Genomic DNA, 458,773 nt, shown 5'->3' on the forward strand with positions numbered 1-458,773 from the left:
ACCACACCGCGGTGTCAACCATCACCCGCACGAACGCCGACCTGCGCAGCTACCCCAATCGGTGCCCGGTCAGGCGACCCTGACGCGTGATCGCCGGGCACCAAACACCACTTCGGAGGCGTCCGATTGTGGATCCCTTGCGGACGCCCGCATGGTCGCCGTTGTGCTCGCCCAGGTATCGACGGTTGAGGTTCGGCCATCGAGACGTTGTGCCCGGGTGACTACGGGAGCTGGCTCGCGGGAGCTTGCGGGGTCGTTACGTGGCATGTTTTTGCGAGTGTCCAGCGCTGAGGTGCACGAACTGCTTGCCGATCTCGCTGATCTTGACGGCCGCGCGCAGCGCATCATTGATCTTGGAGCAGGGCTTAGCGAAGCGCGTTCAGCTCGTCGAGGGCGCGATGGCCACGCTTGACCACCCCTGGAACGACATCGTGGCGCCCGTGACGGATGGGGACCTCGAGCATATGGAGGATCTGTGTCGCTGCGAGCACCGCCGCCCCCTCCCAGCCGACCAGGACGAGGATTCTCGTCCACAGCCGCCTTCGGACACCGTCCAGCGGATCCTGGAAGGTTAACCACACGAGGTTGATGAGATCAGTCGCCCGCGTGCCGCTACCTGCGTTCCCGATATCCACGACCGCCACCACCGCTCCGTCACGGACCAGGACATTACTGGGGTTGAGATCGGTATGGACCATGTCAGGTGCCTCTCGTGGTGGTGGGACGTCGGCACACACGAGCCGCAGGGGCTCGACCAAGGCCGACACCACGGAGGAATACCCCGAGAGCCTGGCCACGGACTGGCGGAGAAGCGACTGCTCGGGCGTCTCGTTGAAATCCAGGCCGGCGACAGCCGATTCCTGACCGGTGGCGAGCCGCCAGGCGTACGACCAGTGGTCGTAGGGCTCGGAGGCTTGGCCAGCCTGGAGTTCGATGATCTCCATCAGCTGCTCAACGAGGGATGGGGTCAGCTCTGGCACGGGAGCCGCGTCAACGAAGTCCATCAGATGCCATACATGAGTGGCTGTGGCCCCCACTCCGAGCCAGGCCGGGGTGGGATAGCCGCGCCTACGCATGTGCTCGACCACTCGCTGGGCTCGCAAAGTCTCGTCCAGGTGGTTGGGGTGTGCCCGGGGCACTGCTTTGAGCACTGCATTTGCCCTTCCGGCCAACTGGACGCGCATGGCACCCCCATTGACGCCTCCGGGTAGGCGACTGAGAAGAGTGACCTCTGCCACGACCACGCTGGCCACGTTGTCCAGGACCTCGGTCGGCAGCTCTTCGGGATGGGTGCCCTGGTTCATCGGCTCGAAGGGCCGATCACCGTCTCGGATGGCTGGTCCCGCCGAGCAGTGCGGAGCCAGGCCCCAACCTGGTGACCTTCAGAGCGGTGGCCGTAGACGACGCTGGCGGGGGATTCGGCCGGCGTCGATCGGTTTCTGGTGTGGGTGTACGCCGGCCTGAGCGCTGGCATAAACATCTCGCACGCGGACGCGGTGGGTGGCCTGCCGGCCGCGGTCTTCTACGGAGTTGCTTCGTTGTCAGCCACGCTGGTGTGGGAGCGCACGCTTCGTGCGATGCGCCGGGCGGAGCTGCGGAAGCTTGGCGCGATCGATGCTCCGTCGCCGCGTTGCCGTCGAGCGCCAGCAGGGCCAGCACCCGGAAGCCGCCGCGTTGTCGTAGGCGATTACGACCGCGGTGTTTCCGCGCCGCGGGATGGGACGGGCACGGTGATGTTGGGGAACACAGGCTGCCCTCCTCTCGCCGTCGTGGCCCCGGCCCTGGTGTCGGGATCCGGCCGTCACTTCTACCCGACCGTGGCCCTTCCTCGCAATCGCCACCTCGACGGCTAACCGACCGCTCCGGTCGGGACCGCCGCCTCGAACAGCGTGTCCAGCGAGACCTGCCACAGCAGCACGGCCGCCTCCGGGTCGAGAGCGTAGTCGGCCACGCCACGACGGATGCCGGGCTGGTGCGGCTCGGCCTCGACGCAGTCCTCGAAGTACCGGCCGCCGACACCGTCGACGAGCGGAGACGCCGCGAGCAGGACGGAGGTGGCCGCGCCCTGTTCGGCGTTCTTCCACGACACCGCCGTGCTGTCCGGCTCGAAGGACGCCGGCGCGTTCGCCAGGTCACCGATGTGCCGGCTGAGGTTGGTGGCTGGTATGCGGCCCGGGTTCAGCGCGTTCACCCGGATTCCGTCAGCCGCCCAGCGACGGTCGGCCTCGACGGCGAACAACACGTTGGCCGTCTTGGACTGGCCGTAGGCCGTCCACCTGTCGTAGCAACGCCACTCGAAGTGGATGTCGTCGAAGTCGAGGTCTCCGTTGAGGTGCCCGACGGAGCTCACGGAGACGACCCGGGCCGAACCGGCCGCGGCGAGCGCGTCGTGCAGGCCGGTGGCGAGGGCGAAGTGGCCGAGGTGGTTGGTCGCGAACTGCATCTCCCAGCCCTGCGCCGTACGCGCCAACGGCGGGGCCATGATCCCGGCGTTGTTGACCAGGATGTGCAACGGTCCGTCCCATCCACCGGCGAAGGCGGCGACCGACGCCTGGTCGGCGAGGTCGAGCGGTGCGACCAGGATCTGCTTGTTGCCGGTGAGGTCGGCGAGGTCGCGGGCGGCACGCTCGCCGACCTCGAGATCACGGACGGCGATGGTCACCTCGGCGCCGGCGCCCGCGAGGGCCCGGGCCGTCTCGAGGCCGATGCCGGAGGCTCCGCCGGTCACGATCGCGCGGGCGCCGCTCAGGTCGACCCCGGCGATGATCTCCGCGGCGGTCGACTGCGCGCCGAACGGGGTGGTGACACGGGTGTGGTTCATGTGGGCTCTGCCTTCTTCTCGTCCCCGTGATCAATCAAATGGAGGACCCCCTCCGGTAGTCCAGCTTAACCGGAGGAGGCTCCGAATGCCATCGGAGCGCGATGTTCGTCACAGTCCCGCCGATGATCAGCATGAACCGGACAGGACATCGATATGAACGCCGCGAAACGCCCCCGCGTGAGCGCGGTCCAGACCTTGCGAACCCACAGGTCGACGCGCTCCTACGAACCACCCAGGACGCACAGACGGTTGATCTCGGGTGCATAGCATGAACGGCGCCCGCACGAGCAACCACACGAATCCGGAGGTCCGGTGTCCGTGGAACCCGACGCCGATTCCGACGCTCACGCCGGACCAGCCGGCACGCCCGACCACCCAGCTAGCGCGGCCACGAAGCCCACGGCCCAGCGGGGGCGGAGGAGCCTGCAGGCCGCGGCCGGCCTCGGTGTCGCGCTCGTTCTGGCAGGCGCGATCACGACCGCCGCCGTGGTCACCGGCACCGACGAGCGGTCGTCGGTGTCCGAGCGCCCGGGAAGCGGCAGTGCCGGGACCGCAACCGTCCACAAGTCCGCGCCGGCGCCACCCGCGCTCTACCCGGGCATGCCGCACACCTCCGTGAGCGTCGCTCCCGGCAGCTGCGGAAAGGGGTGGACGAAGCCGCGGGCCGGCGTGCAGGTCTTCGACCTGCACAACACCGCGGCCAGCGGCACCGAGGTCTACCTCACCGACCCCAGGACCGGGAAGGTCTTCGGCGAGGTCGAGGGTCTGGCGCCGGGCACCTCTCGGCCGATGCTGGTCGACCTCGGCAGCGGCAGCTACCGGTTCAGGTGCCTCCAGGAGGACACCGACGCGATCACCGGGCCGACCGTGGTCGTCCCGGGCGACCGCCCACAGGGCCCGGCGAGCCTGCCGGTGACCCAGCACGACGTGATCCCGCCGACGCTCGGGTACCAGAAGTGGATCGGCACGCGGATGAGCGATCTCGTCGAGGCCACCGCGAAGCTCAGGGCCGACATCGACGACGGCGATCTGGCCGCCGCCCGGCGCGACTGGCTGTCCGCGCACCTGGTCTATGAGCGGATGGGCGCCGCCTACGGCACGTTCGGCGACGCCGACGGCGCCATCAACGGCACCGCCGCCCGGACTCCCGACGCGGTGCGAGACCCGGGTTTCACGGGGTTCCACCGGATCGAGTACGGCCTGTGGCACGGGGAGTCCGCGGCCTCGTTGCGCACCCACGCGGCCAAGCTCGACAGCGACGTTCGGGCACTGCGGACGACGTGGATGCAGGCGCGGATGGATCCGGCCGACATGGGTCTTCGGGCGCACGAGATCATCGAGAACACCGAGCAGTTCGAGCTGACCGGACGGACGGACTACGGCAGCGGATCCAACCTCGCGACCGCCCGCGCCAACATCGACGGCACCCGGGAGATCCTGCGCCGCCTCGACGCCCTGCTCGCACCGCGCGACCCCGACCTCGCCCGGCTGAACGCCGCACTGGACCGCGCGCAGGCCGCGTTGGACGCCCAGAACCACCACGGGACGTGGACCCCGCTCGGCAAGCTCACCCACGACCAACGCCAGCGGATCAACGCCGACTTCGGTGACCTGCTGGAACAGCTCGCCCCGGTGGCGGCGATCTTCGACATACGGAGGACGGCATGACCGACACGCCTGAGCCGAACGCCGGTGGACTGCGGCGACGCGGCTTCCTGCGCGGCGCGGCGCTCGGTGTGGGAGCCGTCGGAGCGGTCGCCGGCGGTGCCGCCGCGCTGGCTGGGGGTCCGGCGAGCGCCGCCACGCCCATCCCCACACCCACCCCCCAGGTCGACTTCCACGGCCTCCACCAGGCCGGCATCGTCGAACCGGTGCAGCGCTTCACGGCGTTCCTCTCCTTCGACGTCACCGCCACGGACCGGGCCGGCCTCACCGAACTCATGCGGACCGTCACCGACCGGGCCCGCTTCCTGACCACAGGCGGCACACCCGCCGCGGTCGGCATCACCAACTCACCCTCGGACAGCGGCACGCTCGGCCCCGACGTACCCGGCGACGGCCTGCGGGCGACCGTCGGTGTCGGCGCGTCGCTGTTCGACGACCGGTTCGGACTCGCCGACCGCAAGCCGGCGCGCCTTTCCGCGATGCCCGCGTTCGACGACGACCTCGATCCGGCGTGGTGCCACGGCGACCTCAGCCTGCAATTCAGTGCGCCCGACGCCGACACCGTGCTGCACGCGTTGCGGGACGTCGCCCGGCACACCCGCGGCGGCATGCAGGTCCGCTGGCGGATGGACGGCTTCACCAGTCCACCGCGCCCGAGCGGAACGCCACGCAACCACCTGGGCTTCAAGGACGGTACGGCCAACCCCGACATCAGCGACCCGGCCGTGGCCAACCGGCTGCTGTGGGCCAACGGTGCCGGCGAGCCGGCCTGGACGACCGGTGGCTCCTACCAGGTGGTGCGGCTGATCCGGATGCTCGTGGAGTTCTGGGACCGAGTCTCCATTACCGAGCAGGAACGGATGTTCGGTCGCAGCAAGGCCTCCGGCGCCCCACTCGACGGCACCGACGAGTTCGACAAACCGAAGTTCGCCCAGGATCCCAGCGGCGACGTCATTCCGTTGGACAGCCACATCCGGATGGCGAATCCGCGCACCGCGCAGAGCGACGACTCCCAGATCCTGCGTCGCGGTTACAACTACGACCGTGGCATGGACTCAGACGGCAACCTCGACATGGGGTTGATCTTCGTCTGCTACCAGAAGGACCTGGCCCGGCAGTTCGAGATGGTGCAGAAGCGGCTCGCCGGTGAGCCCCTCGTCGACTACGTCTCGCCGTTCGGGGGCGGCTACTTCTTCGCCCTGCCCGGCGTTCGTGACCGCGGCGACTGGCTGGGGCGAACCCTCCTCGACTAAGGGCGCCCTAACGGTAAATGGCGGGTCAAGGCCGCCTGGCATGGCTTCTCGCGTCGCGGTTCGTAGCCACCACGACGCGGTGCGGGTCGATCGAGCCCGCGACCGGGCGTCTACCTCGCCGGAGTGCCAACCAGCACGGGCCCGCGCGGCAACGGATTCAGGCCCTCGAGACCAACGCCCGCACCCCTTCAGCCGAACCTTAAATGTCGGGTCAAGTCTTTCCCTTGACTTACTGACCCGGTGTTCACCCGCCCGTCATCACCGGTCCGTTGGCGCGTATTGGTCTGCCCGGAACATCGAATTCGACCACCGTGCACGGCAGACCACGCACGCGTAAAGCATCACTTGCGGAGGCTGAACACAGCATGAGCACCACTAGCGGTACGGGCAGGAGAAGAGGGCCGCGCTCGCGTAAGCGGGCCGCCCAGTGGGCGGCAGGCGCAGGGGCGGCGACGCTCGTACTGCTCGGCGGAAGCATGCCCGCGAACGCGGACACCCTGGCGCACCCCGCCAAGGGCGACACGACGACCCCGATCAAGCACCTGGTCGTCCTCTTCCAGGAGAACGTCTCCTTCGACCACTACTTCGGCAGCTACCCGGTCGCGGCGAACACCAACGGCACGAAGTTCACCGCCGACAAGCACACGCCGAAGAAGATCGACACGCTCCTGCACGCGGGCCTGCTGCAGAAGAACCCGAACCAGTACGCGCCGAAGCGCCTCACGCCGGACCAGGCCATCACCTGCGACCAGAACCACTCCTACGGTCCTGAGCAGTACGCGGCCAACGGCGGCAAGGCCGACTCCTACGTCCAGAACACCGAGGCGAGCACCTGCTCCGGCGGACTCTTCGGCGAGCCCGGCCTGGTCATGGACTACTACGACGGGAACACCGTCACCGCGCTGTGGAACTACGCCCAGAACTACTCCCTCGGCGACAACGCCTGGAGCAGCGTGTACGGGCCCTCCACGCCCGGTGCTCTCAACCTCGTCTCCGGCCAGACGCACGGCGTGATCTCCGTCGACCCGAAGACCGGCACCGAGAACCCCACCCAGACGGCGACTCCCGACCCGTACACCGTGGTCTCCCCGGACGCCAAGGGTGTCGGCACGGTCATCAACGACCCCGACCCGGCGTTCGACGACTGCTCCGACAACAGCCACACCAGCTCCAACGCGCTCGCGGTGATGCAGGGCAAGAACATCGGTGACCTGCTCAACGACAAGGACGTGTCGTGGGGCTGGTTCCAGGGCGGCTTCCGTCCCGCCACCCCGTGGGACGGCCAGCAGGGACACTACGCGAGCTGCGCCGCCGCCACCCACACCAACGTCGGTGGCGCGTCCTCGGTCGACTACAGCCCGCACCACTCGCCGTTCATGTACTACAAGTCGACGTCCAACCCGCACCACCTCCCGCCGAAGAACGTCGCCGAGATCGGCCACAACGGCCAGGCCAACCACAACTACGACCTGACCGACTTCGACGCGGCGCTGCGTTCGGGCCACCTGCCGGCCGTCAGCTTCCTCAAGGCCGCGGAGTACCAGGACGGCCACGCCGCCTACTCCGACCCGCTGGACGAGCAGGACTTCCTGGTCAAGGAGATCAACCAGATCCAGCAGTCCCCGGAGTGGAAGGACACCGCGGTCGTCATCGCCTACGACGACTCCGACGGCTGGTACGACCACGCCTACGCCAAGCCGCAGAACGGCTCCACCGACACCACGCTCGGCTCCAACAACAAGGCGACCGACGGACCAGCCTGCCAGGCCGGCCCGAAGGCGGCTGGTGGCTACGCGGACCGCTGCGGACCGGGCACCCGGCAGCCGCTGCTGGTGATCTCCCCGTACAGCAAGGTCAACTCGGTCGACCACACCCGCACCGAGCAGGCCTCTATCACCAAGTTCATCGAGGACAACTGGAACACCGGCCGCGTCGGTGACGCGTCCTTCGACGCTCGCGCCAAGAGCCTGGACGGCGCCTTCAACTTCAAGCACCCGAACAACCAGCAGGTGCTGTTGAACACCGACGGTTCCGTCAAGTCCGTGAAGCCGATCCACAACTCCGCGCCGAGCAAGCCTGGTCACGGCGGCAAGGACGACGGCACGCACGGCGTGGCGGCCGCCGGCACGGGTGGCGGAACCCCGCCCACCACGCAGGCGCTCGCCCAGACGGGCACGCCGACGACGCCCGCGCTTCCGATCGGCATCGCCGCCGGTGTGCTGCTCATCGGTGGCGGCGCGCTGTACGCCCGCAAGCACCGCCGTCAGGCGGTCGGCGCGGCCTGAAGCACAGGCCCACGACCACCATCGCGACGAGGCTGACTCGCCACTGATGCCCAGCCGACCCCTGGTCTGAGCGTCCGAGCGCAGGTCCGAGGTGCCGCCCGGTACACACCGGGCGGCCCCCTTCGCGTTCTCAGCCGCCGGTTTCGCGTTCGGCCGCGCGACGCACGGCGCGCAGCATGTGCGCCACGAACGCACGGTGGGCGCCGGAGCTGATGACCAGCCCGCGGTAGACGGAACCGTGCAGTCCGGGGAACTCCGCGTTCGTCCGCGCGGTGAGTGTCGTTCCGCCGGAACAGACGGCCAGCGTGAACACCCACGCGTACCTCGAGAACCGATGCCGGCCCGTGAGGCGCAGCAGGTGTCCGGGCACGGCTCGCGCCACCGCGAACCCGGGCAGCGTCGCGCCGTCGTCCAGGGCGGTCCCGGACGCACGTCGCGGTTCGGCGGCCAGCACGGACGCCAGTGCCTGCGCGCCGGAAAGATCCGGGCGGGTGAAATGTGTGAGGAGAGAACGCCACACGACCAGGGGCGGCGCCGACACGACGACGTGATGCTCGTCGACGAACGGCAGGTCGTCCTCCCCGCCGGGGATGGGGTCCGTACGCGCGTTCACGAGATCGCCCCGCGCCGTGTCTTCGTACGTCCAGCTCGCATGGCCCCAGCATGGCAGCGGGCGGGGGAGGGCACGTCGCGTCCGCTGCGGGCCGCCAGGCGCTCGGTGACACCCCGTCACGACCGGGGGCCGGCTCCCCTCCACTACCCAGAGTCGCCGATTCGGCCCAACCCCGACTGCCGAGATCCTGCAGCCGCGGCATCGGCTCCAGCACGCGTCGGCATTGGGCAAGCCCGGCGCGGCATGGCACGATTTCGCAGGTGAGCAGCAAAACCGACCCGGCGCAGCATCTGAGCGACCTCGCGCGGCTACGGCGCGTGCGCGACCGCATCGACCGGGAGTACGCGCAGCCGCTGGACGTCGAGGCGCTCGCGAGGGGCGCGCACATGTCGGCCGGGCATCTCAGCCGCGAGTTCCGACGCGCCTACGGCGAGTCTCCGTACGGCTACCTGATGACGCGGCGTATCGAGCGCGCGATGGCGCTGCTGCGCCGTGGCGACCTCAGCGTCACCGAGGTCTGTTTCGCGGTCGGTTGCTCGTCGCTGGGCACCTTCAGCACCCGCTTCACCGAACTGGTCGGCATGCCGCCCAGCGCCTACCGGCGCCAGGCCGCGGAGGCGACCGTGGGGATGCCACCGTGTGTCGCGAAACAGGTGACCAGACCGATCAGGAATCGAGAAGCACCGGCCAGCGAGCCTCACCTAGTGTGACCGCCATGGACATCACGATTCACGCGAGCTTCCTGCCGCACATCGATCACAACGCGTCTCTGGCCTTCTACCGCGACGTCCTGGGCTTCGAGGTCCGTAACGACGTGGGTTACAACGGGATGCACTGGATCACCCTCGGCCCCGTTGACCAGCCCGACACCTCGATCGTCCTGTACCCGCCGAACGCCTCGCCCGGCGTCACCGAGGACGAACGTCGTACCGTCACCGAGATGATGGCCAAGGGCACCTACTCCGGCATCAACCTGGCCACCAAGGACCTCGACGACACCTTCGCCCGTCTCCAGGCCGGCGACGCCGAGGTCGTCCAGGAACCCACCGACCAGCCCTACGGCATCCGCGACTGCGCCTTCCGCGACCCGGCAGGCAACCTCATCCGCATCCAGGAACTCAGCTGAACCGTCCCGACGAAGGGCCCTCTGACCTGGGAGTTCGTCCGGGTCAGAGGCCATCGTCGCGGTACCCCCAGCAGGGACGCGAAACTTCGACCAAAGCCATCGCTGGTTAGATCGAGCCAGGCAGCGCCGATGGAGACCGCGAAGGCGGCCCGTCCGACAGATGGAGACACGATGAGCAAGGCCAAGCGGACTGCCACGCAGTCGCCTGCACCGCACGTTGCCGACAGCCACGACCTGATCCGCGTGCAGGGCGCACGCGAGAACAACCTCAAGGACGTCAGCGTCGAGATCCCCAAGCGCCGGCTGACCGTGTTCACCGGCGTCTCCGGATCGGGCAAGAGCTCGCTGGTGTTCGGCACGATCGCCGCCGAGTCACAGCGGATGATCAACGAGACCTACAGCGCCTTCGTACAGGGCTTCATGCCGACGCTCGCGCGGCCGGAGGTCGACCTGCTGGAAGGGCTGACCACGGCGATCATCGTCGACCAGGAGCGGATGGGCTCCAACCCCCGCTCCACCGTCGGAACGGCCACCGACGCCAACGCGATGCTGCGCATCCTCTTCAGCCGGCTCGGGAAGCCGCACGTCGGCCCGCCCACGGCGTTCTCGTTCAACGTCCCGACCCGGACGGCGAGCGGCGTCATGAAGACCGACAAGGGCCAGGGCGAGAAGACCGTGGTGCGGAACGCGGTCTACCAGGGCGGCATGTGCCCGCGCTGCGAGGGCATGGGCAATGTCAACGACATCGACCTGACCGCGCTGTACGACGACAGCAAGTCGCTCAACGATGGCGCGCTCACGATCCCCGGCTACAGCATGGACGGCTGGTACGGCCGGATCTTCCGCGGAAGCGGCTATTTCGACCCGGACAAGCCGATCCGCAAGTACACCAAGAAGGAGCTGCACGACCTCCTCTACCGGGAGCCGACCAAGATCAAGGTCGACGGGATCAACCTGACGTACTCGGGACTGATCCCGCAGATCCAGAAGTCGTTCCTGTCCAAGGACGTCGACGCGATGCAGCCGCACATCCGCGCCTTCGTCGAGCGGTCGGTGACCTTCACGACCTGCCCCGACTGCGACGGCACCCGGCTCAGCAAAGAGGCCCGCTCGTCGAAGATCAAGGGAAAGAACATCGCCGACGTCTGCTCGATGCAGATCAGCGACCTGGCGCAGTGGCTGCGCGGTCTGGACCAGCCGGCGGTGGCCCCGCTGCTCGCCGGACTGCAACACCTCCTCGACTCCTTCGCCGACATCGGGCTCGGCTACCTCTCGCTCGACCGACCCGCCGGCACGCTCTCCGGCGGAGAGGCGCAGCGCACCAAGATGATCCGGCACCTCGGCTCCTCGCTCACCGACGTCACCTACGTCTTCGACGAGCCCACGATCGGCCTGCACCCCCACGACATCCAGCGGATGAACAACCTGCTGGTGCAACTGCGGGACAAGGGCAACACCGTCCTCGTCGTGGAGCACAAGCCCGAGACGATCGCGATCGCCGACCACGTGGTCGACCTCGGCCCGGGCGCCGGCACGGCCGGCGGCACCGTGTGCTTCGAGGGCACCGTGGACGGTCTGCGGGGGAGTGACACCACCACCGGCCGCCATCTCGACGACCGGGCAACCCTCAAGGACTCGGTGCGTTCGTCCTCCGAGGCGCTGAAGGTCCGTGGCGCGTCGACGCACAACCTCCAGAAAGTGAACGTCGACATCCCGCTCGGAGTGCTGTGCGTGCTCACGGGCGTCGCCGGCTCCGGCAAGAGCTCGCTGATCAACGGCTCGGTCGCGGGCAGCGACGGCGTGGTGGTGATCGACCAGGGCGCGATCCGGGGATCTCGGCGCAGCAACCCGGCTACCTACACCGGCCTGCTCGACCCGATCCGCAAGGCGTTCGCGAAGGCCAACGCAGTGAAGCCGGCGCTGTTCAGCTCCAACTCCCAGGGCGCCTGCCCCGCCTGCAACGGCGCCGGCGTCATCTACACCGACCTGGGGATCATGGACACCGTCGAGTCCCCCTGCGAGGAGTGTGAGGGGCGGCGGTTCCAGGCGTCGGTGCTGGAGTACACACTGGGCGGCCGGAACATCGCCGAGGTGCTCGCGATGTCGGTCACCGAGGCCGAGGAGTTCTTCGCCGACGGCGAGGCACACACCCCGGCCGCGCACAAGATCCTCGACCGGCTCGCCGACGTCGGGCTCGGCTACCTCAGCCTCGGCCAGCCGCTCACCACGTTGTCCGGCGGCGAGCGGCAGCGCCTCAAGCTCGCCACCCAGATGGCCGAGAAGGGCGACGTCTACATCCTCGACGAGCCGACCACCGGCCTGCACCTCGCCGACGTCGAGCAGCTCCTCGGCCTGCTCGACCGGCTCGTCGACTCCGGCAAGTCGGTCATCGTCATCGAGCACCACCAGGCGGTCATGGCGCACGCCGACTGGATCATCGACCTCGGCCCCGGCGCCGGCCACGAGGGCGGCCGGATCGTTTTCGAGGGCACACCCGCCGAACTCGTCGCCGACCGCTCGACCCTCACCGGCGAACACCTCGCGGCCTACGTCGCGACCTGACCGACGCGCTCGCGCGACACCGTGGGACGGGTTCACTCAGCTGTTTCGGCTGTTTCGACTCGTCCCACGGCAGCCTGAGATGTTGATATGCGACATGGAGGGGTCGGCTCGTGGTGAAGACGTGCCGCCGCTGATCGTGCGCTCCGAGGGGCGGTCGTAGGTCGCGCGCGGACCACCCACCTGGTCGGCGGTGTCGGCGAGCTGGCTCAGCGCTGCGGCCAGGTCCCGCAGGGGAGTGGCCTGGAGTGCGTAGATGCGCCGCTGACCGGTGCGCTGAGAGGTGACGAGGCCGGCGCGCTCGAGGGTCTGCAGGTGCTTGGTCGTCTGCGGCTGACGCGCCTCGGCGAGCTGGGCGAGAACGCCGACCGAGCGGGGCTGCTGCGCCAAGAGGCTCACGAGCCGCCAGCGAGCCGGGTCGGCCAGTGCGGTTAGGAGTGCGTCCACAGGCAGAAGCATTCGCGACAGAGAATATTCGTGTCAAGGAATAGCTTAGGGGCCCTCGGTTCAGTCGGAGCCGGGCGGCGTCGGGATCCGCCAAGGTTCGGCCCGAAGATCCCAGATCCCAGGACGGTCCCGGTGGAAGTCCTGGCCGGCGACTTCCGGGTCCTGGCCCTGCTGGCGTTCGACGGCAACGCACACGTGGAGCAATCCAGGCCTGCCGACAGGTCTGCCGACCTGCCAGGACGGGCCCGTCAGCCAGCCACGGATGCGAGTTTTCGATGGATGCGACGCCCGTGAGCTAAGCGCCGATAATGAACATTATGTCAACTAGTCGATGGAGAGGGGTCTTCCCTGACGTCCAGAGGGTCGCCCACGCGGCCTTCGACCCGCACCCTCCGTCGCGTTTCCTCATTCGTTTCGCGTGGAGGCCTCGTCTCGGTCGACGTCGCTGTCGCGGCGGCGCGGGCAACGTGAATGTTCGTCGTGCGGCGGACAGCGCGTAGCCGGCGTGGTGGTCGAGACGAGCACGACAACATCAGGACTTGCCGTCAGGTATCGGCCTGAGCCGATCTGGCGACCCGGAAGGTGATCATCGGCGCCGGCGGCCCGCCCTCCCGCCCGGCCTGGAGGCTGCGCGTTCTCGCAGGTCAACGCTGGTTCGGCCGCAATCTCCGCAGGTCGACGCGGGGATGTGGCGTCAGTGACGAACCCTGCACGGAGTGGGGTCGGCCGCAAGTGGCATCAGATGGATTCTGGAGGCCGCACCACCACGGCGTGATTCATGTCGTGTAATAGGCAATCCGCGACATGGTATGTTTCCGGCCATGGTCGAGCCGAGAGTGTTGTCGACAGTGAGTGTTCACGACGCCGTGCTGGAGTACCTCGAGGTCCTCGAGCGTCGCGTCATGCGTTCTCAACTCAGTGCCACCACCCTGCACGCCTACTACCGCGACCTCACCGACTTCACCACTCTCCTGGGTCCAGACACTGTGCTCGACGCGATCGAGGCAGACCACCTGGAAGTCGCGCTGACGACCATCGCGAAAGCGCCCGATCGCCGCTACACCAAGGGTCTGAAGATCGCCGAGGATGGCTCCACTCCCCCGGGTCGCGGGCCACACTCGCTGGCTCGCTGGTTCGCCGCGGTGCGCGGGTTGTTTCGCTGGGCCGCGGACAGGGGCTACGTCCAGATCGATCCCACCACGCGGCTGAGTCCGCCGCGGACACCGAAGCGAGCCGCCGGCGCGCGCCTCGGCCTCCGAATCGACGAGGCGTTGACCCTGCGTGCTTCGCCGGCCAGCCGCGCACCGGAAACCCTGCGGGCAGACCAGCGGTTGTTCGTACGCGACGAGGCGATCCTGCGTCTCCTGGTCGAGTCCGGACCACGGGTGTCGGAGCTGTGCGGCGCCAATCGCAGCGACATCCGCCTGCACGAGGAAACCCACACGCCCGTTCTGCACGTTCGGGGCAAGGGCGGCAAGAACCGCGACCTGCCCCTGTCGAAGGCGACGCTCAGGACCATCGAGCGTTACCTGGCCGAGGAACGCCCCGCGCCTGCGCAGCCGAGCTTCCGTGACCGCGCGGAACGCATCAAGGTCGACGATGCGGCCAGCGCGTTGTTCGTGTCTGTGCGTGGGAAAAGGCTCTCCCCTCGTGACGTCCAGCGAATGGTCGAGCGTTACACCAAGGAGTTCCTCGGCCGGCGGGCGACACCACACTCACTCCGGCACACAGCTCTGACCGTTCTGGCCAGAGCCGGTGTCGACATCGCCACCGTCGCACAGATCGCCGGGCACTCCAGCCTGGCCACGACCTCTGTCTACATGGACGACTCGATGAGTGCCGCCGCCGAAGCCATCGACAGCTCCCCGCTCGCCCGCGACTGAGCCGGCCGTCCGAGAGGATTCAGCTCGCGTCGTCGCCCGCCGTGAAGCTGACCTTCGCCGTGTCGACGGTCCCGCCGCGACGGCCGGGTGCGATCTGCCAGTCCCAGTAGAGGTTGGTGTGCGCGACCACCTGCTCCGGGCTTGGCGCTCCGTATTCGCTGAGGTCCTCCGTCGTGTGGGCGTCGCCGACCAGGGTCGCGTCATACCCGCGCACGAAGGCGCCGTGCAGGGTCGAGCGGATGCACGCGTCGGTCTGCGCGCCGGTGACGACGATGCGGCCCACCCTGAGCTCCGCGAGTCGTGCTTCCAGGTCGGTGTCCTCGAAGGAGTCGAGGTAGGTCTTGTGGACGAGTGGCTCGGAGTCGAGGCGGACGAGTTCGGGCACGTACTGCCAGTTCTCGCTGTCGCGCGGGAGATTGTCGTCGGAGTGCTGCACCCATACGACTGGTACGTCCTCCACTCGCGCCTTGTCGAGCAGGGTGTTGATGTTGGCGATCACGTCGTCGCGGTTGTGGGTGCGGGCCACCACGCCGTTCTGGACGTCGATCACGAGAAGCGCCGTGTTGGGCCGATCGGGCAGAGTGGTCATGGGAGTCTCCTGGTCTCTCCGTCGCGGAGCCTGATGGCCCACAGAGTAGGTGGGACCACCGACAGCCGCAGGCATCGTGGGGTGCCGTGGCCGTCGGGTCAGCCGTCGCGCGTCAAACGCAGCTGATGCGGCGGACGTCGAGCTGGAGCCAGCGTGCGAGGTCGGCGATCTCACGGTCGACCGCGGCGGCCATGGCCTTGGTGAACGGCACGTCCTGGTGGATCGCGTTGACCAGGAGCGCGCCGGCCTTGCGGTCGGCCGTGGCGTCGAGCTTGCCGACCAGCTGGTCGCCGTGGAGCAGCGGAAGGGCGAAGTAGCCCCACCGCCGTTTCGCGGCCGGTTTGTACATCTCCAGCTGGTACTCGAACTCGAAGAGGTCCTGGGCACGGGCGCGGTCGTGCACGAGCCGGTCGAACGGCGACAGCAGCGCCGTCCGGCCGTGGAACGGTTCGTCGAGCAGGGCCGGCTCGAGCCGCCACTCCCCTCGCACGCCTTCGACGGCCACGACCGCGGGCTCCCCCGCCTCGCCGACGTCGGCGGGTTCGACGGGGAACTCCGGACCGCGGACCCGGGCGATCCCGAGGGCGCGCAGCCGCCGGCGGTCGCGCTCTTGCTCAGCCTCCTCGACCGGGAGAACCGGTCCGTCCGGGTAGACGCGTTCGGCGAGGTCCCACAGCCGGTCGCGTCGCTTCCGTCCGGCGACCGCGACCTCGCCACGTTGCACCATGAGGTCGAGCAGTTGGGTGACGTTCTTGTTGTTGGTCCAGCCGGTGGAGCCCCACGGCTTCTCGCAGGTGTCGGGGAGCTCGCGTGAAGGCAGCGGCCCGGCGTCGCGTAGGCGGTCCAGAATCTGGCGGCGGCAGCGGTCGTTGGCCAGCACCCAGTCGCGGCGGAACTCCTGCCAGTCCTTGAGCTCGCCGGTTCCGGGCCACGCGGCCATGTCGGCGCGGTAGAGCGCGATGTCCTCCGCGGGACGCACCATGGCCCGAAGCTCGAACAGCCGGCGGTCGTCCAGCGCGGCACGCAGGTCGCTGGGTGAGTACGAAGAGCCAAGGCGGCTCCAGGCGACCAGATCGGCGCTCGGCGCGACGGCGCTGATCGGGTCGAGCTGGAGCAACGTGAGGTGGCGCACCATCGACAGCAGGTCGGTCGGGCGTTCCCGCTGGAGCAGCTGGGCTCGGATGGCCACCCGTCGAGCGTCCCGGCGGCTGAGCGTGTGGACGTGGGCCATGGCCCCAGAGCCTAGGGGTTGTCGCCCCCGGAGTCGCCGGTGTGACGATAATCCTTCGAGTGCCCGATCCCATGCCCGCGGCAGTACGTTCTGGTCGGCTACGAGCGCTGCGACAGCCGACCCTGCCGGTCGACGAACTCCTCCTGCGCCCCTGGCGTCTTTCCGATGCCCACGCTGTCGTCGGCGCCTACCAGAACCCCGACATCCGACGATGGCACGTTCGCTCGATGGAGGAGCATGAGGTTTCGGCGTGGCTCGCGTCGTGGTCGCGTCGGTGGCAGGAGGAGACGGGCGCTGGTTGGGCCGTCACCGCGGACGACGTGCTCGTCGGGCGGGTCGGCTTCCGCCGCATCGACCTGGGCGAAGGCGTCGCCGAGATCGGGTACTGGACTCTTCCACCCGCACGCGGCCGGGGTGTCGCGACCCGTGCCGCCCGCGCGGTCACCGCGTGGATGTTCACCCACGTGGGCCTGCACAGGATCGAGCTCAGCCATTCGGCGGTCAACCCAGCCTCGTGTCGGATCGCCGAGAAAGCAGGGTTCGCGTACGAGGGCACCAAGCGCCGGCAGGGCCTGCACCAGGACGGCTGGCACGACATGCATTTCCATGCCCGCCTGGCGGAGGACGAGGAGGCCGGGCCGGTGTCAACAGATCGTTGACGCCGGCCAGCTACCGCGAGCCGCTGGAGCGGGGAACGACGAGTCCGGTCTCGTACGCCGCGACGACCGCCTGGGTCCGGTCGCGCAGCCCGAGCTTGCCCAACACCCGGCTCACGTGCGTCTTCACCGTCTCCTCGGTGACGGTCAGTCGAGCGGCTATCTCCGGGTTGGACAGGCCTTCCGCGACGAGCCGCAGGACCTGTGTCTCGCGCGGGGTCAGCGAGGAGATCGTCGCGCTGGCCGCGGGGTCGGGTACGGGGCGCTGGAGGGCGAACTCGTCGATGAGCCGCCGGGTGACCGCCGGTGCCAGCAGCGCCTCGCCGACGGCGATGACGCGTACGGCGTCGAAGAGCCGTTCGGCGGTGACGTCCTTGAGCAGGAAGCCGCTGGCGCCGGCGCGGAGTGCCGCGTAGACGTACTCGTCCAGGTCGAACGTCGTGAGGATGAGGACGCGTGGCTGGGGCGTCACCGAGGCGGTGGCGAGGCCTGGCGTGGGGGTCGTGGTGGCGGAACCGGAGCCGGAACCGGAGGCGGACCCCGTGAGCCTTCGGGTCGCCTCGATCCCGTCCATGCCCGGCATCCGTACGTCCATGAGCACGACGTCGGGGGTGACCTCGCGGCAGATCCGGACGACCTCAACCCCGTCGGAGGCGGTGCCGACGACCTGGAAGTCGGGTTGGGTGCCGAGCAGTTCGGCGAATCCCGTTTGCACGACAGGGTGGTCGTCGGCGACGACGATCCGGATCGCCCGGGCTCGCGTGTCCATCAGGCCCTCTCGTTCTTTCCGGGCAGCTGGGCCTCGACGAGGAAGCCACCGCCGGTCGCCGCTCCGGCGCGCAGCTCACCGCCGACCGCGGCAGCGCGTTCGCGCATGCCGGCGAGTCCGTGACCAGCGACTCCCTGACCGGCGGCGGTCCCCGTCGTGGTGGTGCCGGGCCCATTGTCGCGGACGAGGAGCCGCAGGTCGTCCTCGCCGTAGTGGAGTTCGACGTCGACGGCGGCCCCTGGGGCGTGCCGGCGTGCGTTGGTGAGGGCTTCCTGGACGATGCGGTAGGCGGCGAGCTCGACGCCTGGGTCGAGCGTGACCGGTGCGCCGCGTAGGACGAGCCGGGTGCTGCTGCCGGCGGCGTCCCGGGCGCCGTCCAGCAACTCGTTGAGCTCCCCCAGCCGCAGGCCCGGTTGGGGACTGCGGTCCACGGTGGCGTCGGAAGCCTCGGGCGCCTCCGCCGACCTGGCGTCTTCGCGGAGTACGCCGAGCAGCCGCCGCATCTCCGTCAACGCGGCTCGGGCGGTGTCACCGATGGCCAAGAGCCGGTCGGCCCCGGCGGGTGGCATGCCCGGGACGGCCAGCCGTGCCGTCTCCGCCTGGACGGCGACCATGGAGATGTGGTGGGCGACCAAGTCGTGGAGTTCGCGGGCGATCCGGGCACGCTCGCCGCGGGCGGTGTGTTCGAGCAGGTTGTCGGCGATGACCTGCCGGGCGGCGGTGTTGGCCAGCGCGTCGGCTCGGGCGCGCCGCGCGATCCCGGCCATGGCTGCGGCCGGGGCGAGGGAGGCCAGCAGCAGGGTCAGCACGCGCGCCTCACCGTCGTTCGTCCCGGCGAGCGCGAGGACGGGGAACGGCACGGCTACCGCGATCGCCACCGGCGCCGGGCCGTGTCGGCCGATCCGGTATCCCGCGACCAGCTGTGCGACGGCCCCGGCCATGGTCAGGGTCTGGAACGCGGCCAATGACAGGACGGTCGACGCGGAGACGACGACCGCGGCCGCGGTGCGCTGCGCCCCCAGAAGCGCGATCGGCGCGGTGGTGGCCAGGCCGAGCAGGCCGAGCACCACGAGGTTGCCGAAGGAGGACGCGAACGCGGAGGAGAACGGCGTCCCCTTCGTGATCGACTCGACGAGCGCGGCCAGCGCCAGCACGACCCCGGCCGCCACGATGGCATGCGGAGCGGCGGCGATCCGATCCCAGCCGGCGGCCCACCCGGCCCGCCGGTCCCACACATGCTCCACGAGAGCCATTGTCCCGGCTGTTCGGCGACGCCCGCATCCCTCGCGCGAGTGACGCCGTGTCGCTGGTGTCGGTGACGGCGAAGATGGCTCTCGCGCGTGACGACCGTGGCCTGGACCGCTCCCTAGTCTGCCTGGCATGGAAGCGAGCATCGAGGTCAGCGGACTGCGTAAGCGGTTCGGCCGGACCATGGCCCTGGACGGGATGTCCTTCATGGTGTCGCCGGGGCAGGTGACGGGCTTCGTCGGCCCCAACGGCGCGGGCAAGTCCACCACGATGCGGGTGATCCTCGGCCTGGACACCCCCGATCAGGGCAGCGCCCTGATCGGCGGGCGACCCTACCCCAGTCTGCGGAACCCGCTCTGTCACGTCGGGGCGCTGCTGGACGCCGCCGCGTTGCAGCCGAGCCGGAGCGCGCGCAACCACCTGCTCTGGCTCGCGCACTCCCAGGGTCTGACCGCGCGGCGGGTCGACGAGGTCGTCGAGCTTGTTGGGCTGGAGTCGGTGGCCCGGCGGAAGGCGGGGGGCTACTCCCTCGGTATGCGGCAGCGGCTCGGTATCGCCGCGGCACTGCTCGGCGACCCGCCGGTGCTGATGCTGGACGAACCGTTCAACGGCCTGGATCCCGAGGGGATCGTGTGGATACGCGGCTTCCTGCGCTCACTCGCCGTGCAGGGCCGCGCTGTGCTGGTGTCGAGTCACCTGATGAGCGAACTGCAGGACACCGCGGGCCACCTGGTGGTGGTCGGCCGCGGCCGGGTCGTCGCTGACACCAGCGTCACCGACCTGATCGCCGGCGCGTCCGACGGGCGGGTCACGCTGCGCACCGCGGCGCGGTCGGAGGCGATGGCGGTGCTGGCGGAGGCCGGCGCCACCGTGGCCGCCACCGATCGCGACACCCTCACGGTCTCCGGGCTGGCGACCGACCGCATCGTCGTGTTGCTCGGCGCGAACGCGGTGCCGTTCTCGGAGGTGATGGCCCACCGGGCGACGCTGGAGGAGGCCTACATGGAACTCACCCGGGACTCTGTGGAGTTCCGGGCCACGGGAGCGGAGGCCAGCCGATGAGCACCGACACGCTCACCCCCTACCGGTCGGCGACGCAGGCCAGCGCGCGGGACGGTTTCGTCCACCTGCTGCGCGCGGAGTGGACGAAGTTCCGGACGGTACGCGGTTGGCTGGCTGGCATGGTGGCCACGGTTCTGGTCGTCGTGCTGCTCGGCGTGATGTACGCGGTGGGCAGCCAGGGCTCCTGCGACATGGGCGCGGTCGAGGCAGCCTGCCCAGCGCCGCCGGTGGGGCCCGACGGTGCACAGGTGACGGACAGGTTCACCTTCCTGCACCAGCCGCTCGCCGGCGACGGCAGCGTCACGGCCCGGTTGACGTCGATGACCGGCATCATCACCTACCCCCCACCGGACCACGACGAGATCGTCCCCGGACTGGTGCCCTGGGCGAAGGCCGGGATCATCGTCAAGGAGAGCACCCGGCAGGGGTCCGCGTACGCCGCGATGCTGCTCAGCGGGAAGCACGGCGTCCGGATGCAGTACGACTTCACCCACGACACGGCCGGTCGACCGGGCGGCGTGTCGGCTGCGTCTCCGCGCTGGCTGCGGCTCACCCGCTCCGGCGACATTCTCACCGGTTACGAGTCGGCCGACGGCACGCGGTGGACCAAGGTCGGCGCGGCCCACTTGGCCGGACTTCCCGCCACGGTCCAGGTCGGGTTGTTCGTCAACTCCCCCGGCGACCTGTCCGTCAAGTCGAACCCTCTCGGCGGCAGCATCAGTCAGGCCCGCTTCACCCAGGCCAGCGCGGTCTTCGACCATGTGAGCGTGCGGGGCGCGGCGTCCGATGCCACGTCCGGCGGATCGTGGCGCGAAGCCCAGGTCGGCGACGACCCGCAGGAGATGACCGACTGGGAGCGCTTCCACCGCCGGAACGGCGTGGAGCAGTCCGGTGACACGTTCACCCTCAGCGGGACTGGCGACATGGCACCGGTCGGAGACGGTCCTCGGGTCGAGAACACCCTGACCGGCATCGTGGCGGGGCTGATCCTGGTGGTCGTGGTGGCGGTGTTGTTCGTCACCGCGGAGTACCGGCGTGGCCTGATCCGTACCACGCTGCTCGCGAGCCCTCGGCGTGGTCGAGTTCTGGCGGCGAAGGCGCTCGTGATCGGCGCGGCCACCTTCGTGTGCGGGCTGGTGGCCGCCGGCGTCACCGTCGCGCTGGCGACGCACCTGTTGCGCTCGACAGGCAACCACGTACTGCCGGTGTCCTCGCTCACGCAGTGGCGGGTGATCGTCGGCGCGGCCGCTCTGCTGGCGGTGGCCGCGGTTCTCGCCCTCGGTCTGGGGGCGTTGTTCCGGCGGGCTGTGGCCGCGGTGGCCGCCGCGATCGTGCTGGTCGTCGTTCCGTACCTGCTCGCCACCGCGTCGGTACTCCCCGACGGTGTTACGGGATGGCTGATGCGGCTCACACCGGCGGCCGGGCTCGCGATCACGCAGAGCATTCCGGCGTACGCACACGTCGTCGGCCATTACGCGCCCTCGGACGGCTACTACCCGCTCGCGCCGTGGGCCGGGCTCGCGGTCCTGGCCGGGTACGCGGTACTGGCCCTCGGCCTGGCGATCCTGGCGCTGCGTAGGAGGGACGCATGACAGGGATCTGGCAGGGGGTCCGGCTCCACCTGCACGCGGAGTGGACGAAGCTGCGCACCGTCGGGGGCACGAGGTGGTTGTGGCTCGGGATCGTCGTGGTCACCGTGGCGGTGAGCGCCGCGGCCGCGTCGGTGGTGAACTGCCCGCCGACAGGTTGCGCGTACGACGTACCGAGGGTCAGTCTGACCGGCGTGCAGGTGGGCCAGGCCGTCGTCGCGATCCTGGCCGTGCTCGCGATCAGCGGCGAGTACGCCACCGGCATGATCCGTACGACGCTCACGGCGATGCCCCATCGGGGCACCGTCCTGGCCGTCAAGGCGGCGTTGCTCGTGGGGCTGACCCTGACCGCCGGGACCGTCGCGGTCCTCGCGTCTCTGCTCGCGGGGCGACTCATCCTGCCCGGCAACGGTTTCGCGCCCGCGCCCGGACATGGGCTGTTGTCCCTGGCCGACGGGCCGACGCTTCGCGCGGCCGCCGGATCGGTTCTCTACCTCGCGCTGATCGCGTTGTTCAGCCTCGGCGTGGGTGCCGCCGTCCGGGACTCGGCGGCCGCCATCGGGATCGTGCTCGGTGTGCCGTACCTGTTCTCGATCCTGACGGCTATGACCGAGAACCAGGAACTCGCCCGGTTCCTCTACCAGGTCTCCCCGATGAACGCCGGCCTCACCATCCAGGCCACGGTCGACCTGGCGGCGATACCGCTGGCCCCGTGGGCGGGGCTCGGGGTGCTCGCCGCATGGTCGGCGGCGGCGTTGCTGGCCGGCGGGCTGCTCCTTCGGTTCCGTGACGCCTGACCCTCGAACGCGAAGGCGCCGGGCCTCAACCGGTCGACGCCGGCTCGCTCGGTACTCCGGTTCGCCGGCCCGGGCACCTCGCGGGCGGCCTGTTGGGCGCGCAGGGTCCGGGCGAGTTCGTCCCGGCCCTCGAGCACCAGCCGGCGTAGCCAGCCGGGCGGCTCGGCGTTCGCGAGGTAGTCGTCGGTGCGGGTGAGGGTGTCCGCGGAGGTCACCGTCGCCGGGTACGCCGCGGTGGCGAGTGTCTGGGTGAGCTCGCTCGGCCAGTGCCCGAGCACGGATTCCAGGGCGGTGAAGTACTCCTCGACGTAGGGAGTGAGTAGTTCGGCCTGCTCGGGTTGCCAGAACCCGTCGAGGGTCCCGCGCAGGACGGCGTTGGAGAGTTCTCCCGCCGTGATCTGTCGCCAGGCGCGTTCCTTGCTCCGCGCCGTCCCGACGGCCGCCTGGCATCCCGCCGCGTTGCGTTGCCCGCCGGCGGTCGGGTCCCGGGTCAGCTCCAGCTCGATCTCGGCGTCGCCTGCGGCACCGGTGACGACCAGCCGCAGCAGCAGCGACCAGCGAAGGTCGGTGTCGACCGACAGTCCCGGCAGCTCCTCCGATCCGGCCAGCAGCCGGGCGATGGTCGCGAGATGGTCGGGGCCGGTGGCGACGACGGCCAGGGCCTGGACGTACGCCAGTTGTGCCTCGCCGCCGGGCTCGGCGGTCCTGGCCAGGTCGAGCAGCCGGTCGGTGAGCGCCCGCAGGCCCTGTGGCCGCCACGCGGGGTCGGTGTAGGTCCTGGCCGCCAGACAGGCCTGCCGCAGCAGGGTCCGCACGATCGAGGCGTTGCGCACCGAGTCCACGCCGGACAGCACCAGGGCGACGTAGTCGTGGGCCGGTAGCTGCCCGTCGCGGGTCATGTCCCACGCGATCGTCCAGCACACGGCCTGGGCCAGCGGGTCGGTGATCTCGCCGATCCCGTCCAGCATCGCCGCGACCGAGTCCGGATCGAGCCGGATCTTGGCGTAGGTCAGGTCGTCGTCATTGAGCAGCAGCAGGTCCGGCCGGGCCGCGCCGAGGAGTTCGGCGACCTCGGTGCGCTCTCCGGCGACGTCGACCTCGACCCGGGCCCGGCGTCGCAGGGTTCCGGCGGTCCGGTCGTAGAGCCCGATCGCCAGCCGGTGCGGACGCAGTGTCGGGTGGTCGGCGGGTGCGGTCTGGCGGACGGCGAAGCTGGTGAACCGGCCGTCGGCGTCCACCGCGACCTCCGGCGACAACATGGTGGGTCCGGCGGTCTCCAACCACTGGCGCGACCACTCCACCAGGTTGCGCCCGGTCTCCTCCCCCAGCGCCTCGAGCAGGTCCGCGAGCGTCGTGTTGCCCCAGGCGTGTCGGCGGAAGTAGCGGCGCAGGCCGGCGAGGAAGGCGTCGGCGCCCACGGCCGCGACCAGCTGTCTGAGAACCGACGCGCCCTTGTGGTAGGTGATCGCGTCGAAGTTGACCTCCATCGAGTGGATGTCCTTGATGTCCGCGGCGATCGGGTGCGTCGAGGGCAGCTGGTCCTGCCGGTAGGCGTGCGCCTTGGTGCTGTCGGCGAAGGTCGCCCACGCCCCGGTCCAGCGGGTCGCCTCGACCTGCGCGAGGGTCGCGGCGTACGTCGCGAACGACTCGTTCAGCCACAGGTCGTCCCACCAGCGCATCGTCACGAGGTTGCCGAACCACATGTGCGCCATCTCGTGCAGGATCGTGCCGGCTCTGCGTTCGTAGTCGGCGTCGGTGACCCGGGACCGGAAGACGTACCTCTCCCTGATCGTCACGCAGCCGGGGTTCTCCATCGCGCCGAAGTTCAGCTCGGGCACGAACAGCTGGTCGTACTTGCCGAAGGCGTAGGGAAGGTCGAAGGCCTTCTGGTAGAAGTCGAAACCTCGCCTGGTGACGTCGAAGACCGCCTCGGCGTCCAGGTGCTGGGCCAGCGAGGCGCGGGTGAACAGCCGCAGCGGGATCCGCTGCCCGTCCGGTCCGACGTACTCGTCGGCGACCCCGCGGTAGGCACCCGCGACCACGCCGGCGAGATAGGTCGGGAGCTTCGGTGTCGCCGGGAAATGCCAGCGCCGCACCTCGCCGAGCGCTTCGCAGGCGTCCTCGGCCGTGTTGGACACGACCACCCACCCCGACGGCGCGGTGACGGTGAACTCGAACGTCGCCTTGAGGTCGGGCTGGTCGAAGCAGGCGAAGATCCGCGGCGCGTCCGCGGTGGCGCACTGGCTGTGCAGGTAGACGTCACCGTCGACCGGGTCGGTGAAGCGGTGGAGTCCCTGACCGGAACGGGAGTAGGTGCAGTCGGCGACCACGCGGAGCTCGTTGTCCTCCGCGAGTCCGGACAGCGGGATCCGGCCGAGCGCCCGGTCGTAGCGCGCCGGGTCGAGCGGCGCACCGTTCAGGACCAGCTCGTGTACGTCGGCGTCGGCGAGCTCGCAGAAGACCTCGGCCGTCGGTTCCGAGCAGCGGAACCGGATCACCGTGGTCGAGCCGAAACGCTCCGGACCCGCCGTCAGGTCGAGGTCGACCTCGTAGGAGTCGAGTGTGAGAACACGGGAGCGTTCGAGTGCTTCGTCTCGAGTGAGGTTGCCGGCCATTCCGCAACCCTAGTCTTGCGCCCCGTTCCCGATGATCATGACCGTGATCATGGGATGGGTCGGCGCGTCGACGGCGAGGACGAGGCCGAGCAGGCAGGCGGCGACGGCTTCGTCTCGTGAGCCACAAGGTGCTGCTGCGGCTGCCCGCGGTCGACCGGCCCAAGGCGGACCTGACCGACCCTGTCGAGGCCGGGCAAGGCCTGGACGAGCTGATCAGCGTCTGCGTCGACGAGGTCGCAACCTGGCACGCGCTGACCGCGGTCTGCGACAAGGCCAAGCTGCTGCAGTTGGCCATCGATGAGGCCAGGGCCCGGTGGGAGCTCGTCGAGGACCGCCAGGACGTCGAGGACATCCGCCGGTTCGCCAGGCGGTGGGTACTGGAGACCCAGATCCGCCAGGAAGCGCTGCGGGACCTGACCGACCAGGTGTGGGCGCACGGCATGAGGGTCGGGACCGACTGGGCCGGCGAGGCAATAGAGACGGCCGACCGACTGCTCACCGAGGGCACCGAGCTTGCGCGCCGCTGCCACCTCGACCTCGGCGTGCCCGTGCCGGAGTCACTGCGCGCGGCGCCGACAACCAAGCAGCCCAAGCAGGCAGCGGCGACTGAGGCCTCACCGGGCACGAAGGCACCAGTCACCGCGCCGAAGGCCTCGCCGACCGATGTGGTGACCGCGGACAGCGGTGCCTAGTTGGTGCATCGTGTCCCACAGCTCTGCGTCGGCGCGGGTTGGCTTGCCTTCATCGCGCAGGACGGACGATCGGTGTCGAGCGATCGCCCCGACCAGCACGCCTGGGTCATCGTGGCGATGACGACCGCCGGCGGGGGCCTCGCCGGTGCCTGTCAGGGGTGGCTGGCCATCGCGGCGTGTTTGTACCTGGTCGGTGGGGCAGTCGTGACGTGGGTCGATCTGGACGTTCACCGCGTTCCGGACCGCGTGCTGGCGGCTTGGGTGCCGGTGCTGTTCGGGTCGCTGGTCCTGGCCGCGGTTACGACGGGCGACCGGATGATCCTGGGCGGTGCCGCGATGGGCGCGGTAGCGCTCGGCGGCCTGTTCCTGGTGCTCGCGCTCGTCGGGTCGATGGGTTTGGGGGATGTCACGCTCGCTGCGGTGACTGGCCTGCCGCTTGGTGCGATGGGGAGGAGCTTTCTGACCACCGCGGTGTTTGCCTGTTTCGCCGCAGCCGCCGTGGCCGGTGTGTGGCTGCTCATCCGTGGGATTTCCCGAAGAGCGCACCTTGCGTTCGGGCCGGCGATCGTGGTTGGTGGGGCAGCTGCCGTCATCCGGTTCGGGCTGAGGTAGTGGGCGTGAGGACGCGACTTCTCCTGGCTCTAGTGACGTACGGGAGACGGTGCCTGGCCAACTCGACATCGAGCGGTGACGGCTGCCTCGTCGGACGCTGCCGCGCTACCACGAACGATCTGCTCAGGTGAGTCTGGACTCGCCGAGATCCAGATAGGTCGTGAACGCCTTCTCCGTCCCCCACTGGAGACTTACGTACAGCATGTTGAGGGTCTGGTGCGCCCAGTATCGTTGCAGCGTTGCCGGCTCGAGGCACTCTGCGAGGACCTGCTCCACCCGGCGCACCGCTCCTGGGGTGGGCCGAGCGTCGGCGGGCCGTGTGGCCGCGTCGAAGCTGAGGGTGTGCAGAAGCTTCACGAGTCCGAACCGGCGGTCGCCGCGAGCGACACCGTAGTTCCAGTCGACGACACCCGAGATGTTTCCCTCGGAATCGAACAGCACGTTGGGAACGGTCAGGTCGACATGAACGAGGTCGTCGCCGATCACATCCGTGGCGCGGTCTGCGCCCGCCGTCCTCCGGATGGCATGCAGGAGTCGCCGAGCCCGCGGACTGTACCCTTCGATCAGATCGAACGGGACCGCGTCTCCAGGCCGGCCAAGGCTTAGCCTCGGCTATTCACGTGGGTCGGCGGCACGGGGTCTAAATGCGGCGGAGTGCCTTGCCTGTAAGGAAGAATCGGTGTTTGAGGACAACGATCTTTCTCGTAGAAAGGCACTCCGTAGGTGAAGCGTAGCAAGGGTTCGTCGGGTGGGAAGAGGGCACGGCGAGGCAAGGATGGTTCGGCTGGCGGCAGGGGTGGCGTGGCTGGGCCGCGGTTTCGGGTCAGCTCGGATGGGCACGGGTTGGCCTCGCATGCGGGTGTGTCGATGCTGCGCGAGCTCGCTGAGTTCGTGGGTCTGACCAGGTTCGTCACCCAGGCGTTGGCTGACACGTATCGGGGCCCGTGGCTTCACTCCCCGGGGCAGGTGTTCGCTGATCAGGCGTGTGCGATCGCCGATGGGGCGACGTCGACGTCGGGGATCGCGGTGTTGCGGGACCGCCCGCAACTGCACGGGGCGGTGGCCAGTCAGCCGACCGTGTGGCGGCTGGTCGACAGGATCGATGAACAGCATCTGGGGCTGGTGCGCCAGGCGCGGGCGAAGGCGCGTGAGCGGGCCTGGCAGGCGGGAGCGGCCCCGGACCTGGAGGCCACCGGTGGGTATCTGCACATCGACTTCGATGCCACGATCACCATCGCTCACAGCGAGAAGTCCGGCGCTGCACCGACCTGGAAGAAGAGCTTCGGGTTCCATCCGCTGCACTCCTATCTGGACCGGCCCGAGATCTCCGGCGGGGAGTCGCTGGCTGGGATCCTTCGGCCCGGAAACGCCGGGTCGAACACCATCGCCGACCACAAGACACTGCTGGACCTGACCCTTGAAGCGCTCCCGGAGTCCTACCGGCCTGGCGTCGACGGTGCGCCGGAGATCCTGATCCGGGCCGATGCGGCCGGGGCGACCTACGACTTCGCCGCCTACTGCCGGCAGAAACACTGCGAGTTCAGCTTCTCCACCGAGTCGACCCCCACCTATGTGGGGATCGCCGACGCGGTGGACGAGCAGCTGTGGGCGACCGCGATCGAAGACGACGGGATCCGTGACGGTGCCATGGTGTTCGAAGCCACACACTGTGTGGATCTGTCGAAGTGGCCGCAAGGCACCCGGCTGATCCTACGCAAGGAACGCCCGCATCCGGGCGCCCAACTCCAACTGCACAACACCACCAGTGACGGGATGCGGCTGACCGCGTTCATCACCGACACCCCGGCCCGTGTAGTCCCCCACCAGATCCAGGGACTGGAGCTACGACACCGCCAGCACGCCCACGTCGAAGCACGGATCAAAGACTCCGGCCACCTCGGCCTGGGCAACCTGCCGCTGGACGCGTTCTGCCACAACCAGGCCTGGTTCGAGATAGCGCTCGCCGCCGCGGATCTGATCAGCTGGGCGAAACTGCTCGGCTTCAAAGACCACCCCGGGATCGCCAAAGCCACACCCGAAACCTTCCGCTACAAAGTCCTACACGTCGCCGGAAAAATCGTCTCCACCGCCCGACAGCTGTATCTGAAACTGGACTCTTCCTGGACCCCCAGCCCCGCGATCGAGAAAGGCTGGACGCGCATCCGTACGGCCTTCGGCTAACACCCGCCGTCCCTGACCACCTCGCGAGCCGCAGAAACGGAGACCCGCAAACCCCCACTGAACAACAACAACCGGCGCCCAGCCGCCGGGCGCGCCAGCCTACCCGCAAGCAGCTTTCACAACCACGCAAGCCCAAACAAGAATCCATCACCACTAGATCAATTTCCGTGAATAGTTGAGGTTAGTGGAGGTGCTTCGACATCGGGCCGGTTGGCAAGCAGCCCCGCGAGCCGCTCGTTCATGGCGACGATTGCGTCAACGGTGCTGACGTCGGGTCTCGTTGTGGTTGATCCCGGCAAGCGTTGCTGTACGACCGCGACCGTCCCGTCCCCGAGATCGAAAAGGAAATCATGGGCTGGCACAGGGATTCCCAACGCCCGGACCTCCGCCAACACCTCGGCCGTGTGGCGCTGTGGTCGATGGTCGCGAACGCCGTTGTGACAACGGCCTCTCGGCCGTCCGGCCACCGGACGTATGCGGCACCGGACTGCCCCTGCTCGATCAGGCCCACCAGCTCAAGGCGGCAGCCGGCGCGTTCGTTCAGCGCGAGAACGACCTCAATGCTCATCGCGTAGCAGCATAGGTCGCTAGGCCGTGTCTGCTAGATTCCGCCTGACTCGCGGCGTCCCGGATCGTTCGCTTCACCGGCTCGATTGAGCAGACCTGACCTAGGCGACCAGGCGCGACGCGCGCTTGGAAAAGAGGCCTGCTAGGCCCGCGGAGGTTTCTCGGCCAGGTGGCGGTACCGCTTGTGCACCCCAGCGATGCTGCGCTGCCGGTCGTCGTGCGCGTTCAATGCCGCGGTGATGTGACGCCAGGACAGCCCATCGGCAAGCGCCTTCCCGACGACGGCCTCGACGTCATCACCTCGGGCCAAGGCATCATGGATCTCGCTCATCGCCTGGTTCCAGGCCAGCCGCGGATGGTCCTGTAACCAGGCTTCGACCGCCTCGGCCGAGAAGGCCGCGGGCGCGGTCCTCGACGTCGGCGGCAGCGGAGCCGGCATCCCCACAGTCAGCCGCGGGCGAGACAGAGTCGAGCTGGTCCGCCGCCCCTGAGCTGCCGCTGCACGAAGAGCCGACAGCGATGGGCGCTCGCCGAGGACCTGTTCGATGCGCGCGGCCAGCTCCTTGTAGCTGTAGGTGGCCGGACGGTCGGTGCTCACAGCCGGAGTGTACGGATCGGACACGCCGCAAACCCTCTGGGGTTGACGGGTCACAGCATGCTGCGAGATGGTGTCCTCATCGCCCACACCATGGGTGAGATCGGGCCTGACCAGCCATCCAGAGGACCACCTCGTGACCACGCTCCCCGCCCAGTACCGCCGTACGCCCTACACTGCTGTCACTGCGAGCATGCAGGCTGACCCGGAGGCTCGTCACTGCGGTGGCGCGGCCTCCGAGTCGTTTATCCGGGCATTCCCGATCGAGGCCGCCCGCTGCGCCACGTACCCGACCCGGATGGAGTGGGTTCCCGATCGCGAACGGGGCATCGTCCCGGACCTGTTGACCGCCCTGTGTCGTGGCTGCCCCGGGCGGCAGGCGTGCCTTCTGTAGGCCCTGTCCGGCCAGGAGCAGGGTTATTGGGCCGGGACCACCACCGCCGACCCGGGTCCAGATGCGTCAACTCGGGCAGGACAGCGTCGAAACGGCCGACTGGCTGCAGGAGCTGGCACGCATCGAAGGCGCTCTGCGCCCTGAGGGGGAAGGCTCCTACCGGTGGTATCGCCGGCGCGGGTGCCGATGTGGTGAGTGCAAGGCCACCAACGCCGCCCAGCGGGCGCAGGAGCGGACCAAGGCGAAGTGCCGCACCGCGGCCTAACCAGCCGTTGAGTGGTGAGATTGGCAAGACTTCAGATCTAGCCCGTTACGAGAAGAAGCGAGCCAAACATGACGTTGATCGACCGTCCCTGGACGCGGGTGCGCAAGCCCGTCCCGATCCCGGCGGTCTACACCGTCACCGACCTTCAGCAGATGGCGGATGTCGATTTCGCCGAACTGGTTCGGTCCCACCTGGTGCCCCGCGACCAGTCCCCCGCTGGGCGGGAGGCGTGGGACAGGTTCTGGAAGAGCCTCAGGGAAAATGACCAGCTCGCCAACCGCACCTATGACGTGTTGGACGACTTTCTCGATACGACCGAGGACGCCCTCAGCTCGGGGGATCTCGACGACGCCGGAACTACTCGTGCGACGAAGTTCCGCCAGCAGTGCGAGATGAGCTGGAAGAGGATCGACCGAGACCGCCAAAGGGGCGCCCTCGCATGGGCTGGGAACGCGGCCAAGTTCCCGCCTCACGCGCGGCGGGTCATCGCCACTTTGGTCGGGGCGATCGCTCGGCACCGATCGGCCGTCCTGCGCGATGAAGGCAAGCCAACCCGCACCGACGCAGAGCTGTGGGACACGATGCACCAGCTAGGCCTCGACCCCCGCGACCACCCGCCACTCGACGAAGAGTCCTGACAGTCATGGGGGTTGTTCCGCTAGGCTCGCCGCACATGATTTGACCTGCAGGCACCCCTCGAGGTCCTCCATCTGGCCGTATACCTGCCCGGCCGACCGAGATTGTGGAGGACCTTCATGAGCATGCGTACGCGTATCGACGTGCCTGAACCACTAGCAGCGTCACTGGGGAGTCACTTCGGCGATGCGGGCCGTGCCTGGGTCGCGTCCCTGCCGGATCTGATCAACGACTATCTGGACCGCTGGCGCCTGCGCCCAGACGGGCCACCCGGTCACGGGTCGGTCGGCTTGGTGGTTCCTGTCCTTCGCGCTGACGGCGTTCCAGCTGCCCTCAAGCTGCAGCGTGCCGAGGAGGACTCGATCGGCGCATCGCTTGCTCTTCGAACCTGGGACGGGAACGGTGCTGTGCGCCTGTTGGAAGCCAGCACGGACTCAAGCATCATGCTGCTCGAGCGTCTGGACCCAGACCGCAGTCTTTCAAGCGTTCAGGATGACCTGGCCGCTCTGCAGATACTCGCCGAACTCCTCGCCCGACTCAGCGCAGTACCCGCACCGGACGGCCTACGCCGACTCGCGGACATCGCTGCGGCCATGCTCAACCAGGTTCCTCATGCGCTGACCCAGCTGTTCGATCCAGCTGATCGTCGGCTGATCCAGACCTGCGCCGGCATGGTCGATGAAGTACTCGGTGAAGCCGGTGACCGGCTCCTGCACTGGGACCTGCACTACGACAACGTCCTAGCTGCCCACCACTCCGATCCACGTGAGCCGTGGCTTGCCATCGATCCGTGTCCCCTAGCCGGTGATCCTGGGTTCGAACTACTCCCAGCACTCGGCAACCGCTGGGACGACCTGACCGTAACCGGTGATCTGCACCGCGCTCTCCGGCGCCGATTCGACCTGATGACCGAGGTCCTGGCCATGGAACGACAGCGCGCCAGAGCATGGACCGCAGGGCGGGTCCTGCGAAACGTTCTCTGGGACATCGACTCTGGCCACGCCAGACTGCACCCTCGCTACGCTGACATCGCAGAAGCCGTGCTCACCAGTCGTTGAACGGGACCTCGTAGGTCGGGATTTCGCTGGTGTTCATTTGGGGATCCTCTTACGAGTCACGCCCTAGTAGGACTTTGTCATGTCGATCATGGTGGGGCGAGTGTTTCGATGTGGTCGATGGTGACTTCTTGTCGGCAGGTGGGGCATGCGCCGGCGATGAGGGCGAGCACGATTTGTAGCTCGTGTACGACTGCGTACAAGCTCAGGCCGGCGCATCCTGTTTTGGGTCGAGTCTGACCATGGTGCAGAAAGCTTGGGCGATCGCGACGAGTGTGACGTGGCGGTTCCAGCCGGTCCAGGAGCGTCCTTCGAAGTGGTCGAGTCCGAGCCCGGTTTTCAGTTCGCGGTAGTCATGTTCGATCCGCCACCGGATCTTTGCCAGGTCGACGAGCTGATCGATCGGTGTGTCGGCAGGCAGGTTAGAAAGCCAGTAGTCGGTAGGCTCGTTCGCCTCATCGGGCCATTCGACCAGCAGCAGCTTCGCCGGCAAGGTCCCATCGTCTGCGCGAGGGATGTCGCGGTTGGCCGGACGTACCACGAACACCGCGAACTTCGAGGTCATGGCAGCACTCGGATTACCTTTCGTTTTTCTGGTCCCCTGCCGCCACGCCACCTCCTGGTAGGCATCGCGGCCGGCCGCCATGGCGATCTCGCGCAGACTCGATGCCGGCTTCGGGTAGTGGGGCTTGGGACGTCTGCCACGACCACCGTTACGTGGCGGTCTCACCGGCTCCGCTTCGCCGGGGTGGGCGCTGGTGCCGGCTTTGAGTGCGACCACATAGTCCAGGCCACGTTCTTCCACGCCGAGCCGGAACCTGGTGCAATCCCCATATCCGGCATCGGCAACGACGGGAAGCCTCGGCGACCCCCATTCGGCTTGCTCATCAAGCATGTCCAGCGCGAGCCGCCACTTCTCGATATGCCTCACGTCGTCAGGGACTTTGGATTCGGCTCGCTTCCGGCGGACCTTCTCGGCCTGCTCGGGATCATCACAGGCCTTGTCGTCCCAGCTTTCCGGGCAGAACAACCGCCAGTCGACCGCCGCCGAGCAGGTGTCGTTGACCGCGTGAACACTCACCCCGATCTGGCAGTTGGCGGTCTTGCCCAACGTCCCGGAATACTGCCAGGCCACACACGCCGAGGCAGGTCCGTCCTTGGGGAATCCGGTGTCGTCGATCACGTATGCCCGCGGCCCAATCGCCTGCGCAGCCCACGAGCTCAACCTGCGCCGCACCGCGGTGAAATCCCATGTCGAGGAAGTGACGAACTGCTGCAACCGCTGATGATCCACACCCAGCCGCTCCGCCATCGGCTGCATCGACTTACGCCGACCATCAGTCAACAGGCCACGCAGATACAACTCACCCGTGGCACGCTGATCCGAACGCGCAAGACAACCCAGCATGTCGGCTGCGAACTCGCCGAGCCTCGGCCGCAACTCCGCTATCTGATCAGGAGTCATGCACCGACCATGTCAGAACATCAACCACAGAACACGAAACGACACACCTAACAAAGTACTACTAGGACATCGAGTCCTATCGGCCTGTAGCCACCGCCAGGAGCCACAACGCGGCCAAGTTCCCGCCTCACGCGCGGCGGGACATCGCGACTCTGATCGGGGCGATCGCCAGGCACCGATCCGCCGTCCTGCGCGATGAAGGCAAGCCAACCCGCGCCGACACAGACTTGTGGGACACGATGCACCAGCTAGGCCTCGACCCCCGCGACCACCCGCCACTCGACGAAGAACGCTGACATGGGGCTCGCGCAGCCCAAGAGCAGGTCGCTGACCCGACCCAGGCGCTTGGTGAGGCGGCGCGGTCCTGCATCCGACTTGACGATCACGAGCTGCTCGTCCGCGCTCTTAGAACTTAGCCTGGATCCGTGGACCGGGTGGGTTGGTGATCTTGGTTGTGGGTTTGGTGGTGTGGGCTGCGGCTGGGCAGGTCGGGCTCGCTGGTCTGCCCAGCTTTCCTTTGGTTTCTGGTCGGGCCTTGACGGCGGGTGGGCAGGTTTCAGGCGAGGCGTGGTGGCCCGGTCGCAGGGCGGAACACGTTGTTCCACAGGGTTTTCCAGTGTTGGGCCCAGGGCCAGTGCTCGGGCAGGTGCAGGACGGGCCGGCGCTGAGGGCGGGCGATCCTGGCGGGGACGGTGACGATGTGACGGCGAAGCGTCGCGCCGCGGGCGAGGGCGTGGCGGGGGCTGGTGAGGGTTCCGGCGGCGCGGAGCAGGTTGTGGCAGATGGCGGCGCAGATCGCCCACGCGCTGTTCGCGGCGAACCGGCCTGAGGGCAGGTGCGCCAACGGCCCGTCGATCAGGTCAGCGAACACCGTTTCGATGATCGCGTGCCGGCGGTGGGTGATGTCAGCATCGGCGGTGGGTTCGGTGTTGTTGGTGAAGAACGGGTGATGACGCCATACCGGGAACAGCTCCTCCTCGCCGGCCTGGTCGCGGGCGCGGTCACGGACCCTGCGCACGACCAGTCGGGCGGTGACCGGGTGCTTGGTGGAGGTGAACGCGGTGAACTCCACCTCCGCGACCTCAGCATCCGAAATCAACTCACCGGTATCGTCATCGACGACAGCACCGGGGTAGTGCACCGGTGTCCAGGCGTCTTCGGCGATGCTGGCGATCGCGGCGGTGACGGCCGGGTTCTTGGTGAGCACCACCGAGAACCGCACGCCTGCCTTCACACACGCGCCGACCACGGCGTGGTTGCCATACGCCGAATCGCCCCTCACCAGGATCTGCCCGCTGGCGCCGGCGGCGCGGGCGGTGGCGATCGCCTCGGCCACCATGCTCGCCGCGCCTTTGCCGGAGCCGGCCCGTCCGGCGCGCAGCCGGATCCCGGCCACCACCGGCGCCCCCTGGATCGTGCTGATCGTGGTCGCCAGCGGCGACAGGCCCCGGCGCAACACCTGCCGGCCGCCGATCTTGGTGTGCCCGAAACTCCCGCCCTGCTTGGCGTGCCCATACACCGGGCGCAACAACGAGTCGATATCGATGAACACCCGATCCTCGATACCCGGCAACAACCCGCTGGCCTGGACAAGGTTGACCAGATGGGCCCGCGCGACCGAGGCCAACTGCTGGGTGTGGCCATGGGTGAACTCCCGCAGAAACTGACCCAACGTCGCCGGCGCATACACCCCACCAAACAGCCGACGCATCCCACCCGACCGGATCACATCCAGATCATCGATACAGTCCGCGCCCGCGGCCATCCCCGCGATGATCGAGGCCAGCTTGCCCGCCGGGTTGGCCGCCGCCGAAGCCACCGTCGTCGCCGTGATCGCGACCCGTTCGCCCACCAGCTCCGACAGGCCCGCCCGCTCCGCCAGCGCCATCACCGGCACCAGCCCCGCGCACGACACCAGATTCTGCTCATCGAAGACCGGCGTGGCTCGCGACCACCCATACGGTAGTTTCACTGTCAGTGCCTTTTGGATCGGGTTGGATCAGGACTTCGACACTCCAGATTCTCCCGATCCAGAAGGCACTTCCTCTGCTACCACGCCGAAGGACCACTCACCCGGTCCACGGATCCAGGCTTAGAGCCTGTTCCTAAACCGGTTTGGTGAGGCGTTGGCTGGTGATGCGGATCATTGTCCAGCGGACCATGGCTTCGTGGTGTGGGGGTAGGCGTTCGTAGTCGCGTGCGCAGCGGCGGTGGGCGGTGATCCAGGCCAGGGTCCATTCGACGACCCAGCGGCGAGGGAGTACGTGGAAGCCTTTGGTGTCATCGGAGCGTTTCACGATCTGCAACGTCAAGCCCACAGTGGCTTTTGCCCAGTCGAGGAGTTTGCCGGCGTATCCGCCGTCGGCCCAGACCAGCCGGACCCGGCCGAAGCAGGTGCCGAGGCGTTGCAGCACAGGGTGGGCGCCGTCACGGTCTTGGACCGAGGCGGCGGTCACTATGACGCACAGCAGGAGGCCGAGGGTGTCCACGGCGATGTGACGTTTCCGGCCGTTGATCTTCTTCCCCGCGTCATAGCCACGACTACCAGCAGCTACGGTCTCGGCCGCCTTGACCGACTGGGAGTCGACAACGGCGGCTGTCGGTGTGGCGGCACGCCCCTGTGCCAACCGGACCCGATCTCGCAGACAGTCCAGGAGGTGCTCGGTGATGCCGGCGGCCTCCCAGGAGGCGAAGTACTTGTACACCGTCGACCACGGCGGGAAGTCCGCGGGCAGCGACCGCCACTTGGTGCCGTTGTCGACCAGATAGAAGATCGCGTCGACGATGTCACGCCGACAGTGCTTTTCCGGGCGGCCGCCCGCTCCCGACAGCGACGCCGGATCGGGCAGCAACGCATCGATCACCGCCCACTGTGCATCGGTGGTATCCGAGGGATACCGTCGAGGGCGACTTCGCGGCTGCTGGTGGAATGACGCCAGACGGCAACACCCAGCCCCTGAGGGGACACCAGCAACGACAGCACGGCAAGATAGCACCCGGACTCCTGGTAGAGCTGCGACTCGACACCGCTCGATCTACCAGGAGTTCCTCTCTCACCAGCGCCAACACGCCGACCAAGATCCAGCCAAGGGTTCAGGAACAGGCTCTTAGCTTGTCGTTTAACCTCCCGAGTCCTGCTCGGGGTGCGGGTCTGACCTTGTTCGGCGTGTCGTTGTGGTGATGGAACGGCCATCGCCTGATGCTCTTCGGGTTCCGACCAAAGAACGTCCGAAGGTGGCAAGCGATGGCCGCGCAGATCAGTGTGCCTCATGTACCGTGTCCAGGCGAGCAGGACACCAACACTGTTGTGGATCTTTCCCGGTTCCGGGTCGCGTTCTATGACTGTTTGACCGCGCGTGCGGATGCCTTGTTCGAGCTGGCCGACGCCGTGTTGTGTGAGCAGGGACCGGTGAACACGCTGGTCGAGTTGTGCCTTGCTGCACAGCACCGGCGCGGGCATGGCGCGTTGTATGACGGGTTGAATGCCGGACGGATCGACATCACCAGGCTGAGCTACTCGCTGAGTGGGCTGCCGCTTCCCCGTGACCGGGATGGGCGGATCGTGCTGGCCGTCGATGTCAGTAACTGGCTACGCCCGGACGCCGACACCAGTGCGGAACGACTGTTCTGCCACACCTACGGCCGCGGCAAGAACCAGGCACAGATGATCCCGGGCTGGCCGTACTCCTTCGTCGCAGTGTTGGAGAGCGGACCCAGCTCCTGGACACAGATCCTCGATGTGGTGCGGCTTGGACCTACCGACGATGAAACCGAGGCCACCGCACGCCAGGTCCGTGACGTCGTCACCCGGCTCGTGCAAGCCAGACAGTGGCAGCCCGATGATCCGCACATTCTCATCATGTTCGACGCCGGCTACGACGTGACGCGTTTGGCTTATCTGCTGGACGACCTGCCCGTGCAGCTGGTGGGCCGGCTGCGCTCAGACCGCGTACTGCGACACCCGAAACCACCACGCACACCAGGCGCTGGCGGCCGCCCACCCAAACACGGACCCGAGTTCTCACTGCCCGACCCCGACACCTGGACGCCCCCCGATGTGGCAACAGCCAACGAAACACCCCGGTATGGCACCGCAACCGCGAGCTGCTGGAACCGGCTACACCCGCGGCTCACCCGCCGCGCGGCCTGGACCGGCCACGAAGGCGAACTCCCGGTCATCGAGGGCAGCTTGATCCGGTTGTCCGTCGACCATCTGCCCGGCGAGCGTGACCCGAAACCGCTGTGGCTATGGACATCAGCCACCAACCTGAGCGCTGAAACCGTTGACCGAGCCTGGCGGGCATTCCTGCGCCGATTCGATCTCGAACACACCTTCCGCATGCTCAAACAAACCCTCGGCTGGACCAAACCGAAGATCCGCGACCCCGAAGCGGCCGACCGCTGGACCTGGCTCATCGTCGTCGCCTACACCCAGCTACGACTTGCCCGCGATCTCACTGACCACATCCGTCGCCCCTGGGAACCCCGCCAACAAGCAGGCCGCCCGCTCACACCGGCACAAGTACACCGCGGCTATCGGAACATCCACCGGAAACTACCCGTCCCCGCCCGCGCACCAAAACCCAGCCGGCCAGGCCCAGGACGCCCACCAGGCCGCAAAAACCGCCAACAAGCACCACGCCACAACGTCGGCAAACACACCAACCAACCTCATGACGAAAGGACCAGAGGTTAAACGACAAGCTTAGAGGTGATTGGCGTGGTGCTCATCGTCGCCCGGTGTCGCAGCTCGTTGAGGTCAAGCTGGGTCAGCCGGAGCCTCTTGCCATGCGAGCCTGCTCGGCGGCGCATGCGGTGCTGATGTGCCTGTAAGTACGTTGCATAGTCGGGTGCCGGCTGACACGCTCGCGGACGTGCGATCAGTCTGCGGATCAAGTGTCCATGACTTGGACGGTTCTCATGGGTGAACTGCCGGGCGGGTACGTCAACGCGGTAGTCCGAATAGGTGAGACGGTCCGGCGTCCTGTTCCAGAGCATGCCGAGTTCGTCCACGCTCTGCTGCTGTATCTCGAGGATCGTGGCTGGCCGGGCGCACCCCGTTTCCTCGGCATCGACGAGACTGATCGTCAGATACTTAGCTATCTACCTGGCCATGTGGCCTGGTTAGCTCCTGATCGAGTCGACCCCCCAGGAGTGTGGTCAGAGCAGTCGCTTGCACGGGTGGCCGAACTCGTACGGGAGCTGCATGACCTCACGGCAGCCTCTGCCCTCGCGGGTTCGAGAGAGGTCGTGTGCCACAACGATCTAGCCTCCCGCAACACCGTCTACCGGGATTCGGGAGATGGCAGCTACCTCCCGGTCGCTTTCATCGACTGGGACCTGGCTGGCCCCGGGTCGCGCATCCACGACGTCGCGTACCTGTGCTGGCAGTTCGTCATCGGTGACCCCGATCGGCCAGATCCCATCACTGCGGGCAAGCAGTTGCGGCTGATCTGCGACGCTTACGGCCTGTCGGAACGGACGGACCTGTTGCCGGCGATCATGGCGTGCCAGGACCGAAACTGGCGGCAGATCGAGGCGAGCGCGAACGCAGGCGATGAAGTGTCCCAACGCCTCAGGGACCTCGGCGCTGTGCGCACTGGCCAAGCCACCTACCAGTGGACGGCCACCCACCAACACGAGATCGAACGCGTCCTCGGATGACCACTAGCTTGGAAGATGTGCGCTCCCGCTCAGCGTGGCCAGGCGCGCGGGGCAGGGCGGAACGAACTGATCGTGGTTGACCGCTTATCACCGAGTCGTGGCCGCCACGTGTGGCACGTAGATCTGCAGAAGAGGAGTTAGCCAGACGCATGGTTGAGCCAGAGATTCCCCTCGTCGCCGGGTCTCACAGAGTCCGCGTTCGAGTCGGTCAGACAGTTCGGCGTACAGGTAACTCATGGTCGCCGGCCGTCCTCGATCTGCTGCGGCACCTCGAGCGCGAAGGATTTGCTGGCGCGCCGCGTGCGCTGGGCTTCGACGACCAAGGGCGAGAGGTGCTGACCTACATCGAAGGAGAGGTCGGGCGAGGCGAGACCTTCATCCCGGACCAAGGGGGCCGCTTCGACATTCGTCTCCCAGACTTCGTCTGGCGTGACGACGTGCTCGTGCAACTCGGCGCGCTCCTCCGCGCATATCACGATGCCGCGGCAACGTTCCCGTGGGCTGAGCGTGAGTGGCTGTTCGAGCCGCAGCAGCCTGTTGAGACTGTCTGTCACAACGAACTGTTCCCGTGGAACACCGTCTTTCGGTCGGGCGTGCCGGTGGCGTTCATCGATTGGGATACCGCGGCGCCGGGGCCGCGCGCCTGGGACCTCGGGTTCGCCGCGTGGCGTTGGGTGCCGTTTTTTCGTGACGAGAAGTGTCGAGCAGTCGGACTCCCGACCGGCATCACGGAGAAGGCACGCCGGTTTCGGTTGCTGCTCGACGCGTACGGTCTCGAACCTGACATTGGCATCGTGCGCGCGGGGATCGAGCGGACCCGGCAACTTCTGGAACACATGTCGAAGGCCGCCGCCGACGGTTCCGAGTGGGAGGTGGAGCTCGCTCGACGCGGCTTGCTCGACGAGGGGGCGCTTGAGATCGCATGGGTGGAACAGCATGCGGAGGCGCTTGTGGAGTCGTGACCTGTCGCACCCGGGCACGACACGGCGTGTACGTGCTGGACCCTCAGGAGCGTCCAGCGGCTGCTAACGCGTCGGATGACCTGCCGTGACGACGTAGCCCTTGCGGTCACAGGCAATGGCCCGGATGGCTTCTCATGAGAGATGTGTCGAGAGCAGGCGAGATGTGCCGTAAGCAGCAGGCCCTACCCGAGAGTGCCGTCGGATGGGTATCCGAGGTCCTCGGCAGTCCGATCCGTTCGGTGCGAGCACTCACCGGCGGTATGGACAGCACCATCGACGTGCTGGTGCCCGAGCGAGGCAAGCCAGTCGTGATGCGTCGTTACCTCGACAAGGGCTCGCCCGACAGCGCGATCGCGTTGGCCTGTCGGGAAGCGGAGGTGCTTCGCGCCCTGAAGCTCACCTCGGTGGCGGCACCGGGGTTGGTCGCCGTTGATCGGAGAGGTGAGCATTGCGGCACGCCGAGCGTGCTCACTGAGTTCATGGACGGTAGTCGTGAAGTCCCCGGCGATCCGCGAACCCTTGCCGCCGGGCTGGCTCGGACGATGGTGACGATCCACGACACTTCGCCGCCGGCCGTCGATGGGCTTCCCGATGCGACCGGGCTCGTGCTCAGTGCGCTCTCCGAGGAGTGCCCCGACCTGCACGGTCAAAGCCCAAGCGCGACGATGTGGAGCCTCGTTCGCGACCAGCCGGCCCCATCCGAGATGGGTCCGCAAACGCTGATTCACAACGACTTCGCCCCGCACAACACGCTGTTTGTTGGCGACCGACTCAGCGGGGTCGTGGACTGGACCCTCGCAGCGGCGGGTCACCCAGCGTCCGAGGTGTCCTTCTGTCGACTAAACGTCGCGCTGGTGCTCGGGCTGGACGCCGGCGATCTGGTACTGGAAGCGGCACAGATCGGCGCACCGTTGACTGATCGCGGCTGGTGGGACCTCGTAGCCGCAGCCCGGGTCGAGCCCGATCTCCACTCCTGGACCCAAAGCGCCAACTACTTCGGCCCCCCGGATGTCACCGTCCAAGATGTCGCCGATCGCTTCGACCGCTTCCTCCGCGGCGCTCTAGCGGCCACCTGACTTCTGGGATCGCACAGCTAGGAGACCAGGCGTCGGCGTTATCGGTAGGTGCGGGCTTGCAGTTCGAAGAGTTCGGCGTAGGTGCCGTGACGTTGGAGTAGTTCGGTGTGGCTTCCGGTTTCGGCGATGGTGCCGTCGCTGTTCAGGACGACGATGTGGTCGGCCATGCGGACGGTGGAGAAGCGGTGGGAGACGAGGATGGTGATGGCGCCGACGGCATGGCGGAGCTTGGCCGCGGCGGCTGTCCATTGTTGGAAGAGTTGGTGCTCGGTGTCGGCGTCGATGGCGGCGGTGGGTTCGTCCAGGAGCAGGAGGAGGGGCTGGGTGCGCATCATGGCCCTGCCCAGGGCGAGTTTTTGCCATTGGCCGCCGGAGAGGTCGATGCCGGCGGGCCAGTTCGGGCCTAGTTGGGTGTCGATGCCGGCCGGGAGCCCGGCTGGTAGGTCAGCGGCTCCGGCGCGGTCGAGGGCAGCCCGTACGGCGACAGGGTCGTCGCGGGTGGCGAGGTCGCCGATGCCAACGGTCTCGAGGAGAAGGAATTCGAATCGGGCGTGGTCTTGAAACGCGGCAGAAATGTGTCGCCGCCATTGGTCGGGGTTGAGGTGGGTGAGGTCGGTGCCGTCGATGGTGACGCGGCCAGAGCTGGGCGGGTAGAGGCCTGCGAGGAGTTTGACGAGGGTGCTCTTTCCGGCGCCGTTGTCTCCGACGATCGCAACGGTGGCTCCTGCGGGCAGGCGCAAGCTGACGTCGTGCAATGCGTCGTGGTCGGAGGCGGGATACCGGTAGGAGACGTGCTCGAGCTCGATGCCGTCGTCGAGGCGGCGCGGGGGCGTGGTCCTCGCGTCGACATCCAGGGTGTGTTGGCGGGCAAAGTCGGTGAGGTAGACGAACCGCGCGACGGTGGCGAGGCTGCGGAACGCGAGCTGGATCAGGTCGGCTGATCCGGTGACCAAGGTGAGGACCTGTCCGGCCAGCACCGCGGTCAGGCCAGCATCGCCAATACTGGCGCGGCCCTGGACAGCGAGGGTGACGACGTAGGCGATCGCGGCGAAGTAGCCGACCATGAAGATGACTCGGCCCAACAGGGTCAAGGCTTGACCGGTGAGGTTGACCCGACGATGGATGCGTTGGATCTCGACCTCGGTGCGGTGGAACCGGGCGGTCAACTCATCGGCAAGGCGGAACAGGCGTACCTCTTTGGCTGGGGCCGGGTTGGTCGCCAGCTCATACAGATGGTGCGCGAGTCGGGCGGGAGCGGCGGCACGGTCGTTGCCCAGTTCGAAGAGTGCTCCGGTCTTGGAGCTGAGGGCCAGGGTGGGGATCGCGAACAGCGGGAGGAGCAACAGGAGCGGGCTCACGCCTGCCAGCAGGATGGCCGCGATGATGATGCGGATGCCGGTAGCGAACATGTTCAGCAGGCCAGGGATGGCGTGCCCGAGGTGCCAGCTCTCACGGTTGAGGGCGTGTAACTGGTCGAGATATTCGGGAGTTTCGTGGATCTCGAGCGTGGGGGTGGCACCGACCAGGCGGACGAGGCGTTCGTCGACTTGGGCCAGGGTGCGATCGCGGAGTGCGATCTGGACCCGCTGACCGGTGTAGTTCAGCGCCGCCGCCACGGCGATCGCAGCTGCCATACCGCAGGTCGCCGCCACGATCTGTGCGGTGTTGATCGGAGTGAGGGCGTCAAGGAGGAGCTTGAGCCACCAGGCGAACAACGCGGCGGTGACGGCCTCTGAACCCAGCAGGACGAACGCGGCCACCGTGCGGGGGCGGTCGGTGTTCCAGGCGATCTGTAGCAGGACGCCGGTGGCGCGCAGGCGGCTGACCACGGGTGGACGGTCGCTCATGATGTCCTCTCGGCGTCGGTGTAACGCATGGCCTGTTTGCTGAACAGGCGGGCGTAGGTGCCGCCGGCGGCCACAAGTTGCTCGTGGCTGCCGTCCTCGCTGATCCGGCCGTTGTCGAGGACGACGATGCGATCGGCGTGGCGGACGGTCGAAAACCGGTGGCTGATCACGATCGTGGTCAGTCCGTGAGTCAGGTCCAGGAAGCGGTCGTAGAGGTCGGCCTCGGCGCGCACGTCGAGATGCGCGGTCGGCTCGTCAAGAATCAAGAGCTTGGCGCCGGCCTGGACTGCCCGCATCGCCCGGGCCAAGGCGATGCGCTGCCACTGCCCCCCAGACAGATCCACGCCACCGGCGAAGCCCGCCGACAGCGGCGTGGACGGACCGTCCGGTAGCTCAGCGAGGAGTTGCCCGGCACCGGCACGGCTGGCAGCCTCGACGATCCGGTCGCTGGCATCGCGGTCATGAAGGTGTTCGATGGCGCCGAAGCCGATGTTGTCGGCGGCGGAGAGTTGATAGTGCACGAAGTCCTGGAAGATCGCCGCGACACCGCGCCGCCAGGAGAGGGGATCGATCTCGCTCACGGCGATCCCGTCGATGGTGATCCGGCCCCCCTGAGGGGTTTCCAGGCCGGTCAGCAACTTGGCGAGGGTTGTCTTGCCGGCACCGTTCAAGCCCACGATCGCCAGCGACTGGCCGGCCTCGATCCTCAAATCCAGGTCGGCGTAGACCGGTGCATCGCGGCCCGGGTAGGAGAAGGTGACCTGTTCGAGCCGGATCTCCCGATGCGGAAGCCCCGCTGCCGTCCCGACCGCGCCTAACGCAGCTATCGTGCCGGCCGGCCGCTCGGCCAGTGTGGCGACCGCGTTCTCGACCTCGATCACATCCGGGACCCGGCTCGCCCCGTATCCGATCAGCAGATCCCCCTCCTGATTGGCCAACATCCCTACTCCGACCAACCCCTGGACGAGGACCGTCACCGCACCCGCGCTCATCGCACCGTCGATCACCGCGTGGGCCGCCCACAACAGCACCGCCACGTTGCTCGCGATCACCGCCACCAGCAGCAGCACCCAATCTCTGCGGTTCACCCGCCGCGCCGTCGCCAAGTGGTCGATGACCACACTCCGGTGTCGCCGATAGCCATCGGCCACCCAGCCGGCCAGCCCGAAGATTCGCAGTTCCTTCGCCCACGTCGGCATGAGCGCGATGTTCTTCAGGTAGCCGGCGCGCCGCATCGCGAGACTGCCGCCCTCGGCCTCGATGAGCCTGTAGTCCGCTTGCAGCCGACGGCCTACCAGGATCCACACGATGGCCAGGAGTACCGCAGCGAGTGGCCACACCGTGGCGACCAACACTGCTGAGGCCAGCCCCTGCACCCGCGCGCCCCACTTCTCGGCGAGCCCGTCCACCAGATCCCCTGGCTCCTCCCGAGCCAGCACGGCGGTCTTGTCGATCCGATCCGCGAAGGTCGGGTCCTCAAACAGCGCTAGACCTGGCGCGCTCAACGTCGCAGCCATCACCCGGGCCAGCAGGTACTCCTCGTATCGCCGGTAGAGGTCTGCCTGCACGAAGACTCGACCCGCCGACACCACCGCATCGGCGACCAGCACCAGGGCCATCGCGGCCAGTGTCGACTGCAGATCATTGCCAGCCAGCGAGTCAAATCCATCCCGCACCGCGCGCGGTAGCTGCGTCACCACGCGCGCCACCAGCAGCGCGAACGCCGCGGACAGAGCACCGGTCAAGCCGATCAGCACTATCCACAGCGCGACCAACCCCGGGAACGCCCGCGCCAACGCCTTCGACGCGATCCACCGCGGACCAGCGGATCGCCTGGACTTTTGCCTCTCAGAAAGGGTCCACACCACGAGGCTGACACGACCAACCCTCTCTGTCACGACCAAAGGGTCAAATAGGGTCAATCGGGGTCGTCCTCCCGCAGACAGGGCCCCCACGGTGCTCGGATGGGGATCCCCAAGCGACAGCACAGAGCCCGACGGTGCGCTTCATACGTCGTCCCACCGAGGAATCGCTACGTCGTCCCCATGGGGTCACCACTGATCGTCAGGGGTGGGGAAGCTCGTGACCGTCGACACTGTCGGCTGTCACGGAGGAGACCTCATGCGCACCTTCCAGTGGTGACCGTCGCAGACCACTGACTCGCGAGGCCCTCCATGAACGTGCTCACCGCCGCCTGGATTGGCACTGGCGCTCCGCCGGCGACCTCGACCACCACAGGGACCTGCGCCCGGTGCGCAGCCTTCGGTGACCTCGTCCCTGCCCGCTTGAGGATCTCCAAGCAGTTCACCGGCTTCGACGGGTGGGCCAACTCTGCCGGGCGGGGGCTGTGTCAGGCCTGCGCCTGGGCCTACTCCACGCCGGCGCTCCGCTCGGTGCCCCACCTGGTCACTCGCGATCCAGCCACGATGCAGCAGCTGGCCCGCGGCGAGGCCGACGTGTTGCTGCGAAGCGGTGCCCTCGGCTCAGACCTTGCGCTGGTGGTGCCGTTGCGTCCGGGCCGCAAGCACATCCTTCCCACGGCCTGCTGGGGGCGGGTGAGCATCGATGATGCTCAGTTGCCCTGGAGCGATCAGGACGCCGAGCGGCTGAGGGTGCTAGTCACGTTGCGCGGGCTCGGGTTCGGCAGCCGAATGCTCGAGGAGCCGGCACCGCCGTTCCGGGTGATGAAGACCCTTCGGCCCGCGCAGTGGTCCTGGGCGCTGCAGGGATGGGAGCAGCTGGCCTTCTGGCGGGCACCGGACAACCCGTGGCTCCCGCTCGCCTTGCATGTCACCACGCCCACCGCGAAAGGAGCCCGATGAGCATCCCGTTTCGCAGTGTCACTGCCACCGACAACGGTTTGACTCACCTGATCGTCGCCAGCCCTGCGCTGCCGGGTACCCGGCCCGACGAGCTGCCGGCGGCAACATTGTGCGGCCGAGCCGTGGCAGGGGAGGTGGAGGAGCACCCGGCCGCGGTGCAGTGCCCGCGGTGTTTGCTACGGGCGCCGGCGTTCATGGGTCTACCGACGTACACGGTGTCGCTGTGAGCGCCGCCATGACGCCGACGTCGAGGTGGCTGTCGACGACTGCGCCGTTCATGCCGCCACTTGATGGGCCGGCCGGCGTCGCCGAGCGGCTGCTGCTGCTGGTCCACTACGGGATCGACTGGTCGAGCGGGTGGGTGACTCGGTACCGCACGACGTATTGGGACAGTCTGCTGCCGGACCGCGTGATCTGCGCGACGTACCGGTCGCCGAACCTACGCCGGTGGTGGCGTGACGTCGCCGACGACCTGGGATCCCAGCCGCGGACTGCGGCCGAGCGCGCCGAGCTCGAGCAGCTGCTGCGTGCCGAGGCGTTGCCTGTGTTGGAGGTGCTGCGGTTCGAGACGCAGGCGCTGCTGTTGCGCACGCGGATCGTCGCCGACGCGGTTCGCCAGGCTCGGACCGACGCCGCCAAAGCCCCTGCGGGTGTGGAGCGATGAGGACTGTCACCTGGACGGGGACCCTGACGGCTGCCTCGTCGATCGCTCACGGTGGGGAGACGAGGGGGACGATCACGCTGCTACGGCGCGAACTCGTCGCAACCCCAGACGGTGCTCTGGTGCACGTGCCGATCGTCTCCGGCAACACGCTGCGTGGGCGGCTGCGGCGGTTGGGGGAGGAGTTGCTGCGCGACGCGGTGGGGTACGAGGGGCTGCTGCACCCCGCGGCCGCCCACGCGCTGCGTGGCGGCGGGTCTCTGGCTAAGACCAGCCACGAGCCGCTGTCAGGCAGCCGGCTGCAGAGGTTGCGCGAGCTCGTCCCTCAGATCGGGGTGTTCGGCGCGGCCGGTGGCGGCACCATCATCAACGGGGCACTCGATGTCGGCAAGGTCGTCCCCCACGTGCATGAGACCCGACACATCACCGGGGTGGACACCCAACGGTCGGCGTTCACCGCGACCCAGCTGGAGGGCTACACCCGCCAGGACGACACGGGTGGACACGACTTCGCCGGCGTCATCGGCGGAGTCAACTCCGATGCCCAGATGCTCTTCGACGACGCTGGCAGGCCTACCCCGGTCGTGCGGGGCGGGAACCAGATGCTGTTCCACCTGGAGACCTTCCCGGTCGGGACGGTGTTCAGCACCTGGTTGAGGCTGCGCCGGCCCAGCCCGCTCGAGGTGGCCTTCTTCCGCGACGTCTTGACAGGCTTCACCGTCGACGGCCGCCTTGGTGGCCGGGTGGGGATCGGACACGGCATGGTCATGGTCGACCTGCAACCCTACGCGGCGCTCACTGTCGACATCGACTGGCGCGAGTTCGTCGCCGACCACCGTGACGACATCCTCGACTGCTGGCGGGTCTGGCATGACCGGGAGCATGGTGGCGATGCGGGTCCGGGCCTACCTGGCCGCGGGGATCGCGCAGGCGGCGCCGTGGGGGATCGCCCTCGATGGGCTGCTGGCGTCTGAGCTGTGGGCCGAACAGAAGGCCTCCTGCCGAGCCGCTGGCCGCGGCTACGTCCGGGCGCTGGAGACCGACAACCCGCCCGACCTCGATCTGCCGCTGGCGCGGTGTCAGCCGAAGGAGGGTCCGTGGCACTGGGCCGCGACCTGCGCCCACCCCGATCAGGACCACGGCCGGGTCGATGTGCACACCTGGACCGGGCGCGTCGACGCCCGCGCCCTCGAGCAGGTCGCCACCGGGCTACCCAAGACCGTCTCGGGCCGGCAGGGCCGCTACCGGGCCCGGCGCATGCCGCTTCTGGTGACCCCCTGCTCCTCGGTGACCTGGCACGCCGTCGGCGACGTCGCCCGGGTTCGTGAGCTCATGGAGCCGATCGCAAGCATCGGAAAGAAACGCTCCACCGGAGAAGGCCACGTGCTGCGCTGGGAGGTCACCCCGGCGCCCAACCTCGACGAGCTGGCCGCAGGACACCTGCACCCCGACGACACCCTGGGACGGACCGTCCCCGACGCATGCCGGCGCCTCCTGGGCGAGGTCGCAGACGGCGGCCGCGGCCGCCGTCAAGCGGCAATGCGCCGCCAAGCACAGCCACGACCACGAGGCGTACGTCGAGGCGAAGGCCTCCTTCATGTGGGAACTGATCCGCCGCGCCGACGGATGGACGCATCGGCTGGCAGCCAGGACCGTCCGAGGCCTGACCGCAGCGGCACCATCGAGGCCACGCAGAAATATTCCCCGCGTGGATCGTGGCCGGTCACGGACCTCGGTGTTGCTCTCTCCTGCCGGGCGGACGACCTTCTTCCATGGGCCCAACCGCCACCAGCCTCTGGGCGTTGCCGCGAGGAGAGGTCGATGAGGATGAGCAGGACCGTGCGCGCGTGCGGCCTGGTGACCGCGCTGCTCCTGGCGGCGTTGACCGCCGCCTTCGTCCCCAGTGCGGCGAACGCCGACCAGCCAGCACCAGCTGCTGAGCCGGCCGTGACCTACGACTGGTTTCGGCCCGGTCAGCCGTGGCTGGACGACCAGCGCCGAACCATCCAGGCGGACGGCGGGCAGGTCGTGGTCTCCAAGGACGCGGCCGGCATCAGGTCGACCCCCGACGGCGAGCTCACGCTCACCCTCACACCCACCCGCAGCCCCAACATCCAGGTCAGCTGGGTCATGGTCGCCCAGACAGGCTGAGGTTTCGCGTGCAGCTGAGACGTTCTGTGTCACTTGGCAGCCAGGGAAGGCGACGAATGCCGCGCGAGATCTCACGAAGAGCACTGCTCCAGCACACCGGCGTCCTGACGGTCGGTGCCGTGGCGGTGAGTGGACTGCCGAACCTGGCCGCCCGCGCCGAGGCGGCAGCAACGAAGTCCTGGACCTTCGGTGACATCACCTTCGCACTCAGTTCGCTGCTGCTGACTCCGGGCGGCGAGCCGTCCGCCAGCGCCAACGTCGATCGTGCCTGGGCGCTGCTCACCGACGGCAACACGAACGACGCGGCCGACGGCGTCTCGTACGACTTCGACGAGTCGACGCCCGCCGACGACCGCTATGTCGACCTCGACAGCACGTTCGTCGCGCCCGCGGACGTCCGCACGGTTCGCCTCAGTTTCGCCGTGCCGAGCGAGGAGTTCGAGGTTCGTGGCTGCACGGTCTCTTTCGTCGCACTGGACGGCACCATCAACCAGGTCGCAGCTCGAATCGGGCGAGCGCGAGCGGGATTCGTGACCGTGACCGCGGTCCCGCCGTTCCCGCGCACCGTGCGGAGTCTGGTCGTCCGGGTGACGACCGCGAAACGACTCGTGCTCACCGAGTTCGAAGTCATCGGAGCGGCCCACGGGATTGTCAATCTCGCCGTGACGGATCCCACCGAATTCCACGTGCACGCGCCAGGACAGCCGTTCGTGGTCGAGGTCACGCCCGACGTCGTGGCCTTCGGCGATGTCACCCACCTGCTGGGTGAACTGACCCTCACCCCGGGGACGCAGCCGTTCGCCACTCGCTACCTCGACCAGGCGCGGACCCTGCTGACGGACGGTCGGACCGACTACGTGCCGGACGTCGGCGTGCTGTTCGACTTCTGGGGAACGCCAGAGGACCTGCGCTACGTCGACCTGGCGCTCAGCCTGCCGTCGACCAGCGTGAGCTCGGTGACGCTGAACGCGTTCAACATGAACGGCGAGTACGACTTCTCCGGATGCACGGTGACCCTCGTCGACGAGGGCGGCGCGACCACCACGAAGGAGGCCAGGCTCACCACGGCCGGCGGCCTGGTGACCGCCCAACTCGTCCTCGCCGAACCGGTGGTGGCGACCAGAGTCCTGGCACGGATGTTCACGCCGTACAAGCTCAACCTGACCGAGCTGTCGCTGACGGGAGCGACCCGCACTGGCCTGAGCCTTCCGGATCCAGCTCTCGTCGCGCGCTGGAAGGACTTCCGTGGTCAGCGCCTCACCGACGACCTCGCCCTCAGCGCGGGCACGGTCAACCAGGTGAACTCACCGGCCAACCTAGGTCCGGGCTACTACGGGCTGGAGTTCGCCGCCGGACCCGAGGTCGCGTTCGCCGATCACCTCCCGGGCGAGCGCCGAGAGTACGGCTTCACGGTGACCGAGCTCCGCAGCCTCGCGCAACGGGCGGTCAATCCCGGCTCGACGTGCGGGATGGTGCACAACGACATCAAGGACCCCTACCTTGGCGGGTGGAGCAAGAACACCAGTTGGCAGACCGGAACCTTCGACGCCGATGCCTGGCACTCCACCATCCAGGCCCGGCGTGCGGCCGGACTCCTCGAACTCCCTCTCGTCAGTGGTGGGGACTGGGACGCCGCGACGAACGGTGACAAGTCTCCGTTGACACAAGAGGAGCTCGACACCCTCCAGCGTCGACTCCGGGATCACCTGCGCGCCGACCAGACGGTTGAGTACTGGGAACTCGGCATCGAGGAGAATCTCAGGTCCGCCTTCCACGAGGGCGCGCACTACTGGTCGAATCTCGACGCCAAGGTGTCGGCCGCCCGCCGCGCCGCCGACGAGGCGGGCCAGGCCGCGAAGTGGATCTACCAGGTGGCCGAACCGAACTCCCGGCGGGGCGACGTCACCGCTTTCCTGCAGAGCAGCGCCGCGACGAAGTTCGACGTCCTCTCCCTGCACCCGTACGCGTGGCCGGACTTCGCGAGCCCCGAGACGTGGATGCGGTCACTGATGGACTTCGTGCACGCGGAGATGGCGCGCACCGGCGTGCGTCTGCCGATCTGGCTCACCGAGGTCGGTGCCCCGCACGCCGGCAACTATCCCGGCGGATGGTTCGGCTACGGCGACCGAAACGATCCGGCGACACGTTCACCGGTCACAGGCCTGTCCCGCCGCGCGGAGGTCGGCTATCTTGTCAAGATTCACGTGCTCGGCTCGCAACTGGGAGCAGACAAGGTGTTCTGGTACAACTACCAGGACGGCGGCTCGGACCGTACCTATCCCGAGCATCACTTCGGATCCCGTGACTTCTGGGGATTCCCCAAGCCCGCCTATGCCGCCTACACCGAACTCGTGCGGCTGATCGACGGTCGTGCACCCGCCGGTCTGATCCGAGGCGCCGGCAACCTGTGGTGGGCGACGTTCACCGGCGCCGACGACGACGTCCACGTCGGCTGGCGATACCCGCACGGGAGCGGTCGCGCCTCATGGGGCGCCCTCGGGCTCGGGCTCGACAGCGGACAGGTGATCGAGATCGTCGACGCCGTGGGGGCCCGGCAGCCAGTTGACCAGGCGGGTCCGATCCTGACCGCAGACCCGCTGTATGTGAGAACGAAGCACTGACCGGGATGCCGCTGGGTGGCTACGCGGCTCTACGGTTCATAGATGCCCATCACCTGATAGGGAAGAGGGTCCGCTCCGACGGGGGTGGGCCGGGGTTCGGTGGCGAGCTCGCATCGACCATCGAGATCGCAGCGTACGATCGCGACCTTCTTCTTGTGATGCGTCGTACGCGAGGAAGACGAAGTGTCCCTCGTCCTCCCACGCGATGACCGGCGCGTACTCCTTGAGGGTGACGAGCGCGCGGCCCCGTTCTGGCGTCGGCGATCGTGGCGTCGTCGGTGGGCCCGCGGTCCGGGCCCTGCAGCATCGGGGCGAGCAGTTGGTCAGTTGCGGCGCCGCGCCAGGTGCCGTCGCCGGCAGCGGTCCGGGACGGCGACACTCTCGTCGTATCGAAACTCGACCGGCTCGCCCGCACCGTCCCCGATGCCCGTGACATCGGCGACTCCCTCGCCGAGCGCGGCATCAGGCTCTCCCTGGGTGTCGTCCTTCCCGCCCAACGGTCGCAGCGCCTCGGCGGCGTAAACGCCGTCGCACGGTCGGACGGCACGCCAGGCAGTGGCGGCGTGAGGCGCGCGTCTGCTGGCGGCGCGTCGGCGAGCCGGTCGGCCACGTCGAGACGCGTGGTGACCCGGCGGACCGCCGCTACGCCCTGCCCACCGAGGCCGGCACCCCACTCCACCGGCCGCGGCCAGTTCCTGGACACGGTACGCCGCCGCGGCGTGGGCTGGCAGGACTGGGACGTGTTCGGCGACGCGATGGACCAATGGTCAAATGGATACGTCCTGGTGCAGCGGCAGGTGACCGGCCCGGACGCGGTAACCGCCGCCGCCGGCGACACGGTCGAGACCGCCCCGACCCCTACGACAACTTCGCGCCCCTCCTAACCCACCTGCGGCGGGTGTGGGGTGTGGGCAGGTTGGCGGCGTTCGAGTGGGCAGAGTTTTGGCACAAGGTGACCGGCGTACCGGTCGACGCCCCCCGGCCCTCCAACCCGTCACCGCCCAATACCCCTGGCCAGAGGAGCTTGCCACCTCGTGTCATAAGCCGCACACTCGATAGACAAGTGTGCGGATTTTGATACGGGAGCATCAGGTCTCCTACACCGCGGGCAACTCCAAGGTGGTCGGGTCATTGCCTTGGGCACAGCCCGAACGGAAATCGTTCGATGGGCTGGCGCCGTCGACGGCGAGATCGTCCTCTGGTGCCGCGGCCGGCTCGACTTCAACCGTCTGCAGCGCCGCTACGCCCAGCGCCGTCACGCCCGCGAGCGAGCCTGTCCACCTGGTCGTCTTCGACGTGCTCGCCCGTACGTCTCCGGTGCGCGGGTGTGGCTGAAGTACAAGTCGCGGCAGACCACCGACGCCGTGATCGGCGGGGCCACCGGCAGCCTCCACCGGCCGGCGGCACTGCTCCTCGGCCGGTACGTCTCTGACACCGGACGCCTCCACTACGCGGGCCGGACGACCCACCTGACCGACGCGCAGGCCGCGGCGGTCGCGCCACTGCTCGTCGCCGCGATCGGCGGGCACCCGTGGCCCGCCCAGCTCACCGTCAACTGGCGGTCCAAGCCGACCGGCTACCACCAGGTCGCCCCGCTGGTCGTGGTGGAGATCCGCTCCGACATCGCCACCGACCAGGGCCGGAGGTGGCGGCACGCCGTCCGCCTGCTGCGGGTCCGGGACATCGCACCCAACGAGGTGCCTTTCGATCTTGATCTGGAGACGAGAGAACGGTCATAGACCCTTTCATCGAACGTCTCGTTCGATCCACAATGCGGCCGTGGGGCAGCAGCGCAGGTACGGGAAGGGCGTCGACGGGTACGAGGTGCCGACCGGTGGGCGGCGCAGGCCTTGGAGGACGCCGTGACGGCAATCCACGACCACGTACGTGAGACCGGACGGGCGGGAATCTACGCGGGCGACGGCACCTGGCGCGCCGCGCTCACCGACCAACTCCTGGCGCCGATGCTGCAAGGTCCGGACAGAATTCGCCGCGGGGAACGAGCGGGTCGACGGGAGCGACACAATCCTGGCGGCCCGCCCGGAGGAGTCGCGCGAGGACATCCAGGATCGGCTGTACCGATCGCGGCACTACGCCTCCCCCCGCATGCTCACCCGCCACCGAATCGCCGAGGTGCTGTACGCCGGCATCGGTGCCGGCCTGCTGGAGGCCGTGCCGGCAGCTCGAGTGGACGACACCGTCAGCATGATGGTGGAGGCGATGCTCGACGGTCGGCTGCACCCTCGGATGCTCGCCGCCCATGGTGAGTGACTTCGGCAGTGGTTCGGACTCACTGCCGGGGAGTGGACCGCGGCCGCCGACATGGGTCAGACGCGTATGAAGATCTCGGCTGGTTTTGCCATCCCAGCACCTTGCGTGGTCGGTCGTAGCCCTAGATCTTGGATGTCCGTCAAAACGGGTCAACCCCCACCCCGAAGGCACGTAACCAAGCACGTGCGGCAACACAGACAACAGGCCAGACGGCCCAGACAGTGACAGTGGAACCCATGACGGACGGCTCCCCCCTTCGGAAGACGAGGCAGATGTCCGCCGATGGTTGGTGACAGTCACTTCACACAGCGGTGGGCAAATAGTGGGCAAGCCGTGGTCGAGCAGCCGCCGGGCTAATCGCACGGCGACAACACCCTTGCCTGATCTACACCGAGCGTGTTTCCGAAGCTCACCACGCTGATCAGCCAGAGCGCGGGCCGATCGCGGTGGATGCTGTGTGCGCTCTTGACGATGCGGACACGGTTGGGAGGGATCAAAGCGATGACTCGTTCCCGGTCGACCCCTTTCAACGCGGTGTCGGGTTCGGTCGCGGCGATCAGCTGGACGGGCCCTGGACACTCTGCGACTAGAGCTGGGAGATCCCAACGCTGTGTCGTCAAGAACCAGCTGATCGTTGAAGCGTCGAAGTCCGCCCGGCTACGAATGGCATCCTCCGCGGCTTCCCGGGACCAAGACGATCGGCTTCTCAGCAGCGCAGCTATCTCCCCAGCAGGGTCACTCCGCGCCCGTTGTGCAGCGACACTCACTTCGACGGCTACCTGAGCAGGGTCCATCGAGGCCAAGCCGGGTGGATCCTCCAGGACAACGGCACTAACCAGGTCTGGGCGCAAGCGCGCGAGGCGCAGTCCAACGATTGCTCCTAGCGAATGCCCGACGACCAGATGAGCAGCCCGATCGTCAAGTCGAGCCGCGACGTCCAGAGCCATGCCATCAACGGAGTCCGCAGAACCGGCTGCGGGACGACGGCTACCGTGCCCGGGAAGATCCAGGTTCACGACGCGCCATCCGAGGTCTTCCAGGTCGCGCTGGTTGCGCTGGAAATTGACAGCAGACGCCATCACACCGTGCAAGAGCAGGATCGTGTTCATGGCTCGGCACGCTAGATCGCGCTTCACCTGGTTCGAAAGGCTCGCGGACTTGTCGATCACGAGTCCCTGGTGGACGAGACAGACCTGTCCGGTGACGACGCACACCAGATCCTGCCGCCGATGTTGCAGGGGCCGAACCGAGTTCTCCGCGGCGAGGGCGTCGACGGCGCGGGCACGGTCCTGGCGGCCAGTCCCGAAGACGCCCGGGAAGGACATCCGGGACCGGCTGTACCGGTCCCGGATCTCGTCTCCGCGACTGGCGGGCACCCGGGGCCGGCGCAGCTCACCATCAACCGGGCGCTCCAAGCCGACCGGCTACACCAGGTCCACCGCGCGGCTCGGTGTACGGATCAAGCCGGTTCAGGGTATGTGTCACCTAGTCCCGCTGACCGCGAGCCGGGACGGTGACCTGAAGGGTCCGGGCGGCGCTGTTGCGCGAGCTCGTCGCCAAGGGCACGGCACCTGCACGACGTCGACAACACAACCATCCGGAGGTGAGGCGCAATGAATCAACCGCTGATGCTGCCCGAGGTCACCGGGAGGACAGCACTGATCGTCCGGGTCAGCCGCGTCGACACCGACCTCCTGGGTGCGCCCGGCCGGTGGTGGCAAGCCGAATGGGAGTTCGACGACGGCTCCAGCAGCGCGGCCCAGGGAGAAGACCTTTCCTACGTCGTGCGCTGCGTAGCAGCGATACCGGCCCCGGAGATGCTGTTCCAGGATCCCGAGACGGGCGAATGGTCGCCGTGCTCTCCCCCTGAGGTGTCGGGCCAGCTGTAAGACCTGAACTCAGCAAGCCGAAGGCCTCCAGTCCGGCAGCGTCGCCGAAGGCTGGAGGCCTTCATCGTTTCGCGCTGGTCAGCGGGCCAATCCCGCCCGCCGGAGCTGAGCTCGGTGGGTTAGTCGTCCTCCTCGACGGTCGCGCCGCGGTGGTCCTGCACCTCATGCCGCGGTGCCTTCTCCGTCCAGGAGTAGTCGGTCTCCACCGACACGGTCTTGACGTTGGCCCGCACCACCTTGCGCCAGTGCCCGCGGATCTTCACCAGATCGCCCGACGTGACGCTCTCCCGGCCGTAGTTGGTCGCCACACCGTCACCGATCTGCTCGGCCCGAACCAACCGCCAGTGCTCCAGGTCGGCCCGAGCGATCGCCAGACGGTCCAGAAGCCCCCTGCGGTAGCTGCTCTGCGGGTCGCCCTGCGCCTGCTGGAAACGCTCGAGCTCACGCTCGCCCCGCCGAATCTCAGCCCCGAGCCGCCCGGATCCGATTAGCCACCGTCACTGAGTTGTGCCGGGACCCAGGCGCCGCGGCCGCCGTCCTAGCCGCCGCCCACACCCGATCCGCGCGCTCCTGATGCTCGATGCTGGCGCCGATATGAGAACGGATCCGCTCCGCGTCCCGCTCTGCCCGCCGCTGCGAGTCATGACCGACCAGGATCGGCTGACCGAAAGGGATGTGGTCGGCAATCCGACGGTAAGCAGCATGCCGCGCATCCGCCCGGGCCTGCTCCCTCTCCGCACCGCTCGGCCCGGTCCTCGACCCTCTGCGCCCGCCGCGCCTCGACCTCCTCACGGTCCCCGACGGTCGTGTCGATCGACACCTCGACCGTAAACCCTGCCTCGCGCAAGGCCTGCGCCGTACCTTCCCCGCCGAGCCACCAGCTCAGCGTGTCGGGCCGGAAACACCGTTAGATGCACAGTCCCTAGTTGCCGCCACGCAGGCCATTGCTCCCGTGACGAAGCGCTGACCGCGCCAGGTGGGATGGTCAAATGGTTTGAGCCGGTCCCCGATGCCTGGCTACGGTGCTGCAGACCTGGCGGACGGTAGCGATACGGAGGCGGCAGTGCGCCACTATCGCTTGTTCATGGAAGCTTTGTGGCGGGCGGATCGCCGCCGGTTCATGGTCGTCGCGGTCGGCGTGCTCGCCACTGGCCTGCTCCCGGCCGTTTTGATGGTGGCCAGTGGGCGGGTGATCGAGGCGATCACCGGTGTCGTGACCGGCGATCAGGACTCGGCTCGGCGCGGCTTGATGGCCGTAGCGTGGTTCGTGGTCTTCTCGTTGCTGATGGCCGGCGCGCGTTGGATGACCGCGACGGCTCAGGCGGGCCTGTCACAGCGGCTCCTTGCCTGGGTCGAGGACCGGCTGGCCACCGCCGTGCTCGGTCCGGCGACCGTCGCCCACTTGGAGGATCCGGCCGTGATGGCCGAGATTGACGCCGCGTCCGAAGCCTCACGGGAGAACGTCTACTACTGGGCCCTGAGGGGCTTCGTGCAGTCCTCGACCGTCCGGCTGACCGGGGTCGTGAGCGCTGTGGTGCTTCTGGCCTTGTCCTGGTGGGCACCTCTGCTGCTTGTGGCGGGTTACGCGGGACTGCTGGTCGCGTACGTCCGGTGGGAGCAGGTCAGCGCCGACGACCTGAGCGAGACGATCGCGACGAGCCGACGCCGGTCGGAGTACTACCGCGAGCTGCTGGCCGAACCGGCAGCGGCCAAGGAGGTCCGGATCTTCGGCCTGGCAGGCTGGCTCGACTTCCGGTTCGGTTCGGTCTGGCTGGCGGCGATGGAGGCCGTCTGGCGCCGACGGGGCCGCGTCCAGCGGTTGCTGACACTCGGCACGCTCGGGTTGGTCGCCGTCCATGTCGTCGTGGTCGGAGGGCTCGCGCATGCGGCGCTGGCCGGCACAATCTCGGTGGCGGCGGTCGCTGTTTTCGTACAGGCCATCGCCGGAATGGACGGGTTGATCAGCGCGCAGTACGACAGCCTCGGCGTGGCCAAGGCCGGCACCGCGCTCGCGCGGTTGCGAACCCTGTCTACCCGGTTGGAACAATCATCCGCCGCTCCGGTCGAGGACGCCGACCCTGGGCCGTGCGCAGTCGAGCTGCGTGACGTCACGTTCCACTATCCAGGCAGCAAGCGGGCCATCCTCGACCATCTGGATCTGAGGGTTGAGCCGGGCTCATCGCTGGCCATTGTCGGCGTCAACGGTGCCGGGAAGTCGACGTTGACGAAGCTGCTGGCCGGCCTGTACCGGCCCGACTCCGGCGCGGTCCTGGTAGACGGCAAACCCGCCGATCCGGCCGGCGGGCGGGTTGCTGCAGTCTTCCAGTCGTTCGGCCGATATGAGCTCTCCCTGCGCGACAACGTGACGCTCGGCGCTCCGGGCATCGACGACAGGGAGGTGGAGAAGGCGCTTGGGCTGGCCGGTGCCGCACGACTCGGCGCCACCCTGGACACGCCACTGGCGGCGGCGTACGACGGCGGCACTGACCTGTCCGGTGGTCAGTGGCAGCGGGTCGCGCTGGCTAGAGCACTGGTCGCCGTCGAGCGAGGTGCCGGGCTGCTGATCCTGGACGAACCGACCGCGAGCCTCGACGTACGCGCGGAGATCGAACTGTTCGAACAGTTCCTCGAGGTGACCCGCGGCGTGACCACGATCCTGGTGTCCCACCGGTTGTCCAGCGTTCGTCATGCCGACCGGATCGTGCTGCTGGACGGCGCGCACGTCGTCGAGGACGGTACGCACGAGGAGCTGATGACGGCTGGCGGTGGCTACGCCACGATGTTCACCCTGCAGGCCAGCCGGTTCGCCGTGGGGGTGGCCGATGCTGGGTGACATCCGGCACGCGATCGCGCTGCTGCTCGGGACCAGCTTCCGGGAGGCGCCCGGCCGGGCGACGTTGGCCTGCCTGGCGACCGTGGCCAGCAGCCTGACAGCGCTGAACGCCTTGTGGGCGGGCCTGCTGGTCGACGCGGCGATCCGCCGCGACAGCACCCAGGCCGTGGTCGCGGTGGTCAGCATCGTGGCGACGCTCGCGGTCGGCTGGTCGCTTGGCATGGCAGGGGCCGAGGCACGCGTGACGCTGGCCGAGCGGATCGGGTTCGTCCTGGACCGCCGGATCGCGCGCATCACGGCCCAGATCCCGTCGATCGAGCACTTCGAACGGGCTGATGTCGCCGACCAGGTGCAGATCCTGCGGCAGAACCGCGGCCGGCTTGGCGGTGGCTTGTCAAGCCTGCTCTACAACGTGGACAGCATCACCGCGGCCGTGATCACGCTCACGATGGCCGGGCTGGTCGATCCTCGGCTCCTGCTGCTGACCCTGACGGCCGTACCGTCACTGGTCGGCTCACGGATCCTGAAGCGCCCCGGGTTTCGTGGAGACTCGGTTACTTGGATCCGACCGCTGCGGGGACGGGTGTTTCAGGGTAGTGCTCGGTCGTGAGGCTGGCCCAGTGGTTGGCCTCGAACTCTGCCGGCGGGATCAGTCCGATCTCGCCGTGGAGGCGTCGGTGGTTGAACCAGTCGATGTACTCGGCGACGGCGATCTCGACGTCACCGACGGACTTCCAGCCCCCGCTGGGGCGCATGGCCGGGTTGCGGATGCACTCGGCCTTGAACAGCGAGTTGAACGCCTCAGCCATCGCGTTGTCATACGAATCGCCCTTGGAACCAACCGAGGCGACGGCCTCGGCCTCGGCCAGCCGCTGGGTGTAGCGGATGGCTCGATATTGAACTCCGCGGTCTGAATGGTGGGTGAGCCCGGTGACGTCCTGCCCGGCTCGCTGCCGGGCCCACAGACCCATGTCGAGCCCATCCAGGGCCAGGTCGGTGCGCAGTGAGGTAGACACCTGCCACCCCAGGACCATGCGGGAGAACACGTCGAGCACGAACGCGGCGTAGACCCAGCCCGAGTGGGTGCGGACATAGGTCAGGTCCGCCACCCAGAGCTGGTTGGGAGCCTGGGCGAGGAACTGACGCTTGACCAGATCCTCGGGACGCTTGGTCTCGGCGCCCTCGCTCAGCGTGGTCTTGCGGGTCTTGTCCCGCCTGATCCCGGCCAGCCCCTCGGCTTTCATCAGGCGTTCGACGGTGCACCGGGCGACCAGGGTGCCCTGCCGGTTGACCTCGGCGTGGACCTTGCGGGCGCCGTAGACACCGAGGTTGTCGGTGTGGACCTGACGGATCACGGGCACCAGTTCGGCGTCTCGGATCGCTCTGGCCGAGGCCGGTCTGGTCTTGGCTGCGTAGTAGGTGCTCGGGGCAATCTTGGTCCCGCCAGAGGACAGGACTTCACAGATCGGCTCGACCCCGAACCTGTCGCGGTGGGCGTCGATGTAGTCGACCAGCACCGCTGTCGGCACGCTTACTTGATCTTGCGGTCGAGCTCCGCGGCCGCGAAAAACGCCGACGCCGTTCGCAGGATCTCATTGGCTCGCTTCAGCTCACGGTTCTCTCGCTCCAGGTCCGCGATCCGCTTGGACTCGTCGCTGCTCGTGCCGGGCCGGACCCCGCCGTCGATCTCGGCTTGGCGCACCCATCCACGCAACGTCTCCGGATGCATCCCCAACTGCTCCGCGATCCGAGCGATCGCACCCGGCCGACTCGCCGGGTCCTTACGCGCCTCCACCGCCATCCGGGTGGCCCGCTCACGCAGCTCGTCGCCGTACTTCCTCGGTGCCGCCATGACTCTCATCCTCCATGGATTGAGAGCCTCCACCAGACCCGGGGCGCTTCATCCGGTACCGCACCACGCACACCGCCGAAGAGTTGTCAGCTGTCGACGGTCGACTCGCCCGGCACCTTGCCAGGGCCGCCACCGGATTAGACACCGGCATGGAACTGCGTGTCTTCGGGGCCCGTGAGTCGGTGCGGCACCGTTTGGCACGGGCGATGACATCATGGCGCCGCCCGATCGCCAACGCGGAATCACGCGCAGCGGGCATCGCCGTGATCGAGGACGCACTGTTCACGCTCGTGCTCGGCAGCGTGATGGTCTGGCTAGTCTGGTCCGCCATCCGCGGTGAAAGCTCCGCAGCTGCGGTCGTGGTGGGCGTGGTCGCCGCCCGCCAGATCCAGCACGCGATGGTCGAGACCATCTACGGCATCGGCGGTGAGGGCGGACTGCTCGACACCGCCCGCCTGGTGCGTCGGATCCGATGGTTGGAACGCCTGGCTGAGGAGATCGGGCGCCAGTACGACGGAACCCTCCCGCCGCCGGAGCAGCTGCGGACCGGCATTGCCCTGGAGTCCGTGTCGTTCACCTACGCGGGAGCGAAACGGCCCGCCCTCCGCGAGGTCGAGCTGGTCATCCAGCCGGGCGAGGTGGTCGCGATCGTCGGCGAGAACGGTGCCGGCAAGTCGACCCTCGTCAAACTGCTCACCGGCCTCTGCCGGCCCACCGAGGGCCGGATCACCCTCGACGGCACCGACCTCGCAGAGCTGTCGATCCACGACTGGCGCCAGCAGTGCACGGCGGCGTTCCAGGACTTCGCGACATTCGAGTTCACCCTGCGGGAGGCTGTCGCCACCGGTGACCTCGACGGCAAGCCCCACGACATCGCGGTCACACAGGCCCTGGGCGAGGCCAACGCTGACGATCTGGCGGCCACACTGCCCGCAGGACTCGACAGCCAGCTCGGCGCGCGCTGGGATTCCGGTGTAGGGCTGTCAGGCGGTCAATGGCAGAAAATCGCACTGGCGCGCGGTCTGGTCCGCCGCCAGCCGTTGCTGACGTCGCTCGACGAGCCGACCGCAGCGCTGGACGCGGTGACTGAGCACGCGATGTTCGACCGGTTCGCGCAGATGGCAAGGGCATCCTCCGAACGCGGCGCGATCACGCTACTGGTGACGCATCGCTTCGCCACAACCGCGATGGCGGACCGCATCGTCGTGCTGTCCAACGGCCGACTCTCCGAACAGGGCACACACGAGGACCTGATGGCCACCGGGGGCCAGTACGCCGAGCTCTACCGCCTGCAGGCCAAGGGCTACCAGTGATCGTCGAAGCCTCGAGGCATTGCGCGTGAACTCCGACGTCCTGGTCGGCAGCGACTGGGAAGTCCCTGTGCCCCAGGCGCGGCGCGTCTCCGGTCTCGACCCTTCAGCGAGTGTGGTCCCGCCAGCCGGTCGAGGACGCGTGTGAGTCGATGGCGAGAGGTTTCTAACGACCTGCGCGTGCGGACCTGCTCGGCTCACCGGAAGCGCAGCCACGCGATCCGCACCTTCCCTCACCTGTGACAATCCGCTGAACTGGCGCGATGGTGTGCCGTGCCACATGCGTGCACACGCGGCGGTCACGTCTCGGCTATCAGCGGTCATCTCGTCGGCCTCGCCCGCTCGGCTGGGCCACCCTGAGGGTGAGCGCAGAGCTTCCAATCTGGTCGTTTCCTCAGAGCTGTGGTAGGCGTTGCCCCTCGTTGAGACTGAAGGACGGCCCGGCGGTGGAGGAGAGAAGCCAATGGCAGCGATGCACCGGGACCGGGATCTTCACTCCCCAGGGAAGAGTCGGTAGCCAACCACCTGGCGGTTCGGGAGACGGTCATAGAAGCCCTCACTCCCCGGACTGGAGAGCAGGTCCATTCGCTGCACTCCGCTGATCTCGAAGACCGCGGCCACGAGCTGCCGTCCTACGCCTAGTCCTCGCAGAGAGGGGGCGACCACCACAACCGAGAGGTAGGCATGGTGGCCGTTGGTCAGCGCATGGGCGAAGCCGACAACGCCCAGACTCGGTGCGCCTGTTCTGATGGCAACTAGCGTGACAGTGCCGGGCGCCGCGGCAAGCCGGCGCAACACAGCAGTGTCAGCGAACGTCGGCCACCCCTCGCCTCGCGCAAGAGCGACAACCGCTGCGACCTCGCTTCCGTCGTCCACGCGTAGGCCACGGACCTGCACATCGAGCATCCGCCCAGCATGAGGATCCGATACTAGGCCCGCAACCTAGATTCGAGCTCCGCGACGTCGAGGAGACCGGCCTTCGTGTCGTAGCCCGACGTACTGTCCTCCGGCCGCCGCGCGATCGATCCGCCAGACCCGCGACACCCCCACCCCCGGCCGCCACGCCCGTCACCGTCCCACCCGCCAACACCGGCGTTCGTCGAGGGCGTGAATTCGGCCCCGGCCGACGATTGGTAGGGCTCACGGAGTGTCGTCGAAGGCGTCGGCGGCGGCCTGTACCTGCGAGACATACCCCCGCCACCATTGTTCGTCACCGAGCGCGGCATGGTCGGTGCCGGCACGGCCATCGATGAGCTCCCGCACCACGTCCATGTGCCCTGCGTGCCGCAGTGTGTCATCGAGTATGTGGATCAGGACCGTGCCGAGCGTCGTCTCCCGTTGGCCTTCGTTCCACCACGGCACCGATCCTGGTGTGTCCCAGTCCAGGCTGGTGACCGTCTCGTCGGCGTGGGCGCATGCCCGACGGTAGAAGCCGATGATGTAGTCGCTCGTCTCGTTGGTGCGTGCCCACATGTCGCCGTTGTGCGAAAGCGACCCGTCCTCGGCGCACCGCATCCGCTCAAAGGGCTGGCGTCCAAAGACCTGACCCAGGTAGCCGTACTCCAACATGCCGAGGTGCTTCACAACGCCAAGAAGGTTAGTTCCGGTGGGTGTCATGGGTCGCCGTAGCGAGTGCTCGCCGAGGCCGTCCAGCCTGCTCAGCACACTGCTCCTAGCGCCCTGCAGACACCGATGCAGCTCGTTCTTGATCACTGTAGTGCGCACTGTCGCATCCATGACCGAACCTTTCCGCCGTCCTGGTCGCGGGCATACTAGGCCAGAGTGCCGACGGAAACTCGATCTCCTGGACTGGCTCGCGAGCCAGACTCGCCGACGCATCGTCTCCGCGCCCCGGGTGAACGCGATCTTCGACACCGTCGCGCGGCGTGCTGCTCCGGCCAACCCTGACCGGGAAGCGGCGATCGCGGAGAACCGCGCTCGCGCACAGCGTTACCTCGCGGAGGTCGAACGGCTGGACGCTGGAGGCGCGATGGTGCGCGGCAGTGACGCCGACGGCGGCTGCGACAGGATCAGACGGCAGAGCGTCTGCTCTTCAGTAGGCGGGGAGCGCTCAGCCGCCACCAGGTGCGGACAAACCGCCGATCTGGGGCAGACTACTCGAGACCGCCGCCAACTGGGGCGACACCACGATCCCCCAGGCCGGCACCGGCACGGCCACGCCTCTGCCGCGGGGGCGCACCCTCGGGGGCGGCTCCGCCATCAACGGCATGGTCTTCGCCCGCGGACACCGCTCCAGCTACGACGCCTGGGTGGCCGCCGGGGCGACAGGTTGGGGCTTTGCGGACCTCCTCCCCTACTTCATGCGCAGCGAGAACGCCGTCGGACATGTCTCCACCATCCGCGGCGCCGACGGCCCCCTGACCGTCGGCCCCCCAAGGCCGCCTCACCCCGTACTGGCGGCACTTCTCCAGGCCGCAGCGGAGGCCGGACACCCGCTCGCCACCGACATCAGCGGCGGCAGCGAGGAAGGGTTCGGATGGACCGACCTGAACATCGTCGACGGACGAAGGCAAAGTGCCGCCGACGCCTATCTCACCCCGGCACAAGGCCACACCAACCTCGACATCGTCACCGACGCACTCGTCCACCGGCTCCACCTCAGGAGCGGACGCTGCACCGGGGTCGAGTACAGAGTCGAAGGGACGTCGGTCTCGGTTGACTGTTCGGGAGAGGTGGTGCTGACCGCGGGCAGCATCGGCTCACCGCAACTGCTGATGCTCTCCGGCATCGGTCCGCCGTCGCATCTGCGCGACCTGGGGCTCGAGGTCGTCGCGGATCTCCCCGGCGTCGGGTCGAACCTGCAGGACCACCCCGTTGCCACCCTCGTCTACCGAGCGTCACGGCCCGTTCCCACGGGGGCAAACGGCCATGGCGAGGTCGTCGGCCTGCTGCGCAGCCGCCCTGGACTGGACGGGCCGGACCTCCAGCTGATCTTCGTCGACGCCACGAGCTTCGTCCCCTCAGGCGACCTACCCGACCAGGGCTACACCATCGGGGTCGCGCTGATGCGTCCACACAGCCGCGGCACGGTCCGGCTGGCCAGCATCGAGCCAGGCGCGCCACCCCTGCTGGACCCGAACTACGTCGGCGACGACCGGGACCTCACCGCCATGGTCAGCGGCCTCCGGCTCGCCCGGAAGATCGGACAGGCGGACGCGATCGCGAGCTGGCGCGATGGAGAGATACAGCCGGGCTCGGGTATCGAGGACGACATCGGGCTGCGGGACTACGTACGCAGAACCCTCGCGTCATACATGCATCCCGTCGGGACCTGCCGGATCGGCACCGACGAGGAAGCCGTCGTCGACCCGGAACTTCGCGTGCCTGGCATCAGCGGGCTCCGCGTCGCCGACGCCTCGGTCATGCCGTCCATCATCTCCGCAAACACCAACGCCACCGTCTACGCCATCGCCGAACGCGCCGCCGCGATCATCAAGGCCGCGTAGACGCCGCCAGGTGAGGCGAGCCACCGGCACAGGGCGGTGGGAGAGAACCCTGCGCCGCCCCTCGCCCTGGGCCGATAGACCGGCCTTCCAGTGGCTCAACGAGGGACTGTCCATTGCGGTCTCCTTGTCAGCCAGACTGACCCCAGTTGTGGCCCCAACGAGCTGCGACGCCGAGCGACGATGAGCACCTGGTCGACGAGCTTGGGAGCGCGAACCGGCAGGTCGCCATCGAGTTACCTGCCTCTAGTGTTACGTGATTCTGGTTGCGTTACTTTTCTTGTTGTGGCTCGTTGACTTGGTGTGGAGCTTTCGGTGGAGCAGGTCGCTGAGTTGCGGGCGTTGGTGAACAGTCGGGATGTGTCGGCTGTGCTGGCGACTCGGGCGCGGATCGTGTTGTGGCATGGGGAAGGTCGGCGTCGTAAGGACATCGCGGAGTTGGCGGGGGTGTCGTTGCCGACGGTGGATCGGTGGGTCCGCCGCCACGCCGAGCATGGCCTGGCCGGGTTGGACGATCGTGATCGGGCTGCGCCGCGGGTGCAGGTTCCACCGCGGGTGCGGGCTCGGGTGGTGGCGTTGACCAGGACTTCTCCGCCGGTGGAGACGGGGCTGTCGCACTGGTCGACCCGTGGGTTGGCTGGGTATCTGAAGCGGGTCGAGGGGATCTGTGTGTCGTGGAGCTATGTGGCTCGGGTGTGGCGGGAGGAGGGGCTTGCGCCGCACCGGCATGCCACGTTCAAGTTGTCCAAGGATCCCGCGTTCGCGGAGAAGGTCTCCGATGTGGTCGGGTTGTATCTGGACCCGCCCGGTGGTGCGGTGGTGCTCTCCATCGATGAGAAGACTCAGATCCAGGCGTTGGACCGCACCCAGCCGTTGCTGCCGTTGGACTTCGGCGTGACCGAGAAACGCACCCACGACTATGTGCGGCACGGTGTCACGAACCTGTTCGCTGCCCTGGATGTGGGCACCGGCCGGGTCATTGGGGAGTGCAGGCCGACCCGGGACGGGGTGAACTTCCTGGCCTTCTTGAAGAAGGCCGTCAAACCTCATACGGGCAAAGAGGTCCATGTGGTGTTGGACAACCTGTCCACCCACACCACGCCGGAGGTGGAGGCCTGGCTGGAGGAGAATCCGCACGTCAGGTTCCACTTCACCCCGGTCGGATCGAGCTGGATCAACCAGATCGAGACGTGGTTCGGGATCCTGACCCGCCAGGCGATCCGCCGCGGCACCGTCACCTCGGTGAACGTGCTGATCAAACAGATCAAGGACTACATCGACACCTGGAACGTCGACGCGAAGCCGTTCGCCTGGACCGCTACCAGCGAAGAGATCCTCGCCAAGGTCCGCCTCGTCCAGACCAACATCAAGAAACTCGTCGACAACAACGCGAAATAACACAACCAGAATCACGCAACACTAGGCCTCGAGCAAGCGTGTCGGCTGGGCTGGATGGCTGTTTTCATAGGCAAAGGCCTTATCTTGCTGGGTTAGCGCTCGCAACGCAGTCCGGCAAGAAAAGGCCTTTGTGGTGAAGAAGATATCGCATGTTCAGAGTCGGCGGAACGCGGCGCGGCGACGACGCCGGGTTGCGGCGCGTCACGGGTTGGCGGGGCACTGGGGCGAACAGCCGTCCCCGATGCTGGGCTCGGGGACTGTGTCCTATGAGGTCGGTGGGAACCTCGACGCGACTTGTTTCGGCGGGATCGCCGCGGTGCACCGGCTGGTGACCAAGCTGGGCCTGGTTGACCAGATCAACGAGGGTCTGCACCTGTTGAAGGTGCACCTGCCCTACCACGAGTCCGACCATGTGCTGAACCTGACCTACAACGTGATGTGTGGCGGCACCCGCCTGGAAGACATCGAAGGCCTCCGGCACGACACCGCCTACATGAACGCCTTAGGCGCGGACCTGATCCCGGACCCGACCACGGCCGGGGACTTCTGCCGCCGCTTCGCCGAGACCGATGTGGTGGAGTTGATGGAAGCGATCAACGCGGTCCGCCCACAGTTGTGGGCGGGTCGGGGAGGCGATCTGCTCGGCCCGGTCGCCTACATCGACGCCGATGGCACGATCGTCCCCACTTCCGGGCGCCGTAAGGCCGGCATGGACATGTCCTACAAAGGGATCTGGGGCTATGCGCCGCTGATCGTGTCGCTGGCCAACACCAAGGAAGTGCTCTACCTGGTCAACCGGCCCGGCAACGCCCCCAGCCACCAGGACGCGGCGACCTGGATCGACAAGGCCATCGACCTCGTGCAACCGCACGCACCACGGGTGTGTCTGCGCGGTGACACCGACTTCTCCCTGACCGCCCACTTCGACCGCTGGGCGGCCCGGGTCGACTTCGTCTTCGGCATGGACAACAACCACGCGCTACGAACCCGCGCCGAGGCGCTGGCCGAGACCTGCTGGACCCGGCTGCATCGAGACGCCACCGCCCAGAACGCCACCGGCCAGAACGCCACCGGCCAGAACGCCGCCGGCCAGATCCGGGCTCGCCGGGACAACCACAAGCAGGCCATCGTGGCCGAACGCGGCTACCTCAACCTGGAGCTCAACTACGAAGACGTCGCCTGCTTTGACTACCAGCCCGGCAAGTGCGACCGCTCCTACCGGGTGGTCGCGCTGCGCAAGAACATCAGCCGCAGCCGCGGTGAGCAGGTGCTCATCGATGAGGTCCGCTACTTCTTCTACATCACCACCCGCACCGACCTGAGCGCCGAACAGGTCGTGGCCTGCGCCAACCAGCGCTGCGACCAGGAGAACATCATCGCAAGCCTCAAGTCCGGCGTCGGCGCACTGCGGGTGCCGCTGCACGACCTGGTCTCCAACTGGGCCTACATGGTCATCGCCGCGCTCGCCTGGAACATCAAGTCCTGGTTCGCGATGATGATGCACCGCAAAGCTGACCGCCGCGACTACATCCGCATGGAATTCCGGCGCTTCTTCAACACCATCATCCTCATCCCCGCCATGGTGACCCGCCGAGCCCGCGCCATCACCATCCGACTCATCGGCTACAACCCCGCCCTGGACCGGCTCTTCACCGCCTGGAACACCACCGAACGAACCCGCTTCGGCTAACCCACAACCAGATGCCAACCCCGAACCGACCGCCGCGCAGCCGCGGCGGCAACCACACCTGCCCAGACACCAAAAACCAGCGCCGAACACCCCCACACACCCCGACCAGGGCCACTCCAACCCGCCACCGACACCTTCAGGCGCCCCACCGACATGCCCGACACGACAGCCGACCTGATCAAATCGCGTTCAGCCACCGACACGGAACCGACTCGCTTATTTGAGGTCTAGGGATCCAAAGGTCGGCCGCTTCCGACGGGTCGTGCAACTCGCCTCCCGTTGACGGCTACGGCCGTGATCAGCCCTGCCTTGGCACGAGGGCGTAGAACGCCCGCGACATAGACGACCGGAACGACGGTAGAGCCTCGGTGACAAGCGATATGCGGAAGATCTCTCCATTCCAATTAACCACAGCTTGGACATCGAGAACAAGACTTGAATTTTCGCGCGGCATCTCGCAACGTTGTGGCTCGAAACACCAATAAAACAAGGGAGAGCACGTGAACGAGCTTTCGCATGTTCTGTGGATTGGTGGCCCGTCAGCCTCGGGTAAGTCGACGGTCGGGCGCCGCCTAGCGCGGCGCAACGGTTTGCGCTGGTACAGCTGTGACACCCGTACCTGGGTGCACCGCGATCGGGCTGTCGCGGACGTCCATCCGGGCGTAATCCGTTGGGCGGCGATGACCGTCGCCGAGCGGCGGGCGGCTCAGGACCAGGGCCGACGCCGCGACTACTTGTCCTACGACCGTGGCCCGATGGTCGTCGACGACCTGCTGCGGTTACCGAGGCAGCCGCTCGTCGTGGCTGAAGGCGGGTTGGCGAAGCCAGCAGTCTCGGGCGTGGGCACCAACGCACTGTGGCTGGTGCCACCGACGCACGTGCGGCTTCCCCGGCTTCAGAACCGTGGGTACGGTTCGCGCACCATCGAGAACGCCTTGCGGGATGGGAGGCATGTCGAGCAGCAGGTGGACGACGCGGGCGGACTGAAGCTGCCCGCATGCGCACCCGTGGACGAGGTGGTCACCGAGGTCGAGGAGCGGTTCGCTCCCCTGCTGGCCGCCGGGCCGAGGGCACGGGACGTCAATGAACGGAGAGCCCTGCTGCGGTACGGCAACCGGTGGATCGTCAGGCAGTACAAGGCTCGCGGCTGGTTCCCCGCGGACCCGGTGACGATCGTGAAGGAGTTCGACTGCGAGTGCGCACACCCCGACTGCGACGCGATGATCGAACGGACGATCGCCAGCTTTACGTCCGTGCCGGACGACAGTTCGCCGCCCATCCTGGCCGACGGACACACCGTTAGCTGACAGAACCCCTCCGGAGAGGACTACGCACTGTGTTGCCTACCCTCATCGTCGTAAGCGGACCGCCCGGCGGATACGGAAAGACCACGCTCGCGCACGAGATCGCGCGCGCAGTCGGGTGCCCCGCGATCTGCCGGGACGAGATCAAGGAAGGCATGGTCCACGCCACTCCGCCGGGGTTCGAACCGGCACCGGCTGACCCGCGCACACCAGCCGACCCGCTCACGCAGAAGACATTCACCGTGTTCTTCGACGTACTCGCGCTCCTCCTCGGCTCGGGTGCCACCCTGGTCGCCGAGGCGGCGTTCCAAGGCCCGAAGTGGCGGCCAGGACTGGAGCGCCTCGCCGAACTCGCCAAGATTCGGATCGTACGCTGCATCGTCGACCCCGCGACCGCCAATGAGCGGAACGCCCGCCGGGCCGCGCAGAACCCACGCCGCGCACGGGCTCACCCACCGACGCCGGGGCCGCTGCGGACCGCCCACCCTTACCAGCCGATCACCATCGGGGCGCCGAGCCTCAGCGTCGACACGACAGACGGGTACAACCCCGGCCTCGCCGACATCGTGGCGTTCCTCGACCGCCGGTGACCATCCCGCCTTCGCCGGGCAAGACCAAGAACAAAGAACGACCTCGAGGGTGCCCATCCGGGCCGGCCTCGCGTGCAGGATGAGCCGCCACAGGTCGGTGAGCTGCTCGAGGCAGGCGTAGGCCTCGGGGAACTCCAGGCCAGAGTCGAAGAAGGCCACCGGAACGCCTGGCGCCACCTCCAGCGCGAGGTGCAGCACCACCAGGCTGTCCTTCCCGCCACTGAACGCGCGGTAGCCCTCGTGCTCGTCGAGGTCCTGGGCGATCCGCGGCGGCGGGTTGCTCTGGACGGCCACCGCATGCGGCGTACCCGGAACGGCGCAGGGTATCGCCACGCCAAGCCTGACGGTCGACGTTTCGAGCCTGGCGACCCCGCCCAGAACCCGGGTGTGGACAAGCTGTCCGACCGACGGGAGAGCAACCCTTGTCAGGCGCCTCACTGCACAGTCGCAGGACCGGCACGTGAGCCGCATGGGGGTTCCCCCGACCGCTGGAGCGCGATGCGCGTGGGTGTTGGCCTGGTGTCAGGGGCCGCTCGTACGGTGCCATCGCAGGGAGCGAGCCAGCGTAGAGTGAGGCGCCGTTTGTACGATGTGGCTGCACTGGCCCGCCCTGTGTCTCGCCTCGCTACTTGGCGATCGATGCTAGGACGTCGTTTGCTCTCCCGAAATCGGCTCGGGATGTGTCGGTTACCGGCTGTCCCGGTTGTCCTTCGACGCTGGGCATTCGTGGCCCTTGGCTTGCTCATGCACGGGGATCCGGCCGTCCTCTCTCAGCTTCACCGACTTCCCGCACGCCGGGCACTTGAACCCCGATCGTCGTCTACGGCAGTGGTTCTGTCCATCCTCGTAGAAGTTTCTGGAGCCGGAGCCAGAGCAGACCGGCTGACGCCACCCGACGAACATGCGCGAGCGCGCTTCCTCATAGTGTTTCGGCACTGTCCCGTCCTTGTTCCTTTTCAGGCGCAGGCAGCACTTCTTGCAATGCATAGGCCCCCCAGTGTTCAAGACGAACCCACTCTGTCCATATTGATCGGTTTGAAGTTGTGGGGGAAGCCTCCGGCAGCGCGCTGTTCGTAGCTCAAGTTGCGGGGACAGGGTGTAAGTACGCCAGTCCGATGGTGTGGAGCCGCAGAACACCACAGCGCCGCGGGGCGATCGCAGCGTCAGGTGGGACGCCCCCGAAGGACCGCGACCAGCCGGAGTGCAGCACCAGGCCGACGATCGGCCGGAGCTCGCGAGGCACGTGGCGCGACATCACGCCACCTCCAGGTGACGTGTCGGCTTGCTCACCGACACCTTCAGCCCGCGCTTCGGGTCTGGCCTCGGCACCTCGGGCTTGCCGGCGAGGCGAGCCGGCGTGTGGACACGGCAGCGGTGGCCGGTGAGGAAGTGCCGGGTGGGCTTGGCGCCGCAGTAGGTGTCCTGGCCGTCGATCTTGCCGGTGTAGTGGCCGCATGGGGTTCCGTAGCGCGGGATCATGCGGCCACCTGCTCGAGTGTGGCGCATTCACCGCAGACTCCGAAGGTCCTGGAGGCGCAGTAGCCGACGTCGCGGCGACAGGCGTTGCACCACCGCCTGGTGGCCATCGCCTTGTCGAGTGCCCCTGCCTGCGTCGGGGTGGGTACGCGCTTCGGCTTGGCCAGGTCGAGGCGGAAGAGCCAGGCCCACGACCGATCGTGGTACCAGACGAGCACTCCGTACGCGTCAGCCCCTCCCGGACAGAGACCTGCGGCACGGAGCTGGCGCCGCGTGACAAGCCCTTCGGGCGCCCACCCGAAGCTCCAGGCCGGGAGCCCGCAGACGGGGCGGGTAAGGCTCGTACGTCCGTCCCAAAGCTTCACCAGGCGGTACTCCGTCCAGCGGTACAGGCGGCTCATGACGCACCACCCGGTCGTCGCGGACAGTCCGGGCAGACCCAACTCGCACGGTCCGGTGAGACGCTCCAGTCACCGTCAGCGGCGGCGTCGGCCGCCTCGTCGACGCTGTCGTAGTGCGCGCCGTACTCATCGATCGGCGAGCCGCAGACGTCGCAGGTGATCTCCACGCACCTGACGGTTCGGACGGTCATCGGGCGCCGCCCCAGGAGCGGATCAGGTCGACGACGACGGCTGCGGCGACGGTGATCACGGCGCGCCCAGAGATGGCCGTCCATCACCAACGGTTCTGTGTGAGGACTGTTCCGTTGTCGCCCCGGGCTCCGCCTCTTGCTGGATGATCCCGTAGAGGTGTTGAGCGAGCCGGTTCAGCTCGGCCTTCGCGTCTCGAGCGAGACGGGAAGCGTCCCGTGCCCACTCCTCAACCGCAGCCGCCAGCATCTGCACGTCGTAGGCGAGGTCGCGGACATCGGCATCGCTGAGCTGACCGGGCTGCGAGGTGGGCTGGGCCTGGACCGCGCTGCCAGCCAGTCGTGCGAGCTCGGTAGCCCGCATCGACCAGCTCGCCGACGGCACCACGTAGCTACCCACTAGCCGTGTCATCGCGACACCTCCCTCGCACCTCGTGCGGGAGCATCGGCGGTCAGGTGGCGGCACTCGAACCGCGCCGTGGGCGCTGGCGCCGGCACGAGCCGTTGCCGGGCGCATGGTGGTTTCGCGGCGAAGCTCGTTTGAGTTCCCGAGCTCGGCTCGGTGAGGAGGTCTTCCATGCCTTGCAAGCAGCCGTCCAAGTGGTCAAGGAGGCTGTTGATCCGACGTACCCGGTCCAGGATCGCCAGGTTCTTCGCCCGCAGCTCGCCATTGCCCGCGCGCTCGTAGGCCCAGCTGAGCATCGCCCACCCGGACTCGACGCATTCCAGCTCGACGAGCGCCTGGTCGTGCGCCTGGTCGATCCCCTCCACCTCGGGAAGGTCAAAGTCGATTTCGATGAACTCGTTGCTGTCGCGGCGAATCGCGATCACGGTCACTCTCATGACGCCAACCGCCAATTTGTGTGGGTCTTCGGTCGCCTAAGGAAGGTGCGCACAGCGCCGACGCTGTGACGTTGACGACCTCACGCCCACGACATGTCGGCCACGGCGGCGGTTCGTCGCTCGAGAGAGGCCGACCAGGGTCTAGACATCGTGGATCCCAGGTGAGCACACAGCGCGAGTGGCAACGGTCCTGTGCCACCTGATGCTTGATACTGGTCGTGTTCGGCCATCCTGTCGGCGACGTTCCAGACGTCGGCTGGGCAGGATGTCGTAGCCTCGCCGATTCGGCCGGAACGGACTCGTGGCGGTTCTGACTTGGCCAGGGAGGACGACCTGTGCCCGATCCGATGGATGTGGAGACGTTGGTCCGAGTAGTCAACGAGCGGTGTGGCTACGGACTGACGCTGCTTGGCGAGGCCGAGCATGGCGAGACCTCCGGTGCGGTCTACGTGCGCTGGCCCGATGGCCGCGAAGGGGTGATCACCAGAACGAACATGCCATTGGAGCGGATGCGGCAGACCGCTGAGGTCGTTGAGTCGCTGCGTCGGCGAGGCCTACCGGTACCAAGGCAGGAGCCGGTCAAGCTCGACGACACATACTGGGCCGTCCTACTGCTACAAGAGCGCCTTCCCGGCAGTCCACCGAAGGTCGCCAATGCTGCGGTCATCGAGGCCATGCTGGCCATGAGCGAACACTTCACAGACGCGCTCGCCGGCCGCCCCGACGTACCCGCGCGACAGCTGTGGCTGCAGCGCAGTAACACCGACTACCCGCGGCATGACCTCCTGGCCGGCTACGACACCAGGACCCGACGGATGCTCGATCTGATCCGTGAGGTCGGCCGGGACGGGCCCGACGAGTTCACTGGCAACGACCTTGTGCATCCTGATTACACGCCGCCGAACGTGCTCGTCGACGAGAGCGGGCATATCAGCGGCATCGTCGACTGGAACGGCGGGATTACTCGCGGAGACCGATGCTTCGCCCTCGTCGGGCTCCGCGCCGACCTCACCCTGGGAGCCTAGATGCGGGCGAACAACCCACACGTTCACCAGGAAGCTATCGATCGTCTCGACGAATACCTCACCCGCGTGCTCGATCCGACACTGATCCGACGCTATTGGGCGCACTGCACACTCCACCGTCTGCATTGGACGATCACCTTCAACGACGCCGACGCGATCGACATGGGCCTACGTCTGGGCAACCTCTACCTCCGATGAATCGGATGCCGTGGCCTCAGGCGGCTGCTCCGAGACTGTCTGTGGGCTGTCACTGTCGGACCCGACGCCCTGCGGATGACCGCGAGCGTGGCCAGGTCGTGGTGCAACATCCTTGCGTGCGCCGTGATGGCGGAGATGGTCTGCGAGGTCGGCCGAAGCGATCGCTGCAAGGGACCGGATCCGTCACCTGGACAAGCAGCTGGAGGAGGCACTCGACCAGCACCCGGACGCCGCCGTGACGCGCCTGCCAGGGATGGGCGTCGTTCTCACTGCGGAGTTCCACGCCGAGGTCAGCAACCTCGGGCGCTTCCCCAGCGGCGACCATTTGGCCGCCGCTTCGGGCCTGGCGCCGGCAATCCAGCAGTCGGGGAAGGTCCGCTACCTGCGTCGCGCTACCGGAGGTAACCGCAGACTCAAGCGCATCTTCTACCAGGCTGCGTTCTGCGCCCTGACCAGCGATCCGGCGAGCAAAGCCTTCTACGCCCGCAAGCGTAAGGAGGGCAAGACCCACCAGCAGGCCGTCATCGCCCTCGCCAGACGACGCATCAATGTCCTGCACTCTATGCTCCACAGCCACCGAGCCTATGATCCGAGCTACGCCGCGGCGGAATGATGGCCGATGTTGCGGCATGATGGCGGGGTGATGCAGCTGCCGGAGGGGAACGATTGCCCGTTGCCGCCGGGTGAGGTGGTGAACCGGTGGGCCTTGCGGGTGGACGGCTATCTGGGTGGGCGCGCGAATCTGCACTGGCGAGTGTCTCGAGGAGGCCGGCCGCTGGTGCTGCGGCGCTATCAGGAGAAGCCGATTGGAGACATCGGGTACGAGTTACGAGTGTTGCAGCGGCTTGATGCGCTGGGCTGGCCTGTGCCAGTCGCGGTCGATGAGCTGCTGGTGGTGGATGGGCGCACGTGGTGCCTGTTCACGTGGTTGCCCGGAGCGTCGCCGACCGTAACGGAATCGCGGTCGGAGCAACGTGCGCTCGGCCGACTGCTCGCGAGGCTCCATGCCGATTTGGAGACGCTTGTGGACCTGGGGCAACGACCTGGCTGCCAGCGCGCCGAGGCCCTCCTGGCCGACCCTGTGCTGAGGCGTCGACTTCGTGACTACGAACGACTGTTCCCCGAGCAGGCCCGCATCCTGCGCTGGCATGTCGATCGCGCCAACGAATGCTTTGACGCTCTGGATCTTCGCGACCGGCGGCTCATCGTCATCCACAGCGACTTTGGTCTCCCCAACCTGCTGTACCAGGACGGGAAGCTGACCGGCGTCATCGACTTCGAAGGCACACACCTCAACCATCGCGCCTCCGACTTCGCACTGGGCTGGCGCGCGAAACGTGACGAGATCGTCCGTGGCTACGACGAGGTACGGCCACTCGACGAACTCGACTGGGCGCTGCTCACCCCAGCGTTATGGTCCTGGGTGTTCCTCGGCGTGGCGGATGAGATTCATGCGATGACGACCGGCGCGATCAAGCCGCATGGCTTCGACTGGCAAGTCGGCGTGCTGCGACGCCGATCACCGCTCATGGGTGTGGCAGGAGTCCCGTACCCCGACTTACCGCGTTGATCAGCGCCTGGCGCCTTGACCGGACCGATTGGGCTGCCCTCCGGACGCCACGCCTTTGACGAGTCATGGTGGGCGTCATCTGGGCCTGGCCCGACAACACGAGTAGGTTTGCCGACTCGTGTCACTCAATCTTCTGAGCGACGCTGGGCTTGAAATTCGTCGGGGACGGCTTCCCTGGAACGACGACCTCAACCATTGGGCAACAGCGATCAGGGACCTTGTGCACGGCGAGATGGCCCGTGTTCACTGCTCTTCAGGTTCCGGCCGGTCGGATTGGGCAGCGAGGTCTCATGTCGATTCCCAGCTGTGGCCAGGACTGGTGAGGCTGAGCCGGAACGACACCTGGTGGCCATCGTCACGGGTGCCGCCGTCGCGGGTCCAGCCCATCGACTTGTAGAAGCTCTGCCCTCGGTCGTACCCGGCGAGCGTCCAGAGGATGGCTTCTGCAAAGCCGGCGTCGACAAGCGCGTCATGTGCCGTTTGCATGAGGGCGGTCCCGATGCTCTTGCGCCAGTGGTCAGGGTCCACTGCGAGAGTGTCGAGTTCTCCGAGTTCTGGGTCGACAGGATCCCGGCTGGGCCCGATGCCGACGAGACCGACGATGGACCCGTCATGCTCCGCCACCCACCATCGGGCTGGCCCACCCATCAGCTCAGTCGTCCAACGGTTGATCCGAGCTTCGTCCACAACGATATGAGGCATCAACTCACCGAATCCCACGTTCCACGAGTCGACATAGACCTGCACCATCTGTGGCACGTCGTTCGCCCTAGCCGCTCGGATCACGATGGTCACCTCGCAAGCTTGGCACCTCGAGCGCCGTCGTGCGATAGGCGCGGAACCGGGCCATCGACACCTGGGTTGGGCGCCGGACAGCATAAAGTTGCTCACTCAACCGCGGCTGCACGCGAAGTGGCTCGCCCCCACCAGTCAGCGATCGCTCATCGCCCGCTTCATCGACGTACCAGAAGTCTCGCTCCGCTACGGCCAGTGCAGGCTCGCGAGAGGCCTGCTCAGGGCCCCGCTCGGCTGCTCCACCGTACACGGCAACCCGATGCCGGCCCGGACGGCCCGCACAGTGGGCGGTGTCGAGCACCCCCACAGGCAGCACCCCCGGGCACAGGTGGCACAACAAAGCGTCCCGGAACTCGTTGCGGCCCTTCCGCCCCAACGTCACGGCTGCCACCGCCAGGGCGGCATCGGGGATCCGAGACCGGGGTGTCCGAGGCAGGACGCGGGCCCCACGCCAACGCAACCGGCGGACACATCATCGCCACCGCCGGCGGCCAGGACACGCTCACACCTCCGCGGCCACCACGGCCCACTACGCCCACCCGGAGCAGCCAGCGCAGCACGGGATGGGGCCGGGACACTGCCAGTGGCTGCCATCATCTCGAGCGCGGCCACATCGTCAGCCGCAGGCAACGGATGACCCGACCCGGGACAGCACGTGCAGACCACATGCCGCCAACCAGTCGCGGTGAGCACCACCCGATCAAGCACATCCACACCCGCCGAACAAAACCCATCCCCCAACGCCGAAACCACCCCACAACCCCGGCCGTTACCGAACCGTAACCAACAACGATGACCGCAGACGCCGGTCCGGCCAGCACTCGGGCTGGAATTCCGCTGTCACATGAAGTGACCGGGGAAACGTCGATGCTGACCCGCAGACCAGACCCACACCGGGCTACGCCGAGACGCGGAACGCCTGTACATACTCCGTCGTGCCGAGGTGCTCGTAGACGAAAGTTGGCATCACTCGGTTCCAGTGATGTCCAAGGAGCACGGCGAGGCCCAGCGGTCCCGCGAGGAAGACGTGGAGAGTTCCGGTAGGGGCCGCGATCTGGCGTGCGAGGTCGCGGATGCCGATCGCGAGGGAGCTGGCTGTTTCCGGATCTGGCACGGACCCTGGACCGACCTGTCCTCCCTCGGGCAGTGCCGTGTGAACCCTCCCGACGGTTATGCCCGCTCGTTCGATCCAGTTGACCACTGCGTCGGTTGCGTCGGTGGTCACCGAGACGACCAGCGCAGGGTCACCTCCGAGTCCGAGATCTTGCGAGTGGTGCGTCGGCACCAGGGCCGCCGTGGTGACGTCGCTGGACCAGAGTTGTTCGCCCTGTCTGATGCCAACCTCGTAACCCAGGACCCGTCGGAGGACTGTCCCTGCCTTGAAGCCGGTTGCTTGTCGCATCGTCCCGGTGAGCAGGAGTCGGCGATGTGCACCCAGATGGCCTGGGATCTGCTCGATGTCACTGGCCAGTTGTTCCCATGAGGATGGGGGCTTGGGCGCGACCTTGGTGAAGGCGTCGTCGCCATCCATGCGATCCACCCAGTCCAGGGCGTGCTGGGCGTGGTCGGCCATTGGGTCGTGGCTGAGTGTGGCGATGGAGATGGATGTCCAAGGGGTTCCCGCGCGCAGGCTCAGCATGGTGATGGCGTTTTCGATTTCGTCGAGCGAAAGGCGCTGGCGACCATCTTCCACCTGCCTGGCGACCCAGTCAGTCCCGGCGTTGATCGCCCTGTCATCGGACTGGAGTCCGTTCGCGGTCATGAGCAGGCTGACCTCGCGGCGGAGACTCACCACGTCCTCGGACGTTTCGAGGTAGAAGTCTTCGAAGAAGGCGAGCAGCTCCGCTTCGGTGACGCCCGCTGTTTCGGCCCATTGTTTGCGGGCCAGGCCCCGGTGGGACTTCGGGCCACCTTGTGCGGCACGAGGTACCAGCCGACCGTCTCGTGCGTCGCGGTCGCGAAGAAGGAGGTCGGCGGGGTCGATGGCACGGTTCGTGATCAGCGCAACCCGGACGCGGACACCGTTGCGGGCGACTTGGCGGTGACTGCAGACGAGCTTCTTGAGCAGGTCGTTGCCGGTCAGATACTCCAGGTTGACTGGAGTGCGCGCGTCGACGGCGTATTTGATCTGCGCATAGTCGTTCGGCGGAGCGGCGCGGTAGTAGACGACGTCGTCGATGTTCCCGGCATCATCGGCTTCGACACCGACTGCGGTTCCGGGATTCGGGGTGTTGTGGGTCCGCTGCTCGTTGACGACGCGCATGCAAAACCGCCAGGCGTGCAGCCACTGGTAGCGGTCGCCAGCGATGCGCACTCCGGTGGGCCGCGGCAGGCCACGGCGCGCGCGGTCACTCATTTGGCTCCAAAGGTACTGGGTGGGTCCTCGGCAGGTCGCCCGTGATCCTGACAGCACAACGCTTGGGGTTGACGGCGGTGATGCGCCGGGCGTCAAGGTCGTAGTCGTCTTCGATCGTGCGCCGGAGCACGAGCAGTGTCGGGTTCGGCAGACGGGGGTGCAGGTAGGAGATAAGCCGGAGGCTGGCGAGGTCCGGCCCGCTCGGCGGCACGTCCGCGGGATGTGAGTGCCAGTCCCCGATGTACCCGAGTCGCGGGTCGATCGCCCGCGCCCTCAGTACGGCGGGCTGCGTCGCGCCGCCGGGGAGGTGGTAGTGGGCTCGTCCGCGCCTAGAGGTGGGCAGTTCGATAGCTATGGTCGCCCACGGCTCTTGGTCGACATGGACGCCGACGAGGATGCCCCCTGTCTCCAGTGGGTGGGAGAGGCTGGCCGCTCGCTTCAGCTGGTCGACGGCGCTCTCGGCGATGAGAAGTTCCGGCTGGACGCGCGTCACGCTGTCGCGGGACCGATCACGTCGAAAGGCGCAACCGCCAGGGGCCGGAGGACCTCGACCTGCTCGTCCGGCAGTAGACGGCGCTCCAGTAGTTGGTCGATAGCTGCGGCCACGATGTCGGCGGCGGCCCGCTGAGCCGCCCAGGGGGGAGCGCCGTTGACAAGCGCGATGCAGCCGAGCTCGAGGAACGCGCCCACAGGCTGGGGATCGTCTGGCGGCAGATCCAGATAGTCGGCCGACTTGTCGCGGTTGGAGATAGGGGTGTCGTTCGCCGCTTGGCGTCGGACCCGCAGGAGGCCTCCTTGGTGGAAGAGGGCGCCGGTGATGAGGGGTACATCTTCCTGAGCGCACACGATGCTGAGGGCAGCGGTCATCGGTGCCGTTCCGGTGCAGTCGATGACTAGGTCGAAACCTCGCACATTGTCGGCGAGTTCGGCGGGCGCGAACGGCAGATCCTTGGTCACGATGTCGAAGTCACACCAGGGCGCGTGATCGTCGATCTCGGCGCTGACGCCGATGCCCTTGTTGTATCCGACCGAGTACTTGTCGGCGACGTGTCGGACGAGGTTGGCGGTCATGAGGGTGTCGGGGTCGTAGCCCTTGATGTGGGCGACGCCGCTCTCTGCCAGCAGCAGTGCAACGCTCCCTCCGATCGATCCCAGCCCGGCCACTAGAAGGCGCTTGCCGGCGAGCAGGTCGGCGTCGGGCCCGGCGCGTCGCTTTCGGGCGGCGAGGTCGGAGGGGAAGGCGGCGTGTGCTTCGGCCACAACCTCGGCGCCGTGCCCCGAGAAGCCAAGCGCGATGGCGTCGGGTTGTCCATTGAACCTGGGCCAGGTCAGGACGGCGAAGTCGAGTCCACCGCTCGGCGTCTTGATGTCCGCGTCCTGCCGGGCCGCAAGCCCCCTCTCGAAGTGCTCTCGCTGGCGTCGGGCGAGGGCGTCCCGGAACTGGTCCAGGTCACGAGGCGGGTCGGTGATCTCGCGGCGGGTGTAGAGGACCCCGTTGAACGTCGGCGTGTCTCGCTGGGCCCCCACCTGGAACAGGATCTGCCGCCGATGGGCCGTGAGGTCGATGATCGTGCCGTTAGAGGCGCCACGAAGCAGGTCGCCGATCGGGAGTTCGAGACGGTAGCCGCTCTTCCCGTCGAACAGCAGGTAGGAGTCGAGCGCCTGGTCGGCAACGCCGAAACCGGTCTGCGCCGCCTCTGCCCACGCGTCGAGTCGGGCCCAGAGCGCATCGAGGTTGCGTCCCTCGACCTGCGCGGGGTCGTCGTCGGCCCACAGACAGATGATCCCCTCGTAGACGTGCGGCGCCTTAAGGCCCTCGACATGCACGTGGGCATACCGCAGTGGCCATCCGTCGTTGAAGACCACCTGCATCCGCCCCCGGTCGGTGAGCGGATTCAGGGACTCCCGGATCGGTCCCGTCCACACCTTGAGGTCGGTGTCAGGGACCGGGCTGAACCCGGCGGCAACGAGGCCGGAGCAGAACCGCTCGAAGCCGCCGGTATCGAAGGTCTCGAACGCCATTACGCGAAGCCGCGAGGCTGGTTGCTCCCAACTGCCTCGACCGCGGCGATGCTGGCGATCGGGAAGCCGTTCGCGTCACAGCCGTCCGGCAATGGGAGGACCTGGCCCCGTTCGTTCGTGCCCAGGATGTCCCGCCACAACTTGGCTGCCCGGCACTTGTCGGCGTCGAGCGCCTGCTTCGCCAGACCAGCGAGTTCACGGAACTTCGCGGCTCCCGATGCCCACTGGCCGGCGTACAGGGCGGGCTTCAGCTGCGTCCCGAGAACGGGGTCGAGCATGCCGTCGGTGACCGCCAGATGGATCTCGTCCGCGACTACACCGAGGGAACCGGCGAGCAGTTCGGCCCACGACGACCCGGTTACCCGCCCGTTCGACCACGCGTAGTACGCCGCGATCTCCGTGTAGAGGCCGCCGGGCCTGTTGTCGCCGAGGTGCACGTGGCGGACCTGGCGCAGCAGGCGCACGATCGGCCGGTAGGCCGAGCGGTTGCCGACGGTCGAAGTCGACGCGGCCGTGGCCAAGGTGTTGGTCCGGATGGCCAACTCAACCGGGCTGGTCTTGACCCAGCGGCCGTCCTCCTCGTCCCAGCGGTCGCGGTTACGGTTCGGGATCCCCCAGTGCTCGCTCCACGGAACGGCAGGGACCGCGTCCACACTGAACGCCAACTCCTCAGGAACGCCCGAGTCTTCGAAGTCGATCTTCAGGCTCCGTGCTTGTTCGGTGACCCGACCGCCGGGGACCTGGTTTTTGAGCCCGTAGTGGTCGACCAGGACCCGCTTCACCTCCTCGTAGATCCGCCCAGGGTCGTGGCGCACGGAGAGATCCTTGAACCGCAGGAACACGTCCACATCCTTGCCGGGATAGCGACCCGTCAGCCGGGCATAGGAGCCGATCAAGATCGTGTCGATGCCCCAGTCACGCAGTTGCCGGTCGACCTCCAGCAGTTCACGCACCTCCGTGTGAGCCGCGGAGGCGCGCTTCTGCTTCTCGCCATGGATGGTGACGTTGGTGACGGCGGACTCGAACTCTGCGCTCAGGGTCTCCATCGTGACTCCTCCTCAATGGTCCCTGTTTCTCTCGAGCGGTTCCCCGTGTGGACCAGACTGGTTGTGTTGTGGACGCTGACCGTATCCGCCGCCACCGACATCTCCGACGTGCCAGGTCGACGTCGTACGGCGTGTCACGCGCAGCGCACCGGGCTTCGCGGTCGATCGGCAACGTGCAGCGCGACGGACGTTGGTCCGGAACGATCGTGGCCATCTGTGGTGCCGTCCCCGCCTCGCCGCCAACGAGCTGACACCAGACGGGGAGATACACCACCTCGTCCTGTCGCTGTGCCTTCCCGTCGACGGTCAGGTGCCGCGGTTGGTCGGTTCTGTTGGACCCGGCCTGTGGACAGGTCGAGCGAGACGACGTCGAGCTGCGGCATCCTTGCGTGCACGTTCGGGGCGAGCCACCCTCGCGCCCGCCGGCCGCGCCCACGGGAGGTGGGGCGGGCACGTCGGAAGGAACCCCGGACGCCGTGCACCGAGCTGCGCCGTACGGTGGGGCGGTCATACCGCAATACCCGAAGGTCCCGCAGTGCGTATCCGTGGGCCGATCGAGCCCATGCTCGCCAAGAGCATCGACCGCCTACCTCCACCGCCTGCCGGCGGCCTCCGCTACGAACCGAAGTTCGACGGGTACCGCGCGCTGGCCACAATCCGGGAAGACGCCTCTGTATCGGTCTATTCGCGGCGCGGCACACCTCTCACCGAAGCCTTCCCCGAGATCGTCGGCGCCCTCTACGCCTACCTCCCCCAAAAGGCACCGTCGTCGACGGCGAGATCGTCCTGTGGCGCCGCGGCCACCTCGACTTCAACGCCCTCCAACGCCGCCACGCCCAACGCCGCCACGCCACCCAGCTCGCCGCGACCGAACCCTGCCACCTGGTCGTCTTCGACGTCCTCGAAACCCGCGAGGACGGAGACCTACGCCGACGGCCGCTACGTGAGCGCCGTGCCGTGCTCAAGCGGCTGTTCCGCCGCGTCCCCGCCCGGTCCCCGCTCACCCTCGCCATGCAGACCGCCGACCCCGGCGTCGCGCAGGAGTGGTACGACACGATGGCCGTCGCCGGTGTCGAAGGTCTCGTGATCAAACCGGCGAACAGCCAGTACCTTCCCGGATCCCGGCTGTGGATGAAGTAGAAGTCCCGCCAGACCACCGACGCCGTGATCGGCGGAGTGACCGGCAGCCTCCACCGACCCGCGGCGCTGCTGCTCGGCCGCTACGCCTCCGACACCGGCCGCCTCCACTACGCCGGGCGGACCACCTCGCACCTGACCGACATCCAGGCCGCGGCTACCGCGCCGCTGCTCGTCGCCGCGATCGGCGGGCATCCATGGCCGGCGCAACTCACCGTCAACTGGCGGTCCAAACCGACCTGCTACCACCAGGTCGCCCGCTGGTCGTCGTGGAGATCCGCGCCGACATCGCCACCGACCAGGGCCGCCGGTGGCGGCACGCCGTCCGAATGCTGCGGATCCGGGACATCGCCGCGGACGAGGTGCCGCTCGACCTGGATCTAGAGGCCTGAGTCCGCCGCGCTCACTCCTCAGGCAGGTCCATCGGGCAGGCCCACAGGGCGAGCCGGTCGGCGATCTTCTCCCGGTCCTCCCCTGCCAGGTCGGCGCGGTGCTCGATCACGTCGAGGGCCAGGTCGACGAGGTCGATGTCCTCGACCAGCAGCTGGTACCCGTTGAGTTCGTAGAACGCGATCAACGCCATGACAGCGACGCGCTTGTTCCCGTCGAGGAACGCGTGGCTTTGGATGACTCCGGCGAACAGCGCCGCGGCCTTCTCGTGGAACGTGGGGAAGGCGTCCTCGCCGAACGCGGATGCTCGGCACCGGTTGACCCCGGCCTCGAGCAGACCCATGTTGACGCCGGGGACACCTCCGCCGTCCAGCACTTCGGCCTCGTGCATGCGCAGGAGGTCCTCGGCGCGCAGGTAGATGATCCACTCCGGGGGCGTGGATCAGTTATAGGCCGAAATGGAACCACCCGCGCGCTTTCGGCGCGCGGGTGGTTCAGATGAAGCGATCTCGTTACAGGTCGCGGAGCTTGTCCAGGGCGGGCCGGTGGAGGGCCTGCGTCCGCTTGGTCGAGGCGTCGACCATCTCCTGGTGTCCCTCGCCTTCCATCCAGGCGGTGACGACCTTGGTCAGCGTCTCGTTGATCGGCGTCCCGGTGAGGAAGGAGTGGATCCTCAGCTGCTCGTGGAGCTCGGGCGGGAGGCGCAGGTTGAACGACTGACGGTTGGCTGTGATCTTGGTGGCCATGGGATCCCCTTCCGTGGCCTTGTTCGTCGCGAAGTCTCGCAACTTGGTGCCATGGTGCCATGGTGCCAAGATCGTTTCAATGACTTTCGGCTACGAGAGCGGTTTCTAGATCCGTTTCGATTCCCCTAGACACTTTCTGGCCACTTTTGGTGCCGCCAGATGCACTCTAAGCATTCCTCGTCCGCTTCGAGTCACGTCCTGCGATCCCGACTGTTCATCGAACACCCGTTCGAGGCATCATGTCCGCATGGGGGGTCAGCGCAGATACAAGATGGAGGTCGACGGCTTCGAGGTGCCGGTCGGCGCCCGCCGCCACGACCTGGACGAGGCCGTGGAAGCGATCCACGCCACCAACCGGGACGGCATCTTCTCCGCCGACGGAGCCTGGCGCGGCTCACTCGACGACAATCTCCTCTCCCCCATGCTGGAGGGCCCGCACCGGATCCGCCGCGGTGAGCGCGTCGACGGGCAAGACACCCTCCTAGCCGTATCCGCCGGCGAGACATTCGAGGACATCCAAGATCGGCTCTACCGGGCCCGGCACTGCACCTCCCCTCGCATGCTGACCCGCCACCGGATCGCCGAGGTGCTCTACGCCGGGGTCGGCGCCGGGCTGCTCGAACCTGTGCCGGCAGCCCGTGTCGAGGACACCGTGGACACGGTGATGGAGGCGATGGCCGACGGGAGGCTGCACCCGAGGATGCTCGCCGCGCGCGGCGAAGGCCTACGTCAGTGGCTTGGACTGCCCGCCGGCGAGTGGACCGCGGCCGCAGACGAGGCAGTAAAAAGGGGCCGCACGATGTGCGCGGCCCCGCAGGTGCAAGAGCGTGAGGACTACGACGACAACAAGTGGGCGCTGTAACCGTCGGACGAACCGACAACGGCTACGGCTGCCGCTCGAGCCTGTTCGACTCCTCCAACGCCGCGGCGATTCGGTTCATCGCATGGCCAAGCGCGAGCGTCGCGGACGCCAGGGCCCGCGTTGCTCAAGGCCGCCCCACGTGCGCGTGTCAGCCTGCGGCGAACGCATGCCGACAGCCGGTCAGGTCCCACGTTCCCGCTGGGTTATCCGCTGGCGGGAAACCGTCAGCACGGTACCTCGACACCTTCGAACTGATGACACGCGTCATGCGCACCCACGGCCTTCACAACGTGATCACAGGCACGCTCGTGATGCATGCGTTCGGAGTCTCGTATCCGAACGACTGGGAGAGCACGCTCCCTGCCAAGGTGGCGCGGCGCGACCAATGGCTGGCCCGCTTCGACGCACGATGAACCGTCCACGATGCAGCGTGGGTCAGCACAAGCAGAACGGGTTCCCGTGGGCGTCGAGCATGACCCGGACATGCTCCTGCGACTGTTCGTTCGCGAGAGTCGCGCCCGCCTCGAGCGCCCACGCGACGGCCTCGTCGAGGTCGTCCACGCCTATGTCGAGGTGCATCGTCGCGTTCTGTCCGCTGACCGTGCTCGGCCAGACAGGCCGCTCGTACTCCCGATCGGACTCGATGTTGATCGTCGGGCCGGTCTCGCCCTCGGGCGGGCGCAGCTGGGCCCACCCGCCCTTCGGCCCCTCCGCGACGATGGGCCAACCCAGGAGCCGCTCGTAGAACTCGGCCAACTCCCGGGCGCGTGCTGGCGCTGCCGTGATGGTGACTGTCCCCACCTGCATCTGCGGTCGCGTCATGCGGAGACCGTACTGACCGCTGAGCTCGACTTCAACGGTACGCGGGCGGGCGCTCGGACAGCGCGTACTAATCCGTTGTCAGCATTGTTCGAACGAGTCAGGATGCCCCATGATCTTCACGATCCGCCCCGTCCGGCTGACTGACTACGACGATCTACGACCGCTGATTGCCCCTCGCGACCCCGAGCCGAAGGCACGGCATCTGTTCGCCAGACTCGTCGAAGACGACAGTTGGGCAATCATCGGCGCCTATCGCGACGAGCGGGCCGTCGGGTACGTCGCCGCGCAGGACTACGGATCACACCTCAGGCATGGCGACTTCCATCGGACTGTCCGGATGCACGACTTGATCGTGAGTGAATCCGAGCGCGGGCACGGCGCAGGGACCCAACTCCTGAACGCGGCCATGGAGTGGGCGAGAGGTCGTGCCCGCTACGTTGAGTGGCAGGCTCACGAAACTCGGGCGGCGCCCTTCTACGCCAAGCTTGGGTACACAGGACTCGCCTGTCCTCAGCCGGACTACCCGACGTTCACCGTTGATCTGCGTCCCGAGCTGCAATGACATCGACACCCCGGAGCGTCCGTGACGGCACGGTAGCCTCCAGAGCGCGATTCACATGCTCAGGACGCCTTCGCGGTGGCTCGCCGAGCAGCGCCGGGCGCCCCAGGTCGACGTCGACGAGCCTCCATGCTTCGTCCAGCCGCCGGGGCTGCTCGGTTACGGCTCGACTCGACGTCGGTACCAGACTCGAACAGAGCCACCGGCGAACAAACACCCACCGCAGGCAGCTATCGCGAAGTCGTCGAACCAGAGCGCCTCGTCTGGGCCTGGCAGAGCAGCGAGCCACTCCCCGAAGAATCAGTCGTCACCATCACCTTGACCGACCTGGCTGAGAACAAAACCAGGATGCACTTCACACAAGTCGGATTCACCTGGGGCGTGTTCGAATACGGGATCGCCAACACCCGCGCCGGTTTCAGCGAAGAAATCGACAAGCTCGCCAAATACCTCGCCAACATCTGAGGACCCCCGGCGTCGACGATCAAATAGTTCCCCCAGAATTGGGGATTCCTCGATCACGACCTTCCCCACCCTGCCGATCAGCAGGCTCCTCATGGGGACGACGACCGTGCCGCGGGCGGCGAGGGTGACGGATGACTGGAGTGAGGCAGCAAGTGCCGACGCCCGGCCTTCTTCGCCGGCCGGCTGGGGTCTGATGACCTGGGTGCCTGTCGTCGTCGGGAGCTGTGTCGCAGGTCCCGGAGTGCGGCGGGCTTCGGGTCGCTGGAGCTGACGCTTCGGTGGTTGCGGCGTACGCCGTGGACAACGTGAGCCCGGGTTACGAGCAGTCTCGCGGGCTCCGCACCACGTGAGGGTGGGAAGCTACTTGAGTTTCAAGGGTGGGGAAACGCCGGCTCTGGCCCAAATTCCGTGATTGGCTACGGTCGGTTATTGTGCTGGAGTGTCATGCGAGGAGTACTCGTTTTCTGAGTAGGTCGAAGTTCGCGCGGCCGAACATTTGCCGTTTGAGGTATTTGATTTTGTTGACGATGCCTTCAACTGGTCCGGAGTTGAAGCGTGTGGTGAGCCCGTTGATGACGGCTTGAACGTCGCGTCGAAGGCCGGTGGTGAAGGAGTGTAGGTGCGGGAGATCGTCGGCGTCGACGCTGCTCATCCAGGCCTCCAGCCGGTCTTTGTCACCGTTGAGATGGGCCATCATCTCGGCGAAAGTCGACACGTGCGTCGCGGTCATCTTCAGCTCGGGGCAGTGCGAGCGTGCTTCGTCGAGTTTGGTGTGGGCGTCGGTGTCGAGATGGTCGGGGTGGGTGAGGATCCAGCGGGTGATCTCGCGGGGTTTCGGTATTGCGGGTGTTGTTGGCGGCGCGACGGCGAGGTGGCGGAACGGCCGGAAGTAGCGGCGGACGGCCTGCACGCTGCCCGACCAGCCTTGGGCTTGCAATTCCGCGTGCAGGGTGGGGATGTCGGTGCAGCCTTGGTTCCACCGCTGGTGCAGGTAGGGCTTGAACGGATCGAGCTTGCTGGCACGGGCGGTCGCCTTCACCAGAAGCTCGTCGAGGCTGGTAGCACGAGCGAACCGTTGCACGGTTTTGCGGTCCAGGCCCAGGGTGGTGCAGACACGACCGCTTCTACGCCACTGCCGTGACCGTGCCGGCCGCAGGGTCTCGCCGGACCACGCCGAGTGCAAGACCCCGGCTGTCGCCGGGTCATCCATGATCGCAGCGGCAGGGTGACGGGGTGTCGGCACCGGGGCGGGCAGCGTCGACGCAGCCTCGGGTGTGGGGGTGCTCGTCGCAGTAAGCGCGGGGATCGTGCGCACGGTGTTCTCCTTGTCGTGGGCTGGTCAGGCCCTCATGCGGTGGTGACACAGACCCTAGGCGGGGACACCGACAACCCCGGGGACCACCGCCGTCTGGTCAGGACGGCTCGGCACCAGCGACCAGCACGTCGAGCGGCACTGGGCGGCGGGTGAGGGTTGGGGTCCGCCCGGTCGTCAGCCATGATCGGCGGGCGCTGTAGAGGGCTCGGTAGGTCTTGCGTCCGGCACGCTGGCGGTGCGGTGAGGGTGCGGCCGGGACGAGGGTGACGGGCTGTCCGTCCTCGGGCCTGTGGCCGGTGGCAGCGGTGAGGGTGAGCAGCAGGTGCCCGCCATGCACGGTGGCGGCGGACACCGACGCGGAGAACGCCGGGGCGCTCGTGTCGGGCGCTCCGACCCAGCCGGTCACGTCGCTGCCGGGGCGGAGCCGGGAGTCCAGCCGAGGCAGGTGACCTCGATGCGCTTGAGCTTGTCGCCAAGCGGGCGCGCGGTGCCGGTCACGACATGGCCGGTGTGGACGGCACGGCAACGGTGCAAGGGGTCTGTCAGCAGCGCGGCGGCGTACAGGTCAGCGGCGTCGCACCGGGAGCGCAGGCCGAGAGCGGCGCGGCTGGTGCTGTCGGGGCGTCGCCAGTCCAGCCCGTCGCTGTGCTCGCTCTGAGCCGCGCCGTAGGCCCACATGTCGTCCTCGGCCAGTGTGTCGAGCCACTGTAGGGGCGGCCCGTCGGTGAGGCGCTCGTGCAGGGTGAGCAGGCCGGAGGCGGAGTCGTCGGGCACGTCCAGCCACTGTCGCCACGTCGTGGGCTGGTGCTCGGCTACCGGGGCGGTTCCAGCACCCAGCGGGCGCGGCAGGCAGCGGAGGTGTCCACGACGGCGCGGCCTCCGGGGAAGTCGGCGCGGTCACGCCACCATGCGATGTGTGCCGCCACGGTGTCTTGCTCGCTGTCGGCGGTGGCGATCAGCGCAAGGCGGTACAGCAGGCCGAGGGTGGCCGGGTCATCAGTGACCAGCGTTGCCGGGGACGTCGCGGCGAGGGTGACACCGACCGACCCCAGCAGATCGAGCGCATCCGGGCCGGTGGCAGTGGCCTGCGGCTGCCCGGCAGCCGCGACAGTGACGGTGACATGTCCGCCGGACAGGCGGGCGCGGCAGGCGACCGGGCGTGAGGCAGTGCTGATCGGGGCGTGCAGGAGCCGGGGCACCAGCTGGCGCGTGGTCGCGGCGCGTAGCCGCTGGCCCAGGTCGAACCATTCGGCGGTCATCGTGGTTCCCCGCTCGGCTCGGCGGTACCGGCCGTCCAGCCATCGCGCAGGGCGCCGGCGACGGGGCCGGGAGCAGCCTCCCGGCCGCAAGCCACGTCAACGGCTGTAGCGGGTGTCACGTCGGTGCCGAGGAGTAGTCGGGAGGCGTACTCGATCAGGGCGGGATCGTGGATGCTCATGGAGCGAATCTCCTTGCGGCGTGGGCTGGTCAGGCCCTCATGCGGTGGTGGCACAGACCGTAGGCGGGGACACAGACAAGCCGGTGCCCCCCGCCTACGTTCAGGCGGCACGAGGGGTGATGTGAACCGTGCTCGCCCACGACGGGGTTCCATACGGCGCACGGTGGCTGATCACCGCGCAGACAAGACGGCTACGGGTAGGGGTGTCCGGCCACGGGGTATCGCCGTCAGTCAGGACGATCACCACGTGCGGAGCGGGGACGGCCTGCTCGGCGGCGGCGATGCCGACGCGCATGTCGGTGCCCCCTCCCCCACTCAGGCGTACCGACGTGGCCGAGCGGACCCGCTGGGCCGTCGTGGCGGCGGCGTCGCAAGACAGCAGCCGCACACGCTCGCGGGCCACCCCAGAGGACCGCAGGACACCGGTCACTTCGCTCATCGCGGCATCGAGATCGGCCTGACTCATCGACCCGGAGGTGTCCAAGACGATGGAGACAACCACCGAAGGGGCCCGCAAGGCGGGCTTGACGATGCGCGGAAGGCGGCGACGGGAGGGGCGGCTGTAGGTGTAGTCCACGCGACCAGCACGATCGGCCACAGCACGACGTACGGCGGCACGCAGCAGCCGGTCCCACGGCACTGTCGGGGGCGCAAGGACCGCTGCGGCCCAACGGGTCAGCCCGCCAGGAACGCTGCCGCGACCCTTGGCCTGCTCGACAGCCCATACCTCATGGGCGACACGACGGCGCACAAAGTCCGCCTCAGCAGGGCTGACAGGCTCGGCGCTGCCGTCCCCCAGCCCGACACCGGCCGGAAGTTCGCCAGGCACAGGCGGGCACCCCGACCCGGACCCACACCCGCACGACCCATCGTCAGGCAGCGCCGGGACGGCACCATCCGGAGGGACGAGCCTCGCGTAGTAGGTCTCCGCAAGGTCTCCGTCATCACAGCCGAGCGCGGCGGGCGTCACCACGCCCTCAGGCAGCGGGACACCAGCCCCGAGCAGGTCGTCGTTGATCTCGGCGTCCCCGGCGAGATTCCACGCGAGCTGATGCCTCGGAGTGGGCAGCGCCTCGGCCCGACCGGCGTGGTCACGCAGCAGATGACCGACCTCGTGCAGCAGCACCGCAGCGACAGTGGGGCTGTCCCAGCGGCCCGGCCCGACCAGGAGACCGGGATCCATGTAGAGCCTCCACGCCCCATCCACCGCGAAAGTGCCCAGCCCCGGCGCAGAGACAGGGGCCACAGCGAACAACGCGTGCATGAAGTACGGGGCACGCTCGGCCGCGACGAGGCGGCCGAGCCGGAAGGCCTCGCGCTCCTCGACAGTCAGCGCCCTGGTCTGCCCGCTCATGCCGCACCGGCCCCGGAAAGCCGAGCAGCAGCGAGGACGGGCGCGAACCGGGCGCGCACGGTGGCAGGGACGCGGGCGCTGGCCGGACGGCACTGCGCCAGCGGTCGAGCCGCAGCAGCCAAAACGTCGGGGGCACCGGCCTCGGCGGCAGCGAGCAGCGGTCCCCACGCCTTGCGCCAAGCCTCGGCGGTCCCGGCACTGGCAGCCCAGCCGACCACGGCCGACAACACGGCCCACACCCGGTCGGGCCGGTCGGTCCAGTCCACGAGGGACGGGTCGTCGACGACAGCGGCGGGGTCGGGCAGGTCGACCCGCTCACACCACGTGAGGAACTCCACGCACACGCCCTCACCGACCAGCCCGAAGGTGATTGCCTGCCGCGCGGCCGCGTCGTTGTCGCGGACATTGGCAAGGGCAGCAGCGAGCATGGCCCACACGCGGCGCGAGGGCCACGGCCCGCCGGTGCCCTCTGCGGTCCGGGGGAAGGTGTGCAAGTGCTCGGGCTTGTGCCGGATGAAGCCGGTAACCAGCGCCTTGACCGCCTCGGCGCGGGTGGGGTCTGCCGTGATCGCCCGGGACGCGGGCGGAGCCGACCAGCCCACGGTCATACCGTCGAGCCAGTCGTCCACGCTGGGCTGAAACGTGATGTGGCAGAAGCGGTTCGCCAGCGGAGGGCTCATCTCCCAGCCGTCAGCGGCACGGTCGGGCGGGTTAGCGCCAGCGACGACGCGGACGGCGGGCGGCAGGGCCAGGTCACCGACCACCCGGTCGAGTGCGACGGCCAACATCGCGGCCTGCACAGCGGGCGGGCAGGTGGTCAGTTCGTCCAGGAACAGGTAGCCGGCCGCCGCCTCGGCCAGTCGCTGCGCCCATGCAGGCGGGGAAAGAGTGACGCCGTGGTCGGTAACCACGGGCAGGCCCGCCACGTCGGCAGGTTCGCGTATCGAGCCGAGGACGGTCTCGCACGGCACACCCTCGGCGGCGGCGATGCCGCGCACGAGGCTGGACTTGCCCATGCCGGGGTCAGATAGCAGCAGTACCGGGACGGCCACACGGCCGCAGGCGTCAATCACCGTGACGGTGGTGGCGAGGTCGCTCATGACGATCTCCCATCGGAGGTCGGGCGGATGGTCAGTCCGCCGTGGTTGGTGAGCCCCACCCTGCCACCAAGCACCGGCAACGCGCAGCACGAAAACCCCGGGACAGGCACCCCATGCCGCCTGTCCCGGGGTTTTCGTGCTGTGCGTTGTCCGTGGGAGCCGATAGCGTCGAAGACACCAACCAATCGCGGCCTGACCAGCCGACTGGACCCCGAGGAGGGGCCATGACTATCAACCCATTTCACGCCGTGACGATCGACGTCGAGGGCAACGCCCAGGCGGTCGAGTGGGACACCACCAACGGCACGCTGAAACCGCTGCAGAGGGCGGTGGGCGGCTTCGTTGATGTCGTCTCCCTGCACCCGACAGTGGACATGTGGGTCAACGACAACGGCATCGCCGAAGGCCTGCCGGTCAACATCGTGGCGACCGCCATCGCCGGTGCCTTCGGAGCCACACACCAGCCCTACTTCGGCCCGGTCGTCTTCACCGGCGGGGCCGACAGCGAGGGCGAGACGCTATCGCTGGAGGACCGTCAGGTCACCTTGCTGCTAAGCCTCGCTAGTACTACAGCCGTAATTCGTGATCTCGGCTGGTCGGCGGAGTTTTGATGCTCGGCGTGTTGCTGTGACAGCGCGCGGCCGCCGCGACATTGTCTGCGTTTGTGAAGACGATAGACATTGAGGCGGCGGCCGCTGCTCTCAGCGTAGATGTCGCTGGGTGGGAGCGGGAGTTGGACGCGCTGATGCGTCGGGTTGGGTCGTGCTTTGTCCGGCCGGAGACCGCTCGGACGGCGCGGGACGTGGTCGACGGTCTGCTTGCGGGCCTGCCCAGGGCTAACTGCTGGACGCTGGCTGAGCATGCCGGGCACCGCAGCCCGGATCGGATCCAGTATCTGCTCGGCCGTGCGGTCTGGGACGACGCGGCGGTGCGAAGTGAGTTGGCCGAGTACGTGGCGGCGAACCTGACCGACGGCGTGGATCCGGATCGGGTGGTGCTGGTGTTCGATGAGACAGGGGATCAGAAGAAGGGCAGCCACACGGTGGGGGTGCAGCGGCAGTACTCAGGCACGTGTGGTCGGATCGAGAACTGCCAGGTCGCGGTGTTCGCCACCCTGGCCAGCCCGCGCGGGCACGCGTTCATCGACGTCGGCCTGTACCTGCCCCAGTCCTGGACAACCGATCCGGGCCGGCTGGCGGAGGCCGGCGTGCCTGAAGATGTGGAGTTTCAGACCAAACCGCAACTGGCGCTGGCCATGACCGACCGGGCGTTGGCCGCCGGCATCCTGCCCGGGTGGGTCAGCGCCGATGAGGCCTACGGCGACAATCCCCGACTGCGACAAGCCTTCGAGGAACGACACCTGAACTACGTCATGGCAGTCTCATGCGACACCCAGATCCCCACTCCAGCAGACACGAGCACCGGCACAGGCACCGGCAGAATGCGAGCCGATGAGTTCGCCGCGCAGTTACCGGCAACCGACTGGCACCTGGCCTCGGCCGGCAAAGGCAGCAAAGGCGAACGGCTCTACCACTGGGCCCTCACCCGTCTGGCAAACCTCAGCCGAGCTGGCTACCGGTGGCTGCTGGTCCGCCGCCATCCGGCCACCGGCGAACAGGCCTACTTCCTGTGCCATGCCACCACCGACGTCAGCCTGGCAAGACTGGCCACGGTCGCTGGAACTCGCTGGCGTATCGAGGAGAACATCCAAGTCGGCAAAGGGTGTGCCGCACTGGACGAGCACCAAGTCCGTACCTGGACCTCCTGGCACCGCTGGACCACCCTGGCCATGCTCGCCCACGCCTTCCTCGCCGTCCAAGCAGGCCCAGACAGCCATCCCGACCCCAGCAGAGCAATGGTTCCCCTAACCTGCAACGAGATCCGGCACCTCAGAGCCACCATCACCCACCCAAGCCACCCCCTAACCCACACCATCCGATGGAGCCGATTCCGCCGCCACCACCAACACCACGCCCGACTCTGCCACTACCGACGACGAAACCAAGATTACGAATTACGGCTGTAGTACTAGGGCAGCAAGGGCCGAGTTCGTCTAATACCTCAGGGGTGCCGGGTCAAGAATCCACCGGTCCGGCACCCTCCCCCCCAGGTGCGGGTGGCGACCATGCGGACCCCAACTGTAGGTGGGCACCCCATGCCAGCTGGCGCGGTGACTAGGACGCCTCCCCTTCCGCCGGTGGACGATGTTTGTTTGTCCGGGCACCTAAATCGGCCGCTGTGGTTGTAGTTCCGGGATCGGCAATCACCGCCGCGATCGAGACCCCATCCGCGACCTAAGCCTGGATCCGTGGACCGGGTGAGTGGTCCTTCGGCGTGGTAGCAGAGGAAGTGCCTTCTGGATCGGGAGAATCTGGAGTGTCGAAGTCCTGATCCAACCCGATCCAAAAGGCACTGACAGTGAAACTACCGTATGGGTGGTCGCGAGCCACGCCGGTCTTCGATGAGCAGAATCTGGTGTCGTGCGCGGGGCTGGTGCCGGTGATGGCGCTGGCGGAGCGGGCGGGCCTGTCGGAGCTGGTGGGCGAACGGGTCGCGATCACGGCGACGACGGTGGCTTCGGCGGCGGCCAACCCGGCGGGCAAGCTGGCCTCGATCATCGCGGGGATGGCCGCGGGCGCGGACTGTATCGATGATCTGGATGTGATCCGGTCGGGTGGGATGCGTCGGCTGTTTGGTGGGGTGTATGCGCCGGCGACGTTGGGTCAGTTTCTGCGGGAGTTCACCCATGGCCACACCCAGCAGTTGGCCTCGGTCGCGCGGGCCCATCTGGTCAACCTTGTCCAGGCCAGCGGGTTGTTGCCGGGTATCGAGGATCGGGTGTTCATCGATATCGACTCGTTGTTGCGCCCGGTGTATGGGCACGCCAAGCAGGGCGGGAGTTTCGGGCACACCAAGATCGGCGGCCGGCAGGTGTTGCGCCGGGGCCTGTCGCCGCTGGCGACCACGATCAGCACGATCCAGGGGGCGCCGGTGGTGGCCGGGATCCGGCTGCGCGCCGGACGGGCCGGCTCCGGCAAAGGCGCGGCGAGCATGGTGGCCGAGGCGATCGCCACCGCCCGCGCCGCCGGCGCCAGCGGGCAGATCCTGGTGAGGGGCGATTCGGCGTATGGCAACCACGCCGTGGTCGGCGCGTGTGTGAAGGCAGGCGTGCGGTTCTCGGTGGTGCTCACCAAGAACCCGGCCGTCACCGCCGCGATCGCCAGCATCGCCGAAGACGCCTGGACACCGGTGCACTACCCCGGTGCTGTCGTCGATGACGATACCGGTGAGTTGATTTCGGATGCTGAGGTCGCGGAGGTGGAGTTCACCGCGTTCACCTCCACCAAGCACCCGGTCACCGCCCGACTGGTCGTGCGCAGGGTCCGTGACCGCGCCCGCGACCAGGCCGGCGAGGAGGAGCTGTTCCCGGTATGGCGTCATCACCCGTTCTTCACCAACAACACCGAACCCACCGCCGATGCTGACATCACCCACCGCCGGCACGCGATCATCGAAACGGTGTTCGCTGACCTGATCGACGGGCCGTTGGCGCACCTGCCCTCAGGCCGGTTCGCCGCGAACAGCGCGTGGGCGATCTGCGCCGCCATCTGCCACAACCTGCTCCGCGCCGCCGGAACCCTCACCAGCCCCCGCCACGCCCTCGCCCGCGGCGCGACGCTTCGCCGTCACATCGTCACCGTCCCCGCCAGGATCGCCCGCCCTCAGCGCCGGCCCGTCCTGCACCTGCCCGAGCACTGGCCCTGGGCCCAACACTGGAAAACCCTGTGGAACAACGTGTTCCGCCCTGCGACCGGGCCACCACGCCTCGCCTGAAACCTGCCCACCCGCCGTCAAGGCCCGACCAGAAACCAAAGGAAAGCTGGGCAGACCAGCGAGCCCGACCTGCCCAGCCGCAGCCCACACCACCAAACCCACAACCAAGATCACCAACCCACCCGGTCCACGGATCCAGGCTAAGAGCCTGTTCCTGAACCGCTGAGTGATCTTTGTCGGCGTGTTGTGGCTGGTGAGAGAGGAACTCCTGGTAGATCGAGCGGTGTCGAGTCGCAGATCTACCAGGAGTCCGGTTGCTATCTTGCCGTGCGGTCGCGGTGTCCGCGCCCTCAGGTACCCCGTGTTGCCGTCTGGCGTCGTTCCATCAGCAGGCATCAGGTCGTCGTCGACGGTATCCCTCGGATACGACTGATGGGCAGTGGGCGGTGATCGATGGGTTGCTGCCCGATCCTGGCTCGTTGGCCGGGAAGGGCGGTCGCCGGGAGGTTCATTGTCGCCGCGCGATCGTGGACGCGATCTTCTACGTGGTGGACAACGGCATCAAGTGGCGTGCGATGCCGTCGGACTTTCCTCCGTGGTCGACGGTGTACAACTACTTCGCTGCCTGGGAAGCCGCTGGCATGACCCAGAACGTGTTGGACTGTCTGCGTGACCGGGTACGGCTGCGCCAGGGCCGCACCGCCGCGCCCTCAGCCGCGGTCATCGACTCGGCCTCGGTGAAGGCGGCCGAGACCGTTGCCAAGCCCAGCAGAGGCTATGACGCGGGCAAGAAGATCAACGGACGGAAACGACACATCGCCGTGGACAGCCTCGGCCTACTGCTGTGCGTGATTGTGACCCCGGCGTCGGTCCAGGACCGCGACGCAGCACCTGCCCTGCTGCACCAACTGGCGGCCTGTTGCCAGCGGATCAAGCTGGTCTGGGCTGATGGCGGCTACGCCGGCAAACTCCTGTCCTGGACCAAAGACCACCTCGGCCTGGGACTGCAGATCGTGAAACGAAACGACGATGTCACAGGGTTCGTTGTCCTGCCCAGACGGTGGGTCGTAGAACGAACCCTGGGCTGGATCAGCCGACACCGCCGCTGCGCACGCGACTACGAACGCCTACCCCAACACCACGAAGCCATGGTCCGCTGGACCATGATCCGCATCACCAGCCGACGCCTCGCCAAACCGGTTTAAGAACAGGCTCTAAGCTTGTCGTTTAACCTCTGGTCCTTTCGTCATGAGGTTGGTTGGTGTGTTTGCCGACGTTGTGGCGTGGTGCTTGTTGGCGGTTTTTGCGGCCTGGTGGGCGTCCTGGGCCTGGCCGGCTGGGTTTTGGTGCGCGGGCGGGGACGGGTAGTTTCCGGTGGATGTTCCGATAGCCGCGGTGTACTTGTGCCGGTGTGAGCGGGCGGCCTGCTTGTTGGCGGGGTTCCCAGGGGCGACGGATGTGGTCAGTGAGATCGCGGGCAAGTCGTAGCTGGGTGTAGGCGACGACGATGAGCCAGGTCCAGCGGTCGGCCGCTTCGGGGTCGCGGATCTTCGGTTTGGTCCAGCCGAGGGTTTGTTTGAGCATGCGGAAGGTGTGTTCGAGATCGAATCGGCGCAGGAATGCCCGCCAGGCTCGGTCAACGGTTTCAGCGCTCAGGTTGGTGGCTGATGTCCATAGCCACAGCGGTTTCGGGTCACGCTCGCCGGGCAGATGGTCGACGGACAACCGGATCAAGCTGCCCTCGATGACCGGGAGTTCGCCTTCGTGGCCGGTCCAGGCCGCGCGGCGGGTGAGCCGCGGGTGTAGCCGGTTCCAGCAGCTCGCGGTTGCGGTGCCATACCGGGGTGTTTCGTTGGCTGTTGCCACATCGGGGGGCGTCCAGGTGTCGGGGTCGGGCAGTGAGAACTCGGGTCCGTGTTTGGGTGGGCGGCCGCCAGCGCCTGGTGTGCGTGGTGGTTTCGGGTGTCGCAGTACGCGGTCTGAGCGCAGCCGGCCCACCAGCTGCACGGGCAGGTCGTCCAGCAGATAAGCCAAACGCGTCACGTCGTAGCCGGCGTCGAACATGATGAGAATGTGCGGATCATCGGGCTGCCACTGTCTGGCTTGCACGAGCCGGGTGACGACGTCACGGACCTGGCGTGCGGTGGCCTCGGTTTCATCGTCGGTAGGTCCAAGGTGTCTCGCCCCGGGTTAGATGGAGACATCGAAACCTGGAGGAACGAGGACGATGGCAGCGCAGCGTAAGTACCCGGATGAGTTGAGGGAGCGGGCCACGCGGTTGGCGGTGGAGGCTCGGCAGGATCCGGGGTCTCGGATGGGCGCGGTGAAGCGGATCGCGGACCAACTCGGGGTGCATCCGGAAGCGTTGCGGACGTGGGTGAAGCAGGTTGAGGTTGACGCTGGGGTGGCGCCGGGGACGACGACATCGGACGCGGCCAAGATCGCGGAGCTGGAGCGGGAGAACCGTGAGCTGCGCCGGGCGAACTCGATTCTGAAGTCGGCGGTGTCTTTCTTCGCGGCGGAGTTGGACCGTCCGAGTCGATAGACACGGCGTTGAAGGTCGAGTTCGTGGACTCCGTGGAAGCGGAGCACGGTGGCGTCCAACCGGTCCTGACGGCGTTGAAGGGAACGCCTGCTGAGATCGCGCCGTCGACCTACTACGCCCACAAGTCCCGGCCGCCGTCGCCTCGGTCTGTCCGTGACCAGATCCTGGTCGAGCAGATCAAGGAGGTGCATGTGAAGAACCTGGAGGTCTACGGCGCGAGGAAGGTGTGGCACGAGATGCGCCGTCAGGGCCATCAGGTGGCCAAGTGCACGGTCGAACGGCTGATGCGCGCCGAAGGTGTCCGTGGCGTCACCCGGGACAAGCACCCCCGGACCACCAAGCCGGCCGCTGAGACCGAGCGACCCTGTGACCTGGTCAAACGCGACTTCACCGCGTCACGTCCGAACCAGTTGTGGGTGGCCGATCTGACCTATGTGCGCACCGCGGACGGGTGGGTCTATGTGGCCTTCGTGCTCGACGTCTACTCCCGCATGATCCTCGGGTGGCAGGTGTCGATCAGCCTGTATACCGAGCTCGCACTGGATGCACTGCAGATGGGTATCTGGCGGCGTGAACACGCCAGTCAGGACGTGGCCGGCCTGGTCCATCACAGCGACAGAGGCGTGCAATACCGCGCGTTGCGCTACACCCAGCGGCTGGAGGAGGCCGACGCGGTCGCGTCGGTTGGAAGTAGAGGAGACAGCTACGACAATGCCATGGCCGAGGCGCTGAACTCGCTGTTCAAGGCCGAGCTCGTCCGCGGTCCAGCGCGTCGGCGGAAGGGACCGTGGCGCGGGATCGACGACCTTGAGATCGCGGTCGCGGAGTGGGCCGACTGGTACAACCAACGACGCCTGCACGGCGAGCTCGGGCACGTCCCGCCCGCCGAGTACGAGGCCGCCTACTGGGCCCGTCAGGCCACCGACCCTGACGACCACGACGAGCAGCCCGACGCCCAGCATGGCCACCACCACGACGCCACCAAAGCGTCCCAGACCGATGCCGGCACGGCATCATACGCCCAGACCAACCCGGTCTTGGCCGCGGCAGGAACCAGCTAAATCAGTCTCCACGAAACCCGGGGCTTGACAAGCCGCACCACATCGAGGATCTGTGTCCAGGAGCTGGGTCCGCTCTCCAACACTGCGACGAAGGAGTACGGCCAGCCCGGGATCATCTGTGCCTGGTTCTTGCCGCGGCCGTAGGTGTGGCAGAACAGTCGTTCCGCACTGGTGTCGGCGTCCGGGCGTAGCCAGTTACTGACATCGACGGCCAGCACGATCCGCCCATCCCGGTCACGGGGAAGCGGCAGCCCACTCAGCGAGTAGCTCAGCCTGGTGATGTCGATCCGTCCGGCATTCAACCCGTCATACAGCGCGCCATGCCCGCGCCGGTGCTGTGCAGCAAGGCACAACTCGACCAGCGTGTTCACCGGTCCCTGCTCACACAACACGGCGTCGGCCAGCTCGAACAAGGCATCCGCACGCGCGGTCAAACAGTCATAGAACACGACCCGGAACCGGGAAAGATCCACAACAGTGTTGGTGTCCCGCTCGCCTGGACACGGTACATGAGGCACACTGATCTGCGCGGCCATCGCTTGCCACCTTCGGACGTTCTTTGGTCGGAACCCGAAGAGCATCAGGCGATGGCCGTTCCATCACCACAACGACACGCCGAACAAGGTCAGACCCGCACCCCGAGCAGGACTCGGGAGGTTAAACGACAAGCTAACGCTGATTCTCGCGCAGCGGATTCAACCCCAGTTTGATCACTCGTATTCGTAGCGGAGGTGTCGTCCGCCCCACCAGGGGACTTCGGTGGTGGGGAGGTCGGCGTGGCGGAGGACGGGTGAGTAGGCGCGTCGGTCGAGGCGGACGATGGTTTCGTTATCGCGGTTTTCGATTGTGCCGCCGGTGGAGAGGAATCGGCGTTGCAGGGTGTCGGGTGTGGCGGTGGCGTAGCCGGGGAGGCGTCGGCGGAGCGCGGCGCAGATGGTGTGGGCGAGTACGGAGAGCACGACGTCGAGGTCGATGTTGAGGGGGACCGCGCCGGCGAGGGCGTCCAGGCCGAAGGAGCGGATGGCTTCGGCGAGGCGTTGTTCGATGTTCATCCGCCTGGCGTAGGCCTCGATCACGTGTTTGGTCGGGGTGGTGCGATTGTTGGTGATCAGGATGGTGGGTTCGTCGTGCCCGAGTCCGGTGATGGCGAGTTGGCGTAGCGTGCTGGGGTAGGCCGAGAGTGTGGCGGCGGGGTCTTCGATCACGCGGACACGGCGGGTTTTCCCGCCCGCTCGGGCGATGGTGAGTGGTGTCCAGTCCTTGGCGGGCAAGGCATGTAGGTGTTCGGTGAGTTTCGGGGTGCGGGCGCGCAGGGTGATGAAGGCGATGCCGCGGGCGTCGAGGTCGGCGAGCTGGGCCTGGGTGGTGACCTTGGAATCGAAGATCAACAGTTTCGGGTCCGCTCCGGAGGTTGTGCGCCAGTGGTCGGCGAAGGCGAGGATTTCGTTGTTCTGGTTGGCTTTGGCGAGGTCGGCGTTGGCGTAGAGCAGGGTGTGGGTGGCCGCGTCTTCGGCGAAGAAGGTCAACACTGAGCGGGTGCGTTGCGAACGTCTGGGCACGTAGTGTTTTTCCAACGCGGGGTCGGCGCCCCAGTGCATGACGGCGTGGAAGTCGAGGTTGATCGCCTCGCCGTGCGCGAGCCCTGCGGCGAGGCTGGCTTTGTCCAGTGCGGCAAGGAATCGTTGTTGCCGGGTGTGGTCGAGCCGGTAGGAGTAGGTGGTCAGCGCGGTGGCCTTGGGCAGGCTGGTCAGCCCGGCGAACAACGCCGCACCGGGGTCGGTGGCGATGTCGTCGATGTGGGAGACGCGGCGGGTGGTGGTGAGTTTGATCGCCAGCAGCGACAGGATCGAGCTGATCGCCGGGATCACAGACGTGCCGGGATAGCCCGCGGCCCGCACCAGGCCGGGCAGGTCCAGTGCCACCAGATCGGGGATGGTCAGCAGTAGCCCGGCCATCCGGGTGTCGGCGTGGGCGGGCAGGACGGCGAAGTCGATCACCTTGGTGCGGGGCTGGGATTCGCGTCGGGGTAGGCCGCGCTCGGCGTGCGGACGGGGCCACAAGCGTGGGAACCCTTCCTCGGCCAGGACTTCGGCGACCCCGGTGCGGTTGAGCGGAGTGTCCTCCTCGGCGAGCGCGGCAGCGATCTCGTGGGCCGAGTGGCCCAACCGGCGCAGCTCGATGATCCTGGTGCGGGCCGCTTCCTTGGCCGGGGCCGTCTTCGGGCCCGGACGCGAGCTCTGGAAGAACTCGCAGCGTCCGGCCCGGAAGTCCCGCACCAGCGACTGCAGCGTCGTCAGGGTGTAGCCGAAGCGGGTCGCCGCCTCCGCCGCTGAGACTCCCTCGAACAGGTACGCGCGCAGTGCCTCGTAACGACGCTGGTTCGCCGCTGCTGGGGCGGCGAAGTACTCACTGCCCCGACGGGCCGCTTCTGGGGTGGATATCGCTGCTTGTTCCACGATTCAACTACAGCAAGCGACACGATCGCGGTCAACATGACACGCCGATCACTGGCGGCGACAGAGCGCAACGGCAGCCATCGCTGCGTCTCTCCCGCCGTCGTACTCCAAGTGAGATCGTGCTCGCTCATCACATCCGGGTCGGACGACAATCCGAAATCCGCCACAACAGGCAGTCAGATCGACCCTGACCGATCACCCGCTTCGGGCGCAACGACCATCACAATCACATGCCCATAGGCGAAAGCAGCCCGGAGCCGCCCAACATCCTGGAGCCACCGACGCGCCACCGCTAGACACGAGAATCGGCGCTAAGCCCCTGGCCGTGGAGTGATGACTCGTTGTCGGCGGTTCGGAACACAGGTAGTACCTTTTGGATCGGGACGAGGTCATCGGTTCTCTTCCACGGTGCAGCTGCGTCCGGGCCCATTGCGCGAGTCTGCTGATCCGCCCGGGACCGCCCCAGGAGTGAGCGTCCGAGTGCGCGGCAGGCAGCCGCACCCGCAGGGCCTTCAGAGGATCTGACCGGCCTCGCGGTTACGCCGCTTGCGTTCGGCGAGCGGCAGCCGCTCGATGGCCGTGATATCCATACTGCCGAAGATGTCCTCGAGTCGAGCCAACGGCTCAAGCTGTGCGACGGTGCACCAGGGCAGCCAGACGCCGGTGCCGGACACTACGAGATCGGCGAGTCCCACCGCCTCCTCGACAAGCCCGTTGACCGCGTAGCCGACGTTGTTGCCGACGTACTGCGTGGTGCGGAAGCTTGTGCTGAGGAGGAACCTTGCCACGTCGCGGTAGTGCGCGTCGCCGGTGAACAGGTATAGCCGGTAGAAGTTCGCGCTCTCGTAACTAATCCAATTGTCGATGCCTGAGTGACCGCTCGCGATCAGACTGAGTCCGAGTGGGCCGTGGTCCCGATAGGCTCGACGCGGCGTGTCCATTTGCCAGCCCCAGCCGATCAGCCAGGTCTCGGTGTAGTCGGCGGCCTGGCGGGCAGCATCGAGCCACCGTTCCTCTCCCGTGGCGTCGTGCAGAGCGAGGTAGGCGTGCATCGCCATACCGCCGCCCTCCTTGTCGAGGACGTTCGGGTTGTCCGCGGTGCCGCCCTGGTAGTGGAAGGTGCCATGGGTGGTCTCGTAGTAGTACCTGCCCGCGCGCACTGCGGCGTCGAGGTAGCGCTCGTTCTTCGTCAACAACGTAAGGTTCACGAGTAGGCGCACCGGATGTGAGGTGTTGGACTTTGCGTCACTGTTGACGGTGCCGTTCCAGTTGTATGCGCGGTAGAACGAGCCGTCGTCGTTCTGGTGACCGACCAGGAAGTCACCGAACCGCTTGAGGTACGCCTCCCATGCGGCCACAGGTTTACCGCGACGCCGCATCAGCCGGGCGGCGTCGAGCACGCCGTCCATCCCGTCGGAGGCGACCCGGATGTACGCCGGGTACCACTCGCGCCAGTTCGGCTTGTCACCGTCTATCCACAGCTTTGGGAGGCCGTTGGGAAGCCCGGACTCCTGCACCCAAAAGTCGATGACGGAACGACCCGTCGCGGCGAGCTCTGCATCGCCACGCATGAGGCCGGCACGAAGCATCTGGTAGCCCGCCGGAGCCTGCTGACCAATGAATCCCATAACGTAGCTGACCGCGTCAGCCTCGCCGCTCGGTAGTCTGCAGCGGAAGGGCAGTCCTGGGAACCCGTTGTAGCGCTTGGTGAGCCGTCCGAGCAGCGAGACTCCGGCGGCGAAGACTGCGGTCGCGGGCGACGGGCCGGCGGCGGGTGCGAACCGATCCCAGTGGTCCCGCCATGTCGCGGCGGCCGCCGCCGGCAGATCAGCATACGAACCGAAGGTGAATCGGGCCCGGTACCGGTGGGAGAACCCCGCGCGTACCGGGTGGCTGCGCCTGGCCCACGGGCTGCCGAGATAGCTTTTCTCGCCCTCGAGTGCCGGATAGGTGAACGCGAGTTCGGCCCGCGGCGCACGATGTGCGCCCAGTGCGGCGTACTGGATCGACTCGTTGATCCACCATGTGTTGGTCCGCTCGTCGATGAACTCGCCGTTGTCCGTTGCGGGTCGCGCCCCGTCATGGCTCAGTGCGATGGTTGCTCCGGTCGTACGGTCGCGAGCCACAACGAACGGCAACGCCAGTCGCATCTCGCGCACGTACAAATAGCCGTCGGTGGGATCGCTTCCGATCGCGCCGGATGGCAAGCCTGTCGCGTCGCCGTAGCGGACGCCCGGCAGGAACAGGTCGACGTCGTCGAGCTCCGATGTGTCTGGCATGCCGATCGCCAGGCGCGAGTTGAACCCCATCTCCAGGGTCGCCACGGCCTTCTGCACGGTGACCGTTCGGTCGAGCAGGACAGCACCGCCGGTGACGGTCCAGGCATCGTCGAAGCGGTAGACGCTTCCGGCCGCCGTGGTGACCACGCCGCTCGCAACGAGCCCAGCTCCGCGCCGGGTTGCCGATCGGTAGCCCGCCGCGGTGTCGACCGGCGCGTCGCCGACCTTGGCCAGGATCTGTGCGGGCGCACTCTGCCGGGCCAGTACGGTCCCGCCGCGCCCGTCACGGATGACGACGCCGTAGCCGCCGGACACGGCCTCCTCCTCGACGACGAGGTCGGCCGCTTGCACGGTGGGCCGCGAGCTGGCCGCGGCCGCCTGCGGGTCGGCGAAGGTAGCCACCCCGGTCGCGGTGCTGAGTGCGAGGAAGCCACGTCGTGAAAGCTCGTGAGCACGTTGAGAGGTCATTGTCTGCCACCTGACGGATCGGATGTCACCTGACGGATGGGGGACGCCGCGCCCCGCAGTGTAGGGGTAGTTCTAGCGTTAGAAAAGAACAAGGCGCTCAGTGGTCATCCGGTGCGCTGGCGCGGACGCGGAGCCGGTACGAGGCGAGCCGATGGCGTCCCGGTCCGTGATGCCCCTCGATCCGTTCAATCAGCATGTCGAGCGCAAGAGTCGCGATCTCGTGCTTGTCCGGTGAGATGGTGGTCAGCGTCGGTTCGGTGTACGCGGAGACGGCAATGTCATCCCAGCCGACCACCGCGACGTCGTCGGGTATGCGTACACCGTGCGCATGGAGGGCGCTCATGGCGCCGAAGGCAAGTATGTCGTCACGGCATAGCAAGCCGTCGAAGTCCATGCCCCCCTCGATTGCGCCGCTTATCACGCGCTGCCCCTCGTCCGGGCCGAACGAGTCAATGGCGAGCACGAGGTCCGAGTCCGGCGCGATGCCGTTCTCCTCGAGCGCAAGCTGGTAGCCCATTAGCCGGCGCCTCGTCGTATTCGTCGGCGACCGTGTCTCATGCCCTAGGAAGGCGATCCGCGTGCGGCCCAGACGGAGCAAGTGCCGAACCGCATCCCGCGCCGCAGCGACGTTGTCGATCATGACATGGTCCATGCCCAACGGCGCGGCGCCCTCGCCGACTAGAACGAACGGCAGGTGCTGACGCAGCTCGGCGACCTCCCTCGTGGTAAGCGCGACCGGGTGGTACAAGACTCCGTCGACGAGGCCAGCCTCGACCCCGGACACGACGGTGCGTTCGACGTCGACACCGGTAATAGTCTGCTCGAAAAGCACCCGGTAGCCGCGCGCCGCCGCCAGGTCCGCAAGGTGACGGGACAGCTCCGCGAAGTACGGCACGTTGATTTCGGGCAGTGCCAACGCGATCATCCCGGTGCGGCCCGTTACGAGCCGCCGCGCGCTCGCGTTCGGCCGGTAACCGAGCTCGGCGATCGCCGCACGCACGCGATCCCTGGTCGCGGGCCGCACGCAGGGCCGATCGTGGACCACGTTCGACACCGTCTTGATCGAGACGCCGGCAATTGCCGCGACGTCCTTGAGGCGCGCAGTCGGCATCATCGCCCTTCCCCATAGCTCGGAGCTGGCAGGAACATATTGCCCCTTCCCCCGGACCGCGCTCTTTCTAGCGTTGAAAGAGTAAGCGCTTGGCTTCTGCAGCAGCAAGACCACGGCGCCTCTGTGGGCGGGGGTCGTGGTGCTTCTTCGTGAACGACAGGCCTTGGGTGCGGGTGGTGGCTGCGTCCAGATCCACCCGCCCGAAGGCAAGACCGGACCGGACCCTGCTCGGCATCAACATTGAGTCGACCAGGAGCACGAGCAGCCTGTCTGGCCGAGCAAGTCCGGCGGCCAGAACGCGACGACGCACTCGACATAGGCGTAGATGACCCTGGACGAGGTGGTCGCGTAGGCACTCCAGGCAGGCGGCGCGGAACACCAGCCGGGGACACATCCGAGTCATGCTGGACCTCGCCGGCAGCCCCTTCTGCTTGTGCCGATGACTTCCCACCTATCCCAGACCCCGAATCGCGACAGCGGGCCATCCACGGACAGCGCCGACTCCAAGCTGCGGATCGCCTTGCAGGAACCCCGCACCGGTTACGGTCCGGACGGTGGATTGCGACCAGCGGACCACCACGTCGGCCGGCAATACTCGGGTCAAGGCTCTGGTCGGAGGTCCGCCTCCGGACCTCGTGGCACCGATGGACCATCCTTGCCGTGCTTGCCACGCGAACACGAGGAGACGGCCTGGCCGTACTACTTGGCTGGCGTGCGTAGAGATTCGCCCGGGTAGCCGAGCGATGCGATCGCAACCTGGACCCGCGGGCGCTGGTCGCGGGCCGCGCGTTGATCGCGTTCGAGACCGTCCGGACGGAGACACCGGCAAGCTCGGCGCCGCCGGCCAAAATGACTGCCATGCCTTGCCGTGCAGCATGATGACTGGATATTCCTGCTGCACAGTCGTTGACAGCGGGATTGCGCCCGTAGCAAACTTCCGGCACCTCAATTCCATCGTTGAATTCGCGTCAGGAGTCATCGGTGACTGTGACCTCGACGATCGATCCGGCCTTCTCTGTCGGACCGGTTAATCCCTGGCTGTTCGGTACCTTCGTCGAGCACCTCGGCCGGTGTGTCTACACCGGCATCTACGAGCCCACGCACCCCTCAGCCGACGAGGATGGCTTCCGCGGCGATGTCGCCGCCCTGGTCCGTGAACTCGGTGCGACCGTCGTCCGCTACCCGGGCGGCAACTTCGTGTCGAACTACCGCTGGGAGGATGGCGTCGGGCTGCGCGAGTCGCGACCGCGGGTGCTCGACCTCGCCTGGCGTTCCGTCGAGACCAACCAAGTCGGTACCGATGACTTCCTCGCTTGGTGTGCCCGCGTCGGCCTGGAACCGATGCTCGCGGTCAACCTCGGCAACCGCGGCCTGGCGGAGGCGGTCGACTACCTCGAGTACGTCAACGGCAACCCTGGCACCCGGTACGCCGATCAGCGCGTGAGCAACGGGCATGCCAAGCCGTGGGGGGTACGTCTGTGGTGTCTGGGCAACGAGATGGACGGTCCGTGGCAGATCGGCCACAAGACGCCGGTGGAGTACGCACGGCTCGCGCAGGAGGTCGCTCACGCGTTCAAGGCTTTCGACCCGGATCTGCAGCTGGTCGCCTGCGGCTCCTCGAACACGACGATGCCGACCTTCGGGGAGTGGGAGCGCATCGTTCTCGAACACTGCTTCGATGACGTCGACCTGATCTCGGCGCACGTCTACTACGAGCCGGTCGGCGGCGACGAGGTGTCCTTCGTGGCGGCCTCGGCGCACATGGATCGCTACATCCGCGACGTGGTCGCGACGGCCGATCACGTGGCCGCCAAGCGGCACTCGTCGAAGCGGATCAACATCTCCTTCGACGAGTGGAACATCTGGTTCGCCGCCCGGCACGCCGAGAACCGGCACGCCGAGAACAAGGTGGAACACACCGAGGCGTCCGAGGCACCCGCGCTGATCCAGGACGTCTATACCGCGCTCGACGCGGTCGTGGTCGGGTCGTTGTTGATCACCCTGCTGCGCCACACGGACCGGGTCGGGGTGGCCTGCCAGGCGCAGCTGGTGAACGCGATTGCGCCGATCCTGACCATCCCGGGCGGAGCCGCGTGGCGGCAGACGATCTTCCACCCGTTCGCTCTGACTGCCAAATACGCCCGAGGCACTGTCTTGACGCTCGCCGGTGATCACGGGCAGGTCGACACTCCTGCCTACGGCCCGGTCGAGCAGGTGTGGGCGGTCGCAACGCACGATGCGCAGTCCGGCGAGCTGACAGTCTTCGCCGCCAACCGGTCGCTGACCGACCCCGCCTCCTGGACCGTACGGCTGGGCTCCTTCGGCGAGCTCCGCCTAGTCGAGCATCTCGTCATCGGCGACGAGGACCACAACGCCGTCAATTCCGAGGACGTCCCCGACCGGGTCGTCCCCCTGGCCGGCGTCTCCACCCTCGCCGACGACCACGTGACCGTCACCCTGCCGCCAGCTTCGTGGCACTGTATTCGACTCGCCAGCCGCTGATCTTCGAAAGGACCAACCGATGATCCCTTCTGATCCGGTGCGTTTCGGCCGCCGGACCCTGCTCGGCGCCGCCGCCGCTGTCGGCGCCGGACTTACATTGTCCGCCTGTGGCGGCAGCCACGGCCCGGGTCAGGCGCCCACAACCGGCAAGGGCGGTGCCGAGGGCTACGACGGCCCCCCCGTCGAGCTGCAGTACTGGAATGGCCTCACCGGCGGCGATGGCCCGGTGATGAAGAAGCTGGCAGCCAAGTTCATGGACGCCCACCCCAAGATCAAGATCACCACCACGTCGATCGCCTGGGCCGACCTGTTCCAGAAGCTGCCGGCCGCGGTGCAGAGCAGCCGTGCCCCCGACATCTGCCTGATGCACACCGCCGACATCGCCACCAACGCCGCCCGCCAGGTAGTTCAGCCGATCGACGACGTGGTCAAGGGTCTCGGACTCACCGCCGCCGACTACGCCGAACTCGTCTGGAAGGCGACCTTCTACAAGGACCAGCAGTACGCCATCCCGCTGGACATCCACCCGGCGGGCCTCTACTACAACAAGAAGGTGCTGAGCCAGGTCGGCGCCGACCCGACCAAGCCGCCGACCACCAAGGACGAGTTCATGGCGGTCCTGGACAAGTGCAAGTCCAAGGGCGTCAAGGGCTACTGGGTGAGCGCGCTGAGCATCGGCGGCCTGGTCGCACAGTCGATGATCTTCCAGAACGACGGCTACATGATCAGCGACGACGGCACCAAGACCGGCTTCGCCGATCAGCCGGCGATCGACTCGCTCACTTACTTCAAGAGCCTGATCGACGACGGCTACTCGCCGAGGAACGCTGCCGCCGACGGTGACTGGGTCTCCTTCAGCAACAACAAGGCCGCCTTCATGATCGTCGGACCCTGGATGGTCACCCCGTGCAAGGAGGCCAAGGGCCTGGACTGGGGCTGTGCACCGATCCCGCTGTTCGGCCCGCAGCAACAGACCTGGGCGGGTTCGCACTGCTTTACGCTGCCCCGGCAGACCAAACAAGACAAGGACAAGGCGACCGCCGCGCGCGTCTTCGTCAACTGGATGAGCAAGAACTCCGTCGGCTGGGCCGAGGCCGGCATGGTGCCGGCACGCAAGTCCGTCCGCGAGTCGCCCGAGTTCGCCCAGTACACCGAGGTGAAGCAATTCGAAAAGATGATCGACTGGGCGCATTTCCCGCCCAACGTGCCGGGCTCCAGCGACACCGACCCCGAGTGGAGCAAGGGAGTCAGCCTAGCGGTGACCGGGCAGAAGCCGATCGCGCAGGCGCTGCAGGACGCGGCCCAGAAGGGCGACCAGATCCTGACGGCGAACAAGAAGAAGTACGGCGGATGAGCAGCCGCCGCGATCGGGAGCCGCGACCGTGAACCAGACCGCGTTGCGGCACCACCATCCACTGACGCCCTATCTGTTCGTCGCGCCGTACGTGGTGCTGCTGTTGGCCTTCTTGGTGGGTCCCGCGGTCTTCGGCATCTGGATGAGCCTGCACAACTGGGACTTCATGCTGTCGGCCAAGCCATGGGTGGGGTTGCAGAACTACCTCGATCTGCTCGACTCCAGCTCGGTGATCTTCCATCCGTTCTGGAACGGTATGAAGAACACCTTCCTGTTCGTGCTGATCAGCGTGCCGTTCCTGGTCATGATCCCGCTCGGGTTGTCGCTGCTGCTCAACCAGAAGTTTGCCGGGCGCACCTTCTTCCGCGCGGTCGTGTTCACGCCGTTCGTGCTCGGGGTTGCGGTGGTGGGCCTGCTCTTCGGCTACCTCTTCGACCCCGAGGTCGGGATGATCAACGGCATCCTGAGCGGGGTCGGGCTGCCGAAGGTCGCCTGGCTTACCACCCAGCCGCAGGCCTGGATCACGATCGTGATCACGACGATCTGGTGGACGATCGGCTTCAACGCGGTGATCTTCCTGGCTGGGTTGCAGAGCCTGCCCGGAGAGCTGTACGAGGCGGCGGAGCTGGATGGTGCAGGCCGGTGGGCGAGGTTCCGCTTCGTCACCATGCCGGGCCTCCGTAACATCTTCCTATTCGTGGTGACGACAACCATTCTTGCCAGCGCGAACCTGTTCGGACAGCCGTACATCTTGACGAGGGGAGGCCCGGGCGACAGCACCACGACGGCGATTATGGCGATGACCAACGAGGGCCTGCGCGGCTTCCGTATGGGCACCGCCGCGGCAATGAGCTACGTGCTGGCGCTCGCCCTGACGATCATCTCCATCGCCAACTTCCTGATCATGCGGGAGCGCAAACCGTCATGACGACGACCAAGTCGATCAACAGCAGTCGATCCGGTGCCGACCCGTCCGCCGAGCCCGGCGGGCGAGCCCGCCGCTGGCGGGGCTACTCCCGGACCAGGGTGGGGCCGCTGACCTACGTCGCGATGACGGTAATCTCGTTGATCTTTGTGCTGCCGCTGCTGTGGATGCTGCTCACCACGTTCAAGACCGAGTCTGACGCCCGCTCGATCCCGATCCGGGTCATGCCCAGCGAATGGACGCTGCGGGCGTACAGGGTAATCTTCGGCGACGCCGCGAACCCGGTCTACACCTGGCTATTCAACTCGCTGGTGGTCTCAGTGCTGCACATGCTGCTCACCGTGGCGGTGGCATCGGCGGCGGCGTACGCATTGGCCCGGATGCGCTTCGCCGGCCGGAACCTACTCTTCGGCGTACTGATCGCCACGCTCTTCGTCCCCGGCTTCATCTTCTTCATGCCGAATTACCTGACGATGAGCAAGCTCGGCTGGCTGGACAGCTACTGGGCACTGGTGGTGCCGGGTGCGGCCGGCGCCTTCGGCGTCTTCTTCCTCCGCCAGTTCTTCCTGTCGATCCCTCGCGAGCTGGAGGAGAGTGCCCTGATCGACGGCGCGAACTCGTGGACGATTTACACCCGGATCGTGCTACCGCTCTCGAAGCCAGGACTCGTGACGCTTGCGGTCCTGAGCTTCCTCGGCGCATGGAACGACTTCGTCTGGCCGGTGTTCGTGCTCTTCAGTCCGAACAAGATGACACTGGCACCCGGCCTCGCCACCCTCCAAGGGGCGTACACCACCGACTACCCCGTGGTGATGGCTGGGGCGACCGTGGCCGCCGTCCCGGTGTTGATCTTGTACGTCGTGGTGCAGCGCTACGTGATCGAGGGCGTCGCCAACAGCGGCCTAAAGGGCTGACCGCCTAATCAGAGACCCGGACGCGCAAGGCGGGCCCGGCCTAGAAGAACAGCGGCGAGAAGACGGGCGTCGCCGTCGCGATGATGGCAAGCAGGGCCCAGGTGAGCTTCCCCCGTACGGGTGCGTGGCGGCTTGCGGCTGTAGCGGATCCACAGGAGGAGAGGGATGCACGCCCCCAGAGCAGCGGGGACCGCGCTGGTCATGCTGTCCCGCGGGCTGAGCTGCTCGAGGGTAGAGATCAGCCCCGGGAAGCAAGGGCAGCCGGTAAGCCGAAGACGAGGTAGCCGGCCCAGGTATTTGCCGTCTTCCAACGCGATGGTGAGAGCTTGGGCTGACGGGCACGGTCGGACTTGGTGCCAGCGCGGTTTGTGGCATCGGTCATCCCCAAGTGTTCGAGGTGAAATGGTCGGTGCCTCGACGAAGGCGGCGCCAGCACCCATGGCTGCTTAAGGCGCTGCGGGCAAGATCCATGTCCAACTCGCCTCCCCCGTTCGGGTGCAGTCACCGAAAGGAAGGTGTGGCGAGGGAAGGGCCTGTGACGCCGGAGCGGCGAGGAGGCGGTCCCGAACATCCGCGGGGCCGGGGGCACAGGGGACCAACCCGATGCCGGTCCCGGCCCCGACGGATGACAGGTTGAGGGCGTCGGGTACCACCCCGACGCTGGTCTCAACCTGGGGAGTCGGACGAGTCCGACCCGGCCAGTGTAGGTCCAAGGGTCGACGGATCCGGACTCGATGTGGGTCATGCCTGACTCCGGTGCTCGACGAACTCCGGAGCAGGGTCGGCAAGCTGCGCCAGCAGCCACGGCGACAAGTCGGCCAGAAGAGCACGGGGCCTGCATCCCCAGCGCCGCCAGGGCCTCCCACACCTCGTTTGGCTCCTCGTCGACGACCACGAGGAAAACGCCGGCGCGCAAGGGCAGGTCGACGGGAACCTGCAGCCGCGCTAGCCGTGACAATCACCAGCGGCGCCGTCGTCCAGTGCTCCCGCAGCTGCTCGAGGGTGATCCAGTCCAGCCCGGGCACCGCCGGGTGGACGGCATCGACGGGCGACACGGACTGGGCGGCCGCCTCGGCGCTTGGGACGACTCCAGGACCAGGGCGCCTCGGCATACCCCTGGAGGCGGTGGGTCCCGGCGGTGATGACCGCGGCCAGCAGCCGCTGGGTCGCGCTGCCCTCCCATGTGGGGCTCGGCGAGCAAAGGACCTGCGCGACGTGGGCGGCCTTGATGACCTCGACAGGATCCAGGTGGTCGACCGGGCGGTGGGTGTAGGAGCCGAGGACCGCCCGGTCGACCACCCGTGTCCGGCCACGCTCGGCCAGCCACTGCACGGCTGCGGTGTTCTCGGCGCGCAGCAGCCGGCCGGCCTCGGTGGCCGTGGCGACAAGGACGTGTTTCTCCAAGGAGTTTCGCGCGAAGGCGACCAGGGTCCGAGAGGCCAGGATGTGCCAGGACGAGGCTGCGGACACGAGCAGGTCAATGTGGTCGGCGGTCAGGGCCGGGGTGGGGCTGGTGGTCGCCATCAGAATCACTCCCCTGGGGAGGTGTCTCGGGCTGGTCGGGCCCTCACGTGGGTTGGTGGACTCCAAACCTCCCATCACTTGCTGCGGGCCGTCTACCAATTGTGGGTCGCCACACCTCTGGGCGGGATCCGATGCGCTCTGGCCTGGGCCTTTGCGGTGAAACGGGTGACGGGAATCGAACCCGCACGGTCAGCTTGGAAAACGTAGGGATCACGCCGCATACGCGGGCCGGTGGTGTGGATCAGTGGCCTGGAGTGACCCGGATGATCCCTCCCTGGGCCCCCGCGCTAACGACACGTGGATGGCACGCGCTGACCACCGTCCCGACGCCAGACGAGCATGGCGTTAAGCCGCCTCCCTAGTGCGGAATCTCTGCTCCGCAGTAGCCCGTGAGCTCGGTTACCAGGGGTGGACCATGGCTGCTGGCCAGCGCGGGTAGTGGTCCGGCTCGCCGAGGAGCACGACAGCGCGTCCTTCCGCCCGTGCCTGGCGACTTCTCGAGCTTCGGGCACGAGTTGACTGCCGATGGCACGCCGCTGCCGGAAGAACGCTGAGCGGACCGAGGGCCAGTACCGGTGGAGCAGTGAGACCAAGCAGGGCCTTGCGACCGAGCATGCAGTGCCCAACAACGGTCCGGTCTACCTGGGCCACGAGGGCCAGCTCCGGAACATCCTCCGGCGTCCGGATCGCGGCGACCATAGCGAGACCAGGGATTACTCATCCGCCCAGCGGACCCGTCTCGGCGGGCGTCCCGGGTGCCAACAGGAGGTCCTCGTCGTACGTCGTGCGTCGTGCGCGGGTCGAGTTCACGTGCACCGAGGCGGTCGGGTCAGCGTCGGCGGCGTCCCTTTCGGCGACCTTGGTGATCGAGATCATGCCGTTCAGCCGGGTGTTCTCGACCGGCCCGGGTCAGGCAGTCACATGGTGCCAGCGGCGGCAGTTTCGGGGACCGGAACGTGACCGCACGGTACGCGCAGCGTTCCGACAACCAAGGTCGTCGACGCGGTGAGGTCCGGTCACCAACGCGCAGGCACGCCGAGCTCCTGTGAACTCATCGACAAGATGAGTCGACTGGTGGTCAACGCCCGATCGCCTCCGACACCCTCACGATTGTGGTGGCACGCAGATGCGACCTTCCACCAATACTCTCGGGGAGTCTCCATGCAGTTGGTAACGAGACACAGAACAAGGCTGGCCACACTTGCCCTGGCAGGCGCCGCGCTCATCGTCACGGCGACCTCACCGGCGATGGCCACCGAAACCGGCGGCAACCCCTCCAGCGACCGGGTGGTCTCACCGAATGGCGCCGGCGAGTGGGACTACCTGGGCCCGGACGACTTCACGAAGCAGAGCCGCACCTTCCAATCGGGTGGCGGAGACTTCATGATCTGCCTGGATGCACATAGCCAGCACGGTTCTTACATCCTGTGGGAGGAGGACCCGTTCAACCCCGACGATCAGGTCCGCCTCAACGACGGGCTTCTCAACCTGCTCGACTTCCCACGCGACTTCGACAGCAGCGGCTGCTACGCCTTCCGTGGGATCAGCAACTACGTCGACGGCGCCAACGACCAGGCCGAGTTCTACGTCCAGAATTTAGGCTGGGGAGCCGCGACCGTCTACGCCTACGACTGAGGTCGAGACCCTCGCTGCAGCGCGGTGCATGCCGGAGCCGCGTCCGGAGGATTTCGGCGCGGGAGAAGCGGAGCTCGAACGCCCGGCTGACTGTGTCAGAGCCGGTACACGGCGACGCTCCTACCTCCGCCGGCGTCCGAAATCTGCCACCCGTTCTGGGCGGTTCAGGTCACGTTCACGCCTCGGGCCGCCGTGGATGTCCAAGACGGCGAACCGAAGCCTGACGTCGGCTGCACCACCGACGTCGGCACGAGGGTTGTGCACCGCGCCAGGAGGCGATCAGCCCGTCGTGGTAGGAACTTCAAATGTGCTTGCTCGCGGCCGCGCGAGCAACTGATGATCCGGTCGAAGCGGTCCCGTATCGGCGACGAAGCCCTTTCGATTGTCGACCTTCACACTCTCGGCGTGGATAAGGACGGCCAAGCCTGCATCGAACCTTCCAGCACGATCATTCGCGCTCTGCTTGCCAACCTCGGCGTTCCTGCCTTCTAGGTGCCAGCCGCCGCGCAAGCGTCAGTCTGGTGGTGCTGCCATTTCGTGGGTCCTGAGGGCGCAGTGCCACCTCCGCACGCATCGCGCCACCTGCCTCCGGCTCCACGCGGTCGGCAGGGCTTCTCCCGTCGGTCAGGCTAGCCGGCCAACCGCCTCGGAGGGCGACGGGGAACCCAGTGCGCCGACTTCTCCACGCCGTTGGTCCACGCTGTACCGGCGGCGATCCCCGTGTACTCGTCGACGATCGCCCACTGGCGGCAATCCGCCACGATGCGGCAGCTAGCGCAGATCTGCAGTAACGGTGTAGCGGCGGCGAGGGCGGCTGCCTGGGTGGTCGCCGCGTCGTGCAGCTGCTCCTGACGGTTCCAGGTGTCGCGTTCCTCCCCGCACGCGGCGGCCACCAGCCTCGCGGCGGCCTGCTGGGCGAGGACTTCCTTGGAGGCGCTCATGCGAGATTCTCGCGGCGGTGGACGCTCACGCGGCGGGCCCAGCTGACCGCGACAGCCACGACTGCCAGCAGCGCTGCGGTCGCGATCGCGATGCGGGGCCGGTCCAGGCCGGCGCCGTCGGCGCCGGGGATCTCGAGGAGCGGAGGCGCCGAGGCCGGGGCCAGCACCCCGTGCTCGACCAGCCAGGTCGTGCCCTTCAGCCATAGCACGCCGGCCGACCCGACCAGAACCCCAAGGGCAGCAAGCGCGATGTGGATCAGCAACATCTCCTCCCCGGGGCTGTTGGCCAGGCCGTTGCCTCGATGCGAGGCGTTGCTCATGATGGGTCCTTCTCGGGTCGGCGCACTGCGATCTGGATGTCGTCGGAAAGTGAGAGGGAGCCGGATTCGTCGCCGTCACCGCGCCAGGAGACCGCGATCATCCCCGGGGCGACGACGTCGTCTTCGGGAGCCTCGTCGACGACGACCCACACCCCACTGCCCTCGTCGACCTCGATCAGGTCACCGACAACGAGGTCGCGAGCAACGCACGGAACAGGCGGCGCGTAGCCGACGTACTCATCGACCTCGAACTGGTCGATGGCCGGCGCGGGGGTGGGCTCGTCGGCATCGGCCGCCTCGACCACACGCAGATGGGGGCGAGATCTCCGGCCCTGGCTGTCGCCGGTGCGGATGCCCAGGGAGGCAAGTGTGGAGGAGAGCTCGCGGCCGTCGACTCGGGGCTCGTCCTCGGAGCGTGCGAGCGGGTCGAGGTCGGGGCGGTTCTCCGCTAGCTCCCACGTTGCGCGGGCGTAGTCGCGGAAGGTGGGCGGAGTCGGTTCGCCGCCGTCCAGGTCGTCCATTCCCTGCGGGGGGACGATCACCAGCCGGGGCCAGCGGGTCTCCGTGGGCCGGATTGCCTTGAGTAGCTGGTGCTCCTCGCTGCCCTCGGCAGCGCTCATTTCTGGGAACCGATAGCACTGGACCTCGACCGGTTTGCCGTCCTCATGGGTCGCGGTGGCCCGGCCGGTGCAGGCGCGGGGAAGGCTGACCCCAACGGCGGGGTTCTCCCACATCATCATCGCGCCCTGAGGGCTGAGCCGGCCCATGCTGATGCGGAAGCCGAAGTTGTCGCGGGTGTTGTGGGTTGGGATGAACCGCTCCCCCGCCAGGTACAGGTGGTTATCGGCGGCGACGGCGATGCAGCGCACCGGTACCGACTCGACGGGCTCGATCTTGACCACGTAGCGCCGGGTCGTGGTGGGTCGTCGGCGGGCTCGCAGTGATGGCGCGAGTGCGGCTTGCTTCCGTGCCAGGGAGAAGACCTGACGGTCTGGCGTGAAGGACACGGCGAATGATGCGCGCGTCGGGCGGCCGTATGCCACGGAGGACGGGTGACTTTCGACGCCGGCGGAGCGCACTTGGCGGAGGGTCGGGATGAACCCGAGGCTGGCGATGAGCTGACCGACCCCTTCAATCAGAACCGGGTCGACGTTGGTGAAGACGACCTGCCCCGATGCCTGGTGCCGGCCGCGGACGGCGCTAGTCCCGTCCGCGTCGAGCAGACCGGCCAGGAGTGCTTCGCGCTGCGCGATCGACGCGCGCAGGTATCTGGGCGGGATGTGCTTGTTGTGGAGAAGCCCGAGATCGCGCAACGCCTCGACCAGGGTGGCCCGATCGGATCTGCCGCCGCGGGTACCGGTCGAGATGCCGTAGTTGAACCGGCCGTAGTGGGTGACGCGGTAGCCGAGGGCGCGGATCCGGTCGAGGACCTCGACGTCGTTCGTGGCGATGCTCGCGCCGGTCTTGTGCCCGTCGCCGAGCCAGTAGCCGAGTAGCCACGGGTCGATGGCCAGGTCGGCCTCGGGGGCCTGGATCGGGTCGGCGACGTCGATCGACCAGTTCGAGGCGCCGCCGGAGGAGGTCAGCGACTGCGCCATCTGCGCGGTGGTGACGATCTCCCCGTCGGTCGGGCGGCCCGTTCTCGGCGGGGACGCGATCTCGTCGATTAGCGCCTGCTTCAGGTCCCCAGCGAGATAGGTGCGCGCGGCGAACCTTCCGGACTGCCCGGGGCTCACCCCGACGGGGGTCACTCGAGAGTGGGTCGGGGTGAGCAGGCGGCGAAGGAGGGCATTGCGGCCTGGGCCGAGCGCGGACTCGAACTCGGACAGGGTGAGCTCTCGGGTTACGTCGAGGTCGGAGCGTTCCAGCTTCTCGGCCAGTGCGGAGTGGTGCGGCCATCGTTCGGAACGGGTCAGCGGAACGTAGGTAGAGCCGAGGCTGGCCCGGCGGCGGGCGCTGTGGGCGAGCCAGCGGTGGTTGGCGTCGGTGACGAAGGTGGAGCCGTCGGAGAAGGTGACGCGGTAACAGGGGCGGCCGTGGGCGACGTCGGTCGCGGTGGTCACGACGGTCGGGGCGCCGGTGTGGTCGTAGACGATGTCTCCGGCACGGATCTCGCCCATCGTGGTCCATCCCTGCGGGGTGGGGATGGGGGTGTCGAGGGCGAGGGCCTCCCCACCCAGGAACTCGGCGTCCGGGCGCTGGGTGGACAGGACCAGGTGGATGCGCGCGGTGCGCGCCTTGCGGGTCAGGGACGCGACTTCAGCCAGCGTGGGCGGCTTCGTCGGGTCACCCTTGACCTTGATCTGGGCGTACCACTCCAGCAGGTTGGATCGGAACTCGGCGTACTCATCGAGGAAGACGACTAGGGGCTCGAAGTCGTTGACGCTGGCCTTGCCGTCCTCGATCAGCTGGTAGCGGTACTCCATGAGCTCCCAGGCACGCCGGACCAAGGCCACCTGTTGGGGGATGCTGCCGGCGACGATCTGCACGTTAGGCCAGGTGCGGAGGTCCAAGAACTCGACCCGCTTGGCGTCCAGCACCCACACCGGCCACCCGTTCCTGGTGACCTGGCCAAGCAGAGCGTGGGCCATGGAGGTGTTGTGCGTGGGGATGAACTGCCGGCCGGCCAGGAACAGGTGTGAGGGCGAGTCGACGGTGATGCAACGCAGCGGGACCGGGGCGATCGGGCGGACCTGGGTGATGTAGCGCTGCGAGGTCCGTACGGGACTGGACGACCTGCATCGTTGTCGATGGGCGATGGTCTTGCGGGTGAGTCGGAACGGCGATCGCAGACATGTGAATGCCACGCGGTAGACCGGGCCGCAGTCCTTGCCGTTCAGTCGAGCGGCCTTGCCCGTCATGGTGGCCCGGTAGCCCAAGGACAACGCCAGCTCGAGGACATCACGGGCCAGCTGCTCGTTGGTGTTGTCGAAGTGGACCCTACCTATCGGGGAGACGGTGCCATCGGAATCAAGCAGTCCGGCCAACAGTGCCCGGCGCTGTTGGATGCTTGCCCGCAGATACCTCGGCGGGATGTGCTTGTAGCCGAGGACACCGATGTGGCGAAGGGCCGACCGGAAGTGCTGGACAACCTGGCGGCAAGCCGCGCACGTGTCAGTGGACTCTCCCGCCTTCAGGGTGTTGCCGCATCGGACACAGACGATGGACCGCTCACCTGAGGTGGAGACCCGGGCAGCGAAACTCGACGGCGGACAGGACCACTTCAGCGCGTACATGATCGGGTCCGGGGTGGGTTTGGCGGTGACTCCTTCCGCGGCCAGGAGCCCGAGCATCTCGACGTCGGTGGTGGTCAACTCCGCGGCGGAGGTCGTGCCATCGCCGAGCCAGGCGCCCAAGACGTAGGGCGGCACCAGCAGCTCGACGGTGGGAAGCTCGATCGGCTGAGCGAGAGGGATGGAGTGGTTTCGCTGACCGCCAGAGGCCAGGAGCGTCTGCGCGATCTGGCGGGTCGTGCGCACCTGCCCGAGTGACCGTAGGCGCCGCTGATCTGACCGGGACTCCGCACCGGCCTCGATGAGCCGGCCAAGGAGGGCCCGCGCGGGGTAGAGAAGCTCCCTGCCGACATTCCTGGTGACGACCTTGGTCGCGCCCGGGACGGTAACTGGTGGCACCGGCAGCGCACGCACCACTCGCCGCAGATGCTTGTAGCGGCCATCGGATCTGTCCGGTATCCCGGCCATCTTCGCGATGTCGTCCAGACAGAGCAGGTCGGGCACCGCACCGGCAGATGCCAGCTGCCACAGTGGGCCGGCCTCTGCCATGAGACTGCCCGGTCGAGAGCCCCGTGCGGCGCGGTCGACCAGTTCGGTGAGCAGCAGCCTGCCCGGGTAGATCTCGGTCTGCGGGTACCGCTGATCCATGCACATAGCCCGGCTTCCAGCCGGCCCCACCTCGGCTACCACAGCCCGCACAACTCCCACCGGGAGGGCCGGGCCGGCCAGAGCGTGAACTTCGGCCCGGCTGATCAGGTCATCGTCTCCGTAGCGAGCCAGGGCCCGCTCCAGGGCCCGCACCGCTGCTCGGGGGACTCGTGGGACCCGCCGGCGCGCCCTGCCGGCGCGGAGCGCGGACACTCGAGCAGCACGATCCAAGGTCCACCACTGGTGATCGTCGTCGGCGACGATGACCGAACCGTCGCTGAAAACCACCTCGTTACACGGCCGGCCTGGTGGCTGGTCGTAGACACCGGTGACCGTGCAGCGCTGCCCCTGCTCGTCGAAGAGCACGTCCCCCACAACGAGGCCCCCCATCGTGGTCCAGCCAGACGGGGTGGGGATTGGGGTGGTCCGAGCGAGCGCCTTTCCCGTGCCGGTGGCGCCTGTGAGCATGACTTGAGGCGTGAGTGCGGGGTACCAGAGGACTTCGCGGTGGTCCTCATCGACAGCGCAGGGGATCTTCACCTGGCGGTAGTTCTTCAGCAGGTCCTCGGTGTTCTCCTGGCGGGGCGCCGGTAGCCAGATGCTGGAAGGCAGTGTCGGCCGGACCTCAAACCGGACCGAGTCGCCCTCAAGGTCCCAGACCGCACGCCACCGGCCGGGCATCATCGTCGAGATCACCCGCTCGATGCGGTTCCGGTACCCCGTGGCAGCCAGCTTCGCGCCGGCCTGGTGGGTGACCGTGATCGAGTGCAGTTCTTCCCCATCGAGCTCGACGGCGGTGACCTTGGCGGTCGGGCCGATCAGCTCGGTGATGGCTCGCTCTGCACGAACCTGGGCGTAGGGCGGCTCGACGGAGTCGGCCTCGGAGGTAACCCGGTTGAGCCACAGGATGCAGCGGCGTTGGTCGTGCCGGGCGACCTCGTAGGCGGCCAGCAACCGGCCGGCCAGCACGGCGGTGATCTCGCTCTTCCAGGCCGGGTCGTTGTCCGCGGCGCCGGGCGCGTAGTGCACCCGTACCCGCCGGGGCAGGCCAGGCCACCCGTTGGTCCACTTGCTGAGCTTGACAATCCGCCGGTCCAGATGGCGCACCCCCAGCAGGGGCGCAAGTGCCTCGAGCACCCGGTCCTCGAGCTCCCGCCGACGCTTGGCCCGCTCCCCCGTGACGGCGAGCGCGGCACCTCCGCCCACGCCGGCGGCAAGGGCCGGCAAGCCCAAACCGGGTTGGCCGAGCAGCGGCGCGACACCGTAGCCGGCCACACCTCCCGCGGCGATCAAAGAGGCGTCGCGCAGGTGAGTGGACGGCCGGGCCGGGACCTTGGTCGCCGGCGCCGGGGCGGCCGCCTGCGGCCTGGCCTGGCCAGGCCGCCGCGGCGAGGGACGAGCAGTCGCCATCGTGGCTCCTTCGCACAGGGCAATGTCAACCAGGGAAGGTGTGAGACGGGGCTCGACTGTGACAGCTGGTGGCGTAGTGGTGTGCGAGTGATGCGCACGTGGTGAAGGCCTGCTCCCCTTCACTGCCGGCCTGTTGCCGGGGCGCTGACGGTTCGCGACTCACCCAGGGCGAATTCGTGGACGGGGACCTTTCCGACAGCAGACCGGCAGTCTTGCCCCCAACTGAGCATCCGCTGACCGCTTGACGCGGCCCCTAAAATCGGCCTCGGGCATGGTTCTCGGAGAGGTTCTGACCGAGGCCGATTTCAGATGGCCCTCTCAACCGCCTTGCCCGCCGGCCCCATCACCTTCGCCGCGACAAGCGACTCGGCCAGGCCCTCGGCCCCTTCCAGATGCACTCAAGGTTAAGCTTGGAGCGCGTTGAGGCCTCTGGTTATGGATGGGCAGAGGCAGGAAGCCGGACTGGCCAGCCCGCCGGCGCAGGAACATGTCAAGCCGCGCCGCAGCCTCAGCTCCACGTTCCCGCTCACCATCGGCGTGCGTGCCTTTGGGCTTCCTCGTCTGGGGGCAGACCGAGAGTTGGGACAGAGCCACTCCGCCCGGATGTCCGGTATCTCCGGCGACCGTCAAACCGGTGGCTACCGGTCCGGTGGTGAGGAATGCTCGCCGACGTGACCTACCAGATGAGCAGGTTCTCGCCGGCGAACCTTTCGCCGGTGCCGATCGAACCGCGCCCGTGTGCGCTGCCGTACGGGTTGACCTGGCGGGACTTCGGCGAGTTCCTGCCGGGCTTCGTGCGTGCTGAGGGGGCGCGGGCGTGGGTGTCGCACGAGATACGAGGCCTCCACAAGGGAACGAACTCCTGCATCGTCGCCGTCGGCTACCTCGACGTGGACGGGGCGCGGCTCACGCAGACCGTCTTCTGCAAGCGGAGCGAGGAGCCGGCGAGGGCGGAGGCAGCGAGATACGCGTTCCTGACTGCGCGCGGATTTCCCACTCCACGGCTGCTGTACTCGGCCGTGCGGGGCGATGAGGTGGTCGTCCTCGAATTCGTTCCCACGGTGGGAGTCGAGCCGAACGACGTGGACGAGCTGATCGGGCTGATCGCCCGGCTCAACACGTTGGAGGCACCGCCTCCTGAGGCGTTCGTGCTGCCCCCCGGGATGCCAGCTGCGGAGTTCTCTGCACGTGTCATGGCTGCTTTGACGTCGTTGGCTGCCCATCCTGCCGTGCCCGTGACGGTCGACCCAGAGAGCTGGTTCGCTGCGTACAAGCGGGCCGCTGCAGCCGTCGAGGCGTTGCCAATGGCCTTGAATCACGGTGAGCTGTTTCTGCAGCAGATCGGCTGGTCGCGCGGGAGGTTGGTGATGTTCGACCTCGAGACGATGGGCTTGCGTCCACGGTTCATCGACATCGCCACGACACTTTCCGGACTCGCCGCCTACTCGGGTCGCGAGGAGCGGGACCTCTTCGCCCACTACTTGGAGACCGTCCGAGACCTGACTGGTGTTGTCGTTGACGAGGCCGAGGCGTGGAAGGAGGCGCTTCTCGTCCGCCTCGTGAATGCGTACCAAGGCCTGCCCTGGCGCATTGACAACGCCGGTCACCCGGACATCGCAAAGACGCCCACGGACCTAGCCCTCGGCCTACACGACGACCTGCAGACACTCGGCCTGCTGGACTGAGGGTCCGCAAACACCGCCTGTCCTCAGGTTGTCAGAGGTATCTCGTCAGAGAAGGCGGCATACCTCGGCGGGAAATCGCGGCTGCACCTTCGAGTGTCGGGTTGAGGGGTGATCCCCTAACGGACAGCACGAGAGGCCAGCGGTCGATGCTCCGTACGTCGTCCCCACCGGAATCGAAACGTCGTCCCCATGGGGTCACCACTGATCGTCGGGTGTGGAACTACGTGATCGTCGACAAGCAGGGCCAGGGCTCGCCACGGGCCGTTCTGAGGTACACGGGCCTGCCACACTCGGCCTGGCCGGGCCGGCCCCGGTCAGACTCTTGCCTGGACCGGCCTGGGCAAGAGCGCCGAGCCCCTTGCCTGACCAGGCCGCAGCCCAGACCGACGGCGACAGTCAGCCAGCACCCTCAGCCCAGACCACCCAGGCACACACCGATCAGGCAAGGCGGTCTGATGTGCTCACGCAGACTGGCGAGCCGGTACCGCGGCCTGGTCAGGCGCATCATTCTCGGACCGGGCAAGGGCAGCCAGGCGGGTTGCCCGCGAGGCTCCACAGTCCAGCTCGTCCTGGATGGTCCGGCGGGAGGCATGGCCTTCCGCGGCCTGGGCGTCGAGGCGACGGATGACCGCGATGGCGTACTCGTCGGTGATCGCCTCACTCGACTGGCGGACCGGTCCCTCGGTCACTCGCGTCGACGGCGAAGATGAGGTCGAGCGGGCAGGCCGCGACGGCTTCGTCTCGTGAGCCACTAGGTGCATCCGCTCGGGCGGCCTGGCCGGGCGGGACTGGCCAGCCACATCCTCCCCCGGGCCGGAAGGCTCGCTCGAGGCCGAAGCGGCCTGCGGCGCGGCGACTGGCTGGACCTCCGCCGGACCGGCAGGCTCCTGGACCGGCTCGGCCAACTGGCCGGACACACCCTGTAGCGGGCCGGAAGGCTCGCTCGAGGCCGAAGCGGCCTGCGGACAGGAGGAGTGGGTGGGCAGGTCCAACTCGGGGCCCAGCTCTCGGACCCCGATCTCCAGCGCCTCGCGCTGCGTCAGGCCCCCGAACTCCAGGGCCGGCCCGGCAGCCACGTCAGACTCCCCTAGCTGTTGCGGCTCATGAGGTTGGTGACGGTGGTCGGGGTGTGAGGGAGGGGTAGATCACCCGGCGGCAGGATGAGAAGTGCGAGCAACCCGTCCTGCTACAGAAAAGGATCTACCCCTCGTGTCCCACGCTAGCGCCCCGTTGACTCCTGCTGGCCGGCTGCGTCTGGTTGAGCGGTGTCAGTCCCGTCCGATCGCTCATGTGGCCGCCGAGGCGGGTGTGTCGCGTCAGTGCTTGTCGAAGTGGGTGAACCGGTACCGGACCAGCGGTGAAGCTGGGCTCTTGGACAGGTCCAGCGCCCCACACACTTCCCCGACGCAGACCCCGGCGGAGGTGGTGGAGCTGATCGAGGGCTGGCGGCGAGAGCACAAGTGGTCGGCGCGGAAGATCGCGGTTGAGTTGGCTGCGGTGGGTCACCAACTCTCGACTGCGACGGTGGGGCGTTGGCTGGTCAGGTTGGGTATCAACCGCCGCCGTGACCTGGATCCCACCGGAGCATGCAACCGGCGGCCGGGCAAGATCACCGCCCGTTACCCCGGGCACATGGTGCACCTGGACGTGAAGAAGGTCGGCCGCATCCCCGACGGCGGTGGCTGGCGGGCCCACGGCCGCGGCAGCGACGCCGACCGGGCCGCCAGGCGCGCGAAAGCGAAGAAGAACGGCGCCGCCAAGGCCGGCTACGTCTACCTGCATTCGGCCGTCGACGGGTTCTCCCGGCTGGCCTACACCGAGCACCTGCCCGATGAGACCGCGACCACCACCATCGGCTTCTTCCACCGCGCCCGGGCGTTCTTCGCCGCCCACGGCATCAACCGGATCGTGCGCCTCGTCACAGATAACGGCGGCAACTACCGTGCCGGTGACTTCGCCCGCACCATCTCCGCGTTCGTCTCACGCCACCAGCGCACCCGGCCCTACACCCCACGCCACAACGGCAAGGTCGAGCGGTATCAGCGCATCCTCGCTGAAGAACTGCTCTACGCACGGGTCTGGACCAGCGAGGCCCAACGAGCCGATGCGATCCAGGTGTGGAACATCCATTACAACTATCATCGAGCCCACACCACCGCCGGCGACAAACCCCCCGCCACACGCCTCCGGAACACCGTCACCAACGTCATGATCGGCAACACCTAGCACGTGCCGCGTGCGGGTGACCGGCCGAGAGGGAGCCTCCCCCAGCTCCGAGGCAGCCTCAGGCACCTCGGTCACTACGTCAGCAGCGCGATACAGGGCCAGCGCGTCACGGCCATCCGTGATCCCCTCTCCCACAGCAAGTCGGAAAGCGCCCCAGGTCTCCTCGCGGTGCAGCACCCAGCGCAGAAGCCGGTAACGCGGTGCCGGAGCGTCGATCGCGCCAAGCTTGCGCAGCTCCGCACGGCGCATCGCACGCAGCGTGCGCTCCCACACCAGCGCCGCCGACAACGAAGCAACTCCGTAGAAGACCGCGGCCGGCACGCCGCCCACCGCGTCCGCGTGCGAGATGTTTATGCCAGCACTCAGGCCGGCGTACACCCACACCAGAAACCGGTCGACGCCCGCCGAATCGCCCGCCAGCGTCGCCTGCCAGGCTAGGACCGCGACATACAGCGCCGCCGCGTCCAACGTCAGCGGCACCAGCGGCGCCCATGCGCCAAGCCCGAACCAGTCACGGCCCGCCGCGACCAGGCCATGCCACGACGACACAGCTGGCGCCGCCACCACAACCACGAACGGCACGGCGAGCACCAGCCGCCGCACGCACGCCGCCGTCCGATCGAGCCATCCGTTCTTCATGCCTGACTCCCCCTTACGCCATCGAATCGGCGGCGACGCGCTGGACCCCCGCCGATGAGCAGCAGCTGATCAACGCAGCGGCGCCGTCGACCACGCCCACTCCCGGAATGGCTGTCAGGCGGTCCGTCCGGCAGTGCGACACGGATCTTCCCTTCCTTGGAAGACGTTGCTCTGTGGAAGGTGCAGAGCCGGGCAAGGCTGTGACAGCCGCTTCGCCCACCTCAGCCGTGGACCCCAGGGTCGAGCACTATCGATGTATGAGCGCGCTGGGTGGTATTGGCCTGGCAGGGTCAGGTCACCTGGCCGCACCTGACTAACCTGTACCGCCAGCCCAACAGGACGGGCCCGACCCCACATCGCTGTGGGGTCGGGCCCGCCCTGCTGTCTAGCTAGGTGTGGCGCGTCGTGCCCAACGACGGGGGTCTCGTTGCCGTGCGAGGTCGTCACGTTAGGTGTTGGCGCGGGCGATCCTCACCGACCCTCGCGTGCTGGTCCTGGACGACGCCACCTCAGCCGTCGACGCAGGGGTGGAGGCGGAAATCCACGCCACCCTGCGGCGGGTGATGCGCGGCCGGACGACGCTGGTCATCGCCCACCGGCGCAGCACGTTGCAACTCGCCGACCGAATCGCCGTCCTGCACCACGGCGAGGTGGTCGACGTCGGGACCCACGAAGAACTCACCGCACGCTGCGAACGCTACCGACTCCTGTTGTCCGGGCACGACGAGTGCACCGTACGGTACGTGTGCTGAGTCGAAGGCGAACGAGACCGTTCGGCCGGGAGTCAGCTCTGGTTGGATTCCTCGATCGCGGCGTTCAGTGCGATAGCCAGCGACCTAGCGGGGACACGCACCGAGAACGCCGGCTTGTCAAGCGTCTTGCCGGCGGGGTCGGTGTCGTAGATGTCGATGTCGGCGTCCTCGCCGATGACCGCCAGGTCCAGGATGCGCGCCGGCGGCGCCGTGTACTCGTCCTCGCCTTCTCCCATGGCGGCGATACGAATCTGCTCGATCATGCCCATGCCGCACCACAGTAGTGGAGCGGGTCGCCGCGGACGTGGCGCAGCTTGGTCGGCTGCGGCGCGTACGGCGTCGGTGTCTCGAGTGCCGCCGCGCTCGTGCCTTGCTTAGTGGCGCTCATGCGTTCCTCCTCGGGAGTCGTGTCACCTTGTCGAGCGCCTGGCGGTGCTCCTCGGAAGTCTCGACCGCGAGGATGAACCACCTGAAATTGGGCTCGCGGATCCCGGCGCGACTCTCTAACCTGTCCAAGGCTCGAAGGGGGCGATGTCGACGACGGTCGAACAGGTTGATCAGGTTGGACAATCGGCGTGGCTTCGCCGGCTCGCGGGGTACTGCTGGCGCCACCGTACGGCGCTGATCCTGGGCCTGACGGGCTCCGTTGTCGGTAGCGCGGTCGCGGCCCTGTCGCCGCTGATCGTCCGCGAGATCATCGACGAGGTCGTCCTCGCGCGCCGACAGCCACTACTGCCCTGGCTGGCCCTCCTGGTGGGCGCGGGACTTGGGCGGTTCGCCGCGAGCTTCGTTCGTCGCTACTTCGTCGGACGGGTCCACATCGGCGTCGACTACGCGCTGCGCATCGACGTCTTCGAGGCTCTGCAGAGACTGGACGGCAAGCAGCAGGACAGACTGCGAACAGGGCAGGTGGTCAGCCGGGCGATCTCCGACGTCACCACGGTGGAGAACTCCCTCCAGAACATCGTGCTGGTCGTCGGCAGCCTGCTGATGTTCGTGATGTCCCTGGTCATCATGGTCGGGCTCTCGCCGCTGTTGACTGTGGTCGCCCTGGTGACCGTGCCGGCCCTGTTCCTGCTGGCCCGACGCGCCGGGAAGGTGCTGTGGCCCTCGTTCTGGGACTACTCCCACCGGTCCGGTGAACTGGCCGGCGTAGTCGAGGCCGCGGTGACCGGCGTACGGGTCGTGAAGGGCTTCGGCCAGGAACGGCACGAGCAGGAGCGGCTGGAGGCATCGGCCGCCGACCTCTACGCCGCCGGCATGCGGCGCACCCGGATCGCGTCGAAGTTCTTCCCCACCTTCAACGCGATCCCGGCACTCGGCCAGGTGTGCGCACTCGCCCTGGGTGGCTGGCTGGCCTTGCGCGGCGACATCACGCTGGGCACCTTCCTCGCGTTCGCGACGTACCTCGGCTCGATGGTCGGGCCGGTGATGGTGATGGTCGGTCAGATCGAACGGTTCCAACAGGCACAGGCGGCGCTGCTCCGCATCTTCGAGATCATCGACACCAAGCCCACTGTCGCCGACGCGCCCGGAGCGGTGCAGGCGCCGATCGGCGCGGTGTCATTGGAGCTGGACGGCGTGACGTTCGGGTACGACGACGGACGTGCCGTGCTCCAGAACGTGTCGCTGCGGGTCGATCCAGGCGAGACGCTGGCGCTGGTGGGTGGCACGGGTTCTGGCAAGTCGACCGTCGCCCTGCTGCTCTCCCGCTTCTACGATCCGCAGGAGGGCAGCGTCCGGATCGGTGGTCGGGACGTACGTGAGCTGTCGCTGGCATCCCTGCGCTCCCGAATCGGGATGGTGTTCGAGGAGAGCTTCCTGTTCTCCGACGCGGTGGGCTCCAACATCTCCTTCGGCCGGCCCGACGCCACCCAGGACGACATACGGGCGGCGGCGCGGGCAGCGGAGGCGGACCGATTCATCTCGGCGCTGCCGGACGGCTACGACACCGTGGTCGGCGAGCGTGGCCTCACCCTGTCCGGCGGGCAGCGGCAGCGTGTGGCGTTGGCGCGGGCGATCCTCACCGACCCTCGCGTGCTGGTCCTGGACGACGCCACCTCAGCCGTCGACGCAGGGGTGGAGGCGGAAATCCACGCCACCCTGCGGCGGGTGATGCGCGGCCGGACGACGCTGGTCATCGCCCACCGGCGCAGCACGTTGCAACTCGCCGACCGAATCGCCGTCCTGCACCACGGCGAGGTGGTCGACGTCGGGACCCACGAAGAACTCACCGCACGCTGCGAACGCTACCGACTCCTGTTGTCCGGGCACGACGAGGAACTCGAAGGCACCGACGGCGCAGCGGCACCGCTCAGTGAGCACCGACCCGTGCTGACCCGCAAGCTGTGGGACAACCCGCCGCTGGAGGAGGGCACTGGCGCGTTCGGGGCGTCCGGCCTGCCACCTGAGAAGGCCGCCCTGGTGGCCACCCTCCCGGCGTTGACCGACGCACCGGATGTGGACATCACCGACGCGCGGCAACCGGTCCCCGCGTTCGGACTGCGCCGGCTGTGGCGATCGTTCCGGACCGGCCTCGCGTTGATCGTGGGTTTCATGGTGGTGGAGGCGTCGGCGCAACTAGCGGTTCCGTACCTCACCCGCACCGGCATCGACCACGGTGTCACCGCCGGCGACGCCGGCGTGCTGTTCACCATGTCGGCGATCGCGCTCATCGTAGTGGTCTTCGCCTGGTTGCTCCGCCGCAACCAAGTACGCATCACCGGACGCGCCGGCGAACGGATGCTGTTCTGGCTCCGGGTCAAGACCTACGCACACCTGCAACGGCTCGGCCTGGACTACTACGAGACCGAGCAGACCGGCCGGATCATGACCCGGATGACCACCGACATCGACTCGCTGACGTCGTTCGTCCAGACGGGTCTCGGCCAGGCCGTCGTCGCCGGACTGTCCTTCGTGGGTGTGCTCGGCGTCATGTCCACCATCGACGTTGGCCTCACCCTGTCGTTGCTCGCCCTCGTGCCGGCGGTCGCCATCGCCGTCCTGCTGTACCGCCGCTACTCCAACCCGGCCTACAGTCTGGTGCGCGAGCGGCTCTCCGCCGTCAACGCCAACTTCACCGAGAATGTCAACGGGATCCGCGTCGCCCAGGCCTATGGCCGGGAGGAGCGTAACTCCACGCTGTTCCGGCGCCTGGTACGCGACCACTACGACTCCAAGATGCGCTCCCAGGTCTACCTGACCTACTTCTTCTCCTTCATCGAGTTCGCCAACGAACTCGCTGTCGCGATCGTGCTCGGTGTCGGCGCCACCCGCGTGGCGGGAGGCAGCCTCACGACCGGCAGCATCGTGGCGTTCATGCTCTACATCACGATGCTGTTCTCCCCCATCCAGCAGATGTCACAGGTTCTTGACGGGTACCAGCGCGCCAGAGTCGGCCTCGACCGCATCCGCGAGTTGCTGGCCACGCCCACCTCCACCCCGCCGCCCGTCGACCCTCTGCCCGTACACCGAGTCGCGGGCCACATCGAGTTCGACGACGTACGGTTCCGCTACACCCATGACGCCGAGGAAGCCCTCAGCGGCATCGACCTGCGCATCCGTCCCGGCGAGACGGTCGCCGTCGTCGGGGAGACCGGTGCCGGGAAGTCCACCCTGATGAAACTCCTCGCACGCTTCTACGACCCCACCGAGGGCAGCGTCCGCGTCGACGACAACGACCTGCGCCGCCTCGACCTCACCACCTACCGGCACCGGCTCGGCGTCGTACCCCAGGAGGCATACCTGTTCGCCGGCAACGTCCGCGACGCCATCGCCTACGGCCGCCCCGAAGCCAGCAACGCCGAAGTCGAAACAGCCGCCCGAGCGGTTGGCGCAGACGACATGATCGCCACCCTCCGCCATGGCTTCCTCCACCCCGTCGGCGAACGCGGCCGCAACCTATCCGCCGGCCAACGCCAACTCCTCGCTCTGGCCCGCGCCCACCTCGTCGACCCCGACATTCTTCTCCTCGACGAAGCCACCGCCGCCCTCGACCTCGCCACCGAAGCCGCCGTGACCCAAGCCACCCAGCGGCTCACGCACCGCCGAACCACCCTGGTGATCGCCCACCGGCTCGCCACGGCCGCCCGCGCCGACCGCATCATCGTCCTCGACCGCGGCAAGGTCGTCGAGGTCGGCACCCACGACGAGCTCCTCGAACTCCGCGGCCGCTACGCCGACCTCTGGTCCGCCTTCACCGGCGAGCCAGGGCCCTCCGCAGGCGAGGATCACGGCCATCGGAACCAGGAATCCACCGTGTCGGGTGATCCCCTGGTTCGTTGAGCAGCCAGGCCCACGTGCGCGCGGGTCCGTCCTTGACGTCCAAGCCAAAGTCCCCTCCCCCGCGGTAGGTGCGAAAGGGGGCCGTGCCGGATTGGAGCATCTCGGCTGGCGACGACTGGCCAGGCAACGTCGTCGTGCCATGGCCGACCCGGGCGAGCCGCGACCGTAGGACTACGACTCGGTCGTGATCAACACGTGCGGCGAGTCTCACGCGTTCCTCGGCCAGGCGTTGATGGTCACGGATGAGCTTGGCCCCACTGCCTGCAAAGTTCGAGCTCGCGGAGTGGATCGAAATATCACCGAACGCCCGTGGCTAGGACCGGTCCCGTCCATCTGAGGTTGCCTTCAAGGAAGCGCTCCTCCCCCAAGCCACTGACGACATCCGCTGTGGCTATCCGCCTCACGCAGCTCGGACGAACACGCCTCCTATGTGGACTGGTTCGATCATTCCCTCGCCGCCGCGATCCGCTGGATCAGGCCGTTGGTCCACTCGACAGCCTCTTCCACAGTGAGGGCGCAGTCGATCCCGTCAGCGGCGTTGGCGTAGACCGTCGCCCACGTCGGCCCGGCGGTGACAACCGGCGGCCACGCGTGCGCGCGCCGCGATGCGAACAGCCGCTTGCACGTGACGCGGACGGCGGCCAGGTCCACCTGCTCGGTGAGTAGGAGCTGGAGGTCGACCAGATCGTGGGCTCGTTCGTTGCCCGGGGCGGAGCATGCATGCAGCTTCTGCGCGATCTGGTGATCCACCGGCAGGACCGGGATCGGGGCCGGATCGGACAGCCCGAGCTGGGCGAATACCTCAGCCAGGTCCTGCGCGAGATGCATCTCCGGGTGGTCGGTGTCCCCGATCTCGTCGTGCCCAACCTCGAGCCGAACCGTCAGCCACGACCGTCCCTGGTAGGAGACCTTGATGTCGTAGGGCTGGATGACGTACTCGGGCGGCACGCCGACCGGTTTCGCCGGTCTGACCGGCACGAGTTTGCCCGTGAACCCGGCCCAGCCCTTCGCGAGTGCGGCGCCGTACTCGACCAGGAACTCATCCATCGTTGCTCGACGCGCCACGTCCAAGTCCGGGGTGAACCGGGATCTGGAGTGCCCGAGGCGAAGCTTCAGCGCAGTGCCGCCCTTGACCGCTCCCGCGGGCAGCAGCTGCGCGAGCGCCACGTTGGCGACCGCCCGCTCCAACCGGGTCACCGCCAGTTCGCTGGATGCGAGGTCGCGGAACCTCGCCTTCAGGGAGGTCAGGTTCCTGGGCGGCTCGGGCCGCTTCAAGGTCAGCGCGGACTGCTTCGACTGGGCAGGGGTTGAGTCGGTCACCCGTGCATCTTGGCGTCCCGGCGGGCAAAACGCGCACGCAAAGCGCCCTGCTCGAGCCGTGTCAGCAGCCCGGCCCGGCCCGCCGCACCGATCGCGTCCCGCAGCCGGTCGCTCATGACCGTGTCCATGCAGTCGATGATCGCCTGGGCGACGGTCGTCTGCGCGATGCCATCCTCCACGGTGAGCACCCCATCCGGCAGGTTCCGGCGGATCGCGTGGACAACCGGCGGCAAGGTTTTCGACACCCGATGCGGGGTGCCGACCGTGATCCGGGACGGGTTCACCAGCGCGAGGTTATGGCGAGCCAAGACCGACTCACCCATGAGATAGGCGTCATCACCGACGAGCCGGACAGCGAGCGCGTACTGGTCGAGATCACTCGGCGGAACCGTCGGGTCCCGGTACACGCCGTAGCCGACCCGCTCAAGCGCCCCGCGGGCAGCGAGCTTGCGCAGCTCGACGATGGGAATCCCTTCATCGGCCGCATCGCGGGTAGAGACCAAGCCGTACTCACCGAGGGCGATCTCGTGGAGCACCTCACGATAGCTGCGCCTCGACCGGGCCTGTGGCATGCATGAACCGTACCAAGAACGGTACGGTTCATACAGAATTTAGCCTGGTACCGTCGCCTTGATGGCGACGCACACCCAAGTGAGCCCTCCACCTCAGAGGAGGCCGAGCTCGTCGCTCAGTACCGCTCCACCAGCTTGTTGTCGGCGAAACGGCTGATCTGCATCCTCGGTGGCTTACCTTCTCGCCGGTGGCGGGGTGGCCCATGAGGTCGCCCACGTAGGTCGTCGACGGATGGGGTTATGCCTCGCAGCCCAATCGGTCCCGTCAAGTCCTTGCGGCGGGCCTCGATGGCGCTGCTGACTACTAGTTGTGGAGGCGGCTCTCGCCGAGGTGGAGGTGGAGATCGACCGACTCGGGTGCGTGGGTGATGGTCAGGTCGAGTTGGCGCAGCGTCCAGTGTGCCCAATAGAGCCGTAGCCGACTGGGCTCCAGGGTCTCGGTGAGGACGTCGTCCAGTTTGTCGATGGCGGCTTGCTGGACGCCTGACCAGCGGGGGTCGATGGTGCACCAGGTGAGGGCGAAGAGGAGGCCGACGAGGGTGAAGTGCCGGTCGCCGCGTGCGACGTGCCAGTCGACGACACCGGTGATCTGGCCTTGGTGGTCGACCAGGATGTTCTCTGGCCGGTAGTCGTTGTGGATGAGGTCATCGCCTGTCATCTCGTGCGGTTCTGCGGCGCCGATCTCGCGGATCCGGCGCAGGAGCCGGCGGCTGCGGTCGCTGTGCTGCTCGAGTGTTTGGTGGCGATAGAACGCGGGCCCGCTCGTGCGTAGGTGCAGCGGTGGTACGGGGATGTCTGGGCGCTCGGCGAGCAGGTGGGCGAAGCGTTCGTTCACGGCGACCATCGCGTCGATCGTGGTGACGTCGACGTCGACGGCCGGGCTGCCCGGGAGGCGTTCCTGGACGACCGCGACGGCACCGTCGCCGACCTCGACGAGCAGATCATGGCGCGGCACGGGCAGGCCGCGGGATCTCGCGAGACGGAGGATGTCGGCGTTGGTACGAAGCTGGTCGAGTGGCGCGTGGCTGCGGGTGACGACGGCATCTCTGCCGTCCGGCCATCGCACGTAGGCCCCTCCAGAGTCGCCATGCTCGGCCATACCGACAAGTTCCAGGCCGGCGCGGGTGCGGGCGTTGATCTCGGCCACCAGTCGTTCGGGTACGAACCTGCTCGCCTGGCCTACCGAGTCCCCAGAACCCATGCTGCTCTCCTCCAGAGAAGCGTCTACGAGGGCAGGTCCTACCAGCACGCGCCGACAACCATCACACGGCGTGTCAGCCAATGAACCAACCAATCGAGCGTCCCAACCCTGCTGGACGCAGTGGGGCACAAAGCGCGGGTAAGAGAGGTCCAGTACAGCGCATGGTCAGGCGACCGAATGGCCCTCGCCTGAGGATCGAGGGTCGAAAATCGAGGGGCGCCGCTGAGAGAGTCGGCCTAGCCTCAAGATCGTGATCGAGGTCCGTCGAGCAAGCTCGGTAGAGGAAGTGATGGTCGCGATCGACGTTCTCGATCGGATCTTTGGCGCGCACGAAGGATGGAACGCCACTCGAGACCGCAACATCGAGGCCTACGGTGCCGATCCGGCGCTCTTGGCCATTGCTCTCGACGAAGGGTGCGTGGTCGGTGCGGTCGGCTCCGACGGCGCTGGAACGGTCACCGCCGTCGGTGTGGATCCTGCCTACCGTGGCCACGGAATCGCTCGCCAGCTCCTCGGCGAGGCGGAAGACACGTTGCGACAGCGCGGAGCACACAGCGTCGGCCTCGGCGCCGTCGACGACGCCGTCGACTTCTACCTCCGATGTGGCTACGTGCCACAGCTGCTCGTTCAGTTCCGATCCGAAGTCGAGAGCCCGCAGTCGATCGTCCAGGAGCTGCTGACCGGCCCCTTGCGCGATCACGAGGTCTCCCAGACCGAGTTCCAGGGCAGCCCACAGCTGTGGGTCCAGGTCGACACCGTCGACTTCACCTTCAAGGGCCAGATCGAGGCCGTCGCGCCCGGCACGGTCGCCGGGTACATCATGAGCAAAGAGCTTTAGCGGTCAAACACCCCAGCCGACACGGAAGAGCATCGACGCAGGTCAGCTCCGGGATCTACTCAGCCGCCGGCCGGACCTGCTCGTCCTCTCCCCCATGCTGGAGGGCCCCCACCGGATACGCCGCGGCGCGTCTTAATGCTGACCAGAAACCCTGCCTGATCGCGATCTTGGATCCCTCGTCGTCCCGGGTGGGTACGCCAAGGCCTTCGGCGTAGCGGAGTAGTTCACCGTCCAGGTAGTTCGGGATGCCGTTCGGTACGGACTCGCTACGCAGTAACGCGTCGAGGTGGTCACGGCTGGCTCGGCTAGCCCAGCGGTCGCCGAACCTTCGTCCGACCTGTGTGGCGTCAGAAGGAGGGTCGGCGGCGTCGGCTTCCCTGTCTTCGTCCGCCTGCGCCGGGGTGCTGAGCTCCTCGAGCTTCGGTATGACAGCGACCACCCGCCTGCGGGAGGCTGGCCGCTCCGATGGGCCGAAGGGCACGCTGCTGGTGGCGCTGGACAACTTCGCCAAGTCGGCCGGACTGCCCGCCGGCCGTACCACGACGGCAGGCTCGGGGTGAAGTGGTGAGGAGGTGGAGGGCACCGCTGAGGGACTCGCGAGAGCGCCGGGAGATTTGAGCTGGACGAATCTAGCGATCAGTTTGGCCGGAAGGACCCATCGACGGTCCGCCTCTGCGATGAGAGCCTGACTCTGGTTGTACTCCACCCTCGCCGCCTCGACAGCCCACAGGTGCACCCGTACACCGAAGTCCTGCGCTTCCTCCAGCCCGCGCCGTAGGTCCTCATCACCCCCAATGAGGACGACGTCGCAGACCGCACGATTGCGGGCCAGAGTCGCCAGGTCGCGCTGTAAGAAGGAGTCCACCCCCTTCTGTTCGAGCCGGCCGTGCCGCCACACCGTCTCGCCCAGGCGGACCTTCACGTTCGGCAGCAGACCCAGAGCCTGATGTTCGGGGGTGGGCCGGCCCTTGATCGCGCCGTCGTACCAGAGGACTCGCAAGATCGGCAGCGAAGTCTGCTTCTCAGCCTCCTCGATGAGCGTGCCGATCAGGGCGGGGTAGTCAACGGAGAGTGCGGCGCGATCCGCGTCATCATCGAGCAGTGCCGCGGCAGCACCGAGCAGGTAGCCGGCGTCGACCAGCACAGCGCATCTATCCATGGCCGGAACCCTCCCGATCATCGCTGGCACGAGCCCGCCGGCTGGCCCGGTCGGAGCGACAACGCTACCGACAACTGGCCCCTGGCCCGACCGTCGAGCACGTCAGTCCACTGGTCACAGCCCACACTGGCAAGGACTAGGGCGAAGCTCGTCGGCGAGCCGGTGCCTGGGCACACCGGCTCGCCCAACAGGTCCGATCAGCGTTGCTCTCGGCGGGCCCGGTACACAGCCTCGAGGAAGGCGAGAACGCCAAGGAAGGTCTGCACCGCGCTAGCTGGGCCGTCCAGCCACAAGACCAGCACGGCGAGCGAGGTGGCGAGAGCCAGTCCGGCCAGAGGGTTGGGAGCACCCTTCTTCGGTTGTCGGTGGTCGGGGAGACTATCGGGGTCAAGTAGGTTCAAGAGCGGGGCTCCTTCGGTTGTGAACGCGGTGATGGCTTCGCAGGCCGGTCGTGATGACAACTACGGAGTTCAATCTGGTGGCCTCGCCTGTTTGCCCAGGCGGGGCCACCAGCGACGCTAGTACGGGGCACCCCCAAATCTGGACGCGGCAGGATGCAGCGTCCAGGCGCCTGCACAGGTCGCCTGGCGCGACGCGGTTGAGCGGCAGGAGGGTGGTTGAATCGGCGGATCAGCCGCGGTCGGCCTGCTGACCCGCAGACCGGGACGGCCTCATCCGTCGAGACTGTGCTTCGCAACACGTGTCTCACGGCTAGCTCGACCCGGCTGTCCGTTGCGGGCAGGTGGAGCGGAGCGGTCAACGAAATCCTCGCGAGCCTTACGGTCGAGCTTGCCGTAGTCTTTTAGCGCTTCGCTCAGTGAGTGCACGCTGACTTCGGAAGGAATTTCGAGGTTTCGTTCGGCCCACCCGACGATCTCGTTGAACGTCGCCGTCGCAGTCACTGGGTGGTGACGCACCAGCCAGTCGAACATTTCGGCTACAGGTTTCTGGATGTCTACGTAGCTGCCGGGAAATTCCGTGAGGCTCTCGCGCTGGCTGGCAAAGTCGTTGAGCACGGCGACCTTGATGGTGTCGGCCACGGCCCGAGTCGGAACGATCGTGTCCAGGCTCGCCGCTACATTCCAAGCAAGGTTCTCGGCGACGTCACGAACGGCATCCCTTTTGCGCCACCGTAGGGCCCAGCGCTTGCGAACTTGGGGCCGCTCCCAGAGCGAATAGTGGAAGCTTCGAGCGAGGTTGTCCCACAACTCAGCGACCCCCGGGGGCTGCGCGGAGTGGTCCTGTGTTCCCGTGACAGCCGCGATGACGGCCTCCGGGGACCGCTGCCGCTGTTCGACCCACTCCTGGACGACTGGACGAGACCACACACTGCGTCCAGCAACGGTGGCCTGCGGAAGCGGTACTTCCTCCTCCCCACGGGAGATGTAGGCGCGCAGGGTGGATGCAGCGATGCCAGCGATCTCGGCCATGCTAGGCACGCCGACGAGTTGATCACCCGTCAACTCAGGCGCCGCAAGTGTCACGACGCACTGCGGCAGTGGCCGATCACCCGGGCGGCGCTTCGCCCACAGCGCCAACTCGTCGAGCCACCGCTCGGGCGTGGACTCGTCGCCTTCGACCTCTCCAACTTCCAGGACCCGTCCTCGCGCGGGGTCGCCGCCATCGACGAGCAGGTCCGCAACGCTGACGGTAACCGCGGCGGGCACCGGCCGGCGAACGTACTCCTCTCTTGCGGCGTCCCAAACCTGGGAGGGCCGGTACCACCTCGTTCCGTCCCAGCAGTAACCACCGGCGCGGAACAGTTGCGCCTCACCACGGGTCTCCCAGGCCAGAACTGTGTGGATGCCCGAGACGTCCTCGTTCTTGTACAAGACGACCGACCGGCCATGCTCGCGATGCCAGCGCACACACCAGGCCAGGTCGCGCCGCTGAGGATCAGTGGTGAAGGCCACCCACCCCTTCTCCTCGCGCAAGACATCTTTACGACCCCACATGTCATCCGCCTTCTTGCGACTGACCGCTTCGATGGCGGCCGGGTCGTCCAGCGGGATGTGCGAGTCGTCAACGAACGGCAGATCCGGGATGGGATGATCGGTGCCAAGTCCGTTAGCGACCGCACGATACTGGTACAGCGCCACTGCCAGCTCCCTCGTTCGATGTGTTGCCTATTGCTACATCGGTACTGCAGATAGTTATACAGCGACTCGTTCCAGTAGTCCGGGAAGACACGCCGAACCCGCTGCGTGTCGCGCCGCCACGCACACGGCGTTGCGAACTCTGGTGCGTACTGCTGACTCTCATGAGCGGGTGGACTCGCGGCGAGGCTTCTCGCGAAGCCGCGGTAGACGCTGGCGAACCGCATGTAGGCCACCTCGTCGAGCCCGCGCAACGGCCCCAAGATGGCGAATCCGACCTCGCGGGATGGCGCACCGCCGTAGCGTTCCCCCGTGATCAACCGTGTCCGGTTATGAAGAGACCAATGTCCGGATCCCGCCATGTGCCTTCGACGCTTTGGCGACAGTTGCGGCCCGGCGGGGGGCCTCACGGGACGAAACAGTCCGTCAGCTGCTGAACGCGCACATCGAGCGGCAGGAACGCTGGGAGGCCGATGACCGGCTCACCCACATCTCTACGGTGCTGCGCTATCCGCGGCCGCCACGTTGGCGAGGCGATCAGCGAACAGACAAGCCATTGCGACTGCGGCTAGCCCCCGGCCAGATGCTGCGGGCCCGCGCCGTTTCGCTGAAGCTGCCGGGACAGCGACAACGCGCACACCACGACTACCCAGCCCGGCTGCTGACCGATGCGGTGATGACCGCGATTGCCATGGAAGAAGACTTCACCGACGAGTTCCTGGAGGGTCTACTCCCAGTGCTTCGGCACAGCTCGGCGCTCGGGCTGTGGCAGCTGGCGGTGGCCGCGACCATCACCACCCCTGAACACCTCGTCTACCAGGGTGCAGAGGACTGGTACGGCAGGCGGTTGACGCCCGAGGCACCCAGATTCAGCCGCCACGCGCTACTGGTAGCCGAAGCACTGGACGATGAGGTGGCCTGGCACTCCCCAGTTCGCTTCCAGGTAGCGACCAACATCGCCCGCCACAAGCTCACGGGCGCCAACGCCGAGGCAAACGAGCAGATGCTCTACGAACAACAGGCCGAGTGGCACGCGCTGCGCCAGCGCCTGCGCAAGCCCGGACCGGAGCGTGCCCAGTACCTGAGGACAACGACCAGCTACGACTGGACCGGACGTGGCGGGACGGCGGTGTGGCGAGCCGAACGCAGGGTCGCGGTGCAGGACCTCGAGGAATGGTTGGTCAAAGGTGACCCGGGGGGCTCCGTTGAGCGGGTGGTATCGCCACCCGAGTGGTCGGTCCAAGTTCCCGGCGCCTGGCGCGCCCTTACTTTCCCAACCATGCCGACACCACAGCCGTACGCGACATGGGCGGCGGAGGGTCGAGTACTGACCTTCCCCTACAACAACAAACAGGCGGTCTGGCCTCTGACCGCGCGGCAGGGGCGGCACGGGTGGGAACCGGTACCTGATATCGAGCCGATCATCAGTCCCGCACGCAAACTGCGGTCTGACCAGATCGTCGGCTTCATCGAAGCCGTACTCATCAACTGGAACGACGGGGATGAAGACTCCGTCTCCCACCACAGACTGCATCTTCCTGTCGACAAGGCCTTCGACTTCGGCTTGATCACCGCCGAGGAGCAACGGGAGGCGCGGGCTCAGGCCCGCACGGCAACCCTGCGAACGATGGACGAGATCATCGACAAGCTCACCGAACACGAGCGTCACCTCCGCCCGGGGCTTGAACGCGCGAAAGGCGATGCTCGTCGGTTCGGGCGACTTGCCAAGGAGGCCGGCGTCAGGTTCAGGATTACCAGGGCGATGTGGCCGTGGCCAGGGAGGTCGGTGGTCGACGAGCTTTCCGCAGGAACCCGGCCCGCCCTCCTAGATTTCCTAGCCGACTGGGCGTACAGAAACAGCCAATTGGTGCTGGAGCAGTCGATGGAGGCGGCCTGGGATCAAGCGTTTGACCGCTACGGGCGTCGAGGCTGACATCGGGCCATGTGACACCCACCGTTAGAGCGGCTCTCTTCTCGCTGAAAATCGGCGCAGGATCGGGGTGTAGCAACACCGTCCGCTCCTGAGGAGAGCCCACAATGGACCACCCTCGTCCCTCCGACGACAACCAGCCATCTCCCCTTCCATCGTCTAAGCCGCCGGTGCCGCCGGATCCGGTAGCTGGTATCGCCTTGGCCACGGCGGCCGCAGGGGTCGCCCTGTGGCTGCACGGACCGGGCGCCGCGGTGGAGGTGTTCCTCGCCGTCCTCGCCTTCATCGGGGGCTTCTATCACCGGAACGGCGCCGAGTAGCACCCAGAAAGCGACGGGGCCCGACCGGTCTCCGCCTGGTGGCGGTGACCTCGGGCGCCCAGCTCCGCCGCGTCCCGCACTGTCCCAGCGCTTCGTCCTACGACCGCCGGTGTCAGCGCCGCAGCGGTCCCGTCACTGCCGGCGCCCCGCTGCCGGAAGCCGAGCGCGGCGATGTGGACCGCATCACCGCCAGGGCACGAGAGGCGCTGGGCGCCCCTGTCCGGGGCACGGCGCCCAACCGGGAGCCGTCAGCCGTCGACGGTCGAGCATCCCACCGGCACATCCGCCAGGGTCACCCTCTCCTGCGGCGCCGCCACCCTGGGAATGGCCCCGGTCGGAGGTCTGCGGCCGGTCGCCACCGACTCCAGCTTGCCCTCGTCGTGCAGCCGGTCACCGGCGGCGTCGACCTCGCGCCAGGGCCGTCGCGGCCCGGGTTGCGTTCGTCAACTGCCCTGAGCCGAGCTCGAGTGCACGGGCCTCGTCGGGGCGGCGTCGACCCAGCTGACGGCGACTCGGGTGTGGCGCTTGTCGACGACGTAGGCGTCACGCAGCCGGGCGTCCGGGGTGCCGATGGGGTGGATCTCGATCCGCGGCTCGCTGTTCGCCCGGTGGTTGTGGTTCCAATCCCGGATCTGCCCGGCTACTCGATCTGCGAGGTCCGCGGCCTGGGGGCCGTGGGCGAACACGCCCAGCTCGAACCACGAGCGCTCGGTGCCGTCGATGAGGTCGCCGGTCCGTCGGCTCGTGACGTAGGCGAGGCTGTCTTCCTCGCAGACCGCGAGGCCGCCCCAGCGGAACACGGTGACGACGAGCCGGCGGTCGAACACGTCGCCGCTGACGTTGAGCTTGCAGGCACCGTCCAGGCTGGTCGCGAGCCGTAGCAGCATGTGGTCGTAGGCTTGTGGCTCCAGGTTGTCCATCATCACTCCGGTCCAGACCTCCTGCCGGGGCCGGGTGAACGCGTGGGCCAGGGCGGCGGCGTCGACCTTCCGGTCGTCGTCGATCCGCAGGACGACGTCACCGTCGGCGAGGACACCTTCATCGTCGACGAGCGGGATGTTGCGGGCGGGGTTGCCGGCGGGACCGTCCATCGGGATGAAACCGCAGGTGCGTCTGGACAGGCTCGCCCAGCAGTCCTCGGCGCGTTCGAAGGCGACCGACTGGCTCCAGGCCGGGAGCCGGAGCGGCACCACCAGCCGTCCTTTCGGGGTGAGCTGGTCCAGCCACGCCGGCGGCACGTCCCAGGCGCCGGTGCTGACGATCACCCGGTCATACGGCGCCCGCTGGGTGTGGCCGAGTGCGCCGTCGCCGTGGACCACCCGGACGTTGTCGTGACCGGTGGTGGCGAGCGTCTCCCGTGCGCGCTCGGCGATCTCGGCGTCGTACTCGATCGTCGTGACCTCGCCGTCGGGGCCGACCAGATGTGACAGGACGGCGGCGTTGTAGCCGATGCCGGTGCCGATCTCCAGCACGCGCTGACCGGGCGCGACGTCGAGTTGCTCGAGAAGCGTGGCGATGATGCCGGGCTCGGAGGCGGAGCTGAGCGGTTCCCCGTCGGGATGGCGTTTCGTGATGACGGGGACGTTGGCGTAGGCCTGGTCGGCCGGTACCTCGGGTACGAACAGGTGCCGCGGCACCGCGCGCATGGCGGCTTCGACCGCGTCGGAGCGGATGACTTCGTAGCGGCGCAGCGCTTCGATCATCCCCTCGCGCGGACCGTGTGTCGGGTCGGCGACTCCCGTCGCGGTGGCGTTCATGGGCGCTCAGTGTGCCAGTACCCATCGACGTGTCAGCGCGGGTTCTGTGCGGTCCCCCGACGCAGCTCCACCGGATCGTGTGCGAAGAGGTCTCCCGGAGCATGGTCTACGCACGGCTGCGGCCATCAGTGCTGTGGTTTCCCTGCGTTGATCCGCCCTGATGCTGGAGCCACTGCTCCGCTGTCGCCGGCCGGCCGTCTATGGACGGTTGGTAGTTCGTCTGTTTGGCGCGGTAGTCCACCAGCGCCATCGCACTGGCTACGCGCAGCCCGCCGGCTTGGACGCCTAGCACATTGGCGGGCCAGTCGTGGCGGGTGGCGCCCCAGAAGTCGGTGTAGTACCCGCTCTCGGCGCTCTGTACCAGGAACAGCTCGACCATGATCCGATCGGTCTCGAACGCCCGCTTGTGAGGGAACCGCTTGGCGGTGATCTCGTCCACGGTGCCGTGCGCCAGGAACGCATCGACCACTCCGAAGTCCTGCGCCGGATACAGAAGGTCGACGTCATGGTGGTGTCGGGGCAAGCACAACCCGACGAGCTCCTCTGCCCAACCACCGAATAGCCAGGTGAGGACACCTGCGCCTTCCAGGTCGGCGACGACACGTCGAACGAAGGGAAGATCGTTGTCTACGCACACGGCAGACCAGGGTATGACGGAGCTGGAACTGTCCATGGGTCCGCCGGGCGGAAGCCGGGAGGATCCACACCCCCGGGCCTCGGTTCGGCGGAAAGTCTTGAGGCCTCCGGGCTGTCAGCGCACCCAGCCGCTGCGTGCCGGTTTCGGGCCGTGCGCGTGTGGTCTGGTGCTCCTCGATGCCTCTCTCCCCAGGTCAGAGGGCCGGGGCCAGCACAGCCTGCCTGGCGAGTCGGATGTGCACTGTCTCACCAACCAGGAAAGGCCCCGTGTCCATCGTCTGACCGGTCTTGTGAGGGACTACGGTGGTGCCCTTCCGAGCATCTCCTACCTCGCCGGGGAGGCATCGAACAGTGCCTGATTCGTTCGTCCATCTGCATGTGCACACCGAGTTTTCGATGCTGGATGGTGCCGCGAAGAACAGCAAGCTGTTCGCGGAGGTCGAACGTCAGGGCATGCCGGCGGTCGCGATGAGTGACCACGGAAACATGTTCGGTGCTTACGAGTTCTTCCAGACCGCGACGAAGACCGGCGTGAAACCGATCATCGGGATCGAGGCGTACGTGGCGCCGGAGTCCCGGTTCCACAAGAAGCCGGTGTTCTGGGCCAACAGCGGTCAGGGGCGCGCCCTGGACGATGGCGGGGAGGGCGGCAAGGACGTTTCAGGCGGGGGCCGGTTCACCCACATGACCATGTGGGCGGTCGACGCCGACGGCCTGCGGAACCTGTTCAAACTGTCGTCGATGGCCTCGATGGAGGGCTACTACAGCAAGCCCCGGATGGACCGCGAGCTGATCGAGCAGTACGCGAAGGGGATCATCGCCACCACCGGCTGCCCGTCCGGTGAGGTGCAGACGAGGCTCCGGCTCGGTCAGTACGACGAGGCGATCAAGGCTGCGTCGGCGTACCAGGACATCTTCGGCAAGGACAACTACTTCCTCGAGCTGATGGACCACGGGCTGGGCATCGAGAGGGACGTCCGCGCGGACCTGCTGCAGATCGCCAAGGAACTCCAGATCCCGCTGCTGGCCACCAACGACTCCCACTACGTGACCGAGGACCAGTCCGACGCGCACGACTCGCTGCTGTGTGTCGGGGTCGGGAAGAACAAGGACGACCCGAACCGGTTCCGGTTCAACGGGTCGGGCTACTACATCAAGACCGCCGAGCAGATGCGGGAGATGTTCTCCGAACTTCCACAGGCCTGCGACAACACGCTGGCGATCGCCGAGCGGATCGGTGACTACAGCGAGGTGTTCGCCTACGTCGACCGGATGCCGCAGTTCGACGTTTCCGAGGGCGAGACCCAGACCTCGATGCTGCGGAAGGAGGTCGAGCGGGGCATCCAGCTGCGCTACGGCGACAACCCGAGCCAGGAGGTGCTGGAGCGGGTGGAGAAGGAGTTCAGCGTCATCAGCCCCATGGGGTTCGACTCCTACTTCCTCGTTGTCGCCGACATCTGCCGCTACGCCCGCGAGAACGGCATCCCGGTCGGTCCGGGCCGGGGTTCGGCGACCGGTTCGATCGTCGCCTACGCCACCAGGATCACCGAGCTCTGCCCGCTCGAGCACGGGCTGCTGTTCGAGCGGTTCCTGAACCCCGAACGGATCAGCCCACCGGATGTCGACCTGGACTTCGACGACCGGCAGCGGGACCAGATGGTCCGCTACGTCACCGACAAGTACGGCGCCGAGTACACCGCGCAGGTCAACACGTTCGGCACGATCAAGGCCAAGGCCGCGGTCAAGGACGCCTCCCGGATCCTCGGGTACCCCTTCGCCGTCGGCGACCGGATCACCAAGGCCATGCCACCGGACGTGGGCGGCAAGGGCGTCCCGATCTCGGGGATGTTCGACTCCGCGCATCCGCGCTACAACGAGGCCGGCGAGATCCGGAAGCTGTACGAGACCGACCCGGATGTCCACAAGGTCATCGACACCGCTCGCGGGATCGAGGGCCTGATCCGTGGCACCGGCGTGCATGCCGCCGCCATCATCCTCTCCTCCGTACCACTGTTGGACCTGATCCCGCTGCATCGCCGCGACAAGGACGGCGTGATCATCACCGGGTTCGACTACCCCTCTTGTGAGGCCATGGGGCTGATCAAGATGGACTTCCTGGGACTGCGGAACCTCGGCATCATCGACCACGCCATCAAGGTCATCAAAGCCAACCGTGGCGTCGAGCTGTCAACCGAGACGATCGCCCTGGACGACGAGGCAACCTACAAGCTCCTCAGCCGCGGGGACACCCTCGGCGTGTTCCAGCTCGACGGCACCGCGATGCGGAACCTCCTCAAACTGATGGAGCCGAGCCGGTTCGAGGACATCGCCGCAGTCCTGGCGCTGTACCGGCCCGGCCCGATGGCCGCGAACGCCCACATCAACTACGCCGAACGCAAGACCGGCCGCCAGCAGATCAGCCCCATTCACCCCGAGCTGGAAGAGGCCCTCGACCCGATCCTGGGCACCACATTCCACCTGTTGGTGTACCAAGAGCAGATCATGGCCATCGCCCGCGCGCTCGCCGGCTACTCTCTCGGCCGCGCGGACATCCTGCGGAAAGCGATGGGCAAGAAGAAGAAGGAGATCCTCGAGGAGTCCTTCGCCGAGTTCCAGGCCGGGATGCGCGAGAACAGCTACTCCGACGAGGCCACCCAGGCGTTGTGGGACGTCATGCTCCCGTTCTCCGGGTACGCGTTCAACAAGTCCCACACCGCAGGCTACGGACACGTCGCCTACTGGACCGCCTACCTGAAGGCCAACTACCCCGCCGAGTACATGGCCGCCTTGCTGACCTCAGTCGATGACGACAAGGACAAGATGGCCGTCTACCTGGCCGACGCCCGCCGGCTCGGGATCAAGGTACTGCCACCGGACATCAACGAGTCGGTCGCCGACTTCACCGCGATCGGAAACGACGTGCGGTTCGGTCTGAAGGCCGTCCGAAACGTCGGGGCCAACGTGATCGAGTCCCTTGTGGCGTCCCGTGAAGCCAAGGGCAAGTTCACCTCCTTCGCCGACTTCCTGGCCAAGGTGGAGGCCACGGTCTGCAACAAGCGGGTCATCGAGTCGCTGATCAAGGCAGGTGCCTTCGACTCACTCGGGCACAGGCGAGCGGCGCTCGCGGCCTGCCACGAACACGCCGTCGACGCGGTGGTCGATGTGAAGCGTGCGGAGCAGGTCGGCCAGTTCGACCTGTTCGCGGCCTTCGACGAGAACGACACCTCGGCACCTCCCGTCTCCCAGTTCGGAGTCGAGCTCGACGAATCGATCGAGGAGTGGCCACGCAAGTACAAACTGGCCAACGAACGCGACATGCTCGGCCTGTACGTCTCCGCCCACCCCCTCGATGGTGCGGAGCGGATCCTGGAACGAAACCGGGACCTCGGCGTGATCGAGCTCCTGGAAAGCGAGCGCACAGAAGGCGAAATACGCCTTGCCGGGATGATCAGCAAGGTCGACCGTCGCATCAACAAGAGAGGCGACCCTTGGGCGATCGTCACCCTCGAAGACCTCGACGCGAGTATCGACGTGCTGTTCTTCCCCTCCTCCTACATGCTCGTGGGCGCCGAGCTGATGGAAGACTCGGTGATCTCGGTCAAAGGCAGGATCAACGAGCGTGACGGGGCCCTGAGCATCTTCGGGCAGGAGCTGGCCTCCCTGGACATCTCCTCCGTCGAGAACTCGGCCGGAGCTCCCGTCATCGTGACCCTGCGGTCCGTTCAGATCACCCCTGCCCTGGTGGCCGACCTCAAAGAGATATTCCTGACCCACGAAGGCACCAACCCGGTCCGGATCCACATGCAACAAAACAGAGGCAGCACGCTGGTTCTCGCGTTGCCAGGCTGGACAGTCAACGCAGACAGCGCCTTCATGGCTGACATGAAGGCACTACTTGGACCCGCCGCCCTCAAGGTATGAGCAACGACCGGGACCAGCACAAGCTGCCGCGACTAGAGGTCGGTACGACCAAGCGCTGTCCACGCTGCGCTCGGGAGGGACTGCTATCAACGTCGGTGCCCCATGGAGCGACGAACGCCTCCGGCCGCCAGGTCCCTGGGCACCTACCCGTAGTGCTCTGCCAAAGCTGTGACGCCGATGATCCCGTGGCTGGACCGATCATCACCTTCTTCCTCGTCCACGGACAGGTCACGATCGACAACGCCGACGACTTCAGCAGGCTCGCCCGTGCCTGGGCGGCTCAACTCAGGGCTCCTACCTTCGATCCGAAAGCGTTCGAGACCGACCTCGCTGCCTGGGAAGCAGGTGACTTCGACGACCCTCCAGAGCTGACCCCACCCAGTGGGAGATGAGTCGGTCACACCCCACCGGATCTCGTGCAAGTAGATCGTCGACGGATGGGGTTATACCCGGCAGCCCAATATGTCCCGTCAAGTCCTTGCGGCAGGCCTCGATGGCGCTGGGTGACTGCTAGTTGTGGAGGCGGGTTTCGCCGAGGTGGTGAAGATCGACCGACTCAGGTGCGTGGGTGATGGTCAGGTCGAGTTATCCGCCGCGATTCGGTCTGCTGCTTGGCCGACAGCTTGGGCTGTTTGCCGCGCAGTCTGCCCTTTGCCCGCGCGACGGCCATGCCCTCCCGAGTCCTCATTCGCAGCAGGTCGACCTCGATTATGTGGACAGTTCCAAGATCGCAACCCTGTGAGTTGCAGTTGCGGAGATCGTGTGTGCGGCGTTCGGCTACTCGATCTTGCCGGTTTCCGGTTTCGTTCTGTTGCCTGTGGGTGCTTTACGATCGGCCGTTTGTGGTCCGGGTGATTGGCGGAGGCTTCATGGCGTATGCGGAGGCACCGCCGCAACCGCTCGGTCGTAATCGGGATTTCCTGCTGCTGATGCTGGGGCAGGCAGGTTCCTTGGTTGGGTCGAGCATGACCACCCTGGCCCTTGCGATGCTGGCCTACGCGATCACGGAATCGGCTGCTCTGGCCGGGGTGGTGAGCGCGGTCTACGGCGTCGGCCTGGCGGCCATGATGCTGCCGGCCGGCGCCATCGTGGATCGGGTTGACCGCAAGAAGGTCATGATCGTGACCGCAACCGGCGGAGCGGTCGTACTTGTGAGCATTCCTGTGGCGGCCGCAATGTGGTCGGTCACCTTCCCGCACTTGATCGTGGTCGCCGGCTTGGGCGGGGCGTTGACGTGCTTCTACAACCCGGCCGAGATCGCGGCGTTGAAGGAGGTCGTTCCTCCGGTCCAGATGGGTACGGCGATGGCCGCGAACCAAGGCAGGGGCGCCATTGCGAGCCTGATCGGCCCGCCTGCTGCCGCGTTGCTCTACGGGATCGGTCGAACCCTTCCGTTTCTGATCGACGCGCTGACTTTCGCCATCGCGGCTGTGTGCACCGCAATGGTCCGCCGACCACTGCCGGCGCCGCAAAGACCGAGGAGCCAGAGCCTCGCCCGCGACGTGGTCGAGGGCGTTGGCTGGCTACGTCGTGCGCGACCGGTACGGGATCTCGTCGTGTCCACGATGGTGTCCAATATCGCGTTCACGGGAGCGGCAACGACAGTTCTGCTTGCCCTGCAACAGGGGGGGACCCCGCCATCACAGCTGGGGCTACTGCAGGCCAGCTACGGGCTCGCAGGCATCGCCGGCTCGCTGTTGGCGTCAGCAGTGCTACGTCGTGCCACGGTGGGCGCCATCGTGCGCAGCGTATTTTGGCTGCTCGCCGGCTTCCAACTATTCCTGACGCTTCACGCTTCGATCTGGTGGTTGGGCCTCTTCGTCGCGCTGGGCTATCTGGTTGTTGGTCCGTCGAACACAGCCATGTCGGCGTACCAAGTGCACGTCACCCCGCCGACGATGCTGGGACGGTCAGAAGCCGCTGCCAGCTTTGGACGAGTTGTCATGATCCCAATTGGTTCGTCGTTCGCCGGTGTGCTTCTGGAGGCGGTAGGCCGAGTTCCAACCACTCTCGTGTTCGCCGCAGTCATGGGCGTTGCAGCCACGATCGCCACATTCAGCCGACCACTTCGTTCAACACCGAAGACCACAGAACTGCACACAATCGATCCGCTGCGCTAACGACGCCGTGCCCGGAGCACACCAGGCTAACCACTCATGGCCGGCCGTGCCCGGCCATGAGTGAGGTCTCTTAGGCCGAGGTCAGGTGGTTCCCGGGGCACGCGGCGCTGGCATTATGGAGATGATCCGGCGACCTGGCTGCCCGAGGCCCGAGCTACGGCGCGTCATACGGGGTACGGAGGTCTACGCGGTGAGCTTGAGGAGTGCCGCCTCGTCGTCGTCGCTCCGGGTACCGTCCGGGCCAGCTTTCGCCCGAGCTGAGATGGGTGTCTGCGCGTCATGCCGGTCGGCATCGTAGAGGCCGACGTCGACATCACGGCCGGTTGTGGGTCGGCCCTACGTGCCCATGCACATGCCGCGTAGCGGAAGTCGTCGCGACAGGTTTGCGGCGGGGCGTTCAGAGAACGAGAGCCTGCGCGCCTGCGTCGGCGGCTGTGTCGATGAGCGCCTGAAGCCGTGTGGCTGGGACGTCGAGTGGGATTCGCTCCTGCTCGACGCGGGGTACCGGCGCGGACCCGCGGGAGAGGAGCTCGTAGAGAGCGACCTCGTCCGCCTGTAGGTGGGGGACGTCGCGGGCCGAGTGCACCTTCACCGGCTTCCCGTTCTTGTCGAGGCGGGTGCCGTACCGCTGGTACCGCTCGTAGGTCTCGACGTCCATCAGCATGGAGCGCACGGGCAGGCCCGCCGCGCGGAACTCGTTGAGGATTTCGAGTCCGTCTTGGTCCAGGTCGCCCCAGTACACGACCAGGGACGCCGCGCGGACCCACGGTGCGGACGCGATCGTGGCCGCGCCACGGCCCTCGCCTTCGATGGCGATGCCGCCGGGGACGGCCGGGAATCCGATGGCGGTGTCCTTGTTCTCGCTGATGAGAACCACCCGCGGCTCGTACGCCGGCAGGGCTGCGTCGCCGACGTTGTAGGAGTCGTGGCGTCGTCCGCCGTGGGCCAGGTGGTCGGGGTCGAGGTAGGTGAAGTGGAACCGTGCCGGGTGCGGCGGCAGGAGGCCGAGGTTGTCGAGGCCGGTGACGGTCCGCACGAGGCCTTGGTGGGAGTCGAGCCATTTGGCGTGGACACCTTCGATCGGCACCTGTCGCGGCGTCAGCGGTGCCGGCGGTGCCGGCGGCGCGCCGGCGCCGTCAACCTGGTGCGCGAGCTCGACCCGCAGGAGGAAGTAGCCGCAGACCCGGAGGAGGACGTCGAAGTCAACATCGCTGAGCTTGGCGGCGCCGCGGATGGCGCGCGGAAGGTTCTGCTGGTCGGGGAACTGCCGGTGGAGGACGGCGGCGCGGGTCCGGGCAGTGGCGATGAGGTCGGTCCATGGGTCGCCGGCGATACGGACGGCGGTGTTGAGGTCGGGAACGACGACGTGGGAGACGACCTGCTGTCGGGTGCCGGCGACCATCCGGGTGGCGTAGACGAGGACGACGTCGTGCACTGCTGCCCAGTCGCGCCACTCCCCGAGCTGTCGGACGTAGGCGCCGAAGTCGGCGCCCAGGTCGGCTGAGGCCGACCGCCCGACCGGGAACCGGTGCGGCCACGCAGGACCGGCCGCCGACGCCGCTTCCTCCGGGTCACTGGCTGGGTCGCTGGCCGGGTCGCGGGGAGGTGGGTGCTGTTCGGCTGCGACGGTCGTGGCCCAAGTGTTCTCGACCCGAGCGCGGACCTTCGCGACGATGTCCGGAACGCCCCGCACGCTCACACGCGCACCCCGCCGTCAAGGGCGTAATCGGAGCTGTTCTCGGAGCTGTCAGGCTTGGGCTGCCGGTCGGTGATGTGGTCGATGAACGCGTACCCGGTCGCCTCGTCCTTCTGGATGACCACGAACGAGTCCATGTGCCGCTCCAGGCCGGTGAACTTGTCCTCGGGTGCGCCAACGATGATCTGGAACTTCAGACCCCGCCACGCGGATACGGCTCGGCCGGCGAACTGGCTGTCGGCCTTCACGAACCCCTCGTCGAGGAACACCGGAGCGAACCGAGGCTGGTCGCGCAGCTCGTCACCGAGGCGGAAGCGGAGCGCGGACCCGATGATGAACGCAATCAGCTCCTGGGACTCGCCACCGGATGCGGACCCGAGCTGACGGAGCTCCTGGGCGGCCCACGTGTCGGACCCGACCGGGTACTCGACCGCGTACACCTCGACGTGCTGGCGCACGTCCAGAAGCTTGTCCCGGCTCGACTTCTCCGAGGAGAACTTCGGATCCTTCGGGCCCCGCAGCAGCGCCATGAAGTCGGTCAGGTCGGCGAACACCTCGCGCATCTGGTCGAACGTCATCGACTTCGTCGCCAGCGTGGCCATCTTCCGAAGCCGAATGCGGAACTGGCGGACGGTCTCGGTGTTGACGTCGTCGATCTTCAGCTTCAGTCGGCCCTTGCGGGCGCCGAACTCGAGCCCTTGGAGGATGTCGTTGATGGGCACGATGCGCGCCTTGATGGCCTCGATCTCGCTCGACATCGACTGCGCGAGCGGCAGGAGGTCCTCACCGGCCCACTGCGCGACGGCCCGCTGCCACTCGGCCCGGTTCTGGTACAGCCCGGACGCCTCGAGATCTTGGAGGATGCGCAGGTAGTCGGGGTACGAGTCGAGGGTGTCGCCGAGGTTCGCGTCGAACCAGTTCGCCCGGTACAGCTCGAACGTGTCGAGCAGCGAATCCTCACACCGGCTGACCTCGAGGTTCGCCGCACGCTGCTGATCGGACAGGACCCGCTTCACGGCGCCGAGACGTTCGGTGAACCGGTTCGCCTGCGTGACTGGGTCCTCGTCGGTCGCGTCTGCGGTCACCTGGGCGTACACGCCGGATAGGTAGGTCTCCTGCTCGTCGGTCAGCGCGAGCGTCTCGTCGCCCTCGTGCGGATCTAGGATGCGCGAGGTCTCGTCCTTGCGTTCGACGAGCTTCTGCCACACTCCTTCGGCGCGTTTGGCGACGTTGTGCAGGCCGGCGTCCTTGAGCTGTGCGAGCCGGTGGAGCTCCTTGAGGTCGTTGATCTGCTTCTGCAGCCCTTGGAGGCGGTTGTCGCTGCCGAGCAGCTCCTCCTGCCGCTTCTTCAGGCCGTCGATGCGTTCCTCGAGGGTGGCGACGTCGAGCTGCTCCCACTGATAGGTGCCGATCGCGGCGTACGTGGTCGCGCGCTTCTGGTGCTGGCTCGCGGCCGTGTCGAGGTCTCGGATCCGGTCCATCACGCCGGAGAGTTCGCGTTCGAGGTCGTTGAGCTCGAGCTGGATGGCGTCAATGTCGTCCTCGTTGGAGAACCCGATGGTGTTCTCGCGGTGCGCGCGCCCGACCGCGGACCGGATGCCGTGGCGGGTCTGGCCGGTTGCGGTGACCCGGAACCCGCCGGCGTCCAGCTCGTCGGGGTGGTTGACGCACAGCGCGTTCAGTGACCCGTCGGCTAGGTGGGCCTGGAGCCACCCGGCGTACGGGTGGTCGGCGAAGACGAGCTTGCCCAGGATGCGCCCGGCCTGGTCGGCCCCGGTGGCGCCGTCGAGTGGGAACCGGTGCGGCACGTCGGCGGTGCCGTCGATGAGGTTGACCCGCCCGCCGAGGTTCAGGTCGTTGAGCGCGCGGGCGACCTCGCGGCGGCGGTGGGCGGGGATGACGATGCGGCGGGCGTCGCCGCCGAGGACGGTTTCGACAGCGGTCCGCCACCGTTCCTCACCGGGTCGGATGTCGATGAGCTCGGCGACGTACGGCAGCTCGGTGACGGCCATCCCGAGACGCTTGGCGACGGCCTCGCGCAGCGTAACGAGCGGGCCGCGGATGCGGGTGCCGGAGTCGACCAGGGTGCGCAGATCGTTCTCGAGCTCCTTCTTCCGCTTGCTGTGCTCGGTCAACTTGTTCCGCTCCTCGTACCGCTCTTCCTGGTACGTCTCGTTCCAGCCGTCGGAGCCCTTCGCGAACGCGCGGGCGGCCTGCTGGATGCTGTCGAAGTCGCCGCGGCTGTTGAACGCCGTCGACACCTCGGCAGCCAGTGCCGCGAACTGGTCGCGGCGGCCGCGAGTCTGCTCCAGTTGCCCGGAGTAGTTGGCGAGACGGTCCGCGAGACCGGACAGCTCGTTTCCGCCGGAGTTGCGGAAGTCCTCGCGGGCGGCGTCGAGCTCGTCCCACAGGGCCTCGGTGGCGTCGATGGCGGTCTGTGCGTCCCCGGCTGCGGCCCGGTGTCGATCGCGGGCGTGGTCGGCCGCTGTGTCGATGAGGTCGCACTCCAGACGCAGCGACCACGCGGTCAGCTTCGTGAACCCGGGCCGCGTCAGGCCGAACTGGTCGAGGTCACGGATCCGAGCCCGCGCGGCGGTCAGCCGGCCGTGGACCTCGGGGAGGTGCCGCAGGGTGGTGTGCTTGCGTTCGGCTTCCTCCATGCGGGCGAGGTCGCCGGCGATGGTGTCGAAGTGCTCCAGTGCCATATCGGCGTCCTTGAAGGTCGACGGGGTGTCAAGGACGAGCTGGCGGTAGAGACCGTTGACGCTGTTGAACGAGCGGCCGGCCTGGATGCGGGCGAGGAGGTCGAGGGCGTTGAGGCCGTCGCCGTTCGCGCCGATGGCGAGCTTGCGGTACAGGGTGTTGGAGAACTCGCTGTATTCCTTGGTGACCTTCGCCTCGGGCCATGTCGCCTTGATGGCCGCGGCTAGCGGCTTGCCCACGATGTGGGTGGCCATCGCAGGATCCAGGGCGCTGAGCGTGAGCCGGTCGGCGAGGGTCGCCATCCGCTGGCTGATGTCGTTGGAATGGGTGGCGGTCGCGGGGACGAAGTACAGTCGCAGGGCGGAGAACGCGTGGCCGCGGGTGTCGACGAACGTGCCGGCGACCGCCCCCCACGTCGCTCGTCCCTTGCCGCGCAGCAGGTTATCGCTTGATGCGCCGCCGGTATCGTCGTTGACGCCCTGCTTGCCGCGCAGGTACGTCAGCAGGGTCCGCTGGCCGCCGGCCTCGTTGCGAGCGCGGCCGGTGCCAGCGTCGTTGGAGGCGCCGTTGAACGCGACCGAGGACGGCATCATCAGCGCGGTATACGCGTCCAGGAGGGTCGACTTTCCGGTGCCAGACCCTCCGGACAGCATGGTGGCGTCGGGGTGGAATGGCAGCGTGTGGTGACCTTCGAACCCGCCCCAGTTGATGACCTGGAGCGACTCCATCTTCCATTGGGTCGCGGCCGGGTCGGCGGCGTCACCCACACGGCCCGCGCCACTTGTGACGAGGTCAGCGACCGTCGCGCGGTCGAACAGGTTGTCCTGGATGGTCGTCATGCGACCTCGCCGTCCTCATCGAGCTCGCTGCTGTCGGTGACCCTGTGGAGCTCGTCGTGCCCCTGGGCGGCTGGCGCCTCATCGGGGCTATCGGGGGTGTCAGGCCCGTCTTCCTCGCCGTTGGCTTGGTGCTGGCCGGAGTTGTGGGCGTGGAAGGCTTCGACGAGCTGGTTCAGGGTGTTCAGCGGCAGCAGCGCCTCGATCGCGCGGTGGACCCGGTACCGGTCCGTGTCGGAGGTCTTGACCAGCAGGCCGGCGGTGACAAGGCCTGCGATCGCGCTGTGGACGCGCTTCTCGTTGCCGGAGATGTCGGTAGCGGACGCCGGGCGGAACCGTTCGACGTAGTCGAGCATCGCCTTCACCTCGGCGTAGACGACCGGCTGGCCGGACGCGGTCTCGGCCCGGTGCCGCTCGCGCAGGTAGATGAGCAGCAGTGTCTCTTCTCGGTTGTTCGGCGCGTCGCGGACCAGCGTCTTGAACGGGTTGTCGGCGTTGCGGGCCGGCGTCGCGTACGCGACCTCGGCGCGTTCGTCGACGACGAGGATGAAGTACAGGTTGTTCAGGCTGGTGACGATGGGGCCGGGGTCGCGCATCAGGGTGCGCCACGCGACCTTGTCGTCGGAGGAGATGAACGACTTCTTCAGTAGGGCGACCAGGGTGTCGCGCTGCTTGGGGTCGAGGCTGCCCTGGTCGCCGTTCCACAGCGCGAACGTGTCGGGCGCGATTCCAAGAGCGTCGCCGAACTCGTCAGTGTCCTCGGCGTCGCCGGGGCCGCTGACGCCGCGAAAGTCGAGGTCTCCGTCAGGCTCCGCGGCAAGGTATGAGTCGCGGTCTGTGGTGTAGTCGTCGAGCGCGCTGTCGCTCATTGGGGGTTCTCCTGACTCGGCCCAACCGGGCCAGATGCTTCTGGTTCGACGCTCGTGTCAGCGCCGGGGTGGGCGTAGTGGGGCACGTTGAGCAGTCGGCGTGACCCGTCGGAGCGGACGGTCTCGTACACCTCGGTCCTGCCGGTCGGCTCCAGCCCGTTGCGACGCGCGAGCGGCAGCACCCCAAGGATCTCGACCGGCCGACGCAGATCGTCCGGAAGCGCGTGGAACAGCTTCGCGAGGGAGTCGACCCCGCCCTCGGCGCCGAACCTAGCCGCGAGCTGCTCGCGCAGCGACGCGTGCGACGGGCCGCCGCGCGCACGCAGTTCGGCCAGGCTCAGCCCGCCAAGGGTCGCGGGCGTGTCCAGCTCGGCGAGCGGCAGCGGCGGCTCGTCGTCGGCAGGGTCGTACATTTTCGTCTGCAGGTGCTCGATGTCAGGTTTGCCGGGCAGCAGCTGCATCGGCGCCTTGGCGCGCGGCCCGGCGGTTTCCATCCAGGTCGCGAGCTCACCTTCGAGCATCCGCAGGGTCGCGGCGAGCTCGTGATCACGTTGGACGTCATGGGAGGAGATGTAGTCGTGCAGGGTGCGGGAGACCTTCGACCGCTGCTCAAGGACCCGCTTGAGGCCGTCGCGGATGAGCATGACCGAGTTCCGGACCTGGGCACGCTCCTCGGCGAACAGCAGGGCTGTCGCGCGCGGCGACTCGAGCAAGTCCGTGATGTACCGGTTGACCTGGTCGAGCATCGCCGGGTCCCGCAGCAGTTGTAGCGCGCCCTCGAACCCGCGGCCGGCAGCGGACGCCGTGGAGAGCTGTTGGACGTACTCGAGGTAGAGGCGCACCGCCTCACCGGAGGCGACCGACTCGGCGCGGAACAGGGCGATGGTGTCTCGTTCGAACTCGCGGTACGACTCCACGACCCGGGTGAAGTCGCCGGGGAGCTCGTTGAGGTACCGCTGGAGCTCGGCGACCCCTTGCACGATGTCGTCGTCGCTTGCCTCGACGAGTTCGCCGCCGTCGAGGACGCGGTCGATCTCGGCCTGGATGCGGGCCTTCTCGGCCTGCAGGTTCGTCACGTACTCGGTCACGTCTGGCGAGACCGTGGCCGCGAAGTCGCGCAGGTGCCGCACCAGACCTGCGATCAGGTGGCTGGACAGCGAGATGGACCGGTCCTTCGTGAGGCGATCCACCGTCCGCAGGCCGTCCAGGGCCGCGGAGGACAGGGAGTAGACCTCCTCGCCGTCGTCGTCGGGGATGCGCAGCAGCCACCCGTCGCTCATCCACCGCAAGCACGCGTCCCGGCCGTTGCCGGTTGGGACGTTCGCCAGCCCGTCCCGGCGCATGTCCGCGAGGAGCACGTCGACCTGGTCGTGCATCCGGGCGGTCGGCACGGTCGGCTTCTCGGTCGAGAACATCAACCGGAAGATGGTGACGACCGCGACCGAGGTCGGCCGCGTGATGAGCCGCAAGGTGGGCTGAGCGTACGCGGTCTGCACACGCCGGTACTCCGACGCAACATCTGCCATGCCCCCGTACCTCCTTTGCTCGGGCCACGGTAAAGGGCACCTCCGACATTCGCTGCCGTTCCAGGCGATCACAGCCTGGTGGCGCAGCTGTGGACCGGAGATGTGCAGGAACGGTGCCCGGCGGCTCGGCCCTCGCAGCAGGCCGGGGGCGGCTAAGCCCGAATCCACCGATGGGCTGTTCTTGATCGTTTCCGGGTCGTTTTGGGGTTGTCAGGGCAGGCGGTGGCGCCTGGCCTGATTGCCAGGTCGTCCACGTTGGGGGTTCCGGGTCGCGCCGTTGTGGCTGGGTGGTCAGACCTTCCGGACCGACCGTGGACTGTTGGCGCAATCGGCGGAGTAGGGGCCCACGACGTCGCGTCCGAGGATGGGCACCCGCCACCTTCTACGGCCGGTCAGGACTTGGCATAGCGGCGGATGGACCAGGCCATCGGCTCGTAGTAGCGCGAGCCCCTCAACTGGACGATCTCCACGCTCTTGCCGGGGCGGGGCGCATGGATCATCTGCCCGTTGCCGAGGTAGATCCCGACGTGGCCGAAGCTGCCGGCGGCGCCGGACCCGTCCTCGCTGAAAGAGACGACGTCGCCGGCCCGCATCTTGTCCCAGTCCCAGGGGACGACACTGCCGCGCGAGTCCTTGCCTTGCGTCTCGGCCGAGTGCGCCAGCTGGACGCCGGTGGCGTTGTAGACCGCGAACAGGACCAGGCCCGAACAATCGAAACCGACCACACGTCCACCGCCGGTGGAGGAGTAGGTGCCCGCGCTGGGGCCGTTGATGTCCCCACCACCCCACGCGTAGGGGGTACCGATGTAGTGCTTGGCCGCGGCAACGACCGCCCGGCTGGCGGTGGGGCGTCGGGGCCGCCGTCGTCGCAGCCGGCGACCGGGCCGGCGGGCGGCAGCGACTCCAGCAGGTCGGGGTCCTCGGTCAGGGTGGCCACCATCGCCACAGCGTCCGGCCAGTAGGGGGCGTAGTGGTAGGGGTCGGCGTTGTGCTGTGCGCGGTGAGCGGCGATCGTCGGCTCAAGCGTGAGGTAGTTGGGCACGGCGATCAGGGCCTTGAAAAAGTTCGTGCTCGCGATCGTCGGGTTCATCCGGTCGCTGTAGCTACCCCAGGCGCCGTTGTCACGCTGTTGGAACAGCCCTCGGGAGTCCGGGCCCGCGGCGTCACCTCGGTCGATGTTGATCAGGCTCGACTCGCCCATCGCGGTCATCACGCCGATCGTGATCGTCTTGGCGTCGAGGTTCATCGCCTGGCCGGCCTTGATGATGTAGGCGGCGTTGAGGACCTGCTCCCCCTTGTACGGGCCGACCTGTGCGGGCAGGGACGAGGTGACTGTCCGGGTCTTGCCGGCCGGGGACGTCGGGGTGAGCGGGGCCAGGGTGGGGTCGAGCTGGGGTGGGCTGTCGCCCGGGCCGGGCGGTGGGGTGGGCGCGGCCTCGGGAGCGGTGCCCGTGCCGCCGGTGGGCGGGACGGTCAGTCCTTGCTTGGTCATCCAGTCGCGGGGGTTGACTGGCTGGCCGTTGACCTCGACCTGGAAGTGCAGGTGGGATCCGCTGGAGTTGCCGGTGTTGCCCTGTACGCCGATTTGGCGGCCCGCCCACACCTGGTCGCCAATGCTCACGGCGCGCGAGGCCAAGTGCATGTACGTGGTGGTCAAGCCGCCGCCGTGATCGATCTCGACCATGTTGCCGCCGGTGCGGCTGGTCGGAGTCGCCCTCACCACCCCGGCCGCCGCCGCGACCACCGGGCCTGAAGCAGGGACCTCGGCCAGGTCGATTCCGGCGTGCAGCTTGTACTCGCCGTGGTCGATGTCGCCGGGGTTGTACCGCATCCCGTACTCGCTGGTGACCATGAACTTCCCGACGACCGGGAACCGAACTGGCCCTCCGGCGGGCGGAAGGTTGCCGTCCGGGGAGATGCAGGGGTTCTGGCTGGCGTTGGCCGCGGCACCGAAAATCACGGCGACCAGACCCAGCAGCACGGGAACCACGAGCATGCCGCCGGCGACCAGGACGGCCAGGACGAGCGCGACCTTCTTCACCGCGGGCCCCCCGAGGTCTCGGGGATCGCCCGCGCGACGTGGATCCCGTCCGCGTCGGTTTCCATCTCGACGCGGTAGTAGCCGGCGTCGGTGGGGACACGTGCGAGCATGAGCAGGTCCGAAGGTGTTGTGGTAGGGAGGATCACTGCGGGGCCGGTGACCTTGGTGAAGGGCACCATCTGCGGGTCGGTGCCGGTGTAGGCATCGACAGCGGCGGCGGACAGGTGGGTCCTGACCTTGGTCCACCACTGCTGCTCCGGAACTGATGGCGCGGGCCGGGCGAAGTCGGCCAGGAAAGCCACCGCCGCCTTCGCGTAGGTGGCGAACCTGGCGGCCTGGGCTTTGTCGCGCGGGATCGCGGCCGCGGTGGGGTCGACCGGCGCGCCCTCGGGTTCGAGCGGTTCAGCGATTGAGGCCGGGGTCGGGGCCGAGGCGCCGGTCGACGGCGACGACACCGGTGCCGGGGAGCGTCCTGGGGCTGAGGCCGGCGTCGGAACGGGCAGCACCGTGTCAGCGGACGGGGTAGCGCTCGAGGTGGGCTCGTCGTCGCGGTGCTGCAGGAACCACAGCGACACCGCGGCCAGGACAGCCAGCACGACGGGACCAATGAATCGACGCATCGAGGATCACTTCCCGCCAGGTGCGCGACGGCCGGCGCGGCGCTCGGCCAGGCGGGCCTGAAGCCGAGCGGCTCGCTCGGTGGCCTGCGAACGTGGCTTCCCCGTGGCCGACGGGGCAGGAGCGGATGGCTGCTGCGTATCCGAGCGGGCAGGCGCCGTGGGTGAGTCCTTGCCCGAGGCCGGATTCCTCTTGCCGGGCTGGGGTGTCGGGGTCTTGCCGGGACCGGTCGCCAGGCGGGAGGAGACCACCTCTCCCTGGATGACCTGGCCCTGGGGACGCCCGGCGGAGACCGATGAGCTCGGGAGCGGCGGACGGTTCGTGCCCGCCGCGTTCTTGCCGGAGGCGAGGGCCATCCGCGAGACGAGTGCCGCACGTTTGGCCGTCTGGGCCGCCCGGGCGGCCTTCGATGCGCCGGTTAGGACGCTTGAGGCTCCGCCGGTGGTGTAGGCCAGTGCCGCGCTGGTGCCCGCACGCACCAGCGTCCCGGCAATCTTTCTGCGAGCCCCGGCCAGCCGTGGACGCGGGCCGGCGCCACCACGACCGCCACTGCCGCCGGGTGGCAGCTGTGGGTTGTCTGGCCCAGGTAACAGTTGCGGGTTGTCCGGGCCCGGTGGCAGCTGCAGGCGACCTGGCCCGCCTGGCCCGTGGGTGGGGACAACCTCGCCCTCGACCACCGTCGGGCCACCGCTGCGGGGCAGGCCACCGAAGAACATGGCGGCCTGCCGACGGTTGTCGATGAAGGTCGGCCCACCCGTCACCGGGTCACGGTTGGCCATCGCCCGCTGGGCGCGGACCTGGGCCAGGCTGGTGACGGTCCGCACCGCTGTGGCGGCGGAACCAAGGCTGAGGCCCGGCTGACGGTCGGGCATCCGGGTGGCCGGCGCACCCCCAGGGCGCTGGGACATCCACTGCGCCAGCCGCTGGGTGGCGGCCTTGAGCTGCCGGCGCTGACGCCAGTACGCGGCGGTGCCAACGACAATCAGGATGTCGACGACCACGAACGTCCTCGGCATCGAGGCGCCCGAAGACCCGGCGAACATCGCCTGGATCACCAGCAGGAACACTCCGAGGAAAACTGAGGTGAAGATGATGAGCAGCAGGGCAACGAGCGTCTCGGCCACGGTCAACAGCAAAGATCCGCGGCTACCGCTGGGCAGCAGACCGGTGACCATGGTGATGATCGCCTTCAGAGACTGGAACATCGCCCAGACCGCGGCCGCGATCACCGAACCGGCCAAGATCAGCGCCATGCAGAGGATGACGAAGGCTGCTGGCATGAACACCACCGAGCCGATCGCCATCGCCGAGGAGGGGTTGGCCGCGTAGTCGCCCAAAGCCTTGTCGCAGTCACCGACCCTGTCGCGGATGTTGGACTCGGTGCCGTAGGGGCCACCCTTGATGACCTCGTTGTAGGCGCCCTCGGACTTGGTGCCGTCGATGATCCGACCGAAGTTGATCATCTGAGTGGGCTGGCGGATGAAGGTGTCGACCAACTGCCCTGTCTGGGCCTTCCGCAGCTGCTCGGGGGTTTTGCCTTCGGCGTCACCGGTGGCGAGCTCGGCGGCCAGCTCCTGACCGGTCTGGTTGGCCTTGACGACAAAGCCGTCCTTGCCGGCGATCATCTCTACCGGCTGGGCAAAGACCCCCGAGGCCAGCGCCGCAATGACACAGGCGATGCCCACCTCCCAGATCGCCGCGGCGTAGCGGCCCTTGAGCATCCACAGCCCGGCCAGCAGGGCAGTGAGCGTGAGGAAGGTCGGGACCAGGCCGAGACTCCTCACCACCTCCTGCATCGCATCCCCAACCGCCAACAGGGGCGAGGCGATCGTTGTGACCCAGCTGAAGGACAGCACCCAATCCAGGAACCACACCGACAGCGCGCACCAGGAACGGTAGGCACCCCAGCAGCTGTCGGTGATGGACGCCCAGAAGAACTTGTCCGGGCTGGTCATGCCACCGCGATCCAAGGACAGCTCGTAGTTCCACAGCGAGATACCCAAAGAGTCCTGCAGCCCGATCCACCCCAGCGCGGGAGGGGTCTGGCCGATCGTGTCCTCCGCTGCGATCGGCGCCGCGGCGGCGATCTGCACCCGCACCAACACCAGCAGCAAGGCACTACCGATCACTGCAGCCACACGGGACAGCCAGCGGGGCGTATGCAGCCTGGGGGGCCTCACGCCGACTCACCCGTTCGGGGGCCACGAGCACTGGCTGAACCGCCGGCGGTGATGGCCGCGGCGCGCTCGGGGCGGGCAGGTAGGAGGACCTTGATCCGGCCGACGTTGCCGGACATGTCACGCATCGTGGCCTCACCGCGACGGTGGACCGGGACGTCCTTGCCGTCCGAGCCCACCGGTGAGGTGTCGTGGCGGACCATCTCCACCAGCGACTCGTCACCGGGGTCCAAGTCCAACCAAGCCAGGCCCCGCTTAGCGAGAGTCTTGTCTCGGTGGCGCATGAGGATCCTGGTGGGAATCAGACCGCGCAGGGTCGCAGACCCGAAATCGGCCTCCGGGTCGTGAGAGTCCAACAGCACCACGGCACGGTGCTTGCGGCCGTCACGGACAAAGTCGACAAGCTCGCGCTCACCCTCAAAGGAGATCGTCATCGAGTGCGCCTCGGACACCACAAACCCAGCCAGGGCGGAGGTATCGGCGAAGCACACATGGCGGGACAGGCCCGCGATCAGGGCGTTCAGGGCCCGACCGAACAGCTTCTCCAACCCGAGCTGCTCAAACAGGTGCTCGTGCTCGAGCTCCTCACGAGAGGGCAGCTGCAGGGTGTGGGTGCGTATGACGACCGCCCGGGTGGACAGGCTCAACGCCGGCACAGCGCCATCGAAGATCACCCGTCCGAAGTCCCGGCGCGCGAAGACGTTGACCAGGCGCGCGAGATCACCGGCACCGGCAAGTTCGCAGCCGGCCTGCAGGTGAGCAAGCAGCGCCCCGGCCGAGGCAAGCTGGTGCTTCTCGAGGTAGGCCGCGTCCAGGACGTCAGAGAGCAGGACCCCCCGCTCGGAAGTTGGCCGGACGTTGAGTAGCGGCGTCAGGAAGGTCTGCATGATCCGGGAGCCGGTGCGCGGCCCGAACACCCGCAGCGGATCCAGCGACAGCTTGGGCTCGGCCACGTTGACGACCACAGCCTTGGTCAGAGCCTCCGCCCACGAGGCCCACTCCCCCTTGGCGGTGCGGTCAGCGATGACCAGTTGGCCACCGCGGTCGATCACGTCGCCGGCCAGCTTCATGAGCGTGGCGGTGTTGTGCGTGGGCACCATGGCGCGGCCGGCGAGGAACAGGTGCGAGGGACTCGCCACGCGGATGCACCGAACCGGGACCGCGGGCACCTCTCGGACGTCGACGACGTACCGGAAGCGGTTGCGGGCTGGTGAGTGCCGGCGGCTGCGCTCCAGGAGCACCTGGCGCTTACGCGTAAGGCGGAAGACGTCATCTGTGGTGGAGAACGCGACAGTCCACTTGGGTCCGCAGACGCGAGCGTTGAGCTTCGCGACGCCTTCGCGCAGAGCTGCCCGGTAGCCGAGTGAGCACACCAGCTCGTGCACGTCCTGGGCAAGGCGCGGGGTCGTCGTCGTGAACTCGACGCCACCTCCTGGCGCGACGGTGCCGTCGGTGTCGAGGAGCCCGGCCAGCAGGGCTCGCCGCTGCTGGATACTGCTGCGCAGATATGCCTTCGGGATGTGCTTGTTGTTGCGGACGCCGAGCAGCCGAAGGCGCCCGTTCAGCGACGAAGCGTGGTGACAGCGGCGGCAGCGCAGGGTGGAGCTGCACCGCGGCAGGTCCTCCCCACACACACGGCAGGCGCGGTTCCTGCGCAGGCTTGGGATCGAGCGGGCGTCGCGTGCGCATCGCCCACTACAGAACAGGCGGGCGCTGTTGACGATCGTCATGGCCTCGCCGCACTGGAGGCAGGGCCGCTGCTCTGCGGCGCCGGGGCCCTCCCCAGGGATGGTCACCGAGTAGGCGAAGTCGGCTTTGAGCTTCGACACCTCATACCCGGCCATCTCGATGTGGGCCATCACCTCGGGGTCGGCAGAAAAGATCTGGGCCTTGCAGCTGTGCCCGTCTCCGAGCCAGGCTCCGAGGACATAGGGGTCAATGGGTAGGTGCACGTCAGGAAGGCGGAGGGCCCCTGCGACGGGGATGGCGTAGTTTGCCTGGGCGCGGGTGCGCAGCGTCTGCTTGATCTCCTCGGTCGTCACTGTGGCGCCGCGGGTCGGCCAGCCTGCCGACGTCAGCGTTTCTGTGACCTGTGCGAGGTCGAGCGTGGCGACCGAACCACGTTCGCGCGTCTTGTAGTTGGCCTTGGCGGCTCGGACCCGGACACGGTCCGGCAGGGTGGTCCAGAGGTGGTCGGCGTCGGCAACGATCGTGGAGCCATCGGAGAAGACCACCTCGTAGCAGGTGTGGCCGGTCATCACGGGCGAGGTGGCCAGGACCACGGTCAGGTTGCCCTCCTCGTCGAACACCATGTCGCCCGGGGCGAGGTCACCCATGCGGGCCCATCCCGAGGGGGTGGGGATGGGGGTGTCGAGGGCCAGCGCCTTGCCCGCGCCCAGCTCCCCGGCGACGGCGGCCGACCCGGAGATCTGCCGGTCAGAGGCGCCCTCCAGGTCGTGCAGCACGACACTGGTAGGCCCACACGGGACGTTCTCAGCCAGCAACGGGCCGTGCGCGATGTTCAGCCCGAGCGCGCTGCCCTTGGAGTCGCCCAGGCGCACGGAGGCAAGGGGGACGGTGGCGGACAGGGCCTTGCTGGTGGTGATCTGCGCAAACTCCCGCACAGCTCTGGAGGCGGGAACGCCCGGCTGCATGGCCCACCACAGCTCCTCCTGGTAACCGAGCGGGGAGGCGAGCTTGTAGCCGGTGTCGGCGAGGAAGTCGGAAAGGGCCCGTGCCTGAGCGCGAGAGGACTCCGGGTTGGGACCGGCGACGGCGAAGAGCATCGTCGCCTGGACTTCGACCTCGAGCTTGTCGCTCTCAAGGATGGCGACGTACTCGGCCAGGTCCTCGGCCACCCGATCCAGCATGTTCAGACCGTGGCTGACCTCACCTTCGCGCTGACCGTACTGCTCATTGAGGTTGCGCAGCGCCCGCTGGTTCTGGCTAGCGACGGCGGCCGAGGAACGGACCGACAGGCGCATGGCCCAGTCGACGTCGAGGCCGGACTCGTCGATACGGCCGATGACCTCGCTGCCGGGAAAGACCATGCCGCCGTCGGGGACGTCACCAATCACCATGAGCGTCTGGTAACTAGCGGAGGCCTCGCCAATCGTGGAGGCGTCGGTGACCTTGAGGTAGCGACGATTGATCGGATTCAGCCGAGCCGGCGACTTGGCGTCCAGGTCGCTTTGGCCCCCTTCGTCGAGGACGGGCTCACCCAACGATGCGCTCGACTTGGGGGCGAGCAGAGCGGCGGCGAGGTCGCCCTGCGACCCATCCGGCAGGTCGAGGTCCTGGAAGAGACCGCGGCGGATCGAGTGCTGGTGCAGCCAGACCATCTGGGCGGCAGTGGCCGGGGTCGGGTTGAAGGGCCCGGGGATGCTCTCGGCGATCCGGGCCGCCTGAGCCAGACGGCGCTCGACTTCGCCAACAAGGACTGGGGCCCTGGGCAGGCCGAGCCGGTCGCGCAGGTCAGAAGTGGCGGCCTTGAGCGGCTCCACGACACGGTCCGAGGCCTTGTCGACACCAAGCGGAACCGACAGCCAGTAGATCCGCTGACCAGGGCCGATCTGGTCGAGAGAGTCGAGAGTGGCCTCGCACTCCGCGACCCACTCCGGGCACTCCTCGAGGTCGACGCCGTCGAGCATCTTCGAGACGATGACTGCGGGATCAAGGCCGGAACAGATCCCCAGCAGGACGGACTCGCCGGGCAGGGCGCGGAACAGCGCCTGGTGCAGCGCACGCACACCGTGCTTGTCCTTGGTGGGACGCAGCCCGTAGGGCAAGCCGGTGAGGATCCAGTCCGCCCACACTGTGCCGGAGCGGGTCCAGCGCAGGCTCGCGGCCATCGAGCGGGTGGGATTGCGCATCAGCCCTCCTGGTGGCTCGTGCCCACGGAGGCCAGCAGGCGCTGCACGCCGGTGAGGGCAGCGATCTGGGCGGGATGGGTGGACGAGGGCGCGGGCTGCAGGCAGCCGCTGGTTGTTTCAGGGTGCGTTGGCCGCTCGCCGACAGGCGTGGTCTCGTGGTGAGTAACCACCACCTGGGATCGGACCTGGTGGAGGCGGCGGGCGCGGACCGGGGTGCCACCGACTCTGCCTTGGGCAGGTGAGCTCATGGCGCGTAGCACGCTGGCCCCGACTGACAGTTGGTTGCGTGCTCCGATGGGAGGAGGCCAAGAAGTACGACAAATGCGGTGCTCGTCGGGACGACCATCAGCGGGGGGGCGCCGCTCCCCCGGCCGCAGCAGCCGACGGATCGCCCGGCGCACCGCAGGAGACCCGGCGCGCTCCAGCGCTGCGCATCCGGGCCGTGGCCTGCTCATCCAAAGGACTGACGGCCAGCGGACCGAGCGCCTGGACGATCTCCTCGCGGGCCGCGTGAACTGCAGCCGCGTCGGCCAGGGCGCGCGAGGCGCGGTTGTGGCGACTCATCCGGGAGTCCTCCGGTGATGGTTGGGCGAGGGGTGCTTCGTCGACTGAGGAAGGTGCGCACGGCCAGTGCCCTGTGACAAGGAAGCCGCGGAAATTGCGGCAGGACGGCGTACGTCGTTGGCTGCACATGTGAGTACGGGCTGTGCATAGGAGGCGTGCACGTCGTGGGGTATCTCGATGCGTTGCGATGTGGTGTCGGCCGAACCTCTCGTGCGTGTCAGATGGGTCTGTGTACGGAGATCAACCTTGGTGTTGAAGGAGTACACAGGTGTCCATGGCAGATGAGCAGTCGCAGCGTTCGCAGCAGTCTGAGAGCCCGTTCGGGAGTCGAGCCCAGAGCCGGGGTCTGCGCGGCGGTTGGTCAACGAGAGGTTGATGCCGGGTTGTTGGACGACTTGATGGCTCGGGTCGACGAGGACAGGCTGGCGTTGAGGACTGCTGCACGAGCAGGTGACAGGGCGAGTCCTTACCTGAGCCGGTCAAGGCGGTGCTGGAACTTGGCCTGGTCGAGGAGTTGACCGGGCATCTGGGCTACGCCAAGGGCGACCCGGTCCGCCGCGGCAGTCCGAACAGCCCCCAACGGCTCCACGTCGAAGACGGTGGCCGGAGCCGTCGGTTGGTCCCCCCTCGCCCCGATCACTCGCGCCCACAACCGCTGGGGACGACCTGTCCCGGCAGTGTCGGGACCAGAGATATAGCTTGGCCGGTCCCGCAGGACCGGACAAGAGAGAAGTAAGGGTTGAGGGGGAAGTGCTAGGCCTCCTCCATCGCCGGCCTTTTGCTTGCGGATCTAGTCGTCGACGTGAACAAAGTTGTCTGTGCAAGGCCCGCGAAAGTAGAGCTCGGCCTTCCTGTTTGTGCCGTCTACGGTGTAACTGATATCCGTGAATATGACGGAGGTCCCGTTTCTAATTTGCCGAATGTTGTCAACGAAATCGTCGGCGTTATCGGGGTCATACTCCCAGAGGCTTAGGCTCGTGACGTCGTTTGGATCTCCTCCAGGGTAGTGCCAGGTGACCCGAAAGGCGCCGCCGCCTGATTCGAACACCTTAGCCTCAATCCGTGGACTCGCTGGGTTGATGGTTTTGGTTGTGGGTGGGTCGCGGTTGGTGGTGGGTGGGCAAGGCGGGCCTGCTGGTCTGCCCAGCTTTCCTTTGGTCTCCGGTCGGGCCTTGGCGGCGGGTGGCTAGTTTCAGGCGACGCGTGGCGGGCCGGTTGCGGGCCTGAATACGTTGTTCCACAGGGTTTTCCAGTGTTGGGCCCAGGGCCAGTGCTCGGGTAGGTGCATGACTCTCCGGCGCCCGGGGCGGGCGATCCTGGCGGGGACGGTGACGATGTGGCGGCGCAGCGTCGAGCCGCGGGCGGCGGCGTGGCGGGGGCTGGTGAGGGTGCCGGCGGCGCGGAGCAGGTTGTGGGTGATGGCTGCGCAGATCGCCCAGGCGCTGTTGGCGGCGAACCGGCCTGAGGGTAGGTGTGCGAGTGGTCCGTCGATCAGGTCGGCGAACACGGTTTCGATGATCGCGTGCCGGCGGTGGGTGATGTCAGCCTGCGCGGTGGGTTCGGTGTTGTTGGTGAAGAACGGGTGATGACGCCATACCGGGAACAACTCCTCCTCGCGGGCGCGGTCCCGGACCCGGCGCACGACCAGCCGGGCGGTGACCGGGTGCTTGGTCGAGGCGAACGCGGTGAACTCCGTCTCGGCGACCTCGGCGTCGGAGATCAACTCACCGGTGTCGGGATCGACCACCGCACCGGGGTAGTGCACCGGGGTCCAGGCGTGCTCGGGGATGGAGGCGATCGCAGCGGTCACTGCCGGGTTCTTGGTCAGCACCACCGAGAACCGCGCCCCTGCTTTCACACACGCGGCGACCACGGCGTGGTTGCCATACGCCGAATCGCCCCGCACCAAGATCTCCCCACTGGCGCCGGCGACACGGGCGGTGGCGATCGCTTCGACCACCATGCTCGCCGCACCTTTCCCAGACCCGGCCCGCCCGGACCGGAGCCGGATCCCGGCCACCACCGGCGCGCCCTGGCTGGTGCTGATCGTGGTCGCCAGCGGTGACAAGCCCCGGCGCAGCACCTGCCGGCCGGCGATCTTGGTGTGCCCGAAACTCCCGCCCTGCTTGGCATGCCCATAAACCGGGCGCAACAGCGAGTCGATATCGATGAACACCTGATCCTCGATACCGGGCAGCAGCCCGCTGGCCTGAACAAGGTTGACCAGATGCGCCCGCGCGACCGACGCCAACTGCATGCAGTGGCCGTGGGTGAACTCCCGCAGAAACTGGCCCAACGTCGCCGGCGCATACACGCCATCGAACAGCCGGCGCATCCCACCAGAGCGGATCACATCCAGATCATCGATACAGTCCGCGCCGGCAGCCATCCCCGCGATGATCGAGGTGAGCTTGCCCGCCGGGTTCACCGCTGCCGACCTCACCGTCGTGGTCCGGATCGCGACCCGCTCCTCCACCAGCTCCGACAGGCCCGCCCGCTCGGCCAACGCCATCACCGGCACCAGGCCCGCACACGACACCAGGTTCTGATCATCGAACACCAGCGTGGCCCGCGACCACCCATACGGTAGTTTCACTCTCAGTGCCTTTTGGATCGGGTTGGATCAGGATCTAGACACTCCAGATTCTCCCGATCCAGAAGGCACTTTCCCTGCTACCGCGCCGAGGGCCCACTCACCCGGTCCACGGATTGAGGCTTAGTGTGGCAGCCGCTGCCGTCCGCGTCCAGATAGAAGTAGCTGTTGCCGAGCGACTGCCATCCAGGTTCGTCTGCCGCCGCCGGCCCTGCTAAGAGAGCGCAGATTGCTAATGCCCCGAGTATGGGGGTCAGTACACGTCGGAACTTCATCGGTACTCCCTGTTGCGTCTAGGTCTTTAATGCGCGTTCACCGCGCGGAACGGATGCGCTGGCCATCCGAGGACTCGCTACGCCCCTTCCCCGTCGCGTGCTGCCGCCAGATCGGGCGAGCAGGTCGTACTCGTAATCTCGCCGATGACAGGAGAAAGGTCTTTGATTCTGCATCTACACTCCTTGACGATTCCTTGCAGATGATCGAGTTCGGCCGGACTCACGGTCACCTGTGCAACGTGACGCTCGACCTGGATCATCCGCACAACACCCGAGAGAAGGGCGTCACGGCCTCGCGCTGGGCTGGGTATCGCGCGGGGCTGGGTCGTCGGCTACGACAGCAGTGCCGACGACTGGACGGTCCACTGACCGCAACCTGTAAAGCAGGCGACGCCTCGGTGAGATCGGTCTGGACACCCCACGGCACCGGGCAGGGACGTTCGAGCCGCGGTTGGTCCCGAAGGGTTCACCCGTCTGGGCGGTCTGGACGAGCAGATCATCTCGCTGTACGCGGGCTGTCCACGGCATCCAGCACCACCTCGCCCGCACCCGAGGCCTGGTCGGTGATGGGTTGGCCGGGACTGCCAGGCCCTGACCTCCCCGGCCACCGCGTCGGTGACCTTTGAGATCGTCTCGTGCGACAACTGGTGCCCACGGGGGTCCACGGCAGCGCCGACGAGGACGTGGTCGGAGCACCGACCTGGCCCGAGGTCCTACCCCCACGCTGCTGCAGATCACGGCAGGCCGGCACACGCTGCCTACAGCGCCGACTACGACGAGGCCGTCTTCCTCGCCGACTGCCACCGCCACCACCTCGACGTCGCCGAGACCGGCCAGCCAGAACGATGGGGCTGCGCCATGAACCAGAGATCAACGTGGATCCGTAGCCGGCGACGAACCGGGCTCGACGGCGGCACTGGTCGGCCTGGCAGGTGCTCCGGGACCCGGTTCACTTTTGCGGCTGTCGCCTCACCAGTTGGTGTGGGAGCCGTCGGGCCTTCGAAGGTGGGGCACCTCGTAGGTCGGGTCCGTGACGCCCAGCTTTAGCTGTGCCTCATCGGCGTCGATCCCGAGGCCTGGGCGGTCCGGTACGGGGTATGCAGCTCGGTCAAGGCGCAGCCGGTCGATGAAGAGGGGGAGATTCTTGAGATGTGTTTCGTTCGCCGGAGGTCTCCCTGCACTCTAGCCAGGAGTGGTTGGGTATCGCTGCGCACAACTGGACGGTCGCGGCTGTGCATATCGGGCCCAGAGGGTTGTGCGGCATAAGGTCCACATAGTGGGCTTCGCACCATCCGGCAACCTTCACCGCCTCGGTGAAACCACCCACGTTGCAGATGTCCAGCCGTGCGTACTGTGCGATGCCGCGCTCGACGTAAGGCAGGAACTGCCACTTCGATGCGAACTCCTCGCCGATGGCGAAGGAGACATTCGTCAGGGTCCGCAAGCTCTCGTAAGCCTCTGGCGTGTCATCTCGGATCGGCTCCTCCGGAAGTCCAGGGTGCCTTCGGGCGCCCGGGACCTGCTCATGGCAGCAGCCAGCGTGGGACTCGCGACCGCGATCCCCAGCAGGACGGACTCGCCAGGCAGGGCACGGAACAGCGCCGGGTGCAGCGCACGCACGCGTGCTTGTCCTTGATGGGACGCAGCCCATAGGGCACGCCGGTGAGGATCCAGTCCGCCCACCCCGTGCCGGAGCGGGTCCAGCGCAGGTTGGAAGCCATCGATCGCGTGGGGTGCGCATCAGTCCTTCTGGTGCGGCGTGCCCACGGAGGCCAGCAGGCGCTGCACGCCGGTGAGGGCAGGGGTCGGGGCGGTGCGGATAGACGCCGGCGTCGGCCGCAGTCGCGTCGACGCTGGGGCCGGCGCGGGACGGCACCCGCGCGGTCGAGACCGGCACCGCTTGACCTCCGGATGCTCGCCCGCCCCAGCCGCCCCGGGCAAGTCGGGGTGGGCTGCCTGCACGTCGGCGAGTGTGGGTCCGCCGTGGGTGATGACCACCGTGGAGCGGATGTGGTGGGGGCGGCGGATGCGGACCGGCTTTCCGCCCACGTTGCCCTGGGCTGGTGAGTTAATGGCGCGCATTACGCCGGTCCCCACCGACAACGGGTTACGTGATCCGATCGGGAGACGGCCGAGGACGAGAACCAGGCCGTAGGCCGACCCGAGCAGGATCAGCGCGTTGCCGACCAGCCCGAAGTGTCCCCACAGCCAGGTGGTCTTGGTGCCGATGACGATGAACAGCACACCCGCGATGACCTGGGTGTAGGTGTAGGGCCCTCCCCAGATCGTGGCGCCGTCGGGGGTCTTCCCGATCAGCTGCGGGAAGCGGCGGGCACGGGTGTACCACTTGACGACCTCGCCGCCATCGGTGCCGCTGCTGATGCTTGTCGACATCACATCTCCTGTTCGTCGCTGAGTGGTAGGCGTGGACCCTGGTTCAGGACGTGGAGAGGGCGGGGACTGCGGGACCGGTCAGAACAGCCGGCGAGAAGGGCGACCCGGGGCCGACTTGGACAACGGTCGGGCCGGAGGCGTTCACCTCGTTGTCGACGCGGTCCTTGATGTCGGTGACGCTCCAGACGCCCCACACGAAGATGCCGGCGGCGACGAGGGAGATGATGATGCGGGCCATCGCGCCGCGTGAGGCCACGCCCTGCACGATCACGAAGATGATCGCGATGGTGACAGCGACGGCCCGCAACAGCGTCTGCGTCTGGGAGTTCTTCGACGTCAGCCAGTCGAGGATCCCTTCCCCACTAGCCGGATGGGCGGCCATGAAGTGCCCCGCGAGCGCCTGGGTGCTGACCTCCTGGGTCAGGTGGATGAGTGCGGACATGATGGGTGCTCCTCCTACTGGGTGGTGGCCGCCGGCGAGCTGGCGCCGGCCGGGGTTGGGGTGATCGCGCTGCTCCCGGTCGGGGTGCGCGTCGTGTCCCATGTCGAGGGGTCGGGCGGGGTCTTTGCGGCCACTGCTGGCGTCGGGTCGATCGCGGTGATCTCCCATCGGCCAGCGCGGGCGGTGAGCGTGAGCGCGTACGCCACGCTCGAGCTCTGCTTGTCGGTGACCGAGGCGGTCGCGACAGCGAGGACGCGCATTCGCTGGTCATCCTCGGGAGCGGCGGCGGGGTCGACATCGCCGGTGCTGCGCAGGTCGTCCAGGCGCACCGACATGTACGGGGCAGGGGTGAGGGCGGCCAGGGCGACCCCGGGGGTCAGGTAGCGCGAGACGTCGCCGGAGCCGGCGATGTAGGCGGTGAGGAACTGCGCGACCGTCTGACCGACCGGGGAGCTGGTGCCTATCTGGGTGCAGTAGGTGGGGGTGCTCCCCTGGACAACGGTGGGCGGAGAGACCGGGGTAGGCAGGGTCAGGGCGGTCACGCTGCCGTTCGTGAGTTGGACGGGCAGCTGGAAGAACCGCCGTGCGGTCTGGTTGCGGGCGTCGGTGACGGTCACGGCGACGGTGACCGACCAGGTGCCGTCGGTCTGCACGATCCGGGCCACGGTGGGGTCGGCGGTGGTGAAGGCCTGTTGGGACATCGCCGAGATCTGTGCGTCTTTGACGAGGGCAAGCACAGGGGCGGGCTGGTCCTGGGTCGTGGTGAGCCACGTGAGGACGACGCGCTGCGCGAACTCGCCGGCAACCGCCTGGTCGTTGGACCTGTCGGTCACGGTCGCGGCCTGGACCGGGGCCGGTCGGGCGGACTGGGCCAGCGCCAGACCGCCGGCGACGGCACCAACCGGGCCGAGCACCAGGCAGGCCATCAGCCCTACCGTCGCAGCCTTAGCGGCCAGCGCGGAGGTGGTCTGATGGGCGCCGTCAGCGATCGGCGGCAGCTCCTCACGCAGATCCTCATTGGTGTTCTGCTCCTCGACGCCGGCGCGACGACGAAGCGACACAGTCGGGCTCATGCGGCACCTCCAGGAGCGAACTCCTCCGAGACCAGCCGGAAGATCTGAGCCCTCACCGGAGGAGCCTGCGGCTGGGCCACACCGGCGCCCTCAGTGCTCGTCGAGACGACCACCAGCGGGGGGCGCCGCTCCCACGGCCGGAGCAGCCGACGGATCGCCCGGCGCACCGCAGGAGACTCTGCACGCTCTAACGCACTGCGCATCCGAGCCGTGGCCTGCTCGTCCAAAGGGCTGGCAGCCAGCGGGCCGAGCGCCTGGACGATCTCCTCGCGGGCCGCATGAACGGCAGCCGCGTCAGCCAGGTCGCGCGGGGCACGGTTGCGGCGACTCATCGGGTCTCCTCGAGCGATGGATGGGGGCTATCCGTCACTCGAGGAAGGTGCGCGAGACCAGCGCGCTGTGACGCGCGAAGCCGAAGACATCGCCGCCCTCCGAACAGCTGTTTGCGCAGGTCACCGCGCGGCAGCGGCTGCGGGCAGACCTCTCGGCCCGGGCTTGCTCGCAGAAAATCCAGGTCGCAGCCATTCGGGCAAGACATCGGGCAAGAGTTGATCACTTGAGTGGGTGCCAGTAGGGACATGGCGCGTCGGCACCCACAAAGAGTGGACGGGTCGCAGCAAGTGCTCCTACGGTCCAAGCATGGTCAGCACCGGGGAGCCCGAAGCCGTGAAGAAGATGCAGCGCATGTTCCGGCAACACGACACCGCGCCCACCGGCGTCGTCTCGCCCCTCTACCGCCAACTGACCCAGGAGTGGGCCGCTCTGCATACCCTGCCCAGCACCGCACGCACGATCCGCCGCTGGGCGCGCACCGAGCCGGCGCTGGCCGGGTTCGCCCGGCCAGGCGACATCGTCGACGCCATCGACGCCACAGGAAACGACCGCAAGAACGCCATCCTCCTAGCGCTCATCCGGCTCTTCCAGGCCGGGCAACAGCTGGCCGGCCGGACCGTCCTGCAGGCGTTGCTGCCCAAGCTCGCCAAAACCAGCGCCCACGCCAGCATGTGCACCTCGAGCACCGACACCTGGGCCGAGGACCGCCGGCACATCACCATCGCAGAGTTCTGGGACGTGATGGCCGACTACCCCGTCGACCGACGCACCACTTCGGTCGCCTCCAACCTGGCCCTCGACACCCTCCACCGCGTCTCAGGAGTGCGCCGGCCCGCCGAGGACATCCCCGTCGACCCCCACGACTTCCACGAACTCGGCGAGCGCGACACCGCACGCCGCACCTGGCTCGCCGGACTCAGCAGCGAAGGCTTGAATCCGACCGCCGAGCTCACCGCCGACGCCGACCTTCTACAGGTCATCACCTGGGGCATGATCACCTCCGTCATCACCCGCGACGAAGCCCAACTGCTCACCACCTCATACCTCCCCGAGCAGACCAGCGGATTCGGGTTCGCCGACGCCGCCGAGCAGCTCGGCCTAACCCAGGCCGCCGTCCGTCAGCGCTGCTCCCGCGCCGCCCGCAAGCTCACCGAAGCCGTCCGAGCCGAGATGACCATCCACGTCACCCTCTCCCCCACGTCCGACGCCCAGATCGCCTAACCCCGCCGGCAGATATCAGGGGCCGGAGCGTGTCGAGATTGCGGCTGTACGGGGCGCGGGTATCTGATGCTCGGACGGCGGTGGTTCGACTGGACGACGTTCGCCTTGGTCGCCGCAACGAGGTGCATCGTTCGTGGACTGTTGCCGTATCGCAACGGCCGAGCAGCGCAGTCCAGGCCGCGGGTCCTCGAGGAACGAGGCAGAGGGGCCCCCGCGGACTGCGGGGCCCTCTGCCTCGGCGTTCTACTGGTCGCCTCCCCCGGTTGCCGTAGACGGCTCCGAGGAGTGCGATGAGGGCAAGGTCACCTTCATGGCGTACTCGGGATCCAGGTGCCACCAGGCACCCCCCGCCAGCGCTGTGACCGTCGTCATAAGGGCAGCGTCGGGTCGCGCTACATGAAGCCGCGCTCCCAGAGAGGATTGTTGATGGCCATAGAGCCCACAGCGGAGCAGCAGGCTGCCCGCGACGTGTTCGCCACCGGCCGGGACCTGGCGCTGGTCGCCGGCGCAGGTACAGGCAAGACGTCCACGCTGGTCCTGATGGGCTCAGCCACTCGCAAGTGAGGCCTGTACATCGCGTTCAATCGGGCGATCGCCGATGACGCTCGACGCCGGTTCGCTCCGAACGTCGAATGCCGCACTGGGCATTCCCTGGCCTATCAGGCCGTAGAGCGCCATTATCAGGACCGGGTGAACTCCTCAGCGCGCATCCCCTCCAAACAGACCGCCAAGATGCTGCGAATCACCCAGAACCTGCAGATCGGTAAGCGCCGCATCCCAGTCACGCACCAGGCGCGGCTGGTGATGGGCATGGTCCGCCGGTTCTGCTACTCCACCGACCAACAGGTGATAGCCCGCCATCTGGATTCGGTCAACGGGCTATCACCCGCAGGACAGGAGTACCTGGCCCGTGAGCTGCTGCCGCACGCGGCCCGCGCGTGGGAGGACATCTGCTCACCCAAGGGCCGGTTGCGGTTCGAGCACGACCACTACATGAAGATCTGGGCGATGACCGGCCCCGCTCTGGAAGCCGACTTCATCCTGCTGGACGAGGCCCAGGACACCAACCCGGTGTTGGAGGAGGTCTTCCTTGCCCAGGACGCCCAGCGGGTGTGCGTGGGCGACCCTGCCCAGCAAATCTACGCCTGGCGCGACGCCCATGATGTGATGACCGGGTTCCCCTCCGAGCACCTGCAGCTCACCCAGTCCTTCCGCTTCGGTCCCGCGATCGCAACGGTCGCCAACCGGTGGCTGCGGCACGCCGAATCGGACATGCGGCTGACCGGGTGCGGTCCCGCCACCTCCCGCGTCGGGCCCGTGCCCGACCCCACAGCAGTGCTCTGCCGCGGGAACGCTGACGCGATGGCCGAGGTCATGGCCTACCAAGATCTAGGAGTGCCGGTGGCGGTGACCGGCGGCGGGCGCATCCTGTTAGGCATCGCCACCGCCGCCCAGGATCTGCAGGCCGGTCGGCGCACCAGTCACCAGGAGCTGTTTTTGTTCAACTCCTGGGGCGACGTACAGGAGTACGTCGAGCACGACAAGGCCGGCCAAGACCTCAAGGCGATCGTGAACCTAGTCGACAAGTACGGTCCCGAGCGGATCATCGTGGCAGTGGAACGGCTGTCGGAGGAGAAGGACGCGAAGGCAGTGGTCTCCACTGCGCACAAAGCCAAGGGCCGCGAGTGGGACAGCGTCCGCATCGGGCCGGGCTTCGACCCGCCGCTGGACGCCGAGGACGGCGTGCAACTGATGTTGGAACCGGAGGAAGCACGCCTGATCTATGTGGCGGTCACGCGGGCCCGCCACCGGCTGGACCCGGCGGGCATCGCCTGGCTCGACGCCTACGAACAATCCATGGCTCGCACCTACGGCACCATCGCCGGGCCTCCGATGCTCCAGCTGAGCCTGACCCGGCAACTGCGGCTGCCCGCCTCGCCCATCTCCCAGTTCATAGCCGCTCACCTACCCGACACCGTCGCGTCGAGCGCGACTACCTGACGCACCTGACTCGACTGCCGCATCCGGTGGAGCCGACCGATGTGCAGCACCCCGACTGGTCCGCCCTCGGGCAAGCCATCGACTACCGGCTGCGCCTGTCGTTCGGCGGACGGCTTGGCCCCGCCGTCACCCTCGGCGTCGCCTTTTTGGACGGCCCTGAGCACTTCCACGGCGCGCCCGCCGCACCCATCCGCCACGCCCTGTCCGAGGCTGGACGGCAACTGCTGGCGACCGTGGACGCCTACCTGGCCGCTCCCGGTCGGTACGACGAAGAGATCATCGCGCGGCTGTGCTTCGTCGCCGCCTTCTACGAAGACATCGCCCGCAACGGGCGGATCCGCCGCTTCAGCATGCTCACCACAGCCACCCGCACCACGACCCTGGCTGAGTTGACCGCCGCCGTCCCGACCTACGCCATCGACGACATCGCCGCCCAGACGCACCTAGCCGAACGAGCCTTGGCCCCGTTGCGCGCCCTGCCACCGAAGGCAAGGGTGTGCGGCCCGATCTTCGCCGGGAGCGACGACATCGGCGGCGCCGACGCCGACTACATCCTGGGCGGCCTGCTGCTGGACTGCAAAGCCACCACCCACCCCCGCAACCTCGGCCGCAACGAGATCTACCAGCTCGCCGGCTACTTACTGCTGGACTACGACGACCAGTACAGCATCGACCGCGTCGGCCTCTACCTCTCCCGACAAGGCGGACTGATCATCTGGGACGCCAGCGAGTTCCTGCGCGGCCTCGGATCCACCACGCCCCTGCCCGAGCTCCGCCACCGGTTCCGCGACCACCTGCGCGACGTCGCCAACGAACACGGTCCCCGCTCAACGCCACCCACTCCGCAAGCGCCGGAACCAGCCGCTCCGGCTTCACCGCCCCCACACAGGTCCTCACTCTGGTCACGACTCTTCGGCCGATAGCCCGGAGACGCCCGCGACGATCGCCCCGCCGAGAATGGCGTACCCGCCGCGTATCGTCCTGTCGTGTCACGTCCGCCTCTTGTCCGGTGGGCGGGGAGTTCGTTCCGTGCACCGCCCCCGCCGTACGGCGATACACGCCGACCCTGACCATGCCGAACGTGCTGCCCCCTTGCCACCCGCGTATAGCTCGACTCTCCCCGTGCTCCACAACTCTCTGGAAGGGCAGAACACACCATGGAAAAGATGACGCCCCCGATCGAGCGCCTCGTCCGGCTGATGGTCCTGCTTCCTTGCAACGTCAAGCATCCACTCTGGGTCAGTGTCAGAGCCGATGGCGCCGACCTCGGCGAGGTGTTCAACATCCGCTGGTTCGTCGGTCAGGCGGCCACAATGTGGCCGCCGGCCGGGCCCCGCAACCTGGCGGCGGCGGTCCTGATCGCCTTCGACGCTCCAAGCGACAAGACGCTGTGCCTGATCTCCGAGGCAATCCTGCGAGAAACCACCGGCCAGCAGGACGGGTGGGGCCCCCAGGCGGGCGCGGCCTGGGTGGCCCAAGCGACCGCGGCCGCGGTCGAGGTGTTCGCCCACGACCGCCAGCTAGACAAGGTGCTCAATGAGGTTCAAGAACACTGGACCCTGAGCACCTGAGCTTTCCATGTCACCTGAGGAAGACTGATCACGGTGACGACCCCGCCCGAGGACCCGCCCACTTACCACGACGACAGCAGGAAGGGTCCGCCCTGGAGACGATCCCAGGTCCGGCCCTTCCTGTCGGGCTGGCGCCACAGGCTCACGGGCGCCGGCACACGCCTGCTACGCCGGAACCGCCCCGGTCACCCGCGCATCCGGCAAGTCAGGACTGGTCCTGCTGCGCCGCGCCCGCAACCAACGACTCTCCGACGCATGCCGCTGGTGGGCCTTCGGCGCCATCCACCAATCCGAGGGTGCCCGCCCCTACTACCGACACAGGCGCAACACCGGCGACACCGCGGGTCGCAGCGGACAGGTCCAGAGCTGCCGAAGGCAGGCGCGAAGGGCCGCGAAACCGGACCGGATGACGTCACCACGTCGAGCAAGCCCGCGCGCTGCACGCTTGCCGGGCCGTCAGCGGAATCACCGACTAAGTGGTCGGCGTCGTAAGTTCGTCGGGGGTTAGCGCCGATTCTCGTGTCTAGCGGTGGCGCGTCGGTGGCTCCAGGATGTTGGGCGGCTCCGGGCTGCTTTCGCCTATGGGCATGTGATTGTGATGGTCGTTGCGCCCGAAGCGGGTGATCGGTCAGGGTCGATCTGACTGCCTGTTGTGGCGGGTTTCGGATTGTCGTCCGACCCGGATGTGATGAGCGAGCACGATCTCACTTGGAGTACGACGGCGGGAGAGACGCAGCGATGGCTGCCGTTGCGCTCTGTCGCCGCCAGTGATCGGCGTGTCATGTTGACCGCGATCGTGTCGCTTGCTGTAGTTGAATCGTGGAACAAGCAGCGATATCCACCCCAGAAGCGGCCCGTCGGGGCAGTGAGTACTTCGCCGCCCCAGCAGCGGCGAACCAGCGTCGTTACGAGGCACTGCGCGCGTACCTGTTCGAGGGAGTCTCAGCGGCGGAGGCGGCGACCCGCTTCGGCTACACCCTGACGACGCTGCAGTCGCTGGTGCGGGACTTCCGGGCCGGACGCTGCGAGTTCTTCCAGAGCTCGCGTCCGGGCCCGAAGACGGCCCCGGCCAAGGAAGCGGCCCGCACCAGGATCATCGAGCTGCGCCGGTTGGGCCACTCGGCCCAGGAGATCGCTGCCGCGCTCGCCGAGGAGGACACTCCGCTCAACCGCACCGGGGTCGCCGAAGTCCTGGCCGAGGAAGGGTTCCCACGCTTGTGGCCCCGTCCGCACGCCGAGCGCGGCCTACCCCGACGCGAATCCCAGCCCCGCACCAAGGTGATCGACTTCGCCGTCCTGCCCGCCCACGCCGACACCCGGATGGCCGGGCTACTGCTGACCATCCCCGATCTGGTGGCACTGGACCTGCCCGGCCTGGTGCGGGCCGCGGGCTATCCCGGCACGTCTGTGATCCCGGCGATCAGCTCGATCCTGTCGCTGCTGGCGATCAAACTCACCACCACCCGCCGCGTCTCCCACATCGACGACATCGCCACCGACCCCGGTGCGGCGTTGTTCGCCGGGCTGACCAGCCTGCCCAAGGCCACCGCGCTGACCACCTACTCCTACCGGCTCGACCACACCCGGCAACAACGATTCCTTGCCGCACTGGACAAAGCCAGCCTCGCCGCAGGGCTCGCGCACGGCGAGGCGATCAACCTCGACTTCCACGCCGTCATGCACTGGGGCGCCGACCCCGCGTTGGAAAAACACTACGTGCCCAGACGTTCGCAACGCACCCGCTCAGTGTTGACCTTCTTCGCCGAAGACGCGGCCACCCACACCCTGCTCTACGCCAACGCCGACCTCGCCAAAGCCAACCAGAACAACGAAATCCTCGCCTTCGCCGACCACTGGCGCACAACCTCCGGAGCGGACCCGAAACTGTTGATCTTCGATTCCAAGGTCACCACCCAGGCCCAGCTCGCCGACCTCGACGCCCGCGGCATCGCCTTCATCACCCTGCGCGCCCGCACCCCGAAACTCACCGAACACCTACATGCCTTGCCCGCCAAGGACTGGACACCACTCACCATCGCCCGAGCGGGCGGGAAAACCCGCCGTGTCCGCGTGATCGAAGACCCCGCCGCCACACTCTCGGCCTACCCCAGCACGCTACGCCAACTCGCCATCACCGGACTCGGGCACGACGAACCCACCATCCTGATCACCAACAATCGCACCACCCCGACCAAACACGTGATCGAGGCCTACGCCAGGCGGATGAACATCGAACAACGCCTCGCCGAAGCCATCCGCTCCTTCGGCCTGGACGCCCTCGCCGGCGCGGTCCCCCTCAACATCGACCTCGACGTCGTGCTCTCCGTACTCGCCCACACCATCTGCGCCGCGCTCCGCCGACGCCTCCCCGGCTACGCCACCGCCACACCCGACACCCTGCAACGCCGATTCCTCTCCACCGGCGGCACAATCGAAAACCGCGATAACGAAACCATCGTCCGCCTCGACCGACGCGCCTACTCACCCGTCCTCCGCCACGCCGACCTCCCCACCACCGAAGTCCCCTGGTGGGGCGGACGACACCTCCGCTACGAATACGAGTGATCAAACTGGGGTTGAATCCGCTGCGCGAGAATCAGCGTTAGTCGGTGGTTCAGGCGGTCGGGTCGTTGAGGTAGAGGCCGCAGGCGCAGTCGAGGGCTTCTTCTGCGGTGCCGGCAGAGTTGCCGGTGGGCAGGAACGAGTCTTCGTATTTGTCTTTGCTGGCAAGGTAGATGGCGAAGCCCCACTGGTTGGCGTAGCCGCCGTAGCGGAGCCGGCATAGCGGCTGGGTGGTGCCGTCGGGGAGTTGGCCGGTGATGTAGGCGAAACTGCCGTGGAAGCGGACATCGACGCTTGTGAGGGCGGGCCAGCGTTCACGGGCACGGGCGTGGACCCGGTAGGACAGTGACGCTTTGGTCGATTCCGGCGGTGTCGGCATGGGATCTATCGTGCCGTAGCCGCTTGTTTCGTCGTGCCCTGCGTGTCGTACCAGCTCACGCACCCGTCCCTGCAACATGATCGACGAATTCTGTTGTCGATCACGAAGTGGCTCCTCATCGTGGGTGTTTCCCAGGCCGTGCAGATCCGGCTGTCCGCCTCAGAACGTAAACGGTTGAGGAAGATCGCGCGTGGCCATAGGAGCCCGGTCAGGGAGAAGCTGCGAGCTCAGATCGTGGGGGATGCTGCCCGAGGGCTACCCAATACTGTGATCGCCCACAGGTGCGGGGTGGTGGAGGACACGGTACGCAAGTGGCGTGGCCGGTTCGCGGCGGACAGGCTGGAAGGGTTGAAGGACCTGCCACGCTCGGGTCGTCCACCCTCGTTCACGCCGGTGCAGGTTGTCGAGGTCAAAGCACTCGCCTGCCAGATACCCGCTGATGCTGATGTGCCGCTGGCCCGGTGGAGCTGTCCGGAGCTGGCCCGCCACGTCGTCGCCGCCGGTGTCGTGGAGTCGATCTCGACCTCGACCCTGCGGCGCTGGCTTACCGCTGATGCGATCAAACCCTGGCAGTACAGGTCGTGGATCTTCCCCCGCGACCCTGATTTTGCGGCCAAGGCGGGCCGAGTGCTCGACCTGTACGCCGGCATCTGGGAAGGCGAGTCATTGGGCGTGGACGAGTATGTGATCTCTTCTGATGAGAAGACCTCGATTCAGGCCCGCTGCCGCTGCCACCCTAGCCTGCCACCGGGAACGGCCCGCATGATGCGCATCAACCACGACTACGAACGCGGTGGGGTACTGGCCTATCTGGCCGCTTACGACATCGAGGGGGCGCGCGTGTTTGGCCGCTGCGAACCCTCGACCGGGATCGAACCGTTCATGGCGCTGGTTGAGCAGGTCATGACCCAGGAACCGTACGTGTCGGCGAAGAGGGTGTTCTGGGTTGTCGACAACGGCTCCTCTCACCGCGGCAAGAAAGCGATCGAACGGCTGACGAAACGGTTCTCCAACGCGGTCATGGTGCACACCCCAGTACACGCCTCATGGCTGAACCAGATCGAGATCTACTTCTCTGTCGTACAACGCAAAGTCGTCACACCCAACGACTTCACCGACCTGGCCGAAGTCGAAGACCGCCTACTGACGTTCGAAAACCGCTACAACGCCACCGCCAGGCCATTCCGATGGAAGTTCACCAGAAACGACCTCGACGATCTACTCACCAGAATCGACCGGCACCAGGCAGCCGAACCAGCCCTCACCGAGGCAGCCTGACCAACCCCCGACGAACTTACGACGCCGACCACTTAGCCCGGATGCACCGACGATCTTCGTGGGCGTGGGTCTTGATCCGTTTTGTTGTTGGTGGCGCGTGTGAGGCAGCGTTGATGGCCGGACCTCGCGTGTCCGGTTGTCCACTGGTTGGTCTCCGGTCGGGCCGTGTGCGGCGGGTGGTCAGTAGGTGATCGCTGTGGGTGGGTCGCAGGTTGCGGTGAACAGGTCGGTCCATCGGTTTTGCCATGGCCAGGCGAGTGGGAGGTGGAGTGTGAGGCGTCTGGCGGAGGTCGCGATCCGGGCCGGGACGGTGACCAGTGTGCGGCGGATGGTGGCGGTGGTGGCTTTGGCCAGGGCTGGGCCGGTGAGGGTCGCGGCGGCGCGGGTGAGGTTGAAGGCCATCACGGCAAGGACGAGCCAGGCGGCGTTGGCGGCGAACTTCCCGGATGGCAGGTGGGCCAGGGCCGAGTTCTTCAGGTCGGCGTGGACTTGTTCGATGATCGCGTGGTGGCGGTGGGTCTTGTCCGCGGTCACCGTGTCCATCACCCCTGGATCGGTGGTGGTGAAGAAGGCGTGGAAGCGCCAGGTGGTGAAGATGGTGTCTTGGCCTTGGTCGGCTTTGGGGTTGAGGTCGGGGATCCGGCGCACGATCAGCCGGCCCGGCACCTGGTCAGACTTGCGGGCCGAGCAGAACGCGGTGAACGGTATCTCGGCGACCTCGGCCCGAGAGATCCAGCACCCGGTGGGCTCGTCATAGACCGCGTCGGTGTACTCGATGGTCGCCCAGGCCGTCTCCTCGATGGAGGCGATGGCCTTCTTGACCGTCGTGTCCAGGCGGAGGGTGACCGAGACATCCGCGCCGGCGTTGATCGCGGTCACGATCGTGGCCCGGCCGTAGAAGGCCGAATCGGCCCGCAACAGCGGCCGCAACCCGGCATGCTGGCCTAGCTTGTTCACCGTGGCCAACGCGTCAGCCACCAGCCGTCTCGCACCCCGCGCGGACCCGCATGAGCCTTGGCGCAACCGCTGGCCCACGATCACCGGCGCCGCCTGGCCGGTCGTGACGGTCGCCAGCAGCGCGTTCAGGCCACGGATCCCGGAGTAGCCGAAACCTGAGCCCTGCTTGGCATAGCCATGGACCTCGATGATCGTGTCGTCGATGTCGATCAGCACACGGCCCTGGGGGTCGCCCAGCCCGGCAACCAGCCGGCTGTGTTGGGCCAGGCCCGTCAAGAACCGGGAGGCGACCGCATCGAGTTGGCGGACATGGCCGAAGGCGAACGACCGTAGGAACGATCCCAGCGTCGACGGCGCGTAGGCGCCGGTGAACAGGCGGGGCATCCCACCGTGGCGGAGCAGGCCCATGTCGGTGATGCTGTCCGCTCCCGCTGCCATCCCCGCAACCACAGACGCCACCTTCAACCCGGCGTTCGCGCCCTTGTCCGTTGGCACACTCAGATGCGAATCGGCGAGATCCTGCAGACCTGCCGACTCCGCCAGCCTCATCAGTGGAACCAGGCCCGCCGCCGACACCAGATTCGGCTCGTCGAACACCGCAGACACCGCTGCAACAGTATGAGAGAGTTGCACTCCAGAGATGCCCTTCCGTGCTGGATAGATCGAACCCTAGATAAGTCCGATCATCCCAACACGCAAGGGCATTCTCGCGTCACGACCCGCTCACCACACGCTGATCATCGGTGCATCCAGGCTTAGGCAGAGCAACTCGGCCGGAGCGGTGGCCTGAGGTGACCTAGCGAATCCCTGGCTGGCCAGCGCTAATGGCACGCGGATGGCACGGCTATCTGACCTGCAGGAACGGGCAGCAGGATCACGAACTGTAGGACCGGTCTCAAACGTCGTCGGCCAGCTGCTCGTCGTCGCGCAGATACCTCTCAGGATCGGACGTCGCACGCACAGGTGCTCAGTCCGACTCCCCCCCACCACGGTTCGGTGACCAACACGCGGGTACTCGGCATCGAGCTACGGATGCTCGCCAGGAGCACCTGGGCCTGGACCCGCCGGGTTGACCAACGCCGGGTCCCGACGCCAGGCAAAGCCGCCCGGTCATCGGTCCGGATCCGGGCGGCCTCGTGGCGGCGCTGTTGGGCCCAGTGATCACGCCCGAGGGTCCCCTGACCGGGCAGCTCGCGGGCGATCCTTTGAGCGAGTGCCTTCGCAGCGTGTTTGGTGTCCGGTGACAGGCGTCGAGGCCCTTTTTCGGGCGGTGATTGGTTGGTTGTACAGGCTGGCGCTCTTGTGGGTGATGGTTGACATTGTGTCGTTTCCGCATGATGATCGGCCCGTGGCGTTGACCTGACGCCGAGCCTGCGAGGACTCGCCCCAGCCGGGCCTCGGGATGGCGAAGGGGAATCTGCCCTCACGGTCGGAATCGGTTCAGGCCTGTTCGAGTGTCACGTTGCTGGGGAGCGAGGACACGTCGAGGAGGCTTGTCATGACCAAGCAGAGCAGCTTCAAGCGCGCGGTGCGTGAGCGAGCCCGCGCAACCGGGCAGCGGTACACCCAGGCACGCGCCGATCTGGAATTGGCGAATCGGCAGGAGTTCATCCATTCCCGCCCGTTCGAAGAGGTGCCGCTGAAGGCCCATCTTGAACAGCAGTACGGGATCGAGATCAACTCGATCCTGCCGATCGATGACGATCCGGCCACGCGTCCAGACGGCTCCTGGCCCGGTCACTATCCCTCGACCCTGGTCGTCAAGCACGTCGACGGTCAGCAGTGGATAGCGCGGATCTTCTCCTCATCGGCCGACCGGGTCAGCCGCGTACAAGGTGACGCCGAAATCCTGCAGTTCCTTGCCGCGCACGACTTCCCGGCCGAACGGATCGCCCGCGATGATCCCGTGACAGCCCTTGGCGGCAAGGGAATCATCGTCACCAAGTTCATCGACGGCGGACGCCCGAGCGCCGGCTCCCCCGCCGTCTGGCATGAACTTGGTGATCTCCTGGGTCGGCTGCACACGCTTCCCGCGGCCGGTGGCGCTGTCTCCCGGGATGGTGGTGCCGAAGAGCACGACGGCGGCTTCCATGTGGGGCGGCCGAAAGAGGATCTGGCGGCCGCGATGAGCTTCCTGATCAGCGTCGAGAACGACGTGAACGCCGCGGGTCGCGAGAAGTTCGAGTGGCTGCGCGACCAGGTCGAGAACGCTGACGACGCCGAAGGCCTGCCCGAGGCGCTGACCCACGGCAACTATCACCCGTGGGCCGCCGTCGGCACACCCGGCAACCTCTCGATCGTTGGCTGGGCAGGATCCGGGCGCGGTCCCCGCCTGCCCGCACTGGCCTGGCTTCTGCGCACCGCAGCCGAACACAACGCCACCGAGAATATTGCCGCGGTCATGCATGGCTACTCCCAGCACGTCCGACTCAGCGATGACGAACGCCAGCGGCTCCCCGCGATCCTCAACATGCGGGCGCTCTGGCTGGAATGTCTCGGCTTCCGGATGACCGTCAACGACGGTCGCGTTCCGGCCATGGACGAGGGATGGATGCGGCCGAACAGCCACGAGCATGCCGAACGTGTGGCGGCACAGGCGATCGCTGCAGTGCGGAACTGAACCCCGTGGCCCGACAACGCAGCCGACCAGCGGCCGGCAAGGCTGGCGGGGTGGACCGCCACGTCCTCACAGACAGAGCAGTCCAGCGCTCCCGTGGAATGAAGCGGCGCCAGCCGGATCGGATTCTTCGGGTGCAGGGCGCCGCTGAGCACAACCTGCGCGAGGTCAACGTCAGCTTCGGGCCCGGGCTGACTGCCGTGGTGGGTGTGTCGGGGTCGGGTAAGTCATCGCTGGCGTTCGATGTGGTCTATTCGGAGGCGCACCGACGGTTTGTCGAGGCGTTGGCCCTGGGTGGGACCCGGGCTCGGGTGCCACGGAGGTGGTCCCGGCTCCGGAACCCCATTCCGACCGCGAGCTGGTCGGTGCATCGGGCGGGCCCCCGCCACTCCAGGAGGCCGCGACGCAGGAAATCACGCTCCTCAGCGTTCAGATCAACCTCTACAGCCTCGGTCATGACGGCAGTGTCCCACCAGGCGCCGCCGACCTCCGGTGCGCGGACAAGGAAGGAGCGGCGGGCTTTGGCCGGTGGCCTGACTCGGGTCGCGGAGACCGGGGGACCGTAAGCTTCCGCGGCTCGGGCGGGTTCCTGTCCTGCCCGTTGTTGCCCGAGGCGGTCCCCCGGTCTTAGCCTCGATCCGTAAGTTCTTGGTTGGCCCGGGAGGGCTGGGTGTGGCTGAGCCTTGATCGCCCTTGATGGCTCCCATGGATTGGCCGCCCGGCTCCTCCTGGGGCGCCTTGACTGCTGATTGAGATGCGCGTTCTGGTCGCTGTTTACGGATCTGTCGGCGGGGAGTCCTTCGGGCCACGGCAATGTTCGTGTGCTCGAAGGAGAAGTTGATGAAGAAGCGGATCCCGTTCGGCTGGGTGGGCGTCGATGTCGGCAAGGGTCATCACTGGGTCTGTCTGATCGACGAAAACGGGGCGACCGCCTGGTCGGCGAAGGTCATCAACGACGAGGCTGCGATCCTCGACGCGGTTGGCAGCGTGCTCGCTCGGGCTGAGGAGGTCGTGTGGGGAGTCGACGTCACCGGGACCATGTCGGGGCTCCTGCTGGCACTGTTGGCGGCGCACGGTCAGCGCGGCAGGTACGTGCCTGGTCGAACCGTGAACCAGATGGCGGGCGCCTACCGCGGTGAAGCGAAGACCGATGCCCGCGATGCATATGTCATCGCTGAGACGCTTCGACACCGTAGCGATCTGCAGGAGGTGGAGGTCTCCACTTCACTGGTGAGCGAGCTGCGGCTGCTGGTGACCCATCGCAGCGATCTGGTCGGCGACAGGGTCCGCATGGTCAACCGGTTCCGCGACGTGCTCAGTGGCTACTTCCCTGCCCTGGAACGGTCCTTGGCTACGCCCACAGCCGCGGCGCGCTGGCTCTGCTGACCGGCTACCAGACCCCGCAGGCGATCCGTCGGATCGGGCAGTCGCGGCTGCGGGCATGGCTGGTCAAGCGCAACGTCCGCAGCGCTGACCAGATCGCAGCCGCTGCCCTGGCCGCGGCCAAGGCCCAGCAGACCGTTGTGCCCGGGCAAGACGTCGCGGCCAGCATCGTGGCCGACCTCGCCGCCCAGATCCTGGCGATCGGCGCTCGGATCAGCGATCTCGACGCTCGCATCACCACCACCTTCCGCGCGCACCCTCAGGCCGAGATCATCGAGTCCCTCCCCGGGCATGGGCCCGATCCTGGGCGCCGAGCTCATCACCGCAGCCGGGGACCTGAGCGGCTACGCCGACGCCGGCCGGCTCGCCTCAGCTGCCGGGCTCGTCCCCGTCCCGCGTGACTCCGGACGACGCACCGGGAACCTGCACCGGCCGATGCGCTACTCACGCAAGCTGCGCAAAGTGTTCTACCTGTCCGCCTCCGCGGCCATGATGCGCGAGGGACCCAACCGCGCCTACTACCTCAAGAAGCGTGGACAGGGACTCAAACACACCCAAGCACTCATCGCGTTGGCCCGACGCCGCGTCGACGTCCTGTGGGCTCTACTCCGCGACAACCGGGTCTTCGAACTCGACACGCCCGCAGCTCGAACGACTTGACAACTTCATTGAGAATCCGTGGACTGATGGCTGGTCGTCGGCGGGTCGGGATACAGGTAGTGCCTTCTGGGTCGGGAGAATCTGGAGTGTCTAGGTCCTGATCCCACCCGATCCAAAAGGCACTGAGAGTGAAACTACCGTACGGGTGGTCGCGGACCACGCTGGTGTTCGATGAGCAGAATTTGGTGTCGTGTGCGGGGTTGGTTCCGGTGATGGCGCTGGCCGAGCGGGCGGGCCTGTCGGAGCTGGTCTCCAGTCGTGTCGTGATCGCGGAGACGAGGGTGAGGTCGGCGGCGGCGAACCCGGCGGGCAAGCTGGCCTCGATCGTCGCGGGGATGGCTGCTGGCGCGGACTGTATCGACGATCTGGATGTGATCCGCTCTGGTGGGATGCGTCGGCTGTTCGCTGGGGTGTATGCGCCGGCGACGCTGGGCCAGTTTCTGCGGGAGTTCACCCACGGCCACACCCTGCAGCTGGCCTCAGTCGCGCGGGCCCATCTGGTCAACCTCGTCCAGGCCAGCGGGCTGCTACCCGGTATCGGGACACAGGCGTTCATCGACATCGACTCGCTGTTGCGCCCGGTCTATGGGCACGCCAAGCTGGGCGGGAGTTTCGAGCACACCAAGATCGCCGGCAGGCAGGTGCTGCGCCGAGGCCTGTCACCGCTGGCCACCACTTTGAGTACCAGTGACGGCGCGCCTGTGGTGGCTGGGATCCGGCTCCGCGCCGGACGGGCCGCCTCCGGCAAAGGCGCGGCGAGCATGGTGGCCGAGGCGATCGCCACCGCCCGCGCCGCCGGCGCGACCGGCGCAATCCTGATGCGGGGCGATTCGGCCTTCGGCAACCACGCCGTGGTCGGCGCGTGTGTGAAGGCAGGCGTCCGGTTCTCGGTGGTGCTCACCAAGAACCCGGCAGTGACCGCTGCGATCGCCTCCATCCCCGAGCACGCCTGGACACCGGTGCACTACCCCGGTGCGGTCACCGATCCCGACACCGGCGATCTGATTTCCGACGCCGAGGTCGCCGAGACGGAGTTCACCGCGTTCACCTCGACCAGGCACCCGGTCACCGCCCGGCTGATCGTGCGCAGGGTCCGTGACCGCGCCCGCGACCAGGAGCTGTTCCCGGTCTGGCGTCATCACCCGTTCTTCACCAACAACACCGAACCGACCGCGCAGGCTGACATCACCCACCGCCGGCACGCGATCATCGAAACGGTGTTCGCCGATTTGATCGACGGGCCGTTGGCTCATCTACCCTCAGGACGGTTCGCCGCCAACAGCGCCTGGGCGATCTGCGCAGCCATCACCCCAACCTGCTCCGCGCCGCCGGCACCCTCACCAGCCCCCGCCACGCCACCGCCCGCGGCGCTACCCTGCGCCGCCACATCGTCACCGTCCCCGCCAGAATCGCCCGCCCCGGGCGCCGGAGAGTCCTGCACCTACCCGAGCACTGGCCCTGGGCAGAACAGTGGAACAACCTTTGGCACAACGTGTTCCGGCCCGCGACCGGGCCGCCACGCGTCACCTGAAACTAGCCACCCGCCGCCAAGGCCCGACCAGAGACCAAAGGAAAGCTGGGCAGACCAGCACACCAACCCTGCCCACGCCAAACCCACCACCAACCACCGCAAACCGAGATCACCAACCCGCCCGGTCCACGGATCCAGGCTTAGGGACCCGACCCGAGGGAGGTGGGTAAAGCCTGACGGTCCGGCGACCACCTCAGCCACCGCTCCTTACCCGTCGTGTCGCCCGGTGAGACCGAGGACGGCGCGCCAGCGCCGCCCGCAGGGCGGCCGGGCGGCTGCGCCGCGTCAGCGGCGCCTTGACTTCTAAGAGGTCAACACAGCAACGCAGAGGCCAGGCCACGCGTCGAGTGCCACCTGATGCGCGACACTCGACTTCTAAGAGGTCAACACAGCAACGCAGAGGCCAGGCCACGCGTCGAGTGCCACCTGATGCGCGACACTCGCGCTAGGTGCTGTGCGACAACCGGGCTCGCGGGACGGGCCGCCGACCAGAAGCCCGCGGTCAGGCCGGAGGAAGGGCCTCGACGGCGTCGAAGATGAGTTTGCGGGCTGAGTGGCCGGTGACTGCGTCGTTCCACAGTCGGTCCATCACGCGGGCATAGGCGGCGGCGCTCTCATGCGTATGCGTGGTCTCGCCGACGAACGTCTCGACCATTGCGGTGTCGTCGTAGATCTGGAACGAGTTCTGCGGCGTGGTGGACAGCGGGATCCCGAACGGGATGATGCCGAAGCGGATGTTGGGAGTCCCGATGACGGTCTGGAGTCGGTCGAGCTGTCCGCGCATCACATCCGGTGGGGCGATGAGGAACCTCGAGACGAGGGGACTCGAACCCCTAACCCCTGCCTTGCAAAGGCAAATCCAGGACTGACGCCCAGCTGAGCGCTCGATCACGCCGCCGAACACCCCGGGGTTCCGCCCGTTGTTAACCGCCGTAGACCATGAAGGCCTGTGGGATCAGCAACCCGCATTGGCTTGGGCTGAGAGTGGACTACCTCGTGCGGGGACAGCTCGGGCCGGGCTTAGGTGTAGGCCCGCGCCTGCAGGGTGAACAGTTCGGCGTAGAGGCCCGTCGCGGCCATGAGCTGGTTGTGGTCGCCGACCTCGACGATCCGGCCCTTGTCCAGTACGACGATGAGGTCGGCCATCCGTACGGTGGAGAACCGGTGACTGACGAGCACCGTGACGCCACCGACCTCCCGCGCCGCCTCGGACGCGCGGGCGAACCGTTCGAACAGCGTGTGCTCGGCCTCGGCATCCAGTGCGGCGGTTGGCTCGTCGAGAACCAGCAACAGTGGCGTAGGGCGCATGAAGGACCGCGCCAACGCCAGGCGCTGCCACTGGCCCACGGACAGGTCGACACCACCCGTCCACGCGGCGCCGAGCTGAGTGTCCAATCCGGCCTCCAGGTGGGCGACGACATCGGTGGCGTCACCGCGTCGCAGCGCCTGACGAATGGCCCCGACGTCACCTCGGCGAGGGAGATCGCCGACGCCAACGGTGTCGGAGGCGCGGAACTCGAACCGGTCGAAGTCCTGGAAACCGGCACTGGTACGAGTCCGCCACATGTCAGCGTCGATGTCGGCAAGCTCAGCGGTGTCGACTCTGATGGAGCCGGTCGTCGGCTCGTAGAGGCGAAGGAGAAGCTTCACCAGCGTCGACTTCCCGGCGCCGTTCTCGCCGACCAGAGCCACGCTGCTCCCAGCGGGCAGGTGCAGGTCGACGTCACGTAGCGCGGGGGCCTCCGCCTGCGGGTACTTGAACCCGACCCCTGCCAAGGTGATGCCAGTGCGCAGCACGACGGGTGGCTCGCCGCCAGTGGCCCGCTCGAGGTTCTGCTTGGCGTAGGTGACGAGCTCTGCGTAGGCCTTGAAGTCCCGCCACGTCCTCGCGGTACCTCGGACGTGGCCGGCGACCGTGCCTGCGGTCTGGTCGACCCGGGCGGCGAGCAGCACGATCAGGGCGATGTCGCCGGACGGTGCGAGGCCGTTTCGTACGAGCAGGACGATGTAGACGATCGCCGCCCCGTAGCCGAGCCCGAACGCCAACCGCGCGGCCAGCTCGACGACCAGGCCGCGCGAGCTGGCCTCTACCATCTCCTTACGCTCGGTCGCCAGCAACGAGCGATGGTGGTCGGGGAGCAGCTCGGACAGGCCGGAGGTCCGGACCTCCACGCCGTGGCGAGGAGCCGTGGCGATTGACTTCAGGCTCGCACGCATTCGACGGTGGACAGCTACCCGTTGCCGTGCGTCCTGCTCCCACCTGCCGGCAACCGTGCCCGACCAGACCCGGAGGAGTCCGAGGACCGGGAGCACCAAGAACTCCTGTCGTACGCTGGCCAGCAAACCGAACGTGGCAACGACCTCCAGAACAGTGACCATCGTGGCCACCAGTCCAGTGCTGATAAGGCCCATGTCACCGATCCGGCTGCGCAGGTATGCCACCCGATCGGCGAGGGTGGGATTTTCGTGATGCGCGACGCCGGGGATCCCTGAAACCAACGACATCAGCTCTCGGTGGATGTACACCTGGCCACGATCATTCACCGTCGCCTCGATGGGATCCAGAACGGGCGATGCCAGCACAGTGAGTGCGAAGCCGCCGATCAGGAGGCCGGCTCCCACCTGCATGGACACGAGACCGGCGGTATCGCCCCCGATGACGGCGTCGATGACCAGCTTCACCCCGACGAGTGTGACCAACGGAGCAAGGGCCCGTATGGCCGTTAGGACGAGCTGAACACAGGTCAGCTTCGGGCTTGGGCCGAAGCCGGCAGCAAGCCAGAGACGCAGCGGAAGCAGGCGGCTCGGCGCAGGGCCATACATGGTGTCAGTCTCAGGCATCCTGGTCTCCTGACCGCGAACCGCTCGCGCTGGGGACGGCCGCGTACCGGTCCGCCTGCAGCCTGAACATGCGCGCGTACCGGCCACGAGACGCCATCAGCTCCTCGTGCGTGCCGGACTCAACGATCTGTCCGTCGGCCAGGACCACGATCCGGTCGGCTGGGCGTACGACGGAGAACCGGTGGGAGATGATCAGCGACGTGACGCCCGCGGTGTGCTGGAGGTACTGGTCGACCAGGGATGCTTCGGCGCGGACGTCGAGTGCGGCGGCCGGCTCGTCGAGAACCAGCACCCCGGCGCCGTTCTCGATCGCCGCCAGCGCCCGCATGAGGGCCAGCCGTTGCCACTGACCCGTCGAGAGGTCGACCCCGCCCTCGAACTCCGCGGACAGCACCGTGTCCCACCCACCCGGCAGTCCCTGGATGAGTTCGTCTGCATCTGCCCGGCGGGCAGCGTTGACAGCCGCTCGTAGTCGCTCCGAAGCTGTCCGGTCCGACGGTGCTGAACGCAGTAAGACGTTCTCGGTGACAGACATCGGGAGACGGGCGAAGTCCTGCACGATAGCGGCGACCTGCCCCTGCCATCGCGCGAGTCCGGCCCCATCCAGGGTCGCCAGATCGATGCCGTTTGCCAGCACCCTGCCCGACGTCGGGCGGTAGACGCCGGTGAGCAGCTTGACGATGGTGGACTTCCCGGCTCCGTTGACGCCGACCAGGGCGAGCCGTTCGCCAGGCGCGATCCGCAGCGAGAGTCCGCTCAACACCTCACGGTCACGCCCGGGGTAGCGGAAGCACACGTCCTCAAAGACGATGTCACTGGCGCCGTCCCAAACAGGCGACACGACGCCTTGAAGCCCGGCGCCGTGTGGTGCGGCGCCGGGAACTGACGGGCCCGGTTCGTCCACCCTGGCGTCCAGGTCTCGTAGCGCGCGCAACGCCTGACGCCCGGTCTGCCCACTGCCCAGGCCCGAGTTCCACCACATCAAGGCGCCAAGCGTCTGCGGTACCACGACAAGGGCTGGGATGACGGTGCTGACCTGAGCGACCGACAGGTCCCCTCGACGGGCAGCGCTGAGGGCGTACACGATCCCGACCAGCAGAGCGGCCGCGTAGACCGCGATGGCCGCGGCGGTGATCAGGGCCGTGCGTCTGCGAGCTGTCCAGACCGTCGCCATGGTGGACTTCCACAGCGCCACGTAACGATCCGTCAGCCAGGACGACAACCCGAACACCCGCAACTCCTTTGCGGAGCGGCCCATCGCAAGGTCGAAGACGTACTCGGCCCGACGCTGCCCTTCGGTGTCACTCGCCCACACCGCGCTCTCCGTCCTGCGCAGATGAGCGAGCCACACCTCCACCAGCAGGGTGATCCCGACCAGCAAGCCCGCATACCACCAGCCGAGGATCGATCCGATCACCGCACACGTCCCCAGTAATGACGTGTGGATGGCCGCCAAGCCGATCTGGGACGTGACAGCAAGGCTGATCGACGTCCAACCAACACCTGCCGAAGCCGAGTGCAGGTTGTGCACGATCGGGTCGTCAAGGTGGGCGACACCGCGTGGCCGAACGAACGGCATCAACCGCGCGTCCTCGGTCTCCGCCTCTGTCGTGGTGCGTAGGGCAGTCTTCAGGTGGTCCATCACTAGCGGCAATGCCGAGCTCGCCAGGAACGTGGCGACAAGCAGACACACCAGGACGACGAACTGTGTGGCCGCACCGCCGCTCCCGGAGGCGAACCGACCCCCGGACCCGATCACGAGTCCCGCAAGCGGGAGCATCGCCACCCAGCTGAGTGAACTGAGCACAGCGGACCCCAGGGCCAGGAGCAAGAGGCCGGGTGCGACACGGTATCCGTACGCAAGAACAGTCAACATCAACAGCCCCCCGCGAGCAGGGTCGAGCAAAGTCGACGACGAGGAAAGCTGGGCAAGACAGAACAAAGACGCATCAGTGACCTCCGCGAAGAGAGCTGATGCGGTGGGCCCCGAACGGTCGAGCGCGCTATCGGTTTCGGCGAGGCAGCACCGCAGATGTCGAACCAGACACGGGAACCACCTCCAACCGGACTACGACCTGCCGCCGGACGATACCAGGTTCGCCCCGATCCAGCACCGGCTGACATCCGGCTGCGGACATCGTAGGGATTCCCATGCATACGCAGGCCCATGGCCTGTCGCGGCGTGTCCGGCCAGACCCGATCCAGCTGACCCCAAGCCGTCGCGCGAGGGTCGTTGTCATGACCGACATTGACCGCTGAGTACCCTGGTCGGCTCCGGTCTGGGGTACAGGGAGGGCCCGTGGCCGTTCGATCCCCTGTAGCGTTGGGCGGCTAGTGCTCGATAGCCAAGATGGAAGGGGGCGGCGCCGCGCTCGCCGCCGCCGCGTCACTGATCGTCAGCTCGACGAGAGCGGTGCACTCCGGCAGGGCACATTCACAGTCGAACGTGCGGATCACGCTATCCGGATCGACGGTCGTCAGTGGGCGCGAGGATGGGCTGGCGTACTGGTTGACGAGCGCCTGGTTCGCTTGCCGGATAAGACTTCGCCTCTCCTCGACGGTCGTCGCTGTAGGGCCTTTGCCGATACGAGGCGCGAAGACCCGTTCGATCTCAGCGATCGCCTCTTCCACGGACAGATGATCGACGGCGATGGTGGCGATGCCGGTTTCCGCGAGCTGCTCGATCGTCGGTTCCATGGCCTGCAGGTAAGACCAGGGGACTTCGCCGCGGTGCCGGACCCGCAGCCTCGCGACCTGGACATCCCTCGACGGGAACAGCCAGACGGCCTGATTTTCAGGCCTCGCCATCGCCGGGGTAATCAGTCCTCCCTCGGCCACGATCAGCGGACCCGCCGGGAGCGAGCGCAGATCCTCCATGATCATCTGCCGGCGGTCGTAATAGTCGGCACCCGGACCACGGGCCGGTAGGTCGACGCCAGCCGCAAGTGCCCGGTCTCGATGCACCCACGTCTGGGTGTCGGAGCTGTACCGGCGCAGGCCGTGACGTCGCGCCAGGAACCGGGCAGCCGTCGTCTTACCGGCCCCAGCCGGTCCACCGATCCACAGCACACTCGGCAACCCCATGAGACCCACTCCCCCGAACCATCCGACCAGCGCCGTCCGCGCCCCGGATCACGAGTCTGCGCCATTAGACGTCTGAACATACGCCGGGCCCGCTGATTCCGGCATCGCTGGCCGTGGCTGCTCCCTGTGCGTGTGGGCTGCTGAGGGTCGTTCGGGGGCACCTCAGGGGCATCGTTGGTCCCTCGGCCCAGGCTTGGCCATGCCACCTGTGCAGCGGGTGCAGCTCGTCGCGAGGTAGAACCTCGCTACTTCCTCGGCCGCGGCGAAACAGAATCGCGGCCTGGCCGACGTCTGCGTATCATCCGCGGGATGATCGGGTGTCTGCGATCCGTGCCGACCACAGCTGCGGTGGCCGAGCTGATCGGCCGCCAGTACCGCATCGACGTGATGGACTGCCTCCTCGTTCGGTCGTTCGTCAACGACGTGTACGAGGTGAGAGCCGGGGACCGTCTGCGGTACGTGTTGAAGGTCTATCACCACGGCGGCTGGTCGCCCGAGGAAGTGAGATGGGAGCAGGAACTGGTGGCACACGTCGCCGCTTCCGGGGTGGCCGTCGCCGAGCCCGTTCCCCTGGTCGACGGACGGTTGTCGGCGAGGTCCAGGCACCCGAAGGTGATCGCCCCTTCGCACTGTCGGTCTTCGTCGAGGGGCGTAAACCGCAGCCGCCATGGACCGACGGCCTCTATCGCGAGTTCGGTGCCCTGATCGCTGGGTTCCATAAAGCCGGCGACGGATTTCGTACCAGGCGCCCCCGCCGGCCATTCGATCTGCGGACCACGCTGGAAGAGCCCCTTCAGTCCGTGCTTCCCCGGCTGATGAACCGGCCGGCCGATCAGAAGCTGGTCGCCGACCTCGGCGACGACGCGCGACGGCAGATCACCGACCTGGCTGAGCAAGGCTTAAGCTGGGGGGTCCGACACGGCGACGCCAGTATGGACAACCTCCACCTCACCGATTCCGGGATGGTGCTGCACGACTTCGACCTCGCCGGCATGGGTTGGCGGGCGGCCGACCTCACTGGCGTGTTCACCGGCCCCCGCTCCTCCTTGCATTGGGAGGCGTTCCTTGCCGGGTACACGGCGGTCGCTGACCTCACCCCCGCTGATCTTCGTGCCGTTCCCTGGCTCGCGGTCACCGGACTGATCTCCAACCTCGCGTTCCTTCTGGTGGAGGGTCCGTCGTTTCGCGGCACGGAGGCGCTGGACGGCAGCCTCTTTGAGCGAGAGCTCAACAGTCTGAGAAGCCTCGCAGCGACCAGCTGACGACCTGGCCGGAGTGGAGGCCGGAGACTGGCATGCGAGGAGGACGGGACCCGTGCCGACCGCCGACGCCAGAGGCGCCCGGTCAGCCGAAGAGGTTCCTGTTCTGTTCTATCCACCTGATGTGCTGTTCGAGCTGCTCGGGATACCGGTCTGCCACCATCGCGATCTGGCGCTCGTAGCCCTCTGTGGCGAGCCTGCGGACAGTCTCTATGGCGCCCAGTTGGTTCGCGATCACGGCGTCGACGAGCCAGTCAGTGGACGTCAGGCCGTAGGCCTCCGCGAACAGTTCGATGCGGCGGTGTCTGTCAGGCGGTCCTTGGTAGCGGAGTGCCTTGACACAGTCGGCATCGGTGCGGAACGGCGCCATACATTCCAAGGCGTAGGCGACATCGCGTTGTGGTGGGCCCGGACTGGCGTACTCCCAGTCCAGGAGCCCGACCGGTTGGGTTCCTTGCCAGACGATGTTCCATGGGGCGAAGTCGCCGTGGCAGACAACCTCCCCTGGTCCACCCGTCCCGGCTACCCCGTTGAACCAGACCGGCGGCCGTTCCGGTCTCCACAGCGCAACCGTGTCGTGGTAGGCCCGCATCATCCTGGCCGCTGCCGCTAGTCCTTTCCCATCGGCGACGCTGGACCAACCCTCAGCGCCGGAGTATCCCTCGATGTAGCTGAGGATCTCCGTACCGTCTTCGATGCCAACCACCCGTGGCGAGTAGGGAAAGCCGGCCTCCTGCAGATAGTTCAGGAGCGCGTGCACGGCTGGTGTCCAGGGCTGGATCGGGTGCCGGACTGTCGCCCCGATGCGAAGGACGGGCCTGTCGGACCTGTCTGAAAGCACCTCGTCGTCGGTCACCTGTCGGACGGCACCGGCAGCGTCCAGCGAACTGACACCACCATCCGTCGCGGCCATCTGCCCGGCGAGCCCGGAACGGCGCCCCCGGCGCCGCCCTCGGGGCTTGGCCGGGTGACTCGCAGGGTCACGGACAAAGGTCGTGCCGCCTCGACCTCCTCGGGGTTGTGAGGGTGCGCGGTCCGCGACCATCACCGCGTGACCAGCACGGCGCTTGGGTTGGCCAGGACCCACGCGGCGATGCGGAGAAAGCGGGTGAGTGCCTGGTCATGGAGTTTCTTGACCGGGTTGCGCGCGTAGCCAGCGATGGCTGGTTCGTACAGTGGCACGGCTGCTATGTAGGCCGGCAGTGCTCGGCGTTCCAGCTCCGTCAGGGTCGTATGCGCTGCGTCCTCGTACTCGCCGAGGAGGTCCGGCACCTTCTCCCATGGGAATGCCTCGGCGCTACCGCTGTCGTCTGGCCGTAGCACCATCCAGGCCAGGGAGTGTGCCAGATCGTGGATCCGTGGTCTGACCGCTGTGAACCCGAAGTCAAGGTAGGTAGCTGCACCGGTTGCTGTGGGCCGGATGTTGCTCAGCTTCCCGTCACCATGGATGAGCTGGTTGGGCAGCGCGGCCGCCGGGATCCACTGCGCCGTGAGTGGGCCGAGCAGTCCGCGGGCGGACCGGGCGACGCCTCGTGCGTAGCTGTCGTGCCGCACGGCCTCCTCGGTGGCGGCCATCCACCGGCGCAGTGAGCCTGGCGGGGCATAGGTGGAGATGACGGGTTTCGGGACCGGGACGTCCACCGCGGCCAGTGCCCGGTGGAGTCGGCCCATGCTGCGCACCATCCAGACGTAGGACTCCCATGTCGGAGCGACGTCCTCGTGGCGGATGTAGGTTTCCAGCTCCGCCCACCCGTTCCCACACCGTTGGAGCTGCCTGCTACCGATGGCGCGTGGCTCTGCAACGACCAAGCCATCGTCAGTGAGGCGATGCCGCAGGCTCTGCAGGGCAAGAAGCCGCCGGTGCGACACGAAGGGCTGATGAACCCGCAACACGAGATCGACGGGACGCAGCCACAGGTTAAGGCTCAGACAACCGCCGAGATCCGTGACCGTCGAGCCGCGAGCCACCACCTCGACCAATCCACGCACACCCGGCTGCCCCGCCGTCGGCCTGTCGAAGTCTGCCCACCACGCCCGCATCCGCGATCCCCGCATGCCGCCGACCATGCCGCATCCGCGACCGGTGCACCAATCCAATAGGCAGCCCAGCGGTCCGGCGACTTCGATCAGGCTGGCGAGCGGTGGCGCATAGCCGACCTCTACGGTGTCTCAGCGACACCGCATTGGGACGCCTTCGCCGCCGGCTACACCGAGGTACGAGGTCTGAGAGGAGCCGATCTTGTCGCACTCCCGTGGTTCCGCGTCGTCAGCGGGGTCTTCAACCTTCGGTTCCACCTCGTCGACAAGCCCGCGATGCGTGGCACGGAGTCGCTTAGCGAAGGATGGGTGGATCAAGGGCTGGACGGGCTGCGCAGCGCGGCCAGCGAACTTGCTTGCCTGAGGGCTTCTCTCCTTAAGTTGCGGCGGGAGAAACCGGCTCTCCACTCTTCGAGGAGGACCATGGCTGAGGAGCGGCTTGAGGGCGGGAACATGGGCGGTGCAGTGCGGGCAGGAGACACGGTTCGCCGCTCGGTCGGTCCCTGGACGCCGGCCGTGCACGCGCTGCTCGCGCATTTGGTGGACAAGGGGTTCACCGGCGCCCCGCGACCCCTCGGGTTCGATGAGCAGGGTCGCGAGGTGCTCACCTTTCTGGAGGGCGAGACGGTCGGAAGCCGCAGGCCGCGGCCAGCCTGGGTGCACGCCGAGGACACCCTTGATCAGGTCGCCCAATGGATGCGCGCCTACCACGAAGCCGTCGCCGACTTCATCCCGCCGCCCGGCGCCGTCTGGCGCGGGAGCGGAACCTGGTCACCGGACCTGATCATCGCCCACAACGACGCTGCCACCTACAACGCCGCCTGGCACCAGGGCAAGCTCACCGGGTTCTTCGACTGGGACTTCGCCGGGCCCGCCACGCCGGAGTGGGACCTGGCCCTCGCCGCCTTCAGCTGGGTCCCCCTGCACTCCCGCCACGTTGTCGCCGCCGAGGGGTTCACAGACCTCGCGGCCAGGCCCCGCCGCCTCCACCGGTTCCTCCGTACCTACGGCTGGTCAGCAACAGCCGGAGAATTCCTCGATGTGGTCGAAGCGCGCGTCAAAGCCCACACCGACAGCATCCGCGACCTCGCCGCCTCAGGAGACGAGGCCTTCAGCCGACTGCTCCGCCAAGGCATCCCGGACGCCCTCGACCAGGCGATCGCCGAACTGGCAAGCTTCCCGCGATAGTGCGCTCACCGACTCCAGTGCCGCGCGCCCAGGTCCTCCGCCTCCGCGGTCTGCGCCCAGCCGGGCACCGCCACGGCCTGTGGTCGAGCCTGTACGAGTCGAGCGCGGCCTCCAGCACGATCTGCTCACACGAACCCCCGCGCGAGGGCAGCGGCTGGCCGACCCCACCGGCGTCATCTCCGTGTGCGGGCAACCCCTCGGACTCGGCCGCGCCTACGCCCGCCGCACTCTCCTCGTCACCGTCTCCACCACCACTCTCGCCGTCGAACCCGACGTCGGCGACACCGTGGCGCGGCGCTTCGTGGTGCTCACCATCGCCGCCCCCTGACCGCGACCGCACGACTTCTGCGCACACCGCGCACCAAACCCGCCGCGCCGATGGACCGACACGTGGCCGTTCGGTCTCGGCCGCCTTCTGACATCGAGGCATGATCACTTGCGGTCGGTACCCCACGCTGCCAGCGTTGCTGACGACGAATCGCTTCTCCATCCGTGAACACGGACGCGTGAACGGCCGTCACGTCGGCCCGGGCCGTCCCTGGAGGTTCCCCATGCCGAGAAGGTTTCCGGTCATGCTCGCTCTCCTGCTCGGACTGGTGTCCGCCACGGCGGGCCTGACCGGCTCACGACCGGCGGTCGCCGACTCGGGCGGTGAGGTCATGTACCGGGCGCAGTCCACGAACGAGGCGAACATCTACGCCCGCGTGATCCGACTCCAGCACGCCGGCCCTGTCAACGGCAGGCTGCTGGGTACCTTCGAACGGCACCACGACGACGGCACTCCCGCGCAGTTCGTCATCCGCAGCAGCGACGACGACGGGGCGAACTGGTCGACACTTGCCACGGTGAGCGACCCGCAGACCGGGCCGGGACATCCGGTCTCCCGCATGTGGCAGCCCGCTCTCTTCGAGTTCCCGCGCCGGCTTGGCGATCAGCCTGCCGGCACCCTGCTACTTGTGGGCAACACCGTTCCGGCCGACGGGTCGTTCACGCAGTTCTACAGTTGGCGCTCGCAGGACCACGGGCGAACCTGGACACCGGTCGGCCCGGTCCAACGCGGAGGCACCTTCGGCAAGGGCATCTGGGAGCCGTTCCTCATACTGGACGCGCGCGGACGACTCGTCATGCACTTCTCCGACGAACGCGACTCACCCGCACACAGCCAGATGCTGGTGCAGATCGTCTCGACCGACGGGGGTCAGACCTGGGGCCCCGTAACGCGTGTCGTCGCCAGCGCCGTACCGGCGGACCGGCCCGGCATGCCCACGCTCACCCGGATCGGTGACCATGGAAAGTATGTGCTGAGCTTCGAGGTGTGCAGTCGGGCGAACTGCGAGGTTCGCATCAAGTACTCCCCTGACGGCACCCGATGGGGGTGGGCCGAGGATCTGGGTGAGTGGGCGGTGACGACGGACGGCCGCTACCTCGGCCACAGCCCCTACATCACCTGGATGCCGACCGGCGAGGACAGCGGGGACCTGGTGCTCGCGGCCCAACGTGTCTACTCCGTGGTGGGAGACGAGCCGAGCGGCGAGGACTATCGCGCGGTCCTCCTCCGGGCCGACGACGGACGAGGGCTGTGGTCGTGGGCGCCCGCGCCGTGGCGCGTGTCGAACACCTCCCCTGGCTGCAACGCCAACTACAGCCCACACCTGCTCCCCGGTCCGTCAGGCCAGCTGCGCCTCACCGCACCGACCAGCGTCGGTGACTCCGGGCCATGCAGTGAGGGCACGGGCACGGCCCAGATCGGCACCCTGCCCTACCAGGACCGGTTCGCCGAAGCCGGGCAGGCCGGCTGGGCGGACTACGGTGGCTGCTGGAGCGTGCAGGGAGACACGTACGTGGAAAGCTGTGGGACCGATCCCGCGGTCGGCCCGAAGGCGCTCACCGGATCCACCGGATGGTCGGACTACACCGTCGCCGCCGAGGTCATGGTCACCTCCCCCACCGGAGACGCCGGCATCGTGGCCCGGCTCAGCGACCCGTCCGTGGGGGCCGATTCCCACCAGGGTTACCTCGCCTTCTTCGACCTCGGACAAGACACCCTCACCATCGCGCGCCAGGACCACGCCTACCAACCGCTGGCCAGCGTGCCGGTGCCCGGCGGACTGCGCTCCAACACGTGGTACCGCCTGTCCTTCACAGTTCGCGGCGGCCACCTCACCGCGGCCCTCACCCCGTCAGACGGGAGACTGCCCACAAGCGTCACGGCGAACGACCCGTACCTGTCGTTCCCCACAGGCATGGTGGCCCTACGCAACCACGCCGGCACCGCCGCCTACCGCCACGTCGAGATCACCCCGGAACGGAGTTGAGCTCCAGGGGCGGGTACTACCCGAACACGGGTCAGGCCAGGACCAGCAGCAACGAACGCAAACGTTCTCACCGAGTGAGCGCCCGAGTGCAGCCCGATCAGCTCAAGTCGCCGCCCGTGCCGGGGCGGCAGGCTGCGGTCGGTCGACCTACCACCCCCCTAGCGCCGTCCCCGCGCCGCGTGTCAACGACGGCTGAAGTTTGACCCCCTGGCGTCGGTTGAATGTTGACCCCCTTTGGGGTGGTTATGGTTGGTCGTTGGTGGCCGCGGGGACGCGGCCGAGGTCTCGGTTCTTGAGTCTGTAGCTGTCGCCTTTGAGGGCGATGACGTCGGCGTGGTGGACGAGTCGGTCGATCATGGCTGCGGCGACGGTGTCGTCGCTGAAGACTTCGCCCCATCGGCCGAACGGCTTGTTGGACGTGACGATCAAGGACGCGCGTTCGTAGCGGGCGGAGACGAGTTGGAAGAACAGGTTCGCCGCCTCGGCTTCGAAGGGGATGTAGCCGACCTCATCGATGACGAGCAGCGGGTAGCGGCCGAGGCGGATCAGCTCGGCCTGGAGCCGGCCGGCGGTGTGTGCTTCGGCGAGTGTGGTGACCCACTGGGCGGCGGTCGCGAAGGCGACTCGGTGGCCTGCTTGACAGGCTCGGATCGCCAGGCCGACGGCGAGATGGGTCTTGCCGGTGCCGGGCGGTCCGAGCAGGACGATGTTGTCTCGTGCGGTCACGAAGTCGAGGGTGCCCAGGTGCGCGATCTGTTCACGTCTGAGGCCACGGGCATGGTCGAAGTCGAACTCCTCCAGGGACTTGCGTGCCGGGAAGCGTGCGGCGCGGATGCGTCCCTCGGCGCCGTGGGCTTCTCGTGCCGCAACTTCGCGGGCCAGGCAGGCAGCGAGGAACTCCTCATGTGACCAGTTCTCTGCCCGGGCCCGCTCGGCTAGGCGCGGCACCGCCTCGCGGAGTGTCGGCGCCTTCAATGCCCTTGTGGCGTAGGCGATTTCAGCGGTCAGGTCCCGACCGGTCTTGCTGGTGGTCGCACTCATCAGGCCACCACCTCTGGGGTGTCAACCAAGCCTTGCGCAGCTGCCCCGGGATCGTCGAGGCCGAAGATGGCGTCGTAGTCGGTGAGTTGCCGCTGCTCCACCATCTGCGCTCCGGCAGGCTCGCGAGCCAGGGTCAACCTCGCCGAGCGCAGGGCCGCCGCGGCGGCACGGTGGTCGGGATCGGTGAGGGTCTGATGCTTGGCCCAGCAGCGTTCGTGGTCGGCGACGATGCGTCCCTCACACAGCACACGCACCCGGTCCAGATCAGCGACGACCTCGACCCGGCGGCCGATCACGCCCGGGTGGACGGAGTAGTCGTTGCCGTCCAGGCGGAGGTAGTGGTCACGCGCGAGCCTGGTCGATGCCCGCCAGCCTGTGGCCGGGGCTACCGGTGGCAAGGCCAGCATCGCTGCCCGGTCAGCGCCGATCCGGTCGGTGGCCGCGCAGCCAAGTGCGCGGCGATGCCGACCGTTGGCCAGCCCCAGCCACCCGGCCAGTTGGGTGTTGAAGTCGGCTGGGCAACTGAAGCTGCGGCCGGGCAGGAACGAGGTCTCCAGGTAGCCGTTCGCCCGCTCCACCAGCCCCTTGGCCTCAGGATCGGCCGGTCTGCAGATGAGCACCTTCGTGCCCAGGGTTCCCCGGAACGCCTGGGCCTCGGCAGTGAGCTCGCTGGCCCCGCGCCGCCACCGGCCGACCGCTCCCTCACCGTCCCACACCAGCGTGCGTGGCACGCCGCCCAAGCCCGACAGGAGCCGCCACCAGCCGACGAACAGATCTTCCCCGGCCCTGCTCGGGACCAGCATCGCGCACAATGTCAATGGCCAAGTGCGTGTCCCCGCTGGTGGCCATCTAAAAGTCCCCGTTCCTTGTCGTGATCAGCTTGTTGTGGGGTGGTTGCCTCCTCGGGTTCGGGCTTGTCGCATGCGGTAGCTCTCCCCGTCGGTGACCACGGTGTTGCAGTGGTGGAGGAGCCGGTCGAGGAGGCTGACGGCGGTGGTGTGTTCGGGTAGGAACCGGCCCCATTGTTCGAAGGGCCAGTGGGAGGCCACGCCGAGGGCTCGGCGTTCGTAGGCGGCGGCGATGAACCGGAAGAGGAGTTGGGTGCCGGTGTTGTCCAAGGGCGCGAAGCCGAGTTCGTCGATGATGACGAGGTCGTTTCGGAGCAGGGTTTCGATGGTCTTGCCGACGGAGTTGTCGGCGAGTCCTCGGTAGAGGGTTTCGACGAGGTCGGCGGCGCATGTGTAGCGGACCCTGTGGCCGGCTTGGACGGCGGTGACGCCGAGCGCGACGAGTAGGTGGGACTTTCCTGTGCCGGCCGGGCCGATCAGGCAGAGGTTCTCCCTGGCCGGGATCCACTCCAGGGAGGTGAGGTAGTCGAAGGTTGGTTGTGGGACGGAGGAGACGCTCAGGTCGTACTCGTCCAGAGTCTTCATGACCGGGAATGTCGCGGCCTTGAGACGGTTGCGGGCGTTGGAGTCCTCCCTGGCGGTGATCTCGGCCTCGACGAGAGTGCGGAGCAGCTCCTCCGGCGTCCAGCGTTGGGTCTTGGCCGTGCGGAGCAGTTCGGGGGCGAGCGTGCGCATCGCGGCCAGCTTCAGCCGGCGCAGCCCGTCGGTCAGGTCCGCTGGTAGGGCGGGCGGGGTCGCCGCGGTCATGAGCTCATCTCCTTTGCAGGATTGGTGGTGGGTTGGTTGTGGGGGGTGGTGGGTGTGATCGCGTAGTCGGCCAGAGAACGGGTCGGGACCGGCGGGAAGTCCAGCACAAGGGCCTCGCCCGGTTCGGCTGGCTGTGGTGTGCCTGGCCCGGCGGCCAGGATCGAGCGGACATCGCTGGACTTGAATCGGCCGAACGCGACGGCTCGCCTCAATGCGTCCAGCACGGCGTCGCGGCCGTGGGCGGCCTGCAGCGCGGCGATGTCGGCGAGCTCGCCCTGCAGGCGGGAGTTCCCGGACGCCGCGGCGCCTTTGATGAACGCCTGCGCGGGCTCACCGAGTGCGCAGAAGTCCTTCTCTGCTTGGGTCTTGGCTCTCACCGCGCGCGCCGGGACGTTGGGCCGGGGGCCGCCGTAGTGGTCGTCGATGATGCTGGCCTCGCCCGGTGCCACGAGCCGGTGCTCGGCCAGGACCTGCCCGGTGCCGGGGTGGAGGATCACCAGCCTGCCCCCGCCGGTCTGGCTCGCGGCGGGGCTGGTGTCGGTCACCACCTCCACGGTTGCGCCGATCATCGATGTTGGCACTGAGTACCGGGCCGAGCCGAACCGCACGCAGGAGAGCCGGTCGACCTTCCGGCAGATCGCAGAGCCCAGCCGCGGGCGCAGCGAAGGCAGCTCGCCCAGCTGCCCGCGCTCGATGCCAAGCCGCTCCGCCGGCACAGCCCAGATCTCTGAATGCCGTACAGAGTTGACCTCCTGGCACCACTGGGCCGCGGCGGCGTTCGCCGCGGACAGGTCGCCTAACGGTGCCTGCGGAAGCAGCAGATCGGTCTTGGCGTAGCCGACCAGCCTCTCCACCATGCCCTTGGACTGTGGATCCGCGGCCTCGCAAAAGTCCGGGCGGAACCGGTAGTGGCCGGCGAACCGCACATACTCAGCCGTTGGCACCACGACGTTCGCGACGATGCCGGCGCGCAGGCACCCCATCCGGTCCGCGAGCACCACCGTAGGCACGCCACCAACGGTCTCAAAGCACTCGGCCAACAACCCCAACGTGGTCTCGGCCCGCTCGTTGGACGCGAACCGGACGAACCGGAACCTCGACCACGCCAGGACCGCGCAGAACACGTGCACCCCGAGCTCGACTCCCCAGTCGATCAGCAGATGCTGGCCCGGCGCCCATACCCCGGGCCTGCGTCCACGGTGATTGTCCTTACGCCATTGGCCTTTCGCATCCGCCACCAGACGCCGGAAGTTCCGCGCCGACCCGGCATACCCGGCCGCGACCGCCACCGGTAACAGCCGCTTGGCCGAGATCCTCCCGCTCGTGGCCTCCACCCGTGCGGCCACCAGGTCAGCGACCTCGTCATAGTTGTGCCCGCGCGGCTCGCGCTCCGAGGCCACGTCCCCGCCGGCCTCCTGCCGCTCGATCACCCGTTTCACGGTCTTGTGAGACACGCCGCACATCGCGGCCGCGCCCCGATACGTGCCTACCTCACGGTAGGCAGCGATGATGTCCATACGTTCCCTCGCAGAAATCACTGGGGAGCTCCCTGAGCGGTGCGGTGACTGGCTAGACACCGCCACCGTCACCGCTCAGGGCCACAACCCCCGGCCGACACGCGGGACTAGCAGCGAGGATGGGGACTTCTACCTGGCCACCAGTGGGGACCTAGAACTGGCCACCAGTGGGGACTTTTTCATGGCCATGGACACACAACCAACGTGCGTAGCCGGTGATCATCACCAGCACCGGCAGCTGCTTGGCGCTACGCGTTTGCCCATGCCCGACAGGGATTTCGACGTCGGGGAACCAGAAGTCGCACTGGGCGATCTCGCCCGGATCATAGGCCGTGCGCGAGGCCGGGTCCGGCGGTAGATACACCGGCCGCAACTCCCGCACCCGATCCTTCAACACCGTGATCGACCGGTCCCAGCCGATCCGTTCCGCGATCACCGTGGCCGGCATGTCCGGCCACGCCGCCAGCAGCTCCCGGATCCGCGGCTCGACCGCATCCACGATCGACCCCCGCCCCGCACGCTGGTACCGCGGCGGGCCATCAGCAGCCAACGCCCGCCTGACCGTGTTCCTCGAGATCCCCATCACCCGCGCGATCGCCTTGATCGGCATCTTCTCCGCCCGAGACAACCGGCGGATCTCAGCCCAATCTTCCACTGACAACACCTGCTTCCTCCCCCAGCTCGACTTGAGCCAGGGTCTCGACAAGGGGTCAGTTTTCGTCCGACGCCAGGGGGTCAGTTTTCACGTGTCGTCGACACCGCGAGCGGCTACCCACACCCGAACCGGGGGTGGGTAGCCGTTAGTCGTCTCACTCGTCCTCGTCATCCTCGCCGCCCCAGTACCTAAATTCGGCGGCGAGCTCGGCGAACGCATCGCCGTCGTAGTCGACCTCGGCGAGGTCCGGTACGAAGAGGCCCTGCTCTGGGTAGATGGTCTCGGAGTGCCTCATCACCTTCACTATGAAGTCGGTCGCAGCACGAAGCAGCACTGGTTCGTCGAGCCAGAGGCCCATCTCCAGGCTGTGGCGTGAGGATGCCGTTCCGTTCGCGCTGCCGACCCACACTCGGGCAGGTGAGAACCGCTGGATCTCGTCCATAGCCTCTTCATCCTCAAGCCACCACAGATGACCCACGATGAACAACTTGGTGTGCAGGATCGGCACTTGCCTGGCAACTTTGCGGAATCCGATCGCTCGGATAGCAGGGATGTTGACGGCAGTAGCCTGCGCGCCGGAGCGCATCGTCGGGGTTCACGGCGCTGCGCTGGTGCGGCGTTGCAGGTCGGCGCATGTCGCTTCCCACGCGTTGCGCTCCGCTGTGCCCTCGACCGTGAAACCGGTCAGGCCGCCCACCAGCAACCCACCACGGTGCGGGCAGTGCCCCTCCGGGCTGCCGCACGCCGCGGAGATCAAGGACGCTGCCGGGAGCCGGCCTAGCTGATCCCCGGCTTCGACCCCTGCCACCGGGTGCCGTGTGCTGGCGGCGCCGGATCATGCCCACCACGGTCTCGATGCGCCGGGGCGGCGCCCTTCGTCCTCCCTCGGTGTTCTCCGTCGAATCAGATACGGACAACGGCCACGCACGTGATCCGCTCACCGGAGCTGCTCGTCACCGCCGCTTCCAGGCCACATGAGCCCTCGCCCGGCCTGCCGCAGCAGTTCCCCGGCGGACTCGACTGATGGTGTGACTCCAACACCACGTCGAGATCACCGTCACAGGCTGGATCGGCTGGTCGCCCATCCGTGCCAGTTCCCGTGTTGCCAGAGCTTCCCCCATAGACCATGAGCCGGGGAAGGGAGGTGACATTGTGAGCGAAGTTCAGGAGGAACCCAAGCCCCAGCAGACCGAAGTTGAGCAGCCCGTCGCCGACGCCCAGGAGCCCTCGCCCGAGGTGAGCCAGCCGGAAGCCCCTGTCGAAGGTGAACCCGGCGCCGCAGCGGCCAGCAGCGAGTCCGAAGCCGAACCGACACCCGAGGAGGCACCTGCGGAGGAGACACCTGCGGAGGAGACACCTGCGGAGGAGACACCTGCGGAGGAGACACCTGCCGAGGAGACACCTGCCGAGGAGACACCTGCCGAGGAGACACCTGCGGAGGAGACACCTGCCGAGGAGACACCTGCCGAGGAGACACCTGCCGAGGAGACACCTGCCGAGGAGACACCTGCCGAGGAGACACCTGCCGAGGAGACACCTGCCGAGGAGACACCTGCCGAGGAGACACCTGCCGAGGAGACACCTGCCGAGGAGACACCTGCCGAGGAGACACCTGCCGAGGAGACACCTGCCGAGGAGACACCTGCCGAGGAGGAGTAGGCCTTCTCGTCAGGGATCGATGGGTGGCAAACCTTGACGGGCAGCAGCAAGAGGTCTCTGGTCGGGGCATCCCGCCGGGCCGGGGCGTTCGGAGCTCGGGCGGGAAGGACGAGGTCTACAGCGTCCTTGCCACGCGGCGAGAATGTGTCACATTGTGCCGGGCGGCTCGGGCGGTCGGGCTCGAGGTGGTCATCTTCGGTGTCGGGTACGTCGAGGACGTGGGGCCACTCCTGCTCCGACCCCTACCACGATGGCCGCGAGCAGCCGTGGTGTCTTGCGAACGATTCCGATGATCGTGCGGGCAGCCTCGACCACGACCCTCTCCCGTCTCTGGGTTGTCATCCATATCGGGCTATGCCGGCCACCCAGACCACACCGGGGTGGCGGGCAGGCAACCGCCCGGGTGTGTGGGGTGTTCGGAAGCGCTCGCGAACCTCATGGAGGCATGCAAGGGGATCATCGCCAAGTTGCGGCAAGCCGAAACCGGGCGCGGAAGGCGGCGTGTCGTCGCCAACGCGGCTTTCAGGCGCGGGCTACGCGGAACCTTCCGCCCATCCAGTCGGGGGTGAGAAGGCGGGCCGGCCGCTGACAGACCCGCCACGAGAGGCGGTCGGACGCGGCTCGGGGGCGTTGAGAGTCCTCGAACGTCCCGAACGCTCGCAAGGCCGTGGAGCAGCGGAGCATGGTGTGTGCGTTCGCCCACCAGGCCGCGCTCGCGCTCCAGCACCTGAGGACCGAGGAGCAACGCGCACAGCTACTGGTTCTGGAGGAACGCGACCGGATCGCGTCCGACCTTCGCGACAGCGTGATCGGCTCCCTCTCCGCGGCAGAGCTGGATCTGCAGAGCGCGGCTGGTCTCAGCAGGCAGGCGGAGGTCCGGCACCGCGTCGACACGGCGATCGAGGCGGTCGACAGCTCCATCCAGGCGATGCGGGACACCATCTTCCAGACGAGGCCGCCGAGCCCGCGTGCAGGTTTCCTCCGTCTCCACACGCCTGCGATTCCGCTCGGTGATCGCCGCTCGCCGTCGCGAAGGGCGACCCACGCGCGCCCGTCGAGGTGATAGTGCAGGTCACCGAGAACGAGCTGATCGCCTGGGGGAGCTCGTGAATCACCTCGGACAACGTGCAACCACCCGTACGGTGGAGGATCTTCCGGCGTCTTATCGTGCGAATAGAGAGGTGCGCCGGCTCACTCCACTGGAGCAGGCCGAACACGACACAATCGTCCGCATTCTGCGCGCACATGAAGGAAACAAGGCCCAAGCCGCAAAGGAACTAGGAATCGGTCACGACGTTGTACAACCGGATCCACTATCTGGGCATTAGCCATTAATTCAACCCCCTCAGCGGAACAAGGAGCTTGATAGTGTCTGCACTCAACCACGAAGTTCTCGCCTTCGATCTTTATGGCACCCTGGTCGATCCCATCGCAATATCTCAAGAGCTGGCAACTCTGCTGAATATCGAGGATGCGAACAGGGTGGCACAGCTCTGGCGGCAGAAGCAGATCGAATATTCATTCCGGGTGACGATGATGGATCGTTACGAGAACTTCGAATACATTACCATGCGCGGCCTTGAATTTGCGTTGGCGACCTCCGGCCACTCCCTTGACGCTACCGTTCGCGAGAGTCTGGTCGAGAAGTACGATTCACTTCATCCTTTTCCCGACGCGGCAACCGGCCTAAAACTCCTGGCTGAAGCCGGATATGAGATGGTCGTACTCTCGAACGGCACCCCGAAGATGATCAGGAGCTGCATCGAAAACAGTGGCTTAGCAGAATACTTTGTCGAATTGCTGAGTGCGGACCCGATGAGGGCCTTCAAGCCGGATCGTACCGTGTATCGATTTGCAGCGGGTAAGCTCGGATGCTCGATGTCGGAGATGTGTCTGGTCTCCTGCAATGCGTTCGACATCGTCGGGGCCAGTGCCGCTGGAATGCGAACGGCATGGGTAAACCGCTCCGGCGGTCCATTCGATACTATCGGAGACGCTCCCGACGTGACTGCTCAGACTATCACGGAGCTTGCCGCGGTACTCAAGTCCTGGCGACAGGATCGACCGTCGGCGACGCAGTGCGCGTCGTCTTTGCCCATGCGGCGTCGGTCCGAATGATCCGGCCGATCGACCTCCAGGATCGTGACGTCGTTCTTGGCCAGGTGGCGCTCGAGCCCGCGCCGTAGGAGTCAGTGCCCTCGATGCCGACCCGAGCCAGGTCACCGAACTCGGCGATCCAGACCAGCATCGCCCGGTAGCCAGCGCGAGTTGTGAGAAGCTACGGTGCTCAACACCGTCTCGGCTGCGTCGATCACCGCTGCCACACGCCGTCGCAGGATACGCCGGCGGGATCCTGGGCAGCGTGATCGGTTGGTCGCGTCGCCGTGGCCGACCGCCGAAATCCGACGACGACCGCAATCGAGGCCGTCGGCCGGCGCTTGATGACCTGTTACCTCCTGCAGTCGGTGGTGTTCGTGGCGCCCCTCGCGTTCGCCCAGGTAGTCGTAGGCGAGATCGAGGTGACCGACCTGGGCGGCGATCACCGCCTGGATGCAGGCCGACAGCGACGAGTCGCGCACGGTCAGCGGCTCGTAGTACGCGAAGTCGCGGGTCTTCTCGTCGGCGGTGAAGCCGTCGCCGCGCTTGTGCAGCGCCATTACCAGGTCGGCCTGCTTGACCACCTGCTTGCGGTACAGCTGCAGGTATGGGAAGTGCAGCATCAGCGGGTACTGGTCGGGGCGGGTCTGCGCGAAGTCCCAGACCGCGAGGTCGGTGAACAGCTCCGCCTGTGGATGTACGCCGAGCTTGTCGTCGTAGGGTACGAACATCGCGTCGGCGGCCCGTGCCCATGCGGCGATCTCGTCACCGGTCACTCCCAATCCCGCCGCCTTGTCCGGGTGACGATTCGCGGCCTCGGCCGCGCCATGCTGCACCTCGCGCCGCGCCGATCCCGGTACAGCCGGTCCTGGATGGCGTCGCGGGTCTCGTCTGGGCTGGCGGCGAGGATGGTGTCTGCGCCGTCGACTCGTTCCCCTCTCTGCCAACCTCTGTTGAGACACCTCGTCCGGTAGGAATTACTGACTGATGAGGGCGAGATCTGGAGAGAGGTTCGATGACGGTCACGACGGCGGTGCCGCCAGTGCGCAATGCTGTGGGGGTGGAGGAAGTGCCTGATCCGCAGGTGCCCGAGCGGGCCACGCGTAGGACGTACACGGCGAAGTACAAGGCCGGGATCCTGGCAGAGTACGACCGGCTGGACCGTGATGGGCGGGGCGCGTTGATGCGCCGGGAGGGCTTGTACTCCTCGCTGATCAGCGAGTGGCGCAAGCAGCGTGACAAGGGTGCGCTGGAGGCGCTGGGTAAGACTCGTGGCCGGCCCCCGGTCGACCCGGTGGAGGCAGACAACGCGGCGCTGCGCGCCCAGGTCGCCAAGTTGCAGGCCGAGCTGGAGACGTCTCGGCGGGTCATCGAGGTGCAGGGAAAGCTCTCCGCGCTGCTGGAACAGCTCGCCACTGGCAGCGGGACCGAGGAGGACCCGGCGAGATGAGCACGGCCATCGCGGCCGCGGTCGATGATGCGGTGGGCGAGTTGGTGTCTCTGGTCGGCGCCAAGGCAGGCTGTGCGGCGGTCGGTGTGGCGCGGGCGTCCTTCTACCGAGCTCGCCCGGCTAGTAAGGCCAGGGCTGCGCCGAGACCGGAACCCGAGCAGGTGCGGGCACCACAGGTGCAGCCGCGTGCGCTGTCGGGCGCGGAGCGGGCCGCGGTGTTGGAGGTGTTGCACTCCGAGCGGTTCGCCGACGCCGCACCGGCCACCGTCTACGCCACGCTGCTGGACGAAGGGACCTACCTGGCCAGTGAGTCCACGATGTACCGGCTGCTGCGCGAGCGGGGCGAGACCGGGGACCGGCGTCGGCATGCCACCCATCCGGCGAAGGTGAAACCCGAGCTCGTCGCGGCCAGCCCGAACCAGGCGTGGAGTTGGGACAGTGCGCCACGAGCGCGGAGAGGGGCTCTGATGTAGGCAGGGCTGCTTGATGTGGTGCTGTGCAGGAGATGGAGGATTGCTGGCCCTCCGGCGTCGCTTTTCGGGGAGAGATGTCAAGCCACCTCACGCTGCGTTGGCTGAAGACCATCGTGGTGAGCGGTGAGGAAAAGGCCCGAGTAAACGGGTAAGGCGGGGACCAGGAAGACGAACGTGAGTGAACCGCTGACGAGGCACCGAAAGACAAGGATGACATCGAAACCGAGGCAGTGTCCCAGCTTCGGGATGAGCCTGGCGGGAGCCCGAGTATTGGCCAGGCGGTGTCCGGTGTGAAGGCGGCGTGATCCTGGTCTGCGGCTTCTGCATGGAACGTGGGAGAGCGAGCGCCGAAACCGTCCGCAACCTGCCGCCACAGCGGTGGGAGGCGGCGAGAGGGAGTGCATCCAAGGCTGCCGCTGGAAGATGCTGAGTACCGTTGCGGCGCTGGCTGGCGGACCGGCTCTTGGTGGAGAAGCCCCTGTAATGGGGGTGGAGCGAAGGGGCCGGCTCATCGTTGACCTGTCGCTTGAGCAACTGGCAGGGCAGACCGGGTGGTCTGTCTGGGCCGGGAGGACGAGAGAGGGCATGTCAGGTTCGGACGGCAAGTCGTTTGTGATTCCCAAGCAGCGAGTGTGGGAGGCGTATCGAAGGGTCGCGGCGAACAAAGGCGCCGCCGGGGTGGATGGGCAGTCGATCGAGGACTTCGAGAAGGACCTGCGGAACAACCTCTACAGGATCTGGAATCGAATGTCGTCGGGGACCTACTTTCCGCCACCGGTGCTTCAGGTGGACATCCCCAAAGCCGACGGTGGGACCCGGACCCTCGGGTTGCCGACGGTGGCCGACCGGGTGGCGCAGACGGTGGTCGCGATGACGCTGGAGCCCCGAACCGAGTCGATCTTTGTGAACGACTCATACGGGTACCGGCCGGGTAAGTCGGCGCTGGATGCGGTGGCCGCGTGCCGCCAACGGTGCTGGAAGAAAAGCTGGGTGATCGACCTCGATCTTCAGAAATTCTTCGATACGGTGCCGTGGGAACTGATGGTCAAGGCGGTGCGGGCCAACATCACCCAGGAGCAGCGGTGGGTGGCCGCGCCGATGCAGACCCACGACGGAGCCGTGATCGAGCGAGACCGAGGAACCCCGCAAGGGTCAGCGGTCTCGCCGGTGCTCGCCAATCTGTTCATGCACTATGCATTCGACACGTGGCTGGCGCGCGAATTCCCGACGGTGGAGTTCGAACGTTATGCCGACGACGCAATCGTGCACTGTGCCACCAAGCGGCAGGCCGAAACGGTCCTGGCCGCGCTGAAAGAGCGGACGGAACAGGTCGGCGTCCGGCTGCATCCGGACAAGACCAAGATTGCGTACTGCAAGGACGAGAGTCGGCGAGGCGATCATGAACACACCTCGTTCGTCTTTCTGGGGTACGAGTTCCGGGCACGATCGTTGAAAGGCAAGGACGGGCGAATGCACGTCAGATTCACGCCTGCGGTCAGCCCGAAAGCTCTCAAGGCAATGGGAGGGGTGGTCCGCTCTTGGCGGCTCCACCTGCGCACAGGAACAGACCTGAACGAACTGGCCAAACAGATCAACCCGATCGTGGCGGGCTGGATGAACTACTACGGCCGATACAACAGGTCGGAGATATATCCCCTGCTACGACGCATCAACACCTACCTGATGCGATGGGCGCGACGGAAGTACAAGCGGTTGCGTGCCTGGAAACGCCTGTGGCGCTGGTGGTCCGGGATCGTCGATCGAGATCCGGGGCTGTTCAGGCACTGGTCATGGGAGCGCATGTCGTCTGGGTATCGATGAGAAGAGCGGAGTGAGCCGAGAGGTTCACGCTCCGTTCTGTGGGAGCCCCGGGGTGAAACTCCTCGGGGCCACCCGACTCACCAAGCTGGCAGGCCCGGCGAAGTGGACCTACTACTACCTGTACGTGATCCTGGACATCTTCTCCCGCTACCCGGTCGGCTGGATGGTGGCCTCCGCAGAGTCCGCGACCCTGGCCGAGCGGCTGATCGCCGAGACGGTCCGCAAGCAGCAGGTCGACCGCAACCAGCTCACCTTGCACGCCGACCGGGGCGCCTCGATGGCCTCCAAACCGGTCGCGTTCCTGCTCGCCGACCTGGGGGTCACCAAGAGCCACAGCCGGCCGCACTGCTCCAACGACAACCCCTACTCCGAGGCGCAGTTCAAGACCCTGAAGTACCGGCCCGACTTCCCCGACCGGTTCGGCTGCATCGAGGACGCCCGCGTGTTCTGTGACCGGTTCTTCGGCTGGTACGCCCACGACCACCGCCACTCCGGGATCGGTCTACATACCCCCGCAGACGTCCACCACGGCCGTGCTCACACCGTCCGCGAGGCCCGCAGTCGGGTCCTCGATGCCGCCCACGCAGCACACCCCGAACGGTTCGTCCGCAAGCCACCCCAGCCACCGAAACTGCCCGCCGCGGCATGGATCAACAAACCCCAGGACAAGGAAGAACCGACTCAGTAATTGCTTCAAGAACGTGTCTCAGAAAGGTTGACAGACATCCCAAGTCGAAAGTTGTCAAGCAGCGACTTGTTCCGTGCGATGTGACCATGCGGTCGCTTCGTCGTACGTGGTGCCGGTCCTGAGGCAGCCGTGCAGGATGCCGACCAGCCGGTTGGCGAGCTGGCGGACGGCGGCGTGGTGGCCGAGGCCGCGGGCTCGCTGCTGGTCGTAGTAGGCGCGGGAACCGGGCGAGCAGATCATCGCGGCGTAGGCCTGGCGGCCGAGCGCGTCGATGAGGCGGTCGTTGTGGACGTATCTGGCCGTGACGACATGCTTCCTGCCGGAGGCGCGGGTGATCGGGCTGGTCCCGGCGTAGTTCTTGCGGGCTTTGGCGCTGGCGTAGCGGTCGGGGTCGTCACCGAACTCGGCAAGCACCCGGGCACCGAGGATCATGCCCAGACCGGGCTGAGACACGATGATCTCAGCGTCCGGGTGCCGCCCAAAATGTGCTTCCACCTGCTCCTGCATGCTCTTGATCTGCTCATTCAGCGTGGTCAGGATGGCCGCTTGGGCGCGGACGGTGGCTGAGTAGGCCGACGTCACGATGGCCGGCTGACCGAGCTGCTCGGCGCGCAGCGCCGCCCGGATCTTCTGGGCCTTGTCGGCCACATGGTGGCGACGGGCCCGCTTGAGCGCCGCGGTGATCTGGGCGGTCGTCAACCGGGCCGCCGAGTCCGGGTCGGGCGCCTTGGCCAGCAGTTCGAGAGCATCAGCTCCGGCCAGATCACCGAACGCGGCCAGGGCAGAGGGAAAGAACTCCCGCAGCGCGTGCCGCAGCCGCAGCATGTGACGGTTACGTTCCCAGATCAACGTCTTGTGCGCCCGGGCGACCACCTTGATCGCCTCGGCCTCAGCGGTGTCCCCGGCAACCGGCCGTAGCTGGTGATGCTGCAGGCGCACCATGTCGGCGATGGTGTGGGCATCGGCGGGATCGCTCTTGGCCCCCGACACCGACGTACTCTCCCGGAACCGGGCAACCTGCAGCGGGTTGATCGCATAAACCCGGTAGCCGGCCGCGATCAGCGCCTGCACCCACGGGCCCCTGTCGGTCTCGATCCCGATCACGACCTGGTCGGCCTCGGCGTTCTCATCCAACTGCCGCCCGATCAACTCGTGCAGCCGTGCGATCCCAGCAATGCCCTCCTCCAGCCGGGCCTTGGCCAGCCCTCGCCCCTGCACGTCCTGCAATTCGACGTCGTGATGATCCTCAGCCCAGTCGTCCCCGACGAACAGCACCTGTTCTCCCGTCCTCGACAGCCACCATCAGCAGCCCGCGGGAGAACCTCCGCAACCTAATGATCAAGTGCTCACGCCACACGACGGCGGGCACGACATCCCATCAGCGGTCCATCCTCCCGACCACCGGCAGGGGCACGATCTGTCAATAGGACTTCATGTCCTGGCTCCGAGAGTGCTCACCTGCCGACGGCTACCGGGCACCGAGTCTGCCAGCGGCTGACCCGGTAACTCTCATTAGGCTCCGAAAGGTAGCAACGATGATCGCTCGTCGAGGATCTTGTCACTCACGGCTCTCTGTTTCCGACCGGCGGGACGGATCCAGCATGAAGATTGCGGAGCGGATCTGGTGGGTGGCCTCGTCGAGTTCCTCGATGACGGTCTGCAACTGTTGGCGCGCGACGGCCGACTCATGTTCGGTGCGAGTGAGGGCGCCGCGTAGGTGGGTATCGAGCGCTTGGATTCGTGCGATCGTCTGCTCCCGCAGAATGGTGGCGACTCTCGCCCGGTCGGCGACGATGAGTCCGCGCTCGTGGGCCTGTCGGATAGCTAGTGCTGCCTGGCCGGCGAAGATCTCCACGAGGGACAGTTCCTTTGCCGCGATGTGTTCATGGACGGAGTCGCGTCGCCAGCCGACGATGAGCACGCCGAGGGTCTTGCCTGCCGCGATGAGGGGGAGGTACATACCAAGACCGAGGGTGACCTGTGCCTGGACCACCTGAGGTGGGAGGTCGTCTTCGAGAGTCATGTCTTCGCTGACGATGGCCCGGCCGGAGTTGATGGCGGTGAGGGCCAGGCCCTGCAGGGGCACAGTGGTTCCGCGTAGGGGCTCCAGGCCTAGACCGTCGACTGCTGCGAAGGTTCCGGTCTCATCTTGGTATGCCGAGTCGACTAACAAGATCACCGCACCGGCCGCTCCGGAGACAGAACGTAGCTCTGCGACAACGATTCGCAATGCCTCCTCGGCGTCGATGCCGGAGACAAGTAGCTGGGTCATCTTTTGGGCAGCTCGCAGCCACTCCTGATGGCGTTCATGGTCGGGCACGGGAGGACCCCCATCAGGGGACTTGCCATTCGAGGATGGTGTGGCGGGGTGGTCTGGTCGGAGTTGGCAGCTGCCGCCGAGGCGTTCGGCGTTGGTCTGCAGGTTGACGAGGAGACCGGCGACCATGGACAGTAAGTCCTCTCCTGCTCAAAGATCCTTGGCTATGGTCCTGATGCTAGGAGCGGTGGCCGTGCAGGTATGTGAGCGCGCTTACGTACGGGCCGGTAGATCACGCGGACCGTCGGGAGCTTCTCGGCGATCAGCAGGGCGTAGCCGAGGTTGCCGTCGGTGACGGCGGCGCGGGCCGCGGCCAACACGGCCGGGGCCGCATCCAGGTCCAACCCAACGTCGTCGAGCCGGTTCGCGGCAGTCATGCGCAGCAGGTTCAGCCGAGCCTCGATCTGGTCGATCATGCGGATCATGGCAGCATCGTGGCGCTCGGTGCGGACGGTGTGCAGGCCACCGGCGGCCAGGATCGCGGTGTATTCGGCGACCGGGCAGGCGTCGGCGATGCAGGCGATCCGCGCGGCGAGCGTGGTCAGTTCCGGTGGGAGCCGGTCGGGGGCGGCGGTGACGTCGGTGATGCCGAGGCGGCCGCCGGATTTCAGGACCCGGGCGAACTCGGATGCGGCCTGGGCCTTGTCTGGTTCGGGGGTGATCTCCTCGACGCAGCACTTCATCAGCTGCTTGACGTTGAGGGTGTAGGGGTCCTGGAAGTCCTGTACGCCGATCATGAACGCCTTGTCGTTCAGGTCCTTCACGGCCTGGGGCAGGTCGATCCGGCAGGCGTCCGCGCAGTCCAGTGCCTCGGCGGTTGCCCGCAGTTTCTCCTCGATGATCGCCCCGAGCTCGTGCTCGTTCAGGCCTCGTTCGACGGCCGCGACCAGGGTGACGGTCAGCCCGGCCTCCGCACAGTGGTCCAGGCCCCGCTGTTTGAACATACGCAGGTCCCAGCCCCGGATCTCCAGATGGGTGCGCTCGTCGAAGCCGTCGAACTGGAGGTAGATGTTCACCGACTTGCCCGGCACCTCGTTGCGCCTGCCGAGCTCGGCGACGAAGTTCCGGTCGGTGGCCAGGCGGATGCCGTTGGCGTTGAGGTTGACGTTCTTGATCGGGCGGGCCTGGGCTAGGTCGATGAAGTCCAGATGTGCTTGTGGATGGTGGGCTCGCCGCCGGAGAACATCACCACCTCCGCCTCGCCCTCGCACGCCACGAAGGCGTCGAGCATCCGCGCGCACTGCTCGTGGGTGATGGAGTAGCCGTCGCTGTGGTGGCCGGAGTCGGCGAAGCAGATCGGCCAGTCCAGGTTGCAGCCGGTGTTGACCTCGATGATGCCCAGGCAGGCGTGCTGCTTGTGCTCCGGACACAGCCCGCAGTCGCTCGGGCAGCCGTCGCGCACGTCGGTCTGGAACGTCAGCGGGATCGTGCCGGGCTTGTTGAACCGGGCTGAGGACAGGTACTCCTCGGCGTCCCCGTACACCAGGGCCTCGAACCCACCGTGATCCCGGCAGCGTTTACGCAGATAGACCTTGTTCTTGCGGATGTTGACCTGCGCGTCAATCGGCGTCTTGCACAACGGGCAGATCGACTTGGTGAACTCCACGAACAAGCAGGTGCCGAGCTGATGGAACTGTGTGCTCGGTCACCGAACTTGCGGTTGCCCGAGTCTTACGTTCGTCTCGTGGTACGACGACTAGAGGCGGGACGACGACACCTCCACTTTCGTGTACCGCTGTGGCGACCCGCCTCGCCGCCGGCGTGGCTGGTGGGGTGGTGTGGTGGGTGCTCGGCGCCTTGGTGATCATGCCCGCCTGGCTTGGCCTGAACGAGATGATCTTCGCCATCAACGCGACGGCTTTGCAGAGTCTGGTAGGTCATCTGATCTATGGGCTGATCCTCGGCGTGGTCTACGCGCTCACCCAGGCACGGCTCGAGCGGCACTGAGATGGGCCCCCGGGAGACAGGCGACCCTTAATGTGAGGCTGGAGTCGTCGTACTGTCTGATCGAAGGGTTGGCGGCACTTGGCCGTCCGGCCGGATCGGGCCCCCCGCCATGGGCGCCCGGGCGAGCCGAGGGGACCGTGCAGATGGAACGTAACGGCGCCTACCAGGACAAGCAGTGGTGCCTGTCCGAGGTGGACATCTTCTGCGACCTGTCCGCGCAGGAGATGGCCGCGATCGCCGAGGCGGCACCGAAGAAGACCTCCGCGGCCGGTGAGCTCCTCTACACCCCGGGATCCTCGGATGAGCGGTTGTTCATTCTGAAGTCTGGCAGGGTGCGGATCTTTCGAGTCGCGGCGGACGGCCGAGCCTTGACCACCGCGATCTTGCAGCCTGGCACCGTGTTCGGGGACATGGTGCTGCTCGGTCAGCAGATGTACGGCAACTTCGCCGAGGCCCTGGAACCGGCCGTGGTGTGTGTGATGAGCCGCGCCGACGTGCAGCGGTTCCTACTCGGCGACCCGCGGATCGCCGCCAGGATCACCCAGATCCTAGGTGCCCGGCTGACGGAGATGGAACGCCGCCTGTGCGACACCGTGTTCAAGAACGTTCCGCAACGGCTGGCATCGACGCTCACGATGCTCGCCGGGCCGGGCCGCAGGGTCAGCCTGACCCCGACCGCGCCGGTGGTGATGCTAACCCACGAACAGCTCGCCGCACTCGTGGGAACCTCCCGAGAGACCGCCACCAAGGCCCTCAACGACCTCGCCGAACGCGGGCTGGTGCGCCTCGGGCGGGGCCGGATCACGCTGATCGACCCCGACGGTATCGCCGCGGAGTCCGGCGACTGAAAGGAGGCTCGGCATGAGGATGAGAACCGTCTGGAACGGCGTGGTGCTCGCCGAAACCGACCGCACGATCGCGGTTGAGGGAAACCACTACTTCCCGCCCGAGTCGCTGCACCTGGAGTACGTCACCAAGAGCAGGTCTCATTCGCCGTGCCCGTGGAAGGGCATCGCGGACCCCTACACCCTCACGGTCTAGCGCAAGCGAGGGAAGTGGACGACCGTCCCCCTCTCCCCCATCACGTGCGAGCACCTGGAGGACTACCTCGCCGGCCGCACCGAGGGTCCTCTCCTGCTCGACGACCAGGACGTCGCCACCGACCGGTTCGACCCCGTACGCGTCTGTCGCCGGCTCGCGAACCGGGGCGGAGTCGCCAACCCCGCCAAGGTCACCCCACACGTACTCCGCGCGTCCGCGATCACCGCGCTCCTCAACTCCGCCGCGCCCGTGCACCAGGTCCAAAGGTGGGCCGCCCACGAACAACCCAAGACCACCATGGGCTACTACGAACGCGCGAACTCCGTACGCCGAGACGCTGCCCTCTCCGGCCGCCTGATCCAGCTCCTCGACGAATCCTCCGCCGGCCTCTGACCGCCCGGAAGTGTCGGAACCTCCCGCGATGATCCGGTGTTGAGCACCGCTCACCTCACGAACGGAAGGACACCTCATGTCGGTGACCCCACGGACCCACTAATGGCCCAGGCTCCGCGAGGCGCCTACAGGAAGAACGTCGACACCATCGCCGCGCGGCGTTGGGTGTCGGGATCGTGCATGTCGGTCGCGTCCGACTTCGTGGGCACGCTCAGGCCAGACGAACGCACTGCCCTGCTGGGACCGCCTGGTCCGCACGGAAATCCATTGGATGGTCGAGGGAGGACCGACGGCCGGCGCGGTGACGCTCGCGGAGTCGCTGGCCGCGACGCCCGGCGACGTCGCTGGGGCGCTGCGCCGCTACGAGCAGACCCACCGGAAGCTGGTGGCGCCGAAGCAGTGCAACGTCGCACGGGCCGGCGAGGCGTCCGAATCCTCACGGCTTCCTGAAGATGTCGTGCGTACCGATCCGACGCCAGATCACGTGAGGCTCACCTTGATGGAACTCAGGACCGTACTGCCAGGTAGCCCGACCAATCGGGGCAAACGATATCTCCCACACCTCTCCCGGCGCACCCTGCACACGCTTGACCCGAAGCCCTCTCCGGAACCCGCGCCCGCTCGACAGGCCACCCCTGAACTCACGAACGGCGCGGCGGAACAGCTCCCGGTCAGCTACATCCAGGCGCTTTCGCCCGCGCCGAGGCCAACGAACCCGAGGCCCGGGAGGCACTCGTGGCCGACCTCTGCGAGAGGCTGTGGCGCGCGGTGGAGGACTCCGACGACGAGACCAAGGCGCAGGTGCGAGCGGCGATCGACGAACTCATGGACGCCGCTGAGCTCGACGCCGATGCCAAGGCGGTCAGGGCGTCTCGGGCCGAACGCCAGGCGGGCGTGAAGGGTGTCTGGGTGACCTGAAGTCCCGGCTCGGGCTATGACATGGTGCACGACGTCACCCTCGACGGGGCGGCTGAGAAAGCCCTGGAGCGGATCAACCGCTCGGACCAGACGCTCGCTACGCGGATTGTCGCGGCCATCGGGGACCTCGCTGAGTATCCGTACGCACCGGCCCGACAGGAAGGCCGTGCGCGGGTAAGGCGTCGGCATGATGCGGATCCGCGTCGGCGACTATCGGATCGTGTGCGAGGTGGGCACCCACGGGATCCGGGTCGTCCGGATCGCACACCGCCGCGAAGTCTACGAGCACCGCCCCAGCCTCGCCGCGACCGTGCGGATACTCAGCCCTTGCCCGCGCAGGGTGGCGATCCGTTGGCGCTCCAACAGGGACAGGTACCGGTTCGACCGCGCGGTCTAGGACGGTCGCACCGATGGCACGCCGCCGTTCTCCGCCCGCCACCGGTAGCCGGTCTTCCGGCCGATCCCCACGATCCTGCACGCCTCGACCGTCCCCACTCCCGACAGCACCAGCCGCCAGTACTCCGACTCCATCTCCAGCCGACGTTTGCGTCCTCGCCTCACCATCAACACGACCCTCGATCTACCAGGTGGTGTTGCGAGAAGCACTAGAACCCAAGCGACGCCGGGGGGGTCAAAAATTCAGCCGTCGTTGACAATCTCTCCTCGTCCTTCGGCCGGTCGTAGCGCGACAGCATGGCGCCACGGCAGCTTGACGCACTATGCGGATAACCATCGGCAATGCCAAAGGCGGATGGAGCTTGCCCGCGGGACCTGGAGACCGCTGGGGCAATCTCGGCGAGTCCCTGACGCCATTCCAGATCCTCGACTACGCCCGGCTGGCCGGCGACATGGCGGCGCTGTACGTCTGGCGGGAGTCCGGCTGGTCGCTGTCGGTTCACCGCGGCTGGTCACATGCGGCTCTGCTCCCCATGGCGCGGTCGTGGTCAGCGGCGGTACGCCGTCTGAGTGGCGCAGTCACCGGAACACTCGTGCGCAGCTCAGGCGCGCGGGATCGGCCTGCTGACCAGTCCGGGCACGATGAAGGCCTCCCCCAGCGACGCTGCTGGCGGGAGGCATTCGGCTTCCTCGGGTTACGACTTCGCTCAGGTGTCGGCCCTCGCCGCGAGCTCGCGCAGGAGTGCCTGCTCGCCTCGGTCGACGGACTGCGGTTCGTCGTCCCTGTCCGCACCGTCAACGCGGCGCCGTCGCCGAAGTACTTCGGCTTCAAGCGCGGCATCACCTGGCTCAACGCCGTCAACGGTCAGGTCGCGGGCATCGGGCAGATGGTCGTTCCCGGCACCCCGCGCGACTCCCCGCACATCCTTGACGCCTTGCTGAACCTGGACGGTGGGGTGACGCCGGAGATGGTGGCTACCGACAACGCCTCGTACTCCGACATGGTGTTCGGCCTGTTCAAGATCCTCGGCTACAACTTCTCCCCGCGCTTTCGCGGCCTGGACGGGCAGCGGTTCTGGCGCGCAATCCTGCCCGGCGTCGAGACGAGCACGTACGGGCGCGCTGGAGGACCTGGCCCGCAACCGCGTCAACCTGAACAAGATGATCATGCACTGGCAGGACATGCTGAAGGTCGCGGGCTCCCTGGTCACCAACCAGGTCAGGGCGACCTGCTGCGGATGCTCGGCCGCGAGAACCGCCGGCGCGGCGAGTGCTCGCCGCGTGGGCCGTTGCAGTCGCGCGCCCACACGTCGTAATCACACCGGATGGCCCTTGCACACCTCCCTGACGGTGTGAACTTGGAGATGGCGGCCTGATCGCCGAACGCGCCTTTCGGAGTCGCCCGCACGCGCTCGGTGGGGTCGAGCGGTTACCCTCGGCGCCACCACAGGCCCTTCGACGCCCAGACGAACTACCCGACTTGCTGGCCGGCTGGCCTGCCTGACTGACCCACGCCAGCCACCGGGGTCGCCGTCATCCGCCGCCGTAAGTCCTGGCCGCGGCCGCTTGCGCGGTCTTGGCCGGAGCGAAGTCCCTCACCGCGATCGCCGAGTGGGCCGCTGCCGCCTCTGGCCGGCCGCTGTCGTGCTGTGGGGCCGCGCTGCACGATCCGGACCAGCCCCATCGGGCGCCGAGTGAGGCGACTATGCGCCGGGTGCTCCAGCCTATCGACGGCTACCGCGGGGCACCGGTTTCTGAAGGAGCGAGACGCACTGGATGCGACCATAGGCGGCTGGCCCATCGCTCGTGCCAACGCCCCGTACGTCGTCGAGCTCGACACACAGTCGCCATCCCTGTCCCGCCCGCGTCCGCCGAGACCGGCGGTCGCGGCGAACGGGAAACCCCTGCGGGGCGCCTCACATGACCAATCCGCACCGATCGCGACAAGACGGAGCCCTGGCACGGACGACGCCACGTCATAGACGATGGCTGCCCAGGTCGCCAGTAGCATGTCGGCTTGTAGCGCTCTGTAGACGACGTCGGAGAGTCGGCGTTTGAGGATCCGCATGGCTTCCCGGCCGCTGTCACCTGAAGCGACTCGTCTAGCGATCATGGCTTTCGTGTCGGGATGCCAGCGCGCTTGGGTGAGCGCGACGCGGTGGAGCGCGGCGTTGAGTTGGCGGTTGCCGGTGCGCGAGGAGCCGGTGCCTGGCCCGGTTGGAGGACCAGACTGGCAGCGGTGCGGTGCCGTTGTGGCGGGCGTATGCCTCCTTGGAGCGGAAGCGCCTGACACCGGCGGTCTCGCCAACGATCTTGGCGGCGGTCAGGACTCCACAGCCGGGAATGGCCAGCAGCGATGGCGCGATCGCCTCGACTCTGCTGGTGATCTCAGCGGTGAGTTCGTCGATCTCGGCAGTGAGGCGACGGGCGTGGTTGACCAGACGTTAGGCAAGTCCAGCCACCAGGTCGTCGAAGGGACGTAGACGTTCCTCGATGGCGTCGTAGGCACTGGCGCGGTCAAGGGAACGTGCTCGCGGGTCCCAGCTCGGGCCGAGCTCGTGCAGGTGCCAACGCAGCCGGTTCACGACCCTTGTGCGCTCACAAACGAGCGCTTCTCGGTGATCGGAGAGGAGCCGCACGTCCCGGTCTGGACCGTCCAGCCGCGCTGTGGGCAGGTCTGGTTCGCGTAACACTGCTCGTGCAACCGCGAGCGCGTCTATTGGGTCGGACTTGCCATAGGTGCGGGCGGAGTCTCGGACATGAGCCATCAGCTTCGCCGGCACGCGTGTGATTGTTTCGCCCGCGGCGAGCAGGTCCCGCTCCAGGCGCCGGGACAGGTGGCGGCAGTCTTCCACCGCCCATCGCCGGTCTGGGCCGAGCTGGTCGACCCAGCGCAGCATCCGAAGGTGGTCTCCGGTTGTCGTGCCGACGGTCCTGCTTGCCAGGTGGGGGCCGTGTTCGTCGATCGCGACGACGGTGTGGCTGCGCTTGTGCGCGTCGATACCAAGAATCACCATGGGTGCCGTGTTCTCCTTCACTCGAACGGGGAACACGGACCGGTCGGTGGGCACATCCCAGTCGGGGAGCGATGCCACGCTCCTCTTAAGCCACGCCGGCCGGTCGTCATGGGTCCGACGCACTACAGACAGTAGCCACCGCAGGGCAACAAACAGGTGGAACGAACCCGCCTGACCCATCAAACCTGCCACTGGGATTAACGGCGCCTCTCTGTGTCAAGTTGATCTTGTGTCGGTGGTTGTATGGTGGCGGCTGGCGGGTTCGGGAGTGACTTGTCCGACGAGGCGCTGCGCACCGACGCCGGCGAGACGATGGTCCTGCGAGACAACTACTTCGTCGAGCAGGCGCTGCCGGAGGCCGTCCTACGCACCCTCACCGATCAGGAGATGGCGGCGTACCGACGGCCGTTCACCGACCCCGGCGAGGGGCGACGGCCGACGCTGACGTGGCCGCGGGAGATCCCCATCGACGGCGAACCCGCCGACGTGGCTACGATCGCCGCCGCCTACGCGGACTGGCTGGCGACCAGCAGTGTGCCCAAGCTGTTCCTGAAGGCCGAGCCCGGTGCGATCCTCGCCAGCGACTGGCTAGTCGACTTCGTCCGCGCATGGCCAGCACAGACAGAGGTGACCGTCTCGGGATCGACTTCGTCCAGGAAGACTCGCCGGACGAGATCGGGCGGGCCATCGCCGACCGCATGGAGACGTTGGGCTGACGAGGCCATGCATGCCCACACGGGCATGACGTCGTACCACCGGCGGCAGTCAGGAATGCTCGTTCATTCTCGTAAGTCAATCGTTTGCGACGGCTCATGCTACGTCCGACCGGAGTAGACGGCGGGACGGTGATGTTCTGGGAGGTACCACTCCTCAGGCCTCCGGCGCCGGCCGATCCGGAGAGCCACCGCCGCCACGGCTCTTGGTCCAGAGGTGCACCCCGCAGACAGATCCGCAAACAGCGACCAGAACGCGCATCTCGATCGGTAGTCAAGGCGTCCAAGGAAGAGTCGGGCGGCCAATTCATCGGAGCCGTGAAGCGCGATCAAGGCTTAGCCACGCCCAGCCCTCCCGGGCCAACCAAGAACTTCCGGATCCAGGCTTAGGTTCTGGCATGCTCCTTGACGTACTTGACCAGGCCGACGACGTCCTCCGGGACGAGCCGCCCGATGGCACCGCTGGAGTACACCGACACCACGATGGTCCCGGTCGGGTCCAAGACGAACCCGGTCGACTGTAGGTACACCGGATCGGGGTTGACGAAGGCGCCGGTTGCTTCGGCCACCGCGTGTGCGTCCGCGCTGTGGCCGACCGCGAAGGTGAGGCGAAGCTTGTCCACCAGGCCCTTGGTGGTGGCTTCGTCGTCCACGGACAGTGCCACCACCTTGACCCCGAGCGTGGCAAGGCTGTCCTGCGCACGTTGAAACGCCCGGAGCTGGGCGTTGCAGTAGGGGCACCAGGAGCCTCGGTAGATCAGGACCACGCCGAAGTTGCCGGCCAGTTCCTCTCGGACGGACACGCGGCGGCCGTCGGTGAGGTCGAGCGTCAGGTCGGGAAACGCAGAACCTGCGTTGAGCAGTGCCATGGGGTTCCTCTCTCGATAGGAGTTCTTGGTCGAACAGGGTTCAGAGCTGGTCGTTCACATCCCAAACCTGGCCTGTCGCTGAGTCGGCGAGCCGGGTCAGGAGGGAGCCGGCCGAGTGCTCGGGGCTGATGAGGCTGCTGTTCGCGTGGTAGTCGACGAAACGTGTGTACGTCGCGACGCTGAGGCGACCCTCACCGTGTTCGCGGATCCACGCCTGCATGCCTGTGTCGACGGTGCCGGGGCGGTACACGTTGACGGTGACTCCGGTGTCCCTGACCTCCTCAGCGAGGTTGAGGGTGTGTGCCTCCAAGGCGGCTTTCGTCGCCGCGTAGGCATTGCCGCCCACCATGAAGCCCGGCCGGGCGACGACGCCGCTGGAGACGTTCGCGACACGCCCCCAGCCGCCCTCGACCATCTTGGGAACGACGGCGAGCGCGAGGGCCACAGCCGCGAACACGTTGACGTCGAACGCCGCGGACCAGGTCGCGATATCGAGTTCAGCGGTCGAGCCCAGCGGCTGCACCACGGCCGCGTTGTTGACCAGGATGTCCACCGGTCCCAGCGCATCGACCGCCCTGTCCACAACCTCGGCAGCACTGCCGTGCGCGCTGAGATCGGCCGAGATTGCCACCGCTGTGCCACCCCGCCTGTTCACCAGTCGGACGGTCTCGTCGAGCTCTGCTTCCGTGCGCGCCACCACAGCCGACCTGACCCCGGCATCCGCGAGCTGTACCGCGATGGCACGCCCGATACCGCGGCCCGCGCCCGTCACCAGGGCTGTCCTTCCACTCAGGGACATCGATCCCTCCGTTCTCAGTGCTCGCCGGATTGGAACAATCCGTCACCACATCCGTGTCGCTCGAGACGGGGTTCTTACCAACCGCCGGGCTCGCGTGGTCGAGACCGCAGGGCCAGGCGGGCGGAGTGGCTTTCGTCGGCTTTCTCATCCGCCGTGCCTGCCAAGGGCAGTCCGTTACGTCTTCAATCGACACTTTGATAGGCCTCAGCAGGACAAGGTTCCACTTCCACCGCCTATGAGGCGTTGATGGCTCGTGTGATCGCGTTCGACGTCAATGTGTCGACGATCACGTAATTCGGATCTGGCCCAAATTCCGTGAGGCGCTACTGTTGGTGATGAGGTTCCCCCCGCGGAGTGGACACCTGGAGACTGGGACGTGTGAGCCCAGAGGAAGTAGTGCCAGGTGGGAACCAAGAGCAACATGAGTAAGGGGACGTCCAAGTATTACTTGGTCGTTCCGTGGCGGGCTTCGTTGTTTTGAAGGGCTTCCGGGATTGGTCGAGAGTGGATGGTGTAGTTCCATTCGCCGTGGAAGTCGTTGTGGGTGATCGGGACGGTCTTCATCTGGGCGTTGGTGATCTTTTCTCCGGTCGGGTATGTGTTGGTGTCCAGGATCGCCTCGACTCTGAACCCGGTCTTGGTGGTTGTGGCACCGATCGTCTCCACGATGACCTGATAGTCGGTCAACGGCCGGCCACGCCAGTTGATCGAGATGAACGAGAACAGCCGATCTTCGACCTTGTTCCACTTCGACGTGCCGGGCGGGAAGTGGCACACCCAGATGTCCAAGCCGATCTCGGCCGCCAGTTTCACCAGCTCGACTTTCCACCCTCGCAGCCGGTAGCCGTTGGAACCGCCCGCGTCAGCGGTCAGCATCAGCCTGCTGGCCTTGGGGTAGCGTTCGCGGCCGACGTGTTCCCACCAGGTGCGGATCGCGTTGACCGCGAACCCTGCCGTGTCATGGTCAACGCCCACGGACACGAAACCGTCATCTGCGCCGAGGTCGTAGATACCGTAGGGGATCGCTTTGGGCACACCGGTGGGAAAGTCATGACCGTTGACCTTCACGGGTTGTCCGGCCGGGGCCCACTCCCGACCGTTGTTGGCATACTCACCCACCAACTCCTTCTTCTTGGTGTCCACACTGATGACCGGGTCACCAGCAGCCAGAGACTCGGCCGCGGTGTCATTGATGTGCCGGAACTGGGCATCCCGGTCCGGATGCGAGGCGCCTTCTTTGGTTTTGAACGTCGACTGCAGCCGGTACCCGGCTTTTTGAGCAGCCTGGTCACGGTCGTCCTGCCCACCGTGAAACCGTTGGCGGTCAAGCCTTTCACCAACTGGGCTGCCGACTTCGTCGTCCACCGCAGCACAGAGGAAGGATCCCCACGGGTCTCCGGCGCGACAAGCTCCTCCAACGCCTCGGCAACGCCAGGCTGGGCATCCTCAGTCGCCGGGCGCCCCGCACCAGGCGCACGCACACGCGCATCAGGCTCGGCACCGGCACGGACCTCGTTCACCCCAGCCTGAACCGTCGAACGCGACGCACCAGAAAGCCGCGCCACCAACGCGATCCCGCCCCAACCGATCGCCTCCGCCTCAGCCCCCAGCAGCAACCGCCACTGCCGCTCGTCCAGGTGCGGCTTGAGCACGGCAAGCTTCTCGGCAAGACCCCGTTCTGTAACCATGCCCTCACAACGAGTAGATCATGAAAGAGTCGCGCCCATGTAATTTACGGACGCCCCCTAACCTCAACTATTCACGGAAATTGATCTAGTGGTGATGGATTCTTGTTTGGGCTTGCGTGGTTGTGAAAGCTGCTTGCGGGTAGGCTGGCGCGCCCGGCGGCTGGGCGCCGGTTGTTGTTGTTCAGTGGGGGTTTGCGGGTCTCCGTTTCTGCGGCTCGCGAGGTGGTCAGGGACGGCGGGTGTTAGCCGAAGGCCGTACGGATGCGCGGCCAGCCTTTCTCGATCGCGGGGCTGGGGGTCCAGGAAGAGTCCAGTTTCAGATACAGCTGTCGGGCGGTGGAGACGATTTTTCCGGCGACGTGTAGGACTTTGTAGCGGAAGGTTTCGGGTGTGGCTTTGGCGATCCCGGGGTGGTCTTTGAAGCCGAGCAGTTTCGCCCAGCTGATCAGATCCGCGGCGGCGAGCGCTATCTCGAACCAGGCCTGGTTGTGGCAGAACGCGTCCAGCGGCAGGTTGCCCAGGCCGAGGTGGCCGGAGTCTTTGATCCGTGCTTCGACGTGGGCGTGCTGGCGGTGTCGTAGCTCCAGTCCCTGGATCTGGTGGGGGACTACACGGGCCGGGGTGTCGGTGATGAACGCGGTCAGCCGCATCCCGTCACTGGTGGTGTTGTGCAGTTGGAGTTGGGCGCCCGGATGCGGGCGTTCCTTGCGTAGGATCAGCCGGGTGCCTTGCGGCCACTTCGACAGATCCACACAGTGTGTGGCTTCGAACACCATGGCACCGTCACGGATCCCGTCGTCTTCGATCGCGGTCGCTCACAGCTGCTCGTCCACCGCGTCGGCGATCCCCACATAGGTGGGGGTCGACTCGGTGGAGAAGCTGAACTCGCAGTGTTTCTGCCGGCAGTAGGCGGCGAAGTCGTAGGTCGCCCCGGCCGCATCGGCCCGGATCAGGATCTCCGGCGCACCGTCGACGCCAGGCCGGTAGGACTCCGGGAGCGCTTCAAGGGTCAGGTCCAGCAGTGTCTTGTGGTCGGCGATGGTGTTCGACCCGGCGTTTCCGGGCCGAAGGATCCCAGCCAGCGACTCCCCGCCGGAGATCTCGGGCCGGTCCAGATAGGAGTGCAGCGGATGGAACCCGAAGCTCTTCTTCCAGGTCGGTGCAGCGCCGGACTTCTCGCTGTGAGCGATGGTGATCGTGGCATCGAAGTCGATGTGCAGATACCCACCGGTGGCCTCCAGGTCCGGGGCCGCTCCCGCCTGCCAGGCCCGCTCACGCGCCTTCGCCCGCGCCTGGCGCACCAGCCCCAGATGCTGTTCATCGATCCTGTCGACCAGCCGCCACACGGTCGGCTGACTGGCCACCGCCCCGTGCAGTTGCGGGCGGTCCCGCAACACCGCGATCCCCGACGTCGACGTCGCCCCATCGGCGATCGCACACGCCTGATCAGCGAACACCTGCCCCGGGGAGTGAAGCCACGGGCCCCGATACGTGTCAGCCAACGCCTGGGTGACGAACCTGGTCAGACCCACGAACTCAGCGAGCTCGCGCAGCATCGACACACCCGCATGCGAGGCCAACCCGTGCCCATCCGAGCTGACCCGAAGCCGCGGCCCAGCCACGCCACCCCTGCCGCCAGCCGAACCATCCTTGCCTCGGCGTGCCTTCTTCCCACCCGACGAACCCTTGCTACGCTTCACCTACGGAGTGCCTTTCTGCGAGAAAGATCGTTGTCCTCAAACACCGATTCTTCCTTACAGGCAAGGCACTCCGCCGCATTTAGACCCCGTGCCGCCGACCCACGTGAATAGCCGAGGCTAAGCGGTATACCGAGGAGTTCAAGCGGGACGCGGTCGCGCTGGTGCGCTCCTCGCCGGAGCGGACCGTCACCGAGATCGCGCGGGAGCTCGGGGTCAGCCCGGAAGGGCTGCGCGGTTGGGTCAACCGCGATGGGGCCGACCGGGGCGAGGGCCGGCCTGGGGAACTGACCAGCACCGAACGTGAGGAGCTGAAGCGACTGCGCAAGCAGACCGCCGAGCAGCAGAAGACGATCGAGATCCTCCGCAAGGCGGCCGCCTATTTCGCCACGGAGACGATACGGTGATCCGCTTCCGTTTCGTTGAGGATCACCACGATGCCTGGGGCGTCAAGCGGATCTGTCGAGTGCTGGAGATCTCCCGCTCCTCCTTCTATGCGTGGCGGGCGGGTAGGCCTGCCGCCGAGGCCCGCGCCCGGGAGGAGGACGTCCTGGCCGGGGAGATCGCCGAGATCCACCGCGACTCCATGGGGGCCTACGGTGTCCCGCGGGTGCACGCCACCCTGCGCCGCAGCGGGCGGGCGGTCAATCGCAAGAAGGTGGAGCGGATCATGCGAGAACGCCGGATCCGCGGCATCACACGGCGTCGGCGCCGCAGCCTGACCAAGGCCGACACCACGGCTGCGCCGGCGCCGGACCTGATCGCCCGCGACTTCACCGCGAAGCGGCCCGGCACGAGACTGGTCGGCGACATCACCTACCTGCCCACCGCCCAGGGCTGGTACTACCTCGCCACCGCCATCGACCTGGCGACCCGCGAGGTGCTCGGCTGGTCCATGGCTGACCACCACCGCGCCGATCTGGTCATCGACGCCCTGCGCATGGCCCACGCCCGCGGCGACTTGGAGGAGGACTGTATCTTCCACAGCGATCGCGGCAGTGAGCTTAGGTTCAAGGGGTCGTAGCAACACCGTCCTAGGAAACTAAGTGGTCGACGTCGTAAGTTCGTCGGGGGTTAGTCGGTGGTCCAGGCGGTCGGGTCGTTGAGGTAGAGGCCGCAGGCGCAGTCGAGGGCTTCTTCTGCGGTGCCGGCAGAGTTGCCGGTGGGCAGGAACGAGTCTTCGTATTTGTCTTTGCTGGCAAGGTAGATGGCGAAGCCCCACTGGTTGGCGTAGCCGCCGTAGCGGAGCCTGCATAGCGGCTGGGTGGTGCCGTCGGGGAGTTGGCCGGTGATGTAGGCGAAACTGCCGTGGAAGCGGACATCGACGCTTGTGAGGGCGGGCCAGCGTTCACGGGCACGGGCGTGGACCCGGTAGGACAGTGACGCTTTGGTCGATTCCGGCGGTGTCGGCATGGGATCTATCGTGCCGTAGCCGCTTGTTTCGTCGTGCCCGGCGTGTCGTACCAGCTCACGCACCCGTCCCTGCAACATGATCGACGAATTCTGTTGTCGATCACGAAGTGGCTCCTCATCGTGGGTGTTTCCCAGGCCGTGCAGATCCGGCTGTCCGCCTCAGAACGTAAACGGTTGAGGAAGATCGCGCGTGGCCATAGGAGCCCGGTCAGGGAGAAGCTGCGCGCCCAGATCGTGTTGGATGCTGCCCGAGGGCTACCCAATACTGTCATCGCCCACAGGTGCGGGGTGGTGGAGGACACGGTACGCAAGTGGCGTGGCCGGTTCGCGGCGGACAGGCTGGAAGGGTTGAAGGACCTGCCACGCTCGGGTCGTCCACCCTCGTTCACGCCGGTGCAGGTTGTCGAGGTCAAAGCACTCGCCTGCCAGATACCCGCTGATGCTGATGTGCCGCTGGCCCGGTGGAGCTGTCCGGAGCTGGCCCGCCACGTCGTCGCCGCCGGTGTCGTGGAGTCGATCTCGACCTCGACCCTGCGGCGCTGGCTTAGGGCTGATGCGATCAAACCCTGGCAGTACAGGTCGTGGATCTTCCCCCGCGACCCCGATTTTGCGGCCAAGGCGGGCCGGGTGCTCGACCTGTACGCCGGCATCTGGGAAGGCGAGTCATTGGGCGTGGACGAGTATGTGATCTCTTCTGATGAGAAGACCTCGATCCAGGCCCGCTGCCGCTGCCACCCCAGCCTGCCACCGGGAACGGCCCGCATGATGCGCATCAACCACGACTACGAACGCGGCGGGGCACTGGCCTATCTGGCCGCTTACGACATCGAGGGGGCACGCGTGTTTGGCCGCTGCGAACCCTCGACCGGGATCGAACCGTTCATGGTGCTGGTTGAGCAGGTGATGACCCAGGAACCGTACGTGTCGGCGAAGAGGGTGTTCTGGGTTGTCGACAACGGCTCCTCTCACCGCGGCAAGAAAGCGATCGAACGGCTGACGAAACGGTTCTCCAACGCGGTCATGGTGCACACCCCAGTACACGCCTCATGGCTGAACCAGATCGAGATCTACTTCTCTGTCGTACAACGCAAAGTCGTCACACCCAACGACTTCACCGACCTGGCCGAAGTCGAAGACCGCCTACTGACATTCGAAAAACGCTACAACGCCACCGCCAGGCCATTCCGATGGAAGTTCACCAGAAACGACCTCGACGATCTACTCACCAGAATCGACCGGCACCAGGCAGCCGAACCAGCCCTCACCGAGGCAGCCTGACCAACCCCCGACGAACTTACGAGGGACTATACAAATAACGGCTGATCGACCGATCAAGGGAGAGAGGCCAGATGACGATGGAGACCACTTCGGAGCAGGAGCCGGCCGGTGGGTCGGTGGGTAGTGCGGTCACGGATGAGCAGTTGATTGCGATGCTGGTCGATCGGGCTCGTGGTGACGGGCTGAAGCTGACCGGCGAGGGTGGGCTGCTGCAGCAGCTGACGAAGCGGGTCCTGGAGTCCGCGCTGGATGGTGAGATCACCGACCACGTCGGCTATGACAAGCACGATCCGGCTGGTCGTGGCAACGGGAACACGCGTAACGGCAGCCGGACCAAGACGGTGCTGACCGATGTCGGCCCGGTTGAGGTTCGGGTTCCGCGAGACGCGGTGGGCACGTTCGAGCCGCAGATCGTACGTAAGCGGCAGCGGCGCCTGACGGGGGTCGACGACATGGTGTTGTCGTTGTCGGCCAAGGGCCTGACCCACGGCGAGATCGCTGCGCACCTGGCTGAGGTCTACGGGGCTGAGGTGTCGAAGCAGACGATCTCCACCATCACCGACAAGGTGATGGACGGCATGGCCGAGTGGCAGAACCGGCCGCTGGACCGGGTGTATCCGGTCGTGTTCATCGATGCTATCAACGTCAAGATCAGGGACGGGCAGGTCGCGAACCGGCCGATCTACCTCGCGATGGCGGTCACCGTCGATGGCCACCGCGACATCCTCGGCATCTGGGCCGGCGACGGCGGCGAAGGTGCGAAGCACTGGCTTCACGTGCTGACCGAGCTGAAGAACCGCGGCGTCCAGGACGTGCTGATGCTGGTCTGTGACGGGCTCAAGGGCCTGCCCGAGGCGGTCGAGACGGTGTGGCCGCGCACGATCGTGCAGACGTGTGTGGTGCATCTGCTGCGCAACTCGTTCCGCTATGCCGCGAGGCAGGACTGGGACAAGATCGCCAAAGCGCTGCGACCTGTCTACACCGCGGCCACGGAGGACGCGGCGACCGAGCGGTTCTTGGAGTTCGCCGAGACATGGGGCAAGAAGTATCCGGCGATCGTGAAGCTGTGGGAGGACGCCTGGGCTGAGTTCGCCCCGTTCCTGGCCTTCGATGTCGAGATCCGCAAGGTCATCTGCTCCACGAACGCGATCGAGTCCGTCAACGCCCGCATCCGCAAAGCCGTGCGAGCTCGTGGCCACTTTCCGAACGAGGCCGCTGCGCTCAAGTGCGTCTACATGGCGTTGATGAGCCTCGACCCGACCGCCGCCGGCGCTGGACCATGCGCTGGAAGGCACCCCTAAACGCCTTCCAGATCGCCTTTGAAGGCCGGCTCGCCCCGGCCAACGACTGACCACCTCAACAACCAAGATCAGCCGTTAACTTGACAGACCCTCTCCGAGGTGTGTTGCGACGACCACTGGAATCCGCCGAGTACACCTCGCGCGAGTTCCGCAGCGAGATAGACAAGCTGACCATGCGCCAGAGCATGGGTCGAGTCGGATCGTGCTACGAGGTGAGTCAGCGGCGGGAGTTTCACCCGCCGCTGCTCTCAGAACCCGGCGTGACAGTCTCCCGTCACCGGGCTCCCATCGTCGAACCAGTAGGCATCGCGCCGTGTTTCCAGTAAGCGAACATCGCCGGGAAGGCTGACGCTATCTCGGCCAGTTTCCGGCGAGTTTTACCCTTGGCACGGCGCAGTCGCTTGTATTTCCGCATCGCCCACTTCACGAGGAAGGGATTGATCTGCTGCTCTAGGAAGTGCATCAACCTGGACTTGTAGAAGCGCCCATAGTAGTTGATCCACCCCGATACGATGGGATTGACCATCGCGGCGAGGCCCCGAAAACTCAGACTGGTCCTGCGACCCAGCTTCCACTGCCGGATGACCCGCGCCATCGACTTCAACGCAGCCTTGCCGACGAGCGGGACGAACCCGCACATCAGTACGCCGTCACGGCGACGGATAGGGGCGCGACGAAAATCGAAGCCCAGGAACGTGAAGCTCGTCACCGGGTACTCCTCATCTCGCCCCTCCTGCTTGCAGTAGACGATGCGGGTCTTGTCCGGGTGACAGACCAACCCGAACTCCAGCAACCGTTCGGCAACAACATGGCGAATGAACTTCGCTTGCCGCTGGCTGTAACAGTGCAGGACAACGTCGTCGCAGTACCTCTCGAACCGCACCACCGGATACTTCCTGGCCAGCCAGGAGTCCAACGCGTAGTGCAGGAAGAGATTCGACAACAATGGTGAGATTGCCGATCCTTGTGGAGTTCCCTTGACGGGAACGACACGACTACCGTCTGGCTGCTGAACCGGCGCGACAAGCCACCGTTTCACATACAGCACAACCCACGGCAGGTCGATGTGTTTCTCCACCGCGGCGACGATCTGGGCGTGCGGAACGTTGTCGAAGAAACCCTGGATGTCCAGATCGACCACCCATGGGCGTCTCCAGCACCGCTGCTTGCACACCTCCACCGCGTCCAGCGCAGACTTCCCTGGACGATAACCGTAGGAATCGGAGTTGAACACGGGGCCCACGTCCGGCTCCAGGATCATCGCCACGGCCGTCTGCGCTATCCGGTCGGCGATAATGGGCACTCCGAGGATCCGTGTGCCACCATCCGGCTTCGGGCTGGGAACGGCCTTTACCGGCGCTGGGAAATAACTCCCCGACGACATCCTGTTCCAGAGCTTGAACAGATTGTTTTGAAGGTCCTCTTCAAACTCTGCCAACGACTGCCCGTCGACCCCTGCCACACCCTTGTTGTCACTGACTTTCAGGTATGCTTTCCATATCAGCGTTCTCGGAATGTCAAACGACTTACCTGCTGATCTTGTCTCGCCCACGCAATTCCTCCCGTGCTTGGTTGATCGCTGGACGACACTCGACGACACGTCTCCTTCGCTCCGCGCCCATTACGGGCGCTTCATCACTACTACGAGACGTTCCGCCCTCCTGGCACGTGCCCGGTACTCTGCGGCTCGCGGATTAGCCGCTTGCCGATCTCCCGGTGGGTTCCTGCTCCAATCCGCTGGAACCCGTGTCGTGCCGAGGAGTTCTCCTGTTCCGTTGCAGAGCCCAAGCCAAACTCGCGCCATCTTCATGCCGGGCACCGCCAGAGCAGTAGACAGGTTTCCCTCTGACTTATCCCAGGACAGCATTAAGGCCCTAGTTTTGATGCCACCTGGCTTAACGACACGTCGTCGATGGTTCACTCTCGTTCGCCTTCTTGGCTCATACCTGCCGCCTCTCACGACGGCTTTTCCACGGACGTTCACCACCATGACTCATTCACCACAGCAGCTCGTGGCGGTTTGGCACCAGTACCTGTATACCGATACCGAAGGACCTACCTTCATCTCTGCAACAGCATGGTCACTGCCGATCATTCTGCCTTCTACAACAGAAACCCTCAGCTCCCTTCAGGACACACCAACGCTGCCGCCGAGAGTTTCTTCGCACTCCTGAAAGCAGAGATCGGGACCGAGGTCTGGCTCAGCAAGGAAGCTGCCCGCGCCGACGTGTTCACCTTCATCGAGGTGAACTACAACCGCCGAAGGCTCCGCAAGGACCCCGAACTGGGCTACGTCACACCGCTCGAAGCACGCCTCAGATACAGTCCACACACAACCCTTGCCGCGTAGAAGTTGAGTGTCCACTCCGCGGGGGGAACTTCACCGGGAGTAATCCCGGAACCGCGCTCCATGCCGACCCCACCACGACGTGGAGCTCATGGATGGGTCCGGCAGGCGCCTCGCCAAGGCGCGGCTGCCCGAAGGAGTGGCCGGGATGGCGCGGCTGCACGCGATGATCGGCGAGCGGGTCGGGGAGGACGCCGAGGAGTCCCTCGAGCAGGTGGTGATCGGGATCGAGACCGACCGGGGCCCGTGGGTGCAGGCGCTGATCGCGGCCGGGTACCGGGTGTATGCGGTGAATCCGTTGCAGGCTTCCAGGTACCGAGAACGGCACGGGGTCTCCGGCGCCAAAAGCGACGGGGCTGACGCGCACATGCTGGCGGACATGGTGCGCACCGATTCCCATCAGCTGCGTCCGGTGGCCGGCGACTCGGCCCAGGCGGCGGCGATCAAGGTGGTGGCCCGTGCCCACAAGAACATGATCTGGGAACGGACCCGGCACATGCAGCGGCTGCGGCACGCCCTGCGGGACTACTTCCCGGCAGCACTGGAGGCGTTCGAAGAGTTGACCGCGCTCGATGCGCTGGAACTCCTTGCCAAGGCACCAGACCCCGCGTCGGCGGCGAAACTGTCGCTCACCCAGATCCGGGCGGCGCTCAAGCGGGCCGGTCGCCGCGGCGACATCGACGCCAAGGCGAATAAGATCCAGGCCGCCCTGCGCGTCGAGCACCTCGCCCAGCCCGCCGTGGTGGCACAGGCCTACGCGGCCACCGTCCGCGCCGCCGTGGCTGTCCTGGGCACGCTGAATGAGCAGATCAAGACCCTGCAAGGGCAGGTGGAGGAACATTTTGGCGAGCCCGGACTAGGACCGATTCTCGGCGCCCGGGTGCTCGCCGAGTTCGGCGACGACCAGCACCGCTACGCCAGTGCCAAGGCACGCAAGAACTACGCCGGCACCAGCCCTATCACCCGCGCCTCGGGCAAGAAGGAGGTCGTCGCCGCCCGCTACGTCCACAACGACAGGCTCGTCGACGCGCTGGTCAGCCAGGTCGTCCCCGCCATGGTCGTCTCGCCCGGTGTGCGAGCACTCTACGACGAACTGCGAGCCCGCGACATCGACCACTTCACAGCCTGCCGACACCTCGCCAACCGCCTCGTCGGCATCCTGCACGGCTGCCTCAAAACCCGCACCCTCTACAACGAGAAAACCGCCTGGTCACACCGATCGCCAAAACCAGAGACCTCTGCGGCTGCCGCTTGACATTCAAGCTCCAGGGATGTCTTTCAGCAACAGGACGGGTTGGTCGCACTTCTCATCCTGCCGCCAGGCGATCTACCCCTCCCTCACACCCCACCCAGCGTCAACAACTAGCCATGCCCGGAGCCCCTGGGCTCTCCGATCGTACGAAGGACCAGAGCAACCGTTGCTAGAAGGTAGGACCTCATGAGCCAGTTCCAGGTCAGCGAGACGGCGCCGGAGGTTGTCCGCAGCCCGTCGCGTCGCGCCGGAGCACCCATCTCCGTGGGGTCTTTGCAGGGTCGCGAGACTCCCGCGATCGATCGAGCGGTCCGTCGAACGGGCAGCGCTGGCCGACCTGATGACTCCCTGCGACGCGTTCTCGGTGAGGACGTGGTGGGTACCTGGCGGCTCGACCCAGTTCTCGCCTTGGCGGTAGGTGTCCACGGGCTTGTCGTCGAGATAACAAATTCTTCTGTCGAATCAGCCATCTGCCGCCCTTTGGTCGCTGGCGGCCTTGGCCGAACTGGCCTGGGGCTTCGACTCACACATCTGATCCTGTCGTCAAATGGTCCTTTGCCGACAGGAACCCGGTCCGCCGATCTAATGCGAGCCGATCAGAGTTGACGACAGGGTTTGACGACAGGTAAACCCGCGGATGTCGGCGATCAACGGATGAAGGGAGACAGCCACGGTCATGGCGGATCTGGTCTACACGCGGATCTCCACCCGACGAGCAGAGCAGCCAGCGGCAGACTCACCTACTTTCTGAGGCCGGGCTCACCGACGGCACTGCGGGCGTGCGGTTCTTCTGCGACCCGGCAACCTCCTCGAAGACCCCGGCGCTGGAGCGTGCCGGTTTTCCGGGAGCTTTCCCGCTTCACCTGGCCCAACGACCGGCTCACCGTCTCCGAGCTGTACCGGCTGTGCCGGGACCTGGCCGACATCCTCGCCGTCCGAGCCTGGTGCCAGCAGCACGAGGTGAAACTGCGGGTGCTGTCCGGTGCCCTGTCAAAACATCACCGACCTGGCCGCCACCGACGCGACCACCACCACCATGCTGGTGAACGTGCTCATCTCGGTCGGGCAGTTCCAAGGCGTTTTTCCGCCAGAACTACGGGAACCCCAGAACGCGAGGACGACCCCGGATGAGGGGCAGGGCAATGGCTGCCGGCGGCAGCAGCTCGACGGCGACGATGGCGGTCAGCACGCCCCCGGCGAGTTGCAGCGCGCCACTCACGACCCAGTTGGACAGCGTCAACAGCTCGGCCAGGACAGCGCCGACCGCAGTGATGATTGCTGCTACGACGGCGATCCCCAGGACCTGGACTACGTTGCCCACCCGCCGACGGTAGTGCCGTCGAGGCACCACACAGGTGGTTCGACATGAAGACAAGCCCCTGAGCGGCCCGGGGCTGGCGCAGACCCGTTCCCCATCGAGCATCGACACCGATAGGAACAGTGGGCCGGGCTCGACGCCATGCAGCTCGAGCCACTCCCCCAGCGTCGAGCATGCGGTACGGATGCTGCGGCTGCGGCTGCATTTGTCCCGTACGAAGTGAAGCGCCTGCCTGGATCTGGAGGCCTGAGCCGCCACGCCGTGACTTGCCCGACGACCGTTGGTACGTTCGTGTTGGCGGCCCCGGTTTGAGACGCACCCGGGGCCGCGCCACTTCCATCGAACACGCGTTCGAGCCACAATGCGGATGTGGGACAGCAACGCAGGCATAGTCACGGGATCGACGGCTACGAGCTTTCGAACCTCGGGCAGCGCGAGGCGCTGGAGGACGCCGTGCAGGCGATCTGCGAGGACATGTGCCAGACCGGCCGGGCGGGGATCTACTCCGGGGACGGGCAGTGGCGTGGCTAGGCCCTTGCTGTTCACGGGTTGAGGTGACACCTCGCTGGTCTGGGCGGGGTCACGGGTGGGAGCCTCTGGTTGCTCTCTTCGACCAGGAAGGATCCCTCATCCCGTGACCCCTGCTCATATCATCCATGGTCGCCGTGTGCGGTTGATCGAGTACGCCGCCCAGGTCGGCGTGGCTCAGGCGTGTCGGGTGTTTGGTGTGTCTCGCCAGACCTACTACCGGTGGGTGCGCCGGGCCGAGCAGTACGGCCTGGCCGCGTTGATGCCCAAGCCCCGCCGCTCCCCACTGCAACCGAACGCGATGTCCGCCCAGGAAGTCTCGGCCATCCTCGCGGTGGCGGTGGCCCACCCGACCCTGGGCGCACGGCAGCCGCTGCGGCACCTGGCCGCCCAGGGTGTGCACCGCTCCGCCTCAGGGGTGCAGAAAGTGCTGGCCCGCCACCATCTGGCCACCCGACGCCAGCGGGTCGCCGCGCTGGCATCGATCACCGCCGCCACGACCGGGCTGGTCACCGACGCCGCCAAGGACGGCCCGTTCGGCTTCTGCCAGTACGCCTCCCGCCCCGGCCAGGTCGTGGCGCTGGACACCTTCTACGTCGGCAAACTCAAAGGCGTCGGCGCGATCTGGCAGCTCACCGCGGTCGATGTCGCCACCCGCTGGGCCGTCGTGGCGTTGATCGTCGGTGACAAGAACACCCAGGCCACCAAGGCGTTCATCGACCACCTCCGCACCGCCCTGCGCAAGGTCGGAGTGAGATTGGACGGGGTGCTCACCGACAACGGGCCCGAGTTCACCGGCGTCGCCTTCCGTGACCACCTCGCCGGGCTGAACATCCACCATCACCGCATCCCGCCCCGATCCCCGAACCACAACGCGGTCTGCGAACGGTTCCAAGGCACCGTCCTGGCCGAGTTCTACCGACCGTTCTTCCACCGCGCCCGCATCGACCGCTTGGCCGACCTCGACACCGGGCTCCAGGCATGGGTGGATGACTACAACCGCCACCGACCCAACCACGGCCACTACATGAACGGGCGCACCCCAGCCCAAACCCTCCGACAGACCAAACGAACAATGCGCAAGACTGCCGCCTAACAACACAACCCGAGGCAACCACCTGTCACCTCAACCCGTAGGCAGCAAGGGCTAGGCGGGGGACAAGCTGCTGGCGCCGATGCTGCAGGGGTCCGGACCGGGTGCACCGTGGTGAGCGTGTTGACAGCGCTGACACGATCGTCTTCGCCGGCAAGGGGGCAACCAGCGGTTCCAGGACGAACGTCTGCCGGATCTCCTGGATCATCCGTCCATACCACCAGCGCTCGGGGCCGTCTGCGTGGTGGAGTAACCGACGGAGTGTGTGAAGACACGCTCACGGGTGTTTAGGTGAGGCCGCCGGCATCGTGGGCAAAAGCGCCCTGTGTGGGCAGAAGCGCCCGCCTCTGCCAGCGTTGGCGGCGGGCGCCCTCTGCCCCACCGGACCCTCGAGCGTCTGTCACTCCGCTTGAGGGCCCACGCCTGCGCAGGTGGCCGACCCCCCGTCGTCTCCTGTCGCGCACAAAGAAGGATGCCCCGGTCTCCTCAACCGAGGAGACCGGGGCATCCCTTCTCACGTGGACACCTGTCAGGCTACCCACCGACCACGCCCGACTTCAGCCAATGGTGGCGGCCGGTGTGCGTCGCTGTCTTGGAGGACGCGCACACCGGCCGCCTACGAAACGGTGCGGGATGCGCTAGGGGGTCAACAAGCCCAGGCGCGTCGGACGAGTCCGCACCGCTTGCGGACTGACCTGGCTCCATACAACGCTCACGCCAAGGGGAGCGCCCAGATCAGCCGTCTCTGGATCCACCGAGGGGTTCTGTCCTCACCCACACCATAGGCCTCCGGCACCCGTGCGCGACAGGTGAGGATAGGACCTCCGCGAGAAGGACTTATGGCCGAGATCGACACGGCGGAGCGACCGATCTCACACGACATCCACGCGAGCCCATACTGAGCTACTGGACCCGGGAGTTTCGTTACGCGGGTCGAGCAGGGCCTCGTGGGCGTTGAGGGGGCGATTGGACGACAGCACCTGAAATCCGGAGGCACCGCCTTCATCCCAGGCTAGGAAGGCCAGGCGCTCCGTGGCCAGCAAGAGTTCGTCAGACCAGGTATGCGTAAGAGTAATGGCTCGGCGACGCCTCGCTCGGCTACACCCAGTCGGCGGTGTCCCGCCAGGTCGCCTCACTCGACCGCGCGGGCGGCACTCCCCTGCTGGAACGCCACCACAACGGAGTACGCACGACGCCAGCGGGGCAAGGCCGCGGTAGTCAGGGCAGGCGTGGTCAGGGCAGGCGGGCCGGTTCGCGACCTGCCCGTCCCTGATCTTGACGTTGATAGCATCGATGAACACGACCGGATACACCCGGTCCAGCGGCCGGTTCTGCCACTCGGCCATGCCGTCCATCACCTTGTCGGTGATGGTGGAGATCGTCTGCTTCGACACCTCAGCCCCGTAGACCTCAGCCAGGTGCGCAGCGATCTCGCCGTGGGTCAGGCCCTTGGCCGACAACGACAACACCATGTCGTCGACCCCCGTCAGGCGCCGCTGCCGCTTACGTACGATCTGCGGCTCGAACGTGCCCACCGCGTCTCGCGGAACCCGAACCTCAACCGGGCCGACATCGGTCAGCACCGTCTTGGTCCGGCTGCCGTTACGCGTGTTCCCGTTGCCACGACCAGCCGGATCGTGCTTGTCATAGCCGACGTGGTCGGTGATCTCACCATCCAGCGCGGACTCCAGGACCCGCTTCGTCAGCTGCTGCAGCAGCCCACCCTCGCCGGTCAGCTTCAGCCCGTCACCACGAGCCCGATCGACCAGCATCGCAATCAACTGCTCATCCGTGACCGCACTACCCACCGACCCACCGGCCGGCTCCTGCTCCGAAGTGGTCTCCATCGTCTGATCGGTCGATCAGCCGTTATTTGTACAGTCCCGCAGAGCCGGCCGCCGGCCACGGTGAGGAAGCGCCGGCAGCCGGCGAGCTCGAGCCGGTGGTCGGTGTCGAGGGCGCGGAGCCTGCGGTCGTGTCGCCACTGGTCGGCGCGCGGCCGATGCGCGTGTCCGCGGAGGTGCTCCACGCCGACGATCCCGCGGCCGCGCTCGCGGCCCGGTTCCTCCTCCGCCACCCCAAAGGCACCCGCCGCGTCTACGCCACCGACCTGACCGAGTGGTTCACCTTCTGCCGCGCCCTCGGCGCCCAACCCCTACACGCCAAGCTCGACCACGCCGACGCCTACGCCCTCCACCTCAAAGAAACCCCGCAGCCCAGCGGCCGACCCCTCGCCCCCAGTACCGTGCAGCGCAAACTCTCCGCCGCCTCAAGCTTCTACCGCTACGCCGTCGAAACCCGCATACTCACCGAATCCCCATTCCTCGGCGTCGCCCGCCCCAAGCCACCCAAGGACTCCCCGACCATCGGACTGGACAAGGCCGAGATGCGCCGCCTCCGCGCCGCGGCGATCGCTGATGGCCCCCGCTCCGCCGCGCTGATCCAGCTGCTACTCGCCAACGGACTCCGCATCACCGAGGCGCTCGCCGCCGACGCCGACCAACTCAGCTGGGACCGCGGCCACCGCACCCTCCAACTGACCCGCAAAGGCGGCCTCATCACCCGGGCCCCACTCGCCCCGCCCACCGCCAGGGCCATCGAGCACTACCTTGCCGGCCGCACCACCGGCCCCATCTTCATCACCACCAGCGGCCGCCGCCTCGACCGGCACGCCGCGTACCGGATCATCGGTCGCCTGGCTCGCCAGGCCGAGATCCCCGCCGCCGACGCCATCTCCCCCCACAGCCTGCGGCACAGCTTCGCCACCGCCGCCCTCGATGCCGGCGTCGAACTCCGCGACGTCCAAGACGCCCTCGGTCACGCCGACCCGCGCACCACCCGCCGCTACGACCGCTCCCGCCACAACCTCGACCGCCACGCCACCTACACCGTCACCGCACTCCTGGCCGACAACCAGGACGTCTGAAGGGACAAGTCGGTGTGCGATCGCACGCCCGATCCGCCACGCCGAGCTGGTTGAGAAGTGTGGGCGCCCCCTCTTTCACGAGAAGGGTTTGCTCCGACGCCCACTTGGGTATAGTTCGCAGCCCTGCGAACTAAGTCGAGGGCGAACCGCAGGTCAGGCCAGTTAGTTCGCAAGTTCGCATAGTTCGCATAGTTCGCAAGCTGAGGACGCGGCGGCCCGCCGGCTAGTCGAAGAGGCGGCGAAGTGGAAGCTACCGGCAGGCGCTACGCACCTGGAAGAGCCATTCTCTGGCAAGGGTCCCGACGGAGCTGGTGTGATGTACGGACCGGGAACCCTCGATCACCTGCGTTCCCCGTCGCCGTGCGCGCCGCGCCTCCGCAGTGCGGCTCCGAGGGAGTCGCCTAGTGTCCACAGCGAGGCGCTTATCAGCACAAGGTCCTTGAGCAGGAACTGGCCGGGCACTACCGAAAGCACGAGGAGTCCGGACGGCACGGTCACTCCGGGCGTGGTGAACAGGAAGCTCAGCGTGCTGAGGAACAGCAGCACGCCCATCACGCTGCCGATGATCGAGATCCGCGGCCACAGCGGCCGGATGGCGATGAGCAGCGCGGCGACGATCTCCAGGCTGCCGAGCACGGCGGCGAAGGTACGCACGCTGAGGATGCTGTAAAGCCAGCTGAAGATCGGGCTGTTCGCGATGAGCGGCTGTATGGCGGCGGCTTCGTACCCCGTGAACTTTTGCGCACCGATCCAGGCGATCACGACAACCAGCGTGTACCTGACGAGATACCGGCCGGCAGTAGCCACCGGGTGTTCCGTCGTCCTGGCCAGCTGTTCGATTCGAGCCATGGCCAATCCGTCCCCCTTTATGCATTAGGTGGACAAAGAATTTGATCTATAGCATTCAGCGGTATTGCCAATACTCCGGTGGCCCGCGCCGCGGGCAGCTGCCGCTCGTGTGGCGGCGCAGTGCCGCTGCCGCACTCATGGAGTGTCTCCACCGTGACCCCCAACGCAGGCACCGGATCGGGCTGTCCGGCTGTCAGATCGGCTACCGGCAGGCCCCAACATGGACGCTACCCGGAATGGGCCGCCAGGTCGCGAAGTGGCACTGGACGCTGCGCGTGGTACCGCGCTGTGCTGGAGGCCAAGTGTCAATGGCCATGGACACCAAGTCCGAACCAGACCGCCAGGCCGCCTTCAACCAGCTCGGAACCTGTCAACCTTTCTGAGACACGTTCTTGAAGCAATTACTGAGTCGGTTCTTCCTTGTCCTGGGGTTTGTTGATCCATGCCGCGGCGGGCAGTTTCGGTGGCTGGGGTGGCTTGCGGACGAATCGTTCGGGGTGTGCTGCGTGGGCGGCATCGAGGACCCGACTGCGGGCCTCGCGGACGGTGTGAGCACGGCCGTGGTGGACGTCTGCGGGGGTGTGTAGGCCGATCCCGGAGTGGCGGTGTTCGTGGGCGTACCAGCCGAAGAACCGGTCACAGAACACGCGGGCGTCCTCGATGCAGCCGAACCGGTCGGGGAAGTCGGGCCGGTACTTCAGGGTCTTGAACTGCGCCTCGGAGTAGGGGTTGTCGTTGGAGCAGTGTGGCCGGCTGTGGCTCTTGGTGACCCCCAGGTCGGCGAGCAGGAACGCGACCGGTTTGGAGGCCATCGAGGGGCCCCGGTCGGCGTGCAAGGTGAGCTGGTTGCGGTCGACCTGCTGCTTGCGGACCGTCTCGGCGATCAGCCGCTCGGCCAGGGTCGCGGACTCTGCGGAGGCCACCATCCAGCCGACCGGGTAGCGGGAGAAGATGTCCAGGATCACGTACAGGTAGTAGTAGGTCCACTTCGCCGGGCCTGCCAGCTTGGTGAGTCGGGTGGCCCCGAGGAGTTTCACCCCGGGGCTCCCACAGAACGGAGCGTGAACCTCTCGGCTCACTCCGCTCTTCTCATCGATACCCAGACGACATGCGCTCCCATGACCAGTGCCTGAACAGCCCCGGATCTCGATCGACGATCCCGGACCACCAGCGCCACAGGCGTTTCCAGGCACGCAACCGCTTGTACTTCCGTCGCGCCCATCGCATCAGGTAGGTGTTGATGCGTCGTAGCAGGGGATATATCTCCGACCTGTTGTATCGGCCGTAGTAGTTCATCCAGCCCGCCACGATCGGGTTGATCTGTTTGGCCAGTTCGTTCAGGTCTGTTCCTGTGCGCAGGTGGAGCCGCCAAGAGCGGACCACCCCTCCCATTGCCTTGAGAGCTTTCGGGCTGACCGCAGGCGTGAATCTGACGTGCATTCGCCCGTCCTTGCCTTTCAACGATCGTGCCCGGAACTCGTACCCCAGAAAGACGAACGAGGTGTGTTCATGATCGCCTCGCCGACTCTCGTCCTTGCAGTACGCAATCTTGGTCTTGTCCGGATGCAGCCGGACGCCGACCTGTTCCGTCCGCTCTTTCAGCGCGGCCAGGACCGTTTCGGCCTGCCGCTTGGTGGCACAGTGCACGATTGCGTCGTCGGCATAACGTTCGAACTCCACCGTCGGGAATTCGCGCGCCAGCCACGTGTCGAATGCATAGTGCATGAACAGATTGGCGAGCACCGGCGAGACCGCTGACCCTTGCGGGGTTCCTCGGTCTCGCTCGATCACGGCTCCGTCGTGGGTCTGCATCGGCGCGGCCACCCACCGCTGCTCCTGGGTGATGTTGGCCCGCACCGCCTTGACCATCAGTTCCCACGGCACCGTATCGAAGAATTTCTGAAGATCGAGGTCGATCACCCAGCTTTTCTTCCAGCACCGTTGGCGGCACGCGGCCACCGCATCCAGCGCCGACTTACCCGGCCGGTACCCGTATGAGTCGTTCACAAAGATCGACTCGGTTCGGGGCTCCAGCGTCATCGCGACCACCGTCTGCGCCACCCGGTCGGCCACCGTCGGCAACCCGAGGGTCCGGGTCCCACCGTCGGCTTTGGGGATGTCCACCTGAAGCACCGGTGGCGGAAAGTAGGTCCCCGACGACATTCGATTCCAGATCCTGTAGAGGTTGTTCCGCAGGTCCTTCTCGAAGTCCTCGATCGACTGCCCATCCACCCCGGCGGCGCCTTTGTTCGCCGCGACCCTTCGATACGCCTCCCACACTCGCTGCTTGGGAATCACAAACGACTTGCCGTCCGAACCTGACATGCCCTCTCTCGTCCTCCCGGCCCAGACAGACCACCCGGTCTGCCCTGCCAGTTGCTCAAGCGACAGGTCAACGATGAGCCGGCCCCTTCGCTCCACCCCCATTACAGGGGCTTCTCCACTACTACGAGCCGGTCCGCCAGCCAGCGCCGCAACGGTACTCAGCATCTTCCAGCGGCAGCCTTGGATGCACTCCCTCTCGCCGCCTCCCACCGCTGTGGCGGCAGGTTGCGGACGGTTTCGGCGCTCGCTCTCCCACGTTCCATGCAGAAGCCGCAGACCAGGATCACGCCGCCTTCACACCGGACACCGCCTGGCCAATACTCGGGCTCCCGCCAGGCTCATCCCGAAGCTGGGACACTGCCTCGGTTTCGATGTCATCCTTGTCTTTCGGTGCCTCGTCAGCGGTTCACTCACGTTCGTCTTCCTGGTCCCCGCCTTACCCGTTTACTCGGGCCTTTTCCTCACCGCTCACCACGATGGTCTTCAGCCAACGCAGCGTGAGGTGGCTTGACATCTCTCCCCGAAAAGCGACGCCGGAGGGCCAGCAATCCTCCATCTCCTGCACAGCACCACATCAAGCAGCCCTGCCTACATCAGAGCCCCTCTCCGCGCTCGTGGCGCACTGTCCCAACTCCACACCTGGTTCGGGCTGGCCGCGACGAGCTCGGGTTTCACCTTCGCCGGATGGGTGGCATGCCGACGCCGGTCCCCGGTCTCGCCCCGCTCGCGCAGCAGCCGGTACATCGTGGACTCACTGGCCAGGTAGGTCCCTTCGTCCAGCAGCGTGGCGTAGACGGTGGCCGGTGCGGCGTCGGCGAACCGCTCGGAGTGCAACACCTCCAACACCGCGGCCCGCTCCGCGCCCGACAGCGCACGCGGCTGCACCTGTGGTGCCCGCACCTGCTCGGGTTCCGGTCTCGGCGCAGCCCTGGCCTTACTAGCCGGGCGAGCTCGGTAGAAGGACGCCCGCGCCACACCGACCGCCGCACAGCCTGCCTTGGCGCCGACCAGAGACACCAACTCGCCCACCGCATCATCGACCGCGGCCGCGATGGCCGTGCTCATCTCGCCGGGTCCTCCTCGGTCCCGCTGCCAGTGGCGAGCTGTTCCAGCAGCGCGGAGAGCTTTCCCTGCACCTCGATGACCCGCCGAGACGTCTCCAGCTCGGCCTGCAACTTGGCGACCTGGGCGCGCAGCGCCGCGTTGTCTGCCTCCACCGGGTCGACCGGGGGCCGGCCACGAGTCTTACCCAGCGCCTCCAGCGCACCCTTGTCACGCTGCTTGCGCCACTCGCTGATCAGCGAGGAGTACAAGCCCTCCCGGCGCATCAACGCGCCCCGCCCATCACGGTCCAGCCGGTCGTACTCTGCCAGGATCCCGGCCTTGTACTTCGCCGTGTACGTCCTACGCGTGGCCCGCTCGGGCACCTGCGGATCAGGCACTTCCTCCACCCGCACAGCATTGCGCACTGGCGGCACCGCCGTCGTGACCGTCATCGAACCTCTCTCCAGATCTCGCCCTCATCAGTCAGTAATTCCTACCGGACGAGGTGTCTCAACAGAGGTTGACAGAGAGGGGCTCTCCCACGACCACGAGAGGCACCATGATCCGGCGATCATCGCCGCCAAGAGGCGCGACTTCCGCAAGCTCGCCCACTTCATTGAAGTTGAACTGTCCCTGCTGGCACGAGTGGGGAAGCCATTCGCAGGTCACTCTCTGTGTCGCTGGGTCTCTGCTGCTAGTGTTCCCCGCCGGAAATTCGTGCGATATATCGGGCGAGGGAGTCGAGGATTTCTTCGGCTGTCTTCTTCCAGACGAACGGTTTCGGGTCGGTGTTCCAGTTCTTGATCCATTCGCGGACGTCTTTCTCCAACGCCTGGACGCTTTTGTGGACGCCGCGGCGTAGGAGTTGGTCGGTGAGGAAGGCGAACCAGCGTTCCACCTGGTTGAGCCAGGAGGCCCCGGTCGGGGTGAAGTGCATGTGGAAGCGCGGATGGCGGGCGAGCCAGTCGTTGATGGCGGGGGTCTTGTGAGTGGAAAGGTTGTCGCAGACGAGGTAGACGTCGAGTTGGGCAGGGACCGCTTTGTCGATCGCGATCAGGAACTTCTTGAACTCCAGGGCGCGGCGTCGTCGGTGGGTCTGGGAGATCACCGTGCCATCGGCAATGTTGAACGCGGCGAACAGGCTGGTCACACCGTGGCGGACGTAATCGTGGCTGCGCCGCTCCGGCATCCCGGGCATGGCCGGCAGCACCGGCTGGGAGCGGTCCAACGCCTGCATGCCCGACTTCTCATCCACACACAACACCACCGCCCGCTCCGGCGGGTTGTGGTACAGCCCGACCACATCGACCACCTTCTCCACGAACAACGGATCCGTGGAGAGCTTGAACCCATCACTGCGATGCGGTTTCAACTCGAACTTCGCCCAGATCCGCCCAATCGTCGACTCAGACAAACCCGAACGCGCCGCCATCGACCTCCGCGACCAGTGCGTCGCACTCACCGGCGTCTCCTCCAGCGTCGCAACCACCACCTCCTCCACCTTGTCCAACAAGATCGACGGTGGACGACCCGGCCGCGGCTCATCGACCAAACCGTCCAACCGCTTGGCCACAAACCGCCGACGCCACTTGTTCACCGTGTTCGGCGACACCCCCAAGTCGGCCGCCACCTGCTTGTTCACCGCCCCCGGCACCGCACACGCCAACACGATCCGCGACCGCAACGCCAACGCCTGCGACGACTTCGCCCGACGCGACCAACGAACCAACTGCTCCCGCTCACCAGCAGACAACACCAACTCGGCCTTCGGCCGCCCAGTACGAGCCACGGACACCATCATACCGATTTAACATACGAATTTCCGGCGGGGAACACTAGACAGGTCCCCTGATCTGGGGTCTTCCCGCCGTGTGAGTGGGCCATGCGCAGGGAGAGGGGGAAGGCCTGCACCAGGGCGTGAAGGGCGAGCTGGTGCAGGCCTTCTCGTGGAAGAGGGGCGCTCACAAGTCGGTGAGGATCTGCTCATGTGGTGCGGGTCGCCTACGCCGAGCAAGCGCCGCGCGGGCACATGACGTAGGCGACCCTTCGGGGCGCAAAGCTTGGTTGGCCCCTCACGGAGTCTGCCCGAGGATGAGGGCCGCCCGCTAACGTCGGCGGTGTCCGCGATCACGCATAAACCTCCGGCGAGCTCATGCGTGGGGCGTAAGTCCCACCTCGGCGGGGCCCATCGAGGCGGGTACGCAGCCAGCTGTGGTGCCTATGGTTTGACGAGGTGCGCGGCGTAACAGTCCATCAGGGTGCTTTCGACAATGCGGCGCCCGCACCCACAGCAGCGGCCGGTGTAACTCGGAGGTGGGCTACACCGGCCGTCGCGTCCACGTCCTACAGGCTGCCGCGTGTGCGTGTGATCACCTGAACTGGCCCCGGCTGGGTCGGGTTCCTGCAGGCGGGTTGGCCCGCCACCTGCGGGTGAGGCGCCGGGTGGCGTGGTGCGTACCGACCTGTTCCCGGTCACCGAGGACACCGTGATCGCCTACCGCGACACGGGCCGCACCACGCACCTGACCGACGTGAAGGACGCCGCCCCATGCTGGGCTGTCTGCGTCACTGCATTACTGCAGGACGGTCAAGTTGTTGATCTTCCGCGACGCCTTCGCCAGCTCCGGGATCAGAGCCGGATCATCGGTTCGGTGCTCGGTCATGACTGGCCGATCCACGAGGATCGTTGAAGACATGTCGTGGATTGCTGAGGGGCACCGCCTCCTCGAGTTGCCTGCGTCAGGCTTGCGTTGAGCCGGGCGCAGGCAACCCAGCGTCCTCGACGAGACGCTTGTTGTTGGGCGGGAGTCGGCGCTGTTTGTATCTGGCTTCCTAATGCTCTTGTCAAGCGGCGAGGGTGACTGGGGGTTCGACTTGGTAGCACCGTCGGTCGCGGATGAGTGCCCAGATGACGTTGACGCGTCGGCGTGGGAGGGCGAGGACGGCTTGGGTGTGTCGCTTCCCTTCGGCTCGCTTGCGGTCGTAGAAGCGTCGCGAGTTGGGGTCGCGCTGGATGCTGGTGAGCGCGGAGGTGTAGAAGACCCGTTGCAGGCGCCGGTGGTAGCGCTGCGGTCGGTGCAGGTTGCCGCTGGACTTGCCGGAGTCGTGCGGTGTGGGAGCCAGGCCGGCGAAGGCGGCGAGGCGGTCTGGGGTGGGGAACGCTTCCAGATCGCCGCCGGTGGAGGCGATGAACTCGCCGCCGAGCAGGGGTCCGATGCCGGGCATGCTGGTGATCACGTCGGCCAGTTCGTGCTCGCGAAACCGGCCCTCGATGAGCTTGTCGGTCTCGGCGATCTTCTCGTTGAGGGCCATCACCTCCTTCGCGAGGGTGTGGACCATCTTCGCGATGACCTTCTCGCCGACGACAGCCGTGTGCTGGCGCCCGGCGGCGTCCACCGCCGCAGTGGCCAGGGCCTTCGCGCCGCGGACCTTGCGGTTGCGCAACCACGTCTCCAGCCGATTGGCGCCGAGGCGGCGCAAGGCGGCCGGGGCCATGGCCCAGGTCTTCACGGCCAGCATGCCTCGCCCACCGCGGAACCCGTCTCAGGCACCCCACCGGCCCTGCTCGCCAGGTCTGCTCACCTGTCACGTCGGTCTCGGGGCAGAACTGGCTGGGGGGCAGGGATCGACAGGGTGATCGATCCCTGTCGGAGCGCCGGGCGGGCGTTGCTCTCAGATACATACAGGACGTGTGTGCGTCAGCTACATACAGGACGTGTGTGCGTCAGCGGCGGTTCAGGAGGGGTGGTGTTCTTGGGGCAGTGCGCCACGAGCGCGGAGAGGGGCTCTGATGTAGGCAGGGCTGCTTGATGTGGTGCTGTGCAGGAGATGGAGGATTGCTGGCCCTCCGGCGTCGCTTTTCGGGGAGAGACGTCAAGCCACCTCACGCTGCGTTGGCTGAAGACCATCGTGGTGAGCGGTGAGGAAAAGGCCCGAGCAAACGGGTAAGGCGGGGACCAGGAAGACGAACGTGAGTGAACCGCTGACGAGGCACCGAAAGACAAGGATGACATCGAAACCGAGGCAGTGTCCCAGCTTCGGGATGAGCCTGGCGGGAGCCCGAGTATTGGCCAGGCGGTGTCCGGTGTGAAGGCGGCGTGATCCTGGTCTGCGGCTTCTGCATGGAACGTGGGAGAGCGAGCGCCGAAACCGTCCGCAACCTGCCGCCACAGCGGTGGGAGGCGGCGAGAGGGAGTGCATCCAAGGCTGCCGCTGGAAGATGCTGAGTACCGTTGCGGCGCTGGCTGGCGGACCGGCTCGTAGTAGTGGAGAAGCCCCTGTAATGGGGGTGGAGCGAAGGGGCCGGCTCATCGTTGACCTGTCGCTTGAGCAACTGGCAGGGCAGACCGGGTGGTCTGTCTGGGCCGGGAGGACGAGAGAGGGCATGTCAGGTTCGGACGGCAAGTCGTTTGTGATTCCCAAGCAGCGAGTGTGGGAGGCGTATCGAAGGGTCGCGGCGAACAAAGGCGCCGCCGGGGTGGATGGGCAGTCGATCGAGGACTTCGAGAAGGACCTGCGGAACAACCTCTACAGGATCTGGAATCGAATGTCGTCGGGGACCTACTTTCCGCCACCGGTGCTTCAGGTGGACATCCCCAAAGCCGACGGTGGGACCCGGACCCTCGGGTTGCCGACGGTGGCCGACCGGGTGGCGCAGACGGTGGTCGCGATGACGCTGGAGCCCCGAACCGAGTCGATCTTTGTGAACGACTCATACGGGTACCGGCCGGGTAAGTCGGCGCTGGATGCGGTGGCCGCGTGCCGCCAACGGTGCTGGAAGAAAAGCTGGGTGATCGACCTCGATCTTCAGAAATTCTTCGATACGGTGCCGTGGGAACTGATGGTCAAGGCGGTGCGGGCCAACATCACCCAGGAGCAGCGGTGGGTGGCCGCGCCGATGCAGACCCACGACGGAGCCGTGATCGAGCGAGACCGAGGAACCCCGCAAGGGTCAGCGGTCTCGCCGGTGCTCGCCAATCTGTTCATGCACTATGCATTCGACACGTGGCTGGCGCGCGAATTCCCGACGGTGGAGTTCGAACGTTATGCCGACGACGCAATCGTGCACTGTGCCACCAAGCGGCAGGCCGAAACGGTCCTGGCCGCGCTGAAAGAGCGGACGGAACAGGTCGGCGTCCGGCTGCATCCGGACAAGACCAAGATTGCGTACTGCAAGGACGAGAGTCGGCGAGGCGATCATGAACACACCTCGTTCGTCTTTCTGGGGTACGAGTTCCGGGCACGATCGTTGAAAGGCAAGGACGGGCGAATGCACGTCAGATTCACGCCTGCGGTCAGCCCGAAAGCTCTCAAGGCAATGGGAGGGGTGGTCCGCTCTTGGCGGCTCCACCTGCGCACAGGAACAGACCTGAACGAACTGGCCAAACAGATCAACCCGATCGTGGCGGGCTGGATGAACTACTACGGCCGATACAACAGGTCGGAGATATATCCCCTGCTACGACGCATCAACACCTACCTGATGCGATGGGCGCGACGGAAGTACAAGCGGTTGCGTGCCTGGAAACGCCTGTGGCGCTGGTGGTCCGGGATCGTCGATCGAGATCCGGGGCTGTTCAGGCACTGGTCATGGGAGCGCATGTCGTCTGGGTATCGATGAGAAGAGCGGAGTGAGCCGAGAGGTTCACGCTCCGTTCTGTGGGAGCCCCGGGGTGAAACCCCTCGGGGCCACCCGACTGTCGATGAGGAGGTGGTCGGGCACGGGCCACCCGAGGGCCTTCAACGCTGCGGCGTAGCGGACCCGGCTGACCAGTTCTCTGATCATCGCGGTCGCGACGGCGGCGCGTAGGTCATTCTCGGCGGGTTGCTGGAGGAGCTGCGCGGTGGTTTGGCGCAGCTGGGCGTGTGCGCGTTCCCGCTCCCGGATCGCCTCGTGCAAGTCCTGCATCATCCATCCATCCAGCGGAAGGGTTGTTCCTCGCCTGGCGCCGGAGCGCATCGTCGGGTTCACGGCGCTGCGGTGGTGCGGCGTTGTAGGTCGGCGCATGTCGCCTCCCACGTGTTGTGCTCAGCGGTGCTGTCGAGGCTGAGACCGGTGAGGCCGCCTACCAGCCAACCCATCACGGTGCGAGCGGTGCCGGCCGCCGTGGCCACCGCCTGTTCCGACAGCGCAGTACCGGCGACACCATCCCCAGCCATCCCGCATTTCCCCTTGTTCAGACTGCAACTGCCTTGGCCGCCGCCTATCGTGTGACGCGCGACAAAGGATGCAATACCCCGACGACGTTGGTCATACGCGGGCGCCCCTTTCAGTAGGTAGTGCCGACTTCGGTGGTAGTGCCAAGCCGCACCGGTACCGCCACCGATTCGTGGCCCTCGCTTTGCTCAAGCTCAACCGGTGATGAACCCGCGTCTGTGGGAGTGTCGGGTGGTGGAGCAGTGTGGGAGGGTGCACGTTCGGTTGCCGTTGGAGCCGATGCTCGCCCGGAGCACCGATCAGCTACCCGATCCCGGGGTCGGGTGTGGCCGGTGGCTGATGGAGCCGAAGTGGGACGGTTACCGGGCGATCTGTCTCGTATATGGGGACGGGAAAGTTCGGATCGTCAGCAGGAACGGCACTGATCTCACTCGGGTGTTTCCTGAGATCGCTGGGGCGCTGGCCGCGATCCTGCCCCGGGGAACCGCTGTCGACGGAGAGATCGTGTGTTGGAGGGGCGGCAAGCTTGACTTTCATGCCCTTCAGCGCCGCTACGCGTGCCGACGCTACGCCCGGGCGCTCGCACGAAGTGAACCAGCGCACCTGATCGTCTTTGACGTTCTCGAGCTGGCTTGCCGCGACCTTCGACAAAGACCCTGGACGATCCGCCGCCACGCATTGGAGGCACTGTTTCTACGGGCCCCGCCCGGTTCACCGCTCACCCTGAGCATGCAGACCGCCGACTTCTATGTGGCCAACCGCTGGTTCGATGATCTGTCCGAGATCGGGGTCGAGGGCCTGATCATCAAGCCGGCGCAGAGCAGATACGAGCCGGGCCAGCGCCTGTGGCTCAAGCTCAAGACCAAAGCCACCACCGAGGCGATCATCGGGGGTGTCACCGGCAGTCTCACCCAACCGCGCCAGCTGGTCCTCGGCCGCTACGACTCCAAGACCGGCAGGCTCCGCGTCGTCGGCACGACGACCCGGATCAGCGACCGCGCCGCCTCCGAGATCACACCGCTCCTCCTGCCCGCCACCGGCCACCACCCCTGGCCGGACAAGCTCGCCACCAGCTGGCGCACCGCATCGACCCCCTACCTAGGAGTGGAACCCGGCATCGTGGTGGAGATCAGCGCGGACCTCGCCACCGACCGCGGTCGACGCTTCCGTCATGCCGCCCGCTACCTGAGGGTCCTGGACGTGGCACCCGAACAGGTGCCATGCGACCTGGACCTACAGAGGAGGGAACAGCCCTAGTCGCCGTGTGGGCTCACCGGCTCGACTCCGAGCCTGGCCCGATGCCACCGACCGGTTCGGCTCTGGGTGACGCGCTCGACGCGCTCAGCACGGGCGCGGCCGCGGCTGTGCGGCGGCTCGGCCGGCTCGGTTCCCCGTGGCAGACCATCGCCGTCCTCACCCGCGGCCAACTGCTCACCCCACTGCCCAGCGGCTGATCACCAGCCCGCCGCCACACAACCATGCCCAGGCGGCGGCGACACCATGACCATAAGCCCGACACCATGACCATAAGCCCGACACCGTGAGCACCACTCATCCTCACAAACGGTGTCGCTGCGACCCTCTCCGTCATCACCTACAGCGTCGCCGGCGTCCTCATCCAGCGTGGCGGGCAACACATGTCGGCCACCAGATCACCGGGGGTCTCACCATCATCAGTGGACTCACCGAGATCGGCCACCACGACCCGACGAAGCTGCGCAGAAAGGGCCGCCCCCAGATGCTCCACACCAAAGCTGGCGAGCCAGTCACGATGCTCCACGGCCACCACTCTGACAGACGGGTCCGACAGGATGCGCCCCAACTTCGGTCGCTTCCCATCCAGTCCCGACCTCGGTGACAACCTCCGCGACCACGTGACCGTTCGACGTGGCCCCCTCGGTAAGCCGGGCTACCTGCCGACCCAACTCAGAACGCTGGTCATGCGAGGACACCGGGCCTAATACACCACCACCCGACCATTCGAGCCCGTCTCAGAGACATCGACCCAGGTCGTGCCCGACCCCGACCGCCGAGCAGGCACCGGCATCCGGCCCTCACCGAACCACCGATACGCCGCTTGTGGCGCACACCTCGCATTCCCGCCCAGCCAGCCGAGTCACGCCCCTAACACGAACACATGTCCGATCACGTCTACTCACAAACACCGGACAGCTCAGATCCCACCACCAGATCTGGGCCAGCCAGCAGCTGAGATACGTACGGGACGTGGAGACGCGACTGGTCGGGGCAGCCGGCCGTTCCACCGACCGCGCCGCCACTCAGGAGCCGCCCGACGCACCCGAGTCTCGTGGTCCCGGCGACTCCGGAGGTCCCTGAACCCCGCGGCGTCCTTCCGGCCTCGTGGCGCGGGCCGACTCCGCGCCTGGCTGCTCGCGCTCGCCGGTCTGCCGCGGAACGGCGCCCGCTCCGGGAAGCCGGGTCACCGCGTGCTTTGCCGCCTCCCCGCCCTTGATGGCGGCGTAGACGTCGCGGGCCGTCTCGAACTCCCGCGCGGTGAACGCGCGTTCGGGACGTATCTCCCGCGTGAAGGCGACCAGCCACGTCGCGACGGCGAACAGGCGGTTACGGAACCCGGTGAGGAACGCGATGTGTAGAAGGAGCCAGGCCAGCCAGCCGACGAAACCGCTCAGCCGCACTCTGCCCAGGGTGACCACCGCCCGCCCTCGGGCCACGTAGGCGGCCGAGCCGAGGTCGCGGTACTTGAAGGGCCCCGGCGGGCGGTGTCCCTGGACCGCCCGGCGGATCCGGGTGCCGGTGTAGCGCCCGGACTGCATGGCCACCTCGGCGACACCGGGGAGCCGGTCCACGCTCATCAGGTCGCCGGCCACCGAGATGTCCGGATGTCCGGGGACCGTGAGGTCCGGGCCGACCTTGATCCGGCCGGACCGGTCCTGCTCCACTCCGCAGGCACGCGCGATCGCCTGGGCCAGCGGCGGTGCGGCCACGCCGGCCGTCCACAGGACCGTGGCCGCCTCGTGGTGTTCCTCGCCGCCATCGGCCCGTCGTGCCGTCAGGCCCGCCTCGTCCACGTTGGTGACGAGTGAGTTCATGTGCAACTCGACACCGAGGTGCGTGAGAGCCGCCGCGGCCCGGGTCGAGAGCGTCGGTCCGAACGACGCGAGCGGGTCGGGTCCGCCGTTGAACAACAGCACCCGCGCGTCCTCGGGCGTACTGCGGTGGAACTCCTTGCGCAGCGTGTGCGTAGCGAGCTCGCGGATCTGACCGGCCAGCTCGACACCGGTGGGCCCGGCACCGACGAGGGCGAAGGTGAGGTACCTGCGGCGCTCCTCCACGGTGGCGGCCGTCTCGGCCATCTCGAACGCACCGAACACCCGTTGCCGGATGGCGAGGGCGTCCCCGATCGTCTTCATACCGGGCGCGTGCGCCGCGAACTCGTCGTGGCCGAAGTACGACTGGCGGACGCCGGCGGTCACCACCAGGTCGTCGTAGGGGATCTCCAGCCGGCTCCCGCCCGGCCGTAGCGCGATGACCAGTCGGCGGACGGGGTCCACGTCGACCACCTCGGCCAGGAGTGTCTCGACGTTGTGGTGCCGGCGGAGCACCTCGCGCAGCGGCGAGGCGATCTGTCCCTCGGACAGGATGCCCGTCGCGCACTGGTAGAGCAGCGGCTGGAACAGGTGGTGGGCGGCCCGGTCGACCAGGATCACCGACACCGGCGCGCGACGCAGCGCGCGAGCGGCGTACAGCCCCGCGAATCCGCCACCGATGATCACCACGCGGCGGAGCGGTTTGTCCGCATCCATGACACCGCCTCCGGGTCCTCGACCTGTCTCCTCCCTCTAAACCACACCACAGGTTCGTGGTCGGGCACAGGAGTTCGGCCGCCCTTCCGGGCCGAGGCGGGTCGCGCGGACTTCATCGGATCCCGGCCAGTGCCTGGCCGTGCTCCTCATGCCGATGCACCGCCCGCTCCCACACGCCGCGCATCGGCTGGCGGCCGTAGGACGTCGTGCCCGTCCTTTGAGGATGATGCCGACCTCGAACGTCCGATCGAGCCAGTCGTGTGGCTTGAACCATGTCACGGACGTCCTGCCTTTCCGGGCTGGTTCGTCGCGATATGGGCGCGCTCACTCAGCAGCCGAGTGCCGGGGGTGCCGAACCTGTCTTGGGCGGAGGGTGCGCCGGCACTCTCGAACAGATGCTCGCCCTGCCGTTCGACGGTGACACTCCCAGCCGACACCAACATCAACAAGGATGCGAGAACGGCAAGTCCCCTGCGCATGTGGAAGACGGGCGGGTGCAGCAGCGACTGGACCCGACTCGGCACGTCACCGCCTGTGGCCGCAGTCGTCCCGGCCTCGGCGTGGGCCTTGTAGGAGGAGCGCGCGAGCGCGGCGCGGGCCAGGGCGCGGGCAACCAGTGGCCGGTCACCCAGCTCCGCCGCCGCGTCCTCGTCGGCCCACCGCTCCGTCGTGAGGCGCACCACCCGTGCCGTTGTGGCAAGCAGCGGATTCGCGGCCGCGGTCGCATCCATGATCAGGATCCACCAGCTGTGCCGGTGCCCAAGGTGGGAACGCTCGTGCGCCAGCAGCGCCAACCTCTCATCGGCACTCAGGAGTCGGACCGGGCGTGCGGGGATCTACGGCGGCGACGGGCGGTGGCGCGGCGACGTCGACGATCGGCTGCTGGCGCCGATGCTGCAGGGGTCGGACCGGGTTCGTCGTGGTGAGCGGGTCGACGGGGCGGACACAATCCTGGCCGCGAGCCCCGAGGAGAGCCGCGAGGACATCCGGGACCGGCTTTACCGGTCGCGGCACTACGCCAGCCCCCGCATGGTTACGCGGGCTGGGATCGCGGAGGTGCTGTACGCGGCGATTGGCGCGGGCTTGGTCGAGCCAGTGCCGGTGTCCCGTGTCGACGACACCGTGGACCTGGTGCTGAAGGCGGTGGCCGACGGCCGGCTGCACCCGCGGATGCTCGCCGCTCACGGGCAAGGATTGCGCGAGTATCTCGGGCTGCCGGCTGCCCCTTGGACGGCGGCCGCCGACGAAGCGGTCAAGCGCGGCCGCGAGCTGTGCACGGGCCAGCCGCAGCCAGAGACACCCACACCCGAGCCGTGGGACGAAAACCGTTGGGCGCTGTAGCCCCGCCTCTAAGGCGACAAACGCGAGACGCGACGCCACCTTGCCGATTCTTGCCACAGGCGCCGGGCGACCCGTATGCTTCTCGTGCGGACCCGCCCTGCACACGCAGACCAGCGGGTCTAGCTTCTTTTTGGGCCTCCAGTTTCAGACTTGCAGTGGGCCCCGTTGACGTCGCAAGGGCGTAGGTGCGCCTCGTACCAGTCCCATGAGAAGTTTTTGGCCGGGATCCGGAGCAGGCTCTGGTAGGCGCAGTACGCGGCGAAGTCGGCCATCTGGATCCACTGTGAGCGGTGCGCCGGCTGGAACAGCGGGTCCTCGATCACGTGCCGTGTCGCCAGCTTCAGGTCTCGGTGGGCTGCCTGGTACGCGGGGTCCGTGCCGTCACCGTCGACCAGGAGCAGGCCGAGACCGTTGGTGGCCGCGAGCCGTCGGTCCAGGTGGTCCACCATGGCGCGGTAGACCTCGGCCTGCTGCCTCGCGTAGGCCGTGCCTCGGGTCTCGGTGTGGCGGTAAACCGTCCCCACCTGCAGCTCGCCGCACTCTCCTATGGTCGACAGCGCCAGCTCGGCGACCTCGCCTCGTAGGTGCTTGCTCCGGTTCCAAGCAGTGTTCGTGGACGGGTTGCCCCGGCCGTTGACGAACTTGGTGGCGTGGAGTTCGTACGCCGGCGGTATGTGGTGTTCGGCGTAGAGCTGTTTCCGTAGGTCAAGCCACTTGCGGAGCCCTGCCCGCCAGTCGTCCACGCGGCACTCGATCCAGGAGTAGACGACCCAGCCGGTCGCGGCTGCCCCGGAGTCGTCCACGTAGAACAGCCGGACCTCGGTGGTGCTCATGGCGCTGAACTCACGATCGAGGACGCCGCGGCGCTGATGGACGGCGTCCGAGGCCTCGCCGGCGAGAGGCCACCCGATGCTGCTGCGGTTGCGCTGCTCCTATGCTGCGCCATCCGCGTCGGCGAGCTCGTGAGCCTCACCGTCGGCTCGGTGCAGACCACCGCCGGGCACTGTGTCCTGCGGGTGATCCGCAAGGGCGGCAAGGCGAACACGGTTCCCGGTCCCGCCGCAGGCGTTCGTCCTGGTCGAGCCCCTCCTGGACCCCCGCCGGGCGAGTGAGCCGCTGCTGTGCCGTGAGGACGGGCGCCCATGGGATCGCTGGCGGGCGGTAACCGCGCTCCGTCGTGCGGCGAAGGCTGCCGGCGTGAAGGTAGAGAAGCTCACCCCGCACATGTCCCGGACGACGGTGGCCACCGGACTGCTGGACGCGGGTGTGCCGATCGTCGACGTGCAGGACATGCTCGGTCATGCCTCCCCCGCCACCACGCGACGCTACGACCGAGGCCGCCGCAAGCTGGACGCGCACGCGGCGTACAGGTGGGCGTCGATCGTGGCGGGTGGCTCGTAGAGCTTGGCGGTGCGCCTGACGGAAGCCCCGCCCCCCGTCCAGGATGTATCAGGACCAGGCGCACCGGTCCCGATGATGCGACCGACCACCCCCAGGCCCGAGCTAGGCTCTGAACGGCTCTCAGACAAGAATCCTGGACGTCAGCCTCGCTCGGGGGCCGTTCCGTTCTGTCAGAGCCAATGTAAGTGCGATCCACGCCGTCGCTCAGTTGAGCTTGGCGTGTTCCTCGAGGATGAAGCCGCGCCGCACTTCGTACTCCTTACGCCATTCCTCGAGCGTCACGGAGACGCCCGGACCGCCTTGGCGTCGGCGTCGAGCTCGGCAGCGTCCATGAGCTCGTCGATCGCCGCCCGGACCCGCGCCTTGGTCTCGTCGACGCCGACCCGCAGGCCGCGACCGGCGTCGACGGTCTTCTCGAGGCTGCGATCGAGTCGCCGGCGGGGTTCCGCTTGCTGTTCATGCATGCTCTGCGTGAACCGGAGTTCAAGGACCGGATTGAGAAGTTCCGCTCCGACATCATAGGCGTGATCGAGGCCAGCGGCGGGGCGGTCGCGGACTGCCATCTGCCACCACCATTATCGAGGGGACCACAGTCATTGACCGACACCAAGCCGAAGGCGTGCGAGACGCCGACCGCGAAACAGCAGCGCGTCTGGGACAAGGCAGCGCCGAGCTACGACAAGCAAATGGCATTCTTCGAACGCGTCCAGTTCGCAGGCGGGCGCGAGTGGCTGGCCGAGCGCGCCCAGGGACGAGTACTGGAGGTTGCCGTCGGCACCGGCCGCAACCTGCCCTTCTACGCCAAGGACATCGAGCTGACCGGCATCGAGCTGAGCCCCGAGATGCTCGCCATCGCCCGTCAACGTGCCACCGAGCTCGACATCTCAGCCGACCTTCGGCAAGGCGATGCGGCGAACCTGCCGATCGAGGATGGGTCGTTCGACACCGTTGTGTGCGCCTTGTCTCTGTGCACCATTCCCGATCCCCGACGGGCGATCGCGGAGATGCACCGCGCTTTGGCCCCTGGCGGGCGCCTGCTCCTGCTCGACCACATCGGCAGCAGTTGGCCGCCGGTCTACGCACTGCAGTGGCTCGCCGAACGCCTGACGATTCAGCTTGCTGGCGAGCATTTCACCCGCAGGCAGCTTCCCCTGGTGCGCTCGGCCGGTCTGGAGATCGTGGAGACCTCCCGGTCGAAGGCGGGCACTGTCGAGCGCATTTATGCGGTAAAGCCCGGCGTACCGATCGAGGGCTAGTTGCCGGGCCTCGTGGCGCTGGTTGGCTGTTCTCTCAGCCACACGGCGGCGAGTAGTCCTGATGCAGCGGTCAGGACCGCTGCGGCGATCACGGTGGCGTTGAGGTTGATGGCGTCTGCGAGTACACCGGCGACGAGGGCGCCGGCGGCATAGCCGATGCCACGCCAGAAGCGGTACGTGCCAAGGGCGTTGGCGCGCCAAGTGGGGTGTGCGTGGTCAGACCTGAGGTGGGGTGGTCGATGACGGTCAACATGAAGATCGACCTAGTCGGCCCGACGCGGCGCGGCGGTCCAGGCACAGGCCACCGTCGGTCTTGGCATGTACCTCCCCCTCATCGCGGCAGGCAAGACCCTCGGAGTGCTCATCGTCGGCTGGCGACGCGACTCAGGTCACGCTCCGGCCGCCTGACGAGGAGGCTGGATTCCGGTGACCGGCCAGCAGTGCCGGAAGTCGCCGGCCTGTAGCGCAGCTCACACCGGGGTCCTACTCGTCGTCCTCGGGCGGGACAGCCCGCCCCCGATCCTCCAGCAGCACCTGCACCGCCCGCTTCAACCACCGCACGTCCTCGCGAGTCTCCGAAACCGTGGTGATGATCGCGGCGGCGTCTTCCTCAGTCCGCTGGACTCGCGACTCCAGCCCGCGAACCCGGGCCTCGAGCTCGGCGAAGTTGGTGGGTGCAATGCCGGCGATCCTCTCGCACCGGGGGTGGTATGGCCAGCCTGTAAGCGTCCGCCGCATGACCGCCGCGCCAGATCACCCGCCCCGCCTCACCTACCAGCCGGCACCGGCCGCAGCCCGTCACCGCCCAGCGACCCGCCAGACGACCACCAGCCGCGCTGCTCGTTCTGCCTGCTCCCGCGCGGGCTCGTGCGGGGCCTGGTCGCCAGCGACGACACCGGGGCGATGATCTGCGACGAGTGCCTGGAGGAGGCGGCCCGGCTGCTGCGCGGCCACCTGCGTCGCCGGTGGTGGTGGCGCTGGTGGTAGCCGATGGGTTCACAACTTCCCTACGTTGACCTGGAAGGTTCACAACTCGTGGGTTGGCCGGCCAACTGGAAGCGCAAGCCCGGGACGGCCGAGGAATGTGCCCTGATGGACGGCGGCGACTGGATCTCGTCTGGAATCGCGGTTGCCGCGCTCCTTATGAGCGGCGCGAGCGTCGCCTACGGAAGGCAGCAGGCCCGCGCGGCGGTTCGTGCCAACGAGATATCCGCGCGGACCGTCGACGCCGAGGCTCGCCGCGACCTGGAGGCAAGCAGGTCTGAGATCGCCCATCACCCCCGCTGGGTGGGTGACTCCGAGCGCGATCGCCCAGTACTGGGTGACGAACAACGGCCCGGCCGACCTGGACCTGGTGCAGATCACGCTGACGAGCCCGAACAACCCGCTGTTGTCCTTGGGTCGATACCCCCGGCGCGGAGGAGAAGGTCCTCACCCTCGCCAACTTCAAGGCCGGCTCGCGGAAGGCGCCCTGCCTCTACGTCGCGACGCTTCAGTGGGCCCAGATCATCGTCAAGGTGGAGTTCGGACAGGGCGTAGACGAGTGGGCCCAGGTCTTCCACCTCTTGCCTCCGATGCCGGGTACTCGGGAGCACTGACGTCACGCGGTAGCCGCTGGTTGTTGGCGCGTCTCGTGGGTTGGCATCAGACTCCGGCTCATGTCCCGCACTGTGTTTGTCCACCCGCGGGTTGGGGCGTCGTAGTATCGCGGTTGGTGGGCCGGGGAAGTGACTTGTCCGAAGAGCTGGTGGTCGGGGTTGAGCCAGCCGCGCTGGATTGCAGAGTCGCCCCCGGGTGTCCTCCCCGGCTCGCCCTTGGCGTCGCTCGTGGCGCGTCTCGTGGGTTGGCGTCCCACGTGTGATTCACAGTCGTGCAGTTTCTCCGCGCGCTGCACCGGCCGTAGACAGCAGAACAGGCCCGCCCCCCGTCGTTGGGGTCGGGCCCGTTCTGTTGGGCTGGCGCTACAGGTTAGCGGGCGCCTCGGAGTAGGGCCCCCTCTCCCATCGCCCGCATCCGCGGTATCGACCCGAACGGCCGCTGGCACGACGACGACCGCTGGCACCCAGCCCCTCACCGCCGTCGAGATCGCCGAACGCTTCCCCACCCTCAGCCTGCGCCTCGGCGGCCAGCGGTCCCCGCGTCCGGGGCAAGATGCGCGAGCTCCTGCCGCTCTGACCAAGATCAACGGAATCGTTGTTTTCTTGCTGATTACTACCAGCACCCCGTGAAGAGGTTTGACGTCCAGCGACGGGCTGCGCGGGTCCTCGGCAAACTCTTCGATCGCGGCGAGGATCCGCTTCGCGGTCGCCAGCGTGGATCTTCCGGAATTCAGGTCGGCGGGGAGTGGCTCGACCGCCGCGGGCTCTGATCCGTGGCCCCGCCAGGCGGCCCGAGATCTCCGATCAGCTCCGCTGAGCGAAGCGTCGTCCTACGCTCCATGAGACGCCCACCACCGGACGAACGGCGCCCGAGCACCGCGATGACGCATCAGAGGAGCAGCGTTCCGACCGGGGCCGTGTCCGTATGGGATTCCCCTTACCGGACACCAGCGAACTCGGCCGATTGCCGAATAGCCCTCTCTCTTTAGATCAAGGCGCCGCTGACGCGGCGCAACCGCCCCGGCGGCCCTGCGGGCGGCGCTCGTTGGTGGACCCTATGGAGGCGGGCCGAAGGCCCGCGCCTTCTGGTTCTGGCGTGGTACGGCCCGCGGCAGCCGCTGGCCGGCGCGGGTCCGTTCCCAGACCAGTGTCTTGTGCATCCGGGTAACGACCTTGACCGCCTCGGCCTCGACGCTGTCTCCAGCGACCGGGCGCAACTGGTGGGAGTCGGTGCGCACCATGTCGGCGAGCATGTGCGCGTCGGCGGCGTCGCTCTTCGCCCCGGACAACACAAGGCGTTCCCGGTAACGGGCCGCCTGCAACGGATTGACCGCGTACACCGTGTACCCGGCGGCGACCAGCACCTGGACCCAGGGCCCCCGATCGGTCTCGATACCGATCTTCACCCGCGCAGCGACGTCCTCGATGTCGGTCGCGTCGTCGCCGAGCCATTGGCCGATCATCACGTGCAACCGCGTCATACCCGCGACACCCTCGGGCAGGCGGGCCTTGGCCAGCCGGCGGCCGGAAGCGTCCATCACCTCAACGTCGTGATGGTCCTCCGACCAGTCATCTCCCACGAACAGCAACACGTCTCCCGCCTATCGAATCGATCACCTTCGGTAGCCAGGAGGAGAACCATCAGCGACCTAACGCTGATTCTCGCGCAGCGGATTCAACCCCAGTTTGATCACTCGTATTCGTAGCGGAGGTGTCGTCCGCCCCACCAGGGGACTTCGGTGGTGGGGAGGTCGGCGTGGCGGAGGACGGGTGAGTAGGCGCGTCGGTCGAGGCGGACGATGGTTTCGTTATCGCGGTTTTCGATTGTGCCGCCGGTGGAGAGGAATCGGCGTTGCAGGGTGTCGGGTGTGGCGGTGGCGTAGCCGGGGAGGCGTCGGCGGAGCGCGGCGCAGATGGTGTGGGCGAGTACGGAGAGCACGACGTCGAGGTCGATGTTGAGGGGGACCGCGCCGGCGAGGGCGTCCAGGCCGAAGGAGCGGATGGCTTCGGCGAGGCGTTGTTCGATGTTCATCCGCCTGGCGTAGGCCTCGATCACGTGTTTGGTCGGGGTGGTGCGATTGTTGGTGATCAGGATGGTGGGTTCGTCGTGCCCGAGTCCGGTGATGGCGAGTTGGCGTAGCGTGCTGGGGTAGGCCGAGAGTGTGGCGGCGGGGTCTTCGATCACGCGGACACGGCGGGTTTTCCCGCCCGCTCGGGCGATGGTGAGTGGTGTCCAGTCCTTGGCGGGCAAGGCATGTAGGTGTTCGGTGAGTTTCGGGGTGCGGGCGCGCAGGGTGATGAAGGCGATGCCGCGGGCGTCGAGGTCGGCGAGCTGGGCCTGGGTGGTGACCTTGGAATCGAAGATCAACAGTTTCGGGTCCGCTCCGGAGGTTGTGCGCCAGTGGTCGGCGAAGGCGAGGATTTCGTTGTTCTGGTTGGCTTTGGCGAGGTCGGCGTTGGCGTAGAGCAGGGTGTGGGTGGCCGCGTCTTCGGCGAAGAAGGTCAACACTGAGCGGGTGCGTTGCGAACGTCTGGGCACGTAGTGTTTTTCCAACGCGGGGTCGGCGCCCCAGTGCATGACGGCGTGGAAGTCGAGGTTGATCGCCTCGCCGTGCGCGAGCCCTGCGGCGAGGCTGGCTTTGTCCAGTGCGGCAAGGAATCGTTGTTGCCGGGTGTGGTCGAGCCGGTAGGAGTAGGTGGTCAGCGCGGTGGCCTTGGGCAGGCTGGTCAGCCCGGCGAACAACGCCGCACCGGGGTCGGTGGCGATGTCGTCGATGTGGGAGACGCGGCGGGTGGTGGTGAGTTTGATCGCCAGCAGCGACAGGATCGAGCTGATCGCCGGGATCACAGACGTGCCGGGATAGCCCGCGGCCCGCACCAGGCCGGGCAGGTCCAGTGCCACCAGATCGGGGATGGTCAGCAGTAGCCCGGCCATCCGGGTGTCGGCGTGGGCGGGCAGGACGGCGAAGTCGATCACCTTGGTGCGGGGCTGGGATTCGCGTCGGGGTAGGCCGCGCTCGGCGTGCGGACGGGGCCACAAGCGTGGGAACCCTTCCTCGGCCAGGACTTCGGCGACCCCGGTGCGGTTGAGCGGAGTGTCCTCCTCGGCGAGCGCGGCAGCGATCTCGTGGGCCGAGTGGCCCAACCGGCGCAGCTCGATGATCCTGGTGCGGGCCGCTTCCTTGGCCGGGGCCGTCTTCGGGCCCGGACGCGAGCTCTGGAAGAACTCGCAGCGTCCGGCCCGGAAGTCCCGCACCAGCGACTGCAGCGTCGTCAGGGTGTAGCCGAAGCGGGTCGCCGCCTCCGCCGCTGAGACTCCCTCGAACAGGTACGCGCGCAGTGCCTCGTAACGACGCTGGTTCGCCGCTGCTGGGGCGGCGAAGTACTCACTGCCCCGACGGGCCGCTTCGGGGGTGGATATCGCTGCTTGTTCCACGATTCAACTACAGCAAGCGACACGATCGCGGTCAACGTGACACGCCGATCACTGGCGGCGACAGAGCGCAACGGCAGCCATCGCTGCGTCTCTCCCGCCGTCGTACTCCAAGTGAGATCGTGCTCGCTCATCACATCCGGGTCGGACGACAATCCGAAACCCGCCACAACAGGCAGTCAGATCGACCCTGACCGATCACCCGCTTCGGGCGCAACGACCATCACAATCACATGCCCATAGGCGAAAGCAGCCCGGAGCCGCCCAACATCCTGGAGCCACCGACGCGCCACCGCTAGACACGAGAATCGGCGCTAATGAAGCAGTGCTCACGCCACAACCGGGCGGGCACGACATCCCATCAGCGATCAACTCTCCACACCGACCGGCAGCGGCACGATCTTTCAGTAGGACCCAGCGTCCAGGGAACGCGAGTGCTCGTCTGCCGGCGGCTACCTACCCACCAGGAGTCTGCCGGATGGCTCACTCCCAGAACTCATTAGGTGAACCAAAGAGGGAACTGAGGGATTCTCTCCTTAAGTTGCTGGTGGTCAGTACGTTGTGCTGATCGACCCGGGCGGGCGGGTGAGGCTTGGTTTCTCTTGCCAGCTGCGGCGTGTCTCCTCGTCTCGGTCGCGCCTGTCACCCAACTCCGCGGGGCGGTAGATGCGCATGTGAGGCCCTACGGGAAAGGGCGCCCACATGCGGCCGAGGTGCTACCTGACGAGGACCTGGACCTCGCCCATCGTGATTGCCGTCGAGCGGGAGAACTGCAGCGGGATCGTGCCTCTCTGGCCGAGGCCAGCCCAGTCGACCGTCCAGTACGACGTCGCCGTCACGGTGTACCGGCCTTCGCGGGTGTAGGTGTGGCCGCAGCTCGGGCTCGACTGTTTGCCGTAGCTGTCGGCGTACGGCGTCCCAGGCCCGGTGCACGTCACGGACTTACCGTCACCCATGTCCCACACAACCTTGTCGACCTTCGCCGTCGCGGTCACGGTGACCCCGCCGGCAGATGCCGACCGAGTGATCGGTCCGATCGTGCTCTGCGTCGGGTTGGCAGCCCACATCCATGTCGGCATGCCGATGACGCCAACTCGGCCAGGTGCGTCCTCAGGCACGATGCCAATCATCACGGCCTGGAGGTTCATCGCCGCGATCGCCCGCTGGGCGAGCACACGTGGATCCGGCGGTGCAGCCGGGCCGGCGGGAGGGTTCCGCGACCAGAAGGAGACCGCTCGGCTGCCCGCGATGTAGGGGTTGTAGCAGAGGTAAATCGCGCCCTCGGGGTAGTGCCCTTCCCAGATCGGGTCGTCGGGCGGGTAGTCCGCTGGGCTCGGGCTGATGTAGCACATCATCTCGTTGCTCCAGTAGCCGTCCTCGCCCTTGCATGGGATCTCTTCGCCAGCCCACATGCACTTCTGGGGCGCCGGACCTCCATCACCGTCATCGGGGTCGCCAGGATCACCAGGATCGTCGGGGTCGCCAGGTCCCGTCACGACGATCACACAGACTCCTTGACTTGGGTCGTAGACCTGGCCCGGCGGGCATGTCACCGGCGGATCTTCTGCAGCTGCCATAGGTGCAGGTGCACCAAGAAGCAGCGACAGAGAAGCGAGAGCGAGAAGTGCCGCTCTCAACATGGCCGCACCTTCCGTTGGGCATCTCGTGTGACGTAGAACTTCCCGTTGTCCTTGGTCACTTCGTATACGGACTGGACACGCGGGAGACGGTTTGCCGCGACCACGGACTTTCCATCCTTGTCGACGATGTTCACCTTGGTCACGTCGATGCACGTACTCACGTCCCAGACGTCCTTCTTGCTGTACGAGGCGTCTGGTGACCTGACGATCGTGGAGCCGATCTGCTTCCAGCCTTTTCCGCGCCTCACCGTCAGGTTGCGCTGCCACTGGAGGCGCGCTTGGTCGCGAGCTACGGCCGACAGGTCGGTCAGGCTCGTGTACGGGTCGGACGCCTTCTCGTCGAGCTTTGCCCAGAACGCCACTACGGCCTGCTCAGCACCCACTTCGTCTGGTGTCTTGGTCGACGTCGGGCTCGGTGTTGTTGTGGGAGTCGGACTGGTGCTGGTGACTGCGCGCGACGTCGTGGGGGTCGGGGTCGGGTCCGCCTTGCCGTCACCGTCGCAGGCTGTGGCCGTCGTGGCCGTCGTGGCCAGCGCGGCCACGACGGCAACGGCGGCGAGAGTTCGGGTGGGGCGGGACATGAGTTCGTCTCCTTCTAGAGGGCGTTGGCCATGAGCTGGTCGAAGTTGGTGCCGGGGCTCTTCAGCGCGGCCAGGAGCCGCTCGGTCTCGGGCTCGAGGTCGCACTCGAGCTGTTCGGTGATGGTCAGCAGCCGTTCGATCGCTTCCGCTTCGGCGGCGGGGCTCCGGCTCTCGTGCGCGGCAAGGATTCGCAGGCGCCAGAGGTTCTCCTGCGCCGGCTCGATCCGCAGGCCCACGACGACGGCCTGCTCCGCGGCGCGCCACCGGCCCTCTAGGAGTCGGCGGCGCGTGAGTTCGTAGGAGGCGTCGACGAGCTCGCTGATGAGGCGCTGTTTGATGGGCTCAGCCCAGGCGTACCGCTTGCGGTGGGTGCCTTCGAATGGGATTCCGCGGACGAGTTGCAGTGCGGCCTCGAGGTTCTCGGTGGGGGCGTTGAGGGGGTCGTGCTGAAGTAGGCGGTCCCAGTCGCCGACATCGGTGGTGACTGACGGCAGGAAGGCATATCCCTCGCCTGCCTGGTGGCGGGGCAGGTACTCCTGCCCGTCGGGGTCGGTCCCGACCCATCGGCGCAGCTTGGACGTGGCGGGGTTGCGGGTGTTGAGGTTGTCCTCGGTCTTGCGGTCGGGCCAGATCGCGTTGTCGATGGCTGTGTGGGTCGCCCCGGGGTGGAGTGCGAGGTAGGCCGCGAACTCGAGCAGGCGGGCCCGCTTGCTCGGCTCGACCTTGCCGCCAGTGTTGATCATGTCGACCGGGCCGAGGACGAGCACCCTCGGTGCGGGGAACGGCATGGGCGGCACGAGCGCAACCTCCTCGTTTGCGGTCTCCGCTTCGGTCGGGATCTCGAGTTCCCCGGGGATGGGGGCACCCTCTGTCGGGGCTTGCGAAGCCGCCTGCGGGTGCACCGGGTCGGATGGGGTCGACTCCTCCCCTTCGACGGCAGCGGCCGGAGCTTGTGTCTGGGGTTCTCCCGCAGCGGGGTCCGTGGCCTGGACGGCAGGGCGGGCCGCCTCCAGGAGCGGCACTCCGGTGAAGGGCACCTGCACGGCGGCGGAGGCTGTATCTGCGGTGGCTGTCTCGGAGGGCTGCTCCGAGGGCTGCTCCTCCTCGCGCTCGGCCGCGGCTTCCAGGACCTCCAGGGTGATCTCGGGCATGGCCGAGGCCGGGTAGCTGGGCTCGTCGACGGGAGTGATCGACTCGATGTCTACCAGTGACAGCTCGGGGGCGGCGGCGCCGTCGAGCTCCTCGACGTCGGCCATGGAGGCAATGTGGAGGAGGTGGCCGTACTGCTCGGCGGGCAGCCGCTGCGGTTGCAGCTGCAACCCGATCGGAGCGAGGACCGCGACGTCGGGGTCGGCGCCGGCGGCGAGGTCGAGGACCCACTCCCCCACGCCGACACCGCTGGTGACGGTGGCCAGGGCGACTCGAGGTAGATCGTCAACCAGCTGCTCGAGCTGGTTGCGCTGGCGGTCGGTGACCTCGCCGGCGATCAGGACGATCTCCGGAGACCATGCATCGGGTGCGGCACCGGTAACGCGGGCGGTGTGCAGGCCCGCCACGCCGGCATCCGCCATGGCACGGCGATCCTCCTCCGCGCGGTGCAGCAGGTCATCAAGGACCCGGCCCACAGAGGGCAGGTAACGGATCCGCCCGGTCTGCAGGGTGTCCTCAAGTTCGGGGAAGGCACCGACGAGGGTCACCTGCAGGTCGTCCGCCCAGGTGGAGGTGGCCAGCTCGATCGCCAGTGCGGCGAGGATCTCGCGGGTGGCGGAGCCTTCCCCGGCGACGCCGAGGTTGCCCAGGTACTCCAGGTCGAGGAAGACGTGGCCGGCCTCTTCATCGTGGCCGATGGTGACCAGCGCCGGGTAGGGGGCGGGCACATCGCTGACGTCGATGCCCTCGAGTTTTCCGGTGTTGTCGACATCGAGGGTCCACACCGTGGTGTCGGCGGTGCCAGTCCACGGAGCGGGCAGCTGCGCGGGCTCGGCGAGGTAGAGGTCGAATTGGGTGGCCGTGAGACGGGCGGCACGGACGACGGGCAGCGCGGAGCCACTCTCGGAGCAGGTCCGCGCGAGTGAGCGTAGAGCCACGTCGACGGTCTCGACAGAAAGGGAGTCGGCGGTCGCCCGGAGCTCCTGCTCGACCTCGGCGGTGTGGCCGGATGGCATCGGTATCCGCTGGCCGGGACGGCGCCGGCGCTGCTGGGTTCGCCGACGGGTGGCAAGCAGGGCGAGCACACCCGCAGCCAGGAGCGCACCGACACCGAAGCTGCTGCGGACCATCCAGTCCGAGTTCTCCTGCAGGTGCTCCTCGTCCGCGGAGGCGTCCGGGGCCTGCTGTGTCGAGGACTGCGACGGGGCCGGCTGCTGCTGGGCGGGAGCTTCCTGGGTCACCTCGGGGACGTCCGGCTGCTGCTCGGCAGGAGTGTCCTGCGACGTCTCGGAGGCAGGGCGCGGCCGAGGGGCGTTCCTGGGTGCGTCGTTGCTGGGGTTCTGCGCGGGCTTCGCCGCCGTGGCCGGGTCGGGGAGCTTGAGGGTCCAGCCGACGTCGATGACGTCAGGGTCGCTCAGATGCTCACCCCCCGGCTGGGTGATCCCGCGGGACGCCTCGAAGATCTCCGGGTACCGGTCGGCGTCGCCGACCTCCTTGAGCGCGATCTCGGAGAGGGTGTCGCCCTTCTCGACCACGACGGTGCCGCCGGGACTCTCCTCGAGTACCGGTGCGGGGATATCGAGCTCCCAACCCGCCTTGATGAAGGTGTCCTTGCCGTCCAGGAGGTCCTCGTTGAGCTCGACGATCTCGCGGTAGCGGCGGCCATCGCCGAGGTGCTCCGCTGCGATCGACCACAGCGTCTCCCCACGCTGGACCGTGTGCTTGACCGCGGCGGCCTTTCGGGCCGGCGCAGGCGCGGCGGTCTGGGGCTGGCCGGCCGTCGTCGCAGTGTCCGTGACCTGAATGGCCTGCGGCGTTGCCGTGACAACAGTCTGGGAGGCCACCACAGGCGGCGCCGATACCCCAGGGGCCGCGTGGGCGACGCTCGGCAAGGTGACGAAGAGCATCATCGCAGTGCCGACCAGGCCGTTGGCGGCATGCTGTGGGACCCGAAGGCCCGGCAGTCGGGGCACGCGTACGCCGCGGGCTCGGGAGATGACCTCGACCAGGATCGACAGGGTCAGGAACGCCCATGAGGCCCAGGCGATGAGCTTGATCACGCCGATGGCGAGGGTGCCGTCATCAGGGGAGGTCAGGGCGTTCTTGACAGCCTCGAGGAAGGACAGGTCGCCGGAGAAAGGGTTCGCTCCAACAGCGAGGAGGACAGCGGGTAAGCCAATGATGATGCCGAGGATGGTCAGCATCGCGAAGAGGCCGGCAACGCGCCGGCGCAGGGTGGTCACCGCTCGACTCCTCCTACGGCACGGACAAGGCGGGCCTCGGCTTTGCCGCTCACGCGCATGTTGCCCAGGCCGACGATGGACAAGAACTTGGGCTGGTAGATGTCGGTGGTCGACACGACAAGGGTGGTGCCGTTGACGACGCCGACCGTGCCGGAGACATCAGAAGCGTTCAGGTACAGCTGAGCGGCCCGAACAGCCTGGGTAGGGCTGGCCTGCGCGCCGAGGCCCCGAACGGCCTGGGATGCGTTGAGCTGCTGCCCCCCGACGCGTGCGGCCTGGGCGGCGACGTCGCGGGCTCGCTGCTGCGCATGCACCTGGCCGGTCAGGTCCACCGCCAGGCCCACGAGGACGACCATGACGAAGGAGGACAGCGCCAGCCAAAGGGTCACCGACCCGCGGTCGGATCGGCGGCCAGTGACGGCGGAGGGGGCACGCATCAGCGTTCCCGGTAGGTGTCGAGCGGACTGGCCATGGTCGCGCTGATGGTCTGGTGTCCGGGCAGGCCCGGGATGGCGACGTCGGACAGGTTGACCACGCAGGTCACGGTGGCGGTCACGGTGGCTGGGGTTCCGACCGGGGCGGCGAACCCGCTGGTGTCGACGCTGACCTTCTTCGAAACACATTGGAGCTTCTGGTTTGCCAGGCTCGAGCTCGCCCCGGAGGTTGCCGCCGAGTCAGCTGCGCCTTGGGTGCGGGAGATGGACGCCGCGCGGGCGGCGTCAGCCGCGGCGGCCTGGACGGCCTGGTGGGCGATGGCGAACCGTCCGGCGGCGATGATCATGGCAATGAACAGCAGGAAGGCAGGCACGCCGATGGCTGCCTCGATGGCCTCAGAACCCCGCTCTCGGTCGCGGCGGGCAACAAGTCGGCGCCTCATCCTGTCGTCACCTTCTCCACCGGCATTGACGCGGACTGGGTGATGGTGGGCTTCCAGGCCGGGATCACGCTGACGGTGTGGGTGGTCACGGTGATCCGCGCCTCGTCGGCGTTGCGGTAGCCGCTGACGCTGGTGCCTTTCAGGCCCGCGGTGGTGGAGGAGACGAAGGTGTGCGCCGCCGAGATGCCCGAGGCGGCGGTGCCTTGCTCTCCGGCGGCCTCGCGGGCGCCCTCCTGCGCGGCGGCCAGGGCAATGGTGCGGCCCTGGTACATCACCGCGGCCTGCACACCGAGGAACATCAGGGAGAACAGGGCGGGCAGGAGGACGACCAGTTGGATGGTCGAGGACCCACGCTCGCGCCGCGCCACCACCCGTTGGGCGAGACGACGTAGTGCGAGTGCGGGCCGAGCGATCATTTGATTTTGCCCGCCTCGCTGGTGACGTAGTTCTTGATGACGGTGACCACGATGGCGACGATCGCGATGACCGCGACCGCCCACAGAACCTTCTCGATGGTCTCCGAACCACGCTCGGGCTCGGTCGTCAGCTTGGTACGCGCCTGGTCTGCCAGGCGTACACCGAGCGTGTAAAGAGTGACGGCGAGGTGAAGCACGTGAGTCCCCTCTTTGGGTCTAGTCCTCAAATAAGCGAGTCGGCTCGATGGCGGTGGCCGAAGGCGATTTGATCATGTCGGCTGTCGTGTCGGGCATGTCGGTGGGACGTCTGAGGGTGTCGGTGGGGGGTCGGAGTGGCCTGGTCGGGGGCTGTGTGGGGGTGTTCGGCGCCGGTTTTTGGTGTCTGGGCAGGCGTGGTCGCCGCCGGTGGTGGTCGGCGGTGTGAGGCGCTGTCGGGCCGGGGGTGGGGGTTGGGGTGGGTCAGCCGAAGCGGGTTCGTTCGGTGGTGTTCCAGGCGCTGAAGAGCCGGTCCAGGGCGGGGTTGTAGCCGATGAGTCGGATGGTGATGGCGCGGGCTCGGCGGGTCACCATGGCGGGGATGAGGATGATGGTGTTGAAGAAGCGCCGGAATTCCATGCGGATGTAGTCGCGGCGGTCAGCTTTGCGGTGCATCATCATCGCGAACCAGGACTTGATGTTCCAGGCGAGCGCGGCGATGACCATGTAGGCCCAGTTGGAGACCAGGTCGTGCAGCGGCACCCGCAGTGCGCCGACGCCGGACTTGAGGCTTGCGATGATGTTCTCCTGGTCGCAGCGCTGGTTGGCGCAGGCCACGACCTGTTCGGCGCTCAGGTCGGTGCGGGTGGTGATGTAGAAGAAGTAGCGGACCTCATCGATGAGCACCTGCTCACCGCGGCTGCGGCTGATGTTCTTGCGCAGCGCGACCACCCGGTAGGAGCGGTCGCACTTGCCGGGCTGGTAGTCAAAGCAGGCGACGTCTTCGTAGTTGAGCTCCAGGTTGAGGTAGCCGCGTTCGGCCACGATGGCCTGCTTGTGGTTGTCCCGGCGAGCCCGGATCTGGCCGGCGGCGTTCTGGCCGGCGGCGTTCTGGCCGGTGGCGTTCTGGGCGGTGGCGTCTCGATGCAGCCGGGTCCAGCAGGTCTCGGCCAGCGCCTCGGCACGGGACCGTAGCGCGTGGTTGTTGTCCATGCCGAAGACGAAGTCGACCCGGGCCGCCCAGCGGTCGAAGTGGGCGGTCAGGGAGAAGTCGGTGTCACCGCGCAGACACACCCGTGGTGCGTGCGGTTGCACGAGGTCGATGGCCTTGTCGATCCAGGTCGCCGCGTCCTGGTGGCTGGGGGCGTTGCCGGGCCGGTTGACCAGGTAGAGCACTTCCTTGGTGTTGGCCAGCGACACGATCAGCGGCGCATACCCCCAGATCCGGTTGTAGGACATGTCCATGCCGGCCTTACGGCGCCCGGAGGTGGGGACGATCGTGCCATCGGCGTCGATGTAGGCGACCGGGCCGAGCAGGTCGCCTCCCCGACCCGTCCACAACTGTGGGCGGACCGCGTTGATCGCTTCCATCAACTCCACCACATCGGTCTCGGCGAAGCGGCGGCAGAAGTCCCCGGCCGTGGTGGGGTCTGGGATCAGGTCCGCGCCTAAGGCGTTCATGTAGGCGGTGTCGTGCCGGAGGCCTTCGATGTCTTCCAGGCGGGTGCCGCCACACATCACGTTGTAGGTCAGGTTCAGCACATGGTCGGACTCGTGGTAGGGCAGGTGCACCTTCAACAGGTGCAGACCCTCGTTGATCTGGTCAACCAGGCCCAGCTTGGTCACCAGCCGGTGCACCGCGGCGATCCCGCCGAAACAAGTCGCGTCGAGGTTCCCGCCGACCTCATAGGACACAGTCCCCGAGCCCAGCATCGGGGACGGCTGTTCGCCCCAGTGCCCCGCCAACCCGTGACGCGCCGCAACCCGGCGTCGTCGACGCGCCGCGTTCCGCCGACTCTGAACATGCGATATCTTCTTCACCACAAAGGCCTTTTCTTGCCGGACTGCGTTGTGAGCGCTAACCCAGCAAGATAAGGCCTTTGCCTATGAAAACGGCCATCCAGCCCAGCCGACACGCTTGGTCAAGGTCTAGTGGTGAGGACAGTGGCACCCAAGGAAGGTGTCAGCTCGGCCCATTCTGTGACAAGCGCCGGACAACCAATCTGACCGCTTCCGCGGCCGCGGCCCGGGCCCGCTGACCAGCACTGTTTCCGCTGGTCAGGAGCCCCCCATCACTCGCAGGAGGCTCGGGGCGACGAGGATGACCATGAACACCACACCCAGCAGTGACATCGGCATACTCATCCGCTCCCCCGTCGCGTTGGCCTTGGCCAGCTCCTCGTTGAGCATGGCCGCGCGCAAGGCGCTGGAGCGGGCACGCAGGTTGCTGTAGACCTGCGTGCCCTCCTGGCTCAGGCGCATGATGTCGGCCAGGTCGTCGAGCTCGGGCAAGCCAAGCTCCTCAGACAGGGCATGCAGGGAGTCCCACGGGGCAAGACCGGACCAGCGCGACCGCGCCAGCTCTTCGCTGATGCGTTGGAAGATCCAGCTGTCACCCACCCCCGCAGCCAGTTCCATGGCCTGGCGTGAGCCGGAGCCGCCAAGGCGCTCCAGCGCGACGAGGTCGGTATAGGCGCCCAACGCGCGAGCGAACTCTGCGCGGGCATGGCGGGCGTCGGTGCGCACATCGACGTCGGGCATGAAGAACAACACGACGGCCATGCCGATCGAGCCCGCGGCCGGGATGAAGATCGGGATCGACCAGCCGAGGACAACCAAGAAGTAGGTCAGGACCGGGGCGATGACCAGGCCGGTGATCGCATAGAGGATCTTCTTGCCGTAGTGGCGATGCACCGGGATGCGCAGCAGCGCGAGCTCCTGCGTGGGGGTCTTGCCCCACCAGGAGCTGGGGAAGCGCTTCATCGCCCAGATGCCGAGGCGGTCCGGGGTGCCGGTCGCGGGGACTGTTGACCGGGCAGCCGCGCGGGCCTTGACACCCTCGGCGGAGTAGCGGCGCACGACGTCGGCAAGTTCGGGATGGGCCGGCATGAGGCGCCAGACCAGCAGAGCGATACCCACGCCCACGAGGGCGCCGCCGAGGATGGCGAGCTGTAGACCGGTGGTCATCGACGGGCTCCTCCTTCGCGTGCGGCGGCGCCGAGGAATCGCGGCAGGGGCTGACCCTTGGCCATGTTGCGCATCCACACAAGGAGAGCGACGTAGGCCGACAGGAGCATGACGAGCAGGACCTGACCCAGCGGGGTGCCGTAGGGGGCGATGTAGTCCCCGGTGAGGGCGAGGAAGCCGAGGACGCAGACGGTGATGATCGTGACCCACCGGGCGGTGGTGCGGGGCTTGGCACGGTCGGCTTCGATGGCGCGGCGGGCGCGCACGTCGGCTGCAACGGACTCGGCCAGCGACTCCAGGACCGAGGCCAGGCCCTGGCCGCGGCGGCGCGCGCCGAGGATCAGGTAGGAGGCCACGAGGTCCCCGGTGGCGTCGTTGAGGTCGTCGGCGAAGGCGCGTAGTGCCTCCTCGGTGCCGATGCGGGCGCGTAGGCGGGCGATGAGGAGGGTGACCTCGGGTCGGATCGCTTCTGGGGTGGAGCGCAGAGTGGCTCGCAGTGCCTCCTCCAAGCCGACGCCGACGGTCAGGACACTGGCGAGGGCCCGGGTCCATTCCTCAAGCGCCTCGAGCTTGTCGATGCGGGCCGCGGATGGGGGTGCGGCGAGCAGCGTCGGCAGTCCCACGACGGCCAGCGGGGCGAGGGCGACGGCGATCGCCCACCCTGTGAGCAGCCAGATGAGGAACCCTGCCGCTACGCCGGCCAGTGCCAGCATCTTGGTGCGCTTGTCCATGCTGGTAAGCCGGGAGGTCAGCCGAGACTGTGGCCGGCGTAGCGGTGCGGGCGGCGGCGGGGGCGTGCGCCGCAGACCGACGATCACGCCGATCACACCGGCGACGGCAAGGGCACCACCCAGCGCGGGGATGAGGGGAGTCACAGCGTGTCCTCCTCGCGGCCGTCCTCGGCGAGGTAGGCGCTCAGGTCGAACCCGTAGCGCTCGAGGGAGCGCAGCTCGTCGGGCATGGTGCCGGGGATGGCTGGCCCGCCGGCGGGGTTGGGCCGGAACACGTGGGTGGTGGCGTAGCCCTTGACGGCCTCGCCGGGTGCGACGTGGATGATCTCGGAGACCCACCGGGAGCGGCGCCACTTGTCGCCACCGTCGAGGGGGACGGTCTCGAGGTGGACCTGGACGATGATGTCGATCGTCTCGGCGAGCTTGGATGTCGCGAGTTCCTTGGTGACGTGGGGCCCGGCCTCCATGGCGCAGGTGACCAGCTTGCGGATGGCTGCCTCACCGCTGGCCGCGTGTGTCGTGGAGATGGAGCCGGCGCCGGACTCCATGGCTTTGATCATGGCCCACACCTCGCGGCCACGGACCTCTCCGACGATCTGGCGGGAGAGGTTGAACCGGAAGCTGTCGTAGAGGGCCTCGTCGAGGGTGAACTCCCCCGCTTGCTTGCCGTCGGGGCCGATCCCACCGGACCCGGGCCGGGCTTCCCAGGCGTGGACGATGGGGTGAATGTCCTTCAGCTCGTGCAGGTGCAGCTCGAACTCGGTTTCGAAGGTGCCGATTGCTTCCCACGGATCTACAACTGCGCACAGCGCGCGGACCACTGTCGTTTTCCCCGCTCCCTGGCCTCCGGCGACGACCACGGACTTGCGGGCTTTGATCGCGGCGCGCAGGAACGTCGCCTGGGTATGGGTGAGCATGTCGCGCTCGACGAGGTCGTCGAGGGTGACCCTGCGCAGCCGGTGCCGGCGGATCACGACCGAGGGGTGGGCGGTCACCCACGCCGCGGCAGCCAGGCGGGAGCCGCCGTCAAGGCGCATGTGCAGCCGCGGGGTCGCCGAGGAGAAGCTGCGAGCGTTGACCTCGCTGCGGGAGGCGACGAAGGACAGCTCCTGGTCGGAGTCGGCGACGGGGGCGGCCTTGACGAGGGTGCCGTCGATCTTCTCCAGCCAAACGTTGTCCGCGCCGGTGATGATTATGTTCTCCACCGAATCGTCGTCGACCAAGGGCTGAAGGCGGCCAAGCCCGAACAGAGCGTTGAAGACCGCTTCGGCGAGGGTGTCCTGCTCCTCCAGGGTCCAGGCGCTCTCGCCGTCGTGGAGCCGGTCGGCGCCGTGGTCTGCAGCAGCTCCTGGATGATCGCCCGGCCCAGCTCCTTCTCGGTCTCGGGGTCCATGCCCCGCTCCTCGCCCAGGGCAGCTGTCAGCTGGTCGGAGGCCTGGGACCGAAGCAGCGCCACCTGGTGCCAGTCGATGCCGGCGCCGGTGGTGGGCCGCTGTGGGGCAGGTGATGGAGGCCGGGTTTGCAGGTCTAGGCCGGGCAGATTCAGGTAGGTCGGTGGGAGCGTCGACGGGGACGGCTGCTGCCCGTTGGTGCGGGTGGGGACGAATGGCTGGGCGGGCGCGTACGGACGCCGCTGCACGTGGGGCTGCTGGCGGGACTCGATCCGGCCGGCCGCCGAAGATCGGCAGGTTGGTGGGGTCTGCGGGGTCGGTCGGGAGGTCGGACATCGCTAGCTCCACTCTCCCGACATCAGGCCGAGGTTTGCGCGGGATGCGGACAACGTCGGCCTGATGGCCTGCACGCAGGGACTTGCTGAGGTTGGACTTCTCGAACTTTCGGGGCGCTTTCGTGCCGCGGGAGAAGACCTCGGCCGAGGCTGGATCCCACGCGAGGCTGCCCACGACGGGCATCTGCAGGACCTTGGCGACCTCGCTCGGGCGGCAGGGCATCCCCTGGCCGACGAGCAGGTCGCCGAGGCTGGACTCGGCGCCGGCTCGGGTGAAGGCGTCGCGCAGGGTCGGCGCCCACGAGCTGGCAGCCACCAGAGCGGGCAGGGTGGACTGGGTGACCAGCAGGGCCAGGTCGGCTGCGGCGGTGGGCTTGAACGGGGAGCCCTCCAGGCCGAGTCGCCCGGCGTCGACGATGACGTCCTGACCGTTGCGTTCCAGGCCCTTGAATACGCTTGCTAGTGGCCCCCACAGGCTGTCCAGAGCTCGGGCCTGGTTGTGTCGCAGGGGCCCGCAGAGAGGAGGACGTGCGTGGCGGGGATGCGCATCACCATGCGCGGCAGGTCCTCGGCGAGGGTGCCCTGCCGGTGGGCGACGGCCAGGTCGACGATCGTGGCGTCGGTGGGCAGTTGGCTGCTGCGGAAGTAGCCGGCTGGGACGGCGAGGGCGCCGGTCGGGTCGGCCTCGACCAGGACAGTCGGTCGGGGCAGGCAGGAGGGGCCTCAGCGGTCGATGAGGTACGCGAGTCCGTCGAGCACGCGCTCGAGCCCGAACCGGTAGGCGTGGTCGGGGTCGTGCGCGCTCCCGTGCGCACTGCCCGCGGCGCTACCCACCCGGCTCGCGAGCGGATAGGTCCGCTCGTCGAGGACCCGCGCGAGCAACGGGCCCGCGGCGGCCCACCACTGCTCGTCGTTCATCGCGCTGGCCTGCTTGGTGACCCGGGCGTCGATGAGCGCGCGGGCACTCGCCTGGACGAAGGCCAGCAGGTAGGTCAGGCAGTCGTCCATCTCGACGTCGGTGAGGCCGAGACCCTCCAGCGCCGACAGTTCGTGCTCGTACTTCGCCATCTGGCCGGGGCCGAGCGGTGGCCGGAGCGTGACGACGGTGGCCGCCCAGGGGTGGGCGTCGAAGAGCGCGCGGTTCTGCTCCGCGACCGCGCTCAGCCGCTCCCGCCACGGGCGTCCGGTGGTGTCGACCCGCGGCATCCGCGCGTACGCCGCGTCCAGCATCAGGTCGAGGAGTTCCGCCTTGCCCGGCACGTAGGTGTACAGCGTCATTGGGGCGACCCCGAGCGCCTGCGCCACCCGCCGCATGGTCAGCGCGTCCAGGCCGTCGCGATCGGCGAGTTCGATGGCGGCGTCCACCACGGCGTCCAGGCCGAGGCCGCGTTGGGGTCCTCGGCGCGGCACGGCTGAGGGGTCACGCCAGAGCAACGCGAGGGTGCGGGCGGGGTCGCCGGCACTGGTCCGTTCGATCGGCACGAAGGCATCGTAGTACCCGTACGCTGTACAACGTACGGCGTACACTGTACGGTGTCGCTGCCTCGTCCCCAACCCCTACCGGGAGCACCCACGTGAAGATCACCTCGTCCGCGGTCTCGCTCAACGTCGACGACGTCGCCGCCTCGAGCGGTTTCCTGACCAGGCACTTCGGCTTCCGCGAGGAGATGGCGGCACCAGGCTTCGCCTCCCTGACCCGCGACGACGCCGGCATGAACGTCGTCTTCCTACGCCGCGGCCTGGAGACCCTGCCCGCCGACCAGCGCGACGACCACGCGTCCGGACTCATCCTCGCCTTCGTCGTCGACGACCTCGAGGGCGAACTCGCCCGGCTCCAGGCCGAAGGTGTGACCATCACCATGCCCCTCACCGAGGAGGAGTGGGGCGAGCGCGCCTTCCAGGTCCGCGACCCCAACGGCGTCATCGTCCAACTCGTGGACTGGAACGCCACGCAGTAGACACCCGCAATGAAGGGCGCGACCCTGACCGCCACGACACGGCGGCCGGGGCGGCGCCGACCCTTGGAAGCGCAGCGGCGGCGGTCCGCACCCGGCCGACCGCAGGGCTCAGTCGACCTCTGGCCAGTCCCAACCCAGCTGGAAGAACAGGCCCAGGCGGTCACTGACGGCGCGGATCTCGCTGATCTTTGCATCCTTCATGGTGAAGACGAAGATCACCTCGACGGTGAAGTTCTTCATGGTGGGTTGGGGCATGCGCGGGTGCCAGCCGGTGTGCTCGCCGGTCATCAGGACCCGCGCCACCACCCGATCGCCTTCCTCGAGCAGTTCCTCGACCGACAGGTGGAACGGATCGAACGCGTCGAGCTGCATCCGGATGCCTTCGAAGGCGGCGCCTGGTTCGTCGGCCTCGCCGAAGATGATCTTGTTGTGATCGATGACGTCGGCGGCCACGCATGTGTGCAGGTCGGCCAGGCGGCGTTCGTTCACGGCGGCGAAGAAGTCGCGGACCACGGTCTTCACTGTCATTCCTCTCTTACACCGTAAGACTGTTATCTTACAGTGTATGAAACGGGCTGGATTGTCAACCGACAAGGTGCTGCGGGCCGCACTCGACCTGGTGGATCGGGAGGGGGTGGCCGCGCTGTCCATGCGCAGACTCGGGCGCGAACTCGGCGTCGAGGCGATGACGCTCTACTACTACGTGCCGAACAAGGACGCAGTGCTCGACGGCCTCATCGAGCGCACCCTCACCGACGTCGACCTGCGTCCGGAGGGCCCGTGGCGCGCGTGGGCGCAACAGTTCGCCACGTCGTTCCGCTCAGCGCTGCTCGCCCATCCCGGCCTGCTGCCCCTGGTGGCCACCCGGCCCGTCACCACATCCGGTGGGCTCGACACGGCCGAACACGCGGCCCAGGCCCTGGTCGAGGAAGGGTTCAGCGCCTCCGAAGCGCTCCACGTCATCACCACCCTCGCCACGTTCGTGATCGGCCAGGTCCTCGCCGAGGCACGCCGCACCCCGGGCCATGACGAACCAGAGCCCGAGCCCGACCTCGATCCCACGCGTCATCCCGTCCTGACCCAGGCCCTCACGGCCGGCCTCGGAACACCTGAGGATCACCAGGACCGCTTCGCGTTCGCCCTCGACGCACTGCTGGTGGGACTCCAGCCGAGAGGGAGGGCGACCGATAAGGCAGGACTGGGGAAACAAACCTAGAATGCGCCGCGTGGGACAGATCACGAGGAATCGTCCAGCCTCAGAAAATCGTCCAACCATCCTGATCGTCGGCGCGGGACCAGCCGGGCTCGTCCTCGGCAATCTGCTGCGCGCCGCGGACATCGACTGCCTGATACTCGAACGCCAAAGCCGCGCGCACGTCGAACACCGCGCCCGGGCCGGCTATCTCGCCGCGAACACCGTCCGCATCCTCACCGACAACGGCCTCGCCGCGGGGCTGCTCCGAAACGGCCAGCAGCACGACACGTGCATGTTCCGCACCGACCACGGCTCCTTCGAGCTCAGGTACGGCTCGCGCGGCCGTGGCGAGGTCCACACCGTCTACCCGCAACAGGACCTCGTGCGGGACCTGATCGCTGAGTACCTCGACCGCAGCGGCGACATCCGGTTCGAGACGCGCGTCCGCGATCTCAACGACGTCGACACCAAACAGCCGTGGGTCACCTGCGAGAGCGCGGACGGCGAAGTCCACCAGTGGTCCTGCGAGTACGTCGCCGGATGTGATGGCCAGCACGGCATCTCCCGGGGCGCCGTACCAGCCGACGCGGCCCAGCGTTACCGGCGCGACCACGGAGTCTCCTGGCTGGCGCTGTTGGCGCAGGCACCGCAGAGCATGGCGGCGGTCGCATACGCCGTGCACGCCAACGGCTTCGCCGGCCACATGGCACGCAGCCCCTCCATCACCCGCTACTACCTCCAGTGCCCCCGCGGCCACGACCCGGCCAGTTGGTCCCACGAACGCATCTGGGAGGAACTCCACCTGCGCATGCGCGGCGAGCTGCACGGGCGGCTGCGCGAGGGGCAGATCCTCGAACGCGGCGTCGTCGACATGTCCTCCTACGTCATGGACCCGATCCAGTACGGCCGGCTCTTCCTGGTCGGCGACGCGGCCAGCCTGATCAGCCCCTCGGCGGCGAAGGGCGCCAACCTCGCCGTCATGGAGGCCGACGTGCTCGGCAAGGGGCTGGTCGCCCACCTGAAGGGCGACGACGAGCAACAGCTGCGGGGCTACTCCGCCGCCTGCCTGCCCCGCGTCTGGCGGGCCCAGGAGTTCTCCCACTGGATGATCAACCTGCTGCACGGGCCGATGGGCGATGACGACGAGGCCGTCTTCCTGCGGGGCCTGCAACACGCCCGGCTGGAGAGCCTGCGGACCTCACGGTCCTACCAGGACTTCTTCGCCGAGAACTACGTCGGGATCTGAGCGTCCCCAGGGCCTTGGTCGTCGAGGACGGCCAGGGCGAGTTCGCGAAGCCGCGCGGGCTCGGCGATCACGTCGTACGCGGCGATCTTCCCGTCCTCGATGGTGAGCGTGAGAACGACCAGCAGCCGGCCGCGCGGCGCCACGACGATGCCGACCGCTCCGTCGACCAGGGCCGGTTCGGCGAAGCGGGACCTGCTCGCGAGGAGCACCGACTCCTCCGCCACGTTCCGCGCCCCCTGGGTCCGCGTCGGCATCCCTGGCCGTAGCGCGGCGGCGTCGGCGCGCCGTACGACGTCTGGGTCGAGAACCGCGAGCAGCCCCTCCAGGTCACCGGCCCGGATGGCGGCAGGAACGCCTCGACGACCTGGCGGTGCCGGGCGAGATCGGCGCTGGAGACAGCCGCGCTCCCCCGCACCCGCTGGCGCGCCCTGCTGGCCAGCTTCTTCGTGGCGACCTGCGAGCGGTCGAGGATGGGTGCGATCTCCTCGAAGGGCACGGCGAACATGTCGTGCAGGACGAGGGCGATCCGTTCGGCCGGAGCCAACCGGTCCAGGACGACGAGCAGGGCGCGGCCCACCGAGTCCGCCAGGACCGCTTCGCGTTCGGGGTCGGCGCCGTCCCGCGCACCCCAGGCGGCCTCGCTCAGCCGCTGCTCGAGCGGTTCCTCCCGCCGGGACCCGCGGGAACGAAGCATGTCCAGGCAGATCCGTGAGACGACCGTGGTCAGCCAGCCGGTGAGGTTGGTCACCTGTGCGACGTCGGTGCGGTCGAGCCGTAGCCACGTCTCCTGGACCGCGTCCTCGGCGTCGCTCAGCGAACCGAGCATCCGATAGGCGACCGCGCGCAGGTGGCCGCGGTGCTCCTCGAACCGGTCCGCGAGCGGCGTCACGACTCGGTAGGTTAACCGGGCAGCTTCGCGACGTGGGCGGCGCTGGCGTCCTCCTGCGCGATGCGGTCCGGCTCGCGACCCTCGCCGATCCGTCTGGTCGTGGTCCCACCCCACCGTCGTTCGTGGGTACGAAACGCCGACCAGCAGATCGAGAGCATCACTGCGAACACGGGCAGCCAGGCCAGCCTGGCGAGCACCCAGCCGGGACCGTCCGGAACGCTCGTCAGGCCCGGCAGCACTCGGCCCGCCAGCAGACCGATCCCCGTGACCGCCATCATCGCGGTCTGGTGCCACAAGAAGATGGTCATCGCGGAGAGGTTGACCAGGACGACCACGGCCCAGGCGCCGGGTCGGGTGAGCAGCCGCCGCAGTGGTTCGCGCAGCAGCAGGGCCGCACCGCACTGGGCCAGGCCGAAACACACGGCGGCCAGGGTGGGCGGGTTGAGGTTGGAGATCGCGGCCCCGGGGACACCGACCATCGAGGCGGGATAGCCGGCCCAGCCGACAAGACCGGCCGTCGCGGCGGCGCCGCCCAGCAGCAGCGCCCAACCGGTCCGACGTCCGCACAGTCGACCCCGGGACCAGGCCGCGCCCAGGCAGTACGGCACGAGCCAACCCGCCGCCACGTTGATCCAGCCGAGCCAGGCCGGCCCGTCCAGGACGAAGCGGACCACGTCGACGGACAGGACTACGGCGAAGGGCCACACCGGGTGCAGCCGCGCGGCCAGCGGGGTCAGCGCCGTGAGAAGCGTCAGAACCAGGAGGAACCACAGCGGCGACAGGACCAACATGACAAGCATGCGGACGGTGGGCGCGCCCACTCCGGAGGCGAGCATGATGGCCGCCACGACGCTCCAGGTCGCGAGCAGGACAGGTACCGGTCTCACGAGCCTGGCCATCCTCGAGCCGAGCCACTGCCCGTACGTCACTCCCCGAGCCCGTGCGGACGCGTAACCGCGCGCGCCCATCTGTCCACCCACCAGGAAGAAGACGGCCAGGGTCTGGAACATCCAGGAGACCGGCGTCAGCTGGGGAAGGTAGCGGAGCGGGCTGACATCGCGGAGAGCCCCGCTGTCGGCGACCAGCGCGGTCACCAACCAGTGGCCGAGGACGACCCCGAGGATCGCGAGCGCGCGGAGGGCATCGGCGGCGCGGTCGCGGCCGGCCGGAGTCGCGGCCTGGATGTGCCTCGCGAACTCACGCACGAGGACCTCCCGCACTGACCGGTCCCGCTGCCGGGGTCTGCCCGGCGACGATCCGGGCGAGGTTGCGCAGGGACGTCGAGCCGGGAGTGAGGTAGTCGCCGTGCCCGCCCTCACCTGCCGGGAAGATCCGGGCTCCGAACCCACGCGATACCGGGTCCGCGCCGAATCCGAGCGTGCCGAAGAGTTGGACGTGCGGGACGTCGGCGATCCAGTCGCTCGCGCCCCTGCCGGCCCAGACCTCCGCCGAGGTGTGCAGGGCGGCCACGTCGTCGTAGCCGGTGCCAGGACTGCCGAAGAGCACGACGTCGGCGACGTTGCCGACCCGCAGACCAGACACCGCCCGGGCGCAGACCACCGTGCCGTAGGAGTGGCACAGGAGCGAGATCGTCGCGCTGGGCCTGGCGGCGGCGATCTCGGTCACGAACCGGCGCAGCCCGGGGGCCGCGTCGACGGCACGGCCCGAGGTCAGGATCTCGACGCTGACGGTGCCTGGCGTCTCGTAACCGAGCCAGGCAACGACCGCGGCCCTCGCTCCCAGCTGATGCTGGAGCGCGACCGCACCGGCCCGGAACCGTTCGTAGGTGTCCAGGCTGGTGTCCGCCCCCGGAACCAGCACGGCGACGTGGTCCGCGGTGGCGAGGTCACCGACGACCTCGGCGGTCCGGCCACCGTCACGGCCGTCGAAGGTGAGGAAGTGGCGCGCCGGATCCTCCATGGCGCGCAACGCGGCTGCCCGGGCCGGGTCATCGTCGGCGGTGGCTGTCCGCTCCGCCGCCCGGATGTCCTCGCGGGCGACGTCGTAGCGCTCGGCGAGAGCGGCCACGGTCGCGGCGCGCAACGGGGTGACCTGCGTCGGTGCGGGAGCGGGTACCGACGCGGGGCGAGCCATGCCCGAGACGGGCACAGCCACCGAGCCGGCGACGAGTGCCGCCAGCAGGGTGTGGCGCAGGCGGCTGAACAGGCGGGACGCCATACCAGAAGGTCCTTCCGTACAAGGGATTCCGTACGTGCGGACCGAAGTTAGGGATCACCTGCCGTGGTGGGCGTCCCGCTGGGAAGCCACATTCGAGCTGGCTCTGGGGTGCTACGGGTGGATCAGCGGTACTAGGGGTGGACCAGCCGTCCGTGCCGCTCGCGGCGTCGGCGGGCCTGACCGAACGGAACGAGCCCGCCATCGTCGCTGGTGGACGGTGACGGGCTTGGCCGTGGAACTCGTTCGGCGATCAGGACTTGTCCTGGATCTCCCAGACGTGGTCGAGGACGTGCCAGGCGAACTGGCGGGCGGCGTAGGCCGGTGGCCAGCCGCCGCCGGTGAGCGGTGCACCATCGGCCGGGTTGCCCAGGACAGCGAGGATCGCGGCACGCAGCGTGGCCAGGGCGGTCCGGTCGTTCGCGCCGAACGGTCGGTGCCGGATGCCGATCTTGCGGGCATAGACGCGTTCGTTGTCGACGACGTGGGCGACAATCTCGTCGCGGTCGCGTCCGCCGCCGCGGGGCCCTTTGCGGAGGGTCGGCGGGGCGGACTGGGCGAGGTCGTCGAGGGCACGCCACGCGGACTGCAGGACCGTGGCGGTACGCTGCGCCGCCGCGGCGTTGTAGGGCCGGCTGTCCTCGGCGACGGGGACGCCGGGCGCGCCCCAGTCGGTGGTGTTGACCCCGGTCACCGTGTCGACGATCTCGATCGGGCCGGGGTCGAACGACTGCCCGGCAGTGGCGGTTATGAGGCGGTACCGGTCGGCGTAGGCGTTCAGCGTGGCCACGGCGCGGTCCTCGGTGGTGCCGATGCGCGCCCAACCGGGCCAGTCCAGCGCGCAGGCGACGATTTTCGTTCGGCCCTTTTCCAGATAGACGCGGGTCATCTCTCGGTTACTCCTCGACGCCGGGCAGTGGTGGGGGACTAGAAGGCGGTGGCGTGGTGGAGGACCCAGTCGTGGTAGCTGCGCGCGGGACGACCGGTGACCTTCTCGATGTCGGTGGTGGTGGGTGCGGTGCGGTCGACGGAGGCGGCCCAGGTGGTGAGAATGTTGTCGAGGATGGGGCCGGGCACGTGGGCGCTCATCGCCTGGCGCACGGTCTCGGCGGGGAGTTCGACGTAGCGGATGGGCCGGCCGAGCGCCCGGCCGAGGATGGCGGCCTGGTCGGCATGGCTGAGCGACTGCGGCCCGGTCGGCCGGTAGGCCTGGCCGGCGTGCCCGTCCTCGGTCAGCGCGGCCACGGCGACCGCGGCGATGTCGGCCTCGTGCACCGGCGCGGATGCCGCCTCGGCGTAGGCACCGCGGATCACGTCGCCGGACCTGGTCTGCCCGGCCCACATCAGGCTGTTGGCGGCGAACACGTCCGGGCGCAGCAACGTCCACGCCAGACCGGAGCCGCGCAGGGCCTGCTCGATCTCGGCGTGGTAGGTGGCGATCGGCCCGTCCTGGGAGCCTGCGCGTCGTCGTCGACCCCGCCGGAGGACAGCAGCACGAGACCCTTGAGGACAGCTTCGGTCCTCAAGTCGAAGGGAGTTGCGCGCGGATGCTGGAGACCTCGGCACGGCTGCTGCGGATGCTGTCCCTACTGCAGTCCCGCCGCGACTGGCCCGGCGCCGAACTGGCCGAGCACCTCGGCGTCACCACCCGCACCGTCCGCCGCGACGTCGACCGGCTCCGCGACCTCGGCTACCCCGTCGAGTCCGCCACCGGCACCACCGGCGGATACCGGCTCGGGGTCGGCGCCGCGCTGCCGCCGCTGCTGCTCGACGACGACGAGGCCGTCGCAGTGGCCGTCGGCCTGCGCGCCGCCGCCACGGGCACGGTCACCGGAATCGAGGAGACCTCGCTGCGCGCTCTCGCCAAGCTCGAACAGGTCCTGCCCTCCCGGCTGCGCCACCGCGTGGACGCGATGCAGTCAGCCATCCTGCCGCTGACCGGCCCCGGACCGACCGTGGACCCCGACCTGCTCACCGCCCTGGCCGCAGCCTGCCGCGCCCACGAAGGCATCCGCTTCGGCTACCAGCAACGCACCCGCCGCGTCGAGCCCTACCGCCTCGTCCACACCGGCCGGCGCTGGTACCTGCTCGCCTTCGACCTCGAACGCGACGACTGGCGCACCTTCCGCGTCGACCGCCTGGACTCCGACCCGCAACCCGGGCCGCGCTTCACGCCCCGACCCGAACCCGCCGAGGGGCTCCACACCTACATCTCCAACGCCCTCACCGCGTCCCCGTACCGGTACCAGGCGACCGTCCTGTTCCACGCACCGCTCGACATCGTCGCCGAACACACCTCACCCACCGCCGGGCGTCTCGAACCCCGCGACGCCGACAGTTGCCTCTTCCACGCCGGCGGCGACTCCCTCGACAAGATCGCCCTCTTCGTCGCGCTCAAGGGCGTCGACTTCGAGGTCCTCGCCCCGCCCGAGCTGAAGGACCACATCCGGGCACTGGCCAACCGGCTCACCCGCGCGAGCCGCGACGGCTAATCGGCTTGGCCGACCTACCGAATCCGGCGCGGACGCCGCGGCTCCCGTGACGAAGGCGGGGCCATCGACGGGCAGGTCGGCCCGAGCGGTGGTGTCGTTCACGGCCACGTCGTTCATGCCGGTCCTCTGCGGGAACGCGACGCGAAGAAGGTGCGGAAGATTTCTGTCATTGCGCAGAACGAGCGCGTAAATCGCCCCCAAGAATTGAACGGCGGGGAGCGCCCCCGGCCGCTCTCGCTCCGAGATGTCGCCATGGGGCGGTCGACGGAGCCGGCAGGCCTGGCAAGAATCTTCACGACGACGATAAAAATCGACGCGGTGTAGAGTTTGTGGTCCGGGAGCAGTCCCGCTCCTAATGGTTGTTAACGGGGTCGGCCCGGGTTCGGGCAGACTTCGGGTTTGGTGGCTGCCGGCGGGTGAGCACTTGTTGCTCCTGAACCCCTGTGGGAGTTCCGATGAAAGATCGTGCCCCCGCCGGTGACCGAGAGAGTTGATCGCTGATGGGATGTCGTGCCTGTCCCTGGTGGGCGTGAGCACTGGTTCATTAGGTTGCCGATGGTTCTCTCGTACGGCCGCCGATGTTGACCATGACCAACATCGAGCCTGGGAGGCGCGTTGCTGTTCGTAGGAGATGACTGGGCCGAAGACCACCACGACATCGAGCTGATGGATGCCTCTGGCAGGCGGCTTGCCAGAGCGCGGCTGCCCGAGGGCGTGGCCGGGATGGCCCGGCTGCACGCGCTGATCGGCGAGCAGCTCGGTGAAGACGCCGACGAGACCGCCGAGCAGGTGGTGATCGGGATCGAGACCGATAAGGGCCCATGGGTGCAGGCGTTGATCGCTGCCGGGTACCGGGTGTGTGCGGTGAATCCCTTGCAGGCTTCCAGGTACCGGGAACGGTACGGGATGTCTGGCGCCAAAAGCGACGGCGCCGATGCGCACATGCTGGCCGACATGGTACGCACCGATTCCCACCAGCTGCGCCCGGTGGCCGGCGACAGTGCCGAGGCGGCAGCGATCAAGGTGGTGTCTCGTGCCCACAAGAGCATGATCTGGGAGCGGACCCGGCACATGCAGCGGCTGCGGCACGCCCTGCGGGACTACTTCCCGGCTGCGCTCGAGGCGTTCGAAGAGCTGACCACGCCCGATGCGCTGGAACTTTTGGCCAAGGCACCAGACCCCGCGTCGGCGGCGAAGCTGACGCTCACCCAGATCCGCACGGCGCTGAAACGAGCACGTCGACGCGGCGACATCGACACCAAAGCGGGCAAGATCCAGGCCGCCCTGCGCGCCGAGCACCTCGGCCAGCCCGCCGTGGTGGCACAGGCGTACGCGACCACCATCCGCGCTGCCACTGCCGTGCTGGCCACACTGAACGAGCAGATCAAGACCCTGCAAGGGCAGGTGGAGCAACATTTTGGCCAACACCCGGACGCTGAGATCGTCCTGTCTCAGCCGGGCCTGGGGCCCATTCTCGGTGCCCGGGTGCTCGCCGAGTTCGGCGACGACCAGCACCGCTACACCAGCGCCAAAGCCCGCAAGAACTATGCCGGCACCAGCCCCATCACCCGCGCCTCGGGCAAGAAGAAGGTCGTCGCCGCCCGCTACGTTCACAACGACAGGCTCATCGACGCCCTGCTCAGCCAGGTCGTCCCCGCCATGACCGCCTCGCCCGGTGCGCGAGCCCTCTACGACGAGCTGCGAGCCCGCGGCACCGACCACTTCGCAGCATGCAGACACGTCGCCAACCGGCTCGTCGGCATCCTGCACGGCTGCCTCAAGACCCGCACCCTCTACAACGAGGAAACCGCCTGGGCTCACCGCTCGGCCAAACCAGAGGAAGCTGCGGTTGCGGCTTGACATTCAAACTCCAGGGATGCCTTTCAAGTCCTCTCTGGAGGAGCAGTGCAGAAGCAGAAGTGGCTCATCACCGGCGTCAGCACGGGCCTCGGGCGCGCCATCGCCCAAGCCGCCCTGGCCGCCGGGCACACCGTCGTGGGAACAGTCCGCTCCGAGGAGGACCTGAGGGCCTTCGAAGGGGTCGCGCCCGGGTACGCCCACGGCCGCATCCTGGATATGACCGACAGTGACGCCGTCTCGAGTGTGGTCGCGGAGGTGGAGCAGAACCTCGGCCCGGTGGAGGTCGTCGTCGCCAACGCCGGCTACGGCCTGGAGGGCACCTTCGAGGAAACCCCGCTGGCCGAGGTGCGGCGGCAGTTCGAGGTCAACGTGTTCGGCACCGTGGCCACCCTGCAGGCGGCACTGCCCCACATGCGTCGGCGCCGCCGCGGACACCTGAGGGCCGTCACCTCCATGGGCGGGCTCATGGCCGTGCCCGGCATGTCCGCCTACTGCGGCAGCAAGTTCGCCGTGGAAGGCATCCTGGAGGCACTGGGCAAGGAGGTCGCACAGTTCGGGATCCACGTGACGGCGATCGAGCCCGGTTCCTTCCGTACCAACTGGGCCGGACGGTCCATGACACGCGCCGCGCAGTCCATCGACGACTACGACGAGTTGTTCACCCCCATCCGTGCGGCGCGGCAGAAGGCAAACGGGAACCAGCTCGGCAATCCGGCCAAGGCAGGGGACGCCGTCGTGCACATCACGTCGATCGACCAGCCGCCTGCCCACCTCGTCCTGGGCTCGGACGCGCTGCGCCTGGTCACCGCCGCGCGCACGGCCGTGGACGAGGAGATCCGCGCGTGGGAGACGCTCTCCCGTACGACCGACTTCGCCCAGGGCGCTCAGCTCTGATGGCCGGCCACCACTCCGCGCGGAGTCGACGCACCGCCGAACGCAAGGGCGATGTCCGGGAGCGGGCCATTCTGGACACCTGCGAAGCTCTGCTCGCACAAAAGGGCTACGACGCCATGGCCGTCGGCGACATCGCCCAGGGCGCCGGTATCACCCGCGGCGCGCTGTACTTCTACTTCGGCTCCAAGAAGGAAGTCGTCACGGCACTCGTGGCCCGGACCGTCGAGCACCTGTGGGAGCGGTCCCGGGTCACCGCGGAGACCGAGGACCCGCGCCAGGCCATCGCGGCGGCCATGCAGCGCACGGTCGAACTGTGGAACGAGCACGGCCTGGTCATGCGGACGGCGATCGACCTGTCGTTGACCGTGCCGGAGATCGGGGAGCTGTGGAGCCGTACAGCTGACCTGTTCATCACGGCCATCACCGCTGTCCTGGAACGAGCCGGCGTGGAGGCCGGCACCGAACCAGAACAGGCCTCAGCGATGGCACGCGCCCTGTGCTGGATGATCGAGCGGACCTTCTACCACGCCTCGCAGGAGTCCCGCGAGAAGCTGCAGAAGGCGTCTTCGACCTGCGAACACATCTGGCTGATCAGCGCCGGCCTGAGCTCCTGACACATCCCCAGGGCCGTGCTCGACACTTCAGCGCCTACGCCGTGGGGTCCTCGCCTCGAGAGTCCTCCCCCGGCTGGGGATCGGCGGGCTGGTCGCGGCCGGCGAGCAGCCGGTCGAAGCGTGCGTGGGTGGCGCTGAGTTCCTCCCGAACGCCGGACAACTCCTTGTCCAGCGCGTTCGCGTGAGACTCCGCGAGCCGGCGTGCCGTGTGCTCGGCCGCGGACCGCTCGCGAAGCTGCCGCGCCTCCTCCCGCAGTCCGTCCAGCTCGACGCGAACGGCGTGCAGCTCACCCCGTGCACCGTGCAGCTCCTGGCGTGCGGCGTCATGGTCGTTTCCCACCTTGACCAGGCGTTCCTCGGCGGCTTCCAGCTGCGCCGCCAGGGCCGCCCGCGTCGCCTCGGCACGGGCCAGTGCCGTGTCGCGATCGGCAAGGTCCCGTTGCGCGGCACGGTGGACCGAGCGAAGCTCGGCGTAGTCCGACCGCAGCGCGCGTACCTCCAGCACGAGCTCGTCACGTGAACGCTGGGCCGCGGCCTGTGCCGCCTCGGCGGCACCACGGGCCCGCTCGTGCTGGGCCACCTGTTCCCAGGAGCGTCGGCGGACATCCTCAGCGGCGCGTTCGGCACGCTCGGCGCTGCGTTCGGCCACCTGTCGCGCCTGGCGGTCGTCGCGGGCCGCGGCCACCACCTTCACCCGTGCGGCCTCAGCCGCCTGCGCGGCACGCTCGGCGGCCTCGGCGTCCTGGTGCGCTTCGGCGGCCTCCGACTCCGCCGCGCGCACCCGCCCCAGAGCACCGGTGTCCGCCCGCGCGAGCCGTTCCCGCATCTCCCCCAGCGTCGCGGCCAACGCCTGCGCGGCCGGGTCGAAGAGCTCCGCCAACCGTTGTGCTTCCACCAGCGGGTCGACGATCGCCGCGGTCTGGGCGGATCTGCGGGCGCGGGAGGCGGCGTCCGCGTGGGCCTTGCAGCAGTAGGCGGCTGGCCGGCCACTGCGGCGCCGCCCATCCGACGTCGTCGACCGCGGCGGCAGCGGGTTGTCGCAGCCGTCGAGGGAGCACACCCCAACGCCACTCGTGGCCTCGTCGCCGGAGACCTCGCCGGAGAACTCAGCAGGGAACTCATCGAGGGCATCGGACGCGTCTGGGTTGGCCACGTTCTCGTCGTCGGTCACGGCCACACCGTAGATCATTTCGCGTGTGTCTAGCGCGTTATTCGTTCTGCGACACGCGATACGCGAAATACGAACGCGGGAGAGTACCCGTGATAATCACAGTTATGACGGAGTACCCCGCTCGGCCCGACGGATCCGAGATCGACGAGATCGGTCGGGGCGAAGCCGCTCGGACCGAGGTCGGCCGCCTCGCGGGCGAGCCGCGATCAGGCGCCAGCGCGCTCGAGGTGCGCGCGGCGCTGGCGGACGCGGTCGACCTGCTCCCCGCGCTCGCGCCGGCGGATCCGACCGACCGCTACACGGTGCGGTACCTGACCGTGCTCTGGCTGGAGGCGGACAAGACGCCGCACACGCGACGCGCCTACTACGCCGATCTGGCGGCGTGGCTCACCTGGTGTTCGCGTTCCGGCCTCGACCCACTGGCCGCGCGGCGCGCCGACGTCGACGCGTTCAAGGCCACCATCACCGTCACCGGCCGAGACGGACTCCCCCGGCCGGCGGCCCCGTCCACCGTGGCCCGCATGCTGGCCGGTCTTTCGAGTTGGTACCGCTACCTCGAGTCCAACGACGCGGCCGACCGCAACCCCGTCACCGCGGTCACCCGCCCCAGGGCCGCCGCCCGTTCCGCGCCGCGCTCCGCCCTCGACGAACGCGCTGTGGCCGCGCTACTGGACCACGCCGAGCACCGAGCGAACCGGCTCGGCACCGAGGCGGCCCGGCGTGACGCGGCCCTGACCGGTCTGCTGTTCTACACGGGGCTGCGGGTTTCGGGGATCACCACCGCGACCGTGCGTGACCTCGACCAGGACGCGGGGCACACGATCCTGCGCTATCTCGCCAAGGGTGGGCACCGCGACTTCCTCCCGCTCCCGCCGCCCGCACTCGCGCCGCTGCACGACTACCTCGAGACGCGTGCCCGCAACCGCGGGGTCCCACGGGCGCGACTGACCGGTCCCCTGTTGGCGACCGCGCCGCACGCCCATGACCGGTCCAAGCCCGGGGGGAAGCCGCTGACACAGCGGGACGTGTGGCAAACGTTGCGCCGGCTGGCGGCGCAGGCCGGGCTGACGGCGGCGAACTCCATCTCCCCGCACACCGCCCGCCGAACCGCCGGCACCGTGCTCCTCGCCCACGGCGTGCCGGTACAGAAGGTGCAGGACCTGCTCGGCCACGCCGACATCCGCACGACCCGGGACCACTACGACGCGCACCGCCACAAGCTCGACAGCTCCTCCGTCTACACCCTCGCGCAGATCCTCGGGGACCATCGCCATCGCGGGCCGCAGGAGTGAATCCCTCCGCGTTTCGCACCGGACGTAGACTTGCTGATCGCAAGTGAGGCGAGGAGGTCCCGTGAACGACACGAAGATCGGCCACGACCAGGGGCCGTGCCCGATCGGGCGGGCAGGGAGCCTCCTGGGCGAGCGGTGGGTTCTGTTGATCCTGCGGGACGCCATGCTCGGCCTGCGCCGCTTCGACGAGTTCCGCGGGCATCTGGGCATTGCCGACAACATCCTCGCCGGCAGGTTGCGCCGGATGGTCGAGGCCGGCCTGCTGGTCAAGACGCCTTACCAGGACGGCAATCGGATACGTGAGGAGTACCGACTCACCGAGGCCGGCGCCGACCTCGCACCAGTACTCCGAGCCCTCGCCGACTGGGGACACCGGCACACCGGCGGCGCCGAGGAGGCGGCACCGATGCGTGCCGTCCACGTCGACTGTGGCGGCGACCTTCGACCCGACAACCAGTGCACCCGCTGCGGCGCAAAGGTCGGACGCGAGGAGGAGGCCTGGATCAGGCCATGGCACTCGCCCGCCCCCGTCCGCCTCGCCGCTCCGACAGCCGCCGCAGCCCGGCGAGAGTCCGCGACCGGTGCGACCGTCGTCGGCTCTGGCTGATCGAACTTCCCCTGCCGCTCGATCCCTCCGCGCTGCGATCGCGATCTACCTGGCTTGCAGCATGAAAGTCTGGTGACTAGCCTGGTTGCTTCTACTTGCGAACAGCAAGTCAGATCGTCGAGGGGGTAGGGACGGCGGTGGGTACGGCGGCACGCATCCTCGTCGTCGGGGCTGGCGCGGTCGGCGGTCTGCTCGGCGGCAGGCTTGTCCAACACGGCCGTGACGTTGCTTTCCTCGTCCGGCCCGGGCGGGCCAAGCGGCTGAGTGACCGTGGTCTGCGGATCGTCGCCGCCGGTCGGACGGAGGTGATTCCGGTCCGCCCCGTCACCGCGGCGCAACTGACCCACCCGTACGACCTGATCCTCCTGTCAGTGAAGGCGGACGCCATCGCCGGGGTGCTCGATGACCTGGCCCCAGCCGTCGGACCCGACACCTGCCTGGTCCCGTTCCTCAACGGAATGGCCCATATGGACGTCCTGGCGAGCCGATTCGACAAGGCGCTGCTCGGCGGCACCCTCAAGGTGGTCAGTCAGCTGAACGAGCAGGGCGACGTCGCACAACTCGCGCCAAGCGTCGAGATGGAGATCGGCGAACTGGACGGCGGACCAAGCCCCCGGCTGCACCGAGCCGTCGACGCGCTCACGATCCCCGGCTTCTCCGTTCACGCACGCGACGACATCGTCGACGCGATGTGGGAGAAGTGGGTCTTCATCGCCAGTATCGGTGCGGTCACCGGCTTGATGCGCGACTCGATCGGCCACATCGTGGCGATGCCCGGAGGACGCGCGTTCGCGGAAACCGTTCTGGACGAGGCGACGGCCGTCGCCCGCGCCGCCGGTCACCCTGTCGCCGACGCCCGCGTGACGGCCACCAGGTCGGCGCTGACCGCCCCGGGGTCGACCACCACATCCTCGCTGTCCCGAGACCTGCTCGCCGGGCGACCGACCGAGGTCGAGGCGGTCCTGGGCGACCTCGCCCGACGGGCGGACGAGCTCGGCGTCGCCGTTCCGTCGATCGCGGCGGCCACCCTGGCCCTACGGCTGCACAACCATCGGCTCGCGGAAGCCCGGTAGGTTCGTTCTCGCCGCCCCCATCTCAGAACATGTCCACGGTCTCCTCGGCGCCGAAGTCGGCGGACCGGCTGACCGGCGCCCATTTCTCGGCCTCGGCGGCGCGTTCCTTGGACGCCTTCGCCGCTGACTCGACTGCGCCGGCACCGAGCAGGAGGCGCAGGGGCGGCTCGTCGAGTTCGACGATGTCGGTGATGATCCTGGCCCCTCGGGCAGGGTCACCCGGCCACGTTCCGAGGGTGGATTCGCGGTAGCGGTTCATCGCGCCGACGGTCTGGTCGTAGTCGTCGCCGGCCCCCGCCGTCGGCAGGGACGTACCGGACCAGTCGGTGCGGAACGCGCCGGGCTCGATGATGGTCACCTTCACCCCGAAGGGCTTGACCTCGTTGTGGAGCACCTCCGAGAAGCCTTCGACGCCCCACTTCGCGGTCTGGTACGCGCCCATCCCCGGCGTGCCCCCGACCCGGCCACCGATCGAGGAGAACTGGATGAAGTGGCCCCCGCGCTGCTTCCGCAGGATCGGCAGAGCGGCCCTGGTCACGTTGATGACGCCGTACAGGTTCGTCTCGATCTGGGCTCGGAAGTCCTCCTCGGAGGTCTCCTCGATGGCGGTGGACGTCGCGTACCCCGCGTTGTTCACCACGACGTCGAGCGTGCCGAACCGCTCGAGCGCCTTCCCGATGGCGGCCTGGATGGCGTCGGTGTCGGTGACGTCGAGTGCGAGGGTGAGTACCCGCTCGCCGTACTCGCGTACGAGGTCCTCGAGCTGTTCCGGCCGGCGGGCGGTCGCGACCACCCGGTCTCCCTTGTCGAGCGCGGCCTTGGCGATCTCCCGTCCGAATCCGCGGGAGCTACCGGTGATGAACCAGGTCCTGGTCATGAGAGTCGTTCCTTCGTCGTCTCGCTCCACTGTCGCTTCCACGCCCGTTGGTCCCGCTTCTCGTTCCGTCGCGCAGACCGGGCGGTACAGCTAAGAGGAGGCCTACCTCCGGTCACTATACGGAGGGTATCCTCCGCATAGCAAGCCACGGTGTCCACGACGCCGTGCCGGGACGGCCGCGTCGTAGGTCATGCCGTCGGTCACGGGGAGCGACGTAGGGCTTACATCTCCACCGTAGGCCTCGGTGCGTCGACCCGGGCAGTCGGTAAAGTGGAGGAGGCCCTCCGAAATCCTCGGGTGGACGAGTCCGTCATCGCTGGTGGGAGAGACGCGCATGTCGAGCGCGGAGCAGGTTTCTGACGTCTTCGCACGTCGCCCCAAACGGGCCGACGCACGGCGAAACTACGAGGCGCTGATCGCCGCGGCGCGAGACGCCTTCGCCGAAGCGGGGACCTCCGCGTCGCTGGAGGACATCGCCAGGCGCGCACAGGTCGGGATCGGCACGCTGTACCGCCACTTCCCCACCCGCCAGGACCTGTTCGAGAGTGTCTACGTGGACGAGGTGGAGGCGCTGTGTGCCACGGCGAACGACCTCGCCGACCTGGCGCCCTGGGACGCGCTCGTGGCGTGGGTGCACCGGTTCGTCAGCTACACGGCGACGAAGCGGGCACTGGCCGAGGCGCTCAACCACGACTCCGAACTGTTCCGCGGCTGCCGCGCGGCCATCTACGCCACCGGTGAACCACTGCTGCGGCGGGCCCAGGACGCAGGTGCCGCCCGCCCCGACATCAGCTTCGACGACATGATGCGCCTCGTCAGTGGGATCACCATGATCCACTTCGTCGAGCAGGGACAGCTCGAACGCGTCCTGGGCATGGCTCTCGACGGGCTCCGGGCCCAGCGGGCCGGGCGCTAGGCGGTCCAGACGTCCAACCACTGCTTCGGGACCTTCTCGTCGAACGGCGGATCGCCGGCCCGCATCATCGCGAAGACCTCCGAGCATGATGTCCGCGCGCTCTCGACGAGCGGGCCAGGAACAGACCACCTCACTCGGTCACGCTCCACCTCGTCCTCGTCGAGGATCACGATCGAGCCGTCCACACGGCGCCCGACGTCGAGGGTCAGGTCGACGAACGCCATGCCGGTCGCGGAGACGATCGGCGGGGTCGAGATGTCGACGTACTCCCGCTCCGCCACTTCGCCGACGACCACGGTCCCGTCCGGATGCTCCACGTCGTAGGTCAGGTCCGCACCCCCAGAAGTGCGCCACCCACCAACGGTCGCGGGGGTAGCAGTACAGATGGTGGGAGTGGAAGCGCATCACGTTCCCGCTCCGTCGGCGCACCGGCGAGCCCGCGGCCAGGACCGCCCACTGGCCGCACTCGTCCTCGCCCAGCACGGTCTCCACCCAGTGGGCCTGGACGTGGTCGGGGTACTTCAGCTTTCGTGCCACCCGTAGGTGGCGGCAGGCTGCGGGCATCTGGCTCCTTCGAGGTCCCGCAGGACCGGCTCAGCAGTGCGGGCGGGATCCGGTTGGCCGTGACTGGTCGGCGTACTTGGACGAAGCCACCGAAACAGGGCAGGGTGGCGGACAGGAAGCCTCGCGGAAGGGAATCTGTGATGTCGGACGGTCGGCTTGCAGTCGGCATCTTCGGCCTGGGTCGCAGTGGGTGGGACATCCACGCCAACGCCCTCGCCGACCACGACGGGTTCGCCGTGACCGCGGTGGCCGATCCGGTGGAGGAACGCCGCCAGGAGGCGCGGGAGCGATTCGGCTGCGAGACCTTCGCGGACGCGGAAGCGCTCCTGGAGTCCGCGGACGTGGACGTGGTCGTGGTGGCGACACCCTCCCACACCCACGTCCCGTTGACGATCAAGGCTCTCCAGGCGGGCCGGCACGTGGTCGCGGAGAAGCCGATGGCCGCGTCGGTGGCGGAGATGGACGACATGGTCGCCGCCGCCGAGCAGGCCGGACGGGTGCTCACCTGCTACCAACCACGCCGGCTCGACCCGGACTTCGCGTTCGTGCAGGAAGTGCTCGCCTCCGGCCGGCTGGGCGAGATCATGCTGCTGCGCCGCACGTCGCACCGCTTCACCCGGCGCTCGGACTGGCAGACGCTGCGCAAGTACGACGGCGGTGAGCTGTCCAACACGGTTCCGCACCTGCTGGACCAGGTGCTCCTGTTGCTGGGTGAGGAGCCGAACGACCTGTTCGCCGACCTGCGGCACACGGTCGGGCTCGGCGACGCCGAGGATCACGTCAAGCTGTGCTTGCGCGCCGAGGGTGGGCCGTTGGCGGAGATCGAGTCCAGCCTGGGCATGGCGATTCCCCAGCCCGCATGGCAGATCTCCGGTACGACGGGTGCGCTGGTCGGCGACGGCACGACGTTCACCCTGCGCTGGTTCGACCCGAACTCCCTTGTCAGCTTGGAACTCCACGAGGGCCCAGCGGTCGGGCGGCGCTACGGCAACGGTGAGACGATCGACTGGCAGCAGGAGGTCCGCACGCTCGGCCGGGGAAACCGGTCGCAGGCCCTGCGCTACTACGACCGGCTCGAGTCGACGTTGCGCGACGGGGCGGCGGTGTTCGTGACACCGGCCAGTGTGCGGCGCCAGATCAGGGTCATCGAGAACGCGCGGCTCCAGACCGGTTACGCGTAGACCCGCGCGTCCCCGAAATCAGCGATGCCCCACGGCGTCAGTGGTGCCCGCTGGTGCCGACAGGCTCCTCGGTGTCGAGGAGTTCGTCGGTGTCCCCGACGTCGAGGCGTAGCCCTGCCGGGACGAGGGTGTTGCCGGCGTAGTCGGTGGGACGTTCGACCGGTGTGACCCGTGCCCTGGAGGTGAGGACCGCCCAGGTCCACGCCGCGGTCGGCACGGCCACACAGAACGCGCCGACGACCCTCGCGGAGCGATCGCCGCAGGTCCTGCGGGCGGAGGAGGCCAGGAGCGCCGAGAGCGCGTGGACCGACGCGGCCACCACGGCGCGTTTCACCAGGGGCTCGCGGGCCAGGTCAGGCACCGACACGAAATCCATGTTTGTCTCCGAGTTTCTTCACGCTCGACGTGCCGGGAATGCCGTCGGCGTCCTTTCCGGTGTAGCCGCAGCGACGCTGCCACTTCGCGTACGCCTCGATGGTGAGGCTGCCGAAGGATCCGTCGCCGGCGTATCGGGTGGGGAGCAGGCCTTCGGCCTTCAGAGCGTTCTCCACCACCTTCACGTCGTCCGCAGCACCAGAGGTCACTCCGCCCTGCGCACGCTTGGGATCGCTCTTCGCCGCCTTGGCGAGCGCGAAGACACTGACCAGTGGCTTGGCGGGTTTCGACGGCGGCTTGGACTGCGGCTTCGACGGTGGCTTGGACTGCGGGGTGGCGGCCTTCGCCTGGCGGACGGCCGCGGCGATGACCTCCTCGACCTGCGCGATACGAGCAGGTGCGGGGCAGGCGTGGGACTCGTTGAAGCGTGGGTAGTCACGACCGGTGTACTGCGCGTGCCAGCCGATTCCACGACCGAAGACCGACGGCAGTTTGACGAGCGGAACACCGTGGGACTTGTTCAACCACGCCAGCAGGGTGGCGAAGGAGGCGATCTGGGCGGCGTTCCAGCGTGGTAGCCGTTTGACGTCGCGACCGTCCCACACCCGGCCGGCGCCGTCCCAGGTCTCGATGCTGATGTGCCCTTTGCCGCCGCTGAAGTAGTTGCCGTCCATCTGACAGTGGGCGACGCGTTCGGTGTCGACGTACTGCAGGACGTTGCCGTCCTCGGCGACATAGAAGTGGCTCTCCACCGAGGAGCCCAGCCAGACGTTCTTGATGTTCTTGGAGTTGGATACCGCGGTGTGCAGGACGACACCCCACGGTTTCGTCCGGGGTTGGGACTCCGTCTCCGGAATCGGGTCCCAGTCCGCATGCGGATAACGGGCCATGGCACAGCTCCTGTTGGTCATTGGGCGGTCGCCGAAACCCCGGGGCGCCGAAAAACCACGCACGAAACGTCCTCGCGACGAGGACGCTCCCGGTGAGGGCGGCCGCCTTGAAACCTCGGGCGAGCCGAATGAGGATTGAGGTGTTTCAGTTGGACGATCGCCGCACGGTCACTCGCGGACAACGCAGGTGAACTCCGGTCTCAGGAGTTCGAGCAGCGCGCCCACACGTCGTCGACACCGCCACCACAAGCCCCCCCCCGAGCTTTCTGTGGATCATGAACGTAGGGATCATGATCACCTACGGCGCGAACGCGTGTCCGGCGATTTCGTCCATCCAGGTGAGGTTTTCCGGCTACCCGAGAGAGTCAGGCGTCGACCAGCGGATCGACGCTGACCGCGCCTGTGCCCTCCGAATCGGGAGTCGCGATCCGCGCGATCGGGGTCCCCTCGTCGGGCCGAAGAGTCCGGCGTACGTCGATGTCGACGTCCATCGTGACCGCCACCTGGAGGGTGCGGACACCATCTGTGGCGGCGGTGTCGTTCATGCTGGTGACACTGAGGGACTTCGCCCGCACCGTGGTCTGGTAATCGCCCTCGACGGTGGTCAGCATGACGCTGGAGAGGATCCGGTCGTTCTCGACACCGAGGACGGCGATCAGCAGCGCCCGGGCACGTGCGAGCGGGCCCTGTTGACCGGACAGCTCCAGCGTCACGTCGTCGCGGCCGCCCATCGTCGTCGCCACCGCGGTGGCTCCGTAGGTGACCTGGAGATGGGTGATGCCGTCGAAGGTTCGGTGGCGCCGCGGGCTGAGGGTGAACGCGGGACCGGCCTCGGTTCCGTCCCACACCACCTCGTCGGGGTGCAGGACGGTGACGACCGCCTCGTTACTGCGCAGGCGGATCGTGCGGGGGCCGGTGCTCGCCGTGCCCGCGAGTTCGTAGGGGCCGACCGGGTTGTCCGGGTCCAGCGCGAGCACTTCGGTGCGCGACTCCCGGTGGGGGCCGGCCTCGTGGTGGCGCGGGCTGGTCAGGAAGGTCAGGGAGTCAACGGCCGTGTGGATGTCGACCGCCGGAGGTGTCCCGCCGAAGAGGTCGGGCGACACCTCGCCGAGGAAAGTCCGTAGAACTGTGGTGAGGTCGCCGGTGGGCAACTGTTGCGCCATCCAAATCCCCCTCTGATGGCGAACCGGCGGGCACCGAAGAATGATCAACGACCATCCCGAATCCCACCGGTTCCTCGTTGTCGCGAGTGTAGTCTGAGCGCACCTCGCTGGAGATCAAATTCGTGGGGCAAGCCAAGTTGGGGGGCGGAGGCTTCGTCATGTCCGAAGACCAGCAGAACTCAGCCGGAGGCCAGTACTTTCCCGCACCACCGTTCCGGAACGCGTTGTTGACGCTCGAGCCACCCGAGGTGGACGAGTTCGACATCGACGTACGGTTCGGCGAGATCACCGGCGGTTACGCGGCACCGTCGCCCCGGCTTCCACAGGACGCCCAGACCGACGGGGATGGCTGTCTTCCTACCGGTGGCAAGGGAGCCGGCGGCACCTGCAACACCGCCGACAACACCTGCCAGGGCACCTGTGCGGGCCTCAACACCTGCCCGCAGACGCAGTGCGGCAACACCTGTGCGGCCACATGCGCGGCCACCTGCCCCAACACGTGTCACGCCACGTGTGCCAACACCTGTGGCAACACCTGCCAGGCGACGTGTGCCAACACCTGCGAGGACACCTGCGGCGTGTGCCCCACCGAGGCGCAGACCCACTGCTTCACCTGCCGATGCAACCTTTGACAACACCCGAGGCAGCAGCCGATCTGGCCTACGACACAAGGGCAGTCGAGACAGCGCGCACGGTCGCGACCCGGCTCGCCCACCCGCCCACGCTGGAACGGGCCGTCGCGGCGGCCGCCGAGCAGACCACTTTTCCCACCTCGGTGGGCTGGCGGCCGACGTCGATCGCTGCGGGCAACCCCGGCTTGGCGGTGGTGTTCGCCGCCTTCGACGTCCACCAACCTGACGAGGGCTGGGACCGGCTCGGCCATCACGTGTTGACGCAGGCCGTCACGTCAATGTCCGAAAGGGCATCCGTAGGGGCATCGTTGTTCGCCGGTTGGTCAGGAATCGGTTTCGCGGCCACGAGCCTCGCGCGCGGCCGGAATCGTTATGCCCGGTTGCTGGACGCGGTCGACCGGGAGGTCGCCACGCAGGTCCACCGGGCCGTTCAACGGCTGGAGTCCACACACGGCTGCGGGGTTGGGGAGTTCGACCTCATCTCCGGCCTCAGTGGTGTGGGCGCCTACCTCCTGCGCCGCCGCGGGTCAGCGGAGGCAGCGGAGACACTGCGCGAGATTCTCCGCTGCCTGAGCACACTCCTTGCGGACAAGGGCGAGCCCCGTCGCTGGCACACCCCCGCCGACCTCGTCGGTCACGCGATGAGCAGCGCCTACCCGGACGGCAACCACAACTGTGGCCTCGCCCACGGCGTTCCGGGACCCCTTGCCCTGTTGGCGATCGCGATCCGTGCGGGTGTGGAGGTCGCGGGCGCGGAGGTGGCGGTCGACACAGCCGCGGCCTGGCTCGCCGAGCACGCGCTGGCGGACGAGTGGGGGCCGACCTGGCCCAACGCCGTACCGCTCCCGCCCAGCCGCGGAAGCCAACCGGATGGAACCGCGCTGGCCCATGGCCGGGCAACCTGGTGCTACGGCTCGCCTGGCGTCGCCCGTGCCCTGTGGCTGGCCGGGACCGCTCTGAACGCCGACCGCTACCGCGACCTCGCGGTCGAGGCGATGCGGGCGGTGCTGGCGCGCCCACCTGATCGTCGCGGGATCACCAGCCCGACGTTCTGCCACGGCACCGCCGGCCTGCTGCACATCGTCCGGCGGTTCGCGCTGGACACCGGACTCCCCGAGTTCGTCGCGGGCACCACCGAGTTGCTTCGGGACCTGCTGGACGCGTACGAACCCGACAGCGTGCTCGGCTACCGCAACGTCGAGCCCGGCGACGTGGGGGTGGACCACCCCGGTCTGCTCGACGGCGCACCGGGTGTGGCACTGGCCCTGCTCGCCGCGGGCACCCACGACGAGCCGGTCTGGGACCGGCTCTTCCTTCTCTCCTGAAGCAGGTCCGCACATTCATGTCGCCCAGGTCCGCGTCGCCTCGCACCCACCGGTCGTACGAGCCGTTGGAATGGTTCGTCGTCCGCGCTCCCCTGCTGCCCGTCGACAGGTACGAACTGCTGTCCACGGAGCCGCCCGGCGAGGCGTCGCCGGTCGCGGATCCTCTCGTTCGGCGTGCCGTCGAGGTGGCGAGCCCGGCGCTGCTCCACGCCCTGGACCCACGGGCCGGTGAGGGGCGCGCGAAGACCGATCAGTCGGCCCGTTCGGCGTTGCTGCGGTACCTGATCCGGATGTCGACCCGTCCGACGCCGTACGGGTTGTTCGCCGGAGTCGGGATCGGCAACTGGGGTGAGCGGACCAACCTGGAGATAGCGTCCACATCCCGGCCCACCCACACCCGCCCCGACATGGGCTGGCTGACCGGCTGGATGCTGGCGCTCGAGGCCGACCCTGACGTACGCCCCTTCCTGCGCCTGGCCGCCAACACCTGCGCCTTCGAACGCGACGGGCGCCTGCATCTGACCGACCGCTCGACCGGCGGGCGGACAGGCCTGCCGGATGTGTCGGTGCGTGCCACCCCGGTGGTCCGCCGGGTGCTGTCCCTCGCCCGCACCGCCGTCGCGTACGACGAGCTGGTCCACCAGGTTCTCGCGAGCACACCGGGAGCGACGCGGGAGACCGAGACCAAGGTGCACGGGCTGCTCGCGGAACTGCTCCGCCAGGACCTGTTGCTGTCGGACCTGCGGCCACCGCTGGCCGGTGACCCGGTGCGGCACGCCGTCACCCGGCTGACCGCGATACCGGCCCACCGCGACGCCGGGGAGGAGCTGGCGAGCCTGGTCGCCGACGCCACCGCGATCGACACCACCGCCATCGATACCACCGCGACCGAGACGGCCAGGGACGACGCCGACCCGACCGCTGACACGACGCGCTCACTGGCCGGGCTCCGGGACCGGCTGCGGTCCCTCCACGACCCCGGCGAGCAGGAGCTGCTGCAGGTGGACTCCGCGCTGCCGTTGGCGGGGCGGGAGGTGTCGCGCTCGGTCGCCGCGGAGGTCGCGCGGGCGGCCGAACTCCTGTTGCGGATGCACCCTCGCCCCCACGGTCCCAGCCACCTGGCGAACTACCGCGCCGCGTTCCTGAGCCGGTACGGACACGACCGTCGGGTCCCGTTGCTGGAGCTTCTCGACCCGCGGTTCGGTCTGGGCCCGCCGACCTCGGCCCACTCCCACGACGCGAACCAGATGGCAAGCCAGCAGCGGTCCCAGCTGCTCATGGAACTCGCGACCACAGCGCTGCGCACCGGATCCCTCGAGGTCGTCCTGGACGAGGAGGACGTCGAGAAGCTCTCCACCTGGACGCCTGAGCCCGACCGGCTGCCCGCCTCCCTGGAGCTGAGCGCGTTCCTGCTCGCCCCGTCCGTCGCGGCGCTGGACCAAGGCGACTACCTGCTGGTGGTGGGCCCGAACCTCGGCGGACAGGCCGCGGGGCGCGGGCTGGGACGCTTCGCGGGCCTGCTCGGCGAGCCGGCACAGGAGCGGCTGGTCGAGATCGCGCGGGCCGAGGAGACGCTCGAGGCGGGAGTGACCGCGGAGCTCGTCTACCTCCCGGCCCGGCATCGTTCGGCCAACGTCGCGGTCCGGCCGCGGGTTCGTCACTTCGAGATTCCGGTGGGTGTCGCGCCCGGGGTCGACCCGGACCGCGTGATCCCGCCGGACGAGTTGGAGGTGATGGTCCGCGCCGGCCGGCTCGCCCTGTGGTGGCCGGCCGGCGACACCGAGGTCCACGTGTCCGCCGGACACATGCTCAACACCGCTTCGGCGCCGCAGGTGTGCCGCTTCCTCCACGACGTCGGAGGCGACGCGATGGCCGCCCTGATGCCGTTCGACTGGGGACCCGCGAACGGCCTGCCGTTCGTGCCGCGGGTGCGGTCGGGTCGGGTGGTGCTCCGGCCCGCGGAGTGGCGATGGCCTCGTCGACGCGCCGCCGACGCGCTGCGGGTGGACGATGCGGTCGGCTTCGCCGTCGCCCTGAAGCGGTGGCGGGAGGAGTGGCTGGTCCCCCGTCACGTCTACCTCACCGTCGGCGACAACCGGCTCCTGCTGGACCTGGACGACGCCGCACACGCGGACCAGATCCGGGAGATGCTGCGCAGGGAACGCGGGTCGGACCTGGTCCTGCAGGAGGCGCTGCCCGGACCGGACACGGCCTGGCTGCCGGGACCCGGTGGGCGGTACGCCAGCGAGCTCGTCGTTCCGCTGCTGCGCCGGTCCTCCCCACCCCCGGCGACCAAGGCGCCATCGCGCGAGCCGCTGCCCGCGCGCGTCGACGACGTGCACCGGCTGCGCCCACCCGGCACCGACTGGCTCTACCTCACGCTGTACGGACCCGCTACCGGGGAGGACGTCCTGTTGGCCGGGCACGTACGCGAGTTCACCGAACGCCTGGTCGGTGACGGTGACGCGGACCGCTGGTTCTTCCTCCGCTACTCCGACCCCGGCCGACATCTGCGGCTGCGGCTGCACGGGTCGCCGGAGGTGTTGACGGCGCGGGCGCTGCCGCGGGTCACCACATGGGCGGCCGGCCTGGTCGCGGCCGGGAAGCTCACGCGGATCGGGCTGGAGGTCTACGAGCGGGAGCTGGAACGCTACGGCGGCCCGGAGGCGATGGAGGTCTGCGAGCAGGTGTTCGCGGTCGACAGTGCGGCGACCGCGGAGCTGCTCGGGCTCACCGCGGGTCGCGACGCTCCGGTGGAGCCGTTGGAACTCGCTGCGTTGAGCTTCGACACCCTGCTGGCTGGGTTGGGGTTGGACGAGGCCGCCCGCACCGCGTGGTACGCCGAGAACCCCGCCCCGCCGCGGGAGTCCGGTGCGGCCTACCGTGAGCGCAAGGACAGGTTGCGGGCGCTGCTGGCCGGTGAAGCCGATGTTCTCGGCCCCTCCCACCAACAGATCCGCGCGGTGTTTGACCGCCGGACCGACGCGCTTGGCGAGCTGGGGGCGAGGCTGGAGCGGCTGCACCGGGAGGGTCGATGCACCCTCCCGGTGAGCGCTCTGGCGCACAGTTTCGTGCACCTGAACGGAAACCGCCTCGGCGTCACGCCCAGCACCGAACGCCTCGTCCTCGGCCTGCTCCGACGGACCCGGGCCTCGCTGGCGAAGGCTCCGCTACGCCGCGTCGACGGAGGAGGCTGAGGACACCACGCCCTCCAACGCGTCGACCCGCTGCCGGAGCCGTTCGTTGTCGGCCTTGAGTTCCTTGACGGCCTCCAGCAGGACAGCGGTCAGGCCCGAGTAGTCGACACTCAGGTGCTGGTCGTCAAGGCCCGTGGACGAAACCAGTTCGGGGAAGACCTCGGCGACCTCCTGCGCCACGACCCCCAGCTGCGGGCCGGCTGGGGCGGTGGCCGCCGGGCTGGTCGCCGGCTGGTCCGTACGCCACCGGAACGACACGCCGCGCAGCCGGGACACCCGTTCCAGGGCGTCGGTGATGGCCACGATACCGGTCTTCAACCGCCGGTCGGAGATGTTGCAGAACGACGTCGCACACGAAGGGCCGTTCACCTCGAGCCGGTCCCACACGGCGACCTTGCGCACGCCGGAGGAGTTGTTACCGAGGATCATCAGCGACTTGTACTGCGTGGAGTCGTTGCAGATCTCGGCATTGGTCGCGTTGGCGAAGTTGCTGTAGACCGAGGTGACGCGGACCGGGTTGGCCCCGAACCTCGCGTTTCCCTTGACCTCCAGGTTGTCCGCGGGCGCGCCCGTCCCGGCGCCCATCCGCACGTTGCCGAACGTCGCGGCGCCGGTGAAGCTGGAGGTGCCCGCCACCGAGATCGCTCCCCCGACGGTGACACTCGCGCGCAGGTTCGCCGTGTTGGTGACGTCCAGGGCGCCGCGCAGGTCGGCGTTGCCGATGAGGGTGCTGGTGCCGTTGACGGTGAGGTTCTGGCCCACGGTGAGGGACCCCGAGACCGTGCCGCCGGTCTGGTTCAGCTTCGCGGTCTCGAGCCGCTTGGTTTCGTCGACCAGCTCGTTCCAGTCGACGGACCGGATCGGGTTGCCCGCGGCCTTGGGGTACGGGGACTTCGGTGCGTACGCCACTGGATCCTCCTAGAAGATGATGTCCCACAGCAGGGTGAGCTGGAATGTGTCGGTCTTGGTGACGTCCTTGAACACCACGCGGCTGTAGAGGACGCCGTCCTTGTTGAGGAGCCCTGCCTCGCGTAGCGGCGTGCTCGGATCGTTGGCCTCGCCGAAGTCGAACTGGGCGGTGACCTGCACCCGCACCCGGGCCACACCCTGGGTGTCGGTGAAGTTGGAGTACTCGACCTTGGTGATGGCCTTGGGGTCACCGCGCCTGGCCACCAGGGCGGTGTCGATGTCAGCCGGAGCCGTGTTGCCGGTGCCGACGGCGATCGAGCTGATCGGGGTGCGCGGCGTTCCCGTGGTGCCGCCGAACATCTCCGCGACCAGCCGGCGTCCGCTCGTCACGATCCGGTTGTGCTGCCGCTGGTCCAGCACCAGCTGGCCGGCGCGGTCGTGCACCAGGATGGTCAGCCGCCCGGCCATGTCCATGTGATCTCTCACGTCGATCCTCTTCTCGTGCTCAGTCCAGGAAGACCTGGTGGCTGTCGTCAAAGGTGGAGATGTCGAAGGTGCCGCCGATGCGCAGGCTCTCCTCCTGGTCGTGGCTCAGGATGAGCGCGTTGATGCTGCCGACGGAGAGCGCCTCGCTGAGCTTCGTGTCCTCCGTACTGCGCGCCAGCACAACGCCGGCCAGTTCCTCGCTCGTCTCGTGTCGGTCGGCTCCGTCGACGGGCAGGTTGAGAGAGAAGTTGACCCGCCCGCGCACGCCGGCCGCTCGGGTGGCGTCCACCACCTCCTGGATCCGCGTCAACGGCAGGCCCTCGTAGGCGAAGACCGGCCCGGTGTAGCCGTAGTCGTCGCAGAGCCGCTGAACGGCGTCCTTGAGGAAGTAGGGAACCGTGAGATCGAACGTCAACGGCTGGTAGCGCGTCCAGCTCAGCTCCGCCTCGAAGGCGGGAAGGTCGAAGGTGTCCTCGTCGAAGGCGCTCCACTGGTCCGCGGCGAAACCACTGCCGGCCCGGAAGATCCACGTACTGGTGCCGGTGGGCACCTCTGGCACCGTGGGCGGAGACGTTCCGTCCCAGGCGAGGAACAGGTGACCGACGCTGCGCTGTCCATCCGCGCCGAGTACCCGGGCGAAGAAGCCGCCCTGGGTGTCGGTCTCCAGCACCAGGGTCTCCCCCGTCTGCAGGGCCAGCTGCGGGTGGGCCCGCACGCCTTCCCCCGTGCCGGCGACCTCGACGGAGATGTTGCGGGCGACGCCGCGCGTGGCCCGCAGCTGGACCACCGGTTGGTCGGTCCCCACGGACGGCAGATCGACGTCAAGGTCGAGGCGCCAGAGGTCACCCTCCTCCTTCCCCTCCGAGGCGGGAGCCCGCATGCGGGTCGGGTCGGGGGCGAACTCGGTGAGATCCACCAGTGCCGCGATCGCGTCCCGCAACCCGCCGGCCGTCGGTGGCAGCGGCAGGTCCCTCAGGTCGAAGGGCAGGCCGAGCGCCGAGCGAACGGCGCCCTTGACGGCCTCGACCGTCCCTCCTCCGGTGAAGCGGGCGACCAGCGACTTCAGCCGCTGCCGAAGCGCCTCGTCGGTTTCGGCGTTGCCGTCCCGGAGGATCCTTCGCCGTTCACCGAAGGTCGCGGCGAGGCCGTCGAGTCCCTGCCCTTCGGCGTAGTCGATCCAATGCGATGACAACAGCCGCTTGACAGCCGCGTCGGCTCGGGTCAACTCGGCGCCGACGGCGTCGAGCAGGTGGTGCAGGGTTCCGTCGCCGTAGCGGGCCGCGTAGACCTCGGGGAGGAGAGCGGCCAGGCGCTGGGTTTTCGTGGCCACGGCTACACCACCCCTGTCAGGTTCAGCGGAGTGGTCGCCGCGGCCACCCCGGGATACCCGGCCAGGGTCAGGGTGACCTCCGCGTCCAGGCTGTGCTCGCCCTCGCGGTAGCCGGTGAGGTCGGCACCGGTGATCGTCGCCGTGCCGCTGCTGTTTCCGGTGAGGACGATCGGCTTCACGACGTCGGCGATCAGTGCGGGGGGCAGGGTCGGGGAGCTCACCAGGCCGGCCTTGACCTGGAGGCGGACCTGCAGGGTCACCTGCCGGAACCCGACGGGAGTGGTGCCGCGCAGGAGGCGGATCGACAGCTTCCCTGGTCCGGGAGCAGCCTCCGCGCCGATGCCGTTGACCACCACGGCCGTGAGAGCCCCTGGTGCGGCCTGCTCGGAACGGTGCACCGGCAGCAGGTCGCCGACCTCGCCGCTGGTGGGCAGCCCGGGCCGGGCCGACTCGCGGGCGAAGTTCAGTTGGGCCTCGGCGACGTCGGCGAGCCCTGGCACCTGGTAGACCAGCGAAGTGAGCCGGCGCAGGGACAGCGCCTCGCCGATGGAGAGGGTGCGGATCGCCTGCGCCGCCGTGTCGACGTAGGTGGTGGCGGCGGCCACATCCTCGATTTCCGAGGGCAGCAGCACGAACTGGCCTGTGATGGTGACCAGCCGCACGCGTTCCGGCACGGCCATCACCCCCGCGGCCCGGGTGCGATCCACCACCGCGGCCACCGCGTCGTCGATCTCGGCCTGGCGTTCCTCGCTGCCCGCCGCGACCGAGTAGCGCACGCGTACCTGGCCGAGGGGCACGTCGAGGTCGACGCTGTGGTCGATGACCGCCACGTCCTCGACGCCGTCGACGTCGCGGACGGCGAACTCCATCGCGCCCATGGTGGCGTTGCCGGCGCGTTCGAGTGCGTTCCGTGCCCGCTCGCGCAGCGCGTCGTCGGGTTCGGGCTCCTGCCCGCCGATGATCGGTGCCGGGTTGGTGACTGAGTCCACCCCGCCGGGTGGCGTCGGCATCACGGTCACGGCGTTCGCGCCGACGTTGCCCGCGACGCCGGGCTCGACGGCCTCGACCGCCGCTTCGCCTTCGGTCGCGCCCTCGTCCAGCAGGGCGGCCGTGGTGGTGAGGAAGCGGCGTCCCGCCGGGTCCTCCACCGCCGTCCCGACCGGGACGATGACCCGCGGACCTGGTTTCCGGGTGAAGAGGACGGTTCCGGTGGCCTTCTGCGCCGGGTTGCGCACGATGCCGAGCAACGCCACGACGCTGTCGAGAGCGACACCGTTCGCGGTGTCCAGGAACCCGCGGCGATAGGCCTCGTTCATCTGGTGGTAGAGCAGCGCCACCTCCCGCCCCACCGCGCGGACGATCGTGCCCGCCACGCTTCCGGGCGCGAAGTCGGTGATCCCGGATGGCAGGTCGCGGTAGGTGTAGGTCACCTCCACGGGTGTACGCGGGTCCGGCCTGTGTACAGCGGTGGCCGCGTCCCCGACCGCCTTTCGCCACACCACGCGGGAGGAGCTGGCGTCGTAGTCACGGCCCGCCTCGAAGATGGTGAAGTGTCCACCGGACAGGCCGGTGACCCGGACGACGGAGGCGGACTCGCGGGGCAGGTCGTAGACAAGGACGGCCGGGTCGAAGACGAACCGGTAGGACTCCTGTTGCTCCACACCCAGGTGCAGGCCATCTTCCAGGGCGGCGACGACACTGGGGAAGTCGTGCCCCACGAGGAACGGGTTGCCAGGATCGATCACGGCGCCTCCAAGGGAACGGCGACTTCCAGCTGGACGGGTTCCGTGCGGCCCTTGAGCAGGAGCCGCATCTCGATGCGTGCCTCGAAACGGTCGGTGGTGACGGTGACGTCCTCGATCTCGCGGACGCGTGGGTCGGCGCCCACCGCCTCGCGCGCGTACTGCGCCAGCCACAACCTGGTGCGGGGTAGGTCGGGTTGGCCGATGAGTTCGTGGAGGCGGGACCCGTAGTCGGGCCAGCCAAGTGGTTCCAGCTCTCCCCTGCGCACCAGCAGGCGCATGGTGAGTGCCTGGACGACCGCGTCGACACCACTGGCGGTCTCGAGCCGGCCGCTGCCGGCGACCCGCAAGTCGCGTACCTCGTTACCTGACGGGCGCAGGAGCAGGTCGACTCCGAAGTCCCGCTCGTCCACGTCGCTCATTCGCTTCCCCCCTTGCCGAATGTCAGCCCGTGACCGTGATCGCCACGGTCTTCTCGTCGTAGCGGGTGAACTTCGCGGTGTCCTTGTCCCACAAGCCCACCTGCAGTGTGAGTTCGTACTGGCCGGCGGGAACCGACGCCGGGAGCGGAGCCACACCCACGCACGGCGGATGGTCCTCGGTGCGCTGCGCGAACGACAGGTCGCCCGGTCCCAGGTGGGCGACCGGCGTGTTTGAAGGAGTCGCGAAGACCCAGCGGTACGTCAGCCTGTTCACTGCCTGGTAGGCCGGATCGGGCCAGGCAACCGGTGCCTCCGCCCACACGCCGCCCGCGCGGGTGATTGGTGTACGTCCGTCCGAGCCAAGTGGTGGCAGTCGGGTGGGCTCCGCGATGAGGACGTGAATGACGCAGGGCTTGGGTTGGGCCGGGACCGATTCGCCTGAGGCAGGTTTACCTGGAGCGGGGGCGCCCCCGGCCATGCCGGCATACCGAACGTCTGTCAAGGCGTCCTTGTCGTCGCCCGCGACGTCCTTCACGGTGAAGGTGATGGCGTGGGACCCGATCCACAGGTCCCTGTCGAAGGACAGCGCTCCCCCGGCCGGGCTGATGGCCACCTTGTCCAGGTCGACAGGGACCTGCAGCTCGGGTGGCCTGCCGGCGACGGCAGGAAGGCTGGAGTACCAGCGTGTCCAGAGTTGCCCCGGTGCGGGGTCCATGGCGTCGATCCGGCCGTGGAAGTGGATCCCCTCGGTGCGGCCGAGGAACGAGCTGTTGTGCGCGGGTTCCTCGATGGACATCGTGATCGGTCCCATCGTGCGCCTCACCCCTGCCCGCTCTTGCCGATGGTCGCGCTGCCCCCGTTGGGGAAGATGGCGACGCGGTCGCCGACGACGTTCACCGGGAGCACGTTCGCGTTCACCACGGTCGCGCCGGTGTTCCGGGTGCTCGGCAGCACCATGCCGGGCCAGGTGTTCCCCTGCAGCACCATGCCGGTGGTCACGAGCGCTTCGTTGTTCACGGTGACGGTCTTGCCGAGGCTGCTGACCACGACCACCTTCGTGCCGCTGTCGGCCGGGGCGGACGGTGGTGGCGGTATCGCCACCACCGGCGCCGTCCCTTCCGCCTTCCCCTCCACGAGCGCCTCGGCGCCGTTGACAAGAACCTTGCCTCCATCGGGTGGGACGAGGTTCAGGTTGCCGTTCAGGTCCAGCGGGCCTTTGAGCTCGAGGTCAGGCACTGGGACCTCCGGGCTTGCCCGTGATGGTGGTGCCCGAGATCTCGGTGGTCTTGCCGCCATCGGACGCGCGGAAGACGCCCTTGCTCACGGTCAGGTCGCCGTCCTCCTCGACGACGACGTTGCCCTTCACTCGGAGGGTCCCGCAGGTGACCTCGACGTCGCCGTCCTTGGTGAGGACCACGCTGGCCTTGGCCGTTCCGTTCGCGCCGAGGTCGCGGTCGATCCGGATCGTCCCGTCGGCTGCGAACCGGAGTTGGTTGCGGGTGTCGTCGCCAGGCACCCGGTGCTCGATCACCAGGTCCCCCTCAGCGTGGAGCGGCGGGCGGTCGTCGGCGTGGTGGAAGCAGGCGGTGACCAGCGGCTGGGCGAGGCTGCCGGCGAGGAACTGGACCAGGACGAGGTCGCCGTTCTTCAACGGCGCCACGGTGCCCGGCTGGGCGACGGCGACCGGGACGCGAGCCAGCGTGAGCCCTTCGTGCTGCAGCCGGACGTCCACCTCGTCGTTGAACTCGTCGCCGTCCCCGCTGTGGGGGTGGACGCCGGTCACGACGCCGAGGGCCGGTGGGCGCAGCGCCGCGAGTTCTCGGCGTACGACGGCTCGGATGAGTTCGACCATCGAGGTCATGGCCGCACCTCCGGGGTTGGCGGGGCGATCCGCAGGCGGGTGGTGAACCCGCGGTCGGCGGTGAACTGGTGTCGCAGCGCACGGACCTGACCGGTCCCGCCCGGTGCGTTCTCCGGCATTCCCGTGACGGCGAGGGTGTCGCCGAGGTCGAGGTCTGGCCGGCCCGGCACGGTGACCTCGACCAGGTGGGCGGACCGACCGGCGTGACGCAGGCGTCCCTGCGCGATGTCGTTGGCGAGGTCCTTGGTCCTGGCGAGCGGGGCGACCACCACCACTCGCCGGTCACCAGATCCGGCGTCGGCGCGGGTGACCTGTTCGTCGGTGGTGAGCCAGGACGCGGCGGTGTTGCCCCGGGTCGATGCCGGGCTCTGCCCGCCGACGGTGACGGCGTCGAAGGTGGCGGCGCGGCGGGCGCCCTCGGCCGCGATGACGTCGGCGCCGTAGCGGGCGGGCCCCGGTCCGGCCAGGCCCGCGGAGGTGGCTCCGAGCGCCGAGGTCAGGCCGGGCGTGCCGCCGGGGACCGGGCGGAGGACCAGGTGGCCCTGCCGGTCGGCGTACAGGTCCAGTCCGAAGCTGTCGGCGAGGTCGCGCAGGTGTTCGTGGCCGCTGCGGAACACGTCGACGGCGAAGCGGGGCAGCATCGGCCCGTCGTGCACGTCGCCGACGACGAGGCCCGCGCGGCTGGCCAGGTCGCGGGTTATGGTGCCGATGGTGACGTCGGAGTAGGCCGCGGCCACCCGCAGGTCGAGCAGTGTGCGCATCGCGCCGACGGCGAGGACCGAGGTGGCGGTGAGGGTGGTGCGGACCTCGCCGACCGTGCCGGTGAAGACGTCGCTGGGTGCGGCGCCGAGCCCCAGTCGCACGCTGACGGTGGCGCCGACGGCGAGGTCCTGGCGGGTGCCGAACCGGATGTGGGCGACGTCGAGGGGGACGTCGATCGCACGGTCGACGGTGACGGCGGTCGGTCCGCCCACCGGCGCGGTGTCGGTGGATCGGAGCAGGCCGAGGGCGAGCTGGAACGTCGGTTTCACGGTCGCACCCCTTCACCGCACCCACGCCAGGTCGCGCACCCGCAGCCGGGCCAGCCGGCGTCCGGTGTAGTAGGAGCGGATGTCGTCCCAGGTCTTGAGGTAGTCGTGCTTCCACCAGTCGCGTGGTGGCCGGCAGTAGGGCACGAACAGCAGTTGGCTGGTGCCGCAGCCCGGGCACACCCAGGTCGGTGGGATGGCGTTGCCGCGTACGAGGTCCCACATGGTGGGGGCGCGGAACGGCGTATCCGGCGGCACTCCGTGGGCGGGGTCACCGACGGCGGGGTCGTAGACGTAGCCGTCGGTGGGGCAGAGGAACTGCCGCCCCATGAAGTCCCCGACGTTGCCGAGCATCCGCATGCCGGGGCCGTTGAGGCCGTAGGTGAGGTTGCTCTCCAGCGTCAGGACCCGCCCGGTCTCGCGGTGGGTGTCGACGATGAGGAAGGTGTGGCCGCCGCTGCCGAGGTTGTTCGGGTTGCGCCATCCCTGCATCACGGTCCACGGCGGTGGCAGGGCGTCCCCGTCGATGTGGTCGGCGACGCCGGAGTCCTCGAGCACCTCCACCGAGGAGTAGATGTGGGTCGGGTCCGTGATCATGGAGCGCTTGTGTTTGGTGAGATTCCAGGTGAAGCCCGGGACGGCGGCGTCCTTCCAGCCGCGCACGAGCAGCGCCTCGACGAAGCTGCAGCAGTCGTTGTAGGTCGGCGGTGTGGGGTGGCCGGTTTCCAGGGCGACGGTGATGCCGATGTCGTAGGGGTACTGCGGGGTGAACCGGGTGGCCAGGCCGGGCCGCTTGGGTGTGTAGTACCAGCCCTTGAAGTGGTGCAGGAGGCTGACCAGGCGCGCCTCGGAGACCGGGTTGGTCGCGGCGGGTAGCGGCACGGTGAACGGCAGGGCGGCGTAGCCGCGCGCGCTCTCCCCGTCCAGGTGCCCGTCGGCGCCGGCGCGTAGCCGGTAGACCTCTTCGGCCGGGGCGCCGTTGGGCACGTCCAGTGAGAAACGCCCGTCCGTGCCGGTCCGCACACCGGCGCCGGGCAGCGGCTCGTCGTGGGGCATGGCGTAGTGGGAGGTGCGCCAGCGCGAGCAGATCCAGCCCTGCCCGCCGGGGATGCCGCCCGAGGCGACCAGGACGTAGTCCGAGCCCTTGGCGGTTCCGGTGCGGATCTCCAGCGCGGGGTAGTCGGCGGCCGGGACGGTGGCGAGGAGTGTGGAGGTGGTGTCGGCGGTGGCGTAGACGCGCAGCGCCCGGGTGGTGCGCAGCAGGGTCCGGTAGCCGCGCACCAGCGCGCCCGCCAGTACGGTCTCGCTGGTTCCCTCCGTCACGAATCCGGTCAGCGTGGTCATGCCGTCTCCGGGGTGAAGTGCGAGGCGTCGAAGGTGATCGGATAGTTGAACTGGGTGTTGGCGCCGTCGGGCCGGTTGGCCTGGCCGGCGGCGTCGCGGTAGTAGACGAGGCCGGTGCCGAGCACCTGGTTCGGGTAGAGCAGGTTGACGTGGGGACCCTGACTGTGGTCGGAGCTGTCGGCCCACCGCAGCGACGGACTCACTCCCCAGGTCGTGCCGGACCAGGCGAACTCCGTGCCACCGTTGTAGCGGCGGACGACCTCGCGTTGGAACACCGCGCGGGTGAAGCGGTCCAGCGGGGTGGTTACGTGCTGGCCGATGAGGGCCCAGGCGCTGGCGGCCTTCTCGGCGAGGACGACCCTGACGGCGGCGCGGAGGTTCTCCACCCAGTTCCAGACTTCCTCGTCGGTGGCGCCGCGCGGTGGGCTGTCGATGAGGTCGAGTTGGCCGATGCCGTAGCCGTGCGGGGGTCCGAACAGCGGCATGTCCTGTTCGGTGCCGAAGTACCAGGAGCCGCCCTGCCGGGTGAACCTGCGCCGGCCGGCGCCTCGGTCGTCGAACTGGCGGTACTGGCCGCCACTTTCGTGGCGCAGGATCGCCAGCACCGTCGTCTCCCAGCACTGCCGGGTCAGGGGCCGGATGTGCGCGGCGGTGGCGTTGCCGGTGACGTACTCGGTGACGAGGGCGCGGATCGTGGCCTCGACGTCGGCGGCCGGTGCGTTCTGGCCAACCACCCGGAAGCGGGGTAGGGCGAGGGTGGGGGTGGCCGGAGCCGGGAGCGGCGAGCCGGTGGGGACGTCGAGCATGCCCGGGTCGATCGGTGTTCCGTCCAGGCGCAACGCGACGATCTCCAGCTCTCCGTCGCCGCCACGCAGGATCTCCGCGCCGGCGGGGTTGGTGACCAGCGGCTGGAACTCCACGACCAGTGCCGGTAGCGAGGTGGCGCCGGTGGCGCGGCCCCAGGTGCGCTGTTGCCCGAGCCGGACCGTTGGGAGGCGGCGGTTGGCGAGCGGGAAGGGGGCCTGGGTGGGCGCCGGGTCGAGGGTGCCGGCTCGGTCGGGTGGTGCGGCGGCGCCGGTGGCGTCGGTGAGGCGGCCACGGCTGTCGTAGGAAAGGACGGCCGTGGTCAGGGTGGGTGTGGGGGGCGGCGGCGGGAAGGTGGAGGCGTGGCGCTGGGTGGGTCGTGGGAACGGCGCCCCGAAGATGGCGGAGTTCGCGTCCGGTCCGTCCCAGCCCAGGCGTAGTCGCCAGTCGAAGGAGATGCGGGTGGTCTGCGGGCCGCTCGGGGTGCCGGCCTGGACGTTCTTGCGTTCGGCGCGGCGGCCCAGCAGGTCCTCGAGGTCGGGGCGGGCAACGCCGAGGAGTTGCAGTTCGCCCATCCACAGCGGCATCCGGGGGCGCAGCACGGGGGTTCCGCCCGCGGCCAGGACGCGTTGTTCGTTGGCGATCGGGTATCGCACCATCCGCCGGGCGCGGGTCTGTCCGGACAGGTTGCGCAGGATGGCCTGCGGGCTGGCGTCGAAGTCGACGACCACGGCCTCGTCGGCCTCGCCCCGCACCGGGCCGGGCTGGGTGGGGGTCACGTCGTCCACGAGTCCGAGTTGCAGGCCGCACAGGTGCACGGTGAACGCGTCGGCGACCGGTCCGGTCGGGGTGTCGGCCAGCACGGCGACCTGCACCGGGCCGAAGGCGGTCGCCGGATCGACCGGCTTGAGGAGCACCTCGAACGAACGGTCGCCGCTCGTTGACGGCGGACCGAGGGTGATCGCCACCTCGTCGACCGGTGTCCCGCCGAGCGTCCCGCCGGTTGTTCCCCCGGTTGTTCCCCCGGTTGTCCCGCCGGGTGCAGGTGCCGGCGCTGGTCCCGGCGTCGGCGTCGGCGCCGGCCGGATCCGCGGGCCGGTGGCCTTGCTCAGGCCATCGCCGCCGCGTGACGGCACGCCGAGGGCGAGCGCCACCTCTCCGCCGGGTGTTCCGCCGGTGATTCCGCCGGGCGGTGGTGCCGGTGCCAGCTGGATCCGCTTGCCGGTTGCGTTGATCAGCCGGACGCGTCCGGCTGTGGTGGCCGCGTCGACCCGGCCGCTGACGCGCAGCCAGCGGGTGCCGGGGCGGGCCGTGCCGGGGTTCGGTGCGGGGGCGCCCTCGGTGACGGTGAGGGAGCCGGGGCCGTCGGGCGGGTTCCACAGGGCCTCGCCCTGCGGAAGTCCCGCGGTGGCGTAGCCAGGTGTGGGCAGCTCCCCCAGCAGCGGCCACAGGCTGAGTTCGCTCGGGGACTCCAGCGCCATCGTGGGTGGGGCGATCTCGATGGTCCCGGCGATACCGCTGCTCGGGAGGACCTCGTGGTTGGTGAACAGGCCCGGGGTGGCGAGCACGTCGGCGGGGAGTGGTCTCGCGCCGCGGCTGGCGGCCACGTCGACCATGGTGCCGGGGACCGCCGTGAACGGCTCGGTGTAGTCGGCGGGGCGGTCGGAGCCCTGGACAAGGCTGGCGCGCAGCAGCCCGTCGGGCCGGGTGCGCAGCACCTTGGTGGTGCCGGCGTCTCGCCAGTACACCCAGGCGCGTCCCAGTTGCGGAACGGCGACGCCGCCCGCGTTGGCCGCGGTCACCTCGACCGGGGCCGTCGGACCCTCGCTGTGGGCGCGGGCGTCGCGTTCGGTCCAGGCGTCTCGGTAGCCGTGCAGGATGGCGTCCCACTCGTAGAACCCGAACAGCGGCATGCCGAGGTGGAAGAACGGTCCCAGCCAGCCGTACTGGTTGGTGTGGCGGAGTTCGTGTTCGTACAGCGACTTCGACCGTGGCAACCTGACCTTGCCCTGGTAGGCGGTGGGCAGGAGGTCCTCGGGACCGACGTAGTCCGGGTGGTCCTCCCACTTGCCGTAGACGAAGAACACGTTCCCGAAGGTGATGCCGAGCAGGGAGGGGAACGAGCCGAGCCAGCCGCCGCGGAAGACCAGGGCGAAGGCGTTGAGCCGTCCCGATGCTGCGACGTCGAAACCCAGCGGTTCCCAACTCACCCTGCCGAGGCTGATCGCCCACGCGAACCAGCGCAGGACCTCCCCGACGAGGTTGGACAGTTCGACGACCAGGCCGAACAGCGTGTTCGGCAGGGTCCACAGCGCGCCGAGGAGGCTCAGGACGACGCCGCCGAAGGACCAGTGGCCGTTCGGGTCCGCCCGGTTGACCGGGTCGTGGCCGCAGTAGGCGTAGCGCTGCCGCAGCCAGGGCCGACCCAGCCAGTCCGGCACCTGCTCGGCGCGGGCCAGGGCCTGCCGCCGGCCGGGGAAGGCGGGGTGGACGAGCCGCTCGTCGTCGGGTGCCGCGGTCCAGGAGTCCGGGCTGAGGAAGCGGCGCAACCAGGGGTGGTGCCAGCGGGCGCCGAAGCAGTACATGTCGGTTCCGGGGACCAGTGGACGGCCCGCGAAGACCGGCGTCGGCACGCCACCAGACGCGCCCCCGCTCGTCTGGTCAGGCTCTCCCAGGGGAAGGCCGTATGCGTCGTAATCGTAGCGGGCGAGCGGTTCCCCCCGCGCGTCGGTCGCGAGCCAGAGCGTGCCACGGTCGTCGTGGTGCAGGAAGTGAACCGCCAGCCCCCCGGGTGCGGGGACGACATGGGCGTGCACGCCGAGTGGGGTGCGGACGGGCAGCCGCACCAGCACACCGGTCGCGTCGGTGACCGCCAGCAGTTCGTCGCCGAGGCCGTAGACGTACCGCTCGGTGCGCCCTTCGGCGCGCAGCAGCACCAGCCGGCCCTTGTGGTCGTAGCTCATCCGGGCGGTGACGTACCCGTCGCGCCGCACCTGCACCAGGTGCCCTGCCGCGTCGTAGCGGTAGGCCCATGCGTGGCCCCCGCGGATGAACGCCACGACGGCTCCGTAGGCGTCGTTGGTCACCACCGATCCCGGGCCGGCGCCGGTCGTGGCCGAGACCAGCCGGTCGCCGTCGTAGCCGAGCAGCAGCGGCTCCTCGCCGGTGTCCTGGCCGTCGACGCGGGTCAGGTTTCCGTAGTCGTCGAAGCCGTAGGTCCAGCGGCGTCCGGCCGCCTCGGCGACCTCGGCGAGCCGGCCCTGCTCGTCGTAGCGGAAGCCGCGGCGGCCGTCGTCGACGACACGGCCCGCGGAGTCGTAGTTGTAGCGGCGGGACATCAGCTCGACACCCTCCCGGCGCACCGTCCGCGTCAGGGGTCTGCCGTCCAGCCGGTCGGCGGCGGTCTCCTCAACGACCCCGTTGGCCAGCGTCGTGCTCACCCGGCGGGAGGTGTCGTCGAAGTCGAACGCCACAAGGGTTTTCCCGTCCAGCATCACGGTCGACGGGCGGCCGGCGTCGTCGTAGGCGTAGCCGAGCGAGGGTCCGCCGTCGAGCCGGAGACCGGCCAGCCGGCCGTGCTCGTCGTGGGTGAGTTCGACCGCCACGCACACGCCGTCGAGGACCTGCTCGACGCGGCTGACCTGACCGGAGTCGTCGTAGCGGTGCCGGGTGCGGATCGCCCCCGAACCGGCCTGGACGACCCGGTCGGCGTCGTCGTAGCGGTAGGTCCACAGCAGTTCCTGGCTGTGCCGTACGGCGACGATGCGGTCGCGGTCGTCGAAGTCGATCGCGCGGCGGCGGGCGCCTTCCTCGATCCGCACCAGGCGGTCGCGGTCGTCGTAGCGGTAGCGGGTGCGACGGCCGTCGTCGCGCTGGACGAGTTCGAGCCGCCGGTCGGTGTCGTAGCTGTAGCGGGTCGAGACGCCGTCGGGGTCAACGATGCGAACCAGGTCGCCCTGGTCGTCGTAGTGGTAGCGCCAGCCGGCGGTCGTGTCCTCGCCGGTCGTGTCGCCGGTCGTGTCGCCGGTCGTGTCGCGGGTGGCCCGGACGCGGCCGGCCTCGTCGTGGTCCACCCGCGCCGACAGAGCGGACAGGCAGCCCTCCAGCCGACGGACCAGCTCCTGCTGGGTCGGGGTGAGCGTGGCCGGAGCCGGTGTGCCCGTGGCCTTTCGAACGGCGGCACGGGTGGGGACAGCGGTCGGGGACGTGGTGGGGATGGTCATGACGCCACCGCCTGGGTGCGCGGGTGGATGCGGTCACCGGCCGGGATGGCGTCGAGCATGGTGTCGAACGCCAGCCGGACACGTTGTAGTTCGGCTTCGAAGCTGACGGCGAGGTTGCCCAGTACCGTCCGTAGTCGTTGGATCAGGCCGACGAAGACGAGGTCACCGATGCGGGTGATGATGTCCTCCAGGTCCGCGGCGCCCGTGTGGAGCGCGGTCGTCAACTCGCCGATGACGGCTTGCACGGCTGCTCGTGCGGCGTTGAGGTGGTCCTCCAGGGCCTTGTGGACGTCGGCGACGAGGCGGTCGAGTTCACCGGTGACGGCCTCGCGGGTGGCCTGGTAGGCGCCGTCGAGGTGGCCCGCCAGCGCGGCGGGGTTGAGCCCTTCGACGGCGGTGAGGACCGGGACGTACACCTCGGCGCGTAGCTGGTCCAGCAGGTCGGCGGGGTCGAGTTCCTCGACCTGGGCCCGGACGGCTTCGAAGATGGCCGCCACCGCCTGGTCCAGGGCGAGTGGGTCGATGAGTTCGGCGGCCGCCCGCAGGTCGGCAGCGAAGGTGTCGAAGGCGGTTTCGAGCTGGTCGGCGACCGGCACCAGCAGCTCCAGGAACGTGTGGAGCTTGGTGTCGAGCACCGTGGCCCGTCCGGAGGGCCGCCAGCTCTCGCAGGCGGCGATCACCTGCGCAGCGGTGAGGTCGCCGGTGCGTGGCAGGTTGGCCGGGACGAACGCGTCCACGCTGGCCTTCAGCCGGTCGAACGCGGCGGCGGCCTCGGTGACGTCCAGGCCGTCGACGGCTCGGTTCAGGGCGGTCATCGTCTTGTCGTGCGCGGCGTTGAGCGTGCTGATGGCGGAGGCGGCGACGCCGCCGTCCAGCAGCGTGAGGAGCGCGTCGAACTTCGCGTCCACCTCGGCGACCTTGCCGGCCGGGGTGCTCACGGCGGCGTCCACCTTGAGGTGGAAGGCGACGCGCAGTTCCCGCACCCCGGACAGGGGCGGCACCAGGGTGGTGGGTGCGACGTCCACGAGCCGGCGGTGCGCGGCACGCAGCCGCGCGACCAGGCGGCGCGGGTCGAGCTCGTCCATGGCGGTGACGACCCCGTCGCGGGCCGCCGTCGCCGCCGCGACCAGGTCGGCGGCGGGTACGGCGTTCAGGGTCGCGACCGCCTGGTCGAAGACCTCTTCCAGCGGCTCGTACAGCGTGGCCGGGGTGAATCCCTCGTGCACGCGGCTGCTGAGCTGCGCCATGCCGGCGGCGGGGTCGAGGGTGAGGACGTCGGTGATGCCCTCCAGCAGCGGCCAGACCCGTTCCAGCCAGCCGGCCAGCGGTTGCGGCAGGCCGAGGTCGTGGACGGCGAGGGACAGCGAGTCGCGGAACGAGACGAGCAGGTCGCGGCGGCGTTGGTCGAGTTCGTCGAAGAGCGGGGACAGGTCCAGCCGGGCCACGGTCGCCGCCAGGTCGGCGTACAGGTTGGTCAGGGTGGAACCCCACAGCGCCGGGTCGAGTGTGCGGACGGCGGCGAGCGCGTCGTCGTAGGGGCCCTGCAGCGGGGAGAGGAGGGTGGCGGGGTTGAGGCTGGCCAGCCACTGTTCGAGGGCGGCGAGCTCGGTGCGCAGCGGCGCGGTGAGGGCGGCGGCGTTGAGATGGTCCAGGCTCGCACCGAGATCGGAGAGGGCGCCGGTGAGCGGGCTCAGCACGGCGGTCGGTGACAGTTCGCCGACCGAGCCGCGGATGCGTTCCAGTGCGGCCGCGACGTCGTCCAGGACGGCCACCACGTGGCCCTGCAGGTCCTTGAACTCCTCGGTCAGGACGGTGACGACCCGGTCTTCGACGTCGAGGGCCTCCAGAACGGCGAGGGCGGCGCGGATGGCGAGTTTGCTCTCCTCCGACAGGGCGTCGGGGTTCATCTCCCGCAGCCGGGTTCGTACCTCCTCGATCTCCGCGATCACCTCGTCGGACACGGGCCGGAAGCTCAGCTTCTCCAGGCCGGCCAGCTGTTCCTCGAGGTCCTCGATCGCTCCGACCGCGCCGTCGTGGAGGTCGTCGACGACCTGCCCGAGTTGGCGTACGGCGTCCTGCAGGGCGCTGAGGAGTTCACCGGCCGGCAGGTCGTCGATGACGGCCATCAGCTGCTGCAGTCCCTCGCGCACGGCCTGGCCGGCCTGGCCGGCCGCCGTGGTGGCGGTGCTGGACAGGTCCGCGAGTCCGGACTCGATCTGGGTGGCGAGCTGGTCCACCCCGAGGTCGGAGATCTCCTGGCCGACCCGGGCGAGCATGTCGGCGACCGCCTGGCGGGCTTCGGCGAACGGCACACTCGCCACCGTGGCGCGGATCTCCTCCAGGAAGTCCAGGATCCGCTGCCGGACCATCCCGATCCCGCTGCCGGCGATCGCCTGGTGCAGTCCGGCCCCGAACTGCTCGACGCGGGCGCGGAGGTCGCCGGCGGCGATGGCTGCCTGCAGCCGCTCGATGAGGTCGTCGAACAGCTCGACGGTGGAGCCCAGTACGTCGTCGACCAGGTCGCGTGGGCGCAGCTCCTGGGTGGGCAGGAGTCTGAGGTAGCCCGCCAGCAGGGCGTCGAAGGGGTGCGCGGCGACGGCCTGGTCCAGGCCCTGGTAGAGCGGGGTGAGCGCGGCCGCGGCTGCCGTGACGGCGTCCTCCGCCGCGTCGAGGGCCGCCACCAGCGTGGCGTAGCCCTCGGCGGTGGTGGCGTCGAGGGTTTCGACGGTCTGGGTGAGGGTGGTGATCGCGTTCGCGGCCGCGGCCTTGAGCGGGTCGGCGAGGTCGGCGAGGGCCTGCGGGTCCAAGGAGACGACGACGTGGTCGGTGGCCGCGACGTGCACCCGGACCGGGCCGAGCACCTGCGGAGAGAAGCCGAGCAGGGTCGAGGTGACGAAGCCGGGAAGGTCGCCCTTGTGTGCCTCGAAGTCGGTCGCCAGTCGCGTCATGACCTGGAACGCCTCGACGAGTTCGGCCACCTCCTCGGCGTCCAGCAGCCGGTTGGCGAGCTCGTCGACACGGCGTTCGAACAGGGCGACGGTCTGGTCGATGATCTGGGCGACGACGTCCTGGATGGCGCTGCCCTCGGGCAGCAGCGACAGGATCGGGTTGCCCGCCAGGATCCCCTGCGCCTGCTGGTAGGCGGCGTCGAGGGCACCGACGTGTTCGGTGACGGCGGCCGGCACGGCGCCGGTGACGGTGCGCAGGGTCGAACCCAGCGCGTCGCCGAGGCCGCCCAGGTCGAGAGTGGCGTTGGCACGTACGGTCGCCACCGCCTCGGTGGCCGGGGCCAGCGCCGAATCGGGCTGGTCGGCGCCGAGGCCGGCGTGTGCCTGTGCCGAGGTGCCGCAGGTCGCCTGCGCCGTTTCGGAGATCGTGCCCATCCTGGTGGAATCGGGCAGTTGGGTCAGTGCACCGCTCATGTCAACCCTCACTTGACAGCAGGTCACGGATCGCGGTCGCGGGTTCGGTACTGCCGCCGCCTGCTTCCTCGTAGTTGGTGACCATGGCTGGGGCCTTGGCGGTCGGATCGCCGAAGCCGGCGATCTGGGTCAGGGCGACCAGCTGCGACACCTGGGCAAGTCCGTCCTGCACGTCGTCGATGTAGCCGGCCGCCTCCTGCGCGAGGCCCTGGTCGATGCCCTGGAGGGCGTCCAGGGGGGCCGGGTCGGGTGGGCGGACGTACTCGACGAGCTCGATGCGGTAGTCGAACCGGTCCACGTGCCCCGCCTGTTGGCTGACGTCCAGGCTCGTCAGGACGACGTTGGCGACGTACCCGTCGGCTGCCGCGTCGGCGAGCAGGTCGAGCTGCTGCTCGGAGCGGAAGGCCTCCCGCAGCGCCGCGAGGTGCGCGGCGGCGTCCGGTCCGAAGAAGGACCCGGTCAGGGACAGCTCGACCGAGGACCGACCGAGTTGCTGAACCAGGTCGCCGGCCAGGGCGGGTACGGCGTGCCGGGCGACGCGGGCCCGGTCGCGGACCCGCACGTCGGTCAGGTGGTCGAGGGTGACCGGCCCGAGTTGGACAGCCATCGCCTACTCCTCCGCGCTTCCGTAGCTGCGGAGCATGTCCACGCGCAGCCGGTCGGTCATCGCGTCGAGCAGGGTCTCGACCAACTCCTCGCTCGGCTCCGCGCTGGGGTGCGGGGCGGGGATCTCGTTGCCTGGCTCGCGGGTGTCGGCTGGACGGGCGGCCGCCTCGTCGTGGGACTGCTCGGTGTTCGGTCCGGCCGACGTCAGGGGAGCCGCGGGCCGTACTGGGTGGGCGGTGTCGGGTCCCGGTCCGGCGTCAGCCCTCGTGACGCCGGGCTGGGGCGGGGTGCCGTCGCCGGAGCCGGTGACGTTGGCGCGCAGGACGGTGAGCGCGGCGAGCGGATCGGTGCCCACCCGCAACCCTCCCCTGCGTGTGACCGCCGCGCCGTTCACCCGGTCCGCGCCGTCCTCAACGGCCGGCCCCGTGGGACGAAGGTCGGAGGATCCCTGTCCTCCAACGGGTTTCTCGGCCCTGGCACCGGTGGGCGTGGAGGCCGGATCCGGGCCGGCGTCCGCGAGCCGACCGTTCCCGGGCCGGGGCTCGGGATCGGGATCGGGATCGGCGGAGCGTGTCGGCGCGGCCGGTGCCGCGGTGCCGGCCGGATACTCAACCCGGTCCGGAGTCGGCGCACCCGGGTGGGCCGTCCCCTCGAGGGCGTCGGCGAACACCTCACCGGTCCGTGCGCGCGGGCCCGGCCACCCGGAATTGTCGAAGGCGCCGGTGGCCGGCCGCTCCAGGGTTTCCCTCCCGATCCCTGGAGCGGCCCACTGCGTGCCCTGGGGACGCGGATGTCTCCGCGTCCCGACCCCCGGGCGGTCAGGCATCGCGCCGGTCACCTTCCCCGTCGCCTCCTCCCCCGTCTCCTCCTCGCCGTGGGTCGGACCGCCCCGACCTCCCTCGCGGTGTGGCAGTACGGCGTCCAGCCCCCGCAGCGGGTCGTCGAGCATGGCCGTCGCGGGCGCGGCGGTCATGCCCACCGGCTCGAGACGGGTCAACCGCCCGGTAAGGCGGGTGATGCGCCCCTCGACGGCGAGCAGTGCCGCGACGGCGGGGATCCGCGCGGGGGGCGTCCCGGCCTCGAAGATGCCTGTCAACGCGCACCTGCCGTCTGTTCCTGGAGCCGTTCGACTCCCGCGAGGTAGACAGCCACCTGGCCGGGCGTCAGCTGGGCGACCTGGTCGGGTGACCAGCCGAAGTGCGTGGCCAGCAGGACATGGACGTCGGCCATCGGTGAGCTCATCGGCCCGTCCAGCACCTCACCGTCGGCGGCCAGGCCCGAGGCGGTGTTCACGGCCGCGACCAGGAAGTGCAGGAGGCCGATGCTCAGCGCCCGCACCTGCTCCAGCGACAGCCGGGGCTCGACCAGGGCCTCCTTCACCATCAGGACCGGGACCAGACCGGGGTCGTCACGGGCCGCGCGGGAGACCAGCACCAGCGTCTGGACGGTGAGCGGCCGCAGCCGCACCACCCCGGCCGGGAGGTCCTTGCCCGACAGCGGGTCGAGCAGCCGTTGCGGCAGCTCGACGTCGTGCACCACGGACGTGCCCGCGAGCAGGTCGTCCGCGGTGAGGGTGCGCATCACGCCTCCTCGTAGGTCAACCGCATCGCCTGGAACGTCACCGACTCCAGGACGAAGTCGCCGGCGACTCCGAGGTTGTAGGACCAGGAGTCGAACCGGACGCCGAAGGCGGTGACCTTGGCGAAGGCGTCGGGTTGGGCGACGTCGCGCAGGGTGGCGACGGCGTTGAAGGCCGGTTGCGCGAACACCGGAGTCGCCGGCGGGCTGGAGGCGCCCTCACCCAGCAGGAGCCGCAGCAGGGCGCCGTTGATGTGGGCACGTTCGGCGGATCCGGTCACGGCGACCAGGCCCGGCCGCAACGCGGCGGGATACCTGCGGCCGATCTCGTAGAACGGCTGGACGTCACTGGTGACGGCCAGGCGCACGTTGGACAGACGCCCGACGGCATTGCTCAGGTCGTACTGCATGATCAGTGCGCCTGCCGCGGTTCCCTCCGCGGACTGGCTGTCGTCCGCGGCGAGCACCAGCGTCGCGTCGGTAGCACGGAAGACCTCGGTCGGCATGTGAACTCCAAGGACTCAGAACAACGGGTGGACGGCAGCTCGCGAACAAACGTGAGCCAGCGAAGACTTGGCCGGCGGCGCGGGAACGCCGCCGGGCGGTGAACACGGTCAGCGCAGGACCGTTCAGCGGAGGAACATGGTCACGAGGACGAACTCGATGCTGAACGTCGGTTGGAGCGTCATCACCACGCTCACCTCGCCACGGATCTCCTGGGAGCGGTCGGCGAAGACGTCGAGCTCGTATCCGGTCAGTGCCTCCTCGTCGACCATCCGGGTGAGGAAGCCGTCGAGGCTGGACTTGAGGGCGTCGCGGACGCGCACGTTGTTGAGGCGCCCGATGTAGGGGTCGGCCGCCGAGCGGACGCCGTAACGGGCGTAGTCGACGATCCGCCTGGTGGGGATGGCGGAGTACGGCATTCCCTCCCCCTCGGAGGTGACGCCGCGCAGGACCCGGAAGCCGCCCTTGCGCACGATGGTCAAGACGTTGCCGCCGATGAGTTGGGCCTGCTGGCCCCGGTTGAAGTCCTGGTCGACGTCGGGAATGTTGAGTGGCTTGTTGGTGAGGCTGGTCTGCGGGCTCACCGAGGCGACCAGGCCGGCGACGGCGGCGGCGGTGTGGCCGGAGGCCAGCGTGATCCCGTCGGGGTAGCGGATGCCCGGGGCGACGACCACGACACGTCCGTCGGCCATGCCGTGGGCGTTGATGTCCTCGACGCTGCTGCCTGCGGCGCCGATCACGCCGATCCGTTCGTGCTCGGAGTTCGCGGTGAGCGCGAGGTGCGCGGCCAGGACGTCGCCGTGGGTGGTGGCGTGCTGTCCGGCGAGGACGACGATGTTGACGAGCTGGTTCTCCAGGGCGGCAAGGCCCGCGGCGTATTCGTCCCGGCCGGCGTTGGCGCCGTCGGCGCCGTGCACGTTGCTTCCGCTGCCCATGAGGCCCTCGTCGTTGACCGGGCGCTGGTTGCCGAGGAGGTCGTCGGGTTCGGCGGAGACGAGCTGGGAGGCGGCGTTGATCCGTGCGGAGAGGAAGTCCGCGTCCGGGCCGACGAACCTCTCGACCGTTCCCGCGTTGGTGAGGGTGACCTGGACACAGCTGTCCCGGTCCAGGAGGTAGGTGACCTCGACGGTGTCGCCCTGGACGGGCGCCTCACCATCGGCGAAGTCGAGATCGCCGCTCCAGGTGGTCAGCAGCACCTGACCAGTCGTCGGGAGGGCGTGGCCCACGCCGTAGGTCGCGGTCACCTGTGCGCCGGCGGCCGGGACCTCCTCGGCGGCGAAGGTCAGCTCACCGCTCGCCGGGTCGATGCGGACCGTGCCCGCGGCCGGGACGCCGGTCTCATAGACGATGGCGTCGCCGGTGTAGTCGACCAGCACGCCGCCAGGTTTGCGGACGCTGATCCGCGCCGCCGGCACACCCGCCTCGACCGGGGTCGCGTCGAGGAAGAACCGCCCCGCCGCGGTGGGACGGACCTGCTCCTCCGACTGCAGCCGGCGGTAGACGACATCGAACCCTTCGGCCTGCCCGGTGGCACCGCGCACGACGCGGACCCTGGTGCGGGGGGACGGGACGACGGGTGCGTAGCGGACCCCGTTGAAGGGCGACTCGACGTTCTCCCGCTCGACCAGGCAGTCCTCCTCCGAGTCCTGCAGACTCACCTCGACGGCGTTGCCCCAGCTGCCCGGGACCCGCGTCGTGAGCGCCGCGATCTGCTGGCCGGAGTCGTTGCGCAGGGTGTAGGACGCGGACGTCTTGCCGGTGCCGGCGACCCGTACCGCAACGACGGTGGACGCGCCGTTGGCGTAGGCGAGTTCCACCGCGCGGACGAGGGTCAGCGGGTTCGCGCCGTCGGTGGGGTTGCGCGGGTCGTCGGCGAGGCCGAACCGTGTCCGCGCCTGGCTCGGCAGCGCCAGCGTCACGGGCTGGCCCACCGGCCCGTTCGACGCCGTTCCCACGATGCCCAGCACCCCGGTCGCGATGCGCCCGGCGGAGATCAGACCTTCCGCGCGCACGTCGATGTATGTCCCTGGAATGATCGTCTCGGTCACGGAACCAACCCCCACTGCTCGGTCAGGCGCTTGATCGGTTGCCGGGATGCGCGAACGCGGTAGGCGAGGCCGCATCCCTCGGGTCACATTCGAGATCGGGCATTTGCCGTACGGAAATACGCGATCCCTTTTGTTCCGGGCACAGCGCACAGCGTGTTCGCGTTCACCGGAACAGGAAAAGAACAGTCACGCATCCGGACGTGCGGAGTGCGTCGAAGCGAGTCCGATGGACTGTTCGTGGGCAGCTGGGTCACCCAGCTGAGTACTAGCGCGTCGTGGAGTCGACGCGCTCATCGTCCTTGCCTGGAAGGCTGGACGGCGGGCCGAGCATCGGATATGCGTCAGCCGGTTACGGGTCGTCTTCCAGCGTCACCAAAGCCCCCAGTTCGTTTCGGTGCGTCAACCGCAGACTCATGATCACCTACGGAGATCACCTTGTCCTGCGAATTGGCCGATCACGATCGAATCTGTCAGCGATGTCCGCGGCCCGTCGGTGCCGTACGCGAAGGGGAATCGGCGGTGCCCGTCCGGGCAGCCAGAGCGGGCGCAACCTGCATGGACACTCGCGTGCGCCGTGTTGAAGGGGTCTTTCGGAACTGCTTTCAGCTCGTGGAGGATTCGATAGTCCGAGCCGCGGTTCGTAGCCACCGCTCGAGTTCGTCGACGGCGCGCGGATCGGCAGGGTCGATCGCCGCTCGCAGTTCTCGCGAGGTCGTGGTGCGGATGATCCCGACGAGTTGGATCGCGTGCAGGCGCATCGCCGTGGTCGCGGGACCACCGCTTTCGCGTGCCAGCTGGTCGGTGATGCGGTCCTCGAACTCCGCCCACATGCGCAGCAGCCGGGAGCGCAGGGCGGGTGAGTCACCGTAGGCGCGGTGGTCGGACTCCAGGCTGCCCACCCCAGCCTGGTCGCGGGCCGCCTCGACGAGCACGTCGACGAGGACCTGCGCGTGGGATGTGCCCTCGGCGCGTGTGGCGAACCGTCGCAGGAGGGTGTCGATGAGGTCGGTGTCGGCGAAGACCAGGTCCTCTTTCGAACGGAAGTAGACGAACAGTGTCTTCACCGAGACGTTCGCGGCGTCGGCGATCTCAGCGACGGTGACGGCGTCGTACCCCCGCGCGGCGAACAGTCGTCCGGCCGCGTCGAGGATCGCCTGTCGCGTCAACGCCTTCTTGCGTTCACGCAGCGGCAGCCCGGCTGGTTCGACGTCCCGTGTCATGTCGCCAACCTACCCCAAAAGGTAACGCACTCACCTTCTGGGCATGACTTACCTCACATCCCCTGTCACAACTTAGGTAAGCGACTTACCTTCAGCAGTGACTTACTACTTCGGGAAAGGACCACCATCATGCCCACGCCACACGCGCTCGCGGACCTCGACATCGCGATCCTCGGTGCCGGCCCGGCCGGCCTGGCCACCGCGCGACTGCTTCACCTGCGAGGTGTGCGGGCGAGGGTCTACGAGCGGGACGCCGACCGAACCGCGCGGACCCAGGGCGGATCCCTCGACCTCGGCGGGGCCACCGGACTGCGGGCGCTCGCCGCCGCCGGACTGACCAGCGCGTTCGACGAGGTGGCCCGACCGCAAGGTCAACACACCAGCTACTTCGACACCGACGGCACCTTGTTGTTGTCGACCGACGCCTCCGACGAGGAGGAGACGCGGCCGGAGATCGACCGGCGCGAACTCCGCTCGCTACTGCTGGACTCCCTGCCCGACGGCGCGGTGCGGTGGGGCCACGCCGTCGTCTCGGTCCAGCCGCGCGGGAGTCGCTGGCGAGTTGGGTTCGAGAGCGGGGCCGCGATCGAGGCGGACCTGGTGATCGGCGCGGACGGCATCCGCTCCAGGGCCCGGCCACTCCTCACCGACCAGGCTCCTGCCTACACCGGGGTCACCTTCATCGCCGGCGAGATCGCGCGACCGCTTCCCGGCTCCTACGCCGCCGAGGTGGTGGGTGAGGGCGCCGGACTGGTGATCGGACACGACCGGGCGTTCCTGTGCCAACGCAACGGGGACGGCTCCATCCGCGTCTACTTCGCCCAGCGCCGCGCCGAGGACCCGAGCCGTTGCGCGGGAACTTCGTTCCAGGACGTCGACGTCATTCGAGGCGAGCTCGACCGCGAGTTCCAGGACTGGTCACCTCGGATGCGCGGGATCCTCCAGGAGGTGGAGACCGACTTCTTCTGGTGGCCGCTCTACACCGTCCCCGCTCGGCAGGTCTGGCGCGAACGGTCGGGCCTGACCCTGGTCGGCGACGCGGCACACGTCATGCCGCCGTTCACCGGCCAAGGCGTCAACATGGGCTTGCTCGATGCTCTGGAGCTCGTCACCGCGCTCTGCTCCCCCGAGCACCGAGACGTGGACACTGCGGTCGCCCGCTACGAGGCCGGAATGCTGGCGCGGATGGAGGAGGCCGTCACTACCACCAGCGCCGTCCAGGACATCCTGCTCTCACCACAGGGCCCCCAGGCCATACTCTCCGTGGTCTCCAGGAGCTGAACCAACGCCGCACGACCAGAGGCAGTCACCCACATTTCGTCGTAGCCCGCCCGGACGCCCTTGTGTCGTTGAGAATCGCGGGAGCAGTGCGCGACACATCCGGGTCGGCACCGTTTGCGGCAGAGCGCTAATCCAAGAGTGTTGGCTTTTACCTGATCGGTGTGCCCCTCGCGGTTAGTTTGTCGATATGCCGCGAGCGTTTCGATACAGGCTTCTCGTCCTCGCTGTCCTCGTGTGTGTCGTGGCCGGCGCGTGTGCCGGCACGGGCAATCAGGCCAGGGAGCGCACGTCTCCCACGTCGGCATCTTCGTCGACTCCAACGGGTGCGACGAAAACACCGCCTGTGTCGAATGGTCCGACGAACGCGGCGGCACCGGTACCGAGGACGCAGGAGAAGGGGACGTTCACGCTCGCTTTCGCCGGCGACATTCGCTGGAGCAGCCAGCTACGTCCGTTGCTCGACGACCCGGAGACGGCGCTGGCACCGATCCGCTCCGAACTCGCGGCGGCCGACCTCACCGTCGCCAACCTCGAGACCGCCGTCACGACGCGCGGTGAACCCGAACGTAAGGACTTCACTTTCCGGGCGCCCTCGTCCGCGTTCGAGGCGCTGGCGTCGGCTGGGATCGACGTGGCGAGCATGGGCAACAACCACGGCGTCGACTACGGGCCGCAGGGTCTGTCGGACACGCTGGCGGCCATCAAGGATGCACCGCTCGCCGGCGTCGGGATCGGCCGGGACGCCGAGCAGGCGTTCGCTCCGCACGTGGCGACGATCCGGGGTACGAGGGTGGCGGTGATCGGTGCCACCCAGGTGGACGATCCGACCGCCCGCAACTTCCCGGCCGGTGCGGGCCGGGCGGGGGTCGCGGCCACCGTCGACCCGCAGCGGCTGGTCGCCGCGGTCGCGCAGGCCCGGCGTAGCAGTGACGTCGTGGTCGTCTTCCTGCACTGGGGCGAGGAACTCAACCAGTGTCCGATCAGCGAGCAGAAGGACCTCGCGCGGATGCTGTCCGACGCGGGCGCGGACGTCGTGGTCGGCACCCATGCGCACGTGCTGCTCGGCTCGGGCATGCTCGGCCGGACCTACGTCCACTACGGGCTGGGAAATTTCGTGTGGCCCAACCAGACCAACGAGGCCACCACGACCACCGGCGTTCTCACCCTCACCATGAAGGGTCGTACGACGGTCGCGACGCGGTGGTCGCCGGCCAGGATCAAGTCCGACGGGTTGCCGCACTTCGCCGAGGGCGACAAGGCGGAGGAGATGCGGGAGGACTTCGCCGACCTGCGCTCCTGCACCGGCCTGGCGCCGGCTCCCGAGCCGCCCGCGTGAGGATCGTCGGCGTGCGGTGCGTCGTGCGCGGGTCGGGGTGGGTTCAGCGGCCCGGTGCGCGGGTGACGACTTCCTGGAGCACCCAGCCGTTGCCATCGGGGTCCTCGAAGGAGGCGAACGAGCCGTAGCTGTTGCGGTCCGGGTCGGGGCCGGCCACCCGTCCGGCGGTGCCGCCATGGTGGAACACGCCCTCCTCGTCGTGGAACACCTCGCTGATGGCGATGCCACGAGCGGCGAGTTCGGCCCGGGCGGCCACGATGTCGGTGACGACGAGGTGCAGGCCCTGGGCAGAGCCGGGCTGGGCCGTGGTGACGCCGCTGCCGATGATGATCGAGGCTTCGGATCCGGGTGGTGTGAGCTGTACGACGCGGTAGTCGTCGCTCACGACGAAGTCGGCGTCCAATCGGAAGTCGAGACCCTCGTAGAAGGCCTTGGCCCGGTCGACGTCGGAGACGGGCAGGGTCAGAACTTCGAGCTTGAGATCCATCATCCGGTCCTTCCTGCGGTGATCCAGGCGAGAGACCGTGCCCGGCGTCACCCGTTCGACTGGTGACATGGAGCACTCGTTCCCCTGCGGCAACCTGCCCTCGACTTCGTGGGCACGCTGCAGGCACGCCGCAACCCGGAGCCGACCGAGGTCCTGGTGTCCCCGCGAAGCCTGGGCGCGTGGTTTCGGGAGTCCGGTCTCGTCGACGTCGAACCCAGGGCCAGCGCTGCCGATCTCGACGCCGCGATCACGCTCCGCGAGGCGATCTACGCGCTCGTCCTCGCGCGGATGGGCAAGCGGGGGTACGACGACGATGCGCTGGCGCTGGTGAACCACGCGGCCGACGCGCCGCCGGTGATCCCCCGGCTCGCCCACGACGGGCGTCGCGCCGAGGCCACGGCGCCCCAGGCGATGTCGTCGGTGGCGCGGGACGCGATCGGCATCCTCGGCGGCCCGCAGGCCGCCCACCTCAAGGAATGCGGTCGTCCCGAGTGCACCCAGGTCTACCTGGACCACTCACGGTCCGGACGACGCGAATGGTGCGCGATGGCGACATGCGGCAACAGGATGAAGGCCGCCGCCTACCGCGCACGCAAACGCTCCAGCGTCCCGTCAGCCACCTGAGTGGGCGGTACCACCCGATCGACCAGCACCATCTGGTCGACCGGTGCCGGGAGCCGTGAGGCGGGAACGGCCTACTGGCCTATGCGTCCGTCGATCCGCTCGCGCAGCAGGTCGACGTGACCCATGTGGCGGCCGTACTCCCAGACCATTCCGACCAGTACGTCACGCAGCGACATCTGCCCGCCACCGCTGCCATGGAGGTTCAGGGGATCGTCGCCGGTGATGTCGAGACTGGGCGCCTCGGCCACGTAGCGCGTGGCGAAGTCCACCTCCGCACGCCATGCCTCCCACGCCTGCGCCACCATCTGCGGGTCGGCCACGGCATCATCGAAGTCGCCGTCACGGTTGGTCTCGGAGCAGTACAGCTTGGGCACGTCCTGTCCGGCCATCAGCACCCGGAAGGTCGCACGCTCCACCTCGGCCAGGTGCCGCACCAGTCCCAGAAGCGACATCGTCGACGGCTCGACGGAACGCCGCGCCATGGCCTCCGCATCGAGACCCGCGCACTTCATCTCCAACGTGAGGCGTGCGGTGCGCACGGCTTCGACCAGCGTGGTGCGCTCGTCGGCCAACGTTGGTCCGTTCTCACGTGGGTCGTCCTCAGACGGCTTGCCGTCCGCGGTGAACATGTCGGCTCGTCGCGTGGTGGCCATGGCCGCATCATCGGGGATGCGCGTGGTGACCGACAAGGGATTAACACCTGCACTCCTGGCCAACGGGTTCGGGCGCGGCCTCGACTCACGAGGGGACGGGTACGGACGTGCGCCCCTCGGCTCCTGCCGTGCCGCAGGGGCGCTGAGAAGCGCACGTCCGTGCCGGGTCAGCCTGTCCAGCTGAAGCTCGTCCGGGCAGGTCGGCTCGCCACGCCGGTGGGCGAGACGGCGAAGAGTTCGAGGCAGGTCTCGCCCTCGCTGCCGCGACGCTGCAGGCCGGGCACGACGTAGGCGTCGGCGAAGATCCGGCCGATCCACTCCTTGTCGGTGGATTTCCCGTTGGCCGCCTCGGGGGCAGGAACGCCGGCGCCACCGTTCGACATGCCGGCTCCGTTGCCCGGTGACAGCCGGAACAGGTCGTAGTACCAGACGCCCTCGTGGGCGAGCTCCCAGGACAGGTAGGCGGTCGCGACTCCGGCGTCCAGGCTCGTCCCGTCGACGGTGAACCCGCGCGGCTTCGGCGGGGCCTCCTGCCCGCCCTTACGTCGCAGGCCCAGCGCTCCGATGTGGACCGTGTACTCCTCGACGACGGTGTCGGACCGGAAGCCCAGGCTCAGCGCGGCGACCGTCCGGCCGGCGTAGGGCTTCAGCGACCAGGACCTGCGGTTCCAGACGGGCGATCCGGCCTTGCCCACCTCCAGCCAGGTGACCTTGCTCGGTTCGTCTTCGAAGGTGAGGCCGACGCGGAGGTTGCTCGCCGCGCACGCCCTGCCCAGGGTGTAGGTGAGGTCGAGGCAGACGTCGTCGTGGACCGGAAGCTCGGTCTTGAACAGTCTCAGCTCCACGGCCTCATCTGCTGGCAGGGAACCGGTGAGGACCAGGGACGTACCGCCGTCGTAGGCGAGGTTGTAGTCGTAGTCGACCTTCAGCCCGTCGTAGGTCGAACCGTCGGCCTTCCGCAGCCACCACTGCCAGGTGGGCAGCAGGTCCTGGATCGCGATGTTGAACCACGGCTGCTCACTTGCCAACCGACCCTTGACGAAGAAACGCTCGCCGGTGCCGGCGTTGAACCGGGTGAGGAACGGATAGCAGCCGATGGTCGACTTCTCCACGATGTGGTACGCGACACCGTCCCACCCAGCAGGGTTGGTGCCGTCCCCGGTCGGTGGCACCAGCCGAGCCGCGTGGGCGGGGTCCTGGCGCGGCCCGGACCACAGTTGGCGTTCATAGACGTAGACCTGACGCTGGCCCTCGACGCTGGACTTGTCGCTGGGGGCGAGGCTCCAGGGGAAGTCGGTGCCGAACAGGGCCCAGCTGGTGAGGGCCCGTTCACCTTCGGGGAAGATCCAGCGCGGATCCTCCGGCGGGGCGAACTGGTTCAGGGACAGCTCGGTGCCCGGATAGACGACCCGCTGGGGATCAAGACCGAGCGAGATCGCGTAGTCGTGGGAATTCTGTATGAGCTCAGGTGTCCAGTCGTAGTTGAGGAAGATGCTGTCGCAGTAGCGCTTGCCGTCGTCGGTGATCCACGGCGAGTTCGTGGCGTTGAACTCGTTCTCGTAGTCGACCTGGCCCGCGAGAGTGAGGGAGTCGTACCACTGGACGTAGAACCCCTTGGGCGCGGTGCGGGTGAGATAGCCGAGCATCTCCTGCAGCAGGAGTGCCTGCTCGGGCTCGATGTCACCTTCCTGGTTGATGAAGTACCCGTCGAAGCCGAAGTACTCCGCCATCTCGATCAGCTTGTCCGCCACCGGGAACGACCCGTCCGGCCGCTGCTCGACGAGCGCGGCGAACTGGTCCGGGGGCCGCGGCCAGAACCAGCAGCCGAGACTGAGCACACCGTTGCGGTGCGCCGCGTCGGTCCAGGCCGGGTTGGGCGGGTTGATCACACCGTAGGCCGGGTCGGGTGCGTTGATCTGACCGAACACCGGGAGCCCGTGCCAGGCGCCGAAGTAGTCGAGGTACTGCCAGAATCGCAGGGCGTATGCCTCGAAGATGTAGCCGTAGGGATGCATGACCCGCACATTGTTGGGCTCCACGTAGTCGTTGGACAACGACAACAGCCGCGGACTGGCCGAGAGGCTGGGGTTGGCCTGGGTCGGCGCGAACGTCTTGATCCGCTTCGCCAGCGGCACCCGCGACCGGAAGTACTTCGCGAACGGATCGGTCGCCGGGCTCCAGGTCTTGATCGCCGCCGAGTCGTAGCCGTGCAGCGACGGTATGCCGGCCGGCAGACCCGTCACGGGTGGCCTGGTGTCGGCCACAGCCGGCGTGCCCGCCGCCACGGCCACCGACCTGCCGAACATCGTGGCAGCACCGGCGGTGACGCCCGCCATCCCTGCCATGGTGAGAAATCGTCGCCTGTCGAACGCGGCCCGCCCGGTCATGTCCCCACCTTCCCCCGTGATTTCCCTTGCCCGCCTAAGGTCTGGTTCCCGGACCGGGCGGTTCCCCGTACCCAGGACAGTAGCGGCGCGGCACAGCACACGAAACGAAACGCCGGTCGGACCGAGGGAACGTGAAATGAGGGTCCTGTCAAGACACGCTTGTCAGCGAGGGTAGATGTCAGGTCGGGCAGGTCATGGCCTTTCGCGAGCACGGTGAGCCAGGCGCAGGTGGGTGGCCTTGTCCTTCCTCGCCCGCTCCAGGGCCGCCTTGTTCGCCGCGATGAACGCTTTCTGGTAGGCCGCGTCGACGGCGTACCACACGCCCACCACGTTGGTTTTCTCCTTGCAGGTCACGTCGGCCACCGCGACGGCGACCTCCGTCGGAGTGGAGCGCGGACCCCGAAAGCGTGGGTCGTTGCCGGCGTCCCAGGGAGCGGCGTAGTGGTGACCCTTCGCCTTCATACAGTCCGACCAGGCGCGGAAGGTCGCGAGCACCTGAGGGTTCTTCGTCGCGTCGATGACGCTGTTGTTGTCGATCGCCTCGACGAGGTCGGTGTTGTCCCACGAACCTCCGAGTTTCCGGTCAGCCTCACCAAGACAGCCACCGGCGGGCACCGGTTGGACAGGTGCGTCCGGTGTCCCTGGTGTGTCGGTGGTTACTCGCGTGCCGGTCAGCACGAGGGCCTGGGTGGGTGAGAGGTCCGGGGTGGGCGGCTTGCCGGCGTTTCGTGGGTCACGCGCACCCAGGTGGTAGCCGTCCGCGGCGGCCAGTACGGGGTCGGTCAGACCGTATCGGCGTTCGGTGTAGGTGCGGGGACCGAGCTGTTGGTGGCGAGGTGGTGGGGGCAGGGTGACGCCGTACCTGGCGGCACATCTGGTCACGAGCATGTCCTGGGCGGTGGTGAGGTCGGCCCGCTCTCGGTCCGACAACAGGTACGCGTCGAGCGGCAGCGTCAGGTGCGTGCTGTCGAGGACCACGGGCGTCGCGTTCAGCGTCGGGGTACTCGTTGGCTGCTTGATGTCGACGGGTGTGACGCTCACCTGCGGGGCCGGTTCTTCGCCGGAAGCCGGAGCCGAACAGGCCGCTGCCGCGCCGAGCGCGAGGAGGACGGGGACGGCTGTCCAGGCGCGGCGACGGAAGGGTCGACGCGGACGAGACGAGATCATGGGAGAGGTCCTCCGTGATCGAGGAGGGTGGGGAACTCACGCCGGCCGGACCGGTCCCGGCGAGACCGGTCCGGCCGGCGTACCCCCGTTAGCGGCGTCCCTCACGACGTGAGGGACCGTCTGTGCTCAGCCAACCCACTGCAGGGAGGCGTTGTCGTTCCAGGCGTTGACGAGGTTCCGCCAGGAGTTCTTGTTGACCTGGTCGTAGGGCCCGGAGTAGTTCTCGTTGTAGTAGACGCGTGCGAACAGATACGGGTCCAGGTTCCTGACCGACGCGCTGTTGTTCTTGACCCGCTGCCCGTGTCCGGACCCCGCGGACAGGAACGTGTCCCCCGCGAAGTCGGGAACGTTGCTGTAGTAGTCCCTGAACGATCCGGTCAGGTTGCCCGCGTAGTGCAGGCACGCCTCGCGGTATTCGCACACGCCGTTCTCGCTCGCCGCGCTCGCGGGCAGTGCGGTTCCGGTGACGGCGATGCCGGCTGCGACGGCGGTGGCAGCGGCAACGGCCGCAAACTTCCTGGTACGCATGTTCCCCGTTCCTTTCGATGCTGAGATCCGTGTGGATCTCGCGGTGCCGCCGGGTGCGTTCCCGGTGCGGGGTTCACGATGGTCGGGGTGCCTTACCGTTCGCTTACCGCTTCTTTACCGCCCTGGCGCGCGACCCGGCGCCGTGATGGCCGCGTGGTGGCCGCCCCAGCGGCGACACGAGTGGACTCGGGCCCGACAATGGTGCTGAGCGAACACACCGATCACTCACAGCCCACTCGCGGGGATTGGGCTCGTACGGGGGTGTCCGACCGTGGAGTTCCGGCTACTGGGTCCGGTCGAGGCGCGGGACGACGAAGGACGGCGACTCGACCTCGGCGCGCGGCAGCAGCGGTTCGTGCTTGCTGTCCTGCTGCTGGAGGCCAACCACGTCGTACCGGCCACCAGGCTGGTGGGGCTGCTGTGGCCCGACGACCCGCCTCGCAGTGCTCGGCAGTCGATCCAGGTGCGGATCTCCCGCCTGCGAAGTCTGCTCGGCGCGTCCGTTCCGGTCGTGAGCGAGGGTGCGGGTTACCGGATCCGGATCGACCCGCTGGCTGTCGACGCCCACCGCTTCCGGGCCCGGGTGAGCGCGGCCCGTGGGGCGGTGGAGGACGGTGCCGACGACCGGGCTGTCGCGTTGTTCCGGCAGGCACTCAGCCTGTGGTCGGGTGAGCCGCTCGCCGGCGCGGCAGCGGAGGCGGTTCGGCTCCAGCTCAGCCACGGGCTCGAGGAGGCCCGCCTGGTCGCCGTCGAGGACTGTCTCGACGCGGAACTGCGGCTCGGCCACCACGCGAGCGTCCTCGACGAGCTCACCGACCTGGTGCGGACGCATCCCACCCGCGAACGACTCGTCGGCCAGCTGATGCTCGGACTCCACCGCTGTGGCCAGACCGCCCGGGCCCTGGAGGTCGCCCGGCAGACGCGGGAACTCCTGGCCGGCGAGCTCGGCATCGACCCCGGCATCGAACTCCGTGACCTCGAACTCGCGATCCTGCGGGACGATCCGAGCCTCCTGGTCAGGCCACCGCACCACACCAACACTGGCAGGGTCGAGGGGGCTGGGAGTGTCCCGAAACCGGAGCCCGCGACCGACGCCGCGGCGGGTGAGCCCGACAACCCGGCGCGGACGCTGACACCGCCCGCGCAGCTCCCGCCCGCGGTGTCGGGATTCACCGGCCGCCGCGCCCAGCTCCGCGACCTCGACCGGTACGTCACAGCCGGGACGGAGGACGCCGCTGCGTCTCGGCTCGTCGTCGTGTCCGGGATGGGCGGGCTGGGAAAGACCGCGTTGACGCTGCACTGGGCACACCAGGTCGCCGACCGGTTCCCGGACGGCCAGCTCTATCTGGACCTTCGCGGGCACGCCGCCGTTCCCGCCGTACGCCCGATCGAGGCCCTCGCCCATTTCCTGCTTGGTCTCGGGTTCGAGCCCGCGAGAATCCCCCACGACCTCGACGCCGCCACCGCCGCCTACCGGACCGCTCTGGCAGGGCGGTCGCTGCTGGTGGTGCTGGACAACGCGGCGGATCCCGCACAGGTCCGCCCACTTCTCCCCGCCGCGCCGGGCTGCCTCACCCTGGTCACGAGCCGGGACCGGCTCTCCGGTCTGGTCGCCCGGGACGGCGCCGACCGGCTGGCCCTGGACACCCTGACGACGGAGGAGGCGATCGACCTCCTCGAGAGGCTGCTCGGCCCGACGCGCGCCGCCGCCGAGACGGAGGCTGTCACGGCGCTAGCGAAGGTGTGCGGACGGCTTCCGTTGGCGCTGCGCATCGCGGCCGGCTTCCTCACCGACAATCCGGCGCACACGGTACGGGCGTACGTCGAGCAGCTTCAGCAGGGCGACCTGCTCGACGCGCTCACGGTCGACGGCGACGACGACGCCGCGATCCGCGCCACGTTCGACCTGTCCTACCAGCGTCTCTCCGATCCCGAACGCCGCATGTTCCGGCTCCTGGGACTGGTCCCCGGCCCGGACGTCACCCCGGGCGCCGCGGCCGCACTCGCCGCGATCCCGGTGGCCGACGCGGGCCGGCAGCTGTCCCGGCTCTGCGCGTCACATCTGCTCACCGAGCACGTGCCGGGGCGCTTCATGCTGCACGACCTGCTCCGCGAGTACGCCAGAGGCAGGGCCGAGGCGACGAGCCGACCGGGGATCGCGCCGACGCCTTCGAACGCCTCATGGCGTGGTACTACCTCAACGCCCGGCACGCGGACGTGTGCCTGTCCCCCACGCTGGTCCGCCTCCCTCAGGCGGAGGTTCCGGACGGGATCCCCGCCGCCATCCCGGAGGGCGACACCGACGCGGCACTGCACTGGTTCGCGGACGAGGATGCGAACCTGCGGTCCGCTCTCACCCAGTGCGCGGAGCACGGGCCGCACCGGTGGGTGTGGCTGATCGCGGAGTTCGAACGCCACCACCTCACCACCATCGGCGATCGGGTGACCCACGAGAGGGTCACGAAGGCGGCTGTCGTCGCCGCCGAACACTGTGGTGACGCTGCCGCGCTGTCCTCCGCCTACCTCGGGCACGCCAACACGCTGACCAGGCATGACCCGGTGGGGGCTCGTGACGTGCTCACCGCGGCGATCGGGCACGCCGAGCGCGCCGCCGACCCGCTCTGGCTCGCGTCCACGCTCAACGACCTCGCCGGCATCCACGTCAGACTCGGGGACTACGGGAGCGCCCACTCTCTTCTGCGCCGGTCGATGGTGCAGACCAGGCGCTCGGAGAGCCCGGGACGTGATCCGGCGATGACGCTCTCCAACTTCGGCCTCCTCGCCGCCATCCGAGGGGACCTTCGCGAGGGTGCGGCCTCCCTCAGGGAAGCCGCTCGCGCCTACGAGGAAGTCGGTGCCGAGCGCAGTCAGGCGTACGCCCTCATCACACTGGCCGAGGTGAGGCATGCCCTGGGCGACGCGGAGGATGCACTGACACTGCTCGACCGGGCGGTGGCCCTGGCCCGGGCCTCTGGCAGCCACCGGATCGTCGAGGCTCGGATCGAGCGAGCCGCGGTGCTGACCGAACTGGGCCGCCTCGACGCGGCCGAGGCGGAGGTGGCAGGCCTGGTCGTGGCGGCCGAGGGCACCGAGGACCCGGAGTTGGTTGCCCGGGCATGCGCCGCACGCGGGGACCTGCGACATCGGCTCGGGGACGAGGTACGAGCCTGCCGCGACCATGCGCGCGCGGTCGAGGTCGCGACCGCCAGTAAGGACCAGTACTTCACCATGAAGGCGTTGGTCGGCCTGGCGCGGATGGAAGCCGTCTACGACCGGGACGCCCAGGCCCTCAGCGCGACCTCGAGCAGCGGTTCGTTCGCCAGCACACGCTTGTCCAGGGGACCTTCCCGGCGTACCGGAGGTCACGTTCGGCCCGAAGATCACGGGCCGCCGCCGAGCACGCGGGGGCCGCGTTGGCTCTCGCCGAACGGTCCGGAGCCGGGATCATCGAGGGGGACGCGCTGACCGTTCTCGCCACCGTGGAGCGTCATCGTGGCAACCCGGCCGCCGCGGTGTCGCGGGCGGAGGCCGCGGTCGCCGTCCATCGGCGGACCGACCATCACCTTGGGAAGGCCCGCGCGCTCAAGGCCCTCGGGCTCGCCCTGCGCGAGTGCCCTGACGAGGCGCTGACGGGTGAGCGGGCCGAGTCGTGTCTGCGGGAGGCGTACGACCTGTTCGACTCCTTCGGCTCCTACGAAGCCGAAACCGTCTCCTAGCGCAGGTCGGGTGGGAGTAGTCGGCAGAGGCCGCGAACAGCACCGCGCCCACCTGGGGAAGGTTGTCTCCTCAGGTGGGCGCGGGCGCGCTCAGGTCCTGGCGTCGTTGCCCAGGAACGCGGGGTCGGCTGAGTCGTAGAAGCGCAGGCGAACGTCGCGGGCCGCCTTGAAGTGGGCGTTGGCGAGTTCGCCCGCGGCGTCGACGTCACGGACCAGGATCGCCGCCAGCAGCGCTTCGTGCTCGTCCCGGGAGGCCTGGTATCTCCCGGCGTGGTGCAGGGCCGTCGCAGGATATCGACGGAGGTAGAGGTCGAGGTGCTTCAGGAAGTCGATGAGGGCACTGTTGTGCGTGGCCGCCCAGATGGCTTCGTGGAAGTTCCGGTTCGCCGCGTTGAGTGCGGTGACGTCATCGGGCGCGACCTCTCGCAGGGTCTCGTGCAGCCGGGTGAGTTGCATCCGGTCGATGCTCGTGTGCCGTTCGGCCGCCCCACGGGCGGCCGCGGCCTCCAACGGGATGCGCACCTCGTAGATGTCGAACAGAGCCTGGGCGCTTCGACCCGCAACGCGAAGTTGCCGCTCGGAGGACTCGACGAGGCCGTCTCGGGTGAGCAGACGTAGTGCTTCCCGCACGGGTGTGCGGCTGACTCCCAGCCTGGTCGCCAGCGTCGTCACGACCAGTGGTGACCCAGCCTCCAGGTCGCCGCTGATGATGTCGTCGCGCAGTCGCGCGTAGACGTCGGGGGCCAACTCCCTCGGACCGTTGGTCAACTCTCATTCCCTCCTACGCGCCTGTCTTGCTCAACGCGAGCCAAGAAATCCAGCTCCGAAGGAGAGCCGATCGTCATTACGGTGTGCGACACCATCGTCGTTTATAGCACCTTGGACAGGAACGATTGCGTACGGGCATTTTCCGGACGGAGCAGAACCTGCTGCGGGTCGCCGTGCTCGACGACCATCCCGTCGTCCATGAACACGACCGTGTCGGCGACCTCCCGCGCGAACCCCATCTCGTGGGTGACGACGACCATGGTCATGCCCTCGGCCGCCAGGGACTTCATCACGTCGAGAACCTCGCCGACGAGTTCCGGGTCGAGCGCACTGGTGGGTTCGTCGAAGAGCATCAGCTTGGGTTCCATCATCAGGGCCCGCGCGATGGCCACCCGCTGCTGCTGGCCACCGGAGAGCTGGCGGGGGTAGGCGTCTGCCTTGTTGGCCAGTCCCACCCGATCCAGCAGCCGGCGGGCGCGTTCGGTCGCCACCGGCCGTGGGTCCTTCTTGACCCGGATGGCGGCCTCCAGGCAGTTGCCGAGAACGGTCAGATGGGGGAAGAGGTTCCACTGCTGGAAGACCATCCCCACCTCGGCGCGCTGCCGGCACACCTCCCGGTCACGCAGTTCGTGGAGCTTGTCGCCGACCTGGCGGTAGCCGACAAGCTCACCGTCGACCCAGATGCGACCGGCCTGGATCTTCTCCAGGTGGTTGATGCAGCGCAGGAACGTCGACTTGCCCGAGCCGGACGGTCCGATCACGCAGGTGACCTCGCCGCGCGCCACCTCCAGAGAGATCCCCTTCAGAACCTCGACCCGGCCGAAGGACTTGCGTACACCTTCGGCGCGGACCATCAGGGAGCCCGACAGGCTCGACGATGCTGTTTCGGTCGTCAACGTCGTCTCCACTGGTCAGGCACCGGCCACCGCGGCCGGCGCGGGTTCGTCCCGCTGGGGCTTGGTCGACCGCTCCGATGACCGCCCGAAGTGGCGTTCCAGGCGGCCCTGCAGGACCGAGGTGATCGAGACCAGCAGGAGGTACCACAGGCTCGCGACGACGAGGAGAGCGATGACCTCGAAGTTGCCGGAGTAGATGTTCTGCGCGGTCGAGAGCAGATCCCCTCCGGAGATGAACGCCACGAGCGAGGTGTTCTTGAGCAGGGAGATGAACTGGTTGCCGGCGGGCGGCACGATGACCCGAAGTGCCTGGGGCAGCACCACCCGGCGCAGCAGAAGGCCACGGCTCATGCCGAGCGCCTGCGCGGCCTCCACCTGGCCGCGGTCGACCGCGGCGATGCCGCCGCGGACGATCTCGGCGTTGTAGGCGGCCTCGTGCAGTGTCAGCCCCAACAGGGCGGCGACGAATCCGGTGATGAGGTCGTTGGTCTGGACGACGAACGACGTGCCGGGGATCCCGATGTGGGGAAACAGCAGCGCGAGGTTGAACCACAGGATGAGCTGCACGAGCAGGGGGACGCTACGAAAACCCCAGATGTAGAGTCCGCTCAGCCAGGTCAGGACCCGACTGCTCGACAGCCGCATGACGGCCAGCACGATGCCGAGCAGCAGGCCGGTGATCTCACAGATCACCGCCAGCTTCACCGTCACCAGCAGGCCCTGCAGGATTGCGTGGGAGAACTGGTACTTCGCGATGACGTTCCAGTGCACGTTGGGACTCGTGGCGAACGTCCAGACGAGGAACGCCGCGACGAGCACGGCGACCACCGTCAGCGCCCACAGTCCGGGCCGTGGGACGGGTTGCGCGCGGATCTCACTCTGGGAAGTCATGGTCAGCCGCTGCTCTCCAGCGAGTCGCCCTCGTTGACGACGACCTTGTCCACGGCGCTCGCCTCGACGTCCCACTTCTCCAGGATCTTCTGGTAGGTGCCGTCCTCGAGCATCTGTCCGAAGCCGTACTGCAGGGCCGCGATCATCTCCTTGTCGCCCTTCTTGACCGCGACCGCGTCGTAGGAGGACGCGAACGGGGTTCCGGCGACCTCGAGCTTGCCGCCGGACTCCTTCGCCTGGTAGGCGGCCTTGCCGAGGTTGGCGATGTTGGCATCAGCCCGCCCGTTCGTCAGCTGCAACAGGGCGTCGGCGACGGTCGGGAACTTCAGGATCTCTACCGGCTTCTGTCCGGCCCCGGTGCACTTGGCCGACTGGGCCTCGGCGAGGTCGACGGAGATGGTGCCCGTGACCAGGCTGAGGGTCTTCCCGCACATGGCGTCCTGGGAGTCGACCTTGCCGGGGTTGCCCTTCGGAACGATGAAGACCTGACCCGACTCGATGAAGTCGACGAAGTCGACCTGCTTCTGCCGCTCGGCGGTGTCGGTGATCCCCGACATCGCGATGTCGTAGCGGCCGGCCTGCAGGCCCGAGATCAGGGAGGCGAACTTCGTGTTGACGAACTCCGCCTTCACGCCGAGTTCCTTGGCCAGGGCGTTGCCCATGTCGACGCTCACGCCGATGATGGTCTTGCCGTCGGGGCCGATGAAGTTGTTGGGCGGAAGTTGGGCGTCCGTGGCGATGGTCAGGGTCCCCGCTTCCTGGACACTCTTGGGCAGCAGGGTGCTCGCGGGACTGGGTGCCCCGGTGGAGCTCGCATCGGTGGTCGCGCCGGAGGATCCGCAGGCGGCCGCTCCGAGGAGCAGGGCGGCGCTGGCCAGGGTCGCCGCGGCGATGGAGTGAGTACGGGTGGAACGCTGCCTCAGCATCAGGAACCTTTTCTTTCCGGTGACCCGTGGGTGGGGGCAAGCTGGCGAAGGCCCGACATGAGGTCGGTCATCGACAGGTGTGGGAGCCGCTGGAGAGCCTTTTCGAGCGCCTCCACCTGCTGAGCAGGCAGTGCCGTCGAGGCGTTGGTGCGGAACTTCGTGAGGTGCTCGTCGGCGGTCAGCGTGCGGGCGCCGAATCCACGGTTGACGGGGATGGTGATCTCCCCCTCCTCCCCCTGCTGGGTGCAGTAACGCAGGACGCAGGAGATCCTTCGGGGGAACGCGGCGGTGGCGGACTCCGCGTCGACCATGCGGACGCGTGCCGCCAGTGCCCGCCGCCGCGGCTCGACCGCGGCGGCGTCGGTGAAGTCCTCGAGGCTCACACCGAGCCCACCGCCCCCGAGCATCGCGGCCGCGAACGCGTACGGGCCGCTGAACTGGGCCTCGTAGCCCGTCTCCGGGCTGGCCTTCTTCGCCGGCGGTTCGGCGATGGTCCGCAGGGTGGGCTTGGCGACTCCGGCCTCGACCCAGTCCAGCTGGTCGGCGGTGATGCCACGCTCGCGAAGCTGGAGCGCCGCGTCGATCACCGGGTGGGTGTAGATGTTGCAGGGGTAGGGCTTGAAGCCGACGGCGCCCAGCGTCCAGTCGGTGCCCAGGTTGTCGGTCAGCGCGCGGAGGTCGACCCGGTCTCCGCAGTGGGCCTGCAGGAACCCGAACCGGCCTTCGAGCACGGTGGGCGGACCGGTGAGGCCGGCCACGGCGAGTTCGGCCGCGACCGTGCCGGAGTGGGCGGCCCAGCCGCAGTGCACCTTCTTGACCGTGCCGCCGGTGCGGTTGGCCTCCAGCAGGCCGGCGCCCATGCTGGCCGCGATCCCGATCGAGTGCCCGATGACGTCCTGGTCACCGCCGAGCAGCATGGCCACCGCCACGGCGGATCCCAGGGTGCCGCAGATCGAGGTGGCGTGCAGGCCGCGTTCGAAGAAGACGGAGTTGCCCAGTGCGTCGTCGTAGCCCGCCATCCCGAGGCGGTTGGTGATCTCGATCCCGACCACGGCCGCCGCCACGACGGCCTCGTAGGAGGCTCCCACCGCCTCCGCGGTGGCGAGCACCGCCGGAATGACCGAGGCGCTGGGGTGCAGAACCGACGGCAGGTGGGTGTCGTCGAAGTCGAGGGCGTGGGCGAGGGTTCCGTTGTGGAAGGCCGCCGAGGCAGTCGGCACTCCGTCGTCGAGCCCGATCGCGGTGGCGCGCGGGGCACCGCCCCAGGTGCGCACCACGGTCGAGGTCACCGGAAAGACGGCGGTGGTGGTGGCCGCGAGTGAGTTGCCGAGGACGTCGACGATCCGGCCCCGGATGTCCTCGCCGAACCGCTCGACCAGCGTCGGGTCCGCGCGCTGGTCTACGGCGAAGCGTGCGAGCAGGTGCGCGATGGGTTGCGCGTCGGAGGTCATTGTGCGGTCACCGCCAGTGGACGCAGGGGCGATCCCGTGCCGCCGAGGATCTTCAGCGGAATCGCGACGAACAAGAACTCCGCGACCTTGTCGGCCGCGAGCTTTTCGAGGTCGAGCATCTCCAGGAGGTAGATGCCGCGTTCGACGAGGAGCAGCCGGTGCACGGGAAGCAGTGAGTGGCCTTGCCCGGCGGGGATCTGCTCGACCGATGTGGTGTCGCCGCCCACGGCCACCACGCCGCTGTCGGCGAGCCAGGTGGCCGCGTCGGTGGTGATGCCGGGTACGCCGTCGTGCAGGCCGAGGAACCGCTGCGGGTCGCTGAAGAAGCGGGACCAGCCGGTGCGGATGACGACGACGTCGCCGGCGCGTACCTCGACGCCGGAGGAGGCGGCCGCTGCTTGCAGGCTCGCGGCGTCGACCGGTGCTCCGGGGTCGAGGACCTCGACGCCGGCGTTCGCCGCGACGTCCAGCAGCACTCCTCGGCACAGGAACGGTGGGATGGTCTCGGCGCCGTGGGTCGTGAACCGTCCGGTCTGCTGGGCGGCCGCCGCGTCGACTCCTCCGTGCAGGCATCCGCCGTCGGAGAAGTGTGAGAGCGCGTCGATGTGGGTGCCGACATGCCCGCCGGTGATGATGAGTTCGCTGGCCGAGGAGGTGCCGTCGGCGCGGTTCTGGTCACCGTGACGGCGTTGCAGCGCCAGCCGGAAGCCGGGGTGGTTGGGTGAGCACGCCATGCCGGTCTGCAGGGTCTGGGCGAGGTCGTAGACCGTGCCGGCGGACAGGCTCGCCAGGACCGAGGCGAGTGCTGGGTTCTGGTTCACGATGCCTCCCAGATGACGCCGCGGCGGATCAGTTCCTCGTCGATGCCGGCCCGTCGGGGTGAGCCGCCGCGGATCTCCTGGATGCGCTTGGCCTCCCGCTCCTGGATCGCCTGGGCTTCGGCGAGCACGACGTCGGCGTCGTGGCGGGGGACGATGACCACGCCGTCGGCGTCGGCCACGACGAGATCGCCGGGGGCGCACACCACGCCGCCGATCGCGACCGGCCGCCCGATCTCGCCGGGTCCCTGCTTGAACGGCCCGGCAGGACTCACGCCCCGGGCGAACACGGGCAGGCGCAGCTCTGCCAGCGATGCCACGTCGCGGACGACCCCGTCGAAGACCAGGCCGCCCACTCCGAGCGCGGCGGCGCTCTGGGCCATCAGCTCCCCGAAGAGGGCGCGGGTCAGGTCGCCCTGGCCGTTGACGATGATCACGTCACCTGGCTCGGCCATGTCGATCGCCTTGTGGATCATCAGGTTGTCGCCGGCCCGAACCCAGACCGGGAGGGCGGAGCCGACGCATCGCGCGCCTGGCCAGACGGCCTGGATGTGCGGGTCGACGACTCCGAGCCGGTTCATGGCGTCGCCGACGTTGGGCGAGGGCACCCCGGCGAAGGCGGCGATGGTGGCGGCATCGGGTCGGGTCCAGCCCGACGCGATGCGGAATCCCGGTGATCCGCTCATGCGGGCACCCCTTCGAGTTCGCGTTCGGTGGTGGCGATGGCCGCGGCCACGTCCACGTCCTGGCCCTGCTCCTGGACCGAGCCGGCGAGCTGCCAGACGTCGAGGCGGATGTCGTCGGGTTGGCAGTAGCCCATCGTCCCTACGCGGATGACGGTTCCGTCGAGCGGTGAACGGCGGGCGCCGGCGATCTGGGTGCCGTAGCGGTCGCGCATGGTGGCGACGATCTTGGCGGCGTCGATCCCTTTCGGCGTGCGGAGGACGCTGACACAGGGGGACGCGACGTCGGCGTCGGGGTACAGCGACAGACCGAGGTGGGCGGCACCCGCCGCGAGCGCCCGGCCCAGTCGTGCCTGCCGCGCGAAGGTCTCGGCGATGCCGGCCTCGTGCACCATCCTCAGCGCCTCGTGCAGGGCGCGGACGAGGTTGACGGCGGGGGTGAAGCTCGCCTGCCCCTGGGCTGCCATCTCTCGCGCTTTGCGCAGGTCGAAGTACTCACCTCGCGCAGCCACCTGGTCGATCCGCGTCCAGGCCTTGTCCGAGGCGGTCACCAGGGCGAGCCCGGGCGGGCACATCAGGCCCTTCTGGGAGGCGGAGACGACCAGGTCCAGCCCCCAGGCGTCGGTCTCGATCGGGAGGCAACCGAGGCTTGACACGGCGTCGACCACCAGCAGGGCGGACGTGTCGCGTACGACGTCGCCGATCGCGGCCAGGTCGGTGACCGCGCCGGTGAACGTGTCGTTGTGGGCGGCCAGGACGGCGACGAACTCCCCGCCGTCCGGGGCGGAGAGGCGGCGGCGGAGCGCGTCCGCGTCGGCGCCGCCACCCCACGGGGAGGAGAGCGCTTCCACCGACGCGCCGAGGGAGGTCGCGAGACGTCCGAAGCGTGCGCCCCAGTGGCCGTTGTCGAGGGTGAGAACGCGGTCACCGGGTCGCAGGCTGTTGGCGAGCACGGCTTCCAGAGCGCCGGTCCCCGAGGACGTGAGCACGATCGGGCTGGCCGTCTGAGTCCCGAACAGCGGCTGGAGCATCGCCGCCGTGTCGTTGAGGAGCTCCTTGAACTCCGAGCCGCGGTGGTAGATCACCTGCTGGCCCAGTGCCTGAAGCACCCGTGGCGGGACTGGAGTTGGTCCCGGTACCCGAAGTCGCATGCGCCGCCTTTCGTCACGTTGCATGCAGTTGTATACAGCAGTGCACAGCCGTATGCAAGAGACTTCCAGTCGCGTAGAGTCACCCTCCAGGGTCAGCTCGACCGCGCGGATTCCCTGCCCTCAGAGGGAGTTCGCGGCATGTCGCCAGCTCAGCCCGCGTTCGGCGCGGCCGCGCCGTGACGGTGTGTGAGCAGGCGATCAGGTCAGGCGTGGGCTCGCTTCGCCGCCGACGCTGTTGGAGCTAGCTGGCGCTCCTGACCCCTGAAGCAGGCCGAGCTGGAGCTGGCTCGATGGCGCGATGGGGGCATTACCGTCGCCACGGTCCTCGACAGCGACGATCCCGCCCCGCTCCGCGACATCCACCAGGTCCCGCCCATCATGTTCAGGCGGGGCGAGCTGGTACCCAACGACCGCGCGGTGTCGGTAGTCGGCTCACGCGGCGCTTCGGACCGCGGCCTCAGAGTCGCCGCGGAGCTCGCCCTGGTCAGCTCCGGCGACGCATGACCGCCTGCGCCCGTGGCCACACATCACACCGGGTCGCCAGATCGCGTTATCGGGCGTGGGTCCTCGGTGATCGAGTCGTCGAACTCACCGCGAGCCTTCAGGATCTCCTGGGCATGTTCCATGGACCATTCGGCGATCGCGCTGGTCAGCCTCCCAGCCTCACTCCCGAGAGTGGTCAGGCCGTACTCCACTCGCGGTGGGACGGTCGGATAGACGGTTCGAGTGATGAGGCCATCACGTTCCAGGGCCCGCAGCGTCTGGGTCAGCATCTTCTGCGTGATGCCCTCGAGGACCCGCCGCAACTCGTTGAACCGCATCGGCCGATCGCGCTCGCGCAGGGCGGCCAGGACATACAGCGCCCACTTGCTGGCGAGCACCTCGATCACGGTGCGCGACGGACAGTCGTGGCGGTAGACGAGTGTCCTGCCGACGCTCGCACGCGAAGTAGTACCCATGAGGTACCTAGATATCAAACAGGTGCCTACTTCACAACAGATACCTCCCCCTTCGAGGATGGGTCCGTGGCCGAGCGGCCATCCGTGTCGAAGGAAAAGGGTGATGAGATGACGGGCCGGATGCGGGCGATCAGCCAGCGCACCTTGGGCGGACCGGAGGTCTTGGAGGTCGTCGAGGTCGACCGGCCGGCGCCTGGTCCTGGCGAGGTGCTGGTAGGAATCCATGCCCCTGGGGTCAACCCAGCTGACTGGAAGAGACGCTCCGGACTCGTGCGGAGGTTAGGCGAACCGCCCTTCACCCTCGGGCTGGACCTGTCCGGGGTGGTGGAGGCGACGGGTGACCAGGCGAGACGGTTCCAGCCCGGCGATGCCGTGCACGGGGCCGTCCTGCCACCCCACGGCGCCTACGCCGAGTTCGTCGCCGTGCCGGAGAGCTCGCTGGCACTCGTCCCGCCGAGCCTGGATCACGTGCACGCCGCAGCACTCCCGACCGCCGCGCTCACAGCGTGGCAGCCGCTCGTGCACGTCGCCGGCGTCCACGCCGGTCAACGGGTACTCGTCCATGCGGCAGCAGGTGGCATCGGACACCTCGCGGTGCAGATCGCCAAGTCACGCGGGGCGTACGTCATCGGCACCGCCCGACCGGACAAACACGACTTCCTACGAAGCCTGGGCGCCGACGAGCTGATTGACTACACCACCACCGACTTCGCGGCGACGGCGCGGGACATCGACGTGGTACTGGATCCGATCAGCGGCGAGTACGCACTGCGATCACTGGACACACTCGCGCCTGACGGGATCCTTCTCGACATCCGAGGCACCGGACCGGATCGCGATGGGGTCAGGGAACAGGCCCACGCACGTGGTCTGCGCTACGTCGAGTTCGGATTCAGCCCATCCGGCTCTGATCTCGAAGCCATCGACCTTCTGGTGGAACGCGGCGCCCTGCACGTCGTGGTCGACCAGACGTTCCCCCTGGAAGAGGCGGCCAAGGCGCACGAACTCAGCGCGACCGGCCGCGTCACAGGCAAGATCGTCCTGACCGTTGGCGGGTCGCCCGGCCACTGACATCTCTTCGGGGCGCCGGTCAGGACAGGTCGAGGGCGCGGAGTCGCTCGGCGTCGGCGAGGATGTCGATCGCGACGATCCGCCCCTCCCGCACCGTGCAGCCCGTCACCGAGACCGGCGTCCCCTCGGGCGTCGTCGTGAGGACCCCGGCGACACCGTTGACGATCACCGGCTCCGCGTGGGCCGCCACCCGCGAGAAGGTCAGAGCGCCCTCCGCGACGGTCCTGACGCCGCGCACCTGCCTCAGGCCGCCCGCGGCACCGGAGTCGATCCGCAGCACCACGTCCGGGTCGAGCACCGCGACGAGGCCGTCGAGGTCACCGTCGCGTGCGGCCGCGAGGAAGGCCTCGACCAGCCTCCGCTGCTGGACGAGATCGACGTCTGATGCCGGGGCGGCGCCCCGCACTCGGCGGCGTGCCCGGCTCGCCAACTGGGTGGCGGTGCCCGGGGAGCGCCCCACGATGGGCGCGATCTCGGTGAAGGGAACCCCGAACATGTCGTGCAGCACGAACGCGAGCCGCTCGACGGGGGTGAGGGTGTCCAGCACCACCAGGAGCGCCAGCCCGACCGAGTCGGCCCGCAGCGCCGCGTACTCGGGATCGTCTCGGTCCTCGCGGCTGAGGATGGGGTCCGGCAGGCGCGCCTCGATCGGCTCCTCCCGCCGTGACCTGCGCGAGCGCAGCAGGTCCAGACACACCCGGGCCACCACGGTCGTCAGCCAGCCGCCGAGGTTGTGCACCTCGCTGGTGTCCGTACGGGCCAGTCGCAGCCAGGCTTCCTGCACCGCGTCGTCCGCATCGCTGCGCGAACCGAGCATCCGGTACGCCACGGCACGCAGGTGAGCGCGGTGGCTCTCGAACTGGTCCGCCAGCCATTCTTCGTCGTGCACGTCAGGTTCCTCCGTCGACATCCGTCATAGCACTGACGAACCCCGAAGCGCCGATATGACAGGTCGGCGCCGATCGGTGAGCAGCGACGATCCATGGAGGAAAGCAGCATGCAAGCACGGATGAACCACCCCGCGATGACGGTGCCCGGCGCCATGAAGGCCCTGATCGCGCTGGGCGAATCCACCAAGGAGGCCGGCGTGGCGGCGGAGACGCTGGAGCTGGTCCACCTGCGTGCGAGCCAGGTCAACGGTTGCAGCGCGTGCGTCGACATGCACGCCCGCGTCTTCAAGAGGCCCGACGAGGCGGACGAGCGGGGCATCGCGCGGGTCCTGGCGGTGGCCGCCTGGCGGGACGCGCCGTACTTCACCGACGCCGAACGCGCCGCGCTGGCCCTCACCGAGGCGGTCACCCGGCTCAGCGAGCGGGCGGACCCGGTGCACGACGAGGTGTGGGAGGAGGCCGCCAGACACTACGACGAGTCGCAGCTGAGTACGTTGCTCGTCTCGATCGCCACGGTGAACGTCTGGAACCGGCTCAACGTCGCGACCCGGCAGGTGGCGGGCTCGCTCGGCTGAACCCCGCAGGTCGATCCTGCGCCCCGACGACGATCGCCCGTCGGGGCGCAGGATCGAGTCCGACGCCTTGTCGCACCTCGCTATTCGGCGTGGAGGGCGGTGGCGACGCGGGTGCCGGCCGCCCAACCGGCCGGGATCAGGGCGCCGAGCACGGCGAGGACGATGCCGCAGGCGCCGAGTCCGACCAGTTCCAACGGGCCGTAGACCGCGACGACGCTGTGGGGAACATCGGTGCCGGCCGCTTCGCCGATCGCGTGCAGGATCCACCGGTGCAGGGCGTAGCCGAGCGGGACGGCGAGGGCCCCGCCGACCAGGCCGATCGTCACCATCGACGTCACCACCATCCACCGGACCTGCCCAGGGGTCATCCCGACGGACCTGAGTACGCCGATCTCGTGGACGCGTTCCCGGGTGTTGAGCACGACGGTGTTGAAGACACCGAGTGCGGCCACACCGACCAGGAGCAGGCTCAGGGTGGCGATCAGGGCCAGCATGACCTGGATGGTCTCGTTCTCCTGGGTGTCGGCGGTGACCTGCGGGACGGCGGCGACGTCGCGCAGGTCCGCCAACAGCGCGTCGGCGTAAGCGTGTGGCTCGGTGCCTTGGGTCAGGCCGATCTCGAAGCGGTTCGGGGTCAGGTGTTCGACGAGGCCGTCGAGCCCCTCCGTCCCCATGATGAGGGTGGCCTCGCCGACGTTGCTGAACGCTTCCCCGACGACGTGGACGCGGCGCTCGCCGAGGCTGGTGCGGATGGTGATGTGGTCGCCCACCTTGGTGCCGGTGAGCCGCAGCATCCGTGAGCCCGCGACCGCCTCATCCGGGCCGTCGTACCAGCGTCCGGAGATCAGCGGGTAGCCGACCCAGGACGGGTCACCGTCGTAGGCCCTGACCGACAGCGGCTCGGTGGATCCGGCGAGGTCGACCTCCTGCTCGCTCGTCGCCACCAGCCGGGCCGTGCCGGGCTGGGCCTGGATGATGGCGCGGACGGCGGCCGGGTCGGCGGGCTGCGGGGGTCCTCCTCCGTTTCCTCCTCCGTTCCTGGGTGCCGGCACGTTGCCTCCGGCCGGGCCGGGGCCGACGTGCGCTGCGATGAGCTCGACGGTGACGGGTACGGCGGCGGTCCGGTTGAAGGCGGCGGCCACCTCCGACAGGGAGGTCGCGAGCCCGGTGGCGAACACGACGGTCGTGGCGCCGAGCAGGACGGCGACCACGGTCACCGCGGCGCGGGCGGGCCGGGCGAACGGTGTACCCAGGCCGAAGCTGACCGGTCTGGGCAGTCCGGTGGCGGCGAGCGCGCGCCGGATCCGGAAGCCGCGGCCGCTGCTGGGGGCGCGGCCGACCGTGATCGCCTGCACCGCGGAGAGCCGTCCGGCTCGTGCCGCCGGGACGATGGCGGCCAGGCCGACCATCACCGGGACGCCCAGCAGTACCAGCAGGTCGACCCAGGCGGGGATCGTCGCCGGGCTGGAGAGCGCGTACGCCTCGGCGGTCTGGGCGAGCAGCGGGGTGGCCAGCAGCCGGCCGAGCAGCACGCCCAGCAGGCAGGCGGGCACACCCACCGCGAGGATCTGGCCGACGTACACGCCCACCACCTGGCCGGGCGTGAATCCCAGCGTCTTCTGCACGCCGATGGTGCGGAATCCGGCGACGACCGCGCCGGAGACCACGTTGACCACGATCAGCGCCGAGATCACCAGACCGACGACGGCGAAGGTGACCACGAACGGCACCATCGGTTTGAGGTTCCCCTCGGCGCGCAGCTTCACGGCGAGGTAGGCGGAGGAGCCGGTGAGCGCGCCGTCGGGGAGCGCGGCGGTGGCCGCCGACAGGCTGGTCCGGATGGCCGTGTCGCTGCGGGAGGAGTCGAACCGGTAGAGCATCTGCCGGCTGGCCACGGCGTCCTCGGCGCGCAGCACGTTCGTCTGCGTCGGCCACACCCAAGCGTCGGCCGTCCCGGTGATCGAGTCGGCGATGCCGACGACGCGCAGGGTGGGTTTGCCGGGCACGTCGACAGTGATCTCGGTGCCGACCCGCCATGCCAAGTCGCCGGTGCCGTAGGAGTCGCGGGACAGGACGATCTGGCCCGGCCCGGTCAGCCAGGTGCCGTCGGTGAGTTCGAGCCGGTCCACCGGGGTGGCGGTCTCGGCGCGGCCCACGATCAGTCCGTCGGGTCCGGGCCGCGTCCCGTGCGGTGTGGTGGCGAGCAGTCGTGCCGTGACGGCGTCGAAGGGCCCGGCGGTGGCGGTGACGCCTGGCCGGTCCGCGGTCGCCGTCAGGTCGGCGGCGCTCGCCTTGGCCGGGTCGAAGCTGGCTGTGGTGTGTGCGCCGTGCTGACGGGCGAAGGCGTGGTCGAACGGTGCGTTCGAGGCCACCAGCAGGCCGAGGGCGACCATCGCGGTACAGCTGGACAGCAGGACGACGGCCGCGATGACCAGGCTCTGCAGCCGGCGCCGGCCTACGGCGGCCCACCCGACCCGGAGGACCGTTCTCATGCCGTCACCTCCTCGACGCCGGCAGGCTGGGTGAGCCTGCCGTCGCGCACCTGCACGACCCGGGTGGCGCATCCTTTGGCCAGGGCCGGGTCGTGGGTGACCAGCAGGACGGTCTGGCCGCCGCGGTTCAGGTCGCGCAGGAGTTCCATGACCTGTGCCCCGGTCTTCGCGTCGACCGCGCCGGTCGGTTCGTCGGCCAGCAGCAGGGGCGGACGGTTGATGAGCGCGCGGGCGACGGTCACGCGCTGCCGTTCGCCGCCGGACATGCGCGCCGGGTAGGCGTTGGCGCGGGCGGTGAGGCCGAGGGCGTCCAGCAGTTCGTCGGCACGGGCGGAGGCGGCGCGCCGGGGAGTTCCGGCCAGCTGCGCGGGCAGCAGCACGTTGTCGCGGGCGGTCAGGTCGTCGAGGAGATGGAAGAACTGGAAGACGATGCCGATGTGGGTACGCCGGAACCTGGCCAGGGCCTTTTCCGACAGCCGGTTCAGTTCGGTGCCGCCGACCTCGACCTGGCCGTCGGTGGGTCGGTCGAGGCCGGCGACCAGGTTGAGCAGGGTCGACTTGCCGCTTCCCGACGGTCCCATGATGGCCACCGCCTCACCGTCGGCGATGGTCAGGTCGACGCCGTCCAGTGCCGGCGGGCCGGCCGTCTCGTACCGTTTGCCGGCCGCTCGCAGCCGTACCAGCTCGCTCATGGTGGTGCCCTTTCCGTCCGTGGGTGGTTCGTCGCGAGCACCGTAGGAACGGGAGGGCGGCGCGGACATCGGGCGCGGGATTGGTCGGCCCTACCTCGCTGAGCTGATCGGCGCGTCGGGTCATCCGTGCGACGTACACATCGCGATGGACGTGCCGGGCGGCGCCGACCCCCAGAATGGAGGGTGTGTCGTCGTCCCCGCTCCCCCGTCTGCGGCGTCTGTGGCGCGCCTGGGAACCCACGCTGTGGCCGGACGTCGCCCTCGCCGCGGCGCTCAGCCTCGCCGCGGTGTGGCTGACCATCCTCGCGGCGGAGCCCTCGGGCAGCGACGTGGACGTGAAGGTGGACGTGCCGAGGCAGCCCGAGTTCTGGCCCGTGCCGGTGCCGAACGTTCCGTACCCGCGCCTGACGCCACCCGGCGAGCCGGTCGGCCGTGACGTGCTGATGACCCTGCTCATCACGGTGCCGCTGGTCGGGAGACGGCGCTGGCCGTTGGTGTGTCTGATCGTGCAGTTCGCCGGCATGTTGCCGTTCGACATTCCTGTCACCCCGGCGACCCTCGCGGCGCTGCTGATCGGCGCCTTCTCCCTCGCGGTTCACGGGCGTTCGGCGCTGGTGTCGATGAGCACGTTGCTCGTCGTCGGAGCTGTCACGGCCGCCGTCAAGGAGGAGACCTGGCCGTCGCTGCCTGGCTGGTCCGGTGCGTTCGCGCTGTTGCTGCCGATCGGACTGTTCGGTGTCGCGATCCGCGCCGCCCGAGGCCAGGCGCGGGCCTCCCACCAGCGGGCCGAGGCCCTGGAGCGGGAGCAGGAGGCCGCCACCAGCCTGGCCGTCGCCCAGGAGCGGGCCCGTATCGCGCGGGAGCTGCACGACGTCGTCAGCCACCATGTCAGCGTGATGACTATTCAGGCCGGTGCCGCCGGGAAGGTCCTCGACGCCGACCCTGAGCTCGCCCGCGGTGCCATGTCGGCCATCGAGGCCAGCGGCCGGGAGACGATGACGGAGCTGCGTCACCTGCTGGGTGTCCTCACCCCCGGCCCGAGCGAGGACGATCTGCTGCACCCGCAGCCGGGTCTGGAGCAGCTCGACGCGCTGGTCGAGAACGTGCGCAGGGCGGGGCAGCCGGTGTCGGTACGCCGAACGTCGGCGGCGCTGCCACGTGGCGTGGACCTGACGGCCTACCGGGTGGTGCAGGAGGCGTTGACCAACGCGCTGCGCTACGCACCGGGGGCGCCTACCGAGGTCGCCATCACCACCGAACCCTCGCCCGCGCCCACCAACGGAGCTTCTCCCCTGGATCCTCTTCCGCCGGATCCCCTTCCGCCGGATCGTCGGAGTGACCTGGTGATCGAGGTGGTCAACGACGAGGCGCCGCCCGACGCCCGGTCCGGCGGGAGTGGGCACGGCGGTACAGGGAGAGGGCTGCTCGGGTTGGCCGAACGGCTCCGCCTCTACGGTGGAACGCTGGAGAGTGGCCGGCGCCTCGGTGGCGGATTCCGGGTGCGGGCCCGGATGCCCCTGGAGCCGCGGGCCTCGCGCAACGAGCTGGACAACCCGCTGGGAGCGCTATGACCAGGGTCGTGATCGCGGACGACCAGGCGTTGGTCCGCACCGGGTTCACGATGATCCTGACCGCCGCCGGTATCGAGGTCGTGGGCCAGGCCGCCAACGGGTACGAGGCGTTGGCGGAAACCCGCCGGCTCCGTCCCGACGTGGTGCTGATGGACATCCGGATGCCCGAGCTGGACGGACTCGAAGCCACGCGACGGATCCTGGCCGAGGCGCCCACCACCGCCGACGGCCTGGCGGTCAGGGTGGTCATGTTGACCACGTTCGACCTGGACCAGTACGTCTACGCCGCGCTCACCGCCGGGGCCAGCGGCTTCCTGCTCAAGGACGTGACCCCGGACCATCTCGTGCACGCGGTACGGCTGGTCCAGGAAGGCGACGCGTTGCTCGCCCCGACGATCACCCGCCGGCTCGTGGAGCGCTTCGCCCACGCCGACCCCGGTCGCGCCGTGCTGCACCGCGACCTGACCGCGCTCACGCCCCGCGAGCGGGAGGTACTCGAGTTGCTCGCCGGCGGCCTGAGCAACACCGAACTGGCCGCCGCGCTCCAGCTCAGCGAGGCGACGGTAAAGACCCACATCACTCGCATCCTGACCAAGCTCCAGCTGCGTGACCGGGTGCAGGCGGTCGTTCTCGCCTACGAGACCGGCCTGGTCACTCCGACCGCCCGCCGCCCCGGTCAGGCGGCCCGCTGATCGGCAGACCTTGGTCGTTCAGTCGACGCGTCGCGTCTCGGCCACGATGTCGAGGAACGCCTGAAAGACATCCATCCGAGGGGCGCGGACTCTTACGGACTTGATGCTGAGTTGAGCTGGGATCGCCACAGCTTTGAGGGCTCGTTCGGCAAGGTCCCTGGTCCTGAGCTCTACGCTCAGGTCGGCCGGCTCGGTGATTGTTCTGGGCCAAGGTCTGCCGCGCAGCGTGTTCAGCACAGCCCTTTCGGCAGCTGCTCGAATCTGGTTGCGGGCAACGGTCGGATGCAGATTCTCGGCCGAGGTCCGCGTGATCGACCGCTTGACCTCTACATATTCCGCGGCGGGACAGAGGGGAAGAAATTCGCTGTGGACGTACTGGTCACCCGTGGCGAGGCCAACCGGAATATCATGAGCCGCGGCGACGATCGTATTGATCCCGGCCTCACCGGACACCCGCCCCATGACCCTCACCTCATCGATCGCGTCCGGGTTGTAGGTGTGCGCCAGAACGCCAGGACTCACCGCGGACCCATGATAGGCGACGAAGAACACAACGCCGACGTCCTCGGTCAGGCCCTCCATGATGGAGTGCGGCTTGCCCCTACCGGAGATATAGGTGGCCTCGCCCGCCAGTCTGGCGGGATCAAGATTGTTCATGTCGCCATGTGCATCGTTCACCACGATGCTGGTGGCTCCCCCCGCCAGCGCCCCTTCTATGGCCGCGTTCACTTCCCCGAGCAGCAGTTCCCGCGCCTGGTCGTACTCGGCACCCGGACCAGAGCATTGCTTCGAATCGACGACGCCCGCCACGCCTTCCATGCCGCACGATAGGTAAACTTTCACCGGCCACCTCTTCCGTTCGGTCTCCTGGCCAGAATTCAGCGACACCGATGACACAGATTTTTGTCGTGGCTGGCAACGGTTCTTTGTCGTGGCTGGCGAAAGTCCAGCCGATCTCGGCCGGGCATCTCTATGAAGCGCCTACCTGGCACACCTGGAAGATTTCCTGAACGGTTTCAACCCGGCACCATTCTTCACACCGACACGCATCTACGCCCACATGGCCAGCCAGCAGGTTGACCATAAATCGTTCGGTCCTGCTCCGTCATGTGCGGGCAGAGGATGGCCGATCATGGCCATCGTGGTGGGGCGCCCTCAGTGCTGGATCAGGCCGCCGACCGGGACGGGAGTGACGTGGCCGGTTGCCGGACGGATCTGCGCGAGGGCGAGGCCGATGTCGACCAGCGAGGACCGGCGGAGGAGCGCGACGTCGGGGATCGGGGTCCAGACCACCTCGAGGGTGTCGCCGTTCGGCTCGGGCCGGAGGTGGCCGCCGGTGATGCGGACCTGGTAGAAGACGCCGACGTTCTGGTGCTCGGGTAGGCCGGGCGAGGGGCGTTCGGCCGCGGGGATCACTCTGGAGTCCACACCCAGCAGGCGTTCGACCACCGCGTCGAGGCCGGTCTCCTCGGCGACCTCCCGGATCACCGCGTCGAAGGGATCCTCCGCGTGTTCGACGCGGCCGCCCGGAAGCGTCCAGTTCGTCGAGACGTGTTGGGCGAGGAGCGCCCGCCCGTCCTGGATGCACACGGCGTAGGCCGCCAGCCGGAAACTCATTCCCCGCACCTCGTCACTGATCGTGTGGTCCGGCCGCGCCGAGATAGGTGAGGACGGCCCGGACCCGGCGGTTGGTGTCGTCGTCGGCGGCCAGGCCGAGCTTGGCGAAGATCGTAGTCGTGTACTTGCTGATGGCGCCCTCGCTGAGGAACAGCCGGCCCGCGATCGCGGCGTTGGAGAGGCCCTCGGCCATCAGCGCGAGTACCGCGCGTTCGCGTTCGGTGAGGGTGGCGAGCGGGTCGGCGCGCTCGGGTCGGCCCAGCAGTTTCGCGACGACAGTCGGGTCGAGTGCCGTACCGCCACCGGCGACGCGCTCGACCGCGTCCAGGAACTGGCCGGCGTCCAGGACGCGGTCCTTGAGCTGGTAGCCGACGCCGCCGTTCCCGTCGGCGAGGAGTTCGCGGGCGTAGAGCTGTTCGACGTGCTGGGAGAGGATGAGCACGGGCAGCCCGGGGACCTCCCGGCGGGCGGTGAGCGCGGCCTGGAGTCCTTCGTCGGAGAACGTCGGTGGCAACCGGACGTCCACGATCGCCACGTCCGGCCGCGTGGTGAGCAGCGCGTCGAGGGTGGCCGGGCCCGTGTCGACCGCCGCGACCACCGAGTGCCCGTACGCCTCGACGAGGCGGACCAGCCCGTCGCGGAGCAGGAAGAGGTCCTCGGCTATGACAACGCGCATGGCACCGCCACGGTGACGCGGGTGGGACCTCCGGGCGGGCTGTCGATGTCCAGGCGGCCGTCGAAGGCCGTCATCCGACGCTCGATCCCGGCCAGCCCGGACCCTTCGGCCGCGGCGGCGCCACCGATCCCGTCGTCGGTCACGGTCGCGGTGAGCGTCCGCGCCGCGTAGGCGAGTTCGACGCTCACCGAGTGGGCATGGGCGTGCTTGGCGACGTTCGCGAGGAGTTCGGCGACCGCGAAGTAGACCGCCGCCTCGACCGGACGTTCGGGGCGGGAGGGCACCGTGCTGGTGACGGTGACCTCGACCGGGGCGTCGAGTGCCATGGCCCGTACGGCGTCGACCAGGCCACGTTCGGAGAGCACCGGCGGGTTGATGCCGCGGACCAGGGAGCGCAGCTCGGCGAGCGCCGCTGCCGAGGAGGCACGGGCCTCGGCGAGGATCTCCTTCGCGGCGGCGGGATTGGCGTCGACGAGGTGTTCGGCGGCCTGCATCGACATGCCCATGGCGACCAGCCTGGCCTGGGCTCCGTCGTGCAGGTTCCGCTCGATGCGTTCGAGTTCGGCGGACTGTGTCTGGGTCAGGTCTGCTCGAATGGCTTCCAGCTCCTCCACCCTCCTGCCCAGCCGGAAGCGTGGTGCTGACCCGAGAAACCGGACGGCCAGGGGCCCGAGGATCCTCCACGCGAACGGGGCGGCGACCAGGCCGGCGACGATCATGGCGACACCGTATCCGCGCAGACCGGGAGTCACCGTCAGGTAGGCGCCGCCGACCAGGCCGAGCAGCGGCAGGGCCGCGACCGGGAGCACGCTCACCCCGGCGATCACGGTCCACAGACCGTCCCAGTGCAGTTGCGGATCATGGGATCGGGCGTTCAGCTTGGCCCGGCGGCGCGCCTCACGTTCGGACTTGTGGTACTCGTAGCCGTCCCACCAGAAGCCGGTGGCCATCCGGGTGACCGGCTGGGCGGTGCGGTAGGTCACCTCGATGCGCAGTCCGAGCCAGCGTTCGGCGAGCCGGCGCGCGGCCTTGGTCAGTGCCTTGCTGGTCAGCAGGTGCGTCATCCACAGCGCCGCGGAGACCCACAGCATCACCATCAACGTCTCGCCGAGAGCGACCAGCGCCTCGATCGGCCAGGATGCGGTCAGGTCATCGGACCAGGAACGGGTGAAGATCGAGCCGCCCCATCCAACGGCCACGCCGATCGCTGGCATCACAACGGTGAGTGCGGCCAGGACGACAGATCGGTACAACCCGACCACGATCTGCGAGCACCAGTGCAGGGGACCGCCTCCTGTAGGCACTTTCATCCGCCTGCCCCTTTCGCCGCGGGCCATTGTGCCAGTCGAATCTTCGAGCTGGTTCTCCTCACCGGTCACGGGCACTGCCAGCATGGGTCACCTCGCCATCGACGCTCGGCTGGGCGGCGGCCCGTCGGGCGCGGCGACGGCCCACCGCGCCGCTGACGCACATCACGGCGCCGATCACGGCGAGGCCTATCCCGTGGTTGAGCAGGCCGACATAGACGGTGGACAGCGCGACCAACGCGAGCCCGGCGACCACCAGGGCCATGCCGGCGATCAGCCGGACGCGGGGGCTGAGACGGTGCAGGAAGAGCAGGATCATCGTTGTTTCTCCGATTCTCCGGGCGATCTGGAGTCGTCCGGTCGACACCGGAGAAGCTACGGTCGGCCGACGGTCGCCTGACATCCCTGCAGACCCCGTGGACGGTGGGTCTGGACCCACCCATCCTTAGGTCCACGCCCATACCGGGCGCCCCGCGCGCTGCCTAACGTCGTGGTCCATGACAGCCGACACGACGGTAGAAGCAAGACATCGAAACCAGCAGCCAGCCGCGTCCGCAGCGCGGCTGTGGTTCGTGGACAACCTGCGGATCCTGCTGACCTCGCTGGTGATCCTGCACCACATCGCGGTCACCTACAGCGGGATCCCGATGTGGTACTACAACGAGCAGCCGCATGGCCATCGGCGCCACCCTGGTGTTCCTCCCGCTCGCGTTGGTCGGCGGGATCGAGGCGTTCGTGGGGCACGGCACCCTGAGCTCGCTGTTCTACGCGCTGTGGGACTCCACCTTCGCGGTCGGCATCGTCCTCGCAGTGCTCAGCTTCTTCCGCCGCAGGCTCAACTCCCAGGGACCGCTGCGCCGGAACCTGTCCCGCAACGTGTTCACCGTGTACGTGATCCACGCGTTCGTGGTGACGGCGGCGGGGTACGCGCTCAGCGTGGTCGACCTACCGACCCTGGCGAAGTTCGCGATCGGCGCTGTCGTGGTGCTGCCGGTCTGCTTCCTGCTCGCCGGCCCGATCCGCCGGATCCCCGGCGTCCGTCGAGTGCTCTGAACGTACTCCCGCCTACCGGCGCCGAAGGCGGCCAGCGGTTCGGTGCCGGGATGCTGCGCGGGTGCTGGATTTCAGGATCGACAGCACCCGCGCTTCCGGCCTCAGCAACTCGCTGCCCGCCGTTCAGTCGGGGGTGACGATGGCGAAGTTCGGGTCGGGCGGTTCCAGCACGGCCAGGAGACGGGCGAGCACGGTGGCGTCGCCGGTGACTTCCGCGCCGTGCGCGCTGAGCGTGTCGGAGGTGATGTGGCCGGTGAGGGCGCCCAGCAGGGTCGCCTTGGGCGAGACGATGGTGGCGTCGGCGGTGTCCGGCTGAGGTCGGCAGGTGTGGACGAGGACACCGTTGTTGAGCGTCAGCCGGTAGCGGTCTCCGGTGTCGGTGACGTCCCAGTCGACGGACAGCTGGAGGTCGAAGCAGCGTGGCGCGTCGACCCTGATGGCGAGTGAGTCGAACAGCTGCGGCACGCTGAGCTGGGCGAGCACGTCGGGCGCGGCGGTCACCGTGGGGGTGCCGAAGTTGCCGTGCCGCAGCTCGTACGCCCCGGACAGGTAGGAGTTGCGCCAGGTGCCGTTCTCGGCGCCGTAGCCGAGCTGCTCGAACGTGTCGGCGAGCAGTGCCTTGGCCGCTGTATGTTCTGGCTCGGCGAACACCACGTGGCTGAGGATCTCAGCGGCCCAGCGCAGGTCTCCCTTGTCGTAGGACCTGCGGGCGGCGGCGACCACCGCTTCGGCACCACCCATGCACTCCACGTACCGTCGGCCGGCCTCCGCCGGCGGATGGGCCCACAGGTGTGCGGGATTGCCGTCGTACCACCCCATGTATCGCTGGTAGATCGCCTTGACGTTGTGGCTCAGCGATCCGTAGTAGCCGTGCGTGTGCCATGCCGCCTCCAGCGCCGGCGGCAGCTGGATGAGCTCGGCGATCTCGCTACCGGTGTGGCCACGGTTGAGCATCCGCACCGTCTGGTCGTGCAGGTAGGCGTACAGATCCCGCTGCAGGGACAGGAACTCGCGGACCCGGGCACGCCCCCACGTGGGCCAGTGATGCGACGCGAACACGACATCCGCGCGACTCGTGAACAGGTCGATGGCCTCGGTCAGGTACTGCGACCACACGTGCGGATCACGCACCAGTGCGCCGCGCAGCGTGAGGAGGTTGTGCAGCGTGTGTGTCGCGTTCTCCGCCATGCACAACGCCGCGTGGCGCGGGAAGAAGAAGTGCATCTCGGCCGGCGCCTCGGTACCGGGCGCCAGCTGGAACTCCATGCGCACACCGTCGACGGTCTCCTGCTGACCGGTGCGGGTGATGTCGACGGTGGGCGGGATCAGGGTCACCGTGCCCGTCGAGGTGGTCTGGCCGAGGCCCGCACCGACCTGGCCGTGCACCCCTCGCGGAAGCACGGCACCGTACATGTAGCCCGAGCGTCGCCCCATGGCCGTTCCGGTGTAGACGTTCTCCGCGACCGCATGCTCGAGAAATCCCTCGGGCGCGAGCACAGGACAGGTGCCGGCATCGACGTCCTGCTGCGTCGTCACCCCCTTCACCCCGCCGAAGTGGTCGACGTGGCCGTGTGTGTAGATCACGCCGGTCACCGGCCGCTCACCCCGGTGCCGGCGGTACAGGGCGAGCGCGGCGGCGGCCGTCTCGGTCGAGATGAGCGGATCGACGACGATCACGCCGCGGTCGCCCTCGACGAACGACACGTTCGACAGGTCCAGGCCGCGCACCTGGTAGATCCCCGGCACCACCTCGAAGAGCCCCTGCAGCGCTGTCAACCCTGACTGGCGCCACAGGCTGGGGTTCACCGTGTCGGGCGCTTCGCCGGAGATGAACGCGTAGGAGTCGTTGTCCCACACAACCCTGCCGCCTTCACCGGTGATCACCCCCGGCTCCAGCGCGACCACGAAGCCGCGACGCGCATCCTCACGATCGCGCTCATCACCGAATGGCAACGACCGCCGCAGCCGGCGGTGCTGCTCTCCGATCGCGGCGATCGGCCTGTCGGCCTGCTCGACCATGTGCGCCTCCCCCGTGCGGGCCTCGCATCACCACACGACGGTCGCCGCGCCCGCTCGCCGCCCAGTCTCGTCGTCGTTGGCAGGAAGCGTCGTACGGCAGTGGGTTCCGACACCGGGCACATCGCCACGCTGACCTTCGGCCGACAGACGGTTGAGCCTCGGCCGGGTGTCGGGTTGGTGTTGCACGGTGTGCAGGCCAACCTGCAGGGTCGGGCTGGTCAGCTCGGCGGACCGAGGCTTTTAGGAACCAGCAGATCTCTGCGCGGGAATCCGTTCGGCTTGTTTGGCCGCGAGCTCCTCGTCATCGACGAGTGTGATCATCTCGACGCCGGGGGTACACAACATGACCACGACGAACCGGCTCCAGCTGTCCGCGAGCAGGTTCGAGACGGTGTAGTGGATGACATCGCCGCCTGGTTCCCAGAATGCCTCTCCGGCCTTGATCGGATAAGGAGCCTCACCTTCGAGCTCGAACAGCATCTCCCCTTCGAGCATGAAGCCGAAGACGGGGCCGGAGTGACGGTGCGGAGCGATGCCGGGGTCCCCCGGCGGCAGGTCGAGGCGTCGGACCATCGCGAACGCACCCTGCGGGATGAACGGCGGCTCGACCTCCAACAGGTCCTTCTGCGTCATGTGGGAGTCAACAACAGGCATACGACCACGCTAGCTCTGTGCGGCCGCGCCGCCAGGGCACTCACTCCCGCCGGGAGGCCCGAGGTGTCGCAGGGGTGGCGCAAGGGATGGTTGCCCCGAACGGGCCCACTTCCGGGCGATGGTCACACTCCCGACAAAGCCGTGTCCCTTTGACGCCGAAGCCGCCATACGGTGGATGGAGGGGTTACCCGGAGAGGGCGATCCGTAGACACGCAGGGGGCTCGTTCCATGGAAACGATGATGGCGTTACGAGCGCACACCCGGGGCGGCCCGGAAGTCCTGGTCTATGAGTCCGCGCCACGACCCGCCCCGGGCAGCGGCGACGCGCTGGTCGCCGTCCACGCGGCGGCGATCACGTTCGCCGAACTGACCTGGCCCGAGACGTGGACCTCCGGCGGTGCCGACCGGACGCCCATCATCCCCTCCCACGAGTTCTCCGGGGTCGTGGCCGAGGTCGGCGAGGGCGTCACCGGGCTGTCCGCCGGTGACGAGGTGTACGGGCTGGCCCCCTTCGACCGGGACGGCGCCGCGGCGGAGTATGTCAGCACACCGGTGACGAGCGTGGCCGCCCGGCCCCGCACGGTGTCCCACGTCGCCGCGGCGGCCGCCGCGCTGCCGGCGCTGACCGCGTGGGAGGCCCTCGTCGAGCATGCGGCAGTGAAACGGGGCCAGCGCGTGCTGGTGCACGGAGGCGCCGGCGGTGTCGGCTCCTTCGTGACCCAGTTGGCGGTCGCGCTGGGCGCGAGGGTCACGTGCACCGCGCACTCCCCCGACGTCGCATACGTTCTCGGCCTAGGCGCCGAGCGTGTGATCGACGCGGAGTCCCTCGACGCGGAGAAGGGCGTCTTCGACGCCGTGGTCGACGCGGTCGGGCAGGACACACCCGAAGGCCTGTTCGCGGCGCTCCACCGCGGCGGACACCTGATCACTCTGCAGGAGCCCCCCGCACAGGAGTTGGCCGACAGGTACGGCGTCACGGCTCTCTTCTTCATCGTGGCGGCGAACCAGGACTGCCTGATCCAGCTGGCCGACATGATCGACACCGGCAGGCTGAAGTCCAACGTCGCCGCGACGTTCCCGTTGGCCGAGGGCCGCGCCGCCTACGAGAGCGGCGCCGTCCGCAGACGCCACCCGGGCAAGACCGTGCTGGTCGTGCGGGACTGACCGGCGGGTCGACGCGTCGTCAACCCCACCTTGCCCGCTCACCCGATGTGCCCGCGGACGGCGGCGCCTTCGCCTCAGGGCCGTCTGGCCACCCATGCGGTCCGCACGGCGCGGACGGTGAGGTCGTCGCGTCGCAGGACGCTGTCGGGCCCGTCGCTGTCGACGAGGGTGTCGAGGGTGGCCAGATCCTCCGCGCTCAGCCGGCCGTCCAGACCGGAGCGGAGGCGTCGCAGGGACGCCTGGGCGTAGCGGCCGGTGGCGGTGGGAAGCGGGGGCGTCAGCTCGATCACGAACGTCTTCTCGGCTTGGACGGTGAAGCCCGCCTTGGCAAGGCGTGCGCCCCAGTCGGAGCCGATGTGCGGCAACTCCGCGGCCCGTCGTTCGTCCATGACGGCGTGGCAGCGCTCTTCGAGGCCGGGCCGGCCCAGGCCCAGGTCGTGGGGCAGGAAGCGCGGAAAGGAGTCCAGCTCGACCGCGACGAGGCGCCCGCCGGGGCGAAGCGCGGCGAAGACGTTGGCGAGGACGCGGTCGGGGTCTGCCATGTGGTGGAGGGAGTTGGACGCCCAGGCCAGCTCGACGGTGTCGACGGCCGGCCACGCCGCGTCCAGGTCCGCCTGGACGGTGCGGATCCGCTCGGCCACGCCGAGAGCGCGGGCCTTGCCCTCGAGGTGGCGCAGGTGGGAGGCGGACATGTCCATTGCGATCACCTCGGCCCCCTCGAAGCGCTGGAGCAGGGCGAGGGCGCCGGCACCGGTCCCGGCGCCCAGGTCGAGAATCCGGCGCGCGGGCAGGTCGGCGGTCAGCTCGTGGATCCAGGCGGTCACGTCGGACAGGTAGGACTGGAGTACTTCGGCGTCCAGGTCCAGGAGTTCGGCCATGGCCGCCTCGTCGTCCTGGCCCGCGCCGTGGTGGTGATGCCCGTGGTGGTTCGAGTGGTGGTGGTCTGCCATGCCTTGACCGTACGCGGAGTTTGCGCCCCCGACATAGGCTCTTGCGTATGACGCAAGACGGCGATCTGGACGGTCTGGTCCGCAAGCGGATCAGAGGGCTGCGGCTGGCCCGGGGTTGGTCGCTGGACGACCTGGCTGCCCGTTGCTACCTGAGCCCCTCCACCCTGAGCCGCATCGAGACGGGCCACCGACGCATCGCCCTGGACCAGCTGGCCCCGATCGCCCGCGCCCTGGGAACCACCCTCGATGAGCTGGTGACCTCCGTCAGTGACGACGACGTGGTGATCAGACCGCACCGCGACGTGGCCCGAGGGACCACCACCTGGGTGCTGAGCCGGGAGCCCGGGCCGAACGGCGTCACTGTCGCCAAGATGCGGATCACCAGGCCGGCACCCGTACGCGGCGCCGAGGAACTGCGGGTCCATCCGGGCAGGGACTGGTTCACCGTCCTGTCCGGAACGATCGTGCTCCTGCTGGGAGAGCGGACCATCCTGGTCGAGGCCGGCGAGGCGGCGGAGTTCTCGACCATGATTCCCCACGCCTTCGGGGCTCACGCGGGCCCGGCGGAGGTGCTGTGCATCCTCGACCACGACGGACAGCGCACCCATCTGCGGCCCTCGACCTGAGCGGCCGCGTCCGCCCGCCGCGACCGGTTCAGCCCGGCGGGGCAAGGTGGCGTTGCGCCCATTCGCCGATGTCGCGGCGTTCGATCGCGGTGGCCATGAGGTCGGGGAACGCGTCGGGCGTGCAGGCGAACGCGGGGATCCCCATGCCGGCGAGCGCGGCGGCGTTGTGGTGGTCGTAGGCGGGCGCGCCGTCGTCGGACAACGCGAGCAGCACGATCACCTGGACGCCGGCGTTGGTGAGCGCACCGATCCGGCGCAGCATCTCCTCCTCGATCCCGCCCTCGAACAGGTCGCTGATGAGGACGAGGATCGTGTTGTTCGGGCGGGCGATGAGTTGCTGGCCGTAGGCGAGGGCACGGTTGATGTCGGTGCCGCCGCCGAGCTGGGTGCCGAACAGCAGGTCGACCGGGTCGGCGAGGTGGTCGGTGAGGTCGACGACGGCGGTGTCGAAGACGACCAGGGACGTGCGCAGGGACGCCATGGAGGCGAGCACCGCGCCGAACACCGCGGAGTAGACCACCGAGGACGCCATCGATCCGCTCTGGTCGATGCACAGGACGACGTCGCGTTGGACCGCCTGCTGGCGGCGGCCGTAGCCGATCAGGCGTTCGGGGACGATGGTGCGCTGCTGGGGTTGGTAGTGGCGCAGGTTGGCGTGGATGGTGCGCTGCCAGTCGATGTCGGCCTGCCTGCGTGGCCGGGAGGTGCGGGCGGCCCGGTTGAGGGCGCCGGTGATGGCTGAGCGGGTGCGTTGGGACAGGCGCGCCTCGAGCTGGTCGACGACCTTCGCGACGACCGCGCGTGCGGTGTCGCGGGTCGCCTCGGGCATCACGTCGTTCAGGGAGAGCAGGGTGCCGACCAGGTGGACGTCGGGTTCGATCGCCTCGAGGAGTTCGGGTTCGAGCAGGAGCCGGGTGAGGTTGAGCCGTTCGATGGCGTCCTTCTGCATGACCTGGACGACGCTGGCCGGGAAGTAGGTGCGGATGTCGCCGAGCCAGCGGGCCACCCGCGGTGCGGAGGCGGCGAGGTTCCCGGCGCGTTTGGGGTCGCCGGTACGGGGGCGCTGGTCGGAGTCGTAGAGGGCGGCCAGGGCGGCGTCGACCTTGGCGTCGTCGCCGGACAGGTCGGCGCCGGTGCCGTCGTCGCTGCCGCCGAGGACGAGTCGCCAGCGGCGCAGGCGTTCCTCGGTTGGTTCGCTCACGGCTGCCTCCCTGTCAGGCCGAGGATGGCGGCGACCGCGCGGACGGCGGGTTCGGCGCGGGCGTGGTCGAGGTCGTCGTCCTCGGGGCGGTTCGCGCGCTGGTCGCCGGCGTGTGGGTCGCTGGTGTGGCGGCGCATGCGGTCGCCGATGGCGCGGCGCTCGGGTGCGTCGAAGGTGCCGAACGTGCGCCGCAGCAGCGGGAGTACGTCGTCGAAGGTGTCGGCGGGTAGATCCGCAAGCCAGGCGTCGATGAGGTGGAGCAGCCGGTCGTCGTGGACGAGGAGCAGCCCACCGCCGGACAGGAATCCCTCCACCCAGGCGGCCACGTGCGCGGGGGCGGCGCCGACGGAGACCGCGCGGGCCATCCGGACGCCGGCGGCGTCGGCGTCGAGGCGTTCGGCGTCCAGCAGCAGCCGCACCAGGCGGCCCTCGATCAGGCCGGGCAGGTCGTCGCGGGTGGCGATGCTGGCGAGGGTGGTCTCCCAGCGTTGCCGGTGTTCGCGGTCGGCGAGCAGGTTGACGGCGGAGTGGACGGCCTCGATGTGGTCGAGGAGTTCGCGTTCGGCGTCCTCGTCGAGGGCGGAGATGGCGGGTGGAAGGTCGACGCACATGCGGACGACGATCTCGGCGATGACGGCGCGGAGGCTGCCGACGTCGGTGCCGCGGACGTCGCCGTAGCGGACGGAGCGGACCAGGGCGGGCAGGGCGGCCATCAGGTGGGTGACGTCCCCGTCGAGGGCGGCGCGTTCCCCGACCGCGGCCAGGACCGCGGGCAGGGCGTCGGGCAGGTCGGCGAGCAGGCAGTGTTCGGTGAGGGTGCTCAGCTCGGACAGGGAGGCGGCGTCGCGGGCGTTGGCGGTGGCGCGGGCGATCGCCGCGTCCGCGACGGTGTTGCCCCACATGCTCGCCTCGATCAGGGCGAGGTCGAGTTCGGGTCGCCAGGCCAGCGTCCACAGTTCGTGGAAGGTGCCGCGGGAGCCGGCGATCTCGCCGGGTTCGCCCCACTCGACGTCGAGCAGGCGGAGCCGGTGCAGGAGGCGGCTGCGTTCGAGGTCGGTGGGTTTGCGCAGGTCCAGGTCGAGGTCGCGGTCGAGTGCCTCGGGTTTGAGGCGGAGCCGTCGTTGCGCGGCGCGCAGGTCCTGTTGGAGGGGCACCATCGGGGTCGCGGCGGGTACCTGGCCGAGGCGTTCACCGACGACGAGTTTGCGCTGGACGAGTTCGACGGGCAGGTCGGCGCCCTCGCACAGGACGGCGCGGGTCGCCTCGGTCACCTCCGCGAGCCCGGGCAGCGGCCGGCCGCGCAGGGAGGCGAGGGTCTCGGCCAGCCGGACGCCCTCGATGACGTGGGCGGAGGAGACGGGCAGGCCGTTGTCGCGCAGGATCCTGGCGGTTTCGGTGAGCCAGCGTTCGATGGGACGGTCGGTGGTCTCGAAGAGGTGGTGGTACCAGCCGGGCGACTCCACGCCGGCGCCGTAGCCGCTCCAGTACGCGAGGCGGCTGTGGGTCCAGGGCACCCAGGTCATGGCGACCTTGGTCTTGGTCCGGCCCTTCAGCACCCGGTTGTCGGCGGCGGCGGTGGGGAGGTCCAGCAGCGCGGGGACGTGCCAGGCGCCGCAGACGACGGCGATCCTGGTGTACCCGTCGGCGAGGGTGCGGCGGAGCACGGTGCGCATGTACGCCTCGCGGCGTGCCTCCTCCTCCTGCTCGCCGGCGGGCTGGGCCGGGGCGTGTTCGCGCAGCGCCGTCATCGCCTCGGCGATCGCGGCGAACGGTGCGGGTTCGCCGTCGCGGCGGTGTTCGATGACGTCGTCCCACCAGCGTTCGGCGTCGTCGTAGCCGGCGGTCTCGGCGAGCCAGCCGAGCGGGTCGATGCGGACTCCGGCCTCGGCGGAGCCGCGTCGGCGGCGGCCGGTGTGGCGGGGTGTGGCGAGGACGTTCGCGGCGGGCAGGTCGCAGAACCGCACCGGGATGCCGGCGTTCAGGGCGTACTGGATGGCCTGCCACTCCGGGGAGAACGACGCGAACGGCCAGAACGCCGACCGGTTCGGTTCGCCCGGAACGTAGGCCAGCAACGCGACCGGCGGCTCCATCTCCGGGTCGGCGGCCAGCGGCACCAGCGCGTCCGCCTCGGGTGGTCCCTCGATGAGGACCACGTCGGGGCGCAGGTCGGCCAGCGCCGCCCGCAACGCGCGTGCCGTGCCCGGGCCGTGGTGGCGTACGCCGAGCACGGTGACGGCGCCAGCCTGATCGGCCGACAACCGCGACGTGGTGGGTGTGGTCAACCGGATACCTCGCGGCAGGCTCGGTAGAAGTCGGCCCAGTCGCGGCGTTCGCGGACCACCGCCTCGAGGTACTCCTGCCAGACCACCCGGTCGGAGACGGGGTCCTGGATGACGGCGCCGGTGATGCCGGCGGCGATGTCGGCGGGGCGCAGGGTGCCGTCGCCGAAGTGGGCGGCGAGGGCGATGCCGCTGGTGACGACGGAGATGGCCTCGGCGGGGCTCAGGGTGGCGCTGGGTGACTTGACCCTGGTACGGCCGTCGCTGGTGACGCCTTCGCGGAGTTCGCGGAAGACGGTGACGACCCGGCGGATCTCGTCCAGGCCGGGCGGGAGTTCGGGGAGTTCGAGGGCGCGGCCGAGTTCGGTGACGCGGCGGTGGACGATCTCGACCTCCTCATCGGCGGTGGCGGGGACGGGCAGGACGACGGTGTTGAACCGGCGGCGCAGCGCGCTGGAGAGTTCGTTGACGCCGCGGTCGCGGTCGTTGGCGGTGGCGATGACGTTGAAGCCCTTGCGGGCCTGGACCTGGCTGCCGAGTTCGGGGATCGGCATGGTCTTCTCCGACAGGACGGTGATGAGGGCGTCCTGGACGTCGGAGGGCATCCGGGTGAGCTCCTCGACCCGGACCAGCCGGCCCTCGGTCATCGCCCGCATCACCGGGCTCGCCACCAGCGCCTTGTCGGTGGGGCCCTCGGTGAGCAGGCGGGCGTAGTTCCAGCCGTACCTGATCGCCTCCTCGACGGTGCCGGCGGTGCCCTGGACGAGCAGGGTGGAGTCACCGGAGATCGCGGCGGCGAGGTGTTCTGACAACCACGTCTTGGCGGTGCCGGGGACGCCGAGCAGGAGCAGGGCCCGGTCGGTGGCGAGGGTGGCGACGGCGACCTCGACGATGCGCCGGTTGCCGACGTACTTGGGGGTGATGGGGGTGCCGTCGACCTCCCCTCCGTGCAGGTACGTCGTCACGGCCCAGGGTGAGAGGTGCCAGCCGGGTGGGCGAGGCCGGTCGTCGTGGGCGGCGATGGCGGCAAGTTCGGCGGCGTACTGCTGCTCGGCGTGGGCGCGCAGGACTCCTTCGGGCAGGCCGGGCAGGCCGGCGGGGTCGGGCGAGCCGGTCGGGTTGGGCGTGCCGGTCGGGTTGGGCGTGCCGGTCGGGTTGGGCGTGCCGGGTGCGTCAGGCGAGCCGGTCGCGGCGTCGGGTGGCGTGGTGTCGGTCAACGGAGTTCCCTCAACATGTCGTGGCGGAAGCGCAGGGTGGTGGCCAGGCGCCGCAGCGCCGGCCACGGGTGCTCGGCCAGGTCCTCGGCGCGCTCGTGCAGCTCGGGCGGCAGCCGCAGCGCCGCGACGGCGCAGAGTCGCTCCCCGAGTCCGGTGTACTGCCTGCCGGCCTGCACGATCCTGGTCAGGGCCGCGGCGGCCAGCTCCTCCGACCAGGGCCCCGCGATCTCGGTGAGCAACTCGACCAGTTCGACGCCGAGCGCGGCATTGGTGACGATGCCGGCGGCGTGCGCAGCGCGTTCCTCAAGTGGGAGGACGGCGAGGAGCCGGCCGGCCAGAATGCCCTCGCCGAGAAGGGCTCTGGCCCAGGTGGGGTCACGTTGGGTGATCGCGGCCCGTGCCCAGCCGGTGATGACGGGCTGGTGCCAGTCGCCCGCGTCGAGGGCGACGATCTGCGCGGGGGTGGTGCCGAGCCGGCCCGTCCAGGTGGAGAGCGGGGTTCGGGCGAGGAGTTCCTCCAGCCACCAGGCGCGTTCGCCGGCGACGTCGGGTGGGCGGAGCTGGACGCCGTCGCGTTGGGCGCGGGCGTCGCAGCTGGTCGGTGGGTCGACGAGGAGCTGGCCCGCGTGTGGTCCGAGGGTGAGGCACGGTGTGGCGCGGCGGGCCATCCGAGCGGACAGGGCGCTGCCGGGGATTCGGGCGAGCAGGTCGGCGGCGGTCTGGCGTACCTCGCGGCGGGGGTCGTCGAGGGCCGTCTCGAGGAACGGTTCGTCGCCCGGGGTGAGGTCGGCGCCGAAGGAGGTGAGGAACGCGATGCGGTCCTGCGGGGTCTCCTGCGCCCAGGTCCCCGCGAGGAGGTCGCGGGCCCGGTCGGGGTGCCTGGCGCGCAGGTGGGCGAGGTAGCCGCGGCGGCCGCCGGGGTCGCCGTACTCCCAGATGTCGGGGTCGATTTCGGCACCGTCGGCGGTGTCGGAGGTATCGGCGGTGTGAGCCTGGTCGAGCAGGTACGCCCAGTCGGGGTTGAGTCCGGCGAGCCAGCGGGCCCGGTGGCCTCCGACGGTGCTGACCAGGCCGCGGATGCGGGGGTTGCCGCGGGCGCGGTCGAGCAGGGCGGGCAGCAGATGCCCGGGTACGCGGAGCCCTCGGTCGGCGGCGGCGGTGAGCCACTCGGGCAGGGTGCCGGGGTGTTCGCCGGCGAGGATCCTGGCCAGCCGGTGGGCGGCGGCACGGCTCACGGCCGGCCTGTCGTCGGGCCGGCTCGGTGCGGGCAGGTCGCGCTGGGCGGGCTGGAACCCGGCGCGGCGCCGCGCCACGAGCAGGGCCGCGCGGTCGAGCAGCAGCGCGGCGGGGTCGGCGTCGTCGGCCGCCGCGGCGCTGGTCCCGTCCAGTCCGTCCAGTTCGTGGAGGTCGGTGTCGGGTACGGGGCGGCGTTCGGTCCCGACCAGGGCAGCCGACACGAGGGCGTCCCACTGGCTCACAGGGCATCTGGGGTGGAGGCCCCGCCCTTCACTGCGGGGAGGAAGCCCTCTGCAGCAGACACTTCCTGTCGGTCCTCTCCTTTAGGTTTAGTGTGATATCTCGGTTTCGTGTGGTCCCCACGCCTGCCCAGGAGGCAGGGCTGGTAGAGCACTGCCGACATGCACGGTACGTGTGGAACCTCGGTCTGGAACAGCGGCTCATGTGGCGGCCCGACCGGCGTGCAAGCCCGCCCGGCTACGCGGAACAGGGCCGCCAGCTGACCGAGGCGCGCGCCACCGAGCCGTGGCTGGCCGCTGGGTCGTCTACCGTGCAGCAACAAGCGCTTCGTGACCTTGATCGGGCGTGGCAGAACTTCTACGCTGGCACACACCGCCGGCCGACCTGGCGCAAGGCAGGCAGGAATGAGGGCTTCCGGATCGTCGGCGCCCAAGCCCGCCGGGTGCGAAAACTGAACCGCCGTTGGGCCGAAGTCATTGTTCCGAAGGTCGGCTGGGTGCGGTTCCGGCTCTCCCGGCCCGTCCCCGCCATCGCAAGGTCCTACCGCATCACCCGGGACTGGGCCGGCCGCTGGCACATCGCGTTCGCTGTGGTACCCGGCCCTATCCCCGCACCCCACAACGGTGAGATCGTCGGTGTCGATCGGGGTGTAGCCGTCTCGGCTGCACTGTCGACCGGTGACCTTCTCCGCCTGCCCCCAATGACCGCGCGCGAGGCGTCCCGTCTGCTTCGCCTCCAGCGCCGGCTCGCCCGCGCGAAGCGCGGATCCAACCGGCGCAGCCGAGTCAAGACCGCGATCGCCAGAATCAAGGCCGCAGAAGCCAACCGACGCAAGGACTGGGTCGAAAAGACCAGCACCGCTCTGGCCCGCCGCTTCGACTTGATCCGTGTCGAAGACCTGCGCATCCAGAGCATGACACGTTCGGCTCGGGGCACTATCGAGAACCCCGGCAGGAACGTCCGGCAGAAAGCCGGGCTCAACCGTTCGATCCTCGCGTCCGGCTGGGGGCAACTGGTCCAACGGCTCGAACACAAGGCACCCGGGAGGGTCCAGAAGGTCCACCCCGCGTACACGTCCCAGACGTGCTCGGCGTGCATGAACGTCGACCGTGAAGCGCGTGAGAGCCAAGCGCGCTTTGCATGCCGGTCCTGCGGACACACCGAGAACGCTGACGTCAATGCGGCTAGAAACATCGCGGCAGGGCGTGCCGTGACTGCACGGGGAGGCCCGCCGTGGGGCGAGCCTGCGAACCGCGAACCTCAACCTATCCTCCTCTCCGTGTAGAGCGATGGGTTGGAATCCCCCGGCTTTCAGCCGAGGGAGGACGTCAAAGCGAGACCACCTCTCCCTCGGCGCTCCAGGCGGTGAGCGGGGTGAGCCCGCGCGGGGTCCATTCGGCGGCGACGGTGACGGGGTGGCCGCCGGACAGCCCGACCAGGGGCCAGGGGTCCTCCACGGCGGGGTGGAGTTCGAGCGCGGCGCCGGTGGGGTCGGCGAGCGCCCAGGTCGGGGACCGCGTGGGTACGACGTCGGCGAGGACGACGGGCCAGGTGTCCAGCCAGGGATCGCGGGCGAGCGCGTCGGCGTAGGAGGTGAGGGCGCCGGTCACGGTGTGGCCAGGCGGGCGAGTGGGTGCGGGCATGGCGTACCGCTCGGTGATCACCGCCCGCAGCGGCAGCGCGCCCGGGTAGAACACGAGGTCGGCGTCGATGGTCGTCCCCACCACCAGCGGGACCTCCATCGGCTGGCCGGGTGGGGCGAAGGCCAGCAGCAACGCCATCGTTTCGGTGCTGGCGCCGCGCAGCCAGGTGCGCCTGGTGACCAGCCGGTCCAGGTCGATCTGGTGGACGCCCAGGACCTGCCAGTGGTCGCGGACCGGTACGCCGGACCTGATCTCCTCCTGCCGGATCGTGAACCCGACCCGGGTCCGGACGGTGGCGCGCATCGGCTCCTCGAACTGCGGGAGCCGCCGGTAGGCGACGGTGAGGAGTCGCAGCAGCGCGTACTCCTCCAGCAGCCGGCCCGGCCAGCCCTCCCCCGAGGCGGGGACCGCGGCCAGCCGACTCACCCACGCCCCGACACTGCCGGCCTGGGAGTCGACCAGCCGGGCGGCGACGGTGTCCCAGTCGCGGTAGCTGGCGCGGGCGGCGCCGGCCAGACCTCCGCGTACCTGGTCGCGCAGCCACCGGTCGAACTCCTCCAACCCCGCGGCGACGCGGTCCTCCCGCTGCCGGGCTCGGCGCTGCGCCGCGGCCGGGTCGGCGATCGGGGCGTCAGGCCCGCGGCCGGCCTTGCGTTCGGCGCGTTCGGCTCTCTTGGCGGCCCACTCGGCGACCCAGTCCGGCCGGTCGCCGGTCGTGCCGACGGTGCCGTCGGACCACAACAGCAGCAGTGCCAAGGCGTGCTTGCAGGGGAGTTTCCGGCTCGGGCAGGAACAGGAGAAGGCGGGTTCGGACAACTCGGCACAGGTGCGGTAGGGCCGGGCGCCGGAGCCGTGGTACTCCCCCCACACGACCGGGCCGGTGTCCTCGTCCTCGCCGGCCGGCGAGGACCAGCCGGTGCGTGACCAGCGCTCGGCGGTGGCGATGCTCTGCGCGGCGAGGTGGGAGGAGGCATCCGATGCCATTGCCAGCACCTGATCCCTGCTCCACTGCTCGACCACGGCGGCCACCCTAGCCATCAGGACCGACGAGACCCCGGAGTCGCTCCCCGCGGCGCGCATTCGGGGCGTTCCCGGCGTTGCCATGTCGACACTACTCACCGTCACCAGCCTAGAACGACATCCGCCCAACCGGCTGCGGCGTGGGCATCGGCGGTCCTGCCGCCGATGTCGACTGACCACGCCGGTTCGGCGGCCTCGTCGACAACGCCCGGTACTTTCCTCTCAGGAAAGAACCTGCTACTTTCCTCACAGGAAAGTGCGGCTGGCAGGAAGGACAGGAATCGCATGAGACCTGAAGAGGCACAGGCCGCGCTGGACGATGTACGCCGTCGCGGCGCCCAGTCCCGGGCCGAGTACCTGCGGTACGGGTTCTCCCGCCCCTATCTCCTGGTCTCGGCCCTGCTCCTGTTCATCTCCTTCGCCTCCTTCGACCTGCCGAATCCATGGGGTGGGGCGGTGCTGTTCCCGGCGGTGGTGCTGCTGGTGGGCATGCTGACGGTCTGCCTGCGCCGGGCGACCGTGCGCAGACCAATGACCTCCGGGGAGGCCCTGCTCGCGGCGGCCGCCGGGATTGCCCTGGTGGGGCTGTTCAGGGGACTGTCGGCGGCAGCGCAGGCGGGCGGCGTCCCGGTCCCGCACACGGTCGTGGCCGCCGCGCTCAGCGTGGTGAGTCTGCTGGTCGCCGACCGGGTGCGGGACACCCTCGTAGCGCGGGTACGAGGCACGGACGGGCGTTGAAGGCGCTGATGGACAACGACTTCGACGAGTTCCTGCACGTCCCCGCGCGGCTGGCGATCGTCGCGCTGCTGGCGCCGGCGAGCTGGACGGATTTCGGTTTCGTTCGGGAGGCGGTCGACACCAGCGACTCGGCACTCTCCAAGCAGCTCTCCGCCCTCGCCGCCCAGGGATATGTCGACATCCAGAAGCAGAAGGGCCTGGGCGCGCGGCGCACCTTGGTGCGACTCACCCCGCAGGGGCGGGAGGCGTTCCGGCGCCATGCCGCGGCCCTGGAGCGGATCGCCGCCGCGGCCCGGGCCCCAGAGCCCTCCGAACCGACGAGTTGACCTTGTGATGATCAGTCTTCGATGAAGAACTGCGGCAGGTTGGTGGCCCCCGGGTTTGGATAGAGCCGGACTATGTTCTTCGGAACGTTGTGCAACCGGTCTGTCGCGACTCCGAACGTCCGCGGCGCAAGCGACGTTCCAATCGCATAGAACTGCTCCTTCGAGATCCTCAGTACCTCCATGAAGAGCCTCTTCTGCTCCTTGAGGTCAACGGTTTGCTGCGCCTCGTCGTAGAGAGCCAGTTGCTCTCTCACCCGCGCCGGAGGCCGCTCACCAGCTCTGCCTCGCGACTCGTACCACTCGCCCCACGGAACGGCAAACCGTGAGCCCGCTCCTGTGGGCAGATACCACTGGGGAATGAGCATCGCGTTCAGGCCGCCGTCGCCTTGGTACACCTGCGCGTCGAAGTCGTTGCCGTTCGTGCGGCTGGTGTACAGGGTGATGTCCAGGGACTGGATGTTCACGTCAACACCGACAGCCCGCCAGTATCCCCGGACGAGGTCCATCGTGGGTGCGAACGTCGGGTCGCCGTTGGTGGACGGGACCATGACCGAGAAGAACAGTCGGCGTCCGTCCGGCCGGAGCCGAAAACCGTTCCCGTCACGTTGGCCCAGTCCTGCACGGTCGAGATGTTCGTTGGCCTTCGCCAGGTCGTGCTCGGTGTACTGGGTGGCGAACTCCTCGTCGTAGAACACCGACTCCGGCCGGGGAGCCGCCTGCCACGGTCTGCCCTGACGCTGGAGGACTCCTGTGATGATCTCCTTCCGATCGATGGCGTACGACATGCCGACACGGAAGTCCTTGTTCTGGAAGACTGCTCGAAGAGCTGGATCCTTGTGACAGAGGTTGAACGCGATGTTCATGTTGTTGTTGAAGGACCAGTTGCAGTCGAAGAAGTGGAACCTTCCCTGCTCTCGTTTGGAAGCAAGTACCGGCTTGAACGCGGGGGTGCCGACCCGCCACATGTCGAAGTCGATCTCACCGTTGGATACCTTCAACAGGATTACCTGCGGATCGCTCATGAGATGGTACGCAATCCTGTCGATGTAGGGCAGTTGGTTGCCGTCGGTGTCGACCTTCCAGTAGTAGGGGTTCCGCTCGAGGACGATCCGACTGGTCGAAGCCGCGGCCGGTTTCCACGCGGACAACGTGGGAAGGTCCGGGTTACCCCAACGATCGGTCTTCGCGAGCAGGAGCTGGCTCCACTGCGAGAATCCCTGCTGTCTCGCGGAGTCCTCCGCATCCGCGTTGAACTTCGGGTGGAACCGGCTGAGGTAGTGACGTGGCAGCGTGACCAACGACAGTCCCTCAGAACTCGCGAGCCACATGGGGAAGATGCCGTTGGGGAGGTCGAACGTGAACGCCACCGTGTGGTTGTCGATCTTCCGGATCTTCGCGGGCGCGCCCGTAGGCGCCAGGTACGCCGGTGCAGCCGGGTACAGCTCCTCGTTCAGGAGTACGTCGTTGTACGCGAAGAGCAGGTCGTCGGCCGTGAATGGATGCCCGTCCGACCACCGCATGCCCTCGCGAAGGTGGAATCGGTGCTCCTTGCCGGACTCGTCGATGTCGTACGACTCCGCGATGTCGGGGAAGGTCTTCGTGAAGGTCGGGTCCCAGCGAAGGATCTGGTCGTATCCCGCTGTCGCGTTCATCCAGCCGTCCTGTGGACTCTGAATGACCGCATTCAGGGTCCCGCCATAGGTGCCGGTTCGCTCGACGGGCGTGACCACAAGTGGGTTCTTCGGCAACCGCTCCGCCAGCGGCGGCAGGTCACCCTTCCGGACCATGTCCGCCAGGCCAGGGGCCTGTCGCTCAGTTCCGGGCCCAGGATTTTGGTGTCCACCGCCTGACGGGTTCTGCTTCCCATCGCCTGACGGGTCAGTGGACAACAGGTCGCACCCGGTCAAGGATGCCGTGGAGGCGAGGAGTGCGGTGGTCAGCACAAGACGTCTTGTTGGCACGTTCGCTGAGGCAGGTGGGCGGGTCATCGGCGCACCCCTTCCGCGTTGGGACAGAAAGTTGCCACGTTACGGACCGTCGCCGGTGGCCTCCGGACGGTCACGTCGCGCGTCCAGGGCTGGACATCAGGTCCTGTCATTGGTCCTGCCCCGCGACGTGTGCCCCCCAAGGACGCTCGCCCGCGTCAGCGTCCCGCGAGTCCGGTCAGCGTGATGCCGCGGACGAAGTGCTTCTGGGCGAGGAGGAAGAGGACGAGCAACGGAATGATCGTGATCATCGTCGCCGCCATCACGAGGTGCCAGAACTGCCCGAACCTGCCCTGGAACCACATGAGGCCGAGCGGGACGGTGTACTTCTCGTTCTGCGACAGGTAGATCAGCGGGCCCATGAAGTCGTTGTAGTGCGACAGGCCGGCGAAGATCGCGACGGTCGCCACCGCCGGGCGGCACTGGGGGACGATGACCTGCCAGAGGATCCGGAAGTTCGAGGCGCCGTCGACCTTCGCCGCCTCGTCGAACTCCTTCGGGATGGTCATCATGTACTGGCGGAGCAGGAAGACGTAGAAGGCCGGCGCGAACCACGCGGGCAACCACAGCGGGTAGAACGTGTCGATGAGGTGCAACTGCTTGAAGATCACGAACATCGGCACCAGGGTCACCACCGGCGGCAGCATCATCGTCGCCAGCATCGCACCGAAGATGAGGCGGCGGCCGGCCCAGCCCAGGCGTGCCAGCGCGTAGGCCGCCGTGATCGCGCTGAGCACCGAGCCGACGGTTCCCAGGACAGTCACGACGAGGGTGTTGACGATGAAGGTCGCGAACGGCAGGCGGGTGAAGACCTCGCCGTAGTTGCTCCAGCGCGGTTGGTTCGGGATCCAGTCCACCGGCACCTCGAAGACCTGGCCGGGGGCCTTGAGCGACGTACTCGCCACCCACAACAACGGCATCAGGAACGTGATGCCCAACACGATCAGGACGATGTGCAGGAGCAGGCGTCGCGACCCGACGACCCATCGGGTGTCGCGCCCGGCGCGGTCTGGCACCCGGGCGGCCGCCGAGCCCGTCGACCTGTCCTCTCCTGCGGTCCGGATGGCATCCATCGACTCACCTTCCCGTTGCGCGGCCCGCGAGGAGGCTAGAGCGCGCCCTCGTAGTAGACCCACCGACGCGAGACCAGGAACTGCAGCAAGGTCAGCGCCACGACGATGAAGAACAAAAGCCACGACAGGGTGGCCGCGTAGCCCATGTTGAAGTACTGGAAACCGTTCTGGTAGATGTACAGAACGAGGAAGCGCGTGGCGCCTTCGGGACCACCGTTGGTCATGATGAGCGCCTGGGCGAAGACCTGGAAGCTTCCGATGATCCCGACCACCATGTTGAACAGGATCGTCGGCGAGATCATCGGGACCGTGATCGACCGGAACCGTTGCCAGGCGTTGGCACCGTCGATCGTGGCCGCCTCGACCAGGGACTGCGGCACGCCCTGAAGGCCGGCGAGGAAGATGATCATCTGTGGGCCGACGAACCACAGGCTCATGAGGATGAGCGCCGGTACCGCCCATTTCGTGTCGAAGAGCCAGTTGACGGGTCCGATCCCGAACCATCCCAGGACGTGGTTCAGGACACCGAACTCGGTGTTGAAGAGTTGGCTGAACACCACGGCACTGGCGACGATCGGTGTGATCGAGGGCAGATAGAACATCAGCCGGTACAGGGCGAGGCCCCGGATCTTCTGGTTCAGCATCAGCGCGAGAGACAGCGCGACGACGAGCTGGAGCGGCACACCGACGAAGGTGTAGTAGGCGGTGACGCCGAGCGACTTCCACAGATCCGCGTCGTGAGCGGCCTGCCGGATGTTGTCGAACCCCACGAAGCGGGGCGAGGTGATGAGGTTCCAGTCCTGGCTGGTGAGGAACAGCGCGTACACCATGGGGCCGAGCCAGAAGATCAGGATTCCGAGTAGGAGCGGACTGGAGTAGAGCAGACCGTCGCGCAGGGCCCTTCGTCGACGTGCTCCCGGCCGCACGTCGACCTGGGACTTCACTGCGAGGGTGGTGGCCATCGAATGCCTCCTGGTCGCGCGGCGAGTCAGTTGCCCGACGGTTCGCGTTCGGCCCAGTACCTGTCAAGTACGCGTTGCAGAGCCGGCTGGTACTGCTCGACGATCTCCGCCGCGCTTCGCTGGCCGGACTGCAGGGCGGTCCACATCGAGTCCAACGGTTCACCCCCGTAGGCGTTGATGGGGGACCCTTCTCCCATCACCAGCGGCGTGGTGCCCTCCCGCTGGCTCACCACGAACGCGTCGGTGTTGTGGAAGCGGAAGTCCCGCCCGGCGATCGGCGCCCAGATCCGCTCCACGTTCGTGGGCGTGGCGCACATCCGGGCGCCCTCGGCGATGATGCGCTGCCCCACGTCACCGGTGATGAACTTGATCAGCTCCCACGCGCCCTCCTTGTGGGTGGACTGTGCCGCCATCACGTGGCCGTGGATGTGGGCGTAGCTGTAGTTGCCGCCGCCGGTGCCGGCCGGGGGCGGAACCACGTCGTAGTTGATGCCCGCCTTGGTGGTCGCGAGCGGCCCGTAGAGGTTGGGGAGATACCACGGGCCCTCGAGCACCATGGCCACGCGTCCGGTCGCGAAACTGATGCCGCCGCCCTGGATGGCCGAGGGGCCGGGTGACCATCCCTTCGAGATCGCGTCGCACAGCGTGAACTGCAGGGCCGAGACGATGTCGGGCTGGTTCCACATCGCCTTGGTCGGCTCGACCACCCGGTCCCACTCGACCTCACCGTTGCGGCGCATGAACGGCACCGCTCGCCCGTAGGCGCCCAGGAAGCCACCCGCCTGCGCCCAGCCGTAGTACTTCTTGCCGCCCTCGGTGAAGGTGAGTTCCGGGACCATCTGCTGGAACTCCTCCCAGGTCCAGCCTGGGCGGGGATAGGGCACGCGACGTTTGTCGAAGAGGTCCTTGTTGTAGTACATGACGAGCGACCCACCATCGACCGGCGCCATGTAGGTCTGGTTCTTCCACCTGGTGTTCCAGGTGAAGTTCTCGATGTTCGGCCACCGCTCGCGCACGCCGTCCCGTTCGATGAACTCGTCGAGGGGGTGCAGGACCCTGCTTTCCGCGTACGGCTGCCACATCCAGCCCTGGATGTACATCACGTCCGCCGGGATTCCCCCGGCGAAGTTCGCCAGCACCTTCGCGTAGTAGTCGCCGGTGTACTGCTCGGCCTTGGCTCGGTAGGTGTCCTGGGACTGGTGCCACGCGTTGAGGATCTTCTCGTAGATCGCCGCGTCGGAGACGTCACCCCAGACCGACAGGCGGATCCTGGTGTGCTTGCTCGTCGCCGGGACGAAGCCCTCGATGGTCCCGTCGGGTAGAACGCCACACCCGGAGGCCGCGGCGGCAACTGTGCCTATCCCGGCAGCCCCGATGAAGCCGCGTCTGGTCATCCCCGCACGCCGTTCCATGAGCTTCTGCGCCTCCTCGACTTCTGCGCCGGGCAGCATGCCTGGGCCCGTGCGGTCAGCGGTCGCAGCCGCCTTCACCGGTGGGCCGCACGTAGGGCCGGGCCCACGTCGATCGTTCCCTTGTAGGCATAGGGGTCCTGCCCGGCGACCAGCACGACGTCGCGGTAGTCCCACTTGGCGACGTGCACATCGTCTGGCACACGGCGCCACGGCAGCAGCGACTCGGCGCTCATGTAGTGGTTGGCCAGCGCGCGGCGGAAGCCGTGGCGGCCGGAGTTCGGCAGCGACCGGTGCAACAGGTAGCCGTTGAAGATCACCGCCGCGCCCGCCGGGATCTCCACCGGGACGGCGTCCTCGTCCTGGTAGGGGAAGTCGTACAACTCCACCGCGCAGTCGAACCGCTCGTCGTCCTGCTCACGGTCGGGGTAGAGGACACCGCGGCGGTGCGAACCCGGGAGCACCCACAGGCAACCGTTCTCGATCGTCGCGTCGTCCAACGCGATCCAGGCCGCGGTGAGGGAGCGGTCACGGGTCGGGATGAAGAACTCGTCCTGGTGCCAGGCCTGACCCGGTTTTCCTTCGGCCTTCACGAACAGCATCGACTGCATGGCCTTGACGTTCGGGCCGATCAGCCGGGTGAGGACGTCCACGATCCGCGGATGGTGGAAGGATCGGGCGATGACCTGCGACAGTTTGTTCGGGAAATGGATGCACAGATAGCGCCGCATCACATCGTCGTCCGACTCCTCGGCGCTGGCCTGGAACCCGTCGCGGATCTCCCCCAGGTCGCCACGGCACAACCGCACCCCCTCGAGGTTGATCTCCGCCACCTCATCGGGCGTCAGGGCGTTCTTCAACACCCCGAACCCGTCCTCGCGAATCTGCTCGATCAACGCGTCGTCAACGGTCTCGTGCAGCACCACCGAAGCTGACTTCGTACCGGCTGAGTCACCAGCGGACATTGAAGGCTCCTTCAGGAGAAGGCTTCCCCGCCAACTCAGCATGCGCGGAGCGGCGTCGCGCCGCTACGCCCTCGACTGGCCATTACCGGTCCGACCGTTTCCGACGGAACGGCTGCAATGCGGCAGAGAAGGAAAGGCGCCCGGGCATACTCGACGCCTGGCTACTTCAAGAAATGGCGCAACCGAGCACTGAGCACTCGAAGATCATGGAGTAAGTCCGCAACACCTGTGCCCGAGCCCGGCACCTCCGCACCGGAGGCGCCGGACCCGGACGTGGGTGGATCGGCTGTCAGCTGGTCGCGTCGAGCGCTGGTGCGCGTTCCAGCAGGGCGGTCCTGGTCCGGCGGCGCCAGGTCCGGGCCAGGTTGGTGACGTTGTCCGGCGTGGAGTGACCCAGGTCGACGACTGCCAGGGACGCCGAACCGTCCTGATCGCACTGCGCGACCCATTCGCCGTCCGGCGGGACCACCCCCGACGGCGCGACCGGGCTGTGCTGGGCGGGGACGGCGAGGCTTGCCCAGTAGCTGTTGGTGGCCGCGTGGGCGAGCGCCTCGTTGGCCACCATCGTGCTGAAGGGCACACTTCCGGTCGTGGAGATCAGGACGACGTCGACGTCGAGTCGTTCGTACTCCATGAACAGCTCAGGGAAGTGGGAGTCCATCCCCAACGCGCAACCGAACCGCAGACCGTCGACGTCGAAGGTGACCGGGGCCGCGCCGGGGGTGTACATGTAGGTGATCTTCGTGGTCGACAGGGTGCGTTCGTCGTAGCGGGCGACCACGTCACCCTGGTCGGAGATGACGTACATGCTGTTGTGCGGGCGGTCCTGCCCGGAGAGCTGGTGCACCGAACCGAGGACCGTCCAGATCCCGAGCTCCCTGCCCAGGTCGGTCGTCGCGGCAAGCTCTCGCCGCAGCACGTCCCATTCGAACCTGCTCCAGTCCGAGGGGCCCACCTGGTCCGGGCCCTGCGAGGACATGACGAACTTGCTGGGGAAGCAGGTGGCTCCCTCGGTGAAGTGCACGATCCTCGCGCCGGCCTGGTGGGCCTCACGCATCATGCGGCGCAGCTCGGCACCGCTCTCGCGCAGTTCGGCGCTGCTGGTGGGGTCTTCGCGGACGGTGGTCTGGGCCACCGCGAACCGCAGGCTTCTGGACTCCGGCATCACGTCTCCTGTGAGAGTGGATCGGAAGTGCCGGAGGGCAGTCGTGTAGGACTCGCCCGTCTTGGCGGCGCGGGCACGCACCCTGCGTTTGAGATTCCTGTTCGCTGTCATCTGGCCTTCCACGCCTCGAACGCCGGTCCCCCAGCGACCACGCCCGAGACGATCGGACCATGACAACAGCCTGAGAACGAGAGCCCCTTTACCTCCGCGACGGACCGCGCTGGGGACGGTCACCGAAGGTCAGGCGTAGGCCACGCCGCCGCACATCCTGCCGAGACCATGCCTCGCGGTCAACCTGGCTCGCCCATCAACCTGGAAAGTCGGGACAGGTGGCTCCAGCCATCCCCATGAGCGGAGTCCTGCGCCGCAACACACCGACCTGCCACTCGAACCCGTGTGGCTGGATCGAGCCGACGGCCATCTCGTGGATCTCGTCCGCGACACCGAGGAACACCCACGACCACAGGGCGGGAGTGATCAATGCCCAGTCGAGTTCGTCGAGGGGTCGCACCCCGTCGTACCCACGGACGACCTCGTCCCGCTTCGCACGCCAGGCCAGCGCGAAGTCGGACACGCGATGGTTGAGGTGCGTTGCCTCGAAGTCGACGACGCCGGTCAACCTGCCGTCCCGGCAGAGCAGGTTGGGGAGGCCGAAGTCGCCGTGGATGACCATGAGCAGCCGGTCGCGAAGATCCAGGGCGTCGAAGGCTTCGCGCGCGCGGTCGGCGTGCCAACGCAGGATGCGGGCAGACTCGGGAAAGAACCGCTCGTACTCACGAAGCCGACGCGTCAGCACGGGGTCCGCCACGATCCGTTCGGCGCGCTCGCACCCCGGTCGTTGCCCCAGGTCGGCGAGCGTCTCCAGATCGGCATGCAGCCGCGCGAGGAGCCGACCGACCGCACGTAGCTCCGACGGCGATTCGGTAACTACGGGAGGTGCCCCGGGGAGCCGTGCGAACAGGCACCACGTGCGGCCATCAACCACCAGCGGCCCGTCGACCGCCACCGGAACGGGCCAGCCCAGCGCATCCAGACGCTGGAGCACCTGTAGCTCGTACCCGATGTCGCCCAGGGGCTTGTCCTGGTAGCGCCGCAGCACCAGTGGGCGACCGTCCCGAGACACCCGCCAGTGCAGGTTCGCGCGCCCGCCCAGGTAGCCCTCCACCCGCAACGCCCACCGGGCCAGCACCTCGCTCGGCGGCGACGGGCGATCGGCTCCCTGCGGCAGTCGTGTCACCCGCCAATCCTGCCGCAGCCACCATGCCGTTGCGCTTTCCTTGACCGCTCAAGTGCGGCCACCAGGCCGTTGACCGGATGCGGACGCCGCGTAACGATTCCGCTCCCGCCACCGATATGCCCTTCGGGACCGTGGCCGAGTGGCACGGAGCCGCCGGCGCTCTCTGGCGGGAGATGCCGGAACGTCGTTCCGTCCCTCGAACGCGAGGTGCTCTCGGCGGGTGGAGCCTCCTCTCTACCCGCCGGGGGCTCGGGGAGTGTCGCGCGTGCCCTTCCCCACCGCTGTGCTCTCGGACGCGCTCGCCGAAGGCGGCCGGCACGACGAACAGGTCGCCGTGGTGTTCTACGCCCTGGTCGTCGCCGTCATGTCGGCTCCCTGGTGGCTGCCTTCAGCTACCTGCGCAGCAGGCCGTACCTGCTGGAGACCGGCGTCGATCCTGCCTGTCCGGGCACCCAGCGGGCCCGCCCGATCACCGGGATCGGGCTGTACGCGGTGAGCGCCCTCGCGGGCTGGTTCGTCCCGCCGCTGCGGCTGGCACTGATCGTCGTCATGATCGCCTACCACGCCCTCACCAGCGAGGGTCTGCGCGAAGGCCAGTTCGGCCGGGTCCTCACCGCTCGCCGCGGCCGCTGAGACGGTGGCGCGCCGAGGCGGGGCATGTGTTCCAGGCGGGGTGCCGGCGGCGCCTATCACCCTCGGTAGGTCTCGAGGAGGCGCAGCCACACCTCACTGATGGTGGGGAAGGCAGGCACTGCGTGCCACAACCTCTCCACGGGCGTCTCCCCCGCCACGACGACAGTGGCGGAGTGCAGAAGCTCGGCAACTCCCGGGCCCGCGAAGGTGACGCCGACAACGGTGGAGCGGTCCGGATCGACCAGCATCCGGGCTTTGCCCTGGTAGCCCTTCGCGTACTGGACCGCGCCGGCCACACTGCCGATCTCGTAGTCGATCACATCGACATGGCGGCCGGTGCGCCGCGCCTCCGTAGTGGTCAAGCCGACGGAAGCGATCTCGGGGTGGGTGAAGACGACCTGCGGTACGGCCGCGGTGTCAGCGGTCGTCTGATGGGCGCCCCACGGGCGCTCGTCCAGCGATTCACCGTTGGCGCGGGCGGCAATCACGGCGCCGGTGATCCGAGCCTGATACTTGCCCTGATGGGTGAGCAGGGCGCGGCGGTTGACGTCCCCGGCGGCATAGAGCCAGCCGCCGGGAACCTCCGGCACCACGCCGGTGTCGTCCACGGTCAGCCACGAGCCCGGGGTGAGCCCGATGCTTTCCAGGCCGATGTCGTCGGTGCGCGGAGCCCGGCCGGTGGCGAAGAGTATCTCGTCTGCGACCATCTGCCCGCCGTCAGCGAGGGTGATCCGCACCTCACTGCCGGGGCCGTCCTCCCGTACCGCGGAGGCGACAGTGGTATCGAACCGCACGTCGACACCCGCCTCGCGCAGGCTATCGGCGACCATCTCACCCGCGAAGGGTTCCATGCGGGACAGCAGTCCCGTGCCGCGAACCAGCAGGGTCACCTGGGCACCGAGCCCCTGCCAGGCGGTGGCCATCTCGACCGCCACCACGCCTCCCCCGACCACGGCGAGCCGTCCGGGAACCTCGTGTGCGCTGGTCGCGTTCCGGCTGGTCCAGGGGCGCAGAGTGTCCAGTCCGGGCAGGTCCGGCAGCGCGGCGCGGCTACCGGTGCACACGGCTACGGCCTGACGGGCCTCCAGACGAACGGTGGCGCCGTCCGGCGTGCGGACCGCCACGTGCCGGGGTCCTTCCATGCGGCCGTGTCCGCGCACCAGGTCAACGCCGACCGAGGTCAGCCAGTCGACCTGATCGTCGTCGGTCCAGTTCGAGACGATCTCGTCGCGGTGTGCGAGTACGGCGGCGGCGTCCAGTGCTCCGCCCATCCCCGGGTCCAGGCCCACGACCCGGCGCGCGTCGGCGCGTACCAGCACCGGCCTCAGCAAAGCCTTGCTCGGCTCGCAGGCCCAGAATGAGCACTCGCCGCCGATCAGTTCACTCTCGATGATGACGGTGCTCAGACCTGCGGCGCGGGTGCGGTCGGCGACGTTCTCGCCGACCGGACCGGCGCCGATCACGACGACGTCGTACGTGCGGGGAGCGTCGTTCATCTCATGTCCTCCACATCTGCCCGGCTCTACCACCACGGATCCCGGCGGAACGTGTCACGGCACGCCCGGGCAGGCCGCCAGGTGATGGAGTTCGCCATCGACGGGACAGCATCCCGAAGGAGGCCGAGACCGACTCAGCGTCCGGGCAGCCGCTCCGTGATCTCCTGGAGTACCCAGCCGTTGCCGTCCGGGTCCGTGAACGAGGCGAACGAGGCGTAACTCGTCCGCTGCGGGTCCGGGCCCGACACCCGGTCCACCTCACCCGCGTGGTGGAAAACGCCACCGGCATCGTGGAACACCTCGCCCACGTCGACGCCTCGAGATACCAGCTCCGCCCTGGCCTGCTCGATGTCGGAAGCGACCAGGTGCAGTCCCTGGACCGAACCTGGCTTCGCGGTCGTGACGCCGGTTCCGAAAATGACTGAGCATCCTGAGCCGGGGGGCGTCACCTGTACCACCCGGTAGTTGTCGGCGCTGGCAAGATCGGCATCAAGGCGGAAGCCCATGCGGTCGGCGTAGAAGTCCTTGGCCCGGTCCACGTCCGAGACGGGCAGCACCACGACTTCGAGTCTCATATCCATGCTCGTGCCTCGACTTCTTTGTCCCATCGTCAGAACCGACGATGGACCCGCGACAGTTCATCGCGGCTCGATGCCAGCCATTAATACCTCAGGATTGTCTTTCGAACCGGCCGACATGCGGGCCCGTCCCGCATCGTCCGTCAGCCCCGTTTCACCTCCACACCTCCCCATGGGCACGTCCGCGCTCAGGTGCTCGCGCTACTGGCGGTAGCCGCCTCCGTATAGTAGGTTCCGGCTATTAGGAACCGGTGAGGTGAGATGGCGAAGCGGAAGGTCTCCAACACGTTGGCGTTGGCCGTGCTCGGCCTGCTGCAGGAGAAGTCGATGCATCCGTACGAGATGGCCTCGACGCTGCGCGAGCGGTACAAGGACACCGCGTTCAAGATCAACTCCGGGTCGCTCTACGACACGGTGGAGGCCCTGGTCCGGCACGGCTGGATCGAGCCGGTGACGACGGGCCGCGAGGGCAGGCGCCCGGAGCGGACCGTGTACGCACCCACCGAGCTCGGCCAGGGCGAGTTCGTTCGCTGGGTCGACGAGCTCATCCGCACCCCCGTGGCGGAGCACCCGAAGTTCATGGCCGCCGTGTCCTACCTCGGCGCGCTCGGGCCGGACGGTGCGGTGGACGCGCTGACCGAACGAGCGGACCAGCTGGGCCGGCGGATCGCGGAGACCAGGAACGTCCTGGCCGACACGGTCGGCTCCGGTCAGATCCCCAGGCTCTACATGATCGAGGTCGAGTGCGCGTTGCACGCCTGGGAAGCCGAACGGGCCTGGACCGAGCAGACCATCGCCGAGATCCGCGACGGCAGCCTGCCCTGGCCCCAGCTGCAGGAAACCGACCAGGGATGGACCTGGTCCCCCGACACGGAACAGCGAGGAGCGACATGACCGACGTGGTGATCGTCGGAGCCGGTCCGGCCGGGCTCCTGCTCGCCGGCGAACTCCGCCTCACCGGCATCGACGCCGTCGTACTCGAACGCCACTCCCGCCGCCCCGACTTCTGCCGCGGCTTCAACCTCAACGCCCGCGCCCTGGACCTGTTGGCGCGACGCAGCCTCGCCGAGCAGCTGATCGCCGAGGGCTGGCAGGCCCCGCAGGCGGCGTTCTCCGGTCTTCCGGTGACGCTCGGCCTTGCCGGCACCCACACCGACCACCCGTACTCCTTGGGCATCCCGCAGACCCGGGTGGAGGAGTTCCTCGAGGGCCACGCCCTCGACCTGGGGGCCGACATCCGGCGCGGACACGAGTTCCGCGCCCTGGACCAGGATGCCGAGTCGGTCACCGTCACCGTGGGCACCAGCGACGGTGACTACCGTCTGCGGGCCGCCTATGTGGTGGGCTGCGACGGTGGCCGCAGCACGGTCCGCAAACAGGCCGGCATCGACTTCCCCGGCACCGCGTCGACCCGCTTCACCCTGCTCGGTGACGTCGAACTCGCCGAACCCGAGGCGTTGCCCTTCGGCGTGACCGCGGGCCCTGGCGGGGCGGTGTTCGTCATTCCCCGACCCGGCTACGTCAGGATCGTCACCGCCGACCTGAACCCTCCCGCGGACAAGGACGCCCCGGTCAGTCTGGACCTGCTCCAGGCCACCGTGGACGAGGTGCTCGGGCGGCACGTCGAGCTGCGCGCGCCGCGCTGGCTGACCCGGTTCGGCGACGCTGCCCGGCAGGCTGCCGCCTACGTCCGGGGCAGGGTCGTCCTGGCCGGGGACGCCGCGCACATTCATCCGCCGGCCGGGGCGATCGGCGTCAACGTCGCCCTGGACGACGCGTTCAACCTGGGCTGGAAACTCGCCGCCACCGTACGCGGGGACGCTCCGGCGCACCTGCTCGACAGCTACCACTCCGAACGCCACCAGGCAGGCGCGCAGGTGCTGGCCAACACCCAGGCCCAGGTGCTGCTCAGCGAGGCCGGCGAGCGGCTCGGACCGCTCACCGACCTGCTCACCCGCGTCGCCGGCCACTCCGCGGGCAACCGCGCCTTCGCCGAGACCATCACCGGCCTGGACACCCGCTACGACATGTACTCCGACGTCGACCATCCCTGGCTTGGTCGTCTCGCTCCCAACCTCACGCTGGACACCCGCGCCGGTCGCACCGATCTCGCCACGCTGCAGACCGCCGGCCGCGGCGTTCTGCTCGACCTGACCGGCGCAGACGTCGTCGGTGAGGCGGCCGCAGGCTGGGCCGACCGGGTCGACATCGTCGCGGCGAGCTGTCCCGCTCGTCCCGAACTCCGCGCCGTGCTCGTACGGCCGGACGGCCACACCGCCTGGGTGGGCACCACGGATCACGACTCCGTCGACGGTCTCGGTCAGGCACTCCACCACTGGCACGGCCCGGCGGCACACCACGCGACCACGGCGACCATCACGGTCACGGCGCCCACCGTCACTACAGCAAGATCGCGTTGACGAGACGGTCACCCCGCATCAGCCGGTCGTCGTGTCGCCTTCCGGAGGCGCGCTGTCGGCCGGCAACCCGAGCACCTCGCGCGGTGTCGTACAGATCATCCGGCGCAGGTCGGCCTCGGCGACGCCGACGTTGGCGAGGGAGTTCACGAACGCCTCCAGCAGGTCGGGCGGCCACGGGGCGAAGGGCTGTCCGCCGTCGGTGGAGATGACCGTGCGCTCCGGGCCGACCGAGGCGATCAGGTCGGCGGCCTGCTGCAGGGTCATGGCGTGTCCCTGGTGCACGGCGATGGGGTAGGCGATGTTCGCGGCAATCTCCACGTAGGCGCCCCGCCGCGCCATCCGCCGGTAGAAGTCCTCGTCTCCGCGAGGGACGTGGAAGGCGTGGGTGATCAGGCAGCGTGTCCCCACCGACGCGCACTCCTCGACCAGTGTCTCGATCTCGGTCGTCGACAGATGGGCGGTCGCGAGGAACGCGCCGTGTTCGGCGACGAGCCGCACGATCTGGCGGACTTCGGGGAGCAGTTCGCCACCGTCGTCGAGGACGCTGAGACCGGCGCCGCTTCCACTCAGGTGGTCCGGGACCGTCATCGCGGCGATGCCGTACGTCCCGGCGCCGAACTCGGCGATGTGCTCCCTGGAGTGGAACGTGGGCATGAACACCGCCCGCGCGCCCAGGGCGAGCGCGGCTCCGACGGCGTAGGGGTTGAAGCCTCCGACGTATCTGTTCAGGGTGATGGAGCCGTAGACCTCGACCTCGGGGACGAGGCGGCTCGCCAGTTGTGCCCGGCTCGTCGTGGCCTCGTGGTGGGCTTTGAGGAGGATGCCGGCCATGCCGGCCGCCCGCGCCCGCTCGGCGAAGTCGAGTGCGTCACCGCGGCGGACGAACAGTTCAGGACCGGCGTGCACGTGCAGGTCGATGGCGCCTTCGATAGTGATCACGACTCATCCTGTTCCCGTTGTGCGCTGGAACGACAGCCCCGCATCCTCCTCAGTGCGGCCTACTCCGGCCGCCGATCTCTCCGGCCGCCGATCCGCGCGGCACCGATCACCGGCGTCGAACAGGAGATGCCAGACGGCGAGCGCGCGGCTGGTCATGGTGCGCATTCGGAGGACGGGACGGATTGCTCAATGACAGGAATTCCGCATCATCCTCGCGGATCGGCCGATGCGGCGAGCTCGACGAATGTCGATGTGCAAACAAGGTAAGAGATCCGTACGATCCGCTTCGTGGTCGCACTCTCGGGCTCTCCGTGGCATTGGGCCAGGACGAGTTGGCCCTATTTCACGGCCAGCGCCGTCTACCTGGTCGTCGCGGTGGCCACCCGCCTAATGGCCGCAACGGGCCTGCTGGGTGAGGTGATCAGTCACAACCACATAGGTCTGGCCGGCCTGGCAAGCATCCTGGCAGGTATTCCGACCGCAATCGCCCTGGGCTGCATGCTTCTCATAGGTGTGCGTGGATGGCCGGGTATCCTCCTCGCCGGCTTGGTCGCGAACCTCTTGATCGGACTTCCGCCCTTGGCGGCAGCCGCAGTCGCGATAGTAAACGTCCTGACCCCATTGTCCGGATATACGCTGATGCGCCGCGCCGGATTTCGCCTCGACATTGATCGCCTTCGCGACGCGATCGCGCTGGTGTTCCTCGGCGCCTTCGCCGGGACGTTGATCGAGGGGGTGTCGGTCGGCTTCGTGCTCAGTAGTTTCGGGCTGTCCACGCACTTCTTGGGCATCTGGTTGCTGGCCTGGACGGGTGATGCGATGGCCGTTCTGGTCGTCGTTCCGTTACTGCTCGTAGTCCGGCGCGCACGGCTGCCCCAACGCATCGACAGGCGCCGGTGGCTGGAAGCAGGCGCCCTGTTGGCGGGTACTTTCTTGGCGGCCTGGGTCGGATCGACGACCTCCTTCGACGTTGTGTTCCTCGTCTTTCCGTTCCTGATCTGGGCCGCACTACGGTTCCAGCTCGCCGGGACCGCGCCCTCCGTGGCGGTGGCGATGGGGGTCGTGCTCGCCGCCGCGGCCGGCGGCACCGGCCCGTTCGCCGGCGGGCACCTCTACACCACACTGATCACCCTGCAGGTGTTCAACGGCGCCACGGCACTGAGCGCGCTCCTGCTCGCCGTGATCATCACCCAACGCAACAACGCGCAATGGGAGATCGAGGCCGCCCGCTGCCAGCTGGTCGACGCGATGGGCCGCCTTGACAGGGGACGCGACGGCGTCTCACCCCTCGGCTCCTTCGTCGCCCTACGCCGACACGACGTGGGCGACGGAGCCTGACCACCTCGAGGCACGAGCCGGCTATGAATCTGAACCCATGCCGCAGCGGCACGTCACGCCTTGATCAGCTGCTCGCTCAGCTCCCAGAGCCGCTGGGCGGACAGCGGGTCGATGGCGTGCGGCGCGATGCCGGACGGGATGTCGTGCTCGGCACCGAAGGTGACGGGCTTCGGGTCATGGTCCAGCGGTGAGATGTTGTTGTCCTTGAGGTAGACACCACCGATGTCGGCGAGCAGCGGACTGGTCGCCGCGAACACGATGGTGGCGGCCCCCTGCTGCGGGGTCCTCCTACCGCGGTCGGGGTCGATGATCGGCCGACCGGAGTCGTCGATGAGGCCCATGGCCCGCAGCTGGTCCTGGCCCGCCGAGCTGTTCAGGTTCGTGCCGACGATGACGCCTGGGTGCACGGCGTAGCCGCGGATGCCGTCCTCGGCGCATCGGCGGTCCAGCTCGACGGCGAACAGCACGTTGGCGGTCTTGGACTGGGCGTAGGCGAGGTGACCGTCGTAGCCGGAGACCAGTCCTTTCGTGACGGGTTGGCCGAGTCCTGTTCTGAGCCCGGGGCACGGCGGACGCTTCGGATGCGCCGGCTGTGCGAGAGCGGTAGGGGGTGGGGGTCAGGCGGCGGCGCGCTCGTCGACGGGTCGGCGGCGCAGGCTCGAGCGCTGGACGGCCGGGGGCACGTAGGCGGACTGGTCGGGCGTGCCGACATCGGTGCCGGGCGGAACGATCTCGTCGATCCGGTTGAGGATCTCGTCGGTGAGGGTGACGTCGACGCCGGCGAGCAGGTCGTCGAGCTGGTCCATCGTGCGCGGCCCGATGATCGCGCTGGTCACGCCAGGATGAGCGATCGCGAACGCCATCGCGAGGTGCGTCATCGGCAAGCCCGCCTCGTGGGCGAGCGGAATGATCTGTTCGACGGCATCGAGTCGACGCTCGTCACTGAAGCTCGTGAAGATGGCGGCGCGACGGAGGTCGGTCTGCTGACCCTTGCGGATGCGCCCGGTGAGCATTCCCTTCGCGAGCGGGCTCCAGACCAGCGTGCCCATCCCGTAGCGTTGGGCGACGGGCAGCACCTCGGTTTCGATGCCGCGGTTGAGGATCGAGTAGGGCGGTTGTTCGGTGCGGAAGCGTTCCAGGCCGCGCCGCTCGGCCACCCACTGGGCTTCGACGATGTCAGAGGCGGGCATGGTGGAGGACCCGATCGCGCGGACTTTGCCGCTGTGGATCAGGTCCGACAGCGCCGACAGCGTTTCCTCGATGTCGGTGTCCGGGTCAGGCCGATGAATCTGGTAAAGGTCGATGTGGTCGGTCTGCAAGCGACGCAGCGAGTTCTCGACCTCGGTCATGATCCAGCGCCTCGAGTTGCCTCGCTGATTGGGATCATCACTCATCGGGCCATTCACCTTGGTCGCGAGGATGACGTCGTCGCGGCGCCCCTTGAGCGCCTTCCCGACGATCTCCTCGGACTCGCCGCCTGAGTACCTGTCCGCGGTGTCAACGAAGTTGATCCCCGCGTCCAGCGCTCTGTGGATGATCTTGATCGAGTCCTCGTGGTCGGGGTTGCCGCCGGCGCCGAACATCATCGCGCCGAGCGCGTAGGGACTGACCTTGATGCCGGTCCGGCCGAGGGTGCGGTAGTGCATGCGTCTCTCCTGTGGGGTCGAGGTGGGATGGCCGCTCGCTGGATGACCTATGATGGATGAAACGGAACGCCTTTCCGGAACTATACGGAAGGACTTTCCGGTTAGCAAGTGGGAGGAGTGTCGTGGCAGGAGACGCAGCGCCGACCGGAGTCGAGGCGACCGGCTCGAAGCGTCGGGTACGCGCCGACGCGCAGCGCAACATCGACTCCTTACTCGAAGCGGCGAAGGCGGTCTTCGCCACATCAGGCGTGGACGCGCCCGCGAAGGAGATCGCCGATCTGGCCGGCGTCGGGGTCGGAACGCTGTACCGGCACTTCCCGCAGCGCTCGGACCTGGTCAAGGCCGTGTTCCAGCGCGAGGTGGACGCGTGCGCCGATGCGGCCCCGGCGCTGAGCGCAGCGCACGAGCCAGGGGTCGCACTCGCGAAGTGGCTCCACCGCTACACCGAGTTCGTCGCGACCAAACGAGGACTCGCCACAGCCCTTCACTCAGGCGATCCGGCGTTCGACGCCCTGCCCGGCTACTTCATGCAGCGACTCGGACCCACCCTCGGGTCACTGCTCGAAGCCGCGATAGCCAGTGGCGAGATTCGAGCCGACATCAGCCCCAAGGACCTCCTGTACGCCGTCGCCAACCTCTGCATGCCCGTGAGCGACGATGGTCCCGCCTACAGCCAACGCATGGTCGCGCTGCTCGTCGACGGACTGCGCCACAGCGCCGAACGTCAGCAGTCGTGAGCATGTCCTCACCGATGCCACCTGCCCGCCGGCGCACGGCCTCGTGAGTGCGGTGTCATCTCGCGTGTCAACGGTGCGGGGATCGCGTACGCGGATTCGCCTCGCGAAAAGCGACAGGTGCGGCAGGATCGTCACCACGGTGAATGCGATTCAACTCTGCGGGCTGATCGTGAAGGAGACGCGCCATGAACGTGGAACGGCGGGGGAACGAAGCCGAGCAGGTCGTCACTCGCAAGGGCGGAGCCGACTCCGTCGACGGGTACATCGAGGAACTCGCGAGCCCCGAGGTCGTTCGCGACGTACTCATCGAGGAACTGCGACGCATCAACCACGGCTACCTGTCCGCCCTGGTCGCGCTCAAGGCCTGCACGGATCCGCCGGAGCGCTTTGACGAGCGATTCGCGACCGCCGTGGTCGGCTACGTGCAGGAACTGCCCACCGAGAAGGAGCTGAAGGCCGTCCAGGATTCGTACGACAAGATGCGTGCCTGGCACACCGAAGACCCGCGGAACCGCTGAGCATGGGCCGGGGTCGCACTCGCTGCCGCGGGCATCTCCCCCGACTCCCAGGTCAGTTGGTCGTCGTCAGTGTTAACGAACCCTCATCGGGGGAAGGCTTCCGAAGGGGCCACAGCACGCTCAGCCCCGAGGGTCGCCTACGCCCAGGCTCGCCTGCCCGCGCATACGCCGGCGTAGGCGACCCACACCACCGGGGAACGCCTCACCACGTCGCGGGTTCACCGGGTCACCGCAAGGCCAGGTCACCGCGATGCCCCTTTCGGAGTTGCTTGTGGGGTTCCCCTGAGGGCCGAACGCGGACGAGCGCAGACTGATGTCATGCCAGGGCCAGAGTGGGCGAAGATCGTTCCTGCGGTCCCGTCTGTGCAGCCACCCGCTCAGACTCCGCCAGGGGGCCGGCGGTTCGAGGCCATCGGTCTCGAGCTGACGCCGGCGCCGCTTGACGCCGTGCCCGATTTGACCGTGGAGCGGGCTGTGTGGGCGTTCGAGGCGCTCTGGGGGGAGCGTTGGCGCGAGTACGGTCCGCCCGAGGCTGAGCTGATGCTTGGTCGCAACGGCAGTTTCTTCTTCGAACCCGGGCCGGGGATGAGCTTCGCGGTGTCCTTCGCCGACCGCCTGCTGTGGATCCTGGACTGGGACAAAGTGCACAGCCGTTCCCGACCCTCGACAACCTCCGAGGCGAGGCGCGTGCACGGCACCGCGATCGTGGACGCGACCAACGGCGAGGTGCTGGCCGTCCTTCAGAACGGCAGCGAACTGCCGCCATCGGCGGCCGCCCGCTGACCAGCGACGCGTCAGCCTGCGGATGGCGGACGTCAACGCTCCCTTGCGCTGGTGACGGTCGCTGGTTTCAGGTTGATCTCAGTTGAACACCGACACCCGGGTGCGGTGGTGCCGTGGCTCCTCGATCTCGTCGATCATCGCCACCGCGAGGTCCGCGTAGGACAGGTACGCCGATGCCGGTGCTGCCGTCTCGCCCCCGATCCGGTAGTGGCCGGTCCTGGGGCCGTCCGCCCGCAGGAGTGCGGGCGGGGTGAGCGTGAGCCAGTCGACGCTGGTACGCCGCGACTTCAGCCGGTCCAGGCCGGCGGCGTGCGCGGCGGCGAACGGCCGGATCTGCGCCGGGAACATGGACGGATCATCCATCACCATCCGCCCGTCGGTGGTGGTGAGAGTCGCGAACAGGCCGACCACGAGGAGCCGTGGAACGCCCGCGCCGGCCATGCCGTCCAGCAGGGCGTCAGCAGCCTTGACGAAGAAGTGCGGGTCGAGGTCGGCGAAGCCCTGATCGGGTCCGCTGAAGGGGCTCACCGCGTGCACCACGGCGTCGTGGCCACGCACGATCGCGGGGATGTGTTCGGTGTCGGTGACGTTCCCCCGCACTACCGTGACCCCGACCGCCTCGATGCCAGCGTGCCGGTTCGGGTCCCGGACGACGGCGGTGACCTGATGCCCACGCGTGCGTGCCTCGGCCGTGAGGGCTCGTCCGGCCCTGCCGCCCGCTCCGAAGATGGCGATGCTGGTCATGTCGCTCCGTTCTGGAGGCGTGTCTCGCCACCAGAACCAGGACAGTAATCCAGCAGGTACCGGTTACCTCAACGAAACTAGGGCTCTCGGGACTTCCGGTGGGCACCCAACAGGCGCTGGACGGGTTCTCTGGGGGCGACGCCGGGCGGCCCATCGGTCGAGTACTCGCCGCGGTCGTGATGTTCACGGTCGCCGGGGTCGTGCGCTCTGGCTACTCACCGGTGCACCAGGCGATCAGTGCTCTCGGCACCGGGCCGCAGGGCTGGATCATCAACACGACAAGGGTTCTGCTGAGCGTGAGCTTGATGGCGTTCGCCGTGGCCTTCGCCGTCCTCATGCGTGGGGTGCTACGCACGGGTGCGCGCAATCTCGCCGTCGGGTGTGTGCTGGTCGACGGTGTTGGGACGCTCACGGCCAGCGTCTTCACCTCGGGACCCTCGACAGTTGTCCTGCATTCGATCGGAGCGACACTTGGCTGTCGTGTCATTGGTCGTCTCCATCGTCGTCGGGATCGGTTTGCGGCGGCAGCCGCAGTGGCGCCGATGGGGAACCTATTCGCTGACAGCCGCGGCAGTGGCGGTCATGCTGGTTGTCGCGGGGTATGCGCTGTTGATGCCGCGTTCCCCACTTCACACGCTGCGGCTCGGTGGGCTGCTCGAACGAACCGACTTCGCCTGGCACTACGCCTGGTACGCAGCGTTTGGCCTGCGGATGTTCCTCGGTACCGACCGCGCCCGGGTACCGGATCTACGGCGAGGGTTAGCCTCGCACTCATGACCACGCCCCTGGACCCGGACATGTTCGATCCCCTGTGCCCCTCCAGCGCCATGCCGATCCAGATCGGGGACAAGTGGACCGGGATGGTCGTGCTCTGCCTCGAAGGTGGCCCACGACGGTTCAGCGAGTTGAAGGCTCCCCTTCGTGGCATCACACCGAAGGTGCTGACCCAGACGCTGCGAGCGATGGAACGTGACGGCCTGGTGACCCGGACCGCCTACGACGAGAACCCACCCCGGGTCGAGTACGAGCTGACTCCGCTGGGACGCAGCCTGCTCACCCTCGTCGCGGCCGCCCGCGCGTGGAGCAGGGACCACCTCCCGGCGCTGCTGCAGGACCGCGAGGCGCACGACGCGGCACCCGTCCGACGCCTGCTGGTGTAGGACCGTCGGTCTGGGAGGGCTGGAGATCGGCCTCCCCTTCTGGTCTCCGGTCAGAAGTCGACGCGCATCACCGCGCGTCGTGGTGTCGGCGTGCTGACCTCGCTGTAGCCCGCGGCGGCGAAGAGGCTCCGGCTCCCCACATACAGCGCGGCGGCACCGGCGTCCTCTCCTGCCCGCGTGATCTTCGGGTATGCCTCCACCGCGCGGGCGCCGCGTTCGCGGGCGAAGTCGATCGCGGCGTGTGCCAGGGCGGATGCGATTCCGCGGCGGCGGTATGCCTTGCGGACGACGAAGCACGTCACGGCCCAGACGCCGTCGTCGGCCTTGTTCTCGTCGCGTCCGGTCCAGGGAACGCGCATCCTCAGCAGCCGTGGGTAGGCGGTGCGGGGTTCGACGGCGCACCAGCCGGCCGGCTCACCTTCGCAGTATGCGATCAGGCCAGTGGTCGAGGAGGCCCGCGAGTCTCCGCAGTTGGTCTGCTCGTGGAGTCGTTCGGCGCGCTCCGGCGGTCGCACCGAGGTGCGCCACTCCTCGTTGTTCAGCTTGAAGAACTGGCACTGGCAGTCGTGGCCTTCGCCCGCGCTGAAGACTGCCTGCAGGTCGTCCCAGGACGCTTCGTTGGCCGGGACGCTCCTGAGCTGGTCCGGTGAGTTGCCTGTCGCCATGCCCCCATCTTCCCAGCGCGGTTGGGCGCGGATCCACGTGCCGACGCCCACCCGCGATGACGCACCCTAGCGGCCGTAGTGACCGCGGCCGCCGTGGTGTGACCCTCCGGCCGGGCTGACCTTGGACAGGAACGCGTCGTAGGCGGGTTTCGGCGTCCACGGCTGCGTGCTGTACATCAGGCCGAAGGTGTTCTCGCGGTTGGCGTTGTCGTGGGACTGGTTGTCGACGAGTTCGTACCAGATCATCGGTCCGGCGTAGGGCAGGGAGAACCAGTAGTCGAACTCCTGGGCCGTCCAGGCGGCCTGGTTCGCCTCACTGATCTCGCCCTCTCCGGTGCCGGTCGCCCAGCCGACCTCGGTGGCCCAGATCTTGCGGTTCGTGTCACCGTGGGAGTTCATCAACGCGATGACGCGCTCGAGTTCCTGGAAGGTCCACTGGTCGTCGCCGGGCGCCGACACGTAGGTGTAGGTGTGGTAGGCGATGCTGTCGAAGTAGCCCTTGCCGCCGTTGGCGTAGATCGCGGTCATGAAGTCGATCGGTTTCATGCTGTCCGGCACGTAGATCGGGTCGACCGGCGCGAAACCGCCGACCAGCACGGTCGGTGCGGGTACGCGGAGTTCCCGGGCCGCGCGGCGGATGCCGGTCGTGCCGGGGATCAGCATGTTGTGGGTGTACTGCGCGGGGTCGACGGCGGGCATGTTGAAGAACTTCATGTTCTGCTCGTTGCCGAGTTCGAAGGTGATGGTGACGCCGCGGTTCAGGTAGCGCTTGGCGATCTGGTACGCGATCTGCCCATAGGAGGCGTTGTCGGTCGGCGCGTAGTTGTGGTCACGGGTGTCGGCGCCGTCGGCCGCCCAGGAGGGGGCGGACCTGATGACCAGGTTGTACTTCAGGCCGTGGGCCTTGATCGTGTCGAAGATCATGTCGGCCTGGGTCCAGTCGATGGTTCCCCTGGTGGGTTCCATCAGATCCCAGAACAGGGTCGCCCGCACCCATGTGGTGCCGGTGGCGGCTACCTGGTCGTAGAGGGCGTCGAGGCTGTCCTGGGTCTGGAAGTAGGGGTCCTGGGTGTTGAAGCCGAGGTCCTCGCCGCTGTAGGTGCGGTTCGGGTTGGCGGTCAGCTCCACATCGTCGGCGAAGCTGAGACCGCTGTTGTCGTTCTTGTAGAGGAAGATGAACGCGCTGGTGCTGGCCGGTCCGGTGATGAACGACACGCTGAGGTTGGTGTAGGCGGTGGCGGTCGTGTGCGTGTTGACCTCGGTCCCCTCACCGGCGTAGTTCTTCACCCCGAGGTAGACGAGGTCGGACTGGGTCATCACCCATCCGGTCAGGGTGTAGGAGGTGTTCGGGGTCAGGCCGGTGACGGTCTGGGAGACGCCGGTGAACACCGTTCCGAGGTTGACCGCGTAAGTGCCGGAGTGCGCGTTGTTCGCCACCACGGTGGCGTCGTTGGTGTTGTCCCACGGGGCGAGGGAACCGGTTTCGAAGCCGGGATTGGGATTGAGGACACCGGACTTCTTCCCCGGCTTCCCTGCCGTGCCCGCGTCGGCGGGGTGGGTGCTGGCCGAGGCGACGGTCAGGTGCTGCGCGTTGAGAGCCAGGAGTACGCAGGCCAGCACGGCCAGGACCAGCGTTCCGCTCCGGATGGTTCCACCTCTGGCTCGCATGACGGCCTCTCTCCGTTGCGCCGAACTCCCCGCGTGGCGAACTCCGACGCGGATGCTGACCGGCGACCGGCGTTCGCGCTGAACGACCCACGGAGTCTAGGCGCGCCACGCAGGAACGGGCAGTGGTGCGAGGTCCGAAGGCGGACGGCCTGTACGTGGTCAGTCCGCGAGCGCTGGCGCAAGGGATACGAGGTTGGCCGCCCTCCGGCGTGTTCGTCTCCTGGTCACGAGTGCTCGGGACACTCGCTGCCAAAGCTGACTACGTGATGTCGCCCAGACGACGCAGGAAACGCGGTCAATGAAGGGTGGGTCGGTAGGTGAGCTCCTGGATGTGACCGTCCAGCGTCCGGTGCTCCACCAGTTCCAGGTCGAGTCGTGTGGGCGAGGTGTCATGAACCCGCTCCTCGCGCCACGAGGGCTCCGGCGCGTTCTGGATCGACCTCAGGCTCAGGCTGACGACTGATCCAGCGTTGGCAGTGATCCGCCTGTCGTTCGGTGGGACCTGAACCTCTGGATCCCGGCCAGATTGAGGGCGATACCCCACAGGCTGACCATGACGAGGAAGGGCAGCCACGAGGCGGTCGTCATGGTGCCCGCCAGAAGGTGTCTGGCCGATTCGAAGGGCGTCAGCCACGCGCGTGACGATGGAGCGATCGCACCCAGCACCAGCCACAGACCCAGCGGGGCACACGATCGTCGCCAGGCATGCCAGGACAGCGCGACGAAGCAGGAGCCCGAAACCTGTACCAGTGAGCTGAGCAACGACCTGCGCCACGACGCTGCCGAGCACGAGCTCCACCGCACTCCCCCACGGGTGCGGCGAATGCGACGGGAACGCCGCCACCACGGCAGCCGACACGATCGCCCCGAACGGCGCGAAACCAACGGCGACTCCGACCGCCCAGCCAAGCGTTGAAGGCAACTTTCGGCGGCGGCCATGCAGGTGGAGGTCGTAGGTCATGACGGCGCCACAGAAGGGAACACCCACCGACAGCAGGCTCTGGACGGGTGCGGACACGGCCGCGAAGTCCCTCTCCCCGCCGGACAGGTCCGCTGTGACAGCGACCGCTCCCGCGACCCCGGCCAGCGCGGTGACCACTCCGATCGTCACCAGCGCGCGAGCGTGCCGATGCATCGCGCTGCCCCCTTTTCCACCCCTGGCGCTGCCTCGTGCCCTGAGATTACTGAAGTACTTACAGCGTTCGCCGAGCCGGCGCGTGGCGCCACTCCGGACGCGGACCGACCACTGCCGGAGGAGGAACCCTTCCGGCCCAAGGCGGGGCTGCTCCCGGTGTCAGCCCCGCCTCACCTCGGGTCGTGCGTCAGTCGGCGGTCGTCGCGCCGAACTCGCGGATGATGGCCCAGTCACTCTGGTTCGCGGTGACCCGGTAGCGGACGTAGCGCGCGGAGGTTGTCGTCGTGACCTTGATCTCGGGCTGGTCGGCGAACTCCCCGAGCCGCTCCCAGGTCATGCCGTCGGCGGAGACCTCGAGGACGCCCTGGCGCAGGTAGTCGTCCGGGCGTACGCCGGGCTCGCTCATCTGCAGGTGGACGCCGGTGAGGTCGCGGACCGCGCCGAGGTCCAGGAGCAGGTAGTCGCCGACCCGGGCGCCCTTGCTGCCCCAGAAGTACGTCGACAGGTCACCGTCGGTGGCACGGTCGATCGTGTAGGTCTGGTACGTCGGCAGCGACGAGCGGATGTGGCCCGCCGAGGAGACGGTCGGGGTGACGCCGAACTCGCGGATCACCAGGCTGGTCCCAGGCTGTGCGCGGGTCGCGCGCAGCCGGAGGAAGCCTGCCGAGGTGCCGACCGGCAACACCGCCTCGACGTCGGCCTGGCCGGTCAGGTCGGCGACCCGCTGCCAGGACGAGCCGTCGGTGGAGATCTCCAGGATCGCCTGCCGCGGGTAGGCGTCCGGCTGGTCGGGTGATCCCATGCTCAGTGTGACCCCGCCGAGCTGCTTCACGCCGTTCAGGTCGAGGGTGACCTAGTCGTCGCGGCGTAGGGAGCGGTCGCTCGCGAAGTAGGTGGACGGGTCGTCGTCGAGGATGTTCTCCAGCGGATGGCCGGCCGCGGCGGGCAGGGTGGAGGTCGGTGTGGGCGGGACGTCCCAGGGTTCGTCGACACCTTCGTAGTCCGGCGGCAGTCCGACCTGCTTGATGATCGGCACGAACGACACGAACGACGACACGGGTTTGGGCGAACCCCAGGTGACCTGGGCCAGTGCGGCCATGGGAGCGCGTAGGTGCCCGGCGACGCTGGGTTCGGGTTCCTCGACGCCGGGTTCTCCCCACAGGGTGAGCTGGGTCCCGCGCAGTTGGGGGCTGTTCGGGTCGATGTCAATGCTGCCTTGCGGATCGACCGGGAACACGTGGGGTTGGAAGTCCTCGTAGATGGCGGCGGAGTCGGGTCGGCTGACGCCGACGATGTAGTAGAGCTCGTGCCAGTTGGAGTTGACGACCTGGTGGCCGCGTTCGAGGACACCGTTGATGTCGAGGAAGTCCGAGCCGTACCAGTAGTCGATGGTCACGTCCTGGTCGACGGGGACGAGGTAGCCGGCGACGAGTTGGTCGTTCCAGATGCGCAGGGTTTTGCCGTGCTGCTTGACCAGATCGTTGGCCCAGTTGATGAAGCCGTAGAAGGCGTCACGGGCACGGGCCTCCGGCCCGTACTTCTGCCGCGCGTAGTCGCGCAGGTCGGGGAAGTTCGCGATCTGGCTCTCGGGTAGCCACTCGTCGGCTCCGAGGTGCCAGTACGGTCCGGGGAACAGCGGGAGGTACTCCTCGATGAGGTCGCGGGCGAGGCTGTAGGCGCCGTCCTTGCTCAGGTCGAGTGCACCGGGCTTCACTGTCCCGTCGGCACCGACCAGGCGCAGGTCCGGGTGGCTGTCGAGGATCTGCGTCATGTGGCCGGGCATGTCGATCTCGGGGATGACGGTGATGTGGCGGGCGGCCGCGTACGCGACGAGGTCGCGGATCTGCGCCTTGGTGTAGTGGAGGTCGGAGACGATCTCGGGGTGCCGGTCGCTTTCCAGCCGGAACGCCTGGTCGTCGCTGAGGTGGAGATGCAGGACGTTGTACTTGTAGTACGACAGCAGCCTGATCCGGTCGCGGAGCCAGTCGACGGAGTAGAACTGGCGTGCGGTGTCCACCATGAAGGAGCGTTCGGCGTAGGCGGGCCAGTCCCGAGCCGTGCCCTTCGCGATGGTGACGCCCTGCCGCAGGAGTTGGAGGACCGAGCGGGTGCCGTAGAACACCCCGGTCGAGGTGGGGGCGCTGATGAGCAGGACGTCGGCGACCTGGAGTTCGTAGCCCTGCTGGTTGTCGAGGCCCTCAGGTGTGGCCAGCCGCATGTGGATGTCGCCGCGCCGGGTCCGGGTGGACTGGTAGGCGCCGGTGATGACGGCGACGCGAGTGCCGGTGAGGGCGTACAGGTCGTCAGCGAGGAGGTGGGCGGTGTCGGTGAGCTCCTCGGCCGCCGCGGGGTCGACCACGATCCGCGAGCCGGGGAGGAACCGGTAGGAGGCCTGGCCTGGTGCGTCCGTCCACTGCTGGAACGCGGGCAGGACGGTAGGTGCTTGCGGTGGCGTGTCCTGGGGCGCGGCCGCGGCTGGCCGCGTCGTCACGCTCACTGTGAGGAACAGCAGGCCGCTCAGCAGGGCCGCGAGGGCTCTGCGTGGTGTCGCGGCCCGGCTGATCGCCCGGGCCAGTGGCACCGTCGTCATCGTTGTCCCTTTCCGCTACGAGTCGTTGAACCTTCTGGTCACGATCTCCGCCTTGCAGGTTTCGGTGCCGAGCGCGAGCGCCCCGATGAGGACGGGGGCGTCGCCGAGTGCGGAGATCTCGATCCGCGGCGGGGATTGCACGCGGGAGGACAGTTCGGCGCGTACCTCCTCGAGGAGGGGGCCGCAGTGCGATCCGATGCCGCCGCCGAGGACGACCAGTTCGACGTCGTTGACGCGGGCGATCGGCGCGATGGCGCAGGCGATGCGGCGGGCCTCCTCGTGAAGCACCAGCCGGGCGGTCGGGTCGTCCTGCGCGGTCGCGAAGATCTCCGGGACGGAGGGCGGGGTGTGCCCGTAGAGGCGGTGCGCGAACGCGCTGATCGCGTGCGCGGCAGGGCTGTCCGCGTCGCCGGGGAGGTCGATCTCACCGGCGGCGCCGGAGTGGCCTCGGTAGAGGTGGCCGCGCAGTACCAGCCCGGCGCCGACGCCGGTGCCGACGGAGAGGAACGCGAAGTCGTCGACGCCCTGGCCGAGCCCGCGCCACCGCTCGCCGAGCGCGGCGAGGTTGATGTCGTTCTCCACCGTCACCGGGTGTTCGAGGGAGACCGACAGGGCTTCGACGATCGGGTATCCGTCGATGCGGGAGGGGTTGACCTTGCGGATCTTCCCGGTGGCCGGGTGGATGATGCCGGGCATCCCGACGACGATCTCCTCGAGCCGGTCGAGGCTGACGCCGGCCTGGTCGAGGAGTCGGTCGCGTAGGCGCAGGGCGAGCCAGGGCAGCGCGGCGGCGTCGAGGTCGGTGTGGGTCAGGTCCTCCCGTGCGGTGGTCTCCCCGTCCAGGCTGGCCAGGGCAGCGCGGAGGAAGCGGCCGCCGACGTCGATGCCGAGAACGTAGGCCGAGCGGGGTACGGGTTCGAAGGTGATGTTGCGCTGCCGTACGACGCCGTCGGGTGCTGGACTCTCGCGGACCAGGCCGGCGGCGCCGAGGTCCTGGAGCACGTGGGAGACCGTCGGCTTGGCCATGCCCACGTGACGTGCGATCTCGGCGCGGGAGATGGGGTGGCCTCGCCAGATCGCGTCGAAGACGGTCCGGGCGTTCATGCGGCGAAGCAGCGGGGCGTTCGCGCTCTGCTGGGCCATGCGCAGGGACGTTAGTAACGCCGCGACACCTGCACAAGTAATCCAGTGTTACTTCCGGCCGCCTGGGGTGGCCGACATCGGCACCGTGCGGGGCCGGGCGCGTGGACCATAGCAGTAGTTGTCCGAATCCGGACACCCGTGCGGCGCGATCGGCTCGGCGGCCGTTAACACCCTCGACGTCCCGCACGGTGGGATGTCCGCCGGATCGAACCCCTCGGGTGCGGGCTAGAGTCCGTGGCGCCGACGGGGCCACGGTCGGGCGTACTTCGAATCGAGAGCAGTGCAGCATGGGCATGACGCGCCGTTCGGTCCTGGGCGCGGGGGTGGCGGGTCTCGCGGGCGTCGCCGTCGGAGCCGGCGTCGCGGCCGGGGTGTCACGGGCGACCGCCGCGCGGGCGGAGGCCGATCCGACGCCGACCCCGACCGGCCGGACCTCACCGAAGTCACCGAGCACCAGCCCGTCCCCCACGACCCCGATCCTCCAACCGGACGTCCTCATCGCCGGCGCGGGAGTGGGCGGCGTCGCCGCGGCGCTCGCGCTGCTGCGCGCCCACCGCAGCGTCGTCCTCACCGAACCCACGACCTGGGTGGGCGGTCAGCTGACCAGCCAGGGCGTACCCCCGGACGAGCACTCCTGGATCGAGCAGGAAGGACTCGGGGCGACCCGCAGCTACCTGGAGCTTCGCGAGGCCGTCCGCGCGCACGTACGGCGGACCTACCCGCTCACCGACGCCGCCCGACGGTCGCAGCGACTCGACCCGGGGAAGGCGTGGACCGCCCTGTTGTGCGCCGAGCCGGCCATCTGGCATGCCGAGCTACGCGCGGCGCTCGCGCCGTACGAGTCGAGCGACCGGTTGCGTCTGCTGACCCAGGCGACGCCGGTGGGCGCGCTGGTGCGCAGTGGTGTCGTCCAGGCGGTGCGGTTTCGTACGCCCGACGGTGACGTCCGGGTCCAGCCGCGGTACGTGATCGACGCGACCGAGCTCGGCGAGCTGCTCCCCATGACCGGGGCACCCTTCGCGGTCGGGCGGGAGAAGGGCGGGTCACGCGCGGGTGGTGGCACCGGTGAGCTCCACAACGACCAGACCTTCGCCGACCCGACCTGTCAGCAACCGTTCACGGTGGTCGCCGCGCTCGGCTACACGCCGAACCGGCCCGGCGCACGGGTGACCACGCCCTTCTACGACGACTTCGTCGCGGGGTACAGGAAGTTCGGCGCCGACGGGCGGGACGTCTTCGACCCCAGCCGGAGCTGGGCGTGGAAGGACGGCCGCAACTTCTGGGAGTATCGCCGGGTCCGCTACCAGGGCTACCTGCGCGACCCGTTCCTCGGCGACATCACGCTGCTCAACCAGGCCGAGAACGACCACGCGGATCGGCTGCTGATCCGGCCGGACGGACGGCTTGACAGCCTCGCGTTCAGGCTCGGATTTGCACGGGGAACGGAGCAGACCCGCGGCCTCGTCCAGTACTTCCAGCGGGACTACCAGCACGCCGACGGAACCGGGCGCGGCTGGCCGGGGATCCACCTCGTACCCGACGTCCTCGGCACCTCGACCGGGATCGCCGCGCACCCCTACGTCCGCGAGTCACGCCGCGCGAAGACGGCGCTGGCCATCACCGAGGACGACATCGGGGTGGCCGCCCGCGAACGCAGCCACCCGAGCGCCAGGACGGGGACGCGGTACACCGACTCGGTGGGCACCGGTGCCGGGCCGCTCGACGTCCATCCCACCAAGGCGCACCCGATCGGGCTGTTCGAGGCGACGTACCCGTTCGAGATCCCGTTCCGCGCCCTGCTCCCCCGCGGCCTGCACAACCTCCTCGCCGGCGCGAAGAACATCGGCACCACGTACCTAGCCAATGGCAGCTACCGCTACCACCCGGTCGAGTGGAGTGTCGGCGAGGCGGCCGGACATGCCCTGGCGTTCGCGTTGCGGGAGAACGTCGAACCGCGGGCGTTGTCGGGTCGCTGGACGGCGTTCGCCCGCTACCTCGACGCCAACGGTGTGCACCGGCACTGGCCCGAGGACCTGGCCCGCCAGCGCGTGAACTCCTTCCACTCCTGAGCGTCCGGCGTCCGGCAGTCTGCGTCCGAACCGTCGCTCCGTTCTTGGAACCGTCGACCGGCCGGACCATGCCGGCCACGGTCGCTTTGACCGCTGTTCACCGCCGCTCACCAGCTTCATCTCAGCGAACGGCCACCATCCCCTCCAAAGGGACCGGCGGCCGTTTACTTTTGCGGCCGAACGTTCCCTTCGTCGTGGCGGTGGGCGCCTCGGTGCCGGTCAGTCGCTGACATGGGCGGTGTTGTCGAGCCAGTGCTGGGCGAGGTCGGTGTCGCCGTCGACGCTGATGTTGGTGGCTTCGCGGTCGGTGAGAGGGAGTCGTCGGGTCAGGGCCAGCAGCAGCGATCGTGCCGGGCCGGTCACCGTCACATCGGCCTGCTGGGTTCCCGGCTGCCACGTCGCTCCGTCAGGCCGCCGTTCGACGAGCCAAGCGCCCGCGTCGTCCGCGGTGTCGGTGGCCAGCCACTGCAGGGTCTGCCCGGTGCCCCGGATGGCGTGGGCGGACTCCGACCGCAGCATCTCCCACGTGGGGGAGGTGAGCATCGCGAGGTGGTTGCTGATGAGCGCGGCCGCGATGTCGGCGTCGACGTCGGCCGGTCGGTCCGCCGCGATGGCTGCGTCAAAGCCGTGGACGACCGTCTCGTTGAGGACGCTGGTCATCCAGAATCGCGTCCCGGACCGCTCGTCCCCCGCGGCGTTGAACACCGGCGCGTCGAGCGCGTCATCGGAGCAGGCGCTCGCGACCCGCTGCGCAGACTCCGACAGCCACGCTTGCCACTCGCGGGGGTCGGTGGGGAGTACGGCCATCTCCGTGGGCAGCTGTGTGGGGTCGGTGATGCGCCGCTCGATGATCTCCGCGACCCAGTGCTGGGTCTGGCCCACGTGCTCGACCAGGTCGGTGATGGTCCACTTCGGGGTTGTCGGCACGGCGGCGTCAGGTCCGGCCGCGGCGGCTGATTCCGCCAGGTGTCGGGTGTGTTCGACGATCGCTCGCCGGGCATGGTCCGCGTTCAGCTCGGTCATTGGATTGTCCTTCACCTAGGTTCGTTGTGCTGTAACTGACTCCGCGTGCCGGTCGAACTCATCGGTGGCCTGTGGATCGGCGTGTCAGGCGGCGGCGCCCGTGAATGTCATGCCGAGAGCTGAGACGGCCGGCGATCACGCCGATCGCACCGACGATGAGCGAGAAGATCAGGACCAGCGCAATAGCCTGGTGGTCCTGTCCTTCCGTGATTGCCATTGCTATGAGCGAGGCGATGACGACAGTTGCCCACGGTGCGCTGGACCGAGCCAGGTCCCGTAGGTCGATCCGGACCGTCCATGGCTTCCTCGCGGCCGCTTGATGCGTCGATGTGCCTGGGTTCCCTCCGCTGGTGTGGCTGGGGAGATCAGCAAGTAGACGACCGAGGTCGCCTGTCCTGCGGGCAGTCAGTGCTGCGCCCAGGCGCTCAGTGAACTCGTCCTCGGTGAGCCGGCCGTACGCGTAGTGCTCACGCAGCAGTTCGGCACAGTGGTGACGCTCCTCGTCACCCACGCGGTAGCCCGCGGTCCCACCTGTCGTGCCCATGGCCGAACCTCCGTCAGACCAGGCTAGCCGTGCGCTTGGCCGCAACAGTTTGCCACTGAACCGACGGGAGCTGGACGCGTTCGTGATCTGGTGCTACTACACCAACCCCGTGCTGATCGGACCCCGCGGCGGGATGTGGGCGGAGGGCGTCACAGCGGATTAGTAGTCACGCAGCTCTGTCCCCTGTACTCAGTTCTTGGAACCGTCGACCGGCCGGACCGCGCTGGCCACGGTCGCTTTGACCGCTGTTCACCGCCGCTCATTAGCTTTGTCTCAGCGAACGGCCACCATCCCCTCTAAAGGGACCGGTGGCCGTTTACTTTTGCGCGCAGGGGTCACACACCGGCAGCTTCGGCCCGCGCCCGTATCTCCACCGCCGTCTCAAGCATCTGCCGAGTGCTGACAAACCAGTCCTGCAGATTCAGATCCACAATCAGCTCGTCCGCGCCCGACTCCGCCGCCGTGTGGATGTCGTCCATGATCTGGTCGAGAGTGCCGATGAACGCCGACCGGTCAGCTCCAGCCGGACGGTCGGTGAAGGTGACGTTTCCCACCACGACCATCTCCATCCGGCTCGCGTCCCGGCCGTACTCAGAAGCCATTTCCCGGATACGGTCCCAGTTCGCGCGCAGTTCTGCGGCTCCGGCCGGCCCGGGCGTGGTGAGGAGCGGCATCCAACCGTCCGCGCGTTTGGCAACGCGTTCGACGGCCTTGGAACTGCCGCGGCCCACGTTGATGCCACCGCCGGCCAGCACCACGGGGATTTTCGAAACGGGCTTGGGAAGGACCGTGGCGTTGTCGATGATGACGCGAGGACTGCGGAAGTTCACCGGGTCCGGCCCCCACACGGCCTCGAAGACGTCCAGCGTCTCGTCGAGGAAGCGGCCGCGGTCCGCTCGGGTGGCGCCAGTGGCCTGGAGTTCGTCGGTGGCCCAGCCGGTGCTTACACCTGCGATCATCCGGCCGCCGCTGATCTGGTCGATCGTGGCCAGCTGCTTCGCCAGCTGGACGGGTGTGTGGAGTGCGGCGATCAGAACGGCGGTACCCAGGCGCACCTGTTCGGTCACCACCGCCGCTGCCGTGAGGACGGCCAGAGGGTCGGCGGCCTGCCGCGAGGTTTCCGGCCACGGCACGTTCGGCAGATCGGCGTAGGACTCGACGGGCGTCTCCGGGAAGAGCAACCGTTCGTACGTCCACAAACTGGCATACCCGGCCGCTTCGGCCGTTCTGGCTGCTTCGACCAGGTCGTGTCGCAGGTCCACTCCCAGTCGCTGGGGCAGACGAAGTCCGAGTTTCACTGCATCTCCGATGAGTCGTTCCGGGAAGTGTGTCGCTGTGGACCGTGGGTCCGACTTCCATGCTTCCCACCGATCGGCGTGCGGCGCCGCCCTCGTCCGGCCAGGAATCACTCACATCTGGACAGGGCCGCGACCCGGCAACGGCCATCGTGGCGAAGCACTCCGCGACGCTCCCGCAGCGGGCGGCGCGAAGATCACCGCCCCGCGCGGCTTCAAGGACGGGAACACCGCGCCTGAACACCATCGCTGGGAGGCGGACACCCCGCCTCCCAGCGACAGCTGACACCTCACAGCCTGAAGGCTGACGCCGGGGGTTATCCGGGCTGGTCCGACGCCTCGATCGCGGCCAGGTCGACCAGCTGGTAACCAGCTTTGGTCTCGACGTAGTAGAGCCGCTCGTCGCCCATCAGCCGGAAGCCGCCTCCGTCCAGGGCGGCGACTCGACCGGCTTTCCCGCTCTCGATGTCGTAGATGATGGACCTCGTCCTGTCCTCGAGATGGACTAAACCTCGATCCGTGGACCCGCTGAGTTGATGGTCTTGGTTTTGGGTGGGTCGTGGTTGGTGGTGGGTGGGCAGGCCGGGATTGCTGGTCTGCCCAGCTTTCCTTTGGTCTCCGGTCGGGCCTTGGTGGCGGGTGGCTAGTTTTAGGCGACGTGTGGTGGCCCGGTTGCGGGGCGGAACACGTTGTGCCAGAGGGTGTTCCACTGTTCCGCCCAGGGCCAGTGCTCGGGCAGGTGTAGGACGGTGCGGCGCTGTGGGTGGGCGATTCTGGCGGGGACGGTGACGATCTGACGGCGCAGCGTCGCGCCGCGGGCGGCGGCGTGGCGGGGGCTGGTGAGGGTGCCGGCGGCGCGGAGCAGGTTGTGGGTGATGGCTGCGCAGATCGCCCAGGCGCTGTTGGCGGCGAACCGGCCTGAGGGTAGGTGAGCCAAGGGTCCGTCGATCAGGTCGGCGAACACGGTTTCGATGATCGCGTGCCGGCGGTGGGTGATGTCAGCCTGCGCGGTGGGTTCGGTGTTGTTGGTGAAGAACGGGTGGTGACGCCATACCGGGAACAGCTCCTGATCGCCGGCCTGGTCGTGGGCTCGGTCCCGGACCCTGCGCACGACCAGCCGGGCGGTGACCGGGTGTTTGGTGGAGGTGAACGCGGTGAACTCCGTCTCGGCGACCTCGGCGTCGGAGATCAACTCACCGGTGTCGGGATCGGTGACCGCGCCGGGGTAGTGCACCGGGGTCCAGGCGTCGTCGGGGATGGAGGCGATCGCAGCGGTCACTGCCGGGTTCTTGGTCAGCACCACCGAGAACCGCGCCCCTGCTTTCACACACGCGGCGACCACGGCGTGGTTGCCATACGCCGAGTCGCCCCGCATCAGGATTTCGCCGGCCGCCCCGGCGGCGCGGGTGGTGGCGATCGCTTCGGCCACCATGCTCGCCGCACCTTTCCCAGACCCGGCCCGTCCGGCGCGGAGCCGGATCCCGGCCACCACCGGCGCGCCCTGGCTGGTGCTGATCGTGGTCGCCAGCGGTGACAAGCCCCGGCGCAGCACCTGCCGGCCGGCGATCTTGGTGTGCCCGAAGCTCGCGCCCTGCTTGGCGTGCCCATAGACCGGGCGTAGGAGTGAGTCGATGTCGATGAACGCCTGGGTCTCGATGCCGGGCAGCAGCCCGCTGGCCTGGACAAGGTTGACCAGATGAGCCCGCGCGACCGACGCCAACTGCATGCAGTGGCCGTGGGTGAACTCCCGCAGAAACTGGCCAAGCGTCGCCGGCGCATACACCCCGCCGAACAGCCGGCGCATCCCACCAGAGCGGATCACATCCAGATCATCGATACAGTCCGCGCCGGCAGCCATCCCCGCGATGATCGAGGTGAGCTTGCCCGCCGGGTTGGCCGCTGCCGACCTCACCGTCGTGGTCCGGATCGCGACCCGCTCGTCCACCAGCTCCGACAGGCCCGCCCGCTCGGCCAACGCCATCACCGGCACCAGGCCCGCACACGACACCAGGTTCTGATCATCGAACACCGGCGTGGCTCGCGACCACCCGTACGGTAGTTTCACTCTCAGTGCCTTTTGGATCGGGTTGGATCAGGACCTAGACACTCCAGATTCTCCCGATCCAGAAGGCATTTCTTCTACTCCGACCCGCCGACGATCAGCCATCAGTCCACGGATCGAGGCTAAACGATCCCGGGTCGGCTGGATGCCGTACTCCGTCGAGCCGATCATTCCGCCGATCTCGCGCCGGCCCGTGCCGTCGCGGCGTTGCACGAAGCCGCTGTCGTTCATGGAACCGACGCACCACTGCACGCGGCAGGTCCAACTTCCGTCACGCGCGGCGGCAGTTCGTTCCTCCCCGGTCTCCAGGTTCCGCAGGGTGCGGTAGTCGAGCGCGTCGGGCGCCTCGCCGGAGTAGGACTCGAGCTTCGGGACCGGGCTGCCCACCCATGGATACTGCACGAGGCCGAACTTCTGGGTCCCGTCGATCAGTTTCGCCTCCCCACCGGACAGGGGCGCCTGGTAGACACCGCCGTCCCTGAGAGACCAGAAGACCTTCTGACCGCTGATCGCGATCGCCATCTGTTGCACACCACTGCCGGAGTTCACCTTGCCGACGCGGTAGGCGGCACCGCCCGCGAGCGGAGCCCCCCAGACCTCGGTGACCGGCTTGCCCTCGTCGACACCGGAGGTCCACCACACCACATGGCCCTCGCCGACGGTGAAGTTCGACGCGAAGATCGTCGTGTTCTTCGACTTACGCACCGTGGTGACCTTGCGGGCGGTCTTGTCGGTGAGGTCGTAGGCCCAGAGTTCGCCGGCGTTCTCGAAGCCGGCGTCGATCGAGACCAGCACCGTGTGGTCGTCGGCCATGGTCTGCGGGCGGAACTTCTCACCGCCCGGAAGACGGTTGGGGATGTTGTGCACGGCGTCGGGCCAGAGCTTCTCGATCGGCTCGACGGGCACGCCAACACCCTTCGGACCGGGCTCCGTGGAACGCTCGGTGGACGGGCCGGCCGGCGCCAGCGTCGCGCTCTGTCCGGACGGCTGGCTCAGTCCGAGCGCGACCGCCGAACCGGCCACCACCGCGAGGACGGCCGCACCCGCGAGGGCGACCTGCGCGCGCTGCCGGCGACGGCGGCTCCGGCGTTCCAGCTGGTCGAGGAGTCCGGGTTCGGGTGTCGGCGCGCGGCCGGCCGCCGCCTCGAGTGTCCGGACAAGTTGGTGTTCGACCTGTCGTGTCATCGGAGCTGTCCCTCCTTCATGCCGGCGTCGGCGAGTTCGGCGGTCTCCAGGAAGCGGAACCGCAGCTTCTCCAGGGCGCGGGCCGCCTGGCTGCGTACCGTTCCGCGGGAGATGTTGAGGATCCCCGCGATCTCCTCGTCAGTGAGGCATTCGTAGTAGCGCAACACCACGACGGCACGCTGTCGTCGCGGCAGCGCGGTCAACGCTTCCCACATGGCATCGCGTAGCTCGACCGTCTCGCCGGAGTTGTCAACGTAGGCCTGCTCGGGCGTGGCGGCGACGAGCTTCTCGCGTCGCCTGCGCCGCCAGATGCTGACGTGGAGTCTGGCCATCGTCGTGCGTACGAACGCTTCGGGTTCACGTTTGTTGTGGACCCGGTGCCAGGACGTACGCAGCCGTACGAGCGCCTCCTGCATCAGGTCGGCGGCATCGTGGGGGTTCCCGGTCAGCACGTATCCGTAGCGAAGCAACGCCTGCGCCCGGGTTGCCACGAACACCTCGTAGCTACCTATCTCGTCATCCACGGCGTCCCTTTCTACGCCCGAGACGCCGAACCCCCCGCAACTGTTGCATCCGCTTCTTCGAGGAACTTCGCCCCGGATGTCAGTGGAGGTCGGCGAAGAAGTTCAGCCGGGCCGCCATCGCGGCGAAGACGTCGTCGGGTACCTGGTCGACGACGCTGAGGACGTGGTCGATGGTCCAGCCGAGGCGGAGGACGTTGGAGGTCACCATCGAGCGCCGCACCACGTCGAGGTCGCCGTTCCAGCCGGCCGCGGTCAGGGCGTCGCAGTACGCCGACCGCAGGGCCCGCCAGATCTCGCTCGGTGAGGTGCCCGGGCCGACGCTGTCCAGGGCGAGATGGCCGACGTCGTGCCCGACCGGACCCCAGCCCACGTACGCCCAGTCGATGATGACGACCTCCTCCCCGACCGTGCCGATGTTGGATTGGTGGAAGTCGTAGTGGGTCAGGACCCGCGGGAGGTCCCGGAGTTGGTGCCGGATCCGTATCGGGTCGGTGACGCGGGCCGCGACGAGGTCCCGCAGCGCCGGGTCCAGGCCCCGTTCGATCGCGATCGGCCAGGCGGGATGGGCGAGCGTGCGCTCGTTGTCCAGCCCGCGGCGGCGTACGTGGGTGGGGATCCAGTCATCGGACAGCCAGCTGTGTTTGGTGTCGATGTGGGCGACCTGCCAGTGCGCGAGCCCCCGCACTGCGCGTTCGCAGACGGGCAGGTCAGCGGGGACGTCGACGGACTCCAGCCACAGGTCGCGGCACTCGTCGTGGTCGTCGATGGCGTAGCAGCGCGCCGCCCGTACGCCGGCGCCCCACCCGGACGTGGCGAGGTCGGAGTCGTAGAACGCCGCCTCGCGCCCCCACCACTGCGGGTCCTCCGGCGCGACCTGGCACCGCCACACGTCGCTGGTACCGAGGTAGCCGGCACCGGTCCGTTTCACCCAGGCGCTGCGCGGACCTGAACCGCCTGCCCGGTCGGCCGTGACGGTCCAGATGCCTCCGTTGGGAAAACCGCTGTCGTGGCCGAACCGTTCGACCACCCATCCGGTGTCCGACGCGGCGCCGGACAGACCCTCCAGTACCTGCTCGGGTGGGCTCGACCGGAGCGGACCGAACCGAGGTCGTTGCGGAGGTTCGGCGAGCCGCGGGTCGTGATCGGGTGCGTCCATGGCGCCCAAGCCTGGCACGCCAAGCCCGGCCCCGGCACAAGGCGTTCGACGCTAGGACACGACCTAGTCACCAGGTGCGGCGAGCACGTGGCGGTCCCGGCTGGCCGGTATCCCGACGACCAACTGGAGGACCATCAGCGCACCCAGGCCGAGCAGGGGAACACCCCATCCGTGGGTGAGGGTGTGCAGCGCGCCGAGGCCGATCGGGCCGAGACCGGCGAACAGGTAGCCGAACCCCTGCGCCATCGTCGACACCTGCCCGGTGTGGTGGGTGTCGGGCGAGCGCCAGACGATGTAGCTCAGGGCGAGGCTGATGGCCGCGCCCTGCCCGAGCCCCAGAAGAGTCATCCACAGGTACGCCAACGAGACCGGGGCGATCGCGAGTCCCAGGTAGGCAAGTGCGCACAGGGTGACCGAGACGGCGACCGGGAGCCAGGTCGGGCGCATCCGCCTGGCCAGTGCCGGTGTCACCAGGGACGCGAGGATGCCGGGGAAGCTGGAGTAGGACAGCATCAGGCCGGCGTCGTGGGCGCTCATGCCGTGGTCCTGAAGCAGGGTGGGGACCCAGGTGAGCGTGGCGTAGTAGGCCAGGCTCTGCGTCCCCATCAAGGCGGTGACCGCGAGCGCGACCCGGTCGGTGAGGAGCGCGCGGAGCGACGGCTCGCCTGCCGTCGACGGCGCGTCGGCGACGTCGTGTCCCCTCGGTTGGTGTCCGGGAGCGCGCAGGGTCTGCGGCAGCCAGACCACGAACGCGACCAGCGCGGGGATCGCCCACAACGCCAGCGTCGTCCGCCAGTGGCCGCCGGTGACCGACTGGAGCGGCACGGTCAGCCCCGAACCCAGGGCGGCTCCGACGAACAGCGTCGTGGAGTACAGGCCCATCATCAGGCCAGCCCGGTGGGCGAAGTCGTTCTTGATCGCCGCCGGCATCAGCACGTTGGCGACGGCGATCGCGGCTCCGACGATGAGCGTGCCGGCGAACAGGCTGGTCAGGCTCGGCTGGAGGCGCAGGGCGATGCCCGCGCCGAGGGCCAGCATGGCGACGCCGAGTAGCCGGTGCATCCCGATCGCGCGGGTCAGGCGGGGGGTCACGAAGGCGAACGCGCCGAACGCCACGACCGGGATGGTGGTGAGCAGGCTGACCGTGCTCGAGGAGACTCGCAGGTCCTCCCGGATCGGGCCCAGGAGCGGGCCGACGGAGGCGACCCCGATGCGCAGGTTCAGTCCGATCAGCAGGAGACCGACGGCCAGCAAGGCGATCTTGACGGGGGTGCTGGTGGCGGCTGTGCGGGTCGCCGAGGTCACGGTCACCTGAGGTGTCCCCGCGTGCCGAGGTCGTCCGGGCCGGCGTGGTCAGAGCTGGCGTGGTCAGAGCTGGCGTGGTCAGAGCTGGCGTGGTCAAGGCTGGCCGGAGCGTGTTCGGGGCGCAGCGGGGGCAGGTCCGGGCGATGCATGCCCCCAGTTCACCGGTCGACCGGCCGGTATCCCACCGATAACGGGTCCTGTTATGCCCGAAACTCGCCAAGGTCCAAGACAGCCCTGTCCGTCGTACGTCGTAAGTCAGGTGACCTGGGCCGCGACGGTGCCGAAGCGCTGTTCGACACCTCGTAACCGCCCTGCTACCACAGGTATGCTGCCGGTAAATGACTGAAACCCGCCACACATCGTTGGAGGCCGAGCAGGTCCACCTGCTGGGTCACGACGAGCGGACGCCCACCCACTCCCACCCGCGCGGTCACCTGGTCTACCCGGCGCGGGGTGTGCTGGCGCTGGTCACCTCGGAAGGTTCGTGGATCGCCCCGTCGAACCGGATCGTGTGGATTCCCGCGGGTTACGCGCATCGGCACCGCGCCCACGGCGCGACCGACATGCGGGTCGTGTTCATGCCACCGGCGATGGCGACGTTGCTGCCTGCGCACCCGGCGGTGCTGGCGATGACCTCCCTCGCCCGGGAGGCGACCCTCGCCTTGACCGGACCGGAACGACGTACGGCACCGGTCCGGGCCCGGCTGCGTCGAGTGATCATCGACGACATCGTCGCGGCCCCCGAGCAGCCGCTGCACCTGCCCGAACCCCACGACGACCGGCTGCGCGCGCTGACGCGGCTGGTCGAGGACGACATGTCCAGCCCGGACACGCTCGCCGACCTGGGGCGGCGCGTCGGGGCGAGCGAACGCACCCTCAGCCGGCTGTTCCACGCCGAGACCGGCATGAGCTTTCGGCAGTGGCGGACCCAGCTGAGGATCCACCGGGCGCTCATCCTGCTCGCCGACGGTCTCAGCGTCATCGACACCGCGCTGGCGTGCGGGTGGGCGAACCCGAGTGCGTTCATCGACATCTTCACCGCGCACGTCGGGGAGACTCCGGGCCGTTACCAGCGTTCCGTCTCCGCCGTGACGCCGTCGTGAGCGACACGGGCACAGGGCCTGTCGGCACGGCTCCGACTCACGCGCGGACGGTTGTCCGTACTTTCTGAACGTTGGATGTGGCCGAAGCGATGATCCCGCCCGTCTTGGGGAGTCACTGCTTCGTCCGCCATCTACTCCCCCGGAGGTCCACGTGTCCGATGCACCGTCCCGCAAAGCGCTGTGGTCGGCTGCGCACGCCGAGCGCGCCACCCTGGCCGAGGATCTCGCGGAGCTGACCGAGGCGCAGTGGGCTCAACGGTCGCTGTGCGGGCGATGGACGATCGAGGAGGTCGTCGCCCACCTCACCGCGGCGGCGAACGTCAGCGCCGTCCGCTGGTTCGCCAGCGTGCTGGGCGCGCGGTTCGACTTCGACCTGCACAACGATCGGCGGCTCGCGGAGTACCGGGGAGCTGGTCCGGCGCAGACCCTCGAGCGGTTTCGTCGATCCGTCACCAACACCAAGTCGGCACCCGGACCCACTGCGGCCTGGCTTGGCGAGGTGATCGTGCACGCCCAGGACATCCGCCGTCCCCTCGGACTCCCCCGCACACCCGCGGTCGAGGCCGTCACCGCGGTGGCCTACTTCTACGCCCGTCGTGACTTCACCGTGGAGAGCCAGAGCACGATCAAGGGGCTCCGGCTCGAGGCGACCGATGGCCCCTTCGCGAGCGGGGAGGGTCCGCTGGTCAGCGGAACGACGGTGGCGCTGACCATGGCGATGGCCGGCCGCCGCGACTACTGCGACGACCTCACCGGTCCGGGCGTTCCGACCGTGCTCGCCCGCTGCGGTAAGGCGTCCGGCGAGTAGCAGGTACGCGGACCGCGGCCGTGAGCTGACCGCGCAGCGTGCGGGTTCGACCCCGCGTCCACGTGCTGAACCGTGCGAAGCTGGGGGGCGGATCGACCGCTGCGGATGATGGAGGACGGCTTGCCAGGTGAGATCTTCGTGCTGCCCAACGTGTACGGCTTGATCAAGCGTCGCGATGGAGGTGGTGTGCTGATCCAGCGACGGTGGAAGCCACAGACAGACCCTGGCAACCTCGGCAAGTGGGAGCTGCCAGGCGGCAAGTGGCGTGCCGGTGAGTCGGCACAGGACTGCTTGCGGCGCGAACTGCAGGAAGAGTGCGGCATCGAGGTCGCCTCGATCGAGGGCTTGTTCGCGCAGCACGAGCACCTGGGCCAGCGGGTCGAGACGTCTTCGCCGACGCTGGTGGTTCAGATGCTCATCGGGTCGGCCCCCTCGGTCCTGGTGGTGTACGCCGGCTACTCCGACGAGGAACCGGCCGCAGAAGGTGATGGCGCACGCGACGCCAACTTCATGGACCTCTCTGAGCTGAAGGGCGCCCTACGTGAGCATCCGGACACCTTCACCGCCCTGTCGTTCGCCGCGCTGACAGAGCTCCTGTCGCGAGATCTGCTGTAGTGAGTGAGCGAGGTTCGACGTGGCCAGGTTTGCGCCGAGGAGTCCGGGTGAGCTTGCGCCCTAGACCGGGGGTTCAGGGTCGTACTGGATGCCGCGGCGGACCTCGCGGGCTCGGTCCGCTCCAGCCAGCCTGGCGACCAGGTGGAGGGCCATGTCGATTCCGGCGGAGACGCCCGCGGACGTGACGATGTCCCCGTCGTCGACGAACCGGTCATCCGCCCTGACCTTGATGGTGGGGTCGAGTTCGGCGAGCCTGTCGATGGAGCCCCAGTGCGTGGTGGCCGGTCGCCCGGCGAGGATGCCGGCGGCGGCGTAGACGAGGGATCCGGTGCAGACGCTCGCCATCAGTGGCACACGCGCACGCTGCTCCCTGACCCAGGACAGCCGGGCCGGATCCTCGAGATGCGGGCGCGTACCGCGACCGCCGGGATAGATCAGGACGCCGAGTTCGGGCGAGTCCGCGAGGGTGTGGTCGGGGATGATGCGTAGCCCCTTCGCACATGTCACGGGTGCGGTCGACTCGGCGACCGTCACGACCTGCCAGCCGTCTTCGGGATGGTTGCGTGCCCAGAACGCGAGCACCTCCCACGGGCCGACCGCGTCGAGTTCCTCGACGCCTTCGAAGAGGAAGATTCCGATCGTGGTGGGTGCGCTCACAGGTGCCCTCAGTCCTTTCGTCCGGTCGCGGCGAGGCTGACGCCCCGACCGATCATGGCGAGTCCTCGAACATCCTGATCGAGGACAACCTCACGATCAATGGGATAACTGGTTCTACCGGACCCCCGTCCACCGCCTGGGCTGTCAAACTTCGACTGACACCGGAAGGCTCGTTGCTGGGTCCGGAGAGATGGGCCCATCAGCGTGGACAAGGTGGGCACACTCCCCACATGACGACAGCAGGCGGCGATCACATCAGTGCAGGTGGCGAGCTCCGGGTCCTCGTTGCGCCACAGCTGCTGGACTCCCGAATCGGAGAGGTTTGGCACAGCGGGTTGGTGGCCTCGAGAACGGTGGTGGCGATCGAACTCATCGTGGACTGCACTGCCGGACCGGCCACCTTCCTGGATGATCACACGCCTCTCAAGCCCGAGGTTTGGCTCTCGATCGACTCCGGCCACCGAGAGAAGCGGCTGCGGATGGGAGGAGAGGCCGCCAGTCGCAAGTTCGGTCACGCGACACGTGTCGCCATCTTGGAACCAGACGAGCTGGCCGGTGCATGCACGCTCCGCGTTGTCCAGGACGACCTAGGAGTCGACTACTCGGCCAGCTTCACGGTCTGAGGCGGCGCTTTCGCTACCGCGACGAGCCGTCGCTCATCTGGATGCCACCGGCGAAGTCGACGTCGACGCAGGCGAGTCGAGCGCCGGCCGTCCCGGCGTGGCCCGGCTCCGTACTGGTGTGGTGCTCATGGATCACCACCGATCTGGCCTGCCGCTCGCTGATCGGCCACGGCACCAGACTCGTCGCGATACCGGTACCGGTACGGCCGGTCGTGAAGTCGAGCCAGATCTCGTTGCGCGGGTTGGCGTAGTCCGGGTCCGTCGAGGGCTGGACGGGATCACGCCGCCATTGCACGTGCGGGCCCGCGTCGGCCGGATCCTCGCCGCACCGGTTCACGTGGACGTGTGCGCCGTAGTGGCGGCGGGGCACCAGGCCGTTCACGACCAGGAGCGTGGCGGTGCCGTGCGGGGACGAGACCGCGGCGACCGTGGCCCGGGAGCCGACCGGAACGAGCGTCTCGTCGTAGGTCAGTGCGGTGGCTCCGGAGTCCGCCGGTTCGAAGGTTCGGCTGGTGAAGATCGGGCGACCGAAGCTTCGCAGGACGGGCCGCTCAGGGGAGAGCAGGGCCGCCGCCTGACTGGTCACGGCTTGGTTCGCGGACGTCGTACCGACCGGTTGGCCGCCAACTGCCGGGCTGAGCAGGAACGGCGACGTCGCGAGCAGCATGACGGACAGCGCTGTAGACATCACGAGGCGGGTCATACCCCGGGCATCGCCTCGCCTACACCACCGGGCGCGTTACCGCATGGTGACGCCGGGGACCTGTCCGCCCGCGTGGGAGAAGTCGACGTCGACGCAGGCGAGCCGGTTCCCCGCCTCGCCGGCGTGGCCGGGCGCGGAGCTCGTGCCGTGGTCGTGGATCACCACCGACCGGGCCATCTTCTTCTCGACCGGCCAGCGCACCTCACTGGCTGCCACGGCGTTGCCGTCGCGGTCGGTGGTGAAGTCGAGCCAGATCTCGTTGTGCGGGTTGGCGTACTTCGGGTTGACCGACGGTTGCACGGGATCGGCGCGCCACTGGGTGTGCGGGCCGGAGTCGTCGGGTGCGCGGCCGCACCTGTTCATGTGGACGTGCGCGCCGTAGTGGCGGTCGGGGACGAGTCCGTTGACGGCGAGCAGGGTCGCCGTCGCGTGCTGGGCCGACACCGACGCGACGGTGACGCGGGCGCCGACCGGAACGAGGCGCTGGTTGTAGGTCAGCGCGCTGGCCCCGGAGTCGGCCGGTTCGAACGTCTCGCTGACGAGGACGGGTGGGTCGGGTGCCGCGGCAGCGCGCGCCGGTGTGGCGGTGCCCGCTGGCGCGGCGGCGAATGCCTGGCCGGCGAGAACCGGCAACGTCGCGAGCACGAGGATCGCAAGCGCGCTGGCCACCGCGAGACGTCTCATCCCCCGAGCATCGACCTGGTCGTCGTACCGGGCGAAGGGACCTTGGTCTGCCGGGTGGCCGGGTCTTTCGTGGGAGTCCGGCAGCGCGAACGGGCGGTCTGCCCGCGTGGTTCAGCCCGGCGAGACGGCGCAGGGCGGACATCCGGTTCGTCGAACGGGCCAGGTGGACAGTCCCGACGTACTGCTTGCGCGTGGCGCACGTCGAAAGTGACGCGCGACCCGCTGACTCATCCTCGGAGCCAAGATCACTTCGAGCTCTCCCACAGGACGACCCGGTTACCCACTGGATCTGCGATCAGTGAGTGCCGGGGCATGTTCTCGCCGTCCGTCGGTGGATAGTGCTCGGACGCTCCGGCGGCGAGCGCGCGCTGGTGAGTTTCGTCGAGTCCGACGACACCCAGACCGAACGCCGAGGTATGCCCGCAGTGGGGCTCCTCGGAGGATCGCACCCTGATGTTCAGGAAGCCAATGGCATCTCCCTCACCGAGGACAACCTGCCGGCTTGTGCCGCCCCAGTTCTCGAGCTGTGTGCCCAGTACCCCGCCCCAGAACGCGCTCGCGGCCTCAAGTGCGGAATCGGAGTCCACCCCGATATTCACCGCGACCAGCCGAAAATCCGTCGCCTTCTTCATCGTTCTTGCGATCCCTTCGACGTCGTGTGCCAGTTGGTCCAACAGCGCCTCAACGCGCCCAGCGCGTTCCTGGAGCGCGGCGCGTTGCCGCGTAAGAACCTCGCGTGCATCGAAAGCGTCACCATTGAGCACCCTGGCGATGTCCTCGGTGGACAGTTCCGCCTCACGCAGGAGTCGGATCCGCCGTGCGGCGTCGAGCTGGGTGCTGCTGTAACGCCGATAACCTGTCCGCGAGTCGACATCAGCCGGACGCAACAGACCGATGTCGTCGTAATGACGAAGCGTCGGGATCGACAGCCCCGTCAGCATCGAGAAGGTCCCAATGGTTACCAGTTCGTCCGGCACGATGACATCTTGCTGTCTCAGGTGACCTGAGAGTCAACTGGTCCGCTGATGGCTGCGTCGAAGGGCAGCCACGTCTCGCTCTCAGCGATCACCCCCTCTCCGCCGGTCCGACCTCCTGAACGCAGACGAGTCGCTTGTGATCACGATGCCCGCGGCTACGGATAACAAGCTCGCCGCCCTCCGCGTACTCCCAAGCCGACTGATGTCACCAGTGAGGCCAAACGACCCGGGACGAGCGAGTGGGCGTCGCGCGAGTAACACGTCCCGGCCGAGGTGTTGTGGTAGCTTCCGCTGAAGAGCGGGGGCGGCGCGAGACAGCGCCACGCACAAGCGACGGCCGGTCCGTTGCCATCCAGATCGGCCAAGTTGCCCCACTCATCACCAGGGCACGAATGGTTGCCGCGCGCCGCCACCGGGGGGCCTTGCCGATCTCGAACCGGAGTGAACCATGGCCAACGAGCTCCCCCTCTGGCCGAACAACGCCCGCTTGGCTGTGAGCTTCTCGTTGATGTTCGAAGGCGGCGGACAGCCCATATCCGGTGCCGGTGGCGTGATTCCCGACCCTGTCAAGGACAACTTGCCCGACATGCCGACCAACGGTGTCTTCCAGTACGGCATCTACGAGGGCATACCACGCCTCCTCGATCTCATGGACACTCACAACGTCAAGTTGAGTGCCTTCATGGTCGGCCAGGCGGTCGACAAGGCGCCGGACCTGGCGCAGGAGGTCGTTCGACGCGGGCACGAAGCAGCTGCGCACGGCCGGACCTGGGAGCCGAGCTACGTCCTGGATGCTGATGCCGAACGCCGCTTCATCGCCGACGACGTAGCCAGCATCGAACGGGCTACCGGGCAGACGCCCAAGGGATGGAGCGCGTACTGGGTGCGCAACAGCGTGAACACGCTCGACATCCTTCAGGGGCTCGGATCACTTACCATCTTGACGAACCGAGCCGGGACGAACCGTTCATCCTGCCGCTGCGAGGCGGGGACTTCGTGACCGTTCCCTACACCTTCCACATGAACGACATCGTCTCCTTCCCCTTCACTGGTTGGAACCCCGCTGCCTATGAACAGGCTCTCAGGGACGAGTTCGACCAGTTGTACGAGGAAGGCGCCACCCGCCGCCGGCTGATGGTGATCAGCCTGCATGACCGCATCTCCGGCCACGCCAACCGCGTGCGGGTACTCAGCCGCTTCCTGACCTACGCGCGGAGCAAGTCCGACGTGTGGTTCGCCCGCAAGGACGAGATCGCCGACTGGGCACTGCGAACCCGCGACCAGACGCCGGTGCTGGACCGAGGCCCCGCACGCGTCCACGGCCTACCAGGATCGGCGGCATAGCTGGCAGCGCGGAAGTCACGTATGGCAAGGCCGGGGGGCGGATTCCGTGCGCGGGCCACGGCAGGGGCTGCCGCGGCCCGCGCGGGATCACGGTCAGTTCGCCCGGGCGGCGAGCGCCTTGAGGACAGCGTCGGCAGCCGCCTCGCCCGATCCCGGGTTCTGGCCGGTGACCAGGTTGTCGTCGACGACGACGTAGGACCCCCAGGCCGGGCCGGCTTCGTGCTGTGCGCCGGCGGTACGCAGGCGGTGTTCGAGGAGCCATGGCGCGTTGTCTGCAAGGCCGGCTTGCCGCTCCTCCTCGTCGGTGAAGGCGGTCAGTTTGCGTCCCTTGAACAGCCAGCTGCCGTCGGGGTTTCCGGCGGAGAGGAAGCTGGCCTGGCCGTGACAGAGCGCGGCGACGACCTTGGTCGAATCAGGCAGCAGCCGTTCCAGGACGCGGCCCATGTCGGGGTTGACCGCGAGGTCCTGCATTGGGCCGTGGCCGCCGGGGATCAGCACGGCGTCGAAGTCCTCTGGATTCACGTCCTCGAGGCGAACCGGTGTGGCCAGCAGGTCCTTGGTCTTCTCCAGGTGGGACGTGATCTCGGCTACCTTCTCCGCGTCACCGAAGTTGGCCTCGATGGTCAGGCTTCTGGCGTCGGCTACCGGGATCTTGCCGCCGGGGGTGGCGATGGTGATATTGACGCCGGCTTCGCTGAGGACGCGGTGCGGCACGGTGAATTCCTCGGCCCAGAACCCGGTCGGGTGCTGCGTCCCATCCAGCTGGGTCCATACCCGGGCAGCGCTCAGCACGATCAGTACCGATGACATTGATCTTCTCTTCTCGCAAACGCGTTTGTGAGCGCCAACCATCGTCCTGACGAGCCGAGTTCCGGTGAGGCGTTACCTACGTGTAGGGTTAGCGCCTAACGTTCGTTGTGAGAGGGGTCACGGTGGCGACCAACGCGGTGCCGCAAGGCCCGACCGACGCGGACCAGCAAGCGTCAGACCTGTGCCGCAGCTCGGATCTCCTGGTGGCCCTGGTGAACACTCGCGCCAGCGAGAGTGGGCGCGTCGAGCTGCTCGGCGACGGGGCGGGGCTCGCGCGCTGGCTGACGACCAACGGGCTCGTCGATGACGGGGTCTCGGTCACCAACGGTGACGCTCTGGCAGCTCAGGAGTTGCGCGCCGCGTTCGTGAGCCTGTTCCGGTCCCATTGCGGGTGCGCGGACGCCCCGGTCGACGAGGCAGAGGCCTATCTGCGGGACATCGGGCTGCGCTACCCGCTGGTGTCCAGGATCAGCGCCGATGGCTACACCCTTGTCCCGGCCCAGACCGGCGTCCCGGGGGCGTTCGGCGCGCTGCTGGCCGCCGCGACCGATCTCGCCGCCCGCGGTGCGTGGTCACGCCTGAAGATCTGCAAGAACACCTCCTGCTACGGGGGGTTCTTCGACAAGACCCGCAACTCCGTGGGTCAGTACTGCAGCCCGGCCTGCGGCTCGCAGATGTCGATGCGCGCCTACCGCAGCCGGCTCAGGAAGAGTTCATCAACTGAGGCCGTAGGCACGAGCCCCGGACACTGACGAGGCACCGCGGGTCACGATCTGCCCGGTCGCCCGCGCGAGGAGCGGCGAGGTTGTGGACTTCTACGTCCACCTCGCCGCCGCTCGGTCCTACTTCTCGGCGGTGCCGGGTTTCCCGCTGATGGACTCCTGATAGATGTCGGCGTAGGTGCGCGAGTCCTTGACCAGGTCGTCGCAGAAGGCAGCGACGTCGTTGCCGATGAGTTCCAGGACTCCCTTGCCGGCAGCGGCGCCCTCCTCGAAGAAATCGACAATCCCTGAGAGTAGGTTCCCGTTAGTGAGGTCGACCGGTCCGATCTTGAAAAGGTACTTCTGAATCTCCTTGTAGACGATCTGATAATCCGGCGGGAGCGCCTTGACCCGCGCCATGTGCGCTCGCCACTGCTTCTTTCCCTCGATGATGTCCTGGATGCCCACGTCAGCCTCCTAGCTGGCCCAGTTTCCTTGCGACGTTCCGGTTCAACTGCTCGCGCCACCGATCGCGAAAGCTCCGAGCCCCTTCCCCGCCGGCCAGCGCCGCGCAGAAGCCCCCGACGTCGTCGCCCAGCACCTCGTGAATGCTCTGCCCACCCGCCGCCGTTTCTTCGAGCAGACCTAGGGCACCGTCGAGGATCGGCATCAGGTTGCGACCGCTGAAGTCTCCATAGGCGGAGAGGTGAAACTTGATCTGTTCCCACCCCCCCCGGAAATCGGCCGGCAATACCGCGGCCCGGGCTTCGAACGCCTTCCATTCCCTGGTGAGGTCGCTGCCGGTAATGGTCTCCCAGAAATTCATCTCCCGCCCTCCCTGAGCTTGTCGATTCGTGATGAGAGGTACTCCCACTTCGCCCAGAACCTCGCGAGTTCTTGGCGCCCCGCATTGTTGAGCGCATAGAACTTGCGCGGCGGACCCATCCCGGATGGTCGCTTCGTCACCTGAACGAGCCCGTTCTTCTCCAGCCGCAGCAAGATGGTGTAGACCGTCCCCTCGATGACGTCGGCGAAGCCGAGTTCGTTCAGCCGACGCGTGATGGCGTACCCATAGGTCTCCTCGCTGCCGATGATTTCGAGCACGCAGCCCTCGAGCGTGCCCTTCAACATCTCCGTCAGGTCGTCCATCGCGGGGTCTCCTCTTCGATCCTCCAGTACTGCGTAGCACCGAGTACCACTATACGGTATCACGGAGTAGCTCGGCGAGCCCTTGCCCGGGGCCAGGTAAGCGACTCGAGTCATCGGCGCCGCGCCTGGTCCCCACCCGCCGCCTCATGTGATCCATGAGGCCGTCGGTCTCGGTCGGCTGATGCACCGCTCGACAGTAGGCTCGCCCCATGCCGCTCCTTCGTCGTGGCGCAGACACGGAGACGACGTTCGTCCTGGCCGGCTTCACTACGCAGGACGCATACGAGCGCAGGGCACCGGACTGGGAGCCACCCGACACCTTCGACTCCCCCGACGCGGCCACCGTGGCCGCACGGTCCTGGATCGAGGCGACCTCGCCACAGGCGCAGGTCGAGGTGATCCAGCTCGCCAGAAGAGCCGGGAAGGTCCTCCGCGTCGTCACCGCCGACGGCCACGACGACGCCGCGTCCCTGCCGATCTAGAACGCGGCGTTGGTCGGCGCCGCGGAGACCGAGCACCTTGGCCCCTGCCGTGACTGTCCCTGCCGTTCCCAGGATGAGCGGGGCGTACCGACGTGAGCCGTTCTTCGCCGATCCTCGAGTGCGAAGACTGTTCGCGACCAAGGGATGCTCATGACCATCACGCTCGTCACCGGCGGCAACAAGGGACTCGGCCACGAGACGGCTCGGCGCCTCATCGAAGCCGGCCACACCGTCTACATCGGCGCCCGCGACGCGGGCCGCGGCCACGCGGCGGCAGACGAGCTCGGCGCACGGCTGCTGCTCCTCGACGTCACCGACGACGCCTCCGTCGATGCGGCCGTGGCGGAACTCACCCGCCGGGAGGGTCGCCTCGATGTGCTGATCAACAACGCGGGAATCTTCGAAGGCATGGTGAAGCCCGAGGATGTCACGGCGGCCGACATGCGTCGGATCTATGAGGTGAACGTCTTCGGCCTGGTGCGGGTGACGCATGCATTCCTGCCTTTGTTGCGTACGTCGGACTCACCTGTGGTCGTCAACGTCAGCAGCGGACTCGGTTCGTTCGGGGTGGTGACCGATCCGGATCGCCACGAGTACGGCTTCGCCCTCCCGATCTACGCGTCCTCGAAGGCGGCGGTGAACATGCTCACCGTGCAGTACGCCAAGGCCTTTCCTGAGCTGCGTACCAACGCCGTCGAACCCGGGTTCAGTGCGACCGACCTGCACGGCATGAGTGGGGCCGGCATCCAGAGCGTCGAGGAGGGCGCCGAGATGATCGTGCGGCTCGCGACCATCAGCCCGGACGGGCCTGTCGGCACGTTCTCCGACCGGGCCGGAGTCCTGCCCTGGTGACTCCTGGCTCCGGCCGGGCGCCGCGGTAGTGCTCATCGTCGCCATCGGGGCACGCCGCCAGAGGCCTCGCCGGTGTCGAGCCTGCGGTGGATACTTGCACGGTGCGTGACCTCGTGGTTCGCAACGGCCCGGTCCAACTGGCGGTCCGTGTATTTGGCCGAGGGGCCAGCTGTGTCGTCCTGGTGCACGGGTATGGGACAAACCTGCTGTCTTGGCTCCCCCTGGTCCCCAGACTTGAAGACCACTTCACCGTCGTCGCATACGACCGCCGTGGCCACGGCCACTCATCTAGCGCCGACAGCTACGCCATCGACGACCTGGCCAGCGATGTCGGCGCAGTTGTCGACGGGATCAACCTCGTCCGACCGCTACTGGTGGGCCACTCGGTCGGTTCCTGGGACGTGCTGACATACGCGGCGTCCGAGTCCAACGTTGTCGGCGTGGTGTGCCTGGACCAGGCCATCGCCGTCGACGATCCGACCTGGCAGGCAACCTACCGGCCTACAGCCCGCGAGGAGCGACTGGCCCAACTTGCTGAGGATCCGCTCTTGACCCAGGGGTACACCCAAGCTGAAGTTGATCACCTCATGCTCAAGGCGAAGTGCGCCCCTGGGCTACAGCCGTGGAGCGCCTACGGCCCGATGGTCCGCCGAAACGTCACCAAACAGAGTGGTGACCTGTTCTGGGTCAGACCTTCCATCACTGACCGCCTGCTGCTCGAGCAGGGCTGGCAGACCGTGATCAGCGAACCGTACGACGCGATCGCTTGTCCAGTCACCCTCGTGCTCGCCGAACGCAACACGGGCCCGTTTCACAATGCATTACACCGGCTCGCGACGCGACGGAACCTTCGCTCGGTCTCGGTTGACGCCGATCACGACGTACACGTAGAACGGCCCACGGACATCGCGGAGCTGGTGCGAAGCATGGGATAAGCAGAGCGGGCCGTCGCCCGCCTCCAGCGGTCACCCCAGCAGGAGTGGGCGTCAACGCAGCTCGCGCGACATACGGGTGAGGAACCCATCGTCACCCGTCCAGATCAGTCCAGCCTCGCTCGATCACGCTCCGGAACGGCACCGACGTCGCTCGGATGTCCATCACGGTCCGGGTTCGTCCGCCTGCCTTTTGCACGCGGGCTACACGCCGTCTACTCCTCCTACCTTGCAAAGGCGTTCCCGCTTCCCGGCCCAAACGTCTTCAGGCAGGTCCGGCGCAACCACTACTGGGCGATCTGCGCGGGTGGCCCGACGAGTGTCCAGCCCTTGTCGTCACGCGTGAAGCGGACGACAAGGGTGCCGAGGCCGAACGGTCGGGCGCCCTCGCGAGGCGCTGCCAACGCGTCGAGAGCGATCGTGACTTCGCCGGAGTCCGCCACGTCGGTGCGCAGTCGGACACAGGCCTGGCGGCCGCACATCCTTGTCAGGGACGGAGAACCTGTCGGCGCGGCGTTCGTCGGTGGGACGTCACCAGCCGGGCGGTTTGACCGTTCCCATGGCGCGGGTGACCGTGATCTCGATGACGACACGGTTCGGGTTCACGCGCGGGGGCTTGTAGCGCTCGGCGTACCGGCGCTCGGCGTCGGCGACGGATTCGGGGTCGTCCCTGACCACGGCCGTGCCCTCGATGGTGCACCAGCGGCGGCCTTCCGCCTGGCTGAGCGCGACGCGGGCACCGGGGCCGGCCGCGCGCAGGTTGCGGACCTTCTTGCTGCCGGCGCTGGCGATGACCCGGGCGATGCGAGTGTTCGGGTCGTAGGTGGCGCCGACAGGTACGAGGTGGGTGGTTCCGTCGAGGCGCGGCGTGGACAGGAAGCACACCCGGCGTTCCTGCCAGAACGTGTCGTCGGGAGAGGTCACGTCATGACCTTGTTGATGAAGACCGTCAGGTTGGTCTGCGTGCGGGCGATCTTGTCCTCCACGGAGATCGTCTCGTCGTAGCCACTCCCCGACGCCGGGTGCTGGATGCTGCGGGCATACAGGGAGCAGGCGAGGTCCGTACACAGATACTGCCCCACCGTGTTGCCCTGGCGGCCGGCCTCCCCGGTGCGGCGCGCGGTCATCAGCGCCACGCCGCCACCAGCGTGGGTGGTCAGGCACAGCGAGCACATGCTGCGGGTGGTGAAGCCACGTGCGGTCGCCTTCACCGCACGGAACGTGAGTCCGAGGAGGTCGCCGTCGTGTTCCGCGACCAGGTAGGCGCGTTCGGGGGCGCCGGGATCTCGCCAGCCGAGGAAGTCGAGGTCGTCCCACGGGCGCTCGTCGAGGTCCCTGGGGACGGCCAGACGCTTGGCCTCGCCCTTGGAACAGTTGACGAACGATGCGCGGATCTCCGCCTCCGTGAGGTGTCTCATGTGCAGGGAGGCTAGCTCGCCTAATATGATTAGGCAAAACCTTAATTCAATTAGTCGACGGAGGTCCGCGTGGCACGCACGGGCATCACCCCCGAGCGCCTCACCCAGACGGCGGCGGAGCTGGCGGACGAGATCGGCTTCGACAACCTGACCGTCTCGGCGGTCGCGCGCAGGCTCGGCGTCAAGGACCCGAGCCTGTACGCGCACATCCGCAACGTCCGGCAGCTGAGGACGCTGGTGTCGCTGCTCGCCCTGGAGGAGTTGGCCGACGCGGCCGCCGCGGCGCTGGCCGGGCGCGCGGGCAAGGACGCGCTGGTGGCGTTCGCCAACACCTACCGCGACTACGCCAGGAAGCATCCCGGCCGGTACGCCGCGGCCCAGTCCGAGCTCGACAAGGACACGGCACTCAACAGCGCCGCGCCCAGGCACTCGCAGTTGACCCGGGCGATCCTGCACGGCTACGACCTGCCCGAGCCGGACCAGACCGACGCGGTGCGCTTCCTGCACGCCACGTTCCACGGGTACGTGAGCCTGGAGATGGTGGGCGGCTTCGGCCACACCGCGCGCGAGGCGGACGCCTCATGGGCCTGGGTCCTGGAGACGCTCGACTTCGCCCTGCGAAACCGGCCGATGACCGGCGACCGTCGCTGACCGCCGCCGAGCCGCACCGTCACGAAGGTCGGACCTCGAGCAGGTTGCGGCCGGTGATGGTGAACAGCTTGCCGTGGTCGTAGGCGAGCATCGGGAAGCTCGTGGGATCGGCCGTGAGCCCGTCGACGACGACCTCGGTTGCCAGGCTGCCTGGCGTGACCCGCACCAGGCGCTGGTGGCTCACGGCGAACAGTCGGTCGTCCGCCACCACCAGGCCCGTCCGGGCGGTCGCGATCGTGGCCGTACCCAGCACAGCGCCGGACCGGGCGTCGACCGCGAACAGCACGCCCGCGTTGGTGGTCCCGTAGAGGACGTCGCCGAGCACCGCCAGGCTCAGAATCGAGACCGCACCCGACACCGGGACGATCTCGGCGATCCTGCGGCGTGTCGCCAGGTCGAACGACACGACCGTCGCCGATGCCGTCGCGCCCGAGGGTCGTTCGGTGCCGACGTAGCCGATGTCTCGCGAGGGGTGCGCGGCCGTGGACACGTGGGCGTGGCCCTCGACGAGATTGCGGTAGACGTTGAGCTCGCTGGTGTCGAGTTGGAGGATCGACAGCGCTCCGCCGACCTTGCCGTAGTCGGGGCTGCTGGCTACCAGCAGGAGGTTGCGGCGTGCGTGGGCGGCGATGTCCCCGGGACGGTTCTGCTCGTTGCCGATCATCGCGACCACCGTCGTCTGCCCGGTTGCCGGGTCGTGGCGGACGATCGACGCCGATGGGTACGTCGCGATGTAGAGGAAGCGGCCCACGTGGGTCATGGCCTTGGCCTCCCCGGCGATCCGGATTCGGCTGGTGGCCTCCGGGCGGGCGGGCTCGTGCACTTCCACGCCGCCGTGCCCGCCAACGTACGCCTGCCGGCCGAACATGCTGTGCACCGACTGCGGCAGTTCGGGCGCCGTTGGCATGCCCGCGGCCTGGAGGTCGGCCATGGTCATGGCTGCCGTGGCGATGTCGTACGTCCACATCGTGGCCGAGTTGGTGAAGACGACCACCTTCCCGCCCCGGACGTGCACCGCGGTGACAAAGTCACCGTCGGCCGTCGTGGCAAGCTGGGTCGTCGTGCCCGTGACGAGGTCGAGGTGCCACAACGCGTAGCCCGCACCGAAGTAGACGTCGTTGCCGTCTGTCGCCATCTTCCCGATGGTGATGACGCCGTCGGGATGGACGATCCGGTACGAAGTCGGGTCGCTCTTGTCGACGATCGCGATCTGACCGGTTCCGTGCGTACCCGCGATGACGTGGGTGCTCGTCTGGGCGAGCTGGTAGACGAAGGCCTCGCCGGCGAGTTCCGGTGGCGTGATGTCCTTCGCGGTGCCGCTCGCACGGTCGATCGCGACGAGGTGCGCCTGCGCGCCCACGCCGGCATAGATGGTGTCGGCGTCAGCGATGATGCTGCGTACGTAGGTCTGTCCGGGCAGAGCGACCGCGACCGCGCGCACCGCTCCTGTGGCCGGGTCGAGTTCCCACACCTTGCCGTCGGGGTAGGTGCCGAGGTAGATCTTCCCGTCCGGCGTGCGGCACATGTCCCACACGTACGTCGCGCCGGGCAGGTTGCCGAGCCGGTCGAGCGCCATCGTCTCGGTGTCGAACCGATACAGGTCGGCGACCGTGTGCGTGCCGATGTAGATCGTGGTGTCGTCGGCCAGGCTGGCCCAGGCACCTCCACCGGTGGGCAGCTCGGTCAGGTTGACGGCGTGCTCGGCAGCCGCGTCGAAGATTCCCAGCCGCGCGGGCAGCATCAGATGGGACACGATGTAGGGCTGGTCGCCGACGAATCCCCCGCTGAGCGTGTTGCATGCGAGTGCGGCGGGGCCGAGGTCGACCGTTGCCGCTGGGGCCCCGAACGCCGCGGTGGAGCCGGAGACCGCCAGGCCGGTGCCGCCGATCGCGGGTACGGCGGCAAGCGCGGCCGCACGGAGTACGGAACGACGGTCCATGATGTGCCTCCGCAAGCGACGGGAATACCGGTCCGGACCAGAATCCTATGTCAAGGTCTGTGGATTGGATACTGGTCGGACGTGGCGCGTGGGACTCGGCCATCGGCGACCGGCTTGCCGAGGCGCGGCGAAGGACAGTCGACGAACCCGAGCCAGGCTTGTGAAACAGGCGCCCCTTCACACGGCTGCACCGAGCGGCCGCCTGGCAGGATGTCGCGTATGACAACACCTGAGGAGCGGAGGAAGAACGCTCAGGCGGGCTCGTTCGGAACCGCGGCGGAGGCCTACGAGCGTGGCCGCCCGCCCTACCCGCCGGAGGCAGTGACCTGGTTGGTGCCCGAGCACGCGAAGATCGTCGTCGATCTCGGTGCGGGTACCGGCAAGCTGACCCGCGCGCTGCGTGCCCCGGGCCGGGAGGTCGTCGCGGTGGAGCCTTCTGCCGGCATGCGCGAGCGGTTCTCGCAGGTGCTTCCTGATGTGCCGGTACTGGAAGGGACTGGAGAGTCGATCCCACTTCCGGACAGGAGCGCGGATGCCCTGGTCTGCGCGCAGGCGTGGCACTGGGTGGACCCGGAGCGGGCGGTTCCAGAAGTTGGCCGGGTGCTGCGCCCGGGCGGGTGGCTGGGCCTGGTGTGGAATCTCCGCGACGTGTCGGTGCCCTGGGTCGCGGAGCTGGACCGGATCCTGCGCGACTACGCCGCGGCTCCGACGGAAGACCGACAGGTGGAGCGCGTGGGCGCGCCGTTCGGGCCAGTCGAGCGGCAGGACTTCCGCTGGCGTTACCCGATGACGGCTGATGACGCCATGGACATGGTCGCCTCCCGCAGCTACGTGATCACTCTGGAGCCCGCGATCCGCGAGGAACTGCTGGGGCGGGTCCGCGCACTCCTGGACACAGAACGTCCAAGTGGCATGCCCTACGTGACAGAGTGCTATCGAGCCGAGCTCCGACAACCCTGAGCGTCGGCGCTGCACCATTCGTGTCCGCACCGTCCGGGATCTCGTCCTGGGCGGTGCGGACGACACCCCGTCCTCACCGGGTCCCGGGTCGGTATGTGAGGCCGAACCACGTCCACTCCACCAGACAGCACGACGAACAGCGGCCGGCACAGAGACGCGACGTCAGGTGCCCACTCTCCGGGAGAGTTCCTCGAGGATGTCGCACAGATTGTCGTGGACAATCACGTCGTCCAGGGTCGCCTTGGACAGAAACCCGGCGGTCGCGATTCCCTGCAGCGTGTTGAACAGGGGTTGCCAGAACTCCTCATTCAAAAACCCGACGGGCTTGCGGTGGAAGCCGAGCTGCCGCCAGGTCCACACCTCGAAGATCTCCTCCAATGTGCCGAGGCCTCCGGGCATCGCGACGAACGCGTCGGCGTAGCCGGCCATTATGGCCTTGCGTTCGTGCATCGAGTCGCAGACGCGCAGGACCGTCACATCTGTTCGTGCCCACTCACGTTCGACCATCGCCTGCGGGATCACGCCGATCACCTCGCCGCCGGCGTCCAACGCTCCCTGGGACAGGGCACCCATCAATCCGGCCCGCCCACCGCCGTACACGAGTCCGATGCCATTTGCTGCCAACTCTTCGCCAACGCTGTAGGCCAACTTGGCGAAGACCGGTGAGGTTCCACTCGTGGATCCGGTGAACACGGCGATCCGTTTCACGGTGGGTCGCAGATCACTGCTCATGCGGAGCCTAGTAGGACTTTGTCATGTCGATCATGGTGGGGCGAGTGTTTCGATGTGGTCGATGGTGACTTCTTGTCGGCAGGTGGGGCATGCGCCGGCGATGAGGGCGAGCACGATTTGTAGCTCGTGTACGACTGCGTACAAGCTCAGGCCGGCGCATCCTGTTTTGGGTCGAGTCTGACCATGGTGCAGAAAGCTTGGGCGATCGCGACGAGTGTGACGTGGCGGTTCCAGCCGGTCCAGGAGCGTCCTTCGAAGTGGTCGAGGCCGAGCCCGGTTTTCAGTTCGCGGTAGTCATGTTCGATCCGCCACCGGATCTTTGCCAGGTCGACGAGCTGATCGATCGGTGTGTCGGCAGGCAGGTTAGAAAGCCAGTAGTCGGTAGGCTCGTTCGCCTCATCGGGCCATTCGACCAGCAGCAGCTTCGCCGGCAAGGTCCCATCGTCTGCGCGAGGGATGTCGCGGTTGGCCGGACGTACCACGAACACCGCGAACTTCGAGGTCATGGCAGCACTCGGATTACCTTTCGTTTTTCTGGTCCCCTGCCGCCACGCCACCTCCTGGTAGGCATCGCGGCCGGCCGCCATGGCGATCTCGCGCAGACTCGATGCCGGCTTCGGGTAGTGGGGCTTGGGACGTCTGCCAGGACCACCGGTGGGTGGCGGTGTCACCGGCTCCGCTTCGCCGGGGTGGGCGCTGGTGCCGGCTTTGAGTGCGACCACATAGTCCAGGCCACGTTCTTCCACGCCGAGCCGGAACCTGGTGCAATCCCCATATCCGGCATCGGCAACGACGGGAAGCCTCGGCGACCCCCATTCGGTCTGCTCATCAAGCATGTCCAGCGCGAGCCGCCACTTCTCGACATGCCTCACGTCGTCAGGGACTTTGGATTCGGCTCGCTTCCGGCGGACCTTCTCGGCCTGCTCGGGATCATCACAGGCCTTGTCGTCCCAGCTTTCCGGGCAGAACAACCGCCAGTCAACCGCCGCCGAGCAGGTGTCGTTGACCGCGTGAACACTCACCCCGATCTGGCAGTTGGCGGTCTTGCCCAACGTCCCGGAATACTGCCAGGCCACACACGCCGAGGCAGGCCCGTCCTTGGGGAATCCGGTGTCGTCGATCACGTATGCCCGCGGCCCAATCGCCTGCGCAGCCCACGAGCTCAACCTGCGCCGCACCGCGGTGAAATCCCATGTCGAGGAAGTGACGAACTGCTGCAACCGCTGATGATCCACACCCAGCCGCTCCGCCATCGGCTGCATCGACTTACGCCGACCATCAGTCAACAGGCCACGCAGATACAACTCACCCGTGGCACGCTGATCCGAACGCGCAAGACAACCCAGCATGTCGGCTGCGAACTCGCCAAGCCTCGGCCGCAACTCCGCTATCTGATCAGGAGTCATGCACCGACCATGTCAGAACATCAACCACAGAACACGAAACGACACACCTAACAAAGTACTACTAGCAAGCTGTCCCAGATTCGGGATACAGTCCCAGATATGAACGAGACCGAGGCGTGGACAGCCGCAGCACAAAGCTCCGACCCCGAGCAGGTGGAGGACCGTCTGGCGGGCCGACTCGCCGCACTGCGGGTCGAACGCGGCTGGTCGCTGGACGAACTGGCGCGACGAACAGGCATCAGCAGGTCGACCCTGTCACGGCTGGAACGCGCGGAGATCAGCCCGACGGCGGCCATGCTGGGCAAGCTGTGCACGGCGTACGGGAGAACGATGTCCCAACTGCTCGCCGAGGTGGAGTCGGAGTCGCCACAGCTCGTGCGAGCCAGCCAGCAGTTGGTCTGGCGAGACGGACCGTCCGGCTTCACCCGACGGTCCGTGTCCCCACCCCACCCGGGACTGCGCGGCGAGGTCATGGAAGGGCTCCTGCAGCCGGGGGCCGACATCTCCTACGACCGACCGCCCGTGCCGGGACAGGAGCAGCACATCTGGGTACTGGCCGGCGTTCTGGAGATCACCCTGGACGGTGACGTGCACGAACTCCAGACCGGCGACGTCCTGCGGTTTCGCCTCTGGGGGCGTTCACGGTTCCGCAACCCGGGCCCGAATCCGGTCCGGTACACCGTGTTGGTCGTCCTCCAGTGAGCGTACGCGCCGCGGCGAACCCAGTAGTCCCCAGGCAGGACCCCGAGGGAAAGGATGGCAATCAGTGAGCAGGGACGGCGTACCGACGGGAGACCTCAAGGTGCGAGACGCCTCGACGGACGACGCGCAGGCATGCGCGGCGATCTATGCACCGTACGTCAGGGACACCGCGATCACGTTCGAGATGGAACCGCCCACACCGGCAGACATGGCACAGCGCATCGCCTCCGCGCTCCGCACCCACGCCTGGCTCGTCCTCGAAGAGCACGGCCGGGTCGTCGGCTACGCCTACGGCAGTCCGTTCAGGCCTCGTCCGGCCTACCGCTGGTCGTGCGCCTTGAGCATCTACCTGGAGCCCGGTCGACGCCGCACGGGTGCCGGCCGCGCCCTCTACGAGGCACTGTTCGCCCGGCTGGCGGAGCGAGGATTCCGTACCGCGGTCGCCGGAATGACATTGCCGAACGACGCGAGTGTCGGTCTCCATCACGCCATGGGCTTCGAACCCGTCGGAACCTACCGACGCATCGGCTGGAAGCACGGAGCATGGCACGACGTCGCGTGGGTCCAGACAAACATCACCAGCAGCGACGACCCTCCCGCCGAGCCCAGTTGACGGAGCCGATCGGGGCGACCTTCGCAGCATTGCGGCTGCCCTACGGCAAGGTGGGCGCAAGTCCTCCGGCCGGGTGAGGCAGCGCTCCATCGCGGCCGAGTGGGAGCTGGCCGGGTTACGTCTTGGTGTCGAACGGCTCTCTGTGAGCGGGGCGCGACCCTGCCGCCAGAATCGCGTCGAATTCAGGTCTTGTCGTCGGCCGGGACTGTGTCTACGCTTCCGGATCATTTCATCCAGCACGACGGCGTTTCATGTCACGAAACTTCTTGGTCGTGAGGCGGTCACGATGGATTCGACGAAGCGGTTGTCAGAGGTCTCACGACGGAAGCTGCTCACGATGGCCGCGCTCGGGGCCGCGGCAGCGGCGTGCAGTCCCGTCGCCCAGCCTGCCGGGCCCAAGACGGACGCGGACAGCGGCGGTGCGCCGGTGTCGCTGACGTTCTGGAAGCCGCCCGGCCAGCTTCCCGAGGGGGAGAACAAGTTCTACGCCGACCTGGCCAAGGCCTTCGGCTCCCAACACGACGGCGACAAGGTCAAGCACCTGTTGGTGCCGTGGAACGACGCGTTCACGAAGTTCACCGCGGCGTTCGGCGGTGGCACGGCGCCGGACGTGTCCTACCTGATTCTGCTGTGGCTGAACCAGTTCGGCTCCGCCGGTGCGCTCACGCCGCTGAACGAGATCGACAAGAACCTCGACTCCACGCTCAGCGGCTACAACGAGAGCGCGGTGGGTTCGGCGCGCGGTCCCGACAACGAGTTGTACGGCCTGCCCTACTACTCCAGTCGCTGGGTGCTGGCGATGAACGAGGCGGTGTGGGAGAAGGCGGGCAAGCCGGAGTTGCCGAAGACTTACGCCGACCTCGCGGAGTTCGTCAAGAAGCTCACCTTCGACAAGGGCGGACGCGTCCTGGGCCAGAGCGGGTTCGACGCCAAGAACATCGCGACCTACGGGCTGGCCTGGCCGGGTGCCTACGAGATCCAGGCCAACTACCTGTGGAACTACCTGTGGGCCTACGGCGCCGACTACGTCTCCGAGGACGGCAAGGACATCGGCTTCGACACCCCGGAGGGCCGGGAGGCGCTGACGTTGATGCGCCAGGTGCAGGAGTCCGGTGCGTCCACGCCGATGTCGTTGTACGCCGACCCGCAGAAGTGGGGCGACCTGATCATGACCGGTCGGGCGGGTGTGCAGTGGATGGCTCCGCCGACGGTCGACTCGTTCAAGGCGAATCCGAAGACCCGGTTGAAGGTGCTCGACCTGCCCTCGGGCCCGGCCGGCACGTTCGTGGTCGGCGGGGTGGGCTACCTGTGCGTGTCGTCGAAGTGTGAGAACCCGCAGACGGCGTTGGACTTCATCAAGTTCGTCGCCAACGACGAGAACACCACGAAGTACCTCCAGCAGACGCTGTTGTTCCCGGTGAAGGACAGCATCTCCGGGGAGGCGTTCTCGACGGTCACCGACGAGCGGGTGCGGACGTTCCTGAACGACAGCCTGCCGCAGGGTGCCTCGATGCGGTTGACGCGTCCGTTGCCCTACAACGCGGAGCAGTACCTCGCCGGCGAGATCGCCAACTACGTGTCAGGTCAGAAGGATCTGGACTCGATGATCGAGGCGGCGTCGAAGCAGATCGGGACGATGGCCAAGAACGCGGGCATGTGATGCCGGTTCTCCCGGACCGGCGTCGCGGGCCGCGGCGGCAGAGCAACGGTGCCGCCGCGGCCTTCCTGGCGCCGAAGGTGTTGTTGTTCCTGGCGTTTGTGGCAGTGCCTTTCGTCTACACGTTCCTGCTGGCGTTCCAGCGGGGCACGCTGCTGCGTGGGTTCACCTTCGTCGGCCTGGACAACGTCCGGTCGCTGCTGGGCGACGACCTGTTCTGGCACACGATGAAGAACACCGCGCTCTACCTCGTGGTCGCCGTGCCGCTCAACATCGTGGTCCCGCTGTTGGTGGGCGTGCTGATCAGTTCGGCGCTGCCGGGGATGCGGGTCTACCGGTCGCTGATCTACATCCCTTCCCTGCTGTCGATCGTGGCGACGGGCCTGATCTGGAAGGTGCTGATCGACCCCGACATCGGCCCGCTGTACGGGTTCTTCAACCGGATGCTCGGCTGGGACCTGCCGTGGTTGAGTACCGGTACGTCGGCGATCGTGCTGATCGCGGTGATCAGTGTGTGGAGCGGGATCGGTTTCCACTCGATCATCTTCATGGCCGGGATCAACGACATTCCGCAGGAGTTGTACGAGGCGGCGAGCATCGACGGCGCGGGTCCGGTCCGGTCGTTCTTCTCCATCACGCTGCCGCTGCTGAAGCCGGTCATCCAGATCGTGCTCGTCCTCGCGACGATCGCGTCGATCCAGGTGTTCGACATGATCTACGTGATGACCCAGGGCGGTCCGGGAACCTCCACCTACACGGTGATGTGGTACATCTACCAGAACGTCTTCGGCGGAGGATCCGTCGGCTACGCCGCCACCATGGGTGTCGTCATGTTGCTGGTCGGCCTGGTGATCTCCGGGTTCTACATGCGTCTGACCCGAACGGACGACTCCACCTATGACTGATCTGAGCGCGGCTTCCCTCACCTCCGCCCAGGCGGCCGGCCACGAGGACGACGCGTCGACCTCCGCGCGGCGCCCGAGCGGGCGCGCACCGGGAGGGCGCGGGATCGCCCGGACCGCGGGCCTGCACCTGGTCGCGATCGTGGTGTCGCTGGTGTGCGCGGGCCCGGTGCTGATCGTGGTGCTCGCGTCGTTGAAGGACATCTCGTCGTTCACGAGCCTCAGCCTCACCTCGGGCGGCTGGACGCTGGACAACTACAGCCGGTTGCTGGCGACCGGTTCGCAGCTGCCGCGGTGGGTGTTCAACAGCGTCGTGATCGGGATCGCGGTGACGGCGTTGACGGTGGTCGTGGACCTGCTGGCCGGGTTCGCCTTCGCCAAGCTGCGGTTCCGTGGCCGCGGTGTGCTGTTCGTGTTGCTGATCAGCACGATGATGCTGCCGTTCTCGATCACGCTCGTCCCGACGTACCTGCTGGTCGCCCGCTACGGCCTGGTCGACACCTACGCGGGGATGATCCTGCCGGCGTTGTCCGGGCCACTGGGTGTCTACCTGATGCGGCAGTTCATCCGCGGCATCCCCGACGCGCTGTTGGAGGCGGCCCGGATCGACGGGGCGTCGACGCTGCGGACGTTCCTGCAGATCGTGGCTCCGCTGTGCGTCCAGCCGATGGCGGTGCTGGCGGTGTTCACCTTCGTCGGCAGCTGGAACAGCTTCCTGTGGCCCCTGTTGATCGCCCAGACCGACCAGATGAAGACATTGACCGTCGGGATCGCGACGCAGAACCTCCAGTTCCAGCAGAATCTCGGGAGCATCACCGCGCAGGCGGTGCTGAGCCTGCTGCCGATGCTGGTCCTGTTCGTGAGCTTCCAGCGCTTCTTCATGAAGGGAATCACGGCCGGTGCTTTCAAGGGATGACGGCGCCCCCTGGCGCTGGCACGGGCCGGGTGTGGTCCTCAGCGTGGACCCGGGCACGCTTCTCGGCAGTGTCGAGAGCCCGTCCGGTTCGAACCGCTGGACCTTCGCCGGCGTGGAGACGATCGCCGCGAACGGCGGGGACGGGCCGGTGCGGCTGGAGTCGTGCGAGTCCCTCGAACGCGGCTGCCGGGCCGTACTGCGGCTCGGTGCGCTCGTCGTCAGCCTCGAGATAGCGCTTGCCCAGACTCCCGCGACCGTGGCGTTCACGCTCACGCCGTTGACCGACGCCGAGGTGGCGACGCCGTTGCGGTATCCGCCGCCGCTGCGACCGGCCGACGCGCGCGTGGTCGAGCTCGCCCTGCCCATCAAGACGACGAACGGCATCGCCTACCACCCCGCGCCCGGCGACGAACTCGACTTCACCTTCGACGCCGCGGGCGGCAACATCACCGGGTTGTCGATGCCGTTCTGGTCGACCAGCACGACCGGCGGCGGGCTGCTGTCGACCTTCGTCGACCAGGACGACGTCGAGCTCAGCGTCACCAGCGACACCGACACCGGGGTGGACGTCGCCGTCGGCTGGCGCGACTCGCTCGGCACCCTGCGCTACCCCCGCCGCGTCACCCACACCTTGCTGGAGGAGCCCGGCTACGTCGCGGCCGCCCTGACCTACCGGCGGGCCGTGGTCGCGGCCGGGCGGTTCCGGTCACTGGCCGACAAGATCGCCGAACGTCCCGTCGTGGGCAGGATCATCGGCGCGCCGTACTTCAGCACCGGCTATCTGCCGTTCTCCCGCCGCAAGCTCCTCCAGGTGCTCACGGGGCTGCGCGACATCGGCTACCGCAGCGGGCTGCTGGGGCCGATCGACTTCCTGCAGTGGGACGCCGGGCCCTGGCTGAACGACTACCAGCCCTTCATCAGCGCCCCGGACTTCGCGGCACCGATCACCGAGGCGGGCTTCACGCCGTTCGCGTGGTTCTATCTGGAGGACATCCTCGACTTCGACCCGAGCTACGACCCGGCGATGCTCGCCGTCGACCGGGACGGGAGCGTGCCGCAGGGCTGGGTCAACCGTGACTACCGCTACGCGCGGGTATGTGATGCGGTGCTGGCCGAGCACGGGCGACGGCTGCGGGAGCGGGCCGGCACCTTCGCCGCCCTGCACTTCGACACCACCACCTGCAAGGCGTTGAGCGAGTGCTGGTCGCCGGATCATCCGATGAGCCGCTCGGCGGATCGGGAGGCCCGACGGGCGTGGCTGGGCGAGGTCGCCGGGTGGGGGCACCTGATCGGCTCGGAAGGCGGGTGCGACTGGGCGTTCGACGTCATGGACTTCTGCTCCAACAACCCGCGCCGTGGCGTGCAGACCAACTTCCCCGCACCCGCCCGGCACATCCCGCTGCAGGGCCTCGTCTACCACGACTCGGTCGTGTCCTACGGCTGGGAGTACGACCCGTACAACAAGAGCTACTGGGGCGGTGACTGGTCCCGGGTGAAGATCCTCGACGACGTGATGTGCGGCAACCCGCCCACCGTGTCGCCGGTGCTCGGCTACTTCCCGGTGATCGGCGCCGGCGAGGGTGCGGTCGCCTCGTCCTGGGTGACCTGGGAGGACACCGAGACGCAGCGACTGCTGAGGGAGGCGCTGCCCGTGGCCCGCCTGCACCAACAGACAGCGCTGCATCCGATGCTGTCGCACGCCTATCTCGACGACGCGGGCACGGTCAGCCGCACCACCTACGCCGACGGGACCGAGGTCGTCGTCAACGCCGGTGAGAAGCCCTTCGACGACGCCGGTACCAGCCTCGCGGGGTCGTCGTACCGGATCGACGGCCGGGCCACCCAGGTCGGGGGTCGGTGACCATGTCCGTACCAACCGAGGCCGAGGCTCCCTCCGGCGGCCAGCCCAGCCCGCGGCAGGCCACCACATATGAGGTGGGTCCGCTCGACCGTGCGCTGGACGTGTTGGAGAAGCTCGCCGAGGCGACCGACATGTCGCTGGTCGAGTTGTCGGCAGCGGTCGGGCTGAGCAAGGCGACGGTGTTTCGGCACCTGAAGGTGCTGGCCCGGCGCGGCTACGTCACCCAGGACCCGAACACCAAGCGGTACTCGCTGGGCTACCGGCTGCTCGACCTCGGCTTCCACGCCCGGACCAACCTGCAGCTGCCGCGGGTCGCCCACGACGCGATGGCCATCCTGAGCACGAGCTTCAACGAGACGGTCCACCTCGGCGTCGTGATGGACAACGAGGTCGTGCACATCGCGGTCATCCCGAGCACACACCCGTTGAAGATGGCCTCGGAGGTCGGCGAACGCACCCTCGTCCACGTCTCCGCGCTCGGCAAGTGCCTCATCGCCTGGGAAGGACCGGACGCACTCGAGGCGCTGCTGGCCGGGCCGGGACTGCCGGCCGTGTCCGAACGCACGATCACCACCCCGGCGGCGTTCGAGGCCGAACTCGCCCGGGTGCGCGCGCAGGGCTTCGCCCTCGACGACCAGGAGTCCCTGGAGGGGCTGCGCTGTGTCGGCGCACCAGTGCGCGCCGCCGGCGGGGCCGTGGTCGGCGCCATCAGCCTGTCCGGGCCGGTCGACCGGGTCAGTGAGGCCCGGCTGCCCGAGATCACCGAGGCCGTCCGCCACGCCGCCGACCAGATCTCCCGACTGTGCGGCTGGAAGCGCTGATGGCCGTGTCACCGCGGCACCGCGCGTGTCGTCAACCCGTCCTTGCCCCCGACGAGGCCCAGGAGGCCCCGATGGTCGCCCCTGACTACTCCCTGCTCGACCGGGAGACCGTGCACGTCGACGTCGGCGAGCACCGCGGACCGGTCGAGCTGTGGCGCCACACGCTGGGGGTCGGCGGGATCAACACCTCACCGTTGCCGCCACGTGTGGTCGCGGGTGCCGCGGCGCTGCGTCCCCGGCTGGTCCGGATCTTCATGCAGCAGTTCTTCGACATCTACCCCGAGCACGGCCGGTTCGACTGGAGCCGGCTGGACCCCTACATGGACTCCCTCGCCGCCACCGGCGCGAAGGTCGTCGCGGCGATCTGTCTCAAGCCCGGCCCGCTCTTCGACCAGGTTGACCACGCGGCGTGGATGCCGAACGACGTGGGCGAGTGGCAGCGGGTCGTCTCCGCCCTGGTCCGCCGCTACTCCGTCGAACGTGATCTGGTCACCCACTGGGAGATCGGGAACGAGACCGACATCGGTGAGGACGGCGGTTCGCCGTACCTCATCCCCGACCCGGACGACTACGCGGCGTTCTACCACCTGACCGCCCCGGTGATCCGTGCCGCGGCACCGCACGTCAAGGTCGGTGGAACGGCCGCCTGCTGGGTGAGCAACGAGCCGTTGCCGGGGTTCGTGGCGCACTGCCGCAAGAACGACGTCCCGCTCGACTTCGTCTCCTGGCACATCTACAACGACGACTGGTCGCGGCATGCCGCCGGGGTGGTCGAGGGTGGGCGGCTGGTGGCGGACTTCCCGGAGCCGCGGCCGGAGCTGATGGTGACCGAGTGGAGTACGTCGTTCGAGGCGGTCTCGGTCGTCGAGCAGGCCTACGACCCGCGCCGGGCCGCGCTGGTGGCGGCCTCGATCCTGGCGATGGAAGCGGCCAGCGACACGGCGAGTCCGGTCTGGTCGTTCTACTACCACCTGTGGGACCAGGTGTGTGATCCGGACGAGTTCGCGCCCTTCTTCTCCGCGAAGGGTGTCGAGCACATGCTGCGGCACTGGAACGAGGTGCCGCACCGGTTCGGCCTGTTCGGGGAACGCGGTGACGTGCGGCCGCAGTACTTCGTCTACCAGCTACTCGGGATGCTCGGTGACACCCAGGTCGGTCACGAGGTGTCCAACGGCGACCTGCACGCCTACGCCGCGACCGGCCCTGGGTCGGTGTCGGCGCTGGTGGTCAACACCAACCTGGACCGCGCGGCCTGCCGGGACCGGATCATCACCCTGCGGTACTCCGGCCTGGTGCCGGGCCCGAAGAAGCTGACCCTGTACCGGATCGACGACGACCGGCGCTGGTGTCCGGACACCCTTGCCCAACAGCCGTTGGAGGAACGCGTCGTCGCCACCGGTGACAGGTTCGAACACCAGATCCTCCTGCCGGCGCACACCGTGGCGCTGGCCACGCTGTCCGAACGAGACGGGATTCGATAGATGAAGAAGGTGCAAGTAGCCGTTGACGTGCACACGCACCTGGGTCAGCACGGCGCCCACGTGTGTGATCCCCTGGCCGGCGACGAGATCAGGGCCTGGGGGAAGGTGAGTTGGGACGTGAGCCCGGAGGAGCACCGCCGGGCCGCGGAGTCGGCCGGCACCTCCATCGTGTTGGCGTTCGACGCCGAACCGGTCGGGGTGTACGTACCCAACGACTACGTCGCGGCGACGGTCGCGGGCCACAACAACCTGATCGGGTTCGCCAGCGTCAACCCGACCCGGCCCGACGCGGCGCAGCGGCTCGACGACGCCATCCGCACACTGGGGCTGCGGGGGTTGAAGCTCGGCCCCTGCTACCAGCACTTCCATCCGCACGACCCTGCGTGCTTCGACCTGCTGGAGGTCGCCGAGCACCACCAGATCCCGGTGATCTGGCACCAGGGAACGACGTTCACCCCGGCCGCGATCGTCGACTACGCACGACCGCTGCAACTGGACAAGGTGGCACGCAGGTTCCCGGACCTGCGGATGTGGATCGCCCACTTCGGGCACCCCTGGGCCGAGGAGGCGCTGAGCGTGATCCGCCGCCACGAGCACTTCTACATCGACGTGTCCGCACTCGACACCAGGCCCTGGCAGCTGGCGCAGGCGCTGACGGCGGCGAAGGAGTATCGCGTGTTCGACCGGATCCTGTTCGGCACCGACTATCCGTTCTCCACTGTGGAACGCACCGTCGCCGGTTTGCGGGAGGCCGCCGGCCTGTGCCGCACGCTCGGCATGGCCGATGTCACCAACTCCGACGTGAAGCAGATCTGTGAACGGGACTCCCTGGCCCTGCTCGGGCTGGACGGTTCCCGGGGCGGCGCGCAGGCGCTGGGCGGGACGGTCGCGTCGTGACCGGGGTCGAGGTGGCCGGTGTCGTGTGCGTGGTGCAGACGCCGTTCCTGGACGACGGTTCCGTCGACGCGGACACCTTCGTGCGCCAGGTGGAGTGGCTGTTCGACAACGGCACGGACGGTGTGGCGATCGGGATGGTGTCGGAGGTGCTGCGGCTGTCCACCTCCGAACGCGAGGAGGTCGCGGCGCTGATGTGCGGGGCCGCCGCCGGGCGTGGGGCTGCCGTGGTCAGTGTGGGCGCGGAGTCCACCCACACCGCCGTTCGGTATGCGCGGCACGCGAACGCGGTCGGCGCGGACGCGGTGATGGCGACCCCGCCGGCGCTGAGCCGGGCCGGTGACGACGAACTGTTCGCCTACTTCAGCGCGATCGCCGAGGCGGCGCAGGTGCCGGTCATCGTGCAGGACGCCAGCGGGTACGTCGGGTCGGCGCTGTCGATCGACCTGCAGGCGCGGCTGCACGCGGAGTTGCCGGACCGGGTGCTGTTCAAGCCGGAGGCGCATCCGATCGGGCCGAAGCTGACCCAACTGCTGGAGGCGACCGGCGGGAAGGCGCGGGTGCTCGAGGGTACCGGCGGCATGTATCTCATCGACAGCTTCCGCCGCGGCGCGATCGGCTCCATGCCGGCCGGTGACCTGGTGTGGGCGCTGGTCCCGTTGTGGCGGGCGTTGAACGCCGGCGACTTCGCGACCGCGTACCGGATCGCCGGGCCGCTGGCGCAGATGGTGTCGCTGCAGACCAGCCTGGACAGCTTCGTCGCGATCGAGAAGTACCTGCTGATGCGGCAGGGCATCTTCCCCAGCGCGGCGATGCGGGGCCCGGTCGACGGTGGTGTGGACGAGCGGATGTACGCCGAGATCGACCGGCTGGAGGCCCTGCTGCGCGAGGCGGTCGCCCATGACTGACCCCTTGGCCGAGGCCGGCCTCCCGGCTGACGCGGCGGCCGATGTGCCGCGCGTGGCGGTGGTGACCGGTGCGGGCGGCGGCATCGGCGGTGCGTGTGCCCGCGCACTGGCGGACTCCCACGACCGGGTGGTCTGCGTCGACCGAGATCTCGACCGGGCGGAGGAGACCGCCGCCGAGATCGGGAAGGCCGGCGGTTCCGGGGTGGCGGTCGCGGCTGATGCCGCCGACCCGGAGTTCGGGGAACAGGTGGCGGCCGCCGCGATCGCGGCCGGGCGGGTCCGCTGCGCCGTGCACGCGATCGCCCACGAGGAACACACCCCCGCCCTCGAGCTGGGGCTGGACTCGGTACGGCTGAGCTTCACCGTCAGCCCGCTCGCCGCGTTCGGGCTGTTCCGCGCCCTCGCGACCAGCCCCGGCCTCGCGGCGGGTGCGGCGTTCACCGCGATCGGCTCCCTGCACGAGACGCACGCGTTCGCCCGCTGCCTCGGCTACAACGCCGCGCACGGCGCGCTCGGCCAGGTGGTGCGGACGCTCGCGCACGAGTGGGCGAGCCGGCGGATCCGGGTCAATGCCGTCGTACCCGGGTGGATCGCCACCCCGGGCGAAGTCGTCCTCTACGGCGAGGAGCACCTGGCGCGGGCCGGTCGTGCGCTGCCGTTCGGCACGATGGGCGACGTCGGCCAGGTCGCGGCGGCCGTGGCGTTCCTGTCCTCCCCCGCCGCCGACTACGTCTCCGGGTCGTTCCTGACCGTCGACGGCGCGTTGTCCGTGTCCCTTGCCCGACTGCCGGAGGGAGAAGCCTGATGAGGTACGCCTGTGTGTTCGCGCATCCTGACGACGAGATGCGCTGCCTGGGAACGCTGCTGCGGCTGCACGAGCAGGGCCACGAGATCGCGTTCGTCACCCTGACCGGCGGCGACAAGGGCCTGCCGTTCTCCGGGCCGGACTCCCACGAGCGGGCCGTGGCGGTGCGGGAGGTGGAGATCCAGACCGTGGCGAAGGCGTTCGACGCCACCTACCTGTGCCTGGGGCGTGAGGACGGGTTCCTCTACGACGATGAGTCGCTGCGGCACGACCTGATCGCGACCCTGCGCCAGGTCAACCCCGACGTGATCTTCACCCACTGGACCAACGACTACAACGCCGACCACGTGGTCACCGCCAAGGCCGTGACCGACACGGCGCTGTGGACCAACCTCGCCTCCTTCGAACCGCAGGTGCCGGCCAACGACCACGTGCCACGGATCTTCCACGTCGACACCGGCGCCGGGTACGGGTTCGAGGCCACCCACTTCGTCGAACTCACCCCCAACCACGCCGCTCGGAAGGCCGAGCTGATCCGCGTCCACGCCAGCCAGATGGACGTGATGCGGCACCTGCGCGGCCACGACTACGCCGACGAGATGGCCGACCTGGACCGCGTCACCGGCGCCCGGCTGATGACCGCGCACGCCGAGGGGTTCCGACCGTGCCTGGCCGAACGGCGTATCCCCTGGCCCTCCGACCTGCCCGGACGACTCACCACCAGCTGACCGACCGATCCGACCGCCCCTGAGCGCTGGGCCGATGTGGAGGCGCACCGATGAAGATCACCGACGTCACGCCGTTCCTGCTGCGCGGCTCCCAGACCTACGGCTCCCACGCCGGTGAGGCCGAGGCGACCGACCAGGGCGACTGGCTGCTGCTGGTACGGGTCCGCACCGACGAGGGGCTGGAGGGCTGGTCCGACGTCGAGACCATGGGCCCGGTCGCCGCCCGGGTCCTGCAGGGCAACGGCATGAGCGCGCTGGGCTTCCGCACCATCCACGAACAGCTCCTCGGCCGCGACCCTGCCGACGTGGAGGCGATCTGGGACGAGCTGTACGTCGCGACCGCCTACTACGGGCGGCGTGGTGTCGCCATGCACTGCATGTCCGCCGTGGACAACTGCCTGTGGTCCATCCGGGCCCAGGCGGCCGGGGTGTCGCTGGCACAGGCGCTCGGTGGACGACAACGGGACCGGCTGCCGGCGTACGCGTCCACGCTGTTCCGCTCGACACCGGAGGAGAACGCCGCAGCGGCCCAGCGCTATCTGGACCTCGGCTTCACCGGGATGAAGTTCGGGTGGGGCGGGTTCGGGATCGACCCGGGCGCGGACCGGGACAACGTCGTCGCGCTGCGGGAGACGCTCGGACCCGATCGTTCGCTGATGGTCGACCCCGGCTGGTACGTCGAGGACGCCGGGCGGCCGCGGGTGCGGACCATGGCGGAGACGATGACGATGCTGGAGACGTTGAGCGGCATCGACCCGTACTGGGTGGAGGACATCGTCCACCCCGAATGCACCGAGCAGTACGCCGTGCTGGCGGGTGAGTTCCCGCACCTGCGGTTCGCGGCAGGTGAGCAGCAGGCGACGATCTGGGAGCTGCGGCGGCTGGTCCGCGACCACGGGATCGCCGTCGTCCAACCCGACCTGTCCCGTTGCGGCGGCCTCACCGTGGCCACGCAACTGGTGGTTGACACCGAGGCCGCCGGGGTGGAGATCGTCACCCACTCCTGGCTGACCGACCTGCTGCACGCCTACAGCCTGCAGTTCCTTTCCACGCTGCCGCAGGCGCGGTGGGTGGAGTTCAACGTCGCCCAAAGCGACCTGAGCGCCGGTGTCGTGCAGGGCTCCTTGACGCTGGCCTCCGACGGGACCGTCGCCGTGCCTGACGGAACCGGGCTCGGCGTGGAGATCGATCCCGAGTTCGTCGGGGCCCACACGGTCGAACATCTCTGACCCAGGAGCCTCTTCCTCGTTCTCGCAGGAGAGGTACCGCCGATCCCGAGCCTATTTTCGTGGCACGATCCCCACTGCGCAACAGCTTCTTTCTGTGAATCCATAAAGCCCCGCCCTACCCTTTTCAGGACGGCATTCAAATTCACTGGAAGTACGATTCTCTTTGAGTTGATTTCCGATGCTTAATAGCCTCCCTTTGCATGTTTTCCAAATCGGGGGGGCGTCCGATGGATCTTGATTCGAAACCTAGGAGTAGGCGCAGGTACCTGGCCGCCGGCGGCCTGGCCGGCGTGACCACTCTTGCCGCGGTGGGCTTGCTCGTGAACGGTTCTCCGGTGGCCCTGCCCAAGCTCGCAGGCACGGCGGCCGCGGCGCAGCAGGCGACCGCCGGAAGCAAGAGCGCAGATGACAATGGGAAGGATGAGAAGCAGCCAAAGGAGGCGGAGGTTCCTTGCGACCCGGACGAGTTGATCGCGGCGATCGTTCACGCCAACGCGAACCGGGGCGCCAGACTGAAACTCGAACCAAAGTGTAGGTACACCCTCACCGCGTTCCAGGACGACAACGGACTCCCGGTAATCACACAACGGATCAGCATCGAGGGAAACGGTGCGACAATCGTCCGGGCGGCAAACGCAGAGGCGTTCCGCATCTTCAACGTCGCCTCCGGCGGAGACCTGGAACTGCGCGACCTTACGGTCAAGGGAGGCGACTCGCAGACTGACGCGGGTGGCGGCGCTCTCCTGGTTCAGGAAGGTGGCAGGGCAACGCTCGTGGACACCACACTCACGCTGAACCGGTCCGCGTCCTTCGGCGGCGCCATCGCCAACCACGGCATCACCAAGGTCCTGGGCGACGGCCACGGCAAGGACAGTGACGCTCGTGGGACGGGCAGCCAGGTCAGGAACAACTCCGCAGGGGCGGGCGGCGGAATCTACAGCACCGGGTCCCTGACTGTGGAGAGGAGCCGCCTGAGCTACAACACCGCCGAATTCTTCGGAGCGGGACTCAAGAACAGCGGTGGCGTCACCAACATCACCAGTGCCCGCATCGACCACAACGTCTCGGCGAACGACAGCGGCGGCATCGAGGCCGAGGGGAGCGCCATCACGCGGGTCAAGGACAGCAGGGTGAACAACAACACCAGCGGCGGTGCCGGTGGCGGCATCGGAAACTTCGGAGCCACCCTGTATGTGCAGCACACCAACCTCCGCCACAACACGGCCGACAGTGACGGTGGCGGCATCAGCAACGTCAGCGGCCTGGCGGTGGTCGAGGACAGCAAGGTCAACGACAACACCAGCCGCGCCTTCGGCGGCGGCATCGCAAACAGCGTCGTCGAGATCGTCCCCCTGCACACCGGGCGCAATCTCGCCGGCATCGCGAACGACGACGCCGAGGTTGTGGTCCGTCGCACCGAGATCAACAAGAACAGGGCGGTCGGCGCTGGCGCGGACTCGCAGGGTGGCGGAATCGCCAACTTCAACCACGCGAGCGTCAGCCTGACCAGGTCCGAGGTGATCGAGAACCTCACGACGAACCCGCCCGGTGGAATCTTCAGCCGGGTCAGCCAGGTCACCGTGGACGACGACTCGGTGATCATCAAGAACCGGCCGACCAACTGCCAGGGCAACCCTCCCGGAGTCGTGATCCCGAACTGCTTCGGCTGACCCCCGACCAGTCCGCGCCAACTCCAATAGTGGTGGACACCACGACAACGTGGGGCTCATCCAGGTCGCCCCGGGACCGAACCTGCTGTTCGGTCCCGGGGCGCACGAGATTCGGAGTCGCGACGACCACACGTCGAGGAAATTGTCGTACCGGCCGCGCGTTCTTCGTCCGGCTTTGGATTCATCGATCCGAGGATTCCCTTTGAGTTGATTCATCGCGCTTCATAGCCTTGGCGTATCTCGGATGTCGGGGGGCGACCGATGGGCTTGGATTCACAGCGCAGAAAGAGACGCTGCTACCTGGCTGCCGTCTGCAGTCTGGTCGGATTGATTGGCGTAGCAGCGGCGGGTGTGATCGCGCTTGGCGCGGTTGTGGAGGGTGTCGGCAAGCTGGCACCGGAGGCCACCACCGTGCAGCAGTCGACGCGCTCGGTGGCCGACCACTCAGACGGCGACGACAAGAAGAACGACGGTAGAAGCGACAAGAAGAAGGCCGGCGAGGCTCACGAGGCGGGCAGCCGGATCACGAACGACAGTGCTCGACGGGCCGGAACGTGAGCTCCGGGCTGTAGACCAGCCCCCCATCGGGGGCGTCGCCGAGGTAGAAGTGCGTGGCCATCGTCAGCTCGTCCAGGTCGAAAACTGTCCGCCACAACGTACGCATCGGAAGCGCGCCCGCCTGTCGCGCGTCGAAGCGCACGTCGTCGAGCGCCTCGCGCAGCCGTGTGGCTGACATGGGCCCAGCCTTGGCCTGTTCGCGCAGGTGTTCGTGCCGCTGGTAGGTCAGCATGGTCTCCGCGTTGTCCCGTGGCGGATTCGCTGGGTCGGTCGGCGGGTGCAGCATGTGGTTGGTCACACACAACGCCTCACCGTCGGCCTCGATGACGTGGTCGACTCCGCCGCGGCTGTGCTCCCAGACGAACGCCCGCCCGTTCCGGTCGGCGATCAGGTAGTGCAGCGGTACGCCGAGGTCGTACTGCTTGGCGCCGAGCAGCGCCTGCTTGGCCTGCTCGACGTCCGTGCAGGTGTCGAGGACGAATCGGGGCAGCTGCAGCGAGCTCAGCCCGACCTGCGGACCGGCGTCGACGGGTGCACCTGCTGACTCGACGTCGGCGAGCAGGAGCATCACCGCGAGGCCGTGCTCGTTGATCCCTTCCATGCACCCGTCCAGGTCGTTCATCGTGATGAGGGTCGTGGCGAAGCCGTCGTCGGGGCGGCTGTTGATGACGTAGGGGCGGGATGCCGCCGGCGGCTCCTGCGCGGGCGAATCCTCGCCGGCCAGCAGCGCGAACAGCTGCTGCCAGCCGACGGTGAAGAAGTCGTAGTTGCGTCCGACCAGGGCGTGCCCTTCGGCGGTCGCCGACGGCGCGGACCAGGTCGCCGAGCAGGCCGAGCCGTCCGGGACGCCCGTCAGGCCGTCCAGGTGGACGGCGTCGTTGCGCGGGTCGACGCCCGCGGCTTCGGCGGCGCCGGTCATCCGGGCGTGGTGCTGGGGCCAGTTGCGTTCGAACCAGGCGCGACGGGCGCGGCTCATGACGGGATCGGCGGGTGTGGGTCGCCAGCCGTAGCGGTCCATGGCCTCCTGGGCGAGCGTCCGGCCGATCTCTGCCTGGCTGCCGTGAACGCTGAGGTGGTCGACGGTCATGAAGGCGTCGGGGCCGCCGGCCACGGTTTCGCGGTGCGTCGTCGTCATGGTGGTGTCTCCTCAGGAGGTGAGGGTCTTCGGGCGCCACATCGGCCAGATGAGCAGGTCGCCGGATGGCTGGACGGGTGTGCCGAGGTCCTGGAAGCCGTGCCGCAGGTAGAGGTCGCGGCTTCGTGGTGAGCTGGCCTCGAGGTAGGCCGGAAGTCCCTCGGCGTCGGCTTCGGTGAGGCAGTGGCGCAGGAGCGCTGAGCCCAGGCCGCCGCCTTGCCGGTCTGGGCGTACGCCGAGGCAGGCGAGGTAGAGGTGATGCTCGCTGTGTGGGTGGTGCTGGGCGAGGAGCCCGCCGAGGTGGCCCAGGCGTTCGGCATGCGGGCCGAACACCGCCAGGGGGTCCGGTCCCCCGGCGTCAGCGCCCTGCGGGTCCTCCAAGGGCGCCTGGCCAGCTGGTAGGTCCAGCCAGATGGCGGCGGCGTCGCCCGTTGCGTTCAGGTACGCCTGCGCGTTCGGTTGTCGGAGGAGGGCCGTGTAGTAGGCGCGCTGTAGTCGGGGGCGCTCGGTCGGGTCGGGAAACATCCAGCCGACGATGGGGTCTTCCTGGAAGGCCGCGGCGAGGACGTCCGATACGGCGGAACGTTCCCGATGACGGTCCATCTCATACACCGTTCTCATCACGCGTACACCGTATGCAGGTCAGTACACCTGCGGCAATGACGCCAACCAAACAAGGGGTATCTCTCAGGGTTCCCCCTGAGGACGCACTAGAACACGGCGACAGTGGACTAGTACACTTCGGCCCATGACCGCGCCCTACCTCCGCATCGCCGCCGAACTCCGCGACCGGATCGCCGCCGGCGAGCTACGGCCAGGTGACCCGGTCCCGTCGATCCGGCGGATCGCCGAGGAGTACGGAGTGGCGATCGCCACCGCCACCCGAGCGATGGCGACCCTGCGCGACGAGGGTCTGGTGCAGGCGCGGGTCGGCGCGGGCACGGTGGTCAGCGCCCGCGTGGGAACGCGGACCGTGCGGTCACCGGCGGTGGTGCAGCCACCGTTGGGCCGGGAGCAGGTGCTGTCCGCGGCGATCGCGATCGCCGACGCCGAAGGCCTGGACGCGGTGTCGATGCGCCGCCTCGCCGCGGAGCTTGGTGCCGGGTCGATGACGTTGTACCGATACGTCGACGGCAAGGACGACCTGGTCCGGCAGATGGCTGACGAGGTGTTCGGCCAGGGGGCGTTGCCTGAGCCCGGCCCGGATGGGTGGCGGGCCAAGCTGGAGCTGGTCTCGCGGGTGCAGTGGCAGCTGTGCAAGCGGCATCTGTGGCTGCCCAGGGCGATCTCCTTCACCCGGCCGTTGATGATGCCGAACGCTGTGGCGCACACCGGGTGGACGCTGCGTGCGCTGGAGGGGCTCGGCCTCCCGCCGGAGACGATGTTGCAGGAGGCGATCACCCTGGCGGCCTTCGTCACGACCGTGGCGATGACGAACGCCGCCGAGGTCGAGGCCGGTGCGGAGAGCGGGCTGTCCTTCGAGCACTGGTGGTTGAGCCAGGAACACACGTCCGCCGAGCTGGTCGGGCGGTTTCCGGTGCTGGGGCAGCTGTCTGCCGAGGTGGCGATCGACCTGGACGGCTTGTTCGAGTACGGGCTGCAGCGTCACCTCGACGGGTTCGCCCTCCTGGTCAAGGGCTAGGGTGCGTCTCCCACATCCCGCCTGACTCGCGGGGCACCGGTGTCCACGGCGAGGGCAGGTTCAGACCGTCGGTGTGGGAGATCGACAGGTAGCCGTCGGCCAGCGTGGCGAGT

General features: G+C 68.1%; 412 protein-coding genes, 1 tRNA gene and 27 pseudogenes (1 of these 440 cut by a window edge). 190 read left to right on the top strand and 250 right to left on the bottom strand.

Annotation, left to right across the window (positions count from 1 at the left end; translation table 11 throughout):
- Positions 1–365: 365 nt before the first annotated feature.
- Both HEB94_RS31955 and HEB94_RS31960 read right to left on the bottom strand, forming a co-directional pair.
- Entirely contained in the window at positions 366–1,304 is a 939-nt protein-coding gene (locus tag HEB94_RS31955; RefSeq protein ID WP_192753312.1) for a phosphotransferase, read from the bottom strand.
- Positions 1,305–1,849: 545 nt separating this feature from the next.
- Positions 1,850–2,821 carry an SDR family NAD(P)-dependent oxidoreductase gene (locus HEB94_RS31960; RefSeq protein ID WP_192753313.1) on the bottom strand — a complete coding sequence of 324 codons (972 nt, stop codon included), beginning with the start codon at positions 2,819–2,821 and terminating at the stop codon, positions 1,850–1,852.
- 312 nt (positions 2,822–3,133) lie between these two features.
- Here HEB94_RS31960 and HEB94_RS53790 point away from each other — a divergent pair, with 312 nt between their 5' ends.
- The 3 genes from HEB94_RS53790 (at position 3,134) to HEB94_RS31975 (ending at position 8,024) form a co-directional block, all read left to right on the top strand.
- Positions 3,134–4,489 (top strand): imelysin family protein, encoded by a 1,356-nt coding sequence (locus HEB94_RS53790; RefSeq protein WP_202896668.1) that lies wholly within the window; start codon positions 3,134–3,136, stop codon positions 4,487–4,489.
- On the top strand, positions 4,486–5,739 hold the full coding sequence (efeB, locus tag HEB94_RS31970; RefSeq protein WP_192753314.1) for an iron uptake transporter deferrochelatase/peroxidase subunit: 1,254 nt from the start codon (positions 4,486–4,488) through the stop codon (positions 5,737–5,739). Before HEB94_RS53790 ends, efeB begins: the two co-directional genes overlap by 4 nt.
- A gap of 365 nt (positions 5,740–6,104) precedes the next feature.
- On the top strand, positions 6,105–8,024 hold the full coding sequence (locus HEB94_RS31975; protein WP_192753315.1) for a phospholipase C: 1,920 nt from the start codon (positions 6,105–6,107) through the stop codon (positions 8,022–8,024).
- A 130-nt stretch (positions 8,025–8,154) separates the two neighbouring features.
- Here HEB94_RS31975 and HEB94_RS31980 read toward each other — a convergent pair whose 3' ends face one another.
- The gene (locus tag HEB94_RS31980; protein WP_202896669.1) at positions 8,155–8,637 is read right to left on the bottom strand and encodes a hypothetical protein; all 483 of its coding nucleotides are present in this window, start codon (positions 8,635–8,637) and stop codon (positions 8,155–8,157) included.
- Between the two features lie 260 nt (positions 8,638–8,897).
- On the opposite strand from HEB94_RS31980, the gene HEB94_RS31985 reads away from it, so the two are divergent.
- The 3 genes from HEB94_RS31985 to HEB94_RS31995 all read left to right on the top strand — a co-directional run bounded on the left by HEB94_RS31985 (position 8,898) and on the right by HEB94_RS31995 (position 12,325).
- Positions 8,898–9,347, top strand: a complete 450-nt coding sequence (locus tag HEB94_RS31985; RefSeq protein ID WP_192753316.1) for a helix-turn-helix domain-containing protein — start codon at positions 8,898–8,900, stop codon at positions 9,345–9,347.
- A gap of 5 nt (positions 9,348–9,352) precedes the next feature.
- Entirely contained in the window at positions 9,353–9,763 is a 411-nt protein-coding gene (locus HEB94_RS31990; RefSeq protein WP_192753317.1) for a VOC family protein, read from the top strand.
- A gap of 171 nt (positions 9,764–9,934) precedes the next feature.
- On the top strand, positions 9,935–12,325 hold the full coding sequence (locus HEB94_RS31995) for an ATP-binding cassette domain-containing protein (protein ID WP_192753318.1): 2,391 nt from the start codon (positions 9,935–9,937) through the stop codon (positions 12,323–12,325).
- A gap of 36 nt (positions 12,326–12,361) precedes the next feature.
- Here HEB94_RS31995 and HEB94_RS32000 read toward each other — a convergent pair whose 3' ends face one another.
- Positions 12,362–12,769: an ArsR/SmtB family transcription factor gene (locus tag HEB94_RS32000; RefSeq protein WP_337918081.1), complete on the bottom strand. Its 408-nt coding sequence runs from the start codon at positions 12,767–12,769 to the stop codon at positions 12,362–12,364.
- A gap of 821 nt (positions 12,770–13,590) precedes the next feature.
- On the opposite strand from HEB94_RS32000, the gene HEB94_RS32005 reads away from it, so the two are divergent.
- Positions 13,591–14,652, top strand: a complete 1,062-nt coding sequence (locus HEB94_RS32005) for a tyrosine-type recombinase/integrase (RefSeq protein WP_192753319.1) — start codon at positions 13,591–13,593, stop codon at positions 14,650–14,652.
- 19 nt (positions 14,653–14,671) lie between these two features.
- Here the strand turns inward: HEB94_RS32005 and HEB94_RS32010 are convergent, their stop codons facing one another.
- On the bottom strand, positions 14,672–15,241 hold the full coding sequence (locus HEB94_RS32010) for a cysteine hydrolase family protein (RefSeq protein ID WP_192753320.1): 570 nt from the start codon (positions 15,239–15,241) through the stop codon (positions 14,672–14,674).
- 112 nt (positions 15,242–15,353) lie between these two features.
- Positions 15,354–16,472, bottom strand: coding sequence for a DNA glycosylase AlkZ-like family protein (locus HEB94_RS32015; RefSeq protein WP_192753321.1), 1,119 nt, complete (start codon positions 16,470–16,472; stop codon positions 15,354–15,356).
- A 59-nt stretch (positions 16,473–16,531) separates the two neighbouring features.
- On the opposite strand from HEB94_RS32015, the gene HEB94_RS32020 reads away from it, so the two are divergent.
- A complete protein-coding gene (locus HEB94_RS32020; RefSeq protein WP_337918082.1) occupies positions 16,532–17,131 on the top strand; it encodes a GNAT family N-acetyltransferase in 600 nt (199 codons plus the stop codon).
- A 10-nt stretch (positions 17,132–17,141) separates the two neighbouring features.
- Here HEB94_RS32020 and HEB94_RS32025 read toward each other — a convergent pair whose 3' ends face one another.
- Both HEB94_RS32025 and HEB94_RS53795 read right to left on the bottom strand, forming a co-directional pair.
- On the bottom strand, positions 17,142–17,897 hold the full coding sequence (locus tag HEB94_RS32025; protein WP_192753322.1) for a response regulator: 756 nt from the start codon (positions 17,895–17,897) through the stop codon (positions 17,142–17,144).
- Positions 17,897–19,141 (bottom strand): histidine kinase, encoded by a 1,245-nt coding sequence (locus HEB94_RS53795; RefSeq protein ID WP_202896670.1) that lies wholly within the window; start codon positions 19,139–19,141, stop codon positions 17,897–17,899. The genes HEB94_RS32025 and HEB94_RS53795 overlap by 1 nt, the downstream gene beginning before the upstream one ends.
- Before the next feature lie 136 nt (positions 19,142–19,277).
- Between HEB94_RS53795 and HEB94_RS32035 the strand changes: the two genes are divergently transcribed.
- Together HEB94_RS32035 and HEB94_RS32040 are read left to right on the top strand one after the other, a co-directional pair.
- The gene (locus HEB94_RS32035) at positions 19,278–20,207 is read left to right on the top strand and encodes an ATP-binding cassette domain-containing protein (protein WP_192753324.1); all 930 of its coding nucleotides are present in this window, start codon (positions 19,278–19,280) and stop codon (positions 20,205–20,207) included.
- Positions 20,204–21,799, top strand: coding sequence for an ABC transporter permease subunit (locus tag HEB94_RS32040; protein ID WP_192753325.1), 1,596 nt, complete (start codon positions 20,204–20,206; stop codon positions 21,797–21,799). The genes HEB94_RS32035 and HEB94_RS32040 overlap by 4 nt, the downstream gene beginning before the upstream one ends.
- A 634-nt stretch (positions 21,800–22,433) precedes the next feature.
- Here the strand turns inward: HEB94_RS32040 and pepN are convergent.
- The gene (gene pepN, locus HEB94_RS32050) at positions 22,434–25,208 is read right to left on the bottom strand and encodes an aminopeptidase N (protein ID WP_238361696.1); all 2,775 of its coding nucleotides are present in this window, start codon (positions 25,206–25,208) and stop codon (positions 22,434–22,436) included.
- 116 nt (positions 25,209–25,324) lie between these two features.
- Here pepN and HEB94_RS32055 point away from each other — a divergent pair, with 116 nt between their 5' ends.
- On the top strand, positions 25,325–25,900 hold the full coding sequence (locus HEB94_RS32055) for a hypothetical protein (protein WP_192753327.1): 576 nt from the start codon (positions 25,325–25,327) through the stop codon (positions 25,898–25,900).
- 72 nt (positions 25,901–25,972) lie between these two features.
- Entirely contained in the window at positions 25,973–26,512 is a 540-nt protein-coding gene (locus tag HEB94_RS32060; protein ID WP_192753328.1) for a prepilin peptidase, read from the top strand.
- A gap of 123 nt (positions 26,513–26,635) precedes the next feature.
- On the opposite strand, the gene HEB94_RS32065 is transcribed toward HEB94_RS32060, so the two are convergent.
- Positions 26,636–26,998, bottom strand: coding sequence for a phosphotransferase (locus HEB94_RS32065; protein WP_337918083.1), 363 nt, complete (start codon positions 26,996–26,998; stop codon positions 26,636–26,638).
- Positions 26,999–27,313: 315 nt separating this feature from the next.
- Between HEB94_RS32065 and HEB94_RS32070 the strand changes: the two genes are divergently transcribed.
- Positions 27,314–28,693, top strand: coding sequence for an IS1380 family transposase (locus tag HEB94_RS32070; protein WP_192753330.1), 1,380 nt, complete (start codon positions 27,314–27,316; stop codon positions 28,691–28,693).
- A 709-nt stretch (positions 28,694–29,402) separates the two neighbouring features.
- Here the strand turns inward: HEB94_RS32070 and HEB94_RS49625 are convergent.
- On the bottom strand, positions 29,403–29,858 hold the full coding sequence (locus HEB94_RS49625; RefSeq protein ID WP_202896672.1) for a hypothetical protein: 456 nt from the start codon (positions 29,856–29,858) through the stop codon (positions 29,403–29,405).
- Between the two features lie 133 nt (positions 29,859–29,991).
- On the opposite strand from HEB94_RS49625, the gene HEB94_RS32080 reads away from it, so the two are divergent.
- From HEB94_RS32080 to HEB94_RS32095, 4 genes are all read left to right on the top strand, one after another.
- The gene (locus HEB94_RS32080) at positions 29,992–30,249 is read left to right on the top strand and encodes a hypothetical protein (RefSeq protein WP_192753331.1); all 258 of its coding nucleotides are present in this window, start codon (positions 29,992–29,994) and stop codon (positions 30,247–30,249) included.
- A gap of 61 nt (positions 30,250–30,310) precedes the next feature.
- Positions 30,311–30,514: a hypothetical protein gene (locus HEB94_RS32085; RefSeq protein ID WP_192753332.1), complete on the top strand. Its 204-nt coding sequence runs from the start codon at positions 30,311–30,313 to the stop codon at positions 30,512–30,514.
- A gap of 68 nt (positions 30,515–30,582) precedes the next feature.
- A complete protein-coding gene (locus HEB94_RS32090; RefSeq protein ID WP_192753333.1) occupies positions 30,583–31,152 on the top strand; it encodes a hypothetical protein in 570 nt (189 codons plus the stop codon).
- Between the two features lie 117 nt (positions 31,153–31,269).
- A complete protein-coding gene (locus HEB94_RS32095) occupies positions 31,270–32,208 on the top strand; it encodes an aminoglycoside phosphotransferase family protein (RefSeq protein ID WP_192753334.1) in 939 nt (312 codons plus the stop codon).
- 202 nt (positions 32,209–32,410) lie between these two features.
- Here HEB94_RS32095 and HEB94_RS32100 read toward each other — a convergent pair whose 3' ends face one another.
- The 4 genes from HEB94_RS32100 to HEB94_RS32115 form a co-directional block, all read right to left on the bottom strand.
- On the bottom strand, positions 32,411–33,670 hold the full coding sequence (locus HEB94_RS32100) for an IS701 family transposase (RefSeq protein ID WP_192753335.1): 1,260 nt from the start codon (positions 33,668–33,670) through the stop codon (positions 32,411–32,413).
- A 248-nt stretch (positions 33,671–33,918) separates the two neighbouring features.
- Positions 33,919–34,056, bottom strand: coding sequence for a hypothetical protein (locus HEB94_RS32105; protein ID WP_192753336.1), 138 nt, complete (start codon positions 34,054–34,056; stop codon positions 33,919–33,921).
- A gap of 170 nt (positions 34,057–34,226) precedes the next feature.
- Positions 34,227–35,642 (bottom strand): IS1380 family transposase, encoded by a 1,416-nt coding sequence (locus HEB94_RS32110; protein WP_192749648.1) that lies wholly within the window; start codon positions 35,640–35,642, stop codon positions 34,227–34,229.
- A 133-nt stretch (positions 35,643–35,775) separates the two neighbouring features.
- Positions 35,776–36,609, bottom strand: coding sequence for an IS5 family transposase (locus tag HEB94_RS32115; RefSeq protein ID WP_192756800.1), 834 nt, complete (start codon positions 36,607–36,609; stop codon positions 35,776–35,778).
- A gap of 368 nt (positions 36,610–36,977) precedes the next feature.
- On the opposite strand from HEB94_RS32115, the gene HEB94_RS32120 reads away from it, so the two are divergent.
- From HEB94_RS32120 to HEB94_RS32135, 4 genes are all read left to right on the top strand, one after another.
- The gene (locus tag HEB94_RS32120) at positions 36,978–38,366 is read left to right on the top strand and encodes an NF041680 family putative transposase (protein ID WP_337918084.1); all 1,389 of its coding nucleotides are present in this window, start codon (positions 36,978–36,980) and stop codon (positions 38,364–38,366) included.
- Between the two features lie 206 nt (positions 38,367–38,572).
- Positions 38,573–39,334: an aminoglycoside phosphotransferase family protein gene (locus HEB94_RS32125; protein WP_192753338.1), complete on the top strand. Its 762-nt coding sequence runs from the start codon at positions 38,573–38,575 to the stop codon at positions 39,332–39,334.
- A gap of 149 nt (positions 39,335–39,483) precedes the next feature.
- A complete protein-coding gene (locus HEB94_RS32130; protein WP_192753339.1) occupies positions 39,484–40,296 on the top strand; it encodes an aminoglycoside phosphotransferase family protein in 813 nt (270 codons plus the stop codon).
- A 239-nt stretch (positions 40,297–40,535) separates the two neighbouring features.
- Complete coding sequence (locus HEB94_RS32135) at positions 40,536–41,372, top strand: phosphotransferase (protein ID WP_192753340.1); 837 nt, start codon at positions 40,536–40,538, stop codon at positions 41,370–41,372.
- A gap of 38 nt (positions 41,373–41,410) precedes the next feature.
- On the opposite strand, the gene HEB94_RS32140 is transcribed toward HEB94_RS32135, so the two are convergent.
- Both HEB94_RS32140 and HEB94_RS32145 read right to left on the bottom strand, forming a co-directional pair.
- On the bottom strand, positions 41,411–43,219 hold the full coding sequence (locus tag HEB94_RS32140) for an ABC transporter ATP-binding protein (RefSeq protein ID WP_192753341.1): 1,809 nt from the start codon (positions 43,217–43,219) through the stop codon (positions 41,411–41,413).
- Entirely contained in the window at positions 43,216–44,994 is a 1,779-nt protein-coding gene (locus HEB94_RS32145) for an ABC transporter ATP-binding protein (RefSeq protein WP_238361697.1), read from the bottom strand. The genes HEB94_RS32140 and HEB94_RS32145 overlap by 4 nt, the downstream gene beginning before the upstream one ends.
- A 510-nt stretch (positions 44,995–45,504) precedes the next feature.
- Here HEB94_RS32145 and HEB94_RS32150 point away from each other — a divergent pair.
- From HEB94_RS32150 to HEB94_RS32190, 9 genes are all read left to right on the top strand, one after another.
- A complete protein-coding gene (locus HEB94_RS32150) occupies positions 45,505–46,041 on the top strand; it encodes a hypothetical protein (protein WP_202896673.1) in 537 nt (178 codons plus the stop codon).
- Complete coding sequence (locus tag HEB94_RS32155) at positions 46,038–46,268, top strand: hypothetical protein (protein ID WP_192753343.1); 231 nt, start codon at positions 46,038–46,040, stop codon at positions 46,266–46,268. Before HEB94_RS32150 ends, HEB94_RS32155 begins: the two co-directional genes overlap by 4 nt.
- On the top strand, positions 46,265–46,705 hold the full coding sequence (locus HEB94_RS32160) for a hypothetical protein (RefSeq protein WP_202896674.1): 441 nt from the start codon (positions 46,265–46,267) through the stop codon (positions 46,703–46,705). Before HEB94_RS32155 ends, HEB94_RS32160 begins: the two co-directional genes overlap by 4 nt.
- Positions 46,702–47,676 carry a hypothetical protein gene (locus tag HEB94_RS32165; RefSeq protein WP_202896675.1) on the top strand — a complete coding sequence of 325 codons (975 nt, stop codon included), beginning with the start codon at positions 46,702–46,704 and terminating at the stop codon, positions 47,674–47,676. Before HEB94_RS32160 ends, HEB94_RS32165 begins: the two co-directional genes overlap by 4 nt.
- Positions 47,573–48,853: a hypothetical protein gene (locus tag HEB94_RS32170; protein WP_192753344.1), complete on the top strand. Its 1,281-nt coding sequence runs from the start codon at positions 47,573–47,575 to the stop codon at positions 48,851–48,853. Before HEB94_RS32165 ends, HEB94_RS32170 begins: the two co-directional genes overlap by 104 nt.
- A 56-nt stretch (positions 48,854–48,909) precedes the next feature.
- Positions 48,910–51,474 carry a hypothetical protein gene (locus HEB94_RS32175; protein WP_192753345.1) on the top strand — a complete coding sequence of 855 codons (2,565 nt, stop codon included), beginning with the start codon at positions 48,910–48,912 and terminating at the stop codon, positions 51,472–51,474.
- A gap of 344 nt (positions 51,475–51,818) precedes the next feature.
- On the top strand, positions 51,819–52,358 hold the full coding sequence (locus tag HEB94_RS49630; protein ID WP_337918085.1) for a recombinase family protein: 540 nt from the start codon (positions 51,819–51,821) through the stop codon (positions 52,356–52,358).
- Positions 52,359–52,610: 252 nt separating this feature from the next.
- Positions 52,611–53,213 carry a hypothetical protein gene (locus HEB94_RS32185; protein WP_192753346.1) on the top strand — a complete coding sequence of 201 codons (603 nt, stop codon included), beginning with the start codon at positions 52,611–52,613 and terminating at the stop codon, positions 53,211–53,213.
- Positions 53,214–53,361: 148 nt separating this feature from the next.
- Positions 53,362–53,745 (top strand): hypothetical protein, encoded by a 384-nt coding sequence (locus HEB94_RS32190; RefSeq protein ID WP_192753347.1) that lies wholly within the window; start codon positions 53,362–53,364, stop codon positions 53,743–53,745.
- Positions 53,746–54,098: 353 nt separating this feature from the next.
- On the opposite strand, the gene HEB94_RS32195 is transcribed toward HEB94_RS32190, so the two are convergent.
- A complete protein-coding gene (locus HEB94_RS32195; RefSeq protein ID WP_192753348.1) occupies positions 54,099–54,854 on the bottom strand; it encodes an alpha/beta fold hydrolase in 756 nt (251 codons plus the stop codon).
- 504 nt (positions 54,855–55,358) lie between these two features.
- On the opposite strand from HEB94_RS32195, the gene HEB94_RS32200 reads away from it, so the two are divergent.
- The gene (locus HEB94_RS32200) at positions 55,359–55,634 is read left to right on the top strand and encodes a hypothetical protein (protein WP_192753349.1); all 276 of its coding nucleotides are present in this window, start codon (positions 55,359–55,361) and stop codon (positions 55,632–55,634) included.
- A 119-nt stretch (positions 55,635–55,753) separates the two neighbouring features.
- Here the strand turns inward: HEB94_RS32200 and HEB94_RS32205 are convergent, their stop codons facing one another.
- Positions 55,754–55,972, bottom strand: coding sequence for a hypothetical protein (locus tag HEB94_RS32205; RefSeq protein ID WP_192753350.1), 219 nt, complete (start codon positions 55,970–55,972; stop codon positions 55,754–55,756).
- A 124-nt stretch (positions 55,973–56,096) separates the two neighbouring features.
- The gene (locus tag HEB94_RS54865; RefSeq protein ID WP_192753351.1) at positions 56,097–56,426 is read right to left on the bottom strand and encodes a DUF3560 domain-containing protein; all 330 of its coding nucleotides are present in this window, start codon (positions 56,424–56,426) and stop codon (positions 56,097–56,099) included.
- Between the two features lie 271 nt (positions 56,427–56,697).
- Between HEB94_RS54865 and HEB94_RS53800 the strand changes: the two genes are divergently transcribed.
- Together HEB94_RS53800 and HEB94_RS32220 are read left to right on the top strand one after the other, a co-directional pair.
- A complete protein-coding gene (locus tag HEB94_RS53800; RefSeq protein ID WP_192753352.1) occupies positions 56,698–58,467 on the top strand; it encodes an ATP-binding cassette domain-containing protein in 1,770 nt (589 codons plus the stop codon).
- The gene (locus tag HEB94_RS32220) at positions 58,457–59,077 is read left to right on the top strand and encodes a hypothetical protein (protein WP_192753353.1); all 621 of its coding nucleotides are present in this window, start codon (positions 58,457–58,459) and stop codon (positions 59,075–59,077) included. Before HEB94_RS53800 ends, HEB94_RS32220 begins: the two co-directional genes overlap by 11 nt.
- Here the strand turns inward: HEB94_RS32220 and HEB94_RS32225 are convergent.
- A protein-coding gene (locus tag HEB94_RS32225; protein ID WP_238361380.1) for an IS3 family transposase occupies positions 59,022–60,319 on the bottom strand; the annotation gives its coding sequence in 2 pieces (ribosomal slippage) (positions 59,022–60,028 and positions 60,028–60,319; 1,299 coding nt in all). The two genes, HEB94_RS32220 and HEB94_RS32225, sit on opposite strands and share 56 nt — an antisense overlap.
- 149 nt (positions 60,320–60,468) lie before the next feature.
- Here HEB94_RS32225 and HEB94_RS32230 point away from each other — a divergent pair.
- Complete coding sequence (locus HEB94_RS32230; RefSeq protein ID WP_192753354.1) at positions 60,469–61,632, top strand: ABC transporter ATP-binding protein; 1,164 nt, start codon at positions 60,469–60,471, stop codon at positions 61,630–61,632.
- Positions 61,633–62,121: 489 nt separating this feature from the next.
- Here HEB94_RS32230 and HEB94_RS32235 read toward each other — a convergent pair whose 3' ends face one another.
- Positions 62,122–62,535 (bottom strand): GNAT family N-acetyltransferase, encoded by a 414-nt coding sequence (locus tag HEB94_RS32235; RefSeq protein WP_192753355.1) that lies wholly within the window; start codon positions 62,533–62,535, stop codon positions 62,122–62,124.
- Positions 62,536–62,769: 234 nt separating this feature from the next.
- Entirely contained in the window at positions 62,770–63,366 is a 597-nt protein-coding gene (locus tag HEB94_RS32240) for a DinB family protein (protein ID WP_192753356.1), read from the bottom strand.
- Positions 63,367–63,779: 413 nt separating this feature from the next.
- Between HEB94_RS32240 and HEB94_RS53805 the strand changes: the two genes are divergently transcribed.
- From HEB94_RS53805 to HEB94_RS49635, 5 genes are all read left to right on the top strand, one after another.
- Positions 63,780–65,096 (top strand): GMC family oxidoreductase, encoded by a 1,317-nt coding sequence (locus HEB94_RS53805; protein WP_337918568.1) that lies wholly within the window; start codon positions 63,780–63,782, stop codon positions 65,094–65,096.
- A 312-nt stretch (positions 65,097–65,408) separates the two neighbouring features.
- Positions 65,409–66,491 (top strand): IS630 family transposase, encoded by a 1,083-nt coding sequence (locus HEB94_RS32250; protein WP_202896677.1) that lies wholly within the window; start codon positions 65,409–65,411, stop codon positions 66,489–66,491.
- Between the two features lie 142 nt (positions 66,492–66,633).
- Positions 66,634–68,181, top strand: coding sequence for an IS1380 family transposase (locus HEB94_RS32255; RefSeq protein WP_420481609.1), 1,548 nt, complete (start codon positions 66,634–66,636; stop codon positions 68,179–68,181).
- Positions 68,182–68,804: 623 nt separating this feature from the next.
- Positions 68,805–69,488 (top strand): hypothetical protein, encoded by a 684-nt coding sequence (locus tag HEB94_RS32260; RefSeq protein WP_192753359.1) that lies wholly within the window; start codon positions 68,805–68,807, stop codon positions 69,486–69,488.
- 29 nt (positions 69,489–69,517) lie between these two features.
- Positions 69,518–70,075 carry a P-loop nucleotide/nucleoside kinase family protein gene (locus HEB94_RS49635; RefSeq protein WP_337918086.1) on the top strand — a complete coding sequence of 186 codons (558 nt, stop codon included), beginning with the start codon at positions 69,518–69,520 and terminating at the stop codon, positions 70,073–70,075.
- 96 nt (positions 70,076–70,171) lie between these two features.
- Here HEB94_RS49635 and HEB94_RS54870 read toward each other — a convergent pair.
- From HEB94_RS54870 to HEB94_RS32290, 6 genes and pseudogenes are all read right to left on the bottom strand, one after another.
- Positions 70,172–70,546, bottom strand: a pseudogene (locus tag HEB94_RS54870) (phosphoadenosine phosphosulfate reductase domain-containing protein); the annotation flags it as partial.
- Between the two features lie 783 nt (positions 70,547–71,329).
- Positions 71,330–71,554 carry a hypothetical protein gene (locus HEB94_RS32270; protein ID WP_192753361.1) on the bottom strand — a complete coding sequence of 75 codons (225 nt, stop codon included), beginning with the start codon at positions 71,552–71,554 and terminating at the stop codon, positions 71,330–71,332.
- Positions 71,551–71,952, bottom strand: a complete 402-nt coding sequence (locus HEB94_RS32275; protein ID WP_202896678.1) for an RRQRL motif-containing zinc-binding protein — start codon at positions 71,950–71,952, stop codon at positions 71,551–71,553. Before HEB94_RS32275 ends, HEB94_RS32270 begins: the two co-directional genes overlap by 4 nt.
- Positions 71,949–72,143 (bottom strand): hypothetical protein, encoded by a 195-nt coding sequence (locus HEB94_RS32280; RefSeq protein WP_192753362.1) that lies wholly within the window; start codon positions 72,141–72,143, stop codon positions 71,949–71,951. The genes HEB94_RS32275 and HEB94_RS32280 overlap by 4 nt, the downstream gene beginning before the upstream one ends.
- Before the next feature lie 55 nt (positions 72,144–72,198).
- Positions 72,199–72,552 carry a hypothetical protein gene (locus HEB94_RS32285; RefSeq protein ID WP_192753363.1) on the bottom strand — a complete coding sequence of 118 codons (354 nt, stop codon included), beginning with the start codon at positions 72,550–72,552 and terminating at the stop codon, positions 72,199–72,201.
- Complete coding sequence (locus HEB94_RS32290; protein ID WP_192753364.1) at positions 72,549–72,977, bottom strand: hypothetical protein; 429 nt, start codon at positions 72,975–72,977, stop codon at positions 72,549–72,551. Before HEB94_RS32290 ends, HEB94_RS32285 begins: the two co-directional genes overlap by 4 nt.
- 341 nt (positions 72,978–73,318) lie before the next feature.
- Between HEB94_RS32290 and HEB94_RS32295 the strand changes: the two genes are divergently transcribed.
- The 4 genes from HEB94_RS32295 to HEB94_RS32310 all read left to right on the top strand — a co-directional run bounded on the left by HEB94_RS32295 (position 73,319) and on the right by HEB94_RS32310 (position 75,776).
- Positions 73,319–74,008 carry a phosphotransferase gene (locus HEB94_RS32295; protein WP_192753365.1) on the top strand — a complete coding sequence of 230 codons (690 nt, stop codon included), beginning with the start codon at positions 73,319–73,321 and terminating at the stop codon, positions 74,006–74,008.
- Complete coding sequence (locus tag HEB94_RS32300) at positions 74,009–74,206, top strand: hypothetical protein (RefSeq protein WP_192753366.1); 198 nt, start codon at positions 74,009–74,011, stop codon at positions 74,204–74,206.
- 235 nt (positions 74,207–74,441) lie between these two features.
- Positions 74,442–74,819, top strand: coding sequence for a transposase (locus HEB94_RS32305; protein ID WP_337918087.1), 378 nt, complete (start codon positions 74,442–74,444; stop codon positions 74,817–74,819).
- 30 nt (positions 74,820–74,849) lie between these two features.
- On the top strand, positions 74,850–75,776 hold the full coding sequence (locus tag HEB94_RS32310) for a phosphotransferase enzyme family protein (protein WP_238362780.1): 927 nt from the start codon (positions 74,850–74,852) through the stop codon (positions 75,774–75,776).
- A 288-nt stretch (positions 75,777–76,064) separates the two neighbouring features.
- Here the strand turns inward: HEB94_RS32310 and HEB94_RS32315 are convergent, their stop codons facing one another.
- The 5 genes from HEB94_RS32315 to HEB94_RS32335 all read right to left on the bottom strand — a co-directional run bounded on the left by HEB94_RS32315 (position 76,065) and on the right by HEB94_RS32335 (position 81,995).
- Entirely contained in the window at positions 76,065–76,571 is a 507-nt protein-coding gene (locus HEB94_RS32315) for a GNAT family N-acetyltransferase (RefSeq protein WP_192753369.1), read from the bottom strand.
- 898 nt (positions 76,572–77,469) lie between these two features.
- Complete coding sequence (locus HEB94_RS32320) at positions 77,470–78,927, bottom strand: SAVED domain-containing protein (RefSeq protein WP_192753370.1); 1,458 nt, start codon at positions 78,925–78,927, stop codon at positions 77,470–77,472.
- Positions 78,920–79,420, bottom strand: coding sequence for a Mov34/MPN/PAD-1 family protein (locus HEB94_RS32325; RefSeq protein WP_192753371.1), 501 nt, complete (start codon positions 79,418–79,420; stop codon positions 78,920–78,922). Before HEB94_RS32325 ends, HEB94_RS32320 begins: the two co-directional genes overlap by 8 nt.
- Positions 79,417–80,949: a ThiF family adenylyltransferase gene (locus HEB94_RS32330; protein WP_192753372.1), complete on the bottom strand. Its 1,533-nt coding sequence runs from the start codon at positions 80,947–80,949 to the stop codon at positions 79,417–79,419. Before HEB94_RS32330 ends, HEB94_RS32325 begins: the two co-directional genes overlap by 4 nt.
- Positions 80,949–81,995: a nucleotidyltransferase domain-containing protein gene (locus tag HEB94_RS32335; protein WP_192753373.1), complete on the bottom strand. Its 1,047-nt coding sequence runs from the start codon at positions 81,993–81,995 to the stop codon at positions 80,949–80,951. The genes HEB94_RS32330 and HEB94_RS32335 overlap by 1 nt, the downstream gene beginning before the upstream one ends.
- A gap of 562 nt (positions 81,996–82,557) precedes the next feature.
- Here HEB94_RS32335 and HEB94_RS51405 point away from each other — a divergent pair.
- Positions 82,558–83,135: pseudogene (locus tag HEB94_RS51405) on the top strand (ATP-dependent DNA ligase).
- Between the two features lie 24 nt (positions 83,136–83,159).
- Entirely contained in the window at positions 83,160–83,516 is a 357-nt protein-coding gene (locus tag HEB94_RS32355) for a hypothetical protein (RefSeq protein ID WP_192753374.1), read from the top strand.
- A gap of 19 nt (positions 83,517–83,535) precedes the next feature.
- On the opposite strand, the gene HEB94_RS32360 is transcribed toward HEB94_RS32355, so the two are convergent.
- Positions 83,536–83,946: a type II toxin-antitoxin system death-on-curing family toxin gene (locus HEB94_RS32360; RefSeq protein ID WP_337918569.1), complete on the bottom strand. Its 411-nt coding sequence runs from the start codon at positions 83,944–83,946 to the stop codon at positions 83,536–83,538.
- Positions 83,947–84,034: 88 nt separating this feature from the next.
- Entirely contained in the window at positions 84,035–84,268 is a 234-nt protein-coding gene (locus tag HEB94_RS32365) for a DNA-binding protein (RefSeq protein ID WP_192753376.1), read from the bottom strand.
- A gap of 247 nt (positions 84,269–84,515) precedes the next feature.
- Between HEB94_RS32365 and HEB94_RS32370 the strand changes: the two genes are divergently transcribed.
- Together HEB94_RS32370 and HEB94_RS32375 are read left to right on the top strand one after the other, a co-directional pair.
- Entirely contained in the window at positions 84,516–85,130 is a 615-nt protein-coding gene (locus HEB94_RS32370; protein WP_192753377.1) for a hypothetical protein, read from the top strand.
- A gap of 254 nt (positions 85,131–85,384) precedes the next feature.
- On the top strand, positions 85,385–85,543 hold the full coding sequence (locus tag HEB94_RS32375; RefSeq protein ID WP_192753378.1) for a hypothetical protein: 159 nt from the start codon (positions 85,385–85,387) through the stop codon (positions 85,541–85,543).
- 22 nt (positions 85,544–85,565) lie between these two features.
- Here the strand turns inward: HEB94_RS32375 and HEB94_RS32380 are convergent, their stop codons facing one another.
- Positions 85,566–85,952, bottom strand: coding sequence for a VOC family protein (locus HEB94_RS32380; protein WP_192753379.1), 387 nt, complete (start codon positions 85,950–85,952; stop codon positions 85,566–85,568).
- A 109-nt stretch (positions 85,953–86,061) separates the two neighbouring features.
- Here HEB94_RS32380 and HEB94_RS32385 point away from each other — a divergent pair, with 109 nt between their 5' ends.
- Positions 86,062–86,514, top strand: coding sequence for a GNAT family N-acetyltransferase (locus HEB94_RS32385; RefSeq protein ID WP_192753380.1), 453 nt, complete (start codon positions 86,062–86,064; stop codon positions 86,512–86,514).
- Positions 86,515–86,640: 126 nt separating this feature from the next.
- Positions 86,641–86,976, top strand: a complete 336-nt coding sequence (locus HEB94_RS32390) for an SRPBCC domain-containing protein (protein WP_192753381.1) — start codon at positions 86,641–86,643, stop codon at positions 86,974–86,976.
- A 442-nt stretch (positions 86,977–87,418) separates the two neighbouring features.
- Here the strand turns inward: HEB94_RS32390 and HEB94_RS32395 are convergent, their stop codons facing one another.
- The 7 genes from HEB94_RS32395 to HEB94_RS32415 form a co-directional block, all read right to left on the bottom strand.
- Entirely contained in the window at positions 87,419–88,015 is a 597-nt protein-coding gene (locus tag HEB94_RS32395; RefSeq protein ID WP_192753382.1) for a transposase, read from the bottom strand.
- Positions 88,016–88,388: 373 nt separating this feature from the next.
- Positions 88,389–88,697 (bottom strand): hypothetical protein, encoded by a 309-nt coding sequence (locus tag HEB94_RS49645; protein ID WP_202896679.1) that lies wholly within the window; start codon positions 88,695–88,697, stop codon positions 88,389–88,391.
- The gene (locus tag HEB94_RS49650; RefSeq protein ID WP_202896680.1) at positions 88,694–89,065 is read right to left on the bottom strand and encodes a hypothetical protein; all 372 of its coding nucleotides are present in this window, start codon (positions 89,063–89,065) and stop codon (positions 88,694–88,696) included. Before HEB94_RS49650 ends, HEB94_RS49645 begins: the two co-directional genes overlap by 4 nt.
- 38 nt (positions 89,066–89,103) lie before the next feature.
- Positions 89,104–89,550 (bottom strand): hypothetical protein, encoded by a 447-nt coding sequence (locus HEB94_RS49655; protein WP_202896681.1) that lies wholly within the window; start codon positions 89,548–89,550, stop codon positions 89,104–89,106.
- The gene (locus HEB94_RS32405) at positions 89,547–89,729 is read right to left on the bottom strand and encodes a hypothetical protein (RefSeq protein ID WP_192753383.1); all 183 of its coding nucleotides are present in this window, start codon (positions 89,727–89,729) and stop codon (positions 89,547–89,549) included. The genes HEB94_RS49655 and HEB94_RS32405 overlap by 4 nt, the downstream gene beginning before the upstream one ends.
- Before the next feature lie 100 nt (positions 89,730–89,829).
- Positions 89,830–91,083: a vWA domain-containing protein gene (locus HEB94_RS32410; protein ID WP_192753384.1), complete on the bottom strand. Its 1,254-nt coding sequence runs from the start codon at positions 91,081–91,083 to the stop codon at positions 89,830–89,832.
- Positions 91,080–92,183, bottom strand: a complete 1,104-nt coding sequence (locus tag HEB94_RS32415; RefSeq protein WP_192753385.1) for an AAA family ATPase — start codon at positions 92,181–92,183, stop codon at positions 91,080–91,082. The genes HEB94_RS32410 and HEB94_RS32415 overlap by 4 nt, the downstream gene beginning before the upstream one ends.
- A gap of 248 nt (positions 92,184–92,431) precedes the next feature.
- On the opposite strand from HEB94_RS32415, the gene HEB94_RS32420 reads away from it, so the two are divergent.
- From HEB94_RS32420 to HEB94_RS32435, 4 genes are all read left to right on the top strand, one after another.
- Entirely contained in the window at positions 92,432–92,794 is a 363-nt protein-coding gene (locus HEB94_RS32420; protein WP_202896682.1) for a DUF3846 domain-containing protein, read from the top strand.
- Between the two features lie 134 nt (positions 92,795–92,928).
- Positions 92,929–94,209: an IS701 family transposase gene (locus tag HEB94_RS32425; RefSeq protein WP_192756202.1), complete on the top strand. Its 1,281-nt coding sequence runs from the start codon at positions 92,929–92,931 to the stop codon at positions 94,207–94,209.
- Between the two features lie 392 nt (positions 94,210–94,601).
- Positions 94,602–96,017 (top strand): IS1380 family transposase, encoded by a 1,416-nt coding sequence (locus HEB94_RS32430; RefSeq protein WP_192749648.1) that lies wholly within the window; start codon positions 94,602–94,604, stop codon positions 96,015–96,017.
- 278 nt (positions 96,018–96,295) lie between these two features.
- Positions 96,296–97,162: an IS5 family transposase gene (locus HEB94_RS32435; RefSeq protein WP_337918570.1), complete on the top strand. Its 867-nt coding sequence runs from the start codon at positions 96,296–96,298 to the stop codon at positions 97,160–97,162.
- Positions 97,163–97,184: 22 nt separating this feature from the next.
- On the opposite strand, the pseudogene HEB94_RS32440 reads toward HEB94_RS32435, so the two are convergent.
- Positions 97,185–98,129: pseudogene (locus HEB94_RS32440) on the bottom strand (transposase); the annotation flags it as partial.
- A 55-nt stretch (positions 98,130–98,184) separates the two neighbouring features.
- On the opposite strand from HEB94_RS32440, the pseudogene HEB94_RS32445 reads away from it, so the two are divergent.
- Positions 98,185–99,410, top strand: a pseudogene (locus HEB94_RS32445) (IS3 family transposase); the annotation flags it as partial.
- Between the two features lie 149 nt (positions 99,411–99,559).
- On the opposite strand, the gene HEB94_RS32450 reads toward HEB94_RS32445, so the two are convergent.
- The 4 genes from HEB94_RS32450 to HEB94_RS32465 form a co-directional block, all read right to left on the bottom strand.
- Positions 99,560–100,099 (bottom strand): transposase, encoded by a 540-nt coding sequence (locus tag HEB94_RS32450; protein ID WP_238361698.1) that lies wholly within the window; start codon positions 100,097–100,099, stop codon positions 99,560–99,562.
- A 174-nt stretch (positions 100,100–100,273) separates the two neighbouring features.
- Complete coding sequence (locus HEB94_RS32455; protein ID WP_192748203.1) at positions 100,274–102,019, bottom strand: helix-turn-helix domain-containing protein; 1,746 nt, start codon at positions 102,017–102,019, stop codon at positions 100,274–100,276.
- Between the two features lie 512 nt (positions 102,020–102,531).
- Positions 102,532–104,766: a hypothetical protein gene (locus tag HEB94_RS32460; RefSeq protein ID WP_192753387.1), complete on the bottom strand. Its 2,235-nt coding sequence runs from the start codon at positions 104,764–104,766 to the stop codon at positions 102,532–102,534.
- Between the two features lie 97 nt (positions 104,767–104,863).
- The gene (locus HEB94_RS32465; RefSeq protein ID WP_202896684.1) at positions 104,864–105,880 is read right to left on the bottom strand and encodes a LacI family DNA-binding transcriptional regulator; all 1,017 of its coding nucleotides are present in this window, start codon (positions 105,878–105,880) and stop codon (positions 104,864–104,866) included.
- A 978-nt stretch (positions 105,881–106,858) separates the two neighbouring features.
- On the opposite strand from HEB94_RS32465, the gene arfA reads away from it, so the two are divergent.
- The 4 genes from arfA to HEB94_RS32485 are packed head-to-tail and all read left to right on the top strand — an operon-like array spanning position 106,859 to position 111,572.
- Positions 106,859–108,379, top strand: coding sequence for an arabinosylfuranosidase ArfA (gene arfA, locus HEB94_RS32470; RefSeq protein ID WP_192753388.1), 1,521 nt, complete (start codon positions 106,859–106,861; stop codon positions 108,377–108,379).
- 19 nt (positions 108,380–108,398) lie between these two features.
- Positions 108,399–109,733: an ABC transporter substrate-binding protein gene (locus tag HEB94_RS32475; protein WP_192753389.1), complete on the top strand. Its 1,335-nt coding sequence runs from the start codon at positions 108,399–108,401 to the stop codon at positions 109,731–109,733.
- Positions 109,734–109,761: 28 nt separating this feature from the next.
- A complete protein-coding gene (locus tag HEB94_RS32480; protein ID WP_337918088.1) occupies positions 109,762–110,661 on the top strand; it encodes a carbohydrate ABC transporter permease in 900 nt (299 codons plus the stop codon).
- Positions 110,658–111,572 carry a carbohydrate ABC transporter permease gene (locus tag HEB94_RS32485; protein WP_192753390.1) on the top strand — a complete coding sequence of 305 codons (915 nt, stop codon included), beginning with the start codon at positions 110,658–110,660 and terminating at the stop codon, positions 111,570–111,572. The genes HEB94_RS32480 and HEB94_RS32485 overlap by 4 nt, the downstream gene beginning before the upstream one ends.
- A gap of 945 nt (positions 111,573–112,517) precedes the next feature.
- On the opposite strand, the gene HEB94_RS32490 is transcribed toward HEB94_RS32485, so the two are convergent.
- Together HEB94_RS32490 and HEB94_RS32495 are read right to left on the bottom strand one after the other, a co-directional pair.
- Positions 112,518–113,096, bottom strand: a complete 579-nt coding sequence (locus HEB94_RS32490) for a hypothetical protein (RefSeq protein ID WP_192753391.1) — start codon at positions 113,094–113,096, stop codon at positions 112,518–112,520.
- Between the two features lie 717 nt (positions 113,097–113,813).
- Positions 113,814–113,972 (bottom strand): hypothetical protein, encoded by a 159-nt coding sequence (locus HEB94_RS32495; protein WP_192753392.1) that lies wholly within the window; start codon positions 113,970–113,972, stop codon positions 113,814–113,816.
- 285 nt (positions 113,973–114,257) lie between these two features.
- On the opposite strand from HEB94_RS32495, the gene HEB94_RS32500 reads away from it, so the two are divergent.
- Positions 114,258–114,731 (top strand): hypothetical protein, encoded by a 474-nt coding sequence (locus HEB94_RS32500; RefSeq protein WP_192753393.1) that lies wholly within the window; start codon positions 114,258–114,260, stop codon positions 114,729–114,731.
- 629 nt (positions 114,732–115,360) lie between these two features.
- On the opposite strand, the gene HEB94_RS32505 is transcribed toward HEB94_RS32500, so the two are convergent.
- The 3 genes from HEB94_RS32505 to HEB94_RS32515 are packed head-to-tail and all read right to left on the bottom strand — an operon-like array spanning position 115,361 to position 121,283.
- Complete coding sequence (locus HEB94_RS32505) at positions 115,361–115,672, bottom strand: hypothetical protein (RefSeq protein ID WP_192753394.1); 312 nt, start codon at positions 115,670–115,672, stop codon at positions 115,361–115,363.
- Complete coding sequence (locus HEB94_RS32510; RefSeq protein WP_192753395.1) at positions 115,669–115,992, bottom strand: hypothetical protein; 324 nt, start codon at positions 115,990–115,992, stop codon at positions 115,669–115,671. Before HEB94_RS32510 ends, HEB94_RS32505 begins: the two co-directional genes overlap by 4 nt.
- Positions 115,989–121,283, bottom strand: a complete 5,295-nt coding sequence (locus tag HEB94_RS32515; protein ID WP_192753396.1) for an LAGLIDADG family homing endonuclease — start codon at positions 121,281–121,283, stop codon at positions 115,989–115,991. Before HEB94_RS32515 ends, HEB94_RS32510 begins: the two co-directional genes overlap by 4 nt.
- A gap of 659 nt (positions 121,284–121,942) precedes the next feature.
- Between HEB94_RS32515 and HEB94_RS32520 the strand changes: the two genes are divergently transcribed.
- Both HEB94_RS32520 and HEB94_RS32525 read left to right on the top strand, forming a co-directional pair.
- Positions 121,943–122,968: a phosphotransferase gene (locus HEB94_RS32520; protein WP_192753397.1), complete on the top strand. Its 1,026-nt coding sequence runs from the start codon at positions 121,943–121,945 to the stop codon at positions 122,966–122,968.
- Between the two features lie 1,209 nt (positions 122,969–124,177).
- Positions 124,178–125,194, top strand: a complete 1,017-nt coding sequence (locus tag HEB94_RS32525; protein WP_192753398.1) for an IS481 family transposase — start codon at positions 124,178–124,180, stop codon at positions 125,192–125,194.
- Between the two features lie 150 nt (positions 125,195–125,344).
- Here HEB94_RS32525 and HEB94_RS54880 read toward each other — a convergent pair.
- Positions 125,345–125,833: pseudogene (locus HEB94_RS54880) on the bottom strand (DUF2637 domain-containing protein); the annotation flags it as partial.
- 452 nt (positions 125,834–126,285) lie between these two features.
- Here HEB94_RS54880 and HEB94_RS32530 point away from each other — a divergent pair.
- A complete protein-coding gene (locus HEB94_RS32530) occupies positions 126,286–126,585 on the top strand; it encodes a hypothetical protein (RefSeq protein ID WP_192753399.1) in 300 nt (99 codons plus the stop codon).
- A 32-nt stretch (positions 126,586–126,617) separates the two neighbouring features.
- On the opposite strand, the gene HEB94_RS32535 is transcribed toward HEB94_RS32530, so the two are convergent.
- Together HEB94_RS32535 and HEB94_RS52840 are read right to left on the bottom strand one after the other, a co-directional pair.
- Complete coding sequence (locus HEB94_RS32535) at positions 126,618–126,854, bottom strand: hypothetical protein (protein WP_192753400.1); 237 nt, start codon at positions 126,852–126,854, stop codon at positions 126,618–126,620.
- Complete coding sequence (locus tag HEB94_RS52840) at positions 126,845–126,973, bottom strand: hypothetical protein (RefSeq protein ID WP_273376920.1); 129 nt, start codon at positions 126,971–126,973, stop codon at positions 126,845–126,847. The genes HEB94_RS32535 and HEB94_RS52840 overlap by 10 nt, the downstream gene beginning before the upstream one ends.
- Before the next feature lie 143 nt (positions 126,974–127,116).
- Between HEB94_RS52840 and HEB94_RS32540 the strand changes: the two genes are divergently transcribed.
- Positions 127,117–130,869 (top strand): ABC transporter ATP-binding protein, encoded by a 3,753-nt coding sequence (locus tag HEB94_RS32540; protein WP_192753401.1) that lies wholly within the window; start codon positions 127,117–127,119, stop codon positions 130,867–130,869.
- Between the two features lie 444 nt (positions 130,870–131,313).
- Here the strand turns inward: HEB94_RS32540 and HEB94_RS32545 are convergent, their stop codons facing one another.
- From HEB94_RS32545 to HEB94_RS32555, 3 genes are all read right to left on the bottom strand, one after another.
- The gene (locus HEB94_RS32545; RefSeq protein ID WP_202896686.1) at positions 131,314–132,189 is read right to left on the bottom strand and encodes a nucleotidyl transferase AbiEii/AbiGii toxin family protein; all 876 of its coding nucleotides are present in this window, start codon (positions 132,187–132,189) and stop codon (positions 131,314–131,316) included.
- Positions 132,186–132,761 (bottom strand): type IV toxin-antitoxin system AbiEi family antitoxin domain-containing protein, encoded by a 576-nt coding sequence (locus tag HEB94_RS32550; protein ID WP_192753402.1) that lies wholly within the window; start codon positions 132,759–132,761, stop codon positions 132,186–132,188. The genes HEB94_RS32545 and HEB94_RS32550 overlap by 4 nt, the downstream gene beginning before the upstream one ends.
- 304 nt (positions 132,762–133,065) lie before the next feature.
- Positions 133,066–133,962 carry a phosphotransferase family protein gene (locus HEB94_RS32555; RefSeq protein ID WP_238361699.1) on the bottom strand — a complete coding sequence of 299 codons (897 nt, stop codon included), beginning with the start codon at positions 133,960–133,962 and terminating at the stop codon, positions 133,066–133,068.
- A 250-nt stretch (positions 133,963–134,212) separates the two neighbouring features.
- Between HEB94_RS32555 and HEB94_RS32560 the strand changes: the two genes are divergently transcribed.
- Complete coding sequence (locus tag HEB94_RS32560; RefSeq protein ID WP_192753403.1) at positions 134,213–134,800, top strand: GNAT family N-acetyltransferase; 588 nt, start codon at positions 134,213–134,215, stop codon at positions 134,798–134,800.
- A 55-nt stretch (positions 134,801–134,855) separates the two neighbouring features.
- Here HEB94_RS32560 and HEB94_RS32565 read toward each other — a convergent pair whose 3' ends face one another.
- The 4 genes and pseudogenes from HEB94_RS32565 to HEB94_RS32580 all read right to left on the bottom strand — a co-directional run.
- Positions 134,856–135,959 carry an NYN domain-containing protein gene (locus tag HEB94_RS32565; RefSeq protein WP_192753404.1) on the bottom strand — a complete coding sequence of 368 codons (1,104 nt, stop codon included), beginning with the start codon at positions 135,957–135,959 and terminating at the stop codon, positions 134,856–134,858.
- 197 nt (positions 135,960–136,156) lie between these two features.
- Entirely contained in the window at positions 136,157–136,360 is a 204-nt protein-coding gene (locus tag HEB94_RS32570; protein ID WP_192753405.1) for a hypothetical protein, read from the bottom strand.
- A gap of 270 nt (positions 136,361–136,630) precedes the next feature.
- Entirely contained in the window at positions 136,631–138,058 is a 1,428-nt protein-coding gene (locus HEB94_RS32575; RefSeq protein ID WP_192757214.1) for a helix-turn-helix transcriptional regulator, read from the bottom strand.
- A gap of 194 nt (positions 138,059–138,252) precedes the next feature.
- Positions 138,253–138,345: pseudogene (locus HEB94_RS32580) on the bottom strand (transcriptional regulator NrdR); the annotation flags it as partial.
- Positions 138,346–138,377: 32 nt separating this feature from the next.
- Between HEB94_RS32580 and HEB94_RS32585 the strand changes: the two are divergent.
- Positions 138,378–139,988 (top strand): hypothetical protein, encoded by a 1,611-nt coding sequence (locus HEB94_RS32585; protein ID WP_192753406.1) that lies wholly within the window; start codon positions 138,378–138,380, stop codon positions 139,986–139,988.
- A gap of 760 nt (positions 139,989–140,748) precedes the next feature.
- Here HEB94_RS32585 and fxlM read toward each other — a convergent pair.
- Together fxlM and HEB94_RS32595 are read right to left on the bottom strand one after the other, a co-directional pair.
- Positions 140,749–142,062: a methyltransferase, FxLD system gene (gene fxlM / locus HEB94_RS32590; protein WP_192753407.1), complete on the bottom strand. Its 1,314-nt coding sequence runs from the start codon at positions 142,060–142,062 to the stop codon at positions 140,749–140,751.
- A gap of 106 nt (positions 142,063–142,168) precedes the next feature.
- Positions 142,169–142,699 carry a nucleotidyltransferase domain-containing protein gene (locus tag HEB94_RS32595; RefSeq protein ID WP_192753408.1) on the bottom strand — a complete coding sequence of 177 codons (531 nt, stop codon included), beginning with the start codon at positions 142,697–142,699 and terminating at the stop codon, positions 142,169–142,171.
- A gap of 350 nt (positions 142,700–143,049) precedes the next feature.
- Here HEB94_RS32595 and dnaE point away from each other — a divergent pair, with 350 nt between their 5' ends.
- From dnaE to HEB94_RS32610, 3 genes are all read left to right on the top strand, one after another.
- Complete coding sequence (dnaE, locus tag HEB94_RS32600; RefSeq protein WP_192753409.1) at positions 143,050–146,619, top strand: DNA polymerase III subunit alpha; 3,570 nt, start codon at positions 143,050–143,052, stop codon at positions 146,617–146,619.
- On the top strand, positions 146,616–147,011 hold the full coding sequence (locus HEB94_RS51410) for a DUF6300 family protein (protein ID WP_238361700.1): 396 nt from the start codon (positions 146,616–146,618) through the stop codon (positions 147,009–147,011). Before dnaE ends, HEB94_RS51410 begins: the two co-directional genes overlap by 4 nt.
- A 477-nt stretch (positions 147,012–147,488) precedes the next feature.
- The gene (locus HEB94_RS32610) at positions 147,489–148,739 is read left to right on the top strand and encodes an MFS transporter (RefSeq protein ID WP_192753411.1); all 1,251 of its coding nucleotides are present in this window, start codon (positions 147,489–147,491) and stop codon (positions 148,737–148,739) included.
- Positions 148,740–149,136: 397 nt separating this feature from the next.
- On the opposite strand, the gene HEB94_RS53810 is transcribed toward HEB94_RS32610, so the two are convergent.
- The 13 genes and pseudogenes from HEB94_RS53810 to HEB94_RS32670 form a co-directional block, all read right to left on the bottom strand.
- Positions 149,137–150,438 (bottom strand): Wadjet anti-phage system protein JetD domain-containing protein, encoded by a 1,302-nt coding sequence (locus HEB94_RS53810; protein ID WP_192753412.1) that lies wholly within the window; start codon positions 150,436–150,438, stop codon positions 149,137–149,139.
- The gene (locus HEB94_RS32620) at positions 150,435–153,977 is read right to left on the bottom strand and encodes an ATP-binding protein (protein WP_192753413.1); all 3,543 of its coding nucleotides are present in this window, start codon (positions 153,975–153,977) and stop codon (positions 150,435–150,437) included. Before HEB94_RS32620 ends, HEB94_RS53810 begins: the two co-directional genes overlap by 4 nt.
- On the bottom strand, positions 153,974–154,843 hold the full coding sequence (locus tag HEB94_RS32625; RefSeq protein ID WP_192753414.1) for a DUF4194 domain-containing protein: 870 nt from the start codon (positions 154,841–154,843) through the stop codon (positions 153,974–153,976). Before HEB94_RS32625 ends, HEB94_RS32620 begins: the two co-directional genes overlap by 4 nt.
- Complete coding sequence (locus tag HEB94_RS32630; RefSeq protein ID WP_192753415.1) at positions 154,840–156,369, bottom strand: DUF3375 family protein; 1,530 nt, start codon at positions 156,367–156,369, stop codon at positions 154,840–154,842. Before HEB94_RS32630 ends, HEB94_RS32625 begins: the two co-directional genes overlap by 4 nt.
- A gap of 392 nt (positions 156,370–156,761) precedes the next feature.
- Positions 156,762–157,328 (bottom strand): C40 family peptidase, encoded by a 567-nt coding sequence (locus tag HEB94_RS51425; RefSeq protein ID WP_337918571.1) that lies wholly within the window; start codon positions 157,326–157,328, stop codon positions 156,762–156,764.
- Between the two features lie 554 nt (positions 157,329–157,882).
- A pseudogene (locus HEB94_RS51430) lies at positions 157,883–158,365 on the bottom strand (M23 family metallopeptidase); the annotation flags it as partial.
- A 41-nt stretch (positions 158,366–158,406) separates the two neighbouring features.
- Positions 158,407–159,030 carry a hypothetical protein gene (locus HEB94_RS32640; protein WP_192753417.1) on the bottom strand — a complete coding sequence of 208 codons (624 nt, stop codon included), beginning with the start codon at positions 159,028–159,030 and terminating at the stop codon, positions 158,407–158,409.
- Positions 159,031–159,036: 6 nt separating this feature from the next.
- Positions 159,037–161,166 carry an integral membrane sensor protein gene (locus tag HEB94_RS32645; RefSeq protein ID WP_192753418.1) on the bottom strand — a complete coding sequence of 710 codons (2,130 nt, stop codon included), beginning with the start codon at positions 161,164–161,166 and terminating at the stop codon, positions 159,037–159,039.
- A 38-nt stretch (positions 161,167–161,204) separates the two neighbouring features.
- The gene (locus HEB94_RS32650; protein WP_192753419.1) at positions 161,205–165,077 is read right to left on the bottom strand and encodes an ATP-binding protein; all 3,873 of its coding nucleotides are present in this window, start codon (positions 165,075–165,077) and stop codon (positions 161,205–161,207) included.
- Entirely contained in the window at positions 165,077–165,325 is a 249-nt protein-coding gene (locus HEB94_RS32655; RefSeq protein WP_192753420.1) for a hypothetical protein, read from the bottom strand. Before HEB94_RS32655 ends, HEB94_RS32650 begins: the two co-directional genes overlap by 1 nt.
- Before the next feature lie 97 nt (positions 165,326–165,422).
- Positions 165,423–165,641 carry a hypothetical protein gene (locus tag HEB94_RS32660; protein WP_192753421.1) on the bottom strand — a complete coding sequence of 73 codons (219 nt, stop codon included), beginning with the start codon at positions 165,639–165,641 and terminating at the stop codon, positions 165,423–165,425.
- Positions 165,642–166,833: 1,192 nt separating this feature from the next.
- Entirely contained in the window at positions 166,834–168,237 is a 1,404-nt protein-coding gene (locus tag HEB94_RS32665; protein WP_192753422.1) for an IS1380 family transposase, read from the bottom strand.
- Positions 168,238–168,586: 349 nt separating this feature from the next.
- On the bottom strand, positions 168,587–168,769 hold the full coding sequence (locus HEB94_RS32670) for a hypothetical protein (RefSeq protein ID WP_192753423.1): 183 nt from the start codon (positions 168,767–168,769) through the stop codon (positions 168,587–168,589).
- 149 nt (positions 168,770–168,918) lie between these two features.
- On the opposite strand from HEB94_RS32670, the pseudogene HEB94_RS32675 reads away from it, so the two are divergent.
- Positions 168,919–169,065 (top strand): annotated as a pseudogene (locus HEB94_RS32675) (IS256 family transposase); the annotation flags it as partial.
- Positions 169,066–169,617: 552 nt separating this feature from the next.
- Here HEB94_RS32675 and HEB94_RS54885 read toward each other — a convergent pair.
- Genes HEB94_RS54885 through HEB94_RS32700 form a run of 5 tightly spaced genes read right to left on the bottom strand, consistent with a single transcriptional unit; the run spans position 169,618 to position 172,750 of the window.
- Positions 169,618–170,250 (bottom strand): enolase C-terminal domain-like protein, encoded by a 633-nt coding sequence (locus HEB94_RS54885; RefSeq protein ID WP_420481552.1) that lies wholly within the window; start codon positions 170,248–170,250, stop codon positions 169,618–169,620.
- Positions 170,250–170,903 carry a hypothetical protein gene (locus tag HEB94_RS32685; RefSeq protein WP_192753424.1) on the bottom strand — a complete coding sequence of 218 codons (654 nt, stop codon included), beginning with the start codon at positions 170,901–170,903 and terminating at the stop codon, positions 170,250–170,252. The genes HEB94_RS54885 and HEB94_RS32685 overlap by 1 nt, the downstream gene beginning before the upstream one ends.
- 43 nt (positions 170,904–170,946) lie before the next feature.
- On the bottom strand, positions 170,947–171,345 hold the full coding sequence (locus tag HEB94_RS32690; RefSeq protein ID WP_192753425.1) for a hypothetical protein: 399 nt from the start codon (positions 171,343–171,345) through the stop codon (positions 170,947–170,949).
- 14 nt (positions 171,346–171,359) lie between these two features.
- A complete protein-coding gene (locus HEB94_RS32695) occupies positions 171,360–172,418 on the bottom strand; it encodes a conjugal transfer protein (RefSeq protein WP_192753426.1) in 1,059 nt (352 codons plus the stop codon).
- Entirely contained in the window at positions 172,415–172,750 is a 336-nt protein-coding gene (locus HEB94_RS32700; RefSeq protein ID WP_192753427.1) for a hypothetical protein, read from the bottom strand. Before HEB94_RS32700 ends, HEB94_RS32695 begins: the two co-directional genes overlap by 4 nt.
- A gap of 307 nt (positions 172,751–173,057) precedes the next feature.
- Between HEB94_RS32700 and HEB94_RS32705 the strand changes: the two genes are divergently transcribed.
- The 6 genes from HEB94_RS32705 to HEB94_RS32720 all read left to right on the top strand — a co-directional run bounded on the left by HEB94_RS32705 (position 173,058) and on the right by HEB94_RS32720 (position 180,109).
- The gene (locus tag HEB94_RS32705) at positions 173,058–173,972 is read left to right on the top strand and encodes a hypothetical protein (protein ID WP_202896688.1); all 915 of its coding nucleotides are present in this window, start codon (positions 173,058–173,060) and stop codon (positions 173,970–173,972) included.
- Between the two features lie 426 nt (positions 173,973–174,398).
- Positions 174,399–174,536 (top strand): hypothetical protein, encoded by a 138-nt coding sequence (locus HEB94_RS49660; protein ID WP_202896689.1) that lies wholly within the window; start codon positions 174,399–174,401, stop codon positions 174,534–174,536.
- A gap of 126 nt (positions 174,537–174,662) precedes the next feature.
- Complete coding sequence (locus HEB94_RS49665) at positions 174,663–175,973, top strand: ATP-binding domain-containing protein (RefSeq protein ID WP_202896690.1); 1,311 nt, start codon at positions 174,663–174,665, stop codon at positions 175,971–175,973.
- Positions 175,974–176,014: 41 nt separating this feature from the next.
- Positions 176,015–176,896: a hypothetical protein gene (locus tag HEB94_RS49670; RefSeq protein WP_202896691.1), complete on the top strand. Its 882-nt coding sequence runs from the start codon at positions 176,015–176,017 to the stop codon at positions 176,894–176,896.
- Between the two features lie 243 nt (positions 176,897–177,139).
- Positions 177,140–177,544 carry a hypothetical protein gene (locus HEB94_RS32715; RefSeq protein WP_192753428.1) on the top strand — a complete coding sequence of 135 codons (405 nt, stop codon included), beginning with the start codon at positions 177,140–177,142 and terminating at the stop codon, positions 177,542–177,544.
- An 819-nt stretch (positions 177,545–178,363) separates the two neighbouring features.
- Positions 178,364–180,109: a helix-turn-helix domain-containing protein gene (locus HEB94_RS32720; RefSeq protein ID WP_192748393.1), complete on the top strand. Its 1,746-nt coding sequence runs from the start codon at positions 178,364–178,366 to the stop codon at positions 180,107–180,109.
- A 49-nt stretch (positions 180,110–180,158) separates the two neighbouring features.
- Here HEB94_RS32720 and HEB94_RS32725 read toward each other — a convergent pair whose 3' ends face one another.
- A complete protein-coding gene (locus tag HEB94_RS32725; RefSeq protein ID WP_192753429.1) occupies positions 180,159–180,485 on the bottom strand; it encodes a hypothetical protein in 327 nt (108 codons plus the stop codon).
- 42 nt (positions 180,486–180,527) lie between these two features.
- Between HEB94_RS32725 and HEB94_RS32730 the strand changes: the two genes are divergently transcribed.
- Positions 180,528–181,763: an IS630 family transposase gene (locus tag HEB94_RS32730; RefSeq protein WP_202896692.1), complete on the top strand. Its 1,236-nt coding sequence runs from the start codon at positions 180,528–180,530 to the stop codon at positions 181,761–181,763.
- A 180-nt stretch (positions 181,764–181,943) separates the two neighbouring features.
- On the opposite strand, the gene HEB94_RS32735 is transcribed toward HEB94_RS32730, so the two are convergent.
- Positions 181,944–183,353, bottom strand: a complete 1,410-nt coding sequence (locus tag HEB94_RS32735; RefSeq protein ID WP_192753430.1) for an IS1380 family transposase — start codon at positions 183,351–183,353, stop codon at positions 181,944–181,946.
- 865 nt (positions 183,354–184,218) lie between these two features.
- Here HEB94_RS32735 and HEB94_RS32740 point away from each other — a divergent pair.
- The 3 genes and pseudogenes from HEB94_RS32740 (at position 184,219) to HEB94_RS32750 (ending at position 188,911) form a co-directional block, all read left to right on the top strand.
- Positions 184,219–185,340 (top strand): phosphotransferase enzyme family protein, encoded by a 1,122-nt coding sequence (locus HEB94_RS32740; RefSeq protein WP_192753431.1) that lies wholly within the window; start codon positions 184,219–184,221, stop codon positions 185,338–185,340.
- Positions 185,341–186,177: 837 nt separating this feature from the next.
- Positions 186,178–187,380 (top strand): annotated as a pseudogene (locus tag HEB94_RS32745) (IS110 family RNA-guided transposase).
- Between the two features lie 128 nt (positions 187,381–187,508).
- A pseudogene (locus tag HEB94_RS32750) lies at positions 187,509–188,911 on the top strand (IS1380 family transposase).
- Between the two features lie 502 nt (positions 188,912–189,413).
- Here the strand turns inward: HEB94_RS32750 and HEB94_RS32755 are convergent.
- The 5 genes from HEB94_RS32755 to HEB94_RS32775 all read right to left on the bottom strand — a co-directional run bounded on the left by HEB94_RS32755 (position 189,414) and on the right by HEB94_RS32775 (position 194,635).
- The gene (locus HEB94_RS32755; protein WP_337918572.1) at positions 189,414–189,770 is read right to left on the bottom strand and encodes a Scr1 family TA system antitoxin-like transcriptional regulator; all 357 of its coding nucleotides are present in this window, start codon (positions 189,768–189,770) and stop codon (positions 189,414–189,416) included.
- Positions 189,722–189,798 (bottom strand) — tRNA-Ala (locus tag HEB94_RS32760). The genes HEB94_RS32755 and HEB94_RS32760 overlap by 49 nt, the downstream gene beginning before the upstream one ends.
- A 133-nt stretch (positions 189,799–189,931) precedes the next feature.
- Entirely contained in the window at positions 189,932–191,752 is a 1,821-nt protein-coding gene (locus HEB94_RS32765) for an ABC transporter ATP-binding protein (protein WP_192753433.1), read from the bottom strand.
- Complete coding sequence (locus HEB94_RS32770; protein WP_238362793.1) at positions 191,745–193,532, bottom strand: ATP-binding cassette domain-containing protein; 1,788 nt, start codon at positions 193,530–193,532, stop codon at positions 191,745–191,747. The genes HEB94_RS32765 and HEB94_RS32770 overlap by 8 nt, the downstream gene beginning before the upstream one ends.
- A gap of 551 nt (positions 193,533–194,083) precedes the next feature.
- Positions 194,084–194,635 (bottom strand): hypothetical protein, encoded by a 552-nt coding sequence (locus tag HEB94_RS32775; protein ID WP_192753435.1) that lies wholly within the window; start codon positions 194,633–194,635, stop codon positions 194,084–194,086.
- Positions 194,636–195,184: 549 nt separating this feature from the next.
- On the opposite strand from HEB94_RS32775, the gene HEB94_RS52845 reads away from it, so the two are divergent.
- Both HEB94_RS52845 and HEB94_RS51440 read left to right on the top strand, forming a co-directional pair.
- A complete protein-coding gene (locus tag HEB94_RS52845; RefSeq protein ID WP_192753436.1) occupies positions 195,185–195,541 on the top strand; it encodes a phosphotransferase in 357 nt (118 codons plus the stop codon).
- A complete protein-coding gene (locus tag HEB94_RS51440) occupies positions 195,466–196,098 on the top strand; it encodes a phosphotransferase enzyme family protein (RefSeq protein ID WP_273378529.1) in 633 nt (210 codons plus the stop codon). The genes HEB94_RS52845 and HEB94_RS51440 overlap by 76 nt, the downstream gene beginning before the upstream one ends.
- Before the next feature lie 82 nt (positions 196,099–196,180).
- Here the strand turns inward: HEB94_RS51440 and HEB94_RS32790 are convergent, their stop codons facing one another.
- Positions 196,181–196,951, bottom strand: coding sequence for a phosphotransferase family protein (locus HEB94_RS32790; RefSeq protein ID WP_337918089.1), 771 nt, complete (start codon positions 196,949–196,951; stop codon positions 196,181–196,183).
- 188 nt (positions 196,952–197,139) lie between these two features.
- Positions 197,140–198,150: a phosphotransferase gene (locus HEB94_RS32795; protein WP_192753438.1), complete on the bottom strand. Its 1,011-nt coding sequence runs from the start codon at positions 198,148–198,150 to the stop codon at positions 197,140–197,142.
- Between the two features lie 405 nt (positions 198,151–198,555).
- On the opposite strand from HEB94_RS32795, the gene HEB94_RS32800 reads away from it, so the two are divergent.
- The 3 genes from HEB94_RS32800 (at position 198,556) to HEB94_RS32810 (ending at position 201,635) form a co-directional block, all read left to right on the top strand.
- On the top strand, positions 198,556–199,320 hold the full coding sequence (locus HEB94_RS32800) for a phosphotransferase (RefSeq protein WP_192753439.1): 765 nt from the start codon (positions 198,556–198,558) through the stop codon (positions 199,318–199,320).
- Positions 199,321–199,399: 79 nt separating this feature from the next.
- A complete protein-coding gene (locus HEB94_RS32805) occupies positions 199,400–199,648 on the top strand; it encodes a hypothetical protein (RefSeq protein ID WP_192753440.1) in 249 nt (82 codons plus the stop codon).
- 244 nt (positions 199,649–199,892) lie between these two features.
- The gene (locus HEB94_RS32810; protein ID WP_192753441.1) at positions 199,893–201,635 is read left to right on the top strand and encodes an exo-alpha-sialidase; all 1,743 of its coding nucleotides are present in this window, start codon (positions 199,893–199,895) and stop codon (positions 201,633–201,635) included.
- Positions 201,636–201,878: 243 nt separating this feature from the next.
- Here the strand turns inward: HEB94_RS32810 and istB (HEB94_RS32815) are convergent, their stop codons facing one another.
- The 7 genes and pseudogenes from istB (HEB94_RS32815) to HEB94_RS32845 form a co-directional block, all read right to left on the bottom strand.
- Entirely contained in the window at positions 201,879–202,676 is a 798-nt protein-coding gene (gene istB / locus HEB94_RS32815; protein ID WP_192753442.1) for an IS21-like element helper ATPase IstB, read from the bottom strand.
- A pseudogene (locus HEB94_RS32820) lies at positions 202,676–203,488 on the bottom strand (Mu transposase domain-containing protein); the annotation flags it as partial. The gene istB (HEB94_RS32815) and the pseudogene HEB94_RS32820, both read right to left, overlap by 1 nt.
- A 63-nt stretch (positions 203,489–203,551) precedes the next feature.
- Entirely contained in the window at positions 203,552–204,331 is a 780-nt protein-coding gene (istB, locus tag HEB94_RS32825; protein WP_192753444.1) for an IS21-like element helper ATPase IstB, read from the bottom strand.
- Complete coding sequence (gene istA, locus HEB94_RS32830) at positions 204,328–205,869, bottom strand: IS21 family transposase (protein ID WP_192753445.1); 1,542 nt, start codon at positions 205,867–205,869, stop codon at positions 204,328–204,330. Before istA ends, istB (HEB94_RS32825) begins: the two co-directional genes overlap by 4 nt.
- Before the next feature lie 175 nt (positions 205,870–206,044).
- Positions 206,045–206,512, bottom strand: a pseudogene (locus tag HEB94_RS32835) (helix-turn-helix domain-containing protein); the annotation flags it as partial.
- Between the two features lie 145 nt (positions 206,513–206,657).
- Positions 206,658–207,011 (bottom strand): hypothetical protein, encoded by a 354-nt coding sequence (locus HEB94_RS32840; RefSeq protein WP_192753446.1) that lies wholly within the window; start codon positions 207,009–207,011, stop codon positions 206,658–206,660.
- Positions 207,012–207,098: 87 nt separating this feature from the next.
- Positions 207,099–207,311, bottom strand: coding sequence for a hypothetical protein (locus HEB94_RS32845; RefSeq protein WP_192753447.1), 213 nt, complete (start codon positions 207,309–207,311; stop codon positions 207,099–207,101).
- 344 nt (positions 207,312–207,655) lie between these two features.
- On the opposite strand from HEB94_RS32845, the gene HEB94_RS32850 reads away from it, so the two are divergent.
- From HEB94_RS32850 to HEB94_RS32865, 4 genes are all read left to right on the top strand, one after another.
- Positions 207,656–208,162 carry a hypothetical protein gene (locus tag HEB94_RS32850; RefSeq protein ID WP_192753448.1) on the top strand — a complete coding sequence of 169 codons (507 nt, stop codon included), beginning with the start codon at positions 207,656–207,658 and terminating at the stop codon, positions 208,160–208,162.
- Positions 208,163–208,844: 682 nt separating this feature from the next.
- Positions 208,845–209,225 carry a histidine kinase gene (locus HEB94_RS32855; RefSeq protein WP_192753449.1) on the top strand — a complete coding sequence of 127 codons (381 nt, stop codon included), beginning with the start codon at positions 208,845–208,847 and terminating at the stop codon, positions 209,223–209,225.
- Positions 209,226–209,343: 118 nt separating this feature from the next.
- The gene (locus tag HEB94_RS54890) at positions 209,344–209,490 is read left to right on the top strand and encodes a helix-turn-helix domain-containing protein (protein WP_420481610.1); all 147 of its coding nucleotides are present in this window, start codon (positions 209,344–209,346) and stop codon (positions 209,488–209,490) included.
- 40 nt (positions 209,491–209,530) lie between these two features.
- On the top strand, positions 209,531–210,280 hold the full coding sequence (locus tag HEB94_RS32865; RefSeq protein WP_192753451.1) for a haloacid dehalogenase type II: 750 nt from the start codon (positions 209,531–209,533) through the stop codon (positions 210,278–210,280).
- On the opposite strand, the pseudogene HEB94_RS51445 reads toward HEB94_RS32865, so the two are convergent.
- Positions 210,247–210,486: pseudogene (locus HEB94_RS51445) on the bottom strand (IS110 family transposase); the annotation flags it as partial. The gene HEB94_RS32865 and the pseudogene HEB94_RS51445 overlap by 34 nt on opposite strands.
- Positions 210,487–210,663: 177 nt before the next feature.
- Positions 210,664–211,221 (bottom strand): annotated as a pseudogene (locus tag HEB94_RS52850) (hypothetical protein); the annotation flags it as partial.
- Between the two features lie 53 nt (positions 211,222–211,274).
- Between HEB94_RS52850 and HEB94_RS32875 the strand changes: the two are divergent.
- The 4 genes and pseudogenes from HEB94_RS32875 to HEB94_RS32890 all read left to right on the top strand — a co-directional run.
- Positions 211,275–211,709 carry a hypothetical protein gene (locus tag HEB94_RS32875; protein ID WP_192753452.1) on the top strand — a complete coding sequence of 145 codons (435 nt, stop codon included), beginning with the start codon at positions 211,275–211,277 and terminating at the stop codon, positions 211,707–211,709.
- Positions 211,706–212,146 (top strand): annotated as a pseudogene (locus tag HEB94_RS32880) (IS3-like element IS1141 family transposase); the annotation flags it as partial. The gene HEB94_RS32875 and the pseudogene HEB94_RS32880, both read left to right, overlap by 4 nt.
- Positions 212,147–212,767: 621 nt before the next feature.
- Positions 212,768–214,003 carry a group II intron reverse transcriptase/maturase gene (gene ltrA, locus HEB94_RS32885; RefSeq protein ID WP_192753454.1) on the top strand — a complete coding sequence of 412 codons (1,236 nt, stop codon included), beginning with the start codon at positions 212,768–212,770 and terminating at the stop codon, positions 214,001–214,003.
- Between the two features lie 76 nt (positions 214,004–214,079).
- A pseudogene (locus HEB94_RS32890) lies at positions 214,080–214,691 on the top strand (transposase); the annotation flags it as partial.
- Between the two features lie 54 nt (positions 214,692–214,745).
- Here the strand turns inward: HEB94_RS32890 and HEB94_RS32895 are convergent.
- The 4 genes from HEB94_RS32895 to HEB94_RS49685 form a co-directional block, all read right to left on the bottom strand.
- Positions 214,746–215,966: an IS110 family RNA-guided transposase gene (locus tag HEB94_RS32895; RefSeq protein ID WP_192753455.1), complete on the bottom strand. Its 1,221-nt coding sequence runs from the start codon at positions 215,964–215,966 to the stop codon at positions 214,746–214,748.
- A 283-nt stretch (positions 215,967–216,249) separates the two neighbouring features.
- On the bottom strand, positions 216,250–217,137 hold the full coding sequence (locus HEB94_RS32900; RefSeq protein WP_192753456.1) for a GAF domain-containing protein: 888 nt from the start codon (positions 217,135–217,137) through the stop codon (positions 216,250–216,252).
- A 35-nt stretch (positions 217,138–217,172) separates the two neighbouring features.
- Positions 217,173–218,219 carry a hypothetical protein gene (locus tag HEB94_RS49680; RefSeq protein ID WP_202896694.1) on the bottom strand — a complete coding sequence of 349 codons (1,047 nt, stop codon included), beginning with the start codon at positions 218,217–218,219 and terminating at the stop codon, positions 217,173–217,175.
- A complete protein-coding gene (locus HEB94_RS49685) occupies positions 218,138–218,614 on the bottom strand; it encodes a hypothetical protein (RefSeq protein ID WP_202896695.1) in 477 nt (158 codons plus the stop codon). The genes HEB94_RS49680 and HEB94_RS49685 overlap by 82 nt, the downstream gene beginning before the upstream one ends.
- A gap of 131 nt (positions 218,615–218,745) precedes the next feature.
- Here HEB94_RS49685 and HEB94_RS32915 point away from each other — a divergent pair, with 131 nt between their 5' ends.
- The 6 genes and pseudogenes from HEB94_RS32915 to HEB94_RS55125 all read left to right on the top strand — a co-directional run bounded on the left by HEB94_RS32915 (position 218,746) and on the right by HEB94_RS55125 (position 221,704).
- Positions 218,746–218,955, top strand: coding sequence for a DUF6789 family protein (locus HEB94_RS32915; RefSeq protein WP_192753457.1), 210 nt, complete (start codon positions 218,746–218,748; stop codon positions 218,953–218,955).
- A 143-nt stretch (positions 218,956–219,098) separates the two neighbouring features.
- Positions 219,099–219,803: a Crp/Fnr family transcriptional regulator gene (locus HEB94_RS32920; RefSeq protein ID WP_238361703.1), complete on the top strand. Its 705-nt coding sequence runs from the start codon at positions 219,099–219,101 to the stop codon at positions 219,801–219,803.
- Between the two features lie 13 nt (positions 219,804–219,816).
- On the top strand, positions 219,817–219,996 hold the full coding sequence (locus HEB94_RS32925) for a DUF427 domain-containing protein (protein ID WP_192753458.1): 180 nt from the start codon (positions 219,817–219,819) through the stop codon (positions 219,994–219,996).
- A gap of 15 nt (positions 219,997–220,011) precedes the next feature.
- Positions 220,012–220,389 (top strand): annotated as a pseudogene (locus HEB94_RS32930) (tyrosine-type recombinase/integrase); the annotation flags it as partial.
- A 735-nt stretch (positions 220,390–221,124) separates the two neighbouring features.
- Entirely contained in the window at positions 221,125–221,307 is a 183-nt protein-coding gene (locus HEB94_RS32935) for a hypothetical protein (RefSeq protein WP_192753459.1), read from the top strand.
- Between the two features lie 187 nt (positions 221,308–221,494).
- A complete protein-coding gene (locus HEB94_RS55125) occupies positions 221,495–221,704 on the top strand; it encodes a type II toxin-antitoxin system RelE family toxin (RefSeq protein WP_202896696.1) in 210 nt (69 codons plus the stop codon).
- Here the strand turns inward: HEB94_RS55125 and HEB94_RS49695 are convergent.
- Positions 221,701–221,871, bottom strand: a complete 171-nt coding sequence (locus tag HEB94_RS49695; RefSeq protein ID WP_202896697.1) for a hypothetical protein — start codon at positions 221,869–221,871, stop codon at positions 221,701–221,703. The genes HEB94_RS55125 and HEB94_RS49695 overlap by 4 nt on opposite strands.
- Positions 221,872–222,449: 578 nt before the next feature.
- On the opposite strand from HEB94_RS49695, the pseudogene HEB94_RS51455 reads away from it, so the two are divergent.
- Together HEB94_RS51455 and HEB94_RS54905 are read left to right on the top strand one after the other, a co-directional pair.
- Positions 222,450–222,930 (top strand): annotated as a pseudogene (locus HEB94_RS51455) (Tn3 family transposase); the annotation flags it as partial.
- A gap of 325 nt (positions 222,931–223,255) precedes the next feature.
- Positions 223,256–223,627: a transposase family protein gene (locus HEB94_RS54905; RefSeq protein ID WP_192756814.1), complete on the top strand. Its 372-nt coding sequence runs from the start codon at positions 223,256–223,258 to the stop codon at positions 223,625–223,627.
- A 178-nt stretch (positions 223,628–223,805) separates the two neighbouring features.
- On the opposite strand, the gene HEB94_RS54910 is transcribed toward HEB94_RS54905, so the two are convergent.
- Positions 223,806–224,144 carry a transposase gene (locus HEB94_RS54910; RefSeq protein WP_202897544.1) on the bottom strand — a complete coding sequence of 113 codons (339 nt, stop codon included), beginning with the start codon at positions 224,142–224,144 and terminating at the stop codon, positions 223,806–223,808.
- Between the two features lie 3 nt (positions 224,145–224,147).
- The gene (locus tag HEB94_RS49710; protein ID WP_202896700.1) at positions 224,148–224,720 is read right to left on the bottom strand and encodes an IS110 family transposase; all 573 of its coding nucleotides are present in this window, start codon (positions 224,718–224,720) and stop codon (positions 224,148–224,150) included.
- Between the two features lie 273 nt (positions 224,721–224,993).
- On the opposite strand from HEB94_RS49710, the gene HEB94_RS32965 reads away from it, so the two are divergent.
- A complete protein-coding gene (locus HEB94_RS32965; RefSeq protein WP_192753460.1) occupies positions 224,994–225,554 on the top strand; it encodes a hypothetical protein in 561 nt (186 codons plus the stop codon).
- A 265-nt stretch (positions 225,555–225,819) separates the two neighbouring features.
- Here the strand turns inward: HEB94_RS32965 and HEB94_RS32970 are convergent, their stop codons facing one another.
- From HEB94_RS32970 to HEB94_RS32985, 4 genes and pseudogenes are all read right to left on the bottom strand, one after another.
- Positions 225,820–226,302 carry a peroxiredoxin family protein gene (locus HEB94_RS32970; protein WP_192753461.1) on the bottom strand — a complete coding sequence of 161 codons (483 nt, stop codon included), beginning with the start codon at positions 226,300–226,302 and terminating at the stop codon, positions 225,820–225,822.
- Between the two features lie 40 nt (positions 226,303–226,342).
- On the bottom strand, positions 226,343–227,101 hold the full coding sequence (locus tag HEB94_RS32975) for an SDR family NAD(P)-dependent oxidoreductase (protein ID WP_192753462.1): 759 nt from the start codon (positions 227,099–227,101) through the stop codon (positions 226,343–226,345).
- Between the two features lie 444 nt (positions 227,102–227,545).
- On the bottom strand, positions 227,546–228,466 hold the full coding sequence (locus HEB94_RS32980; protein WP_337918090.1) for an ISAzo13 family transposase: 921 nt from the start codon (positions 228,464–228,466) through the stop codon (positions 227,546–227,548).
- A gap of 565 nt (positions 228,467–229,031) precedes the next feature.
- Positions 229,032–230,411 (bottom strand): annotated as a pseudogene (locus HEB94_RS32985) (IS1380 family transposase).
- A 185-nt stretch (positions 230,412–230,596) separates the two neighbouring features.
- Here HEB94_RS32985 and HEB94_RS32990 point away from each other — a divergent pair.
- Both HEB94_RS32990 and HEB94_RS32995 read left to right on the top strand, forming a co-directional pair.
- Positions 230,597–230,893 (top strand): transposase, encoded by a 297-nt coding sequence (locus HEB94_RS32990; protein WP_192756815.1) that lies wholly within the window; start codon positions 230,597–230,599, stop codon positions 230,891–230,893.
- The gene (locus HEB94_RS32995; RefSeq protein ID WP_192752628.1) at positions 230,890–231,510 is read left to right on the top strand and encodes an IS3 family transposase; all 621 of its coding nucleotides are present in this window, start codon (positions 230,890–230,892) and stop codon (positions 231,508–231,510) included. The genes HEB94_RS32990 and HEB94_RS32995 overlap by 4 nt, the downstream gene beginning before the upstream one ends.
- 50 nt (positions 231,511–231,560) lie before the next feature.
- Here the strand turns inward: HEB94_RS32995 and HEB94_RS33000 are convergent, their stop codons facing one another.
- Complete coding sequence (locus tag HEB94_RS33000) at positions 231,561–231,899, bottom strand: hypothetical protein (protein ID WP_192753464.1); 339 nt, start codon at positions 231,897–231,899, stop codon at positions 231,561–231,563.
- Between the two features lie 42 nt (positions 231,900–231,941).
- On the opposite strand from HEB94_RS33000, the gene HEB94_RS33005 reads away from it, so the two are divergent.
- Positions 231,942–233,177, top strand: coding sequence for an IS630 family transposase (locus HEB94_RS33005; RefSeq protein WP_202896701.1), 1,236 nt, complete (start codon positions 231,942–231,944; stop codon positions 233,175–233,177).
- 77 nt (positions 233,178–233,254) lie between these two features.
- Positions 233,255–234,528 (top strand): annotated as a pseudogene (locus HEB94_RS33010) (IS256 family transposase).
- A gap of 224 nt (positions 234,529–234,752) precedes the next feature.
- Here HEB94_RS33010 and ltrA (HEB94_RS33015) read toward each other — a convergent pair.
- Positions 234,753–236,030, bottom strand: a complete 1,278-nt coding sequence (gene ltrA, locus HEB94_RS33015) for a group II intron reverse transcriptase/maturase (RefSeq protein ID WP_192753465.1) — start codon at positions 236,028–236,030, stop codon at positions 234,753–234,755.
- Between the two features lie 525 nt (positions 236,031–236,555).
- Here ltrA (HEB94_RS33015) and HEB94_RS33020 point away from each other — a divergent pair.
- Positions 236,556–236,828 carry an IS3 family transposase gene (locus HEB94_RS33020; protein ID WP_192753466.1) on the top strand — a complete coding sequence of 91 codons (273 nt, stop codon included), beginning with the start codon at positions 236,556–236,558 and terminating at the stop codon, positions 236,826–236,828.
- A gap of 79 nt (positions 236,829–236,907) precedes the next feature.
- Complete coding sequence (locus tag HEB94_RS33025) at positions 236,908–238,080, top strand: IS110 family transposase (RefSeq protein WP_337918091.1); 1,173 nt, start codon at positions 236,908–236,910, stop codon at positions 238,078–238,080.
- Between the two features lie 1,090 nt (positions 238,081–239,170).
- Here the strand turns inward: HEB94_RS33025 and HEB94_RS33030 are convergent.
- Positions 239,171–239,398, bottom strand: coding sequence for a ZIP family metal transporter (locus tag HEB94_RS33030; RefSeq protein ID WP_192753468.1), 228 nt, complete (start codon positions 239,396–239,398; stop codon positions 239,171–239,173).
- 366 nt (positions 239,399–239,764) lie between these two features.
- Here HEB94_RS33030 and HEB94_RS33035 point away from each other — a divergent pair, with 366 nt between their 5' ends.
- Positions 239,765–239,926 (top strand): hypothetical protein, encoded by a 162-nt coding sequence (locus tag HEB94_RS33035; protein ID WP_192753469.1) that lies wholly within the window; start codon positions 239,765–239,767, stop codon positions 239,924–239,926.
- 136 nt (positions 239,927–240,062) lie between these two features.
- On the top strand, positions 240,063–241,019 hold the full coding sequence (locus tag HEB94_RS33040) for a DDE-type integrase/transposase/recombinase (RefSeq protein WP_192753470.1): 957 nt from the start codon (positions 240,063–240,065) through the stop codon (positions 241,017–241,019).
- A 1,241-nt stretch (positions 241,020–242,260) separates the two neighbouring features.
- Here the strand turns inward: HEB94_RS33040 and HEB94_RS51465 are convergent.
- Positions 242,261–242,788, bottom strand: a pseudogene (locus HEB94_RS51465) (transposase); the annotation flags it as partial.
- 101 nt (positions 242,789–242,889) lie between these two features.
- On the opposite strand from HEB94_RS51465, the gene HEB94_RS33055 reads away from it, so the two are divergent.
- Positions 242,890–243,942 carry a tyrosine-type recombinase/integrase gene (locus HEB94_RS33055; RefSeq protein WP_202896702.1) on the top strand — a complete coding sequence of 351 codons (1,053 nt, stop codon included), beginning with the start codon at positions 242,890–242,892 and terminating at the stop codon, positions 243,940–243,942.
- 339 nt (positions 243,943–244,281) lie between these two features.
- Here the strand turns inward: HEB94_RS33055 and HEB94_RS33060 are convergent, their stop codons facing one another.
- The 6 genes and pseudogenes from HEB94_RS33060 to HEB94_RS33085 all read right to left on the bottom strand — a co-directional run bounded on the left by HEB94_RS33060 (position 244,282) and on the right by HEB94_RS33085 (position 249,958).
- Complete coding sequence (locus HEB94_RS33060) at positions 244,282–244,791, bottom strand: YkgB family protein (protein ID WP_192753471.1); 510 nt, start codon at positions 244,789–244,791, stop codon at positions 244,282–244,284.
- A 401-nt stretch (positions 244,792–245,192) separates the two neighbouring features.
- Positions 245,193–245,804: pseudogene (locus tag HEB94_RS33065) on the bottom strand (transposase); the annotation flags it as partial.
- Between the two features lie 76 nt (positions 245,805–245,880).
- On the bottom strand, positions 245,881–247,116 hold the full coding sequence (ltrA, locus tag HEB94_RS33070; RefSeq protein WP_192753454.1) for a group II intron reverse transcriptase/maturase: 1,236 nt from the start codon (positions 247,114–247,116) through the stop codon (positions 245,881–245,883).
- Between the two features lie 624 nt (positions 247,117–247,740).
- Positions 247,741–248,181 (bottom strand): annotated as a pseudogene (locus HEB94_RS33075) (IS3-like element IS1141 family transposase); the annotation flags it as partial.
- Complete coding sequence (locus tag HEB94_RS33080; protein WP_192753473.1) at positions 248,178–248,612, bottom strand: hypothetical protein; 435 nt, start codon at positions 248,610–248,612, stop codon at positions 248,178–248,180. The pseudogene HEB94_RS33075 and the gene HEB94_RS33080, both read right to left, overlap by 4 nt.
- Before the next feature lie 242 nt (positions 248,613–248,854).
- On the bottom strand, positions 248,855–249,958 hold the full coding sequence (locus tag HEB94_RS33085) for an IS630 family transposase (RefSeq protein ID WP_192756249.1): 1,104 nt from the start codon (positions 249,956–249,958) through the stop codon (positions 248,855–248,857).
- Between the two features lie 649 nt (positions 249,959–250,607).
- On the opposite strand from HEB94_RS33085, the gene HEB94_RS33090 reads away from it, so the two are divergent.
- Complete coding sequence (locus HEB94_RS33090) at positions 250,608–250,850, top strand: hypothetical protein (protein WP_192753474.1); 243 nt, start codon at positions 250,608–250,610, stop codon at positions 250,848–250,850.
- Between the two features lie 154 nt (positions 250,851–251,004).
- On the opposite strand, the gene HEB94_RS33095 is transcribed toward HEB94_RS33090, so the two are convergent.
- Positions 251,005–251,679: a transposase gene (locus HEB94_RS33095; RefSeq protein WP_202896703.1), complete on the bottom strand. Its 675-nt coding sequence runs from the start codon at positions 251,677–251,679 to the stop codon at positions 251,005–251,007.
- Between the two features lie 865 nt (positions 251,680–252,544).
- Here HEB94_RS33095 and ltrA (HEB94_RS33100) point away from each other — a divergent pair.
- Positions 252,545–253,780 carry a group II intron reverse transcriptase/maturase gene (gene ltrA, locus HEB94_RS33100; protein WP_192753454.1) on the top strand — a complete coding sequence of 412 codons (1,236 nt, stop codon included), beginning with the start codon at positions 252,545–252,547 and terminating at the stop codon, positions 253,778–253,780.
- 24 nt (positions 253,781–253,804) lie between these two features.
- Here ltrA (HEB94_RS33100) and HEB94_RS33105 read toward each other — a convergent pair whose 3' ends face one another.
- Positions 253,805–254,071 carry a hypothetical protein gene (locus HEB94_RS33105; RefSeq protein WP_192753475.1) on the bottom strand — a complete coding sequence of 89 codons (267 nt, stop codon included), beginning with the start codon at positions 254,069–254,071 and terminating at the stop codon, positions 253,805–253,807.
- A gap of 56 nt (positions 254,072–254,127) precedes the next feature.
- Positions 254,128–254,319, bottom strand: coding sequence for a hypothetical protein (locus HEB94_RS33110; protein WP_192753476.1), 192 nt, complete (start codon positions 254,317–254,319; stop codon positions 254,128–254,130).
- 250 nt (positions 254,320–254,569) lie between these two features.
- Here HEB94_RS33110 and HEB94_RS33115 point away from each other — a divergent pair, with 250 nt between their 5' ends.
- Positions 254,570–255,574 carry an ATP-dependent DNA ligase gene (locus HEB94_RS33115; RefSeq protein ID WP_192753477.1) on the top strand — a complete coding sequence of 335 codons (1,005 nt, stop codon included), beginning with the start codon at positions 254,570–254,572 and terminating at the stop codon, positions 255,572–255,574.
- Positions 255,575–255,615: 41 nt separating this feature from the next.
- Positions 255,616–255,771 (top strand): hypothetical protein, encoded by a 156-nt coding sequence (locus tag HEB94_RS33120; RefSeq protein WP_192753478.1) that lies wholly within the window; start codon positions 255,616–255,618, stop codon positions 255,769–255,771.
- A gap of 182 nt (positions 255,772–255,953) precedes the next feature.
- On the opposite strand, the pseudogene HEB94_RS51470 reads toward HEB94_RS33120, so the two are convergent.
- From HEB94_RS51470 to HEB94_RS33135, 3 genes and pseudogenes are all read right to left on the bottom strand, one after another.
- Positions 255,954–256,414, bottom strand: a pseudogene (locus tag HEB94_RS51470) (recombinase family protein); the annotation flags it as partial.
- 182 nt (positions 256,415–256,596) lie between these two features.
- A complete protein-coding gene (locus tag HEB94_RS33130) occupies positions 256,597–258,102 on the bottom strand; it encodes an NAD(P)/FAD-dependent oxidoreductase (protein WP_192753480.1) in 1,506 nt (501 codons plus the stop codon).
- A 275-nt stretch (positions 258,103–258,377) separates the two neighbouring features.
- A complete protein-coding gene (locus tag HEB94_RS33135; protein WP_192753481.1) occupies positions 258,378–258,833 on the bottom strand; it encodes a hypothetical protein in 456 nt (151 codons plus the stop codon).
- Here HEB94_RS33135 and HEB94_RS33140 point away from each other — a divergent pair.
- The gene (locus tag HEB94_RS33140; RefSeq protein WP_192753482.1) at positions 258,832–259,443 is read left to right on the top strand and encodes a hypothetical protein; all 612 of its coding nucleotides are present in this window, start codon (positions 258,832–258,834) and stop codon (positions 259,441–259,443) included. The genes HEB94_RS33135 and HEB94_RS33140 overlap by 2 nt on opposite strands.
- A gap of 119 nt (positions 259,444–259,562) precedes the next feature.
- Here HEB94_RS33140 and HEB94_RS33145 read toward each other — a convergent pair whose 3' ends face one another.
- Complete coding sequence (locus HEB94_RS33145) at positions 259,563–260,276, bottom strand: DUF3800 domain-containing protein (RefSeq protein WP_192753483.1); 714 nt, start codon at positions 260,274–260,276, stop codon at positions 259,563–259,565.
- A 232-nt stretch (positions 260,277–260,508) separates the two neighbouring features.
- Here HEB94_RS33145 and HEB94_RS33150 point away from each other — a divergent pair.
- Positions 260,509–260,844 (top strand): annotated as a pseudogene (locus tag HEB94_RS33150) (tyrosine-type recombinase/integrase); the annotation flags it as partial.
- 278 nt (positions 260,845–261,122) lie between these two features.
- On the opposite strand, the gene HEB94_RS33155 reads toward HEB94_RS33150, so the two are convergent.
- Positions 261,123–261,407, bottom strand: coding sequence for a hypothetical protein (locus HEB94_RS33155; RefSeq protein ID WP_192753484.1), 285 nt, complete (start codon positions 261,405–261,407; stop codon positions 261,123–261,125).
- A gap of 33 nt (positions 261,408–261,440) precedes the next feature.
- Between HEB94_RS33155 and HEB94_RS33160 the strand changes: the two genes are divergently transcribed.
- On the top strand, positions 261,441–262,100 hold the full coding sequence (locus tag HEB94_RS33160; RefSeq protein ID WP_238361704.1) for a class I SAM-dependent methyltransferase: 660 nt from the start codon (positions 261,441–261,443) through the stop codon (positions 262,098–262,100).
- A 483-nt stretch (positions 262,101–262,583) separates the two neighbouring features.
- Here HEB94_RS33160 and HEB94_RS33165 read toward each other — a convergent pair whose 3' ends face one another.
- Complete coding sequence (locus HEB94_RS33165; RefSeq protein WP_192753485.1) at positions 262,584–262,838, bottom strand: hypothetical protein; 255 nt, start codon at positions 262,836–262,838, stop codon at positions 262,584–262,586.
- Between HEB94_RS33165 and HEB94_RS52855 the strand changes: the two genes are divergently transcribed.
- Positions 262,806–263,087, top strand: a complete 282-nt coding sequence (locus HEB94_RS52855) for a ClpX C4-type zinc finger protein (RefSeq protein ID WP_337918573.1) — start codon at positions 262,806–262,808, stop codon at positions 263,085–263,087. The genes HEB94_RS33165 and HEB94_RS52855 overlap by 33 nt on opposite strands.
- A 1,711-nt stretch (positions 263,088–264,798) precedes the next feature.
- On the opposite strand, the pseudogene HEB94_RS33175 reads toward HEB94_RS52855, so the two are convergent.
- From HEB94_RS33175 to HEB94_RS33235, 13 genes and pseudogenes are all read right to left on the bottom strand, one after another.
- Positions 264,799–265,287, bottom strand: a pseudogene (locus HEB94_RS33175) (IS110 family transposase); the annotation flags it as partial.
- Between the two features lie 101 nt (positions 265,288–265,388).
- Positions 265,389–267,134: a helix-turn-helix domain-containing protein gene (locus tag HEB94_RS33180; protein WP_192748203.1), complete on the bottom strand. Its 1,746-nt coding sequence runs from the start codon at positions 267,132–267,134 to the stop codon at positions 265,389–265,391.
- A 713-nt stretch (positions 267,135–267,847) separates the two neighbouring features.
- Positions 267,848–268,636, bottom strand: a complete 789-nt coding sequence (locus HEB94_RS33185) for a hypothetical protein (RefSeq protein WP_192753487.1) — start codon at positions 268,634–268,636, stop codon at positions 267,848–267,850.
- A gap of 128 nt (positions 268,637–268,764) precedes the next feature.
- A complete protein-coding gene (locus HEB94_RS33190; RefSeq protein WP_192753488.1) occupies positions 268,765–269,352 on the bottom strand; it encodes a hypothetical protein in 588 nt (195 codons plus the stop codon).
- A gap of 14 nt (positions 269,353–269,366) precedes the next feature.
- Positions 269,367–272,744 (bottom strand): LysM peptidoglycan-binding domain-containing protein, encoded by a 3,378-nt coding sequence (locus tag HEB94_RS33195; protein ID WP_192753489.1) that lies wholly within the window; start codon positions 272,742–272,744, stop codon positions 269,367–269,369.
- Positions 272,741–273,133 (bottom strand): pilus assembly protein TadG-related protein, encoded by a 393-nt coding sequence (locus tag HEB94_RS33200; protein WP_337918092.1) that lies wholly within the window; start codon positions 273,131–273,133, stop codon positions 272,741–272,743. The genes HEB94_RS33195 and HEB94_RS33200 overlap by 4 nt, the downstream gene beginning before the upstream one ends.
- A 47-nt stretch (positions 273,134–273,180) precedes the next feature.
- The gene (locus HEB94_RS33205) at positions 273,181–273,621 is read right to left on the bottom strand and encodes a TadE/TadG family type IV pilus assembly protein (RefSeq protein ID WP_192753491.1); all 441 of its coding nucleotides are present in this window, start codon (positions 273,619–273,621) and stop codon (positions 273,181–273,183) included.
- Entirely contained in the window at positions 273,618–274,037 is a 420-nt protein-coding gene (locus HEB94_RS33210) for a TadE/TadG family type IV pilus assembly protein (RefSeq protein WP_192753492.1), read from the bottom strand. The genes HEB94_RS33205 and HEB94_RS33210 overlap by 4 nt, the downstream gene beginning before the upstream one ends.
- A complete protein-coding gene (locus tag HEB94_RS33215; protein WP_192753493.1) occupies positions 274,034–274,234 on the bottom strand; it encodes a hypothetical protein in 201 nt (66 codons plus the stop codon). The genes HEB94_RS33210 and HEB94_RS33215 overlap by 4 nt, the downstream gene beginning before the upstream one ends.
- A 262-nt stretch (positions 274,235–274,496) precedes the next feature.
- Positions 274,497–276,044: an IS1380 family transposase gene (locus tag HEB94_RS33220; RefSeq protein ID WP_420481612.1), complete on the bottom strand. Its 1,548-nt coding sequence runs from the start codon at positions 276,042–276,044 to the stop codon at positions 274,497–274,499.
- Between the two features lie 246 nt (positions 276,045–276,290).
- Complete coding sequence (locus HEB94_RS33225) at positions 276,291–277,199, bottom strand: hypothetical protein (protein ID WP_192753495.1); 909 nt, start codon at positions 277,197–277,199, stop codon at positions 276,291–276,293.
- On the bottom strand, positions 277,196–278,074 hold the full coding sequence (locus HEB94_RS33230) for a type II secretion system F family protein (protein ID WP_192753496.1): 879 nt from the start codon (positions 278,072–278,074) through the stop codon (positions 277,196–277,198). The genes HEB94_RS33225 and HEB94_RS33230 overlap by 4 nt, the downstream gene beginning before the upstream one ends.
- Positions 278,071–279,135, bottom strand: coding sequence for a TadA family conjugal transfer-associated ATPase (locus HEB94_RS33235; RefSeq protein WP_337918093.1), 1,065 nt, complete (start codon positions 279,133–279,135; stop codon positions 278,071–278,073). Before HEB94_RS33235 ends, HEB94_RS33230 begins: the two co-directional genes overlap by 4 nt.
- Positions 279,136–279,720: 585 nt before the next feature.
- On the opposite strand from HEB94_RS33235, the gene HEB94_RS33240 reads away from it, so the two are divergent.
- Positions 279,721–280,119: a hypothetical protein gene (locus HEB94_RS33240; protein WP_192753497.1), complete on the top strand. Its 399-nt coding sequence runs from the start codon at positions 279,721–279,723 to the stop codon at positions 280,117–280,119.
- Positions 280,120–280,379: 260 nt separating this feature from the next.
- Here HEB94_RS33240 and HEB94_RS33245 read toward each other — a convergent pair whose 3' ends face one another.
- The gene (locus HEB94_RS33245) at positions 280,380–281,138 is read right to left on the bottom strand and encodes a TetR/AcrR family transcriptional regulator C-terminal domain-containing protein (RefSeq protein WP_192753498.1); all 759 of its coding nucleotides are present in this window, start codon (positions 281,136–281,138) and stop codon (positions 280,380–280,382) included.
- Positions 281,139–281,230: 92 nt separating this feature from the next.
- Here HEB94_RS33245 and HEB94_RS33250 point away from each other — a divergent pair, with 92 nt between their 5' ends.
- Positions 281,231–281,614 (top strand): VOC family protein, encoded by a 384-nt coding sequence (locus HEB94_RS33250; protein WP_192753499.1) that lies wholly within the window; start codon positions 281,231–281,233, stop codon positions 281,612–281,614.
- Positions 281,615–281,722: 108 nt separating this feature from the next.
- Here HEB94_RS33250 and HEB94_RS33255 read toward each other — a convergent pair whose 3' ends face one another.
- The gene (locus HEB94_RS33255) at positions 281,723–282,136 is read right to left on the bottom strand and encodes an ester cyclase (RefSeq protein WP_202896706.1); all 414 of its coding nucleotides are present in this window, start codon (positions 282,134–282,136) and stop codon (positions 281,723–281,725) included.
- 43 nt (positions 282,137–282,179) lie between these two features.
- Here HEB94_RS33255 and HEB94_RS33260 point away from each other — a divergent pair, with 43 nt between their 5' ends.
- The gene (locus tag HEB94_RS33260) at positions 282,180–282,830 is read left to right on the top strand and encodes a TetR/AcrR family transcriptional regulator C-terminal domain-containing protein (protein ID WP_192753501.1); all 651 of its coding nucleotides are present in this window, start codon (positions 282,180–282,182) and stop codon (positions 282,828–282,830) included.
- Between the two features lie 10 nt (positions 282,831–282,840).
- Complete coding sequence (locus HEB94_RS33265; protein WP_202896707.1) at positions 282,841–284,055, top strand: 4-hydroxybenzoate 3-monooxygenase; 1,215 nt, start codon at positions 282,841–282,843, stop codon at positions 284,053–284,055.
- Between the two features lie 67 nt (positions 284,056–284,122).
- On the opposite strand, the gene HEB94_RS33270 is transcribed toward HEB94_RS33265, so the two are convergent.
- The 5 genes from HEB94_RS33270 to HEB94_RS33290 form a co-directional block, all read right to left on the bottom strand.
- Complete coding sequence (locus HEB94_RS33270; RefSeq protein WP_202897948.1) at positions 284,123–284,944, bottom strand: sigma-70 family RNA polymerase sigma factor; 822 nt, start codon at positions 284,942–284,944, stop codon at positions 284,123–284,125.
- An 11-nt stretch (positions 284,945–284,955) separates the two neighbouring features.
- Positions 284,956–286,149: an acyltransferase family protein gene (locus HEB94_RS33275; protein ID WP_192753503.1), complete on the bottom strand. Its 1,194-nt coding sequence runs from the start codon at positions 286,147–286,149 to the stop codon at positions 284,956–284,958.
- A complete protein-coding gene (locus tag HEB94_RS33280; protein ID WP_192753504.1) occupies positions 286,142–287,122 on the bottom strand; it encodes an alpha/beta hydrolase in 981 nt (326 codons plus the stop codon). Before HEB94_RS33280 ends, HEB94_RS33275 begins: the two co-directional genes overlap by 8 nt.
- 250 nt (positions 287,123–287,372) lie before the next feature.
- Positions 287,373–288,008, bottom strand: a complete 636-nt coding sequence (locus HEB94_RS33285; protein WP_192753505.1) for a hypothetical protein — start codon at positions 288,006–288,008, stop codon at positions 287,373–287,375.
- Between the two features lie 38 nt (positions 288,009–288,046).
- On the bottom strand, positions 288,047–288,499 hold the full coding sequence (locus tag HEB94_RS33290) for a Rossmann-fold NAD(P)-binding domain-containing protein (protein ID WP_238361705.1): 453 nt from the start codon (positions 288,497–288,499) through the stop codon (positions 288,047–288,049).
- A gap of 167 nt (positions 288,500–288,666) precedes the next feature.
- On the opposite strand from HEB94_RS33290, the gene HEB94_RS33295 reads away from it, so the two are divergent.
- The 4 genes from HEB94_RS33295 (at position 288,667) to HEB94_RS33310 (ending at position 292,979) form a co-directional block, all read left to right on the top strand.
- On the top strand, positions 288,667–289,611 hold the full coding sequence (locus HEB94_RS33295; protein ID WP_192753507.1) for a helix-turn-helix transcriptional regulator: 945 nt from the start codon (positions 288,667–288,669) through the stop codon (positions 289,609–289,611).
- Between the two features lie 615 nt (positions 289,612–290,226).
- Positions 290,227–291,471: an IS110 family RNA-guided transposase gene (locus HEB94_RS33300; protein WP_192753508.1), complete on the top strand. Its 1,245-nt coding sequence runs from the start codon at positions 290,227–290,229 to the stop codon at positions 291,469–291,471.
- A 45-nt stretch (positions 291,472–291,516) separates the two neighbouring features.
- Complete coding sequence (locus HEB94_RS33305) at positions 291,517–292,365, top strand: oxidoreductase (protein WP_192753509.1); 849 nt, start codon at positions 291,517–291,519, stop codon at positions 292,363–292,365.
- Positions 292,365–292,979: a TetR/AcrR family transcriptional regulator gene (locus HEB94_RS33310; protein ID WP_192753510.1), complete on the top strand. Its 615-nt coding sequence runs from the start codon at positions 292,365–292,367 to the stop codon at positions 292,977–292,979. Before HEB94_RS33305 ends, HEB94_RS33310 begins: the two co-directional genes overlap by 1 nt.
- Positions 292,980–293,013: 34 nt before the next feature.
- On the opposite strand, the gene HEB94_RS33315 is transcribed toward HEB94_RS33310, so the two are convergent.
- Positions 293,014–294,150, bottom strand: a complete 1,137-nt coding sequence (locus tag HEB94_RS33315; RefSeq protein WP_192753511.1) for a hypothetical protein — start codon at positions 294,148–294,150, stop codon at positions 293,014–293,016.
- A 104-nt stretch (positions 294,151–294,254) separates the two neighbouring features.
- On the opposite strand from HEB94_RS33315, the gene HEB94_RS33320 reads away from it, so the two are divergent.
- From HEB94_RS33320 to HEB94_RS33330, 3 genes are all read left to right on the top strand, one after another.
- Complete coding sequence (locus HEB94_RS33320) at positions 294,255–295,442, top strand: tyrosine-type recombinase/integrase (RefSeq protein ID WP_192753512.1); 1,188 nt, start codon at positions 294,255–294,257, stop codon at positions 295,440–295,442.
- Positions 295,443–295,503: 61 nt separating this feature from the next.
- Positions 295,504–296,049 carry a winged helix-turn-helix transcriptional regulator gene (locus tag HEB94_RS33325; RefSeq protein WP_202896708.1) on the top strand — a complete coding sequence of 182 codons (546 nt, stop codon included), beginning with the start codon at positions 295,504–295,506 and terminating at the stop codon, positions 296,047–296,049.
- A 95-nt stretch (positions 296,050–296,144) separates the two neighbouring features.
- On the top strand, positions 296,145–297,122 hold the full coding sequence (locus HEB94_RS33330; RefSeq protein WP_202896709.1) for a ketopantoate reductase family protein: 978 nt from the start codon (positions 296,145–296,147) through the stop codon (positions 297,120–297,122).
- A gap of 22 nt (positions 297,123–297,144) precedes the next feature.
- Here the strand turns inward: HEB94_RS33330 and HEB94_RS33335 are convergent, their stop codons facing one another.
- Positions 297,145–297,999 (bottom strand): oxidoreductase, encoded by an 855-nt coding sequence (locus tag HEB94_RS33335; protein WP_192753513.1) that lies wholly within the window; start codon positions 297,997–297,999, stop codon positions 297,145–297,147.
- A 334-nt stretch (positions 298,000–298,333) separates the two neighbouring features.
- Here HEB94_RS33335 and HEB94_RS33340 point away from each other — a divergent pair, with 334 nt between their 5' ends.
- On the top strand, positions 298,334–298,915 hold the full coding sequence (locus HEB94_RS33340; protein ID WP_192753514.1) for a TetR/AcrR family transcriptional regulator: 582 nt from the start codon (positions 298,334–298,336) through the stop codon (positions 298,913–298,915).
- Here HEB94_RS33340 and HEB94_RS33345 read toward each other — a convergent pair.
- A complete protein-coding gene (locus HEB94_RS33345; RefSeq protein ID WP_192753515.1) occupies positions 298,912–299,232 on the bottom strand; it encodes a DUF402 domain-containing protein in 321 nt (106 codons plus the stop codon). The genes HEB94_RS33340 and HEB94_RS33345 overlap by 4 nt on opposite strands.
- Before the next feature lie 387 nt (positions 299,233–299,619).
- On the opposite strand from HEB94_RS33345, the gene HEB94_RS33350 reads away from it, so the two are divergent.
- Entirely contained in the window at positions 299,620–300,660 is a 1,041-nt protein-coding gene (locus HEB94_RS33350) for a Gfo/Idh/MocA family protein (RefSeq protein WP_192753516.1), read from the top strand.
- Between the two features lie 37 nt (positions 300,661–300,697).
- On the opposite strand, the gene HEB94_RS33355 is transcribed toward HEB94_RS33350, so the two are convergent.
- The 3 genes from HEB94_RS33355 to HEB94_RS33365 form a co-directional block, all read right to left on the bottom strand.
- Entirely contained in the window at positions 300,698–301,036 is a 339-nt protein-coding gene (locus HEB94_RS33355; RefSeq protein ID WP_192753517.1) for a hypothetical protein, read from the bottom strand.
- On the bottom strand, positions 301,014–301,925 hold the full coding sequence (locus HEB94_RS33360; protein ID WP_192753518.1) for an N-acetylmuramoyl-L-alanine amidase: 912 nt from the start codon (positions 301,923–301,925) through the stop codon (positions 301,014–301,016). The genes HEB94_RS33355 and HEB94_RS33360 overlap by 23 nt, the downstream gene beginning before the upstream one ends.
- A 365-nt stretch (positions 301,926–302,290) precedes the next feature.
- Positions 302,291–303,088, bottom strand: a complete 798-nt coding sequence (locus HEB94_RS33365; RefSeq protein WP_192753519.1) for a hypothetical protein — start codon at positions 303,086–303,088, stop codon at positions 302,291–302,293.
- A gap of 158 nt (positions 303,089–303,246) precedes the next feature.
- Between HEB94_RS33365 and HEB94_RS33370 the strand changes: the two genes are divergently transcribed.
- From HEB94_RS33370 to HEB94_RS33380, 3 genes are read left to right on the top strand one after another with little or no spacing between them, the layout of a single operon-like run.
- Entirely contained in the window at positions 303,247–303,720 is a 474-nt protein-coding gene (locus tag HEB94_RS33370) for a hypothetical protein (RefSeq protein ID WP_192753520.1), read from the top strand.
- Positions 303,717–305,045 (top strand): lanthionine synthetase C family protein, encoded by a 1,329-nt coding sequence (locus HEB94_RS33375; protein ID WP_192753521.1) that lies wholly within the window; start codon positions 303,717–303,719, stop codon positions 305,043–305,045. The genes HEB94_RS33370 and HEB94_RS33375 overlap by 4 nt, the downstream gene beginning before the upstream one ends.
- Before the next feature lie 17 nt (positions 305,046–305,062).
- Positions 305,063–308,242 carry a lantibiotic dehydratase gene (locus tag HEB94_RS33380; RefSeq protein WP_192753522.1) on the top strand — a complete coding sequence of 1,060 codons (3,180 nt, stop codon included), beginning with the start codon at positions 305,063–305,065 and terminating at the stop codon, positions 308,240–308,242.
- Here the strand turns inward: HEB94_RS33380 and HEB94_RS53815 are convergent.
- From HEB94_RS53815 to HEB94_RS33470, 18 genes are all read right to left on the bottom strand, one after another.
- The gene (locus tag HEB94_RS53815) at positions 308,216–309,151 is read right to left on the bottom strand and encodes a tail fiber domain-containing protein (protein ID WP_192753523.1); all 936 of its coding nucleotides are present in this window, start codon (positions 309,149–309,151) and stop codon (positions 308,216–308,218) included. The genes HEB94_RS33380 and HEB94_RS53815 overlap by 27 nt on opposite strands.
- A 9-nt stretch (positions 309,152–309,160) precedes the next feature.
- Positions 309,161–309,637, bottom strand: coding sequence for a hypothetical protein (locus tag HEB94_RS33390; protein WP_192753524.1), 477 nt, complete (start codon positions 309,635–309,637; stop codon positions 309,161–309,163).
- A 19-nt stretch (positions 309,638–309,656) separates the two neighbouring features.
- Positions 309,657–310,967, bottom strand: a complete 1,311-nt coding sequence (locus HEB94_RS33395) for a hypothetical protein (protein ID WP_192753525.1) — start codon at positions 310,965–310,967, stop codon at positions 309,657–309,659.
- 2 nt (positions 310,968–310,969) lie between these two features.
- A complete protein-coding gene (locus HEB94_RS33400) occupies positions 310,970–312,712 on the bottom strand; it encodes a baseplate J/gp47 family protein (RefSeq protein ID WP_192753526.1) in 1,743 nt (580 codons plus the stop codon).
- Positions 312,709–313,131, bottom strand: a complete 423-nt coding sequence (locus HEB94_RS33405; protein ID WP_192753527.1) for a contractile injection system sheath initiator — start codon at positions 313,129–313,131, stop codon at positions 312,709–312,711. The genes HEB94_RS33400 and HEB94_RS33405 overlap by 4 nt, the downstream gene beginning before the upstream one ends.
- Positions 313,132–313,153: 22 nt before the next feature.
- Positions 313,154–313,942: a hypothetical protein gene (locus tag HEB94_RS33410; protein WP_192753528.1), complete on the bottom strand. Its 789-nt coding sequence runs from the start codon at positions 313,940–313,942 to the stop codon at positions 313,154–313,156.
- Between the two features lie 8 nt (positions 313,943–313,950).
- Positions 313,951–314,367 (bottom strand): hypothetical protein, encoded by a 417-nt coding sequence (locus HEB94_RS33415; protein WP_192753529.1) that lies wholly within the window; start codon positions 314,365–314,367, stop codon positions 313,951–313,953.
- Entirely contained in the window at positions 314,360–314,992 is a 633-nt protein-coding gene (locus HEB94_RS33420) for a hypothetical protein (RefSeq protein ID WP_192753530.1), read from the bottom strand. The genes HEB94_RS33415 and HEB94_RS33420 overlap by 8 nt, the downstream gene beginning before the upstream one ends.
- Complete coding sequence (locus HEB94_RS33425) at positions 314,989–316,023, bottom strand: hypothetical protein (RefSeq protein WP_192753531.1); 1,035 nt, start codon at positions 316,021–316,023, stop codon at positions 314,989–314,991. The genes HEB94_RS33420 and HEB94_RS33425 overlap by 4 nt, the downstream gene beginning before the upstream one ends.
- A gap of 12 nt (positions 316,024–316,035) precedes the next feature.
- Complete coding sequence (locus HEB94_RS33430; protein ID WP_192753532.1) at positions 316,036–317,364, bottom strand: rubredoxin; 1,329 nt, start codon at positions 317,362–317,364, stop codon at positions 316,036–316,038.
- Complete coding sequence (locus HEB94_RS33435) at positions 317,361–322,391, bottom strand: RHS repeat domain-containing protein (RefSeq protein ID WP_192753533.1); 5,031 nt, start codon at positions 322,389–322,391, stop codon at positions 317,361–317,363. The genes HEB94_RS33430 and HEB94_RS33435 overlap by 4 nt, the downstream gene beginning before the upstream one ends.
- Positions 322,388–325,813: a hypothetical protein gene (locus HEB94_RS33440; RefSeq protein ID WP_192753534.1), complete on the bottom strand. Its 3,426-nt coding sequence runs from the start codon at positions 325,811–325,813 to the stop codon at positions 322,388–322,390. The genes HEB94_RS33435 and HEB94_RS33440 overlap by 4 nt, the downstream gene beginning before the upstream one ends.
- Before the next feature lies 1 nt (position 325,814).
- Positions 325,815–326,420 carry a DNA circularization N-terminal domain-containing protein gene (locus HEB94_RS33445; protein ID WP_192753535.1) on the bottom strand — a complete coding sequence of 202 codons (606 nt, stop codon included), beginning with the start codon at positions 326,418–326,420 and terminating at the stop codon, positions 325,815–325,817.
- A gap of 3 nt (positions 326,421–326,423) precedes the next feature.
- Positions 326,424–327,515: a hypothetical protein gene (locus HEB94_RS33450; protein WP_192753536.1), complete on the bottom strand. Its 1,092-nt coding sequence runs from the start codon at positions 327,513–327,515 to the stop codon at positions 326,424–326,426.
- Entirely contained in the window at positions 327,512–328,000 is a 489-nt protein-coding gene (locus HEB94_RS33455; RefSeq protein WP_192753537.1) for a hypothetical protein, read from the bottom strand. The genes HEB94_RS33450 and HEB94_RS33455 overlap by 4 nt, the downstream gene beginning before the upstream one ends.
- Positions 328,000–328,503, bottom strand: a complete 504-nt coding sequence (locus tag HEB94_RS33460) for a hypothetical protein (RefSeq protein ID WP_192753538.1) — start codon at positions 328,501–328,503, stop codon at positions 328,000–328,002. The genes HEB94_RS33455 and HEB94_RS33460 overlap by 1 nt, the downstream gene beginning before the upstream one ends.
- Positions 328,504–328,626: 123 nt before the next feature.
- Positions 328,627–330,549 carry a phage tail sheath subtilisin-like domain-containing protein gene (locus HEB94_RS53820; RefSeq protein ID WP_192753539.1) on the bottom strand — a complete coding sequence of 641 codons (1,923 nt, stop codon included), beginning with the start codon at positions 330,547–330,549 and terminating at the stop codon, positions 328,627–328,629.
- A gap of 602 nt (positions 330,550–331,151) precedes the next feature.
- On the bottom strand, positions 331,152–331,769 hold the full coding sequence (locus HEB94_RS33470; RefSeq protein ID WP_192753540.1) for a TetR/AcrR family transcriptional regulator: 618 nt from the start codon (positions 331,767–331,769) through the stop codon (positions 331,152–331,154).
- Between the two features lie 129 nt (positions 331,770–331,898).
- Between HEB94_RS33470 and HEB94_RS33475 the strand changes: the two genes are divergently transcribed.
- Complete coding sequence (locus HEB94_RS33475; protein ID WP_192753541.1) at positions 331,899–333,050, top strand: FAD-dependent oxidoreductase; 1,152 nt, start codon at positions 331,899–331,901, stop codon at positions 333,048–333,050.
- A 343-nt stretch (positions 333,051–333,393) separates the two neighbouring features.
- Positions 333,394–334,386, top strand: a complete 993-nt coding sequence (locus HEB94_RS33480) for a CapA family protein (protein WP_192753542.1) — start codon at positions 333,394–333,396, stop codon at positions 334,384–334,386.
- Between the two features lie 43 nt (positions 334,387–334,429).
- Here the strand turns inward: HEB94_RS33480 and HEB94_RS33485 are convergent, their stop codons facing one another.
- Positions 334,430–334,942, bottom strand: coding sequence for a VOC family protein (locus HEB94_RS33485; protein WP_238361707.1), 513 nt, complete (start codon positions 334,940–334,942; stop codon positions 334,430–334,432).
- A 15-nt stretch (positions 334,943–334,957) separates the two neighbouring features.
- On the opposite strand from HEB94_RS33485, the gene HEB94_RS33490 reads away from it, so the two are divergent.
- Entirely contained in the window at positions 334,958–335,497 is a 540-nt protein-coding gene (locus HEB94_RS33490) for a CGNR zinc finger domain-containing protein (RefSeq protein ID WP_273378547.1), read from the top strand.
- Between the two features lie 71 nt (positions 335,498–335,568).
- Here the strand turns inward: HEB94_RS33490 and HEB94_RS33495 are convergent, their stop codons facing one another.
- The 4 genes from HEB94_RS33495 to HEB94_RS33510 all read right to left on the bottom strand — a co-directional run bounded on the left by HEB94_RS33495 (position 335,569) and on the right by HEB94_RS33510 (position 340,232).
- A complete protein-coding gene (locus HEB94_RS33495) occupies positions 335,569–336,150 on the bottom strand; it encodes a DinB family protein (protein WP_192753543.1) in 582 nt (193 codons plus the stop codon).
- 167 nt (positions 336,151–336,317) lie between these two features.
- Entirely contained in the window at positions 336,318–338,537 is a 2,220-nt protein-coding gene (locus HEB94_RS33500) for an endo-beta-N-acetylglucosaminidase (RefSeq protein WP_192753544.1), read from the bottom strand.
- 192 nt (positions 338,538–338,729) lie between these two features.
- Positions 338,730–339,704 (bottom strand): hypothetical protein, encoded by a 975-nt coding sequence (locus HEB94_RS33505; protein ID WP_192753545.1) that lies wholly within the window; start codon positions 339,702–339,704, stop codon positions 338,730–338,732.
- A 126-nt stretch (positions 339,705–339,830) separates the two neighbouring features.
- Positions 339,831–340,232: a peptidase inhibitor family I36 protein gene (locus tag HEB94_RS33510; RefSeq protein WP_192753546.1), complete on the bottom strand. Its 402-nt coding sequence runs from the start codon at positions 340,230–340,232 to the stop codon at positions 339,831–339,833.
- Positions 340,233–340,503: 271 nt separating this feature from the next.
- Between HEB94_RS33510 and HEB94_RS33515 the strand changes: the two genes are divergently transcribed.
- From HEB94_RS33515 to HEB94_RS33525, 3 genes are read left to right on the top strand one after another with little or no spacing between them, the layout of a single operon-like run.
- Positions 340,504–342,630: a BTAD domain-containing putative transcriptional regulator gene (locus HEB94_RS33515; RefSeq protein WP_192753547.1), complete on the top strand. Its 2,127-nt coding sequence runs from the start codon at positions 340,504–340,506 to the stop codon at positions 342,628–342,630.
- On the top strand, positions 342,621–343,697 hold the full coding sequence (locus tag HEB94_RS33520; RefSeq protein WP_192753548.1) for a tetratricopeptide repeat protein: 1,077 nt from the start codon (positions 342,621–342,623) through the stop codon (positions 343,695–343,697). The genes HEB94_RS33515 and HEB94_RS33520 overlap by 10 nt, the downstream gene beginning before the upstream one ends.
- A gap of 14 nt (positions 343,698–343,711) precedes the next feature.
- Entirely contained in the window at positions 343,712–343,948 is a 237-nt protein-coding gene (locus HEB94_RS33525) for a hypothetical protein (protein ID WP_192753549.1), read from the top strand.
- Positions 343,949–344,038: 90 nt separating this feature from the next.
- Here the strand turns inward: HEB94_RS33525 and HEB94_RS33530 are convergent, their stop codons facing one another.
- The 8 genes from HEB94_RS33530 to HEB94_RS33565 all read right to left on the bottom strand — a co-directional run bounded on the left by HEB94_RS33530 (position 344,039) and on the right by HEB94_RS33565 (position 351,556).
- Positions 344,039–344,716 (bottom strand): GntR family transcriptional regulator, encoded by a 678-nt coding sequence (locus HEB94_RS33530; RefSeq protein WP_192753550.1) that lies wholly within the window; start codon positions 344,714–344,716, stop codon positions 344,039–344,041.
- 101 nt (positions 344,717–344,817) lie between these two features.
- Positions 344,818–345,570 carry an amino acid ABC transporter ATP-binding protein gene (locus tag HEB94_RS33535; protein WP_192756824.1) on the bottom strand — a complete coding sequence of 251 codons (753 nt, stop codon included), beginning with the start codon at positions 345,568–345,570 and terminating at the stop codon, positions 344,818–344,820.
- 57 nt (positions 345,571–345,627) lie between these two features.
- A complete protein-coding gene (locus HEB94_RS33540; RefSeq protein ID WP_192753551.1) occupies positions 345,628–346,503 on the bottom strand; it encodes an amino acid ABC transporter permease in 876 nt (291 codons plus the stop codon).
- A gap of 2 nt (positions 346,504–346,505) precedes the next feature.
- On the bottom strand, positions 346,506–347,429 hold the full coding sequence (locus tag HEB94_RS33545; RefSeq protein WP_192753552.1) for an ABC transporter substrate-binding protein: 924 nt from the start codon (positions 347,427–347,429) through the stop codon (positions 346,506–346,508).
- Positions 347,429–348,880: an MmgE/PrpD family protein gene (locus HEB94_RS33550; RefSeq protein WP_192753553.1), complete on the bottom strand. Its 1,452-nt coding sequence runs from the start codon at positions 348,878–348,880 to the stop codon at positions 347,429–347,431. Before HEB94_RS33550 ends, HEB94_RS33545 begins: the two co-directional genes overlap by 1 nt.
- Complete coding sequence (locus tag HEB94_RS33555; protein WP_337918094.1) at positions 348,877–349,701, bottom strand: cyclase family protein; 825 nt, start codon at positions 349,699–349,701, stop codon at positions 348,877–348,879. The genes HEB94_RS33550 and HEB94_RS33555 overlap by 4 nt, the downstream gene beginning before the upstream one ends.
- The gene (locus HEB94_RS33560) at positions 349,698–350,384 is read right to left on the bottom strand and encodes an RraA family protein (protein ID WP_192753554.1); all 687 of its coding nucleotides are present in this window, start codon (positions 350,382–350,384) and stop codon (positions 349,698–349,700) included. Before HEB94_RS33560 ends, HEB94_RS33555 begins: the two co-directional genes overlap by 4 nt.
- Positions 350,381–351,556 (bottom strand): pyridoxal-phosphate-dependent aminotransferase family protein, encoded by a 1,176-nt coding sequence (locus HEB94_RS33565; protein WP_337918095.1) that lies wholly within the window; start codon positions 351,554–351,556, stop codon positions 350,381–350,383. The genes HEB94_RS33560 and HEB94_RS33565 overlap by 4 nt, the downstream gene beginning before the upstream one ends.
- 282 nt (positions 351,557–351,838) lie before the next feature.
- Here HEB94_RS33565 and HEB94_RS54915 point away from each other — a divergent pair, with 282 nt between their 5' ends.
- The gene (locus tag HEB94_RS54915; protein ID WP_420481613.1) at positions 351,839–352,036 is read left to right on the top strand and encodes a DNA-processing protein DprA; all 198 of its coding nucleotides are present in this window, start codon (positions 351,839–351,841) and stop codon (positions 352,034–352,036) included.
- A gap of 23 nt (positions 352,037–352,059) precedes the next feature.
- On the opposite strand, the gene HEB94_RS33575 is transcribed toward HEB94_RS54915, so the two are convergent.
- Positions 352,060–352,491, bottom strand: coding sequence for a winged helix-turn-helix transcriptional regulator (locus tag HEB94_RS33575; protein WP_192753556.1), 432 nt, complete (start codon positions 352,489–352,491; stop codon positions 352,060–352,062).
- Between the two features lie 66 nt (positions 352,492–352,557).
- Here HEB94_RS33575 and HEB94_RS33580 point away from each other — a divergent pair, with 66 nt between their 5' ends.
- Positions 352,558–353,562 (top strand): NADP-dependent oxidoreductase, encoded by a 1,005-nt coding sequence (locus HEB94_RS33580; protein ID WP_337918096.1) that lies wholly within the window; start codon positions 352,558–352,560, stop codon positions 353,560–353,562.
- A gap of 19 nt (positions 353,563–353,581) precedes the next feature.
- On the opposite strand, the gene HEB94_RS33585 is transcribed toward HEB94_RS33580, so the two are convergent.
- The gene (locus tag HEB94_RS33585) at positions 353,582–354,451 is read right to left on the bottom strand and encodes a sigma-70 family RNA polymerase sigma factor (protein ID WP_192753557.1); all 870 of its coding nucleotides are present in this window, start codon (positions 354,449–354,451) and stop codon (positions 353,582–353,584) included.
- A gap of 108 nt (positions 354,452–354,559) precedes the next feature.
- Between HEB94_RS33585 and HEB94_RS33590 the strand changes: the two genes are divergently transcribed.
- Positions 354,560–355,027, top strand: a complete 468-nt coding sequence (locus tag HEB94_RS33590) for a carboxymuconolactone decarboxylase family protein (RefSeq protein WP_192753558.1) — start codon at positions 354,560–354,562, stop codon at positions 355,025–355,027.
- A gap of 80 nt (positions 355,028–355,107) precedes the next feature.
- Here HEB94_RS33590 and HEB94_RS33595 read toward each other — a convergent pair whose 3' ends face one another.
- Positions 355,108–357,519 (bottom strand): ABC transporter permease, encoded by a 2,412-nt coding sequence (locus tag HEB94_RS33595; protein WP_192753559.1) that lies wholly within the window; start codon positions 357,517–357,519, stop codon positions 355,108–355,110.
- Positions 357,516–358,211: an ABC transporter ATP-binding protein gene (locus HEB94_RS33600; protein WP_192753560.1), complete on the bottom strand. Its 696-nt coding sequence runs from the start codon at positions 358,209–358,211 to the stop codon at positions 357,516–357,518. The genes HEB94_RS33595 and HEB94_RS33600 overlap by 4 nt, the downstream gene beginning before the upstream one ends.
- A 185-nt stretch (positions 358,212–358,396) precedes the next feature.
- On the opposite strand from HEB94_RS33600, the gene HEB94_RS51485 reads away from it, so the two are divergent.
- Both HEB94_RS51485 and HEB94_RS33610 read left to right on the top strand, forming a co-directional pair.
- Positions 358,397–359,782: a histidine kinase gene (locus HEB94_RS51485; RefSeq protein ID WP_192753561.1), complete on the top strand. Its 1,386-nt coding sequence runs from the start codon at positions 358,397–358,399 to the stop codon at positions 359,780–359,782.
- A complete protein-coding gene (locus tag HEB94_RS33610; protein ID WP_192753562.1) occupies positions 359,779–360,474 on the top strand; it encodes a response regulator in 696 nt (231 codons plus the stop codon). Before HEB94_RS51485 ends, HEB94_RS33610 begins: the two co-directional genes overlap by 4 nt.
- A gap of 18 nt (positions 360,475–360,492) precedes the next feature.
- On the opposite strand, the gene HEB94_RS33615 is transcribed toward HEB94_RS33610, so the two are convergent.
- The 5 genes from HEB94_RS33615 to HEB94_RS33635 form a co-directional block, all read right to left on the bottom strand.
- The gene (locus HEB94_RS33615) at positions 360,493–361,317 is read right to left on the bottom strand and encodes a M55 family metallopeptidase (protein WP_192753563.1); all 825 of its coding nucleotides are present in this window, start codon (positions 361,315–361,317) and stop codon (positions 360,493–360,495) included.
- Between the two features lie 312 nt (positions 361,318–361,629).
- On the bottom strand, positions 361,630–362,091 hold the full coding sequence (locus HEB94_RS33620) for an NUDIX hydrolase (protein WP_192753564.1): 462 nt from the start codon (positions 362,089–362,091) through the stop codon (positions 361,630–361,632).
- 13 nt (positions 362,092–362,104) lie between these two features.
- Positions 362,105–362,767, bottom strand: coding sequence for a response regulator transcription factor (locus tag HEB94_RS33625; RefSeq protein ID WP_192753565.1), 663 nt, complete (start codon positions 362,765–362,767; stop codon positions 362,105–362,107).
- Complete coding sequence (locus tag HEB94_RS33630) at positions 362,752–364,077, bottom strand: sensor histidine kinase (RefSeq protein ID WP_202896712.1); 1,326 nt, start codon at positions 364,075–364,077, stop codon at positions 362,752–362,754. The genes HEB94_RS33625 and HEB94_RS33630 overlap by 16 nt, the downstream gene beginning before the upstream one ends.
- 58 nt (positions 364,078–364,135) lie before the next feature.
- Complete coding sequence (locus tag HEB94_RS33635; RefSeq protein WP_192753566.1) at positions 364,136–364,393, bottom strand: hypothetical protein; 258 nt, start codon at positions 364,391–364,393, stop codon at positions 364,136–364,138.
- Between the two features lie 353 nt (positions 364,394–364,746).
- Between HEB94_RS33635 and HEB94_RS33640 the strand changes: the two genes are divergently transcribed.
- Positions 364,747–365,127 (top strand): hypothetical protein, encoded by a 381-nt coding sequence (locus HEB94_RS33640; RefSeq protein ID WP_192753567.1) that lies wholly within the window; start codon positions 364,747–364,749, stop codon positions 365,125–365,127.
- Positions 365,128–365,250: 123 nt separating this feature from the next.
- Here HEB94_RS33640 and HEB94_RS33645 read toward each other — a convergent pair whose 3' ends face one another.
- Together HEB94_RS33645 and HEB94_RS33650 are read right to left on the bottom strand one after the other, a co-directional pair.
- A complete protein-coding gene (locus HEB94_RS33645) occupies positions 365,251–367,146 on the bottom strand; it encodes an alkyl/aryl-sulfatase (protein WP_192753568.1) in 1,896 nt (631 codons plus the stop codon).
- A gap of 240 nt (positions 367,147–367,386) precedes the next feature.
- Complete coding sequence (locus tag HEB94_RS33650) at positions 367,387–367,800, bottom strand: cupin domain-containing protein (protein WP_238361709.1); 414 nt, start codon at positions 367,798–367,800, stop codon at positions 367,387–367,389.
- Positions 367,801–368,037: 237 nt separating this feature from the next.
- Here HEB94_RS33650 and HEB94_RS33655 point away from each other — a divergent pair, with 237 nt between their 5' ends.
- Entirely contained in the window at positions 368,038–368,964 is a 927-nt protein-coding gene (locus HEB94_RS33655) for an NADP-dependent oxidoreductase (RefSeq protein WP_192753569.1), read from the top strand.
- A 74-nt stretch (positions 368,965–369,038) separates the two neighbouring features.
- Here the strand turns inward: HEB94_RS33655 and HEB94_RS33660 are convergent, their stop codons facing one another.
- The gene (locus HEB94_RS33660; protein WP_192753570.1) at positions 369,039–369,914 is read right to left on the bottom strand and encodes a methyltransferase domain-containing protein; all 876 of its coding nucleotides are present in this window, start codon (positions 369,912–369,914) and stop codon (positions 369,039–369,041) included.
- A gap of 47 nt (positions 369,915–369,961) precedes the next feature.
- Here HEB94_RS33660 and HEB94_RS33665 point away from each other — a divergent pair, with 47 nt between their 5' ends.
- The gene (locus HEB94_RS33665; protein WP_192753571.1) at positions 369,962–370,540 is read left to right on the top strand and encodes a helix-turn-helix domain-containing protein; all 579 of its coding nucleotides are present in this window, start codon (positions 369,962–369,964) and stop codon (positions 370,538–370,540) included.
- A gap of 28 nt (positions 370,541–370,568) precedes the next feature.
- Here the strand turns inward: HEB94_RS33665 and HEB94_RS33670 are convergent, their stop codons facing one another.
- The 4 genes from HEB94_RS33670 to HEB94_RS33685 are packed head-to-tail and all read right to left on the bottom strand — an operon-like array spanning position 370,569 to position 376,715.
- The gene (locus HEB94_RS33670) at positions 370,569–371,741 is read right to left on the bottom strand and encodes a VWA domain-containing protein (RefSeq protein ID WP_192753572.1); all 1,173 of its coding nucleotides are present in this window, start codon (positions 371,739–371,741) and stop codon (positions 370,569–370,571) included.
- On the bottom strand, positions 371,738–374,023 hold the full coding sequence (locus HEB94_RS33675) for a DUF5682 family protein (protein ID WP_192753573.1): 2,286 nt from the start codon (positions 374,021–374,023) through the stop codon (positions 371,738–371,740). The genes HEB94_RS33670 and HEB94_RS33675 overlap by 4 nt, the downstream gene beginning before the upstream one ends.
- Positions 374,020–375,237, bottom strand: coding sequence for an AAA family ATPase (locus HEB94_RS33680; protein WP_425550409.1), 1,218 nt, complete (start codon positions 375,235–375,237; stop codon positions 374,020–374,022). Before HEB94_RS33680 ends, HEB94_RS33675 begins: the two co-directional genes overlap by 4 nt.
- Positions 375,234–376,715 carry a DUF5691 domain-containing protein gene (locus tag HEB94_RS33685; RefSeq protein WP_192753574.1) on the bottom strand — a complete coding sequence of 494 codons (1,482 nt, stop codon included), beginning with the start codon at positions 376,713–376,715 and terminating at the stop codon, positions 375,234–375,236. The genes HEB94_RS33680 and HEB94_RS33685 overlap by 4 nt, the downstream gene beginning before the upstream one ends.
- A gap of 110 nt (positions 376,716–376,825) precedes the next feature.
- On the opposite strand from HEB94_RS33685, the gene HEB94_RS33690 reads away from it, so the two are divergent.
- Positions 376,826–377,998: an RNA-guided endonuclease InsQ/TnpB family protein gene (locus HEB94_RS33690; protein ID WP_337918097.1), complete on the top strand. Its 1,173-nt coding sequence runs from the start codon at positions 376,826–376,828 to the stop codon at positions 377,996–377,998.
- A gap of 43 nt (positions 377,999–378,041) precedes the next feature.
- On the opposite strand, the gene HEB94_RS33695 is transcribed toward HEB94_RS33690, so the two are convergent.
- Positions 378,042–379,475 (bottom strand): SWIM zinc finger family protein, encoded by a 1,434-nt coding sequence (locus tag HEB94_RS33695; protein ID WP_202896713.1) that lies wholly within the window; start codon positions 379,473–379,475, stop codon positions 378,042–378,044.
- 186 nt (positions 379,476–379,661) lie between these two features.
- Here HEB94_RS33695 and HEB94_RS33700 point away from each other — a divergent pair, with 186 nt between their 5' ends.
- Complete coding sequence (locus HEB94_RS33700; protein WP_192753575.1) at positions 379,662–380,114, top strand: hypothetical protein; 453 nt, start codon at positions 379,662–379,664, stop codon at positions 380,112–380,114.
- Positions 380,111–380,440 (top strand): transcriptional regulator, encoded by a 330-nt coding sequence (locus HEB94_RS33705; protein ID WP_202896714.1) that lies wholly within the window; start codon positions 380,111–380,113, stop codon positions 380,438–380,440. The genes HEB94_RS33700 and HEB94_RS33705 overlap by 4 nt, the downstream gene beginning before the upstream one ends.
- 11 nt (positions 380,441–380,451) lie before the next feature.
- Here the strand turns inward: HEB94_RS33705 and HEB94_RS33710 are convergent, their stop codons facing one another.
- The 7 genes from HEB94_RS33710 to HEB94_RS33740 form a co-directional block, all read right to left on the bottom strand.
- Positions 380,452–382,092, bottom strand: a complete 1,641-nt coding sequence (locus tag HEB94_RS33710; RefSeq protein ID WP_192753576.1) for an ABC transporter substrate-binding protein — start codon at positions 382,090–382,092, stop codon at positions 380,452–380,454.
- Positions 382,093–382,583: 491 nt separating this feature from the next.
- Positions 382,584–383,498 carry a carbohydrate ABC transporter permease gene (locus HEB94_RS33715; RefSeq protein ID WP_192753577.1) on the bottom strand — a complete coding sequence of 305 codons (915 nt, stop codon included), beginning with the start codon at positions 383,496–383,498 and terminating at the stop codon, positions 382,584–382,586.
- Between the two features lie 35 nt (positions 383,499–383,533).
- Positions 383,534–384,460, bottom strand: coding sequence for a carbohydrate ABC transporter permease (locus HEB94_RS33720; protein ID WP_192753578.1), 927 nt, complete (start codon positions 384,458–384,460; stop codon positions 383,534–383,536).
- A gap of 26 nt (positions 384,461–384,486) precedes the next feature.
- Positions 384,487–385,911 carry an ABC transporter substrate-binding protein gene (locus HEB94_RS33725; RefSeq protein WP_192753579.1) on the bottom strand — a complete coding sequence of 475 codons (1,425 nt, stop codon included), beginning with the start codon at positions 385,909–385,911 and terminating at the stop codon, positions 384,487–384,489.
- 35 nt (positions 385,912–385,946) lie between these two features.
- Positions 385,947–386,834, bottom strand: a complete 888-nt coding sequence (locus tag HEB94_RS33730; RefSeq protein ID WP_238361710.1) for a phytanoyl-CoA dioxygenase family protein — start codon at positions 386,832–386,834, stop codon at positions 385,947–385,949.
- Between the two features lie 289 nt (positions 386,835–387,123).
- Positions 387,124–388,110, bottom strand: coding sequence for a carbon-nitrogen hydrolase family protein (locus HEB94_RS33735; protein ID WP_192753580.1), 987 nt, complete (start codon positions 388,108–388,110; stop codon positions 387,124–387,126).
- A gap of 196 nt (positions 388,111–388,306) precedes the next feature.
- The gene (locus tag HEB94_RS33740; protein ID WP_192753581.1) at positions 388,307–389,236 is read right to left on the bottom strand and encodes a phosphotransferase; all 930 of its coding nucleotides are present in this window, start codon (positions 389,234–389,236) and stop codon (positions 388,307–388,309) included.
- Between the two features lie 378 nt (positions 389,237–389,614).
- Here HEB94_RS33740 and HEB94_RS33745 point away from each other — a divergent pair, with 378 nt between their 5' ends.
- Positions 389,615–389,869 carry a hypothetical protein gene (locus HEB94_RS33745; RefSeq protein WP_192753582.1) on the top strand — a complete coding sequence of 85 codons (255 nt, stop codon included), beginning with the start codon at positions 389,615–389,617 and terminating at the stop codon, positions 389,867–389,869.
- 56 nt (positions 389,870–389,925) lie between these two features.
- Here HEB94_RS33745 and HEB94_RS33750 read toward each other — a convergent pair whose 3' ends face one another.
- The gene (locus HEB94_RS33750; protein ID WP_192753583.1) at positions 389,926–391,365 is read right to left on the bottom strand and encodes a dihydrolipoyl dehydrogenase family protein; all 1,440 of its coding nucleotides are present in this window, start codon (positions 391,363–391,365) and stop codon (positions 389,926–389,928) included.
- A gap of 134 nt (positions 391,366–391,499) precedes the next feature.
- On the bottom strand, positions 391,500–391,940 hold the full coding sequence (locus tag HEB94_RS33755; RefSeq protein ID WP_337918098.1) for a VOC family protein: 441 nt from the start codon (positions 391,938–391,940) through the stop codon (positions 391,500–391,502).
- A gap of 264 nt (positions 391,941–392,204) precedes the next feature.
- Between HEB94_RS33755 and HEB94_RS33760 the strand changes: the two genes are divergently transcribed.
- Positions 392,205–392,837: a PadR family transcriptional regulator gene (locus tag HEB94_RS33760; RefSeq protein WP_192753585.1), complete on the top strand. Its 633-nt coding sequence runs from the start codon at positions 392,205–392,207 to the stop codon at positions 392,835–392,837.
- A complete protein-coding gene (locus HEB94_RS33765) occupies positions 392,834–394,363 on the top strand; it encodes an FAD-dependent monooxygenase (protein ID WP_192753586.1) in 1,530 nt (509 codons plus the stop codon). Before HEB94_RS33760 ends, HEB94_RS33765 begins: the two co-directional genes overlap by 4 nt.
- A gap of 18 nt (positions 394,364–394,381) precedes the next feature.
- Here the strand turns inward: HEB94_RS33765 and HEB94_RS33770 are convergent, their stop codons facing one another.
- On the bottom strand, positions 394,382–395,302 hold the full coding sequence (locus tag HEB94_RS33770; protein WP_192753587.1) for a DUF6282 family protein: 921 nt from the start codon (positions 395,300–395,302) through the stop codon (positions 394,382–394,384).
- A gap of 288 nt (positions 395,303–395,590) precedes the next feature.
- Between HEB94_RS33770 and HEB94_RS33775 the strand changes: the two genes are divergently transcribed.
- Entirely contained in the window at positions 395,591–396,640 is a 1,050-nt protein-coding gene (locus HEB94_RS33775; protein ID WP_192753588.1) for an MASE1 domain-containing protein, read from the top strand.
- Between the two features lie 53 nt (positions 396,641–396,693).
- Here the strand turns inward: HEB94_RS33775 and HEB94_RS33780 are convergent, their stop codons facing one another.
- Entirely contained in the window at positions 396,694–397,107 is a 414-nt protein-coding gene (locus tag HEB94_RS33780) for an SDR family NAD(P)-dependent oxidoreductase (protein ID WP_202896715.1), read from the bottom strand.
- 150 nt (positions 397,108–397,257) lie between these two features.
- Entirely contained in the window at positions 397,258–398,286 is a 1,029-nt protein-coding gene (locus HEB94_RS33785; protein ID WP_192756834.1) for an aldo/keto reductase, read from the bottom strand.
- A 122-nt stretch (positions 398,287–398,408) separates the two neighbouring features.
- Between HEB94_RS33785 and HEB94_RS33790 the strand changes: the two genes are divergently transcribed.
- The 3 genes from HEB94_RS33790 (at position 398,409) to HEB94_RS33800 (ending at position 400,324) form a co-directional block, all read left to right on the top strand.
- A complete protein-coding gene (locus HEB94_RS33790) occupies positions 398,409–399,023 on the top strand; it encodes a TetR/AcrR family transcriptional regulator (protein ID WP_337918099.1) in 615 nt (204 codons plus the stop codon).
- A gap of 185 nt (positions 399,024–399,208) precedes the next feature.
- Positions 399,209–399,541: a hypothetical protein gene (locus HEB94_RS33795; protein WP_192753590.1), complete on the top strand. Its 333-nt coding sequence runs from the start codon at positions 399,209–399,211 to the stop codon at positions 399,539–399,541.
- A gap of 447 nt (positions 399,542–399,988) precedes the next feature.
- Entirely contained in the window at positions 399,989–400,324 is a 336-nt protein-coding gene (locus tag HEB94_RS33800; RefSeq protein ID WP_192753591.1) for a hypothetical protein, read from the top strand.
- 78 nt (positions 400,325–400,402) lie between these two features.
- Here HEB94_RS33800 and HEB94_RS33805 read toward each other — a convergent pair whose 3' ends face one another.
- Positions 400,403–401,068: an NAD(P)-dependent oxidoreductase gene (locus tag HEB94_RS33805; RefSeq protein ID WP_192753592.1), complete on the bottom strand. Its 666-nt coding sequence runs from the start codon at positions 401,066–401,068 to the stop codon at positions 400,403–400,405.
- Positions 401,069–401,247: 179 nt separating this feature from the next.
- Here HEB94_RS33805 and HEB94_RS54920 point away from each other — a divergent pair.
- From HEB94_RS54920 to HEB94_RS51495, 3 genes and pseudogenes are all read left to right on the top strand, one after another.
- A pseudogene (locus tag HEB94_RS54920) lies at positions 401,248–401,484 on the top strand (DUF998 domain-containing protein); the annotation flags it as partial.
- 64 nt (positions 401,485–401,548) lie between these two features.
- Positions 401,549–401,845, top strand: a complete 297-nt coding sequence (locus HEB94_RS51490) for a hypothetical protein (RefSeq protein WP_238361711.1) — start codon at positions 401,549–401,551, stop codon at positions 401,843–401,845.
- Positions 401,842–402,228: a winged helix-turn-helix transcriptional regulator gene (locus tag HEB94_RS51495; protein WP_238361712.1), complete on the top strand. Its 387-nt coding sequence runs from the start codon at positions 401,842–401,844 to the stop codon at positions 402,226–402,228. Before HEB94_RS51490 ends, HEB94_RS51495 begins: the two co-directional genes overlap by 4 nt.
- A gap of 50 nt (positions 402,229–402,278) precedes the next feature.
- Here HEB94_RS51495 and HEB94_RS33815 read toward each other — a convergent pair whose 3' ends face one another.
- The 6 genes from HEB94_RS33815 to HEB94_RS33840 all read right to left on the bottom strand — a co-directional run bounded on the left by HEB94_RS33815 (position 402,279) and on the right by HEB94_RS33840 (position 409,429).
- A complete protein-coding gene (locus HEB94_RS33815) occupies positions 402,279–402,893 on the bottom strand; it encodes a GNAT family N-acetyltransferase (protein WP_192753594.1) in 615 nt (204 codons plus the stop codon).
- A gap of 66 nt (positions 402,894–402,959) precedes the next feature.
- On the bottom strand, positions 402,960–404,561 hold the full coding sequence (locus tag HEB94_RS33820) for a carbohydrate binding domain-containing protein (RefSeq protein WP_192753595.1): 1,602 nt from the start codon (positions 404,559–404,561) through the stop codon (positions 402,960–402,962).
- Positions 404,562–404,856: 295 nt separating this feature from the next.
- The gene (locus HEB94_RS49715) at positions 404,857–405,522 is read right to left on the bottom strand and encodes a hypothetical protein (protein ID WP_202896716.1); all 666 of its coding nucleotides are present in this window, start codon (positions 405,520–405,522) and stop codon (positions 404,857–404,859) included.
- A 361-nt stretch (positions 405,523–405,883) separates the two neighbouring features.
- Positions 405,884–406,537 carry a discoidin domain-containing protein gene (locus HEB94_RS33830; protein WP_337918574.1) on the bottom strand — a complete coding sequence of 218 codons (654 nt, stop codon included), beginning with the start codon at positions 406,535–406,537 and terminating at the stop codon, positions 405,884–405,886.
- Positions 406,538–406,549: 12 nt separating this feature from the next.
- Entirely contained in the window at positions 406,550–408,286 is a 1,737-nt protein-coding gene (locus tag HEB94_RS33835; protein WP_192753597.1) for a family 20 glycosylhydrolase, read from the bottom strand.
- A 15-nt stretch (positions 408,287–408,301) separates the two neighbouring features.
- On the bottom strand, positions 408,302–409,429 hold the full coding sequence (locus HEB94_RS33840; protein ID WP_192753598.1) for an ROK family transcriptional regulator: 1,128 nt from the start codon (positions 409,427–409,429) through the stop codon (positions 408,302–408,304).
- Between the two features lie 287 nt (positions 409,430–409,716).
- Here HEB94_RS33840 and HEB94_RS33845 point away from each other — a divergent pair, with 287 nt between their 5' ends.
- Positions 409,717–411,498 carry an FAD-dependent oxidoreductase gene (locus HEB94_RS33845; RefSeq protein ID WP_192753599.1) on the top strand — a complete coding sequence of 594 codons (1,782 nt, stop codon included), beginning with the start codon at positions 409,717–409,719 and terminating at the stop codon, positions 411,496–411,498.
- Between the two features lie 219 nt (positions 411,499–411,717).
- On the opposite strand, the gene HEB94_RS33850 is transcribed toward HEB94_RS33845, so the two are convergent.
- The 8 genes from HEB94_RS33850 to HEB94_RS33885 form a co-directional block, all read right to left on the bottom strand.
- Positions 411,718–412,521, bottom strand: a complete 804-nt coding sequence (locus tag HEB94_RS33850) for a maleylpyruvate isomerase family mycothiol-dependent enzyme (protein ID WP_192753600.1) — start codon at positions 412,519–412,521, stop codon at positions 411,718–411,720.
- 58 nt (positions 412,522–412,579) lie between these two features.
- On the bottom strand, positions 412,580–413,065 hold the full coding sequence (locus HEB94_RS54925; protein ID WP_420481553.1) for a DUF1707 SHOCT-like domain-containing protein: 486 nt from the start codon (positions 413,063–413,065) through the stop codon (positions 412,580–412,582).
- Between the two features lie 335 nt (positions 413,066–413,400).
- Positions 413,401–414,363 (bottom strand): TIGR03619 family F420-dependent LLM class oxidoreductase, encoded by a 963-nt coding sequence (locus HEB94_RS33860; RefSeq protein ID WP_192753602.1) that lies wholly within the window; start codon positions 414,361–414,363, stop codon positions 413,401–413,403.
- Positions 414,364–415,009: 646 nt separating this feature from the next.
- Entirely contained in the window at positions 415,010–416,425 is a 1,416-nt protein-coding gene (locus HEB94_RS33865; protein WP_192753603.1) for an IS1380 family transposase, read from the bottom strand.
- A gap of 27 nt (positions 416,426–416,452) precedes the next feature.
- Complete coding sequence (locus tag HEB94_RS33870) at positions 416,453–417,607, bottom strand: hypothetical protein (RefSeq protein ID WP_192753604.1); 1,155 nt, start codon at positions 417,605–417,607, stop codon at positions 416,453–416,455.
- Positions 417,604–418,131 (bottom strand): SigE family RNA polymerase sigma factor, encoded by a 528-nt coding sequence (locus HEB94_RS33875; RefSeq protein WP_192753605.1) that lies wholly within the window; start codon positions 418,129–418,131, stop codon positions 417,604–417,606. Before HEB94_RS33875 ends, HEB94_RS33870 begins: the two co-directional genes overlap by 4 nt.
- A gap of 79 nt (positions 418,132–418,210) precedes the next feature.
- Positions 418,211–419,287: a phosphotransferase gene (locus HEB94_RS33880; protein WP_192753606.1), complete on the bottom strand. Its 1,077-nt coding sequence runs from the start codon at positions 419,285–419,287 to the stop codon at positions 418,211–418,213.
- A 63-nt stretch (positions 419,288–419,350) separates the two neighbouring features.
- Positions 419,351–420,598, bottom strand: a complete 1,248-nt coding sequence (locus HEB94_RS33885) for an MFS transporter (RefSeq protein WP_192753607.1) — start codon at positions 420,596–420,598, stop codon at positions 419,351–419,353.
- A 332-nt stretch (positions 420,599–420,930) separates the two neighbouring features.
- Between HEB94_RS33885 and HEB94_RS33890 the strand changes: the two genes are divergently transcribed.
- The 3 genes from HEB94_RS33890 (at position 420,931) to HEB94_RS33900 (ending at position 423,118) form a co-directional block, all read left to right on the top strand.
- Complete coding sequence (locus tag HEB94_RS33890) at positions 420,931–421,695, top strand: AraC family transcriptional regulator (protein ID WP_192753608.1); 765 nt, start codon at positions 420,931–420,933, stop codon at positions 421,693–421,695.
- Positions 421,696–421,846: 151 nt separating this feature from the next.
- Positions 421,847–422,503, top strand: coding sequence for a maleylpyruvate isomerase family mycothiol-dependent enzyme (locus HEB94_RS33895; protein ID WP_192753609.1), 657 nt, complete (start codon positions 421,847–421,849; stop codon positions 422,501–422,503).
- Between the two features lie 120 nt (positions 422,504–422,623).
- Entirely contained in the window at positions 422,624–423,118 is a 495-nt protein-coding gene (locus tag HEB94_RS33900) for an NUDIX hydrolase (RefSeq protein WP_202896717.1), read from the top strand.
- Between the two features lie 60 nt (positions 423,119–423,178).
- Here the strand turns inward: HEB94_RS33900 and HEB94_RS33905 are convergent, their stop codons facing one another.
- Complete coding sequence (locus HEB94_RS33905) at positions 423,179–423,775, bottom strand: DJ-1/PfpI family protein (protein WP_192753610.1); 597 nt, start codon at positions 423,773–423,775, stop codon at positions 423,179–423,181.
- Positions 423,776–424,005: 230 nt separating this feature from the next.
- Here HEB94_RS33905 and HEB94_RS33910 point away from each other — a divergent pair, with 230 nt between their 5' ends.
- Positions 424,006–424,398 (top strand): hypothetical protein, encoded by a 393-nt coding sequence (locus HEB94_RS33910; protein WP_192753611.1) that lies wholly within the window; start codon positions 424,006–424,008, stop codon positions 424,396–424,398.
- 13 nt (positions 424,399–424,411) lie between these two features.
- Here the strand turns inward: HEB94_RS33910 and HEB94_RS33915 are convergent, their stop codons facing one another.
- The 3 genes from HEB94_RS33915 to HEB94_RS33925 form a co-directional block, all read right to left on the bottom strand.
- Complete coding sequence (locus tag HEB94_RS33915; RefSeq protein WP_192756836.1) at positions 424,412–425,086, bottom strand: superoxide dismutase; 675 nt, start codon at positions 425,084–425,086, stop codon at positions 424,412–424,414.
- Positions 425,087–425,137: 51 nt separating this feature from the next.
- Positions 425,138–425,785, bottom strand: a complete 648-nt coding sequence (locus HEB94_RS33920; protein ID WP_202896718.1) for a superoxide dismutase — start codon at positions 425,783–425,785, stop codon at positions 425,138–425,140.
- A gap of 245 nt (positions 425,786–426,030) precedes the next feature.
- Entirely contained in the window at positions 426,031–426,762 is a 732-nt protein-coding gene (locus HEB94_RS33925) for a MerR family transcriptional regulator (RefSeq protein ID WP_192753612.1), read from the bottom strand.
- Positions 426,763–427,210: 448 nt separating this feature from the next.
- On the opposite strand from HEB94_RS33925, the gene HEB94_RS33930 reads away from it, so the two are divergent.
- Together HEB94_RS33930 and HEB94_RS33935 are read left to right on the top strand one after the other, a co-directional pair.
- Positions 427,211–427,762 carry a polysaccharide deacetylase family protein gene (locus HEB94_RS33930; RefSeq protein WP_192753613.1) on the top strand — a complete coding sequence of 184 codons (552 nt, stop codon included), beginning with the start codon at positions 427,211–427,213 and terminating at the stop codon, positions 427,760–427,762.
- Complete coding sequence (locus tag HEB94_RS33935; protein ID WP_192753614.1) at positions 427,759–428,106, top strand: polysaccharide deacetylase family protein; 348 nt, start codon at positions 427,759–427,761, stop codon at positions 428,104–428,106. The genes HEB94_RS33930 and HEB94_RS33935 overlap by 4 nt, the downstream gene beginning before the upstream one ends.
- 93 nt (positions 428,107–428,199) lie before the next feature.
- Here the strand turns inward: HEB94_RS33935 and HEB94_RS33940 are convergent, their stop codons facing one another.
- Complete coding sequence (locus HEB94_RS33940) at positions 428,200–428,916, bottom strand: type 1 glutamine amidotransferase domain-containing protein (protein ID WP_192753615.1); 717 nt, start codon at positions 428,914–428,916, stop codon at positions 428,200–428,202.
- Positions 428,917–429,038: 122 nt separating this feature from the next.
- Between HEB94_RS33940 and HEB94_RS33945 the strand changes: the two genes are divergently transcribed.
- Positions 429,039–429,668 (top strand): ABATE domain-containing protein, encoded by a 630-nt coding sequence (locus HEB94_RS33945; protein ID WP_192753616.1) that lies wholly within the window; start codon positions 429,039–429,041, stop codon positions 429,666–429,668.
- A 90-nt stretch (positions 429,669–429,758) separates the two neighbouring features.
- On the opposite strand, the gene HEB94_RS33950 is transcribed toward HEB94_RS33945, so the two are convergent.
- Genes HEB94_RS33950 through HEB94_RS33960 form a run of 3 tightly spaced genes read right to left on the bottom strand, consistent with a single transcriptional unit; the run spans position 429,759 to position 430,766 of the window.
- Positions 429,759–430,085: a DUF1048 domain-containing protein gene (locus HEB94_RS33950; RefSeq protein ID WP_192753617.1), complete on the bottom strand. Its 327-nt coding sequence runs from the start codon at positions 430,083–430,085 to the stop codon at positions 429,759–429,761.
- 1 nt (position 430,086) lies between these two features.
- Complete coding sequence (locus tag HEB94_RS33955) at positions 430,087–430,443, bottom strand: DUF1048 domain-containing protein (RefSeq protein ID WP_192753618.1); 357 nt, start codon at positions 430,441–430,443, stop codon at positions 430,087–430,089.
- Positions 430,440–430,766 (bottom strand): PadR family transcriptional regulator, encoded by a 327-nt coding sequence (locus HEB94_RS33960; protein ID WP_192753619.1) that lies wholly within the window; start codon positions 430,764–430,766, stop codon positions 430,440–430,442. The genes HEB94_RS33955 and HEB94_RS33960 overlap by 4 nt, the downstream gene beginning before the upstream one ends.
- Positions 430,767–430,975: 209 nt before the next feature.
- Between HEB94_RS33960 and HEB94_RS33965 the strand changes: the two genes are divergently transcribed.
- The 3 genes from HEB94_RS33965 (at position 430,976) to HEB94_RS33975 (ending at position 433,035) form a co-directional block, all read left to right on the top strand.
- Complete coding sequence (locus tag HEB94_RS33965; protein ID WP_192753620.1) at positions 430,976–431,248, top strand: hypothetical protein; 273 nt, start codon at positions 430,976–430,978, stop codon at positions 431,246–431,248.
- 150 nt (positions 431,249–431,398) lie between these two features.
- A complete protein-coding gene (locus HEB94_RS33970) occupies positions 431,399–432,100 on the top strand; it encodes an SDR family NAD(P)-dependent oxidoreductase (RefSeq protein ID WP_192753621.1) in 702 nt (233 codons plus the stop codon).
- A 182-nt stretch (positions 432,101–432,282) separates the two neighbouring features.
- Positions 432,283–433,035 carry an alpha/beta fold hydrolase gene (locus tag HEB94_RS33975; protein ID WP_337918575.1) on the top strand — a complete coding sequence of 251 codons (753 nt, stop codon included), beginning with the start codon at positions 432,283–432,285 and terminating at the stop codon, positions 433,033–433,035.
- A gap of 284 nt (positions 433,036–433,319) precedes the next feature.
- Here HEB94_RS33975 and HEB94_RS33980 read toward each other — a convergent pair whose 3' ends face one another.
- Genes HEB94_RS33980 through HEB94_RS33990 form a run of 3 tightly spaced genes read right to left on the bottom strand, consistent with a single transcriptional unit; the run spans position 433,320 to position 434,450 of the window.
- Positions 433,320–433,514 (bottom strand): hypothetical protein, encoded by a 195-nt coding sequence (locus tag HEB94_RS33980; RefSeq protein ID WP_192753623.1) that lies wholly within the window; start codon positions 433,512–433,514, stop codon positions 433,320–433,322.
- Positions 433,515–433,563: 49 nt separating this feature from the next.
- Positions 433,564–433,956, bottom strand: coding sequence for a TIGR03618 family F420-dependent PPOX class oxidoreductase (locus HEB94_RS33985; protein WP_192753624.1), 393 nt, complete (start codon positions 433,954–433,956; stop codon positions 433,564–433,566).
- Positions 433,953–434,450 carry an FBP domain-containing protein gene (locus HEB94_RS33990; protein ID WP_192753625.1) on the bottom strand — a complete coding sequence of 166 codons (498 nt, stop codon included), beginning with the start codon at positions 434,448–434,450 and terminating at the stop codon, positions 433,953–433,955. Before HEB94_RS33990 ends, HEB94_RS33985 begins: the two co-directional genes overlap by 4 nt.
- A gap of 69 nt (positions 434,451–434,519) precedes the next feature.
- Between HEB94_RS33990 and HEB94_RS33995 the strand changes: the two genes are divergently transcribed.
- On the top strand, positions 434,520–435,101 hold the full coding sequence (locus HEB94_RS33995; RefSeq protein ID WP_192753626.1) for a WHG domain-containing protein: 582 nt from the start codon (positions 434,520–434,522) through the stop codon (positions 435,099–435,101).
- Positions 435,102–435,120: 19 nt separating this feature from the next.
- On the opposite strand, the gene HEB94_RS34000 is transcribed toward HEB94_RS33995, so the two are convergent.
- On the bottom strand, positions 435,121–437,040 hold the full coding sequence (locus HEB94_RS34000) for a PQQ-binding-like beta-propeller repeat protein (protein ID WP_192753627.1): 1,920 nt from the start codon (positions 437,038–437,040) through the stop codon (positions 435,121–435,123).
- A 219-nt stretch (positions 437,041–437,259) separates the two neighbouring features.
- Here HEB94_RS34000 and HEB94_RS34005 point away from each other — a divergent pair, with 219 nt between their 5' ends.
- Positions 437,260–438,000, top strand: coding sequence for a class I SAM-dependent methyltransferase (locus HEB94_RS34005; RefSeq protein ID WP_192753628.1), 741 nt, complete (start codon positions 437,260–437,262; stop codon positions 437,998–438,000).
- Positions 438,001–438,162: 162 nt separating this feature from the next.
- On the opposite strand, the gene HEB94_RS34010 is transcribed toward HEB94_RS34005, so the two are convergent.
- Positions 438,163–438,732, bottom strand: coding sequence for an LOG family protein (locus HEB94_RS34010; RefSeq protein WP_202896719.1), 570 nt, complete (start codon positions 438,730–438,732; stop codon positions 438,163–438,165).
- A gap of 146 nt (positions 438,733–438,878) precedes the next feature.
- The gene (locus HEB94_RS34015; protein ID WP_192753629.1) at positions 438,879–440,138 is read right to left on the bottom strand and encodes an IS701 family transposase; all 1,260 of its coding nucleotides are present in this window, start codon (positions 440,136–440,138) and stop codon (positions 438,879–438,881) included.
- A gap of 99 nt (positions 440,139–440,237) precedes the next feature.
- Between HEB94_RS34015 and HEB94_RS34020 the strand changes: the two genes are divergently transcribed.
- The 15 genes from HEB94_RS34020 (at position 440,238) to HEB94_RS34090 (ending at position 455,883) form a co-directional block, all read left to right on the top strand.
- Positions 440,238–440,840: a helix-turn-helix domain-containing protein gene (locus HEB94_RS34020; protein ID WP_192753630.1), complete on the top strand. Its 603-nt coding sequence runs from the start codon at positions 440,238–440,240 to the stop codon at positions 440,838–440,840.
- Positions 440,841–440,904: 64 nt separating this feature from the next.
- Positions 440,905–441,453, top strand: coding sequence for an arsinothricin resistance N-acetyltransferase ArsN1 family B (locus HEB94_RS34025; RefSeq protein WP_192753631.1), 549 nt, complete (start codon positions 440,905–440,907; stop codon positions 441,451–441,453).
- Between the two features lie 286 nt (positions 441,454–441,739).
- Positions 441,740–443,113 carry an ABC transporter substrate-binding protein gene (locus tag HEB94_RS34030; protein ID WP_192753632.1) on the top strand — a complete coding sequence of 458 codons (1,374 nt, stop codon included), beginning with the start codon at positions 441,740–441,742 and terminating at the stop codon, positions 443,111–443,113.
- Entirely contained in the window at positions 443,113–444,015 is a 903-nt protein-coding gene (locus HEB94_RS34035; protein WP_192753633.1) for a carbohydrate ABC transporter permease, read from the top strand. Before HEB94_RS34030 ends, HEB94_RS34035 begins: the two co-directional genes overlap by 1 nt.
- The gene (locus tag HEB94_RS34040; RefSeq protein WP_192753634.1) at positions 444,008–444,928 is read left to right on the top strand and encodes a carbohydrate ABC transporter permease; all 921 of its coding nucleotides are present in this window, start codon (positions 444,008–444,010) and stop codon (positions 444,926–444,928) included. Before HEB94_RS34035 ends, HEB94_RS34040 begins: the two co-directional genes overlap by 8 nt.
- A complete protein-coding gene (locus HEB94_RS53825) occupies positions 444,912–446,789 on the top strand; it encodes a glycoside hydrolase (RefSeq protein WP_192753635.1) in 1,878 nt (625 codons plus the stop codon). The genes HEB94_RS34040 and HEB94_RS53825 overlap by 17 nt, the downstream gene beginning before the upstream one ends.
- Positions 446,790–446,791: 2 nt before the next feature.
- Positions 446,792–447,610, top strand: coding sequence for an IclR family transcriptional regulator (locus HEB94_RS34050; protein WP_192753636.1), 819 nt, complete (start codon positions 446,792–446,794; stop codon positions 447,608–447,610).
- A 71-nt stretch (positions 447,611–447,681) separates the two neighbouring features.
- Positions 447,682–449,091 carry a GH39 family glycosyl hydrolase gene (locus HEB94_RS34055; RefSeq protein ID WP_192753637.1) on the top strand — a complete coding sequence of 470 codons (1,410 nt, stop codon included), beginning with the start codon at positions 447,682–447,684 and terminating at the stop codon, positions 449,089–449,091.
- Positions 449,092–449,988, top strand: coding sequence for an amidohydrolase family protein (locus HEB94_RS34060; protein WP_192753638.1), 897 nt, complete (start codon positions 449,092–449,094; stop codon positions 449,986–449,988).
- Positions 449,985–450,893, top strand: coding sequence for a dihydrodipicolinate synthase family protein (locus tag HEB94_RS34065; RefSeq protein WP_192753639.1), 909 nt, complete (start codon positions 449,985–449,987; stop codon positions 450,891–450,893). The genes HEB94_RS34060 and HEB94_RS34065 overlap by 4 nt, the downstream gene beginning before the upstream one ends.
- Complete coding sequence (locus HEB94_RS34070; protein ID WP_192753640.1) at positions 450,886–451,698, top strand: SDR family NAD(P)-dependent oxidoreductase; 813 nt, start codon at positions 450,886–450,888, stop codon at positions 451,696–451,698. The genes HEB94_RS34065 and HEB94_RS34070 overlap by 8 nt, the downstream gene beginning before the upstream one ends.
- Positions 451,698–452,426 (top strand): PIG-L deacetylase family protein, encoded by a 729-nt coding sequence (locus tag HEB94_RS34075; protein WP_192753641.1) that lies wholly within the window; start codon positions 451,698–451,700, stop codon positions 452,424–452,426. The genes HEB94_RS34070 and HEB94_RS34075 overlap by 1 nt, the downstream gene beginning before the upstream one ends.
- 50 nt (positions 452,427–452,476) lie before the next feature.
- A complete protein-coding gene (locus HEB94_RS34080) occupies positions 452,477–453,655 on the top strand; it encodes a mandelate racemase/muconate lactonizing enzyme family protein (RefSeq protein ID WP_192753642.1) in 1,179 nt (392 codons plus the stop codon).
- A gap of 308 nt (positions 453,656–453,963) precedes the next feature.
- Entirely contained in the window at positions 453,964–455,325 is a 1,362-nt protein-coding gene (locus HEB94_RS34085; protein ID WP_192753643.1) for a right-handed parallel beta-helix repeat-containing protein, read from the top strand.
- A gap of 261 nt (positions 455,326–455,586) precedes the next feature.
- The gene (locus HEB94_RS34090) at positions 455,587–455,883 is read left to right on the top strand and encodes a hypothetical protein (RefSeq protein ID WP_192753644.1); all 297 of its coding nucleotides are present in this window, start codon (positions 455,587–455,589) and stop codon (positions 455,881–455,883) included.
- Here the strand turns inward: HEB94_RS34090 and HEB94_RS34095 are convergent.
- Both HEB94_RS34095 and HEB94_RS34100 read right to left on the bottom strand, forming a co-directional pair.
- Complete coding sequence (locus tag HEB94_RS34095) at positions 455,849–457,018, bottom strand: C45 family peptidase (RefSeq protein ID WP_192753645.1); 1,170 nt, start codon at positions 457,016–457,018, stop codon at positions 455,849–455,851. The genes HEB94_RS34090 and HEB94_RS34095 overlap by 35 nt on opposite strands.
- 12 nt (positions 457,019–457,030) lie before the next feature.
- Positions 457,031–457,639: a GNAT family N-acetyltransferase gene (locus tag HEB94_RS34100; protein ID WP_238362834.1), complete on the bottom strand. Its 609-nt coding sequence runs from the start codon at positions 457,637–457,639 to the stop codon at positions 457,031–457,033.
- Between the two features lie 127 nt (positions 457,640–457,766).
- Between HEB94_RS34100 and HEB94_RS34105 the strand changes: the two genes are divergently transcribed.
- On the top strand, positions 457,767–458,660 hold the full coding sequence (locus HEB94_RS34105) for a GntR family transcriptional regulator (protein ID WP_192753647.1): 894 nt from the start codon (positions 457,767–457,769) through the stop codon (positions 458,658–458,660).
- Here HEB94_RS34105 and HEB94_RS34110 read toward each other — a convergent pair.
- Positions 458,650–458,773: the 3' end of a flavin-dependent oxidoreductase gene (locus HEB94_RS34110; RefSeq protein WP_192753648.1), read on the bottom strand. Its footprint extends 1,169 nt past the window's final position; the window shows 124 of its 1,293 coding nt (coding positions 1,170–1,293); its start codon lies beyond the right edge, outside the window; its stop codon occupies positions 458,650–458,652. The genes HEB94_RS34105 and HEB94_RS34110 overlap by 11 nt on opposite strands.

It is taken from the genome of Actinopolymorpha pittospori, assembly GCF_014873875.1.
In the GTDB taxonomy this organism is placed as follows: Bacteria; Actinomycetota; Actinomycetes; order Propionibacteriales; family Actinopolymorphaceae; genus Actinopolymorpha; species Actinopolymorpha pittospori.

Excerpts from the sequence above, each read along its gene's own strand:
- HEB94_RS31955 (WP_192753312.1), bottom strand. The coding sequence starts at position 1,304 with ATGAACCAGGGCACCCATCCCGAAGAGCTGCCGACCGAGGTCCTGGAC.
- HEB94_RS31960 (WP_192753313.1), bottom strand. The coding sequence starts at position 2,821 with ATGAACCACACCCGTGTCACCACCCCGTTCGGCGCGCAGTCGACCGCC.
- efeB (WP_192753314.1), top strand. The coding sequence starts at position 4,486 with ATGACCGACACGCCTGAGCCGAACGCCGGTGGACTGCGGCGACGCGGC.
- HEB94_RS31975 (WP_192753315.1), top strand. The coding sequence starts at position 6,105 with ATGAGCACCACTAGCGGTACGGGCAGGAGAAGAGGGCCGCGCTCGCGT.
- HEB94_RS31990 (WP_192753317.1), top strand. The coding sequence starts at position 9,353 with ATGGACATCACGATTCACGCGAGCTTCCTGCCGCACATCGATCACAAC.
- HEB94_RS31995 (WP_192753318.1), top strand. The coding sequence starts at position 9,935 with ATGAGCAAGGCCAAGCGGACTGCCACGCAGTCGCCTGCACCGCACGTT.
- HEB94_RS32005 (WP_192753319.1), top strand. The coding sequence starts at position 13,591 with ATGGTCGAGCCGAGAGTGTTGTCGACAGTGAGTGTTCACGACGCCGTG.
- HEB94_RS32010 (WP_192753320.1), bottom strand. The coding sequence starts at position 15,241 with ATGACCACTCTGCCCGATCGGCCCAACACGGCGCTTCTCGTGATCGAC.
- HEB94_RS32015 (WP_192753321.1), bottom strand. The coding sequence starts at position 16,472 with ATGGCCCACGTCCACACGCTCAGCCGCCGGGACGCTCGACGGGTGGCC.
- HEB94_RS32025 (WP_192753322.1), bottom strand. The coding sequence starts at position 17,897 with ATGGACACGCGAGCCCGGGCGATCCGGATCGTCGTCGCCGACGACCAC.
- HEB94_RS32035 (WP_192753324.1), top strand. The coding sequence starts at position 19,278 with ATGGAAGCGAGCATCGAGGTCAGCGGACTGCGTAAGCGGTTCGGCCGG.
- HEB94_RS32040 (WP_192753325.1), top strand. The coding sequence starts at position 20,204 with ATGAGCACCGACACGCTCACCCCCTACCGGTCGGCGACGCAGGCCAGC.
- pepN (WP_238361696.1), bottom strand. The coding sequence starts at position 25,208 with ATGGCCGGCAACCTCACTCGAGACGAAGCACTCGAACGCTCCCGTGTT.
- HEB94_RS32085 (WP_192753332.1), top strand. The coding sequence starts at position 30,311 with ATGCGTCAACTCGGGCAGGACAGCGTCGAAACGGCCGACTGGCTGCAG.
- HEB94_RS32090 (WP_192753333.1), top strand. The coding sequence starts at position 30,583 with ATGACGTTGATCGACCGTCCCTGGACGCGGGTGCGCAAGCCCGTCCCG.
- HEB94_RS32095 (WP_192753334.1), top strand. The coding sequence starts at position 31,270 with ATGAGCATGCGTACGCGTATCGACGTGCCTGAACCACTAGCAGCGTCA.
- HEB94_RS32100 (WP_192753335.1), bottom strand. The coding sequence starts at position 33,670 with ATGACTCCTGATCAGATAGCGGAGTTGCGGCCGAGGCTCGGCGAGTTC.
- HEB94_RS32125 (WP_192753338.1), top strand. The coding sequence starts at position 38,573 with ATGACTTGGACGGTTCTCATGGGTGAACTGCCGGGCGGGTACGTCAAC.
- HEB94_RS32130 (WP_192753339.1), top strand. The coding sequence starts at position 39,484 with ATGGTTGAGCCAGAGATTCCCCTCGTCGCCGGGTCTCACAGAGTCCGC.
- HEB94_RS32140 (WP_192753341.1), bottom strand. The coding sequence starts at position 43,219 with ATGAGCGACCGTCCACCCGTGGTCAGCCGCCTGCGCGCCACCGGCGTC.
- HEB94_RS32155 (WP_192753343.1), top strand. The coding sequence starts at position 46,038 with ATGAGCATCCCGTTTCGCAGTGTCACTGCCACCGACAACGGTTTGACT.
- HEB94_RS32165 (WP_202896675.1), top strand. The coding sequence starts at position 46,702 with ATGAGGACTGTCACCTGGACGGGGACCCTGACGGCTGCCTCGTCGATC.
- HEB94_RS32170 (WP_192753344.1), top strand. The coding sequence starts at position 47,573 with ATGACCGGGAGCATGGTGGCGATGCGGGTCCGGGCCTACCTGGCCGCG.
- HEB94_RS32175 (WP_192753345.1), top strand. The coding sequence starts at position 48,910 with ATGCCGCGCGAGATCTCACGAAGAGCACTGCTCCAGCACACCGGCGTC.
- HEB94_RS32195 (WP_192753348.1), bottom strand. The coding sequence starts at position 54,854 with ATGAACACGATCCTGCTCTTGCACGGTGTGATGGCGTCTGCTGTCAAT.
- HEB94_RS32200 (WP_192753349.1), top strand. The coding sequence starts at position 55,359 with ATGAATCAACCGCTGATGCTGCCCGAGGTCACCGGGAGGACAGCACTG.
- HEB94_RS32220 (WP_192753353.1), top strand. The coding sequence starts at position 58,457 with ATGCTGGGTGACATCCGGCACGCGATCGCGCTGCTGCTCGGGACCAGC.
- HEB94_RS32230 (WP_192753354.1), top strand. The coding sequence starts at position 60,469 with ATGGAACTGCGTGTCTTCGGGGCCCGTGAGTCGGTGCGGCACCGTTTG.
- HEB94_RS32235 (WP_192753355.1), bottom strand. The coding sequence starts at position 62,535 with ATGCTCGATGTGCAGGTCCGTGGCCTACGCGTGGACGACGGAAGCGAG.
- HEB94_RS32240 (WP_192753356.1), bottom strand. The coding sequence starts at position 63,366 with ATGGATGCGACAGTGCGCACTACAGTGATCAAGAACGAGCTGCATCGG.
- HEB94_RS32270 (WP_192753361.1), bottom strand. The coding sequence starts at position 71,554 with ATGATCCCGCGCTACGGAACCCCATGCGGCCACTACACCGGCAAGATC.
- HEB94_RS32275 (WP_202896678.1), bottom strand. The coding sequence starts at position 71,952 with ATGAGCCGCCTGTACCGCTGGACGGAGTACCGCCTGGTGAAGCTTTGG.
- HEB94_RS32280 (WP_192753362.1), bottom strand. The coding sequence starts at position 72,143 with ATGACCGTCCGAACCGTCAGGTGCGTGGAGATCACCTGCGACGTCTGC.
- HEB94_RS32285 (WP_192753363.1), bottom strand. The coding sequence starts at position 72,552 with ATGACACGGCTAGTGGGTAGCTACGTGGTGCCGTCGGCGAGCTGGTCG.
- HEB94_RS32300 (WP_192753366.1), top strand. The coding sequence starts at position 74,009 with ATGCGGGCGAACAACCCACACGTTCACCAGGAAGCTATCGATCGTCTC.
- HEB94_RS32310 (WP_238362780.1), top strand. The coding sequence starts at position 74,850 with ATGCAGCTGCCGGAGGGGAACGATTGCCCGTTGCCGCCGGGTGAGGTG.
- HEB94_RS32320 (WP_192753370.1), bottom strand. The coding sequence starts at position 78,927 with ATGAGTGACCGCGCGCGCCGTGGCCTGCCGCGGCCCACCGGAGTGCGC.
- HEB94_RS32330 (WP_192753372.1), bottom strand. The coding sequence starts at position 80,949 with ATGGCGTTCGAGACCTTCGATACCGGCGGCTTCGAGCGGTTCTGCTCC.
- HEB94_RS32335 (WP_192753373.1), bottom strand. The coding sequence starts at position 81,995 with ATGGAGACCCTGAGCGCAGAGTTCGAGTCCGCCGTCACCAACGTCACC.
- HEB94_RS32365 (WP_192753376.1), bottom strand. The coding sequence starts at position 84,268 with ATGGCCACCAAGATCACAGCCAACCGTCAGTCGTTCAACCTGCGCCTC.
- HEB94_RS32370 (WP_192753377.1), top strand. The coding sequence starts at position 84,516 with ATGGGGGGTCAGCGCAGATACAAGATGGAGGTCGACGGCTTCGAGGTG.
- HEB94_RS32375 (WP_192753378.1), top strand. The coding sequence starts at position 85,385 with ATGACACGCGTCATGCGCACCCACGGCCTTCACAACGTGATCACAGGC.
- HEB94_RS32380 (WP_192753379.1), bottom strand. The coding sequence starts at position 85,952 with ATGACGCGACCGCAGATGCAGGTGGGGACAGTCACCATCACGGCAGCG.
- HEB94_RS32385 (WP_192753380.1), top strand. The coding sequence starts at position 86,062 with ATGATCTTCACGATCCGCCCCGTCCGGCTGACTGACTACGACGATCTA.
- HEB94_RS32390 (WP_192753381.1), top strand. The coding sequence starts at position 86,641 with ATGCTTCGTCCAGCCGCCGGGGCTGCTCGGTTACGGCTCGACTCGACG.
- HEB94_RS49655 (WP_202896681.1), bottom strand. The coding sequence starts at position 89,550 with ATGACCGCCGAATGGTTCGACCTGGGCCAGCGGCTACGCGCCGCGACC.
- HEB94_RS32405 (WP_192753383.1), bottom strand. The coding sequence starts at position 89,729 with ATGAGCATCCACGATCCCGCCCTGATCGAGTACGCCTCCCGACTACTC.
- HEB94_RS32410 (WP_192753384.1), bottom strand. The coding sequence starts at position 91,083 with ATGAGCGGGCAGACCAGGGCGCTGACTGTCGAGGAGCGCGAGGCCTTC.
- HEB94_RS32415 (WP_192753385.1), bottom strand. The coding sequence starts at position 92,183 with ATGAGCGACCTCGCCACCACCGTCACGGTGATTGACGCCTGCGGCCGT.
- HEB94_RS32425 (WP_192756202.1), top strand. The coding sequence starts at position 92,929 with ATGCGTCGGGTTGGGTCGTGCTTTGTCCGGCCGGAGACCGCTCGGACG.
- HEB94_RS32450 (WP_238361698.1), bottom strand. The coding sequence starts at position 100,099 with ATGGCCGCGCAGATCAGTGTGCCTCATGTACCGTGTCCAGGCGAGCGG.
- HEB94_RS32460 (WP_192753387.1), bottom strand. The coding sequence starts at position 104,766 with ATGACCTCTCAACGTGCTCACGAGCTTTCACGACGTGGCTTCCTCGCA.
- HEB94_RS32465 (WP_202896684.1), bottom strand. The coding sequence starts at position 105,880 with ATGATGCCGACTGCGCGCCTCAAGGACGTCGCGGCAATTGCCGGCGTC.
- HEB94_RS32475 (WP_192753389.1), top strand. The coding sequence starts at position 108,399 with ATGATCCCTTCTGATCCGGTGCGTTTCGGCCGCCGGACCCTGCTCGGC.
- HEB94_RS32485 (WP_192753390.1), top strand. The coding sequence starts at position 110,658 with ATGACGACGACCAAGTCGATCAACAGCAGTCGATCCGGTGCCGACCCG.
- HEB94_RS32490 (WP_192753391.1), bottom strand. The coding sequence starts at position 113,096 with ATGGCGACCACCAGCCCCACCCCGGCCCTGACCGCCGACCACATTGAC.
- HEB94_RS32495 (WP_192753392.1), bottom strand. The coding sequence starts at position 113,972 with ATGATCTCGATCACCAAGGTCGCCGAAAGGGACGCCGCCGACGCTGAC.
- HEB94_RS32500 (WP_192753393.1), top strand. The coding sequence starts at position 114,258 with ATGCAGTTGGTAACGAGACACAGAACAAGGCTGGCCACACTTGCCCTG.
- HEB94_RS32505 (WP_192753394.1), bottom strand. The coding sequence starts at position 115,672 with ATGAGCGCCTCCAAGGAAGTCCTCGCCCAGCAGGCCGCCGCGAGGCTG.
- HEB94_RS32510 (WP_192753395.1), bottom strand. The coding sequence starts at position 115,992 with ATGAGCAACGCCTCGCATCGAGGCAACGGCCTGGCCAACAGCCCCGGG.
- HEB94_RS32515 (WP_192753396.1), bottom strand. The coding sequence starts at position 121,283 with ATGGCGACTGCTCGTCCCTCGCCGCGGCGGCCTGGCCAGGCCAGGCCG.
- HEB94_RS32520 (WP_192753397.1), top strand. The coding sequence starts at position 121,943 with ATGCTCGCCGACGTGACCTACCAGATGAGCAGGTTCTCGCCGGCGAAC.
- HEB94_RS32535 (WP_192753400.1), bottom strand. The coding sequence starts at position 126,854 with ATGGGCATGATCGAGCAGATTCGTATCGCCGCCATGGGAGAAGGCGAG.
- HEB94_RS52840 (WP_273376920.1), bottom strand. The coding sequence starts at position 126,973 with ATGAGCGCCACTAAGCAAGGCACGAGCGCGGCGGCACTCGAGACACCG.
- HEB94_RS32540 (WP_192753401.1), top strand. The coding sequence starts at position 127,117 with ATGTCGACGACGGTCGAACAGGTTGATCAGGTTGGACAATCGGCGTGG.
- HEB94_RS32550 (WP_192753402.1), bottom strand. The coding sequence starts at position 132,761 with ATGCCACAGGCCCGGTCGAGGCGCAGCTATCGTGAGGTGCTCCACGAG.
- HEB94_RS32555 (WP_238361699.1), bottom strand. The coding sequence starts at position 133,962 with ATGGGTTCTGGGGACTCGGTAGGCCAGGCGAGCAGGTTCGTACCCGAA.
- HEB94_RS32565 (WP_192753404.1), bottom strand. The coding sequence starts at position 135,959 with ATGGATAGATGCGCTGTGCTGGTCGACGCCGGCTACCTGCTCGGTGCT.
- fxlM (WP_192753407.1), bottom strand. The coding sequence starts at position 142,062 with ATGAACGCCACCGCGACGGGAGTCGCCGACCCGACACACGGTCCGCGC.
- HEB94_RS51410 (WP_238361700.1), top strand. The coding sequence starts at position 146,616 with ATGAGCAACGACCGGGACCAGCACAAGCTGCCGCGACTAGAGGTCGGT.
- HEB94_RS32610 (WP_192753411.1), top strand. The coding sequence starts at position 147,489 with ATGGCGTATGCGGAGGCACCGCCGCAACCGCTCGGTCGTAATCGGGAT.
- HEB94_RS32620 (WP_192753413.1), bottom strand. The coding sequence starts at position 153,977 with ATGACGACCATCCAGGACAACCTGTTCGACCGCGCGACGGTCGCTGAC.
- HEB94_RS32625 (WP_192753414.1), bottom strand. The coding sequence starts at position 154,843 with ATGAGCGACAGCGCGCTCGACGACTACACCACAGACCGCGACTCATAC.
- HEB94_RS32630 (WP_192753415.1), bottom strand. The coding sequence starts at position 156,369 with ATGGCAGATGTTGCGTCGGAGTACCGGCGTGTGCAGACCGCGTACGCT.
- HEB94_RS32640 (WP_192753417.1), bottom strand. The coding sequence starts at position 159,030 with ATGCGTCGATTCATTGGTCCCGTCGTGCTGGCTGTCCTGGCCGCGGTG.
- HEB94_RS32650 (WP_192753419.1), bottom strand. The coding sequence starts at position 165,077 with ATGCGCAATCCCACCCGCTCGATGGCCGCGAGCCTGCGCTGGACCCGC.
- HEB94_RS32655 (WP_192753420.1), bottom strand. The coding sequence starts at position 165,325 with ATGAGCTCACCTGCCCAAGGCAGAGTCGGTGGCACCCCGGTCCGCGCC.
- HEB94_RS32660 (WP_192753421.1), bottom strand. The coding sequence starts at position 165,641 with ATGAGTCGCCACAACCGCGCCTCGCGCGCCCTGGCCGACGCGGCTGCA.
- HEB94_RS32670 (WP_192753423.1), bottom strand. The coding sequence starts at position 168,769 with ATGATCCAGGTCGAGCGTCACGTTGCACAGGTGACCGTGAGTCCGGCC.
- HEB94_RS54885 (WP_420481552.1), bottom strand. The coding sequence starts at position 170,250 with ATGCGCACCCCACGCGATCGATGGCTTCCAACCTGCGCTGGACCCGCT.
- HEB94_RS32685 (WP_192753424.1), bottom strand. The coding sequence starts at position 170,903 with ATGTCGACAAGCATCAGCAGCGGCACCGATGGCGGCGAGGTCGTCAAG.
- HEB94_RS32690 (WP_192753425.1), bottom strand. The coding sequence starts at position 171,345 with ATGTCCGCACTCATCCACCTGACCCAGGAGGTCAGCACCCAGGCGCTC.
- HEB94_RS32695 (WP_192753426.1), bottom strand. The coding sequence starts at position 172,418 with ATGAGCCCGACTGTGTCGCTTCGTCGTCGCGCCGGCGTCGAGGAGCAG.
- HEB94_RS32700 (WP_192753427.1), bottom strand. The coding sequence starts at position 172,750 with ATGAGTCGCCGCAACCGTGCCCCGCGCGACCTGGCTGACGCGGCTGCC.
- HEB94_RS32705 (WP_202896688.1), top strand. The coding sequence starts at position 173,058 with ATGGTCAGCACCGGGGAGCCCGAAGCCGTGAAGAAGATGCAGCGCATG.
- HEB94_RS49660 (WP_202896689.1), top strand. The coding sequence starts at position 174,399 with ATGGCCATAGAGCCCACAGCGGAGCAGCAGGCTGCCCGCGACGTGTTC.
- HEB94_RS32715 (WP_192753428.1), top strand. The coding sequence starts at position 177,140 with ATGACGCCCCCGATCGAGCGCCTCGTCCGGCTGATGGTCCTGCTTCCT.
- HEB94_RS32725 (WP_192753429.1), bottom strand. The coding sequence starts at position 180,485 with ATGCCGACACCGCCGGAATCGACCAAAGCGTCACTGTCCTACCGGGTC.
- HEB94_RS32740 (WP_192753431.1), top strand. The coding sequence starts at position 184,219 with ATGACCAAGCAGAGCAGCTTCAAGCGCGCGGTGCGTGAGCGAGCCCGC.
- HEB94_RS32765 (WP_192753433.1), bottom strand. The coding sequence starts at position 191,752 with ATGCCTGAGACTGACACCATGTATGGCCCTGCGCCGAGCCGCCTGCTT.
- HEB94_RS32770 (WP_238362793.1), bottom strand. The coding sequence starts at position 193,532 with ATGCTCCCGCTTGCGGGACTCGTGATCGGGTCCGGGGGTCGGTTCGCC.
- HEB94_RS32775 (WP_192753435.1), bottom strand. The coding sequence starts at position 194,635 with ATGATCATGGAGGATCTGCGCTCGCTCCCGGCGGGTCCGCTGATCGTG.
- HEB94_RS32795 (WP_192753438.1), bottom strand. The coding sequence starts at position 198,150 with ATGCGGGGATCGCGGATGCGGGCGTGGTGGGCAGACTTCGACAGGCCG.
- HEB94_RS32800 (WP_192753439.1), top strand. The coding sequence starts at position 198,556 with ATGGCTGAGGAGCGGCTTGAGGGCGGGAACATGGGCGGTGCAGTGCGG.
- HEB94_RS32810 (WP_192753441.1), top strand. The coding sequence starts at position 199,893 with ATGCTCGCTCTCCTGCTCGGACTGGTGTCCGCCACGGCGGGCCTGACC.
- istB (WP_192753442.1), bottom strand. The coding sequence starts at position 202,676 with ATGAGTGCGACCACCAGCAAGACCGGTCGGGACCTGACCGCTGAAATC.
- istB (WP_192753444.1), bottom strand. The coding sequence starts at position 204,331 with ATGACCGCGGCGACCCCGCCCGCCCTACCAGCGGACCTGACCGACGGG.
- HEB94_RS32855 (WP_192753449.1), top strand. The coding sequence starts at position 208,845 with ATGGTGTGTGCGTTCGCCCACCAGGCCGCGCTCGCGCTCCAGCACCTG.
- HEB94_RS32875 (WP_192753452.1), top strand. The coding sequence starts at position 211,275 with ATGACGGTCACGACGGCGGTGCCGCCAGTGCGCAATGCTGTGGGGGTG.
- ltrA (WP_192753454.1), top strand. The coding sequence starts at position 212,768 with ATGTCAGGTTCGGACGGCAAGTCGTTTGTGATTCCCAAGCAGCGAGTG.
- HEB94_RS32900 (WP_192753456.1), bottom strand. The coding sequence starts at position 217,137 with ATGGTCGCCGGTCTCCTCGTCAACCTGCAGACCAACGCCGAACGCCTC.
- HEB94_RS32920 (WP_238361703.1), top strand. The coding sequence starts at position 219,099 with ATGGAACGTAACGGCGCCTACCAGGACAAGCAGTGGTGCCTGTCCGAG.
- HEB94_RS32925 (WP_192753458.1), top strand. The coding sequence starts at position 219,817 with ATGAGGATGAGAACCGTCTGGAACGGCGTGGTGCTCGCCGAAACCGAC.
- HEB94_RS55125 (WP_202896696.1), top strand. The coding sequence starts at position 221,495 with ATGATGCGGATCCGCGTCGGCGACTATCGGATCGTGTGCGAGGTGGGC.
- HEB94_RS49695 (WP_202896697.1), bottom strand. The coding sequence starts at position 221,871 with ATGGTGAGGCGAGGACGCAAACGTCGGCTGGAGATGGAGTCGGAGTAC.
- HEB94_RS49710 (WP_202896700.1), bottom strand. The coding sequence starts at position 224,720 with ATGGTGATTCTTGGTATCGACGCGCACAAGCGCAGCCACACCGTCGTC.
- HEB94_RS32970 (WP_192753461.1), bottom strand. The coding sequence starts at position 226,302 with ATGGCACTGCTCAACGCAGGTTCTGCGTTTCCCGACCTGACGCTCGAC.
- HEB94_RS32975 (WP_192753462.1), bottom strand. The coding sequence starts at position 227,101 with ATGTCCCTGAGTGGAAGGACAGCCCTGGTGACGGGCGCGGGCCGCGGT.
- HEB94_RS33000 (WP_192753464.1), bottom strand. The coding sequence starts at position 231,899 with ATGCCGACACCGCCGGAATCGACCAAAGCGTCACTGTCCTACCGGGTC.
- HEB94_RS33020 (WP_192753466.1), top strand. The coding sequence starts at position 236,556 with ATGGTCACTGCCGATCATTCTGCCTTCTACAACAGAAACCCTCAGCTC.
- HEB94_RS33060 (WP_192753471.1), bottom strand. The coding sequence starts at position 244,791 with ATGGCTCGAATCGAACAGCTGGCCAGGACGACGGAACACCCGGTGGCT.
- ltrA (WP_192753454.1), bottom strand. The coding sequence starts at position 247,116 with ATGTCAGGTTCGGACGGCAAGTCGTTTGTGATTCCCAAGCAGCGAGTG.
- HEB94_RS33080 (WP_192753473.1), bottom strand. The coding sequence starts at position 248,612 with ATGACGGTCACGACGGCGGTGCCGCCAGTGCGCAATGCTGTGCGGGTG.
- HEB94_RS33085 (WP_192756249.1), bottom strand. The coding sequence starts at position 249,958 with ATGGTGTCCGTGGCTCGTACTGGGCGGCCGAAGGCCGAGTTGGTGTTG.
- HEB94_RS33095 (WP_202896703.1), bottom strand. The coding sequence starts at position 251,679 with ATGCTGGCCGTGAAGACCTGGGCCATGGCCCCGGCCGCCTTGCGCCGC.
- ltrA (WP_192753454.1), top strand. The coding sequence starts at position 252,545 with ATGTCAGGTTCGGACGGCAAGTCGTTTGTGATTCCCAAGCAGCGAGTG.
- HEB94_RS33105 (WP_192753475.1), bottom strand. The coding sequence starts at position 254,071 with ATGATGCAGGACTTGCACGAGGCGATCCGGGAGCGGGAACGCGCACAC.
- HEB94_RS33110 (WP_192753476.1), bottom strand. The coding sequence starts at position 254,319 with ATGGCTGGGGATGGTGTCGCCGGTACTGCGCTGTCGGAACAGGCGGTG.
- HEB94_RS33120 (WP_192753478.1), top strand. The coding sequence starts at position 255,616 with ATGCCACCGACCGGTTCGGCTCTGGGTGACGCGCTCGACGCGCTCAGC.
- HEB94_RS33130 (WP_192753480.1), bottom strand. The coding sequence starts at position 258,102 with ATGGATGCGGACAAACCGCTCCGCCGCGTGGTGATCATCGGTGGCGGA.
- HEB94_RS33140 (WP_192753482.1), top strand. The coding sequence starts at position 258,832 with ATGATCAGGATCCACCAGCTGTGCCGGTGCCCAAGGTGGGAACGCTCG.
- HEB94_RS33135 (WP_192753481.1), bottom strand. The coding sequence starts at position 258,833 with ATGGATGCGACCGCGGCCGCGAATCCGCTGCTTGCCACAACGGCACGG.
- HEB94_RS33145 (WP_192753483.1), bottom strand. The coding sequence starts at position 260,276 with ATGAGCACCACCGAGGTCCGGCTGTTCTACGTGGACGACTCCGGGGCA.
- HEB94_RS33155 (WP_192753484.1), bottom strand. The coding sequence starts at position 261,407 with ATGGCAGTCCGCGACCGCCCCGCCGCTGGCCTCGATCACGCCTATGAT.
- HEB94_RS33165 (WP_192753485.1), bottom strand. The coding sequence starts at position 262,838 with ATGCGGCGGACGCTTACAGGCTGGCCATACCACCCCCGGTGCGAGAGG.
- HEB94_RS33190 (WP_192753488.1), bottom strand. The coding sequence starts at position 269,352 with ATGTCCCGCCCCACCCGAACTCTCGCCGCCGTTGCCGTCGTGGCCGCG.
- HEB94_RS33205 (WP_192753491.1), bottom strand. The coding sequence starts at position 273,621 with ATGAGGCGCCGACTTGTTGCCCGCCGCGACCGAGAGCGGGGTTCTGAG.
- HEB94_RS33210 (WP_192753492.1), bottom strand. The coding sequence starts at position 274,037 with ATGATCGCTCGGCCCGCACTCGCACTACGTCGTCTCGCCCAACGGGTG.
- HEB94_RS33225 (WP_192753495.1), bottom strand. The coding sequence starts at position 277,199 with ATGACCACCGGTCTACAGCTCGCCATCCTCGGCGGCGCCCTCGTGGGC.
- HEB94_RS33240 (WP_192753497.1), top strand. The coding sequence starts at position 279,721 with ATGGCCTGCACGCAGGGACTTGCTGAGGTTGGACTTCTCGAACTTTCG.
- HEB94_RS33260 (WP_192753501.1), top strand. The coding sequence starts at position 282,180 with ATGAAACGGGCTGGATTGTCAACCGACAAGGTGCTGCGGGCCGCACTC.
- HEB94_RS33280 (WP_192753504.1), bottom strand. The coding sequence starts at position 287,122 with ATGGCGTCCCGCCTGTTCAGCCGCCTGCGCCACACCCTGCTGGCGGCA.
- HEB94_RS33285 (WP_192753505.1), bottom strand. The coding sequence starts at position 288,008 with ATGACCCGCGTCTATCTGGAAAAGGGCCGAACGAAAATCGTCGCCTGC.
- HEB94_RS33295 (WP_192753507.1), top strand. The coding sequence starts at position 288,667 with ATGCTGGAGACCTCGGCACGGCTGCTGCGGATGCTGTCCCTACTGCAG.
- HEB94_RS33310 (WP_192753510.1), top strand. The coding sequence starts at position 292,365 with ATGGCCGGCCACCACTCCGCGCGGAGTCGACGCACCGCCGAACGCAAG.
- HEB94_RS33320 (WP_192753512.1), top strand. The coding sequence starts at position 294,255 with ATGACGGAGTACCCCGCTCGGCCCGACGGATCCGAGATCGACGAGATC.
- HEB94_RS33335 (WP_192753513.1), bottom strand. The coding sequence starts at position 297,999 with ATGACCAGGACCTGGTTCATCACCGGTAGCTCCCGCGGATTCGGACGG.
- HEB94_RS33340 (WP_192753514.1), top strand. The coding sequence starts at position 298,334 with ATGTCGAGCGCGGAGCAGGTTTCTGACGTCTTCGCACGTCGCCCCAAA.
- HEB94_RS33350 (WP_192753516.1), top strand. The coding sequence starts at position 299,620 with ATGTCGGACGGTCGGCTTGCAGTCGGCATCTTCGGCCTGGGTCGCAGT.
- HEB94_RS33355 (WP_192753517.1), bottom strand. The coding sequence starts at position 301,036 with ATGGATTTCGTGTCGGTGCCTGACCTGGCCCGCGAGCCCCTGGTGAAA.
- HEB94_RS33360 (WP_192753518.1), bottom strand. The coding sequence starts at position 301,925 with ATGGCCCGTTATCCGCATGCGGACTGGGACCCGATTCCGGAGACGGAG.
- HEB94_RS33365 (WP_192753519.1), bottom strand. The coding sequence starts at position 303,088 with ATGGCGCAACAGTTGCCCACCGGCGACCTCACCACAGTTCTACGGACT.
- HEB94_RS33370 (WP_192753520.1), top strand. The coding sequence starts at position 303,247 with ATGTCCGAAGACCAGCAGAACTCAGCCGGAGGCCAGTACTTTCCCGCA.
- HEB94_RS33380 (WP_192753522.1), top strand. The coding sequence starts at position 305,063 with ATGTCGCCCAGGTCCGCGTCGCCTCGCACCCACCGGTCGTACGAGCCG.
- HEB94_RS33405 (WP_192753527.1), bottom strand. The coding sequence starts at position 313,131 with ATGAGCGACGTGGACGAGCGGGACTTCGGAGTCGACCTGCTCCTGCGC.
- HEB94_RS33410 (WP_192753528.1), bottom strand. The coding sequence starts at position 313,942 with ATGGGACCGATCACGATGTCCATCGAGGAACCCGCGCACAACAGCTCG.
- HEB94_RS33420 (WP_192753530.1), bottom strand. The coding sequence starts at position 314,992 with ATGACCTCGATGGTCGAACTCATCCGAGCCGTCGTACGCCGAGAACTC.
- HEB94_RS33430 (WP_192753532.1), bottom strand. The coding sequence starts at position 317,364 with ATGACCACGCTGACCGGATTCGTGACGGAGGGAACCAGCGAGACCGTA.
- HEB94_RS33435 (WP_192753533.1), bottom strand. The coding sequence starts at position 322,391 with ATGACCATCCCCACCACGTCCCCGACCGCTGTCCCCACCCGTGCCGCC.
- HEB94_RS33440 (WP_192753534.1), bottom strand. The coding sequence starts at position 325,813 with ATGAGCGGTGCACTGACCCAACTGCCCGATTCCACCAGGATGGGCACG.
- HEB94_RS33445 (WP_192753535.1), bottom strand. The coding sequence starts at position 326,420 with ATGGCTGTCCAACTCGGGCCGGTCACCCTCGACCACCTGACCGACGTG.
- HEB94_RS33455 (WP_192753537.1), bottom strand. The coding sequence starts at position 328,000 with ATGCGCACCCTCACCGCGGACGACCTGCTCGCGGGCACGTCCGTGGTG.
- HEB94_RS33460 (WP_192753538.1), bottom strand. The coding sequence starts at position 328,503 with ATGCCGACCGAGGTCTTCCGTGCTACCGACGCGACGCTGGTGCTCGCC.
- HEB94_RS33470 (WP_192753540.1), bottom strand. The coding sequence starts at position 331,769 with ATGACACGGGACGTCGAACCAGCCGGGCTGCCGCTGCGTGAACGCAAG.
- HEB94_RS33475 (WP_192753541.1), top strand. The coding sequence starts at position 331,899 with ATGCCCACGCCACACGCGCTCGCGGACCTCGACATCGCGATCCTCGGT.
- HEB94_RS33485 (WP_238361707.1), bottom strand. The coding sequence starts at position 334,942 with ATGTCACCAGTCGAACGGGTGACGCCGGGCACGGTCTCTCGCCTGGAT.
- HEB94_RS33495 (WP_192753543.1), bottom strand. The coding sequence starts at position 336,150 with ATGGCCACCACGCGACGAGCCGACATGTTCACCGCGGACGGCAAGCCG.
- HEB94_RS33500 (WP_192753544.1), bottom strand. The coding sequence starts at position 338,537 with ATGACCGGGCGGGCCGCGTTCGACAGGCGACGATTTCTCACCATGGCA.
- HEB94_RS33505 (WP_192753545.1), bottom strand. The coding sequence starts at position 339,704 with ATGATCTCGTCTCGTCCGCGTCGACCCTTCCGTCGCCGCGCCTGGACA.
- HEB94_RS33510 (WP_192753546.1), bottom strand. The coding sequence starts at position 340,232 with ATGCGTACCAGGAAGTTTGCGGCCGTTGCCGCTGCCACCGCCGTCGCA.
- HEB94_RS33535 (WP_192756824.1), bottom strand. The coding sequence starts at position 345,570 with ATGGTCCGCGCCGAAGGTGTACGCAAGTCCTTCGGCCGGGTCGAGGTT.
- HEB94_RS33540 (WP_192753551.1), bottom strand. The coding sequence starts at position 346,503 with ATGACTTCCCAGAGTGAGATCCGCGCGCAACCCGTCCCACGGCCCGGA.
- HEB94_RS33545 (WP_192753552.1), bottom strand. The coding sequence starts at position 347,429 with ATGCTGAGGCAGCGTTCCACCCGTACTCACTCCATCGCCGCGGCGACC.
- HEB94_RS33550 (WP_192753553.1), bottom strand. The coding sequence starts at position 348,880 with ATGACCTCCGACGCGCAACCCATCGCGCACCTGCTCGCACGCTTCGCC.
- HEB94_RS33560 (WP_192753554.1), bottom strand. The coding sequence starts at position 350,384 with ATGAGCGGATCACCGGGATTCCGCATCGCGTCGGGCTGGACCCGACCC.
- HEB94_RS33565 (WP_337918095.1), bottom strand. The coding sequence starts at position 351,556 with ATGCAACGTGACGAAAGGCGGCGCATGCGACTTCGGGTACCGGGACCA.
- HEB94_RS33575 (WP_192753556.1), bottom strand. The coding sequence starts at position 352,491 with ATGGGTACTACTTCGCGTGCGAGCGTCGGCAGGACACTCGTCTACCGC.
- HEB94_RS33590 (WP_192753558.1), top strand. The coding sequence starts at position 354,560 with ATGCAAGCACGGATGAACCACCCCGCGATGACGGTGCCCGGCGCCATG.
- HEB94_RS33595 (WP_192753559.1), bottom strand. The coding sequence starts at position 357,519 with ATGAGAACGGTCCTCCGGGTCGGGTGGGCCGCCGTAGGCCGGCGCCGG.
- HEB94_RS33600 (WP_192753560.1), bottom strand. The coding sequence starts at position 358,211 with ATGAGCGAGCTGGTACGGCTGCGAGCGGCCGGCAAACGGTACGAGACG.
- HEB94_RS33610 (WP_192753562.1), top strand. The coding sequence starts at position 359,779 with ATGACCAGGGTCGTGATCGCGGACGACCAGGCGTTGGTCCGCACCGGG.
- HEB94_RS33620 (WP_192753564.1), bottom strand. The coding sequence starts at position 362,091 with ATGAGTTTCCGGCTGGCGGCCTACGCCGTGTGCATCCAGGACGGGCGG.
- HEB94_RS33625 (WP_192753565.1), bottom strand. The coding sequence starts at position 362,767 with ATGCGCGTTGTCATAGCCGAGGACCTCTTCCTGCTCCGCGACGGGCTG.
- HEB94_RS33630 (WP_202896712.1), bottom strand. The coding sequence starts at position 364,077 with ATGAAAGTGCCTACAGGAGGCGGTCCCCTGCACTGGTGCTCGCAGATC.
- HEB94_RS33635 (WP_192753566.1), bottom strand. The coding sequence starts at position 364,393 with ATGATCCTGCTCTTCCTGCACCGTCTCAGCCCCCGCGTCCGGCTGATC.
- HEB94_RS33640 (WP_192753567.1), top strand. The coding sequence starts at position 364,747 with ATGGCCATCGGCGCCACCCTGGTGTTCCTCCCGCTCGCGTTGGTCGGC.
- HEB94_RS33645 (WP_192753568.1), bottom strand. The coding sequence starts at position 367,146 with ATGGTCGAGCAGGCCGACAGGCCGATCGCCGCGATCGGAGAGCAGCAC.
- HEB94_RS33650 (WP_238361709.1), bottom strand. The coding sequence starts at position 367,800 with ATGCCTGTTGTTGACTCCCACATGACGCAGAAGGACCTGTTGGAGGTC.
- HEB94_RS33655 (WP_192753569.1), top strand. The coding sequence starts at position 368,038 with ATGATGGCGTTACGAGCGCACACCCGGGGCGGCCCGGAAGTCCTGGTC.
- HEB94_RS33660 (WP_192753570.1), bottom strand. The coding sequence starts at position 369,914 with ATGGCAGACCACCACCACTCGAACCACCACGGGCATCACCACCACGGC.
- HEB94_RS33665 (WP_192753571.1), top strand. The coding sequence starts at position 369,962 with ATGACGCAAGACGGCGATCTGGACGGTCTGGTCCGCAAGCGGATCAGA.
- HEB94_RS33700 (WP_192753575.1), top strand. The coding sequence starts at position 379,662 with ATGAGACCTGAAGAGGCACAGGCCGCGCTGGACGATGTACGCCGTCGC.
- HEB94_RS33710 (WP_192753576.1), bottom strand. The coding sequence starts at position 382,092 with ATGAACGCGACAGCGGGATACGACCAGATCCTTCGCTGGGACCCGACC.
- HEB94_RS33715 (WP_192753577.1), bottom strand. The coding sequence starts at position 383,498 with ATGGATGCCATCCGGACCGCAGGAGAGGACAGGTCGACGGGCTCGGCG.
- HEB94_RS33720 (WP_192753578.1), bottom strand. The coding sequence starts at position 384,460 with ATGGCCACCACCCTCGCAGTGAAGTCCCAGGTCGACGTGCGGCCGGGA.
- HEB94_RS33725 (WP_192753579.1), bottom strand. The coding sequence starts at position 385,911 with ATGCTGCCCGGCGCAGAAGTCGAGGAGGCGCAGAAGCTCATGGAACGG.
- HEB94_RS33730 (WP_238361710.1), bottom strand. The coding sequence starts at position 386,834 with ATGTCCGCTGGTGACTCAGCCGGTACGAAGTCAGCTTCGGTGGTGCTG.
- HEB94_RS33735 (WP_192753580.1), bottom strand. The coding sequence starts at position 388,110 with ATGACAGCGAACAGGAATCTCAAACGCAGGGTGCGTGCCCGCGCCGCC.
- HEB94_RS33750 (WP_192753583.1), bottom strand. The coding sequence starts at position 391,365 with ATGAACGACGCTCCCCGCACGTACGACGTCGTCGTGATCGGCGCCGGT.
- HEB94_RS33755 (WP_337918098.1), bottom strand. The coding sequence starts at position 391,940 with ATGAGACTCGAAGTCGTGGTGCTGCCCGTCTCGGACGTGGACCGGGCC.
- HEB94_RS33760 (WP_192753585.1), top strand. The coding sequence starts at position 392,205 with ATGGCGAAGCGGAAGGTCTCCAACACGTTGGCGTTGGCCGTGCTCGGC.
- HEB94_RS33765 (WP_192753586.1), top strand. The coding sequence starts at position 392,834 with ATGACCGACGTGGTGATCGTCGGAGCCGGTCCGGCCGGGCTCCTGCTC.
- HEB94_RS33785 (WP_192756834.1), bottom strand. The coding sequence starts at position 398,286 with ATGCACTACCGCACCCTCGGCCGGACCGGCATCAAGGTCAGTCCCTAC.
- HEB94_RS33795 (WP_192753590.1), top strand. The coding sequence starts at position 399,209 with ATGAACGTGGAACGGCGGGGGAACGAAGCCGAGCAGGTCGTCACTCGC.
- HEB94_RS33805 (WP_192753592.1), bottom strand. The coding sequence starts at position 401,068 with ATGACCAGCATCGCCATCTTCGGAGCGGGCGGCAGGGCCGGACGAGCC.
- HEB94_RS51495 (WP_238361712.1), top strand. The coding sequence starts at position 401,842 with ATGACCACGCCCCTGGACCCGGACATGTTCGATCCCCTGTGCCCCTCC.
- HEB94_RS33815 (WP_192753594.1), bottom strand. The coding sequence starts at position 402,893 with ATGGCGACAGGCAACTCACCGGACCAGCTCAGGAGCGTCCCGGCCAAC.
- HEB94_RS33820 (WP_192753595.1), bottom strand. The coding sequence starts at position 404,561 with ATGCGAGCCAGAGGTGGAACCATCCGGAGCGGAACGCTGGTCCTGGCC.
- HEB94_RS49715 (WP_202896716.1), bottom strand. The coding sequence starts at position 405,522 with ATGACCTACGACCTCCACCTGCATGGCCGCCGCCGAAAGTTGCCTTCA.
- HEB94_RS33835 (WP_192753597.1), bottom strand. The coding sequence starts at position 408,286 with ATGACGACGGTGCCACTGGCCCGGGCGATCAGCCGGGCCGCGACACCA.
- HEB94_RS33840 (WP_192753598.1), bottom strand. The coding sequence starts at position 409,429 with ATGGCCCAGCAGAGCGCGAACGCCCCGCTGCTTCGCCGCATGAACGCC.
- HEB94_RS33845 (WP_192753599.1), top strand. The coding sequence starts at position 409,717 with ATGGGCATGACGCGCCGTTCGGTCCTGGGCGCGGGGGTGGCGGGTCTC.
- HEB94_RS33850 (WP_192753600.1), bottom strand. The coding sequence starts at position 412,521 with ATGACCGAGCTGAACGCGGACCATGCCCGGCGAGCGATCGTCGAACAC.
- HEB94_RS54925 (WP_420481553.1), bottom strand. The coding sequence starts at position 413,065 with ATGGGCACGACAGGTGGGACCGCGGGCTACCGCGTGGGTGACGAGGAG.
- HEB94_RS33870 (WP_192753604.1), bottom strand. The coding sequence starts at position 417,607 with ATGACACGACAGGTCGAACACCAACTTGTCCGGACACTCGAGGCGGCG.
- HEB94_RS33880 (WP_192753606.1), bottom strand. The coding sequence starts at position 419,287 with ATGGACGCACCCGATCACGACCCGCGGCTCGCCGAACCTCCGCAACGA.
- HEB94_RS33890 (WP_192753608.1), top strand. The coding sequence starts at position 420,931 with ATGACTGAAACCCGCCACACATCGTTGGAGGCCGAGCAGGTCCACCTG.
- HEB94_RS33910 (WP_192753611.1), top strand. The coding sequence starts at position 424,006 with ATGACGACAGCAGGCGGCGATCACATCAGTGCAGGTGGCGAGCTCCGG.
- HEB94_RS33915 (WP_192756836.1), bottom strand. The coding sequence starts at position 425,086 with ATGTCTACAGCGCTGTCCGTCATGCTGCTCGCGACGTCGCCGTTCCTG.
- HEB94_RS33920 (WP_202896718.1), bottom strand. The coding sequence starts at position 425,785 with ATGAGACGTCTCGCGGTGGCCAGCGCGCTTGCGATCCTCGTGCTCGCG.
- HEB94_RS33930 (WP_192753613.1), top strand. The coding sequence starts at position 427,211 with ATGGCCAACGAGCTCCCCCTCTGGCCGAACAACGCCCGCTTGGCTGTG.
- HEB94_RS33940 (WP_192753615.1), bottom strand. The coding sequence starts at position 428,916 with ATGTCATCGGTACTGATCGTGCTGAGCGCTGCCCGGGTATGGACCCAG.
- HEB94_RS33955 (WP_192753618.1), bottom strand. The coding sequence starts at position 430,443 with ATGAATTTCTGGGAGACCATTACCGGCAGCGACCTCACCAGGGAATGG.
- HEB94_RS33960 (WP_192753619.1), bottom strand. The coding sequence starts at position 430,766 with ATGGACGACCTGACGGAGATGTTGAAGGGCACGCTCGAGGGCTGCGTG.
- HEB94_RS33965 (WP_192753620.1), top strand. The coding sequence starts at position 430,976 with ATGCCGCTCCTTCGTCGTGGCGCAGACACGGAGACGACGTTCGTCCTG.
- HEB94_RS33970 (WP_192753621.1), top strand. The coding sequence starts at position 431,399 with ATGACCATCACGCTCGTCACCGGCGGCAACAAGGGACTCGGCCACGAG.
- HEB94_RS33980 (WP_192753623.1), bottom strand. The coding sequence starts at position 433,514 with ATGTGCGGCCGCCAGGCCTGTGTCCGACTGCGCACCGACGTGGCGGAC.
- HEB94_RS33990 (WP_192753625.1), bottom strand. The coding sequence starts at position 434,450 with ATGAGACACCTCACGGAGGCGGAGATCCGCGCATCGTTCGTCAACTGT.
- HEB94_RS34000 (WP_192753627.1), bottom strand. The coding sequence starts at position 437,040 with ATGGACCGTCGTTCCGTACTCCGTGCGGCCGCGCTTGCCGCCGTACCC.
- HEB94_RS34005 (WP_192753628.1), top strand. The coding sequence starts at position 437,260 with ATGACAACACCTGAGGAGCGGAGGAAGAACGCTCAGGCGGGCTCGTTC.
- HEB94_RS34010 (WP_202896719.1), bottom strand. The coding sequence starts at position 438,732 with ATGAGCAGTGATCTGCGACCCACCGTGAAACGGATCGCCGTGTTCACC.
- HEB94_RS34015 (WP_192753629.1), bottom strand. The coding sequence starts at position 440,138 with ATGACTCCTGATCAGATAGCGGAGTTGCGGCCGAGGCTTGGCGAGTTC.
- HEB94_RS34020 (WP_192753630.1), top strand. The coding sequence starts at position 440,238 with ATGAACGAGACCGAGGCGTGGACAGCCGCAGCACAAAGCTCCGACCCC.
- HEB94_RS34030 (WP_192753632.1), top strand. The coding sequence starts at position 441,740 with ATGGATTCGACGAAGCGGTTGTCAGAGGTCTCACGACGGAAGCTGCTC.
- HEB94_RS34035 (WP_192753633.1), top strand. The coding sequence starts at position 443,113 with ATGCCGGTTCTCCCGGACCGGCGTCGCGGGCCGCGGCGGCAGAGCAAC.
- HEB94_RS34040 (WP_192753634.1), top strand. The coding sequence starts at position 444,008 with ATGACTGATCTGAGCGCGGCTTCCCTCACCTCCGCCCAGGCGGCCGGC.
- HEB94_RS34050 (WP_192753636.1), top strand. The coding sequence starts at position 446,792 with ATGTCCGTACCAACCGAGGCCGAGGCTCCCTCCGGCGGCCAGCCCAGC.
- HEB94_RS34055 (WP_192753637.1), top strand. The coding sequence starts at position 447,682 with ATGGTCGCCCCTGACTACTCCCTGCTCGACCGGGAGACCGTGCACGTC.
- HEB94_RS34060 (WP_192753638.1), top strand. The coding sequence starts at position 449,092 with ATGAAGAAGGTGCAAGTAGCCGTTGACGTGCACACGCACCTGGGTCAG.
- HEB94_RS34070 (WP_192753640.1), top strand. The coding sequence starts at position 450,886 with ATGACTGACCCCTTGGCCGAGGCCGGCCTCCCGGCTGACGCGGCGGCC.
- HEB94_RS34075 (WP_192753641.1), top strand. The coding sequence starts at position 451,698 with ATGAGGTACGCCTGTGTGTTCGCGCATCCTGACGACGAGATGCGCTGC.
- HEB94_RS34080 (WP_192753642.1), top strand. The coding sequence starts at position 452,477 with ATGAAGATCACCGACGTCACGCCGTTCCTGCTGCGCGGCTCCCAGACC.
- HEB94_RS34090 (WP_192753644.1), top strand. The coding sequence starts at position 455,587 with ATGGGCTTGGATTCACAGCGCAGAAAGAGACGCTGCTACCTGGCTGCC.
- HEB94_RS34095 (WP_192753645.1), bottom strand. The coding sequence starts at position 457,018 with ATGACGACGACGCACCGCGAAACCGTGGCCGGCGGCCCCGACGCCTTC.
- HEB94_RS34100 (WP_238362834.1), bottom strand. The coding sequence starts at position 457,639 with ATGAGAACGGTGTATGAGATGGACCGTCATCGGGAACGTTCCGCCGTA.
- HEB94_RS34105 (WP_192753647.1), top strand. The coding sequence starts at position 457,767 with ATGACCGCGCCCTACCTCCGCATCGCCGCCGAACTCCGCGACCGGATC.